Below are 395,042 nucleotides of genomic sequence, written 5' to 3'. Positions count from 1 at the left end.
GTGCTGGCCGGCCGACAAACAGTGGACATGGAGTATCAAAAAAACTACCCTAAAGGTAGTGCCGCTAGATGTACGCGCGCATCACGAATTTTCATTCTGGATATGACAGTACTTTTTATACCCCACATCTTTTTGACCCCCACGAGCTCGTCTCGTGGGTGAATAAGGTTCGCAAGCTAGACAACGACGCCCTCCCAACCTTCCGATTTTCACTTGTGCTCGCCGCTTCAAGCGGCGAGCACAAGTGAAAATCGGAAGGTTGGGGAAATTGCGGCTCGTGTCTAGCTTGCCAACCTCGGCTTCCTGCCAGACGAGCTGGCAGGGGAGCAATCCATGAAGACTTGTGAGGTATAAAAAGGCTGGACGCCTATGCCACTCATTGAGAGACGGTGCGATCCCGAGGAGATGACGGACCTCCCATTTTCAAACTCAGAGCAAGATGATCAGAGATGACCAATGACAACAACCATATCCGTCTGGGACGCCGGGCTTTCCTTGAAAATGGAACGCTTGTGCTGGGAGTTGCTTCGCTCAGTTCATCGACACTGCTTGCCGACGATGAGGCTCCCCGTCTGAAGGTGGGACTGGTCACGGATCTGCACTATGCCGAAAAAGCACCGGCCGGAACCCGGCACTACCGAGAGACGCTTGCCAAGCTTGAAGAAGCAGCCCGGAAGTTCGAGCAAGACAAGCCCTCGTTTCTCGTCGAACTGGGTGACCTGATTGATGCTGCCGACTCAGTGGAAGTCGAGCAGCGATACCTCAAGACGATCAACCGGCCGTTCTCGGCTATCTGCCAAGACCGGCATTACGTGTTGGGAAATCATTGCGTGGACACGCTGAACAAGGATGAGTTCTTGGGCGGCGTGGAACAGGCGAAGTCGTACTACTCGTTCGAACGGGGCGGCTTCCATTTTGTCGTGATGGACTCTTGTTTCCGCGGCGATGGTGAACCGTATGGACGAAAGAACTTCCATTGGACCGACGCCAACATTCCGACCCATGAACTCGAATGGCTCGAAGCCGACTTGGAAATTAGTGATAAGCCGGTCATCGTCTTCGCGCACCAGCGGTTGGACGTGAGCAACCACCATGGCGTCAAGAACAACGCCGACGTGCGAAAAATCCTGCAAGCATCTGACAAGGTATTGGCCGTCTTCCAAGGGCACAGCCATCAGAACGATCTCAAGGAGATTGGCGGTATTCACTACTGTACACTCGTTGCAATGGTCGAAGGCTCAGGAATCGAAAACAACGGCTACTCGCTGATGGAGATCGAACCATCCGGAACGATTCATCTGACCGGATTCCGTAAACAGGAATCTTACGAATGGGAGCATCAGGGATGAAAAATCTCTTTGACGATCTTTCCAACATGCTGCCCGAGGAACTCGTCACGGTCCTCGCCGAAAACCAACACGTCCGCATCGAGCGGATCGTATCGACCGGTCACGGTTCACCTGAGGGCTTCTGGTACGATCAAGATGAGGCCGAATGGGTGGTCGTGTTGAAAGGGGAAGCCAAGCTACGATTCGAAGACGACGATGAGCCGGCCACGATGCGGCCCGGCGATCACGTTCTGATTCCTGCCCACCGAAAACACCGGGTCGAGTGGACGACGCCGAATGAACCGACCGTCTGGCTGGCGGTTTTCATGGGTGACGATCTCGATTGATCCGGCTGGATAGCATTCAGGCGTTGTCCAGCAATCGCAATTGCACTGTCTTCTAGCGATGCTAGAATGGGGTTACGGAGAATCGAGCATGACCGTTGAGCAAGCAATTACTGATATTTCTGCCCTGCCACCGAGCGACCAACTTCGTATCGTGCAAGCAATCTGGGACCGATTGCCGGACGGCATTGGTACTGAATTGACGGATTCGCAGCGTGCCGAACTAGATCGTCGCTGGGCCGAGTATAAGGCAAAACCATCGACTGCCCTAAGCGAGGAAGAGTTTCGCGAACGAATCCGTGTGGCCCGTGGTCGATGAAGGCGCGGCTAACGGCCCACACCGAAATTGATCTGCTGCGTGGGATCGATTGGTTTGATCGAATCTCGATGGGTCTCGGCGAAAAATTCGAAGCCGAATTTTATCTTGCTCTCGAACGGGTTAAAGGGAATCCGCTGTTATTCGCCGCAGACCATACCGGCTACCGCCCTTGCCGACTCAAGCGATTTACCGCCGTCTTGTATTTCCGTATCGACGAACCCTTCGTTGTGGTTGTCGGACTTTTTACCGGCGGCGAAGATGAGAGCGAACTTAGGAGTCGTGGGTAACGTCTCAAGACGCCGAACTGTATTCCGCTGATTTTGCAGCGTCTTGGACGTACTTCGTGATCAGCGAACGGTGAGACGGTACAGGCAGTTGTTACCAAAACGACAACACGTTGGTGATGACAATCGGCCGGACCGTTGGTCCTTCATGGTAACGTGCATAGATTCCCCAGCCCTTTCGGGCTCGGCTAGGCAAACGTATGGGCCGTTGGCCCGAAGACGTGATCGGGCCAACGGCCCGATCGTATTCCAAGACCTGGCCTGGCATCGGCCTAGGTCGAGTCTCACTCGTCGGTGACGCAGCCTTCGCTGGCGCTTTTGACGCATTTGATGTACTTGTACAACGTGCCCCGGGTGGCCTTGAGCGGAGGGGCGGTCCAGGCTTCGCGTCGGCGGGCCATTTCGGTTTCGTCGACATCGACGTCGAGCGAATTGGTTTCGGCGTCGATCGTGATCGTGTCGCCGTCTTGGACGAGCGCCAACGGTCCGCCTTCTTGCGCTTCCGGGGTGATGTGGCCGACGATGAAGCCGTGACTACCGCCGCTGAAACGACCGTCGGTCAACAACGCCACATCGGACCCCAAACCGGCACCCATGATCGCGCTGGTGGGGGTCAGCATCTCTGGCATTCCGGGTCCGCCCTTGGGGCCTTCGTACCGGATCACCACGACGTCGCCTTTTTGGATTTCGTTACGCTGCAAAGCCGCGAGCATGTCTTCTTCGCTGTCATAACAACGGGCCGGGCCGCTGAATTGCAATCCTTCCTTGCCGGTAATTTTGGCGACGGCACCCTCGGGAGAGAGCGAACCCCTGAGGATGCGAATGTGACCGGATTGTTTGATCGGGGCTTCGACCGTCGCGACGATCCGTTGGCCTTCCTTCAGGCCCGGCAACTCGTCGAGATTCTCGGCGAGCGTTTTGCCGGTGACGGTCATGTGCTCGCCTTTGATGAAACCTTTTTCGAGCAGATATTTCATCACCGCCGGCGTGCCCCCGACGCTGTGCAGATCTTCTTGGACGAACTTGCCGCTCGGTTTCAAGTCGGCTAGGTACGGCGTGCGATCGGCGACGGATTGGAAGTCATCGATCGTCAACGGTACATCAACCGAACGGGCCATCGCGATCAAGTGCAACACCGCGTTGGTGCTGCCTCCGAGTGCCATCAACGTTACCATCGCGTCTTCGAACGCGGCGCGGGTCATGATGTCGCGAGGTTTGATGTCCTTTTCAAGCAAGTGCAAGATCGCCTTGCCGGCCCGGTGGCATTCTTGTTTCTTTTCGTCGTTTTCGGCTGGGACACTCGCCGAGTAAGGTAATGACATGCCGAGTGCCTCGATCGCGGTCGCCATCGTGTTGGCCGTGTACATCCCGCCGCAGGCGCCGGCTCCAGGACAACTTCGCTTGACGATTTCGCCACGTTCCTCTTCACTGATTTGTCCAGAGATGAATTGGCCGAAACATTGAAATGCGCTTACGATGTCCAACTTCTCGCCGTTGTACGAGCCGGGCTTGATCGTGCCGCCGTACACCATGATTGCCGGACGGTTCAAACGTCCCATCGCGATCAAACAACCCGGCATGTTCTTGTCGCAACCGGGCAGCGCGATCAACGCGTCGTACCACTGGGCACCCATGATGGTTTCGATCGAATCGGCGATCAGGTCGCGGCTCTGCAGCGAGAAACTCATTCCGTCGGTCCCCATGGAGATCCCGTCGGAGACGCCGATCGTGTTGAAACGCATGCCGACCATGCCCGCCTCGACGACGCCCTTGCGGACTTCGGCGGCGAGATCGAGCAGATGCATATTGCAGCTATTGCCTTCGTACCACATGCTGCCGATCCCGACTTGCGGTTTGTTCATGTCGTCGGACGTCATCCCGGTTGCGTACAACATCGCCTGGGACGCACCCTGGCTCTTCGGCTGGGTGATGTGACGGCTGTATTTGTTCAGAATGTTCGAGTCAGAATCGGCGGTGGTCATGTCGGTCATCGGTTGAATTGGACTTTCGGGGGGAAATGAGCGGGTACGATCAGAGCCGCGACGGGGCACAGAGTATGATCGGTCGACCCCAATCAACAAAGATGAGGAAAAAAAATGATTCGACGATTCGTAAACAACTGGTTTTTGATGGTCATTTTCGCGGCAATCGTGCCGCCGACGACGGTTTTTGCCGACGATCCGACGCAGTCACCCCCAGCCCAAACCGAAGCAATCAAGCCGCTGAGCACGGTCTCGGACGAGGAATTCGAGAACCGCTGCCGATGGTTGTTTGACGGCACAATTTTGACCCGGTGGGAGGGCAACGCGTATTGGTTCCACACCGAAGGGACCGCCGTCGTGGCGGGTCGTCTGGAAGAAAAAATCCCGGAGAATCAGTTTCTGTGTACGACCGACACGTTCGATAATTTTGACTTGCGGATGGAAGTCCGGATGCGGGGAACCGGCCGCAACGCCGGCGTTCAGTTTCGTTCCCGTCGCCCCAATGCATCCGACAATGGTATCCCGCCTAACGAAGTGATCGGATACCAAGCGGACATGGGCGAAGGTGGAGGCGAGTCGATTTGGGGTGCCCTCTATGACGAATCCCGTCGCAAGAAGATGCTGGTTGTTCCGGACCCCCGTTTTGATGTCCAGTGGAAGACACCCCAAGGGCCAGAATCCGCATCTTCGGCGGTCCCCGAAACCGATTGGATCACCCTGCGGATCGTGTGTGTCGACGATCAGATCGAAATTTATCTGGGCGGTCAACGAACCATCCGTTACACCGAAACGGATCCCGAGATCGCTCGCAGCGGTGTGATCGGTTTGCAAATCCACAGCGGCCCGCCGGCGGAAGCCTGGTATCGCAATGTGCGAATTTTGAGTTTGTAAACGAACTGAAACCCCCATTCAAAATTAGCCGGTGGGCGTTAGCCCCGGTTTCGGCACCACAGAACCGGGGCTAACGCCCGTCGGCTAATAAAATCAGCAGTCTCATTTGCCGGTGGGGGCGACTGCACGCCTGAGTTTTTCCAATACGCCGCAACACGAACGGTCAAACTTCCTGACGCTAATGACCCAACCACCGACCGACCCCACCTTGGACCTGATCGCGATTTGCGCGTTCGGGCTCGAGGCGATCGTCAAACGTGAACTCGCCGCACTAGGCATTGATGCCCTCATCGGTGAGTCCGGTCGCGTTCACTTCCGCGGCACGTTCGATACGATCGCGCAAACGAATTTGTGGTTGCGATGCGCCGATCGCGTTTCGATCCGTGTCGCCGAGTTTCCCGCCGCCGATTTTGATGCATTGTTCGAAACCACCAAAGCGATCCGGTGGGACCGTTGGATTCCCGTCGATGGTTCGTTCCCCGTCACCGGTCGCAGCGTTAAGTCGACGTTGACCAGTGTCCCGGCGTGCCAACGGGCGGTCAAGAAAGCCATCGTCGAAGCCTTGCAACGCGATCACGCGACGAACGAACTTCCCGAAACGGGGGCCGAGTTCAAGGTCGACATCGCGATCCTCAAAGACACCGCCACATTGACCCTCGACACGACCGGACGCGGCTTGCATCGCCGCGGATACCGGGCCGATGTCACCAGCGCCCCGCTAAAAGAAACACTCGCGGCGGCATTGATTCAACTGACCTATTGGCGACGTGATCGACCGCTGATCGATCCGTTTTGCGGCAGTGGCACGATTCCGATCGAAGCCGCCATGATCGGTCGCAACATGGCCCCCGGCCAACATCGTTCGTTCGCTTTCGAGACCTGGCCGGGCGTTCAACGTGAGCCGATCTTGAAACTCCGCGAAGAAGCTTTGCAGGGCGTCTTGGAACCTTTGCCGCAACGTTTGCTCGGCACCGATATCAATCCGCGTATCTTGAAAGTAGCGCGGGACAATGCCGAACGCGCGGGCGTGACCGCGGACGTCCATTTCGAACCGGGCGACGTACGTGATTTGCAAAGCAAACGCCGGTTCGGATGTTTGGTCACCAACCCGCCCTATGGCATGCGTCTCGGCCGAGATTGGGAGGTCGAAGAACTCTACGCGGCGATCCCGAACGTGTTGCGTCATCTGCCGACCTGGTCGTTTTATTTTTTGACCGCGTTTGAAAATTTTGAGAACGCGGTCGGTCGCCAAGCCGATCGTCGCCGAAAACTCTACAACGGCCGGATCGAATGCACCTACTATCAATTCCAAGGCCCCAAGCCGGTCGTGGGCTCCGGCACGATCGACGAGGCGACCCCGGAAACGCCCGCGACGACAACCGATGAGGATCCGACCACGCCTGAGATCGATTCGCCCGAACCTGAGATCGATTCGCCCGAAACGGACGATCCGCAAACGCCGGCCGAAAGCGAACCCGTCGTTCGTTCGCCATGGGAAGCGGCCAAGGCACGCTCGATTGCTAACGCCGAACCAAGCATCACGGAAAAAATGAGTGGTGGCGACTTTCAGTCGCCGGTCTCTCAAACGTCGACTAAAAGTCAACGCTACGTTCACGCGGTTGGCGAAGCGGCCTTCGGCAGTCTACCGGAAAAAGCCCAGCACCAAGCCGAGTTGTTCGCGTCCCGGTTGCGTAAACGAGCCAAGCACCTGCGCCGATGGCCGACCAAACGCGGGATCACGTGTTTCCGTCTTTACGAACGTGACATTCCGGAGATCCCCTTGGTCGTCGATCGCTATGAAAACCATCTGCATCTGAGCGAATTCGAACGGCCCCATGATCGCGATCCCGCGCAACATGCCAATTGGCTCGATCTGATGGCACAGACCGCCGGCGAAACGCTCGACATCCCGAAGCAGAATGTCTATTTGAAAAAACGGATCCGGCAACGCGGCAACACGCAACATCAAAAGGTTGATCAAACCGAACAGCGCATCCCGGTCCAGGAAGGCGGTTTGACGTTCTTGGTCAATCTGGCCGACTATGTCGATACGGGACTTTTCTTGGATCATCGGGTGACGCGTTCGATGGTGCGAGCCGAAGCGACGGGAAAGCATTTCCTGAATCTATTCGCATATACCGGATCGTTTACCGTTTACGCCGCCGCCGGTGGAGCCGCCTCGACGACGAGCGTGGATCTATCATCCAACTACATGCAGTGGGCCGAAGAAAACCTCCGCGCGAATGATCTGCAAGGGCCACAGCACCAGTTCGTCCCGATGCACATCGGCGAGTTCATCCGTCGTCACAAGCCGGGTGAGGTTTATGATTTGGTCGTATGCGATCCGCCGACGTTTTCGAACAGCAAACGGACTGACGAGGACTGGAACGTGCAAACCGATGCGGTGCCGTTATTGATCAACGTGCTCAAGCTCGTTCGGCCCGGCGGAGTGATTTACTTTTCGAACAATTTTCGTCGTTTTAAGTTTGATACCGAAGCCCTCGAAGGCACGACGATCCGCGAGATCTCCGCGCAAACGGTTCCTGAAGACTATCGCAACCGCCGCATCCACCGATGCTGGCGGATTGTGAAAGAGACTCAGGAAACCAAAGAGACTCCGTGAATCGAAGCCACATTATCGGTCGGCATATCAATTCGTGTTAGTCGTCCTCTTCCACGCGGTGTTGCCAGTGACCGTCGATGGGTCGGGCATCGATGCCTTGTTCATTCAAATAGCGGGCAACGACGGCGGTACTGCCGTGGGTGACCCAGACTTCTTTGGCTCGGCTTTGCTTGACCGCCGACATCAGGCCTGGCCAATCGACGTGGTCGCTTAGGACAAATCCACGATCGACGGCTCGCCGTCTTCTCGCGCCACGGATGGCCATCCAGCCGCTCGCCATCGCGGTGCTCACATTTCCGAACTTCCGCATCCATGGCGTTCCGTGGGCAGATGGGACGGCGATCACCATCGCTCCGGCCCAGTCATGCCCCTTGGGTTGATCTCCGACATAGGTCGTCTCGGGCAGTTCCACGCCTGCGGTCCGGTAAGCTTGGACGCCCTTCTCGACCGCCCCGTGGGTATAGATCGGGCCGATCGTCGGATCCAGACCGGCGAGCAATCGTTGTGACTTGCCGACCGCGTAGGCGTACAGCAAACAACACTTGCCCGCTTCGGAGGATTGTCGCCACCACGCATTGATTTCGGCAAAGATTTCGTGATCTTCGTTCCAGCGGTAGATCGGCAATCCGAACGTCGATTCGGTGACAAACAAATCACACGAGACACTTTCAAAGTGCTGGCACGTTGAATCGGATTGCAGTTTGTAGTCGCCCGACACCACCGCCACGCGGCCCCGGTATTCCAATCGGACCTGAGCCGAACCGAGCATATGACCGGCCGGATGCAGCGAAATCTTGACGCCGCCGACGGTTCGTGTTTCACCGTAGTCGAGGAATTCGAATTCCGGATCATCCGACAAACTTGTCGCCGTGTGTCCGGCCTCGGTCGTGTCGGCGCGGGAACCTGCCGCTTCTTTTGTCAGTCGCATTCGCAGGATCGTTTCGCCGGGACGGGCGGCCAAGTAGTGCCGGCACCCCCACCGTGCGTGATCGCTGTGGCCATGGGTGATCACCGCACGATCGACGCTCTGCGTCGGGTCGATGTAAAAACCTCCCGCGGGGCAATACAGACCGCGAGGCGTTGTTTGCAATATTTCAGACATGCGGAAGTTTACCGGCATAGGCAAGTTCATCCCGAAACCGAGCCATCGTGTGTACAATGTCAGGGAAGCTTATTGCTTCGGTTCGACTGTTATTTCCTACTTTTTATTCTCCCTGATGATATGTCTATTTTACGTCGCGCTCGTTTGGTTTTAGCTGGTCCGTTGTGGTTCATTTGTCTGGTCATTTGCCCGGTCGTTGGTAATTCGGAATCACCGGGCGTGACCAAGAAAACCGTCGATGCGAATACATCGCTCGACGATCTCGACTTGTTGACAAGGATCCGTCAAACGATCGTTCAGGAATCATCGAATATCGACGCCGAATCGATGAAGTCCTATCAAGCGGTGATTCCCAAGACGGGTGTCGAGTTCGAGATGATTCCGATCCCAGGTGGCACGTTCGCCATGGGCAGTCCCGCCGACGAAGCGGATCGTCAAGACAACGAAGGCCCAGTCACCGAGGTGAGTGTTTCCCCGTTTTGGATGGGCAAGTGTGAAGTGACCTGGGACGAGTACGAACCTTTCATGATCACGCAACGCGACCGCGAAAAGCACGGCGGATGGAAGGAGTTCGATCCGGCGGTTCATGACCTGGTCGATGGGGTCAGCCAACCGACGCCGCCCTACACAGAAATGAGCTTTGGAATGGGACAGCAAGGCTATCCGGCGATCTGCATGACTCAGCACGCCGCCAATAAGTACTGCCAATGGCTCAGTGCCCAAACCGGTCACTTCTACCGATTACCGACCGAGGCCGAATGGGAGTACGCCTGTCGGGCCGGAACTCAAACCGCCTTTTCATTCGGCGATGAACCGATCGAAGATTACGCGTGGTTTTACGACAATAGCGATGATCAGTACCAACCGGTGGGCCAAAAGAAACCGAACCCGTGGGGATTGCATGACATGCACGGCAACGTGCTCGAATGGACCGCTGATCGATTCGAAGAGAACTATTTTGACTTGATCGAAACGGCTTCGGAAGGCAAACCGGTGTGGAATCCATGGCTGGTTCCCGACCAAATTTACCCGCGCTCGGTTCGCGGCGGATCATGGTTCGACGACCCCGAACAACTTCGTTCGGCATACCGACGGGGAAGTGAAAAAGATTGGAAGAGTCAAGATCCGCAGTTACCTCGAAGCATTTGGTATCACACCGATGCACCCTGGTTAGGATTTCGAATCGTTCGACCGCTCGAGGTTCCCACGGTCGAAGAAATGAATCGCTACTGGAACAGCGCCACCGGTAAACGATAACCTCCATCGGCTCAATCCACCCAGCCGTTTCACCCTCTCTATCCCCAGTAAACTTAAACCTAAACTTAAACCTAAACTTAAACTTAAACTTAAACTTAAACTTAAACCTAAACCTAAACCTAAACCTAAACCCCAATCGATTCCAAACCAAAGAATCACCTGATCAGCAGCTTCGGCGTTAACGCTTCCACCACACATTAAGAACCTATCCGAAAGCCGTGAGCTTACGGCACGAATCGCCTGTTGATTGATTGCATCAGACAATTTTTGTGAGCCGATGGCGCTAGTCACATGTCTCGCCGGTGGTATTCGGATAGGTTCTTATTGTTCACGCGATGCTTACTGCCCCTTGCCCGCTTTTGTGGTATCGGAAGACCGATTGCCTCGCTGATTCCTCGCAGGTTTGGCGGTTCCGATCTCATCGTCTTCAGGGACTTGATACTGAGTTTGAAGTCTTGCTAGTTCCGAGCTCAAGCGATCTTGGACCGCGACGAGTTCGGTGCTTCCATACGCATTGACCAGTTCGTTCGGATCTTTCTTCAGATCGAATAATTCCCAATCGTCGATCCGTTTGCCTTCGAGTGCGTAAAAGCGAATGAGCTTGTACTGCCCATCGGTGACACCGTAATGGCGAGCCACGTTGTGAGCTCCTGGATTCTCATAGTAGTGGTAATAAAAGGTCTTTCGCCAATCTGCCGGCACGCGGCCCTTCAACAGCGGAACGATACTTTTTCCTTGCATGTCATTCGGGACATCAACGCCAGCAATATCCAAGAAGGTTTCGGCAAAATCCAGATTCGAAACGATCTCCGTATCATTCACGGTACCCGCTCGGACGACTTCCGGCCAACGTACCAAGAGTGGACATTTTAACGATTCTTCGTACATCCATCGCTTGTCAAACCAACCGTGTTCGCCCAAGTACCATCCTTGATCGGAAGAATAAACCACGACGGTATTATTGGCTAAACCAGCCTCATCGAGATAGTCAAGAACCTCGCCAATCCCGTCGTCAACACTCTTCACGCAACGCAAGTAGTCTTTGACGTATCTCTGGTATTTCCACTGAACGATTTCCTTTTCGGTCATTGTCGCTTTGGCCGCCTCGAAGGCTGCGTTCTTGGGGCCGTAGGCGGCATCCCAGACTTCGCGTTGCTCTGGTGTGAGGTTTCGCGGCGGGGTTAATTTTAAATCGCTAGCATTGAGGTGGTGAGCAATCGTCATGGTTTGACGAGCGGCCGAGACGGTGCGACCGGCGTAGTTATCCCAAAGTGTTTCAGGCTCTTTGATGGTCACATCATCAAGCCAATGAAGATACTTGGGAGCGGGCTGCCAATTGCGATGTGGTGCTTTGTGTTGATACATCACCATAAATGGTTTGGATGTATCCCGGCCGTCTTTCAGCCAATCCAAAGTTTTGCGGGTGATGATGTCCGTCGTGTATCCGTTATGTGGTTTGGTGACCGGTTTCCCATCTTTTCCTGCCGTGATCATGGGTGGATTGTAGTAGGGCCCCTGGCCATTGAGTACGTCATAGTAGTCATAACCCTGTGGCGTCGACGCGAGATGCCATTTTCCGATCACCGCAGTTTGGTATCCATGAGCGCGGAGTAGCTTAGGGAAGGTTTGCTGGTCACCATTGAATCGATTTCCATTACGGATGAAGCCGTTCAGATGGCTGTATTTTCCTGTTTGAATGACAGCACGACTTGGTCCGCAGATTCCATTGGTGCAGTAGCATTGGTTGAATCGCATGCCCTCGTTGGCGATGCGATCCATGTTCGGCGTGACAATGCGAGAGTCATCGTAGGCACTCAGCGCTTGTTGGCAGTGGTCGTCGGTGAAAATGAAAACGATGTTCGGCCGATCGTCTGCCTGAGCCCAACTCGCGAGTAAGCCAGCCAATAAGACAAGAGGCAATAAGACGCTTGAAAACGGAATGTTCATGCAGTTTTCTCCTTCGGAATGGATGTGGGGGTGGGCTCTAAGCCAGGAGGTTTGAACGCAGCTTGCTCGCGGCGTATTCGCGTCAAGGAAACGTCGCCGACCGTCTTAGCATCGCGTGAACAATAAGTGATGGATTCTTAACGTGGCGTCGACTTTCAGTCGACGTTTCAGGGTTTGGCGACTGAAAGTCGCCACCACTTAATGTTCACGCGATGCTTAGTGTAGCCGGTTGTGCTTGACCATTCACGCTGGTTTCGCAATCGGCTTCAGCGCGACGGAACGTCAGCGGTTGTCGCTTTCATCAGAACTTAGATGGCACCTAGAGCATGGTTCGACGTTGGCGTTCGTACTTGAGTCCGGGCAGGAAGAAACATGCCGCAGCCACGAATCCAAAAATCAGATGCGCGTGGCGTGGAAACACCGCCATCCCGATCGACGCGACCAGCAAAGCGATCGATTGAAAGTAGAACGCTCCGCTGAGCATGCCTGCTTTGACGATGAAGACCATCGCGCTGATTACGCCGAGCAGCGGGGCCAACGACAGCACTTCTAAATCCAACCACCATTCCAGTGGAAACAGCATCGCGATCGCGATCATACTGGCACCCCAGACATGGGCGACTTGGCGTTCGATAAATGTGACCGGTCCCATCCGTTGTCGCATCTTCCAGAACACGGCGGCCCATGCGCTCAATCCCACCACCCAGACGCAAATGTAGAGCGAACGCCGCTCGACGCCGAGCACCGCCATTTGCCAGGTAAACAAACTCGCAACAAGTAGCACGAGCGAGTGCCACATCCACAGCAGTCCCCACTTTTCAAGTACGGCGGCGTGGTGCGTTTCGCGAAAAACTCTTGCGACGACTTGATTGAAATGTCCCGATCGGGCTGAGACACGTTCGTCGGCCAAGTAAGCTTTCAGATCCGCGATCAATGCTCCCGTGTTGGCGTAGCGAAGGTCAGCGGGTTTTTGCAAACAACGTGTGACGATCATTTCGAGATCACGGTCCAAACTCGGACGCAAACGCCGTGGTGGTGTCGGATCCTGTTCGATAACCATCATCACCAATTCCATCGGACCATCAGCGACGAACGGCGCCCGACCCGTCAACGCGTAGTACAAGACACAGCCGAGCGAATACACGTCGCTGGGGATGTCGATGTCCTTGCGCCGGCCACTGGCTTGTTCGGGTGACATGTACGCCGGCGTGCCGACGAGCATACCGCTGCGCGTCAGATCCGTTTTCGCGCCGACTTGTTTGGCCAAACCAAAATCCGTGAGCATCGGTTGACCGTGTCGGTTGATCAGGATGTTGCTGGGCTTGATATCGCGATGCAGGATGCCCGCCGCGTGCGCGATGCCCACCGCTTCGGCGACATCGACGATCATCTGGGAGGCCTCCCGCGCGTTCAACGGCCCCGACGTACCGACCCGCTGCGCTAACGTTTCGCCGTCGATGTATTTCATACTAAAAAACGGCCGACCGTCGATATCGCCGACTTCATAAACCGGGACGATTCCCGGGTGTTCGAGCGACGCCGTCGCGGCGGCTTCGGCGAGGAAGCGTTGCATGTCCGCGTCGCTGGCGAGTCGTCCCCGCAAAATCATCTTGACGGCGACTTCGCGTCCGAGAGACCGTTGCCGGGCGCGGAATACGACGCCCATGCCGCCGCGGCCGACCTCCTCGAGCAAATCGTAATCACCGATCGTGGTGGGAAGTCGCAGACTCCGCCACTGCGTCCACGAATCCTCTCCGTTTTTCAAGTTCAATCCGTCCGTCGTTTCGCTCGGTTGCGTGCCCGTCAGCGATGGCATCGGAACACGTTTGCCCGGCGTTTCATCGCGAACCGCGCCGGCCGTGTCGGTGACCAAAACGGCGCCCCACAAATGTCGCAGGTCGGCGGCGAGATCGGGATGTTCCCGGCACGCCGTTTCCAAGTCCGCCATTTCACCGCCGCAGATTCGGTCGGTCATCTCGGCCAACACGTTGGCGAGTTTCTGTTCGTGTTCGTCGAGATCGGGGGGAGACATGTTTAACCGTGACTCGGTGTATCAAAGATGCGGTCGCCCGCGTCGCCCAGTCCGGGGACGATGAATGATTGTTCGTTGAGCGTCGGATCAACCGCCGCTACATACACTTTCACCTCCGGGAAGTCCCGAACGACGCGGTCGATCCCCGGTTGAGCCGCGATGATACTGAGCACGCGAATATCGGCGACGCCCCAACGTTGTAATCGACGGACGACCAAATCGATCGAACCTCCGGTAGCCAACATCGGGTCGAGCACCAATGCGACATCCGAAGCTCCCTCGAGCGGCAATTTGTCATAGTACTCGACCGGCTCGGCGGTTTCCTCGTTGCGATACAAACCCAGATGCCATACCGACGCGTTGGGGATCAATTGCAACAAGGGTTCGACCATCCCCAAACCGGCTCGCAGCACCGGCACGATGCTAACGGCCGCAGCCAGCGTTTGACACGTGGTTTCGGCCAACGGCGTTTGGACGAGGACGTCTCGTTGCGGCAAGTCCTCGGTCGCGTACACGCCCAACAACATAGCCATCCGGGCCACCGTCGTTCGAAACTCATGAGGATTGGTCGATTGGTCGCGTAGTCTCGCGAGGTGATCGGCTGCGAGAGGGTGATTCAATATGGTGACGGATTTCATAGGTGCGTCTAGAAAAGAAAAAAAGGGTGCAACGTCTTCAGGCAATCGCCGCCCAGGTTTTAAGCGAACGCCTGCGACGCAAGCAACGAGTCTATCAAGAATTCAAATCAACAATGGAAAACCTAAAAATATCAATGTGTATTATTACCGTGTTTTCCCGAGCGACCGCACCCAAGACGCTGATGTAAGGAGGTTGCCTGCGTCCTCGATGGCACGATGGTTGCTTTGAAAGCAAAACCGTGCAAAGCGTGGCGTCCGTTAACGCCAAGTTTTGAGCCACTTCTGCGGGCGGATGCGGTCTTGATCGTTCCAGCCTCTCTACGCGTTTTCCTTGCGTCGATTCAAACGTTGTCTTTCTCTTTAAGTCACGTTCGACGTTCACCTTCCACCGGGATTGATTGGCTATGGGTATCTTGGATCAAAATCCGTTCGATGCGAACGCGAAGTTAGAACATCAGCACAGCGGCACTTGCTGCCACGGCAGCTCGCATGATCCGGGCTGTCCGTCGGCGATCGATCATGCCGGCAACGGTGAAAGCTCGTCTCCGGACTCGTCGATCGCCAATCACGAAGACGCGATGAGCCGCGCGATCGAAACGGCGGTCGTCAAGGCTGTCTTCGGACAAAGCGACGTGTCCCGCCGCGCCGTGCTCACCGCAGCAGGAGCCGGATTGGTTTCGCAGATTGTTCATGACCTGTTCCCGATGGACACGGCCAAAGCGATGGCGATGGAAATCGGCACGATCGAAAAGCCGGACCTTTCGATCGGCTTCATCCCGATCACCTGCGCCACGCCGATCATCATGGCCGAGCCGATGGGCTTTTATGAAAAGCATGGGCTCAACGCGAAAGTCCGCCGTGCCAGCGGTTGGGCGATGGTCCGAGATTGGGCGATCACGAAAGAAGTCGATGCGGCTCACATGCTCTCACCCATGCCGCTTTCGATCACACTCGGGGCGGGATCGCCCAAGGTGCCGTTTTACATGCCGGCGGTAGAGAACATCAACGGCCAAGCGATCACGCTGGCGAACAAACACAAAGGCGTCAAAGAAGCCAAAGACATGAAAGGCTTCCGGTTCTGCGTGCCGTTTGAATACTCGATGCACAACTACTTGTTGCGTTATTACTTGGCCGAAGGCGGATTGCATCCCGACAAAGACGTTCAAATCCGCGTCGTGCCGCCACCGGAAATGGTTGCCAACTTGAAAGCGGGCAACGTCGATGGTTACCTCGCGCCAGATCCGTTCAATCAACGAGCGGTCTACGAGAACGCCGGTTTCATTTTCAAATTGTCCAAAGAAATTTGGGAAGGTCACCCGTGCTGTGCCTTCGCGATCTCCCAGGAGTTCGCGGGCAACTATCCCAACACGTTCTTGGCCCTGTTCCGCTCGATCGTCGACGCGACCGCGTACGCATCGGACAGCAAGAACCGCAAAGAAATCGCCAGCGCGATCGCGCCGCGGAACTACTTGAACCAACCCGTCACCGTGCTCGAGCAGGTGCTAACAGGTCGCTACGCCAACGGCATGGGCGGCATCAGCAACGATCCCGACCGCATCGATTTCGATCCGATGCCTTGGCATTCGATGGCGATTTGGATTTTGACGCAAATGAAACGTTGGAAGCACGTCGACACCGAATTCGATTACAAGCAAATCGCCGAAGAGGTCTATTTGGCAACCAAGTGCAATGAATTGGCGACGGAGATGGGCTACGAAAATCGAGCCAATACTTACAAGAAGCACATCATCATGGGCAAGGAGTTTGATCCGGAAAAGCCAGATGAGTACTTGGCGAGTTTCCCAATCAACAATCTTCAAGCAGGCTAATTCAAACGATGAATCCAATGACATGGCGGCTGCCCCGCGATCCGAAGTGGTGGCAAGCTAAGGGTCTCAGCGTGATGATTTTGATCGTGCTGTTGGCGGCTTGGCAGTTTGCGGTTTCCAAACCGGCGTTTGACTCGACCGGTATGACCGAAGACGAACTGATGTTGATGGAATTCAACGGCGACATCGTTCGCAATGAAGCCGGTGAATACGCTTTCAATGCCGACAAAGCGACCGGTCTACCCGGGCCGTTGGCGGTCGGCGCGAAGGTCGTCGAAGAACTATCGCATCCGTTTCACAAGAACGGCACGAACGACCACGGCATCGGTCACTTGGTGATGTACACGGTGGCACGGTTCAGCGTCGGGTTTGTGCTGGCGAGTATCGTCGCGATCGTGATTGGCGTGATTGTCGGCTTGAATCCGTTGATCTTTGCGGCCGTCAATCCGTTTCTGCAAGTGCTCAAGCCGATCTCTCCCTTGGCTTGGATGCCACTTTTGCTCTACACGGTCCAGAAGCCGACGATAACGGCGGTGTTGGTCGTGTTCATGGCCTCCCTTTGGCCGACGATCGCCAACACGGCGTTCGGATTGTCGTCGATCGACAAAGATTATTTGCGAGTGTCCAAGATGCTCGAGTTCGGCTGGTTCCGGCGACTGTTCACGGTCGTGTTGCCTGCGGCCGCGCCGGCGATTGTTGCGGGTTTACGAATCAGTTTTGGTTCGGCGCTCGTCGCGGTCGTCCCCGCCGAAATGCTGTTGGGTGAACTCGGTGTGGGCTACTTGACGTGGATCGAGTGGAACAACCTTGACATCGCCGGTGTGTTGTTCGCGATCCTGGTCGTCGGCGTGGTCGGCTTCGTCATGGATGCGATGTTCTCCAAACTTTCCAAGGCGGCCAGCTATGCAACTTGAAGCAACCATCGAACCCCAGTCGGAAAACAAAGCCGACGATGTGATGTCGGATCAATCCAGCCAGGGGCAGTTGTCGATCCGCAACGCATCGAAAGTATTCGCATCGTTGAGCGGCGAGGGCGAAGTGTGTGTGTTCGAAGACGTCTCGTTGGAGATCGCCAACGGCGAGTTCATGTCGATCATCGGACACAGCGGATGCGGGAAATCGACCCTGCTGAATATCTTGGCCGGGTTTGACACGCCCACGACGGGCGAGGTTTTGGTCGACGGAAAACCGATCAAGGGTCCCGGACTCGATCGCATGGTCGTGTTCCAATCGTTCGCGTTGATGCCGTGGATGTCCGCGTTTGACAACGTGCGGGTGGCGGTCCGATCGGCGTTCCCGTCCTGGGATAAATCGCAAGTCGCCGCTCACACGAGTCGGTATCTGCAACTAATGGGACTCGGTGACATCGGTAAGAAGATGCCCGCGCACCTGTCCGGCGGGATGCGACAACGCGTCGGGCTCGCACGCGCCTTTGCGGTCCAACCGAAAGCGTTGATGCTCGACGAACCGTTCGCCCAAATCGATGCACTCACTCGGGGTTCGATTCAAGACGAACTGGTCCGAATGTGGGACAAAGCCGGCGCGACCGTTTGCATGGTAACCCATGACGTCGACGAAGCGATCTTGTTGAGTGACCGGATCGCGTTGATGACCAACGGCCCCAACGCGCGGGTTGCCGAGATCATCGAGGTCGATATCCCTCGACCGCGAACCCGCGAGCAGTTGATCGAATCGGAAGCGTACATGCGACTACGTGCCCGTATCTTGCGGTTCTTGATCGATCACAACCGACGACCGTCCCAATACGACGACACGATGCACGTGATTCAGGCCTACGACACCCAAGATGGCGACGTGGCCTCCAGCCCAGATTGAATTGCTCAAAACCAGATTTCCTTTCAACCTCTCGGAGAAAAACTATGACCACGATGACTGAATCGGTACCTTCGCTCGAACAAATCGTCACGAAGATCGAATCGATCAAAATAGCCAAAGGGCTCAGTTGGGCCGAGTTGGCCGGCAAGATCGGACAAGCCCCGGTGTGGGTCGCGGCGGCGTTGACCGGACAATGTTCGATGTCGGCGGAAGACTGCGCCGCGATCGCCGACGACTTGGAACTGACCGAAATGGAATGCAAGGTCTTACAGGGATATCCCTATCGTGGGTCACTGCCGCAAGCGATCCCCAGCGACCCGTTCGTATATCGTTTCTACGAGATCATGCAGGTGTACGGGATCGCGATGAAGCAAGTCACTCAAGAGGAGTTCGGCGACGGGATCATGAGTGCGATCGACTTTTCGATCGACGTCGAGCGAGAACCCGACCCCAAGGGTGATCGCGTGAAGATCACCTTCAGCGGTAAATTCTTGCCGTACAAAAAGTTCTAAAGCCTGGTACTGGGTTTTTGCCGTGGAATCACCCGCGACGCTCAAGTTGATGTTGGTCGACCAATCGACCCGCCGCCGCGAAATCCTGGAGAAAATTCTCCGGGACAACGGCTACCTGAACGTCTTCTCGACCTCGGGGCTTCACGACGTGTTTGAATTGGTCACGCGGATTCAACCGGACGTGGTGCTGATCGAACTGGACAGCCCGAACCGGGATACGCTTGAGCAGGTGCGGCGGATTCGCGATCGTCAACCGACGCCCGTATTGATGTTCGCCCAAGACCAAAACGCACAGACCGTCCACGCGGCGGTTCAGTCGGGAGTCTGTGCATACATGGTCGACGGAGTCGATCGCGGCAGCATCCAACCGGCGATCTCGTTGGCGATGGCGACGTTCGAAGCGTATCGCAAGGTGCGAGTCGAAGCGGACGGCTATCGCCGTGAACTCAATGGCCGCAAACGCATCGACCAAGCCAAAGCGATCTTAATGCGACAACAAGGCATTGGCGAAGACGAAGCCTATCGGACGCTGCGTAAACGGGCGATGGACGAAAATCAAAAACTGGTCCTTGTCGCCGATGCGATCATCGCGGAGCAGCGGTTACGTGGTTAGAAAGGCAAACAATCCGGTCCCTCACTCACCGGTCGGCAGCGACACGACGAATCGACAGCCTTGTCCAGACGGACTTTCCAAATGGATCGTCCCGCCGTGGCTCTCGACGATCGTTCGGCAAATCGCGAGCCCCAAGCCATTGCCCTTTCCTTGCTCTCTATCGCGGGCTTGATCGCCTCGGTAAAACCGGTCAAAGATTTTTGGCCGATCTTCGAGAGGGATTCCTGGACCTCGGTCGGTAACCATCAACTGCACCGTGTTTTCGGACTTCTCGACGTCAACTTCGATATCGCTTCCCCCGCCGTGCGAGATCGCATTGGTCAGTAGGTTCTCAACGACGCGTGTGAGTCGATCGGGATCACCGCGCACGACGGAGACTTCCTTTGAGTTCATGTACACGTGAGATCCGCGAGCACTTGCCAGTGGCCTTAATCGATCGATGGTTTCTTGCACTATTTCGCTCAAGTCGACTAGGTCGGCAGCATTCGTTTTGGATTGGTCTTCCCTCGCCAATACCAAGAGTGACTCGACCAATGATGTCATTCGATCGGTCGCGCGTTGACAAACCCGCAACGCGTCGCGGTATTCCGCCGGGTCACGCGGTTTCGAGAGCGCCATTTGTTGGTGCATTCGCAAAACGGCCAGAGGAGTGCGTAGCTCATGCGAAGCATCGGCGGTGAACTGAGACTGACGCTCGAAGGCATTTTCCAAACGCTCGAAAGTCTGGTTCAACGTAATCGCCAAGCCGGCCAACTCCTGATCAAGGTGGTCGGATTGAATTCGCTGGGAAAGATCCTTTGCTGAAATGCGGCTAGCGACCTCTGCCATCGCTTGAAGTTGTTGGACCGCTCGGCCTGCGATCAGCCATCCGCCGAACAATCCGATCGCAAGCAACGCCAGTCCGATGGCCGTGAGCACCATGGCGAGCCGGTTCAATGCCTCGAAATCTTTCACGATCCATCGCCCGACTAACACGATAAAACCATTATCGGTTCGGGTGTAAGCTTCCCTCCATCCGTCTTGTCCACGAAATTGGATCGTGTCGTCGGCTGCGGCGGGAAGGATGTTCGCGGTGCGAGGTTTTCGCTCAAAGTCGCTCGTCGTGTTCGCTTCCTGTTGGCCGTCGGGGGACCAAACGATCAGATACGGTTTTTCAAAACGATGACGAATTCGGCGGAATTCGAAGGTTTCCGGCAACGACAACGAGTCCCACCGGGGTTGGTCAAGCTGATCTCCGGTGGAGTCCGCATCCGAACTGCTTTCGATCTGAACCGCCAACAACTCGGCCGCAGCGGAGAGTTCTTGATCGGTCTCGCGAATTCGATGTTGCCGTTGATCCAAGAACGTCAACACGGCGAATCCGGCGATAACGCAAGTCAGCGCGATCGCGTGCCAGATCTGAATCCGCCACCGAAGTGATTTAGTTGGAAACAAGATAACCCTCTCCACGGCGAGTCCGCACGAAGTCACGTCCCAGTTTGGCCCGGACCCGTGAGACATAGACGTCGACCAAATTCGACATCGAATCGTGGCAATCGTCAAAGAGATGGTCGTACAGGTAGGTGCGGGTCACCAGTTGACCGCGTCTCATCGCAAAGATCTCAACAAGCGCGTACTCACGAGCGGTCAATTCGATTTCACAGCCATCTTTTTCAACCGTGCGTGAGGCGAAATTGATTTCCACATTTCCGAACCAAACGGATGTACTGGTCACCTCGTGACGACGCCGAATGATCGCGCGCAATCGGGCAAACAACTCGGATAGATCAAACGGCTTGACCAAGTAATCGTCAGCGCCACCATCCAACCCCGTGACGCGGTCTTCCACCGTATCGCAAGCGGTCAAGAGTAAGACCGGAACGGCGGAAGATTGACGGAGTTGCCGCAGTAGATCCAATCCGGACAGTTTGGGTAACATCCGGTCCAAGACAATCGCATCATAGTCCCACGCACGTGCTTGGGCGAAGCCATCCGATCCGTCGCTAGCTTGGTCGACCGCATAGCCTTCCTCGCGCAGCGCGGAGACCAAGCCCGAACGCAAATCCGGATCATCTTCGACGACGAGCACCCGCATCGTTATCCCATTTATATTTGAGGTAATTCGGCAAGCCGGACCGACTTGATCCGGCCATTGGTCGACAGGTCGGCGGTGAACTCGATCTCCGATTCGATCTGCACTTGTTCAAACCCAATCACGCTCACCTCAGGTGGGCAGGTGTAACCGGCCCCGCCGTCGACCAGCGTTAAACCGATCAACTGTCCGTCCTCAATGACCGCTTGAATCTCCGCTTGACGATGTGTCCATAACTCACCCGACTCGGGCCGATAGCGATAATAGTCGGAAACTTCATCGAGTCGATCGTTGGTGACGCCGTGAGGTGAAAGAGCATCCATCAAGACCTTTTTATTCACGCGAGCCCGAAACGAACTCGGCGGTCCACCTTCAGCCGGCTGTACTCTCGAGAATGCGTCTCGAAAAACCTGTTCGTCGACTTCCAAAGCGGCCGCAATCAGTGCGACCGGTCGTCCTCCATCGCCGGGATCGGTGCGATGTCCGCTACGGATCGAGACGTCACCCTCATTCAGTTCGATCTGATTCAATTCCGGCTCCGTCTCAGTTGGCGGTGAATGTCGAGGCGTTTCAGTCCGCTCATCATGCCGATCCCCAAGCAACCGGTCCTCATGCGGGCGGTCCTCATGCGGCCGTTCTGGCCGAGCATGGCAGTGACCTTTCGGCCCGCCGCAACCGGGGCCACCGTGACGCGGCCCTTCGTGACGCGGCCCTTCATGACGCGGCCCTTCGTGACGTGGTCCGTCGCGATGTGGTCCGTCGCGATGTGGTCCGTCGCGATGTGGTCCTCGGCGGTCCTGGTGAACGGCGTAAGCGGTGATCGAACAAAAACCGATCGCGATCACGGCGGCGATGACTAGCTTATTCATGGCAAAGGTTCGGTTTGGTGTGGGAAAAGGCTGCAATAGCTGACCGCTGTCAGCATCCCAACGATTGTTGCAGGTCAACCTGAACCGAAGATGAACGCGGAAGCCAATTCGAAAATTTCTTTTTCTAGTCGCGACCGGCTGCGCGGCGGAGCCGGTCCATGATGGCAACACCGATCCCCTCTTCGCCGCAGCCGACGATTTCGATCCGCTGAAAATGCTGTTGATCGGCCAATCGCAGGACACGATAAAGATTCGAAGCGGCGGTTTCGAGTCGACCGTCGGGGGCGAACGTCCAAACTCGGTCGTCGGAACAGGGTACGCCAGCGGCATCGGAATCTGCCATCGAATGAAAACCGATTCGCAGTGTCGTGGGATCGTGATGCGGAACGGGGCCCGTGGCATTTCCCCCGTGCGCTGGTAATAGAATGACTTCGGCACGCGGCGAATAATGTTTGGCGAACTGTCCTGGAGCAGCGATCATGGGTTCTTCGTATCTCTCCGGCGCAGGATGTGGTTGCGGTTCGAGATGAGCTGCCAGAGGTTCGTCGAGACGTGCGACAAGATCAAGTTCGCTGATTCGACCGCTCCGGAGGATTCGCGGAGCTAATTCATCGGTTCCCAAATACACGATCGTGGATTCGATTCCGACGAGACAGTCGCCGCCATCGAGGATCATCGCGACGTGTTCGCCGAGACCGTCGGCGACGTGTTCGGCTGTGGTGGGGCTGACATAATTGGACACGTTGGCGCTCGGGGCGGCGAGAGGAACGGGACCGCCGTTTTGCCGATCCATTTCCCGCAAGACGGCCAGAGCGATCGGATGATCGGGAACGCGAACCGCGACGGTGTCGCCGCCGGCGGTCACGGCGTCCAACACCGCAGGATGTTTGGGCGCAATCAACGTCAACGGCCCCGGCCAGAAGGCCTGCAAACATAGCAGCCGCCTCGATTGAATCGCCGAAAGATCGTCTGCCAAAAGACGGCGTGCGTCGTCCGGGTGGGCGACGTGCAAGATCAACGGGTTCTGTCGCGGACGGCCTTTGGCGACAAAGATGCTTTCAACCGCCCGTGCATCGTCGCCGCGAGCGGCCAAGCCGTAGACGGTTTCGGTGGGAAGCCCGACCAATTCTCCGCTTAACAACGCCTCAGCGGCGCGGGCGATGGCGGATGGATTCGCCGAATAAATCTTAGGATGCAATGCCGAGAACGCGAGTCTGGAGTGAAGATGGGATTTTAAACGTTGACCTGAACCGGTGACGTGGCGGTCTCAACGATCGGCAACGGCCGGGCCTTGAACTCGACGGCAGGAAGCTCGACGCGAAAGGTCGAACCTTTGCCCGGGGCACTTTGAACGCTGACGTGTCCATCGAGCGACGCGGTCAAGTTCTTCACGATCGCCAGCCCCAACCCGGTGCTGGAGTTCGTCATTTCGGCGTTGCGTGAAGCCCGGTAAAAGCGTTCAAAAATTTTCGTTTGGTCTTGTTCGGGGATACCCACCCCGGTGTCTTGCACGATCAGAGTCCAGTGTCCGTGCCCCGGTTGCAAGGACACGTCGATCCGTCCGCCGCGTGGCGTGTAGCGGATGGCGTTGCCGATTAGGTTGTTGCAAATCGTCAGGGCGGCTTCAGGATCGGCGAGCACCTTGGCGGGGCCATCGATCTCGTGCCACGTCAACGTCAAACCGCTTGCGATGGCCACCGGCTCATACGTACGGACCGACTCGGCGACAATGTCACGCATCGGGACGCTGGACAATTTCATCAATGCCTTGCCCGATTGTGCGCGGGCGAGCTGCATCATGTCGCTAATAAGGCGTTCGAGACGGTGACACTGGGTGACGATTTGGTTCATGAAATGAATCGCCATGTCAGGGTCATCGGCGGCGGCGAGTTCGACGGTTTCGGCATAGCCTTTAATTGCGGCCAAGGGTGTCTTCAGTTCATGCGAGACGTTCGCCACAAACTCACGCCGCATTCCCTCGATTTGTCGGGCTTCGGTTTCATCACGAAGTGACAATTGGACCTTAAAGGAATCCTCATCGTTGATCACGTCGGCACGAACCCGCAGCGGTCGCACGATCTTACCGAATTGGAATTCGATCACGCTTTCTTGTGCATGACGTTCGTTGATTGCGGCTCGGATCAGTTTGACCATCGGCGGGTTGCGAACCATCTCATCGAAACGGCGACCGGGCAAAGACTCCTTTGCCTTCATTCCCAACAAATTGATCGCCGACGGATTGATCAACAGGATCGACAAATCGGTCGACAGCACGACGACGCCATCGATCAACTGCAACAGGGCGGACGCGCCCAGGCGAGATTGGGACTCGAGGCTTTTCAAATCGGCCCGCCACAGAGCGACTTCACGTTTCGATTCGCCTTGGGTTTGGTGGATTTGATCGATCAGGTCTTCACGTTGGTCGTTGTACCGACGAGCCATTAGCACGATCGCCGCAACCGCCACGATCGCGACCAACCATGCCGGGGCTCCCATCAGCGGCAAGGCCAACAAAAACACACCAGCGGCGATGAGGTTCCACCGGGAAAGCGATCGGGAACCGGGGGAGTTCGGACCGGTTCCAGTGGTAACGGTTGAAAGGTCGGGCATCGACGAAGCCGGAGGATTTGAGATAGGCTGTAGGCACTCCAATCCCATAGTATATCCCCCCCGCAGCGAATTACGAACGGGATGAGGCGGGACTTCTGTTAGGAACGTCGGAAGATTGTGTGATGACTGAGAACCCATGACCCGAAATCCGATCCCCTCCGCGGATGCCCCTTTGTCCGAAGCGACCCGCACGCAGCCCCTTCAAAAGCATTTATCGCTCACCACGGACACGGGTGGTGGCATTGCGGGCGATCACGTCGGTTCGGACGAGTCGATCGGTGCACAGCGGATCGAGATTACCGACATCGCCGGCGGGTGCTTGGTGAGCTCATTTGCGGCGGTGTTGTCGTGTGGTTTTTTGGTCATCAACGGCGCGATCGTGATGGCGTTGCTGTCCGTCGCCGCGTCCGGCGGTGCGGAGTGGATCCAAAACGAGAAACTCAGCCAGTTCCTGCTGTTCGGTCTTCCCGTCGCGTTGCTGATTGTGCAGTGGCGGCTGATCGACACGTTGCGTTGGATCTTGAGACGGCGACGGCGATAGGGCTACATTGCCCGGCGATGCGATCGAGTTTTGGTGCTTTGTTCGACCGTTTTTCTCTTCTGAATGTTTTTCCAACAACGGTACTTTATGTCGACTTCGATTCTTCCCGTCGCCGTGGGTGATTACTTGTGCGGCGAGGGCCAACCGCTGCTCTTGATCGCCGGGCCTTGCGTCTTGCAAACTCGTGAGTTGGCTTTTGCGATCGGCGAAACGTTGGCCCAAATCAACGAGCGGCCCGATATCCAGGTCGTGTTCAAGGCGTCGTTCGACAAAGCCAACCGAACCAGTCTGGCGGCCAAACGTGGGCCCGGAATCGAAGCCGGATTGCGGTTGCTCGAGGCCGTTGCCGCGGACAGCGGACTGCCGGTGACGACGGACATTCATTTACCCGACCAAGCGGCACCGGTGGCCGAGGTGTGTCAGTTGCTCCAAATCCCGGCTTTCTTGGCCCGCCAAACGGACTTGCTCGTCGCCGCATCGGCGACCGGGCGAGCCGTGAACGTGAAAAAGGGCCAGTTCATGGCCCCGAGCGACATGCGTTACGTCGTCGACAAGGTTCGAGGCAGCCAACCGGAATCGTCCAAGAGGCCGGGCCGGTCCAACGTCATGGTGTGCGAACGCGGGACTTTTTTCGGCTACGGGCGACTAGTCAATGACATGCAATCGATCCCCTTGATGCGACAATTGGGCGTTCCGGTCGTCTTTGACGCCACCCACAGCGTCCAACAGCCGGGCGGTTTGGGCGGTGCGACGGGCGGAAATCGAGAAATGGTCGAACCATTGGCCCGCGCCGCCGTAGCGATCGGTTGTGACGCGTTGTTCTTCGAAACTCATCCCGACCCGGCGACCTCCCCGAGCGACGGGGCCAATATGATCCCACTGGACCGGTTCGCTTCGATGATCGATCGTCTGTTGCGACTGCGTGAAACGGTCGAAAGTCTCAACGATTAAACGAAATTTGGGTGCGATTGGTGCTGGTTGAAATTACACGAGGGCGACGGTTCGCCCGCTTGACCGTCGGGATGACGACCCCGTTTTGGCTCTTCAGTGTGCTTTTCGGTATCTCGTTGCCGTTGAGTATGGGATGTCGTGATGAGTCGACCACTTTGCGGCGCATTCAAAGCCAACGGCAGATCGCCCTGCAACAGGCCACCCGCCAAGATCATTTGGGCGAAGTCGTTTCGCTGTTGCAACAGTACGTCGGACTGAACGAACAGAAGGCTAGGCAACAGATCACCTACCACCTCAATCAATGGGAAAACGAGCAGACGACGGGCAAAGCCGACGGTGCGACGAAAACAGACGGCGGCGGCAAGATGCCCGAGATCGCGTCGACGTTGACCGATGTGATCCCCGCCGAGCAATTGGACGAGTTGATCAATCGTTCCGAGTTCATGACCAGCGACGTCCCGTTGCTGCGTGATGCTTATCTGTTCAATCGCCTACTCGGCTGGGTCGACGCTCCCGGTCGCGACGATCCCCTGTTCACCGATTGGTTGAACGAGATGCGGAAATCACCGCCTGGCAACCTATCCGAAGCGGACGTTGATCGTTTGCAGACGGCAACGCGATTGTTCGATTGGACCGTTCGGAACATCGCATTGGAGCCCGATACCGGTGGCTTCCCGCCCAACATGCCCCGCCCGAATTTGCCCCTGGGCATGGAAATGCAAGGCCCCGGTTATCGTCAAACGGATTATCAAACGTTGTGGCGGGGAATCGGCGATTGGCAGCAACGGGCCGGCGTGTTCACGCAGTTATGCATGCAAGCGGGAATCCCGACGGCGGTATTGGCGACGCAATCCGAAGACACCGGCCAACGCACGCCATGGTCGGTCGGGGCACTCATCGGAGATCAAATTTACCTCTTTCATCCCCAACTCGGTTTACCCATTCCGGGGCCGGAACAAGTCGGCATAGCGACCCTGGAACAAGCCCGCAAAGACGCCTCGGTGATGCGTCGTTTGGACGTGGCGGGCTTCTTCGATTTTCCACTTTCGCGAACCGACATCCAGCAAAGCATTGCGTTGTTAAACGTCCGAGCCGAAACGATCTCGCCCCGGATGAAGGCATTGCAATCGAACTTGACGGGCGATCGCCGGATGACGTTATGGATTGATTCGGCTGATTGGGCCAAACGAATCGATAACGTGCCGGGCATCGCGGGCGTCCGGATATGGTTGGTCCCGACGCTGGCGGAAGTCTACGCGGCGACGATGGACATGATGGCCGAACGAGATCCGCTATTTTCGTTTTGGTATCGGTCCCGGTTCGCGGTTCTCGAAAGCCAAGAATCGATGGGAAACAATCTCGCCAACGGACGCTGGCGACATTTGCATGGGCAGTTCGCCGATGATGAGACCGAAGGGCAAGACGGCGCTCGGACGCACTACTTGGAACAGCGTGCCCCCGAGTTTGAAATCGAAGACTTGCGGATCAACGTCGAGTTGCAAAAACAGTACGGCATCCGTCGCGGACTGGGGATGCAGCCCGAAGAATACGACCGGCAACTCGCCCAGGTCCAAGGTTTCATGCGATTGGGCAAACGAACGGCGACGTATTGGCTTGCCCTGGTTCAGTACGACGATGGCCGCTATGAAACGGCAACCAATTGGTTCGCCAAACGGGTTCTCGACGAGGAACAGCGTTCGTACTGGGAGAACTCGGCGATCTACAATGCCGCCCGTTCCGAAGAAGCCCAAGGTAACGTCGACGCGGCGATTGAGCGACTCAAAACCAATGACCCGGTCTACGGCCACGGAAACCGCTTGAGAGCTCGATTGCTTTCGAAGTAGGCTGGGTGGAGGAGGCTTTGCGACGAACACCCGGCACTGCGAAACTGCCGGGTCTCCGCTATCGCTGCGACCCAGCCTACCTTGGCTTGTTGTTGGCGACCGATCGGGTTATGCGCGGGACAGGAACTCGCCCGTTCGGGTGTCGATCCTCAATCGTTCGCCTTCCTTAATGTACTCGGGCACATGAACGACCAAACCCGTTTCCAATGTCGCCGGTTTGGTGCGTGAGGTCGCCGAGTTGCCTTTGACGCCCGGATCGCACTGCGTGATTTGCAACTCGACGCTGGCGGGGAGATCCAATCCGACGCATTGATCGTTGTAAATCAACGCTCGTATCCCATCGAGACCTTCGGTGATGAAACCGATTTGATCTTCGACGTCTTCGAGCGGCAACTCGTATTGCTGGAAATCCTCTTTGTCCATCAGATAAAGGTTGGTCGGGTCGGTGTACATCATTTGCACATCCCGCCGTGCAAAGTCGGCTTCGTCTAAGTTGTCGGTGCCCTTGAGCGTGATGTCGACCTTGTTTTTAGTGACAACATTTCGTGCCCGAAACTTGTAGAGCGTGGCCGCCCCACGTGCCGACGGCGATTGGACCGAAATGCCTTGAATCATCACGGGGTTGCCTTCGTGAACGACAACGGTACCGGTCTTAATGTCTTTAGCGAGCATGGGAGAGATTCCGACTCGAGAGTGAAAAGGGGGAGGATTGTGGAATGATAGAGGCGGAAGTTTCGCGTCGGATGATCGGTTTCGTCAAGGGTCCGCTTCTTTGGCATTATTTCAACGCTTTCGAATCTGGTTCCCAGGCTCCCGCCCTCTTGATACCCCAAAAGTCCTCGTGTAAGGCTCCCCTGCCAGCTTGTCTGGCAGGAAGCCAAGGTTGTCAAGCTAGACACAACCCGCAGTCTTCCCGGCCTTCCGAGTTTCACTTGTGCTCGCCGCTTGAAGCGGCGAGCACAAGTGAAACTCGGAAGGCCGGGAAGGCGTCGGTGCCTAGCTTGCGAACCTTATTCACCCACGAGACGAGCTCGTGGGGGTCAAAAAAGATGTGAGGTATAAAAAGGGGCGGGAGCCTGGGAACGAGTGGAAAGTGGTATGTTCTAATCGTGCTGTTTCAACGGACCACTGACGAAGCGATTTCCGCTGACGAAGAAACGTAGCGGTAGGGTCTCACCACGTGTAATCCCAACCCTCGGCGTGGCCTTGATCTCGAACTTCGGCGGATCTGAAGGTGCCTCCGTCCGCCAATCGGGCGATGACAAAGCGTCGAGTCCGTCGAAACGGCGATCGATGTCCAGCGATTGGCAAATCATTCCGGGACCGGACGTTAACCGACGTTCGTCCTGGACGCTGCGGTATCGTTTCATGACGTCGATCGACCACACCGGTTGCATCGCTCGGATCAACACGGCTGAACCGACGCCCTCGCCCTGCGTCACCCAGTTCAAACAATGCTTGGCGTGGATCGCGTACACATAGAATCGTCCCGGCGGGCCAAACATGCTTGCGTGCCGCATCGGTTTGCCGGTCGTGGTGACTCGGCCGCGTGCACTGTGACTCGCCGGATCGTCCTCGCCGAGGTACGCTTCGGTTTCGACGATGATTCCGCCGACCCACACCGATCGACGGTCATTGCGAATTCGCCGGACGATGCGACATCCCAACAGTTCTCGGGCGACGATCTCGGGACCACGTTCGAAAAAACGCTCGGTTAGTTTCTTCCAATCAAGACGCTCAGGTTGCTGGAATTCCATTGTCTGTTTCTCGATCCGATCCGCCGCAAACCTTCGACGTGACGACCTACCGCGCGAAATGGGTGCTTCCGATCTCATCGCCGCCGATCGAAAACGGCTTCATTGTGGTCCGTGGCGACGTAATCGTGAAGGTCGGTCGACAGCAGGAATTCGGCCATGACATCGAAGGAAAGTCGATCGACTTGGGCGACGTTGCGGTCATGCCGGGACTGGTCAACGCCCACACTCACTTGGAATTCAGTGAACTGGAAAAACCGATTGGGAATCCGGGAATGGAACTGGCCGATTGGATCGGCGAAGTCATCCGCCAACGCGGGCAGACGATCTCCACGGCCGACACGATCGCGAAGGGACTCGACCAATGCAAACGATCGGGAACGGTCTTGGTCGGGGAGATCGCGACGACGCCTTGGCTTGGTGCCTTGGACATCAGCGGCGAAACGGAAGGCGACACTGACTCGATCGAAGTGATCGCGATGGCGGAAACGTTGGGGCTGTCCAGCCATCGGGCCGACGATAAATTCGCGTTAGCTCAATCCCATCTCCAACGTTGGGGCGAGCACGCCGGGATCAGCCCTCATGCTCCGTATTCGACACCACCGGAATTGATCCGGCGGTGCGTTGAATTGGCTCGCCGAACCGATTCGATTCTTGCCATGCACGTGGCCGAATCGGTGGCCGAGCGTGAACTCTTGATGCACGGTACTGGCCCTTTTGCCGATAGTTTGCGTGCGATCGGATTGCCGATCGACGAGACGTTCCCTTGGTCGACACCGACGCCGGTGATCGACCTGATCCGAACGCTGGCCCAGGCCCCGACGGCGTTGCTCGTTCATGCCAACGATCTTCATGACGATGAACTCGATGAACTGTGTCGGCATCGCCACTTGAGCGTCGTCTACTGTCCTCGAACGCATCATTTCTTTCGGCATCGGCCGCATCGAGTCGGCGAACTGATCAACGCGGGGGTCAACGTGGCGCTGGGAACCGATTCACGGGCGAGCAATCCGGACCTGAGTCTTTGGGGCGAAGTGCAGTTCTTATTGAACCATCGCCAAGATTTAGATCCGCATCTCATTTTCCGAATCGCAACCCTTGGCGGTGCGATCGCATTGAGACGTGAAAACGTCTGGGGAAATATACAGCCCGGTCGTCGTGCTCGTTTGATCGGCATCCCGACCTCGGCAAATCAGGTGTCCGAGTTGCCAAACGACTTAGCCTCATCAAACCCGTTCGTCGTGGTACCCGTTCGCAACTAAGCATCGCGGCCACCCGCCGACGGCTTCATTGTCCTCGTTCCCAGGCTCCCGCCTGGGAACGCACTGCCTTGGAGGCTCCTGCCTCCCGACGCCAAGCTCCGCACTGACCTGCCAGGCGGGAGGCCTGGGATGCAGATTGGACCACCTATTTATTCACCAACAATTTGCGTTTTGCGGTCTTCAGCGGCGGCGGACCAAAGTTGAACGGCGTCGTAAAGTGAGTGCGCGATGATCGGGATCAATAGGTTCCCCGTCAGGATCAACAACGCACCGAAATACAGCCCCATCAAACCGGTGATCAAGATGTACAGTTTGGTGATCGGATGGACAAACCCGAACAACACCGATGACATGATCCACGCGATCGTGATCGGCCATCCGACGCGTATCGACCACCACGACGCCCATTGATCGAATGTTGTCACCCGGTCTTGGCTTCCCGACGCGACCTCGGACATCAATCCGCCCCAACCCCACCATGGACGCTCCACCGTCGGGTCGGTGGCCAATAGAGACAAACGAGGTACTTCGTCAAAGTAGTAGCCGTTGAAGACGTCGGCCAGAAACGGCATCATCCAACCGCGAAACAATAACTCTTCGCCGACGCCTGCACAAAGACTAATCGCCAGCAATTCCCACGGCCCCATCTTCAACATCAAACCGATCATCGGATGGTCGCTCAACTCATCAAGCTTTTCGATCGCCGGGTGCTTGATCCGTCGTAACAGACTCATCAATAACAGCAATGGGATCGTCGCAACGATCCCCAAGCCGATGCCGCCGATGATCGCCGGCAAATGCTCCGTCATCGGGACGAGGTCACGGGCACTTGGGCCCAGGTAATACCCAAGCAACAACGCCATCAATCCCAATCCGGCTTCGACGACCACAGCGGTACGAAACAGATCATCGGGTGTCTGTTCTTCGTCGAGTTCCGAATCGTCCACGGGGGAGTTTGTTAAATGAATGCGTGATGAGATAGGACCGAGCCCGTTGACGACTCATGTGATAGCATAACGGCAAGTCAATTCGTTGTCGCCCCGGTGAACGTTCGGGTAGCCCGCGTTTCCGACGACCGATCCCCGTCTCCCCATCGACCCGTTTGTCGCGTCGAAATGAGTGCCTGATGCCCCCCGCTGGTCCGATCGACGAAACGCTCTTGGCCGTCCGCTGGGCCGAAGCGGAATCGCTGCTTCGAGATCGCTTCGGCCACGATCGATTACTACCGGCCCAACGAAAGGTGATCGATCGCGTGCTTCGTGGTGACAACGTGCTCGCGGTGTTGCCGACCGGCCACGGAAAGAGTTTGTGCTATCAACTTCCCAGCCAAATCTTGCCGGGGTTGACGATCGTGGTTTCGCCGTTGATCTCGTTGATGAAGGACCAGTGCGATGCGTTGACGCGTCGAGGCATTGCCGCCGTTCGCATCGACCAATCGATCTCCGCCGAGGCGTTCGCGGAAGCTTGGCAATCGATCCGTGATCGGCGCTCCCGGCTGCTTTATGTCGCGCCCGAACGGTTCTTCAACGAACGATTCACGGCGCAGCTTGGTCCGACCCCCGTGTCATTACTCGCCATCGACGAGGCTCACTGCATGAGCCAATGGGGACACAGCTTTCGCCCCGACTACTTACGACTGCCCGAACTGGCGAAACAGCTCGACGTCTGCCAAGTCCTCGCGTTAACCGCCACGGCGCCACCCGCAGTCATGAAAGACATCCGCAAGAGTTTTGCGATCGAGTCCGGAAACACCGTGCGATTGTCGACCCACCGGGCGAACCTGCATCTTAAGTGCACGCCAGTCGCTTCCGATCAGCGGGATGAAGTATTGCTTCATCGACTCGGTTTGAAACGTTCATCGAGCGGTCGTCGCGGCGGTCGGATTCGTGGTGCGACGTTGATCTACGTCACGCGTCGTAACACCGCCGAAGAACTCGGGCAGTGGTTAATCGATCAAGGCATCGACGCGATGGTCTATCACGCCGGCGTACCCGCCGAGGAACGGGAAAGCATCCAGCGGCGTTTCTTGGAGTCCACCGATGCGGTGCTCATCGGAACGATCGCGTTCGGGATGGGCGTTGATAAACCAGACATCCGGCGTGTGATTCATTACAACCCGTCGCAGTCGATCGAAGCTTACAGCCAAGAGATCGGCAGAGGTGGTCGCGACGGTCGAGCCTGTCAATGTGAAACGCTCTTGGTTCTCGAAGACCAAGTCACGCTGGCCAATTTGTCGGCCGGTGATTTGCCAAGCATGACCGCGCTGCAAAACCTCGTCGAACGTCTCGTCGGCCAACCGGATCGCTTTTATCTCTCGCTCGGAAAGCTCGGTTGGGAAATCAACCTGTCCTCTGAAGCGATCGCCAACGTGATGATCCACTTGCAATCGCTGGGGCATCTGCGTTGCTTACCGACGCGATACGACACCTATCGGATCACACCCAAGTTGGACCGTGATGTCATCGTCGCGAGATCCGATCCAGCCGATCGCGAGGCTGTCGAGGCGATATTGTCGTCGTTGGCCAAAGGTAAGAAGGGCTTTCGCGTCAATCTGATCGTCGCGTCGCAGAAACATCAAATCGCGAGACAGGATCTCATCGCCGCGATCGAACGGACCGCCATCGCGGGTTTATGGAATGTTCAAACGAGTGACACGATGCACGGATACGAATGGGTGCAGCGTATCACTCGCAAAAAAGCGATCGTCCAAAAACTGTACCGTCGAACGCACGACCACTATCAAGACAACCTCGGGCGGCTCGATCAACTGATGAGTTATTTCGAGTGTCGCGAGTGTTTGGCGATCGGTTTGGCCCGGCATTTCGGGCACCGGCGGACGCGGCCCTGTGGTCGCTGCACGGCGTGTTTGGAGAGCGACTCGCCGACCGGCCCCCCGTATGAGACCCGTTGGAAGCGTCCCGATTCGTTGGGACGGTCCGCATTAGGGGTGCTCGATTCGGTCCGCGATGCTTATCCTGACACGTTCTCAGACCCGATCGACCAGGCAAAATTTTTGTGCGGCGTTTCGACAACGTCGTTTCGTCGGCATCGACTTTCCAAGCATCCTGGATATGGAGTCTGTGACCAAGTTCCGTTCGATCTCGTTCTATCGGCGATCACGGGAACCTCCGAGCCACTGACGAAAACGAAATCATGATCACCATCATCGACTACCAAATGGGAAACCTCCGCAGCGTCCAAAAGGCGGTGGAAAAAGCAGGTGTGGAAGCCGAGATCACGAGCGATCCGCAAAAGATTGCGGCGGCTGAAAAACTCATCCTTCCCGGCGTCGGCGCGTTCGGAGACGCGATCGCCGAAATCCGCCACCGCGATTTGGAATCACCGATCCGAGACTACCTCGCGGCCGATCGCCCGTTCTTAGGCATTTGCTTGGGCCTGCAAATGCTATTCGAACAGGGTTTCGAGCACGGCACCCACGAAGGTCTCGGCGTGATCGCCGGTGACGTGGTTCGATTCGAGCTGCCCGGCGAATTCAAGATCCCTCACATGGGATGGAACACCGTCGAACCGGGACCGGCGGGCGAAGACCTGGGAATCGATCCGGGGACGTACTATTACTTCGTCCATTCTTTTTATGTCCGTCCGACCGACCCGAGCGTGGTGGCGTTGACGTGCGATTATGGTGGCCGTTTTTGCGCGGCGATCCGTCGTGGCAATCTGATCGCGACCCAGTTCCACCCCGAGAAAAGCCAACAGGCCGGATTGTCGCTCGTGGAACGATTCGCCACCGGTACGCTAATGACGGGAACCACACTCAATCCTGCGACTTCCACCGCTCCGGCGAATTCATGACCTCTTCCGAAATCAAGCCAACTCCTGTGACCACTCTCGATCCTTCCCCAACCGATACCGCTCGGGTGACCGAATCGACATCACCGACCGAATCAACATCGCCCACCGAATCGACATCGCCGACCGCCGCGGCCGTTCCTCCTTCGCATCGATTGGCGTCCGATGACGGTCGTTGGTTGATCTCGTTTCATTGGCGAAACGATCGATATGATCATGTGATCGCGACCGCCGGCGGCGTCAAAAATGAATCGTTGCTGCGCAGCGTCAACGGCTCCAACGACGAAGACTGGCCCGCTTCACCGGCGATCCAACAATTGTCGACCGAAACGATCGACGGCAAACCCACGGTGCTCGGTGTGGGATGTTGCGGGACGAGTCATTTCAGTGTCAGCGTACAAAACCATCCCGACCCGGCGGGCAAACCGGCGGTTCGATTCGATTGGGCGGTTCGTTTGTCCAAAGAACTCGACGAAGCCGCGATCGCCGCGATCGAAGGATTCTGGTTGGGCACGACCTACAAAGCCGCCACACGAAAAACGCCAGACGCACCTCGAAAGTCTTGGCGGCTGGAGTGTGACGAAACGGCCGTGCTTGAGAACATCCGAGACGGGGAAGCGTCACTCCATCGCCTGCGTCCGAAGTCCGTCGCCGATCAGCGAACGATCCAGTGGTCGTACTGGATCACCGCAAAGTAGGCACCGAGAACTAAAAATAGCAACTTTGAATTCCCCACCACGGACACGACCATACTGATTAGCCGACGGGCGTTAGCCCCGGTTTCCAGCACGGCAACCGGGGCTAACGCCCTTCGGCTAATGGAGAAAAGAATTCGCTACGAACGCCATTCGGCTCTGATCAGGATCAGCCGGATTTTGAAATATGAACCTTGACGAGCCACTCGCGTACTTCATCACCTTCACCGTGTACGGTACGTTCCTGCAGGGAGACGCCCGTTGGTGGCGATCGCGTAACGAAGGCGTTCGAACTCCACAACCATTTTTGGAGCAGTGGCATCGCGATCGACTCAACCACGATGTTTTGTTGCTTGACGAAAACCAGCGTGCTGCAGTCGACGTTGAGATTCATCGGTTCTGCGAATTTCGCGGTTGGAAACTGTGGAAGGTCAACCCGCGAAGCAACCACGTTCATGTTGTGGTCACTGCGTCAGGTTACAATGGTGCGAAGGCGAGAAATCAGATTAAAGCGAACTGCACTCGAGTACTTCGAGAAGGTTGGCCTATTTTCATTGATCGTCCCATTTGGTCGGTCGGAGGTGACTGGAAGTGCGTCAATAACGAGGAAGACCTAGAAGCAGTTATTCTATACGCTGGCGAAATTCAAGATCGAAAAGGACGCGACGCACCTTAAGCTGATCAGCCGACGGGCGTTAGCCCCGGTTGGCGGTCGGGGGAACCGCCGCTAAAGCGGTATGGCTAATTAAATCAACAGCCCATGACGCTTCACAATGCCAATAAGATTCAATCAATAAACCGTTAGCCCCGGTGAACCGATTGGCAACCGGGGCTAACGCCCTTCGGCTAATGAGGACAGGCTTCATTGACTACGTGCTGTTCACGCGATGCTAAATGCTTGGATAGATGATTTTTGTCGAAGCAGTTCATCACCCCGCGACGAATCGATTGCCGTCGCGTCGCGTGGGGACAGTGTCGAAGACGTCGATGCTTCCGCAGTCCACCAGATCGCCTTCATAGCCGGCGGCGATCAAGTTCTTGCCGCCTTGGGTTAATGACAACCGCACTGCCAAGCTTTCGGCGTCGACGACTTTGTCGTGCGAGATGCAGTGTTGCCACGCGGCCAACGCGATCCCGCCGGAGTCGTTGATGAGGTTCAGCGGCCCGTCATAGAACCGCGTCGTGTCGCTGAGTTTCTTGTGACATACTGCCAACAGCGCGCCCGCCATCAAGACGTCTTCGGCGGTCACCGCTCCGTTGGTTCCAGCGCACACCAATCGCAACAAACCGTCGTCGGGCATGTCTGCGATGATGCGTTGGGCGACGGCGCTGACGTTGGCAAAACAGGCCAACATCATCACGTCGCAATCGGACGCCTCGTCGATCGCTCGGGTGCCGTTGGTCGTTGTCATGACCAGATCGCGGTCGCCCACTCCGGCGGGTGAATACTCGCTCGGCGAATTCCCGAAATCGAAGCCATCGATCGGTCGGCATTCCCGTTCGCCGCATAGCAACGGGGGTTGCCCCTGTGCGGCTTGTTTGATTTGCAATGCCTCCTCGACCGTTCGGCAGGTTTGGATCGATTTCGCGCCGGCCGATAACGCGGTCGTTGCCACGGTCGTCGCTCTCAACACATCGATAACGACGGCGACGTGGGCGTGATCACGTTCGGCGGGGGACACGGCGGCCGGTGACAACCAGACTTCAACATTCATCTTCAGTAATGGTCCTGTTCGGGTTCGGCTCGTACGTCGATGCGGTCTTCATCGACCCAGACATGAATAACGCTCGGACAACAACATACCGGGCAATCTTCCACGTAAGTTTGCTCTTGTCCGGCGGCCAAATCGATCGGGATGACGATTTCTTCGCCGCAGTGGTCGCATAAGTAGCTTGCTTCCGGATCGACGTCCGAATGGGACGGGCTTTCGTCATCATCGGGCGAATCGGTCTCTTCGAAATCGTCGTCAAAATCAATGTCGTCCCAAGTCATCTGATTTTTGTTCCGAATGAATTACAATGGGGCAATGCCCGACGCCTCTGCCCGATCATCGACCCGTAATAGAGACCTGTTTTCATGACGGGACAAGAGGAACAACCTGGAACACTGCTCCCTTGGGTGATCGGGTTGGTATTGGTTAGTGCCGCTTTCGTCAACCCGCTCGATTTTGCCGCCGGGACCGACTACGAACGTGCCACCAGTTCGACCAGCCTACTGACGCTTGCCAAACTCGGTGTGGCCGCCGTCGCGACGCTGGTGGGCGCGCTCGGATTGTTGTTCAGTCCCCGGACCCGTCGCTTGATCAACACGGTACCCGGTGCCGCGTTAGTGGCCCTCGGAGTCGTGTTCTTTTTGACGAGTTTCGTGGCGACGCCGGAGGTGCGAACGATCAGCATCGCTTCGAGCCTGATCTATTTCGGGTATCTGCTCTTTTTACTCACTGCGATGGCCACGATCGGTTGCCGACGAGTGGTGGCCTGTTTGGTCGGCGGCACCGCGTTGTACCTTCTCTTGACGTGGGGCGTTTTCGTTTTGATCCCAGAGCAAGGTCGATTTACCGAGTACACCAGTGCGACCGACTCGGTGACTCGAATGGGCGGCACCGGGCACCCCAACCACATCGCCAAGACCGCCGTGGCGGGTGGATTGATGGGGGTGGCGTTGTTATTGGGAAGATCGATCGGCGTGCAGCAGCCTTGGTGGCGGTTGGTATTGATGGGTGTGGTCGTGCTCGTCGCCGCGACGTGTTTGGCCACGTTCAGCCGTACGGCGATCCTGGCCGGCATCGCGGCGGGGGGCGTGATGTTGATCGATCGGCTCTATGGTCGTGGCGGTCTGGCGGTGGTGGTGGCGTCGCTTGCCGGAGTGTCCGCGTTGATCTTGGTCATCGCGTTGATTACCGGCGAAGGACCGTTTTCCAAATCCGCCGTCGGCGTGGTGACCAAGAGCGGTGACGTCGAAGAACTGACCTCGCTAACCGGGCGAACGACGATTTGGGGCGAAGCCATCGGGCTGATCGCCCAGCGACCACTAACCGGATGGGGGCTCGATAGCGCCGCGACGGTGATGAGCAAACGTGCTACCGGAACTCACAACCTGGTCTTACATGTGTTCTTTTCGGCGGGCGTGTTGGCCGCGGTTCTGATCGTCGTTTTGTTGGTTTGGTCGTTGATCTTTGGGGCGACTTCCCGTCACGATTGGATCCGCGGAGTGATGGCGTTCGTGCTGATCTCCGGGTTGGTGGAGGACACGATTTTAGAATCGTTCCCGACGATCATCACGTTATTGTGGATCACGGCTCTGTTGGCTCCGACTTTGGCGGCACCGGATACTTCACCGCGTTACGCACCATCTTAGCTCGCAACGTGGTCGACAAGTCGATGTCGAGCTTTGATGCGATCGCGAGCAAGTACGCCAAACAATCGGCGACTTCTTCGCCCACCGCGTGAGCCTGTTCGGGGTCGTCCATGATGACGAGCGATTCGTCGGGCGTTCGCCATTGAAAGTGTTCCATCAGTTCGGCCGTTTCGATGGCGAGCGACATGACCAAGTTCTTGGGGTTGTGAAATTCATGCCAATTCCGCTCGTCAACAAATCGGGCAACAACGGCTTTGAGTTCATTGATGGTCGTTCGGTCGTCCTCATCACGGCGTGGCAGTGGCGCGTCGGATGAGATGGCTGGATCGGTCATGTTGATTGATTGGGATTGAAGAGGCGTTGGCTTTTGGTTGGTCCACCATGGCGGGGTGCGTCGATCCACAGCGATAGGATGCTTCACGCCACCGACGGCTTCAAGAGAACGGATTCGCCATGATTGGCAACCCCCGAATGATTCGCTTACGTTTCATGTCTGCTTTACTAAGCGGTTTGGCGATGGCGTTTTGCGTGATCACGTTGACGTTGGTCGGATGCCAACACCCGATCAAGGCGCTTGTGGGCGGCAAAATGGACCTGGGCGGCAAAATGGGTGTCGACGGCGATATCCGGATGACCGGTGAAGTCGCCACGACGACCCGCAGTGACAACACGGCCACGCCGATTCGCGCCGTGGTGATCGATGGAAATCGACACGCCGGAGGCCGGATCGCGATCGTCGACGTCGACGGATTGCTCGTCAATCGCACGTTCAGCGGACTGAATTCGATGGGCGAGAATCCCGTCGCGCTGTTCCGCGAAAAAATGCGGCAAATCGAATGCGACGGATCGATCAGCGCGGTCGTACTTCGGATCAACACACCCGGCGGCGGTGTCACGGCGTCGGACATGATCGCCAACGACGTCGCTCGCTTGAAACAATGCCGTGACATTCCGGTGGTCGCGTGCTTGATGACGACCGGTTGCGGGGGTGGTTATTACATCGCCACCCACGCCGACCACATCGTCGCTCACCCGACTTCCGTGGTCGGCGGGATCGGCGTGATCCTGAACAGTTACAACATGGAAGACACGCTTGCCCAACAAAACATCGTTTCGGTTCCGGTTAAGGCCGGAGATAAGATCGACTTGGGATCACCGGAACGGACGATGGATGACGACGAACGAGACATCCTGCAGGCGATGGCAGATCAATTTCATGAACGGTTTATTGAACAAGTCAGAAGATCACGTGGTTCGAAGTTGCCCGCCGACGCGATGCGGGCGCAAGCCGATTTGATCGCGGCGGATGAACTGCGTTTCAAAGACGAAGATGAGAATACTGCAGACGAGGAAGAAGACGCTCCCCACGAGATCTTTGACGGTCGAGTTTGGACGGGAAGCCAAGCACTTGCCCACGGTTTGGTGGATTCCAATGGTTACCTTGACGACGCCATTGACATCGCCGGACGGTTGGCTTCATTGCCCGTTGATTCACCGGTCGTGTTGTTGCGTCGCAGCAATGACCGAGCGATGAGTGAATTCGACATCACGCCGAACATGCCGATGAGCTCTCTGCTACCGGTCAGTATTCCTGGTTTAGACCGATCAATGATGCCGACGTTCCTCTACCTATGGCAACCCGAACCCAAATTTGTCACCGCCGGCGGGTGAGCTCGGTTCAAGCCGATCGGATTAGGAATCGCGTCGCTTTGTTGATTCGCGTAGGCGAGCATCAAATCGTCGCTAGCAAGTAAGACATCCACTACGTCGGCAGCCCACTGTTGACCTCGTCCGTTTCGAAAAATTTCCTGAACTTTGGCCAGCGGCATGCCCTTTCGATAGGGTCGATCGCTGATCATTGCATCGAACGCGTCGGCGACGGCGAGGATTTGGGCATCGCGGGGAATCTCTTCTCCTGCGAGTCCGTCGGGATACCCCTTTCCGTCCCACGATTCGTGATGGTGTCGTACCGCAGGCAGGATGTGTCGAAAGGGTCGGATGTCTTTGAGAATCTCGTAACCGAGTACCGGGTGTTGTTTGATCTGGTCGAATTCTTCGTCGGTCAATCGTCCTGGTTTCTTCAGGACCGAATCGTCGATCCCGATCTTGCCGATGTCATGCAAGATACCCGCCAATTGCAGTGAGTCGGCGGTGCGATGATCAAGTCCCATGCGAATCGCGAGTTGTACCGCGAGATCCGCGACTCGAGAACTGTGGCCGTGGGTGTAAGTGTCCTTGGCATCCAACGCCGACGCGAGCGACCGCACGGTGCCCTCGAGCATCGATTGCATTTCATGGAACTGCCGTTGATTCATCAAATGCAACGACAACACCATCAACACCGATCGCATCAGATCGACTTCGACCGTTCCGAACTCACCATGACCATGATCACGGATGGCGATCAGTCGTCCCAAATGGATCTCACCACGGGCGATCGGCAACAACGCGACGTGCCGACCAATGAGTTCCGGTGCTGTGCCATGATTCACAATCAAGACGTCTTGGTTGGCTCGATCGTGATCGACCGCGAAATCACTTTCGTCGTGGTGGTTCCAGCACGCCGCAATGACCGCTTCGAGTTCGTCCAAACTGATGGATTGTCCGATGCCCTGGACGCCACCACCGAACAAGTCGTCTTCGTCAGGATCGAGTTGGATTACCAGGGTGCGACAGTGCACGCACACATCGAGCTGTTCCAACAACTCTTGACAGGTATCCGTCGGGTCATCTTCGAGTTGTAGTTTCGATGTGAGGTCGTGAATCAATCGGATTTCTTCGAACTTCTCGCCGAGCGAATTGGCAAGCGATTCGATGTCCGAAAGCAACGATTCTTCTGGGCCGAGCGACATGGTCAAAGGAGTCCAAGGACGAAAGGAAGTCGGACCGGATGACGACGCGGTCGCTCAATGCAAGCCGCCAACAACCGTCCACTGGAAAGCTACGTCGCACGCCGCCCCGATTCGTCCAACTTCCGGGTTTTGGGTGGATCAACCTGCTTTCGAACGGGGTTTTGTAGCGAATACAGCGAATAGTCGGACGAACGAAAACGCTTACCGGGTCGACGACGGAAAGTCGGCACGACGAGACACTCGGAGGCCGACCAACTGGCAAACTCTGACGATCGTCCGGATTGGAAGAATGCCGAGACCCCATAAGTGGCGATTCGGTGAGAATCGTTATCAGGGTCGATCGGGTTGTGCCGATCCGAACGGATGAGGCGATTTCCATGGGGACATTGCCGCCGACCATCCAATTACTTTCGCGAAAGGATCCTCGCTCGTGGCCGAAGCTCGTCGAATCCCGATTCGTTTGCGTTCGGCCGTCTGGGTGTTTCCTTGGCGAGTGATGGAGTTCTTGGGAAAAGAGTTCTTGGCGCGGTGCAACACCCTCGTTTCCATTCTCGCGATCTTGTGGGCGACGGCCGGATTGTCGCTGCGCCGCTCGTCTTGGACATCGCCGGTGCGCACGATCTTTGCTCGGCAGCTCCTATTCACGGCGGTTGACGCGGTGCCGGTGGCGTTGCGATTTGGCGCCGCCGGTGGAGTCTTGGTCATCGCGCAAGCGGCGATGTGGTCCGATTCGATGGGCGCCGACGCGGAAGGGATTGTTCCGTTGATTTGGCGAGCGATCATTCGCGAACTCGCGCCTTTGCTGGCGTGCTTGGTCGTCATCGGGCGAAGCGGGATTGCGATCTCCACCGAACTCTCGCTGATGTACGTTCACGGTGAGATTGAAGTCCTCGACGCGCAAGGCATCGATCCGATGACCTGTTTGGTGATGCCTCGCATCTTGAGCATGATCATCAGCGTGTTTTGTTTGGCAATCATTGTCGCAACTTCCATGTTGATGACCGGCTACTTGATCGGCTGGTCGATGGGCACGATCCGCTTCTCGGCAGGAGATTTTTCCAGCGACGTGTTGCGGCAATTTGATGCCCAAGATCTCCTGTTCTTCGTTCCCAAAACGATCGTGGCGGGAGCGTTCGCCGGTGCGATTTGCTGTATCGACGGTTTGAGCATTCGCGGTAGTTCGACCGACGTGCCACGCGTGGCCGCGCGAAGCGGTATCCGCGCGTTAACGGCCGTGTTCGCGGTTTCCGCGGTTCTGTCGATTTTGATTTACAATCGTTTCCTCATCTTTGACATCCGGTGAGTGCGGCGATGAATCTGACCCAAACATCCAATTCCCAGCAATCCCAGTGTGTCCTCAGACTGCAGCGGGTAACGCTACGTGGCAAGGCATCGCACGGCTTGCCGGTTCATGAAGTTCAGTTGACCGCCGAGGCGGGACGTTTGATCTTTATCCAGCACGAGCGTTCGCATCGGACTCGAGAGTTCGCCTCAATGATTCAAGGGCTCGTTCCGCCAACAAGCGGCCAAGTTCTCTTCAACGAACAAACCTGGGCTGACGTTGATTATTCGAGGCACTTTCAAATGCGAAGTCGGATCGGACGTGTGTTTGACGGTCCCGCATGGATCCAAAACGCCAACATGATGGAGAACGTTACGCTAGCCAGTCGCCACCATGGAGCGAGTTCTGGAGAAACCCGTTCGCGTATGCGTGATTGGATCAAACGATTCGACATCGCAGATGTATCACGTGAACGCCCTGCGTTCGTCGAACCCGCTTTGTTGCAAATTTATCAATGGATTCGTGCTTTGATTCATCGACCGACTCTGTTGATTTTAGAACGTCCGATGCAGCTCGTCTCAACCCGGATGCTACCGAAACTGATCGAAGCGATCGACGAAATACGTCGCGAGGGCGGGTGCGTGCTATGGATGACGAATACCCCGATCGAAACGCTCGATCCCGACGTACTCATTCAAGTTCAAGGTCGACAATGGTCTTACGTCAACGGAGACCCGTGCGATGAATGAGCCGTATCGTTTAAGGTACACCAACCAGATTGTTGGTGCCTTTCTGTTGATCTTATTGTTGTTCGTGCTTTCGCTGTTGCTGATTTTATCAGGAGGCTATTTTCGCGAGTCGGATCGTTACTGGTTGGAAGTCACTCAAGAAGATGTCGACAATCTGCAAAAGAACGCCGAGGTCATGATCCTCGGCGAACGCGTCGGTGAAGTCGACGACATTCGGTACGTTGATGGAAGTGATGCCATCCGAATCGATTTGAAGATGGACCCCAAGAAGAAAGTCAAGATTCTCAACAATGCGATCGTCAAGATCGAACGTAAGTTCGGATTCGGCACGCCCGTCTTAATCATCCGGCGGGGATCGGGAGACGACGAGGCCTACCCGCTTCCGTCGGGATCGCAATTGCGAAACTTCCAAGGTGAAGACGATCGAATCGATTCGACCGCCCGAGAAGTCGAATCGATCAGCCGATCGGTTCGGTTGGTCCAAGAGAAATCCGACCCGACGATGGAGTCGATCCAATCGGCATCCGAACGTATCGAGTTGGCCTTCGATGAATCCGTCGCTCCCGCGATGCAGAGCACCCAAGTTGCGGCCGATGCGTTCAAACAAACCAACGATGAAATCCGGCCGGAAGCTTTGTTAACGCTCTCCAAGCTGCAGATGACGACGCAAAATCTGGATGAACGCGTGAATCAACTTTCCGAAAAGATCGAGCGGATCATCGACGAGGACATGCGGGACACGCTGGTGAAAGTTCGTGATTCCACCGACGACGTCAGCGACGCAGCGGACAGCGTGAATCAAACGTCGGAGAAGGCGTCGACCGAAATCAGTGAGACACTGGCTCAGCTACAGAAAGCGGCCGAACAGTTTGAAAAACTCGCCGTCGAAGCACGCGAAGTCGTGCGAATCGTCAAGGGTGAAGCGAACGATTTGCCGGGCACGGTTGGGGATATCAACGATACCGTCGACGACACACAAAACCTGGTCGGCGAAATTCGTGATCACTGGTTGTTGCGTCGTTACAGTCGCCAACCATCGGCAACACCTCAAGTGTCACCCTCGGCGATTCGCGGAGGATCCGTCCGGTGATTCGCATTTCAAATTTGATCCTGCTATTCGTGGTCGTGTCCTGCTTGGGATGTCAAAGCGGCTCGCCGGATCCGCCGAAACTCGATAGCACGCTCGCTCGCTCTTCCGAAGCCGGCCGAATTGCTTACGCCGAAGGCGACGTCGACGCCGCGATCGCAGAGTATCGTGATGCCATCCATCGGGCTTGGTTGATGGATGATCCCTACGAAGCCGGAACGAACGCTTACAACTTAGCCGCGTGTTTAATCACCATCGGTGACGACGAACGGGCTCAGGATTGGCTCATTGATGCCCGCGCCGAATTGACACGAGCGAATTCGTCAGTTGCCTACACATGGTTGTTGCAGGCCAAGATCGCCCAAGAAGCTGGTCATTGGACCGAAGCTCTCTCAATGATCGATCGGGCGGCTTGCTCACCGCCACCTTGCGATTCGGACGATTCAGGCTGCTGCTGCAACGGCAACGATGCTTGCGACGATCGATGCGTCTATCAGATCCCCTGTGTCGGAGACAAGTTTCGTAAGAAAGACGAGATCGCCGAGTGCGAAGATGACTTCCGGGCTCAGGTCCACTTAGCCAAAGCCCGCGTCGCTGCTGAACTAGGCGACATCCCCACGGCACTTTGCCACTACGCCAAAGCGTGTGAGATCGCGAAGGAAGTTTGCAGCGAAGACCTGCAGGCGGAATTGCAGAATGTCGCCGCAATGATCCACCTAGCAAAAGAAGAGTATCTCCAAGCGGCCTGGCATTTTGACAAGGAAGCCAAGCATTCGCGATTGGCAAAAAATTATCGCGTGATCTCCGGCGCGTTGGAATTGGCCGCCGCCGCGTACAGCGAAGCGGGCCAGTATCAACTCGCGGCCGATCGTCTGTCGCGAGTTGCAAGGATTTGGTTCGGTCGAGGCGACATGGATCGCGCTTGGAAACATCTCAATCACGCAAGCGAGCTAGTCAATCGAGCCGGTTGTGATGCGACGAGTATCCGTTTGTCGCTACTTGCCGACGAGATTCAGCAAGTTGTCGGCGGCGACCTCTCGCTCGATGATTCGCTAAACAACGAATCATTGATCGAACAACCACTTGCATGCCGGCGTGTTGATTGAGTGCGTTCGTCAGTTTTTGTGAGCCGATGGCGCTAGCGGGCTGTTGATTTAGTCCTCATCGAAACCCGAAGCGTGAGCGAGGGATACCTACAAAGGACTTAATGGCGCTCAATCCCTCGCTCACGCTTCGGGTTACGATTAAATCAACACGCCGCTAGCGCCATCGGCTCACTAAATCAACACGCCGATGCGCGTCGGGCATGTATCCATGACGTTTCAATAGCACCCAAGGCGATGATCACCGATGAGTGTTACCGATCGCTTGTTTCACGTACTCGCGTTCCACGTGGTAGTTTGGCCTAGCGGTAACGATTTTGCGGATTGTATTCAATCTACGTCCACAGAATGCCGATGATTCCGATGATGCACTTAGGTTTTCGCTCGACGGGCGGGACCTCGCATCACGACCATCCTGCCTTGATTCACCGCACGGACGTCCTGTCCACCACGGAGCGGCTCCATGTTCTTATTCATTCTCAAGCTGATCAGCACCGTCCGCAAAGCGATTGCGGGTCGACGCTATCCGTCTCAGCTTGCCTGGGGTCTGGCCTTGGGCGTTTTGTTGGGATTGATTCCGCACGGAAACCTGCTGACGGTTGCGTTAGTGTTGGTCATCCTGACGCTCCAAGTTAATCACGCGATGGTGGCGCTCGTTGGAATCGGATTGACCTTCGTCGCACCAAAACTGGATCCTCAGTTTCACGCCGTCGGACAGTGGTTCTTTGAACAACCCCGAGTCGCTGAAGCGATGATCAAAGCGTGGCAATTGCCACTGATGCCATGGACGGATCTGAATAACACCGTCGTGATGGGGAGTTTCCTGATCGGGCTGGCAGCGGTATTACCGATCGTGATGTTGACATACCCAGTGTTCCGTCGATGGTCGCTCTCATTGGAAAGCGTCTTGACGCTAGACGATGATCTGCAACTTGAGCAACCGGAAGAACTTTCAGGCTCTACCGTGACGGAAACGACTCGTGTCGATCAACCGCATTCGACGTTGAAGCCCGCTCGCGGAGCGACTCGATCGGTATCAACTAAGAATGATTCGGCGGAAACATTGCTGGGATCAGAGTCGGCAATAAAACAAGCATCGGTCACGAACGATGCTCCGATCGTGGCGACATCCGGTCGTGTCTACGATGTTCGACGAATCGATCCCCGTGAACCGGTATCGCCGCCCGCTCCAAACTCGCCTGCGCCGACCTCACCGGCACGGGCTACCCGAGTCGCGATTGTCGTGGATCCAAAACACGGCGAAGCGAGAAGTATCGAGACCGTTCAATTAAAACCAACTCAAAACCAGGTCGCGGCGGTCAACTCGACTGTCGATGATCAACAGAAAATCGACGAAGCTTTGTCCTATTTGCTTCGACAATTGCGTAGTTCCAAAGACAAGGATGCGGCATGATTCGTTGGCGATTTATCTTAACTCGGTTGATTGTCTTGGCCGCTGTCTTGATGCTTCTGCGATGGGGCCTCGGCCCGATGGCCGGCTTCATCACGATTGCCGGCTTGGAATCTTCCACCGGCGCGAAGGCCGAAATCGGCAAAGCTCGCGTCGATTTGTTTCCGCCGCGAATTCACTATTCCGACATACGGATCGCCGATCCGCGTGATGGCAAAGAGTTTCGCGATGCGTTTGTCGCCGACTCGATCGATTTGGTGATCGACGGAGACGCACTGTTGCGTCGCCGCTGGGTGATCAGCCAAGGTCGGATCTCAGGGTTGCAAATCGGTACCAGCCGAACCGAATCGGGCCACTATGAGGACGTGATCGACGAATCCGAAACATCGACCGGCGATTCGATGATCGACAAGTTGTTGGCCGATGCGGCCGACGGACTTAGCGACCGCGCCGAAGCGATCGGAAAGAACCTCGAGACCGTTCAGGTCGGTGACGATATCCGTCGCAAATGGAAAGCCGAATACGAAACACTGGTCCAACGAGCACGCGATTTAGAAGACCGAGTCCGAAAAATTCGTGACACCGCCAAAGGCATCGACAATCCATTGCGAGATTGGCCACAACTCGAACGTACCCTAGCCGAAGCCCGCCAAGCACGTGAAGACTTAATCGTCGTTCGCCAGGCGATGGAACAATTGCCCGACCAAATGCGAGCTGATTTGCAGCGGCTCGATCAAGCTCGACAAGCCGACTTGGCTAAGGTGGATGAGTATGTTCCCGGCGATCTTGCTGAATCCAAAAACTTCGGGGTGGACCTGATTACGGCGGAAGTCCGCCGGTCACTCGCACAACTTCGCAGCTACCTCGACAACGGCCGTACGCTGGCTAATTACACCGTCGTCGCTCCGGACGTGGAACGCATTCGTGGTGAAGATTATGACTTCCTCGGTCGTAACCGACGTCCGGAAATGCTGATCCGGGAATGCGAAGTATCTGGCCTGATGCGCGCCAGTGGAAAGAGCTACACCTTGACCGGAGTCGTCGAAAACATGACACCGCAACCGGAGTTGCTTGACAATCCGACCCGTGCCCGGTTACTGCTTGAAGGACCCGAGACCGTTCAAGTCGACTATTCGCGTGACCGCCGTGACGGAGAATCGCTCGATCGATTGACGTTGCACTGGCCGCAAATGAAAGCCGACTCCATGCGATTGGGTGACCGAGACAAAGCGGCCGTCGCAATCTCAGGCGGACAGCGCGAAGTGTGGGTGCAATTGGACAGCCGGGGCGAAAAAGTCCAAGGCCGTTTGGTCAGTAAGCAGATCGGCGTGAACATGCGATTGGATATCGCCGGTAAAGCGGGCAACTCCGCGCTCGTGATGACGATGAACCAATCCCTCGCCGGTGTCGACACGATCGAAGTTGACGCCGCCTTCGCTGGCGATTGGCGAGATATGGACTTGCAACTGAACACGAACTTGGGACGTGTTTTCAACGAAGCGGCAAGCGGAGCAATCGCCAAACAACTCGAAGTCAGCAAGGCCAAGCTGGCCGCGAAGGTCGAGCAAACTCATCGTGAACAGCTTCTTGAACTTCGAGAGTTTATGTCCAAGCAACAAACCGAAGCCCAAGGCTTACTCGCCAAAGCGGATCAATCGATCGAAGAGATGAGCCAAAAGGTACTCGCTGAAGTCGGCGATGCCGACAGCTATCTTGGTAAGCTTCGAACCTCATTCGGAAAAAGCCTGCGGTAGGTCACAGGCCACTGATTTGTCTGTCAGCGGAACACAACCGCATATTTTAAAGGAAACCTGAGCGACTAAATCAACCCGCTGTTGCGTCTCGGGCTGGTATCCAAGACATTCAAATAACACCCGACTCGATGATTACTGACTAAGTGAATGACGAGCGTTTGAAAATCCGGTGCCCGTGCGGCCAGACTATGCTCGTCGAGAAATCGGACGCCGGTGAGATCGTTGTCTGCTCGCAATGTTCGAATCGGTTGAGAATCTCCGGGAAGTCACCGGTTGCTGCAAGCCAAAGCCCGGTCAATCCCTACGAATCGCCTGCGACAACGCTGTCCCATCCCGTCGATCTCGAAGGTTCGGCGACCTCAAATGACATCGTGACACGCAATCGTTTTCTCAGCCACGAGACGTCACTCAAAGGTATCGGATTGCTATCCTATTTGGGTGCGGCGATTATCATCCCACTTAGTTTTTTAACTCTGATCGGGTTTCTGCTCGGCGGCATGCAACAACAGGGGTTTCCGATCGTTGCAGTCTTCGTTTTATTCGTTTATTTGGCAATCGGGATCGGGCAGATCTTTGTTGCCAGGGGAATCCGTCGTTTAGAGAATTGGGCTCGAATCGCCATCGGCGTCTTCGCCATTCCCGGACTCATTGGGATCCCCGTCGGTACGCTGATCTCGGCGTATATTCTGTTCCTTTGCTTCTCCAAAAAAGGCCGGTACGTGTGTTCGCCGGAGTACCGACAAGTCGTCGCCAACACACCGCAGATTCAGTATAAGACATCCGTCGTGGTTTGGGTTTTCGTGGCCATCTTGGTTATATTCATCGGCCTAGGATTGATCGCTATTTGTGCCGGTGCGGGTTAGCGCGAAAAGGTTGCAAACCGATCGTAGCAAAACGGTGAATAGGAATGATTCTATTCATGGTCCATGCTGGGTGGATTGACGGACACGAACGGCGGTTTAAGATCCTATTGCAATAAGACGAACGTCCGTTTCGTATTTGCAGCCCGGTTCATGAACGTCTACCCCGTGTCCGTCAAGTTGGCAATTCAATGGCAGGTCGACCGATGATTCAGTTGACAGAAGAGCGTACGATCTTTGCACAAAGCGCATGGTATCCTGAAAACCTACTTGATGGGATGGCCGATTTGGTCGTGCTTGCCGACGCTCATCTTGCAAAGACAGGACGTAAGCGATGGTCGATTCGAAACTTCTACGAAGTGGATGAAATATTCGGTCCCAGTCCTCAGAAACGTCGGCTGATCACTTCGTCGCTCTTCTATGCTCCGTCTAACTATCAGATGATGGAGCAGTATCCAGAAAGCGAGTACACGCGGCCACTCGATTTTGCCGATTTACGGAAAATTCATGTGTTGCGAGGGGCCAAGCGAAAACGAAATCAAACGATCTATGAGGCTTACGTTCGCCCCTTCTTGGAACAACCGCCCGAACATTTTGACATCCGCGTTTGTCTACCCAGCAACATGCGTGATGTCGGAAAGGCCTTAGGTGCCAATGGGATTCAAGCCTATGTCATGAAGTCTCCTTCAGTTGGTTTCGCGCCTGGATCATGTTGGAGATACTTGGCGATGGATGATCAACGGTACGAGTACGTTTACGTGCAGGATCTGGATGTCGGGATGCGACGCGCGGTACACCAGCGTTGGCGACAATTGCGATCGCATCCGAAATCCGCTCTTGCTCGACAAGTGCATCAAACCACCAACGAAGGCACGTTCACATTCATCCTCGGAAATAGGTTCGCTGTTCGCCCGATTCGCACTCACGCGATCTTCAATTGCGGATGGCAGCGTGCGATGGTCGGCTACACAACTCTGTGCGTTCTTTGTGAGGATCGCTGGTGTAATTTTTTGGGCGAGCCCAGTTTCGGGAGCGACCAAGGTGATCCGATTTCAACGTATTCCGACAGAATCAACCGGAAAGTCCCTTGGCCAATGGCGAGCGAGCGACGTCGGCGAATCGCTTTTCCGCACTACGGTTTCGACGAACAATTTTTGCAAGAATGCGTCTACTACGAGGCCACGCGGAAGGGTTTGATGCTGAGTATTCTCGAACACGAAAACCCGCATGATCCGATGCAGCGTTTAGACCTTGAAACTCAGCGGCAATTCGGCAACCAAGTCGTTCGGCCCGCAAAACGAGTGCTAAGCATCGCGTGAACAATAAGTGCTGGATTCTTAACGTGGCGTCGACTTTCAGTCGACGTTTCAGGGTTTGGCGACTGAAAGTCGCCACCACTTAGTGTTCCCGCGATGCTAACGCACTGATGGGCAAGAAGCGGCGTCACCTTGCAGCGTTGTGACATGTCTTGACTCGACGCACAGAATCCACCACGGTCGGGTTTCTATCTTGCCTCTCAATGCCTGAGTGTCCGTTATAGACGACTGCGCTACCTTGCAAAAGCTGAAATCGCATTGGCAAAGTCACGAAACGATTCATGCTGATCTCAAGTCAAACAAGGTTCCGATGCATTAATCACTCAGAGGTTATGGTGACCGACTCGATCTCTGAATGCAGGTTCTCACCAAGCACAGAATAACACAACGAATCGGCGCTTTGCGATTAAAGGTACAGGCTCTTTTGAAAGAGCCACTTCCCAGTACCTATCCCGGAGCCCACTCTCATGATCGCTCAATATTCAGATCCTCGTCGCCATTGGCGAACGTTTCCTCGGATCTCATCCCTCGTCGCGGTCGCTTCAATCTTCGTCTTTTCCGCTTTTTCACAGGCCGGTTACACCGTGCTCGGCGGACTGCCGGTGACTCAAGGTCAAATGCGGATCGACGAAGACGACTTGGAGCCGATTCAGACCCGGATGCCTGCAGCCAACCCTTGTTTCACCCTGAAAGAAACACGGGTGGAAACCGAGATTTCGGGCGTCATCGCTCGGGTCCGCGTTTCGCAAGTTTTTGCCAATCCCTACCCCGAGCGTCTGGAAGCCTTGTATGTGTTTCCGCTGCCGGAGAACTCAGCCGTCGATCGATATTCCTTCCAAATCGGCGAACGCGTGATCGTCGGTGAGGTCAAACGAAAAGACGAAGCTCGCCAGGAATACGAACACGCCAAACAATCCGGCCGGAAAGCCGCTCTGTTGGAACAAGAACGCGCCAACGTGTTCTCGCAATCGGTAGCCAACATTCCACCGAGCGGCGAGGTGACCGTGAACATCGAATACGTTCAACCGCTCGAAATCGACGAGGACCGCTACGTTTTTCGTTTTCCGATGGTCGTCGGGCCGCGCTACATCCCTGGAAATCCCGTCACCCGTCCGAACGTCGGCCGCGGATGGGCGACCGATACCGACCAAGTTCCCGACGCTTCACGGATCACGCCCGCCATGCTTCCCGAAGGAATGCGAAACGGCAACGACGTGTTCGTCTCCGTCAAGATCGACGCCGCCATGCCGATCCAGCAAATCGTTCCCGTCACTCATGAACTGGACATTCAACAGCCGTCCCAAACGCACGCGATCGTCACCCTAAAGAACCAATCCACGATCGCCGACCAAGACTTCATCGTGGAGTATCGCTTGGCAGGTCAAGAGAGCACTTTGGCGTCTTTGGTCCATCGCCGAACGGCCGAGGCCGACGGCTACGTGATGTTGGCTCTGCAACCGAAGTGGTCGATCGAGCCGACCGAAATCACCCCTCGAGAAGTCGTCTTGGTTCTTGATACAAGCGGTTCGATGAACGGTTCGGCGATCAGCCAATTGCGTTTGTTCGCCGATCACGTGCTGGATCACTTGAATCCACAAGATGAGTTCCGAATCATCTCCTTCAACAATCGCCCGACCGCGTTTCGGTCCGGGCCGATCATCGCCGACGACGCGAACGTCGTTGCCGGCAAACAGTTCGTTCGCGGTCTGCGTGCTGGCGGCGGAACCGAGTTGCTTTCGGCGCTCCGATTGGCACTTCCCGAAGACGGTGGTGAATCGGCTCGCAACGGTGAATCGGCTCACCCACGTTATTTGATCTTGATGACCGACGCACTGGTGGGCAACGATCATTCCATTCTTGGATACCTACAAAAGCCAGAGTTCCAAGACGCTCGCGTCTTTCCGATCGCGTTCGGTGCGGCGCCCAATGATTATCTAATCAGCCGCGCCGCCGAAATGGGACGTGGATTCTCCATGCAAGTCACCAACCACGATAACGCGCCCGAGATCGCTCGACGTTTCAATGAACTGACTAATCAACCCTACATGACCGATTTACAGATCGATTGGGGAGGACTGGTTATCAAAGATCAGATTCCTTCTCGACTGCCGGATCTTTATGCGGGAAAACCACTGATCGTCTTGGGACGTTACCAACAATCCGCTACCGGGACCGTTACCCTGAAAGGCAATGTTTCAGGACAAAGCGTCCAGATGGGACTGGAACTGGAACTTCCCGAGCAAGAATCCGCTCACGATTCCATCGGCACCGTTTGGGCTCGTCAACGAATTCGCCAAATTTGGAATCGAGACGTCGGACAAGAGACCGCTCAAGGACGTCAAGAGATCACCGAGTTGGGGCTCAAGCATCAACTGATGACCCAGTACACTTCGTTCATCGCCGTGGAAAAGGAACTGACCGAGGCACCCCAAGGTCCATTGCTGACCCAATCGGTCCCGGTATTGATGCCTGAAGGAATGACCGAGCATGCAGCCGGACGAGCATCTTCGGCTGCGGGTTCGTCAAGGGTCGCACCGACTGCTACGTCGCAAACGCAAGCGGATATGGCACCGCCTGTTGTGCCCGGCGCGGCCGGCCCGTCGTCAACGTCGCCGAGTCCGACTGCCGGAACTGGAAACTACTCCGGTGGTTCCGGTGGCGGCGGTCCGATCGGCCCGTTCACCGCTTTGGGCTCCCTCGGTGCTGCGGTGGCGGCCATGATGCGACGTCGAAATGGTCGCCGCGCGGCGGAGCACTCGAAATGAGTATCAACGCAACGACGGTGACGGTGCCCTCATCCGAAGTACTGCCATCGGCAGACAACGAAGGATGGCGCAGCGTCATCAACCTCTGGGGCAACGCCGGACTCCATCGCGTTCCCTTGACGTTATTTTTGTCGATGATTGCCTTGGCCGCGTTCATCTCCCCCAGTCTGACCTCCACGTTGCAACTTGATTTTGCTTCCGTCGCGTCGGGGCAGTGGTGGCGACTGATCACCGGGCACCTGACCCACTACGGTGGCGACCACTTGTTTTGGGATTTGTTGATGTTCGCGGTGTTGGGTGCGGTTTGCGAGCATCAACATCCCCGGTTGTTTGGCGTTTCGGTCATCGTCATGTCGCTAGGTATCTCGGCCACCGTCCTCGCAACGTGCTCCCACGTATCCGCGTACCGAGGGTTGAGTGGGATCGACACAGGACTGTGTGTTTGGTTTATCGTCGATCAGATCCGCCAAAGTCGAGCGAGCCGAGATCGACTCTTTGCAATTCTATGGATCGCAGCGGGGACCATCTTGATCGGCAAGTTGGTGTTTGAATGTGCGACCGGCGAGATCCTATTTGTCGATGCCAACGGTTTCCAACCATTGGTTCAATCGCACCTAGCAGGGGCCACATTCGGTGTCATGTTTGCGAGTATCGCGATCTACGTTCGGCGGCTGAAACGATAAGAATTACTTTGCGGATCTATTTGTCGTAACATGACCAGGAAGATATGAAGACGTCGCAGTAACGAGTTCTCAACCGCATTTTTGCGATCAACGATATCGCGGCTTGGTAAGTCCATCCATCCACCGCGCGGGCATGCGAACCCATCTGTATCGCTTGTTTGCCCAAAACTACTTGACGAGCTTGTTCCGCCTTGAACTTTGCAGCCTTCGGATCCTTTGCGTTTTCAAGGATGGTCGGCACGATCCGGGCGTACTGGTCCTGTTGGTCGAGATCAAATAGCCAATCATTCAAACCGACGTCTCACCGCCACGAAGCGAAACGTCCGATCCTGGCAGGACTTAGGGAATGACCACGTGCCATTCTTTTTGGCCACCGGAGCACCGAATAGATTCGTGAAAATGGCTTCGGTTTGAGACATCGATGGAATTTTGGCTTAGCTCAACGAACTGGTGGGTAGCTCAGTTTTGCCGGCGGGACGCTTGAGTTCCGAAACTGGTGTACACTCAGGGTTATTCTCAGCATGAGTCCTCAACTGGCTCAGTCTAAATGGACGCCACTAAGTTGAACATCAATAAGCAAAAACAAGATGCGAGCACAGCGACTTCTCCAATCCATGCTGATGGTGGCAACTGCCATCACCGCTGCCCCCTACCGCACAGGCTCAGCTGGCCAGGAAGCCTAACATCCTCGTCATCATGGGCGACGACATCGGTATCTATAACCTCAGTGCTTATCACCAAGGCATGATGGGATATGACACGCCGAGTATTGATCGCCTTGCCCGTGAAGGCGGACAGTTCATGTCCTACTATGATCAACAGAACTGCACGGCTACCACTTTACTCGCACCGATATTATTCGACCTTGAAGTGGACCCTTTTGAACGAGCGCAAGAAGGGATGGGCTATGTAGACTGGTGGTACCGTCGCGCGTTCATCGCGGTACCAGTCCAAAACATCGTAGGCAAAACGCTGATGACATTTAAAGACTTCCCTCCTCGACAGAAACCAGCCAGCTTCACAATTGACCAAGCGATGGAAGCCCTCATGCGAGGCACAGCCCCAGGCAGTAAGTGATCAAATGCAATTAAGCACGCGTATAAGTATCTTCGTTTTTTCGTTTTGCACAATGCTTGCTTCGGTAGTAGTCGCACAGGAAATCCTGCCGTTTCCGCCGACTCCATCCGCGTCGTCTCCTGGACTGACAATCCAAGACTCGACCTATAAGAAGCGAATCGAGCCGAAGCGACTGGCCGATTGCTCGCCGAATATTCTCATCATTCTTATGGACGATGTTGGCCCAGCCACGCCATCGACCTATGGAGGTGAAATCAATACTCCGACACTCGGTCGTGTCGCTGGGTTGGGTGTCTCGTTCAATCGTTTCCACTCCACAGCCATGTGCTCACCCACACGAGCGGCACTGCTGACCGGTCGCAATCACACTCGTGTCGGCAATGGTCAGATCGCGGCGATCGCCAACGACTTCGACGGGTTTAGTGGCGTGATACCAAAGTCATCCGCAACCGTCGCCGAAGTGCTTAAGAACTATGGCTATAACACGGGTGCCTGGGGTAAATGGCACAACACTCCGGAAGAGCAAATCACGTCCAAAGGACCGTTCGACTATTGGCCCACCGGCTATGGCTTTGAGTATTTCTATGGTTTCCTCGCGGGCGAGGCATCACAGTATGAACCGACGCTGACCCGCAACACATTACCTGTCACCGAGCATTTTCCTAAGGGCTACCACCTCACGGATGACATCGCGCAGGATGCGATCACCTGGCTGCGCGAACAGAAGGCCTACGCCCCCGACAAACCGTTTTTTATGTATTGGGCACCTGGCGCATCGCACGGTCCGCATCAGGTGATGAAGGAGTGGGCCGACAAGTACAAGGGCAAGTTCGACGACGGCTGGGACAAGTATCGAGAACGGGTCTTCGCCAACGCGAAGGCCAAGGGTTGGATTCCTCAGACCGCACAGCTTACACCGCGTCCCGTTTCGATGGCCTCGTGGGATTCGATTCCTGAAAATGAAAAACCCTTTCAGCGTCGATTGATGGAAGTCTTTGCTGGCTTTACTGAGCACGCGGACTACAACGCGGGCCGTGTCATTGATGAGATCGAACGCCAAGGCAAACTGGATAACACCCTCATCTTCTACATTTGGGGCGACAACGGCTCTTCAGCGGAAGGCCTGTATGGCACTATCAGCGAGCAACTCGCGCAGAACGGGATCCCAACGAAGATCTCACAACACCTCGATGCACTGGAGGAACTTGGTGGGCTTGATGCACTCGGTGGACCGAAGACCGACAATATGTATCACGCTGCCTGGGCATGGGCAGGCAGCACGCCCTACAAATCCACCAAGCTTGTCGGAGCCCACTTTGGCGGCACACGCCAGCCGATGGCCGTCTCATGGCCACAACGCATCAAGGCGGATCCGACGGCGCGGCCGCAGTTCCATCACGTCATCGACATCGTGCCGACGATTTACGAATTGACGAAGATCAAGCTACCGAAAGTCGTGAACGGGTTCGAGCAGGATTCGATCGACGGGGTCAGCATGGTCTATGCGATGGGCGATGCCAAAGCCCCGGGAACGCGCAAGACCCAGTTCTTCGACATCATGGCCAGCCGCGGCATTTATCATGACGGCTGGTTCGCAAGCGCCCCCGGCCCGCGTGAACCGTGGGTGGGCGGAATACCGAAGGGCATCAAGGAATGGTCGCCGCTGACAGACAAGTGGGAGCTGTATAACCTTGACGAAGACTGGAGCCAGGCAAACGATCTTGCTGCCACGAATCCCAAGAAACTTGAAGAGCTGAAACTTCTGTTCTTGCTCGAATCCACAAAGAACAAGAATTTGCCGATCGGTGGCGGCTTGTGGTCCACCGCCATGTTCCATCCCGAGGATGCGCCCGCCTCCGCTCTCACAGAATGGACCTTCGATTTTCCCATCACTCGGATGCCGGAGTCCGCTGCGCCCAAGCTCGGCAAGCAAGACAGTCTGGTGAGTATGGAAGTCGACGTGCCCGAAAAAGCGAACGGTGTGCTCTATGCGCTGGCCGGCTTTTCCGGCGGCATCACTTGCTACGTGAAGGACGGCTACTTGTGCTACGAGTTCAACCTTTTCGAGATTCAACGTACCAAGCTCAAGTCCAAGGACAAACTGCCCCTTGGCAAAGTACAGATTGACGTCGAATCAAAACTAGCAAGCAAAATCGGCGGGCCTATGGATGTCATGCTCAAGGTGAATGGCGATATGGTCGCGCAAGGCCGGGTACCCGCCGCCATGTCGTTGCACTTCACCTCGAATGCGACCTTTGACATCGGTACGGATCTGGATTCTCCCGTCTCGCTCGACTACTTCGATCTATCGCCATTTGAGTTCAACGGCACGATCGGTGCGACGCATATCAAATATCTAAAGAAGTAGAGACCATTGATGAAAACTATTCTTACGTTGCTCGTCGCATTGTGCTGTTTTGCCACCGCTACCATCGCATCAGCGCAAGACGATGGTTCGGTGCTTCCTTTTCCTGCTGCACCGTCGGCAAGTATTGCTGGGCCAACATTGCAGGAGTCTGTCCATAAACGTCGCGTAGAGCCGGACCGCTTGCCCAAAGGCGCGCCTAACGTGCTGATCGTGTTGATTGACGATGCGGGCTTTGGCGTGCCGGACACCTTCGGCGGCTTTGCTCACACGCCTACGCTCTCGAGGCTCGCGAACGAGGGAATTAGTTACAACCGCTTCCATACAACTTCGATTTGTTCCCCGACCCGCGCCGCATTGCTCACCGGGCGCAATCACCAGCGAGTAGGGAGTGGTGCCATCGCCGAGCGTGCTGTGGATTGGGACGGCTACACCGGCACCATGCCGAAGACCGCCGCGACGGTGGCTGAGGTTTTGAAGAACTACGGTTACAAGACATCGGCCTTCGGCAAATGGCACAATACTCCAGCCGACCAGACCACGGCGATGGGGCCGTTCACCTACTGGCCCACCGGATACGGCTTCGAATATTTCTACGGCTTCCTGGCCGGTGAAACATCGCAGTGGGAACCGCGACTTATAGAAAACACGACCGCCATCGAGCCGCCGCACGATGAGAACTATCACCTTACCGAAGACATGGCGGACCAAGGGAGTACTTGGCTAAAGAAGCATCGTGCTTTCTCCCCTGACAAACCGTTCCTGATGTACTGGGCACCCGGCGGCGTTCACGGCCCACACCATATCACCGCATCCTGGGCTGACAAATACAAGGGCAAGTTCAATCAGGGCTGGGACAAGTTGCGTGAGGAGGTCTTCGCCCGTCAGAAAACGCTCGGCTGGATTCCCGCCAACACCGAACTCACGCCGCGCGACGCGACGATGCCCGCCTGGTCAGACATCCCTGAATCGGAACGTGACTTCCAAATTCGTCTGATGGAACTCTATGCCGGATTCTGCGAACACACCGATGCCCAAGTCGGTAAGTTGGTCGACTTCCTCGATTCGTCTGGTCAGCGCGACAACACGATCATCCTCTATCTCTGGGGCGACAACGGCTCTTCGGCCGAAGGTCAGAACGGCTCGATCAGCGAACTCCTCGCACAGAACCAGATCCCCAATACCATCGCCCAGCAAATCAAATCGCTTGACGAGCTAGGCGGACTGAAAGCGTTGGGCGGCCCATTGACCGACAATATCTATCACGCAAGCTGGGCTTGGGCTGGTAGCACGCCGTTCCGTTCTACCAAGCTTGTCGCCGCTCATTTCGGCGGTACACGCAACCCGCTTGTCGTTTCCTGGCCAAAGCAGATCAAGGCAGACAAGACACCGCGTTCCCAGTTCTATCATGTCAACGACATCGTTCCGACGCTGTACGACGTAATCGGCATCAAGGCCCCACAGGAAGTGAACGGGTTCCCACAGGATCCCATCGACGGCGTCAGCATGGCCGCCAGCTTTTCCGACCCGAAAGCGCCGGAGAACAAGCAGGTCCAGTATTTCGACAACAACGGCAGCGACGGCATTTACAAGGATGGTTGGTACGCCTGCACTTTCGGACCGCTCAGTCCCTGGCTGAATGCGCAGCCCGGACTCGACAAGTGGGATTCCTCAAAGGCCGTGTGGGAACTTTACGATCTCACGAAAGACTTTTCACAGATGCACGACCTCGCAAAAGAGTATCCGGAAAAAGTCGAGGAGATGAAGAAGCTCTTTTTGGTACAAGCGAAAGAAAACAATGTCTTCCCAATTGGAGCTGGTATTTGGCTGCGCATTCATCCCGAAGACCGGATTAAGTCGCCCTACACAAGTTGGATTTTTGACGACACCACCACTCGCATGCCGGAGTTCACAGCGCCTGCGTTGGGCAACCATAACAACACCGTGACCATCAACCTCGAGTGCGGGACGGAGGCCAGTGGCGTGCTTTACGCGATGGGCGGCTCCGGCGGCGGACTCACTTGTTACTTGGACAAAGGTCATCTGATGTTTGAATACAATCTCATGATCATCGACCGCTCGATCGCGAAGTCGGTGGAAATGATCGCTCCCGGTACACATACGATCGTCGTTGAGACCGTACTCAAGGCCCCGAAGCCCGGCGCGCCCGCCGAAATCGTACTCAGCGTCGATGGCAAGGAAGTCGCTCGAACCACAGCAAAGATGACTGTTCCCGCTGCGTTCACTGCCAGCGAAAGTTTCGACGTCGGTATCGATCTCGGTTCGACCGTGTCGCGAGATTACTTCGAACGGCGCCCATTCAAGTTTGATGGAAAGATCGGAAGGGTCGAAGTCTCACTAAAGTAAACAAATAGGCTTACTCGCGGCAAAAGTCTCATTTAGGCAGACGCCACAAGTCCTTGCGCCGGGTATCTCGTGATTGATAGAGCGGCCGAACTTCGACTCAGACGGTTACCATAGCAGCGGTTGGTCCACCCGCCAGCTCAGAGACCGAGCGAGTCACGAGAGCTTTCGCTGCCGAGGTCATGAAAATCACGCGTGAGTGGGTTTCGCCATTGGATTCGTTCGGCGGGAAGATAGCCAAGTCGTCATGAATATGCCTTGCTTCCAGCGTCCTCGCTTCTTTGGGGCGGCAGCCGGTTGCCCACGGGATATCGAGCAGTGGAATGATCGCACCGCTGGCGTGTTCCTTGAGCGTGGCCCACTGCTCGGACGTGAAAACCACTTCCCGCCGTTTCCGGTTCGGCCATCATTTGATTTGACGATTCAGTGATCCCGACGATGACAGAAAAAGCAACGTTTTCCCGAGTGGAGCTGAAGAGACTTGAACTCTCGACCTCTGCATTGCGAACGCAGCGCTCTCCCAACTGAGCTACAACCCCGTTTTCGGATCATGTTAATCCTCTCAAACGGCTCGGTCCAGCCGAGCAGAGAACGATTTCGAGTGCTCGGGGGGCTCACGTTTGGCGTTTCGGGCTGCGATTAGCGTAACGGATGCGAGTCGATGCGATCAGGAATACCTTGACGCTCCGATCGAATCGTTTCTATACTCCTGGGCTTCGATCGACGATGGACTGTATTCTCTAACGGCTTGGACCGATTTCCCGATGAGCAACGAACGACGACACGAATTGGAGTCCAACGAACTGGCCTCCGCCCTGGGCAAAGTGAACCAGTCGATCGATCCGTATTCCAAACCCATCGCTGTTGCGGTCGCGGTCGCCTTCGTTGGGATGCTCGGTTGGGGTTTCTACAGCGGCACCCAATCGGATCGCCGCAGTGATGCGACGTTGCAGTTGATCGACGCGTCGATCAGCAACGACAGCGAAACGCTCGCCACCGTGGCCGCTCAGTACTCCGAAACCCCCGCAGCCGCTTGGTCGCGGCTTTATCAGGGCAGTTCGAAAATGGGCGTTGGCATCAACGCTTTGTTCACCAGCCGAGACGAAGCCGAAGAATTGCTCGGCGAAGCCCGAGGGGCGTTTAGCGAAGCGTTAAAGATGAGCAAGGACAGCGTGATCCAGTCTCGCGCCTACTTCGGTTTGGCCCGGATCGCCGAATCCCTGGGGAACGTTGACGAGGCGATCGAGAACTACGAGGCCGCCATCACCGTCGGCGAATCCAGTGCCATGGTCGAGGAAGCCAAGCAGCGGATCGAAACGCTCTCCCAACCAAAAACCCAGGAATTCCTGGTTTGGTTCGGCGAACAAGATTTCTCACCGGCCGATCCCGCGTTGCCTCCGTCGCTGCCCGGTGCCGGTACGCTTCCTGATCTCCCCGATTTGGATTTCTCCGATGTCGAGGAAACGGACACCGCTGAAAAGTCTGAGACGACTGGAAAAGAGATGACTTCCGAGGAAGCTGCCCAAAAAGCCGACGGGGAGGAAGAACCCGTTGGAAGCGAACCGGTTGGAAGCGAACCGGCCGCGCCAGCAATGGAACTCAACGAACCTGCGAAGGAACCTGAGCCAGCCAAGGAGCCTGAGCCCGCCAAGGAATCCGAACCCGCCAAGGAATCCGATGGCGACAAGGCTCCTGAGAAATCTAGCGAGCCAGAGAAGCCTAGCGAACCTGAGAAGGCCGCGCCATCGAAGGAAGAACCCAAGGAAGCCGTCAAGGAAGTCACCGAAAAAGCCGGTGATGCCAAGCCGGCCGAGTCTCCAGCGGAATCCCCCAAGACGGAGACTCCAGCAGCCGAGACGCCGGGCACCGAAACTCCGACTGCGGATGCTGAACCGTCGGGATCTTGAACGCGTCGTCTGAATTCGAGCACGGGCACGAGCAAGGGGCCGCTGAGGACTCAAGTGAGTCGGTGGCTGTTGGAAAGTATGGTCGTCTGCCGGCTAATCCGCTTGAGTCGTCGGGTGAGTTCAACGGCCAGCCGATCCGGCAGTTCGTCGTTCCTGATTCGGCCGATGGGTTACGGATTGATCTGTTCCTAACCCAATGCTGTGACGGATATTCTCGTTCCCAGATTCGTTTGGCGGTCCAAGAAGACGGCGGGGAGGTCGACGGGCGGATCGTTCGGCCGAGTTTCAAGGTCCGCTCGGGCCAAATCGTCCGGTTTCGGTTGCCCGAACCGTCGAGCGATGACACGATTCCCGAGAACATCCCACTGGACATTCTTTACGAAGACGACGGCTTGGTCGTAGTCAATAAGCCGGCCGGGATGGTCGTTCACCCCGCTCGAGGGAATTGGTCGGGGACGCTGACGAGCGCCCTCGCGTTTCGATTTCAATCGCTCTCGGACGTCAACGGTCCGACACGACCGGGCATCGTCCACCGGCTCGATCGGGACACCAGCGGCGTGATCGTCGTTGCCAAGAACAACGCCGTTCACCTGCATTTGGCGGCCCAGTGGCACGACCGCGAAGTCGCCAAAAAGTATATCGCGATTACCGCCGGTCGTCTCGACCGCGACCGGGATTGGATCAACGTGCCGTTGGGAAGGCACCCCTATCAGCGAGACAAACAGGCCGTCCGCGAGAACCACGAATCGAGCAAACCCGCCTCAACTTTCTACGAGGTTCAAGAGCGGTATGGTCGGGTGACCCGCGTCGACGTGGCGCCCAAGACGGGCCGCACGCACCAAATCCGTGTCCACATGGCACACATCGGATGCCCGATCCTGTGCGACCGACTTTACGCAGGCCACGCGACGCTGACTCGGGGCGAATTGATCCGCGCCGCCGGCTTGGACGCCACCCATCGTGGGGTTTGGACGACCGGGCAACTCGGCGAAGTGATTTTGGACCGCCAGGCGCTGCACGCGGCGGAGCTGACGATCGTTAATCCGCAAACGAATGCCGAAATGACCTTTCACGCACCTTTACCCGACGATTTACGGCGTGTGATTGATTTATTGAATCGTTCTGGCGAAACCGAATGAACATTCGTTCGTTTTTTTTGTCCGTTCGGTTATACTAAGCTCTCCGCGTGTGCCTCATCGCACAGACACTCATCCACACGCACATTTCTCCCGAAGTGACTCGTCGTACCAACTTGCCAAATCGACGCGTCGATGCTGAAATGATTTCGGGGCAAAAACGGTGACAAGGAAGCCGCCACAAACGGTCTGAATTCATGCCAGCGACCACCCGATTCGAACCTTCCCCGACGGTGACCTACCTCGGCTCGACCTCGCAAACGAGCGATCCCAAGTTGGTCGCCCGTTACGACGAGCTGACTCGCAACCGCAAAGTCTCGTGGACCGGACATTATCGTTTGTTGCGGATGCTCGGCCGGGGCGGCCAGGGCGAGGTATACCTCACGGAATATCGCGGCACGGACAATTTCACCGTTCCTGTAGCGGTCAAAATTTTCTCGCCGGAGCGATTTAAGGACTCCAAGGCTTACGACGAAGCGATGCAGCGGGTCGCGTCGATTGCGGCCAGGGTGGCGATGATCCAGCACGACAATCTGCTGGATGTCCAAAACTTCTTTGAACGCGATCGCATCCGCGTGATGATGATGGAGTGGATCGACGGCTACGATCTTCGGCAATTGGTGATGCCGAAGTGTCTTGAACTGCTGCGTGGCTACGTGCATCCCAAACGATGGCGATACATCAACGAAGTCATCATGACCGAAGGGTTCGAGCAATCGCGGTTTAAGGCTGGTGTCGCTGTCGCGATCGTGCGGGAATGCTTGGCGGCGCTTGCGGCGTTGCACCGTGAAGGCATCGTCCACGGCGACGTCAAGCCAGCCAACATCATGCTCAAACGCAGCGGTCACGCGAAACTGATCGACATGGGTTCGTCGATCGACTACCACAATCCGCCCAATGAGCGGGAATGCACACCGTTGTACGCCGCACCTGAGGTGCTGGAAAACCGGCCGGCGTCGCCGCGCAGCGATCTGGCCAGTTTGGGTTATGTCTTGATCGAATTGCTCGCCGGAGTGAATCCGTTTTCGGGTCTTTCGAGTTTGGCAGACTTTTTGAAGGCGAAGTGGGAATTGCCCAGCCAGCTTGATCGCATCTTGCCTGAAGAGGTGTTGTGCAATCAGTTGCTGATGAATTTTTTGAGAGGCTTGATCGCGCCCGACCCGACCCGCCGATTCGTTAGCGCCGAGGAAGCCGAACACGTCGAGCAGGGCGCAGCGGCGTTCCATCGGCAGTTGATTCTCAGTAATATGTCGACCGAGTACGACAACGACATTCGATTGTGGCTCGAAGAGCTGCGACACCTCGAGAACGACTGAACGAAAATCAAGCGATGGATCAAGAACACCTTCGCGTCGCGATCGAAGCGGCCCGTGCCGGCGCGGACGAACTGATGGCACGTTGGGACCACCGGGTCGTTCAAGAGAAAGCCCCCAAAGATCTTGTCACCGACGCGGACCTCGCGTCCCAAGCGGCCATCCGCCGCGTTTTGGAATCGTCTTACCCGAATTACGCTTTCGTGGGTGAGGAGGAGGGCGAGAACGATCCGCCCCCCGCAGTTCTTGCCGGCGATGACGACGCGCCGCCGTGCTGGGTCGTCGATCCGCTCGACGGAACGGTCAACTACGTTCACCGGCTGCAGAGTTTCGCCGTCTCGATCGCTTTGTACGCCCGAGGCAAGATGCGTTTGGGCGTGATTTACGATCCCACCCGCGACGAATGGTTTACCGCCGTCGACGGAATGGGTGCCAAATGCAATGACCGAGTGATCAAAGCCAGCGATTGCACGGACCTGGATCAAGGCCTGATCGCGTGCAGTTTCCGAGCCGGTGTAACGGCGGATTCACCGGAAGTCGGCCGGTTCGTTCGGATCCTGGAACGGTGTCGTTCGCTGCGCCGACTCGGATCGTGTGCGCTCAACATGTGCTACGTCGCCGACGGACGGCTGGATGCTTACTGGGCGACCAACGTTGCGCCGTGGGATTCAGCCGCTGGCACCGTCATCGTTCGCGAAGCGGGAGCGACCTTAACGGGATACAATGGCGAAGTGTTCGATGATTGGAAACCGAAGTTTTGTGTCAGCGGCACGCCGGAGCTTCAAGAAGCGATGGTCGAGCAGCTCGGTCAATCGTAGGCCGATCGGCAAAGCGACGTTGCGGTTAGTCGTAGTGGATCTTTAACAAGATCCACTACCCTGTAAATCGATACCAGACGGCGAATCCGAAATCACAGATGATGAACCACCTCTCAGGGATTGAAACATGCAATTCGCCACGATGACGTTTCGAAACGTGATGCGTCGGCCGCTTCGCAGCGGTCTGACTCTTGTCGCGGTAGCGCTTGCCGTGTGCGCCGTCGTGTCGCTCGTCGGAATCGCCAACGGGTTCAAGGACACGTTCATGGATTTCTATCAGGGCGCGGGGGTGGATTTGTTAGTCGTTCGCTCGGGAAGCGCGCGACGTTTAACCAGCACGCTCGACGAAACGCTCGGCGATCGGATCATGGAACTCGACGGCGTCGTCGACGTCATCCCCGGACTGGCCGATGTGGTTTCGTTTGCCGACGTCGGCTTGTACGTCGTTCCGGTCAGCGGATTGAAACCGGAGACGCAGGTCTTTGAAGCGATGGAGCCGATCGAAGGCCGGCGTTTATTAAAAGCCGACGGACAGGCGGTGATGGTCGGCGTCACGTTGGCCGAAACGCTCGGCAAGAAAGTCGGTGACATGCTCGAGATCGTCGAGGAAGAGGAATACGAGATCGTCGGCATTTTTGAGAGTTTCAACGTCTTGCAAAACGGATCGCTCGTCGTATCCGTAGGTGAGTTGCAACGTTTGATGGGTCGCGAAGGCGAGGTGTCCGGCTTCAGCATTGTGACCCGTGACGCGAGCGACGAAGTGTTGCTCGATCGGATCGCCGCCGAAGTCGAAGCGATGGAATCGGAAGTCAAAGTACGACCTACGCGTGAGCACGTCGAATCGTTATCGGAGATTCAGCTCGCCGTCGCGATGGCTTGGTTGACGTCCGCGGTTGCCACCGTGATCGGAAGCGTCGGGGTCTTGAACACGATGTTCATGTCGATTCAAGAACGAACGCTCGAGATCGGGTTGCTGCGCGCGATCGGTTGGACGCGGAAACGAATCGTGTCGATGGTTTTGTTGGAGTCGATTTTATTGAGCATTCTTGGTGCGCTCATCGGCATCGCGATCGCATTCGTGTTGGTGAATTTCTTAACCCACATGCCGGCGGTCAACGGATTGATCGAAGGCCACATTCGATTTGGCGTGGTCATGCAAGGCATGCTGATCGCGATCGTCGTCGGATTTCTCGGCGGATTGCTACCCGCCTTCGCCGCCTCGAAACTGTCGCCTGCCGAGGCCCTACGGCACTAGGGCATTTGCGATAGCGTGACTTCGGTGCGATAGCGTTTGCCGTCGCGCAGGATCACCATGGGGATCGGTTGTTCGGTGGGCGCCATGCCGACGCGGGCGACGAGATGGTCGTCGTCTTCGATCATGTGTCCGTCGAATTGCAAGACGATATCGCCGGTTTGCAACCGCGCCGTTTCGGCGGGCGATCCGGCGCGAACGTTCTTCACCCGCGCTCCACCCAACTTCAGGTCACCCGTATCGAGATCCGTCGTGTCGACACTCATTTTCATCGACGCGTATTGGCCCGGGTAAGATGTCAATTCGGCGGCGGCGAATTCAGGGTCCAATGTCACGCCCAAATACCCGCGACGAAGTTTGCCATGAAGGATCAATTCTTCGGCGACACGGGCGGCCATGTTGATCGGGATGGCGAATCCGATGCCTTCACTGCCGCCACTGCTGCTAGCGATGGCGGTGTTGAGTCCGATGACTTCGCCACGCAAATTCAACAGCGGCCCGCCGCTGTTGCCCGGGTTGATCGCCGCATCGGTTTGAAAGAAGTCTTGCAGGTCGATTCGTTCTTCGCCGAGCGAAAGATCGCGCCGACCCTTTGCGCTCATAATTCCGAACGTTACCGAATGGCTGAGTCCGAACGGGCTTCCGATCGCGATCACAAAATCGCCAATTTGCACCTGGTCGCTGTCGGCCAAGCGGGCCGCCGGCGGCAATGAAACCGGTTGTAGTGATGGCAGCGGTCGCATTCCCCGCTCGCGGGTCGAGGCGGGCGATGGAGCGAGTTTCATCACGGCCACGTCGGTGCTGGGATCCTTCAGAATCCGCTCGGGGACCCATTTCCGTCCGTCACAAGTTCGCATGACGATCTGATCGATCGCCGCGCCGTGGATGACGTGGCGGTTGGTCAGTACCCAGGCATCGCCGGCGATCTCCAGCACGACGCCGCTGCCGGCTTCGTCGTAAGATTCGACCGACGCACCTTTGCCCTGGACTTTGTGCGCTTCGATGTGGATCACACTTGGTTTGACAAGTTGCGAGACGCGGCGAACGAGGTTGCCCAGACGATCGAACTGAGAGAACTCTTCGGCGAGTTCATTGAACAGGCGTTCTCGCTGAGTGTCGATCTGCGCCCGAGTGCTAAGGCTGCTCGATGGGAGACTAGCCCCCAACGGAGTGGTTTCCTGGCCCGCGACGGGTTGGATCGCGATCACGCTTAGCGCGGTGCCAAACGCGATCGCGATCAACCCCGACCACGGAGAGATGCAAAGACATTGAGTTTGTTTCCAGCCCGCCATCGAGACCCTTCCCATCAAGTTTGACCCTGACTCACCACCGGAGTCTGGACGACTGATATTACGCATCGACCTACCCGACGGGCCAGCTTTGGCTGCGATTGACGGCAACAATTGACTGACAGAAAACGAATAATCGGACCTGAGTGATAGGCCGAACATCGGTCCGATTGTTCGGCAATTGCCGATCTTTTCTGTTGTTCCCGATTACAATGATATTTATCCTAGTAAGTTCGCAGTTCTCTTGACGGGACACGTCAGGGGTAACTTCGTCACTTTTCGGCTCCCATTGAGGGAACTCCCTTACCCCTGAAGCATCCAAGATCGCGGATTCTTGCCAGTGGTTCGATGGAATCATTCCCTTCGCGAGGGTTTTTCAGCTTTCGCACGCGCTATTCATTTGGACCTATTTCCCCACCATGAAACGCCTTTCATCACGCTCACGCCGCCGCCGTATCCAGATGGAAACGTTGGAAACCCGGCATTTATTGGCCGCCGTCAGCGGTGAGGTCTACTTCGACACCAATGCCGATGGAATCCGACAAGCGGGCGAAATTCCTGCTGCGGACGTTCAGGTCTACATCGATCAGAACGCGAACGGGCGTTTCGACGAACCGGCGGCCCTCACCACGCAGACGGATGCCGACGGGGTGTACTCGTTCCCGTTGTTGCCCGCAGGCGATTATCAAATTCGGGTCAATCCGGAACCCGGCTTGGTTCAGACCGCTCCGGCGGTGACGTTTGGTTGGAATGATACGGTCGCGCAGGATTCTGATGGGACCTTCTTTCGTGCTGCGCAATTGATTCAGATCGATACCGACGGAACGGTCCAAGCGATCGGTCAACCCACCCGCAGCCGGATGGACGGAATCGTCCGAACTTCCGACGGCACCTTGATCGCGATCGACTCAAGGACCGATGAGGTTTTTCGTGTCGATCCGTTCAACGGTGAGCGAACCCGAATCGCTCAATCGAATTTGGACATCGTCGGTGGATTGGCCTACGACCGCGTTTCCAATTCGGTGTACACGTTGGTGCGGGGTGGGTCCTCGGCGACCAACCGGATCTTGGCACGGATCGATGTGAACACGGGTCGGACCGATTTGATCGGTGGCGGCTTGACAGGACTAGCGAAGGTCTCCGACTTGACTTTCGATTCGACCACTCGAGAGGTCGTTGGATTCGATGATGCCAGCGACTTGTTTTTTGCCTTTGACTCGCTGGGTCGTGGTCGCATCATATCGACCGCAGACCGGGCGATCGACGTCGAAGGTTTGGCGATCGCGGATGCGTCCTCTTTGCCACCTGAAGCATTGGCTTCGAGCCCGTTTGGATCGTTGTTCGTGAGGATGTTCGATGCTGGTGACGATGATCGTACGGCAACGTTTGTTGCCAACGTCGCCACGGGGCAAATCTTTGATGCTGCGGACTCGGCCGAGCCGCTTCAGCCTACTGCACTGACTCGCTCGGCACTCGGAAATAATGCTCGTAAGCTTTCCGTCGAAGCGGTCGAGATTCGCGGGGGCATCGATTTCGGATTGACCAATGATGTGATCGGCTTCCGCTTGGCAACGTTGATCCCCGAATCCGGTCCCGGTTCGCTCAGCCAGGAAGGTGTCACGGTCGTCGGGGGCGCGATCGGTGAAGACTTTATCGAAGTGACGCTCAACCGCCAACCGGTTTCCGATGTGGTGTTGAATCTCACTTTAACGAACAGCTCTAACGGCAATACCGGCGCGGTGCTCGACGTGGATACGTTGACGTTCACTCCGCAAGATTGGCTTGAGCCGCGACGAATCACCATTTCGCCCGACATCGACAATCCGGTATCGCAGCCGACGCTGAACTCCTTGACGGTTTCGATTGACATTTTGAACTCGGACCTGGCGTGGCGTTCGGTACCCGCTCAACAACTGCCTGTTCGTGTTTTACCCGAGACGCTCGACTTGCAATTTAATGTTCCGGTGATCAACGAAATTTTGGTCGAGGCTCGTTTCTCAAGCAACTTTAACGAACAGGCCGATCAATACATCGAACTTCGCGGAATGCCAGGACAGGCACTTCCGGCTGGCTCCTATTTTGTCGTCGTCGATGAAACGCCCAACCGAGATTCTCAAATCCACGCCGTTTTTGATTTAAGTAATCAAGTGTTCGGTGCCAACGGATTCATGGTGTTGTTGCAATCCGGATCAGCCTACGACGTTGATTTCAGTGCGACGCAGATCCGTAGCACTTCGAGTGGGTTCTCTGGATTACCAGGTGGTATTTTTACAGGCGGAGATGGCACGGGCGCGATCGATCCGGGCTTCAGTAACGCCAGCTATTTCTTGATTCAATCCGACGTTGTGCCAGTGGTGGGAGCGCCGCTGGACGCAAATAACGATGGTGTGATTGATCCAACCAGCGTTGGCGGGACGTGGTCCATTTATGACGGCGTTGCCATGCATGGATTTTCGATTTATGACGATCAGTCGCTTGCGCCGATCGTGTTCATCGAAAACTTCGGCGAACCCGAGATTCGTCGTAGTGGCCGTGGTCAAACTCTCGTCTTCACAGAAGGACAAGGATACGTCGGACGAATCGGCGACTCGATCGGAAGCGAATACAGCGATTGGGTGTCCGGTACTGTCGATTTAGTGGGCGCGAGTGCCTTCGGCCTCGAGACCGATCCGGCTGGCTTGTTCGAGTTCGAAGATGAACAGATTTCTTATCCGGCACTTTTAGATCGGCCGCTCGATCATGTTGGTAGCAGTAACTTTGTCGGCGGCGTCCGCGGGCGAATTACCGTTCTGCCCTCGGCCGGCGATATTCTCAACGGAGTCCCCGCTTCGATCCGTCTGCCCGCCGAAGGGGTGACCGTTTTCGTCGATACCAATGGTAACGGTGTTCGTGATGAACTTGTTTTCGAAGTCGATCCGGAAGATGTCGTTCCGCCGTTCGATATCCTGAACCCGCAACCGTTCAACGCCGATTATTCGATGACCAATGCGTTTCCAGGCGTAGTCATCACCAGCGATACGCTCAGTGGCGCGTTTATCGAAGATGACATTATCTCGACCCGGCAATCGATTGCCGGACGAGCGACCGGGAACCGGATTTTTTCGCGTGGGCCTTTTGATTGGTTCACCAGTTCAAGCCGCTTGCGATTCGATTTCCACAACCCGATTCGTTCCGCATCCATTGACGTTCTTAATCGCAATTCTACACTTGCAGTCTACGGACGTTTGGACGCATACAACGCCAACGGTGACCTCGTCGCAACCAGCGTAAGCGCGCCCGTAACCGGAAATCGTCGGGGGACCGTCACGATCTCCGCCCCGGGTGAAGAGATCGTTCGAATCGAGGCCTATGCCGATAGCAACTTTTCCCAAAGTACAATCTTTGGTGTTTTTGATTCGTTCTCGTACTCTCAACTCGAACCGAGCGCCGTGACGGATCAAAACGGCATCTATGAAATATCCGGCTTGTTCCCCGGTCAGTACTCGATCAACATACTTCAAAGCATCGAAACGGCGAATCTGCTTTCACCGAACCTACAAACGTTCTTCGTCGCCAGGTACGAGAACTTCTTTTTTGAGAGCGAATTCCAACCCAATACTCCGCCGTCGATTCCCGATAATGGGGACGTCTTCATCAACGTCTTCGAGAATCCAGAACCCGGAACCGCTTTGGGAATCATCGACGGTTCAGACGCCGACCTGACCCCGCTGACGTATGAGTTCGTCGGTGGTGACAGCACCGGTTTGATTCTTCAGCCGCAACCCGATGGCACCGCTTTACTAATTGCCGGCGAAGGCACTCAGCTCGATCATGAAGCCGAACCGACACGCGTGTTGACCGTCAGGATCAGTGATCAATTCTCCAGCGTGACGGCCCGCGTTACACTCAATGTTGGGGACGTTAATGAGTTTCCGGTAGTCGATGATGAGGAGTTGTCGGTCACCGAAGATGTCGTTGTGACCGCAACCACAAAGCCGGTGATCGGGGTGATCAATGCGATCGATCCCGACACTGGAACAAACGAAGGCTTAACCTACGCGATCGTGGGCGGTGACGGCGCGTCGTTCTTTGAAATTGATGAGAACACGGGCGTGGTTCGTCTTATCCAAACGCCTGACTTCGAGTCGGTCAATCTGTTGAATCTGCAGATCAGTGTCCGCGATGATCAAGACGAGTCGATCGTCAATAAGATCGTCCGAGTAGGCGACGAAAATGACGCGCCTACCATCGTCACTACATCCTTCGCCGTTAATGAAAACCAGACGGGCGATCTGTTTCAATTGCAAGTATTTGATGAGGACGAGGGACAACTCCACTCGTTCGCCTTGACCTCACCTCCGGTTACTGATCCGCCACAAGAATCACCATCGAATGCGTTCGGTGTTCGTAGTGATGGAACCGTGTTCTTGAAACCAGGACGGACATTGGATTCCGATATCGATGCCCCCAATACGTTCTGGGTCGTGGTCAGCGACAACGGTAGCCCTTCAAAAGTTTCAACGCATCGAATCACTGTCGACCTCAACAACATCGACGAACCGGCAACGATCCGACTTCCCAGCGAAGGTGGCGCTCCGTTTGAACTCAGTGAATTTGCGACGAACTTCAACGGCCAGATTTTCTTGGAACTTCAAGATCCCGAAGGCCTGCACAGTGATTACGCGTTCGACTTGCTACCCGGACCGAGTTCGGATCTGTTTACGTTCGATCCGATCACCGGCGTCTTGAAAGTAGCTGCCAATCAATCACTCGATTTTGAAAGTGCTCCGTCACACGATCTTGAATTTGAAATCTTTGATCGTACCGGGCAAATCGCCACCATCCGCCAAACGATCACCGTGTCCGTTTTGAACCAAGACGAGCCGGGCTCGATCTTGACGGATGAGATTGTTGTTTCCGAGACGCCATCGGTGGGTGACGTGGTGGGTCGCGTGCGAGCCTTTGATCCTGAAAACGATAATCTGACGATCTTCTTGATTGGTGGCACGGCCGCGGCGTTCTTTGAATTCGATAGCAACGACCCGTTCGCATTGAAGGTCACGAGCGAAGTCGTATTCGAAGCGGACGAACCTGGTCAACCGCCATTGAACATCATCGTGGAACTGCGAGATGCTGCTGGCAATATTATTTTTGATACCAAGACCATCAACATCAAACTCAATGAAGTCAATGAGCCGCCGAATTTCAATGTCGACTTGATACCAACGCTCGTCACCAGCGCGGTTCTATCAGGCAGTGGTTTTGAAATCACATTGCCAGAAAATTTGGCGGTCGATCCCGATCCGACCTTTGACCCCGGTCTAAGTCGCCCTGCCCTCGAGTTTCGAGTCGGACAAAAGGTGCTCGATTCGAACGGTCGGGAAGTACTCAATGAGAACGGACGCCCGCAATTGCAACTTCCGTCATGGATGCGGTTTGATGCGGAAACTCGCACCTTGGTCGGCGACTTCAGCGCCGGTTTCAGCTCGGTGCCTGAATTAACCATTCGTGCGCTCGAGTTTGGGCCGCTTCCCTTGGCTACCGACGTGACACTGACGTTACCCACACTCGAGGCGACCAATCCCGTCAATCGGTTCGATGTTAATTCGGATGGACAAGTGACTCCGCTGGACGCACTGTTGGTGATCAATTACCTCAACGGCAGTGTTCCCCAAGCGACGACACTGGACCAACTCTATGCATCAGTAAGATTTTTGGATGTTTCCGGCGCCGTCAATGGACTGCATCAGGTCAGCTCCCTCGATGCACTGCAAGTTATCAATGAACTCAACCGCCTCACCGGCGTGAGTAATAGTCCGAGTTCTGAACCGGAGCCTTTGATCGCCGCCGCATCCCAGGTTGATATTTCCGGCAACGAACGGATGCGTCGAGAACAAGCCGTCGATTCCGTCCTTGGGGAAGGCAACCTGTTCTAGACCGACGCAAGGGACGCGGTTTGGTTTACTTCCCATGGAACGGTTGGCAATTCACTTCGGCCGCCGCATGACCATCAGCATCGTGTGGTCTTCCTCGGTCGATTTGAATTTTTTGGGACGTTCATTGCCCGGCAAGGCGTAACACAACGTCCATTTGTCGTCTTCGAGACGATAGATTCCCATCGCCGTCGCCGACGGCTGGCCTGGCGTGGTGCTCTTCATTGTGATCGTGTGTGGATCCGACCCCGGAATCGACTCATCGGCTCGAATATTTGTATCCAAGGCGGCCAGAGTGAACGCTGCCAAGGCAGCGAGACAAACGGAAGTGTTCTTTGAAATACTAGTCGACACGGGTAATTCCTCGTAGCAGGGGATTGTAGATACGCTCAATGTTCCCCAGAGCGATTTGCGTACCCCATGCCGACTTTGCGATGCCTCTCGGTCTTATCGAGTTGCCGCGGGAGCTATTTCACAGCGACTGCGTTTTCTTCGTCCGATGTTACCTCGACGACAGGCGTGTAGTTGAACTCTATAATGGAACCTTTCATACCGTCAAAAATGGTAACAGCATCAGCGATCACCTCGCCCTGATCCCCGGTGATCCGGAACTTCAAGGTCATCTTGTCTTGGGTGTCGTTGCTTTCAAACTCACCGCCCAAGCGAACGACCGACTCAATGTCGCCGATCATTTCGCTGGCGGCTGATTGGATCGATTGCAGCTTTTCAAGAGTCACGAGTTCGTTGAGCGCCGGATGCATCAACGGCTCCAGTTCGGTGTATTTCTCGTTCAACAACCCGACCAATAGTTTCTCCGAACGCTCGAAGTAAAGGCTGGCGTCGGATGGTCCTTGGAACCAACCTTTATCGAGTGAATCACTTTGGATCGAGTAGCCTGCGATCAGCCCGTTCTCGATGACGAGTGAGGAACTCACGACGCCATTCTGGTAGAGCAGATCGACCTTGGTGTGGATTTGTCGGGTTTGGGGCGTGAACCTGACTGCGTATTCGACGGTATTGCCTAAGCGTTGTTGGTTGGCACCGCACGCCCGATTCAGTTCCTGCATCCAGGTCAGCAAGAGTGGACGGTCGATCTCATTCTCGAGACCGGGCACACACAATGCCATGAAGGCCTCAGTGTCCTCGGCGGCGATTGCGTTATGGATCGGCGTGTGTAGTGCCAAAGTGGCGTCAGGAGACTTGGCAACGGCCAGTCCGATGCCGGCGGAGATCGTGGCTGCGATTACAAACATCGTGCGTAAGAGCGTTTTCATGGTTCGTCTCGAAGTATCAGAGTTCTTTGGAAATACGAAGGGCATCGATGCCCGGACATTGCGACAGACTTGGCGGCGGCTTAGTCATTCCGACTTCCGCTCGTCTTCCTTGCCTAACCAATCCTTGCCTAACCAATCCTTGCCTAGCCAATCCTTGCCTAACCAATCGATGCAGAACGGACGCCCTCACCGGACACTTCGATGACGATGTTTCCTAGGTCAGGCGATTGCCCTTAATCGGTCGATAAAGGTTGATTAACCGCGTATTGGACCTTAGACTGGAGACTCTTCCTTCTCTTCCATTGACGTCTGCGATGCTCCGCTGTCTCTTCTTCCTCGCTTTTCTTTCCGCTGTGGCGATTCTTTCGCCCCGGTCGGCGTGGGCGAGTTGCGGCGACTGGTTGGCGCATCAAGAACCGCTTGAAGTCGTTGCACCGGCTGGCCCTGCCGACGGAACGTTTGTGGATCGTTTGCAGGTCGAATTCAACGGTCCCGAGCAACCGATCGCCCCGCAGGGATGCCACGGGCCTCTGTGCAAGCAATCCCCGATGGGGGCGATTCCTGACCCGATTTTGCCCGTTTCGGAACGTCAACACTACGAAACGGCTTTCCTAACGGCCTTCGATCATCGGACCGCTCCGTTCAATTGGGACGTCGTCGAGGATGCTCGGTTACTTCTAAGCAGTGGCATCGAGTATCGGATTGACCGGCCACCGCAAGCCTAGCGCTCGTTCGCAAACGAAGCCACCTTATCAGCCGTAACTGCTAGTGAGCTGTTGATTGAGTCGCAATGCCTGATCTTGTGAGCCGATGGCGCTAGCGGCGTGTCGATTGAATTAGCCGTACCGCGTTAGCGGCGGTTAACCGAACGCCAACCGGGGCTAACGCCCATCGGCTAATGGTTGCAAATCGGCACACGACTAAATCAACAGCCTGCTATCGCGTCGCAGCTGATTACTGACAAGGTCGGTTATTTCCGAACGAGCATTGTGAACGAATCTGTCGGTCGGTTCGAAATCAAGCCGACGGACAGATGTACTCGCGTTGTTTAAAGCCAACGCGATACGTCCTCTTCCAATCGCTCATCGTTAGCTAGGTATCCTTCTCATGTCATCCGTTCCCGTAAGCGGGGCAGCGCCGATCGGCGTCGCCCCCAAGCGTAAGTACGTGCGCGCCGTCGGCCCGCGTCTTCGCAAACTGCTGTATTTCATTTTCGTATTAGTTGCCTTGTTGTTCGCTAACTCAGGCTACTTGGCCCTCATCACGCTGCTGGAATGGTCTCGCGGAGAGACTTATCAAGACTATTTCTACCAGTACATGTTCTTGGCACACCTCGTCATGGGGTTGTTGCTCATTGTTCCGGTTGTGGTGTTCGGTTTTGTTCACATGTGGAACACCAAGGATCGCCGAAACCGCAGGGCCGTTCGTATCGGCTACGCCTTGTTTGTTGCGAGCCTAGCGATTCTGGTTACCGGGATTTTGTTGGTTCGTATCGGTGGGTTCGACCTGAAACAGCCACTGGCGCGCAGCACCGTGTACTGGTTACACGTTGCCTGTCCCGTGGCGGTCATTTGGTTGTATTGGCTGCACCGTCTTGCCGGACCGAAGATCAAATGGCGTGTCGGCGGCACGTTCGCAATGGTTGCGGCGACATCGATCGCGGTGATGGTGGCCTTTCAATTACAGGATCCACGGCAATGGAATGCGGTCGGTCCCGACTCAGGCGTGAAGTATTTCGAGCCCTCTTTGGCGCGGACATCGTCGGGGAACTTCATTCCAGCCGATGCGATGATGAACGATCAGTATTGTTTGAAATGCCACGCCGATGTTCACGCGCAGTGGGAAGACAGTGTTCATCGCTTCAGTTCGTTCAATAACCCGCCGTACCTCGCTAGCGTTAGTAACACCCGAGAAGTTTCGCTCGCGCGAGACGGTTCCGTTCAGGCGTCGAGATGGTGCGCGGGATGTCACGATCCCGTGCCGTTTTTTTCCGGTGCGTTTGATGACCCGAACTTTGACATGCTATCGCACTTCACCGCGAAGGCAGGAATCACTTGCACCGTTTGTCACGCGATCACGAACGTCAACAGCGTTAAAGGCAACGCCGACTATACGATCGAAGAACCTCTGCACTACCCATTTGCCAACAGCGAAAATGAGATCCTGCAGTGGGTTAATAACCAGCTTGTCAAAGCCAAGCCGACGTTCCACAAAAAGACGTTCCTGAAACCGTTTCACAAAGAAGCCGAGTTCTGCTCGACTTGTCACAAAGTCCATCTGCCAAAAGAACTCAATCACTACAAAGAATTCCTGCGAGGTCAGAATCACTACGATCCCTATTTATTTAGCGGTGTGTCAGGACACGGAGCACGAAGTTTCTATTATCCGCCCAAGGCAGTGGACAACTGCAATCAATGTCACATGCCGCTTGTAGCGTCGGATGATTTTGGTGCTCAGATGTTTGGTGACGCCAAATCGTTGAGCGTTCACGACCACATGTTCCCATCGGCGAATACTGGCATCGCGTGGTTACGAGATCGAGAATCCGTGATCGAGGCGCATCAGGAGTTCCTCAAAGGTGTGATGCGGGTCGACCTCTTCGGAGTCCGTGAGGATGGAGAGATTGACGGAAAGCTCACCGCGCCACTGCGTCCGATCGTACCTGCGGTCGAACCGGGAAAAACCATTTTGCTCGAGACCGTCGTTCGCACGTTGAAGATGGGGCACCTGTTTTCTCAAGGCACCGTCGACTCGAACGAGATTTGGCTCGACGTGACCGTGACGAGCGGCGACCGTGTCATCGGTCGCAGCGGTGCGATCGACGAAGCAAAACAAAATGAGGTCGATCCTTGGTCGCATTTCATCAACGTTTTTATGCTCGATAAGGACGGTAATCGGATCGATCGGCGTAACGCGGAAGATATCTTCACTCCCCTTTACAACCACCAGATTCCCCCAGGTGCCGGGCAAACGGTTCATTACGAACTTGCGATTCCGAAAGACGTCGTCGATCCGGTCAAGGTGGAGGTCAAACTGCAGTATCGTAAATTCGATTCGACCTACATGAAGTTCGTTGCCAAACAGAACGAAAAACTCGGCGCGACGATTCGTGGGCACCAACCGGGCGAAGACTATATCAACAACCTTCCCATCACCACGATGGCGACCGACACGGTCATCTTTCCGATTGCCGGATCCGACGTCGCCGTCGATAACCCAACTCCAGACTTTCCGGTTTGGCAGCGTTGGAACGACTATGGGATCGGGCTGTTACTTAAAGGCAAGGCCGAGCTTCGCCAAGCCGAAGAAGCGTTTTTGGAAGTCGAAAAGCTGGACCGCTATGACGGTCCCCTCAATCTCGCTCGCGTTCTCAATACGGAAGGCCGGGTCGATGAAGCGGTGGAGGCTCTTCGGCGAGCGGACGAGTATCGTGACGTCGACGGTTTCCCGCGATGGACCTGGGCCTGGCTTTCAGGAATGATCCATTCCCAACAAGGACGCCTCGAAGAAGCCGAGCAAAATTTTCGCAGTGTGTTGGAGGACAGCACCGAAGACATGCGCCGACGCGGATTCGATTTCAGTTTGGACATCGAAGTGATTAACTTGCGAGGTCGAAACTTGTTTGACCTTGGTACCGTGCGCAGTCGACAAGGCCGACAAGACGAAGCGAGTGAATTCCTCGATCTTGCGATTAAGCAGTTTCAGAAAACGCTCACGATCGATCCTGAAAACGTGACGGCGCACTTCAACCTGCATCGTTTGTATGAAACGGTTGGGAACGAGGACCTCGCCTCGAAGCATCAAAAGTTGCACTTGAAATACAAACCCGATGACAACGCGGCGGGGCGTGCCGTGCGTTTAGCACGCGAAAAATACCCCGCCGCCGATCATGCCGCCGAAGCGGTCGTGAAGTATTCGCTCAACCGCACCCTTTCCAAGGAAAACGCAAATGAATAATCAACTAACCGATTCGGAGGCGGATTTCGAAGAAGAACGCGATGACGCAGTCATCAGTCGCGCCCTACGCGTCTCATTGGTGGCGATCGTCGTGTTGGCAATCGCCGGCGGAGGCATCGCTTTTCTGCTGTCGCGGCCCACGCCCGCCCCGCCGATTCGACAGTCGGAACTCGCCGCGGTCGAGATTCGTGAAGCTCCCACGATCTCACCCCCGGTTGTCAATTTTACCGACATCACCGGGGCATCCGGAATTTCGTTCGTTCACAACAACGGGGCTCGCGGCGATAAACTGCTCCCCGAGACGATGGGTGGCGGTTGTGCGTTTTTCGATTTTGATAACGACGGCGATCAAGACTTGTTGCTGGTCAATTCGAAAGACTGGCCATGGGACGAACCGAGCAACCGCTCGTCGACTTCGGTTCTATACCGCAACGATGACGGCGAGTTTGTTGACGTGACCAAGGATTCGGGGCTCGACGTTGCCCGCTACGCGATGGGAGCAGCCGTTGGTGACTATGACAACGATGGTTTGGTGGATGTGTTCATCACGACGGTTGGCAGGAATCTTCTCTTGCGAAATCTAGGCGATGCCAAGTTTGCCGACGTAACGGATCTAGCTGGTGTCGCCGGTGATGCCGATCAATGGAGCACCAGTGCGGGCTGGTTTGATTACGACAACGATGGTGACTTGGATCTTTTCGTTTGCAACTACGTGAAGTGGAGTCGCGAGTACGACCAAGGTCAAGGATTTCAGCTCGTCGGTGGCGGTCGAGCGTATGGTCGGCCGCAAAATTTCGAAGGAACGTTTCCTTATCTCTATCGCAATGAAGGCGAAGGAAAGTTTGTCGACGTTTCGGCGGATTCAGGCATTCAAGTTCGAAACGATTCGACCGGAGTGCCGCGTTCAAAATCGCTCGGAGTCGCCTTTTGTGATTTCGATGGTAACGGCTTTCTCGATGTCGTCGTATCCAATGACACGGTTCAAAATGTTTTGTTGAGCAATGACGGAAAAGGCCATTTTGTCGATATCGGGATGCTCTCCGGTATCGCGTTTGACTCCACCGGAAACGCACGAGGTGCGATGGGTATTGATGTTACCCCGATTCGCAATCGCAACGCGCTGGCGGTTGCGATCGGAAACTTTTCGAACGAGATGACGGCGCTGTACGTCACCAAACCGGGACGCATGCAGTTCTATGACGAGGCCGTCACCAGTGGGTTGGGCCCGTCGACACGTTCACTGCTCACGTTCGGCTTGTTTTACTTCGACTACGATCTGGATGGGCGAGACGACCTTTTCTGCGCCAATGGACATTTAGAGGACGAGATCAATCGCGTTCAGGCAAGCCAACACTACGAACAACCACCCCAGATTTTCTGGAACGCGGGTGCGGATCAGGCGACCGAGTTCATTCCGACGACCGCTGCACAGGTCGGCTCCGATCTGATCAAACCGATCGTCGGACGAGGGGCTTCTTACGCGGACATTGATAACGATGGCGACTTGGACGTTCTGATTACCACGACCGGACGTCAACCACGGTTGTTGCGAAACGATCAAACGCTTGACCATCATTGGTTGCGAATTCGATTGGTCGGCGACGGCGTTGACTGCAATCGAGACGCCATCGGTGCCTGGGTCGAAGTCCATGCGGGTGACCAAGTTCAACGTAAACAAGTCATGCCGACTCGCAGTTATTTATCCCAGGTCGAATTGCCCCTCACTTTCGGGCTGTCGGACGTTGGTGTCGTCTCGCAGATTCACGTCACCTGGCCCGATGGCGTCGAGCAGACGGTCGAAAATCCCGACATCGACCGGTTGCACGTCATCGAAAGAACAGGAAATCCGGCTGATTCGATGCCGTCAGCCTCGGTTTTGGAGTGAGGACGACGATGAAATTGGCTCAGCGGTGCTCGAATTCCCATAGGGATATGGTTAAGCTGGTTACTCAGCCGTTGCCATCGGGAAGTACACGTAAAGCGCGAGCCTATGAATCCCACCTCGAATCCGCTCTCAATTCGAGTTGACCCTCGGGGAGATCCTTTCATTTCGATTGGCGAGTACTGCAGTCGATTCGGATTGGGGGGCGTTGCATTTGACCGTGCCGACTATCGGATTCTCTACGCGAATACTTCGTTCCAACAAATGGTTGGACGTCTTTCGAATGAGGTTATCGGCCGATCCTTTGGTCTGTTGCTGGCGGAAGATTGTCGACAGCGTTTCTTCGCTGACGTATGCCAACTCAGTGCGAAGTATGATGTGGGACTGCAGTACGACTACCAGCTCGCTTCATCCGAATCGGGGTGCCATTGGATACGCTTGAGCTTCACTCGTGACTCCTCGACGGTTGAGTCGGTTGGGACGCTGTCGACGTTGGTGATGGACATATCAAATGAGAAAAGGTTGGCTTCGGAACTGCAAGCTTCCAATAAGTCGCTGCATGTTCGCGAACAGCAGTTGCGGCAAATGGTCGAGTCGACTGCCGAAGGCGTTGTTTTTATCAGCCCCGCCGGTCGTTACCTGCAACTGAACGAGTCGGCGGCCAGGATGCTCGGATATTCGGCTACTGATTTGGTCGGAAAGAGTATCTTCGACTTGATGGATGCTGAAGCGGCAAGGATCACCGCGAATCAATTAGGTGAGCATCGGCGGGAAATGGCTTTTGTCCATGAAGCGAAACTGAAACATCGTCTTGGATACGAAGTTTGGCTGCTCTCTTCGTCCAGTCCGATCTTTGACAGTGTCGGAACTTTTCTTGGGTTGAGATGCCTGACGATCGATATCACTCACCGAAAGCGTTCTGAAGAATTGATCAAGAATGCGACTGCCGCCAACGCGAAGCTTGAACTACTTTCGGATCGTGAACGCGAGGTTTTCGATTGGGTGGTTTCAGGTGCGATGAATAAAGAGATCGCCAAACGCCTTGATATCAGCGACAAGACGGTCGAACGGCATCGATCCAACTTGATGAAAAAACTCGGCGTTCGAAGCCTTGCCGAACTTGTTCGAATCTCTCTGACGGCAGAGATGCTGGTCCGATGACCACGTGGTTCGCTGACAAAAAGCATACTCGGTCAGTGTCACGAGATTCGAAGTATGCCCCCTTCGTAAGACGATTCGACACTGACCGAGTTATGCGAGTTGCCCTGAATCCATATCGTCCACAGAATGACTACGAGCAAGCGAGAATTAAGGAATTGAGGGGCATCCCGCATTGAGATGTGACGCGGTGGCACACATTCTGTTCTGTTTCTGCTACCTCACATTCCTTTGGACAAGCCTGGTGCTTCGATTGCGATCGGCGCGGGAGGAACATGCTCGATGCGTAACTTGGTTTTTCCCGGGTCGGCATAGTGCGGCGGGATCTCGACGTCCGCGCCGAGAGATTCCACAGTGACTCGATAATGGCCTGCCTCAAGGTTAATGGCTCCATTACGAGCGGCGTTGACCAACTCGAACGAACCGTCCGACTGCACCGCACCGTAGGCGATCGGTGAGTCGGTGGATAACGAATCGGGATAGAACGTTAGCTCCATCTGGCTCATCGGCTTCCCGTCGCTCGTCATGGTTCCCAAGGTTCCGCCCACGATCGGGACGGCTTCGTCGGAACATCCTGTCAACACGGTCGTCCCAAACGCGACCATCCACACCACGATTGTGATTCGTTTCATTTTAGGCTCCCATCGCAGCCGAAGGAGTATGGCGACCGAGCCAGCGGCTTGCCCGGGGTGACAAACGCGTCAACATTCGATCGGCGACCAGGACGATCACAAGCGACAGGCCGAACAGCGGAAGATAGGTCGCCAACGCGATCGCGACGCCAATCACCGCAAGTGTCCGTGCCCGAGATAGCACGACGGGATCGGACGTGGTTTTCACTCCCGGAGGATGCAACCCCGACGAACTTTCGCTCACGTGACCTTGGCGTCGACGTCGCCACCAGAGTACCACTCCACTGCACGAGAGCATCACCAACGATGTGGTGGCAAATAGAGCGACTGCCTGGTTAATCCAACCGAAGGATCGATCACTGAAACGCTGTCCTTCATGCAGCGCGATCCCTTGCCCGACCATTTGGTCGACCCAATGTTTGTCGGAAAACGTTTCTCGGCTGACGACGGAGCCTGTTCGGGCGTCCCACTTCATCGATTGTCGATGGGGACGATTTGCGGTGGTGGATTGAATGGTCCAAACACTCGATCCATCCGCAGGCGGACTGATCTCGACCGGTGGAAGCCAATTCAACGTCTTGGCGTAATCGGCGGCGGCATTAATCTCTTCAGCTTGGTAGGTATCAGGGTCGACTGCGCTAGCTCGCCAGGCAGGTTGACGACTCGGTTTGACTTTCGGTCGGGCTTCGTGTCCATTGTGCTCGCCGTGCCCTTTGTGCCCTTTGTGCTCTTCGTTCCCTTTGTGAACGAGTTCCGATTCCGTGTCCGCAGCGTCGTGTTCGGCGTGACCGCCATCCCAGCTTTGACGTGCCACGGAGGTGCCCGTCCACTTTCGGATCGATTTGAAGTAATCGCCCCAAAAGGTCGACCAGGGCAAACCAGTCGCGATCAAGAATACGATCAGCCCGGCACTCCAAAATCCGACGACGCTGTGCAAGTCCTTCCAGAACACTTTGCCTTTTCTCGTGATTCTTGGGTAAACCACGCCGGCCAAACGGGCTCGCCGCGGCATCCACAGCACAGCACCGGTGACGACCATGATGATCGTCCAACTTGCCGCCAACTCGACGAGGTATGAGCCTCGCTTGCCCAACATTAATTCGCCGTGGATTTGGCGAATGAAACGGATGAACCTTTCCGATTCGTTGATCACCCGCCGTACTTCACCCGTGAACGGATCGACGTAAGTCCGTAAGCGTTGCCCGTCGGCTTCGACGATGACTCTCGTTGCGGAAGTGTGTCCGGGGTTCGTTGCCGGTTCACTGACAACTTCCAATGCCGCTAACCATCCGTTCGTCTCACGCTGAGCGGCGAGGACTTGATCGGCATACGACATCGCGGGTTGGTCGCCGATGAGTCGATCCAGTTCGCGTTCTTCCCACGCTTCGATTTGAGGACGAAACAGGAAGATAGTCCCCGTAATCGAGAGGACGAGCACGAACGGAATGCAAAACAAGCCGGCATAAAAATGCCACCGCCAGACCGTCATGTAGTCGGGCCAACGGCGTCGGCTTGTCGGTGAACCATCTTGTCCGGGTGATCGCTGATCACTGATCGACTCATTCATGGATCGAAACCTTCAATGACTTCTCGGCCGTTGGCACTGTGTAGATCGCGATGTAGTTCGGTGTCGGTGCTGTCGGTCAAGAAATGAATCGACCCATCGGCAAACAACAGATTCGCACCACCGGTGTGATAGCTGCGTGGCGCAAAATACCCCGTCCAGTGCGTGACAATGTCAGGGGTGGGGCTGTTCGGGGACAGGTATCCGTTGGTCATCGAATTAATCGCACCGGTGAACGCCCAACTCATGCCGCGGCCTCGGATCGCGGGGCTCGATCCGCCCCGCCAGTTCGTGAACGTATTCCAAAACGAACTCACATCCGGGTTCGTGATGTTGCCGTCCGCGTTGACGTAGGCGGTCCACGGCCCGCCGGTCGCTTCCATCCCTTGAACGGGCATTAGCGCGGTACCGACCCCTGATGATCCATTAAGCGTCAGCGGATAGGGACGACGAGGGAGTTGCCCTGCCGGCAACGTTTGATCGGGGCCTTCGCTACGTACCGTTTCGCTCATCATGACCGTGTTGGATAACCCGTCGAGAACATGATTGAACTTCACCCCATGAGGCTCGAAAAACATGCCGTCGGTTTTCCAACGAAAGTCATAATTTTGGTCGCGGTTGCTACCGTAGCTCGCCATGTAATTGAGGCATCCATAGGTATAGTCGGTTCCGCTGACCGAAACGATCGTTCGCGAGGCTCCAGGATCGCTCGGGCACAGATAGGTCGCGACGGCGGTCGCGAACGCGTCCGCGTTGCTGGGGTGAGGCACCTTGCCCGACCAACCTCCGGAAAACGCCGGCACATCGAAATGCAGTTGTGAGTCCAACCCGGACTGTTCGATGTAAGGCAAGATCCGTGCTTGGACCGAGAAATCCGCGTCCTGTCGTCCCGAAGGTGGCAACACTTTGTAAGTCGATTCATAGTTGTGCAGCGCTAATCCGATTTGACGGAAGTTGTTGCTGCAACTCATTCGTCGTGCGGCTTCGCGTGCGGCCTGAACAGCGGGCAACAACAGTCCGATCAAGATGCCTATGATGGCGATCACGACGAGTAGTTCAATCAAGGTAAACGCAAATCGCGTTGTTGGCGTTGAGGGTTTGGTATTCATGGTTTTGATAGAGAATGAGTCTAGGTTTGGGATCATTCGAGCGGTGATGAAACACGCATCGATAACGCCATCATCAATGGCGCTGTCATCGAGATAGCCAGTTAAAAGTCGCTTCCACGCCAAAGGGACGAAAACCACGTTGGTGTGAGGAACGAGCCGTCGCCGATCTCCGGCAATGGAAGCGTTAATAATTGCGCGTCGCTGCACCGGAAACACGAAAATTCCGTTGCACCGCATCGCGTCGGTGGGCAATTCGCAATCAGAAATGGCAGCGAGACGCTGCCAGGCGAAGCCAAACCTAGGGGACCGGAGGATCCGGGCACATCGCACGCGAGAATGCGTGCTGATCAAACACGACGACCCAACCCGAGCAAGGTGAATCGAAAACAAACGCATCGGTAGCCAACGAAACGTAGGTGGCTGCCAGCATCGACCAGAAGTACTTCAGCCCGCGACACTCGGCCGCTTTCCACATCAGTACTAACTTCGAACCATCGTCCAAGGAATGATCCTTACCGCCTTGATCGTCACGTGCGTCTTCGGCTTGGCAATCGCTAACTGCGGTATGGCAAGCAGAACGATCTTCGCAGGAATCATCCGTCGAGGTGGATGCGGTGCACGCACCGCAGCAAGATTTCCTGATCGGGGACGAAGCGAAGTGGTCACTCGCAGCAGCGACTCGCTGCACCAGAAACTCCGGCGGGGTCACTGCATTGCGGTGCGCCCACTGCAGTTTTTCTTGGTCCGAGTGGCAGCAGCATCGATCCCAGCAGTACTCGGCGCTGGAGCATCCGCAAGGACAGCCCTCACAAGGGAACCGCTCGGTCGTTTCGCCCCGCTTGGAGGGAAACCTCGGGACGGCGACGAATCCGGTCAGCGCAACGACAAGCATCAGCAGCAATAGCCACAAAACGCCCCGTCGCGGCCGACCGTCGCGGATCGAAATTCGGATCAATTCAGTCAAAGCGTACAATCGCCAAGGATAACAGACGCTCGCTCCTCACACCGCCAATGATGGTAGCGACCCGAGCCAAAGTCAATGGCTAAGTGCCGATCCGAAATGTGGTTGGCGTTTTCCTCGTATTTCTCGCGTATAGGCTTATTATTTCTCTGTATCCAAGGAATCTGGGAGTGATCAAGCACTTGGGACACGCCACCCAAGTGGGTTGTTCGAACAACTTTTGGGAATATCTTGACGTTGAAAAACAACCAGTCTTGATAAAAACATTCTCATCTACCACTCTGATCAAGAACGCACCTATTACAGCAAAAGCATGAATCATGAAGAAGCACGAGTGGCGAGAGACGACTGACGAAGGCCACATTCGAATGGTCCGTGTCACTCGATTGAGCAATGGATGGAAGATCCAGTCGAAACTCAAGTCGGATGACGAATGGACCTACGATCCCGCCATTTCACTTGAGGATCTTGAAACCTTACGAGAACTCGTGGCGAACAAGCATCAACGCCGTCGATTGCCCTACGAACATGTCTTGGAAGTCGACGCGTTGATCGCAGCAGCCAAACGTCGCAAATAGGCCGTTGTGCAGAGTTCATTCGCGATAAAGATTGATCAATACGACGCCAAATGAAGTTTCGATCCGGCTCGACGTATCTTCACGGACTCGATACGAGAGCGTCGTCGATACTTGTTTCTAACGCGTCGGCGTATTGAATGATCGCTTGATAGTTTGCGTTCTTAAGCACCTCGAGCAAACTGATCCCGCATCGAAATGCGCCCAATCCGATGTGCTCGATTCGGACGCAACGTCCCCGAAAGAATTGCCGTGCATCGTTCGGTCCGAACATAAAGATGAATTGATCGTCAACAGCGACCCTCTCCAAAAAAACAGCGGACATGCCGTAGCTTGACACGTCGACAACCAAAACCGTTTGGATCAGTTCACCACTGGCGAAAGGCTTGCCAGAGCACGGCATCACAAAAGCCGACATGACACGTTGTGACCGAGAATCGGCACGCTTCTCGCTCGCGACGGGACCATCGCCCTGAACTCGGTTCATCAAGTCGAACGACTGGTTGATGATTCGTGTCATCGCCCGGCGCACGTCGACTTCGCTACTTCCTTTCTGGCCAAACACAGTGCTATCCTGGCGTGATTGAAACTTCCATAACGCAACCGAGAGATTCGACGAACTAATTCATGCATCAGCATGAGACCGGGTGGGTGTACATACATACCTAACATATTCGCGTATGTACCCCTCTTTTAGATTCGTTTAAAGCGATTATTCCGAGTAATTGACGGCCCAGTTCGATTGGTCTACCTCACCGGACCGGGAAAACATTGGAGTCTTCGGTCGAAACGCAGGCTGAAGGAATTCATCATTTCATCGCTGGGCTTTTGATCCTTTGGTCGTTCGTCGTAAGGATTTGGAAATGATGGATGCCGACGGATTGGCCGTCGGAGTACGTCCAAATCACTTTCTTGTCGCGGTTGACTTCGATCAATTTGGGCGCGTGTGGGTCTTTGCGTCCGCCCGCGTAGTTGGTGATCACCACGTTGCCGTTGGGCAGCACTTGCCCTCCGCACGGGTCTTGCAACCACGACCCCGGGAGGTCGTCGTTGGTCAATTCCCATACCACGTTGCCCGACGCGTCAAAGTCGACGACGCGGTTTCCGTTGGTACAACACACCAACGTGTGCCCGTCACCATGGCGGATCGCGGTGAACGGCCAAGAATGAATCGAACGTTTCTCGTCGCCGTCGACGGTTGTGTCGAGTTCACTCAACACGGTCCCGTGCTTGTCGTATTGCTTCACCGCAAAGTCCAACAGATGTGGTACCAAGTAGGTTCCATCGGCTAGCTTTCGGGCCATCCGGGTTTGCAGGTGGTGATTTGATTTCTGGCACGAAAGCGGAAATTCGACGAGGACGTTTCCGTTGGCATCGATCTCCAAGAGTCGTGGACGCGGTCCCGCCTCAGTAATGACATACGTCCCATCGCCGGTCGGGTGGGCGCTGTTGACTTCGGATTGGGTTCCTTTCCAAATCAACGTCTCGTTCCCATCCTCACTGATTTCCACGACTGCTCCGCCGGGATAGTAGCGTGATTTGCTGAGCGTTAAGACGATGCGGCCGTCGTCGAGCACGTATCCGTCCCGCGTACTACTTGGATAGGTCCATGATGCCTTTCCATCGGTTTCCATGATGTACGTCTTCGCTCCACATGCAAGGAACCGATGGGCGATCTCGTGTGCGTGCGATACTTGCGTCAAGATGCCCAATGCGAAGAACGCTAGAACCCAGTGTTTACTCATCGTTGAATGTCCTGTTGTGTGTGAATCAAACTCGGTCGGATGGCCGCCCACGAACTGTTTTCTGAAAATCGCGGAAACCCTGACTGGAATGCGGGAGAGGGAACGAGCGAGATACAATAAAACGAGACGCTGATGAATCGGAACGAGTCGTCGTTGACCATTTTTGTGGTTTGCATCGGTCGCTGACCTAATGAACGAAGAGGTTTGCATCAATCAACCGCCGATAGCGACAGCTTTCCGACTTGAACGGCAGCGCCCATGTTCGCGATGCCGGGACCGAAGTAACTCTTGCCAAATGGCAGGATCATGGGTTCTTCAAAAGGACGGGTCGGAACCATCGCGGCGATTTCATCCAAACGCGATAGCACATCGATCGGCAACGGCCCTTTTTCGACTGCCGTGACGCTCGCTTCGAGATGCTCGACCGTCTTGCATCCGACCGGGATCGTGGAGACGTTCGGATCAGAGATCGCGAACCGCAAACACATTTCCACTGCACTGATCCCGGATTCATCGAGCAATCGATAATATTCCCCGAACTGCCGCTGACGTGATTGGGACAGCCAGATCGGTCGGCGGCGAATTTCTTCGTCGGCGCGTCGGGCCAAGAAGCCTTGGCCAAGTGCGGATCCGAGCACGATTCCCATGTCATGACGAGTCGCTGCGGCGAGTACCGAATCTTTCGCCTCGCGATACAGGACGTTGTAATTGAACGCCGTCAACACGACATCAAATCGGCCGCTTTCGACCAACGACGTCATCTCCGTCACGGTCGTACCCGCCAACCCGCAATAGCGAATCTTTCCCTCACGTTTTAACTCGTCGATCAAGTCCAGTGCCGGGCCTTCGAGCGGATCGTAACCGGTCCACCATGGGTATTGCTGCGGTCGGTCGGGCTCGTGGATCATCAAAACTTCGATGCAATCTCGACCGAGCAACCGAAGGCTTTCGTCGACGGAATTTCGCAACGCATCGATATCTTGCGGATCGAACGGTTGTGGACGACCGCCGAGTTTGGTCGTCATGACAAGCGGTGCGTCCATTCCTCGGATCGCTTGCCCGACGGTCGCTTCGCTGTCCGCATAGGCCGGTGCGGTGTCAATCGCGTTAATCCCGAGCTCCATCGCTCGCCCCATGATCCGGCGTGTTTCGGATTCACCGCCCGCGAGCGACGAGGTGTACAACCCGCCGATCGACAACACGCTGACGTCCAAATCGGTTCGTCCCAGTCGCCTTGTTTGCACTACTGACCCTTTTTCCTATTCGAGAACTTCAAAGCTGGTGATCAAAATGCGACGCATCATCATTGAAACCACCAATATAAAACCACCATCACCGCGATCAGACACGCCGACGAAACCCGAGGGTCGCTGAGTCCGCTGCCGGAGACGATCTTCAGCGCTGCCAACGGTGTTTCCCAAGCCAATTCGGCACCACGCGGTTGACCGGCCACCGACGTCCGAGCCGTATCCGGCCAAAGCAAACTGATCGCGACTTGAGCGATCACACAGATCACGAACAACGTAAATGCCATCATCATGAACCCGCCCGGGATCTGGTTGAGCATCCCCGTCGGATGCAGTGTGTTGATTGCGAACACGGCGGTCCCGAGCAAGGAGCCGCCGATCAAGGTCGTTGCCGCCGCGATCGAACTGGCCCCACGCCAAAACACGCCCAATACCAACACGCACGTGATCGGCGGCGCGATATGTGAGATGATACTCGCCATGCCGTTGAAAATGCTTTCGAACAGATTCAGTGCCGGGACCAACGCCACCGCGATGACCAAAGCCACGCCGGCGGCGATCCGGCCCACTCTCACCAACGCGAGGTCGTCGATCGACGGACGAATCCGCCGAACAATGTCATAGCTGACCAAGGTCGAAATCGAATTGAGTGCTCCCGATACCGTGCTCATCAACGCCGCCATCAACGCGGCAACGAGCACACCACGGAAGCCGAGCGGGAGCAATTCCGTGATCATGCTGGCATAGATCCCTTTGGACTCAACCACACCGTCGACGGTAATCAACGAAAGATCCAATCGCCCGTCGCGGAACAATGCGTATGCCATCAACCCGGGAAGAACGAACAAAAACACCGGCAAGATCTTCAACACGCCCGCGAACACAGGTCCCTGCCGGGCGTGCCATTCGCTCTTGGCCCCGAGGACGCGCTGCACGATCGTTTGATCGGCGCACCAGTACCAAATGCCGAGAACCGGATAACCGAGCAAAACGGAATACCAAGGCATGCCGTCTTTGTCGCCGTGCGGTCGCAACATCGACAGTTTCTCGCCCGCGTCCTCCCGTTCCAGGATCGCCAGAAAATTCTGCCACCCGTCCCAACCACCCGGTGCACCGGAGCTGCCGCCTAATTGCCAAAAGGCAACGCCCGTAATCAAGGCGGCCCCGAGCAACAACACGACCGTTTGAATGCACTCGGTCACCACCACCGCGAGCAACCCACCGACGATGGTGTAAATGCCCGTCAGCACACACAGCACGATGATGCTGTACATCATCGGAATTTCGAGCAATTCTTCCAAGATGATCCCACCGGTCAACAACGCGAACGCGATGTGGATCACGATTGCCGTCATGATCGAGACGAATGCGAGCACGTCGCGACAAACGCGGTTGTAACGCCGCTCGAGAAAGTCCGGCAACGTCGACACACCCGCGCGGATGTAAAAGGGCGCAAAGAACAACCCCAGCAGCACCAATGTGAAACCTGCCATCCACTCGAAGTTGCCATTGAGCAATCCGGTGTCGAAGCCGTTCTGCGCGAGGCTAACCAGATGCAGCGTCGAAATGTTGGTTGCGAAAAGCGCCATTCCGATGCTCGCCCAACCGAGGCTGTTGCCGGCCAAAAAATACTCGTCCGCCGCGCCTTGTTTTTTCTTGTGATGCCAAGCCGCAAACAGACCGATCGCGACGATACCGATCAAATAGCAAACCGCCATCACGATATCGATCGTACTCAAATGAACGCGAACGCCACCGATCCCCTCGACCGATGAACTCGGATCAATGGCACCGCAGAACCAAACGGAGTTTTGATCAACACGCGGCCAATCCAACGCGGGCAGCCAAGCGTCTTCGACGCGAAGCTTAAGCGATGACGTCATGCACCACGTGTCCTTTCACGTCCGTCAATCGCATGTCGCGACCGCCGAAGCGGAACGTCGATCGTGTGTGATCGACGCCGAGAAGATGCAACATGGTCGCGTGCAGGTCATGAATTTCCGTGCGGTTCTCGATCGCCTTGTAGCCGAACTCGTCCGTCGCCCCGTAAACCGTTCCCGGCTTCACGCCGCCGCCAGCCATCCAAACGGTAAAGCCGAATGGGTTGTGATCGCGGCCGTTCTGGCCTTGGGCGAAAGGCGTCCGGCCGAACTCACCGGCCCACACGACCAACGTTTCATCGAGCAGCCCGCGAGCCCGCAGGTCTTTCAGTAGCGCCGCTATCGGTTGATCAACCGCGCGGGCGTTGTTTTCGTGACCGTCTTTCAAATTGGAGTGCTGGTCCCAACGATCGCCGCCCACTTGCGGGCAGGTCAACTCGACAAATCGCACGCCTTGCTCGATCATCCGCCGCGCCAAACAACACTGCGCCGCGTACGTTCGCGTCGGACCATACTCCGCGTTCATTCCATACATTTCCCGGATCGATTCAGGTTCGTCCTTGAGCGACATCAAATCGGGAACGGCCATTTGCATTGCGTAGGCGAGTTCATAATTTCGGATCGCCGATTCGAGACTGTCGTGATGCCCGAACTGCTCCATCCCGAGACCGTCAAGTTGGCGGATCAAATCCAACTTCACCCGCTGTTGCTCGGCGCTCGACTCGGTTCGTTCGATGTTCGCCACCCCGCTTCCGGTCGGCTTGAAAACCGAACCTTGATAACTGGCCGGCAAGAACCCGCTGCCAAAACAGTCCAGGCCTCCCGGCGGGATCAGGCCGCCATTGATGACGACAAATCCGGGCAGGTTTTGACACTCGCTGCCGAGACCATAGTTGACCCAAGCACCCATGCTCGGCCGGCCTTGCAGTCCACTGCCGGTGTGCAGGAAGTAGTTTGCAAATGTATGTTCGGGGAACTCTGAGACCATCGACCGGATCACCGCGAGTTCATCGACACAGGTCGCCACGTGGGGGAACAACTCGCTGACCGGGATCCCCGATTCGCCGTACTGGTTGAACTTCCACGGGCTGGCAAGGATCGTGCCGTTGTTATTGAACTGTGTCGGCTCGACGTTGAACATCTTGCCGGGGTCCTGGCCGTTGTGTTTGTCGAGTGCCGGTTTGGGATCGAACGTGTCGACTTGCGAGGGGCCGCCGTCCATATACAGGAAGATGACATTCTTCGCGCGCGGTGCGTGATGCGTGCCGTGTCCCGCGACGCCCGGAGCGGTCCGCTTCAGCGGCGTGTCACTTAACGACGTTGCCCCGAACGCCGGGTCACGGCTCAGCGCAGCCAACGCGATCGCGCCGAATCCGCTGGCACTTCGCGTCAACATCTCACGTCGCGAAACCGGCCGCGATTGATAACGTTGGCAGGGGTATGGGTTAGCAATATTCATGGAGGAAAACAACCTTTTTGGTCTTAGTCAGAGCATGCGCAGGAACCGCTGGCCACTGGTTCCCAAGCTCCCGCCCTCTTTGTTCTACACAAGTCATCATGTATCGTTCCCCTGCCAGCTCGTCTGGCAGGAAACCGAGGTTGGCAAGCTAGACACTTTTGCGCAAACCACAGAGTTTCACTTGTGCTCGCCGCTTCAAGCGGCGAGCACAAGTGAAACTCTGTGGACTGGGAGGGCGTCTGTGTCTAGCTTGCGAACCTTATTCACCCACGAGACGAGCTCGTGGGGGTCAAAGAAAAATGTGGGGTATAAAGGGGGCCGGAGCCTGGGAACGAGGGTGTTTTGAACGCTCATCGTAGAAAAATAAACTCTTTGGTATTGATCAGAGCGTGTGCGAAATGACTCCAACGCTCAATGACAGTTTCTGACGCAACCGAATCAACCGTTGACTCGCCGAGGAATGGCAACGCGATTTGAAGCTCTGCATCGGTCGGCTCGCGAGCGAGCGCGGATTCGTACATCGCGATGACGTTGGCCTGCGTGCTGGAACCCGATTGCACGACCCGCTCGGCCCATTTGCGAGCCTGCTCGACGACAAACGGATCGTTCATCAAGATTAATGACTGGGCCGGAACGTTGGACACATTACGACGTCCCATCGTGCTGAACGGCACCGGTGTGTCGAAGGTCAACATGAACGGCGATAAAAAATTCCGGCGCACCGCAATGTAAATCGATCGTCGTCCGTCGCCGTCGAGCGGACCGCTCGTCCCCGGCCGACCACGACCGTCCATGAACGCGGTTAAATGAATCGGTACCGGGGGGCCGAAGGGATTCGGATCCAGTCGACCTGATAACGCTAGGATCGTGTCCCGGATGATTTCTCCCTCGAGTCGCTTCGGTGGTCGATGGTGCCACAGCATGTTCTTCGGATCGATTTGGATCGCTTGGGCGTCCGCGTGACTGGACATTTGATAGGTGCGAGACAACACGATCCGACGGATCATCCGCTTGATACTTTGGCCGTCGCGAACGAACTCGGTCGCCAAATGATCGAGCAATTCCGGATGCGAGGGGCGTTGTCCGAGCACGCCAAAATCGTCCGTCGTCGGCACAATGCCGCGTCCCATCAAATGATGCCAAATTCGGTTGACGATCACCCGCGAGGTCAGCGGGTTGGACGGATTGTTGATGTGTTCGGCTAATTCAAGGCGTCCGCTGCCCGCACCGATCCGCATCGGTTCGTCGCCCGAGATCGCGGTCAAGAAATGTCGCGGTTCCAATTCGCCTGGCTTGGACGAATTGCCGCGGATCAACACGCGATCGTCTTCGCCGGTGCCATCCATCATCGCCGGTGCGAGTCGTGACTGGCGAACAACTTGAGCGGTCAGTTCGGTTCGTTCCTTCCGCCATGCGTCGACGATTCGCTGGGCCGCCGGATTCCCGCCGGCGTTGGCATCCGAACCGTCGAGGTGTTTCAAGAACACGATGTGATCGATTCCGATGTTCCCCCAACCGGACGTATGTTTGTCGACGACTTCGATGCGAGCTTCCTTGCCCGCAAACTGGCGGACATCCCATGACTTGAGCGACATCTGATTGTTGTTGCTGCCGGTTGTGGAGAGAACACGTTCGCCGTTGACCAGCAAATTGACGCAGGTTTTCTCGCGATGGGCTCCGCCACCGACCCAAAACTGGATCTTGTCAAAGTCAATGACGAACGGCCGCGATGTCAGCGTGCCGGTTAGGTTGTCGCCCCGCTGGACGTCTCCGCCGCCACGGATGTTATGCGAGTTCACAAAATACTTACCGACGCCGTTGATCTTGCCTTGATAACTGCCGATGGTTTCTAGGGTTTGAGGCCCTTCGCCGAACGCTTCGCCGGTCGCCGACCAACCGTCGTAGGTTCCCGATTCGAAATCCGCGAAAACCTGTTCTTTATAGCTACCAGTTTTCCCGAGTATCGCTTCGGCTTCGGCTGCGTACTTTTCGAACGGTCGCGTCGTCGCAGCGAGACGTTGTTGGATCTCTTTGAGTCCGTCGCCGTCGAGGCCTTGAACCGCCATGCGGACCGATAGCCGGGCATCCGGTGCCGGAACGAACTCGAGGTGCAGCCGATGACCGACGTATCGCTTGAGGTTCAACGTAACCCAGCGTTCTTCTTTGGCATCGATCGGCTGGATGGTCTCACCGTGAAGCGGACCGGCGACCAATCGGTGAGAATCGACGCAAGCGACGACGTGACCGGTTCCGTGAACCAGGATGCTGACGTTGCCAACGGAGTGTAACGAGCTTTCACCGTGGCGTCGACTTTCAGTCGACGTTTCGAGATTCGGCGACTGAAAGTCGCCGCCACGTAGTTCGAACGTGGGCGTCCGCAATGTCCGGCCGCTCTTGGGTAGTGCCGCGACCTTGCTTTGGTTTCGAACCGTGCCTTCGTTAATCGATTGTAATCCGTTCCAAAACGCATCACTGACGGCCGCCCCGTGTGAGGCGATTCGCACGGAGTTCGGTTCCTCAAAATCAAAATAGGCGACGCCCTGTCGATGCGACGATCGGCCGAACGCAAATCCGTCTTGCATGAACTGCGACTGCGGGACGTTGCCGTAATCGACGATAATCGCTTCGTCTTCGAGGTAACTCATTTGCCGGGGGAATGCGACCCCTTCGGCGTCCAGCAAGTCACGCAATTGACGTTGATACTTCGCATCGAGCTGGGCCAATTGCGCGGACACTTGGCGGTTCTTTTCGATCGATTCGAAACGAACCTGTCGATAATCGCTGCTCTGCAAGAATCCCGACAATGAGTAGTAATCGGCTGTCGAGATCGCGTCGAACTTGTGGTCGTGACACCGGGCGCACGCGACGGTCACGCCTAAGAACGTCTTGGACATCACGTCGATCATGTTGTCGAATCGGTCCGATTCGTCTTTGCGGATGTCGACCGGGGAATGCACCCACTCGCCCAGGAACCAAAAACCGGTCCCCAGGATCGATTCATTGAAACCTCGTTCAGGGTTCAGTCGCGGCGCGGGAAGCAAATCGCCGGCGATGTGTTCTCGCACAAGTTGGTCGTAAGGAACATCCGCGTTGAGTGCGCGAATGGTGTAGTCGCGGTACTGATGCGCATTGGGCGTGTCGTTGTCGAACTCGTGGCCGCGGGATTCGGCGTATCGCACCAAGTCCAACCAATGTCGCCCCCAACGCTCGCCGAAATGGGGCGAGTCGAGCAGGTCATCGACCAGCCGAGCCATCGAGCCGGAAGATTCATCCGCCATCGCTTCGGCAAGCTGTTGGCGGGTCGGCGGCAGACCGATCAGGTCGAAATAAATGCGGCGAACTAAGGCCGAACGATCCGCGTCGGCGGCGGGCTGCAATCCGGCGTCTTCCAATTGAGCGAGAATGAACTGATCGAGCCCGGCGCGGGGCCACGCTCGTGCGCGGACGTCCGGTAACTCGGGTGCAGAGACTGGTTGCCACGCCCAGTGTTCCACCTTGCGTTTGGTCAGATCGAACTCGGGGGCGGCGTTGGACTCCACCGGTGAATCACCCGTCGGCCAGGGCGCCCCCATTTCGACCCAACGTTCGAATGTTTCGATCGCGTCATCGGAAAGTTTACCTTTGGGCGGCATCTCGTACGATTCATAGCGAATCGCTTCGATGAACAGGCTCGCGTCGGCGTCACCCGAAACGATCGCAGTTCCCGAATCTCCGCCGTCGAGCAATGCCGCGCGGCTGTCGACCCGCAAACCCGCTTGAAGCTTCTCCGACGTTCCGCTGTGACAGGAATAGCAATGCTCCACCAATAGCGGACGCACTTCGCGTTCGAAAAACTCGAGCTGCCCCGACGTCGCGGGCTGTTCAGTTGCCAAAGGTTCAGCGGCGATCGCTTGAGCATAACTGAGGCCCAATAAAATCGTTAGAAACACAATGATCAAATCAAAATGGAATCTTCTCACATCGTTTTCCGTTAGAGCTTGTTGGTAACTCATCGCCAACTTCCAAGTATAACCCATCGAGCCAATCATTTCGGATAGGCTCTCAATAGAAGATAAATCTGGTAGGTCGAATTGCGTCATTTCGATCGTAGTTCAGGCACTTCCTAGCGAAGATGCGAAAACCCAGGAATTATGACGCCTGCATGACATTTTCCCTTGAACACCCTGCTGCGTCGAGGATCATATGCGACAAGGAAGTGTGAATTTGCGACACGGGAGCTCCGCGTGAAGATTCGAAAACGCCCACAGGTTGCTTTGATCGTTGAGACCTCACGATCGTACGGACGAAGTTTGCTACGCGGCATCGCTGCCTATGCCCGCAACCGCACCGATTGGGCTTTGCTGCATCAAGAGATGACGATCGACACGTCGCTGCCCGGTTGGATGACGACATCGTCGGTGCGAGGCGTGATCGCAAGACTCGATCGTCGCAATATCGATCCGTTGCGAGCGATGCAAGTTCCGATCGTCGACGTCCGCTGCCATGAAAGATTCCCAGGAATTCCGCAGGTCGAAACGGACGACCACTTGGTGGCAGGCTTGGCGTTCGAGCACTTGTGGGAACGTGGCTTTCGAAGGTTCGCTTTCTGCGGTTACCGGTCCGCCCATTATTCTCAGACGCGACTCCGCTTTTTTCGAGAACGCGTCGAACAAGCCGGGTGCACGCTGTCGGTCTACGAATCGTCGAGTCGGCCCAACTTGACGTTGACCCAAATCGAAGAGCAAGGGCATGCCGACATCGACAAGATGGTGGAGTGGCTCGGTAAGCTTGAACCGCCGACGGGCATGTTCGTTTGCAACGACATTCGCGGGCAACAGGTCCTGAATGCCTGTCGATCGCTCGAGATTCCGATCCCTGATGACGTTGCAGTCATCGGGGTCGACGACGACGACGCGATTTGTCCTTTGAGTGATCCGTCGCTTTCGAGTGTCAAGCCGGACGCGGAACAGGTCGGTTATCGCGCCGCCGAAATACTCGACGCGATGATCCGGGACCAATCCGTATCGCTCGAGCCTCACTACGTCCCACCGGTCGGCGTCGTTCAGCGATTGTCGACTCAGGTCGATGCCGTGGAAGATCGTGAGATCGCGTTGGCGTGTCGTTTCATTCGCGAACACGCATGCGATGGCATCGACGTCAATCACGTGGCCCGCGCATCGTCACTTTCACGCCGGCAGCTCGAACGTCGTTTTCGGGAATCGCTCGGCCGAACGCCGCATGATGAAATCACGTTAGCCCAAGTTTCACGGGTCAAACAATTACTGTGTGAGACAAGCATGACGCTCGAACAGATCGCCGCCGCGACCGGATACCGACATCGAGAGCGGCTGAGCACGGTTTTTAAACGAGTGACGTCTCAAACGCCCGGCTCCTATCGTCGCGAGAATTCGCTGCTCGAAGGCGGGCACGGAAAAGTCGGCGGTTAGCGGTTGGCTGTTAGCTCTCCCTCGACGCATGAGACTGCTGATTTAATTAGCCGTTTTGGCGCTAGCGGCGTGTTGATTTAATCGTAACCCGAAGCGTGAGCGAGGGATTCAACGCTATTAAATCCTCTGTATGTATCCCTCGCTCACGCTTCGGGTTACGGTGCGAACTAAATCAACAGCCCGCTAGCGCCCAACCGGCGAATCTTGGGTCGGCATTCTTGATTAAATCAGCCGTCAACCTGCTTACAATGATGGGGTCCGCCCGTTGTTTCCCCACAGGTCATGGTTCATGAGATCACTGTTAGCGAGTCTTGTTTCCAATCAATGTTTCCCGGTTGTTTCTCTTTCCATCGCTTTGATCGCGATGTCATCGGGCTTCGCTTCCGAGCCTCGGACCGCCAAGCAAGAATCCGCCGAACAATCATCGGCTCGGATCGCCGAGATGGAGCAGGTCGCGGAACATGCCCTCGTCCCGCCGGTGCTGAATACTTCGCCGCTTCCCGAATACGATTACGAAAAGCTCGATTACGGCATGACGATCGGGATCGAACGGACGCCCGGTGGGCGGTTGTGGGCGTGCTGGGTCGCCGGCGGTGACAGTCCTGAGGCTTACTTCGTTTTGGCGACCTCAGACGACGACGGGCAAACCTGGTCCAAGCCGCGACTGGTACTCGATTCGCATTCCGACGAATTGCCGCGACCGCGCAGCATCTTGGTCGGTAACCTGTGGACCGATCCGCTTGGCAAGCTTTGGCTGATTTTCGATCAATCGATGGACATGTTCGACGGCCGCGCCGGAGTCTGGGCGACCGTTTGCGAAAACCCCGACGCCGACGTGCCGACATGGTCCGCACCAACGCGTATTTGGCATGGCGTGACGCTCAACAAACCGACGGTCCTTTCGACGGGCGAATGGCTGTTGCCGATTTCATTGGATCAGCGCGGCGGGTTTGGGCCTTTCAAAGGATGCTTCGCCGAACTCGATCCGATGCGAGGTGCCAACGTGTTCGTTTCCGTCGATCAAGGAGCGACTTGGCAGAGACGCGGCATGGCGACGTTCCCCAATCCCGATTGGCATGAACACATGATCGTGCAGCGTAACGACGAATCGTTGTGGATGTTGGCCCGAACGGCCAAGGGAATCATGCAATCGACCTCGACCGATGGCGGACGCACATGGACTGCGGCGTCGCAGCCCGACGGGATCCGCCAACCGAACGCTCGCTTTCATATTCGGCGACTGCTTTCCGGCCGTTTGCTGTTGGTCAAGCACGGCGACCGAATCGACTCTCATCAAGGACGCGTGCAATTGAGTGCTTGGCTATCTGATGACGACGGCGGAACGTGGCAAGGTGGACTCGTCTTAGATGAACGCAAGGGAATCTCGTATCCCGACGGTTTCCAAGCTCCCGACGGCACGATCTTTATCTCTTATGATCGCAACCGCGCCACCGACGGTGAAATCTTACTCGCTCGATTCAACGAACAAGATGTTCTGGCAGGTCAGGTTTCCGGACCGAAGTCGAAACTCAAGATTCTGATCAGTCGTCCGCTAGCTGGCCTGACCAAACCCGAATCGGCCTTCACACCACTGCAGGATGGCACGACCTTCGACGGCTGGGAGCATTCGGGTAATTGGGTGATCGAAGACGGCGCGTTTTATCGAAAGTCGGGTGGTGGTTCGTTGACGTACATGGCGACGATGGTCCCCGACGATTTCGAGTTGCGTTTCGATTGGAAAGTTTCCGAAGGCTGCAATAGCGGTGTGTACTACCGACCCGGTCAAGTCGAGTATCAGGTCCTCGACAACATCGGCAGCCCCTACGGCGAGAACGCTCGTCAGGCGGCCGCGTCCTTGTTTTTCTGCATGGCTCCGTCGAAGGACGCCACGCTTCCGGTCGGCCAGTGGAACACGGCGAGGATACTATGCAAGGGAACCGTGATCGAACATTGGCTTAACGGCGAGCGGGTGTTGTCGTTCGACTACGACAACCCCAAGTGGCGATGGCACGTCGACTTACTCGCCGCACGCGGTGGTGATTTGACCGGACGTGGCGGACGATTTTGGTTGCAAGACCACGGCCAAGACGTCTGGTTCCGAAACTTGCGGATGCGTGAAATCCCCGCCGACGAAGCCGTCACGCCCGAGCCGTACTTCGAGCCGATGCCGGTCACCGGCGAAGCACTCGCGAAAGAGGAAGCGAGGGTGAAGTCGATGCTCAAATCCAAAGCGAACAATTAGTGCTTTGTTCCAACGTTAAGTTCGGGTTGGCATTTCGTGGCACGGCGGTCCCCGCCGTGTTTCACGGCGGGGACCACTCGTCAATCACATCAATACCTCGGCACCGACGGGTCGATCTCAAGCGACCAAGCGTCGATCCCTCCGGCCATGTTTTGCACATTGCTGAATCCGGCCTCTCGCAGCGCGTGGGTCACCTGAAGGCTGCGTCCGCCGTGGTGGCAATGCACGACGATGTGATCATCCTTATGCGATTGCAGTTCGTCGAGCCTTCGGCCCAGAACGCTCATCGGAATCAAACGAGATCCTTCGATTCGCGTCGCATCGTATTCGTCCTTTTCGCGAACATCCAACAGAATGAAATCGTCACCCGCCTTGCGCATGGCGTCGACCTCGGTTACCGAAACTTCTAAAGCGGGTGGATGAGACATTCAATCATTTTCCTGGGGCGTGATGGCGGGGGCGGCGATCGGATCGACGATCGTCGCGTAAAATTCGGGTCGGCGGTCGGCGAACCGGTCGATGACGTGTTTGCCCGGTGTCCGTTCGATTCGTTTGTTCCGTGCTTGAGCCAAATCAACGTCGGCGAACAAAACGGTGGTTTCGTTACCGATCGCGCGAGCCAGTTCAACGCCATCGGGGCCGCAGATCGAACTGAGGCCGCAAAATTCAAACCCGTGTTCGGATCCGACTCGGTTCGCGGCAACGAAGAACAGATGATTTTCCATGCTACGCGCCGGCGGTACGATCTCGGCGGTTCGCGACGCCGCAACGGGCCAATTGGTCCCCAATGCGATCACGTCCGCCCCGGCCAAACCGAGTGCCCGCATGGGCTCGGGAAACGAACTGTCGTAACAAATCCCCATGCCGATCCGAGCAATCTGGCCGTCCCGGCATGTCAGCGGCCAGGCTTGGTAGGGAATCTCCCCGCGATCGACGAAACGATCGACTCCGAGATACGGCAAATGAACTTTGTGATAACGGCCCACGACTGTGGGCGCTGATCGGCCCTCAAAACATCGGTTACCGTCGATCAAAAGCGCCGCGTTGAATAAACGGTTTTCCTCTCGCAACAACAAACCGATCGTCACCGCTAAATTGGATCGGCATGCTGCTTCCGCGATCATTTGAATTTCTGGAGAATCCTCTTGAAGGGATGCTTCGAGCGCATCGGCCCGGTTGTCGAACGCATATCCGGTCAACATACACTCGGGGAAAACCGCTAAATCGACATTGCGTTGGCCGAGCGATTCGATCGTTTTCACGACCGTCTTCACGTTCGCCGAAACGTCAGCAATTTGAATGTCGGTCTGGACGCAGGCTAACAACATCGTAAAACCATGGGACAAAAGAGAGGGAGAAGCGCGGCTGCCGATCGTCAATGTTACCATTCGAGCAAAAATGAACGAGGCCGCAACGGTGCGTCCCACTTGATAACCGCCTATTCAAACCGGAAAGAGCGACGTGACTAACACTGATACCGCAACGGAAACCGTGACCGACGAAGTCGTCCGTGACCCGCAAGCTCATTACCCCGAAAACTCGCCCCAACCGGTCGCTCCGCCACCCAAGTTTGATTACGACCTGTTCGTCATCGGTACCGGCCCGGGCGGCGAAGGGGCGGCCATGCAGGCGGCCAAAGGCGGGATGAAAGTCGGTGTCGCCGAACGATACCGCCAAATCGGCGGCGGATGCACCCACTGGGGGACCATCCCCAGCAAAGCGCTGCGGTACGCGGTGACCAGCACGATGAAGTCGCTCAAGAATCCCGTCATGAGAGAACTCGGATTCTCCGTGGCCCCGACCATGGAACAACTCAACCGGGGCACCCAAACGATCATCGGTCGGCAAGTTTCGATGCGTCAATCGTTTTATGATCGCAACGGCGTCCCGATCCATCGGGGGCAATGCCGGTTCCTCGACGAACACACGGTCACGATCGATCATGGCGAACCAATCACGGCGGCTCATTTTGTCATCTCGACCGGATCTCGCCCCTATCGTCCTGCGGGAGTCGATTTCACGCATCCACGGATCTTCGACAGCGACACGATCTTGTCGATGCAAGAGAAACCCACCTCGATCACCGTTTATGGTGCCGGCGTGATCGGCACCGAGTACGCCTCGATGTTTCGTAACCTCGGCATCAAGGTCAACCTGATCAACACCCGCGAGAAACTGCTCGAATTCCTCGACGACGAGATCATCGACGCACTGTCGTATCACCTACGCGATCAAGGCGTCATCATTCGTCACAACGAACAAATGGACAAGATCGAAGGCCGGCCCGATGGCGTGATTTTGCATCTTAAGAGCGGCAAGGTGCTCAAGACCGATGTGTTCTTGTGGGCCAACGGACGCCAAGGAAACACGGATGACCTCGGCTTGGAAAACATCCCCGTCGAAGCCAACAGTCGCGGCCAAGTTGTTGTCGATGAGCATTTCCAAACCTGCCTTCCGCACATTTACGCGGTGGGGGATGTGATCGGAATTCCATCGCTCGCCAGCGCCGCGTACACGCAGGGCCGTTCGGCGGGAATGCACATGCTCGGACAAGCCAGCGGTAATTTGCGGCTCCATGACATCCCCACGGGAATTTACACCAGTCCAGAGATTAGCAGTGTCGGCGCAACCGAACGAGAACTCACTGACAAGTGCGTTCCTTACGAAGTTGGCCAGGCGCAGTTTCGGTCCCTCGCCAGGGCACAAATCACCGGTGAAACGACCGGCATGTTGAAGTTGTTGTTCCATCGAGAAACGAAAGAAATCCTCGGCGTACACTGCTTTGGTGCCAACGCGTCGGAGATTGTTCACATCGGCCAAGCGATCATGAATCAACCCGGAAAACAAAATACGATCGAGTACTTCATCGAAACAACTTTCAACTATCCGACGATGGCCGAAGCCTATCGCGTCGCCGCACTCAATGGAATCAACCGTTTGTTTTAAGAGCCAATCCGAAAAGGGGTCTGACCCTTTGGAGGCGAGTCGACAATCGTGTTTTTTTGGTATCGCCGGAGAGGGTCAGACCCCTTTTCGGATAGGCTCTCAACGTGAACGATTCGAATACATCGATATCGAAAGAATTGATTTCCGATCCGCCGATTGCGGATCGGCGCAATGAACTCGCGCTGATCCGCACCGACTTGGCCAATGAGCGAACGTTACTTGCTTATATCCGCACAGCACTGATGATGGCGGGAACCGGAGGCACGTTGATCAAGTTTTTCGGCGACTCGACGGACTTGCTCTATACCGGTTTCTCGCTCTTGGGAGTCGGAGCGTTGGTTCTGGTGATCGGAATAACGCGATACCGGAAAGCTGCCAAACGGATCTGCGGTTAAAACAAGAACATCTAAGATGCCGATCGCGTTGCCGCCAATTGGATCCCAAATTGGGGAATCATCCATCCCACATGGCAACCACAACCCTCCTTGTGAAAGTTCGTAATGCGATTGATGTCGGTTGAAGTTCCGCGCGGACGAAGTGATTATGTGCTGCAAGCAGCACGGAATCATTCGGCCTCCAACGTCAGCCTGCATTCGACGGAATCTCTTGAGGGACCACGCGAGATGGCGTGGTTGTGCTTGAACAATCAACAAGTTGAACGGTTCATCGACGAGGTCCAGCAGGAGATTCCGGACGTTCGAGTAACATTGATCCCGCGCGGCGTGATCGCCCTGCAACCGCCGATCAGTGGGGCACCCGATGAAGTCGCCGAACCCAGAATCGTCGACTAAAAGTCGACGCCACGTTAAGAGTCCATCACTTCTTGATCACGCGACGCTTAGTTCGCCGACTCGTTGCCACGAACATGAACGTTCGGATCATCGGCAACGACGTCACCCTTTGTTCCTTTTGAAACCAAGTTATCGCGGATCAACATGGTTCCGGTTGGCTGTTGGACTTCAATCGCGGCGATCATCCGGGGTGTCTCGGTATCTTGAACGATTGTGTTGCCGACGATCTGCGTGTTCCGGGTTCCGCTGGCCCAAATTCCACGCGCATGCGGGTTGGCGATCTGGCAATCCTTGATCGTCACTTCACGACTATCAAAAACTTCCACCGAGCCGCCGGCCGATTCGGTTCCCGCGGCGCAATCGTCGAGCACCAATGTATGGATCAACACACCACGCGAGTCGCGAACGGTGATGCCGTTGCTGAATCCACGTCCAAGACTGTGGCTTTGATCCAATGAGTTCGTGCCAACAACGATGTTTCGACAGTCGTCGAGAACAAGGTTGCGTTCCAAGCCCGAATAGATGTGGTTTCCAGTGATCGCCATCCCGCGGCAGCGGACCAGATGCATGTTGACGGTTTGACTGCCGATGACATTACCACTGATCGTCCACATCGACATCGGCGTCGGGTGATTCGCCGATTCGGGTCCGACGAAACGAATGTTGGCACCGCCTGGGCTGACTTTGGCTTGGATCGTGTTACCGCTGATCGTGCCTTCGGCGACGGTACCGTTGGGAATCTCGAACCAAATGTCGGCGGATTGTTCGGCATCGGGATCGAAGTTGTATTCAATGTCGTTTCCCGTGATTTGGAAATTGCGGATTTCGCCATCGACGATCTTGATTCCGCCACCCTTGCAATAACTGATGTGGCTGCCGTGAACGATCGCTTGATGAAGGTTCACGCGGTCAAAGAACACGCCGATGCCCGAACAATTATAAATGTGGCATGAATCGATCAACAGATTCCGATTGCGAGTCGACATCACGACGCCATTGCGAACTTCGCGAATCAATACGCCATGTAGTGTCGGCTGCATTACGCGGACAAACTCGATGCCGTCCGCTTCAGGATGATCACCGAGTATCTCGAGCCCGCTGACTTGGGGCATCCGTTCGTGCTGCCAAGTCAGATCGGTGAATCCCTCGGGACTGGCCGTCGATTGATGTGTTCCCACGAATCGGAACGCCGGACCGGAACCTGCCATCGTGACGCGTCCCACTCCGCCATGACCGTCCAAACCGATCCGTCCGGTTTGGGATAATGGGATCTCAATCGTTCGCGTGATTCGGTAGTCGCCGCGAGGGAATTGAATCTCACCGGTTTTCGTTTCCGCGATCGCGCGTTCGATCGACGCGGTATCGTCCGTCGCTCCGTCGCCGACCGCCCCAAATTCTCGCACGCTTTCGGCGGAAACTCGCCCGGCCGTTGCTAACAAGGCAACCATCAAGAACAAAATGGGGACGAACTGAATTGGCTGGATGTTCACAAACGATCGAAGTTGGCGGCAGGACATAGAAGCGACTCGTCGGTTGATAAAGAAGACAGGAGGGGCAGGCAGGAGGACGCGATTGGATTAGTCTACACGATCCTCGATAGGTTCTTTCCTCCCCACCCGACCCACCATCATGAATCGAAATTCTCTGTCAGGCAGCTTCCTACTTCTGTTCGTTTCATTGGCCATTCCTGTGGCGGCGGATGATGTTCCCACGAAGATTCCTTTGTGGGCCGATGGTGCGCCAGGTTCAATCAATCGAATGAACGAACCAGAGGTGGTCGAGGGGAGCAACGTCACGAACGTTCATCATCCCTCGATCACCCCTTACTTGCCTGCGGCCGATCAATCGACCGGAACCGCTGTCGTCATCGCACCCGGCGGAGGTCACAGCAAGTTGTGCCTTGGGCACGAAGGCGATTCGTTGGCACAATGGTTTGCCGAACACGGCATTGCGGCCTTCGTACTACGATATCGACTCTGCCGCGAACCCGATTCGCCGTACACGCTACAAGAACACGCGATGGACGATACGCGCCGCGCGATCCGGATGGTGCGAGCGAACGCGGAAACATGGAACATCAATCCCGACCGAATCGGCATCGTCGGGTTTTCCGCCGGTGGTGAGTTGGCCGCCTACGCGGGCATGTCACCGATCGAGGGCGATCCTCGCAGCGACGATCCGATCGAGCGAGTCAGCAGCCGCCCTGATTTTCAAGGACTCATTTATCCAGGTAAATCAAGCACCTTTGAAATCAAGCCCGGCATGCCCCCCGCGTTCATCGCGTTCGGTTTTCACGACCGCGACGACATCTCGATCGGAATGGCCCACGTGTATCTGCAATACAAGCAAGCGGGCATTCCCTGCGAGATGCACGTCTACAGCAACGCCGGCCACGGATTCGGCTTTCGTCCCGGAACCATGACCGCCGCCGGCGATTGGCCGCAGCGAATGTGCGACTGGTTGATTGATACGAAATTGTTGAGCGGCGTCGAAGCGGCAGCTAAGCCATGATCGCAATGTCGTTCAGCCCGAGCGACAGGCCAACAGGCGACCCGTGGTTGTATTGTCCAGAACGCCAGACATCCGTTCAAAAATCTTTTTTCATTGAGTCGGAACACGAGCCAGACTAGCCATGGGCAGTTTGCCCGCCAGGCTGTTCGATTTCCGACCCAAGGGCATCAGCCAACCGACGATGCGATTCATATTGGCAATCGCATCGAATCAATCTTGCAGACGTTCATTCGGTGCAAACGCGATGCAACGAACTACTTGGACTTCTTCAACTCGGGGTTACCAACCGCGATCACGCCCAAGGCAACTCGTCCACCGGCATCGCCGGATGGTTGGCTGGACAAATCATCTTTGCCCGCGTGAACGACGAACGCTCGACCGAGAATGACGTGAAGTTTCGCGTCGGTGGCCACGATGTCGACTTTGGCCACACCGTCTTCACCTGCGGTGATATTTCCCAAATCGCCCGCGTGCGACTTCGCACCCGGCGCGCCGTGATCGTGGCCTTCGGGGTTGAAGTGACCGCCCGCTGAGGTGCCATCGCTACTTCGCAGATCACCAAATTCGTGAATATGGAAACCATGCTCACCGGGTGTCAGGTTGTTGACACGCCCCATGATGTGAAGGCCGTCCTCTTTCTGCATCAGCCGCAGCATCCCTCGAACCTTGCTGTCTTTCGTGGGCATCAATAAGGCGACTCCGAACGTCGGCACATCGGCCGCAACGTGTTCGTGTTGGTGCTCCTCCGCCGACACGCGATTTACCGTGAGCGAACTCAAAGGGAATGCGATCAAACAAAGAGCAATCACGCGGGAGAGGGAAAACATACGCATCTGGAAGTCTCCAAAAGTGGGTGGGAAGGGAAAGCCGTCACAAGACGTTTTTCAGCCGGAGCCAGTAGGGCCTGCAAAAACGAAACCATTCTGAAGAAAAATCTCTTCAGGACGCTCACTCACGCCATCAAGCCCATCCCTGAAAGGGCGGTTGAGTCATTGGACTTGCGTTAATCCCCTGTTTAGCAGGGTGCTTTTGGTAACCGGAAGCGTGAACGAGGGATTTTCCGGCGCCCCCTCGCTACTCGGCTTGCTATTTAGTCTGATTCGTAACCCGCTGCGTTAGCGAGGGGGATAATTAATATTGACTCATCCCTCGCTTACGCGGCGGGTTACGATTAAATCAACACGCCGTTATGCGTCGGTTTACAATCGAGCCGGCTTCCGCGCAAACCGGCTCAACATCGCTGGCAACAAAATCACATCGGCGAACAAGGCCGTTCCCAACGTAAGGCTACCCATGATGCCGAACAGTCGTGCATCACGGGCGTCACCTACCACGGCGGACATCATTCCCGCGATCAGCACGATCGTGGTCATCAAGAGCGCCGAGCCGACTCCGGTGAATGCGCGGCGGATGACGTCGGCGTGGTCGCCACCGTGTTGCAGCTCTTCTTGATATCGTGTCAGGAAGTGGATTGTGTCATCCACCGCGATCCCGACACAAATCGTGAACACGCACACGGTGACCATCTCGAGATTCTGCCCGCTGATGACGAGCATCGTCCCCGTTGCCGCCAACGGAAAGAGGTTCGGGATGATCGAGATGAGTCCGATTCGGACCGACCGATAAACCACGGTCAAGACGATCCAAATCACCACGCTCGCCGTCCCCAAACTCATCGCCAAGTCATTGACGATCCGGTAGATGTTTCGCCATCGCCACGGCGCGTCGCCGGTCAAGGCAAGTTCGAAGCGAGGATGATTCTCTTGCAAAACCGCTATACCGGTCTCGACACGTTCGAACGTCGGGCCGTAGGCGGCGATTCCGAGGTCTTGAACACGAAATTGCGTCGACGCGAAGTTTCGCTCTGGACTGTAGAACGCCCGTTTCAGTTCGGCCGGCAAGAGCTCCAACAGCGTCATTCGTTCTTCGGAGCTGCCCTCCCCGGGCAGCGATTCAAGCAATTCATGCAGCCCCAACGGATAGCCGATCAACGGCTCGCTTCCAAGCAACTTGCTCACCGCACCGAGCACGGATAGCAACTCGGTGTTGCTTGTTGTGTCGTCCCATTGAACGTCGACGAAGCCAAATTCTAAACCGCCGAGTTTTTGGTCGAGATGCCGCAGGGCTTGCGCCGCTTCGGCCGCTTCACTCATCCCGCTGTAACGCTTTTCGTCGGGCTGAAGTTTCAAACAAGTGATCGCTAGCAACGCGGTGGAGGCGATCGCGATCCAGGCGATCGCTCGATCATGACGCAGTACCCATCCAACGATCGGGCCTATCCGGCGAAGTTGCCCGTCGATTAGGCTCTTCCCCAATCCGACATGCAAGCTGCGGCCCAGCGGCGAGCGACACCCCAGCGGGATCACCGTCAGCACGCTCAGCAAGGTCATCAGCACGCCCAGCACACAACACCATCCGAAATTGCGAACGATTTCATGGTGGGCCCACGACAGGGATACAAAACCGATCGCGGTCGTCAAACTGGTCAGCACACACGCCAGTCCAACACGCGCGATCCCGATGCGAGCGGCGTTCTTGGTATCGAGCCCCAATGCTCGCTGATTCCGGATCTCCACCATCAAGTGAACCGAATCCGTCAGCCCCACCAAGCTGATCAAAACCGGAACAATGATGTCATTGAATGGGTTGTCTTGCAGATCAAAGAAACGCAACATTCCCATCGTCCAAAACACGCCCACCGCCGGGGCGATGGCGACGATGATGACCGCCGAGAGTCCACGAAATAAGACCAAGGCGGAGATCAACATGATCGAATAACCGATCGCCTGATACTTGGCTGCGTTGTGCATGTGACTATCGGACGTCATCAAATGTAGCGGCACCGGACCGGTCACTTGGAAACGCAAGTTCGCGTCCGAAGTGCGTCCGGCAATTTGCTCAGCCCGTTCGCGAATTTCCGTCGTGGCCGCCGCGTCGCTCGTCACATAAAACCAATCCAGTCGCAGATGCATCAAAATGGTCGAGCCATCGGGAGAAATCAATTGTCCGACGGCGAGCGGATTGTCGAGAACTGTCTGTCGAGCGTTGTCGAATTGGCGAGGCGACGCATTCGAACTCGGAAGCAACGTACCCGCGAAACCAAACAAGTTGAGTCCAGGAACATTGTCCAGCCACAACACACTATCGACTTGCGGCATCGACTCGAGTTCTGCGGCAACATCACGAATCGCTGACAAGGCGGCGGCACGAAAGAAATCGTCGGGACCGTCGGCCGGTTGGTCGCCATCGGCTGCCGATGGCATCACGTCCACGACCAAAACGCAATCACCCCCGGCAATCTGAAAGGGCTCGACGTTCGCCGCATTGGCGGCGCTGCGTGCGGTGTCGTTACGTCGAGAACGGCGGGGTTCGGGATCGTCGGACGTCGCAGCGGAAACAAAAAGGTCTCGCACGATCGACGGGTTGCGATAACCGATCAACGCGAGCACCGTGACCAAAACCAACAGCGTGAATTGCGCCCACGGATGATCGGCCCACCAGAAAAACAATCGGCCGGTCAGGCTGCCTGGAACCTTCATCATAAACGGGCTATCGCCGACCGCCGGATCTCGTCGCGATCAAGAATGGAATCGCCGTTTCGATCGATCTTCTTGAAACCAAACCGTTGGAATACCACGGGCGTTTCGTCGCGTTGGACGATTCCGTCTCCGTCGGCATCCATTTCAGAGAGAAACTTATCCACTGCGGCCTCGATCTGCTTTTCTCTCTGCGTAACTTCTTCGGCGGAGGGCGGTGTCTTCTTTTTAACGGACCTTCGCGGTCCGCCTCTCGGGATGGCGATGTCGAAGAACGCGATCGCCATTTCCTCCCACGTTTGATCGCCCCACGTGACGTATTCTTGAGGATTCGGGTTGGTCGGGTTTCGGCCCGAATTGTCGAACATCACCGACATGTCGAGCGATTCGATCTTGTTCAGTTCGATCGGCTCGGCAAATGCGTACCAATGTTGCCAATTGAAATCGTAGTGCGGGACTCGTAGTAATGCACGCGGTTCACCGGCCTTGGGCACCGCCGTCATTTCGAACGACCGTCCCCGCAAGTGCATGTGCGGCGTCGCGCCCATCAATCGACTGTTGGGAGGAAACGAGTCCGCTTGCATCCGCACGACATGATCTTTGGCATTCGGCGGAATCTCAAACTCGTGGTTCACGGCCAAGTTGGTGTACACCTCGTGGGTGACTTCCTCTGGATCGGCGAACCATACACCCACGCTGGTTGTGTCAGGTGTTTGTTTCCCATTGGGGGTGTAGTGCATTTGAAAAACGAGTTTCGATCCGGCAGGAATACGCCGTGCGTGTCCGGTTGGCATGGGCAGTGTTCGTTGACCGGGCACATAGGCTCCCAGCCATCCGATACCGTTGGAATCACTTCCGTCGGGCGGGCGAACGAACACGATGCCATGGTGAACCACCGCCGCATCGCCCGGAACCACTTGTGCCGCCGAGATCCATTTGTCTTCGTCCCAACCGGGGTCCACCACGTAATACTGGTACTCGATCACGCCTTCGCTGGGCACGACAAAAGGCCGACCACGCATCACCAGTTCGACGTCCGGACTCGTTGGCAAATGCCAACCGTCGTTCCACTCCGGCGTAGGCGGTAAATCCGCCGGGTCGCCTTCGGGCATACCGGCATCGATCCAGCGTGCGATCAAGTCACGAGCCTCGCTCGGCATTCGTCGCTCACCGACAAAATGACCGACGTTTGGATCCGCGTGCCACGGTGGCATCCGCTTTTGATCGATCACTTCCAACATCATCTCACCCCAACCTACGATTTCGTTGTAATCGCTTAGTTCAAACGGCCCGATCTCTCCCGGACGATGACACTCGACGCAGTGTTCATTCAAGATCGGAGCGATGTCGCGATTGAATGTTACCAAGCTTTGCCCCGGAGATTCCTCCATGGTCGGCTTACGGTCCGGAACGCGCGTGATCAAACAGCCGACCGCTTCGGTGAGCGGTTGCGAAACGTTTTTCCCCGAAACTAACGCCTCGATCGCGTCACGCAAATCATGCTGCGAGGGTTCCGCTTTCGCGATACCGGGTTGGTACTGATCATCGATCCGGCCTTGATAACGAATCGCTCCCACCGGGTCGACGACGAAGACCTCGGTAATCCGCGTTGCGTCGAAGGCTTTAACGATGGATTGGTCGGCGTCCTTGGCGATCGGGAACTTCACCTTGTAGTCTTTTGCGTATCGAGCGATGTCGCTCGGTGAATCCTGGGTGTTGCTATTGACACCGATAAACGAAACTCCCGCCGATTCGTATTCGTCGGCCAAACGCTGCAATCGCGCCCCATAAAGCTTCGCCAACGGACACTCGGTGCCAAGAAAACAAACAACGGTCCAATTTCCCATCCCGGGCTCGATGACCTCGCCGCTCGGATCCCGAAGCGTCAAATCGTTCCACACAATTAGCTTGGTATCGAGCGGTTCGGTATCGCGCAGTTTGGAATCCAGGCCGGTGGTATCGGCTGCGACTGCAAAATTCGCCAGCAACGACGCAAAAACGCCGATTGAGAACAATTTAGAAAGTACGTATCGCAGCATTCGTGCATCTCCCAAGCATTTCGAGATGGCCGCAGCCACCGCAGGACTTCCCGCGACATCGTACCGGATAATGGGAATTTCCCCTATCCTCAATCTAGCTGGACAGCGCCACTTTGAATTAGCCGAACGGCGTTAGCCGCGGTTTTTACGGTCGGAACTGTGGCTAACGCTCTGTTGTTTTTGTGGTATCGCAACCATTTATCGTTTAACGGCAAGCCGCAGGCGTCGATTCGTGGCTTCTCGGACGCCTTTGGCTTGCCGTTAAACGATTAAATCAACGGCCCGCTAACGCCAAAACGGCTGATGCGTACAAATATCTCTCGAATCACGATAAAACCCATCCAAAGTGGCGCTGTCCAGCTAGGATTTGAACTGCGAAACCAACGCCACCGATTTGCCGCCTTGTCGGTGAGATTCAAAGACGCCGCAAATCATTTCCACCGTCAAAGCGGCTTCTGTGGCATTGCATAGGGGTTCGCGGTTTTCCCTGATCGCGTCGATCAAGTCGGCCGCCGCTACATCGTGGTGCATCACGCGATGAATCAAGTCCGGGTCTGGTTCAGGAACATCGACGCCGCCGCTCGTGATCGGTAACCATTTCTGAGGCGGATCGGCGGCGGCGAATGGATTGCCGGGTTGAAGAAACGCCAGAGGGTTTCGGTCGGCGTAGATGGCGATGGTGCCCTCGCTTCCGATCAATCGCAAACCGAATCCTTCGTTTTGAGTCCCGTCGTTGGCGACCGAATCGAAGTAACCGATGACGCCGTCGTCGAGCACAAACCGAGCGTGCAGTTGATTTCCCGCGAGCGGCCCGAGGCCTTCGGCGCCTTCGCGGAAGTCAGAAGCAACCACCGGACGACCGTCCTGCATCATCACCGCCGAGCAGGACTTGGGTGGCCCACCCAAGAACGTCATCATGTTCAAAACGTGTGACCCCAACACCCAAAGGTCTTCGCCACCACCGCGACGATCACCTTTGCCACGACCGCGAATCTCCAATAAGCGACCGATCCGACCTTGACTCAACAGGTCGGCAATCACTTTGAGCGTGGGGTGATATCGGTTGCGGTGCGCGACGGCGACGCGAGATCGGTGTTCTCGACAAGCGGCCAAGACTTGTTCCGCTTCAGCGGGTGAACGGACGAACGGCTTTTCGACATAGACGCCTTGGGCACCAGCCTCGATCGCCGCCAAGATCATGTCACGGTGTTGATCCACATGTCGCGGGCAGACCGAAACGATATCCGGTCGTACTCGGCTGAGCATCTCGCGATAGTCGACGTGCCCCGCCGTTGATGGCAAGTTTAACTTGGTGAGTTCCCTCGAAAGACCTCGCGAATTGTCATCGGCGACGGCCACAATCGTGGTTTGTTTGAGTCGCTGCCAAACCGTATCAAGCCCGTGACCATAATCGCCGCGGCCCGTACTGCCGATGATGGCCACTTTCAACGGAGCTTCGTCGCTGGGTAGTTGAGGTTCCGCTTTCACGCCACCGGTGGCGAGTCCCGAGGCAATGATCCCCGAAGCGGTTACAATCAATTGACGACGATCCATGGCAAATTTTAGGTACACGGCAAGAAATGAAAACCAAGTCGCGGCTGTTATCTTAACAGACAAGCAGCTGGCCTATCGGGTCACACCTCTCGAAACGGCGATGCGAGAGTTCTTTCGCGTGCGTTTCGAGGCACTTGTGCTAGATTGACGTCATTCAAACGAAAGCCCGCACTTGGTGTGAAGTTCAGCTCACGTATGCCGTTGTGATTTCCCGAAGCGTTTGGCGGTGCATCGCAAGCGATGCTTAGCAAAGATCAGACGCGGGATTCGGGTTTAAACCGTCCGACAATCCCGAATCCCGCGTCTGACCCTGGCGAAGCCGTACCCCTGACCCTGGCGAAGCCGTACCACCGCCGACCAGCATGAAATGACTTGAAGCCAAATGGCTATACGCTGCATCAAATGCACGGATTGTTCTGCCCAGACTTTGCCTGTCGACGACAGCGCTCGCTGCAGAACTTGACGCTCGGCCAATCCTTGGCCCATTTTTTTCGCCAAGTGAAATCACGACCGCAAACCGGACAGGTTTTTCGCGGCAATACTTTTTTGCGATCACGGTTTTTCATGTGACATGTTACATGGTGATGCGAAAACGGATACGGAAAACCATTCGCGGACGCCCGATTGACGATTCAAATCGATTAGAATGACATCCATTCTCTTGCTTCGATTCCTCACCAAGTTTTGCGATGTTCATTCGATTCATTTGCCTTTGTTGCCTTTTCGTCTCGTTGTCGGCGCACGCGGAGCAGCCGCAGCGACCGAACATTCTCTTGATCATGGCCGATGACCTCGGCTTTTCCGATCTGGCTTGTTATGGCGGCGAAATCGCTACGCCGAATTTGAATTCGATCGCCGAGAACGGGTTGCGGTTCTCGCAGTTTTATAACACCGCCCGGTGTTGGCCGACTCGCGGGGCGTTGTTGACCGGACATTACGCGCAGTCGATCCGGCGTGATACCGTATTGGGCCTTCCGTCCGGTGGAGGAAATCGAGGAAAACGTCCCGCTTGGGCCGAGTTGTTGCCGCGCTATTTGAAGTCAGCCGGTTATCGTTCTTATCACACCGGCAAGTGGCACATCGACGGGATGCCATTGCAAAACGGATTCGATCGCTCGTATTACGTCGCTGATCAAGGGCGATTCTTCAACCCGACGCGGCACTACCTCGACGATGTGCCATTACCCGCAGTCGAGAAGAACACGGATTTTTACGCTACGATCGCCCTAGCCGATCACGTCACGTCGACGCTCGCCGGGCACGCAGCCGAACATCTCGACGCCCCGTTTTTTCACTACCTCGCGTTTGCCGCGCCGCACTTTCCCTTGCATGCGTTGCCCGAGGACATTGAACAATACCGCGAAACGTATCAGGCGGGCTGGGATGTGATCCGGGCTCAACGTTGGCGGCGACAACAGTCGCTCGGTTTGCTCGATCCGACCGCAGTCATGCGGACGTCAGCCACCGAACGAACGCTCGGACCGCCGTACGATTTCCCCGATGCGATCGAACAACTCGGTGGAGGTGAAATCAATCGCCCATTACCTTGGAATCAATTGACGGCCGAGCAACAGGAGTTTCAGGCAACCAAGATGGCCATCCACGCCGCAATGGTTCATAGGATGGACATCGAAATCGGCCGCGTGTTCGACCAAATCAAAAGCATGGGGCGGTGGGACAATACTCTTGTGATGTTCTTGTCCGATAACGGCGCGAGCGCGGAGATTATGGTCCGCGACGATGGGCACAATCCGAACGCCCCGATGGGTTCGGCGGAAACCTATCTCTGTCTCGGTCCGGGGTGGTCCACGGTCAGCAACACGCCCTTTCGACGTCACAAGACTTGGACGCACGAAGGCGGCATCTCCACACCGTTTCTCGTTTCGTGGCCGAGCGGCATTTCGTCCAAGGGTGAAATCCGCCGTCGCCCCAGTCACGTGATCGATGTCGTCCCGACGCTACTTGAGATAGCCGGTGCGGAAATTCCGGAATCGGCACCGGAACTTCCCGGGGTCAGTTTGGTCGATGAGTTCAATGGAGAGTCTTCGGCCGATCATCCGTCGATCTGGTGGTTTCATGACGGACACAAAGCGGTTCGCGTAGGCGACTACAAAGCGGTCGCGTCGCTGAATCAGCCTTGGGAACTATACAACCTCGCGATCGATCGCAACGAATCGAACGACTTGGCGATCGTACAACCGGACAAGCTGCAAGAACTCGTCGCCGCTTGGGACGCGCAGTATGCCAAATCCTTGGAACTCGCCACCAGTGACTTGGGCGATCAAGAGCGATCGAAAGCAAGCGGAAAAGATCCTCACAAGATCCAACCGGTGCCCGCCAACCGCGAAGCCGCCACGAACCGGCGCAACCAAATTCTGCTCGGGGGAGAAACATTGCAAATCGCCGGTCGCCACGCTTTTTTGATGAAACCGAACAAGCCTCTTGTTTCGGATCAATCCAAGCCTTGGATTTTCTATGCTCCGACGTTGCCAAGCTATCCGGATGCAGCGGAAAGTTGGATGCATCAGCAGTTCTTGGACGCGGGAGTCGCGGTGGCGGGTATCGACGTCGGGGAAGCGTACGGGAGCCCACACGCGTTTCCATTTTTTGATGCGCTGTATGACAAGATGGTTGCCGACGGTTACTCGGACCGACCGGCGCTTTTGGGACGTAGTCGCGGGGGTTTGTGGGTGAGCAGTTGGGCGATCGAACATCCCGACCGAGTCGCGGGGATCGGCGGCATCTACCCGGTTTATGACTTCACGACTTACCCCGGAGCATCCAAAGCGGCGGCAGCTTACGGGGTGAGTGAACAGGACTTGCTTCAAAGCCAAGACCAGCTCAATCCGATCAAGCGGGTCGCCACGCTCGCCGAAGCGAACATCCCGGTCTTCGTCATCCACGGGGACGACGACAAGGTGGTGCCGATCGAACCGAATGTGAAAACCATGCAAGCAACGTATCAGTCACTTGGAAAGGGAGATCGCATCGAGTTGCTGGAGATCCAAGGCCAGGGTCATAGTTTCTGGCCAGGGTTCTTTCATTGCCAGCCGCTGGTCGATTTCTTGATTCGTCAGGCTAAAAACGAATAAGAATTACCACCCCAAGATGTGGGCAAAAATCAACGGGGCGCAGATCGATGCGTCGCTTTGGATCATGAACTTGGGCGATTCGGGATCGAGCTTGTACCAGGTGATCTTTTCGTTCGGGACGGCTCCGCTGTAGCCACCATAGCTGGTAACGGCGTCACTGATCTGGCAGAAATAGCCCCACAACCGAGTGTCTTTTTCGAGGTCTTGTTTCAAGATCGGCACGACGCAGATCGGGAAGTCGCCCGCGATGCCGCCGCCGATTTGGAACATTCCGATCGGTGCGTCTTGGCTGGTCGATTCGTACCAACGGATCAACGTTTCCATCTGTTCGGTACCCGAAACGATGGCGGAATGATTGGGGACGGTTCCATCATAAACGCGGGCGGCGTAGATATTTCCCAAGGTGGAGTCTTCGATGCCGGGGGTAAAAATCGGGATGCCCGCGTCTTTGGCGGCCGCAACCCAACTGTTTTCGCGTGGCACTTGAAAGTGTTCGGCAAAACTGGGGTCGTCAAGGAGCGCGAACATGAACTGGGCAGGCATCCAGCCTTCCTTTTTGGTCGCCTGTTGAACCCAAAGTTTGGTCAAACGATGCTCCAAATGCCGCATCACCGTTTCGGGAATACAGGTGTCGGTCACGCGGTTGAAGCCTTCGTCACGAAGCTTGACTTCGTCGTCGACCGACAGGGCACGCCAATCCTGGATCGTTCGGTATTCGTCATGAGCGACCAAGTTGAACAGATCTTCCTCCAGATTTGCGGCGGTGCAAGTGATCGCGTGGACTTTGTTTTGACGGATCATTTCGGCTAAGGAAAGGCCCAATTCGCCGGTACTCATGGCACCCGCAAGGGTGATCATCATCTTCCCGCCGTCGGTGACAAATTGCCCATAGGCTCGGGCCGCGTCGCGAAGTTCGCGGGCGTTGAAGTGGCGAAAATGGGTTTCGAGAAAGTCGGTCACATTCATGGGGGGACTCGGCCGGTCGGCTCTAAAGATCGAGGGGAGTGAAAAAAACGGGTCGAAAGCAGTCCTCCAACGGGATCGGGGAACGCCCACTTAATTATTGTGGGCACCATCGGAACTGGCGTCGATCCCGTTGCCAACCCGGCGGAATTTCGAGCAAACTTTTGCGGAAGCGAAACTTTTCGGATCATCGGGCGTTGAAGAAGGGCCGGTCAAAACCGGACATAGGCGTTGGCCTGCGTTATCGCCGTCACCTGCTCGCCGTCACCTGTTCGCCGCACCTGCTAGAGGCCACCTCATTGAACCATAGCGATCAGCAACGTCAGCTCGTCCGCACGATCGTGTGTGGATGTTTGCTCACTGCGATCTTTCTATACCTTTCGTCCCCCCGAATGGTCCTGCATTCGTTCGCGGATTGGTTTCCATCGGAATCTAGCGAAATCAACACCGTTCAGGTATCCATGCGTCATTCGGTAACCGGACAATCGGGTGTCGGTCCGACAACCACAGCGCCGCCGCATGCGGATCTCGAACCAACGGCGATCGAGCCCCGCAAAGAATTGATTTCATGGTCGGTCGCCGGGTTCCCGTTTGACGCGATCCACTTTCAAGAAACACTAACGACTCGCACCCACTTTGTTAGTGGTTTGGCATTGTGTCTGGATGCATTGGCGTTCTTGCTGGTAGTTGGCGGAGGTTCCGTATTGGCTTATTACTACCACGTCCCGATCCGTCACCGCATGCCAATGTTCATCGTCTGGACGGCGTTGTTGGTCATCTTTGCCAGCGGCGTGGGATGGCTTTTTTGGGAATCCAGCTCGCGCATGATTGGATTGGCTCGTCTGGGCAAACTCACACAAGTCGAAACCGTTTCGCATGCGGCGTTTCGGTGGTTGCCCAAAACTCTACGTCAGCCTTGGAATCACCTTTACGGTTTTGACCAATACCCACTTCACGCTCCATCTGACCCTGAGGCTTTGCCGTACATCCGCACGTTTCCATCGGACACTTCAGAATTTGAGCTAGTTGATCTCATCGCCCGCCATCCCGCCATTCAAGCCATCGCATTGGAGGGAAAACTTGGCGAGTCGATGCGACAGACGTTGGGCTCGTTGAAATTTCTGCACACGCTGCACTGGGAAGGTGTTTCCGATTCCCAATCTGTCGCGAATCTCCTCGACAAGACACAGGGGTTGATCTCGCTGCGGATGTCGTTCGCCGCGAGTAAACAGCGTTCTGCGGAAGCCAACGCGAGCGAATCGCAGCCGGCCTTTAAAGCTCAACTTGATTTTCGGACACTTCCGCATTTGCAAGAACTTTGGATCAGCGGAGTCAATCAAAGTGAACTTGTGGCGAACGGATTAACGCATCCCGAGCTTGAACAGTTGTCCTTGGAGTTCGCCGGAGACAACCGGGTACCTGTCGTGGTGTCTGGGCTTCCCAAGTTGCGGTCCTTGCAACTTGCGGCAGCCCGTTCGGCCAGATCGAACGTCGCGATTGAAGTGCGTCACGTGCCCGAACTTCGAACTTTGATGGTGCCTGTTTTTCGGCCTATTAATTTGCAAGTCGAAAATGCGCCGAAGCTTAAATCGATCAGCACTACGTTCAGAACGCGGCGTGACCTCCAAATGAGCTCGGCGGATTATGCGCCTTGGTTTACGAGTTTGGACATCCAAAACGCGAGCAGTTTGATGGAGCTTTCACTAACAACGGTTTTCACTCGCCACTGGAATATCCAGGGTTGTCCCAACCTGCACCGACTGGAGTTGTCACAACCTTCGCAGCGTCGTTCATCACTCTTGAATGCGGATCGTCTCGAGCGGGTTTTGTATGGCGGGGATACGGCAACGGCAAACAACGAAAATTTGGCGCCGGTTTGGCGTTGGCTTCAAAACGCCCTGCCTCTCAATGAAATTTCGATCGAACAACTGGATCTGCGCCAGGTGGACTTCGCCACATGGAGCAAGATGAAATTTCTGGAGAAAATTTGTTTGGTTCGATGTGTTACGGAACCGTCGCAGATCAAACAGCTCGCCTCGATCACTTCACTTACGCAGATCCACGCTTCCGATATAAGGGTCGATGATGAAACCGTCGAAGAATTGTTGGCTGGTCCTCAACGCTGGGAAGATTTGAACTTGGATTGGACGGCAGTGCGGGAGATCCGAATCGTTGACCAGCCGCGACTGTGTTCGGCGTTTGGTACTCGGCCGCTCGACGCGACGTCCGTGCATTTGGTCAATCTGCCTCGACTTGATGCGAAGATCCAACTGCGTCGCAAAGTCGATGAACTCGTGATCGAGAACGTCCCCGGAATCGCGTCGCTAATATTATTCGAACGACTTCCCGCCAATGCGATAATATCAGGAATTCCTGGGTTGCGTGAGTTTTGTGTACGGCGTTCGGTTCTGAATGCGGAGCAATGCGAGGCATTATCGAGGGCAAGTAATCTTCAAACGTTGCGGTTGCCCCAATGTCAAGTTCCATCGAACCTTTTGTCCGATCTGTCAAAATGGAAACGCTTGATGGCGATCGACTGGACCGATCTGAGAATCGTCGATGTTTCGTCGCAACCACGGCCATTAGGCGATGAAGACTGTCAATCGCTCGGTTTGTTGGAGGGTTTGATCTTCGCGAATTTGGATCGCAGCCATGTGGGTGTCGATACAGTTCGGCAGCTAAGTTATTGCGACCAACTGCAAGCTTTGTCTTTGGTCGGCTGCCTTTCCACGGGCGATGAACTTGCGCCGTTGTTGCGGTTGAAATCACTCATGGAACTGCGAGTTGAGGCTTCATTGAATCCGCCGTCGGAATTGAACGAGGCGATCGAGGGCTGGGGCGAAGGCGATTTCCAAGAAATCTTCGCGAATGCCTGGGGCGGACGACAATTCACGTCCCGAGTATATCAAGGAACGCTTCGCGATCTGTTTTTAAGTGATCAAAGTCAAGACAACGTACCGCCGGCCGGTAGGATGAGTTGGTCGATTCAATATGAACCGTACCGAAATCCGAAAATTGGCATGCATCATAATGAGTCTGATTTCAAGCCGTCGCCCAACCGGGTTCGGAAGCTCGCCGCTCGTGGCTTAGGCCAACCGGTTGATGCTGCCGCGAACACCTCGCCACGGTGATTGTCAAACCAGCTAGGCCGAGCAGGTACATGTTGACCATCGAAATGATCGCGACGTCGTGAAACATTCCGTTGACAAGATAGCTGCTCAGCATCCCGAGCATGGTCATCCCGAGCGTCCGCTGCGGCGAACCAGTGGCGTGACGGCAACAAAGTTGCCACACGATGCACCCGAGTGAACCGAGCAAAAGAACTTGCATCGTCAAGCCGATCAATCCAAGATCCACGGCGGTCGAAAGAAATACGTTGTGTTGGATGTAGGGACGTACCGACTCGAGTGGCAAACCGTGGGTGCGGACCGTGTGATAGGGCTCGGCCGCGACCGTGTATTGCCCATATCCGTGACCGGCTAAAGGACGGTCTTTGAACATCTCCCACGCCACTACCGCGAGTAGAGGACGCAGTTCGACACTCTTAGCCGCGTCAGCAGCTGATAAATTCTTGTCTCGTTTGATTTCCAGAATCGAGTCTTTCAAGCCGCTGACTGCGAGGCCACCGACTAACACGATTCCCACGACGGCGATGATCCGCAGTTTCAACGGGGCGTAGAGCAATCCGATCGAACCGATCGTGACGGCGGCCCCCATCCAGACACTTCGCGTCAAAGTGCTATAACAACCCATTAAGGCAATCAACGCCAAAACGCCATAGAACAATTGACCGGCCCGCGCCGATGCAAAACAACGTGCCAAGCAAGCGGCCAAACCGATCGACATCACGATCCCGTTGCCGGCCGGGTTGAGCAACGGACCACGTCCCCGCCCATAGAACTCCCAGATCTTGGCGTCATTGATGAATTTCGGAAACACCAAGGCGCGGACGTTGATGACTTCCAAGATCGCAGTCAACGCCAAGTACGTACTCAAGATGATCACGGCGGTTGACAAGGTGTCGACAATCTTGCGAAGACTTTGATCGTCGCTTCCTTGCCGCAGTCGCATGCAAAAATAAAGTGTGCACGGCATCGCGAGCATGAAAAGCCATCGCGAGATCGGCGGATGCGGGGGCGTGGTCAGGCCAAAACGCACGCAACTCAGCAGCGCCCAGCCGACAAAACCGACCAGGATCACATCAAACCGATCGAGCGAATCGATCCGTTCGCCGCCACGAAGCATTCGCAATACCATCGCCGTCATCAATCCGAGCCACACGATTCGATCCAGACTCAATTGAATCGGACCGTCGAGGGCAAAAAACGGGGGCCCTAGAACCGTCCCCAGCAACAGGATACTGGCAACGGCCTGAACCGGGCGAACCTGCCAGAGAACCGGAAAGGCCCAGGGCAAAATCGCGAGCGTGAAAACGAGCGCAAGCCAAAACATGGTTAAACGTAGGTCAACGATGGCGACGGGGTGAAGCCGTCAAGGCGATTTCTCAGGAAAACCCATTAACGCGAGTTCCCCTCGTCTACACAGCGTTCGATGCCGTCTTGCCGTCTTGCCGTCTTGCCGTCTTTCGCTACGAGTTCGCCCTTGCGAAACCCGGATGCCTGCTGTCCGAAAACCTCGTTCATGGTAAAAACCATCACCAAACCAACCGGTCGAAATGATTCTACCGGTCAGTGGCTCAATTTCTTTGGCCCCCCACTTTGACGCAGCGCGTTATGTCTCAACACAGCCCCACGTACGCCATCACCATTCGCCTTCGTTATCCCGATGCGCCCGGAGCGATGGGCCGAATCACCACCGCGATCGGCGACGCCGACGGGGCCATCGGGGCGGTCGACATAGTCAACATCACCGGCCAAGCGATCTCGCGTGACTTCACCGTCAACGCCAAAGACGTCGAGCACGGCAAAGCGATCGTCGAAAAACTTCGTTCGGTTGACGGCGTGGAAGTGGTCCACGTCTCCGATCGGGTGTTCTTGATGCACTTGGGCGGCAAGATCGAAGTCATTCCCAAGACGCCGATCAAAACTCGTGACGACCTTTCGATGGCCTACACTCCCGGCGTCGCGCGGGTCTGTCGTTCGATCGCCGAGGACCCAGACGCCTCGTTCGCGCTGACGATCCGGCAGAATACGGTTGCCGTCGTCAGTGACGGTTCGGCCGTCTTGGGATTGGGCAACATTGGCCCCCGCGCGGCGATGCCGGTGATGGAAGGCAAAGCGATGTTGTTTAAAGAATTCGCCGGCGTCGACGCGTTCCCGATTTGCTTGGATACCCAAGACACCGAAAAGATCATCGAAACGGTTCGGCAACTCGCGCCCACGTTCGGCGGTATCAATTTGGAAGACATCTCGGCACCACGATGCATCGAGATCGAAGAGCGACTCGATAAAGAATTGGAGATTCCCGTATTTCACGACGACCAACACGGCACCGCGATCGTCGTTTTGGCGGGACTGAGGAACTCGATGAAACGAATCGGCAAGGAACTCAGCGAGGTCAAGATTATCGTCAACGGAGCGGGTGCCGCTGGTACGGCGATTTGCAAGTTATTGATGCTCGCCGGTGCCACCAACATCATCGCCTGTGACCGTGCCGGGGCGCTGCACGCGGGCGAGACCGAAGCCGACCGGACCAAACAATGGTTGGCTCAAAATACAAACCCCGAAAAGATCTCTGGGCCGCTGAGTACGGCGATCAAGAACGCCGACGTGTTCATCGGTGTTTCGGCGGCCAACGTGTTGACGCTCGACGACATCAAGTCGATGGCCGAAGATCCGGTCGTGTTCGCATTGGCCAACCCCGATCCGGAAATCGACCCACGACTGGCGAACTCACATGTGCGAATCATGGCGACCGGACGCAGCGATTTCCCCAACCAGATCAACAACGTGCTGTGTTTTCCTGGGTTATTCCGAGGCGTGTTGAACGTTCGGGCCTCGACGGTCAACAACCAAATGAAGTTGGCCGCCGCCGAAGCGATCGCGGCGGTGATCCCAGAGTCGGATCTCTTGGACGATTACATCATCCCAAGCGTTTTCGATCGACGTGTGGCCATGGTGGTAGCCAAAGCCGTTTCCGAAGCCGCCATGGAAACCGGCGTCGCCCGACGAAAAACCAAATCGGCGTTCGATTTGACTTGACCAATGGCTTGTGCACTCGTTCCCAGACTCCCGCCCTCTTTATACCCCACAATTCATCATGGATTGCTCCCCTGCCAGCTTGTCTGGCAGGAAGCCTAGGTTGGCAAGCTAGACACATTCATCCCCACGGGCGAGTATGCCGATACTACCGAGTGAATTGATCTTTCGTTTTCTGACGATTTTTCTATGATCCGTTTCACGTTTCACGGATCAACGCTCGGACCACCGCACGTTCAAGGATGAGCTATGCGAACTTTGCTTCTATTGGGATTAGCTATCGGCGGGGCTTTCATGGCCGGTTGGTTCACGATCGATCGCAACGACGGTCGCACGCTGATCGAAATCAACAAGGACGAGATCCGAGCCGATACGCGACAAGCGATCGACAAAGGCCGCGATTTGCTTGAAAAGCGCGAGCAGGAACGTCTCGCCCGGCAACAGCAAGCCGGCGGTGCGGCACCCGATCAGGCGACCTGGCCGCCACAGGGTAATTGGCCTGCACAAGGGACCGTTCAGGGAGCCGGATATGCCGGACCAGCGCCCTACAATCCCCAAGCACCCTATGCCCAAACACCGTATGGAGGTCAGCCGGGATACGGTGACCAGCCGGGTTATGGACAACAACCTCAGTACGGCCAACAACCTCAATACGGTCAACAGCCCTACGGCCAGCAGCCTCAATACGGTAGCGGGCCCGGTTACAACGCCAATTATCCGGCCCCGCTGAGCCCGCAGCCGGCCAGCCAGCAGCCCGCCCCGCGTTGGACGGAAATGCCGCCTCCTTGGCAACAGCAAACCCGCTGAGACGGAGTATTCTAAGCATCGCGTGAACATTAAGTGGTGGCGACTTTCAGTCGCCAAACCCTGAAACGTCGACTGAAAGTCGACGCCACGTTAAGAATCCATCACTTATTGTTCACGCGATGCTTAGCATCAACCGTTCGGGCTTGCGGCAAGCAGGCGAAACGCAGCGATCGACGTAGGCTGGGTCGGAGCCGCTTCGGCGCAGACCCGGCATTGGTTGGGAGCATTGGGGGTTGGGTCGTTTCAACAATCGCCAAAAAGTCAAAAGCCGGGTGTTCGTCGCAAAGCCTCCTTCACCCAGCCTACTTTTGCTACCGCAGGCAAGTCGAAATGGATTATCTTAGGAGGCAGCCACAGACCCGCCTCTCCCTCGATTTCCCTCCTGCACATGCCCGCCTCCCCGATTCACTTGCGGCTGATATCGCTGCTCAGTTCATTTGTCCATCCGTTCGTTCTGACGCTGACGGTCGGATTGGCACTCGGTTCATCCGCCGACGCCTTGGACGCTTGGCCTCAGTTCCGAGGTCCCAGCGGTGACGGCATCGTGGTTTCGCAAACACCACCGATCGTTTTTGGCGAAGACCAAAACGTCACTTGGAAAACGCCGCTGCCGGGCAAGGCTTGGTCGTCGCCCGTCGTGCAGGACGGTGTGATTTGGGTCACGACCGCGATCGAGCGGACTCCCACCGACGAAGAGCGTTTGGAACTGCTCAAGAAAACCGACAACGACGAAAAGAAATTCGGTCAATTGGCGATCGCCAAAGCGATCGAACTTAAAGCCATCGCGATCGACTTCGCCAACGGCAAAGTTCTCAAGACGATCGACTTGGTCACTGTCGAAAACCCTGATGCGATTCACTCGCTCAACAGCTACGCGTCGCCCACCCCGGTGATCGACGGCGACGCGTTGTATTGCCACTTCGGGACGTTCGGAACGTTCGCGTTGGATCGGATCAGCGGCACGATCTTGTGGCAACGCACGTTGCCGTTGCAACACGCGGTGGGTCCCGGAAGCTCGCCGCTCGTGCACGGCAACCGATTGATCTTGATCCAAGACGGCATGGACAGGCAGTACGTGACGGCCTTGAACAAGCAAACCGGCGAGACCCTTTGGGAGACCGATCGTCCGCCGATGGAAGCCCCTACGGGTGACCAAAAGAAAGCGTACTGCACGCCGATCATCGCGACGGATTCCAACGGCCGGGACCAATTGTTGTGCATGGGTTCGCAGTGGATGGTGTCCTACGACAGCGAAACCGGCGAGGAGTTTTGGCGTTTATATCACGGCAAAGGCTTCTCGGTCGTTCCACGGCCGGTCGTTCAGGATGACACGGTTTTCTTCTCGACCGGTTTCGGCAAACCGCAACTGTGGGCCGTCAAGATCGACGGCAGCGGCGACGTGACGAGCACCCATGTGCGATGGACCGTCACCAAAGGCATTCCCGCCAAACCCTCTCCGTTGATTCACGACGGATTGATCTACGTGGTCGATGATAACGGCGTCGCCTCGTGTTTTGATTGTCAGGACGGAACCGAGATTTGGAAAAAACGACTCGGCGGCAAGTTTTCCGCTTCGCCGATTCTCGCCGGCGGGCATTTGTATTTCGGCAATCATGAAGGAGAGGTGATCGTGATGACACCCGGTGAAGATGCCGAGATCGTTCAGACGAACCAGGTATCCGGCCAAATCATGGCGTCGCCTGCCGTCATCGATAATGCATTGATCGTTCGTACCGATCAGGCGATCTATCGGTTCGAGTGATCAGGTTTTTGTTTTGCAATCGGCTTTTATTCCCACGATCGGATTTTCGCTCGCCGCCGCGATGTTGGTATCGCTGGTTGCGGTTGGATCATCCCATGAGCCGGCGCACGTATCCGGATCGGATCACCGACCGGTTCAAACGGACACCTTCGAGGCCGGCGAGCGCCAACGGGTCACCATGTCGGAGATGCTCGACCTGGCCGAAGCGGCTCTGGCGTCGACAATCGCCAACGTGGACGACTACACCGCGCGAATGATCAAACACGAACAGGATCGCAGCGGCGTCTTGCAGCCACCGTCGGAATCGTTGATCAAAGTTTCGACCCGCCACCGAGGCGGCAAGCCGAATTCACCGATGAAAGTGTACCTGCGTTTCGATTCACCTGACGCGGTCAAGGGCCGCGAGGTGATTTGGATCGAAAACGAAAACGATGGCAAGATGCTCGTCCGGGAAGCCGGCATGATCGGCGGCATGATGACGGTCCCGTTGGCACCGGACAGTTTCTTGGCGATGCGTGGCCAACGGTACCCGATCACCGAGATCGGATTGACCCGGCTGCTCGAAAAGTTGATTGAGCGAGGCGGAGAGGACCGCGATTCCGAAGACGTCCGGGTGTTCAAGACGGAAGGTTACCCGTTCGACGGGCGGGAGCTAACGTTACTAGAAATCATCCGTTCTCGGCCGAGCGGCCGAGAGGGGGATTTTTCGCGAGCCGAGTTGGTGCTCGATCGCCAACGCAACGTGGTCGTCAGTTTCCGAAGTTTCGGTTGGCCGGATGCGAATCTGGCGGATGCGAATCTGGCCGTCCCGAGCTTGGTCGGTCCCGATTTGACCGCGGACGAAGCAGCCGAGCTGCCTTTGATCGAGTCCTATCAATACCTCGACTTGGAATTGAACGTGGGATTGAGCGACGAAGACTTTTCGACGTCCAATCCGGAATACACGTTCAAGAAATAGGCAATCGGCAAACCAAACACCGACTCGCTGCGTAGCGAGGGTCTTGCCTCGACGTGCCGGGGCGGAAGGTTTGTCATTTTGATGGCAAATCGATGTCTTTTTCGTCATTTTTCTTGTCCTGATTCCCCGTCCTGAGTCGTCAAGCATGATCGCTGACCCCCTTTGCGTCGATTTCGCCCAATGTGTCCATGTCACACAGCCCGCCGAATCGTTGTTGTCGTCCCTGATGGTCGTCGGGCAGATGGGCAAATGGTTGCCCGTGTTTTCGACTCCGTTGTGGGTCCTTTCGATGGGTCTGGTGATCGGCGCGTTGGCGATTTTGCTCGTCTACGGTGCCTTGGCTGCGTTGTCGTTTGTGCCGGGACTGGGTAACTTGCCCGATTCGCCCAAACGCGGCGTGACGTTGTCGTTGATCGCCGGTGCGATTTTTTCGGCGATTTTGTGCGTGCTTTACGTTCCCCAAGGCGGCGAGGACAAGGAGTTGCTGGTTCTGCCGATGATCGTCATCGGGGTAGGACTCGGGTTCGGACTCATTTACGGATTGTGGCATCGGACTCGGGACGAGTGGTTTTCGATCTTGGGCGAAGGCGTCGTGCCGTACCTGCTCGGCACGTTGCTCGTCTTTGCGACGTTGGGTTTAGTGTTGACGCCGTTTGTGGAGGAGCCCAGCGAGATCCTCAATAGCATTTCTTCGGTCAACTTGGTCGGTGATGGAACGCGAGTCGAAGTCGCCACCATCGCGCCGGCTTCCTCAGACGAACCCGAATTTTTGCCAGCCGGTATCACGTACAACTTCCGTAACGTGGCCGAGTTGCGGATCGAATCGGATAAGAAAGTGTTCTTGTCAGATTCAGATGATCCGGCCGCATTCAGCCGGGCTCCGATTACGATCAACCCGGGCAGCAGTGAAGCGATCACGTACCGTTACGAGGACCGCGAACAACCGCCGATTCCTGGCGATCCGAGCAAACTGCATATCTACAATCAAGAGATCGATCCGGCCCAGGTTACGTTCACATTCAAGAACCTGCCGCAGATTCCACAGGCGTCTTCGATCGTATTCACCGCCATCATCTTTTTCTTGACGATGACGGGATTGATGGCGATGCGTCAAGCCGCACCGCGAGTTTGGGCGTTGGCTCTATCGACGGCCAAAAACGAGATGGCGCAACCACTTTACCTGCTGTTGCTCGCGATCGGCATCTTCGGAATCCTGTTGTTCGGTATCTTCCCCTTCAACACGCTCGGCGATGACATCCGGTTGCTCAAAGACAGCGGTGTGACGTTGATCATGGTGTTGGGCATGTTGCTCGCCGTGTGGAGTGCCGGAACATCGGTCAGTGATGAAATCGAAGGTCGGACGGCACTCACGGTTTTATCCAAGCCCGTCAGTCGCCGTTCGTTCATCTTGGGCAAATACAGCGGCATCATGCTCAGCGTATCGGTGCTGTTTGTGATCTTGGCGGCGGTGTTGTTGGTCGTGTTGTCTTACAAGCCCATCTATGACGCCCGTGAGACCTCAAAACAGACACCCGAATGGCAAGAGGGACATGAGGAAATCATGACGACGCTTCCGGTATTGGGTTTGTATTTCATGGAAACGATGGCGATCGGCGGGATCGCGGTGGCGTTGGCGACTCGTTTACCGTTGTTGGCGAACTTCATCACCTGTTTCGCGATCTATGTGATCGGAAACTTGACCAGTCCGTTAGTCGTGTCGGCGAAACAGAACCCCGAGCTTGTCGGCTTTGTCGGCAAGCTGATCGCCGTAGTGGTGCCGAACTTGAACTCCTTCAATGTGCAGTCGGCGGTCGATGCGGGCAACGCCGTGCCGTTGATCTACTTGGCCGGTGCGTTCAACTATTTGTTCGTCTTCGTGGTCGCGGTTTGGATGGTGGCTATGCTATTATTCGAAGATCGCGACTTGGCGTAACTTGTAGGAAGGCGACTTCCTAGGCTGGACGCCTTTTCATACAAACAAAGAAGAGGCGTTGGCCGGTGAATCGTTTTTCAAGTCTGACTCAACCTCGTCGAGAAGCCGCCGAGCATGGTTCCGGATTGCTGTGGCTGTGGGCCACGATCGCCGGGCTAACCGTCCCGTTCTTGATCGTTTTATTCGGCGTCGTGGCCGAATTGATCGATCAGCGTGAGTTGACCCCGCCGTCAGTCCGTTTAGGTACCAACTTGGCGGTCCCGTTACCGTCGGGATTTGAACTGCAAGACGGGTTCGCTCAATTGGCCGAGTTGGTGATCTTGGCGTTGTTGCTTTCGGGCATCTTTTGTTTGGCCGTGTGGTTGAATCGACGCGCGGCGGACCATCGCACCCGCGTCGTCATCAAGTCACTGCACAAACGCGTCTTGGAACAAAGCCTGCGCCGCGCCGAAGTCGAGGGCGCCGCCGCCCAGCGTTCCCGGGCGGCGCAGTTGATCGGCAAGGACCTACCCGAACTCGGGATCGGCTTGTCATTGTGGTATCGAGTGATCCCGCGCAGCGTGTTGATGTTGTTCGGCTGTGTGGGTTTGGCACTCATGGTCAACGTTTGGTTGGCGATCTTGGCCGTGATCAGTGGTGCGGCGCTGTGGCGACTGTATGGGCGGCTGCGAAATCCGGATTGGTTGGAACTTTCGCGATTCGAAATTCCAGTGATTCGAGAACGATTGGTAGGTTTGATCGGCGACGCCCCGATGATGGCTCGCCTGCAAGCCGGCGGTTTGGCCGATCAAGCGTTCGATGCCGAGTTGGAATCGTTGGACCGGCGAGTTTGCGGTGACGATGCGAGACGCGGTCGCTTGTGGCCATTGTTGATGTTCGCGGGCAGTTTCGCGATCGCGTTGTTGGTGATGGGATTGGGCGCGAACATATTAAACGTGTCGGCCGAATCGCTCGATGCAGGCGTGGTGGTCGACCAAGGACTCAGTCTACCGGCTTCGTTGGTGCTCGGCTTGGCGTTGACCGGTGCGGCGTTTTCAGCGGCGCGAATCAGCGAACTGGCTCGCCAATTACGTCGCAGTGGTCGGGCGTGCGAAGCGGTTTATTTCTACCTTGAATCCAACGACGATGTCGCACCGAGCGAGCAGCGAGTGGGCTTGGCCGGTTTGCGAGAATCGGTCGACTTGCAAGACATTTCCTTGCAAGACGCTTCCGGCAAACCCATCTTGAACAACCTCAGCTTGTCGTTGCAACCAAAATCATTGGTGGGCTTGTTGGGAACCGACGAAGTTTCGACGCGTTCATTGGTCGAATTGCTGATGGGTTTCGGGCGGCCACACCATGGCATCTTGCAGATCGATGGTATCGCGCTACGTGACGTTCATCCCAAAGCGCTTGCCAATCAGGTGATGTGGATTGCGCCCGACGGCCCGCTATGGGAAGGAACGATTACGGACAACTTGATGGCCGGGTTGGATCGCAACGTAGACAAACGCGACATGGTCGACGTTCTCGAAGGTCTCGGCATGTACGAAATGATCACTCGTTTAAGCGATGGTTTGGATACGATCGTCGGTTCGGCATCGAGCTTGAACACGAATCGTTCGTCAATTAGCGATACTGCAGTTCGCGATGGGCTTTCGATGAACTCGCGATACATGCTCGGCATCGCCCGAGCGTTATTGCATCGTCCGGCAATTGTGTTGGCCAACGAACCCCCTGCGCCGACGGAACACCTCAGCGAAGACCCGTGTCTAAAATCGCTACGGAAGCTGGCCGATTCCGGATCTCTCGTGGTGGTGCTGCCGCATCGCTTACAAACATTGCGACACTGCGATCGCGTCGTGCTGCTCAACGGAGCCAACTTGGTCGGCGAAGGCCGCCACACGGACCTGCTCAATTCAAGCGACTTGTATCGCCACTTGAACTATCTTCTATTCAACCCCTACCGCCATCGCAGTGGCCGATAGCGGAGTCCCCATGAATACGATTTGCACCATGAATGATCACAAGTTTGTCCGTCGCCTCTTTTTCAGTTTGTTTCTGGTTTGGTTGTCGGTCGGCCGGTTTTCGGTGGCGCAAGAGGCCGTTGCGAAACCCGAGACGGGGGTGGCACGCCCGGTCTCACCGAATCAATTGCCAACGGGTCAATTGCCACAGGGCATCAACGACAACTTTAAGAATCCCGAACTCGATGTGGATGAATGGATCGAACGATTCGAGGTGGAAAGCCGTGAAGTATTCGCGGCGCAAGAAGAGGTTTTGGCGGCTTGCGAAATCAAGCCCGGCGATCGCATCGCCGACGTGGGAGCGGGGACGGGTTTTTACAGCCGTCTGTTCGCCAAACAAACCGGATGGGATGGATGGGTTTATAGCGTCGACATCGCCCCGAAGTTTTTGCAGCACATTGCCGCGCGTGCCACGACCGACGGAATTGAGAATCTGACGCCGGTGCTCGGGACGGACGTGTCAACGCGATTGCCATCCGCATCGGTGGACATGGTTTTCATCTGCGACACTTATCATCACTTTGAAAGTCCACAACAATCCCTCGCGTCGATCTATCGGGCGCTCAAACCGGGTGGGAGATTGATCTTGATCGATTTCAACCGCATCCCCGGCGTTTCACGTGAGTTTTTGATCGGTCACGTTCGCGCGCCTAAAGAAGTCTTTCAAGATGAAGTTGTCCAAGCGGGGTTTGAATTCGTCGATGAAATCGAAATCAAAGCGTTTGAAGAAAACTATTTGTTGCGATTCCAGAAGCCGGTCGAAGCGGCAAGCAAGTAATCAGACTACCTTTGCATCCATTTCGTCCGCTCATCCTTCGGCAATTTTTCAATCGAGTAACGTAGCATCGTTCGTGGCATCGTTTTCGCGTACTTGCTCAAGAAGCCTTCCAGCCGGGCTAAGTCTCGTTTACCCATTTCGCGAAGCATCCATCCGATCGCCTTGTTCATCAGGTCGTGTCCGTCGTTCATCAAACGCGTGGCGAGGTCGATGATTTCGTCGAATTCGTCGTTCTTAATCAGCGGGTAGGTTGCCAACACCGCCACGCGCCGTTCCCACAGCACATCGCTCGCGGCGAGCCGATCGAGAACGTGTCTTTCATTTGGGTTGTCGACCAGCCAAGCCCCGAGAATCTTTGGTGCCGTCGAATCAACAAGATCCCAATTGTTCACCGCGTTGAGATTTGCCAGATAGTACTCGACGATCTCGCGACACTCCCATACACGATGAGGATTCTTCGGTTTCGTTGCTGCTTCATACTGACCAACCAAAACCATCATGCCCGTCAACCGACACTCATGCCAAGGCGATGCAAACAGCTTGTCCAACTCGTCACGTGACAAGTCGCGAAATTGCAGCGCCACGTTTCGTTGATCCGGCACCACGCAGCCGAGAAATCGATCGCCCTCGCCATACCCGCCCGGCATCGCTTGAAAGAAGCCGGGGAAGAAAGCGGCCTTGTCTTCGCGAGCCACCTTCCGTAGCGATGAGAGAACCTGCTTCGCCGTCATGGGATTGGTATTTCAAGTGGAACGAACAAAACATTTTCAGGATGCTCGAAGTCTTATCGGTCGTAGAACGATTTGACTCAAGGTCGCGTGATGATCGGGGCAACGGAACCGGGATTGTTTGCACTGACGGCCGCCGCGTAAACGTCGATCTGTCCGGACGTGAGTTGGTCACCTGGAGGAAGCTCGAAACGTCCCACGCCGACACCTTGGCGGTGAACGTCTTCAATCGGGTTGGGACTTTTACCCGTTCGGTCGATCGCGATCGATTGAATTCTCATGCGATGCACGACGACTTGGTAGCGGACTTCCGGTGGCACGTTGACGCGGACTTCCTGTTCGATCGGCAAGCCGGTTACATCGGTGGTTTGATAAACATCGACGCGCGTCGCTCCATTGTCGCGAGGCAATTTCACGCGTCGGCTTTCGCCTGGGTTCAAGGTGTACTGAGGTTGCTTGCCAGGGTTTTGAACATCGGTCAACGTGACCACCAGCATCTCGTCATGCGTATTGGTGAACTCGACTTCCACCGCCGGCAGTGGAGGATTGGGAACCGTGTTGGATTCCAGCAATATCGACCGAGGTTGAAAACTCGGAAAACGTCCCGATGCCAACGGGACACTTCCCAGTTGTAGTTGTGGAAACAGGGGCGGATAACCGATCGGCGGGTAGCCTCCAAGATAAGTCGTCCCGCCGCCAAAGTGGCTGCCCAACATCGGTTGGCCTAAGCGACCGTGACCGATGTAATCATGGTCCAGCCAATCGTTCAGGTAAGGTGCAAACCCACGACCGCTTCCGATGGGACGGACCGTCACGGTGGCGGGAACGAATCGGGGAATTCTCGCGTCCAAGTCCGCTCGTTCGACCGGCCCATAGCCATCACGAGGGAAACGAATGATGCGGTTCAGTTCCAGGTTGTAGAACCCGAGATACCGTCCGCCGGGAAGGTCATATCGGGGGGCACGTTGGTAGAAAAACCGATCGCCGGAGTTTTCAAAAACGGAAAGGCCAGCGGCGCTGACATCGATCACGCCGGTGACATTCCCCAACGCGTCGACCATCTCAAGGTCGGCCGCTGAGGCAGATGTCGCGTTTGCGGCCGAAAGACTGATCAACACACCAAGAACAAGTGCGGTCCATTTCATTGTTTCAATCCCACGTAGTTTCAATGCCATCTAGGAACATTTCTCATCCTATCCCATCCGAAGTCCAGACAATGAAAAAACATTCCCTGCTTTTTTGCGGTTAGGCGAGCAAATCCGATGACAAAGCCGCATCGAATTGGCCCCGCGTGAGGACGGTCGGCACGCCGGCTTCCCGAGCGGCCTTCAATTTGGCGACTTGAACGTGCGGCCCATAAGCGATTACGCGAGCGGCCGGACACCACCGTGCACACGCATCGACCAAACCTTCGACAGCTTTGGCTCGAGTGGACAGATCCACGATCACAAATGCCACGTCCAAGGCTTGAGAGGGAATCGATCCCGACAACTCAAAGGAACGTCCATGATTGGAGGCCGCCGCGCGAACGCGAGAAGCGAAGATCAGGTCGCCCGACAAAAACAACACACCACTGCGGGCGGATTCGGGATTCGAAGAAGTCGGAGAGGAATTTTCAGTCGTCATGAATCGCTCACTGCTATCGGAAGGTAATTCCACGTGATCCGCAGAATCGTTCAAGTCGAACGCGTCGTTTGGACGATCCACGAGAAGGAGAATTGGATCACCGGATGAATCAAACACAACCTCAAACGGACTACGCCAGCTTGTCGGGTGCCTCGACCGGTACGCCCGCACCGTATCGCGAAAAGTTATTGACCATCAAGACGCCCGTGACGGTCGTCTTAGCTGAAAAAAAAGAGACGCTGCGCAATATCTTGTCATTGGTTCCCGGCTCGATGTTGACGTTCGATACACATTGCGACCATCCGTTGGAACTGAGTGTCGGCGGCCACGTCATCGCCAACGGGGAAACGGTAAAAATCGGCGATAAGTTTGGCATCCGGATCCGCCAAGTCGGCGTCGAGAAACCGGAATAGTTGCATCACTCCGGTTCGATTCCGAAGTCGCGAATCGTGGTCAAGGTATGAAGCTTCAGACCCTTTTCGGCAAACGCGGCTTCCCCACCGGCCAATCGATCGATGATGGCGAGCACGTAGAGCACGTTCAAGCCGAACTCGCGAGCCGCGTCGACCGCTTTAATCGCGCTGCCGCCGCTGGTGATCACGTCTTCCACGATCACCACATTTTGGCCGGGTTCGACCGGGCCTTCGACTTGGCGGCCCATCCCGTGTTCTTTGGCTTCTTTGCGAACCATGAATCCAGACAATTCGATGTCTTGGGTTCCCGCGATGGTCACGATCGACGCGGTGATCGGGTCCGCCCCGATCGCCATTCCGCCGACCGCATCGGGGATCCCCGCCTCGGCCGCGTTTCGCGAGATGAAGTCGAGCATCGCGTTGCCGACCAGTCCGGCACCCTTGGGATGCAGTGTCACGCGTCGGCAATCCAGGTAATAACTCGCCGTTTTGCCGCTGGCCAACGTGAAGGTGCCTCGCTGGAGCGCTTCACGCTCCATCAACTCAATCAGGGCTTGATGGGGGGACGAGCCGGCCATGGATCGGATCACTCAAATAAGGGAACGGGTTGCTTGGAAGTTCCGAACTTCATAACAGAAAAATTCGGGATTAGGCACCCCGGCGATGGCGACTGTTCTCACCCACCAAGGTTACCGACCCTGCTAACGCCCCACCGCGATTCCCGTTTCCCGAATTTCCAGAACGGTTCGATCGGGGGACAAACGTTGCCCCTGGGAAACCACGCGACCGCCGACAACGGCCGATGCGGCCGAGATGCCAGCGACGGGGGACGAGAAATAGATCGCCTGGACATCGCCGTTCGCCTTGGAAGGTTCCGTCACCGTGACGCCGGTTCCTTGAAAAGGATTGTTTCGCAGAATCTCGTCGATCGACCAACGTTGCCTTCGATCGATCGCCACGGTGTTCCGTTTCTTCAGCACGGGCATCGCGTTCGGTTTAACTTTCGCTTCACGATCCCGCGATTGCAATGAGACCGGACGAACATTCGATGTATCCGTTTCGCGTTCAGGTTGCCGCGAATGATCCGATGGCCAAACCGCGTAGAGGGTCAACGATAGCACGGCGATCAAGATTAGCTGCTTGTTTTTCTTGGTCATGCCATATTTCCTTCATCCGATTTGTCTTCAACGGAATCGTCTTGAGCGGAATCGACTTGGGCGGCGGGTTCGTCCTGGATGATCGCAATCGCGATTTCCAGTTCTAGCTGAAAACGAGGTTCACGATGAACATTTTGTTGTCGAGCATCCCGGTCGCTGTTGGCGGAAATCCGGGTCCACGTTAGACGTCGACACATTGCGGGAAGACGCTCTGCCGAATGGTGAAGGAACCGACATGCTTGAGCGTAGGTGCCTTCCATTCGCAGTGTCATCGGACACCACTGTAGTTCCATCGACGCATCCGAATCCGGACTCGGATTCTCCGAACGTGATTCGCTCTTTTTGATTCGGATCAGTTCGACGGTCATTCCGAAACGCGTTGCTTGTTCATGGAACGATTCAGCAACCGATCTCAGTTGTTTCTTATCAGCGGCGGCATCCGTGCTGGCCTTCAAGACCCAATCGTCCAACGCTGCGGTTTGATGCGTCAACTCTTGTCGAAGTTGTTTCAATTTGGCTTGACGAACCGGAATAACCGCTCGGGCCTCTGTCCAGTGCCGAACATCATCGAGACTGTAATGGTGGTCCACCGGCGTCGTCTCGAGAACGGGGATCAATCGCGTCCAAAAAGCATCCGGCCAAAGCATCATCGAAGCAACGGTACCGATCAAACAAGCCGCTGTAATCATTCCTATGCAATGAATCCGTTCGATGCGTCGCAACCAGGCATCACTCATTCGTCGTTTCCTCTGTCGATCGTCTGATCATGCGGCCCTGTTAGCCGAGTGTCCCAGCGAAAGCGTCCGTCGAGTTCATAGAACCATTCTGATCCATCGCGACGATTCTTGGGCGATGAATCGTCGGAGGGTCTTTCGGTTGAGACAATGACCGAGTGCATCTGTTCATGTTGCTTCGGCGTTTCGATCCAGTTTGATTGACGAAGGTGTTGGGCCATCTCCAGCAAGGCCTCTTCGGTTTTTGCCACTCCGGCAAAAGACCACTGACCACTCACAAAATCAAGTTCCGTGTGATGCAGATCGATGTTTCCATGAGGGATTGCTGCGGCAATCGCGGCCAAGGCTTGCAATGCCTCGTCGTTGGGTCGATGCGTCGCGATCGTTTGCAGATGTTCGAGATCGCGAAGGCATTCTCGCTCGACGGTTTGGAGTTGCCGCACATGATCTCGGATCGGCTCGATCACTTCTTGGCGACGTCGTTGATCGGCGTGCCGTTCACGTTGAACGATATAACCGTCGACGCCGAACATGACCGTGATAATCAGGCCAATGATCAGGCCGGCCGACCATCGCAATCGCACGGTTTCAAAACGTTGGTTGAGTTCAAACGCGGCCGGCAAAAGGTTGGCCGTTTGAAGCGTCCGGCGGACCGCCGCCCTCTGTGTTCCTCCCACGCACGGCAACATCGCGAGTGACGTTGCGGTCGCGTGTCCGGGCTCTAGTTCCGATCTCCAAAGGGCGACCGGACGGTTTAATCCAGCCGACCACTGGCCCAGCAGTTCGACGGAGTTCAAGCCGCTCTCACCGAGTATTTCAAAGAGCGACCCGCCAAACAAGATGGGTGACTGTTCAGAGATTCGATCGGCAAATTTTTGATCGTTGGTTAACCGACCGTAGTATTCCAACGTCGCGTCTATCTCATCGGCGATTTTGTCTCGCCACTGTCGCCATTGAGCCGGGCTTGGGCGAAGGTCTGGTCTTGGACTCTGACGAGTGACGGGCGGTAACGCGCGGACCAATACCGGATTCATGTCATCAAACAACGTGATGGTTCCGCCATCACGATGCAACATCACGACACATGGCGAGTCGAAGCCTATGGCTTCGGGCGATGCCAGTCCGACGGCGACTCCATCGGGGACGACCCAATCGACGCGATAGCCTCGACGGTCCAGTACCGACGCGATCTGAAATAAGGCGTCTTCATCGACCGACACTGTTGGGCGTCGTTGAACTGGACGTCGCTGGGGATCGGCCGAATTCTCGTTTGTCTGGGCGGGTTGAGAATGAAAATGCAACCAAGTTGTGGGAACCGACAGGGCGACCCGTGTGCGACTCGGGGAAGTACTCTCGGGAAGTTGATCGTCCAACGTCTCGCATAGGCTGGCGACCCATTGCGTGAGGTCCTCGGCCGGCCAATCACACGTTTGTGTCCACGTCGAGAGCACATCGATCTCGACCGCCGTGTTTTGATCACCCGGTTGCAGGTGGGTAAGGTTCAGCGCAACGAGTCTCAACGCATCGGTAGTGATATCGATGCCGACGCTGACTTGATCGGATGGAAACGGATGCAACCTCATACCCAGATATAGGTTGCTCGATCGGACCACTAGGCAACGATCCTGCTGCGTGATCGCAATGCGGAGAAAATCGAAATCGCAAAACTGTTACGATCGTTATTTTCGATCCTGAACACGATATCGGGTTGTCGTTCAGACTCGATCAACAGGCGGCAAGCTGTTCCAGGCTGGCTTGACGCCTAAACCGTTACTTACCCCATCCGGCGATGTCGATCAGCATGTCAGTCAGCGAGCTGACCGGTGCGGCCGGTTCGGCGTAACTCCACATATTGCGGATCAAGTCGGTCATCAACATGCCACCCAAACTCATTACGATCAAGATTAACAACAGTCCAATCGTTTGAAACAGCGTGAAGGGAATTTCATAGGACGCCGGCATGCCGATCGAACCCGGCGCGGCACTGCGACGACCGGCGGTTTCCACGACGCCCGCTTCTTCATCCATTCCGACGGCGTCGGCTTGGCCGTCGGCGACGCCCATTCCGTCGTCAAACCCGCCGTCCATCACAGGCGCTTCGTCGAATGCGACGTCGCCATCAAAAGCAGCTTCGCTGTCGAATGCGGAGTCGACTTCGACCGATTCGGATTCTTCGATATCGATGACCTGTGACGCGGATTCGTCAGATGCTTCGAGTTGGATACCCGATGGCGACAACTGGAATTCCTCGTCGGCTTGAAAATCCACCGCAGACCCGCCGGAGTCACCGGGGATCAAACCTGATCCGTAGTCGCTACTGCCTCCTCCGGAACCACTGCCGTCAGATAGTTCCGCGCCGAGGTCAAGTGCCGAGATGCTACTGCCAGCCAGATCCAGAGGCTCGCTTTCTAGCGACAATCCGCTGTCCGAAGGGCTCATCAAGTTGATGCCGCTGTCCCCGGCGATCGAAATGTCGCTACCCATGCTACTGACAACAAGATCGCCGTCGTCGTCGGCAATGATCAAATCATCATCATCGGCCAAGGCATCATCGACTCCTGAGGATCCGCCTTCTTCGGCACCGAGCAAAGAACTGCCCAGTAGATTTTCACTATCGCCTGAAAGGAGTCCGCTGCCTGCCGACTCGCCGGCGAGCAAATCTAATTCGCTGAGCACATCACCGCTCAGGTGACTTTTCGAACCGATCGAACTGGCGCTGTCCTGCAAGTCCAGGTCGTTCATCAACTCCAAACTGCTAGCGGCGTTGTCGCCACCACTGACCAAACCGAGGTCTAAGTCGGCATCACTATCATCGGCGAGTGCGTCGCTCGATTCGTCGGAGTCGAGATCCAAGCCGCTCAAACTCGCCTGTTTGGGACCAGGCGTAGGTGTATCATCGCCGAGCGACAGTTCCTCCGAACCGGCCAAGTCTAGCGAGCTGCCCAAGTTGAATTCGTCGCTGTCGTCATTGGCACTCACGCCCAAGTCCAGCTCCCCGCTGTCGTGCGATAGTGCCGGACCCGAAATGTTGAATTCGTCCAAATCCAATGGAGCATCACTGCCCGCTGAGGAACCCCGAACGACCTGCACGTCCGATCCGATGCCCGAATCTCCGGCGACCAAGTTGACGTCGCTATCGCCCGCATTGCGCGGCAACTCCATCCCGAGTTCCAAACTGCTGCTTCCGCTGCCGTCATCATCAAGGATCGGGTCGCCGATCGCCAGCGAACTGTCGTCGCCACCGATGATCGTGCCCGGTTTGGAACCGCTACCGTCGGCGGCCAATATGCCCGATCCGAATCCGGACAGGTTGGGCAATTCGTCCTTGAGTCTTTCGATTTCGGAATCAGGGAACTTCCAACTTGAACCGTCTCGAAATCCGCGGACTTGCCCTTGGCTTCGCAGATCGATCAATTTTTCCGTGGGAATGCCGAGTTGTTTGGCGGCGTCTTCAAGCGATAAGTAGGTGGCCATAAGTCAGTCGCGATCGCGAGGGTGCCCGTTGAGACGTCGGATTTCTTCCGGCGTCGGCGAGGTAGCGTTGAGTTGCAAAGTAAAATCGGCGTCGATCGCCCGGCTGCTCGCCAGACGGATCTCACCGCTAGAACCTATATGATACACAGCCATCCATTGTTTTTGAGTGTTTACAAGGGTAATTACCTGAGTTCCCTGGTCGTCAACGTGTGAAAAACCGATCAAATCCCCCGATCCGGCAACATCCCTCCCCCCGCGAGCCTCGATCACGGTCACTGTCGAGTCGATCGTCGCGGGCGGTGAGCTCAGCGGAACAGGATTTTGAGCCACCGCTGCGGCCGGCGGTTGGCCCGAAAAAATCGTCCCCAAAGCGAACCCGAGCAGGAGGACGACGACCGTGGAGAGTAGTTTCGACATGCTGGAAGGACCTAACGCGATTTGTGGTCATGCAGAAGTGGTTTCAAGCCCGCATCATGACGATTTCCGTTCCACCTGCAAACCTCGATATGAATCAGGTGATCGAGCGTCGGATGTCGGGGGATGGGGATCGCCCCAACTGAACTTGCGGTTGACTTTGCGACGTTGCTACGCTCGAGAACGACCTCAAAGATTTGTTCATCCCGTGAAATAAGGACATCCATGAAACGGGTCCACCTATGCTCCATCGACGCGGCAGCCGATATCTATCGTCGAACCGCACCGTCGATCCCATTCCAAGGGCATGGTTGCGTTTTTGACTGTGACCCGAACGGGACCGGTTGGCTCGTCTTTGCGGCCCCCGCACCCATGCCGATGGCGACCCACATCCCTCGCCGGCGGCGTGTGTTGGTGGTCGGGGAACCCTCGTCGATGGTTGTTTGGTCGCCCGAATATCTAAACCAGTTTGGCATTCTGCTCTCGCCATACAACATCGCAGGTTTTGACGGTCAATGGGTGGAGTCCCATCCTGGGTTGCCATGGTTCTATGGATGGAATCGGCAAACCGACCGCGTCTTGACGCACGAGGAGCTTCGATGTCGCCCGATGCCGGAAAAGAACGCCGAGCTATCCGTCGTTCTCTCTAACAAGGTGATGCACCAAGGACATCGGACGCGGTTGCGTTTTGTGGAGTACTTACGCGGAGAAATGGGGAATCGTTTGGCAATCTTTGGTCGCGGGATTCGAAACGTCGACGATAAAGCCAGCGCGATCGACCCATTTCGTTATCACCTCGTTCTTGAGAATTCGATCGAGCGAAACTATTGGAGTGAGAAGTTAGCGGACTCCTATCTCGGTTACTCGTTCCCGCTCTACGCGGGCTGCCCGAACGTTCTGGATTGGTTCGATGAGCGGAGTCTCGTCCAGATCGATATCGCGGATCCACGCGCCGCCGCAGCTCGCGTACGTGAGATCGTCGATAGCCGATTGTTTGAAGATCGTCAAGAAATCATCAACCAAACGAGAGCTCGAGTTCTTGGCGAACTTTCGTTCCCGGCCTGCATCGCGGCGGCGCTCCAGGACCTGAGCGACGAAGAATCGGTCCTGCAACAAGCCGCCATCATCCGACCGCCTAGCCCGTTGCGATTCGCACCTCGCGTTAAGCGAGAGGTCACGCGTCTTTACCACAAACTGAACTCCCGAATCCTCAAGTCCGCATGAGCGTCACGACCTACCACTCTTCCACGGAAAATCAAATATCATGAATATCGCACGGCATCGTATGTTACGACTCAAGACGCTCCGAGGCATGACGGTCGTTCACGTCGGAGCCCACCTGGCACAGGAAGCCGAACGGTACGAGAGTGTATGCGCACGACGAGTCTTGTGGGTCGAAGCCGCCCCGGATACCTACGAGAAATTACAGCAGACGCTTAGTCGCCGCGATCCGAACCGTCGTAGCGCGTTACAAAAGGCGCTTTTCTTACCACCTACCGAACATATCGCCATCAATGCCTTAGCCGGCGCGAAAGACCAGGGCGAAGCCGAGTTCGTACGGTTCAACAACCATGGGGCGTCGGACTCGATTTTTCAATTGTCGAGTCAATGTAAAGAGATGATCCCTGGGTTGCATGCGACCGGAGAGGTGTTGCGACTGCCATTTCGAAAACTAGACAGCATTGTCCGAGATGCCGGAATCGAACCGTCGGAAGTCAACTGTTTAGTACTCGACGTCCAAGGCGCCGAACTGTTGGTGCTGCAAGGTGCCACTGAGATCCTTCAAAATATTCAGTGCCTGGAAACGGAACTATCGACCAAACCGATTTACGAAGGAGGTGTTCTGTTTGATGAACTGAATGCTTTTTTGGAACAGAAACAATTCCATTGCAAAACAAGGATCCGAAAAGTCCACCAAAACGCCATTTACGAAGCGGCGGCTTAAAGCCTAGCCGATTCATATACCTCTTTTTCTATAGCAGGACAACGAAATGATTACAGTGATCAAGAAAAGGTTTCATCAATGGGCCGGCCCTGGTCGTAAGCGATTCTTCAATGATGACTTCAACTGGGAAACCTATACCCGCGATAAATATGGTCCTCAACAAGTAATGCTTGATCGCGACTATGACCTTCGTGTCGACGAGAGAGCCACTTTTGATCCCCTGACCAAGCGATTGAATACGGGAACGCTGCGTCTGCATCCCAATTTCCACACCGTCTATGAAACCATCGGCCGGCTTGCACCTGCGAGCGTTTATGAGATCGGCTGTGGAGGTGGCGATCACATGCACAATTTGTCGAGGCTTTACCCTCACATGACGATTCAAGGCGGAGACCGATCGACCAGTCAGATCGAGTTTCTGCGGGAACGGAATCCGGATATTGCTGAGTTTGTACAGCAACAGGACATCACGATGCCGTTTTCCAGCCACTGGCGAACTGCCGAATTGGTGTACAGCCAAGCTGTCATCATGCACATCAAGACCGCCGTCAGCCACCTTGTGGCATTATCGAACATGTTCCGGTTAGCCCAGCGATACGTCGTGTTGATGGAAAACTACGGCTGTCATCCCTTTGTCGATGACATCAAGCAGCTTCACCAAGGCGGTCATTTGACCTGGGAGAACGTCCATTTCCACGAGGCTCACTTCGACGGTCGGCCGTACTGCTTAGTCGTCTCTCGCGAGCCTTGTGACCTGCCCGTCTTGCAAGACTATTTCGCTCTTCCACATGCCACGAAGATTCGGTATTGAACCTCTTGTGACTTTTTCGCAATCTTTCATTGAAGGGCTAGGAAGCCGATGTTGTCCATTCTTGATTTCGTACGCTCGAACTGGCGGAAAGCAAACTCGCTGGGGCTGGCGTTTCGCAGTAAATTGGTTGCGATGACGGTCGGCCGTCGGCCGTCAAAAAGTTGTCAAGTGAAACAGCTTGATCAAATCATCGGCAGTCGTTTCGATCTGAAACGCCCGGGCCACTTCGTCGAAGTCGGTGCCTACGATGGTGAACGATTCTCTAACACCTCATGGTTAGCCGACAACGGTTGGCGGGGTGTTTATGTCGAACCCTCGCGTCAATTCAGCCAGTTGTGTCGACTGCGGCACCTTTTCAACGATACCCAAGTGCTCAACTTGGCCGCGGGAGAGGAAGAAGGCGAAGTCATGCTGATGCAATCCGAAGCCCTCAGCACCATGTGTGAAGGGACATTCGATGAATATGGACGCATTCCGTGGGCAAAGAAACAGCTCAAAAAACAACTTAAGCATCAAGCCACGCGTGTGTGCCGGTTGGATAGCTTGCTTCAAGAAACCAAAACACCGGTCGGGTTTGAACTTCTGGTCGTCGACGTCGAGGGATACGAGGAAAACGTTTTTAAAGGCTTTGAACTTTCACACTGGAAGCCCAAGATGCTGATCGTCGAGTTGTGCGACGTCCATCCGGACTTCGCCGACAACGAACAATTAGTCGATTCGGCGACGCGGGTTCGGCATTCGATCTTGGAAGCGGGCTATACCGAAATTTATCGAGACGAAATCAACTCCATTTTTGAACTTAAATCGAGTTCGGACTCCTGTACCCCAGACAACCACCGCTTGGCTGCCGCCTAGGTCATTCAAAACGAGAGATTTTGCAGAATGCCACGAATCAAAAACCTCAAAGCCCGGCAGAACTGGGTCCAACAAACGCTCGAGAGTATTCCCGCGGGAAGTCGAATCTTGGATGTCGGTGCCGGCGAGTGTCAATACAAACAATACTGTTCTCACTTGAATTATCTATCTCAGGACATCGCTCAGTACGACGGCAAGGGGAATCGCAAAGGTTTGCAAACCCAGCACTTCGATCGCACACAGCTCGATTTCGTATGCGACCTTTACGACATTCCTGAAGACGAATTGTTTGACGCAGTACTGTGCACCGAGGTTCTCGAGCATGTGGTCGATCCGGTTCGTGCTGTCGAAAAACTAACTCGCTTGGTCAAGCCCGAGGGGTTGCTGATCATCACCGCACCGTTTGTCAGTTGGACGCATTTCGCACCCTATCATTACGCGACCGGTTTCTCGGAGTATTTTTACAACGAGCAGATGTCCAACCACGGGTTCGAGATCGTCGAGTTGCAGCCCAACGGCGGCTTCTTTGACGTGATGGACCAAGAGATCGGGCGAGTCGGATCAGTGCGACGTCGTTATGGTGGGATGTTCATCGATCCGATCAGTTTCGTGTGCCTGACGGCGGCCCGAATGAGCGTCCGCATCATGGCCGCACTCGACGGCCCGCGGGACAAACGGCGTTCCAGTGAGCTGGCAACGTTCGGATGGCACATGAAAGCGGTCCGCCGCGCCGCTTGAAAAGCCGTCGTCATTGTATTCGCTGAAGATAACCCTTCGGCGCCACGCTGATTAGCAATTTGCTATCGATCGAGTGATCTATCTCGAACTCAGAGTGCGATTCGAGGTATGCCATCACAGCCGACTGCGGACTGTTACCAGGTCCCCATTCGCGATCCGGGTACATCTCGCCTGGTAGTTCCTCGATAATGGTGTCGAAGACGACACAGTAGCTGCCGACACTCGTCAGGGGCGCGTATGCTTGTAATTCCGCGAGCACGTGGTCGTGTGTGTGATTGCTGTCCAAACAAACCAAGATCCGTTGTTTATCTTGAGCGTGCGTGTGAACCTGTTCGATGATTTCCGGCGCGATGCTCGAGCCTTGAATCATCGAGATGCGTTTAGACATAGGGTGCGCAAGGATAGCTTCGCGATTATGCGCACGGATGTCGATGTCGACACCTAGCACTTGCGCATTCGGATCGCCCCCACAAGCGGCATTGAGTTCGAGCAGCGAAGCCGACAAAATCAAGGATCCGCCGTGGGCAATCCCGGTTTCGATGATCAGATCAGGCTGGATACGCCAGACCAACTCTTGCATCGCCACAATATCCTGAGGGTACTGAATGATCGGTCGTCCCAGCCATGAGAAATTGTACGAGTACTTCGGTTGGGTACTTTCGCGAACGAAAGCATGTCCGGCTTCGGCGATAGCCGAGCTGGGGTAGTGGGCCACGCGGTCGGCGCATTCTTGCTCGAATGCTTGAATCGGATCGGATGTACTCATAAGGACTTCTCAAGAGATTTCAGAATGCGGTTATCGCCCCAAAAAGCGAACGGCTCGTAATCGGGGTAAGGGTAATGCCCAAGGTTAAGGCGAATCGTCGCCTGTCGTTCTTCAATATGCTGTTCAACCAGCCTGCGGACCGAGACCGGATTGCCGCTGCAGATGTTGACAATACCAACATGTGCCGGCGTCTCCGTCAAGACCGCCAAGTATCGTGCGACGTCCTCGACCGGCAAGTAGTCGCGAAGTTGTTCGCCACCGGACATATTGAACACCGACTCACCACGATTAATCGCCGCGTCGAGTTGCGAAAGCACACTACGAGGGTTTTGCCCGTTTCCATACATGTAAAACAGCCTCGCCCACAGAAAGTCGAAAGGCGTTGTCTTGCGCAGCAACTCCAGGGATCGACGTAAAAAATCTTTACCCAACGCGTAAGGAAGTTCAGGACTGGCGGGCATGGACTCGTTCATGCTGCCTTCTCGCATTCCATACTCCAAGCACGTCCCGGCCACCAGCACCCGTTTGCATCCATGATCCACAACGCGTCGAATGAACCGATAGGCCGACCCGGCGTGAACCTCGAAGTGGGCCAAGTCACGGAAGTCTGACAGCCCTGGCCAGGCCAGATGCACCAGAGTGTGCGGACTACGAATCAATCCCCAATCGAACGAATCCTCTAAACTGAGGTCCCCGCAGATGATTCGAACATCGCCCCGCCAGTTCATTTCCTGGGCTCTATCCTCTGAACGGACGAGGACGGTAACTCGGTGTCGTCGTCGGATCAGCTCAGCAACGAAATGCTGTCCTACAAAGCCTGTCGCGCCGGTGACTAAAAGATTCATTCGTTGTTTCCGGGGACAACGGAGTTTAGAGTCGCGAACTCGGGATGCCAATCCATCTGTTGAGCGAGAGCACGAATTTCATTCTCATAATTAGGATTCATAATCACGACGGTCTGAACACCACAACGCATCGCTTCGTCAGGAGCGAGTACCGGCAAGGCTGTCGATGGTAAGAATCGCCCTTGCTTTGCTGGATTAAGATCGATGGCACATTCAAGGCTGCAATGCAATTGCTGCATTAATAGAATCGCAAAAGTGACTCCTTTCGAGGCACCTCCCCAAATGGCGACTCGACCTCGCTCCCGACGATCTCGTACATACGATGCCCAATGGGATATCAACGCTGCCTGTTTGGTACGGTACTCGTCAGCCAACTTTGCCGGAAGCTCGCACGATTCTATGTTTGGTCGGTCTTGCGATGAACGCATCGCTTCGATCCACATGTATTGCCCGTCGTAAACGCTATCAACCTGTCCCTCTAGGCCATGGTCGGACAGCAGCCGCAACACAGAATGTGGAGTAAACAGCGAGCAATGTTCATAAAAAAAATCTTGAAACGCAACGTTGCGCAAAATCCAATTCGCGTCGGGGGTCTCGAAGAACAATCTTCGCTCGGGAGAATCCATCGCTGCGGCGACCGCACTAACGAATCCTCGGACATCAGGAACGTGTTCAATGGTGTGTCTTGAACAGATAACGTTCGTGTTCTTCGGAACTAACCCAAGTTGCTCTGCGCCGAAGAAGCTTTTGTGGACGGTGACGCCAGGCAGTAGCGTTTCTTCGCCGGTGAAAGAAGGGTCGAATCCAATAGCCGACAGGCAGCGACCCCCTGATTTTCGAACAACTAGGTTTAGGAAGTCCGCTTCGCCACATCCTACCTCAACATAATAGATTGGTCGGTCACTTGGAATCGACCGAACGATTCGCTCCGCCATCGCTTCGAGGTGTTCAACATAATAACGTGATGTAGAAACGTCATTGTTGTAATTTCCATCGTAAACGATTCGATCTGAATCGAAGTCGGCATTCCAAACAAAACTGCATTCGGAACATCGTAACATGCGTAGCGAACCGGTGGGAAATTCCCGCGCCGTCTGTGAGTTTGGTAGCGTCGTGTTCTGAAGTGTCGGGATGGCGAATCGTTGTTCAATCAAGATGTGATTTACTGAACAATGACATACCGGACAGATTGTCAAATCGTTCATCGGAATCTTAGGTAATCTTAGCGGTATAGAACGATCGAAGTGAGAAACTGGAGCGTTTAAGCTCTCTTTGACAAGGTCAGCAGTCAAGGGGACGTAACCTGTGTTTGTAGCGATCTAGTGTTCACGTAGATCTGCCAAGCAACTCGAGAAAGGCCCGGATCTTCGGTCTTTCTCTGAAACCACTAGTATCGGCTTAGGCCAGTTGATGCCGATGTCTTGATCGAGGTAATGAAACCCTCGAGCACACTGTGGGTGATAGAATTCATTCATTTGATAGAGCACTTCGGTGCGGGCGGCCAGTGTCTGAAACCCGTGTGCAAAACCTTCTGGAATGTAGAGCGAGTCATGATTGTCGTCGTTCAAGAAAAATCCTTCCCACATACCGAGGGTCGGCGAATCTAAACGGCAATCCACAATCACGTCAAAGATCGCTCCGTGAGTACATCGAACGATTTTACACTCTTCTGACGGAGCAACCTGAAAATGCATTCCGCGGACGGTTCCTTCATGTTGGTTGAAAGAAACGTTGCACTGAACGAAGTGATCGGCGAGTCCCTGCTTTCGAAACTCTTCGGTGCACCACGTCCTGGCAAAAAATCCGCGGTTATCCGACTGCGGTTCTATTTTTAATAGCCACGCAGCATCAAACTTCGTTGGTTCAAATTTCATTCGCCTAAGCGACTCGAACTTCGGGGACCGGGATGATGAACTTCCCACCGTTGGCTCGATAGGACGCCTGCTGCAACATGATCTCTTCGGCGAAATTCCACGTCAACAAGAGGCAATAATCGGGCTGATCGTCGAGTAGTCGCTGCGGATCATAGATCTTCAAATGAGTTCCCGGTGTGTACCTGCCCTGTTTGACCGTGCTTCGATCAACGACGTAGTCGATGAGTTTGGCATCGATGCCGAAGTAATTCATCAGGGTGCTACCCTTCGCTGAGGCGCCATAGACGGCTATCCGATTTCCGGCGGCCTTGAGATCCTGCAGTCGCTCGATCAGCGATTGTCGCAGGTCTTCGACACGTGATGCAAAACGTTGGTGGTGCTCCTCGCAGTGGACCCAAGTGGATTCGTTTTTAAGAAGGCTGCCAACCGCAGAGGAAATCGATTCGGTCGAGGCATGAGCGGCAAAAATCCGAAGCGATCCGCCGTGGATGGCTAGACGTTCGACATCCACGATGTCTAGCCCATGACGAGCAAAGAGGGCGACCAATGCCGTCAACGAAAAGTAGCATAAATGTTCATGATAAATGGTGTCGAACTCGACGTGGTCGATCAGATCACCCAAATAAGGTGCCTCGACAACAACGCGACCACCCGGCTTCAGCAAAGCCTTCAATCCTTCGACGACACCATTCAAATCCGGTACGTGTGCGAGAACGTTATTGGCATGAATCACGTCCGCGACGAGCCCCTGCTCGGCCAGCGCGAGGGCGAGCTTTATCCCAAAGAAATCGGAGATCGTGGGGATGGCTCGTTGTTCGATGGCAACCTTGGCGATGTTCCGAGCGGGCTCGATCCCTAAGACCGGCACATTGCGTTTGGCGTACCACTGCAGCAGATAGCCGTCGTTGCTGGCGATCTCGATCACTTGGCTCGATGCTTCTAGGCCACGCTGATCCACAAGGCGCTCGGCGATCGTTCGCGCGTGACTGACCATCGTATCTGAGAACGATGAAAAGTATGCGTAATCACTGAACATGCTCTCCGGCGGAACCGTCTCGGTAATTTGCACCAACGAGCAATCCAGGCAACGAACCAAGTCAAGCATCCAGCGTGGCTCGGGCTGGCTCAGCTGACTCTCGTTCAGCAACGCGTTCGCGAGCGGCGTTTTACCAAGGGAAATGACTTCGTTCAGGCGGCTGCCGCCGCACGACCGACAGGAAGCGTTGTGTTGCATGGATTCTGGTTCGCTTGAAAGTAATTGTGGTACCACTGAATTGTCCTTGTCAGTCCTTTTTTCAATGAAAATGCGGGTTGCCAATTCAACCAATTTCTTGCCTTGCTGGCATCAAGGTATTGATGTTGGATTTCATGGGATGCTTCGCCCCGCACGACGGGTTTCAAAGATGTTCCCATCTCGCTCAAGATCGCATCAACCAGCTCGAGCACCGAAACTTGAATTTCGGTTGACAGGTTAAAGGCCTCGCCATTGAGCTCCGGTCTCGCTGCCATCTGCTCGGCAAGATGCATGTAAGCCGCCGCTCCGTCCTCGACATAAAAGTAATCTCGTACAAAAGATCCATCCGAGCGAATAACGGGCGACTCGCCTCGGATTACCGAACGGATGGTGCCGGGAATGATTCGGTTCCAGTTCAGGTCCCCGCCGCCGTAAAAGTTCCCACAACGGGTGACGCATACCGGCAGCCCGTAAGTGTTCGCATAAGTCTGGGCGATCAGATCGCCGCACGACTTGCTTACGTCATACGGGTGCATGCCTGCTAGCGGAGTGTCCTCGGTGTACGGAAGAACCTTTGCATCGCCATAAGCTTTGTCAGACGAAGCAACGACGATCTGCTCGACCTTGGGGCTGCGGCGACAAGCTTCCATTAGCTTCCAAGTACCGCCAATATTCGCCTCGAAAGTGGAGACGGGATTGCGATTGGCGATGCCAACGATCGTTTGGGCAGCTAGGTGCATTACCGTCGATATTTCAAACTCACCGAGAACGCGCTCCAGGCAATCCTGGTCGCAAATGTCACCCCGCACGACGTTCACGCGATCGAGATCGCCACTGCGCATTATCTCGGCGTTGGGCGTCCAGTCTCGAACCAAGCAAACAACATCGGCTTGAGCCTGCAAGAGCGACTTCACCAACCATCCGCCTACCAACCCGGTCGCGCCGGTTACCAGCACGGGGCGGTCACGCCAGAAGTCGATGTTGTGAGATGGGGTACCTGCGGTCGGATTCATGAGTCATTCCTTCAAACAGTATGTGAATTCAAAGCGTTCGCATCCGAGAACCATTTGCCTCGAATGAGAAATCGGCATTCTGATTCAGGCAGCCTTGGCCACTTGGGGACGGATCCGCAATCGCGTTTCCTTCTCGTCGCGGTCCCAGGTCCGCCAAGGTGCCGAACCATCTTCCCAAAGCCGTTGCAGGTATTGCTTGTCGCGAAGCGTATCCATGCATTGCCAAAATCCGTGATGGCGATAGGCGGCCAATTGCCCGTCGGCGGCCACTCGTTCCAACGCATCGGCTTCCAAGCTGTCTAGGTCGGATGACAGATAGTCAAAAATCCCTGGTTCAAAGACGAGAAAACCGCCATTGATCCAACCCTCGCCTGAGACCGGCTTCTCGGTAAAGTGATCAACAAAGTCGCCGGTCATAATCAGCCCGCCGAAGCGAGCCGGTGGACGCACTGCCGTGACTGTCGCGAGTCGGCCGTGGGAACGATGAAAGTCCAGCAACGCGCTGATGTCGACGTCACTAACCCCGTCACCATAGGTGAGCAGAAACGTTCCGGATTCTAAACGAGGCTTGAGCCGCAGGAGTCGGCCACCCGTTTGGGTGTTGATTCCTGTGTCGACTAGATTGACACGCCAACTCTCCGCGTCCGACTCTTGGCGGGAAACAACGTTCCGGCTGAAATCGATCGACAAGTCGCCTGAAAGGTTGTACTGGTCTAGGAAGTAGCCCTTAATGAAATCGCCCATGTAACCGCAAGCGATGTGGAAATCATCGTGGCCATGATGCGCATAGTGCTTCATGATGTGCCACAAAATGGGTCGTCCACCGATCTCGACCATCGGTTTTGGGCGGGAAGTGGTTTCTTCCTGAAGCCGTGTGCCCAGTCCACCTGCCAGTAATACGATCGACATGAACCATTCCTTTAGTCATGTGAGACGAACTGCGTTTCACGCTTCATTCATTTGAAGCAGTGCAAAGCTAGCATCCTGTTGTTCGATCATCAATACCAAATCGACACCCGAGCGACGGGAAGAAGTATCCATATTGACGGAGACGAAGCGGGGCTGGTAAAGGCTGTTTAGGTTTTGAGTTCACGACCCACAGATGTTTATAGAGTCAGAGCATGCTTATCAGCCTCATCATTCCGACACGCGAGCGCTGCCATTACTTGGCCGAAACCCTTCAGTCCGCACTGCAAATCGACGACAAGCAGCTCGAGATTATCGTGAGCGACAATGCGAGCGAAGATGAGACATTCAAGACCGTTCAAGCTGCCTCTGACTCAAGACTTCGTTACCTCAACACCGGCCGACGGGTTTCCATGCGACAGAACTTTGAGTTCTCATTGCACAACAGTTCCGGCGATTATGTTATCTTCATCGGCGACGACGATGCGATTTTGCCGCAGCAGTTTCAATTCTTGCGGCGACTATTAGACGAACGACGTCCAGACGCCTTGAGTTGGGATCGACCCACTTACGGATGGCCGATCGAAGGATACGGCAACCGAACTGGAAGCGTTAAATTTCAACGCGATCGAGTTTATGGATCGCTTGAGCGAGTGGACTGTATTGAATCGTGGCGACGCCTCTTGCGCTGTGATCTCCGCGATGCGGGGCCTAAGCCGGCGATCTATCACGGTTGCATTGCCCGCACCTTTTTGGATCGCATCACCGGACCAAACGGGGAATGCTTCGGAAGCAGTATCCCAGATATTTACGTGAGCTACCAGGCGGTTCTGAACAACGCTGATGCGTTGCACTCCCCACATCCCTTCTCTATCAACGGATACAGTCCGGTCAGCACCGGTGGGGGCCATCATGGCTACGATTCGAAAGATCCTCGTAGCAAACCGGGGCATCAATTTGGCGAGGAAAACAGACAAGACCCGACTCAAGATGTCATGGGTTACGCATTGTCGGTGCCGCTCGCGTTTTTCTCAACCCTAGAAACGATTCGCAGCCGTTCGCCAATCGCGATCGAAAGCCCAGACTATCGGGCGTGGTATCACTTCATACTCTCCTCGGCCCGCGCAAGTGACCAAGAGACGTCACAAAAACTGCAAGTGATCCTTAATGAGCACGCAGAGAAAACGGGCACTCAAGCGGAATTGGTCGAAGCGACCCATACACCAGCAGCCGTCGTCGCGAAATTCAGGAAGCTCACGACATGGCTAGAAAAACTCCGTGCGTTGCGTCATCGCAAGCGTATTTCAGCGGAAGTGGAAGGACGGAATAACTCGCTGACCGCTGCAATCACTTACGATCATGTGCTCGGTGATGACTACGCCCGAATTCTTGACGGCACCCGCACTGCGGCGAAGTGCTGGAAGGCCGCTATGCGCCGATGTCGCCAACCCCGGTCGCTTGCGCAAGCTCGCCGAGCCGCTTAGCATCGCGTGAACATTAAGTGGTGGCGACTTTCAGTCGCCAAACCCTGAAACGTCGACTGAAAGTCGACGCCACGTTAAGAATCCATCACTTATTGTTCACGCGATGCTTAGTAATTAGCAAACCATAAAATAGATGGTTGGTGCGCAGCGAAAGTCGTCAAGCCACTCGGCGAACGAGCGGTAGTCTAGACCGAATTTCTTGGTAGTTTCGCTACCTGGAGTTTAGAATCTTGACACCGCTTTCCAACGCAGAACACTAACGCCTCATCGACACGCTCGGCAGCTTTTCCGCATGCAGCTTTTCAGGAAAGCGGGCGGCTGGTGTTGCCGGTTCATCTTGGGAACGCCGCCATCGACTGCCAAGATGCGGATGGTCGTTCGCGAGTACCATATGATCGGGATACTTTAGCTTGAGATCGCCGGCAAGCGATACGATCGGTGTCAAAATAACGCCATCGATGGTGCGATCCATTCGTTGCTCGGCGGTCATTTCCGCAACGCGCGAACCGGACGTGCGAGCGTGCCGGATCAAGGCGCCGGTGATGACGGCAACCATCGCCAACACGCCCATCAAGGCGATCCGGTTCAAAGAAAGTCGTTCGTCGAATGAACGGACTTGACCGCCCGCAACGCCCCAACGGAGGACGAAATACGTCGGCAACAAACACACAAAAGGTTGGATCCAACGATTCTTAAATTCCAACCCATTTCCGGACAATACCAACAGGGCGAGAATCACAAATGAAGCCATCAAGAAGCGACCAATCAGTTGCGTCGTCGCGTCGTGAAGCCCTTCGCTCGGCGAAACCGCCACCGAACCGTTCGCCCGGCCAATGAAACGCTCACGATAGGCAATCGCGAACACGACGACGGCTAAGAGGACGCATGAGGTGATCGACCCCAAAAGAGCCTTCGACCCGACGGCCAAATTATCAAAATAGAAGAGGGTTTGGTCTGCGGTGAGCGTGCCAATCGTTTTGGCGGATGCCAAGTGTTGATGTTGGATCACCCATACCAAATGCGGAGCAAATAGAGCGATCGCAACGACAAGACTCAACACCAAACGGCGGTCCAGTAAGCATTGACGGTATCTTGGTATCGTCATCGCCGATACGATCACGGCGAGAACAACAACGGCAAAGTTGTACTTGCTCATCATCCCCAATGCGGAGACAATGCCGATCGCGGCATAATTCCAAGTGGTGCGGGACTGCATCGTGGCGATCACCCGATCGATCAACCATGCCGTCGCAAACGTTACCAACACCGTGTGCGAAAGATCGCGGTGACTTTCCCATGCGATTTGGGGAATCATCAACATCCCCAATGAGCCGGCGATCGCCTTGCGTGAATCTCCGGTCGTGCGGTGCACCAGACGGAATACCACCACATAAGTCAACCCGATCAGACTGTTCTTGAGCAACGAAAGTGCCAAGACGCGATATCCAAAGATCGAAAAGAACAAGGATTGAATCCAGGTGTATAACGGTGGCTGGCTGTTGTAACCCCATCGCATCCACTGTGATAAAAACACCTGCTCGGACTCGTCAAAACTCAAGCCCCGATCGTCACTAACGCGAATCGCGATATGTGTCACGAAGTACATCGCGAATAGGACCGCGCTGAACTTCCGATACTTGAGAATCCAATCCGCCATAGAGCGCTAACCGGCCTTCCGCGTGATGACGGACCGATTTGACGGAAGCGAAATCATCAGCTCGTCACTGTCCGATGGATACGAAGCACTCATGGTTTGCTCTCGCACCCAATAACCCCGGTGCGAGGAACCCCGGTGAGAGGAGCCTTGGTGAGATGTGAGTCTTTGGGATGCGACGTCCGATACAGGCCCCGTATTCGAATTTCTCGCCAACATTTCGGCCATGACGCCGAAACAAATCAATTGTAAGGATGAAAGAATGGCGACAACGGCGATCAACAATAGCGGTCGGGTGCCAATGTCTTGGCCGTACAAAAACTTGGACACGAGCAGCATCGCCATCAATGACATCCCCAAACCACCGACGAGCATCCCACAAGAGCCGAAGAAATGACCGGGACGATTGCGGTACCTCATAAAGAAAAGCACCGACAACAGATCAATGACCACACGAATCGTTCGGGAGATTCCATACTTGGAACTGCCGAATTGACGGGCTCGGTGCCGTACATCCATCTCGCCAATGCGCGACGGATCCGTCACCGCCGCAACCCAAGCGGGAATGAACCGGTGCATCTCACCGATCAAGCGGATTTGACGGATGACGTCACCACGATAAATCTTCAAACTGCAACCGTAATCGCTGATGCGAACGCCGGTCGTCATGGCGATTAAACGATTGGCGATCCAAGATGGGATCAATCTCAAAACCAGCCCGTCTTGCCGTTTTGCACGACGGCCGACCAACAAATCAAGCTGACGGTCTTCCAACGCCTGCACCATCGCGGGGATGTCAGCCGGGTCGTTCTGCAGATCACCGTCGAGCGTCGCAATCAGTCGCCCCGTCGCGGCATCAATTCCCGCTTGCATGGCGGCCGTTTGGCCAAAATTTCGCTGCAATGAAATGATTTTCACGGGCAAATCGGTCGTTTCGCTTTCGGCGACTGCGGTGCGATAAGTCTGGTCACGACTGCCATCATCGACGAGGATGATCTCCAAAAGGCGATCGACGTCCGCGAATGCCTCGCCCAAAGCAGCAAAGAGCGGTTTGACGCAATCTTGCTCGTTGTAAAGAGGGATAATGATCGAGAGATCACGACCAGGCGATTGGTTCATTGAATTTGGCTTCCGTCCTAACTTCCGTGTCGGGTAAGTTTCACCACGCGGCGAGCATAGGGAAACCTCGCAATCACGGAAAGATGGACTTCCTCTCTCTTTGGCAGAGGGGTGCATACGCCGCTGATCGTTTTGTCCTACAATTCGAGCATGTCGATCACCCCATCAAATCCAGACCGTTTGCGGCTAACCGCGATCACCAAGTCTTTCGGAGCCACCCACGCCTTGGCCGGCGTCGATCTGGCGGTCGGCCGGGGGGAAGTTCACGCGATCATTGGCGAGAATGGGGCCGGGAAAAGCACCTTGATGAAGGTTCTCAGCGGTGCCCACCGACCGGACTCGGGGTCGATCGAACTGGACGGAGAAATCGTGACATTGGCCGATCCGCGGCAATCGCAGGCGGCCGGAATTGCGATGATTTACCAAGAACTCAACCTCGCCCCCGATTTGTCGGTGGTCGAAAACATTACCCTTGGTAGCGAGCCGAATCGTCGTTGCTGGGGGCGAAAAACCGGTTGGGTGGACCGAGCGGCACAGCGAACGCTGGCGATCGCGGCACTGCAAAAGCTCAACTGCCCCGACTTGCCGCTCGATCGCCCCATCCGGGAACTGTCGATCGCCCAACAACAAATGATCGAGATCGCTCGCGCCGTCGTGACCTCTGCGGGAACGGCCACCAAGTTGAAACTATTGATCCTCGATGAACCGACGAGCAGCTTGACGCAAAACGACACAGAGCACTTGTTCAACGTGATCGAACGACTCAAGAGCGAGGGCGTCAGCGTTCTGTACATCAGCCATTTTCTTGAAGAGTGCCAACGAATCGCCGATCGGTTCACTGTCTTGCGGGACGGTCGCAGCGTGGGGACGGGGCGAATCGGTGAAGATTCCCCGCAAAACAACGAGCGATCCGAAGCGGGCACCGACGCGTCGGCAGAGCCGATCACGCCCATGGACGAGATCATTCGCATGATGGTCGGTCGTAACGTGTCCGAACTCTATCCCCATTTCAGACATCAACGGGGCGACGTGGCGATCGAACTGGACGGGGTCAGCGGCCCCGAACTTCCCGAATCGGTCGCATTGAAAGTGCGTCACGGGCAGATTTTTGGGATCGCCGGTCTGATCGGTGCCGGACGCACCGAAACGCTTCGCGCGGTCTTCGGGCTGGATAAGCTGAAATCCGGCCGGGTCGTCATCCATGGCCGCGCCGCGACGACGCGTTCCCCTCGATCGAGCTGGATGGACGATTCCATTGGTCTCGTTTCCGAAGACCGCAAGAACGAAGGGCTGTTCCTAACCCGCAGCCTGAGTGACAACCTGACGATCACCCGAGCGGGCGATTACGGACGGGCAGGGTTCGTTTCAACCGCAAAAATGGAATCGGCGACGCGGTATTGGATGAAACAGCTCGACGTCAAAGCGTCCGGGCCCGAGCAAGCGATCGGAGAATTATCCGGCGGCAATCAACAAAAAATTGCCTTCGGCCGACTGCTGCACCATGATTGCGACATCTTGTTATTGGACGAACCGACCCGCGGGATCGACATCGGCAGCAAAGAAACGATCTATCGCCAAATCGGTGAACTGGCCGCCCAAGGAAAAGCCATTGTGCTGGTGAGCAGTTACCTGCCAGAATTGATGGGCGTGTGTGACACGATCGCGGTTTTTTCCAAAGGCCGGTTGATCGAAGTTCGTGAAGCCGACCAATGGACCGAACACGAATTACTCACCGCCGCCATTTGAGCGATACTGCATTGTCAATTTAAACAAAAGCCATCTTCATGCGTAAACGAGTTCCGATCGTCTTGGGTGGCGGTGTTGCTTTAATCCTTGCAAGCCAGTTTCTTGACTTTGGCTTGGGCTTCCGCGATGGAAGTGGCCCAGGTGATGCCGCCCAAGACGCTGAGCTCGCGGCGGTCGAGGAAGCGATTGCCGATATCGACTCGATGCCCCCGATTGATGCCCCCGCAACTAACCTCACGGACGAACCACCTGCCGAAATGGAATTGGTTCCGGCGAAACCCGCCGCACCACCTGTGGTCGACATTCTGATCGACGGGAACCAGTACTGGATCGCGACCGATGCGGACGATCTTGATCAACGCGAAGCCAAAACCCTCGACGAAATCATTGCCCTCGCACAAAACGTCTCCGGTGAACCGAACGGTATTCGTGTTCGCATCGCACGTACCCCCGACGCGATCGCCGCATCCGAAGCCGCGTTGTTGACTCGCCTCGGCGAGGCCGGCATGAACAAAGACGAAATCGACTCTCGCCGACAATTGGTCGAATCAAGAACCTCTCGTTAAATCGAAGCCACCGCGACTGCGTACTATGAGAGGTTGATTGTCGATCTGCTTCGGAACGATGCTGGGAGGATTGAAATAGCGAATTGTTTGACACGGCGTGATCGGTCTGGGGTGCTTCAAACATAGCCTCGCGAACCAATCGGCGGAGTCCATCATGTCGTCGGAAAGTCACTTGCCGCAGATCGACGTCTCAGCGGATCGTCCGACTCGCCCCCGTTGCGGTCGGTTGGTTGACATCGCTGTGTTTGCATTTGTTGCTATTGTTGATCGTTGGTTTGCTGGTCGCCCCGGCGAACCTGAGCGGACTGAATACGTTAATCATCTCGTTTTCATCAATCGTCCTCAATTCCGTTCGTCCTTGCCAATCAATTGGATGGATCAGCAGCGGTTGCTCCTGTTGAGCCTTATTGGGTTGTTTACCGGGTTGCAGGCGCTGACGTGCTGCTGGCTGTGTCTGCCAGACATTTCCACTTCGCGATGGTGGCGTGGTGCGATTCAACTTAGCATCGCGTGAACAATAAGTGGCATAGGCTTCTAGCCTGGTATGTACCTAAGATAGCCAAAATCTATCCCTGGGGCAGTCTCAGTGCTCTCATTGAAGGAATCAGCTTCCGCCCTTCAATCGAGGAATTCTCTCATGGCAACCGCCACTCAAAAGCGAAATCGGAAATCCAACAAGCCAACCAAGACCAACCCCAGCCGCTACATCGGCAAGCCAGCAGGAGTCATCCAGGCAAGAATTCGAGAAGCCGGGCCGCAGCACTTTGCTGTCATCTCGGTCGACTGCGCCAAGGCCAGATCGGTGTGGATGATCTGCGACTACTACGGTAAGGTGCTCGTTGAACCCACCCCCGTCGAACACCAACGTGGAGCGTTCGACGCGATGATTGGGCAGATCCATGGTGCTTTCAAAGAGTTCAACATTACCGACTCGATCGCTGCTGTGGAAATGACCGGCGTCTACCACCGTCCGGTCCAAGCAGCCCTACGCAAAGCAGGCTTCGACACCCGAACCGTTCATCCGTTCGCATCGAAGCACTATCGCAAACCTTTGCATCCAAACTTGAAAACGGACGAGAACGATCTCGAAGCGATCTTCCACGCCGCGATCAACGGATACGGCCTCTCGCTGCTACCGGTCGATCCGGTTTATCAGTCGCTTCAGGCACTGAGTCGACACCGCGTGAACTTGGTCAAGCAGCGAGCCAAACTGCAGGTTCAGATCCGCATTTTGATTCATCAAACGATGCCGGGTTTTGCGGATTTATTTATCCAGCATCACTTCTTTAAAAAGTCGATCGCCATCCCCGTCGCCAAAGCGTTTCCCTCTGCGGCTTTCATCGCCAAAGCCGGAACTTTCAAAATTGCTGAATCACTCCGCAAGCAAAAAGTTCGCTTTCAACAACCAACCATCGAACGAATTGTCGCTTGGTCAAAAATCGCCGCAGAGCCATCGGATCTTCAAGCGATGCTCAGCGTCCAGTGGCAACAGTTGATTGCTTTGTGGGAATTGCTCACTGAGCAAATCGGCTCAACGGAACGGGAAATGGCGGGGTTTTTGGTAAGAACGCCCTATGTGCTCTTGATGAGCGTACGCGGGATCAATGTCGTCTCGGCAGCCAGTTTGGCGGGGGAGGCCGGACCGATCGAACACTATGCGTCACCGCGAGCGATCAACGGTCGGGCCGGTTTGTATCCCTCACGTTACCAAAGCGACCAAGTCGATTGCCAAGGCGGTCTAGCGAGAGTTGCCAACCGCCGTTTGCGAGCGGCCTGCATGATGGTGGCCAAAAATTTGATCAAGTGTCATCCGTACTATCGCGGCTTATCGGCTTACTGGGAGAAGCAAAAAGTGGATCCTCGTGACCGTCATGTGCGAATCGCCAACCGAGCTAATCGGATGGTGTATCAGCTTGTCGGTGGTCGTCAGATTTGGCGAGGCAAAGGCGTCGACCGGGAAGCGATCCTTTCAAAGCTTCGAGAGTTCCACCGTGACCACCACAGTGACCTGGAACAGATGATCGCGGACATGAATGAAGCGTTTTTGTGGCTGCCCAAATCGACCTACGCTAGCGAAGCCAAACCGCTTGCAGAACTCGCTGCCAAGAAGCGGTGTGGGCCTCAACCGATCGGTGACCTTTTGATCAATCTGCTTCTTCGACTTGGAGTGGGAACTGCAGATCCGCTAGAATCACAATCGTCCGAAGCTCTGGAGTCTTGAACTGATTTGTCGTGCTGCCAAGCACACTAACAACATCGTCGCATGCCGAGGGATATCTGGTTGAGCTTGCCTCAGCCGAACAAGCCCGTGCTAAAGTGTGATGCTCTGTTAGCGGTTCAAACGCCGGATAAGACAGTGTGGGGCTTTCAGAGCTTCGGATATCTACCAGGGTGGCGAGAATGAACCAACCCAGCTGACCGAGCCGTGCTGGCCGGCCGACAAACAGTGGACATGGAGTATCAAAAAAACTACCCTAAAGGTAGTGCCGCTAGATGTACGCGCGCATCACGAATTTTCATTCTGGATATGACAGTACTTTTTATACCCCACAAGTCCTCATGGATTGCTCCCCTGCCAGCTCGTCTGGCAGGAAGCCGAGGTTGGCAAGCTAGACATATTCACCCACGAGACGAGCTCGTGGGGGTCAAAAAAGATGTGGGGTATAAAAAGGCTGGAAGCCTATGCCACTTTTTCCTTGTTCTTGTCGCTACCCCTTTGATGAATCCGCCCATGATCCGATCGATCTTCATGGTCATGTCGACCACGCTTTTGTTTGCCGCGTTCGTCCCGTCCGTTCATGCTCAGCGAGATCCGATTCGCTTGACCCATGGTCCGATGCTCGGTCAGGCGGGCTCGGAGTCCATCGCCGTGTGGGCACGGACGTCGGATCCAGGCCAGTTCACCGTTCGGTACGGCACCGTCGCTCCGCTCGCTCATGGCGGGGATGCGTCACAGCTTGAAAGCCCACCGGCGACAACGCGACTGGAGCACGATAATACGGGCGTTGTGATGTTGACGGATCTGGAACCGTCCACGCGATACTACTATCGGGTCTATGTCGGTGACTACCCTCAAGGTGATTTCGGATCATTCCGGACGCTACCGTCCAAGGAATCATCTCTATCGGAACACAACCCCGAGGGGTTGTTCAATTTTCGATTTCAGATCGGCTCGTGCGCGAATCAAAACCCGATGCATGGGATCGGACACACGTCACCCACGTACGAGCATCTCAACGCCCAGTGGGCCGACAAGGTCGACTTTCACATCATGAACGGAGATTGGTTGTACGAAGAACTTCGCGACTATCCCGTTGAGGCGTGGCGGTTGACCAACGGCGTTGAAAAAGTTCCCGATGCGTTGAAGGTCATGCCGACGCTCGCGGGCGTTTGGGAGAACTACAAGCTTTATTTATCGCGGCAGTCGGACCTCGCGAAATGGCATCGCAACGTGCCTAGCTATTTCACGTTCGATGATCACGAATTGGTCAACGACATTTGGGGTGCGTCGGAGGCGGGCAAGCGACATCGCCGGACGGTCTTTCGCGACATCGGAACTTATGCTTGGAACGATTACCTCGGTTGGGCCAACCCGATGGTATCCAATCAACGTCTGCATTTCGGTAAGGCCCGTTTGTCCGCCGGCAGCGACTTGCTCGTCGATCCTGAAACGAATTTCCGAGACTTGCCCTTAGATCAGATGTTGAACCTGCATGTCCATTGGGGGACCGCCGAAGCGGGCATCAACGACATGAAGTACGACAACGATGACGGAAACAAGAACTCGTACGTTTACGACATCATCGAGGTGGTCGACGAGCACACGTTGCGATTACACATGCCCGCCAAGAGCGACGACACGGTGAGCTATTCCATCGGCCAGCGCAGTTACGGCAAGTTCCGTGTTGCTAATTGCGAATTCTATTTGCTCGATACTCGCGGCGATCGTGACATGCACGATGTTTCGCAGCGTGACAAAGAAGGCGTTTCGATGATCGGCGAGACTCAGCGGAAATGGTTGCTCGATAGCATGAAGGCCAGTGATGCGGACTTCTATTTCGTGATTTCATCGGTTCCGATGATGATCCCGCACAGCGGCGCGGGCGGTTTCGAAGCCGACGCGGAGAACAAAGAGGAAGCTTGGACCGGATTCCTCGACGAACGCGAGATGTTGATCGATGCCTGGGACGCGATGGGCAAGAAAGTGTTTGTGATGACCGGCGACTTGCACAATAGTTTCGCGATCAAGGTCACCGACAACGTTTGGGAGTTCTGTTGCGGCCCTCACAACAGCGTCAACCACGTCCCTTCGCTAGATGAAAGCAACCGACCGGCCACGGGTTTATTTCAATTCGGCCCGCGCCAGTGCGATATCCGGTGGAGTAGTTACGTGCTCGCGGATATTCCGAGACTTGATCGACTGTACCCGCATTTTTGCGTCGTACAGTTGAACAACGTCTTCAACATGCCACCCAAGCTGGGTGGCAAACGCTTGGTCGCCTACCCGCATCCGCAAGTCGTGTTTCAATACTACGACGGTTGGACTGGAGAATTGGCTTACGCCGAAGCCGTCTCGCTGGAACGATAAGCACGTCCGGTGATGTCTTTCCGCTTAACTGAATTAGCCGTTTGGGCGTTAGCGGGCTGTTGATTTAGTTTGCATCGCAACCCGAAGCGTGAGTTTTTGAAGTTGCGCTTTTGCCTGTGGCATTGGTTTATCGTAACCCGACGCGTAAGCGAGGGATGAGTCAATATCAATTATCCCTCGCTGACGCAGCGGGTTACGATTAAATCAACAGCCCGCTAGCGTCAAATCGGCTAATCAACCGAATCACTTCACCAGACAAGCTTATCTAACGATTCAGTTCCAAGCCGAAGGTGTACCCAACTGCCAGGAAACTTTGCTCCCGGTTATCGCCGTCGTCGATTCGTTCGTCTTGGTCTTGCGATCCGAAGCTCCGGTCGTTTCGCCACAGTCCGAGTGCCAAGTCGATGAGCTGGAATCCTCCTCGCACATGGACCATCTGCGTGAGTTGGTAACCCACTTCGGCTCGGATGTCGTAACCGATGAAGAACTCTTCGTTGCGGGTGTATTCGATTGGCGTTGTCGTGGTCAAGTTTTGCTGAACTTCCGCACCAATGTCGAACCCATCGTAAAGCGTAGTCGTGACCCGAGTGTACTGCTTCAGGCACTGCAGGTTCAAACCGGCGAAGGTGCGGAATTCGGCCGAGTACCGGAAACGATTCATGAACTTGAAGTAACGAAATCCAGCTTGCATGGTGTAGATATCGTTCTCGATATCGGAGATGTCTTCGGTCAAGCGTTCGATCGCCTCGTCGTCAACACCGAGGTCGGTGAAGTAGGGCGGCAAGCCGACGACTAGAGGTAGATCGACGTCACGGGTGCGAGCGTAGTTTCGGAAGAAGCCGCGGTCGTCGCCGTCGATGTAACGAACACCGACCATCGGCTCGAGGATACCGCCGTAATGGTAGGGTTCCAATCGCCAGGTCTTGTTCAGCTCCACGCTGTTCATATCGAAATTGTTGAGCGAACGGCCGATGTCGTAGAATCGACGGGAAAAGCCGAACACATTGCCGTCTTCAGGAAAGACCGTCAACCCGAATCGGTTGCCACCAAGAGCGAAGAGTGGCTCGCCGTCCAAATCCGCTTCGTTGAGTCGGTTGATGCGATCGACCCGGCTGCCGTCACGGGCCGCAACGCTGAGATCCATGTAGGAAAACAGGATTCCGGTATCTTCGTCGGGATGCATGTAACCGACTTCGTAGCGATCACCGCTGCCTTCGTCGAGCTTATAGTCGTCCTCGAACCCACCGTCATCCTGGACCGAGTCCGGGCGTTTGCCCCACAGGTTTAGTTTATCGTAGGTGGCGAACCATCCCGAGTGAGCCCGTTTTTTGGGCTTCATGTCCATGATGTCCGCTTCGTAAATCGGCTCGAACCATTGAAAGTCTGGCTCGAAGGCGAAGGGGTCTGCCGATGGCAACAGACTGGTCTGTGCGGATACGCGGGAATGTCCGATGAGGGCATCGCCGGTAATCAAAACCAGGAGCATCGTTAGTTTAGCCGTCAGTTTCCGTACCGACATCGTTGTTCCACCGTCATGCTTAGAGTTGCCGTCACGCCCAGGCGCCCGCAGGAGCCTCCGATTGAGTCATCCGGTTCGGGCTGTGACGGTAGTATCGGTCGATCGGGTCCCGAAGGCTTAACCGGAATATCGGTCAAAACCGCAAATCCGCCAAAAACCTGACAAGCCGAATGTCCGGACTAATCCGATTATTTTGCCAAATGCCAACGGTGGGCCGATCCGGCGACATTAAGGGCATCGCTTTGGCCTTTGGAAAAGCCGCAGAAAAACGATGCTGACACCTCGAGCCGGTTTGGCTAAACTGGGGGGAGATCGAACGCTTTTCTCTCCGATCACCCCCTCCCTCCATCCTCGAACGCTTTCTTTTCTAGTTGGTGTTCCACTGATCGTCGTGTTTCGCGCGGTCGCCTTTTCCTCCCGCTCTTTTCTCCCACCACCGACCGGTTCTTCTCATCATGGAACCCTCCTCCTCGCCACGGTCGGCACGCGACAAACGTCGCGGCCAACCTCGTATGCGCCATCCCGATAAGGAAGTCGATCAACGCGTCCGCGAACTCGACGCCGAACGAGATCCACTTTCCCTGCCCGAAGAAATCGTCAGCGAGGTCACCAAAGCTGGCGGTCGAGTCGGAATCCCCACGCCCAATGAGCAAGATTCCGGGCTCAATCTGGTCCAGTTGCAGCAATTGAGTCACCCGGAGTTGTTGGCCATGGCCAGCCAGGATGGGCTCGAAGACGTTGCCGGATTGCCCCGACAAGAACTCGTGTTCCGTTTGCTCAAGACCAAAATGAGCGGCAACGGGTTGATGTACGGCGAAGGGACGCTGGAAATCCTGCCCGACGGTTTTGGATTTCTGCGAAGTGCTCAATACCATTATCTCTCGTGCCCCGACGATATTTACGTCTCGCCGAGTCAAATCCGCCGCTTCGGACTGCACACCGGAAGCCACGTCGCCGGGCAAATCAGACCGCCTAAAGAAAACGAACGCTACTTCGCGCTGCTGCGGATCGAGGCGATCAATCATCAGGAACCCTCACGTCGACAGAAACAAATTCCGTTCGACGAATTGACCCCGCTGCATCCGCGAACCCGGATCGTCATGGAACACCAGTCCGATGAACTGAGCACGCGAATTGTCGACATGCTCACCCCGATCGGATTCGGCCAACGTGGTTTGATCGTCAGCCCGCCACGGGCCGGCAAGACGCTGTTGATGCAACATCTCGCCCAAGGTGTCCTGAAAAACTACCCGGCCGCCTACGTGTTCGTGTTGTTGATCGACGAGCGGCCCGAAGAGGTCACCGACATGGAACGAGAGATTCGTTGTTCGCAATGCGAAGTCATCAGCAGCACCTTTGACGAGCCTCCCGCGCGACACATCCAGGTCGCTCAAATGGTCATCGAAAAGGCCAAACGGATGGTCGAATCGGGGACCGACGTGGTGATTTTCTTGGACTCGATCACCCGCTTGGCTCGCGCGTTCAATAGCGATCTTGAATCGTCCACCGGCAAATTGCTCTCCGGCGGCCTCGACGCGGGCGCGATGCAAAAACCCAAGGCCATCTTCGGCTCCGCTCGGAAGGTCGAGGAAGGCGGCTCGTTGACGATTCTGGCCACCGCGCTGGTCAACACGGGTAGCCGAATGGACGATGTAATTTTCGAAGAATTCAAAGGGACGGGGAATCTGGAAATCGTGCTCGACGCCGACCTCGTCCACCGTCGCATTTGGCCGGCCATCGATATTTCCAAAAGCGGCACCCGACGGGAAGAGATCCTGTTCGACGCCGAAGAATACAAGCGAATCGAATCGCTGCGACGATCGCTCGCCGAGCTTTCCCCCGCCGATGCCATGGATACGCTGGTCAAGAAGGTCAAAACGACTCAAAATAACGCCGAGTTGTTGCTCAGCATTCCGCCGGAAGGATAGTTCCGCTAATGGGCTGTTGATTTAGAATCCATTCCCTCACTTAGAAACGACGCCGTGACACCATCCATCGACGGAACCAGCGGAGAGATCCCCACGGGCCGAATCGCGATTATTGCTAGCCGTTACAACGAATCGATTTGCGATTCGATGTTGGCCGCCGCGATCGAAACGTTGACTGCCGCTGGCATCGCTCAGGATCGTTTGTGGATCATTCGTGTGCCGGGGGCGTGGGAATTATGTTTGGCCGTCGAACAGACTTTTCAACATCCCGACGTGCTTGCCGCGATCACGTTGGGCTGCGTGATCCGAGGCGAAACGACCCACGACGAACACATCAACCGAGCCGTCAGCGATTCGTTGATGAGGCAATCCATTGCCAGCACTCGCCCGGTCGGATTCGGTTTGCTAACCTGCAATACGTTGGAACAGGCGATCCAGCGGAGTGGCGGAACCGTCGGAAACAAAGGCCACGAGGCCGCCGAGGCCGTCCTGGAGATGCTGCGTCTGGGTCTGAAACTTCGCTAGGGCTTTGTCAAACCCTAAAATTAGGGTTAGTGAAGTGGGCCGACGCTAGCGGGCTGTTGATTTAGTTTGCATCGCAACCCGAAGCGTGAGCGAGGGATACCTACAAAGGATTTAATAGCGTTCAATCCCTCGCTGACGCTTCGGGTTACGATTAAATCAACAGCCCGCTAGCCGCAGGCATTGCTCAACGCCCGACGCTAACGCGTTCGGCTCACCCTAAAATTAGATTTTGACGAAGCACTAGGACCTCGGTTTGCCCGCTGGCCTTGTCCTGCCTATGCTGGTGGCGTTGTCCCGCGATCTTCATTTTCGCTTCACCCGTGATTCCCCTTGAGTTGGTCCCGTCATGCCTCTTTTCGAAATCGAAACCGACGCCCACATCATCATCACTTGGGCCGACGATGAAGCCGCCGCCCGCGAAGTGGTCGACGAAGCCTACCCCGAAGACGAGCTTTTGCGGATGACCAAACGACCGAGAAATTCTTGGGTCATCAGTAAAGGAGCGCTGGGTTTGACCGATCGCACTTTGGACCCCTGCATGATCGCCCGGGATTGCTTGAGCAAGTCGGCCGGTGACAAGGTCAACGCGATCCGTTTGTACCGGATGGAAACCGGATGCGACGTCGATCAAGCTCGCCGCGCGATCGAATCGAACATGGTGATGGGGTGGTGAGTCACCCGGCCCGCTCGGGGTTGGATACTGCGAACTCGGAGAATGCGGGTTCGATTAGCTTGGTTTCCAAAGACGCTAATTCGACTCGGCCGACTTGGCGGCAATGGTTGTCGATCATCGTCATGGTGATGCCGTTGATGGCCGGTTGTGACGGATGCCGTTGGACCCAGTCACCTGACGAAACTGCTGACGACGAAACGACCAAACTCCCTGCGTTCACTTCTCGACCTACCCAGGCGTATCCGATCAGCCGGGCGGACGCGGGGACGGGTGGCTCGCCTGACGGGTTTATCAAACCGGGTCATTGGACGACGGTCGGGTTTGCCCTCCGCAGTAACCGCGACGACCGTCGTGGATTCGTGCAGACGTCCGGCGAAGCCCTCAAGCCTTCGAGCGAATTCATTGACGCCAATGCGATCATTCCGGCTGGTGAGGTCAACCTGCCGGATTCGATCACGCCCCGGTCGGCTCTCGCGAAATCCATCGTGACACAGCGTCCCGTCGTGCTACCCAAAGGTCAACTACGACGGTTCGACACACGCATGCTAGCCCCCATGGAACCGAGGAAAGCGATCGAAGCGGTCGCGATGGGTGGCGAGTTCGTGGCGACCGATTCAACGAGTCGGATGTTCTTGGAACCATCGCGGTTCGCCGCCTTGCAGGCTCAGACTTACTTCATGGTCGTTTTGACCGATCGAGCCGAACGGTTCACGCGATTGCAAACGGCCGATTGGGTCCGACCCTATCAAAACGACTTGTCGTTCTATCAAACTCGGGACAACTATCGTATCGTCATCCCGCCCACCGAAGGCGTGTTGCCGATCGCCGAGACCGCGTTGGACTGGACCTCCACGTCGGTATTGTTTTGGGATGACCTGCCGACGCGAGCACTCACCCGGTCGCAATCGACCGCTATTGTCGATTGGTTGCATTTCGGCGGAACACTCGTTGTCAACGGTGTTCGCGCCGCCGACGCGTTGAGCGACAAGGCTTGGGCACCGTACCTACCGATCGTCAACGATGGCAGCGAGGAACTCGCCGCCGATCCCGCTGCCGAGTTCTTGCGTTCGCTCAGCGTGCCGACCGATCTTTCGATCGGCAAGATCGTCGAAGGCCTTCAAGGTGAAACGCCCGAAATCACTCTGGCGGGAAGCCCGCACGTCGCGGCGACTCCGATCGGCAACGGCGGAATCCTGTGGGAACGTCGGGTCGGGCGGGGACGGGTGGTGCAAAGCCGCATCGACTTGCTCAGCGATTGGATCACTTCATGGACGTCCTACGACAGTTTTTTCAATACCGCAATCCTGGCCCGACCGCCTCGTCAATATCGCGTCGACCAACAGGCGATGAACCTACAACGCGAAGCGAATGAACCGGTTCCCCAAGGGTTATCAAACGCAGAAAACTCAGAGTCGTCCAAAACTGCTGACGCAGATGGCCTTCCGCCGCTGCGTCAATACTTTGTGGGTGTTTCCGCTGAAGAAGTCCACCCGGCGATCAACACGAACGTTCGATTCGCGTCCCGCGATAGCACCTTTGTTCGAACGATAGACGATGTTGAGACAATCGAGCCCAATGCGAATGAAGACGATGTCGACGCCGATGAAACCCCGACGACGGACAAGACTTCGCCGCTCTCCGCATGGATCGCTCCGCAATTATGGACGCATCCGGTCAGCGGCTTGGGTGGATGGAAAGACGACAGCCCGTTGATTGTTTGGTGCCGAGAAACCCTCGTCGGTGAAGTCGGCATGTCGATCCCGGATTCGAAACTGGTGTTTCGCAGCCTTTTGATCTACTTGATCGTCTTGATTCCGATTAACTACATCGTTTTCCGATTGCTCGGTCGCTTGGAGTGGGCTTGGCTGGCGGTCGTTCCTTTGTCGGTTTTGGGGGCATTGTACGTCGCACGTGCCGCGCAGCTCGATGTCGGGTTCGCCCGCAGTCGCAACGAAATCGCGATGCTCGAGATTCCCCGCGATCACTCGCGTGGTCATTTGACCCGGGTGCTCGGTCTATACAACTCACTCGCGAGCCAGTACCGCATTGACTTCGATAGCCCCGACGCGGCGATCAGCGTGATCGAATCCAAATCCGGCCAACGCAACGACGGCATGTTTACAAGCGGTGAACCGGAATTGAAATTTGGGTACGAAGCCGGCATCGCGATGCAAGGCATTGCGGTGGGGAGTAATTCGTTCCGCGCCCTGCACGTCGAACAATTTATTGATGTCGAAGGGGCGATCCGGATCGATCGAAACGATGGCGAACGTCTACCGCACAGCGGCAAGGTCCTCAATCAATCCAATCTCAATCTACTCGACGGATATCTCGTCGAGCGAGACATGGACGGCGTGATGAGTTTCGCGTCGATCGGCGAACTCAGTTCCAACGGCCAAAAGTCTTATCAACTTAATCAAGTTCCGGCGATCAATGCCGCGCAAGATCTGCCGATGGGCATGAGCGACGTGATCGAACGATTGATGTCGCCCGCCAATACCGAACTGGGATCAGCCAAACTCATCGCTCGTATCGATCAACCACTGGGAGGTTTGACGATTTCACCCGATTGCCAACAAGTGCGATCGCAGACCGTTGTCGTGGTTCACCTGGATTATCCACATCGTCCCGCGATTCAACCGGACGAGAATTTGAAAGACGATTTCCGGCCAAAGGAATGAACCGAAATACTGCAGGCTGTTGATTGAGTGCGTTCGTCAGTTTTTGTGAGCCGATGGCGCTAGCGGGCTGTTGATTTAGTGCACGATTGGGCGTTTTCGTTTAACGGCAAGCCGCAGGCGTCTGCGTTCTCAAGCTCTATCGCCTGCGGCTTGCCGTTAAACGACTAAATCAACAGACCGCTAGCCACGGGTTCCGAATGGTGGCTTGTTTGCCGTAAAGCCCGCGGCTACCACCGTCGGCTCACTAAATCAACACGCCGTTACGCAGCGGGTTACGATTAATCGACGTGCCGACCGGCTTGGATGCGGCTACTGCAAGCTCGGTTTGATTTCGGAGGCCGGTTTGGGGATCGCGAAGAACGTGTTGGCCCTCCGAACGCTTTCAGGATCCACTTTCTTGAGTTCTTCCATCGCCTCGGCGGCTTCAGGTTTGGGGCACGCCCGCAGGTAATTGATGACCGGCACACGCACCCAATTGTTGTTAGCGTCGGCGGCCAAGAATAGGTTTTTCAACTTCTCGACTTGGCTCCAATCTTGCCAACGGGCTAAATCGGGAATGACCAAGTCGGCCAAGTCCTCGCGATCAAGGATGTGATGCAGCGATTCGACCAAAGCACTCCGAGCGATCACACCGCCTTCGGTTCCGTGAAAACGGATCGCCATGATTGCCGCGTACGTGTCGGCGTAGGACGCTTTCTTGTTCACCAAGAACTCTTTGTCGATCAACTCCAGTCCTTCTTCGCCCGAAAGGGTCAAGTAACAAGCGATCAAGGCATCCAATCCGGTACGAGCCGTCTTTTGCGTGCTCATTAGCATGTCTTTCAACATCGGCACGTCGTCCTTCGTCCCGCAGACGCCGAGCATGGTCAGGTACAATCGCTTGCGGTCCGGTGACATTTCCTCATCACCGATCCACTCGATCAATTGTCCACGGTCCATGTCAGATTTCAGCTCTTGGACGGCGGCATACGGAGCGATTGCGAACTCGTCGTATGCGTCACGCGACAACATCGAGTCTTCGTCTTCGAGGTATTGCATGTAGAACCGAAGTCGCGTCGCATCGTCTTGTTTTGCCAATTCGGGAATTTTGGCGACGTACGATTCCGCTCGCGGCGTCAGCGGCAAACAGGACCACTGCATGTCATTGGGGTCAACGCCCGAAAGTAAAAATCGGCGACCGTGTGCAACGTCACCAAAATAGACCGCACGGACTTCCGTGCCGACTTCGACATGCTCGGCTCCCTTGAGCACGGACTCGACTTTCATGGCCACTTCGCCGGTGTCGGCGTTGCGGGTGGCGTCACTTTGGGTGGCCGTCGCGATGACGACCGCATCCATCGCCTCCATTTCCTGACGCAAGGTTTGGGCGACGGCGCTACAAAACGGGCAGGCGAACGCCAACTTGGAGGGAACAATCGCCGACACGACAATGACGAACAGTGACGCGGTTCGAACGAACCGGGACAGAGATGGAAGACGCAGCATAGTGGGCTTTGGGAGGCAGGTAGGCTTCGGGTGCAGACCGATGAAGTACGAAAACGAGGTGGCTGCTGTTCAATTGTAGCGAACAATGGCTCGTTTCCGTGAGGCGGCTACGCTGCAAAACGAAAACAGGACGCTCAACGCGGCGTGGCGTCCTTGAGGGATTCCACCTATCGCTGGATGGGATATCCGCTCGACGCACTGGTACTGCCGGGCATGTAACCAGCCGGACGAACCGAACCAGCGGAAGTGTTCGTCGAGCTGCTTTTCGTTGCGGTCGCGGACTTGAATTCGGGGCTGGAACTTGCGTCCGTCGATAGCGGGGATGAGGCTCCCGCTGGCTTCGATGTGCTGGTCGGAGAAGCGCCCAATGCGGCGACCGCAGTGCCAATGTCCGCTTGAGTCGCGGAGGCCGTCGGTGGCGTCGTTGAGGGAGCTGCCACGATGCCCGACGGCAAGGTAAACCCACCGCCATTGGCGTAGGTCGACGCGCTCGTCGCTGAAGGACTTGCAGGCGTTTGACCCGAAGCCGTTTGACCGCCGGCTAAACGCGACGGGGTGAGCGAATTCATCGCCGGCAATGCGAACGCGTTCGCTTTGGGTGCCGCGTCGGTGCTCGTCTTTTCAGAAGTCGTCGCAGGCGGCGAGGCTCCGGCAAGTTGATAACCGCTGGGCAGTTTGGTTTGAGTGGCCGGGGCGGAAGCGACCGAGCCGGTCGAATTGTTGGCCGAAGCGGTGGATTGGGTCGGGGTCGTCCCCGAGGCAATCGGAGTGCCTCCGGCGGCATACCCGTTGGCGGCTGCGGCAGCGTAACTGGGAGTCGGACTGGCCGAAGCGGCGGTCGATGGTGGCGGCGTCGATCCGGGGATCGCGTAGGCCGGCGGTGCGGTCTGGTTCCCCGCCAAGGCATAGGGGTTCGAACCGCCTGGCGGTGTTACACCGGGAACTCCCATGCTGGGCGTCGTCGGCGTGCTGGGTGTCGGCGTTGCCGTTCCGCCAGCAATCGATGCGATGGCTTCAGGCGTTGCCTTGGCAGATGGCGGAGCGGGATAAGTCAGCGTGGGGCCGGAACCGGCAAGCATTTCTGCCGACGGTTCACCTCGACGGCCGAACAAATTCCAACCGGGTTTGCCGCTACGGCAGCCCGTCGAAAGCATTGGAGTGATCAAACAAGTGACCAACAGGGCACGCTTTCCCCACCGAGCACGTGAGGCGCGGCGAGGTTGATCGGCGGAAAGATTGCGTTTGGTGAGTTCGATGCGCATCGTTCTTGCGTCCTGGGGTACTCAGATTGTCGTCCATCTGATTTGATCGGCCGTTTATTTCCGAAAATTCAGGTCAATCGAATAATTCGGTACAATCTGACTCTCGTTGGAAGCGTTGGTCCTATGAATTCACCATTCCGGGTGTCAATGCCAGCTTTCCAAAAACACTCGCCGCCCCCCAGCTTCAAGAGAATTCTTGCAAGATGTTTCGCTCCGTTCTGCCCGGTTTTTTCGTCGCCCTCACCGCATTACTCGCTTGCGTCGCCTGCTGGGACGTTGCGATCGGTCACGGTCAGGACCGCCCGAATATCGTCTTGGTCATGGCCGATGATCTCGGGTACGCTCAAACGGGTTACTACAATCACCCACTATTGCGGACGCCGAATCTCGACGCACTCGCCGAAAATGGCTTGAGGTTGGATCGTTACTACGCCGCCGGACCGGTTTGTTCTCCGACGCGAGCGAGCGTCTTGACCGGACGGACGCATGAACGAACCGGAGTGATGGAACACGGTTACGCGCTGCGTCGTCAAGAATCCACACTCGCGACCGCGATGGCCGAGGCCGGGTACGCGACCGGTCATTTCGGCAAATGGCATCTCGATGGGCTTCGCGGACCCGGCGTGCCGATCTTCGCCGACGACCCGTACGGACCGGCACAGTTCGGATTCCAAACCTGGTTGTCGGTGACGAATTTCTTCGATCGCGATCCGCTGCTCAGCCGAGGCGGGCAATTCGAAAGCTTCCAGGGTGATTCCTCGGAAATCATCGTCGACGAAGCCTTGAAATTTGCTCGCCAATCCAAACGCAGTGACCAACCCTTCTTTGCGGTGGTTTGGTACGGAACACCCCATTCGCCTTTCAAAGCGTCGGCCGAAGACATCGCGTCATTGGCCGATACCCCCGGACGTAAGGAGTTGGTTGAATCGATGGATGCCCAATCGATTCAACAATACGGCGAACTCGTTGCGATGGACCGTAGTTTGGGGACGCTTCGCCGGGGGCTCCAAGAGATCGATGCCTTGTCTTCGACGTTGATCTGGTTTTGCAGTGACAACGGCGGACTGGGCGACATCCGACCGTCGGCGACCGCCCCGTTGCGTGGCCACAAAGGCCAACTCTACGAAGGCGGCTTGAGAGTGCCGTGTGTTTTGCACTGGCCCGATCGAATCGAACCGGGGCGGGTCAGTCGATATCCGGCTTGCGCGATCGACATCGCACCGACCGTCCTCGACCTGATCGGCGTGTCGACCGACTCGTTGACCAAACCCCTCGACGGGATCAGTTTGAAAGAGCTGCTCGTTTCACCATATTCTGCACCGGAGAAAAGCCGTCCATCGCCGATCGGGTTTCGCTACAAAACCGAAAGCGCCGTGGTCGACAATCCATGGAAGCTGATTCGGACAAAAAAAGGCGACGAACTGTACAACCTCGACGAAGACATCGCCGAGCAAAGGAACCAAGTTTCGAGCCATCCAGAACAAGCCCGGCGGCTGCGAGCTTGGTTGGATCAATTCAATCAATCCGTCGATGCGAGCGTCGCGGGAGAGGATTACCCTGAAGGCCAAGTCGACCCCGATCATCCACGTCCTCGTTTTTGGACCGACCTACCCGCCTACCAAGCCAAGTTCCCACAATGGCGCGACCGCTGGGAATACCAAAAGACGATCGAGCGAGCCAAGAAACCAACCAAGTAGGCTGGGTCGCAGCGATAGCGAAGACCCGGCAGGCTGCTAGCGGGCTGTTGATTCAATCCTCATCGAAACCCGACGCGTGAGCGAGGGATACTTCAAATAGAATTAATGGCGCTCAATCCCTCGCTGACGCATCGGGTTACGATTAAATCAACAGCCGCTAACCAAAAGCCGAAAGCAATCGCCACAATCCATTCGCCGGGTGTTCGTCGTCAAAGCCCTCCTTCACCCAGCCTACAAATGTGCCACGGCACGGTATTCGCATGATCAGGCGATCGCCAAGACACCTCCTCTCGGAATACTGAAGTCTTGGGGAATCGAACACATGAGAACAAGACGATGGGAACGAACCGATTTCAGGCAAACCCTGACCGCACACCTCGCGCGATCTTAGCACGCAATCGGCGAGCGATGAGCCGGTCGGAAGTCGCCCTGAAAATTTTGATCGGCAGCGTGCTGGGGGCGGAGTTGGTCGGCGGTTCGACACTCCTCGCTTTGGGCGTCTATGCGGGATTTGGAGCCATCCAATCGCCTGCGTTTTCTGCGACTTGGCTGTTGGTCTTCGCCGTTTTGGGAGCCATCTCAGCGGTCCAGTACCTCCCGCCTTTCTCACGCGATCGAGGACGCATCGCGGATTTTCTGATCGACCCCAAGCACCTTGGTGGCTCGCTCGGATATTCAAACGTCAAGCTTCAAGAATACTTCGCAAAGCCTGCTGGTTTTCCTGTGTATCGAACAACGCGATTACGGGGATTCGAAATCCGGAAACGACGATCGATTCGATCGGACCCTCGGTGAGTTTGTGAGCCAAGTCATAGTTCGTTCGGCCGTTGGGGAGGATGTACTGTTCCACCGATTCCGCATCGCAGTCGATGATCCAGTATTCCTTCACGCCGTGCAAAGCGTAGTCATCGAATTTGACGCCTCGATCACGATGGGCCGTTGAATCCGATAGAACCTCGACGATGAAATCCGGCGCGGGGAACTCCATCGTATCTCCATCGAACGTGGCCGCCTTTTCCGCATTAAAAAAGCACACGTCGGGTTCGTAATCGTTGCGGGTCAAACAAATCAACGCTTTTTCTGTGAAAACTTCGCCACTTTGATTCGCAATGACATAGTGCCGAAGCAAACTCACCAAGTTATCGGTCACCCGCAAATGCTTCGCCTTAGCTGGCGAATGCATTACCATTTGGCCAGCGATGAATTCCGCCTTGACGCTAGGCGTCAGATCGGCCCGAAAACGTTGTCGGCGCTGTCGTTCCGCCTCCAGCGTTGCGTTGATCGTTGCGGCAATGCGAGGCAAATCCGGCCGCGACATCAGCGACGTTAATTCAAATTCTTCGAGCATCATCCCACTTCCGGCGAAACAAATTTTCCACGCCTCGATTCTAATCGAATTCGACCGGGCGTGGAGCACTTGAGTGTTGACCCAGACCTCGTGCACCTCGCTCGCTCGTTGTTCACTGGAATATTCTGCTGAGATCGATACTCAACCGACAATCTTCGCAGATGGTTAGATCCAAAATCTGTTCGATCGTTTCTTCGGCCCATCGGTTGGATTGACGATGAAGTATGATCGTTCGTTTTTCATGATCAACGATCAGGTAGTTTCCGACGCCCTTGTCTCGATACAGTTCTCGTTTGTAAATCCTATCGCGTTCGATCGAGGTTGCCGATATCACTTCGACCGTCAGTGCGGGAGCCTGCTCAACGTGACGTTCGGGAGATTCCCCACAAACCACCAAGACGTCAGGCCGAACAACCGTCGTCGGGTCGACGACCCAGTCGATTTCGGCGATCACTGTTGCGGCGCAATTCGCGTTCTCGACGGCATTGACTAGCAGACTAGCGATCTTGGTTAGGATCGCTTGATGTCGTCCGAAAGGGCTGGGGCTCATCGACACGGGGTGGCCCGCCCAAAGTTCCCAATCACCCTTCCACTGCATGTAGTCATTAACGGTGTAAAGCGGTTGATAGCGTGCGAGGGCTGACATGGCCGATCTTCAGAAACGTTTCGGAATGAAGTTGTTGAAATGCTCACAGTATACCCGATCAAGTTCTCCCTTTCGGGAAGGCGAGCGGCGATTGTTTTTCTACCGCATCGGGTACTTTTTCTTCTGTCACTCGGCAGAGTAGCAGTTCGATTGGCTGCTCAGTTACTCGATCAGATTCTCGCCACCGGCGATCGTGGCGTCGCCTCCGGTGACTCGCATGACTTCGTCTTGTTCGTTGCTCAGGTTGCCTTCGCCTTGAGTCATTGTTTTATCCTTGGATCGGTTCGAAATGACTTGAGCTTTCGGCGACGAAACCTCTTCGGGTTTGGCGATCGGAGCGTTTGAGTCCTCGATCATCCGAGCCGGCACGCCGTGGGGGAACACCAACTCTCGGGCTTCATCGGGCATGCTGACTCCCGCTTCGGCTAGCGTTTCCTTGACCTGACGTATGACACTGCTGCTGACTTTCAATCCCGAATGCGTGGACTGATCGATCCAGTAATAAGTTTTCAAGTTCACCGTCGCCGCGCCCAACGCATCGACCAAGACCAGCGGAGCGGGGTCCTTGATTACGGCCTCATGTTTGAGCAACGTTTGCATGATGAGCTCTTGGGCATCGGAGATCGCGTCTTCAAACCCGATGCCTACAGCGAACGTTAATCGCAGCAATGGTGTGGCGGTGAAATTCAAAATTTTGGACTTGTAGACGGTGCTATTGGGGATTTGAATTTGATTGCCCTCGAGTGTGTTCAATACCGTGCCGCGGGTGGTGACCTTTCGAACGAATCCCTTGGCACCGTCGACTTCGATCAAGTCTCCCACGCGAAACGGATGGTTGATCGAAATCAAGATGCTCGAAAGGTAGTTTTCGGCGATATCACGGAAAGCAAATCCAAGAGCGAGACCCACCAAGCCCGTGCCACCGAGCAGGGTGACGGCAAGCCGTGTCAAACCGGAAACTCGCAAGGCGATATAAAAGCCGATGATGAAAACCATCACCGCGAACACGTTCGCGATCACTTGTCGTAACAACGTGTTTTCGACACGTCGGTTCGCCAAATACCCGCTGATTCGGGCGGTCAATTTGGCAAGAAAGTAGGAGAGGATCGTAATATGTTAGGATGTTGTTTGAGAAAGGGGCCCGGTGTTCTCACGAGTCGAGACAATTCAGATGGTCGAATCGCAGATCCAGTGGTTTCGAAAGATTCCCGCCTTCGGTGGGTTGAGGGCGGCAACTTTGCAGTGGATCCAAGAACGATCGGTGCAACGAATGGTCGCCCAAGGAGAATTCTTCTTTCGGGAAGGTGATCCGGGTGAGTCGCTCTACGTCATGGTTTCCGGTGCCGCCGAGGTGATCCGGATGCGAGGGGACCAATCGGTGACGCTCGGGGTGATGGGCGTCGGTGATTGCTTCGGTGAAATGTCGCTGATCGATTTTTGTTCACGATCGGCGTCAGTGGTGGCACGAACAGATTGCGAAGCGATCGAGGTGGCACGATCGACGCTGGGCAAGCTCTATCGAGAGAACGCGGAAGAGTATGCGATCATCATGATGAACTTGGGACGTGAAGTGAGCCGGCGATTGCGAAAGGCTGACGATCGACTGTTCATGATCGATCGTGATGGGTTTGCCCCCTCCGTTTAAGCCCTGATTTCTTTGCCAGCCGGCCACCTTGAGTGGCACCGATCGGTGTAGAATGGCGGCCTGCTTGCTCACTCCCGCCTCGCTGATCCCGCCTATCCCGCCATGACTTTTTCACGCATTACAACAGCCTTCCTGTTGTCGCTGCTATCATTCTCGGCGGTGTGCCTATGCCGATCCAATGCTGCCGCCGCAGATTCCCGCCCCAACATCGTGTTGATTTTCACCGACGACCAGGGCGTCGGTGATGTCGGCTGCTACGGCAGTGAGATACCAACACCTTCAATCGATCGGATCGCCGCCGAAGGCTTGAAGATGACGAACTGGTATTCGGCTTCTTCCATCTGCACTCCTTCGCGATACGGCCTGTTGACGGGTCGCAACCCGTCTCGCTCCGCCGATTCTCTTCTCGGGGCGCTGATGTTCATGTCCGACAGTGACAAGTCACGAGGGTTACAACCTCAAGAAGCGACGTTCGTATCCTCGTTGAAAGACGTTGGTTATCAAACCGCGTTAATCGGCAAATGGCATTTGGGACACGGATCGGAAGAGTTCTTGCCCGTCCATCACGGCTTCCAATTGTTTAAAGGGCACACCGGCGGCTGCATCGATTATTTTACAATGACCTATGGGATCATTCCCGACTGGTACGAGAACACCCGGCACGTATCCAAGGTCGGTTATGCGACGGAATTGATCACCGACGAGGCGGTCGCGTACCTGCAAAGGAACGCCGAATCCGAATCACCGTTCTTTCTGTACTTGGCCTACAACGCGCCCCATTTCGGCAAAGGTTGGAGTCCGGCGGATCAGACGACAGTCAATTTGATGCAGCCCCAAGCATCTGATCTCAAGCGAACCGGCGAGATCAGCGACAAGATCCGCCGTGAATTCGCCGCGATGGTCGTATCGTTAGACGACGGTGTGGGACGAGTTATGCGGACACTCGAAACGACGGGACTGAGCAACGACACGCTCGTGGTTTTCTTAACCGATCATGGTGGTGATCCGGTTTATGGTGGCAACAACGAACCCTTGCGAGGAAAGAAAGCCACGTTGTTTGAGGGCGGTATCAAGGTCCCGTGCCTGATGCGATGGCCGGGCAAGATTCAAACAGGACGTGTCAGCAATGCGGTAACAAGCAGCTTGGATTTATCGCCGACGCTGTGTCGTATCACCGGTGCCAAGCTGCCATCAGGACCACAAGACGGTATCGATCTGACGGAGCACGTGCTCAATGGCTCGCCACTTCCGACACGGACGCTTTTCTGGGAAACCGGAAAACACCAAGAACTCGGTCGTGGCAATTGGACCGCCGTGCGGTCGGGTGATTGGAAGTATGTCCAGGAGCCTTCGGGAACCGAATACATGTTCAATTTGTCGGTCGATCCCAACGAACAACACGACCTAAGCCAGAGCAATCTGAGCCAACTGAAAACGATGCAAGTTAAAGCCTTGGCGATGCATCGCGATTGTCGCAATACGACCGAATGAACTTTCCGTAGTGGCGACTTTCAGTCGCCAACCCCAGCAACGTCGACTGAAAGTCGACGCCACGTTAAGAATGCCGAACCCACTAGCGAGAAAATTTGATGAAGCGTTTGATTTTCCCCGACTTGTTTCTGCTTTCCGTTGTGATCACCTTGGTGTTCTCGGCGGCCACTACCAGCAGTACTCAAGCACAGCAAAACGGCAAAGCGAACGAACCCAAGCCTGACCCAAACTTGATTGCGGGCGAACGTCCGCTTGAAATTCTCAATCAACTCGGTCTCTGGCAAGAGATGTTCAATGGAACGGACTTGTCGGGCTGGACCGGCGATACCCAAGGTTACGTCGCCCAGGACGGGGTTCTGGTCTGTCAAAAAGGCGGAAAGAATCTTGTTAGCGAGAAGGAGTACTCGGATTTTGCCTTCCAGTTCGAGTTCAAACTCGAGGAGAGCGGTAACAACGGAATCGGAATTCGTGTTCCCAAGGGCGGTCACGCGGCAAGCGACGGGATGGAGATTCAGATCCTCGATCATCACGGCGCACGCTACCAAGGCGACTCCGACTTCGGCGGTGGCAAACGAAAACTCAGTTGGCTGAAACCATGGCAATACCACGGTTCAATTTATGGCATCGTTCCCGCCAAAACCGGCTATCTTCAACCGGTCGGACAATGGAACCAAGAAACCATCATCGCTGTCGAGGATCACATCATGGTGATCCTCAACGGGGCCGTGATCGTCGACGCGTTTCTCGATGACGTTCGACCGGTCGACGGGAATGAGCACCCGTCGATGTCAAACCGCAGTGGCCATGTGACGTTGGCCGGTCACAGTGATCGTGTTGAGTTTCGTGGGTTGAGAATTACCGACTTGGCGACACCGAAACCTCTGCTTAAGGAAAGCGTCGACAATACACCGCCCGATGGGTTTGAAGCTCTCTTCAACGGCAAGGACTTGAGTGGCTGGAAAGGCTTAGCACACCAGAACGCCAACGAACGACGAGCCTTGACCGGCGAAGCCTTGCAGCAAGCACAAGCGATCGCCGATGAGATCATGAACGCGCACTGGAGCGTTAGTGACGGCGTGCTGACTTACGACGGTCAAGGTCAAAGCTTGTGTACCGACCGCGACTACGGCGACTTTGAAATGTATATCGACTGGAAAATCCCCTCCGGAGCCGATTCGGGAATCTATCTTCGCGGGACGCCACAGGTGCAAATTTGGGATCCGTGGGACGCACGAACCAAATCAGATGCCGATGCACCGCAGACGCCGGAGGACTGGGTCGCCGCCTACAAGAACGGTCGCAATCTGGGATCGGGCGGTCTCTGGAACAACCAACGTTGGCGCAATTCACCGACGACCTTGGCGGATAAACCACCGGGCCAATGGAATTCCTTCTTCATTCGCATGGTCGGTGAAAAGGTCAGCATTTGGCTCAACGGCAAGCCGATCGTTGACCGCGTGAAGCTAGAAAACTACTGGGATAAAACCCGCAAGATGCCGATCCCACGCACCGATCAAATCGAGTTGCAACACCATGGCAGTGAGTTGTTCTTCAAGAATATCTATCTGCGTGAACTGCCTTATTAGTGCTTCCCCGAATTTGATATTCGATGAAGCACTAGCCTTTCGCCCGTAGTTCGCTCAGTCGGATCTGTTTCGAAATGCGAGTCTCGTTCTCGATATCACGAATTTCCATCAAGATGGTTGGATCGCTGGCTTCCCAGTCAATTTCAATTACCCCGAAGTTCTCCTGGTGGTACGTTGCCGGGTGAATTCGAAATCGATTCTCGGTTGGCGTCCCGCGTTGATGGATCTGATTGAGACTGCTTGATGTCAGATCGTAGAGCGGATAACCCCGAGTGAATTACTACCTAATGAAGGTTTTTCGGTCTGTCGATTCGATACTGATTTCTGCCTTCTTGTTGGCGGTGATAGGCGCGTCTGCTTGGGTGTTGTTTTCGCCTCTGCCGGTATCGGGCGATGAAAAAACCGATCGTGTTACGTTCGATACGAACGTTTTGCGAGCCCGTTTTGAAAATCACTGTTTTGGTTGTCACGGCGACGGTGGCGAGGAAGGCGGCTTTAGCTTTGAACAACTCGCCGCCGGCGATTACGGTGACCAAACGATTCGCAAATGGGAGGCGGTTTGGCAAAACATTCGCGCCGAAACGATGCCTCCGTCGGACGAAGACCGACCCAGCGTGACGACACGGTCGGAATGGGTCGATTGGATTCAGTCCGATGTTTTTCGTTTGGACGCGACCCAAATCGATCCGGGTAGGGCAGTCCTGCACATCTCGCCCGTGTTGTTCGAGAAGTATTTGTCAGCTGCAGACAAAATCGTCGGCGATGCGATCCAAACGAGTGGACCGAGTTGGCCCGAAACGCGGTTCTGGTCAGATCATTTTAGGATGGATTCGCCGGAGGGACCGAAAGCTCACGAAGTCAAGTTTAACGATACGCGTCAGTTCCATTTTCAAAAGAAGATCGATCGCTCTGGGAAGTACGACGTAGCTGTAAAATGGAGCCTCGATGGCGCGTGGACCAATACCGATCAAGCGGCTGAGATAACGCTGTGGTTGTATCCGTCCGATGACGACGAACCGACTGAGATCGCGCGACATCTTGCTGGGTTCAATGAAAAGACCAGCGGCGTGCTATCCGCGTCGGTGGCTGTCGGCGACCAACCGATGCACCTGAGTGTCAAGTTTCACCCGACGTCCAAGGACACGACCAGCAAGCAGCTCGACAATCCCGGTCCCGCTCCCTACTCGTTTCGCGTCGAGTACATCAACTTCGTTGGTCCGACCGATGGTGACGTTCGCAAATATAATCGGGGGCAAAAGATCCTATTCAACGGCCCACCGCCTTCGGACGCTGACGAAGCGGCGTTGGACGCGATGACCGGCGAAGTGATCGGTCGATTTGCAACGCGTGCATTTCGCCGACCTATCGACGATGCGACGTTGGCTCGGCTTTGCCAAATCGCACGCGAAACTCGCCAGATTCCGGGCAACCGATACGAACACGGGATTGCCGCGGCGATCAAGCTGGTGCTCGCTTCGCCAAGATTTTTGTTTCGAATTGAAAAGGAGATGCCGGCAGCACAACTCGCCGCCATGCCGAGTCACCTACCTACATCAGCATTAGGCGAACCGATCGACGATTTATCGTTGGCGACCCGAATTAGCTATTTCTTGTGGGGCGGCCCGCCGGACGACGATTTGTTGTCGGTCGCCCAAGACGGCAAGCTGCGAGAAAACCTCGACCAACAGATCGATCGAATGATCGACCAAGAATGGCGACTGCGAGTCGGCGTGGGGAATTTTGTCGGTCAATGGCTCAAGACCCGCGACGTACATTCGATTCCGGTCGATGTCCGACGCGTGCTGGCCTTTCGCGGTGATGACAAGATGTTCCCCTGGCAAGTCCGCGAGGCGATGAAGCAGGAAACCGAAACAATGTTCCGGTACCTGATCGAAGAGAATCGCCCGATTCACGAATTGCTCAATGCGGACTACTCGTTCATGAACGAAAGCTTGGCTAAGTTTTACGGCATCGCGGGCGTCCAAGGCGATAAGATTCGAAAAGTGGATTTGCCGCCGGACAGTCACCGTCGCGGTATCTTAACCCACGGTTCGGTGTTACTGGTAACGAGCAATCCGACACGAACGAGTCCGGTCAAACGAGGCTTATTCATTCTTGAAAACCTACTTGGTACACCCGCCCCGCCCGCGCCGCCGAACGTCCCATCGCTGGAGGAATCGCAGTCGGGCGATATGAAAAACGCATCGCTACGCCAAGTATTGGAACAACACCGCCGCGATCCCGCGTGTGCGTCGTGCCATGCTCGGATGGACCCGTTGGGACTAGCGCTGGAACACTACAATGCGATCGGGCAGTACCGAGAAATGGAATGGGGTATGCCAGGTTGGCGAGGACGCGACCCCGAACCGGACAAACCGATCGATCCCAAAGGCGTTCGCATCTTCGGCGGACGCCACCGAGCCGATGAGGCTGTGTTACGTCTATGTGCCCAACGGCGTGAACATGAAACATTGGCGACCGGAAGGCGAAGGTGCCGATTTCAAGTTCAATCGTTCAACCCGATCGCTTGAGCCGTTTCGTGACTCGCTGCGTTTCATCACCGGGCTGGAACATCGCGAAGCCTATATTCACCGCGACGGAGCGGGTGACCACGCTCGCGCCGGCGCGACATTCCTTACCGCCGCTCGCCCGCACAAGACCGCCGGATCCGATATTCATCTGGGTGTTTCGGCGGACCAAGTCGTTGCGCAAAAGATCGGCCGTCTCACTCGCTTGCCATCGCTGGAGCTATCCTGCGACGGCGTTCGAAACAGTGGCAATTGCGACTCGGGGTACTCGTGCGCCTATCAATACAACATCGCCTGGGCGGATGAACGGACTCCGGTACCGCCGGAATCCAATCCTCGCTTGGTATTTGAGCGTTTGTTCGGTGACGGGTCGCACGGCGAGCGTCACGCGAACTATCAACGACGTCAGCAAAGGCAAGAATCGGTCATCGACTTTTTACGTGAAGAAGCCAACTTCGTGGCACGACAGATCGGGACCGAAGATCGTCGCAAAATCGATGAGTACCTTACCGGTATAAGGGCGATCGAAAACCGCATCGAGAAATCCGAACGATTCGGCTTACCCGTCGATCCCGATGTGCCAACTCCGTCAGGCATTCCAGAAAGTTACGCCGAACACATGCGATTGATGATCGACGTCATGTCGCTTGCTTTGGCTACCGATACCACGCGAGTGTCCACATTGATGCTGGCCCACGATGGCAGCAATCGATCGTTCAAGGAAATCGAAATCGGTGACGGTCATCACGATCTTTCGCACCACAAAAAAGACGAAGAGCGACTCGAAAAGATCGCCCGCATCGACGCGTTCTATTGCGAACAATTGGCCTACTTGTTGGGTGCGATGAAATCACATCGGTTGGATTCGGGGTCGACTCTGTTGGACAATACTTTACTGGTGTATGGCAGCGGTATCTGTGACGGCGACCGTCACAATCATGATGACTTGCCGGTAATCTTCGCCGGTGGCGGAGCACAAGGCATCCGAAACGGCTTGCACCAAAAGCTTTCTGAAGCAACCCCGATGGCAAACTTGCACTTGGAACTGCTTGAACGAATGGGCACCCCTAGGCCAAAATTCGGCGATAGCACGGGCAAACTCTCGTTAGAATCGTAAGTCCTGTTATCCTACCAACGCGGCTCGGTACCACGACGCTCCGCGAAGTGCATTCGTTGATGTCGATGGTAGAACGCTTAGCGATTGACGGTGCTTCCCAAAACGACGCGATATCGTTCGAAATCCTCGCCGTCGCCGAGCCTTTTTGAGTTTTCTGAAACCGTCAAGGCATTGTCAGTAGCGATATCGCGAATCGCTAACCGCGTGCGAAGGACTGCTGCTCATCTGCGGGAAACGGATCGAGTCTTCGAGACGATCTGGCATTCTCAACTTCTTTTCTAAAAAGATGTCGATCACGGCGACGGCTGTTCGATCAATATGAAAGCGACAAGAATCCGCACAACAAATCAGGCATCCAGGTCGGGAGATGAAGCGATGAAGTTCATTTGCATGGGGTTTTATGACGAGACCAACTACCAATCGATGTCCGACGAAGAGGGACAGCGAATGATGGAAGCCTGCTTGGCTTATGACGATGAGCTGCGTCTGGGAGGCCACTTTCTCGGTGGGGAAGCACTGCAGTCGGCGACCAACGCGGTCACACTGCGAATGAAGAATGGTTCGGTCGATATTACCGACGGGCCCTATGTCGAGACAAAAGAAATCCTCGGCGGAATTCTTCTGCTCGAAGCACGCGATCTCAATCACGCCATTGCGTTAATGTCGCAGCATCCGGGCGTGAAAATGGGCCCGTTTGAAATTAGGCCCGCCGATGAGGAGATGAATCAAGTGATCGCCGCTCGACACGAAACGTTCTTGAAAAATCACGGGCCGAAACCTAGCAGCGTAGGAAACTCGGTTCGGCTACACCGGGTGTTTCGTGCGCCCGCCCAGCGTGTTTACCAAGCATTCATTGACGCCGACGCGATGGCTCGATGGCTGCCACCCTACGGATTTATCGGCGAAGTCCATGAAATGGATGCCCGTGTCGGAGGCGGATACCGCATGTCGTTCACGAATTTCGAATCCGGTCAATCCCATTCCTTTTCGGCCAAATACATCGAACTAACACCCTACCAACGAATCCGACACGTTGATCAGTTTGACGATCCAAACCTACCTGGAGAGATGCTAGTGACCATCTCGCTCCAAACCGTGTCATGTGGCACCGAGTTGACAATCGTACAAGAGGGAATCCCTGATCCGATCCCGACCGACGCGTGCTATCTCGGATGGCAAGAATCACTATTGCAATTAGCACAGCTCGTTGAGCACACCATTCCACAGGATCAGTGAATCGTTCGGCAGGGAACATCGGATATTACGCAACTAACCAAGGACAAAACATGAGAGTCATGGTGATCGTGAAAGCGACCAATAGCTCGGAGGCGGGCCAGCTTCCCAGTGAGTCGTTGCTGGCCGCAATGGGAAAATTCAACGAGGAACTCGTTCAAGCCGGAATCATGAAAGACGGCGACGGTTTGAAACCAAGCAGCGCCGGCGTGCGAGTTCAATTCAGCGACACCGATCGTACCGTGCTTGATGGACCGTTCGCGGAGACCAAGGAACTGATCGCCGGTTACTGGATATGGGAAGTCGATTCGATGCAGGAAGCGATCGACTGGGTCAAACGCTGTCCCAATCCGATGCCTGAAGATTCGGAGATTGAGATTCGTCCGTTCTATGAAATGCAAGATTTTGCGGCGAATGATCCAGACGGTCAAATCGCAATGCAGGAAGAATCACTGCGTGACAAGATTGCGATACACGACAGCGTCGTTCAACCCTATTTGTTTTTCGCCGGGCGATGCGAGGAAGCTTTGGCGTTCTACGAACGGGCTATCGGAGCGAAGGTTCTAATGAAGATGCGGTTCAACGAAAGTCCGGACGCGGTGCCTGATGGCATGCTGCAGGCCGGTTTCGAAAACAAAATCATGCACGCATCGTTTACCGTCGGAAAAATGACCATCATGGCCTCAGACGGTTGCGACGATCAATCCAACTTCGATGGCTTTCGTTTGGCGCTTTCCGTTGCGTCCGAAACGGTTGCCGACTCCACGTTCAACTCGCTTGCCGAAGGCGGTAAAGTCGACATGCCTCTTACAAAAACATTCTGGTCGCCGTGTTATGGAATGGTGACCGACAAATTTGGTCTAGGTTGGATGGTCATGGTTCCGGGAGAGAACCTAGAATGAAATACATGCTACTGATTTACGCCGCCGAGAGTTGCTGGACCGAGGACGAACGTAAAGCTTGCATGATCGAATCGATGCGCATCTGCGACGAGCTTGAAAAACAAGGTAAGTGGGTCGCATCGTCGCCATTGCATTCGGTCACAACGGCGACAAGCGTTCGCGTTCGTGATGACAAAAAGCAAATCATGGACGGTCCTTTCGCCGAAACGACTGAGCAGCTTGGCGGCTACTACATCATCGATGTGGACAACCTAGACGAAGCGATCGAGATCGCCGCACGCTTGCCACCGGCGAAGAAAGGCACCGTCGAAATCCGCCCCCTGTTTCCGTTACCGGAACTGCCCGAGCCTAGCCGTAGTGGATCTTGTTAAAGATCCCAACGATTCAGGATCTTTAACAAGATCCACTACCCCCGCAAATTCAATCAATACTTTTGAGGAAACGAAATCATGAATCGCAATCCTGTCGGTTGGTTTGAAATCTATGTCCAAGACATGAAGCGTGCGAAAGCATTTTACGAAACCGTTCTTGCCGTCGAATTGACCGAGCTTGCATCGCCCGATCCCGAATTGGAAATGCAGGCGTTTCCGATGGACATGGAAGCCGGTGGGGCCTCCGGTGCGTTGGCGAGAATGGAAGGCTGCCCTTCGGGTGGAATGGGAACGCTCGTGTATTTCTCGTGCGAGGATTGTGCGACCGAGGCATCCCGCGTCGAAGCCGCAGGCGGAAAAATCTGCAAACCGAAAATGGCGATCGGTCAATACGGATTCATCGCCCTGGTATCGGACACCGAAGGAAACATGGTCGGTCTTCACTCGTTGCAATAGGTCGATCTCATGCAAATCAAACAACGAATTACGCCATTCTTTTCATACGCGGATCAGGCCGAACAGGCCGCCGAGTTCTACGTGTCGGTCATTCCTGATTCCAAGATCATCCGCAAAGTCCGAAACCCAGGTAATCAAGCCGTCCTCACGGTCGAGTTCGAATTGGCTGGCATGAAGTTCACTTCACTCAATGCAGGACAAGATTGGCAATTCACCGAAGCGTTTTCGCTAGCGATCCAGCGCGATACACAGGACGAACTGGATACGCTCTGGGATAATCTGATCGCCGACGGAGGATCCGAATTGGCGTGCGGTTGGCTCAAAGACAAGTTCGGAATGTGCTGGCAGGTCTGGCCCACGAAACTGCAGGATTGGTTTGAAGCCGACGATCCGGTCGCACTACAGCGAATGTTCGAGGCACTTTGGCAAATGAAAAAATTGGACATTGCGGCGTTGCAATGTGCGTATGATGGGCGCGATTGAAATTTTAGAAAAGGACACCTGGTGAAATACATTCTGTTGATCTATTCCGAAGAGGGAGTTTGGCCGCCTGATGAATTGGCTGTCGCTCGCGATGAGTCCGTGGGTGTGTGTCACAAACTAAACGATCAAGGGCAGTATCTCGGGGCGGCACCGCTGGAAGCGGCAAACACTGCGACTTGTGTTCGGGTTCGTGATGGCAACCTCGCTGTTTCAGACGGGCCGTACGCTGAAACGAAGGAACAGCTAGCGGGCTATTTTTTGATCGACGTGGCTGGTCTCGATGAAGCCATTGAAGTCGCGTCGCAGATCCCCGGTACAACGCGTGGGACGACCGAGATACGTTCGATCATCGAGCTGCCCGGGATGCCGTAGGGTCGCGATGGAATCCGAATACATCGAGCAACTCTACCGTAACGATTCGCGAAAAGTATTCGCAACGCTGATACGGCTGTTAGGCGACTTTGATCTTGCCGAAGAGGCGACCCATGATGCTTTTGCCGCTGCGATGCGGCAGTGGCCCGAGCAAGGCGTGCCGGACAATCCGGTCTCATGGCTGGTTTCGACCGGACGATTCAAGGCGGTCGATATGATGCGTCGCCGAGCACGCTTTCACGATCTGCAGCAGGATTTGGCTCGGCGCCTTGCTGAAATCGAATCGGCCAACTTGGCGATAGCGGGACAAGACATCGTCGACGACCGATTGCGTCTGATCTTTACGTGCTGTCACCCCGCGATCGATCCGAAAGTCCGGGTTCCACTAACCCTTCGTGAGGTATGCGGTCTGACGACGGATGAGATTGCACGTGCGTTTCTCATGACGTCGGCGACCATGGCACAACGCATCGTGCGTGGGAAAGCCAAGATCCGCGACGCTGGCATTCCCTACATCGTCCCATCATTGAACGATCTGCCGAGTCGCCTTGATCCGGTTTTGTCGGTCATTTACCTGATCTTTAACGAGGGCTACTCCGCATCGAGCGGCGATCGATTGACGCGAGTTGAGCTAACAAGCGAGGCCATTCGCTTAGCTCGTTTGTTAGTCGAGTTATTGCCCGACCCGGAAGTCATGGGATTGCTGGCGCTCATGTTGCTTCACGAATCACGCCGCGACGCAAGGCTGACGAAAGACGGAGACATTGTTCTGCTGGATGAACAGAATCGTGATTTGTGGAACCATGATTTGATTGCCGAAGGAAAAGGTTTGGTCGAACACTCATTACGTTCGGGAAGATTCGGAGTCTACACGATCCAAGCTGCCATCTCGGCTGTCCATGCCGAAGCAAGAGTCGCCACCGAAACCGATTGGGCACAGATCGTTGCACTGTACGACATTTTGCTATTGGCTGATCCTTCTCCGGTTGTTGAGCTCAATCGAGCCGTCGCGGTTGCGATGCGAGATGATGTGAAATCAGGCTTGACCATCATTGACGCCATCTTGCAACGAGGCGACCTGCGAGATTACTACTTGGCCCATTCGGCCCGTGGCGAGTTCCTGCGACGACTGGGAAAGCCGCGGGAAGCAAGAAAAGCGTTCGAGCACGCCCTGTCATTGGCCCAACAGCAGCCCGAACAGCGCTTCCTGAGAAAAAGAATCGAGTCACTTCAATCGTGACATCGCCGACCGCGTTTCCTATTGGTCGAGAAGTTTCAGGACGGCATCGGCGAATCCTTGACCGATTTGCGCCATAATCTTGGCCGAGCCGAGATAGTGATACTCGGCGTTGGAGACGCCGACTTGCAGGACCTTGAGTTCGTGCGGCGTCAATTCTTTTGAGATGGCGTCGTCTTGGATCTCTCGCAACTGTTGATTGGAAGGCTTTTCGGCGGCCACACGTTGCTTGATCGCTTGTCGAATACTCCCTTCGCGGGCGCGGAGACTTGACAATTCCGTGTCCCAGTAATTCTCGGTCAGCACCGCCGATACGTTGCCTTGAAAATCATCGAGCTTGGCGGGTGCCGCCATCGCGTCACGGAAGTTTTGGTGCGTCGATTGGTAACGTTTCTGTTCCGGTGCATAGGTTTCAATGGGACCGTTGACCCCCATCACGCCGATGACAAACGGAAGATCAGGTGATCCGAGGTCCTTCCTGACGTCACGAATGAAATGTGCGAGCAAATCGCTGTAGGCTTGGTACCCTCCCTGTTGATCACGATTCGGATAGACGCTTTGATCGACCATGTCGTTCCAACCTTGAAACCAAACCATGCCACCGAGTTGATAGCCTTGGCTTGCGTCATAAGCAGGATAGACACGTTTGATATCCGCCAGCACCTTCTCGACATGGTTCATCGTGAGTCGATAGTAGTGGCCGGTAGCCTTGTCTTTCTCTGCTCGAATCGTAGCAAGATCGCTTCCCTTCTTCTCAATCTGTTCAAGCTGTGCATTATTGAATTGATAGGGACCTGCGCTCGGTGGACGGAAATCGGTGTGGAGACTCTTGCCGCCCCACGCCGTTTTGATAATCAGAATGGGCTCGTTCAGTTTCTTCTGCACGGTGATGCCGAACATCAACTCGGGACCGATCTTATTCTCGTCCGCACCAAATCCGACTGTTAGGCGACCAGTTTTTTCGCCGTTAGTGGACAGTGATGAAATCCAAACGTTTTCGCAAACTCGCGGTGTTCCGTCGTTATTTTGTATTCGCTCGAGAAGCGGCGCGGTCTGCGGGTCCATGCCAATGTGTTCGAACGTTCGAACGTGAGCGTGGCCCTGCATGTTGGACTGGCCGACCAGGATGAACACTTTCAGCGGCTTCGCAGACGCATTGTTGCCAAATGCAATTGTCGAGATCGCCAATGCAATGCTGAAGATCTTAGAGGTTTTCATTCGTCGAGCGTCCATGGATGCCGCAGTGATTTGAGGAAGGAGGCGAGCATGAGAAAATGCTTGCGCCCCCTTTATACCTTTTCCAATGCCATCGGTGGAGATTCAGGTCACTCAATCAGCCGCAACGACTAAGCGTCGATGCTAACATCGCTTTCAGGTTGGGCAATGCACATGACGACCTCGTCGGCTTCGATTTCGCACGATGGTTCCTGATCGTATCGCACTTTACCTTTGAGTAATCCGCGAACGCACGAACCGCAACTTCCTGAGCGACAGGACGATTCGATCTCAACTCCCTCTTGCTCGGCAAAATCAAGGAGCGATTCTTGGGTTCCATTCCACGTTGATTCTTTACCGCTCGACTGGAAAGTGACTTGGTGCGTTACCAGTGATTTTGTTTGTCGGTCTGTTTCATCCGAGTTGATTCGTATGGCACCAACTCCTTTGGACGAACCACCGAACGATTCGTACTGCACCCGGGATGGTTCCACACCGCATTCGACTAAACCTTCGGCGATGCCGGACATAAAAGCGTCAGGACCGCAAATTCGAAAATCCGCATCAAGGGTTTTGAGTTGATCAAGTAGTTGAGCAGCATCGATCCGGCCGGGCCGATCGTGCGACGATTCGCACGTCGAATTCGCTTGACTGAACCATACATGCAGGCCGAACGAATTCTTTTTCGCATCAGCGAGCTTGGCGTGGATGCGACGAAGTAGCCCGAGAAACGGAGCATTGTCGGAATCGCGGAGCTGATAGAAAAGACGGATCGGCCTTGCCGGTGCGATTTCAAGGCTGTGCATCAACATCGATAGCATGGGTGTGATGCCGATCCCCGCCGCGATCAACACGAGCGGGCGATCGTGACGCTCGGTGCCGAGGTGAAATCGTCCGGCCGGAGCTTGTACGTCGATGAGGTCGCCGAGTTGGATTCGGTCATGCAGGATATTGCTGACCAAACCACCAGGCACACGTTTGACGGTGATGCGAAAATGAGGCTCACCCGGGCTGCTGGATAAGCTGTAGCAACGACTGGTCCGTCTGCCGGTTACCGGATCTTGAACACGCACGGTAATGAACTGACCGCCGAGAAAAGTGGGTAGCCCCAAACCGTCGAGCGGGCGAAACCGGAATGACCGGCAATCAGGCGACTCGTCATCAAGCCCGACGACTTCCATCGTTCGCCATCCCTTCCAACGAAAGTCGATCGGATCGATCTGAGCCAAATTCGGTTTGAACCGGTCGGACCGATCATGAGGCTTGGAAGCACGCGTCAGTTCGTCGCGGTCCGAACTTCCCCATGCGATATCTTCACGACGGGCAATGAATTCGGCAATCACGGGATAGCCGATCACACATCCGAGCAGCGATGCCAGTACAAACCAACTCAAGTCTTTGATCCAAAACGAAGAAACCTATCGAAGCTTCCCGAAATCTAGCTTGCGATTAGCCGTCCGTTCGGAAATCGTGCGAAACAAGACAAAGCACGGCGGCACGAATAACAACGCGAAAACGGTTGCCGCGATCATTCCGCCGACGACTGCGTTGCCGACGGCTTGACGACTCGCCGCACCCGCGCCACTGGCAAACAACAAGGGCAAGAATCCGAGAATCGACGAGAACGCCGTCATCAAGATCGCCCGAAAGCGAAGTTTCGCTGCGGACACGGCGGCTTCAACCACGCTCATCCCTGATCGACGTTGCTCGCTCGCGAACTCCACGATCAAGATCGCATTCTTACTCGCCAAAGCTACCAACAGCACGATGCCGATCTGAGTGTAAGTGTTGTTGTCGGCCCCACGCACCAATAACGCGAGTACGACACCCAGCGCCGCAAGCGGCACCACGGCGATCACCGATGCGGGACTCGTCCAACTTTCATACTGCGCCGCGAGCACCAAGAACACGAACAACACCGCCAAACCCAAGATCAAAGCTTGGCCACCCGATGCGATCTTTTCTTGATACGACATCCCTGTCCACTCATAACCGAATCCTGCCGGCAACTCTTCTCTCGCGGTTTGCTCCATCAGGCTGAGTGCTTCTCCGGAGCTGAAACCGACAGCAGCCGATCCGTTGATCGCGGCGGCGGGCGACAGGTTGTACCGCCTGACCACGGTGGGACCGACGGTATTGCGAACATCCACAATCGATGAAAGAGGGATCATCGTTCCATCGGGACCGCGCACATCGAGATTGCGGATATCCTCGACGCGACTACGAAACTCCGGCTCGGCTTGGGCACGAACTTGATACGAGCGATTCTGGAAAGTGAAGTCGTTAACGTAAGCCGATCCCAAATAAGCACTCAGTGTCTCGAAGACAGACGACAGCGGAATGTTCATCGACTTCACCTTGTCGCGGTCCACGTCGGCAAACAGTTGTGGCACGTTTGCTCGGAAGGTACTGCTGACCGATGCCAATCCCGTTTGGCCGCGGGCGGATTCGGCGAGGCTTTCGGCCGTTCGCTGCAACTCGGCGTAACCGTTGACGCCTCGGTCCAGCACCTCCATCTGAAACCCACCCGCCGCGCCGAGCCCGTCGATCGCGGGCGGAGTGAACGCGAACGCAACGGCTTCTTGCAGCGTCGCATACTCGGCTTGCAGGATTTGCCGGATCCCTTGCAAACTCTTTTCTCGCGTTTGACGTTGGTCCCAGGGCTCAAGCACCAAAACCGTCATGCCTTGGTTCGATCCCGCGAATCCGCCGAGCAGCGAAAATCCTGAAATCGTGACGGTATCCGCCACACCGGGCACGGTCTGGTAGAACCGATCGAGCCGATCCATCACCACTGCGGTGCGTTGTTGCGACGCGGCATCGGGTAATTGCACATTGACGAACAAATAACCCTGGTCTTCCTCGGGCACAAACCCCGTCGGGAGGCGCATCAGCGACCATCCCGTCAACGCCACCAAAACCACATAAGCGATCATTACCAGCGACAACATTCGCACCAACCGCGCGACCACGCTGCCATAGATTTCCGACACTTTGTCGAACACGGCGTTGAACCATCGAAATCCAACGAAAGACGTTTCTTTTGGGGCACGCAGCACGATACCGCACATCGCGGGGCTGAGCGTCAGCGCGTTGATCGTGCTGATAATCACCGCCGCCGAAATCGTCAGTGCGAATTGCTGGAACAATTGCCCCGTGATTCCAGGCATGAACGCGGTGGGCACAAAGACCGCCAGCAGCACGAGCGTCGTCGCGATCACCGGACCAGTGATCTCGCTCATCGCTTTGACCGCCGCGTCCTTGGGACTCAGTCCGTCGGCTAGGTGACGCGAGGCGTTTTCAACGACCACGATCGCGTCATCGACGACGATACCGATCGCCAGCACGACGCCGAATAGCGACAGCATGTTGAGCGAGAATCCGATCGCACTCATCGCCGCAAACGTTCCGATCAACGAAACAGGGATCGCCAAGACGGGCACGATCGTGGCACGCCAATCTTGCAAGAAGACGTAGATCACCAGCACCACCAACACGACGGCCACAAACAGCGTCGAGTAGACTTCGCTGATCGAAGCCTCCACAAACTTCGTCGTGTCGAACGGAACCGCGTACCGCATTCCCTCGGGCCAATCGTTCGACGCGGCCAGTTCCGCGAGCTTAGCTTGTATCAGCGATGCGGTGGTCAGTGCGTTGGCGCCCGGTAACTGATACACAGCCACCGCCGCCGACGGTTGGCCGTTGAAGGTCGAACGATAGTTGTAATCTTTTGCGCCCAACTCCACGCGAGCAACGTCGCGAACGTAGAGCGTGCTGCCGCTGCTTCCCGTCCGTAAGATAATGTTTCCGAACTGCTCTTGAGTGACCAAGCGACCGGCGGTATTGATCGAAAGTTGAAACGGAGTTCCGTCGGGTGCCGGTGATGCGCCGATCTGCCCTGCGGCCACTTGAACGTTTTGCTCGCGAATTGCGGCTACGACTTCGGCCGTTGTGATGCCGTGACGCTTGAGCAATCGCGGGTCGAGCCACACCCGCATGCTGTAGTCACCCGCACCGAAAACCTGGACCTCGCCCACTCCATCGATGCGGCTGAGCTGATCTTTGACCGTCAATCCGTAATTGCTCAGGAACAGATCACTCAACCCGCCGTCGGGCGAATAGAGCGAGATGAACTGCAGAATCTGAGTGGATTGCTTGCGCGTGGTAACGCCCTGTTGGCGAACCTCCTGAGGCAATCTCGATTCCGCGATCGCAACGCGGTTTTGAACCAGCACGGCGGCCATGTCCAAATCCGTTCCCAACGCGAACGTGATCGTTAGTGAGTAGCTGCCATCGTTGGAGCTATTCGAGGACATATACAGCATCCCTTCGACGCCGTTGATCTCCTGCTCAAGTGGCGTTGCGACCGTTTCGGCGATCGTCGACGCATTGGCGCCGGGATAATAAGCCGTGACCTTGACCGTAGGAGGAGCGATCTCCGGAAACTTGGCGACCGGCAAACCGCCGAAGGAGACCAACCCTGCGATCACGATGACGATCGAAATGACGGTGGCAAAGATCGGGCGATGGATGAAGAATCGTGACATTACTCGGCCACATCCTTTGCGTCCGCTTCGGTTGTGTCCGCTTCGGTTGTGTCCGCCTCGGTTGCGTCCACTTCGGTTGCGTCCACTTCGGTTGCGTCCGTCAACGAGGTGCGGAACGACGCCGGTAGTTCGGAAAGGTCTGCGTTCTTCACCACAGTTTGCACCTGAGCATCGGGTCTTGCACGCTGTAAACCTTCGATGATCACGCGATCGTCACCAGACAAGCCGTCCTCAACGACCGTCCAAGCTCCGTCTTGCTCGCCCACCTTCACGTCACGCCGCTGCACCAAGTTGTCTGGTCCCACCACGAAAACAAACGCGCCGACGCGGTCTTGCAACACGGCGCGGGCGGGGACGATCAACGCGTCAGGTTGTTTGGCGATGGGCATGCGGACGCGGACGAATAAACCAGGAAACAATTGGCCGCTGGGATTTTCAAAAATCGCTCGCAGGCTGGCCGTGCCCGTGGTTGCTTGGACGCCCTCCTGGTCGACGTAATTCAAGCGACCTTCGAACGGGAACCCGTCATCGGTTTCGCGACGAAGGAACACGGGAACGTTAGACCATTCTTCTTGCGACGAGCGACCTTGCCCCTTCAAGCCACGGGCCTTTCTTAATTCGAGCAATTGCCGGTCACTGATGCTAAAGTTTGCGTAGATGCGGCTGTCATCGACGACCGTGGCCAACTCGGTACCGTTGTCGACCAAGTTGCCGAGCTTGAGGTCCGTCTTGGTCACCTGCCCCGCGATCGGCGCGGTGACACGGGTGTAGCCGAGAGTAAGTTTCGCCTTCTCCAGATTCGCGAGAGTCTGCTTCAGCACCGCTTTGGCAGAATCGACGGCTGATCGCGCCGCAGTCACTGAGGCTTTGGCTGCTGCGTCGGCGGCGAAGGCTTGGTCATACTCGGCTTGCGACGACGCTTGTTTTTCACGCAAGAGTTTTTGGCGATCAACATCGCGTGAAGCGCGATCGGCTTCGGCTTGAGCGGTCAGCACCTGGGATTCGGCGACGCTGATCGAAGCTTCGGCTGCGGCGACTTCCGCCGTCATCGAATTGACGGTTGCTTGATACTCGTCGTCTTCGATTAGATACAGCAGCGTGTCGACGTCTACCTTTTGCCCCGCTTCGAACTCGATCGCTTCGATAAATCCGCGAACGCGAGCCCGTACTTGAGCTCTTCCGACGGCTTCGGTTTCGCCGTTTTGTTCGACGTAGCGAGTGATCGTCTGTTGGATCGGCAACATCACCGTCACACTCGGCGGCGGCGGTGCGACGAATTCGTTAGCCGGCCGCGAACAGCCGATCAGCGGCAACGTACAGACGAGCGCGATCACAAACGCCTTATTGCGAACCCACACAAATTCATTGGTCATCGAATAGGCCCATTCTCGATTGCTTCAGGAAGTATCGGAAACATTGGTTTCGTCTCGACGATTTCCATGGCGGGCCACCGTCGAATTGACATGTTGGTGCAGGCAAGAGCGACTTCCTCGTGAAGGAATTATAGCCACTGAAACAGACTGCTTCGCGACAGAAGGTCGCCATGATCCGCATCGCGGGGAATTCTACAATACTCATCAATATCGCACGACTGTCCGAGTTGAATCGCCGAGATGAGTCAGTAGATTGTTTGAGAATCGGTCAAGGACGGTCGATCGATCTTTCGAAAGATCGGGTTCGATCGTAGGTCTAGTGAAAGAAGCACCGCGAGCGGCCTGTTGGTTTAGTCCGAATCGAAACCCGACGCGCGAGTTTTGAAGTTGCGATTTTGCCTGTGGCATTGGTTTTTCGTAACTCGCTGCGTAAGCGAGGGATGAATCAATATCAATTATCCGTCGCTTACGCTTCGGGTTACGATTAAATCAACAGCCCACTAATGGCGGGTTCGCGGACACTGGTGTCTGCAAATGCCATTGGACCAGCGGCGTCGCACGAGCATCCCGGGGGCGGCAAAAGCAAACGTCACGCCCCTGAATTTGTTCGAACAAATGTCGTCTTGACGAGACTTTGTTTCTTGAACAGAATTTTTGGAATGAACAAGACCACCAAAACCGAGCACGCGAGTGCCGCACCGCTCGATTCACTTTCGCAAAAGGTCTTTTTGCTTCTTTGGAAGACGTACGATCATTCGAATGCATCAACGACACGTAGGGCATCTGAAGAAGCGAGAAAAAGTCCAACTGATTGATTTGCTAAGGATCGCAAGACGGCCCCATCAAGACGTCAGCGAGGGATGGCTATCGTGAGTGCCGCCGCCAATGCTCACGGCTTAACAGTTGCTCAACGACTGTTGATTTCTCTAGGGCGAATCAAGCTATTCTTGATTTGGCTAGCATGCTTTTATCTTGCTTGGCTGCTGATCGTCGTCCTAGGCGGACACTGGGACACCGTCGTCTCACATTGGCCGATCGCGTTGGCGATGTCATTCGGATCGTACATCGCCGGCTCGACCCCGATGGGTGGCGGGACCGTTGGTTTTCCTGTGCTGGTTTTGATCTTTGACATGCCTGGATCGTTGGGTCGCAACTTCGGCTTGGCGGTTCAATCGATCGGTATGGTTTCCGCTAGCATCTACATTCTAAACGCCCGCCGCCCATTGCACTGGCGATTGCTGGGGGCCGGCATGCTCGGTTCTCTCATCGGCACACCGTTCGGTGCCGCCTTCGTCGCGCCTTTCATTCCCGACTTGTGGGTCAAGTTGTTGTTCGGCGTTGTTTGGGCAAGCTTCGGCATCATGCACTTGGTCAAGCTCAAGGAATTGGTCGGTGCCGAAGGGATCACGCAGCATTGGCGTCGGTTTGACTGGCCGATCGGTCTGGGCGTTGGAATCATCGGTGGCATCGTAGCGTCGATTACCGGAGTAGGCATCGACATGATCATCTACGCGACGCTTGTACTTCTCTATCGGGCGGACTTGAAGATCTCGATTCCGACTTCGGTCTGTTTGATGGCATTCACATCGGTGATCGGGATCGTCGCCAATGTGCTGCTTTCAACGATCCGTCCGGACGTCTACAAGGTCGATCCTGAGGTCTTTGCAAACTGGCTCGCTGCGGCACCCGTCGTCGCGATCGGCGCTCCGCTGGGGGCGGTCGTTGTGGAACTGATCGCACGTAAGCCAACGTTGCTCATCGTTTCCGCACTTTGCATTTTGCAGTTTGTATGGACCCTCATTCATGAGCAGGTCAGCGGCACGACGTTTTTGGTAGCCATCTTGGCCGTTCTTGTGTGCAACGGCATCTTCCATGTGCTGTATTCACTCGGCCACAGCCCGGAAGTAGACAACAACGCGGACAATCGCATTGCCTAACTTTCGGTTTTCGATCACGCTTTTTGTCAGTCAGGTTTTTTTTGCGGGCGGTGTCGAGATCGCCGTTTCCAGATCGACCAATTTAGAATCGGCCATGTTTTATGCCTTCGATCTAACAAATCTTAAAAGGAGAATCGAAAAATGTTCGCGAAACCCCAATCAGAACATCAGTGGCTGGACCAGCTTTTGGGCCAGTGGAAACTCGTGCATGAGTGCCAAACGCCCGAGTTCGGCAAGTCGATCACTGAGGGTAGCATGACCTGTCGGTCGCTCGGAGGCATGTGGCTGATCTGTGAAAGCACCGGCGAGTCGCCAGACGGAGATTCCTGGTCCTCGATCATGACGCTCGGTTTTGATGTCACCCAAAACCAGTTTGTCGGAACATTCATTGGCTCAATGATGACCAATATCTGGCCGTACCATGGTGTTCTTGACGCAACTGGAAAACGTTTGCCACTCAATTCCGAAGGGCCTGCGTTCGATGGAAAGGGTACATGCCTTTATCGTGACACCATCGAAATCGTCGACCCCGACCACTGGCTCTTCTCGAGTGAATTTCAGTCCGATGAAGGCCCTTGGGTGCAGTTCATGAGTGGCAAACACACGCGAAGCTAACGTGATCAGTGATCATGATCGCCGTGCGATTCTTCCTTGAAATCGCCTGAGTAGGGAGTTCCGTCAATGACGCCGACGATCGTACCGGCGTACTCCTGAACAACCCCGAGTTTCTCATGAGTGCCGACAAACCGTGATGACTTGCCTTCCGGGTCGCTGTCCTGGGGAGCTGCCGTTAGGGTAACCTGCATCACCGGATCGCTGATGCTCAGGTCGATGGATTCCGCGTCGATCGGAACGGGCGACTTTTCGTCGGCACCAAGGACATAGACAGTGCCTTCTTGCTTGTCATGGTCGACGGTAAATTCGACGTGATACTTGCCACCGCCCCAGTCGGCGACGGTTCCGTCATGCGGGCCTGCGCCGTGGGCTCCGTGGGCGGCATGTTCGCTACCATCGGCGTGCACATGGGCGTCTTCGGAATGGGCGTCGTCGGAATGGGCGGGCGCGTCGGGAGTGGAGGGAGGTGTCATTGCTTTTTCTTGGCAGCCGCAAAAAGTGAGTACGTTGGCGGCGACAAAGAGAGTGAACATCGAAGTTGAGAGTTTCATAATCGTTTCCTGTAGAAGTGTTGAATTCATTTTGGGTGGTTCGAGTATTGTTCGGGACCCCGATCATCCCGTTGTTTTTTGATTGTTTGAACTAAGTCATTGCGAATTCGTCCTCCACTGTTTCGAGTTTTGCGAGTCGAGCCGCGTCCTTTCCGCTGAACTGCCAGAACAGTCCCGGGTGAATGAGAAATTCGCAAAACGTCGATGTCGTCAATCCACCAAGGATGACTGTCGCAACGGGATAAAGGATTTCTCGACCAGGCTCTTGCCCACCTAAAACGAGCGGGATCAATCCGATACCTGCGGTGAGGGCCGTCATCAAAACGGGGGCGAGTCGCTCAAGGCTGCCACGCAGCACCATCGCTTGAGTGAAGTCCTCACCTTCTTCCTTCATGAGATGAAAATAGTGCGTAACCAGTAGAATTCCATTGCGGACAGCGATTCCGCCGAGCGAGATGAATCCGACCAGACTCGCAACGGTCAAACTTTGCTGCGTAACGACCAGTGCCAACACGCCGCCAATGAACGCGGTCGGCAAAGCGTTCAGAATTTGCAGAACAATACGGATCGACGGGAACAGGACCAGCAACACCACAAACATTCCAACCACCGATACTCCTGCCAGCACGATGATGAGCTGGGTCGCCCGCTGTTGGCTTTCGAACTGTCCGCCGAATTCGATGAAATACCCAACCGGCATTTCAACTTGATCGGTAATCCGCTGCTTAATCTCGCCTACCGCACCGGCGAGGTCGCGACCTTCGGTATTGCAGCGAATCACAATCCGGCGCCGCGCGTTTTCACGAAGAATCGAGTTCGGCCCGGTTCCGTGGCCGACGTCGGCGACTTCTCGAAGTTCGATCTGCCCTCGATCGGGTTGTCCCTCGCGATCGGGCAGGTCAATGCGAAGCCGATCGAGATTGGCATAATCGGTGCGGTATTCCTCTTCCAAACGCACGAGCAGATCGAAGCGTCTTTGTCCCTCGAGGACCTGCGACACGACTTCGCCTTGCAATGCCGTTTGCAAAACGTCGGCAACATATTCGCGAGTCAAACCATACAACGCCAAGTCTTCCGCTCGAAGTTCGATATGCAGTTCGGCCGTTTCTTGGACGGGCTCGACCACCGGCGGAGTGATTCCAGGCACGTCTTGAATCGTCGCTTTCACCTGTTCGGCGACTCGCTGCAACGTGTCGAGATCATCGCCGTGAATCTTGATAGCGATCTGAGCGTACACGCCGGAGATCATGTGGCTGATTAAGTGGGCGAGCGGTTGTTCGACTTCGATATCAACGCCGGGAGCCTCATTGCTGATTCGTTCTCGCAATAGTGCAAGTATTTGTTCTCGTTCGGTTGACGATTCCGGATTCATGCTCAGGATGTATTCGCCAAAATTGACCGGCGAGGCGTGCTCGTCCATCTCCGCACGCCCGGTTCGCCGAACAAAGTGCACAATTTCACCGCTCGGGTTTTCGTCGCTCTTTTGCATGGAAAGGAACACGGAGTCAATCGCCCGGGACACCTGATTGGACGCATCGAGGGATGAACCGGGTGGCAATGTGACATTCACTTGAACGCTACCTTCATCGAACGGTGGCAAGAAGTTTCGACCCAAGGTGGACATCTGCCATGCGGCGAGGGCGACCGCGATCCACGTCAAGAACAATAACGTTCGTGGTATCGCCATACTGAGCCGAATCAAATAGGTCACGGCTTTTTTCAGTCCGTGCAGCAGGAATCCATCGCCTTCGTGGTGAGTTGCTCGCGAGTTCGGAAGCAGGTAATAGGACAGCACCGGCGTCACGGTCATTGAGACGACGAATGACGAAAGGATGGAAACGATGTACGCAATGCCCAATGGCGTAAACAGACGTCCCTCCACGCCCGACAATGCGAACAAGGGCAAGAAGGATAGAATCACGACTGCCGTTCCAAACACGATGGAACTGCGGATCTCTTTGCTCGCTTCAAACGTGATAACGATGGCAGGTTTTTGCTGTTCGGTCGGCAGCAGGTTGTTCTGTTTCAGACGCCGGAAAATGTTTTCGACATCCACGATCGCATCGTCGACGAGTTCCCCCATGGCGACGGCGATTCCGCCTAACGTCATGACATTGATGGATAACTCGGTACCGCTGATCCATCCCATGATCCGAAATGTGAGCGTTGTCAGCACCAACGAAAGCGGAATGGCCGTGAGCGTGATGAACGTCGTGCGAAAATTCAGCAGGAACAGAAACAAGACGATGATGACAAGCACCGCGCCAATGACCAACGCTTCGGCAACATTGAAGATGCCACGATCGATGAAGTTTCGTAATCGAAACAATTCGGAGTTGACGATGATGTCCGCGGGCAGAGACGCTTCGACCTCGGCAAATGCCTCCGCCACCGCGTCGCTGAGTTCGCGAGTGTCCACATGAGGTTGCTTGACCGTCGTGAAGACAATCCCCGGTCGGCCGTTGACACTGCCGTCACCACGTTTGAACTGTGGACCTTCGGTCACGCGAGCGACTTGCTCCAGCAGAACCGCACGTTGGGTGTGATTGCCAACGGGGACTTTCTTCAGATCCACAATGACCACTCGTGACGCCGGCCCCAGCCGACCAAGAACACGAATCGGTCGCTCGGTTTCGCCCGTTACGGCGAACCCGCCGCTTGTGTTGATATTGCTGGCCCGCAATGCTTTTTCGACGTCTTGAACGGTGATTCCGTATTCGAGCAACGCCGTCGGATCAATCAGGATTTGATACTGCTTACGATCGCCGCCGAGCATGAAGACTTCGGCGACGCCGGTGACCTTCAACAATCGTGGGCGGATAATCCAATCGGCGACGGTACGGAGCTCGAGCTGTTGTTTTTCAACTGTATAAAAGTCTGCGTCGTAAGACTTTCCATCGATCTGGATAACGGCAGTGCCGACGGGAGCGCTCTCGGATTGCGTACGGAGGTCGCCCTGCCACTGAATCTCCTTGGGATCGATCTTCGTCCAAGTCGAAAAATCATGACGATCACCAGGTTGCCAAACACCGATCTGAAAGTCGCCGCTTGGGCCGACCACCATTTCTGCCATCATTTGCGTCGTGCCGACCTGCGCGAGCCTTCCTCCCTGGGGACCGTTCTGGCGATAGATGCCCGCGACGATGATCTGCCCCATGATCGACGAGGGTGGCGTCATCTGTGGGCGAATGTCGTCGGGCAAAATGCCTTCGAGTGTCGATAGTCGCTCTTGCACGGTTTGTCGTGCCGCACGAATTTCGGTGGACCAATCAAACTCAATGTAAATGACGTTCAATCCGGCGGTCGATTGGCTGCGAACGGCTTGGACTCCGTTGGCACCCATCAAAGCGATTTCGATCGGTTGCGTCACCAGTGTTTCGACCTCTTCCGTCGCCAGCCCGGGAGCCTCCGTGATGATGACGACACGAGGTCGATCGAGATCAGGAAACACGTCAATCGACATCTGAGCCGCCAAGTACGATCCGTAGATCAGCACAAACAGGCTGACAAAGACGACCAGCATGCGATAGCGAAGGGAAAACTTGATGAATGAGTCGAGCATGGGAGATTGTTATTTTCGATTGAAGATTGTCGATTGAAGATTGAAGATTGAAGTGCTTATTCGCTTTTTGCTGTTTTTCGAGATGCAACCATGATGGCAGTGATCTGATTCGCTTCATCAAGCAAGTCGTCGACTTTCTCCTTTGGCAAAAGATCGCCTTCAATAATCAATTCGAGCCAATAGCAACTTTCGTCAGCCTCCTCGATGACGATGCTGAGCTTCGACACAAACTCCGCCTTCGATCGTCCGCGGCAGGCCGCTCGATAGTTCGCTCCCACCGACGTCGCACAACGAATCAATTGATTTCCGATCGGACGTCCGACAGCGTTCTGTGGCAACGCAGCGACAAGCTTCATCACCCGCAACGCAAACTGTTTCGTCCGCTTCTTCAGTTCCAACTCGTTCATCCCTAACGTCTCCATGTTCAGTCTTCAGTCTTCAATCTTCAATCTTCAATCTTCAATCTTCAATCTTCAATCTTCAATCTTCAATCTTCAATCTTCAATCTTCAATCTTCAATCTTCAATCAATGAGCAGCATGCACGGTTCCGTCGGCATGAACGTGGACGCCTGGTTGCTGGCCGCTGGCCGATTGTGACTTCAATACGCGGTTGAGTGATGCGGCCGAGCCTTGTGCTAAGAACGATCCTGACGTGATGTTGCCGTCGTTGGCGATCACGACCGATCTTCGATCTTCGTGTAACACGTGAACCGGAATCTGCTTGAATAGATCGCCGTTTTGCCGGAACACGTAGGCTTCGGGACCTTCTCGAACAACCGCTTCGGACGGCACGACAAACACGTCATCAAATTTTTCAACCGGGACGTGGATCCGTGCGCGTTGACCCGGTCGAAAACGCCAAACGAGGAACGCTCGTGTCGGCTCGCCATACAATCGCGACTGATTCGTTAGCGGGACAAAGAAGTCAAACGTACGACTGTTCGTGTCGATCGAATTAGATAGATGGCGGATATAAAAAGTTTGTTCCAGCTCAGGCCAGCGGCCTTCTTGATCCTCGGCGAACTCAATCTCGATCGGTCGATTTTCCTGAGCTGCCTGTTCTAGGAACGCTGCTTCGCGTTTGAACGCGTGACCGACGACATAAAGCATTTGATGGTTGGACAAGCTGGCGAGCAACTGCCCCGCCTGAACCTGTTGACCAAGCTCGACGGTAAGTTCTTGTACCTCGTAGGCGATCTCTTGGCCGTCTGCCGATTGATTGATGTAGGTAACTTGTTGAATCGTCGGCGTCGGCAATCGCTTCGTGATGGAGGACAAGTCACGAACCGGCGGAGCAACGACGTCGACGGTCGAGACAAACGTGCCCGATTCGATTTGCTGGACTTGATCGGGCGTCAACCCGCGAGTGAGTAGTTCCTGGCGAGCCGCCTGGATCAATGTGTTTTGGCGACTGATTTCACTTTCCAATTCGATCATCTTCGACCGCGAAACCGCTCCGGTACTGACGGCTCCCGATAGTCGCTCGATCTCGGCTTGTACGATCGAGGTTTCTTGCCGTGCTTTGAATAACTGGGTCTGGGTCGCTTGCAGGTATTCGCTAAAAAGCCGTAGTGTGAACAACGGTTGGCCGGGTCGCATGGTGTCTCCGGGAAACGCATGAATTGCGGTGACAACGCCTACCGCCGGTGATGTGACGCCCCGGTCAGATAACCCCGGCCGATCGGCGACTTCGCCAGGAATCACAACGGTTCGCCAATACGACTGAGGCCGGGCAGGCTTGGATGTCAACGACAGGTTCTTACGGGCCTGCTCGCTGATCTCCAAAACGGTCTGCTTCTCAGTGGTTTCCGCTGACGGCTTGTCTTCGGATGCGGCAGCCGTTTCCTGTTGCGGGAATAACTGCCTGCGGAACGTCCATCCGGCGAACAATACGGTGACGATCATCGCGGGACCGGCCAGCGACTTCGCTATCCTAACGAATCGGTTCATCAAACAATCTCGTCAAAAGTGCAGGGAGTAGTACCGAACCGAGCGACTTTCCAAGCGCGCACGCGCACTCAAAGAAGCTGTTTCGATCAAAAAGTTGGCGAAATCACCGAAGAAGAAGTCTGGCGTTCAAGACGCACAGATTCGGTGATGCGAGCGCGCTATAGCCGTAGCGAAGCGACAAGAAGATAGATCGGAAGCCCCGTTGACCGATCCGGCATCTGATTCGAGCGATGCAACCACTGTCGATCGTGACGATCAGCGGGGAATTCAACAAACACGCCAACGCTTGCGAAACTCGCTTGCAAAACGTGAGAGGCTCGCCCCAAAGTATTGTTCGACTGAGCAACATAGACAGCGTCGGAGTCATGATCGACGGGCGTCGACATGAACGTAGCCTGTGGTGATTCACCGGCCTTAGGTGACTGACCGGCCTGTGGTGATTGACCGGTTGGCGTGTCGCTTGGATGAGCGTGCCCATGGTCACCATGGCCGTCGTCGTGCCCGTGTCGATGACCATCACCGTGGTGGTGGCCGTGCGAATGTCCCGAGGACAAATGCAAATGCGGGAGATTCGCGTGGTCTTCCGGTTCGACCATACCGCTACCCGCATGTGAATGAGGCAACGCTTGCCCCAACACAAACAACGGAATCAGCAGAATGGAAAGAAGTCGGTTCAACACAATGCACCTGTCGAGATGGATTCACCCGAACAACTTTTGTACCGGCTTGAGAACACTGAGTCGAGAGCAGTTGCGTAATAGCGAGCCAGGTAGCCAGGTAGCATCGCAGATCGATTGCAACGAGCTACATGACCAGTCGGAACCAGTCCACTTCATCTCGCCAGTACTCACGCAGTTCCACGAGCATTTCAGGAAACCAAGCCCTTTGAGCGTCGCCTGAGGGCATTGAACGTGCCTCCTTATCTACGCGTGGATCGTATCCAAACGGGGTTCGAGTTCCTTCGATTCGGATTGGTAAGCTCGTGGTTGGATCGACGGCATTCGAATGCAATCGACGTAGTATTTGCGTACCCCATCGACGGTCTCTTCGACCAACCCGTGAATGTCGGTATCAAAACCGGGGAACTTTTCATTGAACCGCCTTGCGAATTGTAAGTATTCAACGATCGTTCGATTGAAACATTCACCCGGGATCAGTAGTGGAATGCCGGGCGGGTAGGGAGTCAGCAAGACGGCGGTCACACGACCAACCAGGTCATCGATTTCCACGCGATCGATCTCTCGGTGCGTCATCATGTCGTAAGCGTCCGATGGTTTCATCGCAGGATCCATGTCGGACAAATACATCTCGGTCGTCACTCGCGCGATGTCGTTTTCTTTGTACGTGTTATGGATGGTCTGACAGAGTTTCTTTAGACCGATCCCTTCGTATTGCGGATACTGCTGCGCGAACTCAGGCAAGATTTTCCAAACCGGTAGATCACGATCGTAGTCGTCTTTGAATTGCTGAAGCGCCGAGACGAGCGTGTTCCATCGACCTTTGGTAATCCCGATCGTGAACATGATGAAGAACGAATAGAGGCCCGCTTTTTCGACAATAACGCCGTGTTCGGCCAGGTATCGAGTCACGATCGAAGCGGGGATCCCGGTTTCGGCGAATTTGCCTTGGATGGTCAACCCGGGTGTCACCACGGTCGCTTTGATCGGATCGAGCATGTTGAAACCGGGCGCGATTTTTCCGAATCCGTGCCAATCGTCTTCGGCCTTGAGCATCCAATCCTCTTGAGTACCGATTTCGTTTTCGGGAATGGCGTCGGGGCCCCAAACTTGGAACCACCAATCATCGCCCCATTCGGCATCGACCTTGCGCATCGCGCGGCGGAAGTTCATCGCTTCGAGAATCGATTCTTCGACCAACGCTGTGCCGCCGGGTGGTTCCATCATCGCCGCCGCCACATCGCACGACGCGATGATGGCGTATTGCGGGGAGGTGGATGTGTGCATCAGGTAGGCTTCGTTGAAGATATGCCGATCGAGTTTGTGTTTCTTCGATTCTTTGACCAGGATCTGCGACGCTTGTGAGATTCCGGCGAGTAATTTGTGTGTCGAGTGTGTGGCGAAGATCATCGAGTCTTCGCAGGTCGGTTGGTCGCGTCCGATTGCGTGCATGTTGCGATAGAATTCATGGAACGTAGCGTGCGGCAACCAAGCTTCATCGAAGTGCAACGTGTCGATTTGGCCGTCGAGCAGTTCTTTGAGCATTTCGACGTTGTAGACGATACCGTCGTAAGTGCTCTGGGTGATCGTTAAGATTCGCGGTTTACGTCCTGGATGGGCTTCTTGAGCTTGTCGAGCAAACGAGTTGGCCTGGATCTTCTTTTGGATGTTATCGGGGTGAAACTCTTCGAGCGGGATCGGTCCGATCAGACCCAAATGGTTTCGTTTGGGTGTCAGGAACACCGGGACCGCGCCGGTCATGATGATCGCGTGAAGGATGGATTTGTGGCAGTTTCGGTCAACGACGACGATGTCGCCCGATGCGACCGTCGAATGCCAAACCATTTTGTTGGACGTGGAGGTTCCGTTGGTCACGAAAAAGCAATGGTCGGCGCTGAAGATGCGGGCTGCATTGCGTTCGGAGGCGGCGATCGGACCGGTATGGTCGAGCAGTTGCCCGAGTTCCTCAACGGCATTGCAAACGTCGGCGCGGAGCATGTTCTCACCAAAAAATTGATGAAACATTTGGCCGACGGGACTCTTTAAAAACGCGACGCCACCTGAGTGGCCGGGGCAGTGCCACGAATAAGACCCGTCGCCGGCGTATTCAAGCAAAGCGCGAAAGAACGGCGGCGCCAGCGAATCGGTGTACGAGCGGGCTTCGCGAAGAATATGCCGGGCAACGAACTCCGGCGTGTCTTCAAACATGTGAATGAAGCCGTGCAGCTCCCGCAGAATGTCGTTGGGAATATGACTGCTCGTTCGGGTTTCGCCGTACAAGAAAATCGGAATGTCATTGTTCTTGAAGCGAATCTCTTGGATGAAAGATCGCAGTTTGACGATCGCGGGGCCGTCGTCTTCGCTGTCGCTGACCAATTCCTCGTCATCGATCGAGAGGATAAACGCCGACGCACGAGATTGTTGCTGTGCAAATTGAGAAAGGTCGCCGTAGCTGGTCGCACCGATCACCTCGGCACCTTCACCTTCGATCGCCTCGGCCAATGCGCGGATACCCAACCCCGACGTATTTTCGCTGCGAAAGTCTTCGTCGATGATCAGAATAGGAAAACGAAATTTCATGGAGCCGCTTTGGAAAGGGTTGGAAAGGGATGCGGAATTTTACGGTTCCCGGTCATCCTTTCCCAGTCGAAACGTCAAAAAGCGGAAAACGGTTCGATAATGGCCGGCTCGACACTTTCGCAAGCGACCGTGGGCCAATACGATTAATTTTCGTTTTGGGAACCACGTGCGGTGATGGAAAAAGCCGCCCAGAGCAGCGGGTGGGCGGCTTGGCTGCGCGCACGACGATCGGCGATGACCTGACGCTGCGCATTCTTGAGTGCGTCGGGAGCCGACTGGGACGGCTCGTAGGCTTGAAAGAAGAGCGTCATTAACTTGGCGGTTTGCAAGTCGTCGACGCTCCAAAGGCTGGAAAGCACGGTGTTTGCGCCCGCGAGTTGGAATGCCATCCGCAAACCTGAGACTCCTTCCCCTTCGGCAATGTCACCCAAACCGGTATCGCAAGCGCTGAGTACCACGAGTTCTGTGCCGCGAAGGTCCAAGCCCAAAATCTCGAAACCGGTCAGGATCCCATCGTCGACGGCAGTCGTCGCGTTTTGTGCATCATTGCATCCCGCCATCAGCAGCCCACAGCGAAAGAGTGCGAACAGAGGTTTTGAGGGGGTCTCCGTATCAGTACTCGACGGGGTGCTCGTTAACGCGGGGGATGCCTTTGGGGCAACGGAACGGAGCTGAAGCAATTGTCGGCTAAAGCGATCCAGGATCGGGCTGGACGAGTCGCTAGGCAAAAAGAATCCATGGGTGCTGATGACGAGGGTATGCGGCGAATGGATCGACTTCACGAAACCTTCCACGGCGTCCTCTCCCAACTTCAGAATGGCGGGCTGACCCGAGATCTTGTCTAGTCGCGGTTTGATCGAGACTGCTTCTAAGCGTGTTGCCGGCAACCGAGAGACGCGTTCAAAGGCGAGGTCAGCGACAAGCGACCTCGATGCGGCGGGCTCGGGCGACTGTGGCTGCAAGGCACCGATTTCCGCATCGAAAGCGGGATCCGCAACGATCACGGGTGGCGTTTTCGGAAATGTTTCATATTTTCGCAAACGGTCACGCCCGGACACGATCAATTCAATAGCGTGTTCTTCCACAAGATACCGGGGTGAATCACCAATCGAATCTTCAGCGTTCGAAATCGTCAGCGCCGCCCACGGCACCAACCAAAGCCCCGCGTCTGGACTAATGACTAAACGTTCTTCGGGTTGCACACTTGATGCAAAGGGTTCCCAAAGTTGCGAACTCAATTCCGCCAAGACCGGGCTTAGTTTCTGTTCGGCGGCTTGCTCCCCCGTCATGGTGATGTCGACGACCGAATCGCCGATCACGCGGCGAACCTCGGCGATGGTGCGTTCAATCCGTTCCGCCGGACCCAGGTCATAAAAACGCACCTCGCCATTGTTTCGTACCGACCATGCGGCATAGACCGGCTCGGCGAACTCGAGCGATTCCAAGCGAGCTTTCCCTTCCAATAGCGATTGGAGTGGAGTCAGTTTGATGAAGTCGATATAGATCTCGTCGTCGTCCAGCGTTTGACCAAACGCATCGAAATCGACCCAAGGTTGATCAGCATCCTGAAGACGTCGGGCCATGTCATCTCCCAGGGTTTGAAGCTTCTGTTCTTGCAGCCCATCGAGCTCCTTTCGATAGGCGAGTACTTGATCGAGCCTTGTTCGAGGATTACCGGACAGGGCGGCCTGCCGCCGGATCAATCGCCACTCCGAGAAAGCTTGGAACTGTTCGGGTGTTTTCAGTTGTTTGAGAAACCCGATTTGTTGACCATTGATTTGGTCGCTCATCGCCTTGCCGTTAATCAGCCACTGAACTTGCTTTTGCAATACTTCTTGTGAATCTTGAAGGTACGCTAGGGAAAGTGATTGATGCAAGTTGGGTTGATCATTCATCTTCAAGAACGCGATCTGTTGGCTGATCGGCAGATCGGACAAGACTGCCTGCAAGTACTTGTGCACGCGGCGACGTATGCGATCTAAACCAGTCAGGGTGAGGGACATGTTCCCCTGCTGAAGTTGATTCATGGAGGCCATCAGGTCGATGTCGTTGGCCTGGATGTGATCGTCGCCGTGGCTATCGAGGACCTCATCTCGATATCGTGCAATCCAAGGGTCCGCAGTCACCGGATTCGCGATCATCAATGCCAGCGCGGTTTGATAGTCCATCATACTGTCGGCCTCAGCTTCCACCTCCAGTCGTGCGATCTGAAGATCTTTCAATCGCTGCATGCCGCCCGCGGAGTCACCACGCCAAACTTCGATTGCCGCCAGCGCTGATTCCACCCGGCGAACAAGATCTGCGCCACGAAGCCCATTGCGATGCAAGATCGATAGAGATTGATACGCCTCCGCGTAGGCTTGCGCGAAATTGTCATCCTCCAGTTCGATGTAGGACAGGTAGAGGTGCGCGTCACTCACCAGAATCGAAAGACCGTTGCCCTGAGAGGTTTCGGCTTCGATCGTGTGAGACAACCGCTCGCGTGCTTCGTCAAGCAATCCTAAAAAGTACTCGTTCAAAGCTATGTCATTGGCGATGAACAGTGTCCGCTGATGATCCGGACCAAAAACGCTTGCATAGATACTCAAGGCTTGGTTGTGATACTTCAACGCGTCAATATCGTTTCCTTCTTGGGCGAAGACGTCGGCAACGTCCGTAACGGCGAAGGCGGTTTCGATCGTGTCGGGGCCAAACTCGCGGATGTACTGAGTCATCGTCCGAAGGGCGTGCTCTTTCTCATCAACTAAATCGCCACCGATTTCCCTGACCATCGACAGAATGTCGCTGCGGTTAATTGCGGTTAGGAAGTGATCTTTTCCGACGATCGATTCGAGTAATTGCAGTGTTTGCCGAGCGTCTAAGAGGGCACCATCGACGTCACCCTGATCGTAACGTTGTATATACGCATCGCATTGGTTTTCCCATTGTTCGAAGCGGTCTTTTCGTCGCGAATCTTCGGCCAACAAGCGGTCAACTCGATCATAAGCTTCTTGTTCTTTTTGGTCCCAAAGACTAGCAAGAGATCCCGACCTAACAAAACCATTCTTGCCTTGGTATCGAACGTGTATCCAGTCGTCTTGTTGCCCGATTCGAAACACGCGATCACCGGTCTTGAGATCGGCAAGCACATCGGATCCCGATTGCAGGCGAGTCGGAGAGGTGACGACCATGGTTTCGTCTTCGTCCTCGATCAAGTAGACGTTTCGGTAATCGTCCGCATCACCCTCAGACAATTCCTCAGCCAATCGTTTTTGTTCTTTGAGGGATTCGCGACAAACTGCCAGGTCCATGTCGGGCACCTGCAAGACCGCTTGCGAGATAACCTGTTCGTACAGCATGGTCGCCGTGATCGGATCATCCAACATGGAGTAACAATCGCCGGCGTCGATGAGTCGATAGAGCGATTCTTCGACCTGGTCTTGATCGAAGTATCCAACGGCGGAACGCAGATAGTGCTTGGCAGCAAGATCATACTGTTCTTTCCCCCACTGGGCGTTGCCCATGATCTGATCGGTCAACGGGGTCAGCCAAGAAATCATATGAGTCTGCGCGTCAGTGGGGACCTCCATCAGTTCAGCAATCGCCTCATCATGACGCCCAAGTTGATTCAGCGCGATCGCACGTCGCGTGCGGGAGTCAGGTAGAAGATCTCGACCGTCGGTCTTGACATAACCAGAGATCACCTTTTGAAGAGCCTTCTCGGCGTTCTCCCAATCTTCCTTCTCGGAATATGCCAGGGCCTGCCAATCGACCATGTCGGCCACGCCCAGTTGATCTCCCAAAGATTCCTTCGCCCTCATGCATTCTTCGAATGCCTGGACAGCTAAATCCTGCTCACCTCTTGCTAGGTGCCAACGACCGCGAATTAACAAAGGAAGCGGGCCATCGACGTGCTTGGTTGCGAACTCTTCTCCATAGGTATCGCGGAACGTGCGTTCCATTTGCGAAACCTCCATGCCGACTCGCGCCACTTGCTCGTCGGTACGATCCACGTCATCCAAATAAATGTTGGCGATTCGTGATCGATTGAGGGCAACTCCCACCGAGTCGTCGCCGAACCACTTGCTTTCAACGGCAATCAATTGGTCGACAATTGCGACCGCTTCATCGCCGACGGCCTCCGCCAACGCCGTTTCAAGTTCGATCCATTTTTTTCGATCCGATTCGTCCGCCGACTCAATCTTGGCCAACTCCCGGGCCGTTTCGTCCATGGTGGTTCGCACCCAAACCGGCACGCTATCGAACTGATCAAGCATGGTCCGTTGCCTCGTCAAAAACTCGGAAGATTCCTGAAAGCGGCCGCGGCTCATCTCCAAATCGAGTACGAAATAGACTCCGACGACCCACCTTGAAAAATTGGGGCCGTCGTCCAAGGCAAGATCCAACCCTCGCTGCGTTAGCGATCTCGACGTCGCGAAGTCCCCGTCCTGGAGTGCCGCATTCGCCAATCGCTCCCAGTCCGCAATGGAATCAGGCTCGTCCGCTGCCGATGAAGGCACAACCATCAGCCAGAGAGCCAATGCCAGACACGTAAGGCGGCGATCAATCGTCGATGTGGTTTGTAAGGATCGGTAAAGCATGGCAATTACGACGATGGGTGAGGTAGGATCGAGCGTTGCCAGTCATTATGCGCCATCGTATCGGGTGCGCCGATCAAATGCCGTGATGATTATCCAAAGTTCGATTCGACAGTGAGCTACCCCTGGGATTGCCCCCAAGCGAAGCGTCTTCCGCGTTGGTCTGATCAAAGCCTAGATCGAACTAGTCCAGGACCGCGCGGGCTGTGTGGCCCCGATCAGCATTTCCGTCAAACGCAGAACACGCTGAGACGCAGAGGATCGCAGACCTCGATGTCATAGGTCAAACAGGATGTTCTGCGGCCCTCTGCGTCTCGGCGAACTCTGCGTTCCGACTTCAGCCATGAATGATCAACTGCGATTGGTGCCATCCATTTTTCATCGCGTTCGGTGCACGTCGTTGCAAGGGATTACCCTGCGAACTCGCAAGATTGCGGAGAATTCGGTTGGCATTGAATTGCAACGACTGCGTTTTTCGCATTCGATGTGACAATCAGCGCAGCGGCGAGCCTATACGACTCAATCAACGCGTCTAGCGATACAACCACACTTGACTTTAGGGTTTCAGCAACGTGGCTCGACGGTCCTCCGTCGAGAATCACGGTGGGGACCACCGTGCCACGTTTTTAGCCAACCCTTGTTTTTAATATTGACGAAGCACTAGGAACGTGGGACGCGTGGGGTCGGGTTGACTTGATGCACTTTCATGTCCGGAAGCGAGCTGAGGAAACGGCGGCCGTACGGTTTCGTTTTCAAACGCGGATCGAGCACCACGACCATGCCTTCGTCGCTTCGGGTGCGGATCAAACGCCCGAAGCCTTGCCGGAATTTAATGACCGCCTCGGGGAGTTGATAATCACTGAAGGGGTTGCCTCCGTTCGCCTTGATCGCTTCGAGTCGAGCTTCCAGGAGCGGATGATCGGGCACGGCGAAAGGCAGCTTGGTGATGATCACGTTGGTCAACGCGTCGCCGGGCACGTCGACGCCCTGCCAAAAACTGTCGGTGCCCAACAGAACGCCTCGCGGGTTCTCGCGAAACGCATCGAGCAGTTGCGTTCGATTGCGTTCACCCGCTTGGCTGTACAGTTCCAGGTTTTGCTCGATCAGCCAAGGCGTGATGGCTTCGGCACATCGGCGCAATAGCGAGTAGCTGGTAAAGAGCACGAACGTGTGTCCGTCGGTATGCCCGGCGAAGCGTTTGATTTGATAGGGGATCGCGCGCTCGAACTCTTCCCGTTGGGCCGACGGGTCGGGCAGTCCGTTGACCACGATCAGTTTGGCCTGTTTCTGATAATCGAATGGACTACCGACTTGCAAGTTACGGCCGCTGGTCAGTCCGATCCGACTGCGGAAGAACGGGAACTTGTCTCCATCACCGCTGGCGAGCGTTGCACTGGTCATGATGACCGAATCGATGTCATCGTTTTGGAACAGTTCCTCGCGGAGGGTTTGGCCGATATCGATCGGCGAAGCGGACAAGGACACGCGGTCCATACCGCGTTTGTTGCCTGTCTTTTCGACCCAATACACGCATTCTTGTTTAATCGATTGGTCGAGCCACTCGCGAAGGCCACCGGCGAGCGCCAACAAGCGGTCGTGGGCGGATTGAAAGTCCTGACGATCGGAATCATTCTCCTGTGCATCGGCTTGCATCTTCAAACGCCGAGCGAGTTGTTCCATCGGGCCGCTGAGCCCGTTCTCGACCAGGTGCTTGTGGTGCACACGACCGTTGCGTGATTTGGATTGTTCGAACCAATCCAACACGTCGGCGAACACAATGCTCGCCGCGTGACGGCAGCGGTCGACTTCACGCTGCAACCCTTCGAGTTTGTGAGCGACCAACAAACCTTTTTGTTGTCGGTCGTTGTATAGTCGATCAAAAAGATAATCGAACTGGCCGGACGTCAGACGGATGCCCAAATGATCGCCCGCGACGGCTTCGATCGTGTGGCATTCGTCGAGGATGACCACGTCGTAGTCGGGTAAGAGTGAAAACCCTTGCCGTCGCATCGCCATGTCGGTGAATAGCATCGCGTGATTGACGATCAAGACTTGCGCGTTTTGAGCACGGCGGCGTGCGCGGAAATAGAAACACTCTTTGAAATGGGGGCACTTCGACCGCAAGCAGTTCCCGGTGTCGCTGCGGGCTTCATCCCATACGGCGGCGTCGGGCTTGATCGGCAGCGTCGCGAGCGAGCCATCGGCGGTGTCTTTGGACCACGACTTGATGTCGCGGAGTTGTTGCATTTGGAAATCGTTCGCCATCAGCGAGGCGGACTTCGCGATCGCCCGCTGCATCCGGCGAATGGACAGGTAGTTGCCTCGTCCCTTGACGAGAACGGCGGAGAATTCACGCGGCACGACGGCGTTGAGCAGCGGCATGTCCTTGCCGATGAGTTGCTCTTGCAGGCTGATCGTATGCGTCGAGATCAAGACGCGGCGTTTTTTGGGTGGCTTCTCGGCGGGCTTCCCGGTGTCGGCGAAGTCTTCTTTGACGGATGGTTTTCCTGGGGCCTGTTTCACCTTGGTCAGTGGAACGCGATCGTCAAGTTCATCGTCATCTAGGTTGGCGGTCGCTCCGTCGTTGGATTGACCGACTTCGGCTTGATCGGCGGTCGCGTGCAGAATCGCGGGGACGAGATAGGCGAAACTCTTGCCGGTTCCGGTTCCCGCTTCGACGATCAAATGTTCTTTGGCGGCGATCGCGGCGGCGACTTCGCGGGCCATCGCGATTTGTTGGGAGCGTGGCTCGTAGTTGGCGAGCCGCCGGCTGATCGAACCACCCGGCCCCAAGATCGCATCGACGTCCAAGGGCGGCACGGTGTTGTCGGAATCGCTAGGGTTCACGCCGGATGTCACGCGGAGGTCTCTCCGTCGGTCGGTTGAGTGAGCGGCCGGTCAAAGATCCGGTGAGTCTTGGTGCAAACGGCGCCGCCACGCTGGATCGTTCCTCGGGACAACTGATTGCTTTCGAGCACCCAGGAAAACTCGCCGACCTCGATCCCGCGATCGATGGCGACGGGAAGGATCGGGTACAGCGTGACCAGTCCGAGGCCCCATTTTTGGTATTCGGGCAGTACGTTGGCGCTGACCAAACGAAGACGTTTGATCCCTTTGCGACCGAAAAGCAGGTGAAACCATCCCAATGGCAACAGCTTGCCGCCGATGCGACGGATGATCGGGTTGTAATCAAGCAGCCCGAAGCCGGCACCGACGGGTTTGCCATCGATTTCCGCGATGCTAGTCAATTCGGGGATCAGGAGTTGTTTCAAACCTTTGCTTTGTTCGTCGACCTCGGCTTCGCTCATCGGAACATAGCCCCAGGTTTGCTGAAGCGATCGATTGTAGATGTTCAAAAAGATGCGGACGTCTTCGTTAAAATGTGAACGACGAATCGGACGGGTCGTCGCACCGAAACGACGCGTCGATTCCTCGACGATGAACATCAATTTTGGGTCGACGTGGTTGAGCAGTTCGATGGAGACTTCGTAACTGTAGAGGTCTTGTGATTTGTCAAACCCGGCGGCTCGGATGAGTGCTTCGTAGTAGTCCTTGTTGTAGGGGATCAAGAACGTCGGCGGCGTGTCAAAGCCATCGACGAGTAGACCGACCTCATAGTTCAAACTCGGATGGACGGGACCACGGGCGACGGTCATGCCGCGTTCGCGCAACCAATCGCCTGCTGTTTGCAGTAAACACTTGGCCGCTTCGACGTCGTCCTCACATTCAAAGAATCCGAAGAACCCGGTGGTTTCGTCGTGCGTGCGATTGTGAGCGTGATTGACGATCGCGAGCACACGCCCGACGACCCTATCGCCGCGAGAGACGAGAAACGTTTGGCCGTCGGCGTCGAGGTAGAAGGGGTGCGGTTTGAAGCCGACGAGTTTCTTTCGCTCGTCCCACAACGGGGGAACCCAATTGTCGTCGTTGCGGTACAGACGGCGTTCAAGTTCCAAAAACGCTTTTTGATCGCGACGACTTTCGACCTTGCGGCAGATGACCTCCGACATAGCAGGAAATGGTTCCGAATCGAGTGGGAAAAGCGGACAGAACGAGCGGCGAGGTGGAAATGCCGTCTCGTGAGGATAACAAATCAAATCGATTCGGCCCATTGATCCAACGGGGGCGTCATTTATAGTCTTGCCGTCGCGAACCGATGTCGCGTGTCTTGGCCCCCTTCTTGATTGCCGGCGGACTGTCTTGGAAATACTTCGCAGCCCCCAGAATGCCGCGGTCCGCCGCCTGATCGGCTTGCGAAATCATCGCCGCCGCCGTGCGGCAGGCGTCGTTTTGGTCGACGGGGCGAGGGAAACGCTGCGGGCGATGGAATCGGGTTTGAACCTGCGCGGGTTTTATGAGCCGGTGGACGATTCAGGAGAGTTTTCCGTCGAGGTTGACGGATTAACGGACGCCCGCCGACGTGCGATCGAATTAGGGAAGCATCGCGGGGTCATCCGCGAAGTGTTCGCCAAGATGTGCTACGGAGAGGCGATGCAGCGCTGCGTGGCGGAATTCGATGCCCCCGGGGATCGGCTCGCGGATTTGCCGCCGCTTCAACCTGGGCTGATCCTGGTGCTCGACCGGGTGGAAAAACCCGGCAATCTAGGAGCGGTTTTTCGTTCGGCCGATGCGGCGGGGGTCGCGGCGGTTTTGTTGTGTGATTGCCCGAGCGACCGATTCAACTCCAATGCCATTCGCGGATCACTCGGTGCGGTTTTCTCCGTCCCGTCGGCTTCAGGGACTCAGGTCGAGGTCAACGAATATCTAACGCAGCATGTTAGTCGCGTGGCCGCGATGCGGGTCGAGGGTGCCGGTTCGCTGTTCGAGTTTGATTTCCGATGCGATCAGGTCGCGGTGATTTTAGGAAGCGAAGCCGACGGATTGGGGGAACGTTGGATGACATGGGGACCGCCAAACGAGCCGCGATTGGTGGATGCCGTGAAACTGCCAATGGCCGGACAGGTCGACAGTTTGAACGTTTCGGTTTCGGCGGCGATCGTCGCCTACGAAGCCGTTCGGCAGCGATCATTGAACTCCCGCCAGTCGTTCGGCAGCGATCACTTGACTCGCGATCGCCTTTAAAGACGTCGCTGAGCAGGCCCCTAACGAACAACCGGCAGTTCCGACAAGACCGATTCGTCCAGAACCACCGAACTAAACGGAAGAATCGTTAATGCCGACACAACCAGTCGACGATAGAGATGTTGTCCGACGGTCGGTCAGTGAAATTCTGGCCGAGGGTGCAAACCGGTAAGCGTCGGAGCGGAAAGTGTGCCGGGGGGGTACATGATCCATCGATCATGAGCGTAAGGATCCGCTATGTACAGAGTCAAACCAGCAGCGTCGGGGCGAAAGCATCGGGCGACTCGCAAACGAATTTGGCTTGCCAAAATATTGTGTGTGGGTGCCACTGGTCTATCGGTCGGCGCGACCGAGGACCGCAGCTTCGCGACTGAACCTTCGCCGACGATCTCATCCCGCACGGAAGTTCGAAACAATCCGTTTGTGCTGCCTTCGGCAACGTCGACCAATGTCGACGCGGGAGTTCGTTCCGCCGGCGGATCAATTCTGCGGACATCGGATCTACAGCATTCTGAAATGCGACTCAAGTCGATCGGGACGGCCGTCGGATTGGTGCCGATCGGACGACCTCGGCCCGCCCAAACGATCTTGGAAGTTTCTCAGCCGTCCGAATCGCGAATTCAAGTCAACCCATTAGCCAATGACTCGGTCGATCTAATCGATCAACCCGTCATCGGATTGGTTGAATCGACGATTGAAACGGACTTGGTGAGCCCGTCGCCAATCATCGCCCCGCCTGAGAAAGCGGAACCGATCGAATTTTCGATGTCGGATTGGGATGAACCGTCTCTTGCCACCATGGAAGTTGCTATCCCTGAACCGATCGCAGCTCCAGAGAAGGCTGAAGAGTTGTTGGAGGAAGAGGCATCAGTGGAAGTCGCCCCGGCGGGTAATGAATCGGTGGAAGATGAATTGGTTGGCAATGAAATGATTGAACTTGTCATTCCAGAGCCTTCAAATGACCCACTGCAATCGTTGCCGCTGTTGCCGGCACCCAACCCTGAGTGGGTAGCCTCGAACTCGGAACCGAAAACCGAGTCCAAACCGGCCGTCGTGAACCAAGCGGTTTTGAATCCGTTTGCCCGATATCCCGACCGTCGACGTGCTCATGTGCAAGTCGATCCGCCACCGATGATCTCGTTCGAACCGGAAGACGATGCGTTGGCTTCGTCGAAGGACGCAGCGAATCCAGTGACCGTCGTCGCCGCTCCGATTGTTCCGGCTCAATTGGCCACATTTGAACCGGCAAGTTCAGGATCAGAAGCAATCGATTCGACGCCGAAACCGCTCAAACAGCAATCAGAGCGGACCGTCAAGTCTGCCGCCCCGGTCGACCCGCTGGTTGCCGAGATCCACGAGATCTATCCGTCATCACAGATCACGATGACCAAAATCAAAGGCAGGTTATTGGTGCATGGCATGTGTGCTGACCGCGAGGAAGCCACCGAGATTATTCGTTTAATCCGCAGTAAGCACCTCATTCCCGTCGACGACAAGATGCAAATCCGCTGAAGTCGCTGACGTCCCATTCCCCTTGTTCGCCACTTGCCGGTTAAGTGACCGCATCCATAGTTTCGAGGTTCGATCATGAACATGAATTGGTTTCCCCGTACGACAAATCCCTGGCACTCCGCCACGGCTATGCGAGCGATGGCGCTCGGCACCGCGATCGCTTCATCGGCTTTCCTGCCCTATGGCGGCGAAGCTTTTGGACAACAACGCCAAAGCCTTCAACACGATGGTCAATCCTTCACCGTCGTCCAGGCATCCGAAGCGTTATCAATGATGTCGCCACCGGCAACTTCGAAACCGGGTTCACCGACTCAGGGTCCGACGATTCAAGCATCAAATCATCTGGTCACTCCACCCGGTGAGTTCCCGATTCAATTGGTCGGCCACGGGCTGATGGGCGATTGTGACGAGGGTGCGTGCGACTCCACGGGCAGCGGAGCAGGTGGTAGGCTCTTCGGCAACCTGATGGGGAACCGAAGAAGCTCGAGCGGAGCCTGCTCGAGCGGAACATGCTCCAACGGCGCGTGCTCGGGCAATTGTTCAGGAGCCTGTTCAACGGGCGGGAATTGCTATGGCGGAGCGTGCAATGCCTGCCCGACCTGCGTTCCTTACCGATACGCTCGTGTGGAAGCGGTCTACATGCGACGTGAAGGACTTTCCAACTTCACTCGCTCGCAGAACTTCGCGTTGGACGAGTACGATTTCGAATGGGCACCTCGCGTGACCATCGGCAGTGTTCCCGACTGCGTCAACGGAACGGAGGTCAGCTTCGTCGGTCCGCTGAACTGGGACATGAGTAACAGCATCGCCAATGCGACCGGGCAAACCTTGCTCAGCGAGCTGATCCCAGGCGTGACCATCGGTTCGCCGATTCCCGAACAAACGATTGGCTTCACGCTTCTTTATGATCCCGAAGATGTGACGCTCGATGTCAATGGGGATATCGTGGCGTTCAACGACAGCCCACTTGATGCCGTCGACATCCAACGACAACGCTATGAGTCGACGTATTGGTCCGCTGAGACGAGTCAAACGATGATGGCTTGGGACATTGCCAAGTTCTCATTCGGCGGACGATTCATCAGCTTCGAAGAAGAATATTCCTACATTGCCCAAAACGGCAATGGTGCGACGCCCAACCTCAACGGAGCCATCGCCAGCAACACGACGAACAATCTGATCGGCTTGCAAGTCGGCCTGGACATCTTCACCCCTGTGTTCGTTCAAAACCTTTCCAGCACTCTGCGAGCGAAGGCCGGTGGATACTGGAACATGAGCGAAGGCTCGGCCGTGGTTACCGATCAAGGCGAGCGATTGTCAGGATTTTCGGATGAAGATGGAACGTTGGCCGCAATGTTCGAGATCAGCAGCGGGCTGCACTACCGGCTCGGAGAAGCTCTTTCGATTCATGGCGGTTCGGAATTCTGGTACCTAACCGAAGTGGCGACGGCCGAACGGCAATTGCCCGGCTTGGTCGGCGCCCGAGTTGGCAGTCGAGGCGTGGACAACGGGGACGATGTCGTATTCGTCGGCTTCAGCTTCGGGGCGACGTTGCAGTTCTAATTCTCGTCGCGTTTGATCTTCCGCTGCAACCATCGCCTAGCCGATTCGGCCGGGCCGTTTGAAGCGGTCGGATTGGCCGCAGGCTTGGTGCCGATCGAGTGTTCGATGATCCGCTTGCGGGTTTTATCCAACAAGATCTCACACTTCGGACAGGTGCAAGGCGGAGCGGGCACACGAGTGCTGCATCGCGGGCAATAATGTTCAATCGTGGGACGGCGAGCTGCTTCAAACAACCCGCCCACCTCACTGGCATCGAACCATGCCGAATCGTCTTTGCGAACCTTGGTCTGAGGCTCGACAGTTCCGTTACGCACCAATTGCAGCAACTCGGCCGGACGAAGCGGGCCGAGATCGACATCCGGCTGTTGAACAAACCACTCGGCCATTGGATCAGATGGATTCGATGTGCAAACTTCGACGGCGTCGTTCTGAGCGTCGGACATCGTCGATCAAACCAGCGACTTCGCTGACCTTGTCGATGCCCAGCAAGTGCAGTTCCGGATCGCTGCGATCGGAGCTGGTGATGTTGATTTTGCCGACGCCAAAAATACGCTGAATCGGTCCTTGTTCGTAACTCACGTCGTCGATGTCGATCACTTCGATGCGGTCGGATCGACGTGTCAAAATGCCCGTCTTGTGAATGAACCGCTGGCTCGTTAACTCGTAGTGAAACCCAAGTCTCATGCGTGCGTAGTTCGCCAGGACCAACACCCACAACACCGCGATGATGATCAAGGCGACACCGAATGGTAACTCGGATCGCAGCAACGCAATCACGATCAGTCCGATCGAAATGATCGCCAACGTGACCCACCAACCCACCATGGCCTTGGGACTGTACCCGCCGCTCCACAGGGTTTCCTCCGGATCATGATCGTCAAGCGAACCTCGTTTCGCGGCGACCTGTTGCTCGAACCGATCGCGAGGCGAACCGGTTGTCGCCGACAAACCTGCCGAACCCTGTTCCGGAGACGATGTAGACGGTGACGATGCAGACGGAGTCGACGCAGAATCAGACGGCCGGCTCGACGGTGAGTTCGGCGACGAATTCGAGGGGTTCGGTTCGTCGGGGGTCGCTTCAGATGGATTCGTCATGGCGCTGGGATTGATCGCGTCGGGTTGATCGCGTTGGATTTGGAACGGGAAATGGAAACGGTCATCGAGTTCAGGTCCATTCCCTGATAGATTGGGGCGCTGCCCCGAATGATTACCTGAGGTCAAATATATCACAGCGGATGCCGGGCTGTGAGTATCCTGAATTCTTTCCCCTCGTGCTTTTGTTGTTTTATGCGTTGTCCGTTTTGTCATTCCGATAACGACAAAGTGTTGGATTCACGGTCGGCGCAGGCGGGTTATCAAGTCCGTCGGAAGCGTTTTTGCCAAGAATGTGGCCGCCGTTTTGTTACGATGGAACAGATCGAAGAACTCAACGTTCGCGTCGTCAAAAGTGACGAAACCCGCGAGCCGTTCGATCGCGAAAAAATTCGTCGTGGGATCGAGAGGGCTTGCTCTAAACGGTCCGTACCGAGCGAGGTGATCGAGTCGAAGGTGCAACAAATCGAAGCGGCGATCTATTCCGAGTTCGATTTTGAAATACCGGCCTCCAAGATCGGCGAAGTCGTGATGCGATTCTTAGCGGGCGTCGACGAGGTGGCTTACATCCGTTTCGCAAGTGTCTACCGCGAGTTCGAGGACGCCGAAGATTTTCTGCGGATCATTTCGGGCCTCGAAGACCAATCCAATCCAACCGACAAAAAGGGAGCCTCTGCCAACCTAAGAATCGGCAGTGCCAAGAAAAAAGGCCGCACCAAGGCGGACGCAAAATCATCCGCCTCAGGCCAATCAGAGAAAAAAAGCCAATCGGAGAAAAAACCGAAACCCGCAAAACGTTCTTCGCGATCCACTTCGCCGTGAGACGGCGAACTGCGTTGGCGTGGAAAAATCTGGTCAATGATCCACGACGTTTGTTGATGGCGACGGCGGGAGTCGGCTTCGCCGCCGTATTGATGTTCACTCAAAACGGGTTTCGTAACGCTTTGTTGGACAGCCCGGTCGCGTTGATCGAAAAAATGCGTTGCGATTTGGTAGCGGTCAGTCCGGCCCGCTATATGTTGCCGGTCAACCAACGGTTTCCCAGAGATCTTCTGCGACGAGCGATGTCGGACCCGGCGGTTGAGTCCGTCGAACCGTTGTTGATCGAGCGATTGCTCGCACGCGTTCGCGTGGCGGGGCTTCCCGCCCGGCCGATTCGGGTGTTGTCCGTTCCACGGTCGCCAGGCTGGCTGGAAATCGAAGGTCTAACGAAATCTCGCTCTCTCTTGAACGCGTCCGGTACGGCGCTCATTGATCGCAAAACGCGAACGGAGTACGGGTTCCAGTTCGACCAGTGGGAACAGCCCTTACCGCAGACGGTCGAACTGGCGGGTAAACAAATTTCCCTGGTCGGCTCGGTCGTCGTGGGAACCGACTTCGCAAACGAGGGTACGCTTCTGATTCGCGAAACGGCTTTCGCCGATTACTTCCCCATCCGGGGCAACGGCCAGCCGCTCGAGGTCGTCGACGTCGGAATGATTCGATTGAACGAAGACGTCGCCCGATCGCCGGTTCAGACCGCCGCCGTCGCCGAACGTTTGACGTCGCTCGCACCCGGCCGCTGGAAGGTACTCAGCCCCCTAGAACTCAAACACCAAGAGACTCAATTCTGGCGAGAACAAACGCCTGTTGGCAAAATCTTTGCCATCGGAACCGTGATGGGATTCGTCGTCGGCGTGATTATCTGCTATCAAATCCTGTTCACGAGCCTGCAAGACGCGATGCCGGAATTCGCTACCCTGCGAGCGATGGGTTATCCGAATCGGTTTTTCGTGGGACTGGTCATTCGCCAGTCGGTCTTTTTGTCGTTTTTCGGTTTTGTTCCTGCCGTCTTGGTGACTCAAGGGTTGTTCTGGCTGCTCGAGCGATACTCGGGTTTGCCCATGTTGCTTACGTTCGAACGGATGGGCAATGTATTGGGATTGACCACGGCGATGTGCTTGACCAGCGGGCTGTTGGCGCTTCGCAAACTGTTGCGAGCCGATCCGGCGAGTTTGTTTTAGAGCCTATCCGATATCACCGGTCCGTCTTGACGACTTTCGTTACAATGGCGATGTCTGATTTCCATAGTTTCCAAAGAGTTTGAAGTGAAACGTTTTTCCCAAACGACTCGTCTTGTCACCTTGATTGCGGCCGTGTGGTTGCTGCCCCAAACCGCCCGGGCTCAGCGGGGGTTCAACCTTTCCGCCGCCAGCAATGCCGCTGAGTTGTTGCCTCCGCCGCGAAACGTGCGTCAACAAATTCGCGAAGCCGACGAAGCCATCGCTCAGGAACGTTACAGCGATGCCGTCGTCCGACTGGGCGATCTGCTGCGTCGTACCGCGGTCGAGACCCTACCCGAGACCGCTCAGGATTATTTCATTGATGCTCCTATGGGCGAGGGAATCGATGGGTTCCAGGAGTCAATGATCGAACGCGAGTTCGAAGAGGCCCGGCCCGAGACGATTGGACGATCCCAAGACGCCAATACGATCATGAGGTTAGTTCGTCAACGAATCGGCAACCTCCCTCAAGCCGGGCTAGAAATCTATGAACTGCGATACGGCCCCTTGGGGGCAAAACGATTACAAGAAGCCCGCGGCGAATCCAATGCCCCGGTTCAGCCAGGGGTAACAACGACTCAAGATTGGCACGCCGTCGAACAGGTTCGCCGTGAATTCTTTCACACCGAGGCGGGCTATCAGGCATCCTATCTTCTGGCCGTTCGAGAATGGTATCTGGGCAATCCGCTGGCCGTGGTCATGTTACTTGAGGATTTAGTCGGCCACTCCCATGCGGTCGATCAACTCGGCGACGAGATCATCTGGTTGCACGCCGGGGCCACGCTATTGGGCGAACGTTCGCTTGGGTTCCCGAAAATTTTACCATCCGATGCGCCCGAGGAACTCGCTCAGCTATTTCGAACTCAACCGACCGAGGCGGTTACCCGGTGGGAAACCGCCGTGCGAGAACGTTTCACGCTCGATCCGAACAAGGCCGAACCGGTTGTCAACGACTACGCTTTGTTGGGCGCGCGTCTAGGACGCAATGATCTGTCCGAGGGCCAGATGCCGCTGAGCAATCCACGTTGGATGCTGGAAACATCAGGTAGCCCGCGGCAAGAAAAAACGATCGAAACGGAAACCGAACAACTCGCCGCTACCGGATTATTGCCCCCGCCCTCGTGGATGCCGCTGCGGGTGGGCGATCAGTTGCTGATGCGAACGACCCAGCGTCTCGTCGGCGTGGATCATCGAACCGGCAAACGGGTTTGGCAGTACCCATGGTTCTCGGCGCCGGAATCGATTCCCGAGGAGGACCCCGACGACCCCAATGACCTGAGAGTCGAAGAAGACCCGAACGATATCTTGGCCCAACGGGTTTGGAACGACGTGCCATACGGCCAACTTTCCAGCGACGGACAACGGGTCTACATGATCGACAATCTAAATCTGGTCGAGAGTGAACGGATCAATCCGTTCGGAATGCGGGCGACGCGATCCTTGCAATCGAGCAAAAACACGCTCGTCGCACTCGACCTAGCCACCGAGGGCAAGTTGGTATGGCGTTTGGGGGTCGATGAGAACGAACCGACGTCCCTGGCCGATGCCTTTTTCTTGGGACCACCGCTACCGGTTCGTGGTCGTTTGTACGTGATGGCCGAACTCGCCGGAGAAATTTTGTTGGTGTGTTTAAACCCCGTTGATGGGGCGGAACTGTGGCGACAGGTGCTGGTCTCCGTCGAATCGACAGGCATCACCACCGACCCAGTGCGACGCGTCGCCGGGGCGATGCCGACGTATCACAACGGATTATTGATCTGTCCGACCGGGGCCGGAGTGACCGTCGCATTGGACTTGATCGACCGTACATTTCGATGGGTACAGATGTACCAACGAACCGACGAACCGGCTCAACACGTTTTCCGCCCGCCGCCGGAAGTCTCGATGACGCGACTGAGTCAGCGTTGGGCCACCTCGGTTGCCGTCGCCAAGGGCAATCATGTTGCCTTGACGCCGGCCGAATCGGATCGTTTGATCGTCGTCGATCCGCTAACGGGCCAGGAACGCTTTCGGCCTCAACCGAGAATCAAGAACATGTACTTGGCCGGAATCCGGGACGGTCAATACGTCATCGTTCGGGCCGATCGTGTGATCGGTTACGACTTGGAATCGGGCGCCGAGATCTGGTCGACGCCGGACGACTTGATGAACTCCGGCCAACGGGTGAGCGGACGCGGCGTGTTTGGCAAATCAAGTTACTTTTTACCAACCAGTAACAACGAGTTGATCGAAATCTCAACCGAAGACGGTCGGGTCCTTGCGCGACGTCAGCTTCGGTTTCCGTTGGGAAATTTGATCGCCGTTGGCGGCGAAATCATCTCGCAGGCGACCACAACCCTTGCGGTAGCTTACGGGCAACAATCCCTTGAACCGACCGTCAACGGAACCCTGTTGGAAGACCCTGATGACTTCTTCGCTACTGTTCGCAAGGCCGAACTTTTGCTCGAACAGGATCAACGAGACTCAGCCCTGGATATGCTAGGCAAGGCTCGCCAGATGGATCCGCAGAACGACGAAGTCATTCTATTGTCCGTCGAAGCGATGTTGGGCGCATTGCGGGAGCAAGAAACACTTTCCAACGAAGACATCGAAACGCTAAAGCAATTGATCGAACGGCCCGAACAACGTGCCGAGCTGTTGGTCTTGCAGATCAGCCGATTAACCGACGCGGCGAAATGGAAGGATGCCTTCGACCGGATTCTTGAGTTGTCGGAATTGCTGGTCGAGCGTCCTGCGATTGCCAACCAGCAATCACAAATCCTGCCCGCCCACGGACGCTCGTTCAGCTTGACCGCATGGGTGAGCGCGCGAGTCGCCCAAATTGCCGCCAATGCCGATCCGGAGACGCTCGATTCGGTCATCCAATCGCTCAGTAATTATCTGGAGAACACCCGGCGTGGCGGAGAAGTGGCTGGCGAACGAATGCTCGATCATTTCCTACCCTTGTCTGATCGGATGGCTTCGGTTTACGAACAGGCGTTCGAACAAACGTTCCGCCGCGGCGATTGGTTGGCGAGCGAGCGAATGGCTTGGTCGACGAAAATGCCGACCGATCACGATGTCGCCGGTCTTTCCCTTGAGACGCTGTTGCATCTCGCCAAAACGTACAGCGAAACGAGCTGGTACGAAGATCGTGCTTTGATCGAACGAGTGATTCGATCGCGCAAACTATCGACCGAGCAGAAACAAGCCGCCGAACAAATACTCGACCAGTACAAGCTTCGAGGTCCTCGACGGTCCGACAAACAATGGCCAGCGAACGTCAGTTTGGAGTGGCAATCCAGTCGAATCAATCCGGCACATGCGCTGACGACCAATCGACGTTACGCCAAAACAACGCACTTGATGGGCCGGACAACTCAGGGGTGGCAAGCGGTCAGTGACAACAATCCCTTGGCATTGTTGAACGACGAAGGCATTCCCCGACCGATCGCCATCGAAGGATTGACCGCGAGAAATTCGAGCGATAAGGAAATTACCTTCAGCGGTGGCCTGATGCTCGTCTTAACGCCGTCGGAATTGATCGCGATCGATCTGTTTCGATTCCTTGCAAATCAACCGGATGAAACCGTTCGCTGGCGACGCAGCCTCAGCCCGGACGGGCAAGCGGTAGCAAAACTCCGTAGTGAAAAATCCAAGTTCGGCGATGATATCTATCGTTATCTCACCAACACGCGGACCGCCAATGCAGACGAGGCCCAACTGCGACTGGGACCGATCTTGGGCGATCGATTGTTTCTGTTGCAAGGCAACGATCTGATTTGCTTTGACGCCGTCAACGGCCAGACATTGTGGCGAACGGACATCGGATTTCCCGGTAGCGGCGTCGTCGCCCGCGACGGACGCGTCGCCGTGATCAGCGAACAGAGCGATCAGGTGATTACCTTGGATTGGTACGACGGTCGGTTGATCGAAACGCAACCTTTGCGACTCGGTCAATTGATGACAACGACCGGCCATCACGCCTTGATCGTTTCCTCGTACGACGAATCGGACAAGGATTTTGACAACGGTGTTGATCTGTATGATCCGCAGATCGTCGAGATCTTTGACCCGATCGCGATGAAACGCGTTCAAAGCCGAATCGCTTCACCGATCAATCAGACCGACCAAGCGAGATCGTCAGGTTACGGAAAACTGATTGAAGGTCGCTATTTTTCGCTCTTGGACAACGCCGGGCGTTTAACGCTGTGGGACGTGTTGCGGGGCGAGCAACTGATCGACACGAAGATACCGATTCGCGAGAACCTGTTCGATTTGTCTATTATCCGTTTGGAAAACCGATTCCTCGTCTTTCCGCAGTGCAAGATCAACGAGTCGACATTGCGGTCCGTCAGCGGCGTCACCGTCGCCGGCGGCATGTCGGTCCAAGGCACCACAAGCGTTCACTGCATCGAGATGATCGAAACAGATCCCGATGCGGCCGATTCGCCAAAGGCGAAGGTCGCGTGGAGCCAAGCCTTTGACGAACCGCGAGGCGTTACCGTGCACCAGCCCTTCCTCACACCGATGCTGATCTTGGTCCGGGGCAAACTGTACAACAGAAGCACCGCATCGAGTCGCCGAGAACTGGACATTTGGGGATTGGACGTCAGGACCGGTGAGACGTTGATCGAACGCATCGGAAAGCAAGTCGGAACGACCAATCCACAAATTGAAACCGATGTGCGGTTGATCTCCCATCGCAACCAAATGATCGTGGCAATTCAGAACGAGTTTTTGACGTTCACCTTCAGCGATCAACAGTCGCCGGAAACATCCGATACGCAGCCGGACCCGAACTCAGAACAAGCGGGCGATGTGGTCCCGTGAGGCGGCAGATCGCCTGCCCCATCTTCGAGGAACACGCTTCCGTCTTGGCTCATTGGGTTCGTCGTCGCGCGAGCGACAGAACTCTGATTTGTCTGGACGCCCATTTGGATCTCCAAGTGATCTCGCACGTCAGACTAGACAGGCTTCGCGATTGTCAAAACGCCGACGAAGTCGCCTCGTTCATGAAACCCCACCATTTGTGGCCCGATGAATGCGTCAGGCTGGGTCGGCAGTACAGCTATGGGATCGAAGACTTTCTTTATGCGGCTTCCTACCTCGGGATCATTCGCCGTTTGATTTGGGTAGCTCCGCCTCACGTGCCGATCTTGGATCCTCAAACCGCCATCGCGCAGCTGCAACAAAGCGACGCGATCACGGCGAACGATCTAAAGTCGCTGAGGCTCGTTTCGGCGTCGTCCAACATGGCAAGCTGGATCGAAGCCAAACTTTACGGACTCGAGATCCTGATTTGTCGCAGCGAATCATTGCCGTTTCTGGAGATTGAATCCGATGCGTTGGTGGACATCGATATCGATTATTTCGTTGAGTTGCCGAGTGAAGAGATCGGTTCCCCCGTCGAGGCGACGGCTGACTTGTTGATGAATTTAAATCTTAGCTTCGATGAAGTGACTGTGTCGCGATCGGTCCACAGTGGATACACGCCTCATCGTCATGCCGTGATTGCGGAACGACTCGCACATCGGTTTGCGAACGCTCAAGCGAATCCCGACCAACCCATCCGCTCTGATCGCCACGATGATCGCGACGATCCATTGCGTTTGGCTTGTCGCCATTCGGCGCGAGGTATGTCCGTGAACCGGGAATCACTCGCAGGGCTTGTCGCGAATCATCAGGAACTGCTAGACAATCTGCAAAATCCTAAGACCGGGTTGTTACATGCGGCGATCGGTTTGCTGGCGTGTCAAATCGATGATCTCGACGTTGCGATCACATCCTACTTCGCCGCGAGGGAAGTTCTGGGAGGTCACCCTGAACTCGCGTTAGAGATTGCGAAGTTGTGCCTGCGGTTCGCACGCTGGGACGAAGCCGAACAATACTTCCGGGACGCATTCGCAGACGATAAAACGCGGACGGCTGCCCATTACTATCTCGGCTATCTTCATGTTCGAAGGTCCGTCGAAACACCAGACGCCGCTCGACTCAAAACCGCCAGGGAACAACTCTTGGCGGCTCACCAAGCCGCACCGGTATGGCCGGAGGTCATGGCATTATTAGCACAAGTCGAAACGATGCTAGGCGATTCCGCTGCCGCTGGCCGACGCCAAGAAGAGCTACGCGCGCTAGAACAGATTCATTGCGACATCTTGGAACAAATGAAGGCAGGCGATCATGGCTAACAACGCGACTGACGCCGAACTCGGCAATCAACCAAACAAGGTTACTGGGCAACCAAACGGGATCGGGATCATGGGCGGCTCGTTTGATCCTGTTCATTTGGGCCACTTGTGGATGGGCGAAGCGGCACGGGAACAACTGCCGATCGAACACGTGCGATGGTTCCCGGCGGCAACGAGCCCGCTAAAACCCGATGGGCCCGTGGCCACGAATACGCAGCGTTGGCAGATGCTTCGCCTCGCGTTATCGGGACAAACCGGTCATGAAATCGATCCGTGGGAGCTGGAACGCGATGCGGTCAGCTATACCGTCGATACTCTGGAATATTTAAAAGTGACATTTCCGGGCCGAGCGTTGTATTTGATCGTCGGCGGCGACTCATTGGCGAGCTTTGACCGCTGGAAACAACCCGCTCGGATTCTAGAACTCTGCACATTGTGCGTCGTCGCCCGCGGTGGACACGCGACGCTCGACTACGACGTGCTGAAACCGTTCACCACGACCGACAAAATCTCAGAGTGTCAAACAAACGAGATTCGAATGCCGTTAATCGAAATCAGCAGCCGACAGATTCGAGACAACGTCCGTGCAGGCAAGTCGATTCGTTTTCAAGTGCCGCACCCGGTGGAAGCCTATATTCGACAAGAGCGGCTTTTCGCCTGAGCGGTCGTTCGACATCGGTTTCATTCAACGTGGCGGCGACTAAACATGTCTGGAGTTTGGCCGTTAACGGGCTGTTGATCTAATCGTAACCCGAGATGCTTACAATCCGAAGTTCCTGATAAGCCACGGAACATAGACACGACTTCAGCGAGTTTCTGCCGTGCCGATCTCTTCAGCTAACTCTCGTTTCAATTCATCGGCGATTTGAGGATACTCGGCGATCACGTTGTTCGTTTCACCGGGATCGACACTCAAATCAAACAATTGGTACTTCGGTACTTGGTCGTCCACTAAACGCAATCGGACGTTCTTCTGTTTGCCACGTTCACTTCGCAGCAGCTTCCACTTCCCGCGACGGTAACCGTAATTGCCCGATCGACCGTTGTCTTGTTGCACGAGCGATTGGCGGCCCGTAGCGGCAGGCGATCCGAGCAGCGCATCGGAAACATTGACACTATCGAGAACCGCATCGTCGGGCAGTTCGACCGAAACCATCGCGGCACAGCTTGCCGCTAAATCGATCGTGCAAACCAACTTATCGGACACTCCCGGTTGAATCGTTCCAGGCCACCACGTAATGAAAGGTGTTCGAGTCCCACCCTCGAAGACGCTGTACTTGCCACCGGTGTATGGACCGTTGGGATCATGGTCACCGAGCTTTTCGATCGCGTCGTCTTGATATCCGTCATCGAGCACCGGGCCGTTATCGCTGCAAAAGACGATCATGGTGTTCTTTTCCATGTTGTGATTCTTGACCGTTTGCATCAACTCGCCGACGCACCAATCCAATTCGACGATCGCATCGCCACGGGGTCCCAGCCCGGACTTGCCTTGGAATCGTTCATGAACGATGCGGGGCACGTGAATGTCGTGAGCTGCGAAAAACAAAAAGAAGGGTTGTTCTTGATGGTCACTGATCCAGCGTTTCGATTCCGATACCCAACGATCCGCCAAGTCTTCGTCGCGGAATCTCGCCGCGTGACCGCCCGTATAAAATCCGATTCGGCTGATGCCGTTGTGAATGGTCGCGTTATGCCCATGCGACCAGTCCATTTTCAATTCGTCACGGTGCGAAATACCAGTGGGATGGTCCGGGCTCGGTTTCTTGTCACCCACCCACAACGGGTCGTTCGGATCCAAGTTTAAAACGCGATGATCTTGAACGTACACCTGAGGCACCCGGTCGTTCGTTGTCGGTAGCAAGAAACAGTGATCGAATCCGATCTCGAGCGGTCCGGGTTTCAATTCGTCATTCCACTGTGGTCCTTGCCCAGGTTCTCCCAAACCCAAATGCCATTTGCCGATGACAGCAGTGGCATATCCGGCTTGCTTCATCAGTGATGCAATCGTTGGTGTCCCGGCCGCGATCAACGCGGGACTGTTCGGGGGTGCGATTCCCGTATTGGCTTTCCGAAATGCGTACGTCCCCGTCAGAAACGAATAGCGAGTCGGTGTACAAGTCGACGCCGAACAGTATCCGTTGGTGAAACGCAAACCCTCGCTTGCCAATCGATCGATATTGGGTGTGTCGAGCTGCGCCGATCCGTAACATCCCACGTCCCCATAACCCAAATCGTCCGCCATGATCACGATCACGTTGGGAGCCGATTCGGCTCCCGAAGCGACCGAACCGGCAGACAGAAACAGCCATGCCAAATTCAAGAGCAAGGCAAAGAAGGACCATTGAGAACGGGAAGAAATGAAAGGATTCATGAAGCGACGATCGTGTGGAGAAACGTTCAAAGTTATGTCGGACAACATCCTAACCCAATCAACTCCGTCGTGCCACAAATCCAACTGAAACACTACGGACGGATGTACGCCTTGGCGGATCCGGTCGCCCATCCGGACTCGGATTCGACGAAGCCGCGGACGATGACCGGTCCGTTGAAATCGATCGGAAGGGAGATCTCGGTGGTTACGTTTTCGTCCTCGCGAACGGACAGCTTCTTTTGAACAACGGTGCTACCGTGTGGATCGTGCAGCCCCGCCACTCCGGCCTGTTGTGACGATCCTCCCAATGGGCGGTCGATCGAGAGCGTGATCGTGCCCGACAAAGGCGAACTGAACTCAACGTTGACGGTCTTCGTCGCGTCTTCTTTCGCCGTGCTCGATACTTTCGCTTTGATCGAGACCGGGAGTGACCGATGCAAATGCAATGTGGGGTCCCCGAGCAATTGATAAAGCCCGGCATGCTCACGGCGTTCTTGTTTCAGGTCGTTCCCGGCGGGCGAGATCAACGTTGCGACTCCGTCAAGCATCACCTGAGTCGTGGATCCGGCTTGTTCCGATTGCAAGGTTCGCTGAGCAGCCAGCATCGCATCACCGATACGTCTTACAGTGGGTGGTTGAACCGGACCTGCCGATCCGGTGGCGGGCAAATCATAGACGGATTCGAGGAGACTGAGCCCGAACTTGGCGTTGCCGTAAGGCATGGTCAAGCGACTCGCCGAAATCATCGCGATCGGTCCACCAGGCGTTAGCAACATGCGTTCGGCCAAACAGGGCACCGCCGCGTCGAACGCACCAGCGTAACAGGCGAGCAACAAACCGATCGTCGGTCGCGTTGGTTCAGATTTCAACAACGAAACTGAATCGGCCTTCAGCAACGACTCCACTTCCCATGGCGTCGCAGTGCTCTCCTGACGTATACCGTCGGCATCATCGGGGGCGCGTTTGAGCAGGTCCAAGCGATCCACGCTGCCATGACCGGCGTAGATCCAAAACCTCGCACCTTCTCGATAACGTTGCATCACACACTCTTGAAATGGCGAGTCGGTCGGACAAAATGCGTGACCGGGACTCGCGTAGGCGATCTGCGGTTTGACATCGGCGGGCAAGGCACTGGTCAAAACGGTCCTCGTGACGGCTTCGATCGCCCCGTCGATCAAACCACCAAAACCACCCACGCCCGCCGTCAACTGCAAACACTGACGCCACGGGCCAAAATCATCGGACGTTTCAAAAGCCAGAATTCGCTGAACGATTCCCGCGAGTTGCTCCGGTGTAGTGACCGGTAACCTCCCAATGGAAGCATCACTGGTTCCATCGGCGTCAAAGTCAACGTAGGGCAAGTCGGTCGGATAGGACTCCGTGGAGCCATACTTGCGAGTGACCGGAGAAGGCTGGTAGAAGGTCGGTATCCATAACGGGTTTGAGGTGATGGACACATTGGATTGATGGACCGGAGGGGCGTCACCGACGATCAACACGTATCGCGTTGAAGGCCCGGCGAGAGTTCGAATGTCCTCCGCAGTTGACTTCGCATCACTTTGAGGCTCGCAAAAGCCGATCGTCAAACCCTCCTCGATCCGATGATCTGTCCACGGTTGAAGTGACTCTCGCAAGGCTTCATGGCAGACCACAATCACGTCGTGGGCATCCACATCGTGTGCTTCCCCACGAACTGGCCTCCACCCTGTTAGGTTGAAGGCGATGATCGCCAACGCAGTCAAGAACAGTGAAGTGTGGTGCATCATGGTCGTCCATATCGATTTGTGATTTTTTAGCGTCTTGGTTTCAATAAGTGGCATAGGCTTCCAGCCTCTTTATACCCCACAAGTCCTCATGTATTGCTCCCCTGCCAGCTCGTCTGGCAGGAAGCCGAGGTTGGCAAGCTAGACACGAGCCGCAATTCCCCCCAACCTTCCGATTTTCACTTGTGCTCGCCGCTTGAAGCGGCGAGCACAAGTGAAAATCGGAAGGTTGGGAGGGCGTCGTTGTCTAGCTTGCGAACCTTTTTCACCCACGAGACGAGCTCGTGGGGGTCAAAAAAGATGTGAGGTACATACCAGGCTTCCAGCCTGTGGAAACAAAACACAGGCTGGAAGCCTATGCCACTTATTGAAACCACGATGCTTAGCTTTCGTCCGCCAACGATTCGCCTGAGATTGTTTCGTCGAGAGCGTGTCCGGCTAATTCGCCTCGATACCGGCACGCCTCGATGAACGATTCGAGTAACACCTGGGCGGCGATCGCATCGACGCGTTGCTTGGTTTTCTTTCGAGTTGTTTTGCTTTGGCGGATGCGCTGGTTTGCCGCGACGGTCGTGAATCGCTCGTCAAACAAGCGGGCGGGCAAGTGGGTTGTGTGACTGAGCCAATTGGCAAACTTTCGGGCGTCAACACTTTTGTCGCTTTCGCCGCCGTCACAGTGGATCGGCAAACCAACCACCCACGCGGCGACGCGTTCTTCTCTGGCGAGATGGCGGAAATACTCTTCGTCCATCTCATAACCGCCTGCATCGGGTTGGGTCACCGCATGAACCTGCAAGGGACTGGCCAAAATCCAATCCGGATCACAGATCGCAATCCCGATCCGAACCGTCCCGTAATCGACCGAAGCGATTCGGCCCGATGTGGGAAACTCGGTAAGCGGTGGCGGTAAATTCATACGCATCAGTCGAGGAAAGGTGTTCGCGCCCGTGACGCGGAATTTTGTCAACCGGAATTTTGTCAACGGCCTTCTGTGGGACGATCTAGCGGTACAACTTAGGAAATTGCTAGATTCCCCTCAAGCGTTAAAGTCAACCCAACCGATTAGTACACAGACGTGCCCCGATTCCGTTGGGCAACCGCAATTCTGCAAACAGACAAAAAGGACTTTGTCCAATGCGACTCGCATGGCCCCGACGAATTCAACCGACCGTTCTCTCCGGCCTGATTTTGGCTGGTTCTTTTGCATTTTTGGCAAGCCCCGGGGAGGCGCAGATCCCTTGGCGAAGTGACCTCACGTCGGCTCACGCGGAAGCGAAGGCCCAGAACAAGCCGCTCTTGTTGCATTTTTACAGCGATAACTGCATTTGGTGCGATCGACTCGAAGCTGGTGCCTTCCGTTCAGGCGAAGTCGGTGAGGCGATAGCCAACGGCTTTGTCCCGATCAAGATCCATGCTGGCAAATCGCCCGAATTGGCGAAGATGTTCAAGGTCACCAAGTTCCCGACCGACGTCGTCGTGACGCCCGCCGGACAAACCCTCGCCCATGGGGTCAGCCCACAAGAACCGAGCCGATACGTGGCCATGCTCGCTCAAGCGGGCAGCGAAATGCCATCCATGCCCGCCAACACGATACCAGGCGGCCCTGCTTCGGGAACCCAGATGCCGGGAACCCAGATGCCGGGAACTCCGATGCCGGGAAGCCCGATGCCGGGAAGCCCGATGGCGCCGGCTACCGAACGCCTTGCCGCCGCCTCTCATACGACGATGCCCAAACAAACGTCGGGCGCTGCAATCAATCCAAATCCTGGACAACCCGTACCGAATCCTTATGGCCAATCCGGTTTTGCCCTTCCCGCAGGTGTTTCGACCGGCGAAACGCTTCCTGGTGGTGCCTCAACTCGTCTCGCCGGAGCCCGTACCGACGGAATGTCTTTAGGGATGCCCGAACAAATCATGGACGAACCGGCCATGGAAGCGACTCAGCAAATCGCGACCGATGCGGCGATCTCCGCTAAAACGCCCCCTAGCGAATCCAGTATCAACCAAAATAAAACCACAACGTCGCCGCCGAAACTCGCGATGGAAGGCTTTTGTGCGGTGACCGTGATCGACGAGGACAAATGGGTCGAAGGCAATCCGAAGTTCGGTGTTGTGCATCTAGGCAAACTCTATCTATTCGCGTCAGCCGAGAAAATGGACTCGTTCCTTGCCGATCCTACGCCCTACACACCCGTACTCAACGAAATCGATGTCGTTCGCTTCTTCGAGGAACGTCAGATTGTGCAAGGCAAACGACGCTTCGGGATGCGTGACCCGATCCATCAACGCATGTTCTTCTTCGCCGACGAAGCTGCCATGAACCACTTCTTCAATGAATACGAACGCTACACCGATGCGGCCATCGAAGTCATGGCTCAAGCAGTCAACGATGCCAATCCGGGCATTCGCTAGTAATCAAACCAAATGCCGACCCCGATATGTTCTTCCTCGTCTCGGAAGAACGTGAATTGGGATGTGTGGCCATTGTGATATTGAAAGCCGGTTCGGAAACGTCGGCCTGAACGTGGGCCGCGCCATTGCCAACCGGTTTGCAAGGTGAATGTGGGCTCGAACCCGACCGCTTCGCGAATGTCGATATTCAATGCCGTAAACGGGCCGCCCTTCTTTCCCGGTTGGACCGGCGCGATGAACTCGGCACCGGTTTGAAACTGCCATGCTTTCGCACCTCCCGATGCCTTCAATGCCAAGGCCGCTTCACCATAAAGCCGCAGGCTGTCTGATTGCTGGAAGCTGGCCGCAGCGATTAAAGACTCGGTCACATAATTCACACGTTCGAATGTGGGGTTTCGCTCCAAGTATTCGTCGCCGACATGCGAACTGACGTGAAAGTAGCCGAACTTAGCCGACCATAAACCGCGAGCCATCGTGAGCAACGTTCCGAAACGATAGTCCATGGACTCGACGTCTTCGGATTCTTCTAGGTTCAAGCGGGTAATCACCGCGCCCTCGAGGTCCCATTGAAACCCTTCCGCTCCGCGTGATTGGCTCGTTCCATAACGCAACAAACCGACGCGTCCGCCGAGGGTCGAGTCCCAAAAGTACCCTTCGTCGATGCGTTGGTGCAAAATCATCGACATCCGAGGCTCGTGGGGGGCGGCCAGGTAAGGCTCCCACAACAAACCATCGGGAAGAAATTCCCATTGATATTCGGGCTCGCTGCGATGGAAATTTGTTGCCATCGGCAGGGCATTACTGTGAAGGTCAATCGTCGGTTCCGATAAACCAAACTCGACGATCGGAATCGGTTCGTTGAGGGATGGCTCTTGTGCCATCACCAACGCCGACGAGCCTCCGACGGCAATGCATAAGATGCACGCGATCGAGAAGAGGTTGCAATTCCACCAAGACATAACAGCCCTTTTGAGTGGGTTTGCACCCGATAAGCTCAGCCAGAACATCCACCCCGCCAGTCGATGTTGACTCCCCGTTTATATCGACAGAAACGAATGTGTCGCTGAAGGGCGGGCCGGTTGGGTAAGACGCGTTATTTGTTTCGTCACGATTGTCCGAGCGTGAAACGCCGGTTTCATGCGGCCATTCCGTCGCCAAAGAATCGAGTTTCGCTAGGCTTCACGACAGACGCCTCGGCGTCGGTGACGCTACCGAACATTCGCTGCAGTCGATCCAGCGTCATCACCATTTGGTTCCACTCGGCGACGATCTCCATCGTTGACATTTCGCGAGCGTCGTCCCGATCAAATCCCCGTTCGTTCACTCGGACTTTTGCCGACAAAACGGTGACCGATCGTGGTTCGTGTTCGCCGACCAACCGCATACTCGCGCTCGATGATTCCGTTTCGTCGGAAGGTAGGATTTGTTGCATGACTTCGTGCACGGCCCAGATCGCAGCCTTGCGAGAATTATCGGCCGAAACGACACGACGAAAATTGCCTGATTGAACATAGTACTTAGCCATCTTGACTGAATCCCAAAACGTTTTTTTCGAACTTCGGGAAGGCGTTCTTCCCGGCGACACCCATAGCATCGGACGGGGCCCGGACACGTTTGGTCACGGCAGAAACACCACCGTGTCGACCGCCGCGATGGCCAATCTGATATGCTCTGGCCACCTATCGTCAAACTTGGAAAATTGGACCCGGAACTATTATGCAAGTGATTCACCACGGTGCCGGCGACGGCGTGACTGGGTCGTGTCATCAACTCTCGTGGGAACGGTCCGGTAAGACGCCCAGCGGCTTGCTCGTCGATTGCGGTACGTTTCAAGGCGATGATGCCAAGAAACACCCTAATCCTGAAATCGAGTTCTCACTGAAAAATATCGATTGCCTGTTGTTGACTCACGTGCACATCGATCACGCCGGGCGATTGCCGTATCTGCTTGCCGCCGGATTTGAAGGCCCCATTTTTTGCAGCGAACCGACCGCGAAGCTTCTTCCGATGGTGATGGAGGACGCTCTGAAGATCGGTTTCACCCGATCGAAACGGTTGATCGATCAGTTCAATCGCAAGATCAAAAGTCTGCTCAAACCGATTGCTTACCACCAATGGCATTCGATCCCCGGCGACGCGAAAGTTCGCTTGCTACCGGCCGGACATGTGCTCGGATCAACGATCTTTGAAGTGGAACTGCCCGACGAACGCCGCGTCGTGTTCAGCGGCGACGTCGGGGCGGGAACCAACCCGTTGCTCAATCCACCGGTCAGTCCCGAGCGGGCTGACTTATTGATTCTAGAAAGTACTTATGGCGATCGATTGCATCCGACCAAGATCGATCGACAAGCGGAACTCGAACGCATCATTCGCAGGACGCTCGACGACGGCGGCGTCACGATCATCCCGGCATTTTCCTTGGGGCGTACCCAAGCGTTGTTGTACGAACTCAACGGGATCTTCGAACGGGTGCAGACCAGTCAAGCCGAGACATTGATGAAACGAGTCGACGTGATCGTCGATTCGCCGTTGGCGTCTCGGTTCACGTCGATCTACCAAGACATGAAAGAACATTGGGGCGAAGAAGCCCAAGCATTCATGCAAACCGATGACCAACCGCTTGTTTTTGAGAACTTGACAACCGTTGACACTCATACCGAACACAAAGAATTACTCAACTACGTCGACAAGCATGAGTTGCCCGCCGTCGTGATCGCGGGCAGCGGCATGTGTACCGGCGGTCGCGTCATGAACTACCTCAAACGATTCATCGGAGACGAGCGAACCGATATCGTCTTTGCAGGTTACCAAGCCTCCGGCACGCCGGGAAACTACATTTCCCGGGGAAGTGATTGGGTTCGATTGGACGGACGAAAATACGACATCAAGGCGGGCGTCCATCAGTTAAGCGGCTACTCGGCCCACGGCGACCAAGCTGACCTGATTCGCTTGGTCGACGAGATGGCGAGTCCCCCAGGTGAAATCCGACTCGTGCATGGAGAGTACGGCCCTAAAAGAGCACTTGCACAAAAACTGCAAGAGAAAGGTTACCAGGTAACGCAGCCATGAAGCCAGTTGTCATCGTCGGTGCGGGATTGGCCGGACTTTCGTGCGCAAAACGTTTGTCCGATCGGGGGATCGAGTGCGTCGTCTTGGAGGCGACCGACCGGGTAGGCGGTCGCGTTCGCACCGATCATGTCGACGGCTTCACACTCGATCACGGGTTTCAGGTACTGCTAACCGCCTATCCTGCTTGTCGCGAACTTCTGGACTACGGGGCACTGCGTTTACGGTCGTTCGAACCCGGGGCCAACATTCGCCAAGGTGGCCGTTTTCATGTCTTGAGTGATCCTTGGCGTCGGCCCTCGAAGGCTCTCGCGACCGCCACCAACCCGGTCGGTTCGCTGCGTGATAAAATACGAATTGCGTCGTTGCGGCGGGCCAGCCGAAGTGGCAGCCTTGACGATCTTTACGCCCGCTCGCCCCAAAACACGATCGAGCGTTTGCGTGGCGACGGCTTCAGTGAAAAAATGATCGACGAGTTCTTTCGTCCGTTTCTCGGTGGCGTGTTTCTGGACGAATCCCTGTCGACATCCAGTCGCATGCTGGAGTTCGTCTTTCGGATGTTTGCCGAAGGCGACATCGCGATCCCGTCCGACGGCATGGCCGCCATCCCACGTCAACTCGCCGACGGGTTACCGCGTGGGACGTTGCGTTTTCAAACGACTGTGAAGTCAATCCTGTTAGCCAATGATTCGGCGCACCAAGTGGTGACCCACGACGGAACGATATCGACCGATCACTTGGTCATCGCCACACCGAGCGACGCGGCCGCCCGGTTGCTCGATCGGCCGCAAATGCAAACCCGGTGGTCCGGCACCACTACATTGTATTTCGCCAACGATGAAAAGTTCGATTCTGGAAAGCTTCTGATGCTGCGAGGCGATGAGACCGGCCCGATTCAAACCGCCGTGGTGATGAGTGATGTCGCACCCACTTACGCGCCGGCGGGAAAATCATTGCTGTCGGTCAGTGTGGACTCAAGCGACGAACCGGTCGACGGAACCGATGACGAGTCGTTGATCGACCGAGTGCGTCAGCAATTAACACAATGGTTCGGAGACGTGGCGCAACGCTGGAAATGCCTGCGTGTTTATCGAGTGCCTTACGCATTGCCGCAAACGAACCTCGATCCGATCCACAAGGAAATCCAACTCGGCGATGCCCGTGGGGTCTACGTGATCGGCGACCACCAGGAAACGCCAAGCATTCAGGGGGCGATGAACAGCGGACTGCGAGCCGCCGAATTGATCCGGTAGAACTGCGGGTAGCGGGCTGTCGGTTCAGCCTGCATCGTAACCCGAAGCGTGAGCGAGGGATAATTGATATTGACTCATCCCTCGCTGACGCGTCGGGTTACGATTAAATCAACAGCCGGCTAATAGGGTAACGACGTTCAGTTCGCCTGCGTGTTCAACGGTTCGTCCACCACCATCGCGGCGGGAAAATCGGCTGCCTGCTCGCCACCTCGGTCGTCCCAACGCTTGTTTTGGGAACCACCTTGGGGTTGATTCATCGGAATCTTCATGCCTCCTTGCTCATCGAGCATTTCATAAAGCCGATCTTCCATTTTCTTGGCAACCGACTTGTAGGCGGGATCGTGAATCAGGTTGTTTGTTTCGCCTGGATCCGTAGTCAGATCATAAAGCTCATCGGTATCCCACAAACCGTAATAGGTAATGTATTTGAATCGATCGCCGCGCAAAGCGAACTGAGTCGGCGACTGGGGGAAGTTCTTTTCCCAGTAGTAGACATAGAGAAAATAGTCACGCCATTTCTGGTCACGATCATTGGGCAGATCCAAGAAACTTTGTCCGTCCATGTACTCAGGTGTTTGCAGACCGGCCGCATGCAGGATGGTCGGAGCGACGTCGATGTTGCCGACAACGTTCTCGATCGGCCGGCCACCTTCGAACAAATCTGGGCACTGGACGAGCATCGGAACGCGAATCGATTCCTCGTATGAAACCCGTTTGTCGATCAAGCCATGCTCGCCCCACATGAACCCGTTGTCGCCCATGTAGATGACCAAGGTCTCATCGTGAATGCCCATGTCTTTGAGTTTTTGCAAGACGCGACCGACGCTGTCGTCGACCGCCAACACCGATTCACAATAGCGTTGATAGAGATATTCCAATCCCTTATCACTGTGATAAGAGAAATCGATCCCGTGCCAACTGTTGCGTTGATCGCGGACCCAACGGGGCGTATTCTTTTCCGCCGACAAACCCTCGCCGGTGGGCAGGAAACTGAGATCCGCGTCAGCGTAACGCCCCTCGTGTCGCTCGGCGGGCGTGAAATTCGAATGAACCGCCTTGTGTGACAAATACAGAAAAAACGGTTTATCAGCCGGTCGATCTTTCAGCCAATCGATCGCGTAATCGGTCAATTCGTCGGTGATGTAACCCTTCTGCTTGACACGTTGGCCGTTGACGTTGAGTGTGTAGTTCGGACCCGGCGGAAGATAGTTTCCTTGGCCTTTGAAACTGATCCAATGATCAAACCCGGGACGCGGGTCGTCGTGGTGTCCTCCCATGTGCCACTTGCCGATGAACGCGGTGTCGTAACCGGCTCGCTGAAGGTACTGCGGAAAGAACAACGTGCCCTCGGGAACTTGGCGGTTGTTATCGATCACGCCGTGCTTGTGCGTGTACAAGCCCGTCAAGATCGACGCTCGACTCGGGGAACACAAACTTGTTGTCACGAATGCGTTCTTGACATGAACGCCATTTTTGGCGATCGAGTCCATGTGCGGCGTTTCCAAAAAAGGATGCCCGGCGCACCCCATCGCGTCGTAGCGATGATCATCGGTCAAAATAAACACTACGCTGCGAGGCTGAACACCTTCGCGCGCGGGCGTCGCTGGCAAGTCAGTCGCCGATAGAGGAGACGATACGAGGGCGATGAGAGACAACGGAACTAAAAGAAGACTGAGAAGAAAAATTCGCATGGGAAAATCTGAAATCAACGAGTGAATCTTAAAAAAAAGCGGAGTGGACCCAAACAAGTCAGGCCTTGATTGTACTCCAATTCACCAGACACGGTTGCATCCGCTTCGCCGAAGGCCACAGGCCAGCACGTCAACGATGTCCATCCGAACGCTTGTCAGCGGCCTCGACCGTCACGACGGTCAATTTGAACGAAGGGCAATTGCTGAACTCGTCCGTTCGCTCCATCGGAATCAATGGATTGGCTTCGGGATAGTACATCGCCAAACACTGACGCGGGATCGGGTAAGGCACGACTTTGAAGCCGCAAACCCGTCGAATATTGCCTTCGAAACAACTTGTCACGTGAACCGGTTGCTGAGGCTTAAGACCGAGTTCGACCATGTCGGCTTCGTTCATCATGACAACCTGCCTCGCGTTGTAGATCCCGCGATAGCGATCATGTGGTCCGTAGATCGTGGTATTGAATTGATCATGACTGCGAACGGTCGTCATCGCAAATTCGCCCGGCCCGACTTCTTCGCGAGGAATCGGGTTCACGGTAAAGACCGCTTTGCCCTGCGGAGTCGGGAATTGACGTTGTCGCGGCCCGTTGGGCAGATAAAAGCCGCCGTCTTGGCGTACCTTCCGGTTGTAGTCTTCAAAACCCGGAATCACCTTGGCGATGGCGTCACGGATCCGATCGTAATCATTCGCCCACGCCAACCAATCGATTCCGACCCTGTCGCCGACGATCGCGTGAGCGATCCGGCACAAAATCTCGGTCTCGTTGAGCAGGTCCTTCGACGCCGGTGCGAACCGCCCCGTCGAACGCTGCACCACGCCCATCGAATTCTCGGTACTGGAGATTTGCTCTCGCTTGGTGCCATCCGCATCGATGCGCACGTCCGATTCCGTTCGTCCCAAACAAGGCAAAATCAAGGATTGTTTGCCGGTCACCAAATCGGCTCGATTGAGTTTTGTGCCGATGCGTACGGTCAACTCGGTTTGTTGTAACCCTTCGCCACCGTAGCGGGTGTCGGGCATCGCCATCAAAAAATTACCGCCCAGCGAAACGAACACTTTCAACTTGCCCTCATGCATCGCGATCGCCGCTCGTTGGGAATCATACCCATGATGGCGCGGTGGATCGAACCCGAAGGCGGCTTGCATCCGGTCCAGGAACTCTCTCTTGGGTTGCTCCCAAACGCCCATCGTTCGGTCGCCTTGGACGTTGGAGTGTCCGCGAACGCAACAGGCACCCGCACCCGGTTTTCCGATCGCGCCTCGGAGCAACAACAAGTTAAGGAACTCCTGAACGTTCTGGGTTCCGTTGAGATGCTGCGTCACGCCGAGACACCAACAGATGACGATCTTCTCTCGTTCGCGAACCAACGTTGCGGTCTCGGAAATTTGGTCGCGGCTGATCCCACTACGTCGTGCGATTTCATCCCACGACGCCGCTCGCAAGGACTCAAGCAGCGGTTCGAGTTCGACGGTATGCTGTTGCACGAATTCGCGATCGATGATCCCGCCACCCTCGGCATCGTCCCACTCGACTAATTGCTTCATGATGCCTTTGAACAAGGCAATGTCGCCGTTGATTTTGACTTGCAAGAACACGTCGGTCAGTTGCGTCGCGATGCCCAACATGCCGCCGACTTCTTGCGGGTTCATGAATCCCATCAGGCCGGCTTCGGGCAAGGGATTGACGGTGATGATCTTCGCACCGGCACGTTTGGATTGTTGCAATGCCGACAATTGACGCGGATGGTTGGTGCCGGGGTTTTGTCCGACGACAAAAACCAATTCCGCTTCTTTGAAATCCTCCAACAGCACCGTGCCTTTGCCGTTGCCAAACATTCGCGTCATCGCGCGGCCACTCGATTCGTGGCACATGTTCGAGCAATCCGGAAGATTGTTCGTACCGAAAGCGCGGACCATGGTTTGAAAGACAAAAGCCGCCTCGTTGGTGGCTTTGCCGGACGTGTAAAAGCAGGCTTCGTCAGGCGAATCGAGTTTACCGAGTTCGTCGGCGATCAATGCATAGGCGTCGTCCCATGAAATCGGTGTGTAGTGCGTCGCCCCTTCACGCAGCACCATCGGTTCGGTGAGACGTCCCTGTTGTTCGAGCCAATAGTCGGAGTGTCGCGACATTTCGCTGACCGAATAACGCTCAAAGAAATCACGTGTGACTCGTCGCCGATCCGATTCGTGAGCGATCGCCTTGGCCCCGTTCTCACAAAACTCAAACGCCGAGCGATGTCCGTCGGGATCGGGCCAAGCGCATCCGGGACAATCGAATCCGTCCTTCTGATTGACTTGCAACATCGGCAACGTGCCACGCATCAAGCCGGCCTCTCCGATCGCATACTTGAAACTGCTCACGACGGCGGACAAGCCGGTGCCTTTGGTCTTGACGGGCGTTTGCTTGAGTTGGCCGTCCTTTTCCGTCGGGATCAAGTGGACGGGGGCATGGCCGTTGTCCAATGGAAACGATTCGTCCGTGTCGATCACGTCGGAGAATGCTTCGGCTTGCTGAGAGGGTAAGGTAGTGGACATGTCAACTCGACTCGACTCGTTGAAAACCGCTGTAAAGGTTAAACCGCTGGCCACGGTTGAATCCGACCAACGTCATATTGTGATGCGATGCCAGATCAACCGCGAGACTCGATGGGGCTCCGACGGCGACCAAGATCGCAATGCCCGCGACGAGAGATTTTTGCACCAACTCGAAACTGACGCGGCCACTGACTAACACAATCGACTCGGCCAAAACGGACTCGTCATCATACCACTGCGCACCGATCAGTTTATCCAATGCGTTGTGCCGTCCGACGTCTTCGTGCAAACGAATCAAACTTCCATCGGTGTCGAACAATCCGCTCGCATGCAAACCGCCCGTCCGATCGAATACGCTCTGCGCCGATCGCAAGGCCTGCGGTAACGAGGAAATCACGGCGGCTTTCACCCTCGGCGCGTTCGGTTCGAGTTTGCCGGTGATCGACAAGTTGACCGCCTCGATTGCCGACTTGCCACAGACCCCGCAACTGCTCGACGTATAAAAATGCCGTGTTAACTTGTCGGTATCGACGATCACCGTCGGCTTCAAATGGACGATGATGACGTTACCGCCGCCGCACATCCGAATTCGTTCGATTTGATCGGGCGCGTCGATGACGCCCTCGGTCAGAAGAAAACCGGTCGCCAGTTCTCCGTCGTGTCCCGGTGTTCGCATCGTGACCGAAATCGGCGTTTCGAATTCGCCCGAGTCATCATGATGAACCAAGCGAATTTCCAGCGGCAATTCGACGGCGACTTGATCATCGATCGTCCGCATCGTGCCTTCGTCGCATCGCATGATTTTGCGATGCGATGAATCCAAATGAACGGTCGTGGTCGGACGTGGTGAAATCATTCTCGGTGGCGTTTACAGCCGAGCGAGCAACTCGCTCTTCTTGGACGCGAACTCTTCATCGCTGAGGTAACCCTTATCTTTGAGTTGGCCAAGACGTTCCAACTTGGCGATCACATCATCCTCATCAGTGGTCGGTGCGTTGCCGCCCGCGAGGTGCTCGATCGGCGGCGTGGCGCTGCCAGAAGACTCGGGAGAGGGTGTTGTTGGAGAAACCGGTGCGGGCGCGGTGCCATTGATCGAAACGACCGGCAACGTCGACAGGTTCACGGTTCCGTATTGGCTGGAAAAGGTGATCGTTCCGCCGACACCTTGCTGTTGACCGAAACCGCCGATTTGATGGTCCATCGTGTCGTAGACCCACACATCGCCACCGGTCTTCACGGCCAATCGACATGACCCGGAAAAGTAGGCGTAAGCCACGTCGTTCTGCGAACCGGTGGCGCTCGGACCGCCGAGATCCTGTGGCCACCAATTCTGGTTCGGGTCGGGCGCGAACAGATCGTTACCACCCATTGCGCCCGAGGCTTGGGTTTGGTTGTGATTGCCGCCTTGGCTTTGCGACTGAAACGATCCGACGTAGGGCGTTGTTTGATGCTGAGCCAGATGATTGGCGATGTCAGAGCAAACATTGTCCACGCGGGATTTCAAGGCGTTGTTAAACAGATCGCTGACCATCGTCATGCCGCCCTGCATCCATTGCCCACACCCGCCAAACTCGGGGTGATTGAATTGGGCCATCGAGCCGTTACCGTTTTGGACGGCGATGAGCATATGAGTGATCGCGTCGGTCGAGACGCCATGACGTTGGCTGAGTTGTTGGACGAGTTGTTCGCCAGCGGAAGTGAGTTGAGACACGTGATTTTTCGGGTTGGGGGAGTTCCGCCTTCGGACTAGTGAACTTTCATTGTTGCCCAGACTCGCTGATCCCGATAGTCGCGATTATCGGAACCGTTGCCCGATTTTTGCCTGTTGTTCCGGTGTGATCCATCTTAAATCGATCGCCAGGTCGTTTTCGACGACGGTCGTTAACAATCCGACCGGTCCAGCGAGTAGTTCGGCAGCGAGCGTTTCGGGGGACTGATCGCTCGTCAGGACGACTTGCCGTGACGGAAGGGACGCTGTCGCGACACCACCTAGTTGGGCCGGCTGATCGGTGACGCGAACGGAGCGGACTGATGCGGCGGCGGCGAGTTGGGTTGCCAATCGCTCGGCACGGTCGCGAAGATTGTCCTCGGAAACGCTCGCGAGTTTCTTCACCGGTGAAGAATCCGCTCGCTGCTGCGCGACCGCAGCCGCCACCATCGCGATTTGCATGACCGGTGCGGCCAGAAAGTTCGCCCGGCGGTGATCCGTCATGCGGCGGACATGATCCGGATTGCCCACAATGATCCCGACCGAAGGCGTGTCGGTCAAAACGCCACCGGCCAAAACGACGACATCGGCCCCGGAAGCCAGTTCCGATTCAACGCTTGCGATCGAGGCGACCGGCCCACCGTCGGTGAAAAAGGTTCCGGCGGGAATTACGACGACGCGGCTGGCATTCTCAGGCAAGCCCTCGTAGTTGATCGGCGTCCCCGCCAAGGAGACCACGACGAGACGCCGCTCCGATGACGGGGATCTGGTCGTGTGTTCCGCCGCGATTGCATGAATGTCCAATGGAGCCTCTGGGTCGATGCCTCCGAACTCCCGGACCGGACCGCGAACATGGGACTGCAATCGGTCGACCAGAAAACCTTCGCCGCCAACACCAGGCATGGCGACGGCACATCGCCGGGGCACGTACACCGCGCAGCCGGGCTGAGTCAATGATCCGATCATCGCCAAAGCACGGTCCAACGAACCGGCAACGAAAGCAGAGACCGGTCGAGAATCACCCATCTGCAACGAGGTGGCTAACTGTTGCCGCAGCGTCTCATCGAACCCAGACGCCAGACCAGCGTCACCACTCAAGAACGGAATGGCGGCCGATTGCACCGCCGAGGAGTACGCGACACCGCTACCTACAGGACTCAACAAAGTCCCCGAACCGTTGATCAATCGGATCGGGGCATTCGGTTGACCGGCGTGGGTCCACAGCGAGGCGACGGACCAATCGCCGCGATTCCAAGCATCCTTGAGGGGCCCGGCCGTCGATTCGGCCTGCTTCAATAACGTCTGAACCTTCTCTCGTGCAACGCGTGGTAACTCATCGACGAGTTTAGCAGCCTGGTCTTTGATCGTCGCTGCCGTTTCCGGATCAGTCGCCTGCCGCGCCAAGTCTTGAACGCCCCGACGAAGCAGTTCAACGGTCCAAGGAGGAAGAGCCATGAGAGGATGCTTTGGAGGGTGAAAAACCTGGACGGGCTACATGACGGACTGATCATAACCGCAACTTCAAAACTTACGCGTCGGGTTATGAATCGTTCGGGCTAGGATCGCTTCTCGATCTCCGATTTCATGAACGCCAAGCCTTCGCGGCTGAGTGTCAATTCGTCATCGAACATTTTACGCCAGATTTTTGTAGCAGCGGCAATCTCCGGCAACGCCAATCCGAACGCTTCGATGACCAGCCACCCATCATAACCACTGCTCTTGATCGCGTCGAAGTTTTCTTGCCAATTGACGCCGCCTTTGCCCGGCGTGCTGCGATCGTTTTCACTGATGTGAATGTGGATCAATTTGTCGCCACCGGCGTGGATTGCTTCGGTGATGCTTTTCTCTTCGATGTTGCTATGGAAGGTGTCGTACATCATGCCACATGCCGGATGGTCGACTTCGCGGACGAAACGGGCCGAATCGCCGTGGGCGTTGAGGAAATAACACTCGAACCGATTGAGTGCTTCGACGCCGAGTTTGACACCGACGGTTCCGGCGTATTCCGCCGTGGCTCTCATGCTCTCGACGCCCCACTTCCATTCGTCGGACGTCGGGCCATTGCCGCTGAAGAGGCCGATCGCCGAATGATAGGGACCGACCAACGTTTCAACGCCTGCGGCGGCACAACAATCGAGTGTTTTCTTGTTCAACTCGACACCCCGTGCTCGGATGGCCGGGTCGCAAGAGATCGGATTGTCGTCTTCGTTGCGGATCGTCACGGCGGTGCGAGCGAGACCTAAGTCGTCGAGTTGTTTACCGAGATTGGCGTAGTCCAAATCGAGGTTGAACATCGGCACTTCGACGCCATCGAAGCCGGCTTCCTTGAGTTGTTCGCACACCGGCATTAATTCGTCGGTGACTTCACCGGACCACAACAACAGGTTCATGCCGTATTTCATTTAGGATCTCAAAATCATGGGGAAGGGGATTGGTGGTAGTACGGCGGGAAGTTTACCAAGAATGCCGCTTGGATTCTACAAACGGCATCGGGCAGACGTTATTCGATGAATGCCTTGCCGGTCTTTGCCACAAAAACATCTTCCAGGCTAGCTCGGCCGATCGCCACGCTATGTGCGTTCTGGCCAAGTTTCCGCGCGACCGTGCCGACCAAGTCGGCGACGTCGGTGACCGATCCGTCTACGTTGACCCGCAGCGTCTTGTTGACACGCTGGCAAGCCAGCGACAATTCGCCACGCAGCATTCGCTCGGCCGCATCCATATCGTCGGCAACCACCGTCAAGACGCGGTCGCCGACCTCGCGTTGCAATTCCGAAGGGGCCGCGTCGGCCACCTTCTTGCCCTCGTCGATCAAGATCACGCGAGTCGCCTTGGCGGCTTCGTCCATCAAGTGCGTTGTCAGGATCACGGTCGTTCCCTCGGCCGCAAGCGATTCAAGGGAATGCCAAAGCGACAAACGGGCCGAAGGGTCCAAGCCCGTGCTGGGTTCATCGAGCAACATCACCGACGGACGGTGCAACAATCCTTTGGCCAACTCGACCCGTCGTTTCAAGCCGCCCGAAAGCGTTTGACACAATTCATTCCGGCGATCCGAAAGCGAAAATTGGGCGAGTAACTCATCGCAGCGACGGTTCAGTTCGATGCCGCCGAGCCCATACAACACTCCCTGGCATTTCATGTTCTCCATCACCGTCAGCTTGATATCAAGGCTCGGCGATTGAAAGATGATGCCCAAATGTCGCCGTGCGGACATCGGATCGGTGCCGACGTTGACACCGTCGATCAAGACGGTACCTCGCTGGACCGGTAGCAAGGTACTGAGCACACGAAACAGAGTCGTCTTGCCGCTGCCGTTCTTGCCCAAGACGGCAACGATTTCACCTCCTTGCACGCTCAAACTCAGCGAATCAACCGCCGTTTTCTCACCGTAGGCGTGCGATAGGTTCTCGACTAAGCACGAAGAGGGGAAGCCTTCCGCCACCGGACTACAAGCCGATCATCCGCAGCGTCATCACCAACAACACCGCTGGCAAAACGACCAACGACCAACGCAACATCTTGCGGGCGCGGACATCGTCGGGTTGCGATTGAAATCGCAATGATGCCTTCATCAACGGGGCACAGGCGATCAAGACCATGACCGAGGTGACGATTCCCGCGACGGACAGCCACCATTGTCCCGTCGGCGCCAGGCACAAGGTGACGCCGCACGCGGCCAACGCGATCGTTCCCAAGATGCTCTGCCAAGCCGCGTCACGTCCGGTAGGTTCCACCGTCGTCGTCATTTGAAAACCGGCTTCGCCATATTGCCGCCGATACAACCACGCGATCGCCATGAAGTGCGGGTACTGCCACGCCGCCAAAACGCCGAACAGCATCCAACCGGCCAAGTCGCTCATCGTTCCACCTGCGGCGGTGTAACCGATGAACACGGGCAATGCACCAGCGATCGCGCCGACCGTGGTGTTCCAGGCCGTGCGAGTTTTCATCGGCGTGTAAACCAAAACATACAACACCCAAGTCGCTCCGCCGAACAACGCGGGCGTCGCCCCGAATGCCCCAACCAACAAAGCGGTGCCGATCAAACCTGTGGTCGCGGTGAACGCCACTCCCATCCATAACGCCATCCGCCCCGAAGCGATCGGACGAGCAGCGGTGCGGGGCATCAAGGTATCAATGACTCGTTCCCAGACTTGATTGGCGGCCCCCGCACTCCCGGCAACCAATCCCGTGCCGATCAACAGCATGATCCACTGCATCGCCGACAATGACACCAATGAGTTGGAGGCCATCGCGATCCACGCCGACGCCAGCGTGGTGACCAAGATCATCGTGACGATTCGCGGTTTGGTCAGTTCGACACAATCTCGAAACAACGACGGCGCTACCGATACCTCGGCGGGTCGGACAGCCTCCGGCGACATCTCGGCCTCCGGCTCGATCGATTGATCCGATGGAACCGTCGGTTCGGCACCTCGCGATGACTCGAACATCGACACGTAGTTGGGTTCCATCAGGAGTGTCGACGGTTCACTAAGGTCAGTCGCCATCGCCGAGTCCGTTTATTTGATGAGGGAATTAGGGTGATTCAATACCGCGTGACGCCGCCATAACCGCACCGCCAACAAAGTGGAAACGGCCAAAATCAACGAACCGGTGGCCACATGCCCGGTCACGATCCATGCGTCGATCAGACCCTTGGATCGCAATAAGTACGAATCACTACCGGGAAAAGATTGTAGGAAAGTGGGATAGCCGTAATTGACGATCCAAGTTCCGATCCCCAAAAGAATCTGAATGCCCACAAAGCATATCAATCCTGCGGCAGGACGCGATAGCGTCAAATCGCCGCACCTCCTCATTCGCCAGTAAACTACGACCGTCAACACCCACAGCAAGAACGCGACGCTCACGTGCGTCGTGACCGTATGAGCGAACCCGGTGGGGCTCGCCGAAGGCAACGCGTGACGAAGAATCGCCCCGAGTATGAGCTGAACGTACGCCAGTCCGAACAACACAAACGGCCAAAAACGCCTCGGTGAAGGCGGAACACTCGTCGTCCCGGGCTCCTCGTCACCCGTCTTGTTCACCGACGCATCCGAATCCGTCGCCGCCGCCAAAACCCTTTCACGCGACCAGCGAGGCCCGGTCACACACGCGGCGATCACGCACAGGGCAAAGAACAACGGACCCGTGCAACCGTGTACCATCGCTAGGACGCGAGCACTCATCGTGACTCGCAAACCGCCCAAAACGCCCTGACCGATCACCGCCAACAACACCACGACCGCCAAAACCGTCACCCAACGACGCGGCTCACTTCGCCAGGTCGCCACCAGGAAACCGATCGCGACGAATCCGACCAACGCCCCCAAAAGCCGGTGGCCGTGCTCGATGAAAAGATCGAACGGCCCGAGCAACCAAGTCGACAGGGGATACAACAGCAAGTTGTACCCGTAGGTTCCCGGCCAATCGGGCACCGACATTCCGGCGTCGTAAGTCGTTACCAAACCGCCGACCCAAATCAATGGCCAGACCAAAACAACCAACGTCCGCGCCAATCGACGCGGCCATACCGGCGAAACCTCCTCGCCCGTCGGGTCGTAAGGCGAACTCATGAGCCACTCCGGTCATGAATCTGCTCGCCGCTGATCCCGCCCAACACGCATCCGCCGGCACCGAACACGGCAGCAGGAACCAGCCCCCCCATGCCCAGCAGGTACATGACCACTAATCCGGCCACCAATCCGGTAATGGCTCCGATCGTGCGGAAGGTTTCTCGTTTCATAGCACTCGTGTCATTTTCAATGAGATGGAAGGAAGCTCGGATCCGCGTCGATTATTGGTGCAATAAAGATCGCACATACGCAACAAGATCCCAAGCACTCGCAGGTGTCAGTCCCATTTGGGGATCGATCTCGTCACCGACTTCCACGCCAGGCATTGGCGTGCCGGCGATTCCATGTTGAATCCGGCGGTAGATCGTTTCCGGATCATGGCCGCCCCGCAAGACCCCGCCGGCCAACACGCGCGGGTCGATCGTGCGAGGTGGTAAAGCGCCGGCTTTGCGAAACGGTTTCGTCGCCGCCGAATCGGCCGGAGTGATCCCGATCCGTGTCGTGAAGTCTTTGGTCCAGTCGTCATAGTCGAGCGTCGGCAACCCGCCACGTCCTTCGGGTCCGTGACAGCCGACGCAATTGGCAACTTTGCCGTGAAAAATCTCGCGACCCCGCTGGATCGATTCGGCCAGATCGGCAGCAGCCGATTCAGGCTTGGGCGGCACGAGCGATGGCTCCGCGTCAACCCACGCTTGGACCGTTTGCTCAATCACTTCGTTGATGACCTGTTCGCCTTCGCGGATCGCTTCCTCCTCTTCTGCTGCTGCCACTTCAGCGCGACCAACGAGCGTCAACCGTAATTCCTCGTCCGGGGGTGTCTCGTCGTAGTCCAGTTCATCGACCGCCCGTGCGAGCAATTCCCGTTCGACTTCGCCTCGCACGGACAAGTAAATCACGTAGTCGATCAAGGCTTCACGTTGGCTCGGCGGCACAATCGCGAAACTGGGCATGGGGGCTCCAGGAACGCCGTGTACGAGCAGCCGGCTCAAGTCGTCGCGTGTTGGTTTGTCGTTGCGAGGTGTCGATTTCCACTTGAAAACGCCCGCCCGAAAATCACGTGGATAAGGCACCTGGAATCGAGACGCGGGACCGGCACCGCTGCCCGCGATGCCGTGACAAATCACGCAGTGCTCTTGATACAGCCCCGTATGCGAGTCGGCTTGGTCGCTCGTGACGCCCCCGGCGGCTTGGCCGAGCCGGTCGAGTGAAACGAGTCCACCCTGAGCGTCGTTGCTCATCCGATCGGCCGGCCAACGCGGCTGAGCCGGGGTTCCGAAAAGCTGGTCGACGACGGCGGACACGTCGGCCAACGCGGCCTCCGTCGGGAGGCTGCGGGATTTTTCCAGGGACATCGCCCGGACCCGATTGGGTTGGAACTGCGGCGGAGCCTCACGGCACCCCGTCGAAGAAAACAAGACCCAAGCCATAACGGAGAAAACGGCCAGGGGCGGACGGGATTTCGGTGAGTGCATTGATTCGACGGATAAGAATGACGATTGAAAACGTAGGGTCGCCCCGGAATGTACCATTCCATTGTCCCTACGTTTTCAACCGTGCAAACCCACCTGAATCAACCATGCCCTAATAACGAACGATGAAATCGAACGTCCAACGATCCCGGATGATGTCTTCGAAATCCGTCAGTGGGAATTCATAAGCCATCCCGGCTTCGATATTGCGTTTGGGCTTGAACTTGGCACCCACGTTGTGCGTGACCACATCGTTGCCTTCGACGGCGGTGTCCCCGAGGTTCAGCAAATCCAATCCCGAAACGCCGAACGCATTGCCGACATTCGCGTCATCAACCCAGTGCCACCAAGAATTCTCGGTGAACAGGTAGATGCGGTCGGTCACCTTCACGTCCAAGTGGTTGTTCCAGTGAACGGTCGTGCTTTGGACCGATTGATCGACCGGCAGTTGCCAGCCAAACGAACTGAGCACGTGGGCGCGTCCGTCGAGCAGTCGCTGGCCACCGGTGGCGAAGAAGTGAAATTGTCCGTCACCGACCGCTTGCAACGTGCCTTTCGAACCGAGCGGAATCTCGTAGGTGAATCCGGCCGACAGCAACGTGCCGGTCTTGACGTTTCGAACAAGGTTGTATTTCAAACCGGCCGTCACGTCCGCCCAACCGGAATTGAGCAACGCTGTGTCCAGGTCTCCCTCACTGTTGTCGATCGCGTAGCCGTCTTTGACCGCGATCAAACTCAACCGATCGGTTAACGCGATTCGGAACTGCAATGCGAACAACTGCAGCGAGCCACCGGCGGGAACATTCAGTGGGCCGAGTTCGTTGGGGAATCGGTGATGGACGAAGATCGGTCGCAACTCGGTCAAGTTACGCGGGTCTTCGAAATGCACAAAGTCGATCATCGGGCTGATGAAATCGTCAAAGCACTTGTCGCTCGGTTGGATGCACCCCAATCCGGTCAACTTGCTCGCGAAGCTGTCCAGCGCCGAGCAGCAACCGAACCCACCCGCCGCGTCACAACCGGAGTCGCAACAGGTAGCCGAGTCACAGCACAACAGGTCGCAATCACCACACGACGTATCACAACCACATTGGGTTTCACAACCGCATTGGGGTTCGCAACAACCGGTCTCACAACCGCAATCGGGTTCACAGCAATTCAAGTCGCTGATCCCCAAGTCACAGCAGGCATCGTCGCAGGCGTTCGAAGCGAACAGGTCGCTGAAGCAACCCGCGTTCACGGGAGCCATCGAGCCGAACGTCAATCCGCAAGCGACCGCCGCGACGGACAGCCAACGTTTGTATGTTTTTGTCATTTCGCATTTCCTTATTGAGTCATCCCAAACCGCCCTCGTGGCGATTCTTTTCCGCCGCCTTCTGGATCGAGGTTGATAGGACTCTTTCCCATGGCATTGCTCATTCGAATCATCGTTCGAACGCGTTGGAAAACACGATGATGTTCACGGTAAACATACGTTCGGCGCATCCGTTAGGGATTCTCAATTTGCATGGATAGACCCACGTGATCCGTGCGGTCGTGTCACAGCCATGGCGACGAGCGCGCCGCTATGGTGCGCGGCTAGGGCCGGCTGGTTTGATGAGCGCGCTTGAGGTAAGCGGCCCATGCCCTTGATCCCTTTTCCTTTTGGGAAAAAATCTTGGCACCGCACACCGATCAGACGATCAAGTCGTTAAACTTGAACATCTTCCAACACCCCCCATTTACCCCACTTCCCCTGACGCCCTATGAAAATCGCAACCTATTTGTGTCTGCTCATCGCCATCTCGTTGAATTCTTCCCATGCCGAAACGCTCGTGTATCAGGGAGGTGACGGGATCGGCGCTGGCAAACACATTGTCTTCCTGGCCGGTGATCATGAGTACCGGTCCGAAGAATCCTTGCCTGCGCTGGCAAGAATCCTCGCCAAACACCACGGATTTCGCTGCAGCGTGCTGTTCAACATTGATCCGGAATCCGGAGAGATCGTCGCCGGAACACCGTCGAACATGCCGGGAACCGAAGCACTGGATTCCGCCGATTTGGCCGTCGTGTTCCTGCGGTTTCAAAACCTGCCGGACGACCAAATGAAACCGCTCGACGAGTACCTCCGACGCGGCGGTCCCGTCGTGGGCATGAGAACAGCCACCCATGCCTTTCAAATCCCCGGCGGCAAAACTTATTCAAAGTACTCTTTCAAATCCGACGACCCGACCTACGAACTCGGATTCGGCCATCAAGTGCTCGGTCAAACCTGGGTGGGCCACTACGGCAGGAACCATGTTCAAAGCACCCGGATCACGATCGTCGATGCGATGCGAGATCATCCGATCTTGCGAGGGGTGAAAGACGTGTGGGTTCAAGCGGGCGGTTATGTCGGCAAGCCGACCGATGGCGAGATCTTGACGATGGCCCAACCGCTCGATGGCATGACGCCCGATTCTCCCGCCTCGCCGACTCAACCTCCGATGCCTTCGGAATGGACCCGCACCTATCAATCCGAGTCCGGCAAACAAGGGCGAGTTTTCACGTCCCTGTACGGAACACCTGAAGACTTAACCAACGAAGGTTATCGTCGTTTAATGATCAACGGAATTCTGTGGTCGGTCGGGCTCGAAGACGCGATCACCGCCGATCTGGATGTCTCACTGGTCGGTCCGTTTCGCCCGAACACCTTCGGCAATCAAACCCACGCCCGCGGCATCCGCCCGGAAGCCTACCAAGGATTCGAAAGTCCGATCCCGGCACACAACCGCATCGGACAACCGAATCAAAAGAAGCCAAAGAATTGAGTGAAGATTGGCTTGCGAAAGCTCAATCGTAAGATGCACGCTCAAAGCCGTCGTGGCTCCGGCGGCCTGTTGATCGGATCGTAACCCGCCGCGTGAGCGAGGGATTCCGTTCAACGGCGCATCCTTCGCTAATTCGCCGTTGAAGTTGCGCATGTCAAACCAAGGGCCCGCGAACGCGCATTGAAACCGGCTCACGTACTCGTACTCGTGCTCGGCCCTCGGCGGTGCTCGAACACGACAGTGTGCTTGAAGAACATGTACGAGCACCATTTCATTGAGCACGAGTACGCTCGACACGTTGTTGGCACCACTTCAAAACTCACGCGTCGGGTTGGTAATCTCCTGCCCGATGCCGATGTGGATATTGTTTCCGAACCGTTCCTTTTGTGGAACAGATTTCTAAAACAAACCCGCTTGTTCGCGACGTCTTTGACGGGCCTCGGCATCGGCGATCCAAGCCGTCGCAAACGCATCCAGCCAAGCTTCCGTCGCGGCGTCATCGGCCCCTTCGGGGAACGCCAGGCATGTATGCAACAAGGCGGGCATCGCCACAGCAGTGGGCGATGCTGGATTCGTTGAATCCGACTCCGACTCAATCGCCACAGCGGAGACCGGTTCGGCTTCGGTCCGTTCGACCGGACGAGCCGCCGAGTCGACCGAATTGAGTAAACCAAAGTCACCCAGATCAAACACGCCGTCTTGGTTCATGTCGAAGGACATGACTTGATCGACGGCCGCGGCCGATTCGACCACAGGAACAACCTGAGAAGGAACTTCCGGAACGACGGGAGATTCCGGAACTTCGGGAGCTTCCGATATTTCGGGGATCGCATCGTTCGTCGGTGTCGGTTGCGCAACCACCGCCTGAGCCGCCGGGACGATCGTGATCGTTTCGCTGTCGAACCGAATATGCCGTTCCGCCAGCACCACCGTCGGAACCAGAGTCGTCTTCACACGACTTTTGCTCAGTTCGATCGAAGCCGTTCCGGATTGGGGACCGGCTTGCATTCTGATGATCGCAAAGGTTTCTGGTGCCTCGTCACCGATGGCTCGGCCTGCTTGCCACGACAACATGGCTCCGCCGCTAAGGTCGTGAAGTGAACCCGTTTCATTCTTCAGTTCGGCGTATTGAAAGAGAGGAAAATCCTCCGTGAGGACCTCTCGAAGGTCAAAATCCTCCTCGACGACATTCAGCAATCCGCTATCCCAATCCACGTTCACCGCCGCCGCTCGGATACCGGATCGGAAGGTGTCGAACTCTTGAGCGGTGATTCTCAGGAAGAACGTTTCGCCGGCGATGACCGTATTGTCGGCGATGACTTCGCCGGGAACGCCGTTGTTGTCTTGCAGCAGTTCGGTTTCGAACGCAGCAACGGCGAGCAACCGACGACTTTCAAGTGACTGGAATTGAAGCGACTGGCCCGGTCGTCGGCCCGTTGGTCGGCGCAGTCGGGTGGATCGTGGGCGAGCCCTTCCCGTCCCTGGGAAAAAACGTTTCATCGCGGTCCCTTTGCCATCCATGGCAGATTCTGGATCGTGGTTGTTGCGGGGGTGGAGTGTCGAGATAGAACGCCCCCGGCGTCAAGACGAATTTCTCAACCGAAGATCTGCTTCAAAGCCGCGTCGACCAGCTCCACGGACGACCGACTCGATGCGGGGGTCACGAACTCCACGTTCAACGGACCAAAATCCCCCAGCCCGATCTCACGCTGCGGCGTCGGACCGACCGGAAAGGTGCACGTTCCCGTGACCGTGTCGGCTCCATTTGGGCAGCGAGCGTTGACGTCCGCAGTCGGATCGAAACGTTCCGACACGCCCTTGACGATGACGGGTTGGGGCAACAACAAGTCGTCGAGCAGGTTGAAATCGAGCACGTCGACGGTTCCGTCATGACTGACATCACTATCGAATGTCGATCCGCCGGCTAGATGGACCGGAAAACGCAAGCCGGTATCCGTCACCAATTCAATCCGCTCGTCGGCACCAAAGGTGTGAAAACTCAATCGATCTTCCGGATTCAGCCAGTCGGGAAATTGCGATTCGACGCGATTGGTGCTCTCGTCTCGAATCGCCGGATCGTACAGCAGCAGGAATCGAGCTTTCCCACCGACGGGCACTTCGATCGGGAAAGTGATTGCACTGGACTCGACGAATGTATCGTCGTCGCTCAGGGATCGCATCTGAATCAACTCGCGACTGCGTTCGCTCAGTCTTGAATCATCTAGCGACTCGATCCGAATGACCGCGTCGGTCGGATTGGTCACCGTGATCGCTTGCCAAGGAACGAGCGAAGGCAACAGCAATGGATAATCGGGATCGGTGACAAACTTCGTGAACTGGTCCGCGGGCCGAACGAGGGTTGCAAACTCGAATCCTCCGAAGTTGGGCGTCTGCGCCTGACCGGATGCTCCCGAGACGATCTCGCCGGCCGACACATTAACCAAATGAGAACCGGATACCGGGAATGTCGAAAGAAAATTCACACCACTTTCAAAATCCGTTTCTCGTATCAAGTACTCCCCGGCGGTCAGACCGGTAAACACGTAGCGGCCATTGGAATCGCTGAGCGACTGCGGCTCCGTTTGAGGATCAAAGATGGTGTCGCGATTCAGATCAAGAAAAAACGAATAACCCGCACGCGGTTGCTCGTTGCTATCCCATTGGCCATCCAAATCAATGTCAGCCCAAGCGAATCCGATGATCGCGGCTTCGTCGCCGGACACGGTGATCTCACCCAAGTCGGGATTCAGATCAGGAATCGCATTGTCCGCCGGGGCCTGACGAAACACGCTCAGCGGTGTGATGAACTGGACCGTTTGCGTCGGGATGATCGTGACCGAATCGCTGTCGTTGGTGTCATCGGGATCCTCTTGATTGGCGGCAGCCGAAGCGGTGTTGACGAGCACCCGTCCGCCCGTGATTGCTTCGACGGTGGAAACGATCGTAAGTGTTTCAGTACTGCCACGACTAAGACCGAAACCTTCCCAGACCCCGGTTCCCGGATCATAGGTTCCCGCCGTCGTGACGATATCGGTAATCGTCAGTCCAGCTGGAACGACATCCGTCACCATCACGCCGGTCGCGTCGCTACGTGACGTCCCCGAATTGGTAACCATGATCGTGAACGTAATCGCTTCGCCGATCACCGGGTTGGCGTTGTCGACAGTTTTGTTGATCGACAAATCCGCCATCGGTGCCGGCGGCACTTCGGTCGTTGCTTCGGCTTGATCATTGTCGTCGTCGGTGACGGTATCCTCGACCGCAACCGTGTTCGTCAAGAATCTCGACACATCCCCAACATCCATATTGTTGATCGTCGCAGTGATGATGTATTGCAGCGGCGATTGTCCGATCGCGAGCGATTGGGCGGTCCATTGAATTCGGTTGTCCGGCAGAATGGCAAACCCAGGTGTCGTTCCTGATTCGACCAAAGTAACGCCTTCAGGCAACGTGTCGGTGACCGTAAAAGCGGTTGCGGTCGCGTTGGATTTGTCCGTATTGGTAACCGTGATCGTATACACGAGCGTTTCGTTCGGCGCGGCGACGGCCTGATCAACAGCTTTCGTCACCGCCAGATCGATTCGCACTGGAGTGACCCGGTCCACGTCTTTTTCGGCGGTATTATCGTCTGGATTTGGGTCAGGTTGCGCGGCGGTCACGGTCACCGAGTTGGTCATGACGACTACCTCACCGCCGACATCGGAATCATTGACGCGGACGGCTAACAGGAACGTCTCGGTTTCACCGACCGGCAATTCGTCGAGTTCCCACAAAATCCGTCCGTCCGCTTCAACCCGGTAACCTTCCGTTGTACCGGAGGGATCAAGCGTCACTTCGGGTGGCAACGTGTCCGCAACCGTGACCATCGTGCCATCGGTTTCCGACATCGTTTGGTTAGTCACCGTGATCGTGTAAACCAACGTGTCTCCCGGCGCGACCTCGTCGAAGTCGGCTGTTTTCGTTGCGGTCAAATCAACTTGCAACGGCGGCGGGTCGGCCAAATGAACGATGATCACGTCATCGACATACCACCCCTCGGGATCGACGAGGACGGGATCGCCGGAATCGTATTCGAACTCAACTCGGATCGTTTGCCCGGCGAATGCCGAAAGGTCGTGGGTTGCCGTTAACCAATCGCCTCGGGTTTCGGGAAGTGTCCCGTCCGCACGAGATAAAATCGTTGTGACGTTGGTCCCGTCATTGATCGAGACGGTCACGAAATCTCGGTTCAATTCCGGCCGTGTGTCGAGCAGGTAGCTAAAGCTCAAGATCGACGTGCCATCGGCCGGCAAGTCGACCTCGGGTGAAACAATCACACCCCGGTGGTGCCGATCGCGAATCGTATTGCCGCCGCCTTCGGGGCCTTCGAATAAACCGTAATAAAACGAACCACTGAGCGAATGGTTCAATTGGCCGTCCTCGCGACGCCCGAGCGACCGATGCCACATGCCGGCGACTTCGCCACCGGAATTGTCGATCTCAAACCCATCGGCATTGGCGTTAAAATCGGCGTGAAAGAGTTGTTCCACCTCGGTGGAATCTTGTCGGGTGACGAACGAAACGTCTCCACTGACACCACGCAGTGGCGGTTGGATCGATAAGAAATCCCGAGTAAGTGTTCCGGTGGAGGTCGGGTCGATCGTAAAGAAACGGCCCAGGTGAGACTCTGAGGCAAACAGCAATCCTGTGTCTGGTTGCACGGCCAATCCCGTCGTGAAACCAAACGGTGAAACGTCTACCACCGCGCGCGAATCCAAGACGCTACCATCTTGGACATTCAATCGATGCAACATCAACGGCGTGAATCCGTTTTGCTGAGAAACGGCGTAAAGGGTTCCATCGCCAGCCATGGCGATCGAAACCTGGCCCGATAATCCGGTGTCACCGATGTCCTCGGCAAGGCCCGTGTCGGGATCGATCCGAATCAACCGGGCCGTTTGTGGGGAACTCGGGTCCGCCGCCGTGATTCCGACCAAGTGTCGTTGATCCACATCATGAGTTAAGTCGGCAACGGAAACGGCTTGCCCGTTCAGTCGGACATCCGCTCGCACCACGACTGAGCCCGCGACTGAACTCTGAACGACCAATTCGGAAGGCCCCGTCGTGGTTCGGTTGGACGACAAACTCACCGTTCGGGCGACCCGTCCGTCCTTCAAACTGGCCATCCCGGTAACACCTTCGGTCGGACCGGACACTTCATCGCCGAAGATGGTTCCGGCGTCGCCCGCGGTCGATTGAATGAACGAAGTAGGTCGGATCGGCGAAACCTCGTTGTCTCGCAAATCAATTACCGAAACGGTGCCGTGATTGGCGAGACTCGACGATGGCGCGTCGATTCCAGCAAGCAACAAGTCACTCGCCATTAAACGGCGGGACTCGAGCGATTCAATTCGTAAAGGCGTATCTCGTTTCAAAATCCGAGCATTCTTATAAGGGTTCATTCGCATCGCGGCTGCGAATTCATTGAAACTGTCTCGCAACTCATCTTAAACACGGCCCAGATAAAAGTAGCCAATCGTTTTGAAAGTCAATTCAAATTCATCCTAACTTGCTATTCCGAAAAACCGGTCAGCCAAACTGGCGAAACTTTACCGCGACAACGTTACGGGCGAGTCTTTCGCCCGGGTTATTCGTGACGGCCTATTGGTTTAATCATTTAACGGCAAGCCGCAGGCGCCAGAGTTTGAAAACGCAGCCGCCTGCGGCTTGCCGTTAAACGAAAACGCCCAAACGTGCAATAAATCAATACGCCGTTACGCGTCGGGTTACGATGAGAGCAATCGCCCCCTAGTTCCCAATCGCAAAACAAAATGGGGGGAATGATGAGAATGGTTCAATTAAATGATTCAAGAGGGCCGGTTGCTAGCAATTTATCGATTATCCGGCCGCTTTGAAGAATCAACACTTGCTTATCCGAGGGGTCGTAAATAGAAATGGAGAGTCCCAACAATGGGGTGTCGCGTCGAGGGCTTGTCGTGACCGGATGCATCAGGACGGTCATACTCTCTCCACACTTCTCAGACGAAGCTCATGAAAATGTTCAGCAAGAATTCTCGAACCCCTCGGCATTCTAAGCGTGACGGCGGACGTCGCCGGATGCGTTTCGAATCGCTCGAAAACCGCCGCGTTCTGGCGGCTAACTTTGTGATGATTGATGTTGTCGGCGACGAAATCCGAATGTCCGGAGACACCAACGCCAACCATGTTGAAATTTTCCAAGATTCACGTCGTGGCTTTTCGCCTTCGGAAAGCTTTACCGTGCGTGCCAAACCCGGTTCGGAGACCATGTTCGTCGACGAAGACGGTGACGTGATCGGCGATAGCTTCGTCAGCCCGATCAACATCGCGATCCACAACATCATGATCGACTTCAAACAAGGTGGGGCCGATTCGGTCACCATCGTCGGGTTGAATGAGTCGGCGACTGCCAGCTCACAACTCGATGGCATGTTGCAAATCGAAACCAACGGAGAAGCCGTCGTTGATTTGGAGAATCTGGAAGTCGAAACGTTGCTCGTCAGCCACCAAGACGACGACGACATGGGCACTACCATGCTGTCCAACGTGGTCGTCAACGGCAAGGACTTCGCCGCCGATGGTGCACGCACGTTCTACTCCGCTCACATCGAATCCGGTGGTGGCGGAAGCATGATTACGATCGTTGATAGCGATCTCAAAGGCGGTTTGTCGATTAGCAACGACGGCTTGGTAGACTTCACCGATCCGGTCAATCCTGATCACGTTGCCAACGCGACCGGTGCTGCGGACATCATCAAAATCACCAACACCGACATCGGCGAATTGCTGGTGATGGCCCCCCGAAACGTGTTGGAAATCCATAACGGCGACGGCGAAAGCCGCACCACTCTCGAACGCGACAATGCGACCGATCCGAGTCGAATCCGTGGAGATGTGGAGATCGTCAACGGAGCCGGCTTCGATGAAGTGACCTTCTCGGCAATCAACATTTGGGGCAACTCCGATATCCAAAACGGCGACGGCAACGTCTTGCACGGATCAGCAATCATGATCCATAACGGCAGCGTGATCGGCTCCGATTTGCTTGCCGGTGGTCGTTTGAATGTCGTGAACGCCGACGGCGATGACCGTTTGACGATCGAAGAGTCCAGCTTGCCAAGCGGAATCATCGTCAACAACGGGAACGACCACGACACCAACACGATCATCATCGGCAAAGCCGGCGACGTGGCGTTGCCTGCCGAACGAACGATCATCGGCGGCAATACGCTCGCCCCGAGTGTCATTCAATTCGCCAACGGCGATGGAAACGAACGGATCAGCGTGATCAACACCGACCTGCGTGGACTAGTCGATATCGGTCTGAGCGGTGGCGATGACACCGTCAACATGATGGACGTGGTCGTCAACGGTGCCCTCAATATCGGTAATACCGATGCCATCCGTCCGGCGTTTGTTGACCAATTGTTCGCCGATTTAGGAATTGCTGGTGCCGATGATGGCGACCTGGGTGCGGGCGATGACCGCGTTACCTTGGAAGACGTGATCGTGACAGCAGGCACCTTCATCGACCTGGGCAACGATGAAGACCGCGTCGATCTGATCGATAACATCGACTTCGGACCACGTGCCCACATCGAAGGCGGTGGCGATTCGGGCGACACACTCGATCGTCGAAACCTGTCGTCGGTGATGACCAACGTGAAGTTGGAAGGGTTCACCGATCACCTCAATTGATCTCGTTGTCATAACGTGATCGGTCCGACGGAATTTTTTGCCAGTCGGTGCGTCTAAGTTTCAAAAAACTGGCCCGCCACCGACTTGTGACTAAACTCGAACGAGCACCAGCGGCGGCGGATCATTCCGCCGCCGTTTCTTTTCGGTCCTCCGCCTGAGTCCCCATTGATGGTCTTTTCTCGCCGCTTTCTGGCCCGTCGCCGTTCGAGCCCCCGCCGCGATGGACGCAAGCAATCCGGCGTCTCGCGAAAGCGAGCGGACTTGCAATTCCAGGCCCTCGAATCCCGCCAAATGCTCGATGGGTTCGGAGTGCGACTGGCGTTCTTTCCGACAACCGGTGGCTCCGAAGTGGACTCACTTCGCGCCGGCGAAAGCTACGTGATGCGGACATTCGTCCAAGACCAACGTCCCGCCGCAGGAGCCAACACTCCTTCGGGGATCCGTCAAGCAGTCTTTGACATCCCTTTCGATTCGTCGCTGTTGCAATTCACCGGTCCGATTACGCTGGGCAGTGAATTTCAAACCGTCCCCGGTCGGCCCAATAGCGGCGAAATCACCCCGGGACGTTTGGACAATCTCAATGGTCGCGATCGAGTCGAACCGACCGGTGCGGCTCGGGCCGAAGAAATCCTGTTCTTCGAAATCAACGTCACCGCGTTGGCCCCCGGTTCGGTCGACTTGGATGTCGTTAACGCCACCGAACCCAACCTCCGGGCCGAATACTATTTCCCGCTCGGTGAAGTCTCTGAGTTCGACGTCACCGGCGACCAAATTCAAATCGTCGGCAGTGGTGTCGTGTTGACCGGCGCTGGCAACCTTCAAGTCGCCGAGGGCGGCGCGGGGGCCACGTTCCAAGTAGCACTCAATCGGCAACCATCCCAACCGGTCAGTTTCAATATCACTCCGCAAACTTCCGGGCGAGTCTCGCTGTCGCGAACGTCGCTGTCGTTCACGCCTGCCAATTGGAATACGCCACAAACGGTGCAAATCACTGCGGTCGATGACCTAGTGGATCGTGGCATGACGACGGTCACGTTGGTGACATCGAATTTGCAAAGTTCCGATACCGCCTTCAACGGCGTGTCGGTCGACGACATCAACGTCACCGTGACCGACGATGACTTCGCAGGAATCACTTTCAACCCGTCATTCGGTTTCGTCACCAACGAAGACCTGGGCACCGCGACAACCCAAGTCACTCTTGATACCCAGCCCACCGCCAACGTGACGGTCAACTTCACGTCGACCGACATCACCGAAGGGATCGTTTCTCCGAATCAACTTATCTTCACCCCGAGCAACTGGAACCAACCGCGCACGTTGACGATTACCGGCGTGAACGACGACGACGTCGACGGCCAGCAAAGCTACGCGATCATCGGTTCGATCGTGACGACGGACACGCAGTACAACAACGTGGCCGTTCCGACACTGTCCATTCTCAATAACGATAATGACGTGATTGACTTCCTGGTCGAACCCAACGCCGGTTTGATCACCGGTGAATCGATCACCGCCGGCGGTAGCGATACGTTTAACGTACGTTTGCGATCTCGTCCGAATTCGAATGTTGTTTTTAATATCGCGACCTCGGACGCAACCGAAGGCACCCCGTCGGTTTCAACACTGACGTTCACGCCAAACAATTGGAATCAAACCCAAACCGTGACCGTCAACGGCGTCGATGATCAGATGGTCGATGGCCCGGTCGCCTACCAAATCACGGTCACGCCCAACTCGAGCAGCGATCCGGCTTACCGATCGCTTCCCGCCAAGTCGGTGATGGTCACCAACCAGGACGACGATGTAGCGAACCTGATTGTTTCGGCACCCAATCGTACTTTCACGACCGAAGGCGGTGGAACGGCGACCTTCACGACTCGCTTGCAAACGCCGCCGACAGGCACCGTCACTGTGAACGTCGTGTCGTCCGATACGACCGAAGGCACAATATCGCCGGCTCAACTGACTTTCACTTCGACCAATTGGAATCAGCCACAAACGATCACGGTGACCGGAGCCAATGATTCCACCATCGATGGTTCGGTTAACTATAACGTCAACCTGAATAGCGTTTCGAACAGCGATCCGGCGTACAACAATCTCTCCCGATCAATTTCGCTCAACAATCAAGACGACGACGTCCCTGGTCTCACGTTCACCGGGATCGACTCGCTGATCACCAACGAAAACGGAGGCACGGATTCGTTCACGATCGCTCTATCGGCGCAGCCGACCGCCAATGTGATCGTCCGTTTGGCGAGTAGCAACACGAACGAAGTCACCGTCGCTCCGACAAGCCTGACTTTCACGCCGGCGAACTGGAATAACGCTCAGACGGTCACTTTATCCGGTGTCAACGACAACACGATCGACGGCGATCAAACCGCGAACATCACGTTCGACTTTTCGACCAGTCCTGACAACGCCTACCGCGACTTTGTTCGGTCGCCATTGACCGTCACCAATCAAGGCGATCAAGCCCGTTTGCTCGTACAACCGCTGACCGGATTGATCACCAGCGAGGCACCCGGAAATGATCAATCCGACACGTTTAGCGTGCGGCTGACCCGGCAACCGACAACCAATGTTTTCGTAACAGTAGTTTCGTCGGATACCGGCGAAGGCACACCCGACACTGCGCAGTTAACGTTCACGCCGCAGAACTTCGATCAACCGCAAACGGTCACCGTAACGGGTGTCAACGACGATACGACCGACGGAAACCAGGCTTATCAAGTCACCCTGACGACGACCCAAGCGAGCGACGTCGCCTACCGTGGTTTGAATCCGACGACCGTGATGTTAACCAACCTCGACGACGACGTTCCGTCCTTGGTCGTCGGCGCGGCCAATCCAGGCAACACCACCGAAGCGGGCGGAACGAGTCAAATTGCGGTTCGCTTGCAAACCCAACCGATGGGGACCGTCCAAGTCACGGCGGTAAGCAACAACACCGGCGAAGGCATCGTCAGCGGAAGCCCGTTGACCTTCAACGCGACCAATTGGAACCAAAACCAATTCATCACGATCACCGGTGTGAACGACGAACGGGTCGATGGCAACGTTTCCTATCAAATCACTCTCACGCCGTCTTCAACGACCGACGCGGGCTACAACTCTCCGGCCTTGGCTCGAATGGTCTCGTTGACGAACACCAACGATGATGTCGCCGCATTGGAACTAACCGGCATCGCGGATCTTCGAACAGATGAATCTGGATCGACGGATAGTTTCTCCGTTCGATTGCAAAAACAACCGCTCGGTAACGTGACGATTGCATTGGCTAGTTCCAACACGAACGAAGTCACGGTCGGCCCGACGACGCTCAATTTTACGCCGGCGAATTGGAATCAAAACCAAACCGTCACGCTCACCGGCGTCGACGACGGCTTGGTCGTTGACGGGAACCGGACCGCGAATATCACTTTCAATCTTTCACAGAGTGCCGACGCGGGTTACGCGAACCTGTCGGTTGATCCTCTCGTCGTGACGAACGTTGACAATGATGTCCCTGCGGTCAACGTCGCCGCCGCCGATCCGATCGTGGTTTCGGAAACCGGCACAACGGGCACTTTCACGATCACCCTCGCGACTCCGCCGACTCAACCGGTGACGATCACCGCGATCTCGCAAGATACTTCCGAAGCATTGGTTTCACCCGCGACGGTGACTTTCACAGCCGCCAATTTCGACCAACCACAATCCTTCACCGTCACCGGCGTGGACGATCAACTTGTCGACGAAGATGTGTTGTCCAGCATCGTAATATCGGCGACCAGTGCGGACACCGCTTACAACGCAATCTCGATCGATCCGGTGCGAGTCCGCACACTCAATGATGACGTCGGCAACGTCCGCGTGATCGCCGCCGATGATTTAACGACGAGCGAATCGGGCACCGCGGTGACGTTCGAAGTTTCCCTTGCTAAACAACCAACCGAGAATGTTTCGGTCCCGATCTCCGTTAGCGACGCCACCGAACTTTCGATCGACGTGAACACACCGTTGGTCTTCACACCATCGAACTGGAACGTTCCGCAAACGATCACCGTCACGGGACTCGCCGATGCCCGTGTCGACGCCGATGTGGTTTCGCAAGTACAGCTCGGCCCCACGACGAGCACCGATGCGGATTTTAATAATCTCGATGTGGCTCCCGTTTCGGTGACCAACACCAACGTCGATACCGCCGCCATCGTTGTGACGGGGACGGACGTTGTCGAAGGCAACCCTGGCGGCACCTCGGTGTTGCAATTCACGATCCGCTTGAATGGTGCGGTCGAGTCAGGGCTATCACTAAATTACTCCGCAATCGCGGCGACATCGGGCGTGCCAGCGACGCCGGGTACCGATTTCAACCCGACCAGTGGAACCGCAACGTTCAATGGAGTCGACGGCGAAACGATGACGATCAGTGTGCCGATCGTCGCTGATGAGATTGTGGAATCGAACGAAGGCGTATCGCTTCGGGTTACCAACTTGGTCGCGAACGGAAACGGGGTCGAACTAACCGATGTGTCGCTTCCAAGCATCGACGCGACCGCCCGGATTCTCAACGACGACACCGCAACGATCACCCTGGCTGCCGGGGCAGCGGTCTTCGAAGGCGACACAAACGGCCAATCGTCCATCACCTCGACGGTGAGTTTGTCGGCCGCCGTTCAAGGTGGCGTGACGGTTGAGTTCGCAACGACTGACGACTCGGCAACGATTGCTGGCAACGACTATGTCGCTTCCAATGAAACGTTATCTTTGGGCGGGAACGATCCGCTCACGCGAACGATTTCGGTTTCCATCATCGGAGACGAAACGCCCGAACCGGACGAAAGTTTCAATCTCACGCTTAGCAATTTGATGGCAACCGACGACGTGATTCGAAATGCGATCACGATCGTTAACTCGCCCGCGCCGCTGACGATCCTTAACGACGACGCTCCCCGTTTGATCTTGCGAAATATCACGACGAACAACACCGAGGGTGACGCGGGTGGTTCGCGGACATTTCGGTTCGAAGTCGAATTGACGGACGCCGTCGACGATGCGGATGGCTTTTCCATCCCGATCACGACCGTCAATGGAACCGCAAATGCTGCCAGCGATTACACCGCAGTCAGTTCGATCTTGAACTTCTCGGGTGCGGCCGAGGAAACGCGAACGATCGACGTCGTCATTTCCGGTGATGACGTCGTGGAAAACGACGAAACATTCGTAGTTCGCTTGGGATCGATCACGGGCTTAGCCCAAGACCTTCAAGTCGTTGTGCCGACGCCGGAAATTTCGGCTACGATCGCAAATGATGACACGGCCTCGATCCGTTTGGTCGCATCCGAAACGACGGTCACCGAAGGAACCGCCGGGACCACTTCGACGATCACGTTTACCGCTACGCTAGAGGGAGACGTGGATTCGGGTTTCCAAATCGGATACGCGACAACCGACGGCACCGCGACGGTCGGGGACGCTGATTACATCGCGGCCAACGGTTCGCTCACGTTTACCGGCCAATCAGACGAGACACAAACATTCAGCGTCGTCGTCAACGGCGACTCCAGACTCGAGACGAATGAAACATTCGCGGTCGCATTGGGTGAGTTGACCGGACTGTCCACGACGATCGCCGGTTCGATCACACGCCCCGTCGCTCCGATCGACATCACGATCTTGGCGGACGACCGGGCGACGTTGTCGATTCAAGACGCGGCCGCCGTGAACGAAGGCGGTGCCAACGCATCCAACGAATTGGTGTTCGCGGTGAGTTTGTCAGCTCCCGTCGACAACGCGTTCAGCCTCGCATTCGCAACCAACGACACCGGCGCCAGCTCCTCGGCGACCGCCGGATCCGATTACGTCTCCACGTCCGGCCAATTAACCTTTGCCGCCAATTCCACGGCAACGCAAACCATCCGTGTGCCGGTGCTTGGCGATGCGATGGTGGAACCCAACGAGGTCGTCGGAATGACGCTGGGAGACTTAACCGGCTTACCAGCAGGCCTCGCCGATTTCATTGACATCGAACGATCCGTTGCGACCGGCGAGATCCAGAACGACGACTCAGCGACTCTTTCGATTCAAGGCCCGACGGGAGCGAGCGAACCTGGTGGTCCTGGATCGACGACTTCGTTGACCTACACGGTCAGCCTCTCCGCTCCGGTGCAGGGCGGTGTCAGCATTGCCTACACGACCAGCGATGGGACCGCCACAAGCGTTGCTTCGGCGCGTGATTACACGGCTGCATCAGGTGTCTTGACGTTCGACGAATCGGGAAGCTTACAACGAACGTTCACGGTCGATGTACGCGGTGATTCGAGCATCGAAAACGACGAGTCGTTCACGGTTCGATTGGGCGAACTATCCAACGTTTCCTCTGGCCTCGCGACATCGATCACGGTCGCCGACCAACCGATTACGACGACCATTGCGGACGATGATTCGATCACGGTATCGTTCGCCAACTCTGCGAGCACGGTGGCCGAGACCGACGGGACTCATGAAGTCAGTGTCGTGTTGACGACCACCGGCGGAGCGATCTTGGAGGAACCGTTGTCGGTCGATGTCATCGTTAGGTCATCGAGTTCTGCGGGTAGCGGTGACTTCACCATTTCAACGATGCGAGTGACTTTTCCCGCCGGAAGTTCCAACGGATCATCGCAAGTCGTTCGTATCGTGTTGAACGACGAAGGAACCGCCGAACCAACCGAGACGATTGTTCTTGGTTTGCAATCGGTCGGTAACAACAATGGCGTGAGCGTCGGCGGGACCGACCATACCGTCTCGGTGACCGACGACCCGCGTGATGCCACGATCTCTGGGTTTGTTTGGGCCGACACCGATGGCAGTCGTACCAAGGAAGCCCATGAAATGCCGATCGCCGGAATCACGATTCGCTTAACCGGAACGGATCGCAAAGGCGAAACGGTTTCTCGGCAAACGATCACCGATGCGACCGGTCGATACGAGTTCGACAACCTCGCTGCGGGAACCTATGCGGTCTCGCAAGACCAACCCGCCGCTTTCCACGATGGAATCGCAATCTCTCCGGCAACCTCTGCGGCAACGGTCGCCACGAACCGAATCTCGGGAATCGCTGTCGCCCCTTCGCAACAGCTCGACGGCCATCACTTCACCGAACGCGGTTACCGAGCCGCCTCAATTCCCGTGAACGCTTTCATGGCACGCAAATCATCCGTCAATACGACGACGGCATCTTCTTCGGGTAGCTCCAGCCCCCTCGACGACATCTTCGCGAATTGGTGATTCGTTCGTCGAGAGTGAAACCAACTGTCCGGTTCGTCGAAGAACAGCCGGACTCGCACCAGCGTTGCCGCGAATGACGACCACGAGAAAAAATCCTCACGCACAACACTTGACTCGACGATAGTTGATACATAAGGTATCTGTCATAAGGGAAACACCTATGACGAAAAACCAACTGCAAAATGAACTAAAGAAGAGACGGCCGTTCGATTCGCCGGAGCAGGAGTCGATCCTGAATATCCTGCGTACCAACGACCAATTTCAGAATCGTTTCGGGCGTCTCTTCCGCGAGTTTGGTCTCACGCCTTCGCAATACAACGTGTTACGGATTCTTCGGGGCGAGGGCAAACCGATGCCTTGCCAGGAGATTGGCGAACGGATGATTCAAGTCGTCCCCGCCATGACGGGACTGCTGGATCGCCTGGAAGCCCAGGGGCACATCCGGAGGGAACGATGCACCGAGGATCGCCGAGTCGTCTACATCGAATTGACCGACTCGGCAAAAAAACTGCTTCAGCGAATGGACGCGCCCGTGAGTGAACTCCACAAGCAATTGATCGGACATCTCACAACCGCCGAAATGAAGCAACTAAGTCGTTTGTTGGAAAAAGCACGTCTGAGCGTTCAGAGCAAACTACCCTAGAGTTTTTTTGAGCATATGCATCACATGTAAACTATTCACACGCAACCCAATTGAGAGGTTTGATCATGATTCAAGTTCGCAAAGCCAATGATCGAGGTCACGCAGACCACGGCTGGCTCAATACGTATCACACATTTTCATTCTCAAGCTACCAAGACCCCAAACACATGCGGTTTCGGTCGCTGCGAGTGATGAATGAAGATATCGTTGCTCCGGGGCAAGGATTTGGAACCCATCCCCACAACGATATGGAGATCGTCACGTACGTCCTTGAAGGAGCCTTGGAACATCGAGATTCGATGGGCAACGGAGAAGTCCTGCGTCCCGGAGAGTTTCAACGCATGACCGCAGGCACAGGGATCACACATAGTGAGTTCAATCCGTCCGGGAGCGAACCGGTTCATTTGTACCAAATCTGGTTGCTTCCCGAACGCAAGGGACTCGAGCCGAGCTACGAACAGAAGCGATTTCCTGATCATGAGCGGCACAACCAATTGCGACTGGTTGCGTCCCGAAATGCCGAACACGGTTCGTTGCTGATTCACCAAGACGCTCAAGTTTTCTTGTCCAAGATCGACGCCGGAGAAGAAGTCAAGCATGAACTGATGGAGCATCGACATGCGTGGCTGCAAGTTCTCAGTGGATCCGTTTCACTCAACCGAACCGATCTTGGCACAAGCGACGGCGCGGCGGTGAGCGATGAAAAGTCGTTGACCATCCATGCCAACACCGACGCCGAAATCATGCTCTTCGATTTAGCATAGCCCGAATCACCTTCAATTCTTTCCCTAAAACCTTCACCTCACAGGACAACAACATGCAAGCCGCCTCATCACTATTGGCACGAATCATGATCGCCACGATCTTCTTGATGAGTGCCGTTGGCAATAAGATCCCCAAGTTTGATTCGGTTACCGAGTACATGGCGGCCGAAGGTGTTCCAATGCCACAGGTTGCCCTTGTTGGAGCGATCGTCTTCCTGATCGCTGGCAGTCTGTCGGTGATCGCTGGTTTCAAAATTCGTATCGGGGCGGCGTTGTTGCTGGTGTTTCTGGCCTTGGCGACTTACTTCTTCCACGACTTTTGGACGTTCGAGGGTCAGGAGCAACAGACGCAGATGATTCAGTTCATGAAGAACCTTTCGCTGATGGGGACGATGGTTTTCTTGATGGCCAATGGGGCAGGCCAGTTGAGTCTCGACGCCAAACTTGCCGCTCCGAAATCCGAATGATGTGCATGATGGTTCCTTGACTGCGGTTCCTTGACCGCACCCAGTTTGCGACCTTTCCAGTCCACCCAATTCAACACCAAACATAAGAGAGAACACATATGCCGAGTCTATTTCAAGAGTTTCAACTGAAAGACGTACGCCTTAAGAACCGCGTCGGGGTCTCGCCGATGTGCCAGTATTCCTCCGAAGACGGCTTTCCAAACGATTGGCATTTCGTCCACCTGGGTTCTCGCGCCGTAGGCGGCGCGGGTCTGGTGATCGTGGAGGCGACCGCCGTTTCACCAGAAGGTCGAATCAGTCCTGCCGACAGTGGCATCTATCTTGATGAACACGTCGAGCCTTTCGCTCGCATTGCCCGATTCATGAAGCAATACGGCGCGGTGCCTGGGATTCAAATCGCTCATGCCGGTCGAAAAGCGAGTGCCAACAAACCATGGGAAGGTGACGATCATATCGAAACGGGTAAAGGAGGCTGGGACACAATAGCGCCTTCGGCGATCCCGTTCGGAGGCAATCTCAACAAGACTCCGATGGAAATGACCGTCGATGATATCGCAGGAATTCAAAACGCATTCGTGGCCGCCGCCCAACGATCTTTGGCCGCTGGATTCGAATGGCTAGAGCTGCACTTCGCTCACGGTTATCTGGCTCACGAGTTTTACTCGCCGCTTGCCAACAAGAGAACCGATCGTTACGGAGGCAGCTTCGAAAACCGCATTCGATTCATCATGGAGACGTTTACGGCTGTTCGCAATGTTTGGCCAGACCGCTTGCCACTGACTGCTCGCCTTTCAGTAACGGACTGGATCGAGGGCGGCGTCACGGTTGAAGAATCAATTGAACTGGTTCGCCGTCTGAAAGATGCCGGACTTGACCTGTTGGATGTAAGCCACGGTTTTGTAACGCCGGACATCTCTCAGGTTCCGTGGGGGCCGGGATTCATGATCCCGATCACCAGCCGTATTCGTCAGGAAACCGGCATTCCAACGGCAGCAGGTTGGATGATTACGGATCCGCACCAAGCCAACGATGCGATTCAAGATCAGCATACCGATATGGTCGTACTTGCTCGGGAAATGCTACGCGATCCCTACTGGCCCTATCATGCGGCGGTCGCACTTGGTGTGGAAGAAGCATCCGAAATATTGCCGATCCAATACGCCCGCGCGGTTAAAGCAAAATGAGCTTGTTCACCGGGCGGACGAAGGCATTAGCATTGGCGACCAAAAAAGTCGCCAATCCTTACTCGCACAATATCAAGGCAAACCGATCGCGAACAGTTTGTCTTTCGTGCTGATGAAAATTGTTTCATCGGCGGCGACAGGTGTGCTGTAAACGCTGCTGCCCATGTTGATTTCTTCGAGCGGTTCGTTGTTTTCCGCACCGAACTCGAACACGCTCACGTCGCCGTCTTCGTCACCGATATAGACCTTGCCGTCGGCGATCAGAGGGCTGCCCCAACTTTGCGCGAACATGTCGTAGGTGAAATGCACGATCGGCATTCCGTCGGGAGTCCCCTTGGCGTCGAGACAGTGAACCAAGCCCGAGAAGTCGGCGACGTACAGCACGTCATCCTTGATCGCGACGGTACCACAGCTACGGTGCATCTCTTCTTCGAAATCGATTTCACCGTCGTCGTTCTGATCGGCTAACGTGTAGTGCCAAATCACGGCGGAGTTCGGGTTATCGACGGCGGCTTCGCCTTTCTCCGGTTCAACGGCTTGAATCCGCTTGTGCGGGATCGGTGATCGCTTGTCGCCTTCGAGTTTGACGGCCAATTGTGGGGACACGTCACCGCGTTTGGTCGGATCGATGCACCATAGATGGCCTTCGCCTTCGCCGTGTTCGGGGTCTTGTCCGACGGCGATGTAGACACGCCCCTCGTAAGCGACTGGCGTAGCGATCAGGTTGTTGCGTGTGCCTTCGCCACCGAGTACCCACTTGGATGTTTTCGGATTGCAATCGAACTGCCATAACAGCTCGGGGTTGCCGTTTTGGCCGCGGTCAGCTTTGAAGCTGTACAGGATCCCGTCGCCGCCACAGAACAAAACCTGTGGCACGCCGCCGAGAACTTCGATCGACGGGCTCGACCATTGGCCGTGCAGGATGTTGGTGCCCGGCGATTGGTCGGTCCACAAGACCTCGCCGGTGTTCTTGTCCATGCAGATGAAGCTGGGAGCTTCCGGTGCAGGTAAATTGATGTGCGATTCGTCCAATCCGTTGGAGGTGTTGACGAACAACAAATCGCCGTACGACGTGACCGAACACGAGCACATGTTGTGCTGACTGACGCCGAGTTCGTCCATCATGTTGAAGATCCAAATCACGTCGGCTTCTTTTTTATCTTCGACACCGAGAGACTTGAAAATCGCGATTCGGGGGCCCATTTGCTTGATCGAAAGTTCTCGTTTGACCCCGTCGAAGGTGCCGATCGCTTTCCAGGATTTGTTTTCCGCGAGGGTGGTGATTTGAACGTCGTCGCCCGCTTCGCTGCCGCCTTCCTTGAGCACGCCGAGTAACGCATCGGAAAACTCTCCACGGTTGAGTGAAGTCAACGAATCTTCATAAGTGCTGCCTTCACCGGTATTCATCAGATCACCGATGCGGGCGGGTTCGTTTTTAACCGTGCCGTCGTCTTCGCCGTCATGAAATCCTTCGGTATCAAGACAACGGACTTCGCCGCGACTGGTCACGAACCACAAACGTTCGCCTTCGACCAACGGTGCACAGCAAATGCCCTGCAGCGGCCAATCGTGTACGCGACCGGTGATCAATTTTTCGCTGCTGTGTTGCCACAGGAAATCCCCATTGGATTGATCGAAAGCGAGCAGGCAGCCGAGATCGACTTGCGAGGGATAACGTTTCAGGTAACCGGCACCATTGTTGGTGCCGACAAAGACCTTGCCGCCGGCGACGACCGGGTTGCCGTACGTTTGGCTACCCAGGTCGGCGAACCAGCGGATGTTTTCGGCTTTTGATCCGTCCCATTCGCCGGTGCGGCGATCGAACTTGCCGATGTTCCAGGTGTCGGGCAGGTTGCTGACGTTGGGAACGTTGTTGCGGACACGGGTGCCTCCCCATTGTGGCCATTCTTCGCCGGAGCTGAGGATTTCTTCGGGCTTGACGAACTCTTTCACCGAATCGCTCGATTCGGCCCCGGCGACATCCGGTGCGACGGCCAGAGCGACCGAGGTGTGACAACCGGTGATCAGGACGGTGGTGATCGCCCCCGCGATGGCGGAGCCGAGCATGAGTAACCAAGCGTTCAATTCGGTGCGTGGCATGGTGAGTATGAAGTTAAGAGTAAAGAGTTGAGAGTGAGGCGTCTGGAATGGCGTCGGTTCGAGCGGTACTAAAAAGCCGTTCGCTAGTTCGGCGTGACTTCTAAATTGTCGATGGCTAATTCGGCGACTTTGGCGTTGCCGAACAATCCGGGACTGGCGGTCATGACAGGGGACTCATCACGAGCAGTAACGGTCCATTCTTCCGGCTCGTTCTGGTCACGTGGCCAAACCTTACCTTTCAAGACCGCGACGGCGTTGTCGCCGCTGCCTTCGATCTGGGCTTGCAATTTCATGCGGTACCACGTGTCGGGTTGCCACGAGAAGTCGACCGTCTGGGCCATGCGCAGCTGTGGCGACCAAGTACGGATTTGCACCTGTTGGCTATTACCCATTAAGTCCAAAACGTAGCCGTGAGCGGTCAAACCGATGTCGGGCATCTGGTCGTTCGTTCGATCGCCCCGCACGTCGGCAGCGATCGTGTAGTTCTTCAGGGTGCTCGGTCCCATCCAAGCGCGGCTGCGAGCGCCCTTGGGGATCGTGTTGACTTTGACCAGCGCGGGCGATCCATCGACGGGTCGGATTTGGTGGCGATAACGAGCCCCGACCCAGGTCACCGGCGGTTCCTTCAAGTCATCAAACGTGAACTTCCAAGGCAACGGGGGAACGATGCGAACTCGAGTGCTTCCCGAAACCTCGCCGAGGGTGGCGATGATCGTTGCGGCTTGGTGGTCGGCGTTGGCGTCGGCCGTGAAAGTCGAACCCTCGATCGTGCCGGGGCCTTCGACGGACCAAGTGACCTTGCCGGGTTCCGGCGCAGAGAGTGGTTGCCCCAACGCGTTGAATATCCGAACGGAAAGTTCGGCCGATTCACCGGGCTGAAGCAACAATTCGCCGGGGACGATCAACAGTTGATCGGCGGCGGGGTTTTCTTCGGTGGGCGTTTCACCGATGAGTTGTTCGGCAAGGTTGACGGGTGTTTGCGTGGCCGCGTCGGTACCGACGCAGTAAAGGTTGGAGGTACCTTGGAAATACAGTCTTCCGCCGGCCAAAATCGGTGAAGCGTAGAACGCTTCGTCTCGAATACGACCCTTGCTGATTTCCTCGACGCCGTCTTCGGTAATCTCGAGGATCGACCAGCGGCCGTTTTCCGTCAGGACGTAGATTTTTTTGTCGGCGTACAGAAGGCTGGGCCATTGCTTGCGGTCGCCGATGGCGAATCGTTCGACAATCATGTTGCCGGTGTCCGCGTCGATCACCCACAACTTGCATCGATCGTCGATCACGTACAAACGTCCATCGACAACGATCGGGGCACTTCGGCCGACTACCAACTCGTCAAGTTTCCATAGCTCTTTGACCGTCGTGTTCTCACCGGTCCCCGAAATTTCCAACGCGGCGATCGCGCCCATCGCGCTGCCGGAGACGTTCTCTTCACTGTGGCTGCAATAGACCCGGTTTCCGTCGACTAACGGCGTCGCGAAAATGCCGCGTCGTGATAGGTCGTAATGCCACAGCGGTTTGCCGGTGCGAGGCTGGAATCCCCAGACCGCTCCGTCACCGGTGCCCAAAATGAATTGACGTTGTCCGTCGATGGTGGCCAGAGTCGGTGCGGAATAAGTCGTATCGTCGGGAAGATCACGCGTTCCACTGAACCACACGATCTCGCCGGTCAGTTTGTCCATTGCGATCAAGCGGTGATTCGGTTTGGCCGCTTCGCCCCAATTAATGACAATGCCACTGATGATCACGAGATCTTCGTGAACGACCGGGAAGTTTGTCCGCCCGCCGTAGGTACTCAACATTCCGAATTGTTCGTGCAGCGGTTTACTCCAAATCGTCTCGCCGGTCTTGCCATTGATGCACAAAAACAGGTCGCAGACTCCGAGGGCGTAAACATTGCCGGACTCCGGATCGGCCACGAGGCTGGCCCAACCCACTCGGGTATCGGGGACGTCGGACATCCAAACGTTGAAACGATTTTCCCAGAGGGTTTCGCCTGTCTTTGCGTCCAGACAAACGACTTTTTCGCCTTCGGTCGGCGTGCCTTCGTCGGCTCTCATGGTGACATATAAACGCCCGTTCATTGCCACCGGGGTGTTACGGGCACCGAAGTCCTCACGCTTCCACAACAGATTGCTGCCTTCACCGCCTTCGGGATCCCAGTCGTCGACCAGGTTTTCCGCATCCGCAAGACCGTTGAATTGCGGGCCGCGCCAGTACGTCCAATCGGCGGCGGCCGTGCCGGTGTTTGCCGAACCGGACTCCTCCGCCTGAACCGAGTTCATCCCGAACAACAAGGCCAAGGAACCAATAGCTCCAACACCAACGAAGCGGAAAAAGAAGACGGTGCTTGAAACGATGGGGGTCGTCGAAGGCATCAATCGAACCAGTGTGGGAGGATCAGGAAGGGCAGGAAAAGTAGGCGGGAGTCGCATTTTAACTATCCAACAGTACTTTGGCAGTCAGCCAAGAGATGCGGCAAGTGATCATTGTAGCGAATGATCTTCTTGTTCGCTTGTGTACGTCCGTATTGGGATTTTTGTGCGGGATGTGACGGTGTGCTCGTCGGCGGGGTCGAATTCCGGATGGCAAACGATCAAAACCTTCATTTCCCCGATCGCCCGATGCACGACACCGGGGGGAATGGCGATCAGGGTCAGTGGCCGCACGGGATGGGTCTGGCCGTCCAATTCAATGGCGGCATCGGGTTCACATTCGAGAACGACGTAAATTTCCGTATGATCGCGATGGTGGTGAGCGACCGCCGAGCGGGAAATCTCGGTCAGGTGAACGGTCCCGGGGAACGGTGAATAATCCGCCAACGCACGACGGGCTTGGCCGCACGGGCAATCCACAGGAGGGATCGCGGTCAGATCAATGATTTGAGCGGACACCATGAAACTCGTTCGGACTCGTCGGGGGGCATGTCAGCACGTTTGCTGCCGGTTTTTGGTAGTTTACACCGATTGTCCGTATTGCGCGTGGCGATTGTCCGGAACATCGCGAAACACCGTAAAAATGAGGCAATTCGGCACATCCGGCATTCCTTAACAACCACCGGAAAATCGATTCTTGGACTCCATTCGTAACCGCCGGTCGCCGATACCTTGGTGTGTCCTGGGGATGCAAATTCATCTCGCCTAAGTTATCAGCTTGGCGAGATGGGCGTTTTCCCCGGACACAGACCCAGATGCATCGACAGCGGATGTCGATGCCTGACAACACGGAAAGAGCGAAGCAAAGCGTTGGTCCGGGTTTTCAAAGTTCGTCTTTGAAGATGCTCGGACAAGTGAACTGAACGAAGTCAACGGACCGGGTGCCCGCACCTGGGCCGGTTGTGTTCGCGGATAAGACCTCGGGAAATGATCGTCGGCGACTTCGTCCAACGACCGCGTCCCCCGGTTTCCGAGCGGACGATCGCGATGAATTCACTCCAACTGCTGTTGTCGTTTCAATCCCGCAACAATCTAGAGAGGGAGATAGATCTCCGATGACGCGGACAATCTTAACATTGACGATGGTAGTGGCGAGTTCGATCTGTAGCCAAGGTTATGGATTCGACTTGCTCGACCGAATGCTCGGTATGAAGGGCTGCGGAAGCTCAAGCTCGTGCTGCGAAGCACCGGCTTGCTGCGAACCAGCCTGCGGTTGTGAGTCAACCTGCTGCGAAACCGCTTGCGAACCTGCTTGCGGATGTGAGTCCACTTGCTGCGAACCGACTTGCTGTGAATCAGCTTGCGAACCAGCCTGTGGTTGTGAATCGACATGCTGCGAACCAGCTTGTGGTTGTGAATCGACTTGCTGTGATCCAGCTTGCGAACCAGCTTGTGGTTGCGAGTCGACCTGCTGCGAATCAGCTTGCGAACCAGCCTGTGGCTGCGAACCAGCTTGCTGCGAACCAGCCTGCTGCGACAGCAAATCGGCCGGTATTTGCTCGGGTGGCTTGCTCAGCAAGTTGTTCGGCAAGAAATCCAACAGCTGCTGCGAAGCTCCTTCTTGCTGTGAAGCTCCCGCTTGCTGCGAACCAGCCTGTGGTTGCGAAACTGCTTGCTGCGAACCAGCCTGTGGTTGTGAAACCGCTTGCTGCGAACCGACCTGCTGCGATAGCGGATGCGGATCGAGCAAGAAGGGTGGCTTGTTGACCAAGTTGTTCGGTAACTGCATGAAGAAGAAAAGCTCGTGCTGTGACATGGGCTGTGACACCTGCAGCACCGGTTGCGGATGCGGAGCCCCGATGGCTGCCCCAGTGGCCGCTCCCGTCGAAGCTCCTGTTTACCAAGAATCGGCCCCGATGCCCCCAGCACCGATCGTTGATCCAAGTGCCAGCATCTCCCGCACTCGTCGCGTCATTCAGGCCAGTGCCAGCTACGTTCGCTAGTGAACTTGTTCGCTAACGTTCGAACGCTGCTCTGAGTCAAACAGACGTGACCACAACAACGCCCCAGAGGAAGGCAACTTCTCCTGGGGCGTTTTTTTGTTTTGACGCACCCCATGTTGTCGCCCCGCCGTCGCAGTTCAAGCACGAATCAATCACATCAAAAGATGTCAACGTGCCGCAATGATCTTGTGAACTTTGAAATCGTACCATCGCAATTGCCCCAGCATTCGGTCGATCAACGGATCGGGATTCCCGTCGGCTAAATCGGTGACTTCCAACGCGATCCGATCGACCGTCGTGGTTTGGCCCGTCGTCGGGTCGAGCGAAATCCATCTCTGGTCGACTTCGGCGATTACCCAAGCGTGGTAACCGAACAGATTGGCTTGGGGCTCTGAAGGTGACTCCTCGGAGACTGACTTCTCGATCGCAGGGTCAAAGCGTAAACCCATCGCCATTCGAGCCGGAATGCCGTTGGCTCTCAACATCGCGATCAACATGATCGCGTGTTCGGTGCTATCGGCCGTCGTGGATGTCGCGATCCGACTGGCCGGTTGAAACCCTCGACCGAGGCTGCGGTAGGTGAGTAACGAATGGACAGTTCGATTGATTTCCAACGCCAACTCGTGCTTGTCGAGATTACGCAACGACGCGACCGTCGCGAGCACCCCTTGCATCGCACCGGAGCGAAAATCGATCAGCGCGGTGGCTGCCAAATCGACTTCCGTCGATGGAGATTGATAGGTCTGATACCGGTCACTTAACTTGTCATCGGAAACGACCTCGCGGGCGAGAACGATTCGTTGACGTTGCTCATCTAATCGCTGAATGTATTGCCGAACGGCCGGCCGCATCACCAGCCCATCGACAAGCGACTGCGGCGGATTGGGATGCAAGCACTCAACATCCAACGCGAGGTGGCTGACCTTATCGAATGCCTGCCCGGTGGGAATTCGCTTACCGGAGACTTTCACACCCAGGCAATGGGACTGGTCGAGAATCGGTCGTCCCAAGCGTTCAAATTGTTCTTGATTGCAACGAAACGCGAAGTCCGGTTCGCCCACGATGTTGGTCGTTTGGATGACACCTTCGTCGTCGTACCAATAACAACGCTCCCGGTGGTGGGTCTCTCCGGTCGTGATCAGACCGATGGCCTCATTAAGCAGCCCCAAACCGATTCCGTCGTCTTTGAATCGTTTCGCCAAGACGGGAGGATTGCCTCTCAATTGCAATTTCGCGGTGATATCATGCGCCGGCAACAACACCGTTGCGGTGCGAACTTCGTTTGGTCCGATCGGGTTTCCACGCAGCGATTGATAAACCAACAGGGGCCCGCCCAAACTGCCTTCAAATGAAAGTTTCTTGTTGACAATCCCCGTTGGTCCCATGGCTTCGATCGAAGCAGATTCGTTTGCAACCGCGATCGTCTTGGTCGTCTCGAGGGGACCCCGCCGCGTCGAACAAATAACACGTTGGAGCTGCCCATCGGCGGAATGCCAAAACGTTTGTTCTTTGGTCGTCATGCAAAAGGCACGATCGACCCGAGTCGCCGCCGGTAAGCTCTTCTGAAGCAACCTCGCCGGCAGAACCGGATAAAGCGGCGTCAGCATGCGCTCGCTTAAAGTGACCTTCAACCTGTCCTCATCCCCCGCGACGGCGTCTTTTGAGGTCTCGGACTTCATCGCAACCCCTCCAATGACGGTTGGCCCGACACGGGGTGAATCGAGGTAATGCAGGTACCACTGCTCCCAAGGCGGCGGCAAAACGTCATCGCCCGAAACGCTGGTTGCAGAACGGTTGACCGCCGAAATGGACAGGCTAGACAGTTGCGCCGTCGATGATAACTCGGCTGAAGTATCCGAATCAACTTCCCACGCTGCGGGTCGACGCAACACGCCGATGTCGTGTCGGTCGGGCAGGTCGCACCCCATCAACCCATACAGAAAAGGGATTCCGACGATCCATTGAGGTATCCGACGAGATCGGCCGGCCGGTCGCCAGTTGGTCATTATGATCCGCATCATTCGCATTATCCGATCCGTCGTAATTTTATTCTTGCTTGAAATGAACGCGTCGCCCGTGGGAATTCGAGTCGATCTGTTGGTCTTTGGGGTCGGCGGCCCCTCATCACAGGCCCGATCACGTTGCTCCAACGCGATTTTGTTCTCTTTCTGAACACCGATGTTTCGCGAAATCAACATCGTCGTTCTTGCAAGTGAACACAGCCCCACTTCGCCGGTAGGTTTTATGCGGCTTGTAATTATTTTTCCGAGAGGGAGGTGGTCGGGAAGTTCTATTGTGCAGGTTCGCCCGTCGAGGACCAGCCTAAATTCGCATGTCCTTCGTTTTGACCTAACGTTGAGCGTTCACCTGACCAACCGGTGAACCGTTCGAAGCGGCAGGCACATTCGCCCTTCGCAATGCCACTGTTCTACCTGAATTGATCCGCAAGATGGGCTTCCTCAAACGCATCCTCCGTCCCAACAGCCAAGACGCCGCCATCCAACCGGTCGCCCCTGGAAGTTTCGAACGCCTCAGCGACGAAGAACTTCAAATCCACATGGGCATCAAGACCTACGGTGCGTTCGAATTGACCGACGCGATCCGCCCCTCTTACGATGTGCAGGTTTCACCGCGCCAAGGATTCCGTTACGACAAATACGTCGATGAATCGAGCGGTGCGACGACGCCGGTCATCATGGCGGCGGCCTCCCGCCCGATCTTAATGGACACATTCCTCGATCTGATCGATCACCTCGGCAACGTCGTCGACGTCGTGTTGGAAACGAGCCATCACAGCCACTCCCACCACGAGGACCTGTACCGAGAGCACATCGATGCTCCGGTCCTCAAGAGCATCCTTATGGAATTCGAAGACGTGCTGATGAATGACGGTTGCACCGGCATCGCGATCATCAACCCGGCTCAACATCAAGAAGTTCAGCTCGACGAACACAAACTCTTGATCGCCTACGGCAACCCACTGGACGGTTTTCGCGAAACTCTCATCGCTCAAGACGTCTATCCGGACGATTCGATTCGATTCATCACCGAAGCCGAACATGTTCACAGCAGCAGTGAACGACTCTATGATCGCTTCCAACAACTCAAAACGCGACTCGGTGTCGAAGACGACTCCAACGCCGCCGCTTGGTAAGAAAACTCCATTGCCTGCATCACGGGCGATGGGTTTCGACCCTCGTCCGACCTATGCTGACTCGTAGATCTCGTACCTATCACGCCCCGATGCGTGAGGGCGTCAACAACCAGATGCCTCGTCCGATTAAGGTCCGCAAGCGAAACGAATCGAGCAGCGTTTCGTTTCCGTGCAGAGCATCGTAAACGAGCACCGCGGAGGAGCGGATCTCGCGAACCCGAACGACCGTCGGCGGTTGCATGCCTTGCACGAAGTAAAAACGCCCCTCTTCGAGTTTGGGCGAAATATGCCGTTTCCGGCTCTCGCTGATCTTCACTTCGAGCTTCGGTCCGAACCGATACTTCTCGGCAAACTTTCCTAACACGGCCAAGTCGGGAACTTCTTTCCGAGGTTCCGAATCGAAGGATCGCGAGGCAACGGACTCCTCTTCGTCGTCCAATGGTTTCTCATTCGAAACGGCCGGACCCGTCGGCGATCCTGAAGCGATGGCTGAGGTTGACACAAGATCGGTCGACGAAGTCCGTTGCTCGGATGCTTGGTCGGATGCTTCCTCGGCGTCGTTGCGTGAAGCGACCGCGTGCTCGAGCGCCGTGATCAAGTCGCGAAACGATTTGGTTGCCGGCGCGGTGAGCTGGCGCATTTTGGCTTGCGCGTTCTTCACTTCGTTCAGCTTCTGCGCCGGCACGGCTTGCTTCCCCTGACGGGCCGATGCCAAAATGCCCCCGGCCTGCGCATTCCATCGGCCGGCGATCGAATTGAATTGCATTTCGATCTGACGAATGCGAGCAAGCGAATTATGCACGCGACCGAGTTCAAACTCCTTCTTGGCATCGGCCACTTCGGCGGAGAACGACTCGACCCCCTTCATGCCTTCGAGCGACGCACCACCGGGCAAATTACGAACCGCCCCTCCGGGCAGGTTAGCCGTCCGCTGCACCGCCGTGACGACGTTGGAAAAAAGTGCCTTATCGACGCGAAGCACGACTTGATCTCGATTGAAAGGAATGACGGACCGTTATTATTTTGGCCCCAGTCGGTGCGAAATTCTAGTCACCGGGCGAATTCAACGCGTTTAGAACCTATCCGAAAAGGGGTCTGACCCTTTGGAGGCGAGTCGCTATTCGTTTGTTTGATGGTATCGCCGGAGAGGGTCAGACCCCTTTTCGGATAGGTTCTTATTGTCGGATCAAGTCCTTCGCAACTTGTGCTAGCCCTTGCTCTCCTTCAAACTTGAAGTCGGCGATACTTTTCTTTCTTGCTTCGGGACTTTCCTCGGTCGCAAACAACGAATCCCATTTCTGCCGCTCAGCGATTTCTAGCCCGTGGTACCACACGACGTACTCCGCAAGTTTGGCATCTTTCAGTAACACCTTGCCGAGCTTGTCGACTTGGTAAGCTTCGTCTGGTTCCGCCCATGCGGCGAAAACGATCATCGGAATGCAACGCCCGTAAAGGCTCGTCTGCCAACGGGTCTGCCCAGATGCGGGCTCGTATTGTCCGTTGGTCTCGAACGGCTTGGCGCTTGTCTGAAGATTCACCTTTAAATTAGCTGGTAACGATTTGACGACGGTGAAAAAAAACTCCGGCCAAACGGGTTTGGTGAGCACCCAAAGCGGATCGGTGGAATTGTCTTCTCGAGACTTTCGTAATTCTTGATACAGATCGGTGTTGCGGAGGAAAGTACGCAAGGAGAGCAATAGCTCATTCGGATCCCGCAGGATCGATCTTTGAGGATCATCATCACCGACGTCTGTAACGATGCCGGCTTGACGCATGACCGTTTCCGTTATCCAAGAGACCAATTCCTCGGTCTTGCCGTTTCGCAATTGCCGAGATAGCTTCGGAACATCACGCAGCTTCAAATAATCATGTTCGACGAGGTATTGCACTGCATTTGCGAGAAATGAAGCCGAATCAGCCTCCTTCCCCATATCGACGGCAACCCGATGACTCCAAGCAAGCAGCATCAAGTTTTCTAGGTCGCGCCGCAACTTCCCGTCGATCCACGCCCTTAATTGTTGGCCCTCCTCGCTATTCCCCAAGGCCGTGTCCGCCCACTGAATCAGCAAGTCGACGACCTCGTCGAGATCACGCTTCCGCTCGCGAATCGTTCCCGCCAAATTCAAGTCGCCACGAAATCGTTCGCTGTAATAACTCACGCTGCCCATCGGCGATTCCAAATAAAGATGTGATCCGGAACCACCGACATCACTGGGCATATCCGAAACAAAGGTTCCTTTGATTTCGAACTCTTTATCATCATTGAGCTTCAGTTTCCCCTGATAAATCTCCTCGATGCGATTCCTTTCCTCATCGGTAATTTTGGGCTCGCCCGTGTCGGGGTGCTTGGTCGTGCTATCGATGAGAAGGCGACGTGCCATGGTCTCCTTATCTGGAACCAACTCAACACGATAACTCGTCCCAATACATCCATTGATCGCGAAAAACAACGGAATGAAGAGATTCCGCAAACACGTCGGCACGAAGTTCACTGATCGACCTTTCAAGCAAACGACTGAATCAAGAAATGCAGCATACGCCGGTGCACATGATCGTGGTCCGCGTACGACGGGGGAAGCTGTCGTACGCGGTTTAACCTTGAAACACCGATTTCATCCGAACCGAAACGAGGCCGATCGACGATCCGAACTGGCGATCAACCGACTTATAATTCTTCCTCGATGGTTTCTTTCGAGGCGCGAGTGCCTAATGCTCCCCAAAGCCCGAACGGGCTGATCACGCCTGGCTCGAGGGTCGCTCCGTGACGCGTCACCATCGGGCTGTCACTGTTACCCGCTTCGATCGAGTCGGTTACAAACTTCACCGCACCGTCGGCCATGAGCACGTGGCAACCACCTTGGTGACGACTGCTGGGTGGTGCAATGCTTTCGAGATGGACATGAGATCGACCGCACAGTTCGCGGTTGGGGGGAAGAATGGTAAGCACGCCGGAATAGTTGGGACGCCCGAATGCCCACTTCATTCCTCGACGGTCTTCGGCACCACCGTGCAGTTGAATGCCGCCGCCGACTTGCCAAAATTGTGGACGTTGTGCGTCGACCCATTGCTCACAGAAAGTGGCACCGCCCGCCGCCCAGGCGTTCGTACCACCAGGAATCGGGCTTGCGTGTATGTTGATTCTCGCGAAATGCGTGCGTTTGTCGCGATCACCTAAATCGGTGGCGAGTTCTCCGGCTGCGATGGTGTTGGCAAGGCCGTCGAGAATGTCTCGAAATTTTGAATCTTTGCAAGGCACAAACACTCCTCGGCAGGAGGCTCGTTGATTCTGTGCTTGACCACTACTTTGTTGATTGCCGTTTCCGGGTTGATGCCCGCTGTCGCTGCCAAAGGACGTATCGCCCAGGCAGGCGCCGTAATTGGTTCGTCCGTGACCAGGCAAACCAGACCCTGGATCGCTCGGGCAACGCAACGTCGGGATATTGGTCAAGAATGGCTCATATCTGCCAAAACTATTGTGATCATTTAAGCTGCGAGAAGGATTCGGACCCATAGCGGGGAACACGTCACCCGTCGTGGACGAATCTCCGTCGGCATCGAGTGGATTGGACAACCGGCCGAACGATTCTCTTGTTGTTCTGGATCGCGGTTTACCAACCGTTGTCGTTGATGGCTCAAGAGACCGATGCGGCACCGAGCGACACGAACGAGACCGTCCACGAATCCGACGGCCCAACGCAAACCATCACCGTAAACGATGTCGTCGAGGATGACGCGATCAAGGCGAGACTGCAACGGATTTATCAAGCATCCGGTTGGTTCGAAGACCTTAATGTCGAAGTCGATTCGGTTGTCGATCTATCGTCCGCGGCGGAGGTGGTGGCGTTTCCGGGTATGACACCTTCCAAAGCACTCACGGTCTTGGGGCTCGGATCGGTCGCGATCGGGTTCGCGTTCAAAGACATCTTTGAAAACTTCTTCGCAGGGATACTGATCTTATGGCACTCTAGGATTGGTTGAAGGATCTTCATCTCGTCGATGATCGCATCAGCCACCTTCGCAGCCAATCGATTGACATTGCCTTGACCATCGGGGTGCAGCCGATTGCTCAAGAACACAAAAACCAGTTCCTGCTCAGGATCGATCCACAGGACCGTGCCGGTGAAGCCTCCGTGACCAAACGCGGTGGACGAAAACTGGGTTGGCCGGTTCGATGAGTAAGGTGAACGGATATCCCATCCGAAGGCACGCTCTCCGCGAGGCACATCATGTGGCGCGATCATCTGATTTCGCGTTGCCACAGAAAACAAGTCGTTCGAAGGCGAGTTCGCGGTGATCGTCGCGAGAGCGTTGCCAAAGCGAATCAAGTCCGACGCCGTTGAGAACAACCCCGCATGCCCGGCAACCCCATCCAACCGCGCCGCACGCGGATCGTGAACCTCACCGACCAACCACTCTGCGTCACGTTGTTCGCTCGCGGCACAGCGCAACTTCAAGGCATCGGTGGGAAGGTATCCTGTTTCCGTCATTCCCAGCGGCTCAAAGATGTGTTGGCGGGCGAAGACGTTCAGTGGCAAGCCGCTGACTTCCTCGACGACTTTGCCCAAAACGATGAATCCGACGTCCGAATAAACAAAACGTTCGCCCGGCGGTGCGATCGGACGCAAGGCGGAGATTCGTTTCCAGTTTTCTTGCTGATCATCGGTGTAGTCCGACAACGCGTTGTCCGCGATCAGTCCCCCACGATGCAGTAACAAATCGGCGATGGTGATGGCGTCTTTGCCAGCGGAACCGAAAGCCGGCCAGTAGTTTGAAACCGATGTGTTGACGTCTACACGGCCTTGATCGACCAGCACCATGATCGACGTCGCGGTCCCGATCGGTTTTGTTAACGAGGCCAAATCAAAGACCGTGTCGAGCTGCATCGATCGACGTGTCGGTTGGACTTGAGCATCGCCGACCGCCACCGCATACACCGTCTCACCTCGGTGAGCCATCATCACGACCGCCCCCGCCATCTCGCCCTCAGCGATCGCGGCTTCCAATAAAACTCGTGGTGGCTCAAGTTCCTGCGAATAAAGTTTGTCCGACGACGAGAGTGTGGTGAGGAAGATGACAGCGAAGGTTCTAGCCAACGCAAATCCAGTAAGGCGACCGATGTTCATGTTTTAGTTTCGTTTCTTTTAAGATTCACTATCAATCTAACTCGTTCACCGAAACGGTGTAAGAGAAAAACACTGTCATGGCCTCAGTGCTGTGAGATGCAAGCGAGAGCATCCGTTTCAAGAACCCTCGCTCCCGGATATCGAGCTTTTCAGTCGCACTGCGTTCGCGTCACCCGCCGGTGTCATGGCTTCTGCGACAAACTTCGGTGGTCCTTTGAGGGCAGGACATCGGCTACCTCAAAGTCGCGGGCGGCCGTTTGACAAGAATCAACAATATTCTCTAGAAACCACACCACGCCAACTCCGAATCCCGTATCTGTCATTGCGGAGTGACTTCATTTTGTTTTGACCGACCGACGGTGGCCGCTGCCATGCTTTCAAAATGCTTGACTTGCTTGTGGGGGGAGGCGACACTCACAATGAGGTCATGCCAAAACGTAGTCGAACGGTCGCAGTATCCGAGAACGGGAACGAGCGTTTTTTTGCTCTGATCGATTCGTGGTTGAGGCCCCTCCTCGGTCGGTTCTGATAAAAGTCTTATCCGATTGGTGAAACGTTACGCGCCAGCGTCACGCTGGATCGAATCAGTCAATCGATTTGGAATTTTCTATTTCCTATCCTTCAAGGTACTAAGATGAATCAATTTGACGCCAGACGTGGCTTTACGCTTGTCGAGCTACTTGTTGTGATTGCAATCATCGGTGTATTAGTCGGTCTGCTCTTGCCGGCGGTTCAAGCTGCCCGTGAAGCGGCAAGAAGAATGAGTTGCAGCAACAATTTTAAGCAGATTGGTTTGGCCATCCACAACTACCATTCGGCTTACAATCAATTACCAACGCACGGGACCGGCACAAATCCTTTGGTGGGTGCAAACGATACAGCCAATGGACCGTGGGATTATTGGCGGAGTTCGAACAAGGGCAATCGTGTTCGATTGAGTATGTTGGTTGGCATCACGCCGTTTATCGAGCAGCAAGCACTCTGGGAGGCAATCTCGAATCCGCAGGCGACAGGGGGTTACCCAGCGATGGGGCCGACGCCAGATATCTTGGCTTACTCGCCTTGGGCTACCAACATTCCAGGCTTCCGTTGTCCAAGTGATCCAGGACTTGGACTTCCTTCGTTAGGGCGAACCAATTACGCCGCTTGCGTGGGGGATTCCATTGTCGAACTTGAATTTGGTCCATGGAATGCGTATCGAACGAACCAGAACAACCAGGAAGATGCCCGTGCTGCACATCGCGGTTTCTTTCGGCCATATGATGATTCGTTCTTTCGCGATTGCTTGGACGGCTTATCCAACACAATCGCCGCCGGCGAAATTACGACGGACATCGGAGACTTTGATAAACGAACAGTCAATTGGCGGGACAATGGCCGTCAAAATCCCGCGGTGGGGGCGATTCAAAATAATCCGACTGCGTGCGAAGGAAAAATTCTGCCCGACCGGCCCCAGTTTTGGGATCCCGCCTGGTGTCCAGACGTGAATGTCACGCAAGGACGTGGCTATAAATGGGCCGATTCACAACCGATTTACACCGGTGTCACTACAATTCTTCCGCCCAATCGAGAACTTTGTGGCCCTTACAATGCCCCAGGAACGAAACTGGTTGCGCCGCCTTCTAGTCGCCACCAAGGCGGCGCTCATGTGTTGATGGGTGATGGGGCGGTGAAGTTCATCACCGACTCGATTGAGGCTGGAAATTCCAAAGCCGCAATGATTCGCCGGACGGTTCAACCAGGAGCGGAGAGTCCTTACGGATTGTGGGGGGCGCTCGGGACCCGTTCCTCCAGAGAGGTGATCGATCAAGAATTTTGACCGTTACATCGTCCGCCGACCAATCTCAGCGTTTCGTGTCCGATCACCCGTGGTTGCCTGTTGGAAAGTTCCACGATTCAGGCTGAGCCATGGTTGTATTTGCGGGCTTGAATCGGTCGCGAGCGACGTGGTTTATTCGTATCGAACCACCACTTTTAGTCACAAACGATTCCTTTCCTTTTAACTCATTTCCTTGCGAAACATGCACCACTTCAACTTTATGAAGCTCCTAAGGCTTTCGATTCTAGTTTGCGTGATTACGTCCATCGTCGGGTGCGGGAAACCGGAAGCGGTCAACGTGACCGAAAACGCCGACCAGAACGCAATCGACGAATACAACCGATTGAATCAAGCGGCACAGGAATCGATGACTAACGACGAGTAACCCCTCAACGAGTAAGAGTCACGGGTTACCTTGTGACCCGAAAACAGGCCCCGCCTCACCCTAAATCTTGATTACCCCAACGCAGTTTTCTTCGAATCAACCGGCTGTCTTTTCGTCCAGCCGACGAAAGACGTACTCGTTGCATCCCCAACCTGACCCGACGGTTTTGAGGTTCTGCAAGACAAAACCTTGATTGCGAAGCGGCAGGATGATCGCTTCGGGTTTGGCGACTTCAAAGGGAAGCCCGCCGATCCAGTCGACCCAATCGTGCCAGGCACTCATCCCGCGGTCTTGTTTTTTCGCTCGCCAATCGGCCATCGGCAACGGGTTGCGTCCCGCTGCCAAACGGGCGACCGCGAACTTGCATTCGTATAACCCGGCGACGGCGGTCACGTAGACCGGACGAAGGAAACGGGGCAGCCGATGGTAGCCACGTTTGATCGCGTGCCACCGCCGACTCGGCCCGCCTTGGTCGTGATAGATCGCGATCGCTAACCATCCGTCAATGGCCACACGGGAAGCCGCCGCTTGGATCGCTCGCGTCATCTGACCGGTGTGATGCAGTACGCCCCAACTGTAGACGATGTCGAACGCACCGAGTCCGTCCATGAACGCATTATCGAGAACGGAGGCGTGATGCACGGACCAATCGGGAGTCACATCCGCAGTGGCGGATGGCGATACCGCCGTCTGGAAACGTTGTTTTAAGTCACACGTGCAAGCATAGCTGTCCGCGTCGATGTCGATCGACACCACCCGAGCACCGAGCCGGATCGCGGCTAACGAAAACAAACCACTACCTGAACCGATGTCGAGAAACCGTTTTCCAAGCAAGGGTTGATCGGTGTCATCGAGTTGTAACAGCTTGCGAAGAGAATCGATCGCTTGATCAACGCGTTCTTCGTCGAGCGTTTGCAAAAACGACGACCAATTTTTCCCGAACTCGAATCGAGCTTCATTCACGCTAGGCGAACCATTCGACGGCGTTACGAAACACAGCCAAACCGTCGCCGTGTTCGGGTTGAACTTGACGGCGTGTCCAATACGGATGTTGCACCGCGTCGATATGACGTTCGGGGTGAGGCATCAAGCCGAACACGCGACCCGACGCGTCGCACACACCGGCAACATTAGCGTCACCGCCGTTGGGATTGACGGGAAACGGCAACGTTTCATCAGTCACTTCACCGGACTCGTCGCAATAACGAATCGCCAATCGACCTGCCTTGCGAAGTTCGTCGAGCGCGTCGGCGTCGCGGGCGACAAACTTGCCTTCGGCATGGGCCATCGGCAAGTACATCTTCTCGATCCCTTTCAAGAACACGCACGGGGTTTCGTCGACCGCCAATTGTACCCATCGGTCTTCGAACCGACCGTGATTGTTCCACGTCAAGGTCGCCGGCGGGATCTCGTGAGTTGGTTCGGGATCATCTCCACCCGCCATTACGGGTTGAGCCGATCGGACGCCGGCGGTCAACACGCCCAAACGCATCAGCACTTGCATCCCGTTGCAAATGCCCAGCACGAGGTTGTCTCCGCTGTCGACGAAATGATGGATCATCTCGTCGAGATGCCGTCGCATGCGGGTCGCCAAAATCCGGCCGGCCGCGATATCGTCCCCGTAGCTGAACCCGCCCGGCACGCACAGGATCTGATACCGTTTGTGCAGAGCCGGGTTTTCGATCAACCGACCGACGTGAACGCGTTCGGACTGGCCCCCGGCGACGTCGAACGCGTGAGCGGTTTCGACATCGCAATTCGTACCAGGAGCGCGGAGAACAAGGACTCGGGGAGTAGGCATTGGTGAAGTGTGAAGAATGAAGAGTGAAATGTAGGCTGGGTCGCAGCCGCTTCGGCGAAGACCCGGCAGCTAACCGTTAACCGCCAAATGCCAATCGCCATTTTCTAACCGCTGCTGACGTGGTCGGCGGTTGGTAGGGTGATCAATTCGCCGCGTTGTGGATAGCCGCCATCGACGTCGATTTGTTGCGTTTGATGGCATCGCCACGTTTCGTTGTCCACTTCAGGGAAGTCGCTGCGGAAATGGACGCCTCGCGATTCTTTTCGAGTTAATGCTGCGGCAGTCATGGCCGATGCGGTCAGCAGGAGGTTTTGCATTTCCCATCCTTCGTCATCGGCGAATTGATGTCGCATGACGTACGCGGCGAGTGATCGGATTTGTTCGTTCGCGGCGGCGAGGCCGTCCCCGTCGCGTTTCACGCCGACGAGGCGTCCCATCAAACTTTTGAGCGAGACACGGACGTCGGCGATATCGAACGATTCGGTCTGTTCGCGGGCGGCGTGTTGGATCCGATAAGCCACCATTTTGTGCGGCCCTTCGGCGGCCGCGCGACTGGCCGCTTCGCCGGCGTAGGCTCCGTAAACAAGTCCTTCGAGCAAACTATTGCTTGCCAATCGGTTGGCACCGTGCAGTCCCGTGCTGGTGACTTCCCCGGCCGCCCAGAGGCCGGGCAAACTCGTGCGTCCTTGGCTGTCGACGGTCACCCCGCCGATCATGTAGTGCGCACCCGGGCGGACCGGAATTCGATCGGTCGTGATATCCAAGCCGAACTTGTGGCACGTTTCGGCGATGCCTGGGAAACGAGCCCGAACGCGTTCGGCATCCAAATGAGAGAGATCCAAATAGACGCAAGGGTGAGCCGTTTCATTCATCTGGCTGACGATCGATTGGCTGACGATATCACGTGGCGCCAACTCACCGCGGTCGTCGTAATGCGGCATGAAACGTTCGCCGCGTGAATCCACCAAATAGGCCCCTTCGCCTCGCACCGCTTCGGTAATCAGCGATCGCGAAGATCCGGCGATGTACAGCACGGTGGGATGGAACTGGACGAACTCCATGTCTCGCAATTCGACGCCGGCCCGATAGGCCAGCGACGTGCCATCCCCGGTGGCCACGGCGGGGTTGGTCGATTCGCGAAAAATCTGCCCGACGCCTCCGGTGCATAGGATGGTTTCTTTGGCCCAGACCATCGTCGGTCGGTCGTTCTTGCCGACGACGATCGCGCCGCGGCAACGGCCTTCGGAAGTCAGCAGATCGACCGTGAAAGCGTTTTCCCAAATATCAATGTTGGCGGCCTCGCGACTGCGGTCGATGACCGCCCGCATGACTTCACGTCCGGTCGCGTCGCCGAGGGCGTGGACGATTCGTTCATGAGAATGTCCGCCTTCGCGACCGAGCGCCAAGGTGCCCTCATTTTTGTCGAACTGCGTACCCCAACGGACGAGTTCTTCGATCCGCCGGGGTCCTTCCTGGACGACCCGTTCGACGACGTCGCGGTCGCATAAGTTCGCCCCGGCGACCATGGTGTCGCGAACGTGATCTTCGAAACAATCCTCCGGATCGAGCACGCCGGCGATGCCACCTTGGGCATAATTGCTATTGGATTCACGCAGTTCGTCCTTGGTGACGACCAATACCGATAAATTGGGTTCGATCGCGTTGGCCGCCCGCAAGCCCGCCAGCCCGCCGCCGATGATCAATACGTCCGTGAACCGGTGGATCGCTCGACGCGAATCAAAAGGAATCAGGTAGCGGGGTGTGATCATGAAATGGACATCGACATGGACATAGGCGGGAACATCACGATTGGCATCGATCTTGCGGCCGATCCATCGGGACGTGTTCTCGACAAATTAACATATTAGTCGCTAGGCTGGTCACCCTCGACCCTACCGCCGCCGGGTTGTTTCGAAAGTTGCCCGGTCTTCCCCAATCATCTCTTTCTGGTCTTACCCGCTCCGTGCCAGACACGACGCCCGCTTCCACGTCCGCGCCGACGACCCCGGACGTCGCTACCGATGCGTCGATCCCCGCGATGGATCCGGCGATCAAGACCATCCAGCCCGGTGGCGGGGTGGCGATGTCGCTGGAGCTAGCGTGGGGGCGGCTGCGGCGGGCGTATTTGCGAAAAATCCGGCCTCGCTATGTCACCCGGATGGCCGACCGACGCCAAGGCTTGCCCGCCGGACTGCCCTTCGATCCGGTCGATTCCCGAGATATGAAGTATTATCGCAATCAAGGCAGTTATTGGTGGGCGGATGCTGACGACGCGTTCATGTGGCGAGATTCGCTGCCTTTTTTGAGAGCGGGATTGGCGGAATTGATCATCATCGGCGGCGCGTTGCTGGTTCTCGCCGCCGTTTTGGGTTGGTTTTGGTGGCCACTATCGTTTCCCCCGCTGGTCGGGATCGGGCTGCTCGGTTGGCTTTTTCGTGACCCGCGGCGAGTTATTCCCACGGGCCTTGCCACGGTCGTTTCTCCCTCCGACGGCAAAGTCGTGCGAATCGTCGAGGTAAACGATCCGGTCATCGGCCCGGCCATTCGATTCGAAATTTCTCTTTCGATTTGGAACGTACATGCCTATCGGGCGTCGCTGCCTGGGCGAGTCGTATCGGTCCGATATCGGCCCCGCCGCACCCCGAACGCCGCCAAACCAGTATCCGAACCCCAGAACGAGCATCTCGATATCGAATTGGCCAGCCCAGAAATCAGCGGTCGGATTATCCGAATTCGGCAGATCAGCGGTCGATTTGCACGTAGAATCGTCTGCTGGGCACGGGTTGACGATGTTTTTGAGCGTGGTGAGATGTATGGAATGATTAAACTGGGCTCGCGTACCGAATTGGTCGTGCCCCGCGATGCTTCCCTGCGAGTTCAAACCGAGGTCGGCGATCGGGTCGCCGCAGGCACGACAGTGATGGCTCGTTACGAACCCAATGCTTGAACGATCGAATCATCCAACTTCCTATTCTCGCTGCGGCGAATTTTGGACGAAAACCGAACCATCCCCATGAGCGAACTCAAACCCAGACTACCGGAATCGCAGTGGGACGATACGGATGCCGAGTCGGAAACCGGCTCGATCGAACCGGATTTCGTCGGACCAAACGGCAAACGCCGACATAAACGTAAAAAACGCCGACTCACCCTAGCCGTTTTGCCAACGCTGCTGACGCTGGGCAACGGAGTCTGCGGTTTGGCGGCGATCGCGATCGCAGTCAGCACCGAGACGTTGGACTGGTCGCTCGAAACGAAATTGTTCGCCGCCGGCTTGTTGATCTTCGGCGGTATGTTGTTCGACGCCCTCGATGGATCGGCAGCACGACTGACCGGTCAAGCCAGCCGGTTCGGTGCGGAGCTGGATAGTCTGTGTGATGCGGTCACGTTCGGGGTTGCTCCGGCGATCATCGTTTGGCGGATCAGTGACGTCCTCTACCAACGTTTGACTTGGGCGATCGGGGTTCTGTTCGCGTTGTGTGTGCTGATCCGATTGGCACGCTTTAACGTCGAGACCCCCGAAGACGACGATCACGAAGGGTTCGAAGGCTTACCCAGCCCTGCGGCGGCGGGAACCTTGGCGGCGTTTGCGATCGCAATCCCCGACTTGGCCGATTTCGCCAACCCCGAGCGATATCCGGGATGGGTCAATGACGTGAGCCAATGGATGTTGGATATCTCGCATTACGCGATTCCTGTATTGGCGTTGATCCTCGCGTTCTTGATGGTTTCGCGTTATCAGTACCCCCACGTGTTCGCGCAACTGGTCCGCGGTCGCCGGGCCCCGCATCAGATCGGTCAAGCCCTTTTCGCGTTGGTCGGTTTGTTCCTGTTGCACTGGGTCGCGCTTCCCGTCGTGTTCTGTTATTACGCGTTCGGTTCGCCGTTGCGTTCCATCGCGTTATCCTATCGCGGGGTCGATTCGACGTCGGCGGCAAACCGAGAATCGAAAGACCCGTTGCAAAACTCCGACAACCCATGAAGTCGTTGGTCCCGGATGAGGTGCCGTCGGTCGTTTTCGGGCGGACGGCCGTTGGGACCGCGGGACGTTGGTTGATCGGTTTGATCGTTGGCACGCTCTTGATCGCCGTCACATCCCCGTGGTTCGTGCGAACGTATGCGTCGCGGACATGGGACCCCGTGCGCCAACAATACGTCTATCCGGAACACCTGACATATCGTTGGCGGGCCGAAGGTTACGCGGCCAGCCACATCGGCCCCCATGGCATTGTCGGCCGAGCCGAACTGCCCAGCGATGACCATCCGCGAATCGCTCTTTGGGGCGACTCCCAAGCCGAAGGCGTGACGCTGCCCGACGACGCCAAGCTGTGGGCAGTATTGCAAGGCATTCACCCCGATAAGCAATTCCTTCCGTTGGCTCAAAGCGGTGACGATGCGTCCGACTGGGTTCGCGGAATTCAACATGTCGAAGACAAACTTCAAATTGCCGAGCACTGGATCTTGGTTTGCGAATTGCAAGACTTGGCCGTTCTTAAATCACCAACCGCTTCCCCGGAGAATTTATCCGCGAAGCAGTCCCCTTGGTTGGACTACGTGCCTGATTTTGTCGTCGAAGCCGGTCGGGGATTACTGCTTGATTCTGAAAATCAGCCTCGTCATTTTCGTTTTTCGATAGGGCCGACGGCCGAAGCGTTCCAAGCCGACATCGATGAATCGGTTTCGCAGTCTCGTGGTGATGCCTTTTGGGCGGAGGTCGCGGCGCGGCTCGCCGAATCCACCTCGTTACCGATAACTGTAATCTACGCCCCCAAGCTACCGGTCATTTGGAGCGACGCCGTCATCGACGAAGACTTCGATGCCGATGATTTCCGCCGATTGCAGCCTCACCTTCATAGGCGTGACATCGCGGTCGTTGATTGCCGAGACGCGTTCCGCCAATCGGCAGCGCGTGGTGAATTCCCACACGGGTTTCATAACGGCCGATTCGGATGGGGACATTTGAACGAAGTCGGCAATCGCTTGATCGCCGAAACAACCTCCGCCGAAGCAATGATCGCACAGGAATCGATCCGTTGACGTTCACGCAAGCCGAGTTTGTCGTGTTTGTCGCGTTTGTGATCGCGGTCGCTTGGTCGCTTCGCGGGCAACTCGGGCGCAACGGATGGTTGCTCCTAGCGAGTTACTATTTTTACGCCTATTGGGACTACCGATTCTGCGGCTTGTTGTTGATTTCAACGTTGGTCGACTTTGTGGTCGCCCGCAAGATCGCCGGGAGTTCGTCGCCGATCCAACGTCGAGCCTGGTTGTGGGTGAGCCTCGCGGTGAACTTGGGCATGTTGGGGTTCTTCAAGTACTTCAATTTCTTCATCGATTCGGCCCGGCCGATCATCGAGAGCCTGGGGATGAACGCGACGACGCTCGATATCATCCTGCCGGTCGGAATCTCGTTTTTCACCTTCCAAACGCTCAGTTACACGATCGATGTTTATCGCGGAAAACTTCGTCCGACCGAACGTTGGTTGGATTTCGCGTTGTACGTTGCTTTCTTTCCGCAATTGGTAGCCGGACCGATCGTGCGGGCGTCGAACCTGCTGCCCCAGTTGGCCGAACTGCCGTCGTTGAGCCGCCGACGTTTCTACGGAGGTTTTCAACAACTATTGCGAGGAGCGGTGAAGAAAGTCCTGATCGCCGATCGTTTGGGCGAAACGGTGGACGTGGTTTTCGGCGGCGTTGATTTGTACGCCAGTGTCACGGTTTGGATCGCGGTCGTCGCCTATGCCGGTCAAATCTACTATGACTTTTCAGGCTACAGCGATATGGCCATCGGCGTCGCCAAAATGCTGGGCTATCGGTTTCCGGTGAACTTCCGCCACCCGTATTTGGCGACGTCGATGAGCGACTTTTGGCGACGGTGGCATATCACTTTGTCGACGTGGCTGCGTGACTACCTCTACATTCCGCTGGGTGGTTCCCGCCGATCATCCGTCCGGACGAATGCCAACTTGATGATCACGATGTCGTTGGGCGGGCTTTGGCATGGCGCGTCGTTGACGTTTTTGCTGTGGGGCATCTGGCACGGATTCGCTTTGATCGTCGGACGATTCAAGGCCGTCGCGTTTCCCAAATGGTTGGCTTGGTCGATGACGATGCTGGTCGTCTTGATGGGATGGGTGCTTTTTCGCAGTCCCGACTTTAGTTCCGCGATGGCGGTTTATGAACGTTTGTGGTTACCGTTTGCCGGAACCGATCAAGGACCATCGATCATATGGCTGCCGCCATTGACTTTGCTTGCGATCGGATTGATGTTGGCCGATCACACCGTTTGGACGACGCGGTGGCGCCGTTGCATGAGGTTACCATGGGATGCATGGTACAGCCCCGTCGTCACGGCGATCATGATTTGGTCCTTGCTGTTATACGCCCCCAAAGGGTTTCGGCCGTTCGTCTACTTTCAATTTTAGTCGCGCCGCCACCGCGTTTCGCTTGGGGGTGCCTTTCGCCGTCAACTCTTGACGTTCATGGGACAGCGGGGGATCGATCAGCTCGATGCGTCGTTTCGTCCCCGGTGGTAGGTAGTCAGCCAAGACCGACTCCACCGCCGATCGATCCCAAGACTTTCCGCTTGCTTGTGGTTCGATCGCAACGATGAGCTCTTGAGGTTGTGTGAGAATGATCGCGTGCCGGACGTCGGGCAATGCGTTTATCATCGGTTCGATCATTTGTGGATGGATTTTGAATCCGTTATCAAGCACGATGACGTCGTCGGCTCGACCCAAGATTCGGAACTTGCCCCCGTCGATCTGCTCGACAAGATCGCCTGTATCCAACCATCCGTCTTGGTCGATTTTCTGTGCCGTCGCTTTGGGTTCGTCGAGGTACCCCAGCATGACACCGGGACCACGCACAAATAGTCGGCTTTCTTGAACTCGGATCTCCCAACCGTCAACGAGTTCACCGACACATCCAGGTCGCTGATCATCGGCGGACGTCGCGCGGGCGCTGAAGATCACGGGTGACGTTTCGGTGCATCCGTATCCTTGAATCACCATGACGCCTCGTCGTTGAATTCGCTCGAACGTTGCGTGGTCCAAGGCTGCTCCGCCGCATCCGAGGACGCGGAGACGAGACAATTTTTCATCGCCGGCGTGCAGACGCTCGCAAATCGTTCGGGCGATCGAGGGAACGCCATTGATATGGGTTGGTGGATCCGAGTCGTTGATCCGGTCCAATGCCTGGGTCCCCGAGTCGATCGTCCAGGTGCCACCGGAAAGCAACCAGGTTCCCATGTCGCACGTCCGGGCGTACGCGTGCGAAATAGGCAGAACGCTCAAGCGATGATCGTCGGTCGATTGCGGGACCGCTCGAAGTTTGGCCACCGCGTTGGTGAATAGGTTTCGGGGCGACAACGTCACGCCGCGAGGTTTCGCCGTCGTGCCACTGGTCCATAACACCAAACTTGGAGCGTCGATGGCGATGGAATCTGCACATTTGGTTAACACATCAATGGAGGCTCGAACGGAACTCGGATCGCAAGCCTGATCGGGCGGAATCCGCTTGAGCGATGGAACGATCGTTCCCGCCGAACGGCGGATCAGTTCATGCCGCACCGATTCAGGAAATCGAGCGTCGATCGCGATCTCGATTACTCCGGCGGCCAAGCAAGCGAGTGCCAAGACAACGTCATCGATCGTGTTGCGGACCTCGTTGGTGATGCGATCGGAATTGGTGACGGATCGAGGGGTGTCATTCGAAAGCGATTCCGATTGCATGAAAACCCGAACCGCCAGCTCACCCCAATTCAGTGCTCGGCCGCTGGCGTCTCGGATCGCGACCGAGTCGCTGCGGTGGCGGGCGTGACGCAGCATCGCGTCAAGCAGATGACGATCGTTCGTTTCGGCGTCTGTGGTCATCGGGCTGACGTGAGTTCGTGAAGAAAGATCGCGCCGGCGACGCCGACATTCAAGCTATCGGTGCCACTGGCCATCGGCAACGTCACGCGAAAACGGCAGCGGTCTTGAACCTCTTCGTCGAGCCCGGTCGCCTCGTTACCGACCAACAGCACAAGTGGACGATCGTCCCGCTCGCGATGGAATTCGCGGATGTCGATCGCCCCGGTTCTTAAAGTGGTGGCGGCGAAATCGATGCCTTGGTATTGCAACCGTGTGATCTGCTCGGCCGGTGAGGGTAATTGATAAAAACGATGCAAGAACACGGACGCCATGCTGACACGAATCACCCGCCGAACATAGGGAGAGATCGTGCCGGGACCGAGCACGATCTCGTGGACTCCCATTGCTGCGGCGGACCGCAACAGACTGCCGACGTTCTCGGGGTCGCTGATCCCGATTAAACCCAACGCGACGTTTCCGACCGTTGTCCGATCATGGCTTGCCGGAGCCAAACTGGTGGGCAGTTCATCGATCGATCGCATCGCTCGGCATTCGCCGTGAGCCAAAACGCCGCGATGAAAATCATAACCGGCGATCTGTTGCCCTAGCTCGGGCGAAACGAGATAGACGGGAACATCGACCGGAACTTGATCGAGATAGCGGCGCTCTTGCCCGATGTGAATCAGTAGCGATTGTACTGGATAATCGCTTTGTAACAGGCGACCAACGACGAGCGAACCTTCAGCAATGAATCCGGATTGCGGATCGCGATGGCGAACCGATCGATAAGGTTCAAGACGAGGGTCCTGTGGGTCGGTGATCGTGTAGTGCACGGAACTTCGAGGATACTCGGGGATTCAAGAGGCGTCGGAACTTGTAACGTTTATCCGAGATATACCCCAGTCGATGAGGCGTTGTGTTGCTTTCGGAGCCGGTGTCTTGAACGTTTGCAGCGACGTGGACGATTCTAGGGTAGCCGGAACTTCCGGCGATCGCTTTCGATTCGCACGACACGTCAAGGAAGACGCTCCGCGATGTCAAATTCAAACTGGGATTGGTGGTTCGGCGACGGACCGCTCGCACGTCGGGTTATCTCACCGCAAGCCATTGCAGTGTGGCCCAAACGTTGGCTACGTTCAGTACGTCTTCGTCGATGGTTACTCAGTTTGGCTGTCTTGGGAAGCCAGGGTGTTTTGGTTTGTGACAACACCCGAGCAGATTCGCCTGAACCGAAAGTCGTCGTCGCCCCGGTTTCATTCGGGTGGGCATCGCCGGACTCGGCTTCGATGTTGGTTGCCCAAGGGACTCAAAACTCCGTACCGAAAAATTCCGAATCTCAAGATCGCCAAGATCGCTTGGACGATCTACTTGAAAGCGATCAAGCGAGTGGCGACGAGGACGCACGACGGCGGCAACGCCTCAAGGATCTGCTTAATGGCGGGATGGAAGGCGATCCACAACCGAACAGAGAAGCCAAGGACCAACCAACACCTGTCCCGTCTGAACCGATGCAGGCTCAAGGCGATGAGAAAGACCTCTTTGCCGAACCATTCATTGAAGAACGGTTGCCGGAAGTGGCGGGGGGACGATTCATTCTGCCTCCGTTGCGAGCCGTATCGATTGATCAGGCACCCATCGGCAATGGTAAAGTGCCCGAATCGCTTGAAGCCGGTGAAGAGTTGACGCTCGCCCCGCTTCCCGAGGATGGTTACGCTAGAAGTTTGTTGACGGATTCGAACGCTTGGCCGTCTTTGATTCGTCCGTGGGCGGCTCCGAATACGTTCTCGCATCCGTTGTACTTCGAAGACCGCATGCTCGAACGGCACGGACATGAGCGTTGGGGGTGTTTGCAACCAATCGCATCGGGAGCAAGGTTCTTTGTCACGGTACCGATGCTGCCGTACCTGACGACGATCCAAGAACCTTGTGACATCGTCTACAGCAAAGGCTACTACCGCGCCGGGTCACCCGCCCCGCGAATGTATCAACGTCCGCCATTGGAACGGCGAGCCGTGATGGTCGAAGCGGCCTCGATCGCGGGCGGATTCATCGCGTTTCCTTAGAACGCAACGGGTTTCCAATTCGTATTTAACACTTCGCTGATTCTCAAGGAAACTGACATGGATGTCGTTCGAGAAACCGGCAACACCAACGCACCCATCGAGTCTGCCATGGATCGGCACTCCCGCTGCAATCGCAGCCGAGCATTATCAAACGCCAAGTCGCCGTACAAACGCGATGGGCTCTCCAAACGGCGTCGGCTTGCCGCGCTGGTATGTGGATTGGTCGCGAGCGTCTCCACGATCGGATGTGGATTGACCCAAAAAATTCCTGACGGGCCGCATGATACGCGAACGTCTTATCACGATCACTCGGCGTTGCGGATCGAATACCCACAAGTCCAAGAGTGCGCTTCGCCCGTCGCGGCGGCGGCAGCCTCAGCCGTGGCGCCTCACGCGTTGCAAGATCCGGCCTCGATTCCTGCATTCGAGATCACTCTACCCGATGCCATCGCTCAGGCGCTTCGCAGCAGCCCTGTCTTGCGATCGATCGGGGGTGCCGTCGTCACCACGCCGCAAGCGGTCAGCACGACGTTCGATCCCGCTCTGGCCCACGCCAATCCGCAACTCGGGGTTGAGGCGGCTTTGGCGGCGTTCGATGCCCAATACACTCAGTCGTTGTTCTTCGATAAGATTGATCAACCGCGAAACTTCAATACGGCTGTGCTAGGTGGTGGCGGTGGAGGTGGTGGCGTGGGTGCGATTTTCCCCGCGTTCTCACAACAAACGCTGGGGACGTTCAACTCTGAGCTTCGCAAGCGAACGGCGACGGGTACGTCATTCGCCCTACGAAACAACATCGGTTACACACGTACGCAAGACCCCAGTGCGGCCAGCCAGTTGTTCCCCAGCGCATTCGCTGGTTTCATGGAAGCGGAGATTCGCCAGCCGTTAATGCGGGGTGCGGGAACCACGTTCAATCGCATCGCCGGATCGGCCGGTGCGGCCGGACAGATCGGTCAATACAATGGAGTTTTGATCGCTCGCGTCAACGAAGATGTGGCTCTGGCCGACTTCGAAGCCGCTGTGATTTCATTGATCGCCGATGTCGAACAAGCTTACTGGGATTTGACGGCCGCCTATCGCGTTTTGGAAGCGACCGTCAAAGGCCGCGAAGCCGCACTCCAGACATTTCAGTATCAGCAAGTGCGACTGGAAGTCGGCACCGGTCGACGTGACGAAGAGGCCCAGGCACGCTCTCAGTACTACGCGTTCGAGGCTCAAGTTCAATCGGCGCTCGCCGGCCCCAATAGCCTTTACGCTACTGAACAGCGACTGCGATACCTGATCGGGATGCCCGCGACTGACGGCACACTACTCAAACCAGCGACCTCACCGATCGACGCCAAAGTAGTCTTTGATTGGAGCAGCGCGCTCGGGCAAGCGCTCGATCGACGCGTCGAAGTCCGTCGCCAAAAGTACAACGTCAAACGACGCGAACTCGAACTGACCGCAGCACGCTTGAACCGCCGTCCGCAAATCGACTTGGTCGGCCAGTACCGTTGGCGGGGACTCGGTGATCATTTGATCGGCGATGGCGATAACGGCGAATTCGACAACCTCGCTGATTCAATTTCCGACGGCGACTATCAAGAATGGCGAGCAGGCGTCGAGATCAACGCGCCCGTCGGCTTGCGAGCGGCCAGTAGCGCCGTCGCGCACGCCAAACTCAACTTGAATCGGGAGCGAGCCCTACTCAATGAAACCGAACTGAGAATCAGCCACGACTTGTCCGACGCCGCGCGGGCCATCGAGCTAACCTATCAATTGGTCGAAACCAACTACAACCGTTATTTGGCGGACTTGAAGCAAGTCGATGTGTTGCGTCGTCGTTATCGAGACGGAACCGACAACATCAACTTCTTGTTGCAAGCACAACGGCAAGTCGTCACAAGCGAAGCTGAGTTCTATCGATCGATCAGCAACTACAATTTGGCGATCCGAGATTTCCATCGACAGAAAGGATCGTTGTTGGCCTACGCTCAGGTCAATCTCGCCGAAGGCCAGTGGTGCCCCGGCGCAGAACGAGACGCGTATGAACTGGGACGCTTCCTCGAGCCCCGCCATCATCCCGAAGCGGTCGACGTACCTTGCCCGGTCTCCAACGGCGGCTTCGACCCCTCGGCACCGCAGCCAACGGTCGGCTTCGAAGCGACTAGCTGGGGCATGATCGACGAGGGGATCTCTTCGTCCGGAGACTCGCCGGTCGTGGCAACCGAAGCGACGCATCCGAAGACGAAACGGTAGCGGTCGTACGCTTGAACGCGATCGGTCCGCATCATGTAGCTCGACAAGGAAAGTCGGGCACTGGCCGACGTTCGTGGCGATAGACATTCGGCCACTTGAACCAAGTTTAGCCGTTCCGTTTCACTACCGGAATGAGCAAACAACTGTTCGATGACCTGCGAAGGCTAGTGGTCTGTCACAGCTAAACATTAGGGTTCGCTGTAGTGGATCTTGTTATAGATCCGACCGCTACAGGATCTTTAACAAGATCCACTACCCTAACTTTTAGCTGTGACAGACCACTAGTTGCAGAATCACGCGACAAAAAGCTAGCTGACATCCGATCCGAGTACAGCCAAGCCATCGCCGTTATTGCTGCGACGGAATCTAACTTGATCGGCAAACCGATCGCGATCCGGCCCAAAGACAAGCGGGAAGAAAAGCTGGTCGATCTGGTGGCCCTGTGATCCCTAACGACCGCATTGTGACGGTTGACGACATTCAGGGGCTCATTGCCGCGAACGATCCCGATCGCTCGCCCAACATCCAAACGGTGCGCGCAACGCTTCACCGACTGGTGAAGGAGGGCACTCTCAAAAAGGTGAACGCCCCGCAGGCCGATCGGAAACTCGGGTATTGCCTTCCCGATTTTGATGCTGACGCCGTTCGACAGCTGGCCGCCTGGGCCGAGCAAGTTTTGCGGGAAGCTGGCAAGCCAATGAAGGCGGTCGAGAACATGGTCACGATGACTGAGCGAGGCTACGTTCTAGAATCCGAGCCGCAACTAGCAGTGCGGAATCTGAAGCGAGCAATGGCCTCAAGGAGATTTAGTTGTTTAAGCGGGAGCTGGGTCTTGTCAAAAAAAACAGGGCGAAACAACAATTTGTTATACGGGGTGCTTGCGTTGTTGTGCGGAGTCTGCCAAACTCGGCATATCGACTAGGTCTTGAGCGCAAAAAAATACCAGCCATCGTTTGCAGCGATGACTGGCTTAGATGAAGCGTTAGGTGTAGCAACCACGCGTTTCAAGGCCCAGTTTACCGTTTTTTGCTTGGTAAATCTAGTGCCCCCGTTCGATAGTTTCGATATACACGAAAGACTCCGCGAATTTCTTGCCTTCGCGGAGATCGTCGCATCTAAATATCCCCAGATCTGGAGCGACTTTCTAAAGCGACTTCCGGACGATCCAACCGCCAGTGAACCATCGGTTGTTGATAGTGTTGGATCTAGCACAAGTGAGGCCGATGATTCTCCGCCGATTACCAGCGAGAACCGATCTAACCCACCTAAGTGGCAAAGTGACTCGCTATCTAACATCGAACGCATCCAGGCGTTTTTAAAAGAGAACCCTTGGAAGACTGCAAAGGAGATAGCGCAGGCAACAGGTATTTCATCTGCGTCCATTGGTGCTCAGTTGCACGTAAAAAAGAAGGGCGGGCGGTTCACTAGCAAACCAGATCCCAACGGATCGGTGCGGGGGCGAGTTTGGGCGAACGGCAAGCCTGGGCAAGTAAGCGTTGTGGGATCAAGCACCTGTGAGTTTCCAGAAGAGCGAGTGACAACTACCGGTCTTGTGTTCAATTGGTTGCGAGAACATGGGTCGGGCACGGCAGCAGAGATAGCTGACGCGATAAAGGACAAAGCCAATTCAGACGCTCCCGACTTTACCTCAGTTGTTCGAACGCTCGTTTCGCGTGCTGCGCAAAGTGGCGAATTGTCACGTGATGCATCTGACGGGGTCACCGTGTTTTCCATTGCGGATCACAAAGAAGAAGTTGACGTTCCTGAGGCTTATCAAAAGCTCTCCACATTCAATGCGTTGGTCGCATGGGTCGAAGACCAGTCAATCGACTTGTTCACTTTAAGCGATGCTATGAAGGGAACTGGGAAGAATATGGAGTCAATTCGGACCGCGATCTACACGAAAGAGCGAGAGCATTTCGAAGTCCATTCCAAGAAAGGACCGAACAAACAGAGTTTATTTCGTTATATCGGACGAAGCCCAGAAACACACTCAATCGGCAAAGTTCGCAAGTTCGGCCCTCGGCAAGAGAACAAAGAACGAGAGTCAACCATTGAGGAGATCTGCGAGTTTTTCACTAAAAATCAAAATGAATTCACTACCACTCACGATATTGCGACAGAGATAGGGCGGCCACTAGGTACAGTTCAGCACGTTATCTACATCAAGCACAAAGATTTCTTTGAGCGCTCGGATCGAAAGGGCCGTCGTGGTCAGTCCCTTTATCGTTTGAAACTAGAGCACGAGGGCCGCTGATGCCAATAACGTTTGGCCGTTAAGGGCGGCCAAAGAATGAAGCGACCCGGCGGTGACTTTTGCAGGGACATCACCGGGCCGCCCCTTTCGTTTCACCCTTGAGCTGTGAGCCAGCCAGAGGGTGGGCTAAGCATTTCGCCTAACCTTTGCACGTTGCGACTTACTTGGCTTCGAATGGCTCTTCCATTCCTTTTAGCCGAGGTTTGTGTAGCTGTGTATCAGTTGCTTTTCCCAGGTTTTGAAGAAGTCCGACCACACGTCCGTCGCCCATGGGGCTCATACGGTCGTGGACTAAAGACTGTTTTCATCGATCGCTATCGTCGTCGAAAACGAGCCAAATAGCAAGCGTTCGGCCCGTAGGGCCATTCGTAGTTAACGGTTGGCCAGCGAGACGCGCTAACGCCTCGCTGGCCTCACTCGGAAGGCGATCCCGCTCTTTGGTCAGGGCACCGGCTTTATACACCGGCTGAGGGTCCGCTTACGCGGTGGGTTCAATTCCCTCGCCTTCCGCTCTTAGTCTAGCTGCTTCTAGCAGAACGTCACGCGCCCAGGTAGATGTTTTCCCGTTTGCAGCTTTTTCTAGTTCTGCTTGTTCTTTTTGCGAAAGACGTACACGCAATGTGTAGTCTCGTTTCACGGATTTTGGAAGTTTCGGTCTTCCTCGCTTCTCTAATTCTTTTCCCATAAGTGACCAAACGTGCCAATAGTTGTAGCCACAATAAATAGGTCGTATGAAATAAAACTCCCGACCCAGCGTCAACTGGGTCGGGCAACGAAACCTAGGCTTTCACCTGTAGATTCCGCGTAGCACGTGAATCCTACTCCGTGAGAGCCGCAAATTGAAAGCGGAATCTCACGATGATTGCATTCGCCCCCTGCGAACACACGGCCCGCGTGAAGGCTGGAAAGACCAATTCAGGCAACCAGCGTTTCAAGTGCAAAGACTGCGGAGCCCGATTCACCGAAGAAAACCCCTTGGGTCGATGAAGATCGATCTAGACCGTGCCGCAATGGCTCTTTCCCTGATGCTTGAGGGAATGTCCATTCGCGCCACCGAACGGCTTACTGGGCTCGCTCGTGACACCATCTGCGATCTGATTATCGTCACTGGCGAACGCTGCGAACGGTTCTTCGAAGACCACGTCGCCAACGTGCAAACCGAAGAAATTCAGATCGACGAAATCTGGTCGTTATGCGGAATGAAGCAGAAGCATGCAAACGCCCACAAGGCAGGCCCCGACGTCGGGGATAGTTGAACCTACGTTGCCGTTGATCGCAACACGAAGATGATTCTCGCGTACCACGTCGGTCAACGAGACGGTCTGCACACCGACCTTTTCTTGCGGAAACTCGCTGACAACGTCGATCGTTCGAATCGCATTCACGTCTCCACCGATGGTTGGAACGGCTACCAATATCGCGTTCCCTTCGCGATGGGATCGAACATCGACTTCGGAATGCTGATCAAAAGGTACGCTGCGAGCCAGAGCGAAACTCGCTACAGCCCGGCGACGATAATAGCCGCGGAGAAAGTGCCAATGTTCGGCCGTCCTGAGGAAGACAAGATTTGCACCAGCCACATTGAATCGCTCAACCAAAAGATTCGAATGCACTTCCGACGGTTCACGCGGTTGACCGCCGCTCACTCAAAGTCGCTGGATCACCACATTGCGATGCAGAACATTTTCTTTTGCTGGTACACCTTCTGCCGGAAGCACTCTACAATCGGTAAGACACCAGCGATGGAGTGCGGAATTGCCGATCGGAAATTGACAATTTTGGAAATCTTAGCATCAACGAATTGAATCCTTACGATCCGCCAGAACTTTCGGAACCGCCAAAATTGGACGCAGAAGATTCGATGTCATGGTCGAAGGCTTTTGCGACCGGTGGAATATGGTTCGCTTTACTTCTCGTCTCACCAATCATCCTAGCGTTCCTATGGTCGTTCGTGAGTGTATCTTGGGAATTATTAACGGGCTGAAAATTTTCCATGACCACGGAAGTCGGCCAGTGCCGAAAGTCCAGCTACATCCGTGATTGTTGTGCAAGCCCGAATGGGGTTTGGAATCTTAAAACATCCCGATGCCCGATGGTTCGTTGATTTAGGCGTGCGGTGGACATCGTGTCGTCAGCCCCGGTTATGATAGCGGGAAGCCAGAACGATGAATCGCGACTTGATCAGCAAGCGGTTACTCGCCAGCTTGTATGATTGCGGCGTATCCTCCGTAGGTTCTTCAAGTTCAACACCAATGAAATCCACATGATTCAACTCGAAGGTTTCGGAAAAGACTACGGCGATTTCACCGCCGTCGAGAACATGGATCTGAAGATCGAAGCGGGGGAAACTTTCGGATTCATCGGGCCCAATGGGGCGGGCAAGAGCACGACGATCCGTTTTCTCGCTACGCTACTGAAGGCGTCGCGCGGGCGGGGTGAAGTTGCCGGATGCGATGTCATGGGCGACCCGATGGGTGTGCGGCGTTCGATCGGGTACATGCCGGATAATTTCGGCGTTTACGACGGTATGCGGGTATGGGAATTCTTGGACTTCTTTGCCGTCGCCTATGGGATCAACCGCACCGCCCGCGCTTCGATCATCGACAACGTATTGGAACTGCTCGACTTGGGGCACAAACGCGACGACTTCGTCAACGGCTTGTCTCGCGGAATGAAACAACGCTTGTGTTTGGCCAAGACCCTCGTTCATGATCCGCCCGTTCTCATCTTGGACGAACCCGCCAGTGGCTTGGACCCGCGGGCTCGCGTCGAGGTCAAAGCTTTGCTCAAAGAACTTCGTAAGATGGGAAAAACGATCCTGATCAGCAGCCATATTTTGACGGAACTGGCCGATTGTTGCACCTCAATCGGGATCATCGAACGTGGCCAATTGCTCATGCACGGCCCGATCGATCAGGTCTATCGCCAAATTCGACGGAACCGATTCGTGGAAATTGCCTTCACCGAAAACGGCGACGCGGGAATTTCGATCCTCCGCAGCAGCCCAGCCCTGCGCGACCTAGAAATTCGACCCGACCGCGTGATCGCCGAACTGGAAACCGACGACGCAGGCTTGGCCCAATTGTTGGGCTATTTGATCGCCCAAGGCGTCAAAATGCGATCGTTTAACGACCGTGACCCCACTCTCGAGGATGTCTTCATGACCGTTACGCAAGGGCTGGTGTCGTAGACTTTGGCCGGCACCGCCGGTGGTGCCCGGTCAGGGTATTTTCTAAAGTAGAGGCTGTCTCGTGTTCTCTCCACTACGTTTTCCATCGATCGGCCTGCCAGCATGTCCTCACTCGAAGAACCCGTCTCCCCCCGAGTCCAAGACGCCCTGAAACAGCTCGCCCTGGCCGCCGAATCGAAGTTATTGACCGCCGGTGCGGTCGAGAACATTCGTTCGTGGTTGACCGAAAATCGCTATAGCGACTACCGCGATCAAGTCTTGGCGCACATCGATGACCAACAGTGGCAAAAACTGGACGATGTTTTTTGGACCATCATCCCGTTCGGCACCGGTGGTCGTCGCGGCCGGATGTACGAGATCGGTTCCAACGCGATTAACGATCGAACGATCGGTGAAAGCGCTCAAGGGCTCGCTGACTACGTCGTGCAATATCACCAAGGCTCGAAATCACTATCTTGTGCGATCGCTTACGACACACGGCACCGTTCACGTCATTTCACCGAACTGTGTGCCGAAGTCATGGTTGCCGCCGGAATCAAAGTCTATTTGCTCGACGACTATCGCGCCACTCCTCAGTTGTCCTACGCCGTTCGGCATCTCGGTTGCGATTGCGGCATCATGGTCACGGCCAGCCACAACCCACCGAGCGACAATGCGGTCAAAGTGTACTGGTCCAGTGGTGCTCAGGTTTTGCCACCACACGACAAAGCGATCATCGAAGGCGTGATGAATTGCCAAGAAATCAAACGAGCGAATTTTCAACAGGCGCTTGAAGATGGAATGATCGAGATCGTCACCGAACAAATTGACGTCGCTTATCTTGAGGCCGCTTCGAAGTGCGCGTTCGCCGGACCACGCGAAGTTAAGATTCTATATTCGCCGCTGCATGGGGTCGGTGAAGCAGCCGTTGTTCCGCTCTTGCAACGAGACGGATTCGAGCACGTCACCGTTTACGAACCTCATCGCGAACCGAGCGGCGATTTCCCGAATGTTCCCGGCCATGTTTCCAATCCAGAAAACACCGCCGTGTTCACCAAACCGATCGAACAAGCCCGCGCCGAAGGATTCGATCTTGTCTTGGCTACCGATCCCGACTGTGATCGTCTCGGCGTGGCCGCGCCCTTGACGACCGACACGTCGGGACCATGGGGCACTTTTACCGGTAACCAAATCGCCGCTCTGCTTGCCAACTACGTTCTTGATAAGACGCCGGTCGCTCGTCTGAACGAGAATTCATATGTCATCAAGACATTGGTCACGACCGAATTGGTGCGCCGGATCGCGACCTCACACTCGGTTCGATGTGTCGGCAACCTTTTGGTCGGTTACAAATACATCGCCGAAGCGATGGACCGCGAAGGACCCGATGACTTTTTGTACGGCTGCGAAGAATCACACGGGTATTTAGTCGGTTCGTATGCACGGGATAAGGATGGCGCGGTCGCGTGCATGATGATGAGTGAGTTGGCGGCGGACTTGAAATCGAAGAACCAATCGATGCACGAGTATCTCGGCGCACTCTATCAACAGCACGGTTACCACCGCGAAAATTTGATCAATGTGTTCATGGAAGGCAGCGAAGGCATGGCCGCGATGCAGGCGCTCATGAAAGCGTTCCGCAATGACCCGCCGAAAGAACTCGGCGGCATGCCGGTCAAGCAGGTCCGCGACTACCAAGGACAAACGATTACGACACTGGGCGAAACGAACACGACCGCGCCGCTCGAAGGTCCCGTCGGAAACCTGATCATCATGGACATGCAGCAGGACGGCAACTACGTCGCCGTGCGTCCCAGCGGCACTGAACCGAAGGTCAAGTTTTATATCTTCACGCGTCTCGAAGCTAGCGAATCTCAAAACCTTGATTCCGCCGATGTCCGATTGGGCGATCGTATCCTGGCCATCGAAAACGACGTGCGTGATTTCGCAAGATTGGCGACGGCTTAGGATCAAGCATCATTCAATCTTCTGCAGGTATCCCGTGCTCACCGGCGTGTTCATTGAGTCGGCATCGTGAACCGAAGCGTCAGCTTTGAAGTTTGGCTTTTGCCTTTGGTATTGGTTTTTCGTAACCCGCTGCGAATGAGAGGGATGAGTCAATATCAATAATCCCTCGCTTACGCTGCGGGTTACGATTCGGGCGCAATCGATGGGCTGTAGGCTATGCTTTCGGGGAATGCCTCGTCGTTTGGCCGCGATTCAGCGGATCCGGTTGATCGCCTTGACCGCTAGTCGAGGCAGATTCTTTCGGATCAGTGAGCCGTCGGGCACGGCGTCCTTCTTGGGGCGAACGATTAAGTCATAACCCACTGGGATTTTGGTACGCTGGGTTCGGAATGATTCGCGAATCCAACGCTTCCATTGATTTCGAACGACCGCCTTACCGGTTTTCTTGGGAATCGTGACCCCCAAGCGAGTCGGTAGGCTTTCGTGTGATTGGTCCGGACTGAAATTGGTCCGTGGCAACGCAAAGACCACGATCGTGCCGTCCGCTGCGCAACCGCCCGCCCGCAGGACCCTCGTGAAATCATCGCCACGAACGACGCGGAGTTCTTTGGGGAAACAATTATCCAACGCTGCCCGCCATCAACGCTTCGATCGGCGAGAACACGATCCGCCCGCCGACGATCGTGGCGATCACCTGTCCGTGCAGAGTGCGCCCTTCCATCGGGCTGCTTTGGCATTTCGATTCAAAATTCTCGGGACGGACCGTCCAAGTGGTGTCCGGGTCGATCACGACGACGTCGGCGGGCGCTCCGACGCTCAACGTTCCCGCGTTCAGCTTGGCGATCTTTGCTGGGTTTGTTGATAAGCATTCGATCGCCCGCGTCCAACTCAAGATACCGGTCCGAACCATGTCGGTGATCGTTGCTGAAAGGGTCGTTTCCAATGCGGCGGTTCCGAAGGGGGCGGAATCCAGGTCATTGCCTTTCTTTTCCCTCGCTCTTGGCATGTGGCCGGACTGGATGGCGTCGATCGTTCCATCGGCGACCGCGTTTTGCAACGTCTCGACGTGCCGCGGGCTACGCAAAGGCGGGTGAACTTTAAAGCGGGCATCGAAACTTCGCAGCAGTTCATCACTGCCGTGAAGATTCTGCGGGCACACCGAAGCGGAGATCACGATATCGCGGGCCTTCACCCGGCTGATCATGTCGATCGCGCCCATTGTGCTGACCGGGCCGACGTGCAAACGTCCTTTGGTCGCTTCGGCCAATCGCACGTCGCGGGCGATCGCCAAATCTTCCGCTTCGCTCGGTAACCCTTTCAGACCCAAGGACAAGGAAACGCACCCGTCGTGCATCACGCCGCCCTCGGCGAGTCCGGGAACTTCCGGGCGATCGAAAATCGGCAGGTCCAGCATTCGGCAATAATCCAAGGCACGCTTCAGCAACGCGTCGTTGGGCATCGGACGGGGCGAATCACTGAATCCGATCGCTCCGGCCTCGTGCAAGATCGCCAACTCGGCCATCTGTTCGGCTTCGCGTCCTTTGCTCAAACATGCGATCGGAAAAACGCGAACGCCGCCGACCCGTTGCGACATTTGAATCACCAACTCGACCGCCGCTGCGCTGTCGATCACGGGATTGGTATTGCTGCAGCACAGGACCGAGGTGTATCCGCCTGCCAGCGCCGCGTTGCTGCCCGATTGAATCGTTTCGTCTTCTTCACGTCCGGGCTGACGCAGTTCGGCTCCCAAGTCCACCAAACCTGGGGCGACGATCTTGTCTGCGGCATCAATCCACTGTGCATCATGCGGGACGTCGCCGTCGGCCGGGTCCAATGCCTTGATGCGACCGTCAACGATCAACAATCGAGCTACACGGTCGATCGAATTGACCGGGTCGATCACATGGCCTCGGTCGATCACAAGCGGCGAGGGCGTCCCATACATAGAAGGCTGTTGAGCGATCGCGGTGGTGAAATGATTCAAATTAAGTCCAATGTCCGTTTTCGGGGGTCGAGCCGATATCTAAACCAGATCGATGTCCGGTGCTTGCAATCTCGGCGTCACTCGCACCGGCGAGCAACCACAAAGCGGCCATCCGCACCGCGATGCCGTTGGTGACCTGTTCCAAAATCACCGAATGCGGCCCGTCGGCGACTTCCGGAGTGATCTCCACGCCGCGATTGATCGGACCGGGGGCCATGATCAAGATTTCCGATTTGGCCCGACGCATGCGGTCCCCGTTCATCGCGTATAACGCTGCGTACTCGCGAACACTCGGGAACGGTCGGGTGTATTGCCGCTCGAACTGGATCCGCAAAAGGTTCAGCACATCGCAACGTTCGACAATGTCATCAAGCCGGTGGGCGACCTCAAATCCGAGTTCTTCCCAGCGGGCACTCACCAGGGTCGGCGGTCCACAGATGATCACGTGCGCCCCCAGTTTGCGGAGCCCCCACAGGTTGCTGCGGGCGGTGCGGCTGTGGGCGATATCTCCGACGAGCGCTACCGTTTTTCCCGACAGTACGGTTTCGGGGTCCAACGATTCGCTCCGCCAATCACGACGGCCGCGATGTTGCAAGATTGTCAGGATGTCCAGCAAGCCCTGGGTCGGATGTTCGTGCGGGCCATCGCCAGCGTTGAGCACCGAACAACCTAGCTCGCGGGCGAGCAGGTGTGGCGTGCCCGGCGTGTAGTGCCGCGTCACCACCCAATCGACGCCCATCGCCTCGATCGTCTTGGCCGTATCGACGAACGTTTCACCTTTGGCCACGCTGCTGCCGGCGCTGCTGAATTCGACCGTATCGGCGCCTAACCGTTTCGCCGCCAAAGAAAAGCTGTTGCGGGTCCTTGTGCTGTTCTCAAAAAACAAATTGGCACACGTTTTTCCAGACAACAACGGCAGTTTCGAACGGCACCCGTTGGTCATTTCCTTGAGTTGTTGAGCCGTCCTTAAGACTGCCATCAACTCCACCGCCGCCAACCGCTCCAGATCCAAAAGATGACGATGCCGCCAAATCGTCGGGAAAATAAGCGTCTGAGTTTCGATCGTCGTTTCCATACGCGCAGTGTAGGCAACGATGCCTTGGACGTCACCTCCCCCCGCATCCTGTGGCCTGGCCCGAAACCGGACTCTATGGTCGGAATCCCCGAGAATCTTCCCACCAAACGATCGCCGAAGGTCAGTAGACCCAAACCGGATCGAACGCCCAAACAGCCTACTAGACCTGCAGCCTCCAGCGCCGTGTGAGGTGATCGATACTTGCACAGAGCAACAACGACGCAACCAAAGATTTTGAACTGTTCATTTCATGACATCACACCATCAACGACGCGTCCATAAACATCCGTCAGCCGAAAATCACGACCGGCGTAGTTGAAGGTCAGTCGTTCATGATCGAGGCCGAGTAGATGCAGCATCGTCGCATGCCAATCATGAATGTGGACGGGATTCTCGATCGCCTTCTGGCCGTATTCATCGGTGGTACCGTAGGATAAGCCTGCTTGAACGCCGCCGCCCGCCATCCAAATCGTGTAGCCTTGGTGGTTGTGATCTCGGCCCGTTCCACTTTGAGCATACGCCGTCCGCCCGAACTCGCCGGCCCAAACGACCAGGGTATCCTCGAGCAGGCCGCGTTGTTTCAAATCCGTGAGCAAAGCCGCGACGGGTTGGTCCGTCGCTAGACAGCTTTCCTTGAGTTTGTCCTGAAGCATGAAGTGGTGGTCCCAACCGATCGGGGAGGTGATTTCGATGAAGCGAACGCCGGCTTCGGCCAACCGCCGCGCCAGCAAACATTGTCGACCGAAACGATCCGTCGCCAAACCGGCCCCGATCCCGTACTGGCCCAGCGTCGATTGAGACTCCGCCCTCAGGTCGAGTAACTCGGGGATTTCATCCTGCATACGAAAGGCCAGTTCAAACGATTCGATGGCCCCTTCGATCTCGGGTTGATGGACCTCTCGATGAAGTTTTTGATGGTTCAGATCGCGGATGAAATCGAGTTGGCTGCGTTGCTCGGTCGCCGACAAACGCGAGTTAGCGATGTTCTTCAGGGGTGGGCCGGGTTCTTGATCGATGCCCAACAGCGCGGCATAGAAACCGGGAATTTGATTTGTCCCGATCTTGGTACCTTGAAAGATCGCGGGCAGGAACGAACTACCGTAGTTCCGAGCACCGCCGTTGTCGGCGGGCGGATTGATCGTCACGAAACCTGGCAGATTCGTGTTCTCGGTTCCGAGTCCATACAACGTCCACGCGCCGATCGAGGGACGGGTGAACTGAAAACTGCCGGTGTGCATCTGCATGAAGGCCTGCGAGTGATTGGGCAGGTCCGTGTGCATGCTGTGGATAAAACAAATGTCATCGACTTTCTCAGCCAACTTCGGCATCGCGTCGGAGACCCAGGCACCCGATTCACCGTGCCGAGCAAAGCGAAACGGGGAAGCCATCAGATTGGCATGTTTCCCATCGCCGGCGTCCTTGGTCAGCTTGGGTTTGTACGCGAACAGATCCAGTTGGGAGGGCCCGCCGTTCATGCACAAGAAAATGACCCGTTTCGCCCTCGGCGGAAAATGGGTCGGCCTCGCGGCCAAGGCCGAAACGCGTCCGGCTGAATCGCCGGTTGCGGATTGCTGGGCGGCCGCCTGATGGGCCAGACTCGCGAAAGCGAGATAACCAAATCCCGAAGCCGCCGATTTCAGCATCGTTCGACGCGAAAGGCCAACGGCGTGATCGAAGTGAGTCGCTTTCCACATGATATTGTCTCAAAATCCAAAAAGAACATCGCCCAAAAAACACGAACTTCCACCCCTACAAGCCCGACGTGCAACGGCGTGTTGATTGAGTTCTCATCGAAACCCGAAGCGTGAGCGAGGGATGACTCAATATCAATTATCCCTCGCTTACGCATCGGGTTACGATTAAATCAACACGCCGGCAAGCGAGGGATCGGGCTTGTATGAAAACTTCAATCAAGGTTGCGAAACTCCCCAGTGCACAACAATGCCTGACAAAAGGTTCGCCATTTATCCGGAACAATCTCGTCGGCGTCGTTGGTGTTGGATTCGTCTGATTGCAAATACGCGATCGAGCGTTCGGTTTCATCCGGCGTGGGGGCGCGGCTGAAGCAAAGTTGAAATGCCTTTTCGATCCGCTGTTTCACCGACCCTGGTTCGGAAAAGAGCCGTTTGGCGAAACCTTCGGAACGTTGCTCAAGGAAGGGACTATTGAGCAGGTACAAAGCTTGGATCGGAACGTTCGTGGTTTCCCGGTTGCCTGTCACCAAACTTGGTTCAGCAAAGTCGAATAGGTCGAGAACATCGGGTAATCGATCGCGGATCACTGGCAGATAAACCGACCTCTGCAGGCTGCCATCGAGATCGGCGGGAAGCCGTTTGTCCAATCCGATCAATGAGATCGGTTTGTCGCCGATGACGCGCCCGACGAGTGAACCGTCGGGCCGAGTGGGATCGAGTTCACCGGAGACCGCCAACATCGCGTCGCGAATGTACTCGGCTTCCAATCGACGTTTGGGCATACGCCACAAACTTCGATTCTCGGGATCTTGTTCAAACGCGGCTTCGCGGAAAGTCGACGATTGACGGTAGGTTCGCGACAGAACCAAGCCCCGGACCAGCTGTTTAATCGACCAGCCGTTTTCAACGAACTGCACCGAAAGCGTGTCGAGCAATTCCGGATGGCTGGGCGGTTCGCCCGTGACACCAAAGTTATCCACCGTCGCGACGAGGCCGGTCCCAAACAAGTGTTTCCAAACGCGGTTGACGATTACACGACTAACCAACGGATGATCGGGATCGGCTAGCCAACGAGCCATTTGCAAACGGCCACTTTGGTCATGCGGAATCGCATAGGTTTGCGTGTGTGATTGCAGAACTTGCGGCACGGCGCGAGGGATGGTCGGCCCCAAACGTTTGACATCGCCACGCTCATGCAATGGCGCATCCGCCGCGGTTTCCGCGTCCAAGACTCCCATCGCGAGTGGCAAGGCCTCACCGCTGTCGGATACTTTCTCAAGCTGTCCTTCGATCCCACCGCTCTGCCAAAACACTCTCAACGCGTCTCGTAGGGTGAACATCTTTTCGGGCTGCTTGCCGCTGAACATGGCTTTTTGGGCCGCGTCCATGTCGGCTTTCTCGGCGCGCAACGCCGCAAGTTGCCGAGTCAACGTTTCGACACGCTCGGGTGGGATTGAATCGTGCAGGATGGTTTGACCGATCACATCGGGAAGTCGTAGCGGATCTCCGCCGATCCGGTTGGCCGGGGAAACGGCGGTTCCGAAGAACGTCTGGGTACTCGCGAAGATACCGGCCAAGGCGTAGTAATCCTTCATCGTGAAGGGATCAAACTTGTGATCATGACAACGGGCACATGCCACTGAGTTTCCGAGCAAGGCACGCGTGACCGTGTCGATTTGTTCGTCCACCACGTCGGCGCGAAACTGTTCCTCGTCTGTCGCATCCAAGTTCTTCGGCCCCACCGCCAAGAAGCCGGTCGCGATTAACAGTCTCGCCCGCTCGGCCGCGTTATCAAAAGGGAGCTGATCGCCGGCCAATTGCTCGGTGATGAACCGATCAAAAGGAACATCCTCATTAAAACAATCGATCACGTAATCGCGATAACGCCACGCGTACGGGAACGAGATATTCGCTTCCGTGCCACTGGATTCGGCAAACCGAGCGACGTCGAGCCAATGGCGTCCCCATCGTTCGCCGAATTGTGGCGTCGCGAGCAACCGGTCGACTTCACGAGCGAGTGCCCGATCCAATCCGTTTTTTTTGACGCTCTCGGTGAAAGCCAACAATCGCTCGGGCGAGGGCGGCAGACCGACGAGATCGAAATACAGACGTCTTAGCAACTCATGCGGTGGGGCATCAGGTGAGGGTGATTGGTCGTGCGTTTCTAATCGAGCCAAAACGAAACAATCGAGCGGTTGTTTCGGCCAATCGTTCGCGTGGATGTTTGGAGCACCGACCGGGCGAGGTTTTTGATATGCCCAAAAGTCGTCATCGGATCGCTCCCAAGCTGATTGTTCAGAAGGCTCACCGATGCGTGGATCAGGGGCACCGATCTCAATCCATTTCTTTAATTCCGCGATGACGGAATCGGGAAGCCGCTCTTGTTTGGGAGGCATCTTCAAATCGGGGTCGTGATGCCCGATCGATCGAATAAGCCAACTGTTGGACGGATCACCGGCAATCAGAACCGGGCCACGATCACCACCGGTGCGCATGCCGGCTTGTGTATCGAGCCTCAGGTTTCCCTCGGCCGCACCAGCTTCGGCGGAGTGGCACGGATAGCAGTGTTCCACCAAGACCGGGCGGACTTTGGATTCAAAAAACTGGAGACCTGCGTCCGACTGATTCGGCGTCGAATCGTCTGCGGCAAGAGTTCCTGAGCTTACAACGAGCGAGATTGACCAAGCGAAAAAGGACAAAACGCCGAAGAACAAGCAGCGGCGAACGTTCACCGATCGGATCGTCATCGTCTCGGCGGAGTCGATATCGTCGAAGGTTAATTTGTGAATCAAGCGGAAATTCCCGTCGGTGGGCTAAGAGCAATCTCCTATTCTATCAATACCGACCCGGTGGGAGTGAAGATAATTTTGTTCACGTTGTGTCCGCCCGCCGCTTTAGACCGAAGCTAGTTCACAGTAGTCCGGTCGATCAGCGGCGGTGGTGTTTCGGTAAGCTCGAACAATTTGATCGTTCCGAACGAGGAAGCTTCCACCGAGTTGAAACCCGTCGCCTCCGAGTTTACCGACCGCGTGCCTTGATAAGATGGCCGCTTGAAAACCTTTCCACCAAACGCTCGGACCGAACAATTGCCCGAACGATCCTCGTTGAAGTTGGTAGGCCCGATACAACACACACTGCGGATCACTGACTCGGGCCACGTCGCCGAGACCATAGCCGGCAAAGTACCGCGCCGTTGACTCGTCTTCGTCGTCCATGTGGACCAAGACCACGGTCGCCTTTGCCTCGATTTGATTCCGATTCTTCGCGAGATCGGCCAATGCTTCGCGGCAGAACGTGCATCCGCTGTGTCGCAGGAAGACGACCAACAGATTGCTTCGTTGACTGAGCGTCGACAGGTCTTCACCGCTTTGAGTGACCGCTTTGCGATTGGCATCCGCGATCGTCATCATTACCTCGGACGTCGGCAAGTTCCATTGTTTGAACGTCAAGTACAAGATCGCACCGAAGGGCAACCACCAGATCAAATCGTTGCTCACGTTCAACCATAACCAAGATGCGGGCAAACGCCCCGGTGTCCCCGGGGGGATCGTCAACACGTTATGAACCATGCCGATCGGGCCCAGAACCTTGCCCAAGAATCCCACCAACACGATCGGCCAATGACGGGTCGGATCGGTCGCGGCAATCCCATAGCCGATCCCGTACACGCCGACAATCATTCCCACGCACTGCCAAATGCCGGGATAAAGCGGTGGTTCCATCCCGGTCCACCCAAAAAGGTCACCGGGGCGTAAGATGACCCAGGTTCCCCATATCAGGTTGTAAGCGGCGGCGGCGCACAGAGTCAGGGACATCCAACGCGGCGAAGTTCGACTCATGATCTGATATCTACCACGCCGACGACCTGAAATGATTCGATTAGGCGTTTTGCGTGCCAACCTTGAGCGTATGCGGAGAACTGAATTCGATACTTCCCCGCCGGGACATTGGGGTTGTCCTCTTGCTGAAACGTGAATCGAACCCGACTTGATTCGGTGATCGGAGCCCCACGGTTGATGACGTGCGAACCATTGATTTGGCCACGCAACACGATCGGTTGTTGCCGACCATCCCGAGCGATCGCGTTGACGGTCATTTTGGAATGAGTCCCTTTTGCGTACCACGTTGCCGACTCGGGACTCGGCGCATCGGACTGTGTCACGTGAACGTGATCGACGGGCACATAGTAGTACACGCCACTCTCTCCATTCATCACGTCTTTTGCATAGTCTTTGCTTTCGTCACCGAGCTTAATCCGTTGCTTGCTCAAGAAACGGTCTGAATCGCCAAGCTTTCGGAAACCGATTTTCGTTTCACCGGGCTGCGGCGGTATCGCTTGGTAATAGGTTCCATCGCGATGTCGATAGACGCTCGCGACTTGGAACTCGATGCCCGGTTGGTGATCCAAGATCGGCCCGTAGTAGTCCTCCATGGCTTGATGGAGTTGTTGTGCATCCGGGTATCCTCCGGGCACCAAAACGGCATCCATGTCGCGCAGCCTCAGCGCCGCAGCGGTGAAGCCGTGCTTGCGTCCGACGATCACGGGATCGGGCAGGGTTCCATGAGGAGCTTCAATCTTGCGGGTATCGAGTTCGATCCGTTGTTCGGCTCGGAAGACCAATTTTGCCTCCACGAATCGGGTGGAGGCGGGCAGGTTAACGTGGAACTGATTCATCACTTTCGGATCAATACGTTCATCCTTGAGCGGGAATGAATAGACGGTACCGCGTTGGTCGGTGACTTCCAACACGCATCGTGATCGGGCCAGCGCCGGGTCGGAGTTCCGAATCGTTTCGGGGGAAAACACATTGCCCCAATTGCCGTACAGCGCCGGATAGATAAACGCGGGCATGTCACTGGGTTGAATCGGATCGTACAGCCCCAACAACGTCACCACCGGAACGCCGATAAGGTCCGCTTTGGGTGAATCGACGTTGGAAACCGTCATGGTTTGTTCGGCCGCATCCCATTTGCGATAACCAGTGGGGCTATCGGGATCCAAGACACCGGATTCGGAGCCCACCTTGTCTTGGATCATGTTTAACGAATAGGGCGTATGCAATGTAAAGACGCTGATTTTGCCCATCGGTTTGCCGCCCGCCATCGCGTCAGCGCCGAAACCATAAGGGAAGTCGGTCTCGGGAGGTGTGTCATTCCATGCAAGATTGCCGATCAAACGGTGCTTGAATAAATCGTAACCCCAAGCACCGTTTCGGGAGTGAACGCTGAGTTCCTTTCCGCCGGGATAGTGCGGCAAGCCGTGGTCGTGTCCATACTCGTGTGAGAATTCGTTTCCGGTCGTATTCATCAACGTCAATTGGCCGCCGCCGCCACTGAGTCCGTGACGGACGGTGACTGATCGGGCGTTTCCGTTCTCGTCACGCTCGGTATAAACGCCGGCACTCGTGTGCACGGTGGTTTGTCGAAACGGTCTTGGTTGTTTTTCGGTGCCTCCGGCGGACGACGAGATGCCAATATTGGCGTAGTTGATTCCGGTCGAGACCATACCTTTGGCGATGTCTTGTCGCATATCGCCATCGTAGACGCCGGCCCCTTCGAACGTGCTTCGTTCGGTGTACACATTTCCGTTGGGCATCACGACTTTTGGGAAATGAATCGGCAAGTACTGAGCCGCAATGAATTTGGCGACGGGAACCATTTGGAAATAGTTGATCGCCAATTCGGGCGACTGGTTTTGATCGGGACGGCACCACAGGTTCACTTGAACATCCGACGGCGGAAGCAGCATCCCCAGTTCGATGTGTTGTGTCACGAGTTCGATCGGCGGCCCAAATTCGAACTCATCTTCGTCGAGCCGTCCTTCGGCCCCAAGTTCATTACGGATCGTCACCGACAAACCGAAATGCATGAACGTCCACGGCACTACCGCCGTCCAAGCTCGCTTGCTGTAGACGACCGGGGGCCGGCCATCGGAATTGCCTGAATCGTTCCGTGGTTGGTACCACGGTGGCTGAAGCGGCAATCGCAGTTCCTCGCCGTTTTGTTGACGGAGCAACACTTGGTAAACGCCTGAGGCTTGTTCAGTGTCTTGGTTCGCATTCGGGGCGGCCGGAAAGAAAACCAAACAAGCCGCGCGATCGGTCACCAACAGCGGTCGCTTTTCATCACCCCGCTTGGGGCCGACCAGTGTGTTCTGAATGAACGCCACCTCGCCCTTCAAATTACCCGCAAGGTTCGAGCGGATTTCGCGATCGCCGGTAAAGTCGATCGCCCGGTCCCAATACGCCGGCTTATGATCGTCGGCGGTCGTGGTGCCGGACACGAACCCCAGGATGCAAACGATACCGAGATTCAATAGTTGGCAATCAAATCGTGAAAGATGGCGTAGCGCCAATAAGTCGAGCATCATGGGGAGGATTGTCATAGGAGGGTTCATGGCACGGACGGTGGAACCCTCGTGCCGGGTTATTGCAACGCCGCGAGCAGCGGCAATCGTTCCTGAGTGGAAACGACCACCCCGCCGGGCTTCTCAACCGTAATCGCGAACGCCGCCGGGGCCAATACCGGAAGCTTCGCATTGATCGGAATGATCACTTCGCCCGATTCATTTATATCAAAAACGCCGCCGTCGATCGGTTCGTCATCGCGGGCCGGGTCGATGATCCATAATTGATACTGTTCTTGGGTGGGCTCGTTGACCGGCATATGAACGAATCGCATGTAGCCCATTTGTTGATCGTTACTCCAAACGACGTCTCCCTGAACGGGTTGATCGAACGGATGTTTGCCTTCGGACCACGGCACACGAATCAGGTCGGGCGAGGTGGAAATCAAACGATCTCGCTGCTGAGCGAGCGAACGTTCAGCCGGCGGAATGTTCGCGTACCAAATTCCCAGCGCCAACAATAGCGATGCGGCGCACGCGATCCAGGCGATAGTTTCGCGGATGGTCGCGGCCCGTGATGGTTGTGGCGTGGGAACGGTAACAGGTGGCGAGTTGTTGACGTCTTCGTGGTCAGGATCATCAAGACTGCTTTGATTCGATTGAAAAAACGTCGCCGCATCACGGAGGATTCTTGTCCGCAACTCGATCGGCATTTCATCAATCGGTTGCTGCAACGCGATTTGGACGCGGGCCATCGTCGTCTCCAATTCGTCAAGCGTTTGTTGATCGCGCGACGTCCATGCTTCGGCCTGCAATTCGGCGAGTTCGTCTTCGGTCAGATCGCCGAGAACGCGACCCGCCAACAATTCGTCGCGACGACGCGATTGACCGCTCGGATCACTCATGACGCACCTCCTTCGCTGGTCGTCAACATCGGCCGGTTCATGCACTCCCGCAACTGCAACATCGCCCGCCGCGCGAACGATTTGACCGTTCCCAACGGCATCGAAAGTTGTTTCGAAATGTCCATGTGTGAAATGCCGTGATGGACGGAGAGCTGAATCACGCGTTGCTGGTCCGAAGACAGCTTTCGAACGCACTCAAGAGCTTTGCTGGCCTCATCGGCTAGTTCGATCGGCTCGGTGCCAACCTGATCGGGAATCTCGTACTCGATCGCGGACATACTTTGGGTCGTCACGCCTGAGGTACCGCGTCGCAAACGATCGATGATTCGGCGTCGCGCGATCAAGGTAATGAACGTCGTTTCATTTGACTTAGCCGCGTCGAACACCTCGGCTTTCTTCCAAATCTCGACAAAGATTTCCTGCACGACGTCTTCCGCATCGCTCGCATTACCGAGCAAACGATTGGCCAACGACCACACCAAGCCGCCGTACTGATGCAAACACTCTTCCACCGCGGTTTGATCGCCCGCCGCAATTCTTGGCAGAATCTTGGTAGGGATAAGGCTTCGTTCCTGCGTCATGTCCGCTTCGTCATTTGAGAGTAGTTCGATCAACATTGGCTCTCGGCCTTAGAGTCTGTTTGCCGATCGCAATCGACCGCAAAAGCAACCGGATGCCAACCGCATCAGCGACGGCATCCGATGCCTTTTCTACGCAACGGCTGCGATTAGTTGCTGCCCAATTGAGCATACATTTGATCGATGCCTCGACGTAACGTCCATGCCCGTTGAGTCATGCATTGCTGATGGCTGGCCGAGGTCATCACGGAAGTCATGTGGTGCTGAAGCGATGCGTCAATTTGCGTCGACATCAAACCATTCAATGTTTCGTGATAGAGCTGGGCACAGGCCGCATGGTGTCCTGAATTGTACAAAGCGGCACCTTGAGCGATCGCGTTTTCAATGACTTGACGAGCGTTGGCGTTCTTGGCTGGCGGCATCAACACCGAATCGATGATGTGAATCACGCCATTGGAAGCGTCGATGTCGGTGGCAACGAGTTTTGCGTCGTTAATCATCGCACCGGCATCGGTCACCCGAACGGCGATCGACGAACCCTGCAAAGTCTTCGCAGATTTGGCGGCGACGGCGTCCTCGGAATAAACCCGGCCTGACACGACGTGGTACTTCAAAATATCGACCAACTTTTGCTTATTTTCGGGTTTCAGCAGCGTAGCAACGGTTCCCTCTGGCAACTTCGCAAACGCCTCGTCGGTCGGAGCGAAGACGGTGAACGGACCTTCGCCACCGAGTACCTCCGCCAAACCGGCTGCTTTCGCGGCGGCGAGCAATGTTTGGAATTGTCCGGCGGCGTCGGCGGTCTCGGGGATCGTTTTGTCCGCCGGCAGAATCACCGAATCGATCACGTGAATCACGCCGTTGTCGCAAGCGATATCCGTCGTCGTCACGGTCGCTCCGTCGACCATCACGGTCGAACCATCGACCTTGATATCAACGCGTTGACCATTGACCGTTTTGGCCCCTTTCAGGTCGACGACTTGGGCGGCCATGACTTTGCCGGGCACGACGTGATAGGTCAGAATTCCGGCGAGCATTGCCTTGTTTTCAGGCTTCAAGAGCGTTTCGACGGTGCCTTCGGGTAGTTTGGCGAATGCGGCGTCGGTGGGTGCGAAGACAGTGAACGGCCCTTCGCTCTTGAGTGTTTCGACCAAATCGGCCGCACCGAGTGCGGCGGCGAGCGTTTTGAAACTACCGGCTCCGACGGCGGTATCGACGATGTCCGCTGCCATGGCGGAGGTGGACACCAAGGCGGCCAGAGTGAGGGCGGCTACGCGTTTGAATTGCATCTTCATTTCTTCAAGTCCAGGAGAGTTGATTGGGTTGCGAGATTTCGTCTGACCGGCCGGGTCAGGTGAGTATTCGCAACCCAGTCGGGACCGGATGCAAGAATCTGAAAAGTTTTTGACGGTCGTCGACAATCCTGGACAACTAACGCGGTACGGCTACTTCGATCAAAACGCCGTCGCGGCGCGGGTTACCGTTGAGCCATCAGCTCGCGAATGACGCCGGTGTAGCGTTTGGTGATGTGCGCCTCGCGGCGGAACTCATCGTCTTTCATCAGTTCCCGGTGCAGCCGGCCAAGCCGATAGCCCGGGACGGACGGAAACAGATGATGTTCCAGATGAAAATTCACACCGTAAGGTGCGATGAAGAATCGCTCGACGAGACTCGGCAGAACCGTGCGAGTGTCGTTCAATTCATGAGTGCCCGGCGTGCCTAAATGCTCCGCAGTCGCGCGAAGACGATTGATCAAATTCAAGATCGTGTATCCAGATGTCATGTAAACAGCCATCAGGATCAACGTCACGCGAGGGTTCGCCTGAAACGCCCAAGCGAAGAATCCATACACACCGATCATCGACAAGATATACAGCACACGGCTTTGTTTCGGGAAATCCGGAGAACGGAAGTTGTTCCACGGGGCCCAGTGTTTGTAGAGGATCCAGGCCCGGTGGGTGTTCAACCCGAACGTACTTCGAAACAACACCCAAGCGCAAGCTCGTCTTGACTTGGGCCACTCATACCATTCGTGTTCTTCTTTCTGGGCGGCGAGATCTTGGTCTTCGCTCGTGTTCGTATAGCGGTGATGGCGGAAGTGTGTTTTCCGGTACAACGTGGTGCTCATTCCTAACGGAAACGCGATGAACAGATCACAGACCGCGTCGTTGATCTTGCGGTTGCGATAGAGCAACCAATGCGCCCCATCGTGTAGCATCACCCCGAGTGCCTGCATCCGACTGGCTAGGATCAATAGCGTGAGTAGGTAAACGAACCAATGATCCAAATAAGCCGCCGAGGCGAGTGACGCGACGATGACCGCCCATTGAAACATTAAGTAGGCCGTCGTGCGGTAGCCATTGACGACCGACAACGACCGCACGAGTTCCGCATGGCGAGTTCGAGGGAACCTCGCTAAGTCGCGCTTGCTCTCGGCATCGAGCGGCGCCTGATTCATCGCGGCATCTCGTAGAATCTCGTCTGTGGTTCTCGCAGCGGTTCTTGTGGCGGTTGTCATAGAATCTTCAACTATTCGGGGCGAATCGGGGGCGATAGTTTGGCGAAAACGAGATACAAGACCGGCGCGAGCACCAACACAACCATCGTGCTCAACGCCAAACCGAACGACAAACTCGTGGCCATCGGCGAAACCACTTGAGCCTCTTTGGAACGCTCCAAGAGGATCGGCAGCATCCCCGCTACGGTGGTGACCGAAGTTAACAATACCGCACGAAATCGTCGCCGACCACCATCGATGATTGCTTCGTGCAGCGGCAATCCGTCGGCCACCCGGCGATTGATAAAGTCGACCAGCACGATCGAGTCGTTCACGACGACGCCGGCCAACGCGACAATGCCGAAGATACTGAACAGTGTTAAGTCGATGTCCATCACGATATGACCGATGATCGCACCGATGAACCCGAAGGGAATGATGGCCAAAATCAACACCGCCTGCCAACTGGAGTTGAACTGGATCGTCAGCAACAAAAACATGGCGCCCAACACGACAAAGAATCCGATCAGGAGACTGTTGACGGTTTCGTCGGTCTGTTCTTGCTGGCCGGCCCATTCCAATTGAACGCCTGGGAACTCCTCGATCAGCCGGGGAACAAAATTGGCCCGCATGTCGGAAACGACATTGAACGCGTTGCCTTGGCTCTCATCGACATCGGCGACGACGCCAACGCTTCGCATTTGATTGACCCGGCGGATTTCTGAATAGCCACGGGTCACGTTCACGTCTGCCACTTCGCTGAGCGGTCGTTCGGTTCCATCGCCGTTGCGAATGCGGATGTCGTTGAACGTGATCAGGGTGTTGCGTTCTTCGCGAGGATACCTCACCCGCAACGGAACTTCATGGCGACCTCGCTGCAAACGCATGACCTCTTCGCCGTAGTACGACGCGCGGACGGTTCCGGCCAGATCGGCCAACGAAACCCCCATCGATTTGGCATCATCGCGGACCTTGATCCGATATTCCCATTTGCCCTGCCGGGTATCGGTGGCGATGTCCGACACGTACGGGTACTCGGCGAGCTTGTCTTTGCAACGCTGAATCGCCGCGTCAAGTTGGTCCAAGTTTTCCGCCGTCGCCATCAGGCGTATTTCGATCGGCAGAGATGCCGGTCCACGCGGCGTCGCTCCGTACGCGATCGCTTCGGAGCCGGGGAACCTCCCCGCCTCTTCCCGCCACATGCGCACGATGTCTTCGCTTGAAACGGTTCGCTCGCCGATGTCGTTGAGTTGCACGAACAGCCCGCCCAAATGGCTCGCCGGGGTCACGCCGATTTCATCGCCGGACGATCCCACGGTGCGTTGGACCGCTTGCACAAATCCTCGTGGATCATCGGTCATTTTTTCATCGATCGAACGTTGGTTGATCGTCCAGATGGCCTGTTCAATTCGCTTGGTCGCCTCATCGGTGACTGAAACCGGAGTTCCGTCGGGATACACGACTTGGCACGTGATGAACCCGAAATCGATCTTGGGCAATAGCAAGAACGGAACGCGTCCCGATCGCACGACGCCGACCGAAAGGATCAACATGCCCGCGAGGGTCGAAAGCACGATCGCCGGGTTGCGAAGCGACCAGCCCAGCACCGGTGTGTAAACCTTGTCGATCGTCCAAGACAACAAGCGTGTCATCCCGCCGTTGGCTTGTTGCAATAGCCAAGCCAATGGACGCAGCGGAAACAACAGATACGTCACCACATCCAAAAAGCGACTGCGTCGATGCGACAAGTGTGCTGGTAGGATCGTCAAACTTTCCAGCATGGAAATGATCAACATCGCACCGACGCATAACGGCAAGACGACGGTCAAGCGTTTGATGCGACCTTCCATGTACATGATCGGCGCGAACGCGATGACCGTGGTTAAGATCGCGGTGATCACCGACGGCATGACTTCATAGGCTCCGTCGATGGCCGCTTGCCGGTAGCTCTTGCCCATCTCGCGGTGCGCGTAAACATTCTCGCCCACGACGATCGCGTCATCGACGACAATCCCCAGCGCGATCAGAAACGCAAACATCGACGTCATATTCAACGTCTGTCCGCCGTACTGCATATAGATGCACGCGCCCAACAACGAGACCGGGATACCCAGCATCACCCACCAAGCCAATCGCATCTCCAAGAACAACGCCAGCACCACGAACACGAGCACCAATCCCATCCAGGCGTTCTTGGCAAGCAAGTCGAGCCGGTTCTTCACACTGGTGCTGCGATCTCGCATCGCGATCATCGTGTAACCGGGCGGCAGACTGTCTTTCTGCTCTTCGACATACCGCGTGACTTCTTCAGACACTCGGATCAAATCATCGGCACTGGTCGTTTCGACCGAGACCGAGATGGCGGGCCGTCCGTTGACTTCGTTGATCGTTCCGTCGACGGAGAACTCGTCTCGAACTTGCCCGAGATCACCGACCGTGAGCACAACGCCGCCGGGCTGGCTGACCAACGGGATGTTGGCGATGCCTTCACCGAGCGAACTCTTGTCACTGCCGCGAAGCAATATCTCTTGCGATTGTCCACGCAGCGTTCCGCCGGGCAGTTCCACATTGTTGGCCCGCACGATCTCGGCAACCGATTGCAGCGACAGGTTGTACTTGCGGAGCGTCTGTTCGGGGATCTCGATGTCGATTTGAAAGTCGGGCGTTCCAACCAAGTCGGCGACCGATACCGAAGGTAAGGCCAACACTTCCGTTCGAACCCGCTCGGCGATTCGGCGAAGATCCAAAATCGCGTTGGATCCGGGAGGCCCCATCACCGCGACGCGGATCGCGGTGACGAAATTGGTTTCCATTCGAATGTCGGGCTTCTCGGCAAGCTCCGGAAAGCTGGGGATCTGACCGACCAACGTCGTTACTTCGGTCAGCACCCGCTGCGCGTCGGCCTGTTTCGCGTCGGGATCGAGTTCCAACATCACGTTGCCGACACCCTCGCGGGCCGATGACGTCATCTCGTCGATGCCATCGACGGTTCGGATCGCTTCTTCGATCTTCTCAAGGATACCCTGTTCGATTTCGTCCGGACTGGCACCGGGATACACAACCGAAACGTTCAACACGTACAGTTCGAAGTCGGGCCAAAAGTCTCGGCGGAGTTGTGAAAGGCTGTACGCACCCAACAACAAAACGCCGAGCATCACGACGTTCATCGCCTGCCAATTATTCACCGACCACGCAATGATGGACTTCATCCGGCCGCTTTCTCGGTGGCGGTTGTCTCTTTCGTAGTCGTGTCCTTGATCGTCTTATTTTCGAAGGCCGCGTCTTTGACGAGCACGCCCCCGTTGGCGAGGGCCATCCCCGGCACGGGGTCGCTGATCGGGGACACAATCACACCGGGTGCCCGTTGGTTTGCGAGCGGAGTGAGGCTTGAGCCCAGATCCACGATCACTTGATCCTCGCTACGGCTAACGATAGTGATCTCTTGAACGGTCAATTGGTCGCCGACGTTCAGCCACAATCGATTGCCGGGACGAATCGCCGACTCAGGAACCTCGTGCAAGCGACGCGTCGGAACGGTATGAATGGTCACCGAAACGAACGTGCCACGCATCAACGGATCAGTTACCGTCGAGTCGTCTTGGTCAGTGCCCGACTCGACGCGAAACAGGCATGGATACGTTCGTGTGTCCAAGTCGATTCCCGCTCCATCGATGCGTTCCAAGCGGGCATCGTAACGACGAGCTTGAGCACCGAATTGATACTCCACCGTCGCCGACAACGGGGGAACCCGGTCATCGATCGCTTGATCCGATTCGGCTTGCGTGGTGGACGCTTGCGAACTCCAAACCCAGACCATTTGTTCGGCCGTCAGGTTGGCTCGCACTTCGACTGCGGACGTGTCTTCGATCGTCACGAATGAGGTCCCCACGGGAAGGAACGATTGTTCTTCGACCGACGAGGCGACCACGCGGCCACGAAGTGGTGATCGAATCGTCGTGCGATCGAGGTCCAGTTGGGCTCTTTCCAAGGCGACTTGTGTCAATGCTTGTTTCTCGACCACCAATTGTCGTTGGGCGATCAATTCACGCCGTCGGTTTTGCAATTCGACCAACGCGGACCTTGACGACAGTTCGCTGCGTTTGGCGACATCGACTTCCGAACTCGATGCGGCTTGGCGTTGGACGAGACTCGAGACGCGTTCCCGTTCGCCTTGGGCGATCTCGAGTTGTTGTTCGGCGAGGGCCATGACTTGTTGTGTGTTTTCGATACTGACATCGATCGACGCCAACTCGGCGGCTTCCTGACCTTGTTGGGCATTGAGGCGTTTGACTTCGATCTCGAACTCGGTTCGATCGAGTTGGATCAAGGTTTCGCCGGCTTGGACCATCCGCCCGTTGCGTAAGTTGGACGATTGTTCGACGACACGACCGGCGACCTCGGTGGCGAGTCGAATCTCTCGGAGCGGGACCACCACCCCGTTGGCTTGGACGGAAACCGGTCCGTCGTGCACCCGCAAGGGTTCGGTCAAAACGACGGTCGCGGCGGGCTTGTTCGGTTTCGAACGCGACGGTCGTTTTCGCTCGCCGAGCATCGTGTAGGCGTAAAAGCAAGCTGCCAAAACAACGACCGACACGACCCCATTGACGACCAAGTGGGTGGTCCGCGTGCGTGATGATGGGGAGGGTGGAGTCGTCGAGACGGTCACGGAGGTTAATCGCTAGAAAAAATGCCGACGGGGTTACCGAGTTCCAACCCCCGATCGTCTCGGAAGGTTCGCTCCGGTTGGTGATTCTTGGGAACACGTCAACGATGCGATATTCACGGCGGCGAATGATCGGGGAAGAAATGGCATTCTAATCCGTTTTGGCTGAGCTACTTGGGAAATGTTGTGGGCAATGACGTTTGCTTTTCCTCGTACACTAAGCATCGCATGAACAATAAGTGGCATTGGCTTCCAGCCTTTTTATACCCCGCAAGTCCTCATGTATTGCTCCCCTGCCAGCTCGTCTGGCAGGAAGCCGAGGTTGGCAAGCTAGACACGAGCCGCAATTCCCCCAACGATCCGATTTTCACTTGTGCTCGCCGCTTGAAGCGGCGAGCACAAGTGAAAATCGGATCGTTGGGAGGGCGTCGTTGTCTAGCTTGCGAACCTTATTCACCCACGAGACGAGCTCGTGGGGGTCAAAAAAGATGTGGGGTATAAAAAGGCTGGAAGCCTTGGCCACTTTGATAATGCGGCAGTTAAGTTCAGGCGATGCTAACCCTGATTGCGTAGGGCTTCGGTGGGGTGCAATCGGGTGGCACGGTAGGCCGGGATCAGGGCACCGACCAGGCCGATCCCGAGCCCGATCACCAGGCCTCGGACCCACACCGAGGGAGCGATCGACGGTTGCAACACGCCGGCGGCCGAGTCGGTCGCCGACAGGACGGTCAACAGCAACGCCGCACCCAAACCACCGGCGAGCGTCGCGGTCAGGGCCAGGAACACCGATTCCAAGAACACGATCGCGGCGACGCGACGAGTCGACCAGCCGATCGCTCGCAAAATGCCGATCTCGCCGGTACGTTCCAGAACGCTGGTCATCATCGTATTGAGCGTCCCGATCGCGCCGACCAACAACGCGATCGCCGAGGTCATGAACGCCATCGAACCGGCCAACTTCATTCGCGTATCGGTGCTGACAAAATCATCGGTCGCCAACGCCAAGAGTTTCGGATCAACCGATTCGATTTTCTCGATGACGGCGGGGAGCTCCGATTGCCCCACGTCTTCGTCGAGAATGACGTTGATGTAAGTCAGTTGACCTTCCCGGCCGGTCAATCGTTGCAACGCCTTGATCGGCAAGATCATCGAGCCGTTCTCCCACACGCTGCCGCTTTGAAAGACACCACCGACTCGGAACGGCTCATCGAACAGGTCGACCGCGTCGCCGACCTTCGCTTGCATCCGCTCGGCCAAATTTTGGCCCAGGTACACCGCATCGGTTTGACCGGTCGGTGTGATGCCATAATCATCGAACATCCACGAATCGGTTTCGATACCCATCGCCGGCACGCCGTAAATCTGTTGGTCTTCGATCGACATCGTTTCGAGCAACACACCGGCGGCCTTGGCAACGCGATCGACATTCGCCACGACGGCGGTGAAGTCGTCTTCGAGCGAACTGCTGAGCCGATCGGCGGTGCCTTGTCGTGAGACGACCAAATCGACGCGGTGCGATTCATAGACACCGCGAAAGGATTCTTGAAAACCGTCAGCGACCCCGACGAGCGCCATCACCGAACCGATCGCGGTGGCCAGCGCGGCGAGCGTCAAGAACGTTCGAAACGGACGCCGCGAGAGGTTCTTAAAAACGAATCCGAGGAAGCTCACGTGGTGAAACTACGCTGGTTCGGCGGACTGAGGCGTTTCATCGGAAGTGCTCCCGTCGTGGGCGGGTTCGTGATGAGTGGACGGCGTCTGTTTGAAACCAAGCAGCAAAATCAAGTAGAGAAACGCCATCGTCACTGGGACCAACGCGGTCACCCGTAATGCCATGCGACTTCCGTATAAGTTAGCTTCCGCGACGGGTGCGGCATCTTCGGCTGCGAAGGCCTTGTTAACTTGCCACCAATCGTATTGTTTGCGAAGTTCGTCGAACTTTTCGCCTTCCCAGGAGTCGCCGGCGATGGCACGCTCATTTTCGATCGCACCGCCGCTGTCGCCCAACATAGCGGCGACTGAACCATCGATTCCGGTGATCGGAGGAAAGAACAGGAATGCGTTCTCGTTCGGGGCTTTGACTCGCTGGAAAGTAGACGGCGCGACATCCTGAAGCTGGTTCGACGCGAAATAATCTTGTTTGTAACCGATGCCGGGTCCGCCAAGAGCTCCCGCAGAGAGCATCCCGATGCAGCCCATGATGGCCATACCGATCGTGGCGCTCTGTGGGTAACGTTCGCCGAGCACTCCCAGCATCGTGGGCCAAAGGAATGTCTTACCAACCGCATAGACGGTCGCGGCGAAGAACATGAACGGAACGCTGGTGCCGATGCTAATCAGGTACAAACCGACTGCTCCGATGATGGCACTCACCAAGAGCAAACCCAGCGACGAAATCTTGTGAACGATCGGTCCGGCGAAGAAACGCAAAATCGTCATCAATACCGACGTGTAAATGAACAACGCGGTACCCAACGTGGCACTGCTGAGGATGCTTCCCGTAATTTTGTTGATCCAACTGTCGGTGCCGAGTTCGACGTAGCCGACGCAAGCGTGAGCAAGTAAGAGAATCAAGAAGAACGGGCCGATCAGTTTCGAAATCATACCGCTATAAGAAGTCGCTCCCTGTTGGGCAGCCGTCTTCGGAAACGTTTCGAAGAGTGTGATGAAACCGTAGATCGCCACCGGAACCAAGAAGGTTGCCATGAGGATTTCCCAAGCAACCAATCCTTTGGCAAACACGATCAACCCGCCGATCACCAAACCGGCAGGCCAACCGGCGTGCAAAATATTCAAGTAGTGGGTTTTTTGTTCAGGGAACAAGTCTGCGGTAAGCGGATTGATGACACCTTCGCAAATCCCATTTCCGACCGCGAAGATAAACATGGACCAATAAAGAAGTGCGTAGACGGCCTCCTTACCACTGGCATTAAAAACCGGTGTGGCGGCGAACAGCATGACCGCTGATACCACGTGACAAACCAACGCAATCAGTAACAGTCTTTTATAGCCGACCGTATCAATCAAAAACCCGGCGAACAAAATCACCGCTCCAAACCCGACCAAACCACCGCCCGTGATTTTGCCCAATTCGGTCATCGTGAAGCCGAATTCAGCGGACCAGATTTCGAGCAATCCGCCACGCACCGCAAAGCCGACGCCGGCGGCAATGAGAGTCAGGATTCCTGCGGTAAGTAGTTTTTTTCGATTGTCCATAGTTGGTCGATGGTGGGGGGAAGATTGAAGGCGGATACGGCCCTTACAAGGGATTGACGGCAGTATAGTCGCTGCTGGGCCGATGAACTATCGGGTGCTCACACGCGTTGCAATCGCGTGATTCGGCCCGTGGCGACCCATTCGGCGACGAACAGGTTGCCGGAATGGTCGAAACAGGCGTCGTGTGGGTGAATGAACTTACCGGGTTGCCACATCGATTCATCGGTGCGAATCGTAAAGCCTTTGTTGGCTTTCTTGTCCGCCAAAATGCGTTCTTGGTCGCTGCCGAGCGTCGCCACCACGTTATGGTCGCGGTCGAGAATCGAAACTTGGGCCACCAATTCGGGGATCACCATCAAGTCCTCGTGCGTGTCCGCGTTGGCGGGCAAGCCGAATCCGGTGATTGTCTTTTGATAGTTGCCCGCCGGGTCGAAGGTTTGCAACGTGTTGTTGGCCCGGTCACACACGACGATTTGCGGGCCGAGATCAGCCTGTCGGCGGTCAATCCAAATGCCGTGCGGCGTTTGAAACGCTCCTTGCCCCTTGCCCGGGCCGCCGAAGCAGGACTTCCAATTGCCGTCGTAGTCGTAGCGATGAATGAAGAAACTTCCGTAGCCGTCGGCGACCAAGAACTCGTCGTCCAAGAATGCGAAGTTGGTCGGCATGAAGCGGTCGCGGCCCCAAATCTTGGCCGGGTTGCTCGCTTCGTCTTGAGGATAAACGCCTGATTCGATCGGCGCGTATTGCTGCCACACGAGTTCGCCGTCGAGAGAAAGTTTGGCGAGCGTCTTGGTTTGCTGGTAGCCGGCGATATAGAGGTACGGTGTGCCGTCTTCGACGTGGACTTCGATGCCGTGTCCGCCGCCTTGGAATTGCTCGCCGAAGGCGCGAATGAACTTTCCTTCGGAATCGAACACGAAGATCGACGGGTGATCGGCCAAAGCGGCATCGCCTTCATGGATCACGTAGAGATTGTTGTCCGGATCGACGGCCACGTTGTGCGTGATTTGCCAGTGATACTTGTCGGGTAACTTGGCCCACTGGTGATCAAACCGGTACTGGAAATCTCCCCCGCCGATGACGTCTTGGGCGGCGGTCCGTTTGGCGGTGATGATCGCGGGAGCGGCGACGGAGACGGCGGAAACCACAGCGGTCGTTTTCAGAAATTGTCGACGGTTGGAGCGACGGTTGGAGCCAATCATCGTGTTTGAATCCTAATGGGTGGGCGTGGGGTGAGACCGGTAAGATACCAAATGAATGTGCATCGAGTTGGACCACTGGCCTATAATCGGGGTATGAAACGTTTACCCGTGCCACCTGTCGTTCTTTTCTTGTTGGCGTCCGCTTGGTCGGGCACCTGGCTAGAATTCGCTTGCGCCCAAGACTCGGCGGAGCCTGCCGTTGCGATCGAGGCGGAAGGGGCGACCGGGCACGTGATTCCGATCGCGAGCCCCGTGTCGGCGCGAGAGATCGAGCAGGTGCTCGCCCAATTGTCCCGTCTGGCCCAAGCCGCTCGTCAGGATCGCGTGACGGTGGTGTTGCGATTCGCAGCTGAATCGGATTCACAATCGCCGACTGCGGAAACGCAGCCTGCTGCGGGAACGACGCTAGAAGATTCGCTACGATTGGCACGCGCGATCTCCGGTCCGGATATGAAGCGAATCCGCACCATCGCGTGGATCGATTCGGCGGTCACCGGCAATGAAGTGTTGTTGGTGCTCGCTTGTGAAGCGATCGTGGTTTCGCCCCAAGGATCGCTGGGCAGCGTTACGTCCGGTGGGCCTCCTGCGGATGAAACAACGGCACTGATTTATCAATCCATCGCGGCACGGCGTGGATTGTTGCCTGCCCCCGTGGTCTCCGCGTTGATCGACCCGGATTTAGAACTCGCCAACGTGCGAATGGCCGACGGACCGACGCGGTTCGCAATCGGTGACGAACTCGAACAACTCCGCGTCAGCGGCAAGGTCATCGAAGAGACCATCTGGTCGCCCCCTTGGGAACCGCTGACCCTGACGGCCGATCAACTGCGGCAATTGCGAGCGGCTACGGCGATCGTTTCGGATGAAAACGAAGTAGCCGATCGGTTGGGACTATCGCGGTTGCGAGATCCGGTGGCCACGCGAATCGAGAACGCCGTCGGTGTTTACGTCCGCATCAACGGTACCATCACGCGGCAGCGGGTCCGCCGTTGGCAAACCAACTTGGCCGCGACGATCGAAAAAGGAGAAACCAATACGTGGTTGATCGAAGTCGATTCGCCGGGCGGGGACTTGGTCGGCAGTGCCGCGTTGGCCGCCGTGATGGCCGATCCGGGCTCCACCATCGGTGCGGTCGGCGGCTTTGTTGCTCGCGAAGCACGCGGCGACGCGGCATTGATCGCGTTGGCTTGCCGCCCTCTGAGCATCCATCCCGATGCGACGTTGGGCGGCAGCGGTGCGGACGCCATGACTGCGGCGGATGTTGCCCGGCAAGCCGAGTTGATTCGCATCGTTGCGGATGCAACCAACCGCAGCGAGACGTTGATCCGCGGCTTGCTCGATCGAGACTTGGCCGTTCACCGTTTCGTTCATCGTCAAACCGGTCGGGTTCGTTTCGCCGTTCCAAGCGAAATCACCGCAGAATACAATGACAATCCGGCGAATGAGGGCACCGACGTCTCGTCCGTTTGGAAACGGGAAGAACGAATCGAATTATCTGAAGGCATTACAGCTTCGACGGCGATCGAACTCGGGTTGGCCGACGGGATCGCCGAATCGTTGCCGATCGCCGCGGCGGCGGTGGGAATGACGACGGTGCCACCGCCGTTGGCCGATCGCGGCTTGATCCGCTGGGTCGAACGCATGGGACGCAACGACCAACTCGCGTTCGGATTGCTGTTGGTCGGATTCATGTTGTTGTCGACCGAAGCGAGTGCACCGGGCTTCGGTTTGCCCGGTTTCCTTTCGATGTTGTGTTTCGCCTTCTTTTTTTGGACCAAGTTCCTGGCGGGTACTGCGGAGTGGGCCGAACTGCTCGCTTTCGGATTGGGGTTGGTTTGTCTGGGCATCGAGATTTTCGTGTTGCCCGGATTCGGCGTCTTCGGGATCGGCGGCTTGATCTTAACCGTGCTCGGCGTGGTCTTGATGAGCCAAACGTTTGTCATTCCCCGCAACGCTTACCAAGCCAGCGAAGCGGTCGGCGGAGTCTGGATGGCGCTCGGCGGGATGGGCGGGTTGGTGTTGGGGTTCATTGCCGTTCGCGCCTTCTTACCCAAGGCGGCCACGGCGGCGGGGTTGGCGATGGAGGTGCCGTCGGCGTCCTTGGAGGACTTCGAGCGGGTGGCCAACTACGATCATCTGATCGGCCAAACCGGCGTGGCGGCAACGCGGTTGCGTCCGTCGGGCAAGGCTCGCTTCGGTGATGAAATCGTCTCCGTGATTAGCGACGGTTCTTCAGTCGAGGCGGGGCAAGAGGTCCGCGTGTTGCAGGTGCTGGGCAACCGCATCGTGGTCGAAGCGGTCGAAGAATAATGCCTGCGTTCTATGCCGTGGTCCTGCTGTTCGCCTTTTATGCTCTCGTGTTCGCAGAGATCTTAATCCCCAGTGCCGGGTTACTGGGGATCTCGGCGGCCGTCGTCGCGATCACGTCATTGATCATCGCCTTGACGCATAGTACCGGGTTCGCGTTGAGCCTGTTCGGGGTGTACGTGGTGACGACTCCGATCGTCTTGACGGTTGTCTTGAAATTATGGCCGAAAACCCGCATCGGACGTGAAATGCTCAATCGAGATGCGTTGGAGATCCCTACCGCCGGACCGCCACCGTCAACCCTCGACGGCGTGCGGTTGGAAGAGTTGACCGGAGTTTGCGGCGTCGTGACCACGCCTCTGATGCCTCACGGGCAAATCAAGATCAACGGTCACAAAGCCAACGCGGTCAGCACCGGGCTCGCGATCGAAAAAGGCACGACCGTTTGGACCTTGCGAGTTCAAGGCAACGATTTGGTCGTGCGTGCGGCGACGACGGAGGAAATGCGGATGGCCCGCCCCTCGGAAACTCCCGGTCCGACCGGCCCGCCGCATGAGGACACGCTGGTCAAGCCGATCGACGTTGAACCTGGCGACTCCGAGACGATTCGTTCATCGCTGGAAGACATCGATCTGGAAACGTTCGACGAATTCGAAAAGCCCAACCCGTAGTTGGTCGCGAGATTTCAGACCAAGGTCACCGACCCAATCCGCCGCAACGCGATAGTGCTTCGTCAAAATCTAATTTTTGGGTGAGCCGAACGTGCTAGCGGGCTGTTGATTGAGTGCACGATTGGGCGTTTTCGTTTAACGGCAAGCCGCAGGCGTCTGCGTTCTCAGGCTCTGTCGCCTGCGGCTTGCCGTTAAACGATTAAATCAACAGCCCGCTAGCGTCGGGCGTTGAGCAATGCCCGCGGCTAGCGCCGTCGGCTCACTTCACTAACCCTAATCTTAGGGTTTGACGAAGCTCTATCGCGTTGCGGCTGATAACGCTACCGGTCGATTTTTTCCCAGCGAGTGCTACGCGAGCATCAAACGCGCGACGTTGATGTAGATCACAATCCCAAGAATGTCGACGATCCCGGCTACGAACGGGTTACTCATTAGGGCCGGGTCCAAGCCGAGTCGTTTGAACATCATCGGCAAAACCACGCCGCACAAGCATCCGCACACGATTACCGAGAGCAACGTGATCGGGATCACCAAGGCATCCCAAACCTGGGGAGCCAAAAACAAAGCGACGAGAAAACCGATCAGCGAGAGGAAGCTACCCAGCATCAACGAAACGAACACTTCCCGGATCAAGACTTTCGGCAGATCGCGATGCTGAACTTGACCACCGGTCATTGCGGTAATGACCAGCGTTGCCGATTGGCTGCCTGAGTTCCCGCCCGCGCTGATGATCAGCGGGATGAAGCACACCAACCAAGCGTAATTGGCGAGTTCCGCATCATAATGTCGCAATGCAAAGGCGGTCAGCAATGCAGCGAAAAACAAGATCGTCAACCAAATGCCGCGTTTGTACGCGAGCATGACCAAACCGATTCGCAAAAAATCGTCTTCGAGCGGCGCGACCGCCGCGATCCGTTGGGCGTCTTCAGTCAGTTCTTCACGAACGACGTCGATGACATCATCGTGCGTGATGATGCCCAGCATTTGGCGGCCCGAATCAATGACTGGGATGGCGAGCAAGTTAAATCGTTCCACTTTCTCGGCGACCGCTTCTTGGTCTTCACCGGCCAACGCCACGACGACGTCAGTCTCCATCATTTCACCAAGCGTTCGAGACGGTTTCTTCAGCGAGGAAACCAATTGCCTTGTTGAAACGATTCCACGCAGAAGGTTGTTCTCGTCGACGACGTAGAGATAGTAGATCGTCTCCAGGTCACTCGCTTGCCGGGCAAGTTCGTCGAGGGCCTCGCGGACGGTGAGTTTCTCGTCCAGTTTAGCGACCTCGGTCGTCATCAACGCCCCGGCGGTACCCTCACGGTAAGATCGAAGCCGTTCGATATTGCGACGATCAACGACCGGGAGCAGTGGCAGAATCTGATCGACGGTTTCGACCGGCAGCCCCTGGATCAAGTCCACCCGATCGTCTTCGGGGATCTCTTCGATTAGTTTCGCCGTTTCTTCAGCGGGCTCCGTGGCGAGCATCGCCAATTGCCGTGCTTCATCGAAATAGCCAAAAATTTCTGCTCGACGATCCGGTGCGGCGTGCTGGAGTACCTGCCAAGCCTCACGATTATCGAGTCCTTCCATGAACTCAGCCGTTCGCCCGGGGTTCAAAGTCACGCAAAATTCTTGCAATTCGGACGTTTGCTGATAGGCAAGCATCTCGCGAAGTTCGGGCAAGAACAGCGTATTGACCAAACGAACTTTCCTACAAATTGGGGCGAACGACGCATCGACAGTTCCCACGCTAACCAACCGTGCCCCCGGCGCGAAGGCACTGTTTGAGTAGCCGGAGGCGCAAGACTTCGGTATTCGAAGGAAATCAGTCTGAACTCTTGCGAGTCCAGCTACGATGCCCAGATAGCGGGCTGTCGGTTTAGTCCTCATCGAAACCCGAAGCGTGAGCGAGGGATACATACAAAGGACTTAACGGTGATTAATCCCTCGCTCACGCTTCGGGTTACGATTAAATCAACAGCCCGCTAGCACCTCCCGGGCCGCATTTCTAAATTCGTTTTCCGTCTTGGTGCGGCCGGGACGTTCTGCTAATTTCCGTTTTGTCGCTGCGACGCCAGGACGGCATCTCAATCGGCGATGGAAACTTCACAGCTCCGGAAGGGAATCCGACGTGGAAAACATCAAACAAGCCACCAAAACTGCGCACATTCGCTGGATGATCCGTCGCGACATGCCGGACGTCTTGGGGATCGAAAACGATTGTTTCGAGTTCTCGTGGACCGAAGACGATTTCATCCGTTGCCTGCGGCAGCGCAACTGCATCGGCATGGTCGCTGAATGCGACGACCGCGTCGTAGGGTTCATGATCTATGAACTCCACAAGAATCGTTTGCACATTTTGAACTTTGCCGTCCACAGTGAGTTCCGCCGTCGCGGCATCGGCAACACGATGATGCAAAAGTTGCTCGGAAAGCTCTCGCAAGAGCGTCGCAACCGGATCATGCTCGAAGTCCGCGAAACGAACTTGGAAGCTCAACTGTTTTTCAAGACGTTGGGCTTCAAAGCGATCTCGGTTCTTCGGGACTTCTACGATGACGCGACCGAAGACGCATACTTGATGCAGTTTCGTTATCAGCCCACCGCCGAAGAGTTGGCACAACCGCACAATCGCATCACGCGGATGGCAGGTTAAGAAAAAAGCGAGTCAACTTCAAATCCTAATCCGTTGAACTCGCTTCGTCGGCTCCTCAAATTCGATCCGCTGCGACAACTTCCATGTGACGCAGCGGCATCAAGGCTCACGTGGCGAAAGGGTTTGCCATGGGGAACGCAAAACGTTCCCCCGTAAGTGACGACAAAATGAAAGGGAGTGACGATCCGTGTCCCGGTAATTCGAAAATTACCGTGGTGGCGTCCATCTGTAACCATCTCCCGTGAATCGATCACAATCATTGTGACGAACCAGCAAACGACGCGGTCCTGCGCCGGCTTGATGTATTGGGATTCGATCTAGCGGCTCGACGCCCAAAGACTTTGTCGCTGAAACGACGAAGTATCTTGAGGACGAGAACGTTGATCGGAACGATCTTGGGCGAAAGACACCGAACCACTTGAGTGAACTTTGCATGCGGCGGAAGCTACTCGTTTTGGGCGCATCGATCACACTCCGTTTTGAAAAGCAAGACAAGCACAAGAGACCGCCGCGAAGGTGACGGAACTCTTATCGCGGTCGATTGCGGCGACCGGATTTGCTGTGTCGTTGAAGGCTCGAAGAATTTGCCTTCATCGCGATGCTGTGTCAACAACAAACTGCCCAGTTCGATGACAGAAAATTTTCGAAACGTCGTTTGAGCAAGAAAAAGCCGACAAGTTTGCGAGAAGATTTTTTTGTTCAAAATCGTCCGGATCGTTCGCCGTCGCGTGAACACGTCACGCAAGAAAGCTAGACTGTTTGTTGTCTTGAAAATCGCCTCACTTGCAAGCAAACATGCCAGCCGATCGCACCATCTCAGACGACTCGAAGATCGACGCACAAGGATCGACGTCAAACGAACCGGTACGATGGTTTGAAAAACAGTACGTGGCTGAAATGATGGGTTTGCTAGGTCCCGATACGTGCCGGCGTTTGGCAATCTTTGACTTACCCGACGGGTTCCGGCTAACTGTCATCGTTCCGGTTTACAACGAATGCGGGACCGTGGCGGATGTCTTGAAGCGGCTCCGGATGACGGGACTGCCGCTGCAGATCATTGTGATCGATGATGGTTCCCACGATGGATCATCAGAGATTCTGCGTTCACTGGCCGATGCCGACGACGTGACTTTGCTTCGTCACGATCATAACCGTGGCAAAGGTGCGGCGATCCGCACCGGCATCGAGGCTGCCACCGGCGACGTGATCGTGATTCAAGACGCTGATAGCGAATACGATCCCGCCGACCTGCGAACTTTACTGCAACCGTTGATTGAAAAATCAGCCGACGTCGTTTATGGAACTCGCTACGGTCATTGTGATCGTCAACTTTCACCATGGTGGCACCAAGCCGTCAACTCGTTGATCACGATCCTCGCAAGCGTTGCGATCGGTCCCCGATTGAGCGACGTCGAGACGTGTTACAAGATGGCCGGTGCCGAGCATTTTAAGGCGATCTTGCCGAACCTGCGGGAAGACCGATTCGGAATCGAAATCGAATTAACCGCTCGCTGGGCTCGGTTAGGACTGCGATTCACCGAACGGCCGATTCGCTACCAGCATCGCTGGTACGACGAAGGCAAAAAAATCACGTGGAAAGACGGCGTCTCCGCGTTGTTCTGCATCGCCAAGTACGGCCTGTTGCGACGCTAGGGCTCACTTCAGCCCCGCACCGGTCGGTTGTTTGCCCAAGGCACCGCGAACGCCCAGTTGTCGTGGGTCGCGGGCGATCTTGTCGGTGAACACGCGGACGTCGTCCAGGATCGGACGCACCCTCGCCGTCGCCGCTTCGATGTTCTCGATCGTGCGACGGACTTCAAAATACAACTCATCGTCTTCGAGCAAACGTTTGATCGTCCCATCACTATTGTTGAGGGTTTCACCAAACGTGTCGATCTGAACCAGCGCGTTGTCAATGTTCGCGAGACTTCGCAAGACCGCTTCGATCAACTCCTCGCTGCGGCGACCAAGCGGCTCGGTGATCGCTTCAACGTTCTTTGCCGTGGCGCTGAAACTTTGCAACGTATCGCTCGCGGTATCTTTCAATTCCGTCAACGCTTGCTCGGCAACGTCGCCGACTTGTTCGAACTGGATTCCGACTTCGGCGAAACTTTCGAAAGTCTTTTGAGTGGTTTGCAGCGTCTGCGTCGCTTCGTCGAGTACCTGAGGGAACCGCGTTACCGAATCGGTGAGTCCTTGACGGATTTGTTCGTTCCCCAAGATCGAACGTGCGTCACGGATCGCGCCTTGAAGTTCTTGCAACGTCGCGACGGCTTCGTTTTGCAAATCCAACAGCGTCAACCGGTTGGCGCTCGGTGTCATTCCCGATTGTGGTAGAACGCCGGCGGGCGGTACGTATTGAGGCTGGTTCTGAAACGCCACGGTCTGGACAAGGTTCCGAGCATCCGAACCGGTTTGTTCGTTCGATGCGAGATGGATCGATGGACGGATGACCCAGTCTGGAGCCGGCGGCATGATCGAATGTTTCGCCATCCGTTGATGCGGTAACCATGACTGCGTGGAGGTTTGTCCGGGAAAGGGCTGCGGCGAAGACACAGGTTCGATGCCGATCACGCCGCGAACGTCGTTGACAAGGGTTTGAATACTTTGGCCAATGTCCTGGACTGCATCGCCGGCGCCACGGATGCTCTGGAATGTTGTCTTCAATTCGTCTTCCATCCCGAAGATCAACGAGAACGGATCGTCGAGCTTTTGTCCGTAGGCGAAGTACTCACCATCGCTGTAAACACGTTCGATCATATCCAAGTCCGACTCAAAGATCGCCTTGAGCTCACGCGGTTCGGCCTTACGAAACTCCAATTTCGAATCGCCTGTGATCAGTGAACCGATACCGATCTGCGGGATGTAGTGATGCGACATCGTATGATTCGCATCCATGGCGAGCGTCAACAACACGCCGCCTTCGTCACGCAATTGAATGTCTGACACGCGACCGATCTTCACGCCATCGCGGAGCACCGGCGTGTTGGTGTTGATCCCTTGGGCGGACGGAAAATAAACTGTTAACGTGTACTCGCGACTGAGGATCGCGGGAAACGCCCCGAACAGGAACGTGAGAATCACGCCAATGCCGATGGCGGCGATAACGAGTACGCCCACACCGAATCGAAGTTTGCTGTCGTCCATGAGATTATGCGCTTGTCGTGGAAATTTTGGACATTTCTCGGATCCGGTCGCCCGCTTCACCGCGAACGAACTGCCGAACACGTCGGTCTTCGGAATGTTCGAGTTGGCTGGGTGGACCGTCGAATAAAATTTGTGAGTCGCCGGCCGAAAGCATTCGTCGTGGATAAAGCATCATCACGCGATCGGCGACTTTGCGGGCCGTGTGCATATCATGCGTGACCACGACACTGGTGACCGGATACAATCGGCGGGTGTGTAAGATCAACTCATTGATCACGTCACTCATGATCGGGTCGAGCCCCGTCGTCGGTTCGTCGTAAACAATCAACTCGGGCTTCAGAACCAACGCACGTGCCAAGCCAACTCGTTTTTGCATCCCACCGGATAATTCGGCGGGGAACTTTCTCGCAACGTCATCAGGCAAACCGACCTCGTGCAGGTGACTGCGGACGCGATCTTCGACTTCCACCTCGTCCGTGTCCGGTTCGTTCTGGCGGATCGGGAAGGCCACGTTGTCAAAGATGTTCATGCTGTCAAACAATGCCGCGTGCTGGAACACGAACCCAAAGCGTCGTCGAAGTTGAGCAAGTTCTGACGGCACCAGTTCGCTCAAATCGATCCCGTCGAATCGGACGTGACCTTCGGTCGGCTTGATCAACCCGACCAACGTTTTCATGAATACGGTCTTGCCACATCCGCTCTCGCCGATCACCGCGACGGTTTGACCACGATTGATCGAACGCGTGATCCCCGACAAAACCGTTTGGTTCTCAAAGGAAATATCCAAGTCAACAACATCAACGAGCGGCTTGGCAAACGATTCGTCGACAGGTTTGTTTTCAGGAACGTTCATTAGAACAACGCCGTCCCTTCCGGATAGATCATGAAGTACAACGAATCCAAAACGATGTTCAGAAACAGATCGACAGCGAGAATCAACACGAACGAGTAAACGAACGCCGCCGTCGCCGCTTGGCCGACGCCTTCGGCACCAGGCTTGCAATTGAACCCGCGATAGCAACTGACCACGGCGATGATCCCGCCGAAGAAAAAACTCTTGAAGATACCGCTGAACAAATCAAACCCGACAACGCCTTCACGCGAATGATGCAAGTACGCCGCGCGATCGATCCCCAAAATGATGACGCTATAAAAATACCCGCCGACGATGCCCATGAAGTCGGCCATGATCGTTAGTGCCGGAATTAGCAACAGACACGCCAAGAATCGCGGCACGACGAGGTAGTGAATCGGATCGGCGCCCATCGTCGTCAACGCGTCGATCTGCTCGGTCACCCGCATCGTGCCCAAGACCGCCGCCATCGCTCCGCCGACACGACCGGCCAGCATCGTCGCCGCCAAAACCGGCCCTAGCTCGCGGACGAGCGAAGTGTTGATGACGACGCCGAGACGACTTTCTAACCCGATCGCTTGGAACTGATAATAGCTTTGCACGGCCAACACCATGCCGATGAACGTGCCTGTCAACGCGACCACCGGAAGACTGAGCACGCCGACTTGATAGAAGTTCACCATCAACGTTCCGCGACGCGGCAAACGCGTGAACATCCACACCAACATCTGCCAAAAAAAGAACGACAGATCGCCGACCGAGGCGATGCCGTCGACCACGGCGGAGCCCCATTGCATCACCCATCGCCGGATCGGGACGGGCAAACGCTCCGCCCACGACCGCTCGGAACCCGGATCGGTCGAAGCGAACCTCGGTTTGCCTAATGACGGCAACTCGCTCGACATCGATCGACCTCGTGAAACTTTTGACGGTGACTGACCACTGGCGGCGTGCTGATTTATTCGGATACCGTATTTCAACGATTAGCCGATGGGCGTTAGCCCCGGTTGGACGTCGAAGAACCGCCGCTAACGCGGTACGGCTCATTAAATCAACACGTCGCTAGCGCGGGCGAACACCACACGCTATCGAAAGTATCGGCAACGAGGAGAATGCCGATTAGCTAAACTTTGACGATTCAGTCGTCTGAGTCGCGTCAGTCGTCTGAGTCGCGGTTGAAGAAGCCTTTCTTGTTGTCACGCTTGGTGATGCCCGCTCGGTCCATCAGTGAACTTTTCATCACTTCTTCGATGTAGTCATCGTCCGGCGGCGGCGGACCATACGCACCGAGCACCTGCGGGTCGTATTCCAAGACATAGCTGTGACGGGCGATGGTCACCTGGCAATTCGGGTCGGCTCGCTTTCGCATGATCGGACGGCCGTCGACCTTCGTCCCGTTGCGGCTGTTGAGGTCACGGAGGAACCAATAGCCATGTTCCAGACTCATTTTGCAGTGTTGGCTGGACACGTTGGGAAAGTCCAAACAAATATCGCAGTGTCGCCGACGACCGATCAGCAAACGGTCTTTGATCAATGGAATCGGATCGCCACCACCGGTGGGGGTTAATTGCCCGAATGCCCCGGCAAATGTGACTTCATTGGTTTCTTCGCTCATGGCAAAGCCTGCCCGAAATAGATAAGAGGATTGAGATTCCTCGATTATAGAGCGAATCGGCTAATTCTCCAGTCTCGCCGTGCGAACTCTATCGCAGATCGAGCACGTTGCGGATGCGTTTGGCCACGTGGGCGTCCTGCTCCCGGGCGAGACGACGGCGAAGGCGTTGCTCCAATCCTGGGTCTTGCCGATTGGCCAGCATCGCGGCCATCGTCGAAACCACATGCAATCGGACACCGCGATCGGGATCGTCCAGCATCATCGACATCCAAGGGCCAGAATCGATTTGGCTCGAATGGACCAGAGAATCGACCAACCGAATCCGGTCGGGTGGTCCGGCGACGGCGATCGCATGAGCCATCTCCATCTGCGCCGGCGTGAAACCGCGTGATTCCAGTTCAGTCTTGGCCTGTTCGGCGACGAGTGCATCGGGATTGGCCAAATGCCGAATCACGGTTTCGTCATCGAGCACCGTCAGTGGGGAGGGTGCCAACGAAGCTCCCGCTAAGTGCGTCGCCATTTGAACGGCCGACGGAGTCGATGCCGGCGTTCGATCCGCGATTTGTGTTGGCAGTGGCTGCCGGGCGGCGAGTACCTTGGTCGGTCGTGAGGGCGAGACGATTTCACTCAGTGGGACCGTCACACCGGAAGGCACCGGTTGCAACCGATCGCTTTGTGGCCCTGGCTCGTCGAGCGAATCGGGTTTTCCGCCGGACCGAACGATCTGTGCGGGCGTCGAACGGACCGATCGATCCTGTTGAGGTGGCGGCCAATCGGTCCAACCCGATCGCCCGTCCGACCGTGAAACACGCTCCGGAAGGACTCGCCGCGATGCTGTGGTGACAAATGCCGGCGACCGGGACGCGTCTGAAAACCGCATTCGGTCGAGCAGACGCGTCGCTTGTTCGACGGGGCCGACTTTGGTTGATTCGGTCTGGTTGAGGCCGGAAAGTCGGTTCGTCGTCGCGTTCTGGTTAGGATCGAGGCTCGCGAATTCGAGGATCGTTTGATTGAGCAACTCGCGTCCACGGGCGATGTGTCGACTAGTCAGGTTGCTGGCAAGCGGTTGCTCACCGTCGTGAATCCCATAGGCGTTTGCGATCGCCGTTACCAATCGCTCGTGGGCGGCGATCGCGTCGTCTGGACCGAGGGTAATCCAGTCGTTTTGCATCTTTTGCAACAGCACGAAGGCGGACTCGGATATTTCGTCTTGCTCGTCGACGAGCCGCTCGGCCAGTGGTTCGATCGCGGCGGTCCCGAAACTGGCAATTTGGATCAATCGGTTTTGTTTGCCGGTCGTGTCGAGTTCGTCCAAACCGGCCACGAGCTGATGCAAGAGCCACTGTTTGCCGAGATAGACACTTCCCAGAAGTGCCGACGTGACCAACAACACCGCCAACATCGTCTTGATTCCCCGCCACATCCGTTTGGTCAGTGCCGATTGCGACGAGTCCCGTGCCAATGAAAACAGGTTGGGCGCGTCGGCATCCCAGCGGCTCGATTCGGTCGCATTGGTAGATACGCTTTGGTCGCCCGATGCGTTGGGATCGACGAATTCGTGGTTGGGATGAGGGGAGAACATGGCGGGGATTGTGACGTCGGTCGGCAAACCGCAACAAGATCAATTCTTCGTCGCACCTTAGCGATCAGGGATCGGCGCGGTAACTTGGCGACATGCCGACGCACTGTTTGATTAGCTTTGGATCGAATTTGGGCGATCGAGACGCGGTGGTCGCGAAAGCGGCCCGGTTGATCGATCAGTCCGGCGTGGTCGCGCGCGGCCATCCATGTTCCACGATGCCCGACGCCTTGCCCGGATTCGCATCGGAAGGTTTGCGAACGAGCCGTTTGTTCGAGACACCTCCGATCGGTGGGCCCGGCGGACAATCGCCCTTCCTCAACGCCGTGGCCGCGTTTGTCACTCACGCGTCGGCGGCCGAGGTGCTCGACGTCTTGCAGCAAACCGAACACGAACTCGGACGACAACGCAAGGACCGATGGAGTGCCCGATCGATCGATCTGGACGTTGTCTTGCACGGACGGCTGCTCGGTGCGTCGGCCGCCGGTCGACGGGGCCTGATCGGCGGCCGAGGGCCGGCCGGATCGGCTCGTGCGTTGGTCGTTCCGCATCCACGTTATACGGCACGCAAATTTGTCGTCGTCCCCGCGTGTGACGTGGCGGCCGATTTTTGCGACCCACGATTCGGATGGACCATGCGGCAACTCGCCAATCACCTCGACCAATCGCCGCCTTCGATGGCGCTGACCGGAGGCGACGAAGACCTCCGGCAGACGATTTGCCGACGGCTCGCCGAAGAACATTCGATCCAAATCGTCGATGCGAGATCGCTCGCCGAAAACGATCCCGTAACCATCCAAGAAGCGAACATGAACGAGCCGTGGATCTCGCCGACCGTGCCTCGGTGTCTTCAGGATCCCGCGATGGAATACACCGCGACCATGGATGCGGTTCAAGCAAGCCGTCTGCCACGCTTGATCGCCAGGATCGATCGGATCACCGAAGCAACACGGTGGCCGGCCCCGCATCGGATGTGGCCGTCGGGTTGGCGATGGCCGGAGTACCGTTTAGAAGTCGATGATTTGGATTGGGCGATCGGCGAAATCGCGTCGGGACTGGACTCGATGCGATGCGAAGCGACCCCGGTCACAGACAACGGAAATTGGTGGCAATCATGATGGATTTGGTCCTGGGAACCCACAACGCCAAGAAGCTCGTCGAACTGCGGATGATGTTGCCGTCCCAGCACATCACGCTCACTTCACTGGCCGAAATCCCCGCCGCGATCGATGTCGACGAAACCGGCCAAACGTTCGCCGAAAACGCGGCGATCAAAGCCACCCAGCAAGCCCTTCATTTAAAGCGATGGGTGTTGGCCGAAGACAGCGGATTGTCCGTCGACGCGTTGGACGGACAACCGGGGGTGTATTCCGCCCGCTACGCCGGAACTCACGGCGACGACGAAGCGAACAACGAGAAACTACTGCGTGAACTAGCCGACACGCCGACCGATCGGCGGGGAGCCCAGTTCAATTGCCACCTCTGCTTGTCCGATCCTGAGGGGAACGTCCGATTGCAAGCCTCCGGCATCTGCCGCGGCCGGATCGCTTTCTCACGCAGCGGCATCGCGGGATTCGGATACGACCCGCTATTCATCATCCCCGAGTATCATCGCACCTTCGGCGAGCTCGACCTCGCCGTCAAGCGAGCGATCAGCCACCGCTCAAGAGGCCTACGGCAATTGATCCCAAGCTTAGTCTCCATCGCCCAACAAACTTAAACTTAAACTTAAACTTAAACTTAAACCTAAACCTAAACCTAAACTAACGCTCTGTTCCAACTTGAGATGATCGCTCGCTTAGCCAGCCGGAACGTGCTAGCGGGCTGTCGGTTTAATCGTTTAACGGCAAGCCGCAGGCGACAGAGTTTGAGAACGCAGACGCCTGCGGCTAGCCGTTAAACGAAAACGCCCAATCGTGCACTAAATCAACAGCCCGCTAGCGTGCTGTTGATTGAACCCGCATTATTCACCAAGGACGAAATCGGTTCTGCGTTTTGAGGTTTGGCCATTGCGAAACGCAGCGAAGCGGATTGCGAGTCTGATTTTGACCGACCGCGCACAACGCCCCCCTCCCCCAGAATCGTTTTTCGGTGAGATTGGTGATCTTAGCATCGCGTGAACATTAAGTGGTGGCGACTTTCAGTCGCCAAACCCTGAAACGTCGACTGAAAGTCGACGCCACGTTAAGAATCCATCACTTATTGTTCACGCGATGCTTAGTTGCGAAGCACTTCGCTCAAATGGGCGTGGTCCGGCGGGGGCATGAAGCCGGACGCCTTGACGCCCTGACTCGCTCTGGATTGCCAGCCCTTCAGACGGGCGATCAGCTTGGACCACAGAGGCTCGGCCGACTCCGCAATCCGCAACACCAGACGCCGCGAGTGTTTGATCATCTCGCCGCCAACCTTCAACACGAACAAAATAAAACGCTGCATGTCCCAGCCGCCACCGACGCTGTCTTCGAGTTCATTGCGGCAGATCGTGTTCAGGTTGAACGCCAACATCGCAAGCAGCATCGTCGCTTCGTTGGCTTTGAACGCCTGCGAAGACAAGTGAACGCCGATCGATTCATTGAACTCGCCCAGGCGATCTTCAAACGTACCTCGCTTGCGATAATGAGCGAGCAAGTCGTCGGCACTGCGGGATTCCTGCGGCCAGTTCGTGACCAGGAAGAACCAGCGTGGCATCAAGTTCAACTGCCCGGTCTTGGAGTCCGGTTGATCGACAACGACCAAAATCAATCGCTGTGCATGTTGCCAAGTGTCGATCTGGTACGAACCAAGCTCGACGGTGTACTCATAGCCGCCTGCCGGTGGACGCCCCGGCGGACGAACGATGTGCTCGGCGGCCAACGCATCGAGCTTTGGATTGGTCTTCAATCGCCCCGTAAAACGCCTGTTTTTCGATGTCAAAGCATCCATCACAGCGGGGATCGTGTAGCCGGCATCAAGCCGATAGTCGACGTGTTGCGCGATCGTGTGAGCTTTCGCGTCCGTCTTGTCGACGAATCGTTGCATGCCATTGGCGGTGTGAACTTGGCCTTGCCGCAAGGTCGCATGGATGAATCCGTTGCCAAGTCGCTTGCCGTTTTGGGCACTGTCGTAGTCGCCGCCGACGCTCAAGCTCGCCACCAACGGATGATAAACCGTCTGCTTGTAGTAGCCGTTGTAAGCGGCTCCGTGTTGCTTGCCGTGAACTTCAATGGGGAAGCTATCGATGTCGATCGTCGCATGCGCCACGCGGCGACCTCCCGAGGCGATGACATGACTCTCAACACCGCGAGCCAAACCGTCTCGAAGGGCTTCCAAATTGGCCGCACTGCGTGTGAGAATGCTGATCAAACGAGACTGAGTTGGCTGGCTTGCCAACCGCTCGTGAACCACTTGATCGCCATTGCGATCCCAGACCGCAGCACGAAAGGCAGGGTCATGAGCGAGCCGATCAAGATCGTCTTGAGCCGAGCATCCGATGGCCATAGCAAAGACGCGTTCACGGATGAGTTCGTTGATTTGGTAGCGAATCCGATCCGGTCGCCTTGGGTCTTGGACTTTCAGGGCGATCGAATCGATCAATTCGAGTCGATGATCCGCTTCACGGAGCAAGACGACGCCGGAGTTGGACGTGAGCCGCTGGTCGGTCCCCTGGACTTTGACGGAGCGATTGAATTCCGGCTCAAAAAGGTTACGTTGTACTTCACCCATCGCGTGATCCTGCTTTGCGTTTGAGTTGGTTGTAGTGAACCGATAAACGTAGCGTTTCACGCGATGGTTTCTACCCTAAAGGCGCGCTTGGTGAATAAGGCGGGTTGAAGAAAATGGGACAAGGGTGAACTGGCCACGTCACCCGCTTTCCATTTGTTGTTCATAGGTGCCCAACGCCAAGCAAAGATCGTACGTGGCTGGTGCGTAAGATTATGGGGTAACCATCAAGAGAACGATTCCCGATAGCTGGTGCGGCTTTGTTCGATCTCTTCGCGAATTTGCGGCAAACGCTTTTCAAAGAACAAGGCGTAGTTGCCGTCGGACTTCCAATGCTCAAGCGGCATCGAACCCCACAGGTCAATGCCTAAACCATAGGCATGAAGCCCGTCGGGAGTTTGCATCAGGGCGGCGATGCGTTCTACGGCTTTGAAGACACTGCGAGGCTGACTCGATTGATTGGCTAGCCATGCATGAATGACCAGCAGCATCATTTTGCAGTGCTTTTGATCTTGGCGACCCTGTTGAGACAGGCCTCGTAGGCATGCCAATTTCGATTCGAGCAACAGCAAGGGGTGCATCACATTGAGTTCGCAGTCGATGCCCGACTCTCGCGGAGTCCATGCAATCGCCGTTCGGCTCAGTTCGGAACTGCTAACACCAAAGACGCCGGTCAAAACATCGATGACCAGCCCACCATGACCCTCAACAAAAACTTCTATAACCGCTGCATTGGGACTGGGATCGGTGCCATCGTTAAGCTTTCCGCGACCGCCAAGAATCGCCAGCAGTCGCTTTGCTTCAACTCTGCCACCATAGAAATCTAGGTCGCAACTGGTGTAGGGACGATACGACCGAAGGCTCGATTGAAGATCCTCAAACCGCATCGCCCATAAATTGACAGCTTGGCCACCGACGATAACCGCTCGCCATTTTTCGGTTGCTAAACGACGAAAAATGGCCTGCAAGTCCTCAATTGAGAATTCACTCTCCATCGTCGACTTTCTCGTCAAGAGCCTGGCTCCCAAACCACAATGCTGCGTCGTCCTCAGCTAGGTCGCCCGGCCATGCTAACTGAGAATCATCCTTCACCGTCCAATGCGTCGCATTGAGGATCGCTTCAGCCTCCGCTTGCGCGGTTTCGGGTGGAAGTTGGCTTAAACGCTCGCGATCAGCCGTTTTAAGCCGATGAGCGTAACGCGAGAGTGATTCGTCCATAGCAGGTGCAATTTGAAAACAGTTCAGCTCCACGCCGCGCTAACCGACCGCTGGCAAGCGACTGACCGACACGCATTCTACCCGCGCATTCACAGGGGATCGAGCGGATTGCTACATTGTTTGCGTAAATCTTGTCGGGCCTGCCGTCCGTTTTGCCATGCAAACGATGACGCTTCAAGCAGGTCAAAACCAAGACAGTACCAAAGAACACTAACTGGAAAACGTTCGATCGAATATGAGCACAGCCCGAGACATTGACCGCATTTGCGATGAGTTCGAAGCCGCTTGGCAGGCGGGCGAAGTGCCGAAGGTGGAGGAGTTTTTGGAGCGGATCGATCAGGAGTATCGGCCGGCGCTGCGGGAGGCGTTGATGCCGCTGGATTTGACCTATCGCGGTAAGCTCGGCGAAACGCTGGATTCAGGGACGGTGCCTGGGCCGGTGAAAGCGGACAGTGGGTTTGACGTCACGCTCGATAGCGATGCGGATGGACCGGAACTCTTGGCGAGTCCCGCTACGAGAGCTACAAAGCGAGTCAAATACTTCGGCGAGTACGAACTGCTCAGCGAGATCGCTCGCGGTGGTATGGGCGTCGTCTACAAAACACGGCAAGTGAAGCTGAACCGGATCGTGGCTCTGAAGATGATCCTGTCGGGCGAGTTCGCCGGCAGCGAAGCGGTTCAGCGATTCCATAGCGAAGCCGAATCGGCGGCGAACTTGGATCACCCCGGCATCGTGCCGAATTATGAGATCGGCGAGCATGAAGGCCAGCATTACTTTTCGATGGGCTTCATCGATGGCCAAAGCCTGCAAGGCAAACTCGCTGCTGGTCCGATGCGAGCGAAGGAAGCCGCAAGACTCTGTAGCAAAATCGCCGAAGCGGTCGCGTACGCTCACTCCAAGAACGTCATCCACCGCGACCTCAAACCGGCTAACGTCTTGATCGATGGCAACGGCGAACCGAAGGTCACCGACTTTGGCTTAGCCAAGAAAGTCGAGGGCGACAGCGGCCTGACTCGCACCGGTGACGTGATGGGCAAGCGGCAACGAAGATGCCTTCGTTGGTGATCTACGGAATCTTGGTTCCTGCGATTTTCATTTTCTTTGCGTTCATCAATGTCTTTCCAGAGAGGGTTCAACGAACCGAGTTACCGAATTATCCAGCGGGTGTCTTGTTTGTCATCTGGGCAGCATACTTCGTGTTTGCTGGACTTGTTTTTCGGTCCTTCCCGGCGGAGTCGAACTTCGACGACCATTCACGCTACACTCGCGCAGTACATATTGCTTTGCTCTTCGTTTATACGTTGCTATCACTCGCCTGCATTTTTCCCAATTGTTTCGGCAGGAGTGATCTCGTAAGCAGCACCTATCAAATCTCGAGTCCGTCGTCGAGAATCTTAGCGACAAGACTTACCAAGATGCTTTAGTCGCAATCATTTTGCTGCGTCAAGCCAAACGAGTCGTACAAAACTAACGATTAAAGTTGGATCACATGCTTTACAGTTTCGCATGCAAGCAGTTTGCATTGAACTATCTCTTCCTTCGTGTCTTCGATAACCATGAGCGACCAACCTTCCCGACCTCTCAATGATCACATGATCCAAATGCATCGCGCTCGCTTGGAGGAGGTCGAAACAGACGATCTGCAACTTGAAGTCGACAACGCGGAGCGATCGGAACTGTCGCTTGAAGAAATCTATGCGATGCGATTGATCTTGGATGCGCGCGGACTTCACCAGTACCGTCCGGAACCGCGCCCCGTACGTGAGAAGCTAGCACCGCAAAAATCAAAAACAGAGAAGCAAAAGTTCAATTTCATAAAAGCGCCGTGCATTCACTGCAATGCCGTCGCTATCGTCCCCAACGTTTCTGTCTCGCAAACCGCAGAAGCAGGAAGCACGGGGCTTGAGTACAAAGGTTGGGGCATCTTTACGGGCAGTGAGCCACTACTCGCCGACGTCTGCACGCGGTGCGGAACGATCAATCGCTTCTACGTCCGCAATCCAAATCGGGATTGGCTACAAAAGTAGGCTCGCGTGCATTGTTTTCGCAGTCCCGCGATCTGTCCACTCCAGGAGAGTTCAAAGGTTCTAACTAGCAACCCATTGCAATGCCACCGAACTGCGTCACAGAGGATCATTGGAAACCCATGGAATCTGTTTCGGTGCACTCTTGCCGCAGATGGCCAGCGAGCGGCCATCGGGCGACCAGGCGGCTGTCAAAATCGTCCGGTCACTCGGCTGATTCGGTAACAAGACGAGGCCGCCCGTATTGAGATCGATTTCATAAAGTTGGCTTTCTTTGGCATTACCGCCAAGGGTGGGAACCACCAAACGCTGGCCATCGGGTGACCAGGCCAAGTCGCCACCTCCATATTTTAAGTTAGGAACCAGAACTTTCAGGTCAACCGGGTTGGACAATCTCACGACGGCGATCTCATCCCCGGAGCCGTCGCGTCGTCTTCCTTTGAGTGCGATCTGTCTAGCACTTGGCGACCAACACATGTTCCAGTAAATGTAGCTGTACCGTGAAGCGTTCGCTCCTTCTAGGATAGCGGTGCTGGTTGATTGCTTCAGATCCCAAAGATAGAGGTTACCGCCTTTGCTGTAGGCCAATCGATTCCCGACCGGTGACCATTGGATACCCCAACCGTTTCGATCTAGGATTCGACGATTCGAGCCGTCCACGTTGGCGATCCCGACGCCTTCACCGGCTGCCGAGAATGCGATCTGCATGCCGTCGGGCGAGAACGTCGGCATCGATCCGAACCCGATGTCGACCGGTTCGCCTCCCGAACGATCCACGACCATCAGCCTCGATGTGGTGGTCCCTCCGCTATGTTGATCGTACGCAATTCGATTGCCAACAGGCGACCACGCCGGTGACCCGATATGGGGCATCTGTTTGGAAGACGCTGCCAACTCACGAATTTCGGATCCGCCGATCGGAAAGTCGATGGGAAAAATGGAAAGGGTGGAGACTGCTTCGGTCTGTGAGGCCACCATCATCTCTTCTGCCCGAATGGTGATGTCCTTCCATACCGCCGACGTTGTTCCCGCTCCTTTCGAAATACACAGAAGCTGAATGCCGCCCACCGGTACATCGGCGGTCGAGGCGGTCTCCCGATGGATCACCTGCCAAAGGTTTGTGTCGCCTGGAGCAAACAAAAACGCAACCTGCTCGCCACGTCTTGCCACTCGCAGACGACCTGACGTCGATTCGTCGGTTTGCCGATCGGTCATGAAAGCCGCCGTTCCGTCGGGATACGTCAGGTTGATTGATCCCATCACGTGCGTCCCCTGCTTGGACGTGGATGCGAATGCGGTGAGCAATTTGCGTTGGAAATCATCATCAAGGGAAACCATCAAGGCGATCCGTGCCATGTCGGCTGATTCAGGCAGTTGAACGTTGGAAACCGACGCAGTCACATCAAAGTCACCTCGAATCGCGAATTGCGGCGTCGCCGCCACCTGTTTCCATGGTCCACGAGATGTCGCGAACATCGCAAGTCCTTCGCTGCTTTGAATGGTATCTCCATTCTGCCGAAGCGTCTCGGCGTTGAAGTATCGAGCCGTTTCGTTGACATCGTCGAAGGCATGAGTGAAAACGGTTTTGAGCTCAGCCAAGCTTTCGTCAAGTCGATACGGAAGCGGATCGGCGAGTTGCTGAAAGTCGGGAAGCTTCTTTGGCCAGTCGCCTTCGAGGATGATTCGACGCACCCGAATCTCTCCCTGATCGGCGAAATGAAAGAGACCAAATGTGCGATCGTTGTTGACGTTGATTTCGCGTTCGTAAACCAATTGATCGTTCAGTCGCAAACGAAGCTCATTGCCTTGAACCTCAACGCGAACTTGATTCCAAGCCGATTCGCGAAGCGGAAGATCGCCATCATGACGTTGGTTCTCGTGGATCAGTTGCAAGTTGTCGGGCCGTAACTGCGTCCGATCAAACCGACCATCGGTCACCCAATGTTCCGCAACTCCTTGTGGGGTTAGCACAAAGGCCAGACGGTCAAGAACTGGTGAAGCACAGACGACATTGGAATCGTAGTAGAACTCGTATTCGACGCTGGAATCTTCCACAAGCGGTCGAAAATAGCGGGCCAAACGCTCGTAATAGGATTCTGGAAGGTCCGGACGTGCCGAACCGATTATCCCGATTTCGCCGCTCGCTTCCTGGAATGACTTCCAACTGTCATCACTGGATTGAAGCGAGCCGCTGAAATAGTCATTCCAACCAGACAGTTCTGGTGAAGACGACAACGAAACTTGTTCTAAAACTTTCGGTGTGCCTTCGATTTTCACATCCCGAAATTGAGCAGTACTTTTGTACCAGCTACGAAACGCCAACCAGGGAGCCGAACCAGCGTCTAGCGTTCGTTCGTGAACAAGTCGGCCATTCAAAAAGACTCTTTCATTGGACTCGGAAATCTCGGCCCGGTAATTGACCCATGGCCCCGATTTCTCAAATGTTTTGGTTACGGGGATTCGCTCGAGGGAACCGCCCAACTCGCCGGTCTGAATGTGATCAAGCTGATAATCTCGTCCAACGAATCGACCCGCGTTGAGGACTTGGCCTAGTTGATAGGTCGACAGTTTCGCCGCAATGCGGTAGTTGCCTTGCAAAGGACTCACGAATGTCAAATAGTCCACGTCGGGGCCACACAGATGGGCAACGGATTCTAATTGATCTCGTTTCCATTGAGCGGTCACGGCACCGTCGCCCCTCACTGACGCCGTTGCTGGAGAAACGGAGTGCCATTGATCGAGCGTGCTGATGTCGTCGTCATCGGCCGGCATCGCCCGCCGTCGATCGTGAAGGCAAGCACTGAGAAACTGAATGTCGCGCAAACAGGCCAACGGAAGTCGGGAATCACCATCGGCAACGTAAGTCGAATGAAGGCTTGCGATCAGATCGAACACGGCTTGCGTCGCTGGGAGCTCATTGACCCTGCGATGAACCACCAGCAACGCCGGCCAAATCGGTGTAATCGAGTCGTCGTCGATGCTTGGCAGCGTGATCAAGTGGTTGATCGATGCTTCAGCGTTGGCGGGCTGATTCAGTTCGAAATCGATTAAAGCTAGAAGAGCGTGCGACGCGTTCAGATCATCCGAATCCTCTGGTTTGGCACTCTCGACACGACGGCGAAGATCAGAAAGTTTCGAAAGAACTTTCGCTGTTTCGAGTAGATCAAAGACCGGTGAAACGACTCCGGACACACTCGATCGAAATGCGGGGTCTTCTTGAACCGGAGGCGGCATGTTCGCAGGAAGATAGCTCCCCGTCATGCGAAAGTTCGCATGGTGCTTGCTGGGCAAGATCCAACGGCAAAGAAATTCGTAGCGTTGCTCTGCAGTCATGGATGCCGCCTCCCGACGTACTGCTAACACGTTGTTAGCGATCACCTCTTCACCAATCAAGGATTGCTTGGTTCGATCGTCAGTCGGAAGGGAATGGCTCAACGGTTCGTCAACCAGCTTTCCAGTCGCCTCAAGTGCAAGCTCGGGTTGTCCGGAACGAAGCCGCTTCAGGACGGCTTCCGATTCAACCGAGTCGACGTCTTGTCCATTGGCGGACCGAGGACAGAGGGCATAGTCGAGACAAAACACGACGATGATTGTGCCAATCGGGAGGGCGTGTCTGAGAGCGAAAGGCATGGCAAATTTCATTGTGATGGTTGGGGTATTGCGAAGATTGGAGTGGATTCCCTCGCTCGCCGGCGTGTTGGTTGAGTGCACGTATGGGCGTTTTCGTTTAACGGCAAGCCACAGGCGCCCGCGTTTTCAAACTCTGTCGCCTGCGGCTTGCCGTTAAACGACTCAATCAACAGCCCGTCGCGCGTCGGGCTTGTATTAATTGCCTTAAAAAAAACGAATGCGGCGATAACTGACATAGAAAGGCAGCTTTGAGATGCTCAAGAGGAATGCGATTCATCCGTTGAGTCCGGACTATCGCACCAAGTCTTGATGGTCCAAGAATATTTCCGGTGGCAACTCAGTGTAGTACATCGCCGCCGGGTCGATTTTCTGCTGACGCAATCGTTGCAAGTACGCTTTTGTCGAATCGCGGTCGGACAGCCATGGCAAAATGACCAACCATGTCACCGCGATGCCGCCGACCCAACCGATCATCTTGAAGACACGGCCGCGACGGTCGTTATTCATCGCCGGCGGTTTCTTCGTAGATGGGAAGGTGCCGGTAGTAGACTTCCAGATTGAGCAGGTTCATCGCGCTAACGTACAACCGACCGCCGTGCGGACTCCAACGATCCGGCACCGGGTACTCCGGATCCCAACTGCCCGCTTCGGGACCGCGTTTGATTTGGCTGTCGATTAAGACCGGATTGAGATATCGGTTCCATTGGTCCCAGTACTCACCGCCCATGTGGAACATGACCTGCGTCGCGTAGTACCAATAATAGGTATCCCGTTCCGGGACGCGGCGAGTTCCGACGCTCGGCGGGTATTTGAGAATGTAGTCGGCGGCCGATTGCATGTCAGGATTGTCGCGGCTCCATCCTGTGTACATCCGCATCAAGATCCCGACGGCGGTCATCGTCGGCGTCGGCTTGCGTCCGTGAGCTTGTTGCGGTGTATTGGGCGCGAACGGATTGTAAACGTAAAGATCGCGGCGGGTCGGGCTGACCTTGGCCAAACTCAGCCAACGTTCGATGCCTTTATAGACGTCAGGGTTGACTTTCAATCCGGACAGATCGCCGCTCTTGAGCGCCATCATCATCCAACCCGTAACGCTGGTATCGCTGCTGACTTGGGGCGTGTAACGCCATCCGCCACGGCGCGTGTGTTGCGTGGCGGCAATGTAGTTCAAACAAAGCTGTGCCGGCTCGCGCAGTTCGCTGTCTTGGGTCATGCCGAACGCTTCGCACAACGCCAACGACGCGATACCGTGCGAGTACAACGCCACGTTGGAATCACTCAGCGGGTTTTCGCTGCGGTAGAGATTGCCGTTGGTCTTTTGGTTCTTGATGAGGAAATCGAGTCCTTTGGCGACCGTCGCGGCGTATTGATGTTGGCGGTGCGTGTAACCGGCGCCCTGGAAAGCCAACAAACACATGCCGGTTGCCGCCGTGTCGCTTTGCAGCAAGACGTCTTCGCCGTGACCCTGCAGCGACCAACTGCCGTCTTGATTTTGCAACGAGGCTAAGTAAGCGAGCCCCAACTCGATGGCTTCTTCGGTTGCGGGACCGACCATGCCTGCGGGAGCCGGAGCGGCGCCTCCGTTGGTTCGTTGGACTCGTCGGCTGAATTGTTCGACGGCGGCGATCGCCATGCCTGCCGGCGTGACCGGGCCGCCGACTTCACGCCGAGCCCTCGGGGCGCGGGTGAGGTCCATCGATGCCATTTCGACCGGTTCGTCCGAAGGCACCATGCCGGCTTGTTCGGCGAACTGTTTGGCCAATCCGACCGGTCCTTCGGGCGCAACCAAATCGAACACCGGATCGGCGGAGGAAGACAGGTCTGGTAAGCCGGATGCCTTCTCAGGTCGCTCGCGATCGGCTTCGGCTTTGGTGTCGCGTTGGGCCAAGTCGGCCATCATGGCGTCTTCGTCGCCGGCATCACCGGCGGCCGCTTCGGCCTGGGCCAACATCTCGGAAATCGAACCCACGTCGGGGGCCTGGCCGGCGGCTTCGCCTTGCGTTCCGCGACCGCGACGCAGCGACGCCCGCGGTCGACTGAAGTCTTGTGAACTCAATTGGGGCATGCCGGCCATCGATGCTAATTCGCTGCGCTGCGGCAAGTCTCCCGTGGACGTGTCCGGCGTGGTGCTGAGGTTGGCGCTGGAAGCGTCCGAAGGCAACGCCGAAATCTGTGCCCCGATGGCTTCGCTGTTTCGCTGCATCGGCGTGTCGATCGGCGAGATCATCCGCTCGGCCCCGACGTCGAGTTTCGCGACCGCGACCGTCGGCGGGGCGGGCGCCGATCCGGCCGGCGAAGCTCGATCGGGCCGAAGTCGTTGGCTGCGATCTCGCGAAACACCCGACGTGCCGACTTGGGGCATCGCATCGGCGAGTAGCCGCATCGACGGGGTCGGCGAGGGTGTCGGGTCGATTTGCGGGACATCGGGAGCGGCGGCAGCGGCGGTGGCCAATGAGGGGCTCCGCCTTTGCTCAGGGCGTTCTCGCGGAGTCGTGGCCTTCTCGGCGCGAGCAACTTCAGCCGCCGGAACGGGGGTGGTCTCGACCGTCGGAGCTTCCGGTGCCGATTCTGCCGAGATGTTCGGCACGTCGCGCTGAACCCGCCGCCGGGCCAGCTTCGACGGCGTGTCAGCCGGCTTAGGCTGAGACATTTGCGGCTCAGGGCGTTTCATCAAGAACTTTTGTGGCGCGTCCTGTTGCGGTTCGCTCGGCTGGGGGACTTCGATCCGAGGTGCCGATCGCTGCACCGGAGGCAACTGGCGTTCTTCACGCGGGATGACTCGCGAAGTCGTTTCCGCGTCGACGGGCTGGGACCAATCCGGCGTCACCGACTTGGTCTCTTCAGGTTTTTGGAAGAGATATTCGGGTACGGTTTTGCGGATCGGCGAGCGTTCCGGCTTGACCCCCGCGAACGCTTCGGGGAAGTAGTGCGGGAAAATCACCCAACGCAGCGCCAGGATCAAAAGCAACAAGTGGACGATCGTGCTGAATAGAAAACCGAGCTGGATCGATTTTTGGACGTACTTCGACGCGATCAATCGCAACGTCGCCGACAACCCGACCGTGATCAAAGGGACCAAGATCAAGTAGGTCCACGCGTTGTACATCAGCCGCGGTTCGTCGAACGCGAGGTTCGTGAAAACCATGTAGATCACGAGCCCGCCCAACGCAGCCATGCCGACATCGAGAGGCCACATCGTTTCGGCTTCTTCGACGTCTAACGTTTCGGGTGGCAACAGTGGGTTGCTAGGTGCGGGCACGGGTTGTTTTTAGTGGCGAGTGGCGAGTGGCGAGTGAAGATTGAAGAGTGAAGAGTGAAGAGTGAAGAGTGAAGAGTGAAGAGTGAAGAGTGAAGAGTGAAGAGTAGGCTGGGTCGCAGTCGCTTCGACGGAGACCCGGCAGCGAACCATTCACCACAAACTACCCTGAGGGGCCGTCTTTGGTGGTTACGGAGTAGTCACTGACTCCGGTTCGGTTGCAGACGTCCATGACGTTCACGACGGGCTGAAAACTGGCGGCTTGATCGGCTCGGATCACCACGGTTTGGCTGGTGGGATTACTCGCAACGGCGTTCTTGAGCACTTCTTCGAGTTCTTCCATCGGAGTGACCTTGCCACGCAGATAGATCTTGCCGGTTTCGTCGATGTCGACGACCACTTCTCTCGGTTTGCTCGTCATCGGCACGGCGCTGGTGGCCGACGGCAGGACGATATCAAGCCGACGCTCTTCGTCTTCGAACTCGCTCGTCACGAGGAAGAAAATCAACAACAGGAACACGACGTCGATCAACGGCGTCAGGCTGAGCGTTCCGGCGATATTGGATCGTTTGAGTTCGACGGCCATTGGATCGGATATTGGGATTGCGAGTGAGCGATGTTCGGATCAGTTCTGCGTCGCGACCGGCGGCGGTGCGGGGGAACCGTTGGAATGGCTGTGTTCGATCGGCGGCGTCGGTGATCCCATCGGTGGCGGAGGGGTTCCTTCCATGGGCCTTAAGTTGCCTTCGTAATCGAGCTTGGATCGGCCGGCAAATCGGGCCAAACCGGGCGCGATCGCGAACGCCAGCTCTTCGATCCGTTGGAACAATTTGGTGATTCGGTTCTCGAGGTATTGGGCAAAGATGGCCGCCGGAATTGCGACAATCAATCCCGCGAGTGTCGTCACCAGCGCCGTGTAGATGCCCTCGGACAACTGTTCGGAACGACTGCGATCGGCCGTCAAAGTGCTCGATTCATGGAACGCGACGATCATTCCCCAGACCGTACCGAGCAAGCCCATCAGAGGCGTCGCGGCGGCGGCGAGGGTGAGCCAGCGGACCAACGACGCGTACCGGTCGGCCTCGCGTTGGATCGTTTCGGTGCCGGCTCGTTCGATTTCACCGAGCGGTTGGCCGGTCCGCATCAACATCGACTGGATCACACGCGAGGCCGGTGAACGGTGTTCTTGGCAAATTTCGAACGCGGTCGTGGGTGGAAACTTGTCGGGGGAGACCATCAGGTCACCGAGTTGTTCGACCAGTCCTGGAGGAATGATTTTCTTAGTCCGCAACGAAAGCGAACGTTCGACCGTTAACGTCACCACCAACATGCTCATCAAACCGATCGGCAACATGAACCAACCGCCGCGGGTGATCAATGACAGCAGATCGATCCCCGAAGGCTGGTCACTGCCGAGCTGCTGTCCTTCAGTGGGGGCTTCGTTCATCACCGATTCGATGTCCGACGCGTCGATCATCTCGGCAGCGTTGCCGGCCTCCTCTTGAGCATGAACCGACTGACCAACGAGCAGCGGGTTGGCAACGATTGAAAGCAGCAACGCCGATGCCAGGATCCAAGTCCAGACACTCGTTCGTCGGCTTGACCGAATCGGGTTTGATTGAGTTCGGCTCAGATTGGAATGGCCATTCATGGCGGTCCGCTCCGACCGGGGCGAGAGAAAACTCATGCGATTACTTTGGTTCATCAGTTAGCGGGAAGGGACCGCAGCCGTTCTTGAGCTTTGGCCGCCAGTTCATGGTTGGGATGTTTCTCGATCACGTAGCCGTAAAAATTCCTCGCGTAGCCGCGGGCCTTTTCTTTGGCCGATTCGGTCTGTGCGGCATCGACAAGTAGTTCGGCACATCGGCCCGCCTCGAACCCACTCTTGGCCTGCCAGTTCTGAATTTCCGGCGGAGCCTTCTCTGCCCCGAAGCCGAACATCACGCGTTGAAACTCGGGGATCGCTTTAGAGAATTCTTTTTGGGCAAAGTAGATTTCGCCCATCATGAACCGAGCCCTTGCGGCGAGTTCGTTGCGGTAATTGTCGGCAACCTGGGAATACAACCGGATGGCTTGATCATCGTTGCCCGCCTGTTGATGAGCAAATCCGGTTTCATAGAATACTTGGGGCAAGTACGTCGTGGCAGGAAATCGCTCACGAAGAGCGTCATACCAATTGATCGCCTGGTCCCAATCTTTGATTTGAGCGGCGGATTGACCGCCGTGCAAAAGGGTTAGCTCGCGGACTTGGCGTTCGGCCGGGTCTCGAATCGTTTTGGCATCGTCGCCGTCGGCTTCGATCTTTTCACGTGCCTTGCCGTAGGCTCGCAACGCCTCTTCAAACCGGTCTTGTTTGAAGCGAGATTCGCCGACCATCATCATCGCGTCGAGATACAACTTACCACCGGCGGCCTCGCGAAATTGACGGACGAAGGTGGCTTCGGCTTCGGCAAACTTTCCGGCTTTGAATTGCGACCATCCCAATCGGTACAGTGATTTTTCGAGCAGATCGGGATCGTCGGCTTTCGCGGCGGCCGTTGCGAACGCGTTGGCGGCGAGTTCCCACTTTTCCTCGCCGTAGTAATTTTGGCCCACGAAATAAGCTGCTTCGCCGAGCAGTGCGTTGTCGGGGTACCGCTGCATCAGCAATTCGAACTGTTCGATCGCCGCCGCGTCGTCGCCCGCTTCACGCAACGACCACCCGAGTTCATAGATCACCTTGTCCATGCCAGGATAGTCCGGCACGTTCTTGGTCAACGTCATCAGTTGGTCGGCGGCGGCTTTCGCATTGCCGAGGCTTTGCTCGACGAGCGATAGTTCATACAAGCCATGACCGCGATGGATGCCCTCGGGGTTGGTTTGCAAAAAACCGGTCAGGTCTTCTTTGGCTTGTCCGTATTGCTTGAGGTTTCGAAATGCGATCCCGCGTGCGAGCAATGCGTCGTCGAGGATCGGGTGTTCGGGAAAATTGGAGATCACTTGCCCGAGTGATTCGGCGGCGGCCTCGTATTGTTCCGCTTGCATCTGCGCCCAGCCTTTGCCGTAGCGGGCGAATGGGATCAATGCGGGGTCGCGTTTGGATTCCAAAATCGGATCGAATTGGCTGATCGCTTCGGCGAAGTCGCCCGCAGCACTGGCCGCTTGACCGATCTTGTAGCGGGCTTGATCGGCGACTCGGGTTTGCGGCGACTCCTCGACGAGTTGTTTCCAAATGCCCAGTGCGACGTCTGGGTTACCGGCGGTCATTTGAGCTTGTCCGGCGAGCAAGAATGCTTCATCGCTTCGCGACCATGTCGGGTCGGCTTCACGGCTGGCTTTGAAATTTTCGGCCGCTTGGGATGCGTTGCCCATTTGCATGTGAGCCTGTCCGGAGATCAACAGCGCCTCGGCTTTTTGGCGGCCGGTGGTCAGCGCGTCGAGGTTCTTTTCGACCAACGTGATGGCGGCTTGCGGCTGCTTGGCGGACGTCATCGCCGTGACCGCTCGCAAGATCCACGTGGCTCGTTGTGGGTTGCCGGCGTAATTCGAGTTGTCAATCAAGGCGTTGTATTGTTTGGCCGCCTCGGTCGCGTTGCCCGCCATCAGGTTCGCTTCGGCGCTGATGAACTGTGTATCGGGTAACAATTCCGACGACGCATAACGTTGTTCGAACTCATTAGCCAAACGAATCGCTTTGTCGTGATCGCTCAGCGACAAGGCCGTGAAGGCGGCGTTGTAGAGCGCCCTTGGGGCGAGCGGCGAGGTCGGGGCTTTGTTCGCGAACTCTTCAAATTTTGATAATGCTTCGGGCAATCGGTCCTTCATGAACGACAACGCTTCGGCGGCGTCGAGTCCTAGGTTGAGCGCGTACTCACCTTGGACGCCGATTTCTGTCCGGCGACTGACGATATCGTAGGCGGCTTGGGCGGCTTGGGTCCGTTCGGTCGAGCCTTCTGCGGCGGCGTTGGCTGCGGACAGTTCGATGCGCGCGAGCCAGTGAGCGGCTTCGGTCGCGGCGACCGGATCGTCGCCGGCGAGCACTTGACGAAAACTGGTGGCGGCCGCCTCAATGTCGCCGGCCTGGTAGCGGGTTTGAGCGGCCGCCAACAAAGCCGCCGACGCATAATCGGACTTCGGAAACGTCTCGATCAAGGTCTCGTATCGCCGAGCCGCTTCCTCGGGTTTCTTTAAACGGACGTAAGCGTACGCTTGGCGAAACATGGCGTAGGCTTGATCATCCGGGGTCGCCAAACCCGTCTTGTCAGTGATGACTTTTTCGAAGTTCGATGCGGCGGTATCGTAATCGCCACCGCCGACTTGCAAATCACCTAAACGCAGCAGCACGTCGACGACTAAATCCGTGTCAGAGCATTCTTGCAGTAATTGCTGGTAGGACTGCGTGGCACCGGCGGCGTCTTGGATTTCTTCCTGAGCGACTCCGCGGGCGTACAGCGCGTCGCAGCGTAGCCCGGAATCCTTCGCTTCTTCGAGTTGCAATAGTCGGCTGTAGGATTCGATCGCCTGTTTCGGCTTGCCCAACGAGTACGCCGATTCGCCGCTGTAAAAGTAGGCTCGATCTTGGTAACGGGTTTTAGGGTTTTCTTTGAGCAGTTGATCGTAGGCGGTCAAGGATTCTTGCAACAAACCTTTGTCAACTTGATCTCCGGCAATCGCGGCCGCGTAAAAACACCAGCCTCGGTTGGCGAGACTTTCTTCCCGCAATTCGTATTTTTGGTCCTGCAAGGCAACGCCGAATGACCGGGCCGCTTCGATCAACTGCGGGGGATCGCTCTGCATGTAGCAAACACCCAAATAGTGCGCCGCTTTCGGGGCGAGTTCGTGTTGCGGGTACTTTTGCAAGAAGTCTTTCCATTGCGTGATCGCCAGATCGATCGCACCGTTGGTTTGGAAGTTCGCCGCATCGGCGTAGATCGACATCGCCGCCGGATCGGCTTGGGCTTCTTGAGCATTGACCCGATGGCCCCAATTCGGTGCCGACGCCGAAAGGACCAAAGCGAACATGACCAAACGAAATCTTGAGAGAGGAATGCGTGGCATCGACTTGGTTCTTGTGGATTCGTATGAGTTGGTGGCGAGTTCGGATCGGTTACCCGCGGACACTGACATAGGTCATTCGTAGCGCGTGCAAGGCTTCGCCGACCATTTTAGTTTCCTCGTTGGTCAGATTACCTTTCGTTTTTTCTTGAAGCATCTCGAGTGTATCGATGGTGTGTTTGGCCATCGGCTTGTCGATGCTAGGGGTCTCACCCGACGGCCCAGGAATCTGACCGAGCGCCGAAATCGCTTGGGTGAACAACATCGAAACTAAGACTTCAAAACTTGCCGGAGGCAACGCCGGTTGAGAGCGTGGTGCCTCGGATGATGCGGCGGCCGGTAGCGGCGAGTCCGATATCGCATCGTCCGTTTGGGCGGGCGGGGAAGCCGCGTCGGGCGTTCTTCCTTCCGACTCGTTTTTTAACTTTTCCTTTTCTTGTGCAACCTGCTCTTTCCAATCCGAATCAACGATGATCTTGGGTTCGGACGGGGTTTCGTTGGGGTCGTTCATGATATGGCGTGTGACAGCGAAGTTCGACTGAAGCCACCAGCTTAACTACTGACGGTTTGGGATGTTTGAGTGTCCATCTCGTCGGTTACGCGTTTTTGCCGACGACGGATCGCCGCCGCAATAAAACCAGCGAAAAGCGGGTGTGAAGCGAGCGGTTTGCTTTTGAATTCCGGGTGGAATTGAGCACCCACGAACCACGGATGCGAAGGAATTTCGATAATTTCAACCAAACCGCCGTCAGGGCTCAGGCCTGTGAACGTCATCCCGGCGTCTTCGAACGCGTCGCGGTACTCGTTGTTGAACTCATATCGGTGACGGTGGCGTTCGGCGATCGCTTCGACCCCGTAGGCTTCGTACGCTTTGGAACCCGGTCGCAGCCGTGAGGGCTGGCTACCCAAACGCATGGTGCCGCCCATTTGGGTGACGTTTTGTTGTTCGTCGAGCAAACAAATCACCGGGTGCGGGGTGTTTTTGTCGAACTCGGTCGAGTGGGCACCCTCGAGCCCCATGACGTTGCGGCCGTATTCGATGACGGCGGTTTGCATCCCCAAACAGATGCCGAAATAGGGCACCCCACGTTCTCGCGCGAACTGGATCGCTTGGACTTTGCCTTCGACGCCGCGTTCGCCGAACCCGCCGGGAACCAAAATGCCGTGAAAACCGCTGAGTAACCGCTCGGCACCTTCGCGTTCAATATCACTGCTTTGGATCCGGCCGATACGAATTTGAGCGTCGTGGGTCATGCCGGCGTGATCGATCGATTCGTAGATCGATTTGTAAGCGTCACGATGTTCGGCGTACTTCCCGACGACGGCGATCGACAATTCGTGACGTGGGTTGCGAAGTCGGTGCAACAGGTCGGTCCAGGGCGTCATGTCGAGGCTGCCGGCGGAGGTCAAACCGAGCTTTTGCACGATCAATTCGTCAAGCTTGTTGTCGACCAAAGAGATCGGCACTTCGTAGATCGAAAAGTCCTTGTCCTTTTCTTCGATCACGGCCTCGGTTTTGACGTTGCAGAACAACGCGATTTTATCGCGATCTTCACGGCTGATGGAACGTTCGCAGCGGCACACCAGGATGTCCGGTTGAATGCCGATCTCGCGGAGCTGGCCGACGGAGTGTTGCGTCGGTTTGGTTTTCAGTTCATCGGCGGCCTTCAAGTACGGCACCAGGGTTAGGTGCATGTAGAGGCAGTTTTCGCGACCGATGTCGAGCGAAAACTGGCGAATCGCTTCGAGGAAAGGCAAACTTTCGATATCGCCGACGGTCCCGCCGATCTCGGTGATGACCACATCGACGTCATCGCCGCCCATCCGTTTGATGACCCGTTTGATCTCATTGGTGACGTGCGGGATGACTTGGACGGTCTTGCCCAGGAACTGGCCTTTGCGTTCCTTTTCGATCACCGAAAGGTAGATCTGGCCGGTCGTGTAGTTGCAGTCCCGGTCTAATTTGCCGGACGTGAAACGCTCGTAGTGGCCCAGGTCCAAGTCGGTTTCGCTGCCGTCGTCGAGGACGTAGACCTCGCCGTGCTGGTAGGGACTCATGGTCCCTGGGTCGACGTTGATATAGGGGTCGAGTTTTTGCATCCGAACGCGGAGCCCGCGTCGTTCCAAAACCATCCCAATCGAAGCGCTCGTCAACCCTTTGCCGAGAGAACTGACCACGCCGCCGGTAACAAATATGTGTTTAGTCATGTCCGTTGATGATACCGCAGCGTGAGGATTGCGAAAGTCTCATTTCCCCCCGTACCAGACTCCGCGGAGCCATTGGTGCCGTCGCAACCGTTGCAGCACTTCAGGGGCAAAGTCCGGCAGTCCCGCCGTGGCGACGTTTTTATCGACCTGTTCGGGGTTCCTCATGCCGACGATGACCGTTGAAACCGCCGCGTGGGACTGCGAAAATTTGATCGCCGCGTCGGCCAGCGTGTAGTCTTCGTCGAGCTGGAATTCCTTCAAATCCGCCGCAATCTGATCGACCCGGGCCGCCGTCCGGACCATCCGGTCGCCAGCGAAATAACTGCTGCGGAAATCGTCGGCGGGAAATTCGTGGTCGGCTGCGTACTTGCCCGTCAACGCCCCCTCGTCGAGCGACACGCGGACGATCACGCCCGTGCCGGTTTCCGCGGCCACCGGCAATAGCTGAGCCGCCGGTTCCTGTTCGAACAAATTAAAAATCACTTGAACGACGTCGACCAAACCGTCCCGCATCAGTTGGACGACACAGTTTTGATCCTGTTCGGGCGTGCAAATCCCGATTTTGCGGATCTTGCCCTCTTCGCGAAGTTTCTGCAGCACGAGCAACGGTTGGGGGTCGTCGTTCCAGGCTCGCGTCCAAGAATGCAATTGCAATAAGTCGATGCAGTCGGTTTTGAGGTTTTTTAGCCGCTGTTCGACGTCGGATCGAACGTAGGCCGCCGAATAACGGTCTTGCCAACGGCAATACGGCGTCGGAGGCCAGGGGCCGCTTGAGGGCGGCGTTTTGGTCGCCACGTGAATCGTTTGGCGGATCGACGGAGGCAGTTGGACGAGCATGTCCGCGATCACCGTTTCGCTGCGACCGTCCCCGTATCCCGGCGCGGTGTCGATGAAGTTAATGCCCGATTCGATGGCCCGTTCCAAAGCAGCGACAGAATCCGAGTCGTTTTGCTGCCCCCATTGGCCACCCAATGCCCAGCCGCCAAACCCGATCACCGAAACCGGAAAGCCGTCACGTCCGAGTTGGTTTTGTTTCATCGCCGAAAAACCCATTGAATGCGGTAAGAGAGTGCAGTCTGACCAACTTAGCTTTCGTGGCACCCGGCATGAACCCCGGAGGCTTATGGCTATTGGCCGACAGCCTGCCGGGTGTTCGTCGCAGAGCCTCCTCCACCCAGCCTACCAATCCTTCACGCGGCGATCACAGATGTAGGCTGGGCCGCAGCGTTAGCGGAGACACGGCAAACCGCTGCCAATCGCCAATCCCTAACGACCACCCTACCCGTTGGCCAGTTGCTCGTCCGATTGGACCGGGGATTCGAAATGTTCGAGACTCAGGTCGCTGACCCGCACGCGAGTGCTTTCAACATAGAAACCGAGCGAGCCTTGTTGGAACGTTTGGTCTGCCAAAGAAAGTAAGACGCGATCGCCGACGGCTAGTTCGAGGTAGCTGCCATACGCGATGACCCGCAAGTCGACGCGGCCCCGTTGTTCTGGTGCCCAGTATCCCGCTTGCAACGTTTTGAACTGCATCATGTCCTCGCCACTGCCGTCGGGGCCACTGCCCCAAGCACGCAGTTGAGCCACGCCTTTGAACAGATCCAACGAAATGAAATAACCATCATGCGTTCGTCGATCGAGCCGAAAGATGATACCCGTCTTTCCTTCTTCGAGCAGTTCTAGGGTGGCTTCCATGCGAAAACAACCGAATGAACCCTCGAACGCGAACATCTGAAAACCGGCCTGACACTTCAGTTCAATCGGATCATCGATTGAAACCGAAGACACGCATTCTTCATTGATCAAATACCCCGATCGTCGTGACATATTCGCCCGGCATAATTGCCGGCGGCAAGCAACACGTTATCGGAATAGCTCCGCCAAGGTTCACCGATTTGGCGAGTGTGCCAGTATCGAATCTTGGCGTCCTCTCGCATGCTACCGATCAAGTAGTACTCGCTATCAAGCTTGAACAAGTTAGGCACTTCGATATCGTCGTACAAACCCGGGTGATGCAGTGGCGGACGCGCTTCGAATCGCCCTGGGCCGACCTCTTCCATCACCGCAACGCATCCGCGGCGCGTAATCGGACCGTGGTTAACGCGGGCCGAAGCCAACAGCCATCCACTTCCGTCTTCACGGAAGTAATACGGATCACGAAACGAAACCCAATGGCGGCCTTCGTCGATTTCGGACTCGTAATACTTCGGGTCCGATTCGAGCGGATAAGGGCTATCGAGGTCCTGCTCAAACGGCGGTTGTGGCGTCCGGCCGGGCAAGTCATAAGGCAGTTCGCTACGACGGTCCTGCCAATGCACCGGGGCTTTCTTCCATTCATACAAGTTATCGCTTTCGGCCATCCCGATGCGTTGTTTGAGTCCCTGATCGCGTCGTGAGATGCCGGTGTAAAACATCCGCCACCAACCTTTGCGAAACGGATGGGGTGTGACGTGGATGGTCCACAACATCGAGTCGTCCCAGGAACCAGGATGGCCCAAGAACAACGCGTTTTCGACCCGTCGCCACTGAAAACAATTGTTGCTGACCGCGTGGGCGATGTAATCGTGATTGGGCAAGACAAGATGAAATAAATGGTAGATCCCGTCGTGATAGAAGACATCAACGTCCCCCAAAGTTTTGCGTGTTCCGTTGATCTCTGAATACATATTGCGGTCGAATCGAAAGCTTCGGGGTGCGGTTTAAAATGAATTGGTACGCGAAATGATACCAAGGGTGCCAAGACGTCTAGCTTCCCCAGAGACATCCACTTTTGATGGAAAATCAGATGACCACCGATGAACCCGTATTGATCGGCATGTTCGAAAACCTAAACCGTCTCGACATCGCCTTGGAGGCACTCGAGAAAGCAGGATTCGACCAGCGTTCTGTCTCCATCATCACGAGCGCCCAAGATAAACAACTTCAACAGATTGAGCCCGATGGCAACCTCAGTCGTGAGACCGCCCGTTCCATGCAGGAGGTTTCCTCGGAGAAAACGATGGGCGCTTCCACACTCGCCGGAGGTGCTCTCGGAGGAGCACTCGGTGCCGCCACGTTAATGGGCCCATTGTTAGTCGCCGGCCCGATTCTTGGCATGACCGCTGGCGCGGTCGCCGGCAGCCTCTTGTCCGCAGTCGAAAGTTGGGGCGTCGGTCGCGATGTCGCTGAACGATATCAAGCCAATGTGGAGGCCGGGCATCCACTTGTGTTGATCCGCGATTCAGCACCACGATTGGGCGAGGCCGAACGCATCCTCGCGACCTGCGGTCCGGAGTCGCTCCGAAAGTATCAACCGACCCAATAGTCTGAAGCGAGTGCTATCTCGCGAGCGGTTCGTTCGATTCGGATCTGTTGTTCGGCCAATTCTTCGCGTTCTTCTCTCAAACTCGCGGCTAATTGCTCGAGTTCGATCTGTGTCTCCTGAAACTGCAATCGAAGACGCCGGGCTTGGCGTTCCCAGGCCGCTTCGCGGGCGTGCAAGTTGGATTCCCTGACGCTCAAATCATCCGCCCATTCGCTCAACCGGGCAATCAAGTCGGTGGCGTGGTACGTCAACCAAGCCTCAGGATCGGTCGACGACGCGGTGACTGACGCCGAAATAGGCGACAGTGAAGCGTCCGTTTGTGAACCCAGTACGGGTTCCGGACCGTCGATTCTTAGGTAAGTTTCGTCCGACCGCTTTGAAATGAACGTTGGCAACGGCGACACCAATTCCACTCCGCCGGGTAGCGTTACAGGCGGTACAGAACGACGAACCGATCTCGATTTGGGTGGGGGCGCAGCCATGCTAGGAAGATCGGTTTTTTTGTCTTCACACTGAACACAGCCTCGGCGACGGGATATGATTGGACCAATCGCGTGAACGATCGACGGATCAATCACGTTGTGCTGACAATGACTGAAGTAACGAATTCCCTTCTCACTCTGATTTCAACCAACCTGATGTCTTTGAATACCTCCCGATTTCAAATCAAACGCTTCGTTTTGGCTTTGCTATTAGCCACTTCTTTGGGAACCGCCGGTTTCGCTGCCGACACCAAGGTTGTCCAAACCGACTCCGCCAACCGCGCGAATCTGAACCAACGCATCGACCAAATGTCGAGTCAAGCAATCGCGTTCCTGCAAACTCGCGGACAAAGCGATGAAGGTGCTTTCAGCGGCCAAACGGGGGCTGCGGTAACGGGCTTATGCGTTCGAGCGATTCTGGAACACCGCCCTTCGGCGGTGACGACCGATCCGGTGGTTAAGAATGCATTGAAGTTCCTCGAATCCAAAGTCCAGCCCGACGGCGGAATTTATGAAGTCGGATCCAAATATCGCAATTACGAAACCTCGGCCGCCGTACTCGCGCTGGTCGCCGCGAATGAAGCCCATGCGGCCAACGACGCGTCACATCGTCCTTACGAAAGCACGCTGCGTCGTGCCGAGATATTCTTGAAGGAAATCCAATGGGACGCAGGCGAAGGCGTCTCGCCGGCAGACACCGCCTACGGCGGAGCTGGATACGGAAGTCATTCTCGTCCCGACTTGTCGAACACTTCATTCTTGATCGAGGCTTTGCATGAACTCGGCAATGGTCCTGATGACGAAGCGATCCAAAAGGCACTCATGTTCGTCGCTCGCACTCAAAACCTCAAACCACCGGCGGACGCCAAGGCGGTCAACGATACCAAGTATGCCGACAAAATCGGTGACGGCGGCTTTTACTACACCCCTGCCGCCGGAGGTGAAAGCAAAGCCGGTGAATCCGCCACCGGTGGCCTTCGCAGTTACGGCTCGATGACGTACGCCGGGCTCAAAAGCATGATCTATGCCGGATTGACCCCGGACGATCCACGCGTCGAAGCGGCTCTCGGATTCATCCGCGAGAACTATTCTCTGGAAACCAACCCGGGCGTCGGTGCCCAAGGTTTGTATTACTACTACCACACCTTCGCCAAGGCACTCGACGTGGCCGGACTCGAAGTCGTTGATGCGGCCGGCGGTCAAACCCACGATTGGCGACGCGAATTGGTCGACAAACTCGAATCAACGCAACAGGAAGACGGTTCCTGGGTCAACCGCGAAAGCGAGCGATGGATGGAAGGTGATCGCCAACTGGTGACCGCTTATTGCCTGCTCGCCCTCGCTCACGCTAAGGAATGAATCTTCCTGAGCGAATCTATCCGATCGTTCAACCCATTCTGAAAAGACTGCGGCGGAGTCGTTGGGTCATCCGTCGCCTCTTCGGCGTCGAAATCCCGTCGGGCACGTGTGTCCAGTTCGACCCCGTTACGATCCTGCTTGCAAAGACAATCCCTGAGTTGATTGAGCAACATTTTGTTTCATCAACTCAATCGGATCATTGGAAAATCTTTGAAACCGGAATCGGCGAAGGAGCCTTGGTCACCTTGTCGATCGCCCGTTGGAACGAGCGCCGCCCCGCGAAACCCTTGGATCTTCGATTCAGCGGCGTGGACTGTTCGACCAGTCGCGTCGAAAGCTCCCAACGTGTCGCGAGCTTCAATGCGATTGATGCCGACTTTTGGGTCAGCGATCTATTCGGCGAAGTCCCCGAAGCGATTTTCGACCTCGTCTTCTTCAACCCACCGTACGTACCGACCCGAGTCGGGCAAAAGCTGCGTTTGACCGAACGGCTCGGTGTCGACGGTGACCAAATGTGGGACGGCGGCGAAGACGGCACCGTCGTGCTGGCCAAATTCTTGCGGGAGGCCCCCAAGGTCCTTCGCCCAGGTGGCCGAATCGTCTTCGGCGTGCAACCGATCTTCGTCGATGACGACCGAGTTCGCCAAACCATCCAGGCATCCGATTTAACTCTCGAGTCAACCCATTCGCGTTCGTCCATTCCAGCAGTTCTATACGTCGCCAAGACAACACCAACGTAGCAACGTAGCAACGTAGGCTGGGTGGAGGAGGGCTTTGACGACGAACACCCGGCGGGAGGAGGCGATCAACCTTTAGCCAACAGCCAACAGCCAACAGCCAACAGCGAATCGCCAACAGCCACTCTTTCACCGATGGCGATCCAGATGGACGCTGTACGGCAAGATCACCACTCGGGCCAGCGGCAACAAGAAAGCCAACGCCAATCCGATCCACGTGGGACGAATCATCGGTTCCGGGTTCAAGAAAACCAACACAGCGAAACTGACACTCACGATCGCGATCCATCCGATAACCAATTGAAACACTTGAGCAAAGGTAGCTAAACCACTCCGGACGACGAGTACCGAAGCGGCCATCACGCCGAGCGATTTCACGAGCAACCACGACCAACCGACCCAAGGCAACCAGCCCGCCCACCACCAAGCGTTCGCGATAGCCGACTCATAATCGGTTTGTTTCAGCATCCAAACGGGAAATACAAAGATCGGTGCGAGAATCCAGGACATCGACAAGATCATCGCGTAAAGATGAACCCGCGGTCGACCCAACATGGCGCTCCACAGTCCGGTCAACGAACGTCCCAGCGTGGCGACCAATACCACGACCGCCAACGAGACGATGATGCGCAGCGCTGCTCGGTCGGTTTCGTAATGAGTCGCCATTTCTGTCGACCACGCTTGCCACAGTCCAAGACGCGTCCCACGGACCAACCAAATCAAACTAATCAATATCGTTGCAACGATTGACCAACCGAACATGCGAACGATCGAGCCCGCACGCCACCATGCGAACTCGCGATCGCGAAGAGGTGAAGCGACCAAGTAGGGCGGCAGAACGCGACCGTCTTTCTGTGGATTGCAGACGACAAGGCTTAACTGACTGAGACAAAACACCAAGCCAAACAGCACAGTCAACATCACGCCCGCCTTGAGCGGAACCCAAATCACAAACCCGAGCAACGCCATCCCAAAACAGCCGATCAGAATCTTGGTGCCGATCGGGATGCTGAACCAATCGTGCCACGCGAGCGCCCTCTTCGGTTCGGCAATTAGGACCTTATTGGCAATCGGACGAGAGAACCACTCCTCGCACCAGAGATTCCACTTTGATCGACGAGCCGATGCCGACACGCGGCCGTCGGGTTGATGCCGAGCCAACACCAAGCATCTCTCTGCGAACCAAAAACCGGCCAACAAAACCATGATGGCGATTCCCAAAAGCCCGATTCGCCAAAAGTGACCGGCGTTTGCGAATCGAGCTGCCTCGAGATCGGCCCAAATCAATAAGAATGCCCAACTGTTCACGACCACAAACAGACTCACTCCCGCGATCGATCGCGTGAGCACACGGCTGAACGGTCGCCAGGTCGCTCCCGCCAACCAAACCGCAGCAGTCGCAAAAACGATTGCTGGAATCGTCTTGGGCATTTCCGTATCCAAGATGTATGAGAGCACCACGGCGTACAGTACCCAGGTTCCGCCCACCATCGCGGCTCGCATCGACGCCGGGATGATGGCCAGCTTCCATGTCGCGATCGGCATCCGAAGTAGCCATGGATCGTAGCCGGTTTCGATGCCTTCCACGCTGTTTTGAAGGTCGGTGTCGAATACCAACAACGACCAAATCGCGGCCGGCAAGAAGCCCACGATCACGAAGAAGATCGCCGCTTGGGGATAAACCAAGCGAAACGTGATCGCGATCGCGATCCCCGTTACCATGATTGCGATCACCAGTGTCGACGCAATTCGAATCCGCTGCCAAGTCAAACGGGTCACCGCATAGCACTCAAGCATGACCAGCAAGCTCCTCTTGATGATTCGGTGAGTTAAGTAAAGTGGTCTGGGTTGATGCGGCGAACCAACGTGTCAAGCTAACCGGACGTTGCTCGATGACGCGAAACCCTTCACCCAAGTTCGGCGGGCTGCCCTCTCGGCACACCACGGACCATTCATTCGCTTCACCATACCAGCCGAACTGCTCGTTGGTTTCGGCAGGACGTTGCCAAGATGAATCCACAACGCCAACGATCTCGACATACTGGTCGGGCAAGTCGCCCAGTCGAATGACCGACTTTAAACGACCCTCGTGCAACAACGCGACTCGGTCGCAAACTCGGTCGACTTCATCGAGCAAGTGGCTGGAAAACAAAACCGTTCGCCCATCCTCGTTGACCGTCCGAATGACCGCTTCCAAGATGTCGCGCCGCGCGATCGGATCCAATCCACTGCTCGGTTCGTCCAGAATCAATAGCTCCGGTCGGTGGGCGATCGCGACCAACAACCCCGCACGAGCACGGCCTCCTTTGGATAACGATTTCAAGTGTGTCTGACGCGACAGAGAAAACATGTCGCATAATTGATTGGCATACTGGTCGTCCCACGTCGGGTAGATCGCCCGATAAAAATCAATTAGCTCGCCCACCCGAATCCACTTCGGAAGCGAGTCCTCTTCGGTCATGTAACCCACGCGACGCAGTGTCGTCTCTGGTGTTCGCACCGGATCGGATCCCAGGACGCGCACGGTGCCCGATTGTGGCTTCAAACTGCCGATCAGATGTCGGATCAAGGTCGTTTTGCCCGCCCCGTTGAGTCCCACCAATCCGAAGACGTCCCCCTTCGGGATATGCAGTGTGATCGCATCCAACGCGACGCGACCTCGAAACGCACGATTGAGTCCGACGACTTCGATAGCATGATCGATCTCATTCATATTGGTCACCTATGGTTTCTGTTCGATGAGGGAACGGCGACGTTGAATCAAGTCGATCAACTCCTCGACTGACACGCCCGTTTGGGAAGCCAAGATAAGCACGCGGTCCACTTCAGGAGTAAGCCGCTTGCGACGTTGAGCAACGCTGAGCGAAGGCGTGTTCTGAGAAACGAACGTACCCCGCGTGCGTCGCTTCTCGACCAAGCCTTCGTTCTCGAGTTCGCGATAAGCTCTTGCGATCGTGTTCGGATTGACACGGGCTGATTCGGCCAAGCCACGAATCGTCGGCAACTCGTCGCCCGGTTGAAATTGGCCCGAAATGATCCGCGAACGAATCTGCTCAACGATCTGTTGATAGATCGGCGGGCCCTCGGCGGAAAGATGAAGTAGCACTGACGTTCTCCTTGTATCACTCAATTAATACAAGCATTCAACCGGCGGGTCAAGGTTTTATTCTCAAATGATCGACCGATTCGCCAAACATCGGAAATTTAGCTAGGATTTAGCGGAAGTCGATTCAGCGTTTTCACGCCATTCCTTGTCCTTCGATTCGCATTCTTCGTTTCACATCGTGCAAGTATTCCCCCAATATGGATTGATGCCGCGCTGGCCTGAGAACGGCCAAGGCTTCATTCATCCCGCAGATGTTCCCCTGGTATCCCGATTGATCCCGAGCGAACGCGTCCTACGACGTGACTCGTTCGACGGGACCTATTACCACTATCGCTACGGCGATTTCGCGTTTCGCTTGCGGCCGTGTCTATGGCTACCGATCAAAGCCGAAGGATTCGACTTGGCCGATGAGGTCGAAACCATCGGGACAGGTATGGAACGGGAGCTTTTCGTCGGCGTGATCACGGGAATGTATTACGTCCGTCGCAAAGGACGCATTCTGTACCGCCTCCGACGAGGTGACCAAACCCTCAAGCGGCTGTTCGTCCGCGAGCATCTGCGACTGCTCAGCGAGAAGCAACGGGTCCGCGCCGGCGAGATCGACCATCCGACACCCAAATGGAATGGCGCCGGCGAACGAATCGACAACTGGGAAGACAGTGAACAATCGCGAGATCAATAAGTGTCACCACCAGTTTGGATTTCCCGCGATGCTTACTGCGGCACATCCTCGGAAAGCAGTTCCAGCACCTTGGCGTGACCATTCGCTTTGGCGAAGTCCGAAGCGGTTTCGCCGTCGGCGTCGCTCATCGTGGGGTCAGCGTCGCTGTCGAGTAAACGACGAACGATCGCTTCTTGGCCTTCCGCCGCAGCGAACATCAACGCAGTGAAGCTCTCTTCCTTATCGACCAAATTCACCTCCGCCCCGGCGGCGAGCAAGGCTTCGACGGTCGCCAAGTTATCACCCGTCGACGCGTACATCAGTGCCGTCCGGCCGAATTGATCCCGATGATTGATGTCGGCTTTTTCGGCGATCAACCACTTCACCGTTTCCAGGTGCCCGTCAAAGGCAGCCAACTGCAACGCCGTTCGTCCTTGCGGATCGGCGGCGTTGATCTCCACGCCTTCTTGAGCCTTGGCTTGAACGGCGGCCAAGTCGCCGTTCAAGGCGGCCTCACGAAACAAATCTTCCGGCCCGCTCGGTGCCGCAGGGGCATCATCGGTGGCTTCGGTGGCGGGTTGGGCGGGAGTGCTGCGTCGACTCGAGTCGACGATCACTTCCTCTCGCTCGCGACGTTTGAAATCATCCGGACCGAGTCGCTCGGACCCACAACCTGCCATCGCCAAAGCAAGCATCCCGAGCAAAATCGACTGCCGGAACAAAGAACATCGGTTTCGTCGATTCATAAAGTTGTGATTATTTACGTAGCGAACAGGAGAAGGCGGGAGAAGTCAGCAAGTCTGCCTCATCGTAGCATCTTTGATTTAGAAATGGCAGGATGCCCGGCGTTTCCATCTGTCATGTTTTCGCGTCAAGCTCCGAAGAACGCACACGTCGGTCCACGTCATCTCGGTTCACGTCATCGAGACGAGCGGTGGGGCAGCCTGTTTTAATTTATTTCCGATTTGATTGCTGGCAAATGGTATTGCTGGAGAGGGTCAGCCCTCTTTTCGGAGAAGTTTTAAATCGAGGACTTCTATGTCCGACTCAAGTTGATCATCCGAACCATTCACTATTGGCCGAAGTCCCACCAAAACTTCATCCACTGGAGCAAACCAATGGCCAACGTGTTTTGTCGTTTCTGGGACTAGACCAATGATCGAATCAAGAATTTCGTTTAGGTCGTCGCTGTCTTGTCGCATTTGGTTGCTCCCCAACAACGGAACACTATCTCCGTGTGTCAGGTCTTTGGTCTTGAAATATAAATCGACGATTGCTTCACTTTCGGGCGGAAGGCTTTCATTACTCTGATCCAACATATTGAGTTCATTGATTACCCGTAGTGCATCCAGCGCGGTCACTCTATCATCCCCATTCTGGTCGTAGTACACATTGGGCCAAACAGGCAGGTCGACCGGATCAAGTAGTTCGGCAGTTTCCGCATCGGAGAATGCCGCTTGATTGAGTTCATTGATAATTTGGAGCGCATCGAGAGCGGTAACGAGCCCATCGTTGTTGACGTCGCTGTTGCGAGCGAGGTTTTGCCATCGGCTGCCAAATTCGACCTCGAAAAAGGTACCATTGGTGGTCACAATGCTTCGAGATTGCCCGCCTTCGATGGCGGGTGGTGACATCCGCCAATTGGTAAAGTCCATGAACTTGACCTGGTCGGTGGTTCCACCTTGCAACCGAGTGCCATCACCGCCGGTATCGAGTGTCACAGCCGCCTGAGCATCGACAAACAGAGTCGTTCCCACAGCGTCACTGCTATCGATCAAGTCGATACTACTAAGCTGGAAGCGTCCCGTAGGCGTGAGATCGATTGATCGCTGGTTTCCAAGGATCCGAACAGCGTTGATCCCGCCACCTCCATGAAGATGGACCGGAATATTTTCGAAACCTTGGTCCAGCACGTCGATGCTAAAAGAATCGTTACCAGCACCACCGCGTGCACTTAACATTCCATTGGGATTTCGGAATTCGGTTGCCTCAAACTCGCCACTTAAACTTCGGAACCGCATTGTCCCTGGCTCGGCGGGATCGGCGTCTTCCAAGACTGCACCGGCCCCGCTCGCGGGAAGTTCCAGTCTAATGTCATCAACACTCGATACAAACAGGGCGAACGGTTCCAACCCAAACCACTGAACCGTTTGTGTTTCATCGGTGAGCGAGTCGACCAGTGTGGTAACGCCATCGGTCGCATTGGTCAGCGTATGAACAATCGAGGAGTACGTTCCACCTAGGAAAACAACCGAGTCAACACCGGCCTGTCCACCACGGAACGTTAGCCCGCCAGTAGGGATCGTATTGCCGCCGAACTGGTCGATCACGAGCGTGTCATCATCGCCGTCACTGCCGGTGATCTCGATCGGTGCCGGTGAAAATCCAGATTGTCTGAACACCGAAACCTCATTCTGCATCAGTTCCAGAAAATCTCCTTCACGGCTCAAGACGCTTGTCGTTGGACCGCCGGTGAGTGTGATGTCTAGCGCATCGTCGTTAATCAAACCGCCCAAGCCAATGTCTTTGAACAGTAAAGCGTTCGTCACATTGGAAAGAACCACACCCAGTAACTCGGTTGTCTCAAATTTGGTATCACCTTGAATCGTGACGCGGATGGTCTTCTCCGCTCCGTCGCCGACCGCCCATGTCAGCGATCCGGAGGCTGGAATGTAGTCGTTATCTTCAAGCGTCGCCGTATTGTCGATCGTCTCATAGTCGACGGTCACCTCAAACGTGGGAGGTTCACTGATAGACACGGTAAACACTAACTCACTCGTGCCGTTGTCTCCCTCGAAAATCGCGAGGTCATTGATGGCGATCTTGGGCGGGATAATCAGGCCGATCGTGGCTGCATCAATCTTTTCGGTCAAACGGCTGGCAGTGAATTGATCGACCAAATCAACGATGTCTAACATTCCCGCTGCTGCTTGACTCAATGCCGCACTGGCGATCCCTTGCGACACGACTTGGCCCCGTACGATCTGCTCAAGGAACGCGATTGAGTTTTCATGTTCGACACCGAACGTGTAGCGGTTACCGTCGACGATCACATTAGCTGCGGCAACGACGAGGTCGTCCGTAAGAACAACACCGACCCGTCCCGCTGCCCCACGCACGATCGATCGAACGATGATGGGCGAGTTCAGGTTCAACCCAGAGTCGACGGCAGATATTTTTTCCGCGATGTCGGCAATCACACCACGCACGACCACCGATCTTGGCAAACCCGCACTTGCACCTGAAAGCAGTGAAGCGACTTGCGTGTACGTGTTGTGCATCGCCGCTGTCGCGGCAAAGATCGCAGGAGAATTCGGATCGCCAGTGAAGACACCATTGACAGTGTTCGACGAGATTGAGTCAGTATCGGGCAGGCCCATCGCTTCGGCGACTCGGGTCAAAGCATCAGCAAATGAGTAGTCGTGGTTCTCGATCAACCCCGCCATGATCGTCGTCAGCGGCGTGACCACTCCTGTTTCAATGTATCCGAATAGGGGGAAATCGAGCGTCAAGCCTGTCGACAAGTCGGTGCCACCGATGACCACGAGCCGACCGTCGGCTGAGTTGATGATGCCGTCGTTATTCTGATCCAGAGCCGCAGAAAACTCGAGCAGCGCCGCACCGACGGAGTTGTTGGTGCCCGAAGGTTCAGAAGGTTCGCCGTCGTCTTGCATCCCGCTCTGGTTGACGTCAAGGAAGTCACGCACACCGTTTCGATTCGCATCAAAGAAGACGGTCGAGCCTGCCAAGAATCCTTCGTGTGCCTCAACGATGCATAACTTCTCAAGAGTGCAGTTGATATCGGAAGCAGTGCCTCCAAGAATGTCGCCTAGAGCATCTAAGTTATTGAGGTCGACGCTAGTGATAAACGGCTCCGGACCGATCGCGAGTGTTCCAGCGGTTACTGAGTGTTCTGAATTGTTTCCAGCCCGAATAGAATCCAGGACTTCGTCGTCCCTGAGAAACGCATTGCCAAACGGATTGGCCCCATCGTTATCAAGGATCGTCACCTTGTGGAAGGATGGTGAACCAATGACCGCACCTTGCGCATCTCGCATCCGGAACGTGATCGATTCATCAAACACCTCTTTCTCCTCATCATCAATGATTCTGAACTCAATCGAACCTTCAGTAAATCCTTTCCGGATGGTGATTGTGTCGCCTGGGGGCACGAAGTCTCGATCCAGGAAAATCAGGTTGCCCAAGATTGTGAACACTGTGGAGGTGTCTCGAGCCGCCCCGCCTCGCTCCAGTCTCACCGTGACATCTTCGGTCAACGGGCTGGGTATCCGAGCGGTGACCCTAACCGTTCCTCTACCTTCGGATACCCTTTGGGAAGCCGCCGTGAAACTGACCGTAGGAGTGAAATCAATTATGTTAACCCGGTAGGCCGATTGGCTTTGACGCCGTATCGCACCACCCGTAGCTCCGAGACTAATTTGCACGGCTTCCGCCCGCTGGAAGCTGAACTTCACAACGTCAACCATCAGATCTTGTATGGCTGTGAAACGGAGTCTCGCACCGTTCTGTCCAGCCGGAATCGTCAGCATGTTCCCGGTCAACGACGCCGGTGCGATCGCCTCAAGTCGGTAGTCCGCAGTGGACGCATTCCCGGTGAACGAAAGCGGAATGACAAGTGGTTTGTTTGTCGAAGTGGGCGCATTTCTGATATTGGAAAGAAGTACAAGGATCTCCGAAGTATCAGATTCTCTAACGCTGATGGCGCTTTTTTGCCCGGGGCCATAGATTCCGATCAACGGATCGTCGTCACGAATAACCAACGAGTGCGTTGAGACGTTACCTCGTTTTCCACCTGTCACATTACCAATTGCAAAACCAATATTCTCGGTGACTTCATTGGGAGCGTTGTTGATGACGGCAACGGGGATCGTTGCCGTCAGCCCTTGGCCGGGTTCGAAGGTTACGGTCCTGGGGAAATTGGCAAAATCGACGCCTAGTGTCGCCAATCCGGGAACATAACGAATGTCCGCTACCACCGGAGCCGTGGACGGATTGCTGAGTCGAAGCTGCACAAAAGTAGTACCGACATCCTCAAAGACCTCACGCGAAAACGTTGTGAACTGAACCGTCGGTTGATCATCGTCGGCGATTTCAAGCTCGTACTCTGTGGTGCTACCGAACAACGCTATTTCCGGCGTCCCCATCGAAACCACGACCGATCGGTCTGGCTCGAAGAGTGAGTCGTTCTGGAGCGAAACATTGATCGTCACCTCCGCATCAAATTGGTTGACGGGGAACTCGATTGCGTCGGTTGTGACCGTGTAATGTCTAGGATCGAGTGCATCGCCGCTGAAAGCGATTGGCACCTTGACCGGCTCGGATGACGCGCCGACCAAACGCGCCGTCACCGCGACAACGCCCGCTCCCTCGGACACCGTTCGGCCAGCTCCGACAAAGGTCACATAGACTACATCGTCGTCCTCGATCGTGACCGCGTGCAAGATCGGCTTAGAAGGCTCGGTGGACGGAGCCGCGTTGACCAGTTCACCCAGTCCGATCACGAGGACTTCGGTGCGTTCGGCAATCTCATCAGAGACAATCGTCAACGTCCGAGTTGCTGACCACTCTCCCGCTGGGATCACGATGGGCAGGTCAACGGTGAAGTCGCCTGGGACAGACGCCGTCCCTGAAAAGCTCAACGGTACGGTAACGTCGCGCAGCGATAACGAGTTGAGTCGGACGCCGATTAGAATCGATTCGGTTTCTTCATCGGTCGACTGCTCCGCCATCGTGAAAGAAACTTCCGGCAGCGGTTCATCGTCCAAGATGTTGACGACATGGGTCGAAAAGACTCCTGCCAAGACATCCGCTGATTGCGAGAATGTGAACACGATCGTTTCATCATCCTCATCAAAAACGTCGTCGAATAGTTCGACGGGTATTGAAACACTCGTTTGATTCGCCGCAATACGAATGACAGTATCGGTGAAGACATAATCGGCAGGTTGCTCCGCCGTACCCGTCACCGTCAATGGCACGGTCAGCTCAACGGGTGAGGGACGATCGAGGTGCACCACGATGACGGTCTGCTCGAAGCGTTCGGGAACAGGCTGGCTGGCAACGTCAAACGTCAATGTCGGCGGTTGAGCGTTGCCGAACTCGTAAGCACCGATGTCGATGCGATCGTTGAAAACACGATCTTGTCCGCGTTGGTCGAAATTCGACACTTCGGACATATTGCGATTGATAAACTCGGGGTCACCTTGGTCGATCGCGGGGCTACCGTGTGCGAGAGCAAACGTTTGAGTTGCGCCGCTATAATCCGACAACGGGCCTAGCAATGGATCGACCGGGGCCGCCGCCGTTCCAATCAAGTTGCCGGTTAACGCGTCCGGGAATTCCGAAGGAGCCAATCCCGTTCCCGTACTTACACCGACAAGACTGTAAAGAATCGAATCCGAGTCGCCGAATGTCGAATTGATGTCCGGTCCCACTCCGCCAGCGGAGTTGCTCGCAAACAGTGTGTTTGTAATCGACAGCGAACCATGACCTTGGGAAATCAGACCACCACCATTACCACTGGCGGTGTTGCGAGCGATGGTCGAGCTATGAACAATCAAATCCGACGTTCCCGCCGCTAGATAAATGGCTCCGCCGTCGCTGGCAAGTTGAGCCTCATTCAAACCGAATGTGCTGTTGGCGATCTCCAACGAACCACGGTTCAAATGAAGACCGCCGCCGTGCGAGTCCGCTTTCGTTGTTCGGTTACCCGAGATCGTGCTGCCGACAATCAAGACAGTCGCATCTTGCGAATAGATACCACCTCCGTGACCGTTCTCGACTTCGGTAGCGTTGTTGCCAATGGTGCTATCGTAAATCCTCAAGCTGCCTTCATTGACATGAATGCCCCCACCAAGGCCGTTGGCCCCAAACTCATCGAGAACCTCAACCTTGTTGCCAACGATTTGTGAACGCTCAATTGTCAACTGCGTTTGATTGGAAAAAATACCGCCACCGCCATTTCCATTCTGACTGCGACTGATGTTGCCCGAGATCACGGTGTCAGTTATTGATAGCGATAGCCCTAACGTTGCGATCGCGCCGCCGGATGAATTGCTCGTCCCGGCTATGTTGTCTTCGATTCGCGAATTTTCGATGACCGCAGCCGAATTCATTCCGAGGAAAATTCCGCCGCCATCGGAATCACCAAAGCCATCTACCTTCGTTGATTGATTGCCGATAATCATTGTGTTTGCGATTCGCACGTTTTGCCCGCCGGCATAAAGACCTGATCCATCGCCTTCCGCTCCGCTGATGAAGTTACTGGAAATTTCGCTGTCGGTGATCACGATGTCACCGAACGCCGTGTAAACGCCGCCGCCGCTGGCGAATTCACCCGCCACTTCGTTTTGCGAAATACGAACATTGGCCAGCGTCAATGTTCCATTGGATGCGAATCGAATTCCGCCTCCATGATCGTGGTCGCCGGTGGTCTTGCCGCCTGAAATTTGCAACCCGTCGATTGTCAAATTCGCATTCGGTGTTTGCACGTTGAACACGCGTGAGTTGCCACCCGCGTCGATGGCCAACAAGTCGCGACCGGGGCCGGTGACCTGAACCGTGCCCGATGCGTTGAGCGCGCCCAAGGTGAGCGTCATCACCGTCTGGGACGAACCGAACAACGAAGCGGCGAACGTGATCTCGGTGGCCTCGACAAGTGACGATAGAGCGAGTGCTTCTCGTAAACTCAAGTCACTAAGATCACCCGTCAGGTCGGCGTCAAGTTCATCGTCCAGAGTGGTCACGACCAACGGCGAAGCGAGATCGGCAATGGCGGTCAATTCGAAAGCACCGATATCGACGGCACCGAGTTGAATACGGGGAACTCCACGTTGATCGGAAGAAATCGGAGCGACAAAACCGCCAACGCCATCGACTTCAACCATTTCATCAGGCAAAAACACAGGGTTGCCCGAGTTCAACGCAGGACTGTCTGGCAAAAGTGCGTGCGTAGGCGTGGGGCCACCGTTGTCGGCGAGAGGGCCGAGACGCGGATCAATCGCGATCTCGCTACCGATCAGGTTGCCGTTTCGGTCAGGCGCCTGTGGTTCTTCAAAACTATCAAAGCTGAGACGCTTCCCAATGATGCTAGAGAACAGTACCGGCGCATGAATACCGCTGAGATCCGGCGAATTGAAATCGCCGTCAAAATGATTCCCAGCAATGATGGAATTGTAGGCCGTTCCAGACGCATAAAATGCCGCTTCACCGGTGTTATTAGTGAGCGTAGAGTTTCTCAGAACCACATCGATTGAGCTATTGCTGGAATCGGCAATCCCGCTTCCCAATGGTGCCGCGTTGCCAGAAATGGTGCTGTTAAAAACCTCGGCAATTCCTTGCTGCGTAAAGGCCGTCGCTAGATAGATCGCGCCCCCCTGGCTCATCGCGGTGTTGCTACTGAGCGTACTGTCCATGATCCGCAAGGTACGGGAGTCTTCACCAAGGTGAATCGCCCCGCCGTTGCCGGTGGCTGCGTTATCGTGAATCCAACTTTGCGAAATGTTTAGGAAACCATGACCGAGGTTTTGGATCGCCCCGCCATTTTCGGCGATCCCTCCGGTGATATCGAGCCCCTCGAGCGTCACGTCGCCCCTCAGGATATTGAAGACTCTCGAGTTTCCACCAGCGTCAATCGTCAGCGACTTCGCTCCTGGGCCATTGATCTTTAAGTCATCTTCAATCGACAACTCTCCGAGCGTCAATTCAATGATGGCCAGCCCAAAATCGAACAATTCTGGCAAAAAACTGATGGCATCGACCATGGATGGATCGCGAAATCCGTTGGCCAGACCGATTGCCTCTCGCAGGCTAAGTGTACTCAATGGTCCAGTGTCAAAGTCGGCTTCGTCTTCCAGCGTGGTGACCAGGAGCGTCGGCGAATGATTGGAAAAGTCATGCACTAACTCGGACGCCTTCATCGCGGCGATCCCGATCGTGGTCGAAGATACGAAAGGCAAGTCTACCGGATCGCTCAAAGAAACGCGGTACTCGATGGCACCCACATTAGTGAAATCAGCCCCCGCTCCGCTGCGAACGTTGAAAGACGAAAAGGGCAAAAAGACGTCTTTGTCCGAGGCAATGAAATCGGTATTAGCTTCGCTGACGTCGTTGTCGCCTGAATACACAACGACAGAACCCCGCGTACCAGTACCAAATCCAAATGCAGCCCCTACGTAGATGCCCGAGTGATCACTGCCGCCGGTCAGATCAAGGAAGCCCAACCCGTCCGCGTCGAGCACCTCGCCGTCTTGGTCCGGTCCATCCCAGGTTACCGTGGCCTCACCCCCGCCAAGGAAGGCGGTTACACTGAAGTTGACATCCACTTCCGCCCTCGTGGAGCCAAACAGGCCGCCATGGGACACGCTTAAGTCACGTTCACCGCCGATCGCTTCGTCAGCAGCAACGCGATTGGTTGTAGGATTCGAGTCACTACCGGTGTTGGCGACCGCCTGAGGCTGGTTGAACGAGTCGATCGTTGCAATCACTTGCCCTGCTGAGATTTCCTCAGTGACATTGAACAAGGGCGAAAAATGCTCGTTCAGTGTGAAGGATCCGACCGTTTGCGCAGGTTGTTGGACGTAATACATTCCCTCACTAAGACGATCAAAACGATAGGAACCGTCCTCTTGCGTGCTTACTTGACGCAGCAGAGTGTCCTGGACCGGATCGATCGGCCCGCTCTCGTCATATTTGAACAAACGTACTTCAGCCGATGGTAATTCTTCGCTCGGATCAAATCCATTGCCGGACGTATCGATGTAAAGCCGACCGATAATCGAGGCAAGGTCGGTGGCAGCCAATGTCCGCCGGGATTCTAGATGTTCGATCTGCAAACGACGTCGGGCAACGCACCTTGGTTGTTTGTGGCGAGTTCTCATGGTGTCTTAACCTTTAAGGATCAAAGTAGATTTTGAATCTCGCGAGATTCTTGTGACTCGTCGTGTGCGCTTTTCAACTCGCACATCATAGCATTCCCCTAGCCCGGTTGGGTCAGCAATTTACGCAAACCGGGTGGCATTTTGTTTCGGCACATGGGCCGCACCGCCTAAGCCAAAATGAGGAATCGCATTCGTCCCACCTGCTCATTAAAGGCGAGAACTATCTCCGAACTCGGTGCCAGCGACCTGCTAGAAAAGGCGTGCGCCCGTATCGGATAAGATTCGGCCAAGTATCTCGCTACGAAATCCTTCTTTCCGTGCGCCTAATTAGCTGACCGCCGTGAGTGTCAACGACTTCGAACTCAAAACGCTAAGAAAGAATGGCGAGGTGCATTTTCATGACCGGGGTCCGGCCGAACGAATCGAACGTACCATCGCAGAGGTTCGCCGTGTGATCAGCGATTCGGTCTTCGGTATCCCCACGACGGGAGAACAAGCCGCCGAACAGAAACTGATCCCGATCTTGAAGGAATTGACTTCACAACTTTGGGAATACTTGGTATCCCGTGTGCCACCCGAAGAACGTTTAATCATCGGTCCAGACGCAGGGCTTTGGCTGGTTCCGTGAGCGGCGCTCACGATTTCGAAGGCTGAAGATCTAAGCGGCGATCCGCTCCGGTATCTTGTTGAAGAACACGCTGTATCGCGGTCGCTTGTCCGTAGTGACGGTCCCTGACATGGCTTCGACACGTCAAGTTGAAAGGTCCGGCAGCCTAGCCGGACGGCCTTCGCGATCGATGCACGCGATCACCGAGTCGGCTTGGACCAAGAGCGTGTCGTCGCGGTGGATCGTGTATCGATGCCGCATTCGCACTTTGCGAATCTCGGTCACTTCCGTGGTCACGGTCAGCACGTCATCGAAGTCGGCGGCAGCGTGGTAACGGACATTCATTTCCGTCACGACCAACATCTTGCCGGAGTCTTCGATCGCCTTGTAGTCGTGCCCGATGCTTCGCAGCATTTCGACACGACCACGCTCGAAATAATTCAGATAGTTGGCGTGATGTACGCGTCGCTGGCCGTCGGTCTCTTGATAGGCGACACGGATTTCGAGTTGATGTCGCAGCAACTTAAAAGATGCCGAGATGGTCGCGGGCTTCGTCGGTCATCCGCTCGGGCGTCCAAGCGGGTTCCATCACGACCTTCACGTTGCACGCTTCGACTTCGTCGAGCGATTCGGCGGCGGCTTTGGTTCCGGCGACCAATTGAGGGCCGGCCGGACACATCGGGCTGGTCATCGTCATTTCGACGTGAACGTCATGCTTGCCGTTCTCGTTCTCTTCGCCCACATCGACGACGTAAACCAATCCAAGGTCGACGATGTTGACGTACAATTCCGGATCGATGACCTCTTTCAAGGCTTCGCGAACTTTGTCTTCAGCCAGTGCCATGAGTGGACTCTTCGTTTCTTGGTTGGGGACGTTGGTGATTGATGGTGAACGGACTCTTTAGTGAGCCGACGGCGCTAGCCGCGGGCATTGCTCGACGCCCGACGCTAGCGGGCTGTTGATTTAATCGTAACCCGACGCGTAAGCGAGGGATGAGTCAATATCAATTATCCCTCGCTTACGCAGCGGGTTACGAAAAAAGCGCAACTTCAAAACTCACGCATCGGGTTGCGATGCAAACTTAATCAACAGCCCGCTAGCGCGTTCGGCTCACCCTAAAATTAAATTTGGACGAAGCACTAGCGGGTTGTTGGTTTAGTTAGCCGTACCGCGTTAGCGGCGGTTTCCACGGCCGTTACCCGGGGCTAACGCTGGGCTGCTAAAAGTTTGGTGTTGACACGGATTTTTGGTGTCTTCTTTTTCTTCCGTAGATGTTCTAATGGTGTGATCCATAGAGGTCTCCACGGAAGGTCAGCATGTCGAAAGAAATCTCCGAGTACAAGTCGCCACCTCACAAGATCATTGCCTTCCTCAAGGACGGCCGCG

At 55.9% G+C, this 395,042-nt stretch carries 298 protein-coding genes, 1 tRNA gene and 1 pseudogene; 139 read left to right on the top strand and 161 right to left on the bottom strand.

What is annotated here, in order from left to right:
• The first annotated feature begins 449 nt into the window (after nt 1-449).
• The 4 genes from Pla100_RS16420 (at nt 450) to Pla100_RS16405 (ending at nt 2,278) form a co-directional block, all read left to right on the top strand.
• A complete protein-coding gene (locus Pla100_RS16420; RefSeq protein WP_146578758.1) occupies nt 450-1,349 on the top strand; it encodes a metallophosphoesterase family protein in 900 nt (299 codons plus the stop codon).
• Entirely contained in the window at nt 1,346-1,675 is a 330-nt protein-coding gene (locus Pla100_RS16415; protein WP_146578757.1) for a cupin domain-containing protein, read from the top strand. The genes Pla100_RS16420 and Pla100_RS16415 overlap by 4 nt, the downstream gene beginning before the upstream one ends.
• An 88-nt stretch (nt 1,676-1,763) precedes the next feature.
• Nucleotides 1,764-1,991 (top strand): addiction module protein, encoded by a 228-nt coding sequence (locus tag Pla100_RS16410; protein WP_146578756.1) that lies wholly within the window; start codon nt 1,764-1,766, stop codon nt 1,989-1,991.
• Nucleotides 1,988-2,278: a type II toxin-antitoxin system RelE/ParE family toxin gene (locus Pla100_RS16405; RefSeq protein WP_146578755.1), complete on the top strand. Its 291-nt coding sequence runs from the start codon at nt 1,988-1,990 to the stop codon at nt 2,276-2,278. The genes Pla100_RS16410 and Pla100_RS16405 overlap by 4 nt, the downstream gene beginning before the upstream one ends.
• A gap of 281 nt (nt 2,279-2,559) precedes the next feature.
• On the opposite strand, the gene ilvD is transcribed toward Pla100_RS16405, so the two are convergent.
• Nucleotides 2,560-4,257: a dihydroxy-acid dehydratase gene (ilvD, locus tag Pla100_RS16400; protein WP_146578846.1), complete on the bottom strand. Its 1,698-nt coding sequence runs from the start codon at nt 4,255-4,257 to the stop codon at nt 2,560-2,562.
• 114 nt (nt 4,258-4,371) lie between these two features.
• Here ilvD and Pla100_RS16395 point away from each other — a divergent pair, with 114 nt between their 5' ends.
• Entirely contained in the window at nt 4,372-5,148 is a 777-nt protein-coding gene (locus tag Pla100_RS16395; RefSeq protein WP_146578754.1) for a 3-keto-disaccharide hydrolase, read from the top strand.
• Nucleotides 5,149-5,329: 181 nt separating this feature from the next.
• Nucleotides 5,330-7,771, top strand: a complete 2,442-nt coding sequence (gene rlmKL, locus Pla100_RS16390; RefSeq protein WP_146578753.1) for a bifunctional 23S rRNA (guanine(2069)-N(7))-methyltransferase RlmK/23S rRNA (guanine(2445)-N(2))-methyltransferase RlmL — start codon at nt 5,330-5,332, stop codon at nt 7,769-7,771.
• A 37-nt stretch (nt 7,772-7,808) separates the two neighbouring features.
• On the opposite strand, the gene Pla100_RS16385 is transcribed toward rlmKL, so the two are convergent.
• Nucleotides 7,809-8,903 carry a ligase-associated DNA damage response exonuclease gene (locus Pla100_RS16385; RefSeq protein ID WP_390620611.1) on the bottom strand — a complete coding sequence of 365 codons (1,095 nt, stop codon included), beginning with the start codon at nt 8,901-8,903 and terminating at the stop codon, nt 7,809-7,811.
• A gap of 90 nt (nt 8,904-8,993) precedes the next feature.
• Here Pla100_RS16385 and Pla100_RS16380 point away from each other — a divergent pair, with 90 nt between their 5' ends.
• Complete coding sequence (locus tag Pla100_RS16380; RefSeq protein WP_146578751.1) at nt 8,994-10,130, top strand: formylglycine-generating enzyme family protein; 1,137 nt, start codon at nt 8,994-8,996, stop codon at nt 10,128-10,130.
• Between the two features lie 339 nt (nt 10,131-10,469).
• Here Pla100_RS16380 and Pla100_RS16375 read toward each other — a convergent pair whose 3' ends face one another.
• From Pla100_RS16375 to upp, 3 genes are all read right to left on the bottom strand, one after another.
• Nucleotides 10,470-12,077 (bottom strand): sulfatase family protein, encoded by a 1,608-nt coding sequence (locus Pla100_RS16375; protein ID WP_146578750.1) that lies wholly within the window; start codon nt 12,075-12,077, stop codon nt 10,470-10,472.
• Between the two features lie 319 nt (nt 12,078-12,396).
• Complete coding sequence (locus Pla100_RS16370) at nt 12,397-14,109, bottom strand: serine/threonine-protein kinase (RefSeq protein ID WP_146578749.1); 1,713 nt, start codon at nt 14,107-14,109, stop codon at nt 12,397-12,399.
• 2 nt (nt 14,110-14,111) lie between these two features.
• Nucleotides 14,112-14,747 (bottom strand): uracil phosphoribosyltransferase, encoded by a 636-nt coding sequence (gene upp / locus Pla100_RS16365; protein WP_146578748.1) that lies wholly within the window; start codon nt 14,745-14,747, stop codon nt 14,112-14,114.
• Nucleotides 14,748-15,151: 404 nt separating this feature from the next.
• Between upp and Pla100_RS16360 the strand changes: the two genes are divergently transcribed.
• From Pla100_RS16360 to Pla100_RS16340, 5 genes are read left to right on the top strand one after another with little or no spacing between them, the layout of a single operon-like run.
• Nucleotides 15,152-16,576, top strand: a complete 1,425-nt coding sequence (locus Pla100_RS16360) for a CmpA/NrtA family ABC transporter substrate-binding protein (RefSeq protein ID WP_146578747.1) — start codon at nt 15,152-15,154, stop codon at nt 16,574-16,576.
• Nucleotides 16,577-16,593: 17 nt separating this feature from the next.
• Nucleotides 16,594-17,490, top strand: a complete 897-nt coding sequence (locus Pla100_RS16355; RefSeq protein WP_146578845.1) for an ABC transporter permease — start codon at nt 16,594-16,596, stop codon at nt 17,488-17,490.
• Nucleotides 17,480-18,412 carry an ABC transporter ATP-binding protein gene (locus tag Pla100_RS16350; protein ID WP_197167990.1) on the top strand — a complete coding sequence of 311 codons (933 nt, stop codon included), beginning with the start codon at nt 17,480-17,482 and terminating at the stop codon, nt 18,410-18,412. The genes Pla100_RS16355 and Pla100_RS16350 overlap by 11 nt, the downstream gene beginning before the upstream one ends.
• Before the next feature lie 44 nt (nt 18,413-18,456).
• Nucleotides 18,457-18,924 (top strand): cyanase, encoded by a 468-nt coding sequence (gene cynS / locus Pla100_RS16345; RefSeq protein ID WP_197167989.1) that lies wholly within the window; start codon nt 18,457-18,459, stop codon nt 18,922-18,924.
• A 22-nt stretch (nt 18,925-18,946) separates the two neighbouring features.
• Nucleotides 18,947-19,537, top strand: coding sequence for an ANTAR domain-containing response regulator (locus Pla100_RS16340; protein WP_146578746.1), 591 nt, complete (start codon nt 18,947-18,949; stop codon nt 19,535-19,537).
• Nucleotides 19,538-19,558: 21 nt separating this feature from the next.
• Here the strand turns inward: Pla100_RS16340 and Pla100_RS16335 are convergent, their stop codons facing one another.
• The 5 genes from Pla100_RS16335 to Pla100_RS16315 all read right to left on the bottom strand — a co-directional run bounded on the left by Pla100_RS16335 (nt 19,559) and on the right by Pla100_RS16315 (nt 25,087).
• A complete protein-coding gene (locus Pla100_RS16335; protein WP_197167988.1) occupies nt 19,559-20,971 on the bottom strand; it encodes a sensor histidine kinase in 1,413 nt (470 codons plus the stop codon).
• Nucleotides 20,958-21,611 (bottom strand): response regulator transcription factor, encoded by a 654-nt coding sequence (locus tag Pla100_RS16330; protein ID WP_146578744.1) that lies wholly within the window; start codon nt 21,609-21,611, stop codon nt 20,958-20,960. Before Pla100_RS16330 ends, Pla100_RS16335 begins: the two co-directional genes overlap by 14 nt.
• Nucleotides 21,612-21,622: 11 nt before the next feature.
• Nucleotides 21,623-22,477 (bottom strand): hypothetical protein, encoded by an 855-nt coding sequence (locus Pla100_RS16325; RefSeq protein WP_146578743.1) that lies wholly within the window; start codon nt 22,475-22,477, stop codon nt 21,623-21,625.
• A 124-nt stretch (nt 22,478-22,601) separates the two neighbouring features.
• A complete protein-coding gene (locus tag Pla100_RS16320) occupies nt 22,602-23,675 on the bottom strand; it encodes an L-threonylcarbamoyladenylate synthase (RefSeq protein WP_231603131.1) in 1,074 nt (357 codons plus the stop codon).
• A 35-nt stretch (nt 23,676-23,710) separates the two neighbouring features.
• Nucleotides 23,711-25,087 carry a sensor histidine kinase gene (locus Pla100_RS16315; protein ID WP_146578742.1) on the bottom strand — a complete coding sequence of 459 codons (1,377 nt, stop codon included), beginning with the start codon at nt 25,085-25,087 and terminating at the stop codon, nt 23,711-23,713.
• A gap of 136 nt (nt 25,088-25,223) precedes the next feature.
• On the opposite strand from Pla100_RS16315, the gene Pla100_RS16310 reads away from it, so the two are divergent.
• From Pla100_RS16310 to Pla100_RS16300, 3 genes are all read left to right on the top strand, one after another.
• The gene (locus Pla100_RS16310; protein ID WP_231603130.1) at nt 25,224-25,628 is read left to right on the top strand and encodes a hypothetical protein; all 405 of its coding nucleotides are present in this window, start codon (nt 25,224-25,226) and stop codon (nt 25,626-25,628) included.
• An 87-nt stretch (nt 25,629-25,715) separates the two neighbouring features.
• On the top strand, nt 25,716-26,579 hold the full coding sequence (gene kdsA, locus Pla100_RS16305; protein ID WP_146578741.1) for a 3-deoxy-8-phosphooctulonate synthase: 864 nt from the start codon (nt 25,716-25,718) through the stop codon (nt 26,577-26,579).
• A gap of 11 nt (nt 26,580-26,590) precedes the next feature.
• A complete protein-coding gene (locus Pla100_RS16300; RefSeq protein WP_231603129.1) occupies nt 26,591-28,423 on the top strand; it encodes a tetratricopeptide repeat protein in 1,833 nt (610 codons plus the stop codon).
• Between the two features lie 108 nt (nt 28,424-28,531).
• On the opposite strand, the gene Pla100_RS16295 is transcribed toward Pla100_RS16300, so the two are convergent.
• Nucleotides 28,532-29,095: an elongation factor P gene (locus Pla100_RS16295; protein WP_146578740.1), complete on the bottom strand. Its 564-nt coding sequence runs from the start codon at nt 29,093-29,095 to the stop codon at nt 28,532-28,534.
• 431 nt (nt 29,096-29,526) lie between these two features.
• On the bottom strand, nt 29,527-30,180 hold the full coding sequence (locus Pla100_RS16290) for a DNA-3-methyladenine glycosylase (protein ID WP_146578739.1): 654 nt from the start codon (nt 30,178-30,180) through the stop codon (nt 29,527-29,529).
• Between Pla100_RS16290 and Pla100_RS16285 the strand changes: the two genes are divergently transcribed.
• Nucleotides 30,180-31,439 carry an amidohydrolase family protein gene (locus tag Pla100_RS16285; protein ID WP_231603128.1) on the top strand — a complete coding sequence of 420 codons (1,260 nt, stop codon included), beginning with the start codon at nt 30,180-30,182 and terminating at the stop codon, nt 31,437-31,439. The two genes, Pla100_RS16290 and Pla100_RS16285, sit on opposite strands and share 1 nt — an antisense overlap.
• A 149-nt stretch (nt 31,440-31,588) precedes the next feature.
• On the opposite strand, the gene Pla100_RS16280 is transcribed toward Pla100_RS16285, so the two are convergent.
• Nucleotides 31,589-32,386: a CPBP family intramembrane glutamic endopeptidase gene (locus tag Pla100_RS16280; RefSeq protein ID WP_231603127.1), complete on the bottom strand. Its 798-nt coding sequence runs from the start codon at nt 32,384-32,386 to the stop codon at nt 31,589-31,591.
• A gap of 179 nt (nt 32,387-32,565) precedes the next feature.
• Between Pla100_RS16280 and Pla100_RS16275 the strand changes: the two genes are divergently transcribed.
• The 4 genes from Pla100_RS16275 to Pla100_RS16255 all read left to right on the top strand — a co-directional run bounded on the left by Pla100_RS16275 (nt 32,566) and on the right by Pla100_RS16255 (nt 36,620).
• The gene (locus Pla100_RS16275) at nt 32,566-34,596 is read left to right on the top strand and encodes a RecQ family ATP-dependent DNA helicase (protein ID WP_146578738.1); all 2,031 of its coding nucleotides are present in this window, start codon (nt 32,566-32,568) and stop codon (nt 34,594-34,596) included.
• Nucleotides 34,593-35,252, top strand: a complete 660-nt coding sequence (gene hisH / locus Pla100_RS16270; protein WP_146578737.1) for an imidazole glycerol phosphate synthase subunit HisH — start codon at nt 34,593-34,595, stop codon at nt 35,250-35,252. Before Pla100_RS16275 ends, hisH begins: the two co-directional genes overlap by 4 nt.
• Nucleotides 35,249-35,947, top strand: a complete 699-nt coding sequence (locus tag Pla100_RS16265) for a hypothetical protein (protein ID WP_146578736.1) — start codon at nt 35,249-35,251, stop codon at nt 35,945-35,947. The genes hisH and Pla100_RS16265 overlap by 4 nt, the downstream gene beginning before the upstream one ends.
• A 184-nt stretch (nt 35,948-36,131) precedes the next feature.
• The gene (locus Pla100_RS16255) at nt 36,132-36,620 is read left to right on the top strand and encodes a hypothetical protein (RefSeq protein ID WP_146578735.1); all 489 of its coding nucleotides are present in this window, start codon (nt 36,132-36,134) and stop codon (nt 36,618-36,620) included.
• Between the two features lie 253 nt (nt 36,621-36,873).
• On the opposite strand, the gene Pla100_RS16250 is transcribed toward Pla100_RS16255, so the two are convergent.
• On the bottom strand, nt 36,874-37,659 hold the full coding sequence (locus tag Pla100_RS16250; protein ID WP_146578734.1) for a 2-phosphosulfolactate phosphatase: 786 nt from the start codon (nt 37,657-37,659) through the stop codon (nt 36,874-36,876).
• A 2-nt stretch (nt 37,660-37,661) separates the two neighbouring features.
• A complete protein-coding gene (locus Pla100_RS16245) occupies nt 37,662-37,937 on the bottom strand; it encodes a CPXCG motif-containing cysteine-rich protein (RefSeq protein WP_146578733.1) in 276 nt (91 codons plus the stop codon).
• Nucleotides 37,938-38,021: 84 nt separating this feature from the next.
• Between Pla100_RS16245 and Pla100_RS16240 the strand changes: the two genes are divergently transcribed.
• Nucleotides 38,022-39,302 carry an O-antigen ligase family protein gene (locus Pla100_RS16240; RefSeq protein ID WP_146578732.1) on the top strand — a complete coding sequence of 427 codons (1,281 nt, stop codon included), beginning with the start codon at nt 38,022-38,024 and terminating at the stop codon, nt 39,300-39,302.
• Here the strand turns inward: Pla100_RS16240 and Pla100_RS16235 are convergent.
• Nucleotides 39,238-39,636, bottom strand: coding sequence for a nucleotide pyrophosphohydrolase (locus Pla100_RS16235; protein WP_146578731.1), 399 nt, complete (start codon nt 39,634-39,636; stop codon nt 39,238-39,240). The two genes, Pla100_RS16240 and Pla100_RS16235, sit on opposite strands and share 65 nt — an antisense overlap.
• A 155-nt stretch (nt 39,637-39,791) precedes the next feature.
• Here Pla100_RS16235 and Pla100_RS16230 point away from each other — a divergent pair, with 155 nt between their 5' ends.
• Complete coding sequence (locus Pla100_RS16230; RefSeq protein ID WP_231603126.1) at nt 39,792-40,973, top strand: S49 family peptidase; 1,182 nt, start codon at nt 39,792-39,794, stop codon at nt 40,971-40,973.
• Here the strand turns inward: Pla100_RS16230 and Pla100_RS16225 are convergent.
• Entirely contained in the window at nt 40,928-42,154 is a 1,227-nt protein-coding gene (locus Pla100_RS16225; RefSeq protein WP_146578729.1) for an HD-GYP domain-containing protein, read from the bottom strand. The two genes, Pla100_RS16230 and Pla100_RS16225, sit on opposite strands and share 46 nt — an antisense overlap.
• A 430-nt stretch (nt 42,155-42,584) precedes the next feature.
• Here Pla100_RS16225 and Pla100_RS16220 point away from each other — a divergent pair, with 430 nt between their 5' ends.
• The 13 genes from Pla100_RS16220 (at nt 42,585) to Pla100_RS16160 (ending at nt 60,973) form a co-directional block, all read left to right on the top strand.
• On the top strand, nt 42,585-43,457 hold the full coding sequence (locus Pla100_RS16220) for an ABC transporter permease (protein WP_146578728.1): 873 nt from the start codon (nt 42,585-42,587) through the stop codon (nt 43,455-43,457).
• Between the two features lie 8 nt (nt 43,458-43,465).
• Nucleotides 43,466-44,185 carry an ATP-binding cassette domain-containing protein gene (locus tag Pla100_RS16215; protein ID WP_146578727.1) on the top strand — a complete coding sequence of 240 codons (720 nt, stop codon included), beginning with the start codon at nt 43,466-43,468 and terminating at the stop codon, nt 44,183-44,185.
• Nucleotides 44,178-45,275 carry an MlaD family protein gene (locus Pla100_RS16210; RefSeq protein WP_146578726.1) on the top strand — a complete coding sequence of 366 codons (1,098 nt, stop codon included), beginning with the start codon at nt 44,178-44,180 and terminating at the stop codon, nt 45,273-45,275. Before Pla100_RS16215 ends, Pla100_RS16210 begins: the two co-directional genes overlap by 8 nt.
• Nucleotides 45,272-46,378 carry a hypothetical protein gene (locus tag Pla100_RS16205; protein WP_146578725.1) on the top strand — a complete coding sequence of 369 codons (1,107 nt, stop codon included), beginning with the start codon at nt 45,272-45,274 and terminating at the stop codon, nt 46,376-46,378. Before Pla100_RS16210 ends, Pla100_RS16205 begins: the two co-directional genes overlap by 4 nt.
• A 460-nt stretch (nt 46,379-46,838) precedes the next feature.
• Nucleotides 46,839-47,789, top strand: a complete 951-nt coding sequence (locus Pla100_RS16200) for a TIGR03546 family protein (protein WP_146578724.1) — start codon at nt 46,839-46,841, stop codon at nt 47,787-47,789.
• A complete protein-coding gene (locus Pla100_RS16195; RefSeq protein ID WP_146578723.1) occupies nt 47,786-49,540 on the top strand; it encodes a TIGR03545 family protein in 1,755 nt (584 codons plus the stop codon). The genes Pla100_RS16200 and Pla100_RS16195 overlap by 4 nt, the downstream gene beginning before the upstream one ends.
• A gap of 248 nt (nt 49,541-49,788) precedes the next feature.
• Nucleotides 49,789-50,403 carry a hypothetical protein gene (locus Pla100_RS16190; RefSeq protein ID WP_146578722.1) on the top strand — a complete coding sequence of 205 codons (615 nt, stop codon included), beginning with the start codon at nt 49,789-49,791 and terminating at the stop codon, nt 50,401-50,403.
• 203 nt (nt 50,404-50,606) lie between these two features.
• Nucleotides 50,607-51,719, top strand: coding sequence for a hypothetical protein (locus Pla100_RS16185; RefSeq protein ID WP_146578721.1), 1,113 nt, complete (start codon nt 50,607-50,609; stop codon nt 51,717-51,719).
• 464 nt (nt 51,720-52,183) lie between these two features.
• Nucleotides 52,184-54,481, top strand: a complete 2,298-nt coding sequence (locus Pla100_RS16180; RefSeq protein ID WP_146578720.1) for a VIT domain-containing protein — start codon at nt 52,184-52,186, stop codon at nt 54,479-54,481.
• Nucleotides 54,478-55,164, top strand: coding sequence for a rhombosortase (gene rrtA, locus Pla100_RS16175; RefSeq protein WP_146578719.1), 687 nt, complete (start codon nt 54,478-54,480; stop codon nt 55,162-55,164). Before Pla100_RS16180 ends, rrtA begins: the two co-directional genes overlap by 4 nt.
• A 696-nt stretch (nt 55,165-55,860) precedes the next feature.
• The gene (locus Pla100_RS16170; protein ID WP_146578718.1) at nt 55,861-56,241 is read left to right on the top strand and encodes a hypothetical protein; all 381 of its coding nucleotides are present in this window, start codon (nt 55,861-55,863) and stop codon (nt 56,239-56,241) included.
• Between the two features lie 52 nt (nt 56,242-56,293).
• A complete protein-coding gene (locus Pla100_RS16165; protein ID WP_146578717.1) occupies nt 56,294-58,609 on the top strand; it encodes an arylsulfatase in 2,316 nt (771 codons plus the stop codon).
• A 9-nt stretch (nt 58,610-58,618) separates the two neighbouring features.
• A complete protein-coding gene (locus Pla100_RS16160; RefSeq protein WP_146578716.1) occupies nt 58,619-60,973 on the top strand; it encodes an arylsulfatase in 2,355 nt (784 codons plus the stop codon).
• A 97-nt stretch (nt 60,974-61,070) separates the two neighbouring features.
• Here Pla100_RS16160 and Pla100_RS16155 read toward each other — a convergent pair whose 3' ends face one another.
• Both Pla100_RS16155 and Pla100_RS16150 read right to left on the bottom strand, forming a co-directional pair.
• Entirely contained in the window at nt 61,071-61,352 is a 282-nt protein-coding gene (locus tag Pla100_RS16155) for a hypothetical protein (protein ID WP_146578715.1), read from the bottom strand.
• 84 nt (nt 61,353-61,436) lie between these two features.
• Nucleotides 61,437-61,509, bottom strand: a tRNA-Ala gene (locus tag Pla100_RS16150).
• Between the two features lie 225 nt (nt 61,510-61,734).
• Between Pla100_RS16150 and Pla100_RS16145 the strand changes: the two genes are divergently transcribed.
• The 5 genes from Pla100_RS16145 (at nt 61,735) to Pla100_RS16125 (ending at nt 67,399) form a co-directional block, all read left to right on the top strand.
• Nucleotides 61,735-62,877, top strand: coding sequence for a tetratricopeptide repeat protein (locus Pla100_RS16145; RefSeq protein WP_197167986.1), 1,143 nt, complete (start codon nt 61,735-61,737; stop codon nt 62,875-62,877).
• Nucleotides 62,878-63,011: 134 nt separating this feature from the next.
• Entirely contained in the window at nt 63,012-64,016 is a 1,005-nt protein-coding gene (locus tag Pla100_RS16140; protein ID WP_146578836.1) for an RluA family pseudouridine synthase, read from the top strand.
• A gap of 194 nt (nt 64,017-64,210) precedes the next feature.
• A complete protein-coding gene (locus Pla100_RS16135) occupies nt 64,211-65,329 on the top strand; it encodes a serine/threonine-protein kinase (protein WP_146578714.1) in 1,119 nt (372 codons plus the stop codon).
• A 14-nt stretch (nt 65,330-65,343) separates the two neighbouring features.
• The gene (locus tag Pla100_RS16130) at nt 65,344-66,144 is read left to right on the top strand and encodes an inositol monophosphatase family protein (protein WP_146578713.1); all 801 of its coding nucleotides are present in this window, start codon (nt 65,344-65,346) and stop codon (nt 66,142-66,144) included.
• 127 nt (nt 66,145-66,271) lie between these two features.
• Complete coding sequence (locus tag Pla100_RS16125) at nt 66,272-67,399, top strand: ABC transporter permease (RefSeq protein ID WP_231603124.1); 1,128 nt, start codon at nt 66,272-66,274, stop codon at nt 67,397-67,399.
• Here the strand turns inward: Pla100_RS16125 and Pla100_RS16120 are convergent.
• Nucleotides 67,396-68,754 (bottom strand): S1C family serine protease, encoded by a 1,359-nt coding sequence (locus tag Pla100_RS16120; protein ID WP_231603123.1) that lies wholly within the window; start codon nt 68,752-68,754, stop codon nt 67,396-67,398. The genes Pla100_RS16125 and Pla100_RS16120 overlap by 4 nt on opposite strands.
• Before the next feature lie 350 nt (nt 68,755-69,104).
• Between Pla100_RS16120 and Pla100_RS16115 the strand changes: the two genes are divergently transcribed.
• Nucleotides 69,105-74,600, top strand: a complete 5,496-nt coding sequence (locus Pla100_RS16115) for a cadherin domain-containing protein (protein ID WP_146578712.1) — start codon at nt 69,105-69,107, stop codon at nt 74,598-74,600.
• A 51-nt stretch (nt 74,601-74,651) separates the two neighbouring features.
• Here Pla100_RS16115 and Pla100_RS16110 read toward each other — a convergent pair whose 3' ends face one another.
• Together Pla100_RS16110 and Pla100_RS16105 are read right to left on the bottom strand one after the other, a co-directional pair.
• Nucleotides 74,652-74,951, bottom strand: coding sequence for a hypothetical protein (locus Pla100_RS16110; protein WP_146578711.1), 300 nt, complete (start codon nt 74,949-74,951; stop codon nt 74,652-74,654).
• 113 nt (nt 74,952-75,064) lie between these two features.
• Nucleotides 75,065-75,871: a hypothetical protein gene (locus tag Pla100_RS16105; protein WP_146578710.1), complete on the bottom strand. Its 807-nt coding sequence runs from the start codon at nt 75,869-75,871 to the stop codon at nt 75,065-75,067.
• Nucleotides 75,872-76,185: 314 nt separating this feature from the next.
• On the opposite strand from Pla100_RS16105, the gene Pla100_RS16100 reads away from it, so the two are divergent.
• The 4 genes from Pla100_RS16100 (at nt 76,186) to Pla100_RS16080 (ending at nt 82,871) form a co-directional block, all read left to right on the top strand.
• The gene (locus Pla100_RS16100) at nt 76,186-76,596 is read left to right on the top strand and encodes a hypothetical protein (RefSeq protein ID WP_146578709.1); all 411 of its coding nucleotides are present in this window, start codon (nt 76,186-76,188) and stop codon (nt 76,594-76,596) included.
• A gap of 382 nt (nt 76,597-76,978) precedes the next feature.
• Nucleotides 76,979-79,828 (top strand): multiheme c-type cytochrome, encoded by a 2,850-nt coding sequence (locus Pla100_RS16090; RefSeq protein WP_146578708.1) that lies wholly within the window; start codon nt 76,979-76,981, stop codon nt 79,826-79,828.
• Nucleotides 79,821-81,713 (top strand): CRTAC1 family protein, encoded by a 1,893-nt coding sequence (locus tag Pla100_RS16085; protein ID WP_146578707.1) that lies wholly within the window; start codon nt 79,821-79,823, stop codon nt 81,711-81,713. The genes Pla100_RS16090 and Pla100_RS16085 overlap by 8 nt, the downstream gene beginning before the upstream one ends.
• A 105-nt stretch (nt 81,714-81,818) precedes the next feature.
• The gene (locus Pla100_RS16080; protein WP_146578706.1) at nt 81,819-82,871 is read left to right on the top strand and encodes a PAS domain S-box protein; all 1,053 of its coding nucleotides are present in this window, start codon (nt 81,819-81,821) and stop codon (nt 82,869-82,871) included.
• 218 nt (nt 82,872-83,089) lie between these two features.
• On the opposite strand, the gene Pla100_RS16075 is transcribed toward Pla100_RS16080, so the two are convergent.
• The 4 genes from Pla100_RS16075 to Pla100_RS16060 all read right to left on the bottom strand — a co-directional run bounded on the left by Pla100_RS16075 (nt 83,090) and on the right by Pla100_RS16060 (nt 87,137).
• On the bottom strand, nt 83,090-83,500 hold the full coding sequence (locus Pla100_RS16075) for a hypothetical protein (RefSeq protein WP_146578705.1): 411 nt from the start codon (nt 83,498-83,500) through the stop codon (nt 83,090-83,092).
• Between the two features lies 1 nt (nt 83,501).
• Nucleotides 83,502-85,067, bottom strand: coding sequence for a PepSY-associated TM helix domain-containing protein (locus Pla100_RS16070; protein WP_146578704.1), 1,566 nt, complete (start codon nt 85,065-85,067; stop codon nt 83,502-83,504).
• On the bottom strand, nt 85,064-86,173 hold the full coding sequence (locus Pla100_RS16065) for a DUF1559 domain-containing protein (protein WP_146578703.1): 1,110 nt from the start codon (nt 86,171-86,173) through the stop codon (nt 85,064-85,066). Before Pla100_RS16065 ends, Pla100_RS16070 begins: the two co-directional genes overlap by 4 nt.
• Nucleotides 86,174-86,471: 298 nt before the next feature.
• A complete protein-coding gene (locus Pla100_RS16060; RefSeq protein ID WP_146578702.1) occupies nt 86,472-87,137 on the bottom strand; it encodes a hypothetical protein in 666 nt (221 codons plus the stop codon).
• Between the two features lie 317 nt (nt 87,138-87,454).
• Between Pla100_RS16060 and Pla100_RS16055 the strand changes: the two genes are divergently transcribed.
• A complete protein-coding gene (locus Pla100_RS16055; RefSeq protein ID WP_146578701.1) occupies nt 87,455-87,712 on the top strand; it encodes a hypothetical protein in 258 nt (85 codons plus the stop codon).
• Between the two features lie 79 nt (nt 87,713-87,791).
• Here Pla100_RS16055 and Pla100_RS16050 read toward each other — a convergent pair whose 3' ends face one another.
• The 6 genes from Pla100_RS16050 to Pla100_RS31630 form a co-directional block, all read right to left on the bottom strand.
• A complete protein-coding gene (locus Pla100_RS16050; protein ID WP_146578700.1) occupies nt 87,792-88,274 on the bottom strand; it encodes a PilZ domain-containing protein in 483 nt (160 codons plus the stop codon).
• Nucleotides 88,275-88,518: 244 nt separating this feature from the next.
• The gene (locus Pla100_RS16045; RefSeq protein ID WP_146578699.1) at nt 88,519-89,454 is read right to left on the bottom strand and encodes a hypothetical protein; all 936 of its coding nucleotides are present in this window, start codon (nt 89,452-89,454) and stop codon (nt 88,519-88,521) included.
• A gap of 209 nt (nt 89,455-89,663) precedes the next feature.
• A complete protein-coding gene (locus Pla100_RS16040) occupies nt 89,664-90,698 on the bottom strand; it encodes an aldo/keto reductase (RefSeq protein ID WP_146578698.1) in 1,035 nt (344 codons plus the stop codon).
• Between the two features lie 59 nt (nt 90,699-90,757).
• The gene (locus Pla100_RS16035; protein WP_231603122.1) at nt 90,758-92,584 is read right to left on the bottom strand and encodes a sodium:solute symporter; all 1,827 of its coding nucleotides are present in this window, start codon (nt 92,582-92,584) and stop codon (nt 90,758-90,760) included.
• Nucleotides 92,568-93,977, bottom strand: coding sequence for a DUF1501 domain-containing protein (locus tag Pla100_RS16030; RefSeq protein ID WP_146578831.1), 1,410 nt, complete (start codon nt 93,975-93,977; stop codon nt 92,568-92,570). The genes Pla100_RS16035 and Pla100_RS16030 overlap by 17 nt, the downstream gene beginning before the upstream one ends.
• Nucleotides 93,978-94,390: 413 nt before the next feature.
• Entirely contained in the window at nt 94,391-98,032 is a 3,642-nt protein-coding gene (locus Pla100_RS31630) for a PSD1 and planctomycete cytochrome C domain-containing protein (RefSeq protein ID WP_231603121.1), read from the bottom strand.
• A 231-nt stretch (nt 98,033-98,263) separates the two neighbouring features.
• Here Pla100_RS31630 and Pla100_RS16015 point away from each other — a divergent pair, with 231 nt between their 5' ends.
• Together Pla100_RS16015 and Pla100_RS16010 are read left to right on the top strand one after the other, a co-directional pair.
• Nucleotides 98,264-99,466: an AraC family transcriptional regulator gene (locus Pla100_RS16015; RefSeq protein WP_146578697.1), complete on the top strand. Its 1,203-nt coding sequence runs from the start codon at nt 98,264-98,266 to the stop codon at nt 99,464-99,466.
• Between the two features lie 289 nt (nt 99,467-99,755).
• On the top strand, nt 99,756-101,708 hold the full coding sequence (locus Pla100_RS16010; protein WP_231603120.1) for a family 16 glycoside hydrolase: 1,953 nt from the start codon (nt 99,756-99,758) through the stop codon (nt 101,706-101,708).
• Between the two features lie 89 nt (nt 101,709-101,797).
• On the opposite strand, the gene Pla100_RS16005 is transcribed toward Pla100_RS16010, so the two are convergent.
• Entirely contained in the window at nt 101,798-102,136 is a 339-nt protein-coding gene (locus tag Pla100_RS16005; RefSeq protein ID WP_146578696.1) for a rhodanese-like domain-containing protein, read from the bottom strand.
• Complete coding sequence (locus Pla100_RS16000) at nt 102,137-103,135, bottom strand: carbon-nitrogen hydrolase family protein (RefSeq protein ID WP_231603119.1); 999 nt, start codon at nt 103,133-103,135, stop codon at nt 102,137-102,139.
• A 34-nt stretch (nt 103,136-103,169) separates the two neighbouring features.
• Here Pla100_RS16000 and sthA point away from each other — a divergent pair, with 34 nt between their 5' ends.
• The 3 genes from sthA (at nt 103,170) to Pla100_RS15985 (ending at nt 105,445) form a co-directional block, all read left to right on the top strand.
• A complete protein-coding gene (gene sthA / locus Pla100_RS15995) occupies nt 103,170-104,654 on the top strand; it encodes a Si-specific NAD(P)(+) transhydrogenase (protein ID WP_146578695.1) in 1,485 nt (494 codons plus the stop codon).
• Between the two features lie 104 nt (nt 104,655-104,758).
• Entirely contained in the window at nt 104,759-105,049 is a 291-nt protein-coding gene (locus tag Pla100_RS15990) for a YidH family protein (protein ID WP_231603118.1), read from the top strand.
• A 105-nt stretch (nt 105,050-105,154) separates the two neighbouring features.
• A complete protein-coding gene (locus Pla100_RS15985; RefSeq protein ID WP_146578694.1) occupies nt 105,155-105,445 on the top strand; it encodes a hypothetical protein in 291 nt (96 codons plus the stop codon).
• Nucleotides 105,446-105,492: 47 nt separating this feature from the next.
• Here the strand turns inward: Pla100_RS15985 and Pla100_RS15980 are convergent, their stop codons facing one another.
• Complete coding sequence (locus Pla100_RS15980; protein WP_231603117.1) at nt 105,493-106,935, bottom strand: right-handed parallel beta-helix repeat-containing protein; 1,443 nt, start codon at nt 106,933-106,935, stop codon at nt 105,493-105,495.
• Nucleotides 106,936-107,074: 139 nt separating this feature from the next.
• On the opposite strand from Pla100_RS15980, the gene Pla100_RS15975 reads away from it, so the two are divergent.
• A complete protein-coding gene (locus Pla100_RS15975; protein ID WP_146578692.1) occupies nt 107,075-107,956 on the top strand; it encodes an alpha/beta hydrolase in 882 nt (293 codons plus the stop codon).
• A gap of 254 nt (nt 107,957-108,210) precedes the next feature.
• Here the strand turns inward: Pla100_RS15975 and Pla100_RS15970 are convergent, their stop codons facing one another.
• The 5 genes from Pla100_RS15970 to Pla100_RS32440 form a co-directional block, all read right to left on the bottom strand.
• Entirely contained in the window at nt 108,211-108,789 is a 579-nt protein-coding gene (locus tag Pla100_RS15970) for a superoxide dismutase family protein (RefSeq protein ID WP_231603116.1), read from the bottom strand.
• Nucleotides 108,790-109,155: 366 nt separating this feature from the next.
• A complete protein-coding gene (locus Pla100_RS15965) occupies nt 109,156-111,498 on the bottom strand; it encodes an efflux RND transporter permease subunit (protein ID WP_146578691.1) in 2,343 nt (780 codons plus the stop codon).
• Nucleotides 111,495-113,531: a redoxin domain-containing protein gene (locus Pla100_RS15960; RefSeq protein ID WP_197167983.1), complete on the bottom strand. Its 2,037-nt coding sequence runs from the start codon at nt 113,529-113,531 to the stop codon at nt 111,495-111,497. Before Pla100_RS15960 ends, Pla100_RS15965 begins: the two co-directional genes overlap by 4 nt.
• A gap of 360 nt (nt 113,532-113,891) precedes the next feature.
• A complete protein-coding gene (locus Pla100_RS15955) occupies nt 113,892-115,085 on the bottom strand; it encodes a Gfo/Idh/MocA family protein (RefSeq protein WP_231603115.1) in 1,194 nt (397 codons plus the stop codon).
• Between the two features lie 398 nt (nt 115,086-115,483).
• Nucleotides 115,484-115,651 carry a DUF2256 domain-containing protein gene (locus Pla100_RS32440; protein ID WP_146578690.1) on the bottom strand — a complete coding sequence of 56 codons (168 nt, stop codon included), beginning with the start codon at nt 115,649-115,651 and terminating at the stop codon, nt 115,484-115,486.
• A 123-nt stretch (nt 115,652-115,774) separates the two neighbouring features.
• On the opposite strand from Pla100_RS32440, the gene Pla100_RS15945 reads away from it, so the two are divergent.
• Nucleotides 115,775-118,177 carry a sulfatase-like hydrolase/transferase gene (locus Pla100_RS15945; RefSeq protein ID WP_146578689.1) on the top strand — a complete coding sequence of 801 codons (2,403 nt, stop codon included), beginning with the start codon at nt 115,775-115,777 and terminating at the stop codon, nt 118,175-118,177.
• A 3-nt stretch (nt 118,178-118,180) separates the two neighbouring features.
• On the opposite strand, the gene Pla100_RS15940 is transcribed toward Pla100_RS15945, so the two are convergent.
• Complete coding sequence (locus Pla100_RS15940; protein WP_146578688.1) at nt 118,181-119,143, bottom strand: deoxyhypusine synthase family protein; 963 nt, start codon at nt 119,141-119,143, stop codon at nt 118,181-118,183.
• A 194-nt stretch (nt 119,144-119,337) separates the two neighbouring features.
• Between Pla100_RS15940 and Pla100_RS15935 the strand changes: the two genes are divergently transcribed.
• Complete coding sequence (locus tag Pla100_RS15935; protein ID WP_146578687.1) at nt 119,338-122,271, top strand: hypothetical protein; 2,934 nt, start codon at nt 119,338-119,340, stop codon at nt 122,269-122,271.
• Here Pla100_RS15935 and Pla100_RS15930 read toward each other — a convergent pair.
• Entirely contained in the window at nt 122,183-123,592 is a 1,410-nt protein-coding gene (locus tag Pla100_RS15930) for an O-antigen ligase family protein (protein ID WP_146578686.1), read from the bottom strand. The genes Pla100_RS15935 and Pla100_RS15930 overlap by 89 nt on opposite strands.
• Nucleotides 123,593-123,657: 65 nt before the next feature.
• Entirely contained in the window at nt 123,658-123,783 is a 126-nt protein-coding gene (locus tag Pla100_RS32205; protein WP_261344806.1) for a hypothetical protein, read from the bottom strand.
• A gap of 90 nt (nt 123,784-123,873) precedes the next feature.
• On the opposite strand from Pla100_RS32205, the gene Pla100_RS15925 reads away from it, so the two are divergent.
• The 7 genes from Pla100_RS15925 to Pla100_RS15895 all read left to right on the top strand — a co-directional run bounded on the left by Pla100_RS15925 (nt 123,874) and on the right by Pla100_RS15895 (nt 133,542).
• Nucleotides 123,874-125,301, top strand: coding sequence for a malic enzyme-like NAD(P)-binding protein (locus Pla100_RS15925; RefSeq protein ID WP_146578685.1), 1,428 nt, complete (start codon nt 123,874-123,876; stop codon nt 125,299-125,301).
• A 246-nt stretch (nt 125,302-125,547) separates the two neighbouring features.
• A complete protein-coding gene (locus tag Pla100_RS15920) occupies nt 125,548-126,105 on the top strand; it encodes a hypothetical protein (protein ID WP_146578684.1) in 558 nt (185 codons plus the stop codon).
• A 388-nt stretch (nt 126,106-126,493) separates the two neighbouring features.
• Nucleotides 126,494-127,867 (top strand): outer membrane protein assembly factor BamB family protein, encoded by a 1,374-nt coding sequence (locus Pla100_RS15915; RefSeq protein ID WP_146578683.1) that lies wholly within the window; start codon nt 126,494-126,496, stop codon nt 127,865-127,867.
• Between the two features lie 13 nt (nt 127,868-127,880).
• Nucleotides 127,881-128,825, top strand: a complete 945-nt coding sequence (locus Pla100_RS15910; RefSeq protein WP_231603114.1) for a DUF1571 domain-containing protein — start codon at nt 127,881-127,883, stop codon at nt 128,823-128,825.
• Nucleotides 128,826-129,051: 226 nt separating this feature from the next.
• Nucleotides 129,052-130,758 (top strand): ABC transporter permease subunit, encoded by a 1,707-nt coding sequence (locus Pla100_RS15905; protein ID WP_146578823.1) that lies wholly within the window; start codon nt 129,052-129,054, stop codon nt 130,756-130,758.
• Nucleotides 130,759-130,823: 65 nt separating this feature from the next.
• Complete coding sequence (locus Pla100_RS15900; RefSeq protein ID WP_146578682.1) at nt 130,824-132,725, top strand: ATP-binding cassette domain-containing protein; 1,902 nt, start codon at nt 130,824-130,826, stop codon at nt 132,723-132,725.
• A gap of 28 nt (nt 132,726-132,753) precedes the next feature.
• On the top strand, nt 132,754-133,542 hold the full coding sequence (locus Pla100_RS15895) for a class I SAM-dependent methyltransferase (protein ID WP_146578681.1): 789 nt from the start codon (nt 132,754-132,756) through the stop codon (nt 133,540-133,542).
• A gap of 5 nt (nt 133,543-133,547) precedes the next feature.
• On the opposite strand, the gene Pla100_RS15890 is transcribed toward Pla100_RS15895, so the two are convergent.
• From Pla100_RS15890 to Pla100_RS15880, 3 genes are all read right to left on the bottom strand, one after another.
• A complete protein-coding gene (locus Pla100_RS15890) occupies nt 133,548-134,273 on the bottom strand; it encodes a DNA alkylation repair protein (RefSeq protein ID WP_146578680.1) in 726 nt (241 codons plus the stop codon).
• Between the two features lie 77 nt (nt 134,274-134,350).
• Entirely contained in the window at nt 134,351-135,415 is a 1,065-nt protein-coding gene (locus Pla100_RS15885; protein WP_146578679.1) for a hypothetical protein, read from the bottom strand.
• A gap of 100 nt (nt 135,416-135,515) precedes the next feature.
• Nucleotides 135,516-135,977 (bottom strand): histidine kinase, encoded by a 462-nt coding sequence (locus Pla100_RS15880; RefSeq protein ID WP_231603112.1) that lies wholly within the window; start codon nt 135,975-135,977, stop codon nt 135,516-135,518.
• A 23-nt stretch (nt 135,978-136,000) separates the two neighbouring features.
• On the opposite strand from Pla100_RS15880, the gene Pla100_RS15875 reads away from it, so the two are divergent.
• A complete protein-coding gene (locus tag Pla100_RS15875; RefSeq protein ID WP_146578678.1) occupies nt 136,001-136,309 on the top strand; it encodes a FliM/FliN family flagellar motor switch protein in 309 nt (102 codons plus the stop codon).
• 5 nt (nt 136,310-136,314) lie between these two features.
• Here Pla100_RS15875 and pyrE read toward each other — a convergent pair whose 3' ends face one another.
• From pyrE to Pla100_RS15845, 6 genes are all read right to left on the bottom strand, one after another.
• Nucleotides 136,315-136,887 carry an orotate phosphoribosyltransferase gene (gene pyrE, locus Pla100_RS15870; protein ID WP_146578677.1) on the bottom strand — a complete coding sequence of 191 codons (573 nt, stop codon included), beginning with the start codon at nt 136,885-136,887 and terminating at the stop codon, nt 136,315-136,317.
• A gap of 123 nt (nt 136,888-137,010) precedes the next feature.
• Nucleotides 137,011-137,466 carry a hypothetical protein gene (locus Pla100_RS15865; protein WP_146578676.1) on the bottom strand — a complete coding sequence of 152 codons (456 nt, stop codon included), beginning with the start codon at nt 137,464-137,466 and terminating at the stop codon, nt 137,011-137,013.
• A complete protein-coding gene (locus Pla100_RS15860; protein ID WP_146578675.1) occupies nt 137,463-138,203 on the bottom strand; it encodes a hypothetical protein in 741 nt (246 codons plus the stop codon). Before Pla100_RS15860 ends, Pla100_RS15865 begins: the two co-directional genes overlap by 4 nt.
• Nucleotides 138,200-139,813 (bottom strand): hypothetical protein, encoded by a 1,614-nt coding sequence (locus Pla100_RS15855; protein WP_146578674.1) that lies wholly within the window; start codon nt 139,811-139,813, stop codon nt 138,200-138,202. Before Pla100_RS15855 ends, Pla100_RS15860 begins: the two co-directional genes overlap by 4 nt.
• Before the next feature lie 157 nt (nt 139,814-139,970).
• Entirely contained in the window at nt 139,971-141,674 is a 1,704-nt protein-coding gene (locus Pla100_RS15850; RefSeq protein ID WP_146578673.1) for a helix-turn-helix domain-containing protein, read from the bottom strand.
• 3 nt (nt 141,675-141,677) lie between these two features.
• Nucleotides 141,678-142,091, bottom strand: a complete 414-nt coding sequence (locus Pla100_RS15845; RefSeq protein WP_146578672.1) for a hypothetical protein — start codon at nt 142,089-142,091, stop codon at nt 141,678-141,680.
• Between the two features lie 222 nt (nt 142,092-142,313).
• Here Pla100_RS15845 and Pla100_RS15840 point away from each other — a divergent pair, with 222 nt between their 5' ends.
• Genes Pla100_RS15840 through Pla100_RS15820 form a run of 5 tightly spaced genes read left to right on the top strand, consistent with a single transcriptional unit; the run spans nt 142,314 to nt 146,437 of the window.
• Complete coding sequence (locus Pla100_RS15840) at nt 142,314-143,312, top strand: hypothetical protein (RefSeq protein WP_146578671.1); 999 nt, start codon at nt 142,314-142,316, stop codon at nt 143,310-143,312.
• A gap of 40 nt (nt 143,313-143,352) precedes the next feature.
• Nucleotides 143,353-144,033, top strand: a complete 681-nt coding sequence (locus Pla100_RS15835) for an FkbM family methyltransferase (protein ID WP_146578670.1) — start codon at nt 143,353-143,355, stop codon at nt 144,031-144,033.
• 46 nt (nt 144,034-144,079) lie between these two features.
• Nucleotides 144,080-144,844, top strand: coding sequence for a class I SAM-dependent methyltransferase (locus tag Pla100_RS15830; protein WP_146578669.1), 765 nt, complete (start codon nt 144,080-144,082; stop codon nt 144,842-144,844).
• A 48-nt stretch (nt 144,845-144,892) separates the two neighbouring features.
• A complete protein-coding gene (locus Pla100_RS15825; RefSeq protein WP_146578668.1) occupies nt 144,893-145,699 on the top strand; it encodes an FkbM family methyltransferase in 807 nt (268 codons plus the stop codon).
• Nucleotides 145,700-145,726: 27 nt separating this feature from the next.
• A complete protein-coding gene (locus Pla100_RS15820; RefSeq protein ID WP_146578667.1) occupies nt 145,727-146,437 on the top strand; it encodes a class I SAM-dependent methyltransferase in 711 nt (236 codons plus the stop codon).
• Between the two features lie 10 nt (nt 146,438-146,447).
• Here the strand turns inward: Pla100_RS15820 and Pla100_RS15815 are convergent, their stop codons facing one another.
• From Pla100_RS15815 to rfbF, 7 genes are all read right to left on the bottom strand, one after another.
• Nucleotides 146,448-147,203, bottom strand: a complete 756-nt coding sequence (locus Pla100_RS15815; RefSeq protein WP_146578666.1) for a cephalosporin hydroxylase family protein — start codon at nt 147,201-147,203, stop codon at nt 146,448-146,450.
• Nucleotides 147,200-148,048, bottom strand: a complete 849-nt coding sequence (locus tag Pla100_RS15810) for an NAD-dependent epimerase/dehydratase family protein (protein WP_146578665.1) — start codon at nt 148,046-148,048, stop codon at nt 147,200-147,202. The genes Pla100_RS15815 and Pla100_RS15810 overlap by 4 nt, the downstream gene beginning before the upstream one ends.
• Nucleotides 148,045-149,109 carry a class I SAM-dependent methyltransferase gene (locus Pla100_RS15805; protein ID WP_231603111.1) on the bottom strand — a complete coding sequence of 355 codons (1,065 nt, stop codon included), beginning with the start codon at nt 149,107-149,109 and terminating at the stop codon, nt 148,045-148,047. Before Pla100_RS15805 ends, Pla100_RS15810 begins: the two co-directional genes overlap by 4 nt.
• A gap of 258 nt (nt 149,110-149,367) precedes the next feature.
• Nucleotides 149,368-149,922, bottom strand: a complete 555-nt coding sequence (gene rfbC, locus Pla100_RS15800) for a dTDP-4-dehydrorhamnose 3,5-epimerase (protein ID WP_146578663.1) — start codon at nt 149,920-149,922, stop codon at nt 149,368-149,370.
• Nucleotides 149,923-149,926: 4 nt separating this feature from the next.
• Complete coding sequence (locus Pla100_RS15795; RefSeq protein WP_146578662.1) at nt 149,927-151,156, bottom strand: class I SAM-dependent methyltransferase; 1,230 nt, start codon at nt 151,154-151,156, stop codon at nt 149,927-149,929.
• Nucleotides 151,111-152,169: an NAD-dependent epimerase/dehydratase family protein gene (locus tag Pla100_RS15790; protein ID WP_146578661.1), complete on the bottom strand. Its 1,059-nt coding sequence runs from the start codon at nt 152,167-152,169 to the stop codon at nt 151,111-151,113. Before Pla100_RS15790 ends, Pla100_RS15795 begins: the two co-directional genes overlap by 46 nt.
• 84 nt (nt 152,170-152,253) lie before the next feature.
• Nucleotides 152,254-153,078 (bottom strand): glucose-1-phosphate cytidylyltransferase, encoded by an 825-nt coding sequence (gene rfbF / locus Pla100_RS15785; protein ID WP_146578660.1) that lies wholly within the window; start codon nt 153,076-153,078, stop codon nt 152,254-152,256.
• Between the two features lie 212 nt (nt 153,079-153,290).
• Here rfbF and Pla100_RS15780 point away from each other — a divergent pair, with 212 nt between their 5' ends.
• Complete coding sequence (locus Pla100_RS15780; protein ID WP_146578659.1) at nt 153,291-154,559, top strand: glycosyltransferase family 2 protein; 1,269 nt, start codon at nt 153,291-153,293, stop codon at nt 154,557-154,559.
• 256 nt (nt 154,560-154,815) lie between these two features.
• Here Pla100_RS15780 and Pla100_RS15775 read toward each other — a convergent pair whose 3' ends face one another.
• Nucleotides 154,816-156,216: a glycosyltransferase family 39 protein gene (locus tag Pla100_RS15775; RefSeq protein WP_146578658.1), complete on the bottom strand. Its 1,401-nt coding sequence runs from the start codon at nt 156,214-156,216 to the stop codon at nt 154,816-154,818.
• A gap of 6 nt (nt 156,217-156,222) precedes the next feature.
• A complete protein-coding gene (locus Pla100_RS15770) occupies nt 156,223-157,332 on the bottom strand; it encodes a glycosyltransferase family 2 protein (RefSeq protein ID WP_146578657.1) in 1,110 nt (369 codons plus the stop codon).
• Between the two features lie 150 nt (nt 157,333-157,482).
• Between Pla100_RS15770 and Pla100_RS15765 the strand changes: the two genes are divergently transcribed.
• The gene (locus tag Pla100_RS15765) at nt 157,483-159,078 is read left to right on the top strand and encodes a sugar ABC transporter ATP-binding protein (RefSeq protein ID WP_146578656.1); all 1,596 of its coding nucleotides are present in this window, start codon (nt 157,483-157,485) and stop codon (nt 159,076-159,078) included.
• Between the two features lie 38 nt (nt 159,079-159,116).
• The gene (locus Pla100_RS15760) at nt 159,117-159,644 is read left to right on the top strand and encodes a hypothetical protein (RefSeq protein WP_146578655.1); all 528 of its coding nucleotides are present in this window, start codon (nt 159,117-159,119) and stop codon (nt 159,642-159,644) included.
• 190 nt (nt 159,645-159,834) lie between these two features.
• On the opposite strand, the gene Pla100_RS31625 is transcribed toward Pla100_RS15760, so the two are convergent.
• Nucleotides 159,835-160,143 (bottom strand): hypothetical protein, encoded by a 309-nt coding sequence (locus Pla100_RS31625; RefSeq protein WP_146578654.1) that lies wholly within the window; start codon nt 160,141-160,143, stop codon nt 159,835-159,837.
• Between the two features lie 138 nt (nt 160,144-160,281).
• Between Pla100_RS31625 and Pla100_RS15750 the strand changes: the two genes are divergently transcribed.
• Together Pla100_RS15750 and Pla100_RS15745 are read left to right on the top strand one after the other, a co-directional pair.
• Nucleotides 160,282-161,865 (top strand): IS110 family transposase, encoded by a 1,584-nt coding sequence (locus tag Pla100_RS15750; RefSeq protein ID WP_146578653.1) that lies wholly within the window; start codon nt 160,282-160,284, stop codon nt 161,863-161,865.
• Nucleotides 161,866-162,393: 528 nt separating this feature from the next.
• Nucleotides 162,394-164,232 carry an alkaline phosphatase D family protein gene (locus tag Pla100_RS15745; RefSeq protein ID WP_315853479.1) on the top strand — a complete coding sequence of 613 codons (1,839 nt, stop codon included), beginning with the start codon at nt 162,394-162,396 and terminating at the stop codon, nt 164,230-164,232.
• Nucleotides 164,233-164,497: 265 nt separating this feature from the next.
• On the opposite strand, the gene Pla100_RS15740 is transcribed toward Pla100_RS15745, so the two are convergent.
• Nucleotides 164,498-165,718 (bottom strand): hypothetical protein, encoded by a 1,221-nt coding sequence (locus Pla100_RS15740; protein WP_231603110.1) that lies wholly within the window; start codon nt 165,716-165,718, stop codon nt 164,498-164,500.
• 545 nt (nt 165,719-166,263) lie between these two features.
• On the opposite strand from Pla100_RS15740, the gene rho reads away from it, so the two are divergent.
• The 4 genes from rho to Pla100_RS15720 all read left to right on the top strand — a co-directional run bounded on the left by rho (nt 166,264) and on the right by Pla100_RS15720 (nt 171,558).
• The gene (gene rho / locus Pla100_RS15735; RefSeq protein ID WP_146578821.1) at nt 166,264-167,679 is read left to right on the top strand and encodes a transcription termination factor Rho; all 1,416 of its coding nucleotides are present in this window, start codon (nt 166,264-166,266) and stop codon (nt 167,677-167,679) included.
• A 54-nt stretch (nt 167,680-167,733) separates the two neighbouring features.
• Nucleotides 167,734-168,204 (top strand): 6,7-dimethyl-8-ribityllumazine synthase, encoded by a 471-nt coding sequence (ribH, locus tag Pla100_RS15730; protein ID WP_146578650.1) that lies wholly within the window; start codon nt 167,734-167,736, stop codon nt 168,202-168,204.
• Nucleotides 168,205-168,550: 346 nt separating this feature from the next.
• Nucleotides 168,551-168,877 carry a DUF6793 family protein gene (locus Pla100_RS15725; protein WP_146578649.1) on the top strand — a complete coding sequence of 109 codons (327 nt, stop codon included), beginning with the start codon at nt 168,551-168,553 and terminating at the stop codon, nt 168,875-168,877.
• Complete coding sequence (locus tag Pla100_RS15720) at nt 168,820-171,558, top strand: hypothetical protein (protein ID WP_231603109.1); 2,739 nt, start codon at nt 168,820-168,822, stop codon at nt 171,556-171,558. The genes Pla100_RS15725 and Pla100_RS15720 overlap by 58 nt, the downstream gene beginning before the upstream one ends.
• A 309-nt stretch (nt 171,559-171,867) precedes the next feature.
• On the opposite strand, the gene Pla100_RS15715 is transcribed toward Pla100_RS15720, so the two are convergent.
• Both Pla100_RS15715 and Pla100_RS15710 read right to left on the bottom strand, forming a co-directional pair.
• A complete protein-coding gene (locus Pla100_RS15715) occupies nt 171,868-173,043 on the bottom strand; it encodes a hypothetical protein (RefSeq protein ID WP_146578648.1) in 1,176 nt (391 codons plus the stop codon).
• A gap of 167 nt (nt 173,044-173,210) precedes the next feature.
• Nucleotides 173,211-174,305, bottom strand: a complete 1,095-nt coding sequence (locus Pla100_RS15710) for a hypothetical protein (RefSeq protein ID WP_146578647.1) — start codon at nt 174,303-174,305, stop codon at nt 173,211-173,213.
• Nucleotides 174,306-174,508: 203 nt separating this feature from the next.
• On the opposite strand from Pla100_RS15710, the gene Pla100_RS15705 reads away from it, so the two are divergent.
• Complete coding sequence (locus tag Pla100_RS15705; RefSeq protein WP_146578646.1) at nt 174,509-176,002, top strand: sulfatase family protein; 1,494 nt, start codon at nt 174,509-174,511, stop codon at nt 176,000-176,002.
• A gap of 682 nt (nt 176,003-176,684) precedes the next feature.
• On the opposite strand, the gene Pla100_RS15695 is transcribed toward Pla100_RS15705, so the two are convergent.
• The 3 genes from Pla100_RS15695 to Pla100_RS15685 all read right to left on the bottom strand — a co-directional run bounded on the left by Pla100_RS15695 (nt 176,685) and on the right by Pla100_RS15685 (nt 179,079).
• Nucleotides 176,685-177,353, bottom strand: a complete 669-nt coding sequence (locus Pla100_RS15695; RefSeq protein WP_146578645.1) for a Uma2 family endonuclease — start codon at nt 177,351-177,353, stop codon at nt 176,685-176,687.
• A gap of 109 nt (nt 177,354-177,462) precedes the next feature.
• Nucleotides 177,463-177,996 (bottom strand): Uma2 family endonuclease, encoded by a 534-nt coding sequence (locus Pla100_RS15690; protein ID WP_146578644.1) that lies wholly within the window; start codon nt 177,994-177,996, stop codon nt 177,463-177,465.
• Nucleotides 177,997-178,158: 162 nt separating this feature from the next.
• A complete protein-coding gene (locus Pla100_RS15685) occupies nt 178,159-179,079 on the bottom strand; it encodes a mechanosensitive ion channel family protein (RefSeq protein ID WP_231603108.1) in 921 nt (306 codons plus the stop codon).
• A gap of 61 nt (nt 179,080-179,140) precedes the next feature.
• On the opposite strand from Pla100_RS15685, the gene Pla100_RS15680 reads away from it, so the two are divergent.
• The 12 genes from Pla100_RS15680 (at nt 179,141) to Pla100_RS15625 (ending at nt 191,420) form a co-directional block, all read left to right on the top strand.
• Nucleotides 179,141-179,641: a Crp/Fnr family transcriptional regulator gene (locus Pla100_RS15680; protein WP_231603107.1), complete on the top strand. Its 501-nt coding sequence runs from the start codon at nt 179,141-179,143 to the stop codon at nt 179,639-179,641.
• A gap of 102 nt (nt 179,642-179,743) precedes the next feature.
• Nucleotides 179,744-181,132 carry a sulfatase family protein gene (locus Pla100_RS15675; protein ID WP_146578642.1) on the top strand — a complete coding sequence of 463 codons (1,389 nt, stop codon included), beginning with the start codon at nt 179,744-179,746 and terminating at the stop codon, nt 181,130-181,132.
• Between the two features lie 98 nt (nt 181,133-181,230).
• Nucleotides 181,231-182,718 (top strand): 3-keto-disaccharide hydrolase, encoded by a 1,488-nt coding sequence (locus Pla100_RS15670; protein WP_146578641.1) that lies wholly within the window; start codon nt 181,231-181,233, stop codon nt 182,716-182,718.
• A 272-nt stretch (nt 182,719-182,990) separates the two neighbouring features.
• Nucleotides 182,991-185,249 carry a DUF1588 domain-containing protein gene (locus Pla100_RS15665; RefSeq protein ID WP_146578640.1) on the top strand — a complete coding sequence of 753 codons (2,259 nt, stop codon included), beginning with the start codon at nt 182,991-182,993 and terminating at the stop codon, nt 185,247-185,249.
• Nucleotides 185,182-186,363: a DUF1552 domain-containing protein gene (locus Pla100_RS15660; RefSeq protein WP_197167976.1), complete on the top strand. Its 1,182-nt coding sequence runs from the start codon at nt 185,182-185,184 to the stop codon at nt 186,361-186,363. The genes Pla100_RS15665 and Pla100_RS15660 overlap by 68 nt, the downstream gene beginning before the upstream one ends.
• Before the next feature lie 375 nt (nt 186,364-186,738).
• Nucleotides 186,739-187,599 carry an SRPBCC domain-containing protein gene (locus Pla100_RS15655; RefSeq protein WP_197167975.1) on the top strand — a complete coding sequence of 287 codons (861 nt, stop codon included), beginning with the start codon at nt 186,739-186,741 and terminating at the stop codon, nt 187,597-187,599.
• 50 nt (nt 187,600-187,649) lie between these two features.
• Nucleotides 187,650-188,498 (top strand): YciI family protein, encoded by an 849-nt coding sequence (locus Pla100_RS15650; RefSeq protein ID WP_146578818.1) that lies wholly within the window; start codon nt 187,650-187,652, stop codon nt 188,496-188,498.
• A complete protein-coding gene (locus tag Pla100_RS15645; protein WP_146578637.1) occupies nt 188,495-188,869 on the top strand; it encodes a YciI family protein in 375 nt (124 codons plus the stop codon). The genes Pla100_RS15650 and Pla100_RS15645 overlap by 4 nt, the downstream gene beginning before the upstream one ends.
• 78 nt (nt 188,870-188,947) lie before the next feature.
• A complete protein-coding gene (locus tag Pla100_RS15640; protein WP_146578636.1) occupies nt 188,948-189,325 on the top strand; it encodes a VOC family protein in 378 nt (125 codons plus the stop codon).
• Nucleotides 189,326-189,334: 9 nt separating this feature from the next.
• Nucleotides 189,335-189,808: a VOC family protein gene (locus tag Pla100_RS15635; RefSeq protein WP_146578635.1), complete on the top strand. Its 474-nt coding sequence runs from the start codon at nt 189,335-189,337 to the stop codon at nt 189,806-189,808.
• A gap of 21 nt (nt 189,809-189,829) precedes the next feature.
• Nucleotides 189,830-190,180: a YciI family protein gene (locus Pla100_RS15630; RefSeq protein WP_146578634.1), complete on the top strand. Its 351-nt coding sequence runs from the start codon at nt 189,830-189,832 to the stop codon at nt 190,178-190,180.
• A gap of 7 nt (nt 190,181-190,187) precedes the next feature.
• Nucleotides 190,188-191,420: an RNA polymerase sigma factor gene (locus Pla100_RS15625; protein ID WP_146578633.1), complete on the top strand. Its 1,233-nt coding sequence runs from the start codon at nt 190,188-190,190 to the stop codon at nt 191,418-191,420.
• 18 nt (nt 191,421-191,438) lie between these two features.
• Here the strand turns inward: Pla100_RS15625 and Pla100_RS15620 are convergent, their stop codons facing one another.
• The 4 genes from Pla100_RS15620 to Pla100_RS15605 all read right to left on the bottom strand — a co-directional run bounded on the left by Pla100_RS15620 (nt 191,439) and on the right by Pla100_RS15605 (nt 198,552).
• On the bottom strand, nt 191,439-192,635 hold the full coding sequence (locus Pla100_RS15620; protein ID WP_146578632.1) for a sialate O-acetylesterase: 1,197 nt from the start codon (nt 192,633-192,635) through the stop codon (nt 191,439-191,441).
• A 128-nt stretch (nt 192,636-192,763) separates the two neighbouring features.
• Complete coding sequence (locus Pla100_RS15615) at nt 192,764-194,026, bottom strand: FAD-binding oxidoreductase (protein WP_146578631.1); 1,263 nt, start codon at nt 194,024-194,026, stop codon at nt 192,764-192,766.
• 24 nt (nt 194,027-194,050) lie between these two features.
• Nucleotides 194,051-197,179, bottom strand: coding sequence for an efflux RND transporter permease subunit (locus Pla100_RS15610; protein WP_146578630.1), 3,129 nt, complete (start codon nt 197,177-197,179; stop codon nt 194,051-194,053).
• Nucleotides 197,179-198,552 carry an efflux RND transporter periplasmic adaptor subunit gene (locus Pla100_RS15605; protein WP_146578629.1) on the bottom strand — a complete coding sequence of 458 codons (1,374 nt, stop codon included), beginning with the start codon at nt 198,550-198,552 and terminating at the stop codon, nt 197,179-197,181. Before Pla100_RS15605 ends, Pla100_RS15610 begins: the two co-directional genes overlap by 1 nt.
• Nucleotides 198,553-199,421: 869 nt before the next feature.
• Here Pla100_RS15605 and Pla100_RS15600 point away from each other — a divergent pair.
• Both Pla100_RS15600 and Pla100_RS15595 read left to right on the top strand, forming a co-directional pair.
• Nucleotides 199,422-200,489 carry a sulfite exporter TauE/SafE family protein gene (locus Pla100_RS15600; protein ID WP_231603106.1) on the top strand — a complete coding sequence of 356 codons (1,068 nt, stop codon included), beginning with the start codon at nt 199,422-199,424 and terminating at the stop codon, nt 200,487-200,489.
• A 141-nt stretch (nt 200,490-200,630) separates the two neighbouring features.
• Nucleotides 200,631-201,104 carry a DUF1579 domain-containing protein gene (locus Pla100_RS15595; protein ID WP_146578627.1) on the top strand — a complete coding sequence of 158 codons (474 nt, stop codon included), beginning with the start codon at nt 200,631-200,633 and terminating at the stop codon, nt 201,102-201,104.
• 5 nt (nt 201,105-201,109) lie between these two features.
• On the opposite strand, the gene Pla100_RS15590 is transcribed toward Pla100_RS15595, so the two are convergent.
• The 7 genes from Pla100_RS15590 to Pla100_RS15555 all read right to left on the bottom strand — a co-directional run bounded on the left by Pla100_RS15590 (nt 201,110) and on the right by Pla100_RS15555 (nt 215,005).
• A complete protein-coding gene (locus tag Pla100_RS15590) occupies nt 201,110-201,655 on the bottom strand; it encodes a C40 family peptidase (RefSeq protein ID WP_231603105.1) in 546 nt (181 codons plus the stop codon).
• A gap of 91 nt (nt 201,656-201,746) precedes the next feature.
• A complete protein-coding gene (locus Pla100_RS15585; protein ID WP_146578626.1) occupies nt 201,747-205,217 on the bottom strand; it encodes an efflux RND transporter permease subunit in 3,471 nt (1,156 codons plus the stop codon).
• A gap of 56 nt (nt 205,218-205,273) precedes the next feature.
• Nucleotides 205,274-205,624, bottom strand: coding sequence for a four helix bundle protein (locus Pla100_RS15580; RefSeq protein WP_146578625.1), 351 nt, complete (start codon nt 205,622-205,624; stop codon nt 205,274-205,276).
• Nucleotides 205,625-205,743: 119 nt separating this feature from the next.
• Nucleotides 205,744-207,168, bottom strand: a complete 1,425-nt coding sequence (locus Pla100_RS15570) for an efflux RND transporter periplasmic adaptor subunit (protein ID WP_146578624.1) — start codon at nt 207,166-207,168, stop codon at nt 205,744-205,746.
• Nucleotides 207,169-207,326: 158 nt separating this feature from the next.
• Complete coding sequence (locus Pla100_RS15565) at nt 207,327-207,848, bottom strand: hypothetical protein (protein WP_231603104.1); 522 nt, start codon at nt 207,846-207,848, stop codon at nt 207,327-207,329.
• Nucleotides 207,849-208,091: 243 nt separating this feature from the next.
• Nucleotides 208,092-210,425 (bottom strand): arginine/lysine/ornithine decarboxylase, encoded by a 2,334-nt coding sequence (locus Pla100_RS15560; protein ID WP_146578622.1) that lies wholly within the window; start codon nt 210,423-210,425, stop codon nt 208,092-208,094.
• A gap of 143 nt (nt 210,426-210,568) precedes the next feature.
• Nucleotides 210,569-215,005 carry a CHAT domain-containing protein gene (locus Pla100_RS15555; RefSeq protein WP_146578621.1) on the bottom strand — a complete coding sequence of 1,479 codons (4,437 nt, stop codon included), beginning with the start codon at nt 215,003-215,005 and terminating at the stop codon, nt 210,569-210,571.
• A 340-nt stretch (nt 215,006-215,345) separates the two neighbouring features.
• Between Pla100_RS15555 and Pla100_RS30830 the strand changes: the two genes are divergently transcribed.
• The gene (locus Pla100_RS30830) at nt 215,346-215,492 is read left to right on the top strand and encodes a hypothetical protein (protein WP_197167974.1); all 147 of its coding nucleotides are present in this window, start codon (nt 215,346-215,348) and stop codon (nt 215,490-215,492) included.
• Nucleotides 215,493-215,662: 170 nt separating this feature from the next.
• On the opposite strand, the gene Pla100_RS15550 is transcribed toward Pla100_RS30830, so the two are convergent.
• From Pla100_RS15550 to Pla100_RS32200, 3 genes are all read right to left on the bottom strand, one after another.
• Nucleotides 215,663-217,729, bottom strand: coding sequence for an ATP-dependent DNA helicase (locus Pla100_RS15550; protein ID WP_390620613.1), 2,067 nt, complete (start codon nt 217,727-217,729; stop codon nt 215,663-215,665).
• A gap of 128 nt (nt 217,730-217,857) precedes the next feature.
• Entirely contained in the window at nt 217,858-219,012 is a 1,155-nt protein-coding gene (locus Pla100_RS15545) for an N-acetyltransferase (RefSeq protein WP_146578620.1), read from the bottom strand.
• Between the two features lie 118 nt (nt 219,013-219,130).
• Nucleotides 219,131-219,265 (bottom strand): hypothetical protein, encoded by a 135-nt coding sequence (locus Pla100_RS32200; RefSeq protein WP_261344805.1) that lies wholly within the window; start codon nt 219,263-219,265, stop codon nt 219,131-219,133.
• Between Pla100_RS32200 and Pla100_RS15540 the strand changes: the two genes are divergently transcribed.
• The 3 genes from Pla100_RS15540 (at nt 219,254) to Pla100_RS15530 (ending at nt 223,159) form a co-directional block, all read left to right on the top strand.
• Nucleotides 219,254-220,084, top strand: coding sequence for a TrmH family RNA methyltransferase (locus Pla100_RS15540; RefSeq protein WP_231603102.1), 831 nt, complete (start codon nt 219,254-219,256; stop codon nt 220,082-220,084). The genes Pla100_RS32200 and Pla100_RS15540 overlap by 12 nt on opposite strands.
• Before the next feature lie 237 nt (nt 220,085-220,321).
• Nucleotides 220,322-221,596 carry a hypothetical protein gene (locus Pla100_RS15535; protein ID WP_146578619.1) on the top strand — a complete coding sequence of 425 codons (1,275 nt, stop codon included), beginning with the start codon at nt 220,322-220,324 and terminating at the stop codon, nt 221,594-221,596.
• 81 nt (nt 221,597-221,677) lie between these two features.
• Entirely contained in the window at nt 221,678-223,159 is a 1,482-nt protein-coding gene (locus tag Pla100_RS15530; protein ID WP_146578618.1) for a hypothetical protein, read from the top strand.
• Here the strand turns inward: Pla100_RS15530 and Pla100_RS15525 are convergent.
• Nucleotides 223,156-223,545, bottom strand: a complete 390-nt coding sequence (locus Pla100_RS15525) for a DUF4339 domain-containing protein (protein WP_146578617.1) — start codon at nt 223,543-223,545, stop codon at nt 223,156-223,158. The two genes, Pla100_RS15530 and Pla100_RS15525, sit on opposite strands and share 4 nt — an antisense overlap.
• 4 nt (nt 223,546-223,549) lie before the next feature.
• Nucleotides 223,550-224,254, bottom strand: coding sequence for a PH domain-containing protein (locus tag Pla100_RS15520; RefSeq protein ID WP_146578616.1), 705 nt, complete (start codon nt 224,252-224,254; stop codon nt 223,550-223,552).
• Between the two features lie 192 nt (nt 224,255-224,446).
• Between Pla100_RS15520 and nrdR the strand changes: the two are divergent.
• From nrdR to nadD, 5 genes and pseudogenes are all read left to right on the top strand, one after another.
• Nucleotides 224,447-224,890, top strand: a pseudogene (gene nrdR / locus Pla100_RS15515) (transcriptional regulator NrdR); the annotation flags it as partial.
• A 179-nt stretch (nt 224,891-225,069) separates the two neighbouring features.
• Nucleotides 225,070-226,254: an FtsX-like permease family protein gene (locus Pla100_RS15510; protein WP_231603101.1), complete on the top strand. Its 1,185-nt coding sequence runs from the start codon at nt 225,070-225,072 to the stop codon at nt 226,252-226,254.
• An 84-nt stretch (nt 226,255-226,338) separates the two neighbouring features.
• On the top strand, nt 226,339-231,105 hold the full coding sequence (locus Pla100_RS15505) for an outer membrane protein assembly factor BamB family protein (RefSeq protein ID WP_231603100.1): 4,767 nt from the start codon (nt 226,339-226,341) through the stop codon (nt 231,103-231,105).
• Nucleotides 231,106-231,287: 182 nt separating this feature from the next.
• A complete protein-coding gene (locus tag Pla100_RS15500) occupies nt 231,288-232,463 on the top strand; it encodes a tetratricopeptide repeat protein (protein WP_146578614.1) in 1,176 nt (391 codons plus the stop codon).
• Nucleotides 232,456-233,124 (top strand): nicotinate (nicotinamide) nucleotide adenylyltransferase, encoded by a 669-nt coding sequence (nadD, locus tag Pla100_RS15495; RefSeq protein WP_146578613.1) that lies wholly within the window; start codon nt 232,456-232,458, stop codon nt 233,122-233,124. Before Pla100_RS15500 ends, nadD begins: the two co-directional genes overlap by 8 nt.
• Nucleotides 233,125-233,268: 144 nt before the next feature.
• Here the strand turns inward: nadD and Pla100_RS15490 are convergent, their stop codons facing one another.
• The 3 genes from Pla100_RS15490 to ruvX form a co-directional block, all read right to left on the bottom strand.
• Nucleotides 233,269-234,708, bottom strand: coding sequence for a sulfatase-like hydrolase/transferase (locus Pla100_RS15490; RefSeq protein ID WP_231603140.1), 1,440 nt, complete (start codon nt 234,706-234,708; stop codon nt 233,269-233,271).
• Between the two features lie 221 nt (nt 234,709-234,929).
• Nucleotides 234,930-236,603: a C25 family cysteine peptidase gene (locus tag Pla100_RS15485; RefSeq protein ID WP_231603099.1), complete on the bottom strand. Its 1,674-nt coding sequence runs from the start codon at nt 236,601-236,603 to the stop codon at nt 234,930-234,932.
• Nucleotides 236,604-236,982: 379 nt separating this feature from the next.
• Nucleotides 236,983-237,516, bottom strand: coding sequence for a Holliday junction resolvase RuvX (ruvX, locus tag Pla100_RS15480; protein WP_231603098.1), 534 nt, complete (start codon nt 237,514-237,516; stop codon nt 236,983-236,985).
• A 218-nt stretch (nt 237,517-237,734) separates the two neighbouring features.
• Between ruvX and Pla100_RS15475 the strand changes: the two genes are divergently transcribed.
• A complete protein-coding gene (locus tag Pla100_RS15475) occupies nt 237,735-239,012 on the top strand; it encodes a DUF255 domain-containing protein (protein WP_146578610.1) in 1,278 nt (425 codons plus the stop codon).
• Here Pla100_RS15475 and Pla100_RS15470 read toward each other — a convergent pair.
• Both Pla100_RS15470 and Pla100_RS15465 read right to left on the bottom strand, forming a co-directional pair.
• On the bottom strand, nt 239,009-239,971 hold the full coding sequence (locus tag Pla100_RS15470; protein WP_231603097.1) for a DUF1207 domain-containing protein: 963 nt from the start codon (nt 239,969-239,971) through the stop codon (nt 239,009-239,011). The genes Pla100_RS15475 and Pla100_RS15470 overlap by 4 nt on opposite strands.
• Before the next feature lie 176 nt (nt 239,972-240,147).
• Nucleotides 240,148-240,537: a hypothetical protein gene (locus tag Pla100_RS15465; protein ID WP_146578608.1), complete on the bottom strand. Its 390-nt coding sequence runs from the start codon at nt 240,535-240,537 to the stop codon at nt 240,148-240,150.
• A gap of 191 nt (nt 240,538-240,728) precedes the next feature.
• Here Pla100_RS15465 and Pla100_RS15460 point away from each other — a divergent pair, with 191 nt between their 5' ends.
• Both Pla100_RS15460 and Pla100_RS15455 read left to right on the top strand, forming a co-directional pair.
• Nucleotides 240,729-242,081: an MBL fold metallo-hydrolase RNA specificity domain-containing protein gene (locus Pla100_RS15460; protein WP_146578607.1), complete on the top strand. Its 1,353-nt coding sequence runs from the start codon at nt 240,729-240,731 to the stop codon at nt 242,079-242,081.
• Nucleotides 242,078-243,331: an NAD(P)/FAD-dependent oxidoreductase gene (locus Pla100_RS15455; RefSeq protein ID WP_146578606.1), complete on the top strand. Its 1,254-nt coding sequence runs from the start codon at nt 242,078-242,080 to the stop codon at nt 243,329-243,331. Before Pla100_RS15460 ends, Pla100_RS15455 begins: the two co-directional genes overlap by 4 nt.
• Before the next feature lie 137 nt (nt 243,332-243,468).
• Here Pla100_RS15455 and Pla100_RS15450 read toward each other — a convergent pair whose 3' ends face one another.
• From Pla100_RS15450 to Pla100_RS15400, 12 genes are all read right to left on the bottom strand, one after another.
• Nucleotides 243,469-245,022 (bottom strand): sulfatase family protein, encoded by a 1,554-nt coding sequence (locus Pla100_RS15450; RefSeq protein WP_146578605.1) that lies wholly within the window; start codon nt 245,020-245,022, stop codon nt 243,469-243,471.
• Nucleotides 245,023-245,152: 130 nt separating this feature from the next.
• Nucleotides 245,153-247,561, bottom strand: a complete 2,409-nt coding sequence (locus Pla100_RS15445) for an FdhF/YdeP family oxidoreductase (RefSeq protein WP_146578604.1) — start codon at nt 247,559-247,561, stop codon at nt 245,153-245,155.
• Between the two features lies 1 nt (nt 247,562).
• Complete coding sequence (fdhD, locus tag Pla100_RS15440) at nt 247,563-248,417, bottom strand: formate dehydrogenase accessory sulfurtransferase FdhD (protein ID WP_231603096.1); 855 nt, start codon at nt 248,415-248,417, stop codon at nt 247,563-247,565.
• Nucleotides 248,418-248,429: 12 nt separating this feature from the next.
• Nucleotides 248,430-249,272, bottom strand: coding sequence for an SHOCT domain-containing protein (locus Pla100_RS15435; protein WP_146578603.1), 843 nt, complete (start codon nt 249,270-249,272; stop codon nt 248,430-248,432).
• A gap of 84 nt (nt 249,273-249,356) precedes the next feature.
• Nucleotides 249,357-250,724 carry a PLP-dependent aminotransferase family protein gene (locus Pla100_RS15430; RefSeq protein ID WP_146578602.1) on the bottom strand — a complete coding sequence of 456 codons (1,368 nt, stop codon included), beginning with the start codon at nt 250,722-250,724 and terminating at the stop codon, nt 249,357-249,359.
• 101 nt (nt 250,725-250,825) lie between these two features.
• Nucleotides 250,826-251,671: a sugar phosphate isomerase/epimerase family protein gene (locus Pla100_RS15425; protein WP_146578601.1), complete on the bottom strand. Its 846-nt coding sequence runs from the start codon at nt 251,669-251,671 to the stop codon at nt 250,826-250,828.
• Nucleotides 251,672-251,769: 98 nt separating this feature from the next.
• The gene (locus Pla100_RS15420) at nt 251,770-252,711 is read right to left on the bottom strand and encodes an ABC transporter ATP-binding protein (protein WP_146578600.1); all 942 of its coding nucleotides are present in this window, start codon (nt 252,709-252,711) and stop codon (nt 251,770-251,772) included.
• A 4-nt stretch (nt 252,712-252,715) separates the two neighbouring features.
• Nucleotides 252,716-253,780: a protoheme IX farnesyltransferase gene (locus tag Pla100_RS15415; RefSeq protein WP_146578599.1), complete on the bottom strand. Its 1,065-nt coding sequence runs from the start codon at nt 253,778-253,780 to the stop codon at nt 252,716-252,718.
• 12 nt (nt 253,781-253,792) lie between these two features.
• On the bottom strand, nt 253,793-254,848 hold the full coding sequence (locus Pla100_RS15410) for a COX15/CtaA family protein (protein WP_146578598.1): 1,056 nt from the start codon (nt 254,846-254,848) through the stop codon (nt 253,793-253,795).
• On the bottom strand, nt 254,845-255,018 hold the full coding sequence (locus Pla100_RS30825) for a hypothetical protein (RefSeq protein ID WP_197167973.1): 174 nt from the start codon (nt 255,016-255,018) through the stop codon (nt 254,845-254,847). The genes Pla100_RS15410 and Pla100_RS30825 overlap by 4 nt, the downstream gene beginning before the upstream one ends.
• A gap of 51 nt (nt 255,019-255,069) precedes the next feature.
• Nucleotides 255,070-256,200: a cytochrome c gene (locus tag Pla100_RS15405; protein ID WP_231603094.1), complete on the bottom strand. Its 1,131-nt coding sequence runs from the start codon at nt 256,198-256,200 to the stop codon at nt 255,070-255,072.
• Between the two features lie 229 nt (nt 256,201-256,429).
• A complete protein-coding gene (locus tag Pla100_RS15400) occupies nt 256,430-257,632 on the bottom strand; it encodes a hypothetical protein (RefSeq protein WP_231603093.1) in 1,203 nt (400 codons plus the stop codon).
• A 430-nt stretch (nt 257,633-258,062) separates the two neighbouring features.
• On the opposite strand from Pla100_RS15400, the gene Pla100_RS15395 reads away from it, so the two are divergent.
• Nucleotides 258,063-259,106: a ThuA domain-containing protein gene (locus Pla100_RS15395; RefSeq protein WP_146578596.1), complete on the top strand. Its 1,044-nt coding sequence runs from the start codon at nt 258,063-258,065 to the stop codon at nt 259,104-259,106.
• A 399-nt stretch (nt 259,107-259,505) separates the two neighbouring features.
• Here Pla100_RS15395 and Pla100_RS15390 read toward each other — a convergent pair whose 3' ends face one another.
• Nucleotides 259,506-260,606: a hypothetical protein gene (locus tag Pla100_RS15390; RefSeq protein WP_231603092.1), complete on the bottom strand. Its 1,101-nt coding sequence runs from the start codon at nt 260,604-260,606 to the stop codon at nt 259,506-259,508.
• 95 nt (nt 260,607-260,701) lie between these two features.
• Nucleotides 260,702-264,547 (bottom strand): DUF11 domain-containing protein, encoded by a 3,846-nt coding sequence (locus tag Pla100_RS15385; protein ID WP_231603091.1) that lies wholly within the window; start codon nt 264,545-264,547, stop codon nt 260,702-260,704.
• Nucleotides 264,548-265,136: 589 nt separating this feature from the next.
• Between Pla100_RS15385 and Pla100_RS15380 the strand changes: the two genes are divergently transcribed.
• The 6 genes from Pla100_RS15380 (at nt 265,137) to Pla100_RS15355 (ending at nt 277,137) form a co-directional block, all read left to right on the top strand.
• Complete coding sequence (locus Pla100_RS15380; RefSeq protein WP_146578594.1) at nt 265,137-266,822, top strand: Planctomycete extracellular domain protein; 1,686 nt, start codon at nt 265,137-265,139, stop codon at nt 266,820-266,822.
• 168 nt (nt 266,823-266,990) lie between these two features.
• On the top strand, nt 266,991-274,079 hold the full coding sequence (locus tag Pla100_RS15375) for a Calx-beta domain-containing protein (protein ID WP_146578593.1): 7,089 nt from the start codon (nt 266,991-266,993) through the stop codon (nt 274,077-274,079).
• Between the two features lie 160 nt (nt 274,080-274,239).
• Complete coding sequence (locus Pla100_RS15370) at nt 274,240-274,722, top strand: MarR family winged helix-turn-helix transcriptional regulator (RefSeq protein ID WP_146578592.1); 483 nt, start codon at nt 274,240-274,242, stop codon at nt 274,720-274,722.
• A 65-nt stretch (nt 274,723-274,787) separates the two neighbouring features.
• Nucleotides 274,788-275,486 carry a pirin family protein gene (locus Pla100_RS15365; protein ID WP_146578591.1) on the top strand — a complete coding sequence of 233 codons (699 nt, stop codon included), beginning with the start codon at nt 274,788-274,790 and terminating at the stop codon, nt 275,484-275,486.
• 53 nt (nt 275,487-275,539) lie between these two features.
• Entirely contained in the window at nt 275,540-275,953 is a 414-nt protein-coding gene (locus Pla100_RS15360; RefSeq protein ID WP_146578590.1) for a DoxX family protein, read from the top strand.
• Nucleotides 275,954-276,051: 98 nt separating this feature from the next.
• Nucleotides 276,052-277,137 carry an NADH:flavin oxidoreductase/NADH oxidase gene (locus Pla100_RS15355; protein WP_146578589.1) on the top strand — a complete coding sequence of 362 codons (1,086 nt, stop codon included), beginning with the start codon at nt 276,052-276,054 and terminating at the stop codon, nt 277,135-277,137.
• A gap of 72 nt (nt 277,138-277,209) precedes the next feature.
• Here Pla100_RS15355 and Pla100_RS15350 read toward each other — a convergent pair whose 3' ends face one another.
• The 4 genes from Pla100_RS15350 to Pla100_RS31620 form a co-directional block, all read right to left on the bottom strand.
• Nucleotides 277,210-279,237 (bottom strand): outer membrane protein assembly factor BamB family protein, encoded by a 2,028-nt coding sequence (locus Pla100_RS15350; protein ID WP_146578588.1) that lies wholly within the window; start codon nt 279,235-279,237, stop codon nt 277,210-277,212.
• A gap of 83 nt (nt 279,238-279,320) precedes the next feature.
• Nucleotides 279,321-281,522, bottom strand: a complete 2,202-nt coding sequence (locus Pla100_RS15345) for a PQQ-like beta-propeller repeat protein (protein ID WP_231603090.1) — start codon at nt 281,520-281,522, stop codon at nt 279,321-279,323.
• A 201-nt stretch (nt 281,523-281,723) separates the two neighbouring features.
• The gene (locus Pla100_RS15340; RefSeq protein WP_146578586.1) at nt 281,724-282,134 is read right to left on the bottom strand and encodes a cupin domain-containing protein; all 411 of its coding nucleotides are present in this window, start codon (nt 282,132-282,134) and stop codon (nt 281,724-281,726) included.
• Between the two features lie 652 nt (nt 282,135-282,786).
• Nucleotides 282,787-283,401: a hypothetical protein gene (locus tag Pla100_RS31620; RefSeq protein WP_231603089.1), complete on the bottom strand. Its 615-nt coding sequence runs from the start codon at nt 283,399-283,401 to the stop codon at nt 282,787-282,789.
• Between Pla100_RS31620 and Pla100_RS31615 the strand changes: the two genes are divergently transcribed.
• Nucleotides 283,400-283,615, top strand: a complete 216-nt coding sequence (locus tag Pla100_RS31615; protein ID WP_231603088.1) for a hypothetical protein — start codon at nt 283,400-283,402, stop codon at nt 283,613-283,615. The two genes, Pla100_RS31620 and Pla100_RS31615, sit on opposite strands and share 2 nt — an antisense overlap.
• Before the next feature lie 167 nt (nt 283,616-283,782).
• On the opposite strand, the gene Pla100_RS15330 is transcribed toward Pla100_RS31615, so the two are convergent.
• The gene (locus Pla100_RS15330) at nt 283,783-285,636 is read right to left on the bottom strand and encodes a transglutaminase-like domain-containing protein (RefSeq protein ID WP_197167972.1); all 1,854 of its coding nucleotides are present in this window, start codon (nt 285,634-285,636) and stop codon (nt 283,783-283,785) included.
• 428 nt (nt 285,637-286,064) lie between these two features.
• On the opposite strand from Pla100_RS15330, the gene Pla100_RS15325 reads away from it, so the two are divergent.
• The gene (locus Pla100_RS15325; RefSeq protein WP_146578583.1) at nt 286,065-286,769 is read left to right on the top strand and encodes a hypothetical protein; all 705 of its coding nucleotides are present in this window, start codon (nt 286,065-286,067) and stop codon (nt 286,767-286,769) included.
• A 79-nt stretch (nt 286,770-286,848) separates the two neighbouring features.
• Here Pla100_RS15325 and Pla100_RS15320 read toward each other — a convergent pair whose 3' ends face one another.
• The 4 genes from Pla100_RS15320 to Pla100_RS15300 form a co-directional block, all read right to left on the bottom strand.
• A complete protein-coding gene (locus Pla100_RS15320; RefSeq protein WP_146578582.1) occupies nt 286,849-287,751 on the bottom strand; it encodes a hypothetical protein in 903 nt (300 codons plus the stop codon).
• A gap of 193 nt (nt 287,752-287,944) precedes the next feature.
• Nucleotides 287,945-289,150 (bottom strand): hypothetical protein, encoded by a 1,206-nt coding sequence (locus Pla100_RS15315; RefSeq protein ID WP_146578581.1) that lies wholly within the window; start codon nt 289,148-289,150, stop codon nt 287,945-287,947.
• 284 nt (nt 289,151-289,434) lie between these two features.
• Nucleotides 289,435-290,280, bottom strand: a complete 846-nt coding sequence (locus tag Pla100_RS15310; protein ID WP_261344808.1) for a DUF1559 domain-containing protein — start codon at nt 290,278-290,280, stop codon at nt 289,435-289,437.
• A gap of 250 nt (nt 290,281-290,530) precedes the next feature.
• Nucleotides 290,531-291,892: a serine hydrolase domain-containing protein gene (locus Pla100_RS15300; protein ID WP_390620608.1), complete on the bottom strand. Its 1,362-nt coding sequence runs from the start codon at nt 291,890-291,892 to the stop codon at nt 290,531-290,533.
• 634 nt (nt 291,893-292,526) lie between these two features.
• On the opposite strand from Pla100_RS15300, the gene Pla100_RS15295 reads away from it, so the two are divergent.
• Both Pla100_RS15295 and Pla100_RS32195 read left to right on the top strand, forming a co-directional pair.
• A complete protein-coding gene (locus Pla100_RS15295) occupies nt 292,527-293,711 on the top strand; it encodes a DUF1559 domain-containing protein (RefSeq protein ID WP_146578579.1) in 1,185 nt (394 codons plus the stop codon).
• 253 nt (nt 293,712-293,964) lie between these two features.
• A complete protein-coding gene (locus Pla100_RS32195; protein WP_261344804.1) occupies nt 293,965-294,096 on the top strand; it encodes a hypothetical protein in 132 nt (43 codons plus the stop codon).
• A gap of 96 nt (nt 294,097-294,192) precedes the next feature.
• Here the strand turns inward: Pla100_RS32195 and Pla100_RS15285 are convergent, their stop codons facing one another.
• From Pla100_RS15285 to nadB, 3 genes are all read right to left on the bottom strand, one after another.
• Entirely contained in the window at nt 294,193-295,059 is an 867-nt protein-coding gene (locus Pla100_RS15285) for a class I SAM-dependent methyltransferase (protein ID WP_231603087.1), read from the bottom strand.
• Nucleotide 295,060: 1 nt separating this feature from the next.
• Complete coding sequence (gene purQ / locus Pla100_RS15280) at nt 295,061-295,897, bottom strand: phosphoribosylformylglycinamidine synthase I (RefSeq protein ID WP_146578576.1); 837 nt, start codon at nt 295,895-295,897, stop codon at nt 295,061-295,063.
• A 104-nt stretch (nt 295,898-296,001) separates the two neighbouring features.
• The gene (gene nadB / locus Pla100_RS15275; protein WP_146578575.1) at nt 296,002-297,666 is read right to left on the bottom strand and encodes an L-aspartate oxidase; all 1,665 of its coding nucleotides are present in this window, start codon (nt 297,664-297,666) and stop codon (nt 296,002-296,004) included.
• Nucleotides 297,667-297,860: 194 nt separating this feature from the next.
• On the opposite strand from nadB, the gene Pla100_RS15270 reads away from it, so the two are divergent.
• From Pla100_RS15270 to Pla100_RS15255, 4 genes are all read left to right on the top strand, one after another.
• Nucleotides 297,861-298,844: a phosphatidylserine decarboxylase gene (locus tag Pla100_RS15270; RefSeq protein WP_231603086.1), complete on the top strand. Its 984-nt coding sequence runs from the start codon at nt 297,861-297,863 to the stop codon at nt 298,842-298,844.
• A gap of 66 nt (nt 298,845-298,910) precedes the next feature.
• A complete protein-coding gene (gene pssA / locus Pla100_RS15265; RefSeq protein ID WP_146578574.1) occupies nt 298,911-299,879 on the top strand; it encodes a CDP-diacylglycerol--serine O-phosphatidyltransferase in 969 nt (322 codons plus the stop codon).
• Nucleotides 299,876-300,934 (top strand): hypothetical protein, encoded by a 1,059-nt coding sequence (locus Pla100_RS15260; protein WP_231603085.1) that lies wholly within the window; start codon nt 299,876-299,878, stop codon nt 300,932-300,934. Before pssA ends, Pla100_RS15260 begins: the two co-directional genes overlap by 4 nt.
• The gene (locus Pla100_RS15255; protein ID WP_146578573.1) at nt 300,931-302,319 is read left to right on the top strand and encodes an MBOAT family O-acyltransferase; all 1,389 of its coding nucleotides are present in this window, start codon (nt 300,931-300,933) and stop codon (nt 302,317-302,319) included. Before Pla100_RS15260 ends, Pla100_RS15255 begins: the two co-directional genes overlap by 4 nt.
• On the opposite strand, the gene Pla100_RS15250 is transcribed toward Pla100_RS15255, so the two are convergent.
• Together Pla100_RS15250 and Pla100_RS15245 are read right to left on the bottom strand one after the other, a co-directional pair.
• A complete protein-coding gene (locus Pla100_RS15250; protein WP_146578572.1) occupies nt 302,272-303,768 on the bottom strand; it encodes a class I adenylate-forming enzyme family protein in 1,497 nt (498 codons plus the stop codon). The two genes, Pla100_RS15255 and Pla100_RS15250, sit on opposite strands and share 48 nt — an antisense overlap.
• The gene (locus Pla100_RS15245; RefSeq protein WP_146578571.1) at nt 303,765-304,580 is read right to left on the bottom strand and encodes a TrmH family RNA methyltransferase; all 816 of its coding nucleotides are present in this window, start codon (nt 304,578-304,580) and stop codon (nt 303,765-303,767) included. The genes Pla100_RS15250 and Pla100_RS15245 overlap by 4 nt, the downstream gene beginning before the upstream one ends.
• Before the next feature lie 201 nt (nt 304,581-304,781).
• On the opposite strand from Pla100_RS15245, the gene Pla100_RS15240 reads away from it, so the two are divergent.
• The 8 genes from Pla100_RS15240 to Pla100_RS15210 all read left to right on the top strand — a co-directional run bounded on the left by Pla100_RS15240 (nt 304,782) and on the right by Pla100_RS15210 (nt 315,448).
• Nucleotides 304,782-305,810 carry a hypothetical protein gene (locus tag Pla100_RS15240; protein WP_146578570.1) on the top strand — a complete coding sequence of 343 codons (1,029 nt, stop codon included), beginning with the start codon at nt 304,782-304,784 and terminating at the stop codon, nt 305,808-305,810.
• A 57-nt stretch (nt 305,811-305,867) separates the two neighbouring features.
• Nucleotides 305,868-308,054, top strand: a complete 2,187-nt coding sequence (locus Pla100_RS15235; RefSeq protein WP_231603084.1) for a TolC family protein — start codon at nt 305,868-305,870, stop codon at nt 308,052-308,054.
• 925 nt (nt 308,055-308,979) lie between these two features.
• Entirely contained in the window at nt 308,980-310,311 is a 1,332-nt protein-coding gene (locus Pla100_RS15230) for a hypothetical protein (RefSeq protein WP_146578569.1), read from the top strand.
• Between the two features lie 858 nt (nt 310,312-311,169).
• Nucleotides 311,170-311,298 carry an IS1/IS1595 family N-terminal zinc-binding domain-containing protein gene (locus tag Pla100_RS32580; RefSeq protein ID WP_456238273.1) on the top strand — a complete coding sequence of 43 codons (129 nt, stop codon included), beginning with the start codon at nt 311,170-311,172 and terminating at the stop codon, nt 311,296-311,298.
• Entirely contained in the window at nt 311,295-311,567 is a 273-nt protein-coding gene (locus Pla100_RS15225) for a hypothetical protein (protein WP_146578568.1), read from the top strand. Before Pla100_RS32580 ends, Pla100_RS15225 begins: the two co-directional genes overlap by 4 nt.
• 30 nt (nt 311,568-311,597) lie before the next feature.
• Nucleotides 311,598-312,116 carry a hypothetical protein gene (locus Pla100_RS15220; RefSeq protein WP_146578567.1) on the top strand — a complete coding sequence of 173 codons (519 nt, stop codon included), beginning with the start codon at nt 311,598-311,600 and terminating at the stop codon, nt 312,114-312,116.
• 458 nt (nt 312,117-312,574) lie between these two features.
• A complete protein-coding gene (locus tag Pla100_RS15215; protein WP_146578566.1) occupies nt 312,575-313,501 on the top strand; it encodes an ABC transporter ATP-binding protein in 927 nt (308 codons plus the stop codon).
• 102 nt (nt 313,502-313,603) lie between these two features.
• A complete protein-coding gene (locus Pla100_RS15210; RefSeq protein WP_146578565.1) occupies nt 313,604-315,448 on the top strand; it encodes a phospho-sugar mutase in 1,845 nt (614 codons plus the stop codon).
• Nucleotides 315,449-315,700: 252 nt separating this feature from the next.
• Here the strand turns inward: Pla100_RS15210 and rnpA are convergent, their stop codons facing one another.
• The 16 genes from rnpA to Pla100_RS15130 all read right to left on the bottom strand — a co-directional run bounded on the left by rnpA (nt 315,701) and on the right by Pla100_RS15130 (nt 339,608).
• The gene (gene rnpA, locus Pla100_RS15205) at nt 315,701-316,075 is read right to left on the bottom strand and encodes a ribonuclease P protein component (protein ID WP_146578564.1); all 375 of its coding nucleotides are present in this window, start codon (nt 316,073-316,075) and stop codon (nt 315,701-315,703) included.
• Nucleotides 316,068-317,432: a dihydroorotase gene (gene pyrC, locus Pla100_RS15200; protein WP_390620607.1), complete on the bottom strand. Its 1,365-nt coding sequence runs from the start codon at nt 317,430-317,432 to the stop codon at nt 316,068-316,070. Before pyrC ends, rnpA begins: the two co-directional genes overlap by 8 nt.
• A gap of 1 nt (nt 317,433) precedes the next feature.
• On the bottom strand, nt 317,434-318,507 hold the full coding sequence (locus Pla100_RS15195) for an aspartate carbamoyltransferase catalytic subunit (protein ID WP_146578563.1): 1,074 nt from the start codon (nt 318,505-318,507) through the stop codon (nt 317,434-317,436).
• Nucleotides 318,508-318,755: 248 nt separating this feature from the next.
• On the bottom strand, nt 318,756-320,201 hold the full coding sequence (locus Pla100_RS15190) for a DUF1501 domain-containing protein (RefSeq protein ID WP_146578562.1): 1,446 nt from the start codon (nt 320,199-320,201) through the stop codon (nt 318,756-318,758).
• A gap of 212 nt (nt 320,202-320,413) precedes the next feature.
• Nucleotides 320,414-322,993 (bottom strand): PSD1 and planctomycete cytochrome C domain-containing protein, encoded by a 2,580-nt coding sequence (locus tag Pla100_RS15185; protein ID WP_197167970.1) that lies wholly within the window; start codon nt 322,991-322,993, stop codon nt 320,414-320,416.
• Between the two features lie 102 nt (nt 322,994-323,095).
• Nucleotides 323,096-324,040 (bottom strand): SelL-related redox protein, encoded by a 945-nt coding sequence (locus Pla100_RS15180; protein WP_146578561.1) that lies wholly within the window; start codon nt 324,038-324,040, stop codon nt 323,096-323,098.
• Nucleotides 324,037-326,586: a M66 family metalloprotease gene (locus Pla100_RS15175; protein WP_197167969.1), complete on the bottom strand. Its 2,550-nt coding sequence runs from the start codon at nt 326,584-326,586 to the stop codon at nt 324,037-324,039. Before Pla100_RS15175 ends, Pla100_RS15180 begins: the two co-directional genes overlap by 4 nt.
• A 41-nt stretch (nt 326,587-326,627) precedes the next feature.
• The gene (locus Pla100_RS15170; protein ID WP_146578559.1) at nt 326,628-327,452 is read right to left on the bottom strand and encodes an anti-sigma factor; all 825 of its coding nucleotides are present in this window, start codon (nt 327,450-327,452) and stop codon (nt 326,628-326,630) included.
• Nucleotides 327,449-328,069: an RNA polymerase sigma factor gene (locus tag Pla100_RS15165; RefSeq protein ID WP_146578558.1), complete on the bottom strand. Its 621-nt coding sequence runs from the start codon at nt 328,067-328,069 to the stop codon at nt 327,449-327,451. Before Pla100_RS15165 ends, Pla100_RS15170 begins: the two co-directional genes overlap by 4 nt.
• A gap of 110 nt (nt 328,070-328,179) precedes the next feature.
• Nucleotides 328,180-329,325: a fasciclin domain-containing protein gene (locus tag Pla100_RS32575; protein WP_146578557.1), complete on the bottom strand. Its 1,146-nt coding sequence runs from the start codon at nt 329,323-329,325 to the stop codon at nt 328,180-328,182.
• 182 nt (nt 329,326-329,507) lie between these two features.
• Nucleotides 329,508-330,548 (bottom strand): fatty acid desaturase family protein, encoded by a 1,041-nt coding sequence (locus Pla100_RS15155; protein WP_146578556.1) that lies wholly within the window; start codon nt 330,546-330,548, stop codon nt 329,508-329,510.
• A gap of 11 nt (nt 330,549-330,559) precedes the next feature.
• A complete protein-coding gene (locus Pla100_RS15150) occupies nt 330,560-333,736 on the bottom strand; it encodes an efflux RND transporter permease subunit (protein WP_146578555.1) in 3,177 nt (1,058 codons plus the stop codon).
• Complete coding sequence (locus Pla100_RS15145) at nt 333,733-335,193, bottom strand: efflux RND transporter periplasmic adaptor subunit (protein ID WP_231603083.1); 1,461 nt, start codon at nt 335,191-335,193, stop codon at nt 333,733-333,735. Before Pla100_RS15145 ends, Pla100_RS15150 begins: the two co-directional genes overlap by 4 nt.
• 552 nt (nt 335,194-335,745) lie before the next feature.
• Nucleotides 335,746-336,861, bottom strand: a complete 1,116-nt coding sequence (locus Pla100_RS15140; RefSeq protein WP_146578554.1) for an ABC transporter permease — start codon at nt 336,859-336,861, stop codon at nt 335,746-335,748.
• Between the two features lie 9 nt (nt 336,862-336,870).
• A complete protein-coding gene (locus Pla100_RS15135) occupies nt 336,871-338,406 on the bottom strand; it encodes an MFS transporter (protein WP_146578553.1) in 1,536 nt (511 codons plus the stop codon).
• 98 nt (nt 338,407-338,504) lie between these two features.
• The gene (locus tag Pla100_RS15130; RefSeq protein ID WP_146578552.1) at nt 338,505-339,608 is read right to left on the bottom strand and encodes an NHL repeat-containing protein; all 1,104 of its coding nucleotides are present in this window, start codon (nt 339,606-339,608) and stop codon (nt 338,505-338,507) included.
• A 93-nt stretch (nt 339,609-339,701) separates the two neighbouring features.
• Between Pla100_RS15130 and Pla100_RS15125 the strand changes: the two genes are divergently transcribed.
• Together Pla100_RS15125 and Pla100_RS15120 are read left to right on the top strand one after the other, a co-directional pair.
• Nucleotides 339,702-341,918: an NfeD family protein gene (locus Pla100_RS15125; protein WP_146578551.1), complete on the top strand. Its 2,217-nt coding sequence runs from the start codon at nt 339,702-339,704 to the stop codon at nt 341,916-341,918.
• Nucleotides 341,918-342,586, top strand: a complete 669-nt coding sequence (locus tag Pla100_RS15120; RefSeq protein WP_146578550.1) for an NfeD family protein — start codon at nt 341,918-341,920, stop codon at nt 342,584-342,586. Before Pla100_RS15125 ends, Pla100_RS15120 begins: the two co-directional genes overlap by 1 nt.
• A gap of 348 nt (nt 342,587-342,934) precedes the next feature.
• Here the strand turns inward: Pla100_RS15120 and mgtE are convergent, their stop codons facing one another.
• Complete coding sequence (mgtE, locus tag Pla100_RS15115; RefSeq protein ID WP_146578549.1) at nt 342,935-344,284, bottom strand: magnesium transporter; 1,350 nt, start codon at nt 344,282-344,284, stop codon at nt 342,935-342,937.
• Between the two features lie 475 nt (nt 344,285-344,759).
• Between mgtE and rimI the strand changes: the two genes are divergently transcribed.
• Both rimI and Pla100_RS15105 read left to right on the top strand, forming a co-directional pair.
• Nucleotides 344,760-345,236 (top strand): ribosomal protein S18-alanine N-acetyltransferase, encoded by a 477-nt coding sequence (gene rimI / locus Pla100_RS15110; protein WP_197168000.1) that lies wholly within the window; start codon nt 344,760-344,762, stop codon nt 345,234-345,236.
• 795 nt (nt 345,237-346,031) lie between these two features.
• The gene (locus Pla100_RS15105) at nt 346,032-346,889 is read left to right on the top strand and encodes a glycosyltransferase family 2 protein (protein WP_146578547.1); all 858 of its coding nucleotides are present in this window, start codon (nt 346,032-346,034) and stop codon (nt 346,887-346,889) included.
• A gap of 3 nt (nt 346,890-346,892) precedes the next feature.
• Here Pla100_RS15105 and Pla100_RS15100 read toward each other — a convergent pair whose 3' ends face one another.
• From Pla100_RS15100 to Pla100_RS15075, 5 genes are all read right to left on the bottom strand, one after another.
• Complete coding sequence (locus Pla100_RS15100; protein ID WP_146578546.1) at nt 346,893-348,383, bottom strand: MlaD family protein; 1,491 nt, start codon at nt 348,381-348,383, stop codon at nt 346,893-346,895.
• A 4-nt stretch (nt 348,384-348,387) separates the two neighbouring features.
• On the bottom strand, nt 348,388-349,236 hold the full coding sequence (locus Pla100_RS15095; protein WP_146578545.1) for an ABC transporter ATP-binding protein: 849 nt from the start codon (nt 349,234-349,236) through the stop codon (nt 348,388-348,390).
• Nucleotides 349,236-350,033, bottom strand: a complete 798-nt coding sequence (locus Pla100_RS15090; RefSeq protein ID WP_146578802.1) for an MlaE family ABC transporter permease — start codon at nt 350,031-350,033, stop codon at nt 349,236-349,238. Before Pla100_RS15090 ends, Pla100_RS15095 begins: the two co-directional genes overlap by 1 nt.
• 359 nt (nt 350,034-350,392) lie before the next feature.
• Entirely contained in the window at nt 350,393-350,851 is a 459-nt protein-coding gene (locus Pla100_RS15080) for an FHA domain-containing protein (protein ID WP_146578544.1), read from the bottom strand.
• An 88-nt stretch (nt 350,852-350,939) separates the two neighbouring features.
• Nucleotides 350,940-352,433 carry a HEAT repeat domain-containing protein gene (locus tag Pla100_RS15075; RefSeq protein ID WP_146578543.1) on the bottom strand — a complete coding sequence of 498 codons (1,494 nt, stop codon included), beginning with the start codon at nt 352,431-352,433 and terminating at the stop codon, nt 350,940-350,942.
• Between the two features lie 92 nt (nt 352,434-352,525).
• On the opposite strand from Pla100_RS15075, the gene folK reads away from it, so the two are divergent.
• Both folK and rdgB read left to right on the top strand, forming a co-directional pair.
• Nucleotides 352,526-353,548 (top strand): 2-amino-4-hydroxy-6-hydroxymethyldihydropteridine diphosphokinase, encoded by a 1,023-nt coding sequence (folK, locus tag Pla100_RS15070; protein ID WP_146578542.1) that lies wholly within the window; start codon nt 352,526-352,528, stop codon nt 353,546-353,548.
• Nucleotides 353,545-354,150, top strand: coding sequence for an RdgB/HAM1 family non-canonical purine NTP pyrophosphatase (gene rdgB / locus Pla100_RS15065; protein WP_146578541.1), 606 nt, complete (start codon nt 353,545-353,547; stop codon nt 354,148-354,150). The genes folK and rdgB overlap by 4 nt, the downstream gene beginning before the upstream one ends.
• Nucleotides 354,151-354,647: 497 nt before the next feature.
• Here rdgB and Pla100_RS15060 read toward each other — a convergent pair whose 3' ends face one another.
• The 3 genes from Pla100_RS15060 to Pla100_RS15050 form a co-directional block, all read right to left on the bottom strand.
• Complete coding sequence (locus Pla100_RS15060; protein WP_231603080.1) at nt 354,648-356,192, bottom strand: IS1380 family transposase; 1,545 nt, start codon at nt 356,190-356,192, stop codon at nt 354,648-354,650.
• Nucleotides 356,193-356,356: 164 nt separating this feature from the next.
• Nucleotides 356,357-357,124 carry a hypothetical protein gene (locus Pla100_RS15055; RefSeq protein ID WP_146578540.1) on the bottom strand — a complete coding sequence of 256 codons (768 nt, stop codon included), beginning with the start codon at nt 357,122-357,124 and terminating at the stop codon, nt 356,357-356,359.
• Nucleotides 357,114-357,347, bottom strand: a complete 234-nt coding sequence (locus tag Pla100_RS15050; RefSeq protein WP_146578539.1) for a hypothetical protein — start codon at nt 357,345-357,347, stop codon at nt 357,114-357,116. The genes Pla100_RS15055 and Pla100_RS15050 overlap by 11 nt, the downstream gene beginning before the upstream one ends.
• Before the next feature lie 235 nt (nt 357,348-357,582).
• On the opposite strand from Pla100_RS15050, the gene Pla100_RS15045 reads away from it, so the two are divergent.
• Nucleotides 357,583-358,413 (top strand): serine/threonine-protein kinase, encoded by an 831-nt coding sequence (locus tag Pla100_RS15045; protein ID WP_146578538.1) that lies wholly within the window; start codon nt 357,583-357,585, stop codon nt 358,411-358,413.
• Between the two features lie 491 nt (nt 358,414-358,904).
• A complete protein-coding gene (locus tag Pla100_RS15040) occupies nt 358,905-359,375 on the top strand; it encodes a hypothetical protein (protein WP_146578537.1) in 471 nt (156 codons plus the stop codon).
• Nucleotides 359,376-359,471: 96 nt separating this feature from the next.
• On the opposite strand, the gene Pla100_RS15035 is transcribed toward Pla100_RS15040, so the two are convergent.
• From Pla100_RS15035 to Pla100_RS31605, 11 genes are all read right to left on the bottom strand, one after another.
• Nucleotides 359,472-363,002 (bottom strand): DUF1583 domain-containing protein, encoded by a 3,531-nt coding sequence (locus Pla100_RS15035; protein WP_197167967.1) that lies wholly within the window; start codon nt 363,000-363,002, stop codon nt 359,472-359,474.
• Between the two features lie 291 nt (nt 363,003-363,293).
• Nucleotides 363,294-363,509: a hypothetical protein gene (locus Pla100_RS15030; protein ID WP_146578535.1), complete on the bottom strand. Its 216-nt coding sequence runs from the start codon at nt 363,507-363,509 to the stop codon at nt 363,294-363,296.
• A complete protein-coding gene (locus Pla100_RS15025; RefSeq protein ID WP_231603139.1) occupies nt 363,502-366,198 on the bottom strand; it encodes a prenyltransferase/squalene oxidase repeat-containing protein in 2,697 nt (898 codons plus the stop codon). Before Pla100_RS15025 ends, Pla100_RS15030 begins: the two co-directional genes overlap by 8 nt.
• Nucleotides 366,199-366,421: 223 nt before the next feature.
• Nucleotides 366,422-366,844: an ExbD/TolR family protein gene (locus Pla100_RS15020; RefSeq protein ID WP_146578533.1), complete on the bottom strand. Its 423-nt coding sequence runs from the start codon at nt 366,842-366,844 to the stop codon at nt 366,422-366,424.
• 39 nt (nt 366,845-366,883) lie between these two features.
• Entirely contained in the window at nt 366,884-367,909 is a 1,026-nt protein-coding gene (locus Pla100_RS15015; RefSeq protein WP_146578532.1) for a MotA/TolQ/ExbB proton channel family protein, read from the bottom strand.
• Nucleotides 367,910-367,962: 53 nt separating this feature from the next.
• Complete coding sequence (locus tag Pla100_RS15010; RefSeq protein WP_231603079.1) at nt 367,963-371,295, bottom strand: tetratricopeptide repeat protein; 3,333 nt, start codon at nt 371,293-371,295, stop codon at nt 367,963-367,965.
• 49 nt (nt 371,296-371,344) lie between these two features.
• Nucleotides 371,345-371,803, bottom strand: a complete 459-nt coding sequence (locus tag Pla100_RS15005) for a DUF1844 domain-containing protein (protein WP_146578531.1) — start codon at nt 371,801-371,803, stop codon at nt 371,345-371,347.
• A 41-nt stretch (nt 371,804-371,844) separates the two neighbouring features.
• Nucleotides 371,845-373,500 (bottom strand): CTP synthase, encoded by a 1,656-nt coding sequence (locus Pla100_RS15000; protein WP_146578530.1) that lies wholly within the window; start codon nt 373,498-373,500, stop codon nt 371,845-371,847.
• Between the two features lie 39 nt (nt 373,501-373,539).
• Nucleotides 373,540-374,538, bottom strand: coding sequence for an aldo/keto reductase (locus tag Pla100_RS14995; protein WP_146578529.1), 999 nt, complete (start codon nt 374,536-374,538; stop codon nt 373,540-373,542).
• A gap of 240 nt (nt 374,539-374,778) precedes the next feature.
• Entirely contained in the window at nt 374,779-375,288 is a 510-nt protein-coding gene (locus Pla100_RS31610) for a hypothetical protein (protein WP_231603078.1), read from the bottom strand.
• A gap of 14 nt (nt 375,289-375,302) precedes the next feature.
• Nucleotides 375,303-376,166 carry a glycoside hydrolase family protein gene (locus tag Pla100_RS31605; protein WP_231603077.1) on the bottom strand — a complete coding sequence of 288 codons (864 nt, stop codon included), beginning with the start codon at nt 376,164-376,166 and terminating at the stop codon, nt 375,303-375,305.
• A gap of 119 nt (nt 376,167-376,285) precedes the next feature.
• Between Pla100_RS31605 and Pla100_RS14985 the strand changes: the two genes are divergently transcribed.
• The gene (locus Pla100_RS14985) at nt 376,286-376,804 is read left to right on the top strand and encodes a DUF1269 domain-containing protein (protein ID WP_231603076.1); all 519 of its coding nucleotides are present in this window, start codon (nt 376,286-376,288) and stop codon (nt 376,802-376,804) included.
• Here Pla100_RS14985 and Pla100_RS14980 read toward each other — a convergent pair.
• Nucleotides 376,789-377,286 (bottom strand): hypothetical protein, encoded by a 498-nt coding sequence (locus Pla100_RS14980; RefSeq protein ID WP_146578528.1) that lies wholly within the window; start codon nt 377,284-377,286, stop codon nt 376,789-376,791. The two genes, Pla100_RS14985 and Pla100_RS14980, sit on opposite strands and share 16 nt — an antisense overlap.
• A 156-nt stretch (nt 377,287-377,442) precedes the next feature.
• Here Pla100_RS14980 and Pla100_RS14975 point away from each other — a divergent pair, with 156 nt between their 5' ends.
• Complete coding sequence (locus tag Pla100_RS14975) at nt 377,443-378,645, top strand: prenyltransferase/squalene oxidase repeat-containing protein (RefSeq protein WP_146578527.1); 1,203 nt, start codon at nt 377,443-377,445, stop codon at nt 378,643-378,645.
• Complete coding sequence (locus Pla100_RS14970) at nt 378,642-379,385, top strand: class I SAM-dependent methyltransferase (protein ID WP_146578526.1); 744 nt, start codon at nt 378,642-378,644, stop codon at nt 379,383-379,385. Before Pla100_RS14975 ends, Pla100_RS14970 begins: the two co-directional genes overlap by 4 nt.
• Nucleotides 379,386-379,511: 126 nt before the next feature.
• Here Pla100_RS14970 and Pla100_RS14965 read toward each other — a convergent pair whose 3' ends face one another.
• Genes Pla100_RS14965 through Pla100_RS14955 form a run of 3 tightly spaced genes read right to left on the bottom strand, consistent with a single transcriptional unit; the run spans nt 379,512 to nt 382,488 of the window.
• Complete coding sequence (locus Pla100_RS14965; protein WP_146578525.1) at nt 379,512-381,188, bottom strand: hypothetical protein; 1,677 nt, start codon at nt 381,186-381,188, stop codon at nt 379,512-379,514.
• Nucleotides 381,172-382,095 (bottom strand): ABC transporter ATP-binding protein, encoded by a 924-nt coding sequence (locus Pla100_RS14960; protein WP_197167964.1) that lies wholly within the window; start codon nt 382,093-382,095, stop codon nt 381,172-381,174. The genes Pla100_RS14965 and Pla100_RS14960 overlap by 17 nt, the downstream gene beginning before the upstream one ends.
• A 9-nt stretch (nt 382,096-382,104) precedes the next feature.
• Nucleotides 382,105-382,488: a GntR family transcriptional regulator gene (locus tag Pla100_RS14955; RefSeq protein WP_146578523.1), complete on the bottom strand. Its 384-nt coding sequence runs from the start codon at nt 382,486-382,488 to the stop codon at nt 382,105-382,107.
• Between the two features lie 205 nt (nt 382,489-382,693).
• On the opposite strand from Pla100_RS14955, the gene Pla100_RS14950 reads away from it, so the two are divergent.
• Nucleotides 382,694-383,170, top strand: a complete 477-nt coding sequence (locus tag Pla100_RS14950; RefSeq protein WP_231603075.1) for a DUF6960 family protein — start codon at nt 382,694-382,696, stop codon at nt 383,168-383,170.
• A 32-nt stretch (nt 383,171-383,202) separates the two neighbouring features.
• On the opposite strand, the gene Pla100_RS14945 is transcribed toward Pla100_RS14950, so the two are convergent.
• Together Pla100_RS14945 and Pla100_RS14940 are read right to left on the bottom strand one after the other, a co-directional pair.
• The gene (locus Pla100_RS14945) at nt 383,203-383,895 is read right to left on the bottom strand and encodes an ankyrin repeat domain-containing protein (RefSeq protein ID WP_146578521.1); all 693 of its coding nucleotides are present in this window, start codon (nt 383,893-383,895) and stop codon (nt 383,203-383,205) included.
• A gap of 252 nt (nt 383,896-384,147) precedes the next feature.
• On the bottom strand, nt 384,148-393,048 hold the full coding sequence (locus Pla100_RS14940) for a choice-of-anchor Q domain-containing protein (protein WP_146578520.1): 8,901 nt from the start codon (nt 393,046-393,048) through the stop codon (nt 384,148-384,150).
• Nucleotides 393,049-393,388: 340 nt separating this feature from the next.
• Between Pla100_RS14940 and Pla100_RS14935 the strand changes: the two genes are divergently transcribed.
• Nucleotides 393,389-393,676 (top strand): hypothetical protein, encoded by a 288-nt coding sequence (locus tag Pla100_RS14935; RefSeq protein ID WP_146578519.1) that lies wholly within the window; start codon nt 393,389-393,391, stop codon nt 393,674-393,676.
• Nucleotides 393,677-393,799: 123 nt separating this feature from the next.
• Here the strand turns inward: Pla100_RS14935 and Pla100_RS14930 are convergent, their stop codons facing one another.
• Nucleotides 393,800-394,177, bottom strand: a complete 378-nt coding sequence (locus tag Pla100_RS14930; RefSeq protein WP_146578518.1) for an acyl-CoA thioesterase — start codon at nt 394,175-394,177, stop codon at nt 393,800-393,802.
• Between the two features lies 1 nt (nt 394,178).
• Nucleotides 394,179-394,499 carry a metal-sulfur cluster assembly factor gene (locus Pla100_RS14925; protein WP_146578517.1) on the bottom strand — a complete coding sequence of 107 codons (321 nt, stop codon included), beginning with the start codon at nt 394,497-394,499 and terminating at the stop codon, nt 394,179-394,181.
• Nucleotides 394,500-395,042 lie beyond the last annotated feature (543 nt).

Source organism: Neorhodopirellula pilleata (assembly GCF_007859915.1).
GTDB classification, from domain to species: Bacteria; Planctomycetota; Planctomycetia; order Pirellulales; family Pirellulaceae; genus Rhodopirellula; species Rhodopirellula pilleata.
The sequence above is the reverse complement of the archived record's forward strand: the minus strand, read 5'-3'. Positions and strand labels throughout refer to the sequence as shown.

Bases quoted from the DNA above. Each gene is read 5' to 3' on its own strand.
- Pla100_RS16420 (WP_146578758.1), top strand. From the start codon at position 450: ATGACCAATGACAACAACCATATCCGTCTGGGACGCCGGGCTTTCCTT.
- Pla100_RS16415 (WP_146578757.1), top strand. From the start codon at position 1,346: ATGAAAAATCTCTTTGACGATCTTTCCAACATGCTGCCCGAGGAACTC.
- Pla100_RS16410 (WP_146578756.1), top strand. From the start codon at position 1,764: ATGACCGTTGAGCAAGCAATTACTGATATTTCTGCCCTGCCACCGAGC.
- Pla100_RS16405 (WP_146578755.1), top strand. From the start codon at position 1,988: ATGAAGGCGCGGCTAACGGCCCACACCGAAATTGATCTGCTGCGTGGG.
- ilvD (WP_146578846.1), bottom strand. From the start codon at position 4,257: ATGACCACCGCCGATTCTGACTCGAACATTCTGAACAAATACAGCCGT.
- Pla100_RS16395 (WP_146578754.1), top strand. From the start codon at position 4,372: ATGATTCGACGATTCGTAAACAACTGGTTTTTGATGGTCATTTTCGCG.
- rlmKL (WP_146578753.1), top strand. From the start codon at position 5,330: ATGACCCAACCACCGACCGACCCCACCTTGGACCTGATCGCGATTTGC.
- Pla100_RS16385 (WP_390620611.1), bottom strand. From the start codon at position 8,903: ATGAACTTGCCTATGCCGGTAAACTTCCGCATGTCTGAAATATTGCAA.
- Pla100_RS16380 (WP_146578751.1), top strand. From the start codon at position 8,994: ATGTCTATTTTACGTCGCGCTCGTTTGGTTTTAGCTGGTCCGTTGTGG.
- Pla100_RS16375 (WP_146578750.1), bottom strand. From the start codon at position 12,077: ATGAACATTCCGTTTTCAAGCGTCTTATTGCCTCTTGTCTTATTGGCT.
- Pla100_RS16370 (WP_146578749.1), bottom strand. From the start codon at position 14,109: ATGTCTCCCCCCGATCTCGACGAACACGAACAGAAACTCGCCAACGTG.
- upp (WP_146578748.1), bottom strand. From the start codon at position 14,747: ATGAAATCCGTCACCATATTGAATCACCCTCTCGCAGCCGATCACCTC.
- Pla100_RS16360 (WP_146578747.1), top strand. From the start codon at position 15,152: ATGGGTATCTTGGATCAAAATCCGTTCGATGCGAACGCGAAGTTAGAA.
- Pla100_RS16355 (WP_146578845.1), top strand. From the start codon at position 16,594: ATGACATGGCGGCTGCCCCGCGATCCGAAGTGGTGGCAAGCTAAGGGT.
- Pla100_RS16350 (WP_197167990.1), top strand. From the start codon at position 17,480: ATGCAACTTGAAGCAACCATCGAACCCCAGTCGGAAAACAAAGCCGAC.
- cynS (WP_197167989.1), top strand. From the start codon at position 18,457: ATGACCACGATGACTGAATCGGTACCTTCGCTCGAACAAATCGTCACG.
- Pla100_RS16330 (WP_146578744.1), bottom strand. From the start codon at position 21,611: ATGCGGGTGCTCGTCGTCGAAGATGATCCGGATTTGCGTTCGGGCTTG.
- Pla100_RS16325 (WP_146578743.1), bottom strand. From the start codon at position 22,477: ATGAATAAGCTAGTCATCGCCGCCGTGATCGCGATCGGTTTTTGTTCG.
- Pla100_RS16315 (WP_146578742.1), bottom strand. From the start codon at position 25,087: ATGCCCGACCTTTCAACCGTTACCACTGGAACCGGTCCGAACTCCCCC.
- Pla100_RS16310 (WP_231603130.1), top strand. From the start codon at position 25,224: ATGACCCGAAATCCGATCCCCTCCGCGGATGCCCCTTTGTCCGAAGCG.
- kdsA (WP_146578741.1), top strand. From the start codon at position 25,716: ATGTCGACTTCGATTCTTCCCGTCGCCGTGGGTGATTACTTGTGCGGC.
- Pla100_RS16295 (WP_146578740.1), bottom strand. From the start codon at position 29,095: ATGCTCGCTAAAGACATTAAGACCGGTACCGTTGTCGTTCACGAAGGC.
- Pla100_RS16290 (WP_146578739.1), bottom strand. From the start codon at position 30,180: ATGGAATTCCAGCAACCTGAGCGTCTTGATTGGAAGAAACTAACCGAG.
- Pla100_RS16275 (WP_146578738.1), top strand. From the start codon at position 32,566: ATGCCCCCCGCTGGTCCGATCGACGAAACGCTCTTGGCCGTCCGCTGG.
- hisH (WP_146578737.1), top strand. From the start codon at position 34,593: ATGATCACCATCATCGACTACCAAATGGGAAACCTCCGCAGCGTCCAA.
- Pla100_RS16265 (WP_146578736.1), top strand. From the start codon at position 35,249: ATGACCTCTTCCGAAATCAAGCCAACTCCTGTGACCACTCTCGATCCT.
- Pla100_RS16255 (WP_146578735.1), top strand. From the start codon at position 36,132: ATGAACCTTGACGAGCCACTCGCGTACTTCATCACCTTCACCGTGTAC.
- Pla100_RS16250 (WP_146578734.1), bottom strand. From the start codon at position 37,659: ATGAATGTTGAAGTCTGGTTGTCACCGGCCGCCGTGTCCCCCGCCGAA.
- Pla100_RS16245 (WP_146578733.1), bottom strand. From the start codon at position 37,937: ATGACTTGGGACGACATTGATTTTGACGACGATTTCGAAGAGACCGAT.
- Pla100_RS16240 (WP_146578732.1), top strand. From the start codon at position 38,022: ATGACGGGACAAGAGGAACAACCTGGAACACTGCTCCCTTGGGTGATC.
- Pla100_RS16235 (WP_146578731.1), bottom strand. From the start codon at position 39,636: ATGACCGATCCAGCCATCTCATCCGACGCGCCACTGCCACGCCGTGAT.
- Pla100_RS16230 (WP_231603126.1), top strand. From the start codon at position 39,792: ATGTCTGCTTTACTAAGCGGTTTGGCGATGGCGTTTTGCGTGATCACG.
- Pla100_RS16225 (WP_146578729.1), bottom strand. From the start codon at position 42,154: ATGTCGCTCGGCCCAGAAGAATCGTTGCTTTCGGACATCGAATCGCTT.
- Pla100_RS16215 (WP_146578727.1), top strand. From the start codon at position 43,466: ATGAATCTGACCCAAACATCCAATTCCCAGCAATCCCAGTGTGTCCTC.
- Pla100_RS16210 (WP_146578726.1), top strand. From the start codon at position 44,178: ATGAATGAGCCGTATCGTTTAAGGTACACCAACCAGATTGTTGGTGCC.
- Pla100_RS16200 (WP_146578724.1), top strand. From the start codon at position 46,839: ATGTTCTTATTCATTCTCAAGCTGATCAGCACCGTCCGCAAAGCGATT.
- Pla100_RS16195 (WP_146578723.1), top strand. From the start codon at position 47,786: ATGATTCGTTGGCGATTTATCTTAACTCGGTTGATTGTCTTGGCCGCT.
- Pla100_RS16185 (WP_146578721.1), top strand. From the start codon at position 50,607: ATGATTCAGTTGACAGAAGAGCGTACGATCTTTGCACAAAGCGCATGG.
- Pla100_RS16180 (WP_146578720.1), top strand. From the start codon at position 52,184: ATGATCGCTCAATATTCAGATCCTCGTCGCCATTGGCGAACGTTTCCT.
- rrtA (WP_146578719.1), top strand. From the start codon at position 54,478: ATGAGTATCAACGCAACGACGGTGACGGTGCCCTCATCCGAAGTACTG.
- Pla100_RS16170 (WP_146578718.1), top strand. From the start codon at position 55,861: ATGGGCGACGACATCGGTATCTATAACCTCAGTGCTTATCACCAAGGC.
- Pla100_RS16165 (WP_146578717.1), top strand. From the start codon at position 56,294: ATGCTTGCTTCGGTAGTAGTCGCACAGGAAATCCTGCCGTTTCCGCCG.
- Pla100_RS16160 (WP_146578716.1), top strand. From the start codon at position 58,619: ATGAAAACTATTCTTACGTTGCTCGTCGCATTGTGCTGTTTTGCCACC.
- Pla100_RS16145 (WP_197167986.1), top strand. From the start codon at position 61,735: ATGAGCAACGAACGACGACACGAATTGGAGTCCAACGAACTGGCCTCC.
- Pla100_RS16135 (WP_146578714.1), top strand. From the start codon at position 64,211: ATGCCAGCGACCACCCGATTCGAACCTTCCCCGACGGTGACCTACCTC.
- Pla100_RS16130 (WP_146578713.1), top strand. From the start codon at position 65,344: ATGGATCAAGAACACCTTCGCGTCGCGATCGAAGCGGCCCGTGCCGGC.
- Pla100_RS16125 (WP_231603124.1), top strand. From the start codon at position 66,272: ATGCAATTCGCCACGATGACGTTTCGAAACGTGATGCGTCGGCCGCTT.
- Pla100_RS16120 (WP_231603123.1), bottom strand. From the start codon at position 68,754: ATGCGTAATATCAGTCGTCCAGACTCCGGTGGTGAGTCAGGGTCAAAC.
- Pla100_RS16115 (WP_146578712.1), top strand. From the start codon at position 69,105: ATGAAACGCCTTTCATCACGCTCACGCCGCCGCCGTATCCAGATGGAA.
- Pla100_RS16105 (WP_146578710.1), bottom strand. From the start codon at position 75,871: ATGAAAACGCTCTTACGCACGATGTTTGTAATCGCAGCCACGATCTCC.
- Pla100_RS16100 (WP_146578709.1), top strand. From the start codon at position 76,186: ATGCTCCGCTGTCTCTTCTTCCTCGCTTTTCTTTCCGCTGTGGCGATT.
- Pla100_RS16090 (WP_146578708.1), top strand. From the start codon at position 76,979: ATGTCATCCGTTCCCGTAAGCGGGGCAGCGCCGATCGGCGTCGCCCCC.
- Pla100_RS16085 (WP_146578707.1), top strand. From the start codon at position 79,821: ATGAATAATCAACTAACCGATTCGGAGGCGGATTTCGAAGAAGAACGC.
- Pla100_RS16080 (WP_146578706.1), top strand. From the start codon at position 81,819: ATGAATCCCACCTCGAATCCGCTCTCAATTCGAGTTGACCCTCGGGGA.
- Pla100_RS16075 (WP_146578705.1), bottom strand. From the start codon at position 83,500: ATGAAACGAATCACAATCGTGGTGTGGATGGTCGCGTTTGGGACGACC.
- Pla100_RS16070 (WP_146578704.1), bottom strand. From the start codon at position 85,067: ATGAATGAGTCGATCAGTGATCAGCGATCACCCGGACAAGATGGTTCA.
- Pla100_RS16065 (WP_146578703.1), bottom strand. From the start codon at position 86,173: ATGAATACCAAACCCTCAACGCCAACAACGCGATTTGCGTTTACCTTG.
- Pla100_RS16055 (WP_146578701.1), top strand. From the start codon at position 87,455: ATGAAGAAGCACGAGTGGCGAGAGACGACTGACGAAGGCCACATTCGA.
- Pla100_RS16045 (WP_146578699.1), bottom strand. From the start codon at position 89,454: ATGAGTAAACACTGGGTTCTAGCGTTCTTCGCATTGGGCATCTTGACG.
- Pla100_RS16035 (WP_231603122.1), bottom strand. From the start codon at position 92,584: ATGACGTCATCGCTTAAGCTTCGCGTCGAAGACGCTTGGCTGCCCGCG.
- Pla100_RS16030 (WP_146578831.1), bottom strand. From the start codon at position 93,977: ATGTTGACGCGAAGTGCCAGCGGATTCGGCGCGATCGCGTTGGCTGCG.
- Pla100_RS31630 (WP_231603121.1), bottom strand. From the start codon at position 98,032: ATGAGTTACCAACAAGCTCTAACGGAAAACGATGTGAGAAGATTCCAT.
- Pla100_RS16010 (WP_231603120.1), top strand. From the start codon at position 99,756: ATGAGATCACTGTTAGCGAGTCTTGTTTCCAATCAATGTTTCCCGGTT.
- Pla100_RS16005 (WP_146578696.1), bottom strand. From the start codon at position 102,136: ATGTCTCATCCACCCGCTTTAGAAGTTTCGGTAACCGAGGTCGACGCC.
- Pla100_RS15985 (WP_146578694.1), top strand. From the start codon at position 105,155: ATGCGATTGATGTCGGTTGAAGTTCCGCGCGGACGAAGTGATTATGTG.
- Pla100_RS15975 (WP_146578692.1), top strand. From the start codon at position 107,075: ATGAATCGAAATTCTCTGTCAGGCAGCTTCCTACTTCTGTTCGTTTCA.
- Pla100_RS15970 (WP_231603116.1), bottom strand. From the start codon at position 108,789: ATGCGTATGTTTTCCCTCTCCCGCGTGATTGCTCTTTGTTTGATCGCA.
- Pla100_RS15965 (WP_146578691.1), bottom strand. From the start codon at position 111,498: ATGATGAAGGTTCCAGGCAGCCTGACCGGCCGATTGTTTTTCTGGTGG.
- Pla100_RS15960 (WP_197167983.1), bottom strand. From the start codon at position 113,531: ATGCTGCGATACGTACTTTCTAAATTGTTCTCAATCGGCGTTTTTGCG.
- Pla100_RS15955 (WP_231603115.1), bottom strand. From the start codon at position 115,085: ATGGATCGTCGTCAATTGATTGTAACCGCTTCGGGGATCATTGCCTCG.
- Pla100_RS32440 (WP_146578690.1), bottom strand. From the start codon at position 115,651: ATGAAAAACCGTGATCGCAAAAAAGTATTGCCGCGAAAAACCTGTCCG.
- Pla100_RS15945 (WP_146578689.1), top strand. From the start codon at position 115,775: ATGTTCATTCGATTCATTTGCCTTTGTTGCCTTTTCGTCTCGTTGTCG.
- Pla100_RS15940 (WP_146578688.1), bottom strand. From the start codon at position 119,143: ATGAATGTGACCGACTTTCTCGAAACCCATTTTCGCCACTTCAACGCC.
- Pla100_RS15930 (WP_146578686.1), bottom strand. From the start codon at position 123,592: ATGTTTTGGCTTGCGCTCGTTTTCACGCTCGCGATTTTGCCCTGGGCC.
- Pla100_RS32205 (WP_261344806.1), bottom strand. From the start codon at position 123,783: ATGAACGAGGTTTTCGGACAGCAGGCATCCGGGTTTCGCAAGGGCGAA.
- Pla100_RS15925 (WP_146578685.1), top strand. From the start codon at position 123,874: ATGTCTCAACACAGCCCCACGTACGCCATCACCATTCGCCTTCGTTAT.
- Pla100_RS15920 (WP_146578684.1), top strand. From the start codon at position 125,548: ATGCGAACTTTGCTTCTATTGGGATTAGCTATCGGCGGGGCTTTCATG.
- Pla100_RS15915 (WP_146578683.1), top strand. From the start codon at position 126,494: ATGCCCGCCTCCCCGATTCACTTGCGGCTGATATCGCTGCTCAGTTCA.
- Pla100_RS15905 (WP_146578823.1), top strand. From the start codon at position 129,052: ATGGTCGTCGGGCAGATGGGCAAATGGTTGCCCGTGTTTTCGACTCCG.
- Pla100_RS15895 (WP_146578681.1), top strand. From the start codon at position 132,754: ATGAATGATCACAAGTTTGTCCGTCGCCTCTTTTTCAGTTTGTTTCTG.
- Pla100_RS15890 (WP_146578680.1), bottom strand. From the start codon at position 134,273: ATGACGGCGAAGCAGGTTCTCTCATCGCTACGGAAGGTGGCTCGCGAA.
- Pla100_RS15885 (WP_146578679.1), bottom strand. From the start codon at position 135,415: ATGAAATGGACCGCACTTGTTCTTGGTGTGTTGATCAGTCTTTCGGCC.
- Pla100_RS15875 (WP_146578678.1), top strand. From the start codon at position 136,001: ATGAATCAAACACAACCTCAAACGGACTACGCCAGCTTGTCGGGTGCC.
- pyrE (WP_146578677.1), bottom strand. From the start codon at position 136,887: ATGGCCGGCTCGTCCCCCCATCAAGCCCTGATTGAGTTGATGGAGCGT.
- Pla100_RS15865 (WP_146578676.1), bottom strand. From the start codon at position 137,466: ATGACCAAGAAAAACAAGCAGCTAATCTTGATCGCCGTGCTATCGTTG.
- Pla100_RS15860 (WP_146578675.1), bottom strand. From the start codon at position 138,203: ATGAGTGATGCCTGGTTGCGACGCATCGAACGGATTCATTGCATAGGA.
- Pla100_RS15850 (WP_146578673.1), bottom strand. From the start codon at position 141,674: ATGGCCACCTACTTATCGCTTGAAGACGCCGCCAAACAACTCGGCATT.
- Pla100_RS15845 (WP_146578672.1), bottom strand. From the start codon at position 142,091: ATGTCGAAACTACTCTCCACGGTCGTCGTCCTCCTGCTCGGGTTCGCT.
- Pla100_RS15840 (WP_146578671.1), top strand. From the start codon at position 142,314: ATGAAACGGGTCCACCTATGCTCCATCGACGCGGCAGCCGATATCTAT.
- Pla100_RS15835 (WP_146578670.1), top strand. From the start codon at position 143,353: ATGAATATCGCACGGCATCGTATGTTACGACTCAAGACGCTCCGAGGC.
- Pla100_RS15830 (WP_146578669.1), top strand. From the start codon at position 144,080: ATGATTACAGTGATCAAGAAAAGGTTTCATCAATGGGCCGGCCCTGGT.
- Pla100_RS15825 (WP_146578668.1), top strand. From the start codon at position 144,893: ATGTTGTCCATTCTTGATTTCGTACGCTCGAACTGGCGGAAAGCAAAC.
- Pla100_RS15820 (WP_146578667.1), top strand. From the start codon at position 145,727: ATGCCACGAATCAAAAACCTCAAAGCCCGGCAGAACTGGGTCCAACAA.
- Pla100_RS15815 (WP_146578666.1), bottom strand. From the start codon at position 147,203: ATGAGTACATCCGATCCGATTCAAGCATTCGAGCAAGAATGCGCCGAC.
- Pla100_RS15810 (WP_146578665.1), bottom strand. From the start codon at position 148,048: ATGAATCTTTTAGTCACCGGCGCGACAGGCTTTGTAGGACAGCATTTC.
- Pla100_RS15805 (WP_231603111.1), bottom strand. From the start codon at position 149,109: ATGTTACGATGTTCCGAATGCAGTTTTGTTTGGAATGCCGACTTCGAT.
- rfbC (WP_146578663.1), bottom strand. From the start codon at position 149,922: ATGAAATTTGAACCAACGAAGTTTGATGCTGCGTGGCTATTAAAAATA.
- Pla100_RS15795 (WP_146578662.1), bottom strand. From the start codon at position 151,156: ATGCAACACAACGCTTCCTGTCGGTCGTGCGGCGGCAGCCGCCTGAAC.
- Pla100_RS15790 (WP_146578661.1), bottom strand. From the start codon at position 152,169: ATGAATCCGACCGCAGGTACCCCATCTCACAACATCGACTTCTGGCGT.
- rfbF (WP_146578660.1), bottom strand. From the start codon at position 153,078: ATGTCGATCGTATTACTGGCAGGTGGACTGGGCACACGGCTTCAGGAA.
- Pla100_RS15780 (WP_146578659.1), top strand. From the start codon at position 153,291: ATGCTTATCAGCCTCATCATTCCGACACGCGAGCGCTGCCATTACTTG.
- Pla100_RS15775 (WP_146578658.1), bottom strand. From the start codon at position 156,216: ATGGCGGATTGGATTCTCAAGTATCGGAAGTTCAGCGCGGTCCTATTC.
- Pla100_RS15770 (WP_146578657.1), bottom strand. From the start codon at position 157,332: ATGAACCAATCGCCTGGTCGTGATCTCTCGATCATTATCCCTCTTTAC.
- Pla100_RS15765 (WP_146578656.1), top strand. From the start codon at position 157,483: ATGTCGATCACCCCATCAAATCCAGACCGTTTGCGGCTAACCGCGATC.
- Pla100_RS15760 (WP_146578655.1), top strand. From the start codon at position 159,117: ATGCGTAAACGAGTTCCGATCGTCTTGGGTGGCGGTGTTGCTTTAATC.
- Pla100_RS15750 (WP_146578653.1), top strand. From the start codon at position 160,282: ATGGCAACCGCCACTCAAAAGCGAAATCGGAAATCCAACAAGCCAACC.
- Pla100_RS15745 (WP_315853479.1), top strand. From the start codon at position 162,394: ATGGTCATGTCGACCACGCTTTTGTTTGCCGCGTTCGTCCCGTCCGTT.
- Pla100_RS15740 (WP_231603110.1), bottom strand. From the start codon at position 165,718: ATGCTCCTGGTTTTGATTACCGGCGATGCCCTCATCGGACATTCCCGC.
- rho (WP_146578821.1), top strand. From the start codon at position 166,264: ATGCGCCATCCCGATAAGGAAGTCGATCAACGCGTCCGCGAACTCGAC.
- Pla100_RS15725 (WP_146578649.1), top strand. From the start codon at position 168,551: ATGCCTCTTTTCGAAATCGAAACCGACGCCCACATCATCATCACTTGG.
- Pla100_RS15720 (WP_231603109.1), top strand. From the start codon at position 168,820: ATGCGACGTCGATCAAGCTCGCCGCGCGATCGAATCGAACATGGTGAT.
- Pla100_RS15715 (WP_146578648.1), bottom strand. From the start codon at position 173,043: ATGCTGCGTCTTCCATCTCTGTCCCGGTTCGTTCGAACCGCGTCACTG.
- Pla100_RS15710 (WP_146578647.1), bottom strand. From the start codon at position 174,305: ATGCGCATCGAACTCACCAAACGCAATCTTTCCGCCGATCAACCTCGC.
- Pla100_RS15705 (WP_146578646.1), top strand. From the start codon at position 174,509: ATGTTTCGCTCCGTTCTGCCCGGTTTTTTCGTCGCCCTCACCGCATTA.
- Pla100_RS15695 (WP_146578645.1), bottom strand. From the start codon at position 177,353: ATGATGCTCGAAGAATTTGAATTAACGTCGCTGATGTCGCGGCCGGAT.
- Pla100_RS15690 (WP_146578644.1), bottom strand. From the start codon at position 177,996: ATGTCAGCCCTCGCACGCTATCAACCGCTTTACACCGTTAATGACTAC.
- Pla100_RS15675 (WP_146578642.1), top strand. From the start codon at position 179,744: ATGACTTTTTCACGCATTACAACAGCCTTCCTGTTGTCGCTGCTATCA.
- Pla100_RS15670 (WP_146578641.1), top strand. From the start codon at position 181,231: ATGAAGCGTTTGATTTTCCCCGACTTGTTTCTGCTTTCCGTTGTGATC.
- Pla100_RS15660 (WP_197167976.1), top strand. From the start codon at position 185,182: ATGAAACATTGGCGACCGGAAGGCGAAGGTGCCGATTTCAAGTTCAAT.
- Pla100_RS15655 (WP_197167975.1), top strand. From the start codon at position 186,739: ATGAAGTTCATTTGCATGGGGTTTTATGACGAGACCAACTACCAATCG.
- Pla100_RS15650 (WP_146578818.1), top strand. From the start codon at position 187,650: ATGAGAGTCATGGTGATCGTGAAAGCGACCAATAGCTCGGAGGCGGGC.
- Pla100_RS15645 (WP_146578637.1), top strand. From the start codon at position 188,495: ATGAAATACATGCTACTGATTTACGCCGCCGAGAGTTGCTGGACCGAG.
- Pla100_RS15640 (WP_146578636.1), top strand. From the start codon at position 188,948: ATGAATCGCAATCCTGTCGGTTGGTTTGAAATCTATGTCCAAGACATG.
- Pla100_RS15635 (WP_146578635.1), top strand. From the start codon at position 189,335: ATGCAAATCAAACAACGAATTACGCCATTCTTTTCATACGCGGATCAG.
- Pla100_RS15625 (WP_146578633.1), top strand. From the start codon at position 190,188: ATGGAATCCGAATACATCGAGCAACTCTACCGTAACGATTCGCGAAAA.
- Pla100_RS15620 (WP_146578632.1), bottom strand. From the start codon at position 192,635: ATGAAAACCTCTAAGATCTTCAGCATTGCATTGGCGATCTCGACAATT.
- Pla100_RS15610 (WP_146578630.1), bottom strand. From the start codon at position 197,179: ATGTCACGATTCTTCATCCATCGCCCGATCTTTGCCACCGTCATTTCG.
- Pla100_RS15605 (WP_146578629.1), bottom strand. From the start codon at position 198,552: ATGACCAATGAATTTGTGTGGGTTCGCAATAAGGCGTTTGTGATCGCG.
- Pla100_RS15595 (WP_146578627.1), top strand. From the start codon at position 200,631: ATGTTCGCGAAACCCCAATCAGAACATCAGTGGCTGGACCAGCTTTTG.
- Pla100_RS15590 (WP_231603105.1), bottom strand. From the start codon at position 201,655: ATGAAACTCTCAACTTCGATGTTCACTCTCTTTGTCGCCGCCAACGTA.
- Pla100_RS15585 (WP_146578626.1), bottom strand. From the start codon at position 205,217: ATGCTCGACTCATTCATCAAGTTTTCCCTTCGCTATCGCATGCTGGTC.
- Pla100_RS15580 (WP_146578625.1), bottom strand. From the start codon at position 205,624: ATGAACGAGTTGGAACTGAAGAAGCGGACGAAACAGTTTGCGTTGCGG.
- Pla100_RS15570 (WP_146578624.1), bottom strand. From the start codon at position 207,168: ATGAACCGATTCGTTAGGATAGCGAAGTCGCTGGCCGGTCCCGCGATG.
- Pla100_RS15560 (WP_146578622.1), bottom strand. From the start codon at position 210,425: ATGAAATTTCGTTTTCCTATTCTGATCATCGACGAAGACTTTCGCAGC.
- Pla100_RS15555 (WP_146578621.1), bottom strand. From the start codon at position 215,005: ATGCTTTACCGATCCTTACAAACCACATCGACGATTGATCGCCGCCTT.
- Pla100_RS30830 (WP_197167974.1), top strand. From the start codon at position 215,346: ATGAATGATCAACTGCGATTGGTGCCATCCATTTTTCATCGCGTTCGG.
- Pla100_RS15550 (WP_390620613.1), bottom strand. From the start codon at position 217,729: ATGGCCCGCGAAGTCGCCGCCGCGATCGCCGCCAAAGAACATTTGATC.
- Pla100_RS15545 (WP_146578620.1), bottom strand. From the start codon at position 219,012: ATGTCGGAGGTCATCTGCCGCAAGGTCGAAAGTCGTCGCGATCAAAAA.
- Pla100_RS32200 (WP_261344805.1), bottom strand. From the start codon at position 219,265: ATGATTTCGCAAGCCGATCAGGCGGCGGACCGCGGCATTCTGGGGGCT.
- Pla100_RS15535 (WP_146578619.1), top strand. From the start codon at position 220,322: ATGTACAGAGTCAAACCAGCAGCGTCGGGGCGAAAGCATCGGGCGACT.
- Pla100_RS15530 (WP_146578618.1), top strand. From the start codon at position 221,678: ATGAATTGGTTTCCCCGTACGACAAATCCCTGGCACTCCGCCACGGCT.
- Pla100_RS15525 (WP_146578617.1), bottom strand. From the start codon at position 223,545: ATGGCCGAGTGGTTTGTTCAACAGCCGGATGTCGATCTCGGCCCGCTT.
- Pla100_RS15520 (WP_146578616.1), bottom strand. From the start codon at position 224,254: ATGACGAATCCATCTGAAGCGACCCCCGACGAACCGAACCCCTCGAAT.
- Pla100_RS15500 (WP_146578614.1), top strand. From the start codon at position 231,288: ATGAAACCCCACCATTTGTGGCCCGATGAATGCGTCAGGCTGGGTCGG.
- nadD (WP_146578613.1), top strand. From the start codon at position 232,456: ATGGCTAACAACGCGACTGACGCCGAACTCGGCAATCAACCAAACAAG.
- Pla100_RS15490 (WP_231603140.1), bottom strand. From the start codon at position 234,708: ATGGCGGACGATTTGGGTTATGGGGACGTGGGATGTTACGGATCGGCG.
- Pla100_RS15485 (WP_231603099.1), bottom strand. From the start codon at position 236,603: ATGATGCACCACACTTCACTGTTCTTGACTGCGTTGGCGATCATCGCC.
- ruvX (WP_231603098.1), bottom strand. From the start codon at position 237,516: ATGAATTTACCGCCACCGCTTACCGAGTTTCCCACATCGGGCCGAATC.
- Pla100_RS15475 (WP_146578610.1), top strand. From the start codon at position 237,735: ATGCGACTCGCATGGCCCCGACGAATTCAACCGACCGTTCTCTCCGGC.
- Pla100_RS15470 (WP_231603097.1), bottom strand. From the start codon at position 239,971: ATGTCTTGGTGGAATTGCAACCTCTTCTCGATCGCGTGCATCTTATGC.
- Pla100_RS15465 (WP_146578608.1), bottom strand. From the start codon at position 240,537: ATGGCTAAGTACTATGTTCAATCAGGCAATTTTCGTCGTGTCGTTTCG.
- Pla100_RS15460 (WP_146578607.1), top strand. From the start codon at position 240,729: ATGCAAGTGATTCACCACGGTGCCGGCGACGGCGTGACTGGGTCGTGT.
- Pla100_RS15455 (WP_146578606.1), top strand. From the start codon at position 242,078: ATGAAGCCAGTTGTCATCGTCGGTGCGGGATTGGCCGGACTTTCGTGC.
- Pla100_RS15450 (WP_146578605.1), bottom strand. From the start codon at position 245,022: ATGCGAATTTTTCTTCTCAGTCTTCTTTTAGTTCCGTTGTCTCTCATC.
- Pla100_RS15445 (WP_146578604.1), bottom strand. From the start codon at position 247,561: ATGTCCACTACCTTACCCTCTCAGCAAGCCGAAGCATTCTCCGACGTG.
- fdhD (WP_231603096.1), bottom strand. From the start codon at position 248,417: ATGATTTCACCACGTCCGACCACGACCGTTCATTTGGATTCATCGCAT.
- Pla100_RS15430 (WP_146578602.1), bottom strand. From the start codon at position 250,724: ATGGCTCTTCCTCCTTGGACCGTTGAACTGCTTCGTCGGGGCGTTCAA.
- Pla100_RS15425 (WP_146578601.1), bottom strand. From the start codon at position 251,671: ATGAAATACGGCATGAACCTGTTGTTGTGGTCCGGTGAAGTCACCGAC.
- Pla100_RS15415 (WP_146578599.1), bottom strand. From the start codon at position 253,780: ATGGCGACTGACCTTAGTGAACCGTCGACACTCCTGATGGAACCCAAC.
- Pla100_RS15410 (WP_146578598.1), bottom strand. From the start codon at position 254,848: ATGAGTTCGCCTTACGACCCGACGGGCGAGGAGGTTTCGCCGGTATGG.
- Pla100_RS30825 (WP_197167973.1), bottom strand. From the start codon at position 255,018: ATGAAACGAGAAACCTTCCGCACGATCGGAGCCATTACCGGATTGGTG.
- Pla100_RS15405 (WP_231603094.1), bottom strand. From the start codon at position 256,200: ATGTCCCTGGAAAAATCCCGCAGCCTCCCGACGGAGGCCGCGTTGGCC.
- Pla100_RS15400 (WP_231603093.1), bottom strand. From the start codon at position 257,632: ATGACAAAAACATACAAACGTTGGCTGTCCGTCGCGGCGGTCGCTTGC.
- Pla100_RS15395 (WP_146578596.1), top strand. From the start codon at position 258,063: ATGAAAATCGCAACCTATTTGTGTCTGCTCATCGCCATCTCGTTGAAT.
- Pla100_RS15390 (WP_231603092.1), bottom strand. From the start codon at position 260,606: ATGAAACGTTTTTTCCCAGGGACGGGAAGGGCTCGCCCACGATCCACC.
- Pla100_RS15385 (WP_231603091.1), bottom strand. From the start codon at position 264,547: ATGAACCCTTATAAGAATGCTCGGATTTTGAAACGAGATACGCCTTTA.
- Pla100_RS15380 (WP_146578594.1), top strand. From the start codon at position 265,137: ATGAAAATGTTCAGCAAGAATTCTCGAACCCCTCGGCATTCTAAGCGT.
- Pla100_RS15375 (WP_146578593.1), top strand. From the start codon at position 266,991: ATGGTCTTTTCTCGCCGCTTTCTGGCCCGTCGCCGTTCGAGCCCCCGC.
- Pla100_RS15370 (WP_146578592.1), top strand. From the start codon at position 274,240: ATGACGAAAAACCAACTGCAAAATGAACTAAAGAAGAGACGGCCGTTC.
- Pla100_RS15365 (WP_146578591.1), top strand. From the start codon at position 274,788: ATGATTCAAGTTCGCAAAGCCAATGATCGAGGTCACGCAGACCACGGC.
- Pla100_RS15360 (WP_146578590.1), top strand. From the start codon at position 275,540: ATGCAAGCCGCCTCATCACTATTGGCACGAATCATGATCGCCACGATC.
- Pla100_RS15355 (WP_146578589.1), top strand. From the start codon at position 276,052: ATGCCGAGTCTATTTCAAGAGTTTCAACTGAAAGACGTACGCCTTAAG.
- Pla100_RS15350 (WP_146578588.1), bottom strand. From the start codon at position 279,237: ATGCCACGCACCGAATTGAACGCTTGGTTACTCATGCTCGGCTCCGCC.
- Pla100_RS15345 (WP_231603090.1), bottom strand. From the start codon at position 281,522: ATGAACTCGGTTCAGGCGGAGGAGTCCGGTTCGGCAAACACCGGCACG.
- Pla100_RS15340 (WP_146578586.1), bottom strand. From the start codon at position 282,134: ATGGTGTCCGCTCAAATCATTGATCTGACCGCGATCCCTCCTGTGGAT.
- Pla100_RS31615 (WP_231603088.1), top strand. From the start codon at position 283,400: ATGAAGAAGAAAAGCTCGTGCTGTGACATGGGCTGTGACACCTGCAGC.
- Pla100_RS31620 (WP_231603089.1), bottom strand. From the start codon at position 283,401: ATGCAGTTACCGAACAACTTGGTCAACAAGCCACCCTTCTTGCTCGAT.
- Pla100_RS15330 (WP_197167972.1), bottom strand. From the start codon at position 285,636: ATGATGCGGATCATAATGACCAACTGGCGACCGGCCGGCCGATCTCGT.
- Pla100_RS15325 (WP_146578583.1), top strand. From the start codon at position 286,065: ATGGGCTTCCTCAAACGCATCCTCCGTCCCAACAGCCAAGACGCCGCC.
- Pla100_RS15315 (WP_146578581.1), bottom strand. From the start codon at position 289,150: ATGGCACGTCGCCTTCTCATCGATAGCACGACCAAGCACCCCGACACG.
- Pla100_RS15310 (WP_261344808.1), bottom strand. From the start codon at position 290,280: ATGGGTCCGAATCCTTCTCGCAGCTTAAATGATCACAATAGTTTTGGC.
- Pla100_RS15300 (WP_390620608.1), bottom strand. From the start codon at position 291,892: ATGAACATCGGTCGCCTTACTGGATTTGCGTTGGCTAGAACCTTCGCT.
- Pla100_RS15295 (WP_146578579.1), top strand. From the start codon at position 292,527: ATGAATCAATTTGACGCCAGACGTGGCTTTACGCTTGTCGAGCTACTT.
- purQ (WP_146578576.1), bottom strand. From the start codon at position 295,897: ATGCCTACTCCCCGAGTCCTTGTTCTCCGCGCTCCTGGTACGAATTGC.
- nadB (WP_146578575.1), bottom strand. From the start codon at position 297,666: ATGATCACACCCCGCTACCTGATTCCTTTTGATTCGCGTCGAGCGATC.
- pssA (WP_146578574.1), top strand. From the start codon at position 298,911: ATGAGCGAACTCAAACCCAGACTACCGGAATCGCAGTGGGACGATACG.
- Pla100_RS15260 (WP_231603085.1), top strand. From the start codon at position 299,876: ATGAAGTCGTTGGTCCCGGATGAGGTGCCGTCGGTCGTTTTCGGGCGG.
- Pla100_RS15250 (WP_146578572.1), bottom strand. From the start codon at position 303,768: ATGACCACAGACGCCGAAACGAACGATCGTCATCTGCTTGACGCGATG.
- Pla100_RS15240 (WP_146578570.1), top strand. From the start codon at position 304,782: ATGTCAAATTCAAACTGGGATTGGTGGTTCGGCGACGGACCGCTCGCA.
- Pla100_RS15235 (WP_231603084.1), top strand. From the start codon at position 305,868: ATGGATGTCGTTCGAGAAACCGGCAACACCAACGCACCCATCGAGTCT.
- Pla100_RS32580 (WP_456238273.1), top strand. From the start codon at position 311,170: ATGATTGCATTCGCCCCCTGCGAACACACGGCCCGCGTGAAGGCTGGA.
- Pla100_RS15225 (WP_146578568.1), top strand. From the start codon at position 311,295: ATGAAGATCGATCTAGACCGTGCCGCAATGGCTCTTTCCCTGATGCTT.
- Pla100_RS15220 (WP_146578567.1), top strand. From the start codon at position 311,598: ATGATTCTCGCGTACCACGTCGGTCAACGAGACGGTCTGCACACCGAC.
- Pla100_RS15215 (WP_146578566.1), top strand. From the start codon at position 312,575: ATGATTCAACTCGAAGGTTTCGGAAAAGACTACGGCGATTTCACCGCC.
- Pla100_RS15210 (WP_146578565.1), top strand. From the start codon at position 313,604: ATGTCCTCACTCGAAGAACCCGTCTCCCCCCGAGTCCAAGACGCCCTG.
- Pla100_RS15195 (WP_146578563.1), bottom strand. From the start codon at position 318,507: ATGGAAACGACGATCGAAACTCAGACGCTTATTTTCCCGACGATTTGG.
- Pla100_RS15190 (WP_146578562.1), bottom strand. From the start codon at position 320,201: ATGTGGAAAGCGACTCACTTCGATCACGCCGTTGGCCTTTCGCGTCGA.
- Pla100_RS15180 (WP_146578561.1), bottom strand. From the start codon at position 324,040: ATGAGTCGAACTTCGCCGCGTTGGATGTCCCTGACTCTGTGCGCCGCC.
- Pla100_RS15175 (WP_197167969.1), bottom strand. From the start codon at position 326,586: ATGACAATCCTCCCCATGATGCTCGACTTATTGGCGCTACGCCATCTT.
- Pla100_RS15170 (WP_146578559.1), bottom strand. From the start codon at position 327,452: ATGAGTGATCCGAGCGGTCAATCGCGTCGTCGCGACGAATTGTTGGCG.
- Pla100_RS15165 (WP_146578558.1), bottom strand. From the start codon at position 328,069: ATGTTGATCGAACTACTCTCAAATGACGAAGCGGACATGACGCAGGAA.
- Pla100_RS32575 (WP_146578557.1), bottom strand. From the start codon at position 329,325: ATGAAGATGCAATTCAAACGCGTAGCCGCCCTCACTCTGGCCGCCTTG.
- Pla100_RS15155 (WP_146578556.1), bottom strand. From the start codon at position 330,548: ATGACAACCGCCACAAGAACCGCTGCGAGAACCACAGACGAGATTCTA.
- Pla100_RS15150 (WP_146578555.1), bottom strand. From the start codon at position 333,736: ATGAAGTCCATCATTGCGTGGTCGGTGAATAATTGGCAGGCGATGAAC.
- Pla100_RS15135 (WP_146578553.1), bottom strand. From the start codon at position 338,406: ATGGACAATCGAAAAAAACTACTTACCGCAGGAATCCTGACTCTCATT.
- Pla100_RS15130 (WP_146578552.1), bottom strand. From the start codon at position 339,608: ATGATTGGCTCCAACCGTCGCTCCAACCGTCGACAATTTCTGAAAACG.
- Pla100_RS15125 (WP_146578551.1), top strand. From the start codon at position 339,702: ATGAAACGTTTACCCGTGCCACCTGTCGTTCTTTTCTTGTTGGCGTCC.
- Pla100_RS15120 (WP_146578550.1), top strand. From the start codon at position 341,918: ATGCCTGCGTTCTATGCCGTGGTCCTGCTGTTCGCCTTTTATGCTCTC.
- rimI (WP_197168000.1), top strand. From the start codon at position 344,760: ATGATCCGTCGCGACATGCCGGACGTCTTGGGGATCGAAAACGATTGT.
- Pla100_RS15105 (WP_146578547.1), top strand. From the start codon at position 346,032: ATGCCAGCCGATCGCACCATCTCAGACGACTCGAAGATCGACGCACAA.
- Pla100_RS15100 (WP_146578546.1), bottom strand. From the start codon at position 348,383: ATGGACGACAGCAAACTTCGATTCGGTGTGGGCGTACTCGTTATCGCC.
- Pla100_RS15095 (WP_146578545.1), bottom strand. From the start codon at position 349,236: ATGAACGTTCCTGAAAACAAACCTGTCGACGAATCGTTTGCCAAGCCG.
- Pla100_RS15090 (WP_146578802.1), bottom strand. From the start codon at position 350,033: ATGCAATGGGGCTCCGCCGTGGTCGACGGCATCGCCTCGGTCGGCGAT.
- Pla100_RS15080 (WP_146578544.1), bottom strand. From the start codon at position 350,851: ATGAGCGAAGAAACCAATGAAGTCACATTTGCCGGGGCATTCGGGCAA.
- Pla100_RS15075 (WP_146578543.1), bottom strand. From the start codon at position 352,433: ATGTTCTCCCCTCATCCCAACCACGAATTCGTCGATCCCAACGCATCG.
- folK (WP_146578542.1), top strand. From the start codon at position 352,526: ATGCCGACGCACTGTTTGATTAGCTTTGGATCGAATTTGGGCGATCGA.
- rdgB (WP_146578541.1), top strand. From the start codon at position 353,545: ATGATGGATTTGGTCCTGGGAACCCACAACGCCAAGAAGCTCGTCGAA.
- Pla100_RS15055 (WP_146578540.1), bottom strand. From the start codon at position 357,124: ATGGAGAGTGAATTCTCAATTGAGGACTTGCAGGCCATTTTTCGTCGT.
- Pla100_RS15050 (WP_146578539.1), bottom strand. From the start codon at position 357,347: ATGGACGAATCACTCTCGCGTTACGCTCATCGGCTTAAAACGGCTGAT.
- Pla100_RS15045 (WP_146578538.1), top strand. From the start codon at position 357,583: ATGAGCACAGCCCGAGACATTGACCGCATTTGCGATGAGTTCGAAGCC.
- Pla100_RS15040 (WP_146578537.1), top strand. From the start codon at position 358,905: ATGAGCGACCAACCTTCCCGACCTCTCAATGATCACATGATCCAAATG.
- Pla100_RS15035 (WP_197167967.1), bottom strand. From the start codon at position 363,002: ATGCCTTTCGCTCTCAGACACGCCCTCCCGATTGGCACAATCATCGTC.
- Pla100_RS15030 (WP_146578535.1), bottom strand. From the start codon at position 363,509: ATGAATAACGACCGTCGCGGCCGTGTCTTCAAGATGATCGGTTGGGTC.
- Pla100_RS15025 (WP_231603139.1), bottom strand. From the start codon at position 366,198: ATGTGGCCTCTCGATGTCGGCATGGCTGCGTTGGGCGGGCTCGTGATC.
- Pla100_RS15020 (WP_146578533.1), bottom strand. From the start codon at position 366,844: ATGGCCGTCGAACTCAAACGATCCAATATCGCCGGAACGCTCAGCCTG.
- Pla100_RS15015 (WP_146578532.1), bottom strand. From the start codon at position 367,909: ATGAATGGCCATTCCAATCTGAGCCGAACTCAATCAAACCCGATTCGG.
- Pla100_RS15010 (WP_231603079.1), bottom strand. From the start codon at position 371,295: ATGCCACGCATTCCTCTCTCAAGATTTCGTTTGGTCATGTTCGCTTTG.
- Pla100_RS15005 (WP_146578531.1), bottom strand. From the start codon at position 371,803: ATGAACGACCCCAACGAAACCCCGTCCGAACCCAAGATCATCGTTGAT.
- Pla100_RS15000 (WP_146578530.1), bottom strand. From the start codon at position 373,500: ATGACTAAACACATATTTGTTACCGGCGGCGTGGTCAGTTCTCTCGGC.
- Pla100_RS14995 (WP_146578529.1), bottom strand. From the start codon at position 374,538: ATGAAACAAAACCAACTCGGACGTGACGGCTTTCCGGTTTCGGTGATC.
- Pla100_RS31605 (WP_231603077.1), bottom strand. From the start codon at position 376,166: ATGTATTCAGAGATCAACGGAACACGCAAAACTTTGGGGGACGTTGAT.
- Pla100_RS14985 (WP_231603076.1), top strand. From the start codon at position 376,286: ATGACCACCGATGAACCCGTATTGATCGGCATGTTCGAAAACCTAAAC.
- Pla100_RS14980 (WP_146578528.1), bottom strand. From the start codon at position 377,286: ATGGCTGCGCCCCCACCCAAATCGAGATCGGTTCGTCGTTCTGTACCG.
- Pla100_RS14975 (WP_146578527.1), top strand. From the start codon at position 377,443: ATGTCTTTGAATACCTCCCGATTTCAAATCAAACGCTTCGTTTTGGCT.
- Pla100_RS14970 (WP_146578526.1), top strand. From the start codon at position 378,642: ATGAATCTTCCTGAGCGAATCTATCCGATCGTTCAACCCATTCTGAAA.
- Pla100_RS14960 (WP_197167964.1), bottom strand. From the start codon at position 382,095: ATGAATGAGATCGATCATGCTATCGAAGTCGTCGGACTCAATCGTGCG.
- Pla100_RS14950 (WP_231603075.1), top strand. From the start codon at position 382,694: ATGCCGCGCTGGCCTGAGAACGGCCAAGGCTTCATTCATCCCGCAGAT.
- Pla100_RS14945 (WP_146578521.1), bottom strand. From the start codon at position 383,895: ATGAATCGACGAAACCGATGTTCTTTGTTCCGGCAGTCGATTTTGCTC.
- Pla100_RS14940 (WP_146578520.1), bottom strand. From the start codon at position 393,048: ATGAGAACTCGCCACAAACAACCAAGGTGCGTTGCCCGACGTCGTTTG.
- Pla100_RS14925 (WP_146578517.1), bottom strand. From the start codon at position 394,499: ATGGCACTGGCTGAAGACAAAGTTCGCGAAGCCTTGAAAGAGGTCATC.